Source organism: Streptomyces sp. NBC_01013 (genome assembly GCF_045162765.1).
In the GTDB taxonomy this organism is placed as follows: domain Bacteria; phylum Actinomycetota; class Actinomycetes; order Streptomycetales; family Streptomycetaceae; genus Streptomyces.
On sequence record NZ_CP108687.1, the window covers coordinates 7,154,075 to 7,615,447 of the forward strand.

360 protein-coding genes, 1 tRNA gene, 5 pseudogenes and 2 riboswitches (2 of these 368 only partly in view) are annotated in these 461,373 nt (G+C 70.8%); of the genes and pseudogenes, 189 read left to right on the forward strand and 177 right to left on the reverse strand.

Annotated elements, in window-relative coordinates; genetic code table 11:
• From OG538_RS31210 to OG538_RS31225, 4 genes are all read right to left on the reverse strand, one after another.
• A protein-coding gene (locus OG538_RS31210) for an NAD(P)H-dependent flavin oxidoreductase (protein WP_406100378.1) crosses the window boundary here: on the reverse strand, nt 1-149 show its start. Its footprint begins 856 nt before the window's first position; only the first 149 of its 1,005 coding nucleotides appear in the window; its start codon is at nt 147-149; its stop codon lies beyond the left edge, outside the window.
• 71 nt (nt 150-220) lie between these two features.
• A complete protein-coding gene (locus tag OG538_RS31215) occupies nt 221-1,000 on the reverse strand; it encodes a CoA-transferase subunit beta (RefSeq protein ID WP_406098778.1) in 780 nt (259 codons plus the stop codon).
• Nucleotides 997-1,845, reverse strand: a complete 849-nt coding sequence (locus OG538_RS31220; RefSeq protein WP_406100380.1) for a CoA transferase subunit A — start codon at nt 1,843-1,845, stop codon at nt 997-999. The genes OG538_RS31215 and OG538_RS31220 overlap by 4 nt, the downstream gene beginning before the upstream one ends.
• Nucleotides 1,846-1,859: 14 nt before the next feature.
• Nucleotides 1,860-2,615 carry an enoyl-CoA hydratase family protein gene (locus OG538_RS31225; protein ID WP_406098779.1) on the reverse strand — a complete coding sequence of 252 codons (756 nt, stop codon included), beginning with the start codon at nt 2,613-2,615 and terminating at the stop codon, nt 1,860-1,862.
• Between the two features lie 144 nt (nt 2,616-2,759).
• Between OG538_RS31225 and OG538_RS31230 the strand changes: the two genes are divergently transcribed.
• Entirely contained in the window at nt 2,760-3,680 is a 921-nt protein-coding gene (locus OG538_RS31230) for an SDR family oxidoreductase (protein WP_406098780.1), read from the forward strand.
• A 370-nt stretch (nt 3,681-4,050) separates the two neighbouring features.
• On the opposite strand, the gene OG538_RS31235 is transcribed toward OG538_RS31230, so the two are convergent.
• The gene (locus OG538_RS31235) at nt 4,051-4,851 is read right to left on the reverse strand and encodes an SAM-dependent methyltransferase (protein WP_406098781.1); all 801 of its coding nucleotides are present in this window, start codon (nt 4,849-4,851) and stop codon (nt 4,051-4,053) included.
• A 249-nt stretch (nt 4,852-5,100) separates the two neighbouring features.
• Here OG538_RS31235 and OG538_RS31240 point away from each other — a divergent pair, with 249 nt between their 5' ends.
• From OG538_RS31240 to OG538_RS31270, 7 genes are all read left to right on the forward strand, one after another.
• Nucleotides 5,101-5,952, forward strand: a complete 852-nt coding sequence (locus tag OG538_RS31240) for a HipA family kinase (RefSeq protein WP_406098782.1) — start codon at nt 5,101-5,103, stop codon at nt 5,950-5,952.
• The gene (locus tag OG538_RS31245) at nt 5,949-6,332 is read left to right on the forward strand and encodes a DUF3037 domain-containing protein (protein ID WP_406098783.1); all 384 of its coding nucleotides are present in this window, start codon (nt 5,949-5,951) and stop codon (nt 6,330-6,332) included. Before OG538_RS31240 ends, OG538_RS31245 begins: the two co-directional genes overlap by 4 nt.
• Nucleotides 6,333-6,560: 228 nt before the next feature.
• Nucleotides 6,561-7,322, forward strand: coding sequence for a 3-oxoacyl-ACP reductase FabG (fabG, locus tag OG538_RS31250; protein ID WP_406098784.1), 762 nt, complete (start codon nt 6,561-6,563; stop codon nt 7,320-7,322).
• Nucleotides 7,323-7,342: 20 nt separating this feature from the next.
• A complete protein-coding gene (locus tag OG538_RS31255; protein WP_219567928.1) occupies nt 7,343-8,098 on the forward strand; it encodes an SDR family oxidoreductase in 756 nt (251 codons plus the stop codon).
• A 118-nt stretch (nt 8,099-8,216) separates the two neighbouring features.
• A complete protein-coding gene (locus OG538_RS31260) occupies nt 8,217-9,797 on the forward strand; it encodes an ABC transporter substrate-binding protein (protein ID WP_406098785.1) in 1,581 nt (526 codons plus the stop codon).
• Nucleotides 9,798-9,919: 122 nt separating this feature from the next.
• Nucleotides 9,920-10,603, forward strand: coding sequence for a uracil-DNA glycosylase (locus tag OG538_RS31265; protein ID WP_406098786.1), 684 nt, complete (start codon nt 9,920-9,922; stop codon nt 10,601-10,603).
• A gap of 164 nt (nt 10,604-10,767) precedes the next feature.
• Nucleotides 10,768-11,253, forward strand: a complete 486-nt coding sequence (locus tag OG538_RS31270; RefSeq protein WP_406098787.1) for a hypothetical protein — start codon at nt 10,768-10,770, stop codon at nt 11,251-11,253.
• 103 nt (nt 11,254-11,356) lie between these two features.
• On the opposite strand, the gene OG538_RS31275 is transcribed toward OG538_RS31270, so the two are convergent.
• Complete coding sequence (locus OG538_RS31275; protein ID WP_406098788.1) at nt 11,357-11,797, reverse strand: hypothetical protein; 441 nt, start codon at nt 11,795-11,797, stop codon at nt 11,357-11,359.
• Between the two features lie 129 nt (nt 11,798-11,926).
• Complete coding sequence (locus OG538_RS31280; protein WP_406098789.1) at nt 11,927-12,610, reverse strand: TetR/AcrR family transcriptional regulator; 684 nt, start codon at nt 12,608-12,610, stop codon at nt 11,927-11,929.
• A gap of 94 nt (nt 12,611-12,704) precedes the next feature.
• On the opposite strand from OG538_RS31280, the gene OG538_RS31285 reads away from it, so the two are divergent.
• The 3 genes from OG538_RS31285 to OG538_RS31295 all read left to right on the forward strand — a co-directional run bounded on the left by OG538_RS31285 (nt 12,705) and on the right by OG538_RS31295 (nt 15,320).
• Nucleotides 12,705-13,949 (forward strand): FAD-dependent monooxygenase, encoded by a 1,245-nt coding sequence (locus tag OG538_RS31285; protein WP_406098790.1) that lies wholly within the window; start codon nt 12,705-12,707, stop codon nt 13,947-13,949.
• 19 nt (nt 13,950-13,968) lie between these two features.
• Nucleotides 13,969-14,868 carry a Gfo/Idh/MocA family protein gene (locus OG538_RS31290; RefSeq protein ID WP_406098791.1) on the forward strand — a complete coding sequence of 300 codons (900 nt, stop codon included), beginning with the start codon at nt 13,969-13,971 and terminating at the stop codon, nt 14,866-14,868.
• Between the two features lie 95 nt (nt 14,869-14,963).
• Nucleotides 14,964-15,320, forward strand: a complete 357-nt coding sequence (locus OG538_RS31295; RefSeq protein WP_406098792.1) for a hypothetical protein — start codon at nt 14,964-14,966, stop codon at nt 15,318-15,320.
• 143 nt (nt 15,321-15,463) lie between these two features.
• On the opposite strand, the gene lnt is transcribed toward OG538_RS31295, so the two are convergent.
• The 3 genes from lnt to OG538_RS31310 form a co-directional block, all read right to left on the reverse strand.
• Nucleotides 15,464-17,131: an apolipoprotein N-acyltransferase gene (lnt, locus tag OG538_RS31300; RefSeq protein ID WP_406098793.1), complete on the reverse strand. Its 1,668-nt coding sequence runs from the start codon at nt 17,129-17,131 to the stop codon at nt 15,464-15,466.
• Nucleotides 17,132-17,228: 97 nt separating this feature from the next.
• Entirely contained in the window at nt 17,229-17,732 is a 504-nt protein-coding gene (locus tag OG538_RS31305; protein WP_406098794.1) for a nuclear transport factor 2 family protein, read from the reverse strand.
• Nucleotides 17,733-17,858: 126 nt separating this feature from the next.
• Entirely contained in the window at nt 17,859-18,725 is an 867-nt protein-coding gene (locus OG538_RS31310) for a universal stress protein (protein ID WP_406098795.1), read from the reverse strand.
• Between the two features lie 198 nt (nt 18,726-18,923).
• On the opposite strand from OG538_RS31310, the gene OG538_RS31315 reads away from it, so the two are divergent.
• From OG538_RS31315 to OG538_RS31325, 3 genes are all read left to right on the forward strand, one after another.
• On the forward strand, nt 18,924-19,310 hold the full coding sequence (locus OG538_RS31315) for a hypothetical protein (protein ID WP_406098796.1): 387 nt from the start codon (nt 18,924-18,926) through the stop codon (nt 19,308-19,310).
• Nucleotides 19,311-19,341: 31 nt separating this feature from the next.
• The gene (locus OG538_RS31320; RefSeq protein ID WP_406098797.1) at nt 19,342-19,962 is read left to right on the forward strand and encodes a flavin reductase family protein; all 621 of its coding nucleotides are present in this window, start codon (nt 19,342-19,344) and stop codon (nt 19,960-19,962) included.
• A gap of 210 nt (nt 19,963-20,172) precedes the next feature.
• Nucleotides 20,173-20,331 (forward strand): hypothetical protein, encoded by a 159-nt coding sequence (locus tag OG538_RS31325; protein WP_406098798.1) that lies wholly within the window; start codon nt 20,173-20,175, stop codon nt 20,329-20,331.
• A gap of 178 nt (nt 20,332-20,509) precedes the next feature.
• On the opposite strand, the gene OG538_RS31330 is transcribed toward OG538_RS31325, so the two are convergent.
• Nucleotides 20,510-20,734 carry a hypothetical protein gene (locus tag OG538_RS31330; protein WP_393055181.1) on the reverse strand — a complete coding sequence of 75 codons (225 nt, stop codon included), beginning with the start codon at nt 20,732-20,734 and terminating at the stop codon, nt 20,510-20,512.
• Between the two features lie 454 nt (nt 20,735-21,188).
• Here OG538_RS31330 and OG538_RS31335 point away from each other — a divergent pair.
• Both OG538_RS31335 and OG538_RS31340 read left to right on the forward strand, forming a co-directional pair.
• Nucleotides 21,189-21,259, forward strand: a tRNA-OTHER gene (locus OG538_RS31335).
• Between the two features lie 103 nt (nt 21,260-21,362).
• On the forward strand, nt 21,363-23,027 hold the full coding sequence (locus tag OG538_RS31340) for a TROVE domain-containing protein (RefSeq protein ID WP_406098799.1): 1,665 nt from the start codon (nt 21,363-21,365) through the stop codon (nt 23,025-23,027).
• 211 nt (nt 23,028-23,238) lie between these two features.
• On the opposite strand, the gene OG538_RS31345 is transcribed toward OG538_RS31340, so the two are convergent.
• The 3 genes from OG538_RS31345 to OG538_RS31355 form a co-directional block, all read right to left on the reverse strand.
• On the reverse strand, nt 23,239-23,418 hold the full coding sequence (locus OG538_RS31345; protein ID WP_406098800.1) for a hypothetical protein: 180 nt from the start codon (nt 23,416-23,418) through the stop codon (nt 23,239-23,241).
• 182 nt (nt 23,419-23,600) lie between these two features.
• Nucleotides 23,601-24,473 carry an undecaprenyl-diphosphate phosphatase gene (locus OG538_RS31350; protein ID WP_406098801.1) on the reverse strand — a complete coding sequence of 291 codons (873 nt, stop codon included), beginning with the start codon at nt 24,471-24,473 and terminating at the stop codon, nt 23,601-23,603.
• Nucleotides 24,474-24,647: 174 nt separating this feature from the next.
• A complete protein-coding gene (locus tag OG538_RS31355; protein ID WP_406098802.1) occupies nt 24,648-25,361 on the reverse strand; it encodes a TVP38/TMEM64 family protein in 714 nt (237 codons plus the stop codon).
• A gap of 49 nt (nt 25,362-25,410) precedes the next feature.
• Between OG538_RS31355 and OG538_RS31360 the strand changes: the two genes are divergently transcribed.
• From OG538_RS31360 to OG538_RS31375, 4 genes and pseudogenes are all read left to right on the forward strand, one after another.
• Nucleotides 25,411-26,148 (forward strand): DNA alkylation repair protein, encoded by a 738-nt coding sequence (locus tag OG538_RS31360; RefSeq protein ID WP_406098803.1) that lies wholly within the window; start codon nt 25,411-25,413, stop codon nt 26,146-26,148.
• Between the two features lie 468 nt (nt 26,149-26,616).
• Nucleotides 26,617-27,785 (forward strand): annotated as a pseudogene (tuf, locus tag OG538_RS31365) (elongation factor Tu).
• A 74-nt stretch (nt 27,786-27,859) separates the two neighbouring features.
• Nucleotides 27,860-28,705: a patatin-like phospholipase family protein gene (locus OG538_RS31370; protein WP_406098804.1), complete on the forward strand. Its 846-nt coding sequence runs from the start codon at nt 27,860-27,862 to the stop codon at nt 28,703-28,705.
• 22 nt (nt 28,706-28,727) lie between these two features.
• On the forward strand, nt 28,728-29,573 hold the full coding sequence (locus tag OG538_RS31375; protein WP_406098805.1) for a spermidine synthase: 846 nt from the start codon (nt 28,728-28,730) through the stop codon (nt 29,571-29,573).
• On the opposite strand, the gene OG538_RS31380 is transcribed toward OG538_RS31375, so the two are convergent.
• Together OG538_RS31380 and OG538_RS31385 are read right to left on the reverse strand one after the other, a co-directional pair.
• Nucleotides 29,535-30,842, reverse strand: coding sequence for an MFS transporter (locus tag OG538_RS31380; RefSeq protein ID WP_406098806.1), 1,308 nt, complete (start codon nt 30,840-30,842; stop codon nt 29,535-29,537). The genes OG538_RS31375 and OG538_RS31380 overlap by 39 nt on opposite strands.
• Nucleotides 30,843-30,894: 52 nt before the next feature.
• Entirely contained in the window at nt 30,895-32,007 is a 1,113-nt protein-coding gene (locus tag OG538_RS31385) for a hypothetical protein (RefSeq protein WP_406098807.1), read from the reverse strand.
• 156 nt (nt 32,008-32,163) lie between these two features.
• Here OG538_RS31385 and OG538_RS31390 point away from each other — a divergent pair, with 156 nt between their 5' ends.
• Both OG538_RS31390 and OG538_RS31395 read left to right on the forward strand, forming a co-directional pair.
• Nucleotides 32,164-32,601, forward strand: a complete 438-nt coding sequence (locus OG538_RS31390) for a DUF4442 domain-containing protein (protein ID WP_406100382.1) — start codon at nt 32,164-32,166, stop codon at nt 32,599-32,601.
• Nucleotides 32,602-32,754: 153 nt separating this feature from the next.
• The gene (locus OG538_RS31395; protein ID WP_406098808.1) at nt 32,755-33,411 is read left to right on the forward strand and encodes a DedA family protein; all 657 of its coding nucleotides are present in this window, start codon (nt 32,755-32,757) and stop codon (nt 33,409-33,411) included.
• A gap of 34 nt (nt 33,412-33,445) precedes the next feature.
• On the opposite strand, the gene OG538_RS31400 is transcribed toward OG538_RS31395, so the two are convergent.
• Nucleotides 33,446-33,976, reverse strand: a complete 531-nt coding sequence (locus OG538_RS31400) for a gamma carbonic anhydrase family protein (protein WP_406098809.1) — start codon at nt 33,974-33,976, stop codon at nt 33,446-33,448.
• A 169-nt stretch (nt 33,977-34,145) separates the two neighbouring features.
• Here OG538_RS31400 and OG538_RS31405 point away from each other — a divergent pair, with 169 nt between their 5' ends.
• Nucleotides 34,146-34,883, forward strand: a complete 738-nt coding sequence (locus tag OG538_RS31405) for an acyltransferase (protein WP_406098810.1) — start codon at nt 34,146-34,148, stop codon at nt 34,881-34,883.
• 32 nt (nt 34,884-34,915) lie between these two features.
• Here the strand turns inward: OG538_RS31405 and OG538_RS31410 are convergent, their stop codons facing one another.
• The gene (locus OG538_RS31410; RefSeq protein ID WP_406098811.1) at nt 34,916-35,782 is read right to left on the reverse strand and encodes an EamA family transporter; all 867 of its coding nucleotides are present in this window, start codon (nt 35,780-35,782) and stop codon (nt 34,916-34,918) included.
• Nucleotides 35,783-35,875: 93 nt separating this feature from the next.
• Here OG538_RS31410 and OG538_RS31415 point away from each other — a divergent pair, with 93 nt between their 5' ends.
• Both OG538_RS31415 and OG538_RS31420 read left to right on the forward strand, forming a co-directional pair.
• A complete protein-coding gene (locus tag OG538_RS31415; RefSeq protein ID WP_406098812.1) occupies nt 35,876-36,448 on the forward strand; it encodes a helix-turn-helix domain-containing protein in 573 nt (190 codons plus the stop codon).
• Nucleotides 36,449-36,492: 44 nt separating this feature from the next.
• The gene (locus OG538_RS31420) at nt 36,493-37,053 is read left to right on the forward strand and encodes a YbaK/EbsC family protein (RefSeq protein ID WP_406098813.1); all 561 of its coding nucleotides are present in this window, start codon (nt 36,493-36,495) and stop codon (nt 37,051-37,053) included.
• A 5-nt stretch (nt 37,054-37,058) separates the two neighbouring features.
• Here OG538_RS31420 and OG538_RS31425 read toward each other — a convergent pair whose 3' ends face one another.
• Nucleotides 37,059-37,931 carry an aminoglycoside N(3)-acetyltransferase gene (locus tag OG538_RS31425; protein WP_406098814.1) on the reverse strand — a complete coding sequence of 291 codons (873 nt, stop codon included), beginning with the start codon at nt 37,929-37,931 and terminating at the stop codon, nt 37,059-37,061.
• A gap of 68 nt (nt 37,932-37,999) precedes the next feature.
• Nucleotides 38,000-38,410: a CoA-binding protein gene (locus tag OG538_RS31430; protein WP_406098815.1), complete on the reverse strand. Its 411-nt coding sequence runs from the start codon at nt 38,408-38,410 to the stop codon at nt 38,000-38,002.
• Between the two features lie 59 nt (nt 38,411-38,469).
• Here OG538_RS31430 and OG538_RS31435 point away from each other — a divergent pair, with 59 nt between their 5' ends.
• From OG538_RS31435 to OG538_RS31445, 3 genes are all read left to right on the forward strand, one after another.
• Nucleotides 38,470-39,096, forward strand: a complete 627-nt coding sequence (locus OG538_RS31435) for a YigZ family protein (RefSeq protein WP_406098816.1) — start codon at nt 38,470-38,472, stop codon at nt 39,094-39,096.
• A 211-nt stretch (nt 39,097-39,307) separates the two neighbouring features.
• Nucleotides 39,308-40,474 carry an exonuclease SbcCD subunit D gene (locus tag OG538_RS31440; protein ID WP_406098817.1) on the forward strand — a complete coding sequence of 389 codons (1,167 nt, stop codon included), beginning with the start codon at nt 39,308-39,310 and terminating at the stop codon, nt 40,472-40,474.
• Nucleotides 40,471-43,533, forward strand: coding sequence for an AAA family ATPase (locus OG538_RS31445; RefSeq protein WP_406098818.1), 3,063 nt, complete (start codon nt 40,471-40,473; stop codon nt 43,531-43,533). The genes OG538_RS31440 and OG538_RS31445 overlap by 4 nt, the downstream gene beginning before the upstream one ends.
• Here OG538_RS31445 and OG538_RS31450 read toward each other — a convergent pair.
• On the reverse strand, nt 43,523-43,969 hold the full coding sequence (locus tag OG538_RS31450; RefSeq protein ID WP_406098819.1) for an Lrp/AsnC family transcriptional regulator: 447 nt from the start codon (nt 43,967-43,969) through the stop codon (nt 43,523-43,525). The two genes, OG538_RS31445 and OG538_RS31450, sit on opposite strands and share 11 nt — an antisense overlap.
• Before the next feature lie 92 nt (nt 43,970-44,061).
• On the opposite strand from OG538_RS31450, the gene OG538_RS31455 reads away from it, so the two are divergent.
• On the forward strand, nt 44,062-44,553 hold the full coding sequence (locus OG538_RS31455; protein ID WP_406098820.1) for a rhodanese-like domain-containing protein: 492 nt from the start codon (nt 44,062-44,064) through the stop codon (nt 44,551-44,553).
• Nucleotides 44,554-44,604: 51 nt separating this feature from the next.
• Here OG538_RS31455 and OG538_RS31460 read toward each other — a convergent pair whose 3' ends face one another.
• Nucleotides 44,605-46,290 (reverse strand): DUF885 domain-containing protein, encoded by a 1,686-nt coding sequence (locus OG538_RS31460; RefSeq protein WP_406098821.1) that lies wholly within the window; start codon nt 46,288-46,290, stop codon nt 44,605-44,607.
• Nucleotides 46,291-46,325: 35 nt separating this feature from the next.
• Nucleotides 46,326-46,847: an Lrp/AsnC family transcriptional regulator gene (locus tag OG538_RS31465; protein ID WP_406098822.1), complete on the reverse strand. Its 522-nt coding sequence runs from the start codon at nt 46,845-46,847 to the stop codon at nt 46,326-46,328.
• A gap of 59 nt (nt 46,848-46,906) precedes the next feature.
• Here OG538_RS31465 and OG538_RS31470 point away from each other — a divergent pair, with 59 nt between their 5' ends.
• Nucleotides 46,907-48,148, forward strand: coding sequence for a trans-sulfuration enzyme family protein (locus OG538_RS31470; RefSeq protein WP_406098823.1), 1,242 nt, complete (start codon nt 46,907-46,909; stop codon nt 48,146-48,148).
• On the opposite strand, the gene OG538_RS31475 is transcribed toward OG538_RS31470, so the two are convergent.
• The 3 genes from OG538_RS31475 to OG538_RS31485 all read right to left on the reverse strand — a co-directional run bounded on the left by OG538_RS31475 (nt 48,084) and on the right by OG538_RS31485 (nt 52,213).
• Nucleotides 48,084-49,481 (reverse strand): GNAT family N-acetyltransferase, encoded by a 1,398-nt coding sequence (locus tag OG538_RS31475; RefSeq protein WP_406098824.1) that lies wholly within the window; start codon nt 49,479-49,481, stop codon nt 48,084-48,086. The two genes, OG538_RS31470 and OG538_RS31475, sit on opposite strands and share 65 nt — an antisense overlap.
• Before the next feature lie 132 nt (nt 49,482-49,613).
• Complete coding sequence (locus OG538_RS31480; protein WP_406098825.1) at nt 49,614-51,194, reverse strand: alkaline phosphatase D family protein; 1,581 nt, start codon at nt 51,192-51,194, stop codon at nt 49,614-49,616.
• Between the two features lie 185 nt (nt 51,195-51,379).
• Nucleotides 51,380-52,213: an alpha/beta fold hydrolase gene (locus OG538_RS31485; protein ID WP_406098826.1), complete on the reverse strand. Its 834-nt coding sequence runs from the start codon at nt 52,211-52,213 to the stop codon at nt 51,380-51,382.
• Between the two features lie 153 nt (nt 52,214-52,366).
• Here OG538_RS31485 and OG538_RS31490 point away from each other — a divergent pair, with 153 nt between their 5' ends.
• Nucleotides 52,367-53,251, forward strand: coding sequence for an RNA polymerase sigma-70 factor (locus OG538_RS31490; RefSeq protein ID WP_406100383.1), 885 nt, complete (start codon nt 52,367-52,369; stop codon nt 53,249-53,251).
• A 362-nt stretch (nt 53,252-53,613) separates the two neighbouring features.
• Nucleotides 53,614-54,381: a GntR family transcriptional regulator gene (locus tag OG538_RS31495; protein WP_406098827.1), complete on the forward strand. Its 768-nt coding sequence runs from the start codon at nt 53,614-53,616 to the stop codon at nt 54,379-54,381.
• Between the two features lie 49 nt (nt 54,382-54,430).
• Here the strand turns inward: OG538_RS31495 and OG538_RS31500 are convergent, their stop codons facing one another.
• From OG538_RS31500 to OG538_RS31510, 3 genes are all read right to left on the reverse strand, one after another.
• Nucleotides 54,431-55,588 (reverse strand): ROK family protein, encoded by a 1,158-nt coding sequence (locus OG538_RS31500; RefSeq protein ID WP_406098828.1) that lies wholly within the window; start codon nt 55,586-55,588, stop codon nt 54,431-54,433.
• A gap of 329 nt (nt 55,589-55,917) precedes the next feature.
• A complete protein-coding gene (locus OG538_RS31505; RefSeq protein WP_406098829.1) occupies nt 55,918-56,568 on the reverse strand; it encodes a response regulator in 651 nt (216 codons plus the stop codon).
• 4 nt (nt 56,569-56,572) lie between these two features.
• Complete coding sequence (locus OG538_RS31510; RefSeq protein ID WP_406098830.1) at nt 56,573-57,745, reverse strand: sensor histidine kinase; 1,173 nt, start codon at nt 57,743-57,745, stop codon at nt 56,573-56,575.
• 107 nt (nt 57,746-57,852) lie between these two features.
• Here OG538_RS31510 and OG538_RS31515 point away from each other — a divergent pair, with 107 nt between their 5' ends.
• The 4 genes from OG538_RS31515 (at nt 57,853) to OG538_RS31530 (ending at nt 60,706) form a co-directional block, all read left to right on the forward strand.
• Complete coding sequence (locus OG538_RS31515; RefSeq protein WP_406098831.1) at nt 57,853-58,788, forward strand: ABC transporter ATP-binding protein; 936 nt, start codon at nt 57,853-57,855, stop codon at nt 58,786-58,788.
• On the forward strand, nt 58,785-59,528 hold the full coding sequence (locus OG538_RS31520; protein WP_406100384.1) for an ABC transporter permease: 744 nt from the start codon (nt 58,785-58,787) through the stop codon (nt 59,526-59,528). The genes OG538_RS31515 and OG538_RS31520 overlap by 4 nt, the downstream gene beginning before the upstream one ends.
• Before the next feature lie 83 nt (nt 59,529-59,611).
• Nucleotides 59,612-60,052, forward strand: coding sequence for an SAM-dependent methyltransferase (locus tag OG538_RS31525; protein ID WP_406098832.1), 441 nt, complete (start codon nt 59,612-59,614; stop codon nt 60,050-60,052).
• Between the two features lie 213 nt (nt 60,053-60,265).
• Entirely contained in the window at nt 60,266-60,706 is a 441-nt protein-coding gene (locus tag OG538_RS31530; RefSeq protein ID WP_406098833.1) for a hypothetical protein, read from the forward strand.
• 772 nt (nt 60,707-61,478) lie between these two features.
• On the opposite strand, the gene OG538_RS31535 is transcribed toward OG538_RS31530, so the two are convergent.
• From OG538_RS31535 to OG538_RS31545, 3 genes are all read right to left on the reverse strand, one after another.
• Complete coding sequence (locus OG538_RS31535; RefSeq protein ID WP_406098835.1) at nt 61,479-62,600, reverse strand: CU044_5270 family protein; 1,122 nt, start codon at nt 62,598-62,600, stop codon at nt 61,479-61,481.
• Complete coding sequence (locus tag OG538_RS31540) at nt 62,597-63,265, reverse strand: RNA polymerase sigma factor (protein ID WP_406098836.1); 669 nt, start codon at nt 63,263-63,265, stop codon at nt 62,597-62,599. The genes OG538_RS31535 and OG538_RS31540 overlap by 4 nt, the downstream gene beginning before the upstream one ends.
• 887 nt (nt 63,266-64,152) lie before the next feature.
• Nucleotides 64,153-64,773: a TetR/AcrR family transcriptional regulator gene (locus tag OG538_RS31545; RefSeq protein ID WP_406098837.1), complete on the reverse strand. Its 621-nt coding sequence runs from the start codon at nt 64,771-64,773 to the stop codon at nt 64,153-64,155.
• 138 nt (nt 64,774-64,911) lie between these two features.
• Between OG538_RS31545 and OG538_RS31550 the strand changes: the two genes are divergently transcribed.
• The 3 genes from OG538_RS31550 to OG538_RS31560 all read left to right on the forward strand — a co-directional run bounded on the left by OG538_RS31550 (nt 64,912) and on the right by OG538_RS31560 (nt 66,951).
• Complete coding sequence (locus OG538_RS31550) at nt 64,912-65,646, forward strand: SDR family NAD(P)-dependent oxidoreductase (protein WP_406098838.1); 735 nt, start codon at nt 64,912-64,914, stop codon at nt 65,644-65,646.
• Nucleotides 65,647-65,911: 265 nt separating this feature from the next.
• Nucleotides 65,912-66,313 carry a hypothetical protein gene (locus OG538_RS31555; protein ID WP_406098839.1) on the forward strand — a complete coding sequence of 134 codons (402 nt, stop codon included), beginning with the start codon at nt 65,912-65,914 and terminating at the stop codon, nt 66,311-66,313.
• Nucleotides 66,310-66,951 (forward strand): NADPH-dependent F420 reductase, encoded by a 642-nt coding sequence (locus tag OG538_RS31560; protein ID WP_406098840.1) that lies wholly within the window; start codon nt 66,310-66,312, stop codon nt 66,949-66,951. Before OG538_RS31555 ends, OG538_RS31560 begins: the two co-directional genes overlap by 4 nt.
• A gap of 530 nt (nt 66,952-67,481) precedes the next feature.
• Here OG538_RS31560 and mug read toward each other — a convergent pair.
• The 7 genes from mug to OG538_RS31595 all read right to left on the reverse strand — a co-directional run bounded on the left by mug (nt 67,482) and on the right by OG538_RS31595 (nt 74,981).
• On the reverse strand, nt 67,482-68,033 hold the full coding sequence (gene mug, locus OG538_RS31565) for a G/U mismatch-specific DNA glycosylase (protein ID WP_406098841.1): 552 nt from the start codon (nt 68,031-68,033) through the stop codon (nt 67,482-67,484).
• A gap of 19 nt (nt 68,034-68,052) precedes the next feature.
• Complete coding sequence (gene purB, locus OG538_RS31570) at nt 68,053-69,495, reverse strand: adenylosuccinate lyase (protein WP_406098842.1); 1,443 nt, start codon at nt 69,493-69,495, stop codon at nt 68,053-68,055.
• Between the two features lie 158 nt (nt 69,496-69,653).
• Entirely contained in the window at nt 69,654-70,496 is an 843-nt protein-coding gene (locus OG538_RS31575) for an SGNH/GDSL hydrolase family protein (protein WP_406098843.1), read from the reverse strand.
• A gap of 134 nt (nt 70,497-70,630) precedes the next feature.
• The gene (locus OG538_RS31580; protein ID WP_406098844.1) at nt 70,631-71,650 is read right to left on the reverse strand and encodes a hemolysin family protein; all 1,020 of its coding nucleotides are present in this window, start codon (nt 71,648-71,650) and stop codon (nt 70,631-70,633) included.
• Complete coding sequence (locus tag OG538_RS31585; protein ID WP_406098845.1) at nt 71,647-72,984, reverse strand: hemolysin family protein; 1,338 nt, start codon at nt 72,982-72,984, stop codon at nt 71,647-71,649. Before OG538_RS31585 ends, OG538_RS31580 begins: the two co-directional genes overlap by 4 nt.
• Nucleotides 72,985-73,182: 198 nt before the next feature.
• Entirely contained in the window at nt 73,183-73,602 is a 420-nt protein-coding gene (locus OG538_RS31590) for a GNAT family N-acetyltransferase (RefSeq protein ID WP_406098846.1), read from the reverse strand.
• A gap of 89 nt (nt 73,603-73,691) precedes the next feature.
• Complete coding sequence (locus OG538_RS31595) at nt 73,692-74,981, reverse strand: cytochrome P450 (RefSeq protein WP_406098847.1); 1,290 nt, start codon at nt 74,979-74,981, stop codon at nt 73,692-73,694.
• 333 nt (nt 74,982-75,314) lie between these two features.
• Between OG538_RS31595 and OG538_RS31600 the strand changes: the two genes are divergently transcribed.
• Both OG538_RS31600 and OG538_RS31605 read left to right on the forward strand, forming a co-directional pair.
• Nucleotides 75,315-75,542: a hypothetical protein gene (locus OG538_RS31600; RefSeq protein WP_024493431.1), complete on the forward strand. Its 228-nt coding sequence runs from the start codon at nt 75,315-75,317 to the stop codon at nt 75,540-75,542.
• Entirely contained in the window at nt 75,539-75,910 is a 372-nt protein-coding gene (locus OG538_RS31605; protein ID WP_145767569.1) for a fic family toxin-antitoxin system, toxin component, read from the forward strand. The genes OG538_RS31600 and OG538_RS31605 overlap by 4 nt, the downstream gene beginning before the upstream one ends.
• A 128-nt stretch (nt 75,911-76,038) precedes the next feature.
• Here the strand turns inward: OG538_RS31605 and OG538_RS31610 are convergent, their stop codons facing one another.
• The 4 genes from OG538_RS31610 to bioB all read right to left on the reverse strand — a co-directional run bounded on the left by OG538_RS31610 (nt 76,039) and on the right by bioB (nt 80,031).
• The gene (locus OG538_RS31610) at nt 76,039-76,737 is read right to left on the reverse strand and encodes a class I SAM-dependent methyltransferase (protein WP_406098848.1); all 699 of its coding nucleotides are present in this window, start codon (nt 76,735-76,737) and stop codon (nt 76,039-76,041) included.
• A gap of 133 nt (nt 76,738-76,870) precedes the next feature.
• The gene (bioD, locus tag OG538_RS31615) at nt 76,871-77,560 is read right to left on the reverse strand and encodes a dethiobiotin synthase (RefSeq protein ID WP_406098849.1); all 690 of its coding nucleotides are present in this window, start codon (nt 77,558-77,560) and stop codon (nt 76,871-76,873) included.
• Nucleotide 77,561: 1 nt separating this feature from the next.
• Nucleotides 77,562-78,866 (reverse strand): adenosylmethionine--8-amino-7-oxononanoate transaminase, encoded by a 1,305-nt coding sequence (locus OG538_RS31620; RefSeq protein ID WP_406098850.1) that lies wholly within the window; start codon nt 78,864-78,866, stop codon nt 77,562-77,564.
• The gene (gene bioB / locus OG538_RS31625) at nt 78,859-80,031 is read right to left on the reverse strand and encodes a biotin synthase BioB (protein ID WP_406098851.1); all 1,173 of its coding nucleotides are present in this window, start codon (nt 80,029-80,031) and stop codon (nt 78,859-78,861) included. The genes OG538_RS31620 and bioB overlap by 8 nt, the downstream gene beginning before the upstream one ends.
• Nucleotides 80,032-80,174: 143 nt before the next feature.
• Between bioB and OG538_RS31630 the strand changes: the two genes are divergently transcribed.
• Nucleotides 80,175-81,317, forward strand: coding sequence for an 8-amino-7-oxononanoate synthase (locus tag OG538_RS31630; protein WP_406098852.1), 1,143 nt, complete (start codon nt 80,175-80,177; stop codon nt 81,315-81,317).
• A gap of 42 nt (nt 81,318-81,359) precedes the next feature.
• Here the strand turns inward: OG538_RS31630 and OG538_RS31635 are convergent, their stop codons facing one another.
• Nucleotides 81,360-81,566, reverse strand: a complete 207-nt coding sequence (locus OG538_RS31635) for a DUF397 domain-containing protein (RefSeq protein ID WP_406098854.1) — start codon at nt 81,564-81,566, stop codon at nt 81,360-81,362.
• A gap of 25 nt (nt 81,567-81,591) precedes the next feature.
• Nucleotides 81,592-82,452: a helix-turn-helix domain-containing protein gene (locus OG538_RS31640; protein ID WP_406098855.1), complete on the reverse strand. Its 861-nt coding sequence runs from the start codon at nt 82,450-82,452 to the stop codon at nt 81,592-81,594.
• A 209-nt stretch (nt 82,453-82,661) separates the two neighbouring features.
• On the opposite strand from OG538_RS31640, the gene OG538_RS31645 reads away from it, so the two are divergent.
• From OG538_RS31645 to OG538_RS31655, 3 genes and pseudogenes are all read left to right on the forward strand, one after another.
• The gene (locus tag OG538_RS31645) at nt 82,662-83,093 is read left to right on the forward strand and encodes an ATP-binding protein (protein ID WP_406098856.1); all 432 of its coding nucleotides are present in this window, start codon (nt 82,662-82,664) and stop codon (nt 83,091-83,093) included.
• Nucleotides 83,094-83,299: 206 nt separating this feature from the next.
• Nucleotides 83,300-83,401 (forward strand): annotated as a pseudogene (locus OG538_RS31650) (LysR family transcriptional regulator); the annotation flags it as partial.
• 21 nt (nt 83,402-83,422) lie between these two features.
• Nucleotides 83,423-83,587 (forward strand): annotated as a pseudogene (locus OG538_RS31655) (LysE family transporter); the annotation flags it as partial.
• Between the two features lie 72 nt (nt 83,588-83,659).
• On the opposite strand, the gene OG538_RS31660 reads toward OG538_RS31655, so the two are convergent.
• The 3 genes from OG538_RS31660 to OG538_RS31670 form a co-directional block, all read right to left on the reverse strand.
• The gene (locus tag OG538_RS31660) at nt 83,660-84,133 is read right to left on the reverse strand and encodes a C40 family peptidase (RefSeq protein WP_406098857.1); all 474 of its coding nucleotides are present in this window, start codon (nt 84,131-84,133) and stop codon (nt 83,660-83,662) included.
• A gap of 3 nt (nt 84,134-84,136) precedes the next feature.
• A riboswitch (cyclic di-AMP (ydaO/yuaA leader) is annotated at nt 84,137-84,332 on the reverse strand.
• A gap of 302 nt (nt 84,333-84,634) precedes the next feature.
• Nucleotides 84,635-84,943 (reverse strand): hypothetical protein, encoded by a 309-nt coding sequence (locus OG538_RS31665; protein ID WP_406098858.1) that lies wholly within the window; start codon nt 84,941-84,943, stop codon nt 84,635-84,637.
• A gap of 7 nt (nt 84,944-84,950) precedes the next feature.
• A complete protein-coding gene (locus tag OG538_RS31670; protein WP_406098860.1) occupies nt 84,951-85,586 on the reverse strand; it encodes an ATP-dependent Clp protease proteolytic subunit in 636 nt (211 codons plus the stop codon).
• Between the two features lie 96 nt (nt 85,587-85,682).
• On the opposite strand from OG538_RS31670, the gene OG538_RS31675 reads away from it, so the two are divergent.
• Nucleotides 85,683-85,967: a type II toxin-antitoxin system Phd/YefM family antitoxin gene (locus OG538_RS31675; RefSeq protein WP_406098862.1), complete on the forward strand. Its 285-nt coding sequence runs from the start codon at nt 85,683-85,685 to the stop codon at nt 85,965-85,967.
• A 63-nt stretch (nt 85,968-86,030) separates the two neighbouring features.
• Here the strand turns inward: OG538_RS31675 and OG538_RS31680 are convergent, their stop codons facing one another.
• Entirely contained in the window at nt 86,031-87,032 is a 1,002-nt protein-coding gene (locus OG538_RS31680; RefSeq protein WP_406098864.1) for an ABC transporter permease, read from the reverse strand.
• A gap of 110 nt (nt 87,033-87,142) precedes the next feature.
• On the opposite strand from OG538_RS31680, the gene OG538_RS31685 reads away from it, so the two are divergent.
• The 8 genes from OG538_RS31685 to OG538_RS31720 all read left to right on the forward strand — a co-directional run bounded on the left by OG538_RS31685 (nt 87,143) and on the right by OG538_RS31720 (nt 94,165).
• The gene (locus OG538_RS31685; RefSeq protein WP_406098866.1) at nt 87,143-87,772 is read left to right on the forward strand and encodes a TetR/AcrR family transcriptional regulator; all 630 of its coding nucleotides are present in this window, start codon (nt 87,143-87,145) and stop codon (nt 87,770-87,772) included.
• Between the two features lie 138 nt (nt 87,773-87,910).
• A complete protein-coding gene (locus OG538_RS31690; protein ID WP_406098867.1) occupies nt 87,911-88,213 on the forward strand; it encodes an urease subunit gamma in 303 nt (100 codons plus the stop codon).
• 13 nt (nt 88,214-88,226) lie between these two features.
• Nucleotides 88,227-88,538, forward strand: coding sequence for an urease subunit beta (locus OG538_RS31695; protein WP_406098868.1), 312 nt, complete (start codon nt 88,227-88,229; stop codon nt 88,536-88,538).
• Nucleotides 88,531-90,252: an urease subunit alpha gene (locus OG538_RS31700; RefSeq protein ID WP_406098869.1), complete on the forward strand. Its 1,722-nt coding sequence runs from the start codon at nt 88,531-88,533 to the stop codon at nt 90,250-90,252. The genes OG538_RS31695 and OG538_RS31700 overlap by 8 nt, the downstream gene beginning before the upstream one ends.
• Before the next feature lie 20 nt (nt 90,253-90,272).
• Nucleotides 90,273-90,935, forward strand: coding sequence for an urease accessory protein UreF (locus tag OG538_RS31705; protein ID WP_406098870.1), 663 nt, complete (start codon nt 90,273-90,275; stop codon nt 90,933-90,935).
• 49 nt (nt 90,936-90,984) lie between these two features.
• Nucleotides 90,985-91,662: an urease accessory protein UreG gene (gene ureG / locus OG538_RS31710; RefSeq protein ID WP_406098871.1), complete on the forward strand. Its 678-nt coding sequence runs from the start codon at nt 90,985-90,987 to the stop codon at nt 91,660-91,662.
• The gene (locus OG538_RS31715) at nt 91,659-92,432 is read left to right on the forward strand and encodes an urease accessory protein UreD (RefSeq protein ID WP_406098872.1); all 774 of its coding nucleotides are present in this window, start codon (nt 91,659-91,661) and stop codon (nt 92,430-92,432) included. The genes ureG and OG538_RS31715 overlap by 4 nt, the downstream gene beginning before the upstream one ends.
• A gap of 155 nt (nt 92,433-92,587) precedes the next feature.
• Nucleotides 92,588-94,165, forward strand: a complete 1,578-nt coding sequence (locus OG538_RS31720) for an alpha/beta hydrolase (protein ID WP_406098873.1) — start codon at nt 92,588-92,590, stop codon at nt 94,163-94,165.
• 64 nt (nt 94,166-94,229) lie between these two features.
• Here the strand turns inward: OG538_RS31720 and OG538_RS31725 are convergent, their stop codons facing one another.
• The 13 genes from OG538_RS31725 to OG538_RS31785 all read right to left on the reverse strand — a co-directional run bounded on the left by OG538_RS31725 (nt 94,230) and on the right by OG538_RS31785 (nt 111,136).
• Nucleotides 94,230-95,279 (reverse strand): NAD-dependent epimerase/dehydratase family protein, encoded by a 1,050-nt coding sequence (locus OG538_RS31725; protein WP_406098874.1) that lies wholly within the window; start codon nt 95,277-95,279, stop codon nt 94,230-94,232.
• A 64-nt stretch (nt 95,280-95,343) separates the two neighbouring features.
• Entirely contained in the window at nt 95,344-96,057 is a 714-nt protein-coding gene (locus tag OG538_RS31730; RefSeq protein WP_406098875.1) for a lysophospholipid acyltransferase family protein, read from the reverse strand.
• Between the two features lie 255 nt (nt 96,058-96,312).
• Nucleotides 96,313-98,433 (reverse strand): glycoside hydrolase family 6 protein, encoded by a 2,121-nt coding sequence (locus OG538_RS31735; protein WP_406098877.1) that lies wholly within the window; start codon nt 98,431-98,433, stop codon nt 96,313-96,315.
• 219 nt (nt 98,434-98,652) lie between these two features.
• Nucleotides 98,653-100,197 carry a GH12 family glycosyl hydrolase domain-containing protein gene (locus tag OG538_RS31740; RefSeq protein WP_406098879.1) on the reverse strand — a complete coding sequence of 515 codons (1,545 nt, stop codon included), beginning with the start codon at nt 100,195-100,197 and terminating at the stop codon, nt 98,653-98,655.
• Nucleotides 100,194-102,950, reverse strand: coding sequence for a glycoside hydrolase family 48 protein (locus OG538_RS31745; RefSeq protein ID WP_406100385.1), 2,757 nt, complete (start codon nt 102,948-102,950; stop codon nt 100,194-100,196). Before OG538_RS31745 ends, OG538_RS31740 begins: the two co-directional genes overlap by 4 nt.
• 191 nt (nt 102,951-103,141) lie before the next feature.
• On the reverse strand, nt 103,142-104,674 hold the full coding sequence (locus tag OG538_RS31750) for an endo-1,4-beta-xylanase (protein WP_406098880.1): 1,533 nt from the start codon (nt 104,672-104,674) through the stop codon (nt 103,142-103,144).
• Between the two features lie 745 nt (nt 104,675-105,419).
• Nucleotides 105,420-105,815: a cupredoxin domain-containing protein gene (locus OG538_RS31755; RefSeq protein ID WP_406098882.1), complete on the reverse strand. Its 396-nt coding sequence runs from the start codon at nt 105,813-105,815 to the stop codon at nt 105,420-105,422.
• A gap of 3 nt (nt 105,816-105,818) precedes the next feature.
• Complete coding sequence (locus OG538_RS31760) at nt 105,819-106,349, reverse strand: hypothetical protein (RefSeq protein WP_406098884.1); 531 nt, start codon at nt 106,347-106,349, stop codon at nt 105,819-105,821.
• Nucleotides 106,350-106,499: 150 nt separating this feature from the next.
• On the reverse strand, nt 106,500-106,658 hold the full coding sequence (locus OG538_RS31765; RefSeq protein WP_148015273.1) for a hypothetical protein: 159 nt from the start codon (nt 106,656-106,658) through the stop codon (nt 106,500-106,502).
• A 238-nt stretch (nt 106,659-106,896) separates the two neighbouring features.
• Complete coding sequence (locus tag OG538_RS31770; protein WP_406098885.1) at nt 106,897-107,847, reverse strand: cytochrome c oxidase assembly protein; 951 nt, start codon at nt 107,845-107,847, stop codon at nt 106,897-106,899.
• Between the two features lie 118 nt (nt 107,848-107,965).
• Nucleotides 107,966-108,991 carry a 6-phosphofructokinase gene (locus OG538_RS31775; protein ID WP_365406959.1) on the reverse strand — a complete coding sequence of 342 codons (1,026 nt, stop codon included), beginning with the start codon at nt 108,989-108,991 and terminating at the stop codon, nt 107,966-107,968.
• Nucleotides 108,992-109,134: 143 nt separating this feature from the next.
• Nucleotides 109,135-109,863, reverse strand: coding sequence for a type 1 glutamine amidotransferase (locus OG538_RS31780; RefSeq protein ID WP_406098886.1), 729 nt, complete (start codon nt 109,861-109,863; stop codon nt 109,135-109,137).
• Nucleotides 109,864-109,897: 34 nt separating this feature from the next.
• Complete coding sequence (locus OG538_RS31785; RefSeq protein WP_148015277.1) at nt 109,898-111,136, reverse strand: MurT ligase domain-containing protein; 1,239 nt, start codon at nt 111,134-111,136, stop codon at nt 109,898-109,900.
• Nucleotides 111,137-111,539: 403 nt separating this feature from the next.
• On the opposite strand from OG538_RS31785, the gene def reads away from it, so the two are divergent.
• Nucleotides 111,540-112,085 carry a peptide deformylase gene (gene def / locus OG538_RS31790; protein WP_406098887.1) on the forward strand — a complete coding sequence of 182 codons (546 nt, stop codon included), beginning with the start codon at nt 111,540-111,542 and terminating at the stop codon, nt 112,083-112,085.
• 23 nt (nt 112,086-112,108) lie between these two features.
• Here def and OG538_RS31795 read toward each other — a convergent pair whose 3' ends face one another.
• The gene (locus OG538_RS31795; RefSeq protein WP_406098889.1) at nt 112,109-112,759 is read right to left on the reverse strand and encodes a TetR family transcriptional regulator; all 651 of its coding nucleotides are present in this window, start codon (nt 112,757-112,759) and stop codon (nt 112,109-112,111) included.
• Between the two features lie 172 nt (nt 112,760-112,931).
• Here OG538_RS31795 and OG538_RS31800 point away from each other — a divergent pair, with 172 nt between their 5' ends.
• Nucleotides 112,932-114,161, forward strand: coding sequence for an acyl-CoA dehydrogenase family protein (locus OG538_RS31800; protein WP_406098890.1), 1,230 nt, complete (start codon nt 112,932-112,934; stop codon nt 114,159-114,161).
• 274 nt (nt 114,162-114,435) lie between these two features.
• Here the strand turns inward: OG538_RS31800 and OG538_RS31805 are convergent, their stop codons facing one another.
• The 3 genes from OG538_RS31805 to OG538_RS31815 are packed head-to-tail and all read right to left on the reverse strand — an operon-like array spanning nt 114,436 to nt 116,123.
• Nucleotides 114,436-114,924: a glutathione peroxidase gene (locus OG538_RS31805; RefSeq protein ID WP_406098891.1), complete on the reverse strand. Its 489-nt coding sequence runs from the start codon at nt 114,922-114,924 to the stop codon at nt 114,436-114,438.
• A 49-nt stretch (nt 114,925-114,973) separates the two neighbouring features.
• Entirely contained in the window at nt 114,974-115,528 is a 555-nt protein-coding gene (locus OG538_RS31810; RefSeq protein ID WP_406098892.1) for a GNAT family N-acetyltransferase, read from the reverse strand.
• Nucleotides 115,529-115,541: 13 nt separating this feature from the next.
• Nucleotides 115,542-116,123 carry a helix-turn-helix domain-containing protein gene (locus OG538_RS31815; protein WP_406098893.1) on the reverse strand — a complete coding sequence of 194 codons (582 nt, stop codon included), beginning with the start codon at nt 116,121-116,123 and terminating at the stop codon, nt 115,542-115,544.
• Nucleotides 116,124-116,267: 144 nt separating this feature from the next.
• Between OG538_RS31815 and OG538_RS31820 the strand changes: the two genes are divergently transcribed.
• Nucleotides 116,268-116,705 carry a hypothetical protein gene (locus OG538_RS31820; RefSeq protein WP_406098894.1) on the forward strand — a complete coding sequence of 146 codons (438 nt, stop codon included), beginning with the start codon at nt 116,268-116,270 and terminating at the stop codon, nt 116,703-116,705.
• A gap of 25 nt (nt 116,706-116,730) precedes the next feature.
• Here the strand turns inward: OG538_RS31820 and OG538_RS31825 are convergent, their stop codons facing one another.
• The 3 genes from OG538_RS31825 to OG538_RS31835 form a co-directional block, all read right to left on the reverse strand.
• Nucleotides 116,731-118,071 (reverse strand): chloride channel protein, encoded by a 1,341-nt coding sequence (locus tag OG538_RS31825; protein WP_406098895.1) that lies wholly within the window; start codon nt 118,069-118,071, stop codon nt 116,731-116,733.
• Nucleotides 118,072-118,223: 152 nt separating this feature from the next.
• Nucleotides 118,224-119,993 carry a cation:proton antiporter gene (locus OG538_RS31830; RefSeq protein WP_406098896.1) on the reverse strand — a complete coding sequence of 590 codons (1,770 nt, stop codon included), beginning with the start codon at nt 119,991-119,993 and terminating at the stop codon, nt 118,224-118,226.
• Nucleotides 119,994-120,207: 214 nt separating this feature from the next.
• Nucleotides 120,208-120,897, reverse strand: coding sequence for a hypothetical protein (locus OG538_RS31835; protein ID WP_406098897.1), 690 nt, complete (start codon nt 120,895-120,897; stop codon nt 120,208-120,210).
• Between the two features lie 67 nt (nt 120,898-120,964).
• Here OG538_RS31835 and OG538_RS31840 point away from each other — a divergent pair, with 67 nt between their 5' ends.
• A complete protein-coding gene (locus OG538_RS31840) occupies nt 120,965-121,189 on the forward strand; it encodes a DUF6011 domain-containing protein (protein ID WP_406098898.1) in 225 nt (74 codons plus the stop codon).
• Nucleotides 121,190-121,193: 4 nt separating this feature from the next.
• Here the strand turns inward: OG538_RS31840 and OG538_RS31845 are convergent, their stop codons facing one another.
• Together OG538_RS31845 and OG538_RS31850 are read right to left on the reverse strand one after the other, a co-directional pair.
• Entirely contained in the window at nt 121,194-122,075 is an 882-nt protein-coding gene (locus tag OG538_RS31845; protein ID WP_406098899.1) for an acyl-CoA thioesterase, read from the reverse strand.
• Nucleotides 122,076-122,121: 46 nt separating this feature from the next.
• The gene (locus OG538_RS31850; RefSeq protein ID WP_385276441.1) at nt 122,122-124,635 is read right to left on the reverse strand and encodes a DEAD/DEAH box helicase; all 2,514 of its coding nucleotides are present in this window, start codon (nt 124,633-124,635) and stop codon (nt 122,122-122,124) included.
• A gap of 169 nt (nt 124,636-124,804) precedes the next feature.
• Between OG538_RS31850 and OG538_RS31855 the strand changes: the two genes are divergently transcribed.
• The gene (locus tag OG538_RS31855) at nt 124,805-125,596 is read left to right on the forward strand and encodes a metal-dependent hydrolase (protein ID WP_406098900.1); all 792 of its coding nucleotides are present in this window, start codon (nt 124,805-124,807) and stop codon (nt 125,594-125,596) included.
• Between the two features lie 185 nt (nt 125,597-125,781).
• On the opposite strand, the gene OG538_RS31860 is transcribed toward OG538_RS31855, so the two are convergent.
• Together OG538_RS31860 and OG538_RS31865 are read right to left on the reverse strand one after the other, a co-directional pair.
• Nucleotides 125,782-127,563 carry an ABC transporter ATP-binding protein gene (locus tag OG538_RS31860; protein ID WP_406098901.1) on the reverse strand — a complete coding sequence of 594 codons (1,782 nt, stop codon included), beginning with the start codon at nt 127,561-127,563 and terminating at the stop codon, nt 125,782-125,784.
• Entirely contained in the window at nt 127,560-129,407 is a 1,848-nt protein-coding gene (locus OG538_RS31865; RefSeq protein ID WP_406098902.1) for an ABC transporter transmembrane domain-containing protein, read from the reverse strand. Before OG538_RS31865 ends, OG538_RS31860 begins: the two co-directional genes overlap by 4 nt.
• A 241-nt stretch (nt 129,408-129,648) precedes the next feature.
• Between OG538_RS31865 and OG538_RS31870 the strand changes: the two genes are divergently transcribed.
• On the forward strand, nt 129,649-130,389 hold the full coding sequence (locus OG538_RS31870; protein ID WP_406098903.1) for a L,D-transpeptidase family protein: 741 nt from the start codon (nt 129,649-129,651) through the stop codon (nt 130,387-130,389).
• Here the strand turns inward: OG538_RS31870 and OG538_RS31875 are convergent.
• Together OG538_RS31875 and OG538_RS31880 are read right to left on the reverse strand one after the other, a co-directional pair.
• Nucleotides 130,379-133,339 (reverse strand): FAD-binding and (Fe-S)-binding domain-containing protein, encoded by a 2,961-nt coding sequence (locus OG538_RS31875; RefSeq protein ID WP_406098904.1) that lies wholly within the window; start codon nt 133,337-133,339, stop codon nt 130,379-130,381. The genes OG538_RS31870 and OG538_RS31875 overlap by 11 nt on opposite strands.
• 43 nt (nt 133,340-133,382) lie before the next feature.
• The gene (locus OG538_RS31880; protein ID WP_406098906.1) at nt 133,383-133,826 is read right to left on the reverse strand and encodes a MarR family winged helix-turn-helix transcriptional regulator; all 444 of its coding nucleotides are present in this window, start codon (nt 133,824-133,826) and stop codon (nt 133,383-133,385) included.
• A gap of 236 nt (nt 133,827-134,062) precedes the next feature.
• On the opposite strand from OG538_RS31880, the gene OG538_RS31885 reads away from it, so the two are divergent.
• The 3 genes from OG538_RS31885 to mltG all read left to right on the forward strand — a co-directional run bounded on the left by OG538_RS31885 (nt 134,063) and on the right by mltG (nt 137,768).
• Nucleotides 134,063-135,871: an ABC transporter ATP-binding protein gene (locus OG538_RS31885; RefSeq protein ID WP_406098908.1), complete on the forward strand. Its 1,809-nt coding sequence runs from the start codon at nt 134,063-134,065 to the stop codon at nt 135,869-135,871.
• A 69-nt stretch (nt 135,872-135,940) separates the two neighbouring features.
• On the forward strand, nt 135,941-136,549 hold the full coding sequence (locus OG538_RS31890) for a hypothetical protein (protein WP_406098910.1): 609 nt from the start codon (nt 135,941-135,943) through the stop codon (nt 136,547-136,549).
• Between the two features lie 370 nt (nt 136,550-136,919).
• Entirely contained in the window at nt 136,920-137,768 is an 849-nt protein-coding gene (mltG, locus tag OG538_RS31895) for an endolytic transglycosylase MltG (protein WP_406098912.1), read from the forward strand.
• Nucleotides 137,769-137,790: 22 nt separating this feature from the next.
• Here mltG and OG538_RS31900 read toward each other — a convergent pair whose 3' ends face one another.
• Nucleotides 137,791-138,885: an FAD-dependent oxidoreductase gene (locus tag OG538_RS31900; RefSeq protein ID WP_406100386.1), complete on the reverse strand. Its 1,095-nt coding sequence runs from the start codon at nt 138,883-138,885 to the stop codon at nt 137,791-137,793.
• Between the two features lie 169 nt (nt 138,886-139,054).
• Between OG538_RS31900 and OG538_RS31905 the strand changes: the two genes are divergently transcribed.
• Nucleotides 139,055-139,480: a secondary thiamine-phosphate synthase enzyme YjbQ gene (locus OG538_RS31905; RefSeq protein WP_406098914.1), complete on the forward strand. Its 426-nt coding sequence runs from the start codon at nt 139,055-139,057 to the stop codon at nt 139,478-139,480.
• Between the two features lie 1,170 nt (nt 139,481-140,650).
• Here OG538_RS31905 and OG538_RS31910 read toward each other — a convergent pair.
• Nucleotides 140,651-142,978: a chitobiase/beta-hexosaminidase C-terminal domain-containing protein gene (locus OG538_RS31910; RefSeq protein WP_406098915.1), complete on the reverse strand. Its 2,328-nt coding sequence runs from the start codon at nt 142,976-142,978 to the stop codon at nt 140,651-140,653.
• Nucleotides 142,979-143,379: 401 nt separating this feature from the next.
• Between OG538_RS31910 and OG538_RS31915 the strand changes: the two genes are divergently transcribed.
• Nucleotides 143,380-144,423: a glycoside hydrolase family 3 C-terminal domain-containing protein gene (locus tag OG538_RS31915; RefSeq protein ID WP_406098916.1), complete on the forward strand. Its 1,044-nt coding sequence runs from the start codon at nt 143,380-143,382 to the stop codon at nt 144,421-144,423.
• 330 nt (nt 144,424-144,753) lie between these two features.
• On the opposite strand, the gene OG538_RS31920 is transcribed toward OG538_RS31915, so the two are convergent.
• From OG538_RS31920 to OG538_RS31930, 3 genes are all read right to left on the reverse strand, one after another.
• Entirely contained in the window at nt 144,754-145,458 is a 705-nt protein-coding gene (locus tag OG538_RS31920; protein ID WP_406100388.1) for a GNAT family N-acetyltransferase, read from the reverse strand.
• A 171-nt stretch (nt 145,459-145,629) separates the two neighbouring features.
• Nucleotides 145,630-146,994, reverse strand: coding sequence for a DUF3500 domain-containing protein (locus OG538_RS31925; RefSeq protein ID WP_406098917.1), 1,365 nt, complete (start codon nt 146,992-146,994; stop codon nt 145,630-145,632).
• A gap of 261 nt (nt 146,995-147,255) precedes the next feature.
• The gene (locus OG538_RS31930) at nt 147,256-147,384 is read right to left on the reverse strand and encodes a hypothetical protein (RefSeq protein WP_406098918.1); all 129 of its coding nucleotides are present in this window, start codon (nt 147,382-147,384) and stop codon (nt 147,256-147,258) included.
• Between the two features lie 876 nt (nt 147,385-148,260).
• Between OG538_RS31930 and OG538_RS31935 the strand changes: the two genes are divergently transcribed.
• Entirely contained in the window at nt 148,261-149,397 is a 1,137-nt protein-coding gene (locus tag OG538_RS31935; protein WP_406098919.1) for an FUSC family protein, read from the forward strand.
• Between the two features lie 110 nt (nt 149,398-149,507).
• On the opposite strand, the gene OG538_RS31940 is transcribed toward OG538_RS31935, so the two are convergent.
• The gene (locus OG538_RS31940; protein WP_406098920.1) at nt 149,508-149,819 is read right to left on the reverse strand and encodes a hypothetical protein; all 312 of its coding nucleotides are present in this window, start codon (nt 149,817-149,819) and stop codon (nt 149,508-149,510) included.
• Between the two features lie 686 nt (nt 149,820-150,505).
• On the opposite strand from OG538_RS31940, the gene OG538_RS31945 reads away from it, so the two are divergent.
• Nucleotides 150,506-152,077: an ABC transporter substrate-binding protein gene (locus OG538_RS31945; RefSeq protein WP_406100389.1), complete on the forward strand. Its 1,572-nt coding sequence runs from the start codon at nt 150,506-150,508 to the stop codon at nt 152,075-152,077.
• A 540-nt stretch (nt 152,078-152,617) separates the two neighbouring features.
• Here OG538_RS31945 and OG538_RS31950 read toward each other — a convergent pair.
• Nucleotides 152,618-154,519: a Xaa-Pro dipeptidyl-peptidase gene (locus OG538_RS31950; protein WP_406098922.1), complete on the reverse strand. Its 1,902-nt coding sequence runs from the start codon at nt 154,517-154,519 to the stop codon at nt 152,618-152,620.
• A gap of 429 nt (nt 154,520-154,948) precedes the next feature.
• Between OG538_RS31950 and OG538_RS31955 the strand changes: the two genes are divergently transcribed.
• A complete protein-coding gene (locus OG538_RS31955; protein WP_406098924.1) occupies nt 154,949-155,311 on the forward strand; it encodes a VOC family protein in 363 nt (120 codons plus the stop codon).
• 145 nt (nt 155,312-155,456) lie between these two features.
• On the opposite strand, the gene OG538_RS31960 is transcribed toward OG538_RS31955, so the two are convergent.
• The 3 genes from OG538_RS31960 to OG538_RS31970 form a co-directional block, all read right to left on the reverse strand.
• Nucleotides 155,457-157,256 carry a PA domain-containing protein gene (locus OG538_RS31960; protein ID WP_406098926.1) on the reverse strand — a complete coding sequence of 600 codons (1,800 nt, stop codon included), beginning with the start codon at nt 157,254-157,256 and terminating at the stop codon, nt 155,457-155,459.
• A 46-nt stretch (nt 157,257-157,302) separates the two neighbouring features.
• Nucleotides 157,303-157,710: a nuclear transport factor 2 family protein gene (locus OG538_RS31965; RefSeq protein WP_406098929.1), complete on the reverse strand. Its 408-nt coding sequence runs from the start codon at nt 157,708-157,710 to the stop codon at nt 157,303-157,305.
• 158 nt (nt 157,711-157,868) lie between these two features.
• Nucleotides 157,869-158,594 (reverse strand): LuxR C-terminal-related transcriptional regulator, encoded by a 726-nt coding sequence (locus OG538_RS31970; RefSeq protein ID WP_406098931.1) that lies wholly within the window; start codon nt 158,592-158,594, stop codon nt 157,869-157,871.
• A gap of 306 nt (nt 158,595-158,900) precedes the next feature.
• Here OG538_RS31970 and OG538_RS31975 point away from each other — a divergent pair, with 306 nt between their 5' ends.
• From OG538_RS31975 to OG538_RS31985, 3 genes are read left to right on the forward strand one after another with little or no spacing between them, the layout of a single operon-like run.
• Nucleotides 158,901-160,196: a cation:proton antiporter gene (locus OG538_RS31975; protein WP_406098933.1), complete on the forward strand. Its 1,296-nt coding sequence runs from the start codon at nt 158,901-158,903 to the stop codon at nt 160,194-160,196.
• A complete protein-coding gene (locus tag OG538_RS31980) occupies nt 160,193-160,384 on the forward strand; it encodes an MbtH family protein (protein WP_406098935.1) in 192 nt (63 codons plus the stop codon). The genes OG538_RS31975 and OG538_RS31980 overlap by 4 nt, the downstream gene beginning before the upstream one ends.
• A 25-nt stretch (nt 160,385-160,409) precedes the next feature.
• A complete protein-coding gene (locus OG538_RS31985; protein ID WP_406098937.1) occupies nt 160,410-163,724 on the forward strand; it encodes an amino acid adenylation domain-containing protein in 3,315 nt (1,104 codons plus the stop codon).
• A 170-nt stretch (nt 163,725-163,894) separates the two neighbouring features.
• On the opposite strand, the gene OG538_RS31990 is transcribed toward OG538_RS31985, so the two are convergent.
• Both OG538_RS31990 and OG538_RS31995 read right to left on the reverse strand, forming a co-directional pair.
• The gene (locus tag OG538_RS31990; RefSeq protein ID WP_406098939.1) at nt 163,895-164,839 is read right to left on the reverse strand and encodes a ParB N-terminal domain-containing protein; all 945 of its coding nucleotides are present in this window, start codon (nt 164,837-164,839) and stop codon (nt 163,895-163,897) included.
• A 210-nt stretch (nt 164,840-165,049) separates the two neighbouring features.
• The gene (locus tag OG538_RS31995; protein WP_406098941.1) at nt 165,050-165,811 is read right to left on the reverse strand and encodes a leucyl/phenylalanyl-tRNA--protein transferase; all 762 of its coding nucleotides are present in this window, start codon (nt 165,809-165,811) and stop codon (nt 165,050-165,052) included.
• Nucleotides 165,812-165,894: 83 nt separating this feature from the next.
• On the opposite strand from OG538_RS31995, the gene OG538_RS32000 reads away from it, so the two are divergent.
• From OG538_RS32000 to OG538_RS32010, 3 genes are read left to right on the forward strand one after another with little or no spacing between them, the layout of a single operon-like run.
• A complete protein-coding gene (locus OG538_RS32000; RefSeq protein WP_406098942.1) occupies nt 165,895-166,686 on the forward strand; it encodes a thioesterase II family protein in 792 nt (263 codons plus the stop codon).
• Between the two features lie 15 nt (nt 166,687-166,701).
• The gene (locus OG538_RS32005) at nt 166,702-167,712 is read left to right on the forward strand and encodes a fatty acid desaturase family protein (RefSeq protein WP_406098944.1); all 1,011 of its coding nucleotides are present in this window, start codon (nt 166,702-166,704) and stop codon (nt 167,710-167,712) included.
• Nucleotides 167,709-168,941 (forward strand): acetyl-CoA carboxylase biotin carboxylase subunit family protein, encoded by a 1,233-nt coding sequence (locus OG538_RS32010; RefSeq protein WP_406098946.1) that lies wholly within the window; start codon nt 167,709-167,711, stop codon nt 168,939-168,941. Before OG538_RS32005 ends, OG538_RS32010 begins: the two co-directional genes overlap by 4 nt.
• On the opposite strand, the gene OG538_RS32015 is transcribed toward OG538_RS32010, so the two are convergent.
• The 4 genes from OG538_RS32015 to OG538_RS32030 all read right to left on the reverse strand — a co-directional run bounded on the left by OG538_RS32015 (nt 168,928) and on the right by OG538_RS32030 (nt 174,223).
• Entirely contained in the window at nt 168,928-169,071 is a 144-nt protein-coding gene (locus OG538_RS32015) for a hypothetical protein (protein WP_406098948.1), read from the reverse strand. The two genes, OG538_RS32010 and OG538_RS32015, sit on opposite strands and share 14 nt — an antisense overlap.
• A 33-nt stretch (nt 169,072-169,104) precedes the next feature.
• On the reverse strand, nt 169,105-170,940 hold the full coding sequence (locus tag OG538_RS32020) for a carbamoyltransferase (protein ID WP_406098950.1): 1,836 nt from the start codon (nt 170,938-170,940) through the stop codon (nt 169,105-169,107).
• On the reverse strand, nt 170,933-173,047 hold the full coding sequence (locus tag OG538_RS32025; RefSeq protein ID WP_406098951.1) for an iron-containing redox enzyme family protein: 2,115 nt from the start codon (nt 173,045-173,047) through the stop codon (nt 170,933-170,935). The genes OG538_RS32020 and OG538_RS32025 overlap by 8 nt, the downstream gene beginning before the upstream one ends.
• A gap of 138 nt (nt 173,048-173,185) precedes the next feature.
• On the reverse strand, nt 173,186-174,223 hold the full coding sequence (locus OG538_RS32030; RefSeq protein WP_406098953.1) for an SGNH/GDSL hydrolase family protein: 1,038 nt from the start codon (nt 174,221-174,223) through the stop codon (nt 173,186-173,188).
• Nucleotides 174,224-174,427: 204 nt separating this feature from the next.
• Between OG538_RS32030 and OG538_RS32035 the strand changes: the two genes are divergently transcribed.
• The 20 genes from OG538_RS32035 to OG538_RS32130 all read left to right on the forward strand — a co-directional run bounded on the left by OG538_RS32035 (nt 174,428) and on the right by OG538_RS32130 (nt 197,790).
• A complete protein-coding gene (locus OG538_RS32035; protein ID WP_406098955.1) occupies nt 174,428-174,919 on the forward strand; it encodes a GNAT family N-acetyltransferase in 492 nt (163 codons plus the stop codon).
• 452 nt (nt 174,920-175,371) lie between these two features.
• On the forward strand, nt 175,372-176,337 hold the full coding sequence (locus OG538_RS32040) for a fatty acid desaturase family protein (protein ID WP_406098957.1): 966 nt from the start codon (nt 175,372-175,374) through the stop codon (nt 176,335-176,337).
• Between the two features lie 31 nt (nt 176,338-176,368).
• On the forward strand, nt 176,369-178,132 hold the full coding sequence (locus OG538_RS32045; protein WP_406098958.1) for a SidA/IucD/PvdA family monooxygenase: 1,764 nt from the start codon (nt 176,369-176,371) through the stop codon (nt 178,130-178,132).
• Complete coding sequence (locus OG538_RS32050; protein ID WP_406098959.1) at nt 178,129-178,335, forward strand: MbtH family protein; 207 nt, start codon at nt 178,129-178,131, stop codon at nt 178,333-178,335. The genes OG538_RS32045 and OG538_RS32050 overlap by 4 nt, the downstream gene beginning before the upstream one ends.
• On the forward strand, nt 178,278-180,008 hold the full coding sequence (locus tag OG538_RS32055; RefSeq protein ID WP_406098961.1) for a carbamoyltransferase N-terminal domain-containing protein: 1,731 nt from the start codon (nt 178,278-178,280) through the stop codon (nt 180,006-180,008). Before OG538_RS32050 ends, OG538_RS32055 begins: the two co-directional genes overlap by 58 nt.
• Nucleotides 180,001-181,083 (forward strand): amidinotransferase, encoded by a 1,083-nt coding sequence (locus tag OG538_RS32060; protein ID WP_406098962.1) that lies wholly within the window; start codon nt 180,001-180,003, stop codon nt 181,081-181,083. The genes OG538_RS32055 and OG538_RS32060 overlap by 8 nt, the downstream gene beginning before the upstream one ends.
• Before the next feature lie 88 nt (nt 181,084-181,171).
• Nucleotides 181,172-182,965: an ABC transporter ATP-binding protein gene (locus OG538_RS32065; RefSeq protein WP_406098963.1), complete on the forward strand. Its 1,794-nt coding sequence runs from the start codon at nt 181,172-181,174 to the stop codon at nt 182,963-182,965.
• The gene (locus OG538_RS32070; RefSeq protein WP_406098965.1) at nt 182,962-184,755 is read left to right on the forward strand and encodes an ABC transporter ATP-binding protein; all 1,794 of its coding nucleotides are present in this window, start codon (nt 182,962-182,964) and stop codon (nt 184,753-184,755) included. Before OG538_RS32065 ends, OG538_RS32070 begins: the two co-directional genes overlap by 4 nt.
• A 229-nt stretch (nt 184,756-184,984) precedes the next feature.
• Nucleotides 184,985-185,887, forward strand: coding sequence for a chlorinating enzyme (locus OG538_RS32075; RefSeq protein ID WP_406098967.1), 903 nt, complete (start codon nt 184,985-184,987; stop codon nt 185,885-185,887).
• Complete coding sequence (locus tag OG538_RS32080; RefSeq protein ID WP_406098968.1) at nt 185,887-186,168, forward strand: hypothetical protein; 282 nt, start codon at nt 185,887-185,889, stop codon at nt 186,166-186,168. Before OG538_RS32075 ends, OG538_RS32080 begins: the two co-directional genes overlap by 1 nt.
• Nucleotides 186,169-186,228: 60 nt before the next feature.
• Nucleotides 186,229-187,161, forward strand: coding sequence for a hypothetical protein (locus tag OG538_RS32085; RefSeq protein ID WP_406098969.1), 933 nt, complete (start codon nt 186,229-186,231; stop codon nt 187,159-187,161).
• Nucleotides 187,162-187,166: 5 nt separating this feature from the next.
• Nucleotides 187,167-189,476, forward strand: coding sequence for a non-ribosomal peptide synthetase (locus tag OG538_RS32090; RefSeq protein WP_406100390.1), 2,310 nt, complete (start codon nt 187,167-187,169; stop codon nt 189,474-189,476).
• Between the two features lie 170 nt (nt 189,477-189,646).
• Complete coding sequence (locus OG538_RS32095) at nt 189,647-191,053, forward strand: FAD-binding oxidoreductase (RefSeq protein WP_406098970.1); 1,407 nt, start codon at nt 189,647-189,649, stop codon at nt 191,051-191,053.
• Nucleotides 191,050-191,940, forward strand: a complete 891-nt coding sequence (locus OG538_RS32100) for an LLM class flavin-dependent oxidoreductase (RefSeq protein ID WP_406098971.1) — start codon at nt 191,050-191,052, stop codon at nt 191,938-191,940. Before OG538_RS32095 ends, OG538_RS32100 begins: the two co-directional genes overlap by 4 nt.
• Before the next feature lie 74 nt (nt 191,941-192,014).
• The gene (locus OG538_RS32105; protein WP_406098972.1) at nt 192,015-192,872 is read left to right on the forward strand and encodes an aspartyl/asparaginyl beta-hydroxylase domain-containing protein; all 858 of its coding nucleotides are present in this window, start codon (nt 192,015-192,017) and stop codon (nt 192,870-192,872) included.
• A 196-nt stretch (nt 192,873-193,068) separates the two neighbouring features.
• Nucleotides 193,069-193,542, forward strand: a complete 474-nt coding sequence (locus OG538_RS32110; RefSeq protein WP_406100392.1) for a VOC family protein — start codon at nt 193,069-193,071, stop codon at nt 193,540-193,542.
• Nucleotides 193,539-194,501 (forward strand): hypothetical protein, encoded by a 963-nt coding sequence (locus OG538_RS32115; protein WP_406098974.1) that lies wholly within the window; start codon nt 193,539-193,541, stop codon nt 194,499-194,501. Before OG538_RS32110 ends, OG538_RS32115 begins: the two co-directional genes overlap by 4 nt.
• 4 nt (nt 194,502-194,505) lie before the next feature.
• The gene (locus OG538_RS32120) at nt 194,506-196,314 is read left to right on the forward strand and encodes a gamma-glutamyltransferase family protein (protein ID WP_406098975.1); all 1,809 of its coding nucleotides are present in this window, start codon (nt 194,506-194,508) and stop codon (nt 196,312-196,314) included.
• Between the two features lie 24 nt (nt 196,315-196,338).
• The gene (locus OG538_RS32125) at nt 196,339-197,040 is read left to right on the forward strand and encodes an FMN-binding negative transcriptional regulator (RefSeq protein WP_406098977.1); all 702 of its coding nucleotides are present in this window, start codon (nt 196,339-196,341) and stop codon (nt 197,038-197,040) included.
• 63 nt (nt 197,041-197,103) lie between these two features.
• Nucleotides 197,104-197,790, forward strand: coding sequence for a hypothetical protein (locus tag OG538_RS32130; protein WP_406098979.1), 687 nt, complete (start codon nt 197,104-197,106; stop codon nt 197,788-197,790).
• Here OG538_RS32130 and OG538_RS32135 read toward each other — a convergent pair.
• Together OG538_RS32135 and OG538_RS32140 are read right to left on the reverse strand one after the other, a co-directional pair.
• Nucleotides 197,775-201,593: a non-ribosomal peptide synthetase gene (locus OG538_RS32135; protein WP_406098981.1), complete on the reverse strand. Its 3,819-nt coding sequence runs from the start codon at nt 201,591-201,593 to the stop codon at nt 197,775-197,777. The genes OG538_RS32130 and OG538_RS32135 overlap by 16 nt on opposite strands.
• Nucleotides 201,594-201,597: 4 nt before the next feature.
• Nucleotides 201,598-206,535, reverse strand: coding sequence for an amino acid adenylation domain-containing protein (locus tag OG538_RS32140; RefSeq protein WP_406098983.1), 4,938 nt, complete (start codon nt 206,533-206,535; stop codon nt 201,598-201,600).
• 960 nt (nt 206,536-207,495) lie between these two features.
• Between OG538_RS32140 and OG538_RS32145 the strand changes: the two genes are divergently transcribed.
• Genes OG538_RS32145 through OG538_RS32160 form a run of 4 tightly spaced genes read left to right on the forward strand, consistent with a single transcriptional unit; the run spans nt 207,496 to nt 211,755 of the window.
• A complete protein-coding gene (locus tag OG538_RS32145) occupies nt 207,496-208,251 on the forward strand; it encodes a (5-formylfuran-3-yl)methyl phosphate synthase (RefSeq protein WP_406098985.1) in 756 nt (251 codons plus the stop codon).
• A gap of 8 nt (nt 208,252-208,259) precedes the next feature.
• The gene (locus OG538_RS32150) at nt 208,260-209,669 is read left to right on the forward strand and encodes an aldehyde dehydrogenase family protein (RefSeq protein ID WP_406098986.1); all 1,410 of its coding nucleotides are present in this window, start codon (nt 208,260-208,262) and stop codon (nt 209,667-209,669) included.
• The gene (locus tag OG538_RS32155) at nt 209,666-210,772 is read left to right on the forward strand and encodes an NAD(P)-dependent alcohol dehydrogenase (RefSeq protein ID WP_406098987.1); all 1,107 of its coding nucleotides are present in this window, start codon (nt 209,666-209,668) and stop codon (nt 210,770-210,772) included. Before OG538_RS32150 ends, OG538_RS32155 begins: the two co-directional genes overlap by 4 nt.
• A complete protein-coding gene (locus OG538_RS32160; RefSeq protein WP_406098988.1) occupies nt 210,769-211,755 on the forward strand; it encodes a class I SAM-dependent methyltransferase in 987 nt (328 codons plus the stop codon). The genes OG538_RS32155 and OG538_RS32160 overlap by 4 nt, the downstream gene beginning before the upstream one ends.
• A gap of 359 nt (nt 211,756-212,114) precedes the next feature.
• Here OG538_RS32160 and OG538_RS32165 read toward each other — a convergent pair.
• From OG538_RS32165 to OG538_RS32175, 3 genes and pseudogenes are all read right to left on the reverse strand, one after another.
• A pseudogene (locus tag OG538_RS32165) lies at nt 212,115-212,527 on the reverse strand (FKBP-type peptidyl-prolyl cis-trans isomerase).
• Between the two features lie 278 nt (nt 212,528-212,805).
• Nucleotides 212,806-213,246 (reverse strand): hypothetical protein, encoded by a 441-nt coding sequence (locus OG538_RS32170; protein WP_406098990.1) that lies wholly within the window; start codon nt 213,244-213,246, stop codon nt 212,806-212,808.
• 281 nt (nt 213,247-213,527) lie between these two features.
• On the reverse strand, nt 213,528-214,016 hold the full coding sequence (locus OG538_RS32175; RefSeq protein WP_406098992.1) for an MSMEG_6728 family protein: 489 nt from the start codon (nt 214,014-214,016) through the stop codon (nt 213,528-213,530).
• A 264-nt stretch (nt 214,017-214,280) separates the two neighbouring features.
• Between OG538_RS32175 and OG538_RS32180 the strand changes: the two genes are divergently transcribed.
• Complete coding sequence (locus OG538_RS32180) at nt 214,281-214,886, forward strand: class I SAM-dependent methyltransferase (protein ID WP_406098993.1); 606 nt, start codon at nt 214,281-214,283, stop codon at nt 214,884-214,886.
• A 160-nt stretch (nt 214,887-215,046) separates the two neighbouring features.
• Here OG538_RS32180 and OG538_RS32185 read toward each other — a convergent pair whose 3' ends face one another.
• From OG538_RS32185 to OG538_RS32205, 5 genes are all read right to left on the reverse strand, one after another.
• A complete protein-coding gene (locus tag OG538_RS32185) occupies nt 215,047-216,555 on the reverse strand; it encodes a DUF4246 domain-containing protein (protein ID WP_406098994.1) in 1,509 nt (502 codons plus the stop codon).
• Between the two features lie 254 nt (nt 216,556-216,809).
• On the reverse strand, nt 216,810-219,668 hold the full coding sequence (locus OG538_RS32190) for an NHLP bacteriocin export ABC transporter permease/ATPase subunit (RefSeq protein WP_406098995.1): 2,859 nt from the start codon (nt 219,666-219,668) through the stop codon (nt 216,810-216,812).
• Between the two features lies 1 nt (nt 219,669).
• Nucleotides 219,670-221,940 carry an NHLP family bacteriocin export ABC transporter peptidase/permease/ATPase subunit gene (locus OG538_RS32195; RefSeq protein WP_406098997.1) on the reverse strand — a complete coding sequence of 757 codons (2,271 nt, stop codon included), beginning with the start codon at nt 221,938-221,940 and terminating at the stop codon, nt 219,670-219,672.
• Nucleotides 221,937-222,743 carry an HlyD family efflux transporter periplasmic adaptor subunit gene (locus OG538_RS32200; RefSeq protein WP_406098998.1) on the reverse strand — a complete coding sequence of 269 codons (807 nt, stop codon included), beginning with the start codon at nt 222,741-222,743 and terminating at the stop codon, nt 221,937-221,939. The genes OG538_RS32195 and OG538_RS32200 overlap by 4 nt, the downstream gene beginning before the upstream one ends.
• A gap of 83 nt (nt 222,744-222,826) precedes the next feature.
• Nucleotides 222,827-223,054 carry a type A2 lantipeptide gene (locus OG538_RS32205; protein WP_406098999.1) on the reverse strand — a complete coding sequence of 76 codons (228 nt, stop codon included), beginning with the start codon at nt 223,052-223,054 and terminating at the stop codon, nt 222,827-222,829.
• Nucleotides 223,055-223,884: 830 nt separating this feature from the next.
• Between OG538_RS32205 and OG538_RS32210 the strand changes: the two genes are divergently transcribed.
• Both OG538_RS32210 and OG538_RS32215 read left to right on the forward strand, forming a co-directional pair.
• Complete coding sequence (locus tag OG538_RS32210) at nt 223,885-225,099, forward strand: spore photoproduct lyase family protein (RefSeq protein ID WP_406099000.1); 1,215 nt, start codon at nt 223,885-223,887, stop codon at nt 225,097-225,099.
• Nucleotides 225,100-225,381: 282 nt separating this feature from the next.
• Entirely contained in the window at nt 225,382-226,455 is a 1,074-nt protein-coding gene (locus OG538_RS32215) for an alpha/beta hydrolase (RefSeq protein WP_406099002.1), read from the forward strand.
• Nucleotides 226,456-226,622: 167 nt separating this feature from the next.
• Here OG538_RS32215 and OG538_RS32220 read toward each other — a convergent pair whose 3' ends face one another.
• On the reverse strand, nt 226,623-226,793 hold the full coding sequence (locus tag OG538_RS32220) for a hypothetical protein (protein WP_406099004.1): 171 nt from the start codon (nt 226,791-226,793) through the stop codon (nt 226,623-226,625).
• A 167-nt stretch (nt 226,794-226,960) separates the two neighbouring features.
• Here OG538_RS32220 and OG538_RS32225 point away from each other — a divergent pair, with 167 nt between their 5' ends.
• The 4 genes from OG538_RS32225 (at nt 226,961) to OG538_RS32240 (ending at nt 232,073) form a co-directional block, all read left to right on the forward strand.
• Nucleotides 226,961-227,401: an ATP-binding protein gene (locus OG538_RS32225; RefSeq protein ID WP_406099005.1), complete on the forward strand. Its 441-nt coding sequence runs from the start codon at nt 226,961-226,963 to the stop codon at nt 227,399-227,401.
• A 208-nt stretch (nt 227,402-227,609) separates the two neighbouring features.
• Entirely contained in the window at nt 227,610-228,272 is a 663-nt protein-coding gene (locus OG538_RS32230) for a DUF4230 domain-containing protein (protein WP_406099006.1), read from the forward strand.
• A gap of 472 nt (nt 228,273-228,744) precedes the next feature.
• The gene (locus tag OG538_RS32235; RefSeq protein ID WP_406099007.1) at nt 228,745-229,161 is read left to right on the forward strand and encodes a hypothetical protein; all 417 of its coding nucleotides are present in this window, start codon (nt 228,745-228,747) and stop codon (nt 229,159-229,161) included.
• Complete coding sequence (locus OG538_RS32240) at nt 229,158-232,073, forward strand: NACHT domain-containing protein (RefSeq protein WP_406099009.1); 2,916 nt, start codon at nt 229,158-229,160, stop codon at nt 232,071-232,073. Before OG538_RS32235 ends, OG538_RS32240 begins: the two co-directional genes overlap by 4 nt.
• 212 nt (nt 232,074-232,285) lie before the next feature.
• Here the strand turns inward: OG538_RS32240 and OG538_RS32245 are convergent, their stop codons facing one another.
• The 3 genes from OG538_RS32245 to OG538_RS32255 all read right to left on the reverse strand — a co-directional run bounded on the left by OG538_RS32245 (nt 232,286) and on the right by OG538_RS32255 (nt 235,083).
• Nucleotides 232,286-233,161 (reverse strand): hypothetical protein, encoded by an 876-nt coding sequence (locus OG538_RS32245; protein WP_406099010.1) that lies wholly within the window; start codon nt 233,159-233,161, stop codon nt 232,286-232,288.
• Complete coding sequence (locus OG538_RS32250; protein ID WP_406100394.1) at nt 233,158-234,411, reverse strand: glycosyltransferase family 4 protein; 1,254 nt, start codon at nt 234,409-234,411, stop codon at nt 233,158-233,160. Before OG538_RS32250 ends, OG538_RS32245 begins: the two co-directional genes overlap by 4 nt.
• 300 nt (nt 234,412-234,711) lie before the next feature.
• Nucleotides 234,712-235,083 carry a winged helix-turn-helix transcriptional regulator gene (locus tag OG538_RS32255; RefSeq protein WP_406099011.1) on the reverse strand — a complete coding sequence of 124 codons (372 nt, stop codon included), beginning with the start codon at nt 235,081-235,083 and terminating at the stop codon, nt 234,712-234,714.
• A gap of 92 nt (nt 235,084-235,175) precedes the next feature.
• Here OG538_RS32255 and OG538_RS32260 point away from each other — a divergent pair, with 92 nt between their 5' ends.
• From OG538_RS32260 to OG538_RS32275, 4 genes are all read left to right on the forward strand, one after another.
• The gene (locus OG538_RS32260) at nt 235,176-236,015 is read left to right on the forward strand and encodes an SDR family oxidoreductase (RefSeq protein ID WP_406099012.1); all 840 of its coding nucleotides are present in this window, start codon (nt 235,176-235,178) and stop codon (nt 236,013-236,015) included.
• 706 nt (nt 236,016-236,721) lie between these two features.
• Complete coding sequence (locus OG538_RS32265; RefSeq protein WP_406099013.1) at nt 236,722-237,912, forward strand: cellulose-binding domain-containing protein; 1,191 nt, start codon at nt 236,722-236,724, stop codon at nt 237,910-237,912.
• A 111-nt stretch (nt 237,913-238,023) separates the two neighbouring features.
• On the forward strand, nt 238,024-238,203 hold the full coding sequence (locus tag OG538_RS32270) for a hypothetical protein (RefSeq protein ID WP_406099014.1): 180 nt from the start codon (nt 238,024-238,026) through the stop codon (nt 238,201-238,203).
• 107 nt (nt 238,204-238,310) lie between these two features.
• Nucleotides 238,311-241,310 carry a GH59 galactosidase gene (locus OG538_RS32275; protein ID WP_406099015.1) on the forward strand — a complete coding sequence of 1,000 codons (3,000 nt, stop codon included), beginning with the start codon at nt 238,311-238,313 and terminating at the stop codon, nt 241,308-241,310.
• 49 nt (nt 241,311-241,359) lie between these two features.
• Here OG538_RS32275 and OG538_RS32280 read toward each other — a convergent pair whose 3' ends face one another.
• On the reverse strand, nt 241,360-242,547 hold the full coding sequence (locus OG538_RS32280; protein ID WP_406099016.1) for a substrate-binding domain-containing protein: 1,188 nt from the start codon (nt 242,545-242,547) through the stop codon (nt 241,360-241,362).
• 198 nt (nt 242,548-242,745) lie between these two features.
• Here OG538_RS32280 and OG538_RS32285 point away from each other — a divergent pair, with 198 nt between their 5' ends.
• The 6 genes from OG538_RS32285 to OG538_RS32310 are packed head-to-tail and all read left to right on the forward strand — an operon-like array spanning nt 242,746 to nt 249,421.
• On the forward strand, nt 242,746-243,765 hold the full coding sequence (locus tag OG538_RS32285) for a hydroxyacid dehydrogenase (protein ID WP_406099017.1): 1,020 nt from the start codon (nt 242,746-242,748) through the stop codon (nt 243,763-243,765).
• A gap of 50 nt (nt 243,766-243,815) precedes the next feature.
• Entirely contained in the window at nt 243,816-245,084 is a 1,269-nt protein-coding gene (locus OG538_RS32290) for an ABC transporter substrate-binding protein (RefSeq protein WP_406099018.1), read from the forward strand.
• Complete coding sequence (locus tag OG538_RS32295) at nt 245,081-246,025, forward strand: carbohydrate ABC transporter permease (protein WP_406099019.1); 945 nt, start codon at nt 245,081-245,083, stop codon at nt 246,023-246,025. The genes OG538_RS32290 and OG538_RS32295 overlap by 4 nt, the downstream gene beginning before the upstream one ends.
• Nucleotides 246,022-246,933 carry a carbohydrate ABC transporter permease gene (locus tag OG538_RS32300; RefSeq protein ID WP_406099020.1) on the forward strand — a complete coding sequence of 304 codons (912 nt, stop codon included), beginning with the start codon at nt 246,022-246,024 and terminating at the stop codon, nt 246,931-246,933. The genes OG538_RS32295 and OG538_RS32300 overlap by 4 nt, the downstream gene beginning before the upstream one ends.
• A gap of 3 nt (nt 246,934-246,936) precedes the next feature.
• Nucleotides 246,937-247,713 carry a hypothetical protein gene (locus OG538_RS32305; protein ID WP_406099021.1) on the forward strand — a complete coding sequence of 259 codons (777 nt, stop codon included), beginning with the start codon at nt 246,937-246,939 and terminating at the stop codon, nt 247,711-247,713.
• On the forward strand, nt 247,658-249,421 hold the full coding sequence (locus OG538_RS32310; RefSeq protein WP_406099022.1) for a heparinase II/III family protein: 1,764 nt from the start codon (nt 247,658-247,660) through the stop codon (nt 249,419-249,421). The genes OG538_RS32305 and OG538_RS32310 overlap by 56 nt, the downstream gene beginning before the upstream one ends.
• Nucleotides 249,422-249,471: 50 nt before the next feature.
• Here OG538_RS32310 and OG538_RS32315 read toward each other — a convergent pair whose 3' ends face one another.
• Nucleotides 249,472-250,092 carry a TetR/AcrR family transcriptional regulator gene (locus tag OG538_RS32315; protein WP_406099023.1) on the reverse strand — a complete coding sequence of 207 codons (621 nt, stop codon included), beginning with the start codon at nt 250,090-250,092 and terminating at the stop codon, nt 249,472-249,474.
• 263 nt (nt 250,093-250,355) lie between these two features.
• On the opposite strand from OG538_RS32315, the gene OG538_RS32320 reads away from it, so the two are divergent.
• From OG538_RS32320 to OG538_RS32385, 14 genes are all read left to right on the forward strand, one after another.
• A complete protein-coding gene (locus OG538_RS32320; protein WP_406099024.1) occupies nt 250,356-251,288 on the forward strand; it encodes an alpha/beta fold hydrolase in 933 nt (310 codons plus the stop codon).
• A 309-nt stretch (nt 251,289-251,597) separates the two neighbouring features.
• Nucleotides 251,598-251,918, forward strand: a complete 321-nt coding sequence (locus OG538_RS32325; protein ID WP_406099025.1) for a gas vesicle protein — start codon at nt 251,598-251,600, stop codon at nt 251,916-251,918.
• Nucleotides 251,919-251,952: 34 nt separating this feature from the next.
• Nucleotides 251,953-252,390, forward strand: a complete 438-nt coding sequence (locus OG538_RS32330) for a gas vesicle structural protein GvpA (RefSeq protein WP_406099027.1) — start codon at nt 251,953-251,955, stop codon at nt 252,388-252,390.
• 16 nt (nt 252,391-252,406) lie between these two features.
• Nucleotides 252,407-253,156, forward strand: coding sequence for a GvpL/GvpF family gas vesicle protein (locus tag OG538_RS32335; protein ID WP_406099028.1), 750 nt, complete (start codon nt 252,407-252,409; stop codon nt 253,154-253,156).
• A gap of 1 nt (nt 253,157) precedes the next feature.
• Nucleotides 253,158-253,412, forward strand: coding sequence for a gas vesicle protein GvpG (locus tag OG538_RS32340; RefSeq protein ID WP_406099029.1), 255 nt, complete (start codon nt 253,158-253,160; stop codon nt 253,410-253,412).
• Nucleotides 253,413-253,419: 7 nt separating this feature from the next.
• Entirely contained in the window at nt 253,420-254,271 is an 852-nt protein-coding gene (locus OG538_RS32345; RefSeq protein WP_406099030.1) for a histone protein, read from the forward strand.
• A gap of 6 nt (nt 254,272-254,277) precedes the next feature.
• A complete protein-coding gene (locus OG538_RS32350) occupies nt 254,278-255,408 on the forward strand; it encodes an SRPBCC family protein (protein WP_406099031.1) in 1,131 nt (376 codons plus the stop codon).
• Nucleotides 255,401-255,742 carry a gas vesicle protein gene (locus OG538_RS32355; RefSeq protein WP_406099032.1) on the forward strand — a complete coding sequence of 114 codons (342 nt, stop codon included), beginning with the start codon at nt 255,401-255,403 and terminating at the stop codon, nt 255,740-255,742. Before OG538_RS32350 ends, OG538_RS32355 begins: the two co-directional genes overlap by 8 nt.
• Before the next feature lie 20 nt (nt 255,743-255,762).
• Nucleotides 255,763-256,578: a GvpL/GvpF family gas vesicle protein gene (locus OG538_RS32360; RefSeq protein ID WP_406099034.1), complete on the forward strand. Its 816-nt coding sequence runs from the start codon at nt 255,763-255,765 to the stop codon at nt 256,576-256,578.
• A 3-nt stretch (nt 256,579-256,581) separates the two neighbouring features.
• Nucleotides 256,582-256,809: a gas vesicle protein gene (locus OG538_RS32365; RefSeq protein WP_406099035.1), complete on the forward strand. Its 228-nt coding sequence runs from the start codon at nt 256,582-256,584 to the stop codon at nt 256,807-256,809.
• Nucleotides 256,806-257,084, forward strand: coding sequence for a gas vesicle protein K (locus OG538_RS32370; protein WP_406099037.1), 279 nt, complete (start codon nt 256,806-256,808; stop codon nt 257,082-257,084). The genes OG538_RS32365 and OG538_RS32370 overlap by 4 nt, the downstream gene beginning before the upstream one ends.
• Before the next feature lie 387 nt (nt 257,085-257,471).
• Complete coding sequence (locus tag OG538_RS32375; protein ID WP_406099038.1) at nt 257,472-258,350, forward strand: SDR family oxidoreductase; 879 nt, start codon at nt 257,472-257,474, stop codon at nt 258,348-258,350.
• Nucleotides 258,351-258,436: 86 nt separating this feature from the next.
• Entirely contained in the window at nt 258,437-259,621 is a 1,185-nt protein-coding gene (locus OG538_RS32380; protein ID WP_406099039.1) for a zinc-dependent alcohol dehydrogenase, read from the forward strand.
• A 172-nt stretch (nt 259,622-259,793) separates the two neighbouring features.
• Nucleotides 259,794-261,272 carry an aminotransferase class I/II-fold pyridoxal phosphate-dependent enzyme gene (locus OG538_RS32385; protein WP_406099040.1) on the forward strand — a complete coding sequence of 493 codons (1,479 nt, stop codon included), beginning with the start codon at nt 259,794-259,796 and terminating at the stop codon, nt 261,270-261,272.
• A 181-nt stretch (nt 261,273-261,453) separates the two neighbouring features.
• On the opposite strand, the gene OG538_RS32390 is transcribed toward OG538_RS32385, so the two are convergent.
• The 3 genes from OG538_RS32390 to OG538_RS32400 form a co-directional block, all read right to left on the reverse strand.
• Nucleotides 261,454-263,112 (reverse strand): acyl-CoA dehydrogenase family protein, encoded by a 1,659-nt coding sequence (locus tag OG538_RS32390; protein WP_406099042.1) that lies wholly within the window; start codon nt 263,110-263,112, stop codon nt 261,454-261,456.
• A 26-nt stretch (nt 263,113-263,138) separates the two neighbouring features.
• A complete protein-coding gene (locus OG538_RS32395; RefSeq protein ID WP_406099044.1) occupies nt 263,139-263,759 on the reverse strand; it encodes a TetR/AcrR family transcriptional regulator in 621 nt (206 codons plus the stop codon).
• A 200-nt stretch (nt 263,760-263,959) separates the two neighbouring features.
• Nucleotides 263,960-264,247: a hypothetical protein gene (locus OG538_RS32400; RefSeq protein ID WP_406099045.1), complete on the reverse strand. Its 288-nt coding sequence runs from the start codon at nt 264,245-264,247 to the stop codon at nt 263,960-263,962.
• A 435-nt stretch (nt 264,248-264,682) separates the two neighbouring features.
• Between OG538_RS32400 and OG538_RS32405 the strand changes: the two genes are divergently transcribed.
• From OG538_RS32405 to OG538_RS32415, 3 genes are all read left to right on the forward strand, one after another.
• Nucleotides 264,683-265,249 (forward strand): LemA family protein, encoded by a 567-nt coding sequence (locus tag OG538_RS32405; protein WP_406099046.1) that lies wholly within the window; start codon nt 264,683-264,685, stop codon nt 265,247-265,249.
• Nucleotides 265,246-266,817 carry a DUF2207 family protein gene (locus OG538_RS32410; protein WP_406099048.1) on the forward strand — a complete coding sequence of 524 codons (1,572 nt, stop codon included), beginning with the start codon at nt 265,246-265,248 and terminating at the stop codon, nt 266,815-266,817. The genes OG538_RS32405 and OG538_RS32410 overlap by 4 nt, the downstream gene beginning before the upstream one ends.
• A 265-nt stretch (nt 266,818-267,082) precedes the next feature.
• Complete coding sequence (locus OG538_RS32415; protein WP_406099050.1) at nt 267,083-269,305, forward strand: protein kinase domain-containing protein; 2,223 nt, start codon at nt 267,083-267,085, stop codon at nt 269,303-269,305.
• Nucleotides 269,306-269,331: 26 nt separating this feature from the next.
• Here OG538_RS32415 and OG538_RS32420 read toward each other — a convergent pair whose 3' ends face one another.
• From OG538_RS32420 to OG538_RS32430, 3 genes are all read right to left on the reverse strand, one after another.
• Entirely contained in the window at nt 269,332-271,170 is a 1,839-nt protein-coding gene (locus OG538_RS32420) for a WD40 repeat domain-containing serine/threonine protein kinase (RefSeq protein ID WP_406099051.1), read from the reverse strand.
• A 364-nt stretch (nt 271,171-271,534) separates the two neighbouring features.
• A complete protein-coding gene (locus tag OG538_RS32425) occupies nt 271,535-272,794 on the reverse strand; it encodes a PP2C family protein-serine/threonine phosphatase (protein WP_406099052.1) in 1,260 nt (419 codons plus the stop codon).
• A gap of 268 nt (nt 272,795-273,062) precedes the next feature.
• Nucleotides 273,063-274,280: a cysteine desulfurase-like protein gene (locus OG538_RS32430; protein WP_406099054.1), complete on the reverse strand. Its 1,218-nt coding sequence runs from the start codon at nt 274,278-274,280 to the stop codon at nt 273,063-273,065.
• A gap of 361 nt (nt 274,281-274,641) precedes the next feature.
• On the opposite strand from OG538_RS32430, the gene OG538_RS32435 reads away from it, so the two are divergent.
• The gene (locus OG538_RS32435) at nt 274,642-275,871 is read left to right on the forward strand and encodes a carbohydrate-binding protein (RefSeq protein WP_406099055.1); all 1,230 of its coding nucleotides are present in this window, start codon (nt 274,642-274,644) and stop codon (nt 275,869-275,871) included.
• A gap of 127 nt (nt 275,872-275,998) precedes the next feature.
• On the opposite strand, the gene OG538_RS32440 is transcribed toward OG538_RS32435, so the two are convergent.
• Genes OG538_RS32440 through OG538_RS32450 form a run of 3 tightly spaced genes read right to left on the reverse strand, consistent with a single transcriptional unit; the run spans nt 275,999 to nt 280,116 of the window.
• Nucleotides 275,999-277,561 (reverse strand): mucoidy inhibitor MuiA family protein, encoded by a 1,563-nt coding sequence (locus OG538_RS32440; protein ID WP_406099056.1) that lies wholly within the window; start codon nt 277,559-277,561, stop codon nt 275,999-276,001.
• A gap of 8 nt (nt 277,562-277,569) precedes the next feature.
• Nucleotides 277,570-279,657: a DUF4139 domain-containing protein gene (locus OG538_RS32445; RefSeq protein WP_406099057.1), complete on the reverse strand. Its 2,088-nt coding sequence runs from the start codon at nt 279,655-279,657 to the stop codon at nt 277,570-277,572.
• A gap of 36 nt (nt 279,658-279,693) precedes the next feature.
• A complete protein-coding gene (locus OG538_RS32450; RefSeq protein ID WP_406099058.1) occupies nt 279,694-280,116 on the reverse strand; it encodes a Fur family transcriptional regulator in 423 nt (140 codons plus the stop codon).
• 238 nt (nt 280,117-280,354) lie between these two features.
• Between OG538_RS32450 and katG the strand changes: the two genes are divergently transcribed.
• Both katG and OG538_RS32460 read left to right on the forward strand, forming a co-directional pair.
• Nucleotides 280,355-282,586, forward strand: coding sequence for a catalase/peroxidase HPI (gene katG, locus OG538_RS32455; RefSeq protein WP_406099059.1), 2,232 nt, complete (start codon nt 280,355-280,357; stop codon nt 282,584-282,586).
• Between the two features lie 190 nt (nt 282,587-282,776).
• Nucleotides 282,777-283,316, forward strand: a complete 540-nt coding sequence (locus tag OG538_RS32460) for an FABP family protein (protein WP_406099061.1) — start codon at nt 282,777-282,779, stop codon at nt 283,314-283,316.
• 175 nt (nt 283,317-283,491) lie between these two features.
• On the opposite strand, the gene OG538_RS32465 is transcribed toward OG538_RS32460, so the two are convergent.
• The 4 genes from OG538_RS32465 to OG538_RS32480 form a co-directional block, all read right to left on the reverse strand.
• A complete protein-coding gene (locus OG538_RS32465) occupies nt 283,492-285,699 on the reverse strand; it encodes a HelD family protein (RefSeq protein ID WP_406099062.1) in 2,208 nt (735 codons plus the stop codon).
• Nucleotides 285,700-285,952: 253 nt separating this feature from the next.
• Nucleotides 285,953-286,738: an ABC transporter permease gene (locus OG538_RS32470; RefSeq protein ID WP_406099064.1), complete on the reverse strand. Its 786-nt coding sequence runs from the start codon at nt 286,736-286,738 to the stop codon at nt 285,953-285,955.
• Entirely contained in the window at nt 286,735-287,691 is a 957-nt protein-coding gene (locus OG538_RS32475) for an ABC transporter ATP-binding protein (protein WP_406099065.1), read from the reverse strand. Before OG538_RS32475 ends, OG538_RS32470 begins: the two co-directional genes overlap by 4 nt.
• Nucleotides 287,692-287,709: 18 nt before the next feature.
• On the reverse strand, nt 287,710-288,378 hold the full coding sequence (locus OG538_RS32480) for a DUF4097 family beta strand repeat-containing protein (protein ID WP_406099066.1): 669 nt from the start codon (nt 288,376-288,378) through the stop codon (nt 287,710-287,712).
• Between the two features lie 230 nt (nt 288,379-288,608).
• On the opposite strand from OG538_RS32480, the gene OG538_RS32485 reads away from it, so the two are divergent.
• The 9 genes from OG538_RS32485 (at nt 288,609) to OG538_RS32525 (ending at nt 299,023) form a co-directional block, all read left to right on the forward strand.
• Entirely contained in the window at nt 288,609-289,367 is a 759-nt protein-coding gene (locus OG538_RS32485; protein ID WP_406099067.1) for a helix-turn-helix domain-containing protein, read from the forward strand.
• Between the two features lie 127 nt (nt 289,368-289,494).
• Complete coding sequence (locus OG538_RS32490) at nt 289,495-289,899, forward strand: VOC family protein (RefSeq protein ID WP_406099068.1); 405 nt, start codon at nt 289,495-289,497, stop codon at nt 289,897-289,899.
• A 224-nt stretch (nt 289,900-290,123) separates the two neighbouring features.
• Nucleotides 290,124-290,693, forward strand: a complete 570-nt coding sequence (locus OG538_RS32495) for a PadR family transcriptional regulator (RefSeq protein WP_406099069.1) — start codon at nt 290,124-290,126, stop codon at nt 290,691-290,693.
• Nucleotides 290,680-291,462: an SGNH/GDSL hydrolase family protein gene (locus OG538_RS32500; RefSeq protein WP_406099070.1), complete on the forward strand. Its 783-nt coding sequence runs from the start codon at nt 290,680-290,682 to the stop codon at nt 291,460-291,462. Before OG538_RS32495 ends, OG538_RS32500 begins: the two co-directional genes overlap by 14 nt.
• A 346-nt stretch (nt 291,463-291,808) precedes the next feature.
• Nucleotides 291,809-292,279 (forward strand): hypothetical protein, encoded by a 471-nt coding sequence (locus OG538_RS32505; protein WP_406099071.1) that lies wholly within the window; start codon nt 291,809-291,811, stop codon nt 292,277-292,279.
• Nucleotides 292,279-293,664, forward strand: coding sequence for a hypothetical protein (locus OG538_RS32510; RefSeq protein WP_406099072.1), 1,386 nt, complete (start codon nt 292,279-292,281; stop codon nt 293,662-293,664). The genes OG538_RS32505 and OG538_RS32510 overlap by 1 nt, the downstream gene beginning before the upstream one ends.
• Complete coding sequence (locus OG538_RS32515) at nt 293,661-295,103, forward strand: VWA domain-containing protein (RefSeq protein WP_406099074.1); 1,443 nt, start codon at nt 293,661-293,663, stop codon at nt 295,101-295,103. Before OG538_RS32510 ends, OG538_RS32515 begins: the two co-directional genes overlap by 4 nt.
• Nucleotides 295,104-295,115: 12 nt before the next feature.
• Entirely contained in the window at nt 295,116-296,228 is a 1,113-nt protein-coding gene (locus OG538_RS32520; protein WP_406099075.1) for an AAA family ATPase, read from the forward strand.
• Nucleotides 296,225-299,023, forward strand: a complete 2,799-nt coding sequence (locus OG538_RS32525; protein ID WP_406099076.1) for a DUF5682 family protein — start codon at nt 296,225-296,227, stop codon at nt 299,021-299,023. The genes OG538_RS32520 and OG538_RS32525 overlap by 4 nt, the downstream gene beginning before the upstream one ends.
• Before the next feature lie 114 nt (nt 299,024-299,137).
• On the opposite strand, the gene OG538_RS32530 is transcribed toward OG538_RS32525, so the two are convergent.
• Together OG538_RS32530 and OG538_RS32535 are read right to left on the reverse strand one after the other, a co-directional pair.
• The gene (locus tag OG538_RS32530; protein ID WP_406099077.1) at nt 299,138-300,199 is read right to left on the reverse strand and encodes a YncE family protein; all 1,062 of its coding nucleotides are present in this window, start codon (nt 300,197-300,199) and stop codon (nt 299,138-299,140) included.
• A 136-nt stretch (nt 300,200-300,335) separates the two neighbouring features.
• A complete protein-coding gene (locus OG538_RS32535; protein WP_406099078.1) occupies nt 300,336-302,144 on the reverse strand; it encodes a hypothetical protein in 1,809 nt (602 codons plus the stop codon).
• A 243-nt stretch (nt 302,145-302,387) separates the two neighbouring features.
• Here OG538_RS32535 and fes point away from each other — a divergent pair, with 243 nt between their 5' ends.
• Nucleotides 302,388-303,662 (forward strand): enterochelin esterase, encoded by a 1,275-nt coding sequence (gene fes / locus OG538_RS32540; protein ID WP_406099080.1) that lies wholly within the window; start codon nt 302,388-302,390, stop codon nt 303,660-303,662.
• A 50-nt stretch (nt 303,663-303,712) separates the two neighbouring features.
• On the opposite strand, the gene OG538_RS32545 is transcribed toward fes, so the two are convergent.
• The 7 genes from OG538_RS32545 to OG538_RS32575 all read right to left on the reverse strand — a co-directional run bounded on the left by OG538_RS32545 (nt 303,713) and on the right by OG538_RS32575 (nt 313,283).
• Nucleotides 303,713-307,555 carry an amino acid adenylation domain-containing protein gene (locus tag OG538_RS32545; RefSeq protein ID WP_406100395.1) on the reverse strand — a complete coding sequence of 1,281 codons (3,843 nt, stop codon included), beginning with the start codon at nt 307,553-307,555 and terminating at the stop codon, nt 303,713-303,715.
• Between the two features lie 98 nt (nt 307,556-307,653).
• Nucleotides 307,654-307,881 carry a phosphopantetheine-binding protein gene (locus tag OG538_RS32550; RefSeq protein WP_406099081.1) on the reverse strand — a complete coding sequence of 76 codons (228 nt, stop codon included), beginning with the start codon at nt 307,879-307,881 and terminating at the stop codon, nt 307,654-307,656.
• A 5-nt stretch (nt 307,882-307,886) separates the two neighbouring features.
• Entirely contained in the window at nt 307,887-308,519 is a 633-nt protein-coding gene (locus OG538_RS32555) for an isochorismatase family protein (RefSeq protein ID WP_406099083.1), read from the reverse strand.
• Between the two features lie 33 nt (nt 308,520-308,552).
• A complete protein-coding gene (locus tag OG538_RS32560) occupies nt 308,553-310,220 on the reverse strand; it encodes a (2,3-dihydroxybenzoyl)adenylate synthase (protein ID WP_406099084.1) in 1,668 nt (555 codons plus the stop codon).
• A complete protein-coding gene (locus tag OG538_RS32565; protein ID WP_406099085.1) occupies nt 310,217-311,434 on the reverse strand; it encodes an isochorismate synthase in 1,218 nt (405 codons plus the stop codon). Before OG538_RS32565 ends, OG538_RS32560 begins: the two co-directional genes overlap by 4 nt.
• A 62-nt stretch (nt 311,435-311,496) precedes the next feature.
• On the reverse strand, nt 311,497-312,294 hold the full coding sequence (locus tag OG538_RS32570; protein ID WP_406099086.1) for a 2,3-dihydro-2,3-dihydroxybenzoate dehydrogenase: 798 nt from the start codon (nt 312,292-312,294) through the stop codon (nt 311,497-311,499).
• Nucleotides 312,291-313,283 (reverse strand): ABC transporter substrate-binding protein, encoded by a 993-nt coding sequence (locus tag OG538_RS32575; protein WP_406099088.1) that lies wholly within the window; start codon nt 313,281-313,283, stop codon nt 312,291-312,293. Before OG538_RS32575 ends, OG538_RS32570 begins: the two co-directional genes overlap by 4 nt.
• 161 nt (nt 313,284-313,444) lie before the next feature.
• Here OG538_RS32575 and OG538_RS32580 point away from each other — a divergent pair, with 161 nt between their 5' ends.
• From OG538_RS32580 to OG538_RS32610, 7 genes are all read left to right on the forward strand, one after another.
• Nucleotides 313,445-314,527 carry a FecCD family ABC transporter permease gene (locus OG538_RS32580; protein ID WP_406099090.1) on the forward strand — a complete coding sequence of 361 codons (1,083 nt, stop codon included), beginning with the start codon at nt 313,445-313,447 and terminating at the stop codon, nt 314,525-314,527.
• Nucleotides 314,524-315,573: a FecCD family ABC transporter permease gene (locus OG538_RS32585; protein ID WP_406099091.1), complete on the forward strand. Its 1,050-nt coding sequence runs from the start codon at nt 314,524-314,526 to the stop codon at nt 315,571-315,573. Before OG538_RS32580 ends, OG538_RS32585 begins: the two co-directional genes overlap by 4 nt.
• 30 nt (nt 315,574-315,603) lie before the next feature.
• A complete protein-coding gene (locus tag OG538_RS32590) occupies nt 315,604-316,449 on the forward strand; it encodes an ABC transporter ATP-binding protein (protein WP_406099093.1) in 846 nt (281 codons plus the stop codon).
• Between the two features lie 297 nt (nt 316,450-316,746).
• Nucleotides 316,747-316,931: riboswitch (cyclic di-AMP (ydaO/yuaA leader) on the forward strand.
• A gap of 5 nt (nt 316,932-316,936) precedes the next feature.
• Complete coding sequence (locus tag OG538_RS32595; RefSeq protein WP_406099095.1) at nt 316,937-317,818, forward strand: transglycosylase SLT domain-containing protein; 882 nt, start codon at nt 316,937-316,939, stop codon at nt 317,816-317,818.
• Between the two features lie 227 nt (nt 317,819-318,045).
• Nucleotides 318,046-319,524: an FG-GAP repeat protein gene (locus tag OG538_RS32600; RefSeq protein WP_406099097.1), complete on the forward strand. Its 1,479-nt coding sequence runs from the start codon at nt 318,046-318,048 to the stop codon at nt 319,522-319,524.
• A 110-nt stretch (nt 319,525-319,634) separates the two neighbouring features.
• The gene (locus OG538_RS32605; protein ID WP_406099099.1) at nt 319,635-320,714 is read left to right on the forward strand and encodes a dihydrodipicolinate reductase; all 1,080 of its coding nucleotides are present in this window, start codon (nt 319,635-319,637) and stop codon (nt 320,712-320,714) included.
• Nucleotides 320,711-321,190, forward strand: a complete 480-nt coding sequence (locus OG538_RS32610) for a carboxymuconolactone decarboxylase family protein (RefSeq protein WP_406099100.1) — start codon at nt 320,711-320,713, stop codon at nt 321,188-321,190. The genes OG538_RS32605 and OG538_RS32610 overlap by 4 nt, the downstream gene beginning before the upstream one ends.
• 92 nt (nt 321,191-321,282) lie before the next feature.
• Here the strand turns inward: OG538_RS32610 and OG538_RS32615 are convergent, their stop codons facing one another.
• A complete protein-coding gene (locus OG538_RS32615; protein ID WP_406099101.1) occupies nt 321,283-322,926 on the reverse strand; it encodes a GMC oxidoreductase in 1,644 nt (547 codons plus the stop codon).
• A 196-nt stretch (nt 322,927-323,122) separates the two neighbouring features.
• On the opposite strand from OG538_RS32615, the gene OG538_RS32620 reads away from it, so the two are divergent.
• Nucleotides 323,123-323,311, forward strand: coding sequence for an antitoxin (locus tag OG538_RS32620; protein WP_406099102.1), 189 nt, complete (start codon nt 323,123-323,125; stop codon nt 323,309-323,311).
• Nucleotides 323,312-323,478: 167 nt separating this feature from the next.
• Here the strand turns inward: OG538_RS32620 and OG538_RS32625 are convergent, their stop codons facing one another.
• Nucleotides 323,479-323,649 (reverse strand): hypothetical protein, encoded by a 171-nt coding sequence (locus tag OG538_RS32625; RefSeq protein WP_406099104.1) that lies wholly within the window; start codon nt 323,647-323,649, stop codon nt 323,479-323,481.
• 134 nt (nt 323,650-323,783) lie between these two features.
• Here OG538_RS32625 and OG538_RS32630 point away from each other — a divergent pair, with 134 nt between their 5' ends.
• Together OG538_RS32630 and OG538_RS32635 are read left to right on the forward strand one after the other, a co-directional pair.
• Nucleotides 323,784-326,294 (forward strand): SpoIIE family protein phosphatase, encoded by a 2,511-nt coding sequence (locus OG538_RS32630; RefSeq protein WP_406099105.1) that lies wholly within the window; start codon nt 323,784-323,786, stop codon nt 326,292-326,294.
• Nucleotides 326,295-326,395: 101 nt separating this feature from the next.
• Nucleotides 326,396-327,610, forward strand: a complete 1,215-nt coding sequence (locus tag OG538_RS32635; RefSeq protein ID WP_406099106.1) for a cytochrome P450 — start codon at nt 326,396-326,398, stop codon at nt 327,608-327,610.
• A gap of 66 nt (nt 327,611-327,676) precedes the next feature.
• Here OG538_RS32635 and OG538_RS32640 read toward each other — a convergent pair whose 3' ends face one another.
• The 13 genes from OG538_RS32640 to OG538_RS32700 form a co-directional block, all read right to left on the reverse strand.
• A complete protein-coding gene (locus OG538_RS32640; protein WP_406099108.1) occupies nt 327,677-330,826 on the reverse strand; it encodes a type I polyketide synthase in 3,150 nt (1,049 codons plus the stop codon).
• Entirely contained in the window at nt 330,816-342,392 is an 11,577-nt protein-coding gene (locus tag OG538_RS32645; RefSeq protein ID WP_406100396.1) for an SDR family NAD(P)-dependent oxidoreductase, read from the reverse strand. The genes OG538_RS32640 and OG538_RS32645 overlap by 11 nt, the downstream gene beginning before the upstream one ends.
• A gap of 67 nt (nt 342,393-342,459) precedes the next feature.
• The gene (locus OG538_RS32650) at nt 342,460-361,140 is read right to left on the reverse strand and encodes an SDR family NAD(P)-dependent oxidoreductase (protein WP_406099110.1); all 18,681 of its coding nucleotides are present in this window, start codon (nt 361,138-361,140) and stop codon (nt 342,460-342,462) included.
• A gap of 82 nt (nt 361,141-361,222) precedes the next feature.
• Complete coding sequence (locus OG538_RS32655; RefSeq protein ID WP_406099111.1) at nt 361,223-362,149, reverse strand: alpha/beta hydrolase fold domain-containing protein; 927 nt, start codon at nt 362,147-362,149, stop codon at nt 361,223-361,225.
• A gap of 2 nt (nt 362,150-362,151) precedes the next feature.
• Nucleotides 362,152-362,346 (reverse strand): ferredoxin, encoded by a 195-nt coding sequence (locus OG538_RS32660; protein WP_136326119.1) that lies wholly within the window; start codon nt 362,344-362,346, stop codon nt 362,152-362,154.
• Nucleotides 362,347-362,366: 20 nt separating this feature from the next.
• Nucleotides 362,367-363,590, reverse strand: a complete 1,224-nt coding sequence (locus OG538_RS32665) for a cytochrome P450 (protein WP_406099113.1) — start codon at nt 363,588-363,590, stop codon at nt 362,367-362,369.
• Complete coding sequence (locus tag OG538_RS32670) at nt 363,587-364,813, reverse strand: acyltransferase family protein (protein ID WP_406099114.1); 1,227 nt, start codon at nt 364,811-364,813, stop codon at nt 363,587-363,589. Before OG538_RS32670 ends, OG538_RS32665 begins: the two co-directional genes overlap by 4 nt.
• Before the next feature lie 65 nt (nt 364,814-364,878).
• The gene (locus OG538_RS32675; protein ID WP_406099116.1) at nt 364,879-366,561 is read right to left on the reverse strand and encodes a dipeptide ABC transporter ATP-binding protein; all 1,683 of its coding nucleotides are present in this window, start codon (nt 366,559-366,561) and stop codon (nt 364,879-364,881) included.
• Complete coding sequence (locus OG538_RS32680) at nt 366,558-367,430, reverse strand: ABC transporter permease (protein WP_406099117.1); 873 nt, start codon at nt 367,428-367,430, stop codon at nt 366,558-366,560. Before OG538_RS32680 ends, OG538_RS32675 begins: the two co-directional genes overlap by 4 nt.
• Entirely contained in the window at nt 367,427-368,392 is a 966-nt protein-coding gene (locus OG538_RS32685) for an ABC transporter permease (RefSeq protein ID WP_406099118.1), read from the reverse strand. The genes OG538_RS32680 and OG538_RS32685 overlap by 4 nt, the downstream gene beginning before the upstream one ends.
• Entirely contained in the window at nt 368,392-370,029 is a 1,638-nt protein-coding gene (locus OG538_RS32690) for an ABC transporter substrate-binding protein (protein ID WP_406099119.1), read from the reverse strand. The genes OG538_RS32685 and OG538_RS32690 overlap by 1 nt, the downstream gene beginning before the upstream one ends.
• Before the next feature lie 59 nt (nt 370,030-370,088).
• Nucleotides 370,089-371,132, reverse strand: coding sequence for an LLM class flavin-dependent oxidoreductase (locus OG538_RS32695; RefSeq protein ID WP_406099120.1), 1,044 nt, complete (start codon nt 371,130-371,132; stop codon nt 370,089-370,091).
• Nucleotides 371,133-371,239: 107 nt separating this feature from the next.
• Nucleotides 371,240-372,724 (reverse strand): DHA2 family efflux MFS transporter permease subunit, encoded by a 1,485-nt coding sequence (locus OG538_RS32700; protein ID WP_406099121.1) that lies wholly within the window; start codon nt 372,722-372,724, stop codon nt 371,240-371,242.
• Between the two features lie 79 nt (nt 372,725-372,803).
• Here OG538_RS32700 and OG538_RS32705 point away from each other — a divergent pair, with 79 nt between their 5' ends.
• Nucleotides 372,804-373,475, forward strand: coding sequence for a TetR/AcrR family transcriptional regulator (locus OG538_RS32705; RefSeq protein ID WP_406099122.1), 672 nt, complete (start codon nt 372,804-372,806; stop codon nt 373,473-373,475).
• Here OG538_RS32705 and OG538_RS32710 read toward each other — a convergent pair.
• The 8 genes from OG538_RS32710 to OG538_RS32745 are packed head-to-tail and all read right to left on the reverse strand — an operon-like array spanning nt 373,465 to nt 382,014.
• Nucleotides 373,465-373,965, reverse strand: coding sequence for a flavin reductase family protein (locus tag OG538_RS32710; RefSeq protein WP_406099123.1), 501 nt, complete (start codon nt 373,963-373,965; stop codon nt 373,465-373,467). The two genes, OG538_RS32705 and OG538_RS32710, sit on opposite strands and share 11 nt — an antisense overlap.
• Complete coding sequence (locus OG538_RS32715; protein WP_406099124.1) at nt 373,962-375,047, reverse strand: alpha/beta hydrolase; 1,086 nt, start codon at nt 375,045-375,047, stop codon at nt 373,962-373,964. The genes OG538_RS32710 and OG538_RS32715 overlap by 4 nt, the downstream gene beginning before the upstream one ends.
• On the reverse strand, nt 375,044-375,811 hold the full coding sequence (locus tag OG538_RS32720) for a 2-oxo acid dehydrogenase subunit E2 (protein WP_406099125.1): 768 nt from the start codon (nt 375,809-375,811) through the stop codon (nt 375,044-375,046). The genes OG538_RS32715 and OG538_RS32720 overlap by 4 nt, the downstream gene beginning before the upstream one ends.
• Nucleotides 375,808-376,035, reverse strand: coding sequence for an acyl carrier protein (locus OG538_RS32725; protein WP_406099126.1), 228 nt, complete (start codon nt 376,033-376,035; stop codon nt 375,808-375,810). The genes OG538_RS32720 and OG538_RS32725 overlap by 4 nt, the downstream gene beginning before the upstream one ends.
• Nucleotides 376,019-377,896: an HAD-IIIC family phosphatase gene (locus tag OG538_RS32730; RefSeq protein WP_406099128.1), complete on the reverse strand. Its 1,878-nt coding sequence runs from the start codon at nt 377,894-377,896 to the stop codon at nt 376,019-376,021. Before OG538_RS32730 ends, OG538_RS32725 begins: the two co-directional genes overlap by 17 nt.
• A 3-nt stretch (nt 377,897-377,899) precedes the next feature.
• Complete coding sequence (locus OG538_RS32735; RefSeq protein WP_406099129.1) at nt 377,900-378,931, reverse strand: 3-oxoacyl-ACP synthase III family protein; 1,032 nt, start codon at nt 378,929-378,931, stop codon at nt 377,900-377,902.
• 31 nt (nt 378,932-378,962) lie between these two features.
• Nucleotides 378,963-379,367: an allene oxide cyclase barrel-like domain-containing protein gene (locus tag OG538_RS32740; protein WP_406099130.1), complete on the reverse strand. Its 405-nt coding sequence runs from the start codon at nt 379,365-379,367 to the stop codon at nt 378,963-378,965.
• Nucleotides 379,360-382,014: a DUF6531 domain-containing protein gene (locus OG538_RS32745; protein ID WP_406099132.1), complete on the reverse strand. Its 2,655-nt coding sequence runs from the start codon at nt 382,012-382,014 to the stop codon at nt 379,360-379,362. The genes OG538_RS32740 and OG538_RS32745 overlap by 8 nt, the downstream gene beginning before the upstream one ends.
• A 246-nt stretch (nt 382,015-382,260) precedes the next feature.
• Here OG538_RS32745 and OG538_RS32750 point away from each other — a divergent pair, with 246 nt between their 5' ends.
• A complete protein-coding gene (locus tag OG538_RS32750; RefSeq protein ID WP_406099133.1) occupies nt 382,261-384,996 on the forward strand; it encodes an AAA family ATPase in 2,736 nt (911 codons plus the stop codon).
• Here the strand turns inward: OG538_RS32750 and OG538_RS32755 are convergent.
• Genes OG538_RS32755 through OG538_RS32770 form a run of 4 tightly spaced genes read right to left on the reverse strand, consistent with a single transcriptional unit; the run spans nt 384,933 to nt 388,055 of the window.
• Nucleotides 384,933-385,643, reverse strand: a complete 711-nt coding sequence (locus OG538_RS32755; protein WP_406099134.1) for a 4'-phosphopantetheinyl transferase — start codon at nt 385,641-385,643, stop codon at nt 384,933-384,935. The genes OG538_RS32750 and OG538_RS32755 overlap by 64 nt on opposite strands.
• Entirely contained in the window at nt 385,640-386,515 is an 876-nt protein-coding gene (locus OG538_RS32760) for a metallophosphoesterase family protein (RefSeq protein WP_406099136.1), read from the reverse strand. The genes OG538_RS32755 and OG538_RS32760 overlap by 4 nt, the downstream gene beginning before the upstream one ends.
• The gene (locus tag OG538_RS32765; RefSeq protein ID WP_406099137.1) at nt 386,512-387,279 is read right to left on the reverse strand and encodes a thioesterase II family protein; all 768 of its coding nucleotides are present in this window, start codon (nt 387,277-387,279) and stop codon (nt 386,512-386,514) included. Before OG538_RS32765 ends, OG538_RS32760 begins: the two co-directional genes overlap by 4 nt.
• Before the next feature lie 2 nt (nt 387,280-387,281).
• On the reverse strand, nt 387,282-388,055 hold the full coding sequence (locus OG538_RS32770) for a BTAD domain-containing putative transcriptional regulator (RefSeq protein WP_406099138.1): 774 nt from the start codon (nt 388,053-388,055) through the stop codon (nt 387,282-387,284).
• Nucleotides 388,056-388,227: 172 nt separating this feature from the next.
• Here OG538_RS32770 and OG538_RS32775 point away from each other — a divergent pair, with 172 nt between their 5' ends.
• A complete protein-coding gene (locus OG538_RS32775; RefSeq protein WP_406099139.1) occupies nt 388,228-388,458 on the forward strand; it encodes a DUF6059 family protein in 231 nt (76 codons plus the stop codon).
• A 29-nt stretch (nt 388,459-388,487) separates the two neighbouring features.
• Here the strand turns inward: OG538_RS32775 and OG538_RS32780 are convergent, their stop codons facing one another.
• The gene (locus OG538_RS32780; protein ID WP_406099140.1) at nt 388,488-389,813 is read right to left on the reverse strand and encodes a geranylgeranyl reductase family protein; all 1,326 of its coding nucleotides are present in this window, start codon (nt 389,811-389,813) and stop codon (nt 388,488-388,490) included.
• A 602-nt stretch (nt 389,814-390,415) separates the two neighbouring features.
• Here OG538_RS32780 and OG538_RS32785 point away from each other — a divergent pair.
• A complete protein-coding gene (locus tag OG538_RS32785; RefSeq protein ID WP_406100397.1) occupies nt 390,416-393,007 on the forward strand; it encodes a SpoIIE family protein phosphatase in 2,592 nt (863 codons plus the stop codon).
• 67 nt (nt 393,008-393,074) lie between these two features.
• Here OG538_RS32785 and OG538_RS32790 read toward each other — a convergent pair whose 3' ends face one another.
• On the reverse strand, nt 393,075-395,258 hold the full coding sequence (locus tag OG538_RS32790) for a discoidin domain-containing protein (RefSeq protein ID WP_406099141.1): 2,184 nt from the start codon (nt 395,256-395,258) through the stop codon (nt 393,075-393,077).
• A gap of 488 nt (nt 395,259-395,746) precedes the next feature.
• Here OG538_RS32790 and OG538_RS32795 point away from each other — a divergent pair, with 488 nt between their 5' ends.
• A complete protein-coding gene (locus OG538_RS32795; RefSeq protein ID WP_406099142.1) occupies nt 395,747-397,165 on the forward strand; it encodes a helix-turn-helix domain-containing protein in 1,419 nt (472 codons plus the stop codon).
• Between the two features lie 55 nt (nt 397,166-397,220).
• Here OG538_RS32795 and OG538_RS32800 read toward each other — a convergent pair whose 3' ends face one another.
• Nucleotides 397,221-400,700 carry a M28 family peptidase gene (locus tag OG538_RS32800; protein ID WP_406100398.1) on the reverse strand — a complete coding sequence of 1,160 codons (3,480 nt, stop codon included), beginning with the start codon at nt 400,698-400,700 and terminating at the stop codon, nt 397,221-397,223.
• A gap of 493 nt (nt 400,701-401,193) precedes the next feature.
• Between OG538_RS32800 and OG538_RS32805 the strand changes: the two genes are divergently transcribed.
• Complete coding sequence (locus OG538_RS32805) at nt 401,194-402,186, forward strand: aldo/keto reductase (protein WP_406099144.1); 993 nt, start codon at nt 401,194-401,196, stop codon at nt 402,184-402,186.
• A gap of 21 nt (nt 402,187-402,207) precedes the next feature.
• Here OG538_RS32805 and OG538_RS32810 read toward each other — a convergent pair whose 3' ends face one another.
• The 3 genes from OG538_RS32810 to OG538_RS32820 all read right to left on the reverse strand — a co-directional run bounded on the left by OG538_RS32810 (nt 402,208) and on the right by OG538_RS32820 (nt 405,422).
• On the reverse strand, nt 402,208-403,344 hold the full coding sequence (locus OG538_RS32810) for a serine/threonine-protein kinase (RefSeq protein WP_406100399.1): 1,137 nt from the start codon (nt 403,342-403,344) through the stop codon (nt 402,208-402,210).
• 327 nt (nt 403,345-403,671) lie between these two features.
• Nucleotides 403,672-404,157, reverse strand: coding sequence for an Lrp/AsnC family transcriptional regulator (locus OG538_RS32815; protein ID WP_406099145.1), 486 nt, complete (start codon nt 404,155-404,157; stop codon nt 403,672-403,674).
• A 236-nt stretch (nt 404,158-404,393) separates the two neighbouring features.
• Nucleotides 404,394-405,422 carry a zinc-binding alcohol dehydrogenase family protein gene (locus OG538_RS32820; RefSeq protein WP_406099147.1) on the reverse strand — a complete coding sequence of 343 codons (1,029 nt, stop codon included), beginning with the start codon at nt 405,420-405,422 and terminating at the stop codon, nt 404,394-404,396.
• A gap of 490 nt (nt 405,423-405,912) precedes the next feature.
• Here OG538_RS32820 and OG538_RS32825 point away from each other — a divergent pair, with 490 nt between their 5' ends.
• Nucleotides 405,913-406,788 (forward strand): universal stress protein, encoded by an 876-nt coding sequence (locus OG538_RS32825; protein WP_406099149.1) that lies wholly within the window; start codon nt 405,913-405,915, stop codon nt 406,786-406,788.
• A gap of 213 nt (nt 406,789-407,001) precedes the next feature.
• On the opposite strand, the gene OG538_RS32830 is transcribed toward OG538_RS32825, so the two are convergent.
• Entirely contained in the window at nt 407,002-408,474 is a 1,473-nt protein-coding gene (locus tag OG538_RS32830; RefSeq protein ID WP_406099151.1) for an AAA family ATPase, read from the reverse strand.
• A 103-nt stretch (nt 408,475-408,577) separates the two neighbouring features.
• The gene (locus tag OG538_RS32835; protein WP_406099152.1) at nt 408,578-409,444 is read right to left on the reverse strand and encodes a universal stress protein; all 867 of its coding nucleotides are present in this window, start codon (nt 409,442-409,444) and stop codon (nt 408,578-408,580) included.
• A 102-nt stretch (nt 409,445-409,546) separates the two neighbouring features.
• Here OG538_RS32835 and OG538_RS32840 point away from each other — a divergent pair.
• The 3 genes and pseudogenes from OG538_RS32840 to OG538_RS32850 form a co-directional block, all read left to right on the forward strand.
• Nucleotides 409,547-409,675 (forward strand): annotated as a pseudogene (locus tag OG538_RS32840) (phage baseplate assembly protein V); the annotation flags it as partial.
• Nucleotides 409,676-409,952: 277 nt separating this feature from the next.
• Nucleotides 409,953-411,425 carry an FUSC family protein gene (locus OG538_RS32845; protein ID WP_406100400.1) on the forward strand — a complete coding sequence of 491 codons (1,473 nt, stop codon included), beginning with the start codon at nt 409,953-409,955 and terminating at the stop codon, nt 411,423-411,425.
• A gap of 397 nt (nt 411,426-411,822) precedes the next feature.
• A complete protein-coding gene (locus OG538_RS32850) occupies nt 411,823-412,893 on the forward strand; it encodes a lactonase family protein (protein WP_406099153.1) in 1,071 nt (356 codons plus the stop codon).
• A 123-nt stretch (nt 412,894-413,016) separates the two neighbouring features.
• Here OG538_RS32850 and OG538_RS32855 read toward each other — a convergent pair whose 3' ends face one another.
• Entirely contained in the window at nt 413,017-413,940 is a 924-nt protein-coding gene (locus tag OG538_RS32855) for a sirohydrochlorin chelatase (RefSeq protein ID WP_406099154.1), read from the reverse strand.
• Between the two features lie 80 nt (nt 413,941-414,020).
• Nucleotides 414,021-415,082: an N-acetylglucosamine kinase gene (locus OG538_RS32860; RefSeq protein ID WP_406099155.1), complete on the reverse strand. Its 1,062-nt coding sequence runs from the start codon at nt 415,080-415,082 to the stop codon at nt 414,021-414,023.
• Nucleotides 415,083-415,236: 154 nt separating this feature from the next.
• On the opposite strand from OG538_RS32860, the gene OG538_RS32865 reads away from it, so the two are divergent.
• Nucleotides 415,237-415,914: a uracil-DNA glycosylase gene (locus OG538_RS32865; RefSeq protein ID WP_406099156.1), complete on the forward strand. Its 678-nt coding sequence runs from the start codon at nt 415,237-415,239 to the stop codon at nt 415,912-415,914.
• A 67-nt stretch (nt 415,915-415,981) separates the two neighbouring features.
• On the opposite strand, the gene OG538_RS32870 is transcribed toward OG538_RS32865, so the two are convergent.
• Together OG538_RS32870 and OG538_RS32875 are read right to left on the reverse strand one after the other, a co-directional pair.
• On the reverse strand, nt 415,982-417,070 hold the full coding sequence (locus OG538_RS32870) for a WD40/YVTN/BNR-like repeat-containing protein (protein WP_406099157.1): 1,089 nt from the start codon (nt 417,068-417,070) through the stop codon (nt 415,982-415,984).
• A gap of 150 nt (nt 417,071-417,220) precedes the next feature.
• Nucleotides 417,221-418,279, reverse strand: coding sequence for a LacI family DNA-binding transcriptional regulator (locus OG538_RS32875; RefSeq protein WP_406099159.1), 1,059 nt, complete (start codon nt 418,277-418,279; stop codon nt 417,221-417,223).
• 214 nt (nt 418,280-418,493) lie between these two features.
• Between OG538_RS32875 and OG538_RS32880 the strand changes: the two genes are divergently transcribed.
• From OG538_RS32880 to OG538_RS32945, 14 genes are all read left to right on the forward strand, one after another.
• Complete coding sequence (locus OG538_RS32880) at nt 418,494-419,744, forward strand: extracellular solute-binding protein (RefSeq protein WP_406100401.1); 1,251 nt, start codon at nt 418,494-418,496, stop codon at nt 419,742-419,744.
• Nucleotides 419,745-419,746: 2 nt separating this feature from the next.
• On the forward strand, nt 419,747-420,676 hold the full coding sequence (locus tag OG538_RS32885) for a carbohydrate ABC transporter permease (protein ID WP_406099160.1): 930 nt from the start codon (nt 419,747-419,749) through the stop codon (nt 420,674-420,676).
• A 4-nt stretch (nt 420,677-420,680) separates the two neighbouring features.
• Nucleotides 420,681-421,574: a carbohydrate ABC transporter permease gene (locus OG538_RS32890; RefSeq protein WP_406099161.1), complete on the forward strand. Its 894-nt coding sequence runs from the start codon at nt 420,681-420,683 to the stop codon at nt 421,572-421,574.
• Between the two features lie 51 nt (nt 421,575-421,625).
• Nucleotides 421,626-424,040, forward strand: coding sequence for a glycoside hydrolase family 3 N-terminal domain-containing protein (locus OG538_RS32895; protein ID WP_406099162.1), 2,415 nt, complete (start codon nt 421,626-421,628; stop codon nt 424,038-424,040).
• 172 nt (nt 424,041-424,212) lie between these two features.
• Nucleotides 424,213-425,313 carry an endo-1,4-beta-xylanase gene (locus OG538_RS32900; RefSeq protein ID WP_406099163.1) on the forward strand — a complete coding sequence of 367 codons (1,101 nt, stop codon included), beginning with the start codon at nt 424,213-424,215 and terminating at the stop codon, nt 425,311-425,313.
• Between the two features lie 35 nt (nt 425,314-425,348).
• Nucleotides 425,349-426,617: a glucarate dehydratase family protein gene (locus OG538_RS32905; protein WP_406099165.1), complete on the forward strand. Its 1,269-nt coding sequence runs from the start codon at nt 425,349-425,351 to the stop codon at nt 426,615-426,617.
• 64 nt (nt 426,618-426,681) lie between these two features.
• Nucleotides 426,682-428,214: a sodium:solute symporter family protein gene (locus OG538_RS32910; protein ID WP_406099167.1), complete on the forward strand. Its 1,533-nt coding sequence runs from the start codon at nt 426,682-426,684 to the stop codon at nt 428,212-428,214.
• Nucleotides 428,215-428,297: 83 nt separating this feature from the next.
• On the forward strand, nt 428,298-431,480 hold the full coding sequence (locus OG538_RS32915) for a glycosyl hydrolase 115 family protein (protein WP_406099168.1): 3,183 nt from the start codon (nt 428,298-428,300) through the stop codon (nt 431,478-431,480).
• A gap of 35 nt (nt 431,481-431,515) precedes the next feature.
• Nucleotides 431,516-431,911 carry a hypothetical protein gene (locus tag OG538_RS32920; RefSeq protein ID WP_406099169.1) on the forward strand — a complete coding sequence of 132 codons (396 nt, stop codon included), beginning with the start codon at nt 431,516-431,518 and terminating at the stop codon, nt 431,909-431,911.
• A gap of 94 nt (nt 431,912-432,005) precedes the next feature.
• Complete coding sequence (locus tag OG538_RS32925; protein WP_219572999.1) at nt 432,006-432,278, forward strand: DUF1876 domain-containing protein; 273 nt, start codon at nt 432,006-432,008, stop codon at nt 432,276-432,278.
• A gap of 124 nt (nt 432,279-432,402) precedes the next feature.
• Nucleotides 432,403-433,500, forward strand: a complete 1,098-nt coding sequence (locus tag OG538_RS32930) for an NADH:flavin oxidoreductase/NADH oxidase (RefSeq protein WP_406099170.1) — start codon at nt 432,403-432,405, stop codon at nt 433,498-433,500.
• 254 nt (nt 433,501-433,754) lie between these two features.
• Entirely contained in the window at nt 433,755-436,193 is a 2,439-nt protein-coding gene (locus tag OG538_RS32935) for a GH92 family glycosyl hydrolase (RefSeq protein ID WP_406099171.1), read from the forward strand.
• 218 nt (nt 436,194-436,411) lie between these two features.
• Nucleotides 436,412-439,687: a LamG-like jellyroll fold domain-containing protein gene (locus tag OG538_RS32940; protein WP_406099172.1), complete on the forward strand. Its 3,276-nt coding sequence runs from the start codon at nt 436,412-436,414 to the stop codon at nt 439,685-439,687.
• Nucleotides 439,688-439,826: 139 nt separating this feature from the next.
• Entirely contained in the window at nt 439,827-440,339 is a 513-nt protein-coding gene (locus OG538_RS32945) for a GNAT family N-acetyltransferase (RefSeq protein ID WP_406099173.1), read from the forward strand.
• Between the two features lie 75 nt (nt 440,340-440,414).
• On the opposite strand, the gene OG538_RS32950 is transcribed toward OG538_RS32945, so the two are convergent.
• Nucleotides 440,415-442,760 carry an AbfB domain-containing protein gene (locus OG538_RS32950; protein WP_406099174.1) on the reverse strand — a complete coding sequence of 782 codons (2,346 nt, stop codon included), beginning with the start codon at nt 442,758-442,760 and terminating at the stop codon, nt 440,415-440,417.
• 91 nt (nt 442,761-442,851) lie between these two features.
• Nucleotides 442,852-445,296 carry an RICIN domain-containing protein gene (locus OG538_RS32955; RefSeq protein WP_406099175.1) on the reverse strand — a complete coding sequence of 815 codons (2,445 nt, stop codon included), beginning with the start codon at nt 445,294-445,296 and terminating at the stop codon, nt 442,852-442,854.
• A gap of 514 nt (nt 445,297-445,810) precedes the next feature.
• On the opposite strand from OG538_RS32955, the gene OG538_RS32960 reads away from it, so the two are divergent.
• The 8 genes from OG538_RS32960 to OG538_RS32995 all read left to right on the forward strand — a co-directional run bounded on the left by OG538_RS32960 (nt 445,811) and on the right by OG538_RS32995 (nt 454,240).
• Nucleotides 445,811-446,896: an ABC transporter substrate-binding protein gene (locus tag OG538_RS32960; protein ID WP_406099176.1), complete on the forward strand. Its 1,086-nt coding sequence runs from the start codon at nt 445,811-445,813 to the stop codon at nt 446,894-446,896.
• Nucleotides 446,897-447,081: 185 nt separating this feature from the next.
• Nucleotides 447,082-448,767, forward strand: coding sequence for a sugar ABC transporter ATP-binding protein (locus OG538_RS32965; protein ID WP_406099177.1), 1,686 nt, complete (start codon nt 447,082-447,084; stop codon nt 448,765-448,767).
• Nucleotides 448,764-449,738, forward strand: coding sequence for an ABC transporter permease (locus OG538_RS32970; protein WP_406099178.1), 975 nt, complete (start codon nt 448,764-448,766; stop codon nt 449,736-449,738). The genes OG538_RS32965 and OG538_RS32970 overlap by 4 nt, the downstream gene beginning before the upstream one ends.
• On the forward strand, nt 449,735-450,778 hold the full coding sequence (locus OG538_RS32975) for an ABC transporter permease (protein WP_406099179.1): 1,044 nt from the start codon (nt 449,735-449,737) through the stop codon (nt 450,776-450,778). Before OG538_RS32970 ends, OG538_RS32975 begins: the two co-directional genes overlap by 4 nt.
• Nucleotides 450,779-450,875: 97 nt before the next feature.
• Entirely contained in the window at nt 450,876-451,901 is a 1,026-nt protein-coding gene (locus tag OG538_RS32980; RefSeq protein WP_406099180.1) for a LacI family DNA-binding transcriptional regulator, read from the forward strand.
• Nucleotides 451,902-452,070: 169 nt separating this feature from the next.
• Complete coding sequence (locus tag OG538_RS32985) at nt 452,071-453,150, forward strand: aldose epimerase family protein (RefSeq protein WP_406099181.1); 1,080 nt, start codon at nt 452,071-452,073, stop codon at nt 453,148-453,150.
• Nucleotides 453,151-453,249: 99 nt separating this feature from the next.
• Nucleotides 453,250-453,666 (forward strand): acyl-CoA thioesterase, encoded by a 417-nt coding sequence (locus tag OG538_RS32990; protein ID WP_406099182.1) that lies wholly within the window; start codon nt 453,250-453,252, stop codon nt 453,664-453,666.
• Nucleotides 453,667-453,871: 205 nt separating this feature from the next.
• Nucleotides 453,872-454,240, forward strand: a complete 369-nt coding sequence (locus tag OG538_RS32995; protein WP_406099183.1) for an ArsR/SmtB family transcription factor — start codon at nt 453,872-453,874, stop codon at nt 454,238-454,240.
• 97 nt (nt 454,241-454,337) lie between these two features.
• Here OG538_RS32995 and OG538_RS33000 read toward each other — a convergent pair whose 3' ends face one another.
• Together OG538_RS33000 and OG538_RS33005 are read right to left on the reverse strand one after the other, a co-directional pair.
• Entirely contained in the window at nt 454,338-455,711 is a 1,374-nt protein-coding gene (locus OG538_RS33000) for an FAD-dependent oxidoreductase (protein WP_406099184.1), read from the reverse strand.
• A gap of 112 nt (nt 455,712-455,823) precedes the next feature.
• Nucleotides 455,824-456,510 carry a DUF305 domain-containing protein gene (locus OG538_RS33005; protein WP_406100402.1) on the reverse strand — a complete coding sequence of 229 codons (687 nt, stop codon included), beginning with the start codon at nt 456,508-456,510 and terminating at the stop codon, nt 455,824-455,826.
• 202 nt (nt 456,511-456,712) lie between these two features.
• On the opposite strand from OG538_RS33005, the gene OG538_RS33010 reads away from it, so the two are divergent.
• Nucleotides 456,713-458,203, forward strand: coding sequence for an LVIVD repeat-containing protein (locus tag OG538_RS33010; RefSeq protein WP_406099185.1), 1,491 nt, complete (start codon nt 456,713-456,715; stop codon nt 458,201-458,203).
• Nucleotides 458,204-458,483: 280 nt separating this feature from the next.
• Here the strand turns inward: OG538_RS33010 and OG538_RS33015 are convergent, their stop codons facing one another.
• The 5 genes from OG538_RS33015 to OG538_RS33035 all read right to left on the reverse strand — a co-directional run.
• Entirely contained in the window at nt 458,484-458,708 is a 225-nt protein-coding gene (locus OG538_RS33015; protein WP_024493753.1) for a hypothetical protein, read from the reverse strand.
• Between the two features lie 112 nt (nt 458,709-458,820).
• On the reverse strand, nt 458,821-459,000 hold the full coding sequence (locus OG538_RS33020) for a hypothetical protein (RefSeq protein ID WP_406099186.1): 180 nt from the start codon (nt 458,998-459,000) through the stop codon (nt 458,821-458,823).
• A gap of 70 nt (nt 459,001-459,070) precedes the next feature.
• Nucleotides 459,071-459,772, reverse strand: a complete 702-nt coding sequence (locus OG538_RS33025; RefSeq protein WP_406099187.1) for an HAD family hydrolase — start codon at nt 459,770-459,772, stop codon at nt 459,071-459,073.
• A gap of 46 nt (nt 459,773-459,818) precedes the next feature.
• Nucleotides 459,819-460,508, reverse strand: coding sequence for a phosphatase PAP2 family protein (locus tag OG538_RS33030; RefSeq protein WP_406099189.1), 690 nt, complete (start codon nt 460,506-460,508; stop codon nt 459,819-459,821).
• A 113-nt stretch (nt 460,509-460,621) separates the two neighbouring features.
• Nucleotides 460,622-461,373: the 3' portion of a M56 family metallopeptidase gene (locus tag OG538_RS33035; RefSeq protein WP_406099190.1), read on the reverse strand. The gene runs 184 nt beyond the window's last position; the window shows 752 of its 936 coding nt (coding positions 185-936); its start codon lies beyond the right edge, outside the window; its stop codon occupies nt 460,622-460,624.

The following is a 461,373-nucleotide window of genomic DNA, read 5'->3' on the forward strand; positions in this document are numbered from 1 at the left end:
TTGACGCCGAACGGTGCGTCCGTACGGGACCTGACCTCTCGGACCGCTGCGCGGAGCTGGTCGACGGTCATCGTCGCGGAGGCCAGGATGCCGAGAGCCCCCGCGTTCGCGGAGGCCGACACCAGCCGGGGACCGGCCACCCAGCCCATTCCGGTCTGCACGATCGGGTACCGCACCCCGGTCAGCTCGGTGAGCGCGGTCGGAAACGGTACGGCCCCGGTCACGCCGGGACCTCGCGCTCGCGGAGCCCCTTGGGGTCGATGACCTCGCGGATCAGCCTGAGCTCGGCCTCCGTGGGCTGCCGGGTGAACGGCACCTCGTCGGGGACCGTGAGGGCGAACCCGGTGGCCTCGGTGACGTGTTCGAGGCTGACCCCGGGGTGCAGGGAACGCAGCCGCATCGTGCGGTCGGGAGTCTCGAAGTCGAAGACGCCCAGATTGCTGATGACTTCGGGGACGCGGTGGTAGCGGGTCGCGGAGGGGCCGGCCGCCGCCGCGCGGTCGTAGCCGACCCCGCTGACCATGTCGACGTGCTCGACGAACACCCGTGCCGAGTGCTTCGGGACCCAGTAACTCGTCGGGTTGTTGAGGGTGTTGACGGGGGCGCCGCGCACCCCGAGCAGCTGGCGGGTGGGCCGGGCCCAGTCACCGATGCAGGAGATGTTCTGATTGCCGTGCCGGTCGATCTGACTGGCGCCCATCATCACGTGCCGGCGGCCGGTGGCGGTGAGCGTCAGGTGCTGGCGGAACGGCAGCCAGCCCTCGATGCTCCCGGGCTCCCCTCCCAGCGCCGGCGTGTCCCCCATCAGCATCGCCTCCCCGTCCGTGAGCAGCAGGCCGGGGGAGAAGGTGAGCCTCGCCAGGCGTGCTCCGACGGCAGGGACGGTGCCCATCGGGCTGGCGAGGATCTCGCCCGCGCCCCGCCAGGCCTCGGCGCACGCCAGCACGCAGTACTCGGCGCGGCTCGCCGTCCGGACGCCGTGGGTCCCGGTGCCGCTCATGCTTCCTCCTGGTGGAACGCGGTGACGGCGGTCTGGTAAGCGGCCTCGTCCCCGGTCAGGAACCGTTCGACGAAGGCGGGCCACGCCTCGGGGTCGCGGGCGGCCAGGACGTAGGCCCGCTGGAAGGCCTCGTCCCGGTCGTGGTCGGGCACGCAGGAGGTGAAGTGCGCGCCATTGGGCGTCTCGACGACGCCGTCCACGAACATCCGCTTGATCAGCAGCGTCTGCGGCCCGTACTCCTTGAGCAGGTCCGCCGTTTCCACGATCCGCTCGCAGGAGACGAAGCCCTGGTCGGCGGCCTCGCAGAACAGGTCGTCGAAGTACGGGTCGGGGCCCAGGTACTGGCCGTTGCCCTGCACGTCGCAGCGGTTGAGGTGGATCAGGGCCGCGTCCAGGCGCAGCGCCGGAGCCGCGACCAGCTCCTCCCCGTCCTCGTACGGTGACGTGACCGTACGCAGGGCGGGATTGACCTCCATCAGGTCCGATCCGAGACCGGCACGCACCGGCATGAACGGCAGTCGCTGTGCGCCCGCTGTCAGGCCCCACATCATTATCGCCTCGTCCATCTCGACCATCTCGAAGGCGCCGCGCTGCCGGGCCGCCGTGAAGTGCGGCTCCAGCGGTATCGAGTCGAGCGTTCCGAAGGCCGCGACCAGCTTGCGGATCTTCCCCGCCGCCGCGAGCAGACCCACGTCGGGGCCGCCGTACGACACCACGGTCAGGTCGGTGATCCCGGAGCGCAGCAGCGCCCGCACCAGGGCCATCGGCTTGCGGCGCGAACCCCAGCCGCCGATGCCGATCGTCATACCGCTCTCCAGACGGCCGACGACGTCCTCGGCCGTCATCGTCTTGTCCTGTGTCACGTCTGCTGCTCCTCGTCCGTGCCGAAGGTGGCGCGCACACGGTCGGCGACGCCGCTGAGGTTGGCCTCGAAGGTGAACCCCTGCTCGAAGCGGTAACTGCGGCGTACGTCGACGGGGTCGATGCCGTTGATCGCGGCCTTGGCCAGCCGGATGAGGTAGCCGTCCTTCGCGGCGATCTCTGTGGCCAGCTCCAGGGCCGCCCCGGTCAGCCGCTCCCGCGGCACCACGCTGAACACCGAGCCGTGCCGGTGCAGTTCCTGCGCCGTCACAGTGCGCGAGGTGTAGTACAGGGTCCGCATCAGGTGCTGCGGCACCAGTCGGGCCAGGTGCGTGGCCGCGCCGAGGGCGCCGCGGTCCAGCTCCGGCAGGCCGAAGGACGCGTCGTCGGCCGCCACGATCACGTCCGCGTTGCCCACCAGGCCGATGCCCCCGCCCAGGCAGAAGCCGTGCACGGCGGCGACCACCGGGACCTCGCACTCGTAGACGGCGGCGAACGCCTCGAAACAGCCCCGGTTGGCGCCGATCAGCGCCTCGGGTCCGTCGGCGCGCTGCATCTCCTTGATGTCCACGCCCGCGTTGAAGCCACGCCCCTCCGCGGTGAGGACCACGCAGCGGATGCCCGGACCGGCTCCGGCGGTGCGTACCGCAGCTGCCAGCTCGTACCAGCCCTGTACGGGAAGGGCGTTGACCGGAGGGAAGTCCACGGTGACGACGGCGACGCCCTCGCGTGGGACGGAGGTGGAGACACCCATGAGCAGATCAGCTACCTTTCCACCAAACGTTTGTTAGGTCCAAAACGTAGCAGCGATACGAACGCCGCGGCAGAGGGCCGTACCACTGACCGGTACCGGCGCCCTGGTCCTGCCGGTCCGTCGCCCGTCGAAAGGACACTCGTCATGACCTCACCGACCGCCCTGTGTGCCGGACGCGTCGCCGTCGTCACCGGCGCCGGCCGCGGCCTCGGCCGTGCTCACGCCCTGGCCCTCGCCGCCGAGGGCGCGAAGCTCGTCGTCAACGACCTGGGCGTGGGCCTCGACGGCTCCGGCTCGGGCACCGGACCCGCCCAACAGGTCGTGAAGGAGATCCGGGCGGCCGGGGGCGAGGCGGTCGCCCACAACGGCGACATCGCCACCTCCGAGGGCGCGGCCTCTCTCGTCGCCGCCGCGCTCGACTCCTTCGGCCGGCTCGACACGCTCGTCAACAACGCCGGATTCCTCCGCGACCGGATGCTGGTCAACCTGGAAGAGGACGACTGGGACGCGGTCATGCGCGTCCACCTCAAGGGGCACTTCCTGCCGCTCAGGTACGCGGCGGCGCACTGGCGCGCCGAGGCGAAGGCCGGCCGGACACCCGAGGCCCGGGTCGTCAACACCAGTTCCGGGGCAGGGCTGCTGGGCAGTGTCGGCCAGGGTAACTACGCGGCCGCCAAGGCGGGCATCGTCGGGCTGACCTTGGTGGCCGCCGCCGAGATGGGCCGTTACGGGATCCAGGTCAACGCGATCGCCCCGGCCGCCCGGACCCGGATGACGGAGTCGGCGTTCGCCGAGACGATGGCCGCCCCCGGGGCAGGGGCCTTCGACGCGATGGCCCCGGAGAACGTCTCGCCGCTCGTCGTCTGGCTGGGTTCCGCCGCGTCCGCCGGGGTGAGCGGCCGGGTCTTCGAGACCGAGGCCGGACGGATCACCGTGATGGAGGGCTGGCGGCCCGGCCCCACCGCTGACAAGGGCGCCCGCTGGACCCCGGCCGAGGCCGGCGAGGCGGTGACCGGTCTGCTGGCCTCGGCCGGGACGCCGCAGCCGGTGTACGGCGCCTCCTGACGGGCCGCGGCACGGAGCTGTGACCGCGCGTCACCAGTGCCTCCGGGCGCAGGCGTTGGTACCGCCCCGCTCGCCCCGCGCCCCGGACCACCGGCAGATACCGTGCCCCTGTCCAGGATGCGATGGGTCCGGGGCGCGCCCCCCCGTCCCGACGGCATGCGGCGCAGCCGTCAGTGTCCGGTTCGCCGCCCCCTCGGCCGTGAGGGAACGCTGCTCGCGCGCGGCACGGAGCGGAAGGCCCCGTGGGGGGGCGCCCGGCATACGTGCGGGACGTCCCGCATGTGGGCGCCCCGGCGAGTCGGCGCCCTGTCAGGTACCCCCCGGCCCGGGTTGTCCAGCCGTCCGGCCGATCGGGTCGGAACGGCGGCGGCTACCGCTTGGCGGCCACGAAGCCCCACTGGTCCACCGGATCGCCGGCGACGGGCTCTTCGGGACGCCACAGGCTGATCGAGCCGAAGCCCGGCTCCACCAGTTCGAGGCCGTCGGCGAAGGTCGCCATGATCTCCTTGGGACGCGAGATGTACGGCATGGCACCGCCACTGGCGTACTCGTCGGACCCGGCCTGCGTCTCCGGAGTCTCGATGGTGTCGCACAGCATCAGGTAACTGCCGGCGGGCAGCGCGTCCAGGTAGCTGTGGAGCAGCGCCGCGGCCTCGTCCGAGTCCGCGACGTGTCCCAGTGTCGAGAGCACCATCACAGCGACCGGCCGGTCGAGGTCCAGCGTCCGGGCGGCCTCGCGCAACACGGTCTTGGCGTCCCTCAGGTCCGCGTGCACGTAGTCCGTCGCGCCTTCCGGCCGGCTGGTGAGCAGGGCGCGAGCGTGAGCCAGGACGATCGGGTCATTGTCCACGTACACGATGCGCGCCGTCGGCTCGACTTCCTGGGCGACCTCGTGCGTGGCGTTCGCCGTCGGCAGGCCGGTGCCGAGATCCAGGAACTGCCGTACCCCTGCCTCACCGGCCAGATAGCGGACCGCCCGCGCCTGGAATGCCCGGGAGGCGCGCGCTATCTCGATGATCTGCGGGTACAGCTCCTCCATCGTCGCCCCGAGCCGGCGGTCCACCTCGTAGTTGTCCTTGCCGCCCAGCCAGTAGTTCCACACCCGCGCCGAATGCGGCGTGCCCGTGTCGATCCCGTCCACCGGCGTCCGGATGTCCCGCTTGTCAGTCATCGGCCCTCTTCATGTCTCACATCGGTTGCGCGGACGACCCCCGTACCGCACGGGCCCATGCTTCCTCACCAGCATCGTCCGCACCAGCCCGGCAGGGAGGCAACTCCCTTACGGGGCGCGGAGGCAGAGCGGGGTGCAGTGGCCCGCCGGCCGGATACCGCCGGATTCTCCCCGGGGGACGCCATGGCTCCCCTGGTCCCGGTGCCGGTCCGTGAATCCGCAGGGAGCGACGCCGTATAACGTGGAGAAATGCTCACAGAAGTCACTGCGACCCGCTACGTCACCCCCCTGCGGGAGGGCGGATCGCTGCCGGGGATCGTCGAGGCCGACGACCTCGGCACGTACGTCATGAAATTCACCGGAGCCGGACAGGGCCGCAAGACCCTCGTCGCGGAGGTGATCTGCGGACAGCTCGGGCGGCGGCTCGGGCTGCGTGTCCCCGATCTCGTACAGATTCAGCTGGACCCGGTGATCGGGCTCGCCGAGCCCGACCAGGAGGTGCAGGAGCTGCTCAAGGCCAGCGGTGGTCTCAACCTCGGGATGGACTTCCTGCCGGGCTCCCTCGGGTTCGATTCGCTGGCCTATCAGGTGGACGCGCGCGAGGCCGGGCGCGTCGTCTGGTTCGACGCGCTGATCAACAACGTCGACCGCTCCTGGCGCAATCCCAACATGCTGATCTGGCACGGGGACCTGTGGCTCATCGATCACGGTGCCACCATGATCTGGCACCACAACTGGCCGGGCGCCCAGGCGTCCGCCGCCAAGCCGTACAACGCGTCCGACCACGCGCTGGCACCGTTCGGACCCGACATCGCGGCGGCCGCCGCCGAGCTCGCCCCGCTGGTCACGAGGGAACTGCTCACCGAGGTCGCGGCCGACGTCCCCGACGAGTGGCTGGTGGACGAGCCGGGCTTCGATTCGACGGACGAACTGCGCCGCGCCTATGTGGAGGCGCTGCTGCCGCGCGCCGCCACCATTCACGAGCGGATCACCCTGGACGCGCCGACCGCGTCCAAGCCCTCCCAGGCCCCGGGCTGGCTCTCCGAGCGCCTCGCCCCGCGCCATGACAACGAGAACAGCGACAAGGGCGGCCGGCCGTGAGTAAGCGCGATGTATTCGAGTACGCCCTCCTGCGCGTGGTGCCGCGGGTCCAGCGCGGCGAGTTCTTCAACGCCGGGGTAGTGGTCTACTGCCGCGCCAAGGGGTTCGTCGCCGCCCGCACCGACCTCGACGAAGGCAAGCTCCGGGCTCTGGACCCCGGCGCCGACGTGACCGGGGTGCGGGCCGCGCTGCATGCCGTCGAGGGCGTCTGCCGCGGTGGTACGGACGCGGGCCAGGCGGCCGGCGACGATGCGGGGCGGCGCTTCCGCTGGCTGATCGCGCCGCGCTCGACCGTCATCCAGCCGAGCCCGGTACACAGCGGCCTCACCACCGACCCCGCCGCCGAGGTCGAACGGCTGCTCGACCTGCTGGTGCGCTGATCGCACCGCCTTCGGTGCCGTCCCCGCACTGTGCGGAGGCGGCGCCGTCCGGTGTGACATGCGCCGCTGCGTCCGTGGGCCGTTGACACCGGGTGCCAGGGCTTCTAGCGTCTCGTCTGCTGAAGGTACTAAGCGGTTGCTCAGTTATCGGGAACGTCTCGCGGGATGTCTCGCGGGAATGTGCCTGACGTCCGCTGAGCCGCGATCCAAGGGCGAGGAGAGCCAAGCATGTCCACCACCGAGCAGCGCGTAGCCATCGTGACGGGAGCCGCACGGGGCATCGGTGCCGCCACCGCGGTACGCCTGGCGGCCGAAGGCCGCGCCGTCGCCGTACTCGACCTCGACGAGGCGGCCTGCAAGGACACCGTCGAGAAGATCACCACCGCCGGCGGCCGGGCCCTCGCCGTCGGGTGCGACGTGTCGGACAGCGCCCAGGTCGAGGCCGCCGTCGCGCGGGTCGCCGCCGAGCTCGGTGCCCCGACGATCCTCGTCAACAACGCGGGCGTGCTCCGCGACAACCTGCTCTTCAAGATGAGCGAGTCCGACTGGGACATCGTGATGAACGTGCACCTCAAGGGCGCGTTCCTGATGGCCAAGGCTGTCCAGAAGCACATGGTGGACGCCAAGTTCGGCCGGATCGTCTCGCTGTCCTCCTCCTCGGCGCTCGGCAACCGCGGCCAGGCCAACTACGCCGCGGTCAAGGCGGGCCTGCAGGGCTTCACCAAGACCCTCGCCAAGGAGCTCGGCAAGTTCGGCATCACCGCCAACGCCGTGGCGCCGGGCTTCATCGTCACCGAGATGACCGCGCAGACCGCGGAGCGCGTCGGCATGGGCTTCGAGGAGTTCCAGGCCGCCGCCGCCACCCAGATCCCGGTGCAGCGCGTCGGCTTCCCCGAGGACATCGCCAACGCCATCGCCTTCTTCTCGGGCGACGACGCGGGCTTCGTCTCCGGCCAGGTCATGTACGTCGCCGGCGGACCGCTCAACTGACGCGAAGGGCTACGGACATCATGACTGTGCAGGACAGTGGCAAGGTCGCGCTGATCACCGGTGCGAGCAGGGGCATCGGATACGGCATCGCCGAGGCGCTCGTCGCCCGCGGCGACCGGGTGTGCATCACCGGACGCGGTGAGGACGCCCTGAAGGAGGCCGTCGAGGCGCTCGGTTCCGACCGGGTCATCGCCGTCGCCGGCAAGGCGCACGACGAGGCGCACCAGGCGGCGGCCGTCGAGCGCACGATGGAGGCGTTCGGCCGGGTCGACTTCCTGGTCAACAACGCCGGTACGAATCCGGTCTTCGGGCCGATTGCCGAGCTCGACCTCAACGTGGCCCGCAAGGTCTTCGAGACGAACGTGATCTCGGCGCTCGGCTTCGCCCAGCAGACCTGGAAGGCCTGGCAGAAGGAGAACGGCGGGGCGATCGTCAACATCGCCTCCGTCGCCGGAGTCTCCGCCTCGCCCTTCATCGGCGCGTACGGCATGAGCAAGGCGGCCATGGTCAATCTGACCCTGCAGCTCGCGCACGAGTTCGCGCCGGTCGTCCGGGTCAATTCGATCGCACCCGCGGTCGTGAAGACAAGGTTCGCGCAGGCACTTTACGAGGGCCGTGAGGCGGAGGCGGCCGCAGCCTACCCGCTCGGCCGGCTCGGTGTCCCGGCGGACATCGGCGGGGCCGCGGCCTTCCTCACGTCGAGCCAGTCCGACTGGATCACCGGACAGACCCTCGTCGTCGACGGCGGAATTTTCCTGAATGCCGGCGTGGGCTGAGAACGGCCTGGCACGGTTTGGCCCTGATTGACTCAAGTGCCCCGTCGGGTCACCGGATTGACCCGGCGGGGCGCTGCGGTATGGTCTGCCGACCCATGGCTGATCGAGGAGCGTGCACGTGTTCTACCGGGCCGGTCTGCAGGCTGCTGCAGCCCTTGCTTCCCTGTCTTTGCTGGCCGGCTGCGCTCTGCTGCCCGGCGGTGGTTCGGACGTGGAACAGAAGCTGGCGGTCGGGACCACCAGCTCCCCGTCCACCCTTGATCCTGCCGCGGCATGGGACGGCTCCTGGGAGCTGATGCGCAACGTGTTCCAGACCCTGGTGAGTTTTCCCACCGGCAGTACGAGCCCGGAGCCGGACGCCGCGGACAACTGCCGGTTCACGGACACCACCAGCACCGCCTACCGCTGCGAACTCCGCAAGGGCCTGAAGTTCTCCAACGGGGACAAGCTCGACGCCGAGGCCGTGAAGTACTCCATCGACCGGATCAGGACCATCGCGGTCAAGGGCGGCCCGGTCGGCATGCTCGGCTCGCTCGACCGGGTGGAGACCAAGGGCGACGACGTCGTCATCTTCCATCTGACCAAGCCCGACGCCACCTTCCCGTTCGTGCTGGCCACTCCGGCCATGTCGCTGGTCGCACCCAGCGCGTACTCGGAGCACAAGATCCGCGACGACGGCAAGGTGACGGGCTCCGGTCCCTACCTGCTGGACGCGTACAAGCCGGGAGACCGCTCGGAGCTGGTGAAGAACCCCGACTACAAGGGCTTCGCCGACCGCAAGAACGACGCGGTGACCATCCGGTACTTCAAGGAGTCCGCCGCGCTGGTCCCGGCCCTCAAGCAGGGCGAGATCGACGCCACCTACCGCGGGCTGTCCGCCGAGGAGGTGGTCGCCCTTGAGGACAACAAGGACGAGAACAGCGATCTCCAGCTCGTCGAGACGGTCGGTGCCGACATCCGTTTCCTGGTCTTCAACCCTGAGGACCCGGCGGCCGGCAACCCGGCGGTACGGCGCGCGATAGCCCAGCTCGTGGACCGTGACGCCCTGGTGGCCAAGGTCTACCGGGGAACGGCGGAGCCGCTCTACTCGATGGTCCCCAAGGGCATCGCGGCACACACGACCAGCTTCTTCGACACGTTCGGTGACCCGAGCAAGAAGAAGGCGAAGAAGATCCTCACGGACGCGGGCATCACCAAGCCGGTCGCGATGACGTTCTGGTTCACGACCGACCGCTACGGATCGTCGACGGCCCCCGAGTTCGCCGAGCTCAAGCGTCAGCTGGAGTCGTCCGGGCTGTTCAGGATCACCCTGAAGAGCAAGCCCTGGAAGACCTTCCAGGAGGGCTTCACCAAGGGCGAGTACCCCGTCTTCGGCCGAGGGTGGTTCCCGGACTTCCCTGACCCGGACAACTTCATCGCCCCGTTCGTGGGCAAGGACAGCGTCACCGGCATGCCCTACGTGAAGAACGAGATCACCAAGGAGCTGCTGCCCCAGTCCCGCAAGGAGAGCAACCGCGGCGCGGTCAGCAAGCAGTTCGAGCGGGCCCAGGCGATCCTGGTCGACGACGTCCGGCTGCTGCCGCTGTGGCAGGGCAAGCTCTACGTCGCAGCGGGCGAGGACATCGGCGGTGGCGAGCGCGCGCTGGACCCGCAGACGGTCATGCAGATGTGGGAGCTGTACCGCAAGGCCAGCTGGTAGTGGGTCCCGGGGGCCCGGCGGCGGCGCCGCCCGGCCCTCACGGGGGCTCCCCGGAGCCCGCTGTCAGTGGTCCCCGGTAGGTTCTGAGGTCTGGAACCGATTGCTTACCGGAGGTTGTTGACGTGACCGACACCTACCCGCTGCCCGAGTCCTGGCGCGGTGTCCTCGGCGAGGAGCTTGAGAGCCCCTACTTCAGGGAGCTCACCGAATTCGTCGAGAAGGAGCGCGCCGACGGGCCGGTGTATCCGCCCCGGGAGCAGGTGTTCGCGGCCCTGGAAGCGACTCCGTACGACAAGGTGAAGGTCCTGGTCCTCGGCCAGGACCCGTACCACGGTGAGGGTCAGGGGCACGGCCTGTGCTTCTCCGTGCGGCCGGGTGTGAAGACGCCGCCCTCCCTCCGCAACATCTACAAGGAGATGGAGGAGGAGCTCGGCCTGCCGGTTCCGGACAACGGATATCTGATGCCGTGGGCCGAGCAGGGCGTGCTCCTTCTCAACGCCGTGCTGACGGTGCGCGCGGGTGAGGCCAACTCACACAAGGGCAAGGGCTGGGAGAAGGTCACGGACGCCGTGATCCGGGCCGTGGCCGCACGGCCCGACCCGGCGGTTTTCGTCCTCTGGGGAAACTACGCACAGAAGAAGCTGCCCCTCATCGACGAGGAGCGCCACACAGTGGTGAAGGGCGCGCACCCCTCACCCCTCTCGGCGAAGAAGTTCTTCGGCTCCCGCCCGTTCACGCAGATCAACGAGGCGGTCGCGGCCCAGGGGCACCGACCCATCGACTGGCGCATCCCCGACCTGGGCTGAGGGCAGCCCCGAGCCTGAGTGCGAATGTCCGTCACGACGACTAGCGTCGAACCGGCTGTAACCAGCCGGAACCGGCAGAAATGCCGATGGTTCCGAATGGATCAGTCGGAGTGGGGCGAAGTCAGTCGGCCGGGCGTGGTTGGACAGGTGCGAGGGAGACCGCAGTGATGGAGCAGCAGGAGGCGTCGCCGGACGTCGTCATGACCAGAATCGGCCAGGCGATCATGTTGCTCCACGGCGGTGACCGTGAAGAGGCCCGCAACCGCTTCGGCGCCCTCTGGGCGGAAATCGGCGAGAGGGGTGACGCGCTGCACCGGTGCACCCTCGCGCACTACATGGCCGATACCCAGGACGACCCCGGCGACGAGCTGGTGTGGGACCTGCGGGCGCTCTCCGCCGCCCAGGTGCTGACGGATGAGCGTGCGGCACAGCACCGGGACGCGCTCGCGGTGCGCGCCTTCTATCCCTCTCTGCACCTCAACCTCGCGGCGGACTATGTGAAGCTCCGGCGTCCTGCCGCCGCCCGGATCCACCTGGACCGGGCCTGGCAGGCCTCGGCCGTCCTCGCGGACGACGATGCGGATGACGGGTACGGAGGAGGCGTCCGGGCGGCCATCGGCAGGCTGGAGCGGCGGCTGCTGGAGCTCTGACCCCCGGCCCGCGCCGGCGCGTTCGCGGCGCCGTGCGGGCGAGAGTGCGAACCGGTGGCCCGCCAGGGGCGGGCCACCGGTGTCCTCGTGCCGGTCCGCCGCGTCAGCGGCCGTAGGCGTCGTCACAGATCTGCGACTGCCGGCTGTCTGCGGGCCAGTGCCCGTACCCCCGGCCGAGCGCGCAGACGTCCGCCCCCGTGACCGGTGGCGGCAGAGCCGGGGCGGGGGCGGGCGGGGCTGCGCGTCGCTTTGGGGGGCGGGCCGGCCCGGGGCGGTGCTGCTGCGGGGGCCGTGGGCCGTCGTGCCGTGCGACGGGGGGCGCCGGGGCGGCCCGGCGCACAGCTGAAGGTGAGGGCTTCGGGTCCGGCAGCGCCCCCAGGGTGTCGCGTACCGGGGGCACGATCTGCGGGGCCAGGTCCTGTGCCGGCCGGCTGCTCTCCGGGCGGGCCGGTGGGCTCGGCTGCGGCTGTACGGACACACACCCGGACAGGGCTGTGACAGCCACGCCGACCAGGAGTTTCACGGTGGTTCTGGTTCGATGCACCTGATCAACTCTGGGTGCGGAGCGGCCGTCGGGTGGGCGGGGAAGCCCGGATTGGCCCGCACGAGTGACCCGGTCAGCGTGACGCGCCCGGGTGTCGCCGGTCCGCTCCGGGTCGCCGCGCACCGGGCGTCAGTCGCCGCCCAGCATCCCGCGCAGCAGTTCGCCGAAGCCGGTGCGCAGCTCCGCCTCGGTCGGGACGGAGCGGTGGTAGGCGCCCGCCGCGCACGAGAACATCAGCCCCTCGCACCAGGCCACCAGGGACAGGGTGTGCCGTCCCGGCTCCGGAGATCCGGCCGCCGATATCAACGCCTCGAGCGGCTCACGGAACTGCCGGCCCGTCGCGTCGTAGAACGCGCGCAGTTCGGGGCGGCGAGTCGCCTCCAGGGCGAGTTCGTACCGGCAGACGAGCAGATCGGGGTGGCAGGTCAGATAGCGGTGCAGGGCCGCCGCGAGACCTGCGACCAGAGCCTCGGGTGCGGGTGCGGGGGCGGGGGCGGGGGCCTCGGACGGTCCGGAGGGATCGCCCGGTGTGGCCGTTCCGGCTCCCGCGGCCCGGTCCGGTGCCACGCCGGACGCCAGGAGATCTCCCGGTGTGAGCACCGCGGCCTCCCGTTCGGCCAGCCGTCGAACCGTCGCCTCCAGCAGGGACTGCCGGGTGCGGGCGTGATTGGACGTCGACCCCTGGGGGAGTCCCGCGCGCTCGTCCACCGCGCGGTGGGTCAGGCCCCGCATGCCGCGCTCGGCGAGGAGCGCCAGTGCGGCGTCGGTGATGAGGGTGGCCCGGGGGGAGCCGGTGGCAGTACGTGTGGCCATGCGGTCAATCTACCGCTCCCACTACACCTGTAGTACCGTGACCATGTCACTACAGATGTAGTTCCCGCAGGGTGAAGAGGTGTGAGGGGGAGCCATGGACGCACCGCGCGCAGTTGTCATCGGCTGTGGAATCGGTGGCCTCACGGCAGCGGTTGCACTGCACCGTTCCGGCTGGCGGGTCACGGTCCTGGAGCGGGCCGGCTCCCTGGAACCCGTCGGTGCCGGCATCGGCCTCGCCCCCAACGCCCAGCGCGCGCTCGACGTCGTCGGCATCGGCGACGAGATCCGGTCCCTGGCGGCCTGGCAGGGTGAGGGAGGCATGCGCAGCCCGGACGGCCGCCGGCTCTCCCGGACGGACAGCGCCGCAGCCGCCGCGCGCTTCGGCGGCCCCCTCGTCCTGGTCCACCGGGCCGCCCTGATCGACCGCCTCGCCGCCGCGCTGCCCGCATCCGCCATCCGCACCCACTGCCCCTCGTACCTCGTGGACCCGGGCGTCGCCGGGGGAAGGCGCGCCATGATCCGGACGACGGACCGGACGATCGAGGCGGATCTCGTCATCGGTGCCGACGGCATCCGATCCGCCGTACGCGGCGCGCTCTTCCCGGACCACCCCGGCCCGTCCTACGCCGGATTCACCACCTGGCGGGTCGTCGTCCCAGCGCCCCCCGAGCTCTTCGCCCCGCACGAGACATGGGGCCGCGGCGCCCTCTGGGGCACCCAGCCGCTCAAGGACGGCCGCATCTACGCGTACGCCGCGGCCACCGCCCCGGCCGGGGAGCGCGCCCCCGACGAACAGGCGGAACTGCTGCGCCGCTTCGGCGACTGGCACGCCCCCGTCCCGGAGATCATCGCCGCTGCCCGGCCCGAGGGTGTCCTGCGCAACGACGTCCACCAGATGACCGAACCACTCCCCGCATTCCACCGCGGCCGTACCGTCCTCGTGGGTGACTCCGCCCACGCGATGGCGCCCACCCTGGGCCAGGGCGGCAACCAGGCCATCGAGGACGGGATCGTGCTCGCCCACCACGTGGCACCCGGCGGGGACCTGGGCGCGGGTCTGGCCGGGTACACCGCCGACCGGCTGCCACGGACCACCGCCATCGTCCGCAAGGCCGCCCGGATCTCCGGGCTGATGCGGCTGACCTCGGCCCCGGCCGTCGCCGCACGGAACCTCATGATGTCCACGCTCTCCCGGCTCGGGCCCGGGCTCGTCCTGCGCACCTTCGACGGCATCGCCGACTGGCGCCCGCCCCAGCACACGTATGCTGCCCGCACGAAGCACGCGTCGGCCGGTACGCGGCCGGCCTCCCTGGAGGAGGGTCGCGACGTGCGGCGCTGAACAGCGAGAAGGAGACCCTGTGAAGGTCGGCTGCATCGGGCTCGGCGACATCGCGCAGAAGGCGTACCTGCCGGTACTCACCACCGTGCCGGGGATCGAACTGCATCTGCAGACCCGCACCCCCGCCACCCTGGCCTCCGTCGCCGCCGCCCACCGCATTCCGGCCGGGCAGTGTCACACCGACCTCGACTCGCTGCTCGCCCAGGGACTGGACGCGGCGTTCGTGCACGCCCCCACCGCCGTACACCCGGAGATCGCCGGCCGGCTGCTCGAAGCGGGCGTCCCCACCTACGTCGACAAACCGCTGGCCTACGAACTCGCCGAGTCCGAGCGCCTGGTGGAGCTCGCCGAGGCGCGCGGTGTCACCCTGGCGGTCGGCTTCAACCGACGGGTGGCGCCCGGCTACGCGCAGTGTGTCGAGCACCCGCGCGAGCTGATCCTCATGCAGAAGAACCGGGTCGGCCTGCCGGAGGAGCCGAGGGCCATGGTCCTCGACGACTTCATCCACGTGGTGGACACCCTGCGCTTCCTGGTGCCAGGGCCCGTCGAGCACACCGTCGTCCGGGCCAGGATCCGTGACGGCCTGATGCACCACGTCGTGCTCCAGCTGGCCGGGGACGGCTTCACCGCCATCGGGGCGATGAACCGGCTCAGCGGCTCGACGGAGGAACGGCTGGAGGTCTCGGGACAGGACTCCAAGCGTGAAGTGGTCAACCTCGCCGAGGTGATCGACCACAAGGGTCAGCCGAGCCTGCGGCGACGCGGCGACTGGGTGCCGGTCGCCCGACAGCGGGGGATCGAGCAGAGTGTCCTGTCGTTCCTGGACTCCGTCCGCGCCGGACGGCTGCTGAGCGCCCGGGACGCCCTGGAGACGCACGAGCTGTGCGAGCGCGTCCTGCGGGACCTCGACTGCGCGTAGCGCTCCCGGTCCCTGCCGGGTACGGCTCCGGATGCGTGCGGCGCGGCCCCGATGCAGGCTGGGTGGATGGACCGCCGGCCCGTGGAGGTGACCTGGTGAAGCTCCACCGCGAGCCGGAGGGCTGGGGTGCGCTCCAGCCGCCTCCGGGGTACTACTCGGCGGACGGGCGACCGCCCGACGCCACGCAGCGTGCCCTGATCCTCGACTGGGCGGTCAACCAACGGATCGCGAGCGGCTGGCGGGTGGAGTCGCGCTCCGAGACCCAGATCGTCATGGTCCGGGGCCGACGGCCGAACCACGTCCTGCACGCAGCGATCACGGCCTTCACCTGCTTCTTCTGGGGCCCGGTGTGGCTGGCCATCGGCGTGACGAACAGGGTGGAACGGGTCGCGCTCACCGTCGACGCCATGGGCGACATCGTCACGGTGCGCGGACCGGGCCGCGCGGCCTGAGCGCCGGAAAGTCCACCGCACGGAGCGGGGGAGGCGGGTCCCAGGCGGTGCTTCCGACTCCGTGCGGTGGGGCCGGCTTCAGCCCGGCTTGCGGAGCGGCCCGCTCCGTGCGGTGAAGCCCAGTCTTCCGGGCCCCGGCCTTACTACGGCGCGGACTCCGCCGGCGCCTCGTCCGGAGCTGGGGCCCCCTCGGGAGTACGGGTGGAACCCTTCGACCCCGCACCACCTTCCGCGCCCACCGCGGCGAACGCCCCCGCCGGCTCGGCCCGTGCGCGCCGGCGCAGGGCCCGTACGCCTTCGAAAGCACAGAAGGCGGCCAGTACCCCCGGCGCGCCGTAGAGCGGCCAGTCACCAAGCCGCACATACAGCGTCGTGCCCCGGGCCAGCGGCACGCCGTACACGGCGGCCCCGCTCGTGTCCGTACCGAGCGGAACCCCCACGCGCTCGCCCTCGGGGCCGTACACCGCACTGACGCCCGTCAGCGTGGCGTGCACCATCGGGCGGCCGTTCTCGGCGGCCCGCAGCGCACCCAGCGAGGCGTGCTGGCCGGGCGCCCAGCCGTTCTGGAAGGACGACGTGGACGACTGGGCGATCAACAGCCGGGCGCCGTCCCGGGTCAGCCGACGGCTCATGTCGGGGAACGCGGACTCGAAACAGACCAGCGGACCGATGCGCAGGCCGTGCGCTCCGGGCAGGGCCATGGTCACCGGGCCCGTACCGCGCAGGCGGTCCTCGCCCGCCGCCCTGCCCATCGACGTGGCCCAGCCGAGCGCCGAGCGGGCCGGGACGTACTCGCCGAAGGGCACCAGGCGCATCTTGTCGTAACGGTCCCCGGTCAGCCCCTGCGGACCCACCAGCACGGCGCTCTTGAAGATTCCGGTCCGGCCCGACGCATCGGTCTGCCTGGCATCCACGTTCACCAGTACGTCCGCGCCCACCAGACGCGACAGTGCGGCGAGCCGGGCGGTGACATCGGGCCGCCGGACCGGATCGACGCCCACGCTGCTCTCACCCCACACGACCAGGTCGAGGTCCCGGCCCGCCAGCGAGCGCGTCAGCTCCTCGCTGCGCGCGAAGCGGCGCTGCACGCTGCCCGGCCCCTCGACGACACCGGGCTGGACGACGGCGATGCGGGCCGTCCCGGTCGCCTCCGGCCGCGGCGCCCACACCCACACCGAACCCACGGCCACGGCGGCCGCGACGAGCATGACAGCGGACATGGTCCGGGCAGCGGGGGCGGTGAGCAGCAGGGCGAGCGCCGTGTTCACCGCCACCACCAGCAGGCTCACCAGCCACACCCCTCCCACCGACGCCAGCCGGAGCGCCGGCGGCACCTGCCACTGACTCGCGCCCAGGAGCCCCCAGGGGCCGCCGAGCCCCTCCCAGGACCGAACCGTCTCGATCATCAGCCAGCCGCACGGGATCACGAGCACGGCTGCCACGACTCCGCCGCCGGAGAGGGGCCCGCGCAGGAGCCGGGAGACGAGCAGCCCCCACGGCGCCCAGAGCAGGCCGAGCAGGGCCGCCAGAATCACGATGAACACATGCAGGCTCGGCATCAGCCAGTGATGGACCGCCAGCATGTAGCCCGTCCCGCCGAGCCAGCCGTCGAGCGCCGCCCTTCGCCCCGTACCGGCGGACCGGATCAGCAGCAGCAACGGGACGAGGGCGACGTACGCGAACCACCACAGTCCCGGTGCCGGGAACGCGAGCGCGGGCAGCGCACCGGCGAGGAGCGCGGCGCCTCCGCGCCACAGGGCCGAGCCGAGTATCCGTCCCGCCCGGTCGTGCCCCACGATCCCGCTCGGCATCAGTGCCTCCTCCTCCTGCCGGGTGGCAGGGGTCGTCCGGAATCCGTTCCCCTGTTTGTTCCCCCAGTGTGGAGCAGCGGAAGCCGGCCCGGGCGGATCACATGGCGGTGAGGGAGTCCGACAGGGTCCGCCACTTCTCGTGGACCGTCACGCCCTGGATCCGCCAGCCATCGTCGGTCCTGAGCAGTTCGAATCCGTACCGCCCGCCGGAGACGAAGTTCGGTGCTGTCGAACGGTCCGCGGTGTCCGTGCTCCGGACCGCGTCCGGTCCGCTCACGAGCCGCATCGGATTCATGTAGTCGGCCCGAACCCGGGCGCGGTCGCCCGGATAGCCTCCGAGGTCCTGAAGGTCCAGGCGCCGGTTGACGATCAGGTGCTGCCGCACGGGAAAGAGCGTCATCGTCTCCGAGAGCCACTCCGCCACCTCGGTGGCGGAGCCTTCGATGCCGCCCGCCGTGCGGTAGTCGGCGCGGCCGTCCGCAGTGAACAGCGCCCGGTAGTCCGGCCACGCACCGTCGTCCACCGCCACCGCGTAGCCGGTGATCACTGCATCGATGGAGAGCCGGTCCATCACGGTCGAGAGATCCACGCGCTGCGTCATCGGGTCAGTGTGGGCCCACGGCCGTCAGGGGCCAAGTGCCGTGCACGAGCGGCGGTCGGCGAACGGCGGGAACCGGTCGCGGCCGCCGTCCGCGGGAGCCTGCGGCGGTGGCGGTCGCGAGGAAGATCAGCAGGGCACCACGGCTACCGGGCCGAGTGCGTGCGTGAGCGTCGTCTGTGCCACCGGGGAGAGTCCCAGGCCGAGGGACTCGCCGCCCTTGCGCCGGCCGATCACCGTGAGGGCCGCGGTCGCGGAGGCGGTCACCAGGGTGCGCGAAGCGGAGCCGTTGACCGGTTCCTTCATGACCTCCACCTGCGGATACCTCTCGCGCCACCCGGCTGTGAGCTCGGCGAGCGACCGCTCGGCCGAGTCGGCCGCGGCATCCCGGTCGAAGACCGGGCCGCCTGACAGCATCGACGAGAACATCGTCCAGCCGTGCACGATCCGCAGCCGCGCCCCGGGCCGGGCCGATGCCGTCTCGAAGGCGAACGCCAGCACCGCCTCGCTGCTCTCGTCCGCGGCCACCCCGGCGACGACGTCCGGGAAGACCTCCGTGGCGCTCTCCTCGGGGTCCTGATCCGGGCGCCCGCCGTTGACGACGACCACCGGGCACTTGGCCATCGAGGCGGTCGCCAGGCTGTTGGAACCCAGCATCAGGGAGCGGAACCCGCCCAACCCGCGCGAACCGACCACGACGAGCGACGCGTCACGGCTGAGTGACACCAGCGCGGCCGAGGGGAAGTCGAGCGGAGCGAGCGTGGTGGGGTGCAGTCCGGGAGCGATGCGGTGCACACGGCGTACGGACTCGGCGAGGAGTTCCTCCGCTTCGCGCTGCTGGGCCTCCTGGTCGGCGCGCCGGGTCAGCAGGCGGACGTGCACGATCATCAGGGGGAGTCCCCGTCCGGCCGCCTCACGAGCCGCCCAGTCCAGCGCGTCGCGGCTGTACGTGGACCCGTCGACCGAGGCGATCACGGGAAGCTCGGTACTGGTCATGACTGACTCCTGAGTGCGGTGGTGTGTGCCCCGGGCCGGTACGCCGGGCACGGCCCCCGGCCTGCCTCGTACGCTAAGGCCGGCAGGCGGGGGCTGCAGGGGGAGCACGTCGGGAGCCGCCGTCCGCGGACCCGGCACGGCGGACGGCCGACGCCCGTTGTCCTCGTCGGCCGGTGCGCCTGCACCTATGCTCGCGGGATGGAGCAGAGCGAAGTCGTGAAACGTGTGATCGGCATCCTCACCGAAGCGGGCGAGATGCGCCGCCTCTTGGAGGAGAACCCGGACCGTGACGACCCCAGCAACGATTCGACCGTGGTGACCGCACTCCTCAACGAGACGATGCCGCGGATCGCTATCCCCGAGGACGCCACGATCGAGGATGTGGTGGCCCTGGTCGGCCGGGAGGTCGGCGGAGCGGTGGAGCAACTCGTGGGCGCGTTCACTCTGGCGTTCGCGATGCTTGCGCAGGTGCACGACTCGGGGCAGACGGACGTGTCGTCCGCCGACGTGCTGCAGGACCTCGCCCTGCGGGCCGAGCAGTTCGGTTCCGAGGGGCCGGGCGGCCCGGGGGACACCGAGGTGTAGGACGGACGCGCCGGACGCCATACTCGGCGTCATGCGCATCGACTTCGATCCCGGGGCCACCGACACCGGCACGTTCTACCGGCTGCTCACCGCCGTGGTCGTCCCCCGGCCCATCGCGTGGGTCTCCACCGTCACACCGGACGGCGAGACGGCCAACCTCGCACCTCACTCCTTCTTCACGATCGCCTCCGTCAGCCCGCCCGTCGTGCAGTTCACCTCGGTGGGGCGCAAGGACACCCTGCGCAACATCGAGGCGACGGGCTCCTTCGTGGTGAACTTCGCCCCGGAGCACCTCTTCGAGCAGATCAACGCCACGGCAACCGACTTCCCGCGCGGCATCAGCGAGTTCGAGGCCGTGGGCGTCGAGCAGGAGCCCAGCCTGCGGGTGAAGCCGCCGCGTGTGGCGGGCTCGCCGGTCGCGCTGGAGTGCGAGCTGCACAGCACGGTCCTGCTCGGCGACTCCACCGTCGTGTTCGGCCGCGTGGTGCACGCAGCGGTCGACGAGGACGTCATGACGGACGGGCATCCGGAAGTCACCGCCCTGCGCCCCCTGACCCGGCTCGGCAAGGACGAATGGGGCACGTTCGGTGGGGTACGGGAGATCTCCCGCATCCCGTACACCCGGTGGCAGGAGGACCGCGAGGCCCGCTGACGCGGCTGTGCAGGCGAATGAGGAGCGGACAGGGCGACGGTGCCGACCGCCGGGCCCGGGACAACGGATAGTCTCAGCATGCCTCGTCGGATACCGGTGCCCTGGTGGGTGTGGGGCCGGGACGGTGCCACCCCCCGTTGCCGCCGCGGTCCGAGGACCGGACGGCTCCCCGGGGCCCTCACAAGCAACTGCGAAATCACAGGAGACCCGATGGCTGATACCCCGCCCCGCCAGGTTCAGCGGCGCTCGGACGAGAGCGCGGCGGGCGCGGCGTCCGAGGCCCAGGGCCGTGTCGAGGCCGTACCGACACCGCGTTACCAAGGGCTGTTCGTCGAACCCGATCTTCCGCCCTTCGTCGAGACCGAGTGACACCACCCGCGTCGAGGCCCGTGCTGCCCCCGTACCCGCTCCGGCGGGGACGGGGGCAGCACGGCATCCGGGAACCGCGTCCGTGTGGCGCATCGGGGAAGCCGGTCCTGAAGATCTGCCGGCGGGAACCCGCACGCGGCCTCATCGGACCGCCCCGGCTGTCTGAACGCGCTACGGCTCAGGCCGCCGCGAAGTCGTGGGCGGCGGCGCCCTGCCACTCGACGAGGGACGGGGTGTCGAGCGCGCGTGCCGGGTCCGCCATCCCGGCGTCGGCGAGGAACACGATGACATCGTGATCGCTGTGGGCGAGGCCGAGCTTTTCCTCGCGCCCGGCGATGTGCACGGTGACGAGCCGGGCGCCGGACGGTGTCGGTCGGTGGATCACAATCGGGGGAGTAGCCATACCTCAAGCGTGAGGCCAAGGGCGTGTGCCCGCATCCGGTTCGGATGGGGGCACCGGGACAGAGACCCGAGGGTCGGGCGGCCGACGCCCTCCTCGCCGGCGTCATGCGCGTCCGGAAGCTCGCGTTCGGGGAACGGCCACAGCGCCCTGGGGTCAGCTGCGGTGCCTCGCCAGACGGCGAGGCGCCCGCATACTAGAAGTATTCGGGCGTTTCGGCAACGCGATGAGGTGTTGTAGCCGACGTCGTGCGCCCGCCAGGAAGTGCGGGAGAGTCCTTCGGGCCGATGGTCCCCACGGTCACGCGCTGAGGCCCAATTGCCGTTGCGCCGAGAGTCGTACGGGTGAGAATATGCCCACGACTTCATGCACCTCCCGGTGCGCAGGGTCCGCCTACTTCTCTGAAAAGTCCGGCGGGCCCGTTCCAGATCTCGGGGGGCACAGTACCGGGAGGTGCCCGGTGCGCAGGTGATCCTTACTTCTCCTGCTAAGAGAGAGACGCGGGTTCGAATCCCGTCCACCGGCCCAGCGGGCCGGAGGTAGCTCAGCGGCCCAGAGCGCTTTGTAGGATCACCGCTTTGATCTCGGGCACCCCACTGCTGGACCTCCCCTCCAGGTGAGGGGTTCTTCCATGTCCCGCTTCAATCGGCGAGGCATCAGTCCCGCTGTCGGTTCGCCCGTGAAGTCGACGGGGGAGCGGACCGCCACCCACGGGGGCGGCGCCGGCTACCTCCGCGACACCAAGTCCGAACTGTTCATGCTCGCCGTGTCCAACTTCGTGGGCACCGACACCTTCTACGAGAGCGGTGGCGACCGCGACGACCGGTACACCCACCTCGTCCACACCCTCGCGGTCACCGACCCGGCATGGTGCGTCGACTTCCTCCGATGGCTCCGCGCGGACGCCAACATGCGCACCGCATCCCTGGTCGGAGCAGCCGAATTCGTCAAGGCACGCCTCGACGCGGACCGCGACGCCGCCGGGCTCGGCATGCAGATGGCCGTCGATCAGCAGGACAAGGGATTCAATCGGCAGGCCATCGGTGCAGTCCTGCAGCGCCCCGACGAGCCCGGCGAGATGCTCGGCTACTGGACCTCTCGCCACGGTCGCCGCATTCCGAAGCCCGTCAAGCGCGGAATCGAGGACGCTCTCGGCTCTCTGTACGACGAGCGGTCCCTCCTCAAGTACGACACCCCCGGCAAGGGCTACCGGTTCGGTGACGTCATCGAACTCGTCCACCCCGCGCCGAAGGCCCTGTGGCAGGGTGACTTGTTCGAGCACGCTATCGACCGTCGCCACAATCGCGACAACCCGATCCCCGAGTCGCTCCGGATCCTCCACGCCCGCAACGCGATCTCGAAGTGGGACGCGACCGAGCGGCGCGACCTGCTCAAGCGTCCCGACGCAGCCGACTTCCTCCGGCACGCCGGCATGACCTGGGAAGCGCTGGCCGGCTGGCTCCAGGGGCCGATGGATGCTGCGGCGTGGGAGGCCGTGATCCCGTCGATGGGTTACACGGCGCTGCTGCGGAACCTGCGGAACTTCGACGAAGCCGGGGTGGCCGACGAGGTCGCCGAGGAAATCGCCCGGAAGCTCGCCGATCCGGAGCAGGTCGCGAAGTCCAGGCAGCTGCCGATGCGGTTCTACTCCGCGTTCAACGCCGCGCCGTCCCTGCGCTGGGGGCACGCGCTCGACAAGGCATTGACCGCCTCCCTGGCCAACGTTCCGCGCCTCACAGGCCGGACACTGATCCTGGTGGACACGTCCACCTCGATGAACGCCTCCTTCTCCCGCGACGGATCCCTGATGCGGTGGGACGCCGCAGCCGTGTTCGGCATCGCTCTCGGTGCCCGGTGCGCACAGGGCGACGTCGTCTCGTTCTCGTCCTCCCGCTACTACAGGAAGGACCTGCCCGGAGCGAAGACGAAGACGTTCCCTCTCACCCGCGGCGGCTCACTCCTCGGCGACGTACGAAAGTGGAAGGAAGGCGGCTGGTTCCTCGGCGGCGGCACCGATACTGCGGCAGCGATCCGTAAGGAGTTCAAGGGGCATGACCGGGTCATCGTCGTCACCGACGAACAGGCCGGTCACGACGCCCACGAGGTGACCGAGGCGATCCCGGCGACGACGCCGATGTACACCTGGAACCTCGCCGGGTACCAGGCGGGGCACGCCCCGTCCGGCATCGGCCGGCGCCACACGTTCGGCGGGCTCACCGATCAGGCGTTCCGCATGGTGCCGCTGCTCGAAGCCGGTCGCGACGCGACCTGGCCGTGGAACGAGCAGGCTGTCTGAAAGACTCGATGCCCCCGCCGCCTGAGGAGGCGACGGGGGCATCGGGGTGGGTGAGACCGGCGGCTGCGGCCGTGCCTGGGCCGCCGTCTCCACGGTCAGCCGCTGCGCCTGCTGCTCGGCCCGGGTCGCGCGCTCCGGCTCGATCAGTTGATCCCTCAGATCGCTTGCCGCGGCCGGAGTCTCGACGGCGGCGCCGACAACAAGCCGAAGGTCAGGCCGCCTCGACCGCGTCACCCCGTACGACGGCCGCCCACTCGGCGAGGAGCCGCTCGTACTCCCGGCGCCCCTCGGGTGACAGACGTCCCGATGACCGCCGCCAGAGCGCGCGGATGTCCGCGTTCACCGCGGCCAGCGAGCGCGCCGCAGTACCGGGCGTAGGGGGAGTGGGCATGTACCCAGGCTACGACGTGGGACCGGCAACGGCACAGACGGCATCGAGGGCGCGATCCCACGGGTACGCCCGGGAGTTGCGAGGTTCGGGAGACGAACTGCCCCAGAAGCGCGCAAACGCCTCTGCACTCCTTCGGCCGGCTCTGCTTCGAAGCTGGAGGAAACCGCCCCGGAGAAGGCCTGTCAGCCCGCGGATTCGCCCGCGTGGGGACTCAGGGACCCCGCTCCGACCAGGATGAACAGCACGATGCCCAGAATGATCCGGTAGATCACGAACGGCATGAAGCTCTTGGTCGTGATGAACTTCATGAACCACGCGATCACCGCGTAGCCCACGCCGAACGCGATGAAGGTCGCGAAGATCGTCGGCCCCCACGACACATGGCCCTCGCCCGCGTCCTTCAGCTCGAAGACGCCGGAGGCGAGCACCGCCGGGACGGCCAGCAGGAACGAGTAACGCGCCGCCGCCTCACGGGTGTATCCCATCAGCAGTCCGCCGCTGATCGTCGCGCCCGACCGGGAGACGCCCGGGATCAGGGCCATCGCCTGGCAGAAGCCGAAGATCAGGCCGTCCTTGACGCCGAGCTCCTTGAGCGACTTGCGCTCCTTGATCGCCCGGTGCTTGCCCCCGGTCTCGTCGCGCGCGGCCAGGCGGTCCGCGATGCCGAGGACGATGCCCATCACGATGAGGGTGGTGGCGATCAGGCGCAGATCACGGAACGGGCCCTCGATCTGGTCCTTGAACGTCACACCGAGTACGCCGATGGGAATGGAGCCGACGATGACCAGCCAGCCCATCTGAGCGTCGTGGTCGCTGCGCATCGAACGGTCCGTCAGCGACCTGAACCACGCCGAGACGATGCGGACGATGTCCTTGCGGAAGTAGATGAGGACCGCGGCCTCCGTGCCGATCTGGGTGATCGCGGTGAACGCCGCGCCAGGATCGTGCCAGCCGGCGAACGCCGCGGTGAGCCGCAGGTGCGCGCTGGAGGAGATCGGCAGGAACTCGGTCAGTCCTTGAACGAGGCCGAGGACGAACGATTCGAACCAGCTCATGGGGCTTGGGCCATCCCGGAGTGATCATGCATCGGCCGACGGCGTCGAGCCGTCGGCGGCGTGCGGTCGTGTGATGACAGGGCCGCACCGGGCCCGGAGATCGTCAGTCGGTCGCGGGCAGCGTATCGCCCCCGGATGAACACGGTGACGACTACCCCCGCACAGCCCGCCGCATCACTCCGCGCCCAGCCGGTGGCGTCGGCGCCAGGCGACCAAGGCCCCACCCGCACCCGTCAGCACGATGAAGCCCATCGCGGCAAGGAAGGCGGGTGAGGTCGGCGAGGAGGCCGAGCTACCCGCCACGACGTACGCGGCCGTGTTCGGGACCGACCCGAGGCCGGTCGCGACGAGGAAGGGCGGGTACCCCATGCGCGAGACGGCGGCACAGTAGTTGGCGGCGGCGAACGGAACCCCGGGGAACAGCCGCAGCGCCAGCATCGAGCGGAAGCCGTGCCTGCTCAGCTGCCCGTCCGCCGCCCGCATCCAGCGTCCCCGCAGCAGCGTGCGCAGTGCCTCCTGGCCCAGCACCCGGCCGAGCATGAAGGAGATGCCCGCCCCCAGCACCGTGCCCGCCAGCGCCGCCGCCAGTCCCGCCTGCGAGCCGAACAGTGCGCCGGCGGCGAGATTGAGCAGCGGTCTCGGTGCGAAGGCCACCGTGCAGACGCCGTACGCGAGGCCGAAGAGCACGACTGCGGCGGCCCCGTCGCTCAGCCCGGCCGGCCGGCCGGAGGCCAGCAGTCGCTGGGGCTCCAGGAGCAACATCGTCGTCGCGGCGGCCAGCAGTACTGCCACGAGCAGGGAGAACCGGGACCAGGGCGACAGCAGCACCCGCGTGCAACGCACGGCGAGACCACCGGCGGGCCGGGTGGCGGAGACGGGGTCGAGCATTCGGGGAGAGTATCCGACTCCCTTGTGTGATCGCCGTATTGTGACCGTTATGAGTCATGCGGCCGACCCGGCCGGGGCCGGCGCCGAACCGGTTCCCGGCCTGCCCCGGAGTGCTCTCGCCGACACCGTGCTGGAGCGACTGACGCGGCTGTACCCCTCGGCCGCCGACCCCGTGCGCGCCCGGTCGGCCGCCGCGTACATGAAGCACGTCGCACCGTTCCTCGGCATTCCCACGCCCCGCCGCCGGGCCCTTTCCCGCACCGTCCTCGACGGCACGGCACGCCCTCGGGAGACGGACTGCGCCGCCATCGCGCTGCGCTGCTGGGCGCTGCCCGAGCGCGAGTACCACTACTTCGCCGCCGACTACCTGCGCCGTCACATCGCACGCTGTTCGTCCGGCTTCCTTCCGGTGCTGCGCCATCTGGTCACCACCGAGCCCTGGTGGGACACGGTCGACACCCTGGCCGCCCATGTCGCAGGACCGCTGGTGGCCGCCGACCCGGAGCTTCGGCGGAGCATGGACGAGTGGATCGAGGACGACGACCTGTGGATCGTCCGCACCGCGCTGCTGCATCAACTGCGCTTCAAGGAGGCCACCGACGCGCCCCGGCTCTTCGCCTACTGCCTGCGCCGCGCCGACCATCCCGACTTCTTCATCCGCAAGGCGATCGGCTGGTGCCTGCGGGAGTACTCCAGGACGGACCCGCAGGCGGTACGGGACTTCGTCGACGACGCCCGGGTCCGGCTGGCGCCGCTGTCCGTACGAGAGGCGACCAGGCACCTCTGAGGCTGAGGGCCGGCCCGCAGTTCCTGACGGGCGCACGACGACAGCTACGGCACCTCGCCGCGTTGTCGAAACGCCCGGATACGCCCAGTATGAGGGCGCCTCTCCGCCTTGCGATGCACCGCATCCGACGCCGCGCGCTGATCCACCAGGAATTGCGGGACAGCCCTCAGCCGGGACCAGCGACCGCGCGGGCCGGTGAAATTCGCTCGACGGGCGGACAGGCGTCGGAGATGATCGAGCCATGTTCCGGTACGCCTTCCTCGCAGCGCAGTCCGCAGTCGCGGACACGCCGAAGGCTGCCGTGAGCCCTCTCGCAGCAGTTGTCGCAGCAGCGTTCACCGCTGCCGCAGCGCCCTTCGGCGGCGCCCGAAGCTGACCCTCCCCCGACTGTCCGGCGGACCCCGCAAGGGGAGGGTCGGCCGGGCCCCGGGGTCCTCTCTCCCAGCTTCGCATCCCAAGGAATGAACCATGCCCAAGACGGCATACGTGCGCACCAAGCCGCACCTCAACATCGGCACCATGGGCCACGTCGACCACGGCAAGACCACCCTGACCGCCGCCATCACCAAGGTCCTCAGCGACCGGGGCACCAGCACCTTCGTCCCGTTCGACCGCATCGACCGGGCGCCCGAGGAGGCGCAGCGGGGTATCACCATCAACATCTCGCACGTCGAGTACGAGACCGGTACCCGCCACTACGCGCACGTCGACATGCCGGGGCACGCCGACTACATCAAGAACATGGTCACCGGCGCCGCTCAGCTCGACGGGGCGATCCTCGTCGTCTCCGCGCTCGACGGGATCATGCCGCAGACCGCCGAGCACGTGCTGCTCGCCCGCCAGGTCGGTGTCGACCACATCGTGGTCGCCCTCAACAAGGCGGACGCGGGTGACCCCGAGCTGACCGACCTGGTCGAGCTGGAGGTGCGCGAGCTGCTGTCCGCGCACGGGTACGGGGGCGACACCGTGCCCGTCGTGCGGGTGTCGGGTCTGCGGGCGCTGGAAGGCGACCCACGCTGGACCGCGGCCGTCGAGGCGTTGCTCGACGCCGTCGACACGTACGTACCGATGCCGGTGCGCTACACCGACGCCCCGTTCCTGCTGTCGGTGGAGAACGTCCTGACCATCACGGGCCGGGGCACGGTCGTCACCGGTGCCGTGGAGCGCGGGACGGTGCGCGTCGGCGACCGGGTGGCCGTGCTCGGTGCGGACATCGAGACGGTCGTCACCGGTCTGGAGACCTTCGGCAAGCCGATGGAGTCCGCCGAGGCCGGTGACAACGTCGCGCTGCTCCTGCGCGGGGTCGAGCGCGACCGGGTGCGACGCGGTCACGTCGTGGCGGCGCCCGGAGTGTCACGCCGAGCCGGCGCTTCACCGCGCAGGTGTACGTCCTGTCGGGGCGCGAGGGCGGCCGTACCACTCCGGTCGCCACCGGCTACCGGCCGCAGTTCTACATCCGCACCGCCGACGTCGTCGGCGACGTGGACCTCGGGGCGGCGGCGGTCGCGCGGCCCGGCGAGACGGTCACCATGACCGTCGAGCTGGGCCGCGACGTGCCGCTGGAGTCCGGCCTCGGCTTCGCCATCCGTGAGGGCGGCCGCACCGTCGGCGCGGGCACCGTCACCGGACTGCTCTGAGCCGCACGGCCGTTCCGGGTCCGTCTCCCGCACCCCGGGGAGGCGGACCCGGTGCCGTGCGCAAGACTGACGGCATGGCAGACACAGCATTGGTGCTCGGCGCCGGCGGCGTCACCGGGAGCGCCTGGGAGACCGGAATCCTGCACGGGCTCGCGAAGGCGGGACTGGACCTGTCCACCGTAGACATGATCATCGGCAGTTCGGCCGGTGCGATCGTGGGGGCACAGCTCGCCTCCGGGCTGATCGGACTGCCGCAGCTGTACGAACTCCAGCTCGCCGATGCCGGCGGCGAGCGGGGCGGCAGACTCGGCGCGGCCACCGTCCTGCGCTACGCGCGGGCCGTGCTGACCTCGCGCACACCGCAGGCGTACGCGCAGAAGCTGGCCCGCATCGCCCGTGAGGCCCGCGTCGACCTGTCGCCGGAGGAGCGGCAGGCGGTCATCGCGAGCAAGCTGCCCTCGCCGGCGTGGCCGGACCGTCCGCTCCGCGTCACCGCAGTCGACGCGGTCACCGGTGAGCTGCACACGTTCGACAAGGACGGCGAGGTGTCACTGGCGGACGCCGTCACCGCGAGCTGCGCCGTTCCCGCCGTCTGGCCCGTGGCCTCCTTCGGGGGGCGGTCCTGGATCGACGGGGGAGTGCACTCCCCGGCCAATGCCCATCTGGCCGCCGGATACGAGCGCGTGGTCGTCATCGCGCCGACGGCCGCCGGTAACAAGGCCATCGCCTCGCCCCGCTCCCAGGCGGACGAACTCGCCGCGCGGGGGGCCCGGACCGTGGTCATCACCCCGGACGCCGCGGCGAAGAAGGCCTTCGGCCGAAACCCTCTCGACCCCAGCAGCCGGGCCGCCGCGGCCCGTGCCGGACTGGCCCAGTCGGCAGCGCACACCGAAGCCGTCGCCGCGGTCAGGAACAGCTGATCCCACGCCGCACAATGGAGGAGTGAACGAGTCGATACCCGTTGTGCGCGACGTGGACCACGGCACCGCCAGGCTGCTCCCCGATGTGGACCGGGAGCGGGCCTGGCTGCTCACGGTCGACGGCGCGCCCCAGTCGTACGTCGACCTCGGCGCCCCGGAGTACCTCGAATTCGAGTACGCGCGACGCCTTGCCCACGTCGTGGACTGCGCGGCCGGAGCGGGCGCACCGCTGGATGTCCTGCACCTCGGGGGCGGCGCACTCACCCTGCCCCGCTACGTCGCCGCGACCCGGCCGGGCTCCCGGCAGGAGGTCGCCGAGGCGGACCGAGGACTCCTGGACCTCGTCGCGGAATACCTGCCGCTGCCGGACCGCAGCGGGATCACCGTGCATGCCGCGGACGCGCGCGAACAGCTGGAGGAGACCGCTCCCGGCTCGCTGGACGTGGTGATCGCGGATGTCTTCGGCGGCTCGCGGGTGCCCGCCCACCTCACGTCCGTGCCCTACGCGCAGGCCGCGGCACGGGCGCTGCGCGCGGACGGGATCTACGCGGCCAATCTCGCGGACGGGGCGCCCTTCGCCTTCCTGCGCTCGCAACTGGCCACCTTCGCGACCGTTTTCGGGGAGCTGGCGCTGATCGCCGAGCCCGCCGTGCTGCGCGGACGGCGCTTCGGCAACGTGGTACTCGTCGCCTCGCGGTCACCCTTCGACGTCGCCACCCTGACCCGCCGCTGTGCGGCCGACGCCTTTGCGGCCCGGGTCGAGTACGGCGATGCGGTGACCGCGTTCCTCAAGGGCGCCCGGCCGGTGGGCGACGAGGACGCGGTCGCCTCACCCGAGCCGCCCGACGGCGCCTTCAGTATCGGCTGACGCCGGCGGGATCCTGGCCAGTACCTCGGTGGACGTGGTCCGGCGGGTGAGGTTGCGTACGTCCGGCACGAACAGCACCGCGCCGGTGACCAGCACGACCAGGCCCGCACAGCCCCACAGCGCCTGGCTGCGGCCCACCAGCGTTTCCACCGGGCCCGCGAGGGCGGTGGCGACCGGCACCATGGCGACCGAGCCGAACCAGTCGTACGCCGAGACGCGTGAAAGCTTCTCCTCCGGGATCTCCTGATGCAGGGCCGTCATCCAGGAGACACCGAACACCTCGATGGCCGCCCCACTGACGAACATGACCGCGCAGAGCCCCGTCACCGGCAGGGGGACGGCGAGCCCCGCCGAGGGCAGGGCCAGCGGGAAGACGCAGAGGGTTCCGGCGAGCAACAGCCGCCGCGGCTTCCACCGCAGCATCAGCAGACCGCCGGCCACCGTGCCGACACCGAACGCGGCGAGCGCGAAACCCCACGGCCGGGCGCCGCCGAGCTCGTCCCGGGCCACCAGTGGCCCGTAGACCGCCTCCGCGGCTCCGACGGCGGCGACGACCACGGAGAACTGCGCCACGACGGCCCAGAGCCAGGGGCGCCCGATGAACTCCTGCCAGCCGTCCCGCAGATCGGCGAGCAGACCCCCTCCAGGCTTCCGGGCAGAGATGTGGCTGACGTCGAGGAAGGCGCGCAGCGCACCCGCCAGGGCGAAGGCGGCGGCGTCCACGGCCAGCACCCAGCCCGGGTCCATCGCGGCGATCATGGCGCCGCCGAGCGCCGCGCCACCGATGGCCGCGCCCTGCATCGACATCCTGAAGAGGGCGAAGGCGCGGCTCGCCTGTTCACCACTGACGCTGGACATCAGCATGCCCTCGGCGGCCGGGTTGAAGAAGGCCTGTCCTGTGCCGCACAGAGCGGTCAGGAGCATCATCTGCCACAACTGGGGGTCACCGGCCAGGACCAGCCAGGCGAAGACGCCCTGCGAGGCGAAGTTGAGGGCGTTGGCCGCGACCATGACGCGGTGACGCGGCAGGCGGTCCGCTATCGCCCCGCCGATCAGCAGGAAGAGCACCAGCGGCGCGGTCCTTGCGGCGGCCACCAGACCGACGTCCCCGGCGTCGCCCCCCGTCTGCAGAACCGCGAACGCCGCCGCGATCAGCGCGCCATGGGTGCCAAGGCCCGTGATGATCGCGGCGGCGGTCAGCAGCCGGTAGTTGCGGCCCGCCGGGGTGGGGCGGTCCGAGCGGGGTGCGGGGTCGGCTGCGTCAGTCACTCAGGGACTATCGCGGCACGGGCCCCGTTGTGCCAAATGCATTCCCGCCGGGTCAGGACTCGGTGATCTTCACCAGGCGCACGGTGCTGAGAATCTTCTGGATCGTCGCCTCCGGCAACTCGCCCTCGACGCCGGCCGCGGCGTACAGCACCCAGGAGGAGAACGCACCGCTGCTGTTCTTGAAGGTGAAGGCGATGGTCTTGCCGTCGCTGTCGCACTTCGTCTTCTTGGTGACGTTCGGGGCTGTGGCGGTGACCACGCTGCCCGTCAGTCCCGACTTGGTGGTGTACTGCTTGGCCTTGCTGATCTTGATGGTCTTCTTCGGCATGTGCTGCGCGTAGGCGCCCCACGCCCAGGTACCCGCCTCGTTCCGGGCGTTCAGGGCGGCGTCGGTGGCGCCTTCCGCACCACGGGTGCCGGTGCCCGCCAGGCTGTAGTTCTCCTTGGTGCCGTCCTTGTCCTCGTCGTCGACACACCACTTCTTCTTGTAGTCCGCCGGTGCGGAGAAGCCGATGAGCGGCGGCTTGTCCTCCTTCGACTCGTCCTCGAAGTACGAGAAGATGCCGGGGGCCGCGACCTCCCAGTCGCCGGGCACGTCGAACTGGGTGCCCCACTTGGGGTTGGTCACGACCTTCCAGCCCGCGATGAGGGGCTTCGCGTCCCCGTCGGCGCCGCGCGGGTTCGCCTCGGGCGAGGACGCGGCGTCGGAGGGCTTGGCGGGCGCGGACGACTTCTTGTCGTCGGCGACGTTCTTGCCGTCCTTCTTGTCGTCGTCCTTGTTCAGGACGACGACACCGGTGACCGCCGCGGCCACCACGACCGCGGTGGCCGCGACGATGGCGACGACGGTCGTCTTCTTCTTGTCGTTGCCGGGCTGGGGCCCGCCGGGCGGACCGGGCACCGCGTACTGCGGGACGGTCGGCTGCTGGTACGGATTGGGCTGCGGGTGTCCCGGCTGGCCCTGCTGCGGGTAGCCGTACCCCGGCTGCTGCCCCGGCTGCCCCTGCTGCGGGTAGCCGTACCCGGGCTGCTGCCCGGGACCGGGCTGCTGGTACCCCGGCTGCTGATAGGGGTTCGGCTGCTGGTACCCCGGCTGCTGGTACGGGTTCTGGTTCTGGTCCTGCGGGTTTTGCTCGCCCCCGGGCGGCTGCTGTCCTGGCCACATGGCGAGTAACGATAGAGGGGCGCCGCCCGGGCGGCTACGGCCGCCCCCGTGAGCGGACGGTGAAGGATGCGGCCGGGGGCTCAGCCGGATGGACACGGAGCCGTGGCCAACCACCGCTACCCACGAGTAACATCTGGGCTCATGAGCGCTGAACAGATGACCGCGGGCGAGATGGTCGCCGCGTCGGTTCCGATGGTCCGGACCCTCAACCTCGAATTCCTGGAGTCCACCGCCGAACGCGCGGTGGTCCGCATGCCGGATCAGGCCGGCTTCCACAACCACCTCGGTGGGCCGCACGCCGGTGCGATGTTCACGCTGGCGGAGTCGGCGAGCGGTGCCATCGTGATGGCCGCGTTCGGCGACCAGCTGACGCGGGCCGTCCCGCTCGCGGTGAACGCGGAGATCGCCTACAAGAAGCTGGCGATGGGTGAGGTCACCGCGACCGCCACCCTCGGCCGCCCGGTGGCCGACGTCGTCGCAGAGCTCGACGCGGGCGAGCGCCCCGAGTTCCCGGTGGACATACGGATCCAGCGCGCCGACGGTGGCGTGACCGGTGAGATGACCGTGCTCTGGACGCTGCGACCCCGCGCCTGATCCCCGCCGCCGCCCCTGGGGCCGCCGCGCACCCGGCAGGGAGCGGGCGGCCCTTCGCGCTGTCCGGGCCGACGGGGCGACCGGTAGGCTTCCCGCCGTGCGCCGAGGAGTTGTCCGGCGGGCGATGAGGACATCACTACGGAGGAACCGGCGTTGCACATCCAGGAGTGGCTGGAGACCGTCCCCGCGATCAGTGTGTACGTCCTGGTGGGCGTCGTGATCGGACTGGAGAGCCTGGGCATTCCGCTGCCCGGTGAGATCGTCCTGATCAGCGCGGCTCTGCTGGCCGCCGGGCACGACGGGATCAATCCGTGGATCCTGGGCGCCTGCGCCACGGCCGGAGCGGTGATCGGTGATTCGATCGGCTACGCCATCGGCCGCAAGGGTGGACGGCCCCTGCTCGCCTGGCTCGGCGGGAAGTTCCCCCGGCACTTCGGGGAGACCCAGATCTCCATGGCGGAGCGCTCGTTCCAGAAATGGGGCATGTGGGCGGTCTTCTTCGGCCGCTTCGTCGCACTGCTGCGCATCTTCGCCGGTCCGCTCGCGGGCGTCCTGCACATGCCGTACTGGAAGTTCCTGACAGCCAACGTGCTCGGCGGGATCGCCTGGGCCGGCGGCACCACGGCGGTCATCTACTCCGTGGGCGTCGTCGCCGAGGCCTGGCTCAAGCGGTTCTCGTACCTGGGACTGGCCATCGCGGTCCTCATCGGACTCGCCTCGATGCTGATCCTCAAGAACCGGGCCAAGAAGGCAGCCGCGCAGTCCAGCGCGGCCACGCCCGAACCGGAGACCGTCCCGGTCGCCGACTGACGGCGGCCGGGTGGCCGATCGGGGCGGCGAGGGCTCAGCCCTCGTACGCCTGCCGGTGGGCCTTGGCCAGCTCCACGTAGCCGACCGCATTGAACTTGATGCCTTCGAGCTCCTCCTCGGTCAGCTGCCGCTTGACCTTGGCGGGGACACCCGCGACCAGTGAGCCCGGGGGCACGCGCATCCCCTGCGGGACGAGGGCCTGCGCGGCGATCAGTGAGCCGGCGCCGATGTGGGCGCCGTTGAGCACGGTGGCGCCCATGCCGACCAGGACGTCGTCCTCGACGGTGCAGCCGTGCAGCACGGCGTTGTGTCCGACCGAGACGCGCTCGCCGACCGTCACGGGGAAGCCGGGATCGCCATGGACGCTGCAGTTGTCCTGGATGTTGGAACCGGCCCCGATGACGATGGGGCCGCAGTCCGCCCGCAGCACCGCGTGGTACCAGAGGCTGGAGCCCGCTGCCATCGTGATCTCACCGATGGCGACCGACGTCGGTGCGGTGAAGGCATCCGCGTGGATGACCGGCTCCTTGCCGCCCATGGCCGTGATCAACGCCTGCTCCGCCATCGCGCGTCCTTCCCTGCTCCGGTGCTGTGGGACGTGGTCGTCCGATCACTGCCGGACGGCCCCGTCCGGGAAACGGTATGCGACGGGTGCACCGCTCCGCGGTGCGGTGGGGTGAAGATCACAGGCGGCCCCGGCTCCCGCCCGCGGGCCTGCCGACTACCGTGTGCGAGTGCCGAAGAACAGAAACACGTTCTCCTCCCTGACCGCCTGGCGGCGGCGCGCCCTGTCCGGGGCCGTCCACCGCTGCTGGCGCTGGGTGAAGGAGACGGGCGCGGTCACGGCGGCACACCCCGGCGGACTGCGCTTCCGCCGCATTGGTGAGGGCACCCGGCTGGCCTTTCCCCAGGGCACGGTGTTCGGCGAGCCGTGGATCGAGCTGGGCAACCACTGCATCATCGGTGAGCAGGTCACTCTGACGGCGGGGCTCATGCCCGACCTGGATCTCGGATCCGACACCGTCCTGACGCTGGGCGACGGCGTGGTGCTGGGCCGCGGGAGCCATGTCGTCGCCGACACCACGGTGACGATCGGCCCGGACACGTACTGCGGACCGTACGTCTACATCACCTCGACCAACCACAGTTACGACGATCCGCACGAACCGGTCGGCAAGCAGTGGCCGCGGATGGAGCCGGTGGTGATCGGCCCTGGGTGCTGGATCGGTACCGGAGCGGTGATCCTGCCGGGCGCCAGGCTCGGCCGCAACGTGGTCGTGGCCGCGGGAGCGGTGGTTCGCGGCGAGGTGCCCGACCATGCGGTGGTGGCCGGTGCCCCGGCTCGTGTCGTACGGAGCTGGGACCCCGAGAAGGGGTGGCAGCCGCCCCTGCGGACACCGGCCCCGGTACCGATCCCGGCGGGCATGACCCCGGAACAGCTCCTGGCCGTGGCGGAGCTCGACGAGAACTGAGGCCCGCACCGCGGCATCGGACCCGGCGGTCGTCATCCGGTCGCGAGCAGCACCGTCCCCAGCAGTGCGAGCCCGGCTCCCGCTGCTTGCACCCCGCGCAGTCGTTCCCCAAGGACTCCCCGCGCGGCCAGAGCCGTGACCACCGGGTAGAGCGAGGCGAGCACGGCAGCGACGGTCACCGGCCCGTGCTGTGCGGCGATCGCGTAGGTGCCGTTGGCCGCGACGTCGGCGAGACCCACGAACGTCAGCGCCGGAAGGGCGGCGAGCACCACCGCCACCCCTCCCGCCTCGGGCAGGGCGCGGGCCCCGCGCCGCACGGAGACGTACAGCGCAGCGCCGCCCACCGCCACATTGGTGATCCGCTGGACGAAGAGCGCCAGGAACAGTCCTGTCACCGTGGTGGAGGCCTCGGCGATGAGGGACATCACGGCCCCGAAACCGAACGCCGCCACCAGGGTCAGCAGGACCGCCCGGCGCTGCACGGGCGCGCCGCGCAGCTGCGGACCGCCCGCCATCACGATGCCGGCCACGGCGACGGCCACCCCGGCGCACTGCAGCAGCCCCGGACGCTCGCCGACGGCCAGCCCGACGCTCACCGGCACGGCGACCCCCAGTGAACCGAGCGGCGACACCACGCCCATCGGTCCGAGAGCCAGGGCCTTGTAGAAGCTCAGCATCGCGACCGGTCCCACCGCGCCCGCCGCGACGGCGAACCAGAGCTGTCCGCCGATCTCGCTCCAGGCCCCGGTCGCGATCACGATGACGCCGAGCACGGCCGCGGCGACCACCTGCGACACGACCACCACCGTGAGTGCCGGCGTACGCCGGGTCAGCACCCCGCCGCCGAAGTCTGCCAGCCCCCACAGAAGGCTGGTGGCCAAGGCGAACACTGCGGTCATGAGCGGGCCTCGCAGTACAGTGCGATGAACGGTTGGTGCACCCCACCATAGTGCAGTATTTTCGACCCCGTCATCCAGAATATTGGACTGAATGTGACTGATCTCGACCAGCTGACCCAGTCCCTCGCGCGAAACCTCAAGCGCTGGCGCGGGGAGCGGGGATTCACCCTGGACGCACTCGCCGCCCGAGCCGGGGTCAGCCGCGGAATGATCATCCAGATCGAGCAGGCCCGCACCAATCCCAGTGTCGGCACCACGGTCAAGCTCGCCGACGCGCTCGGGGTCAGCATCACCACGCTGCTCGACTACGAACAGGGCGTACCGGTCCGCCTGGTACCCGAGAGCCAGACCGTCCGCATGTGGTCCACCGAAGCGGGGAGTTCCACCACCCTGCTGGTCGGTGCGGAGGCCCGGGGCCCGCTGGAGCTCTGGTCCTGGCGGCTGATGCCCGGCGACGGCAGCGCGTCCGACCCGCACCCCGAAGGGACGGTGGAGCTCCTGCATGTCACCGCCGGCACGCTCACGCTGGTCGTCGACGACACCGAGTACGCCGTGCCCGCCGGCACGTCCGCGACCTTCGAGGCGCACCACCCGCACGCCTACCGCAACGAAGGTGCCGAGCCCGCCTGCGTCACCATGGCCGTCTCCATCCCACCCGTCAGGTGAGACACCCAACGGGGAGGGAGCGAGGGACTGTTAGCGTGGCACGCATGCGTGCCCCCATCGGCTCCTTCGACGACGCCTGCCCCGCTGCCGACCGCCTTGAACTGCTCACCGCCCCGGTGGCCCGAGCAGTACGCGACGGCTGGGGCGGCGTCCCCGTCGAGCAGGTCCTCCACGTCGACACGGACCCGGAGATCGCCGACACGGCGGCCTTCGTCGAGCACCACGGGGCCGACCTGCTGAACCGATCGGCCAACTGTGTCGTGGTGGCGGGCAAGCGCGGCGGCGAGGTCACCCTGGCCGCCTGCCTCGTGCTGTCCCACTCCCGCGTGGACGTGAACGGCGCGGTCCGCAAACACCTCGGCGCCCGCAAGGCCTCGTTCGCCCCGATGGACACGGCGGTCGGTGAGACCGGCATGGAGTACGGCGGCATCACTCCCGTCGGACTCCCGGACGGCTGGCCCCTGTTGATCGACTCCGCCGTGGTGGACGAGGAGTGGGTCCTCATCGGCAGTGGCACCCGCCGGGGCAAGCTGATCATGCCGGGCAAGGCGCTGGCGGCGCTGCCGGGGGCTGTGGTGGTCGAACGTCTGGGGATCTTCGCCTGACGCTGTCAGGTCACAGCTGTGCGGGTGGCGGGATGCGCGGTTCGATTCTCGACGGCACCGCGGCGATGCGCCGGCAGCCATCGCGTGGCGAACGCGACCGCCGCGGGGAACCGGAACAGGCGGGCCGTTGCGGAGCCCACGGCAGCGGTACGGACGGGCGCGCCCTGTTCCCGTTCGAAGTCCGCCCCCAGCGCCGTGAAGTCGCTGTCGTCCAGGGCCACGTCCTCGTATTCCCACCATCGGCGCTTGCCCCCGTCCCGCACCACGCACCGGTAGGTACGGCGGGGCGGGGACGGGACGCGGTACTCGGCGAGGTGGAACGCGGTGCAGGAGCCGAAACCGGTTCCGAGCAGCAGCACCTGGGCCCGCAGCTCGTGCAGGCGGGCGAGCGGGGAGTCCTCGCCCAGATGGCAGTCCGGTTGATGATCCGCCACCACGTGGCCGGCCAGCGGGCCGAGCGCGGCGAAGGAGGTCTGCGGGTGCGCACTGCGGGCGGATCCGGGGGACCGGCGCACCGCCTCGGAGAGCCGGCCCATCGAAGGGGCCGCGGTCGTGGCCGGATCGAACGCGGGCATCGCCGCCCGGACGGCCTCCCGCTCCTGATCGCCCAGGCCGCGGATCCGGGCGTGGTACTGCGGGGAGGTGTCGGAGTTCTCCGGGGTGAAGGCCGGGACCACCAGCGTGCCCCCGGGGCCCAGTGCATCCCTCAGAGCGGCCACGACCGAGTCCGCGCCGCCGTCGACCGCCCCCAGGGAGCGCAGCGACGCGTGCACCATCAGGACACCGCCTCGCTCGGCGCCGAGCGAGGACAACTGCCGGGACAGGCGGGCCCGGCTGTGCGGGACGGCCGAGACTCTCGCGGCGTGGGGAGCACTCACAGCCGGTCATTCTCCCAGTCCGGAGCGGAGTGTGACACCCCGCACATGCGATCGGGCGCCTGCGGCGCTCAGCCGCCCAGCCCGGGTATCTCGATGGCGGGGCAGCGGTCCATGACCATGTCGAGCCCGGCCGCCCTGGTGCGCTCGTACGCCGACTCGTCGATCACGCCGAGCTGGAACCAGACCGCCGAGGCGCCGATCGCCACCGCCTCGTCCGCCACCGCACCGGCCAGCTCACTGTTGACGAACACGTCCACCACGTCGACCGGGAAGGGGATGTCGGCCAGTGAGGCATATCCCTCCTCGCCGTGAACCCGCTCCGCCTTGGGATGGACGGGCACCACCCGCTTGCCGAAGCGCTGGAGCACTTCGGCCACCCTGTAGGCCGCGCGCGAGCGGTTGCCCGACAGCCCCACCACCGCCCAGGTGTCGCCGGTGTCCTCGAGAATCCTGCGGATCGTCCCCGCGTCTGCGTACATGATCCACCCAACGGACGGCCGCTCCGGACCATTCCCGCGGCTGCGCATAGGCTGGCCGGATGCAGGAGCAGTACCGGACAGTCGCCCGCGCGGGCGTGCACGAGACCGAGATCAACCGATCGCGCTTCATCTGTGCGCTCGCCCCCGCCGCCACCGAGCAGGATGCGCAGGACTTCGTCGCCCGCATCCGCCGGGAGCATCCGACCGCCAGCCACAACTGCTTCGCGTACGTGATCGGAGCCGACGCCTCGGTGCAGAAGGCCAGTGACGACGGCGAGCCGGGGGGCACCGCCGGAGTCCCCATGCTGCAGATGCTCACCCGGCGGGAGATGCGGTACGTCGTCGCCGTCGTCACCCGCCACTACGGCGGGGTGAAACTCGGAGCCGGCGGACTGATCCGGGCCTACGGAGGCGCGGTCGGCGAAGCCCTCGACGTCGTCGGCACGCTCACCCGGCAGCGGTTCCGGATCGCGACGGTCACCGTCGGACATCAGCGCGCCGGCCGGCTGGAGAACGAGCTCAGGGCCACCGGACGCACCGTGCGCGAGGTCCGCTACGCGGAGGCGGTGAGCATCGAGATCGGGCTCCCGGACGCCGACGTCGAGGAGTTCCGGCGCTGGCTGGCCGACGCCACGGCGGGCGAGGCGGAACTGGAACTGGGCGAGGAGGCCTACGGGGACGCCTGAACGGCCGCCCGGGCTTCTGCGGCGGGGGACGGAGCCGTCTTGCCGGCACCGGCCCCGGCGGTGTCCCCGGTGGTGGGACACTGTGCTGCGTGAGGAGACAGGGGAAGGGGCGCGCAGGTGCGGCGGACACCGGGGCCCTGAGCATTTCCCGTGCGCGGCCGGGCCGGACCCGGGGGACGAGGAAGCGAAACATGCAGTTCGGAGCCGGCTCTTGAGGATTTTGCACACATCGGACTGGCACCTGGGCCGGTCGTTCCACCGGGTCTCGCTGCACGAGGCGCAGGCCGCCTACCTCGACCACCTGGTGACCACCGTGCGTGAGTACGAGGTGGACGTCGTGCTCGTGGCGGGTGATGTGTACGACAGGGCGGTGCCGCCCCTCACCGCCGTGGAGCTCTTCGACGACGCACTGCACCGGCTCGCCGCCGCCGGCGTACCCACCGTGATGATCTCGGGGAACCACGACTCCGCCCGCCGGCTCGGCGTCGGCGCAGGACTCATCGGGCGGGCCGGCATCCATCTGCGGACCGACCCCGCCCACTGCGCCACCCCCGTCGTCATCCCGGACGCGCACGGCGACGTGGCGTTCTACGGCCTGCCCTACCTCGAACCCGCCCTCGTCAAGGACGTGTTCAAGGCGGAGCGGGCCGGACACGAGGCCGTGCTGACCGCAGCCATGGACAGGGTCCGCGCCGATCTCGCCCGGCGGCCGGACCCCACCCGGTCCGTGGTCCTCGCCCATGCCTTCGTCGCGGGCGGAGAGCCGAGCGACAGCGAACGCGACATCACCGTCGGCGGAGTGGCGGCCGTCCCCGCCGGGGTCTTCGACGGTGTCGACTACGTGGCGCTGGGCCATCTGCACGGCTGCCAGACCGTCGCCGAGCGCGTCCGGTACTCCGGCTCCCCGCTCGCGTACTCCTTCTCGGAGACCGCCCACCGCAAGACGATGTGGCTGATCGACCTCGACGCCACGGGCGCGATCGACGCAGAGCGGATCGACTGCCCGGTGCCCCGTCCGCTCGCCCGGCTCCGGGGCAGGCTCGACACCCTCCTCGACGACCCCGCCCTCGCCCCCCACGAGCACTCCTGGGTCGAGGCCACCCTCACCGACGCCGTCCGCCCGGCCGAGCCCATGGCCCGGTTGGCCGAGCGCTTCCCGCACACGCTCAGTCTCGTCCTGGAACCGGACCGGGCACCCGACGACCCGCACACCTCCTACGCCCAGCGGCTGCGAGGACGCGACGACCAGAGCATCGCGGAGGACTTCGTGGCCCATGTCCGCGGCGGATACGGCATCGACGACCACGAGCGGACGGTACTGCGCAGCGCCTTCGACCACGTACGGGTCGATGACAGCGTGCGCGAGGTGAACCGATGAGGCTCCACCGGCTCGACATCACCGCCTTCGGCCCGTTCGGCGCCACCCAGGAGATCGACTTCGACGCCCTCTCCGCGGCCGGGCTCTTTCTGCTGCACGGACCGACGGGCGCCGGTAAGACCTCGGTCCTCGATGCCGTCTGCTACGCCCTGTACGGGGCCGTACCCGGTGCCCGGCAGAGCCCCGGCACCTCGCTCCGCAGCGACCACGCCCCCGCCGGCCTGCCGACCGAGGTCCGGCTCGAACTCACCGTCGGCGGGCGCCGCCTGGAGATCACCCGGCGCCCCGCCCAGCCCCGCCCCAAGAAACGGGGCGGCGGCCACACCACGGAGAAGGCGCAGAGCTGGCTGCGCACATACGACGCCGAGCACGGCTGGCGGGCGCTGAGCCGCTCGCATCAGGAGATCGGCGAGGAGATCACCCAGCTCATCGGGATGAGCCGCGACCAGTTCTGTCAGGTGGTCCTCCTGCCCCAGGGCGACTTCGCCCGCTTCCTGAGGGCCGACGCGGAGGCGCGCGGCAAGCTGCTCGGCAGACTTTTCGACACCCGCCGCTTCGCGGCCGTCGAGGAGCGGCTCGCCGATCTCCGCCGGGCCGCCGAGAACAAGGTCAGGTCCGGGGACGAGCAGATCCTCGCCCTCGCCCAGCGGATCGCCCAGGCCGCCGGCGCGGCCGGGAGCGAATGCCCGATGCCGGCCGTTCAGCCGGGCGAACCGGGGCTCGCGGACGCCGTGCTGGCATGGGCCGCGACGGCCCGCAGCAGCGCCCGGGAGCGGCTCGACATCGCCGCCGAGGTGCTGGCCGCGGCCGAGGGCCGCCATGCGGCCGCCAGGTCCGCTCTGGACGCCGAACGGGAACTGGCCGCACTCCAGCAGCGGTACGCCGAGACCAGGCGCCGCGCCGCCGCATCGGAGGCGGGCCGGGCCGGACACGATGACGCCCGGCAACAGCTGAGCCGCGCACGCAAGGCGGACCGTGTCGCCCCGGCACTGGAACTGCGGGACGAAGCCGACCGTGCCTACCGGCGAGCGAGCGCGGCCCGGGGCCGCTCCCGCGACCGGCTGCCGGACGGTCTGGCCGACGCAGGCGCCGAGCAACTCGCTTCCCTGGAACGCAGACTGCGCGAGGAACTCGGTGGACTGGATGCCGCACGCCGTGCCGAGCGGCGCAGCGCGGAGATCGACAGCGAACGCACGGGGCTGGAGCGGCAGGCACGGGTCGATGACGAACTGATCCGCGACGCCGAGGGCTGGCTGGCCGACTGGGAAGCCACCCGAAGGGGGCTGCTCGCCCGTATCGAGGCGGCGCAGGAGGCCGCGACCCGCGCCGAACTGCTGGCCGGCCGGCTGGATCCGGCGCGGCGACGTCTGGAAGCGGCCCGCCGCCGGGACGCGCTGGCGGCCGAGACCGCCTCTGCCGAGGACCTGCTCGCCGAGGCCCGCGAGCGCGCCCTGAGCAGCCGGGAGCACTGGCTCGACCTGCGCGAGCGCCGACTGCGCGACATCGCGGCGGAACTCGCGCGGGAACTCGTCGAGGGTGAGGCCTGCACGGTCTGCGGCTCCGCCGACCACCCGATGCCGGCCCGCGCCGGGGACGGGCATGTCGACCAGGCGGCGGAGGACGCCGCGGAGGCCGCCCACCGGCGTGCCGAGCAGGCGCGCACCGACGCCGAGCACGCGCTCGGCGCCGTACGCGAGCGGTATGCGGCAGCCCGTGCGGAAGCCGTGGAGGGCGTGGAGGCGGCCGGCGCCGACAGCGTGGCCGACGCGGACGCGGCGGACGACCCGACGGTCGAGGCACTTGCCGCGCTCGTGGACTCGCTCACCCGTGAACACGCGCAGGCGTACCGCACCGCCACCGGGATGCACGCCGCGCGCGAGGCTCTCGCAGCGGCCGAACGAGAGCAGGCGCAACGGGCCGAGGACCGGCAGCAGGCCGAACGCCGGGCGGCTGCCCGCACCTCCCGCCGCGAGGGCCTGGACAGGGAACGGGCTGCCCTGGAAGAGGTGCTGGCGCAGGCGCGCGGCGAGTCCGGCAGCGTCACGGAACACGCCGCCCTGCTGCAGAACCGGGTCCCCCTGCTGGTCGAGGCGGCGGCGACGGTGCGGGAGGAGGAAAGCGCGGCAGCGCGGCTCAAGGAGGCCGACGACCGCCTGGCGGACGCCGCCTTCCGGGCCGGCTTCGACACACCGCAGGCCGCGGCCGACACCCTGCTGCCCGACTCCGGACAGCGTGCGCTCCAGCACCGTATCGACGCGTGGCAGGCCGAGGCCGCCGCGGTGGCCGACCGGCTCGCCGAAACCGACGCCCGGGCGGCGGCCGACCGGGCCCCGGCCGCGCCCGACGCCGCGCAGCGCGCGTACGACATGACGGAGCGCCTGCTGCGAGACGCGTCGGCAGACCTTGCGACGGCACGGGAACGCTGCACCGAACTCGGCCGGCTCTCCCGCCGTGTGGCCGACGAGGTGCGGGGCCTGGGCCTGCTGCGCGAGGAGTTCGAACGGGTCGCACGGCTCGCCGGACTCACCGCGGGCACCTCCGCGGACAACGAGCGCAAGATGCGGCTGGAGTCGTACGTGCTCGCGGCCCGTCTCGAACAGGTGGCGGCAGCCGCCACCGCCCGGCTCGGGCGCATGTCCTCCGGCCGCTACCAGCTGGTCCACTCCGATGCCCGGACGGGAGGCCGCCGGGCCGGACTCGGGCTGCACGTCATCGACGCCTGGACGGGACGCGAACGCGACACGGCCACGCTGTCCGGCGGCGAGACGTTCTTCGCCTCGCTCGCCCTGGCGCTCGGCCTCGCCGACGTGGTCACCGACGAGGCCGGCGGCGTACGGCTGGACACCCTGTTCATCGACGAGGGGTTCGGCAGCCTCGACGACCAGACCCTCGACGAGGTGCTCGACGTGCTGGACTCACTGCGTGAACGGGACCGCAGCGTCGGCATCGTCAGTCACGTCGGCGATCTGCGCCGCCGCATCCCCGCTCAGCTCGAAGTGGTGAAGGAACGGCATGGATCGGCCGTGCGGCACCGGTCCGCGGGCGGGGTCAGCGACTGACCGACCGCCTCGGCAGGGGCGAGGAGTAGACGATGCTGGTGGTGACGGATCCGAGTGCGCCGATCTTGCCGGTGACGGCCTCCAGATGACGCATGGTGCGCGCTGTCACCTTCAGCACGAAGCAGTCGTCACCGGTGACGTGGTGGGCCTCCACGATCTCCGGCGTCGTGTCGAGGAGGTCGTGGAACGGCTTGTAGTTGCCGTTCGGATACCGGAGCCGTACGAAGGCGAGAACCGGGAGTCCGAGGCGTTCCGGGTCGACCACCGCGGCGTACCCGCTGATGATCCCGGCCTCCTCCAGCCGGCGTACACGCTCCGTCACGGCGCTCGACGACATCGAGACGGCCCGTGCGAGCTCGGCGAACGTCGCGCGTCCATCGCGCTGCAGGACATCGAGAATGCGCCAGTCGGTTTCGTCCGGGGAATAGTCGGTCATCAGCACAGGAAACAGGGGATCGCCCGGCGGATCAAGGGGTGCGCAGGGGATCGCTTCTTCCGCCGGGCGATCGCCGCTCGTAGATTTTCACCATGACCACACAGCCCACCGCCGGCCGCGCAACGCACGCCGTACTGCGCGTTCCGCCTGCCTCTCCCGCAGCTGCCGCCGCCTATTTCGGTGCCTCGCTCGCCTTCCACGCCGATGTCTCGGACGTCGCCGCGGCCATGGCGGCCGACGGCGACCCCGGTTTCGTGCTTCTCGACTCCCGCTCCACCGCGTCCTGGGAACAGGGGCACATCCCCGGGGCCGTGCATCTGCCGACAGCGCTCATCGCCCAGGAGGCAGCAGCCCTGCTCGACCCCACCGTGCCCGTGGTCACCTACTGCTGGGGACCCGGCTGCAACGGCGCCACCCGTGCCGCTCTCGCCCTCGCCGAACTCGGCTACCAGGTCAAGGAGATGCTCGGCGGATTCGAGTACTGGGCGCGTGAGGGCTTCGAGTTCGAGACCATGCGGGGGCGTGAACGGCGCATCGCCGACCCGCTCACCGCGCCGGACGAAACCGGCGACTGCGGGTGCTGACACCGTCCGGCCGGTCCCGGACACCGTGTCCGGAACCGGCCTGCGGTCCGGTCAGAGCTTCGACAGCTCGTCGACCAGGTCGTCCAGGCCCAGGGGCCCCTGGGACAGGGCGGCCATGTGCCAGGCCTTGAGGTCGAAGGCGTCCCCGTGCGCAGCGCGGGCGTTCTCGCGGCCGAGCAGCCAGGCACGCTCCCCCAGCTTGTAACCGATGGCCTGACCGGGCATCGAGAGATAGCGGGTCAGCTCGCTCTCCACGAAGTCGGCCGGCCGGCCGCTGTGGTTGCCGAAGAACTCCTGGCCCAGCTCCGGCGTCCACCGCTCACCGGGGTGGAACGGCGAGTCGGCCGGGATCTCCAGCTCCGCGTGCATGCCGATGTCCACGATCACCCGGCAGGCCCGCATCATCTGCGCGTCCAGATACCCCAGCCGCCGCTCGGCGTCGGGCAGGAAGCCGAGCTCGTCCATCAGCCGCTCCGCGTACAGCGCCCAGCCCTCGGCGTTGGCGCTGACGATGCCGATGGAGGCCTGGTAGCGCGAGAGGCTCTCGGCCACATGGGCCCACTGGGCCAGCTGAAGGTGATGGCCGGGCACACCCTCGTGGTACCAGGTGGAGACCAGGTCGTACACCGGGAAGCGGGTCTCGCCCATGGTGGGGAGCCAGGTACGCCCGGGACGCGAGAAGTCCTCGGAGGGGCCCGTGTAGTACGGGGCGGCGGCGCCGCCCGGAGGAGCGATGCGGGACTCCACCCGGCGGACCCGCTCGGCGAGCTCGAAGTGCGTACCGTCCAGGGCCTCGATCGCCTCGTCCATCAGGCTCTGCAGCCACGCCTGGACCTCGTCGACACCCTCGATGTGCTTGCCGTGCACATCGAGATGGGCCAGCGCCTCCCAGGGGCCCGCGCCCGGCAGCACCTTCTCGGCCTCGGTCCGCATCTCGGCGAGCAGCCGGTGGTACTCCGCCCAGCCGTACGCGTACGCCTCGTCGAGATCCAGGTCGGTGCCGTTGAAGTAGCGCGACCAGCGTGCGTAGCGCTCGCGGCCGACCGTGTCCGGCTCACCCTCGATGGCGGGGGCGTACACCTCGCGCATCCACTGCCGCAGCTCCTCCAGCGACCGGGTGGCCTGCCCCGCGGCGGCGTCCAGATCGGCGCGCAGCGCGTCCGGGCCGGCGGCGGCGAAATCCTGGAAGAACCCCGTCGTGCCGTCGCCGACCCACTTGTCGAGCTGACCGATGAAGGTGGTGGTGGCGCGCGGACTGCCGTAGAGCTTGCGCTCAAGACCGAGTGCGAGGGACTCGCGGTAGCCGGACAGGGCACCCGGGACCGCCTTGAGGCGCTCGACCACAGCCGCCCAGTCCTCGTCCGTCTCCGTGGGCGTCACCGTGAACACCTCACGGATCGAGTGGGCCGGGGAGTGCAGGTTGGAGACGGCCCGCAGCGCCTCGTCGGCTTCGTGGACGGCGAGTTCGGCTGTCAGGCGCTCGCGGAGGAGACGACCGCAGCGGCGCTCGGCGTCATCGGCAGCGCCGGGGAGCTGCTCCGCGCGGTCGAGTCGAGCGAGCGTGGTGCGGGCCAGGTCGGCAAGTGCCTCCTGGCCGGCGGGGGAGAAGTCGGGAAGGCGGCGCGAGCTCTCCGCGACACCCAGGTAGGTGCCGGAGATCGGGTCGAGTTCGATAAAGGCGTCGACGTAGGTGTCGGCGACCTGGCGGGGCAGCGCGCTGCTGGAAGTGTCTGACATGTGGACATCCTCGTACGGGGAAGGCCTCCGCGTCACTACCGATCGGCACCATGGGCCTGACCCGGTTGCCCCTCGGGGGTCCGGGCCGCCGGCGGCAGCAGCGGACCGCATTCCCACTGCTGGAATATCAGCCGCGTCTCCACGCGGGCCACTTCGCGCCGCGAGGTGAACTCGTCCAGGACCAGACGCTGGAGGTCGGCGGTGTCGGTCACCGCCACGTGGACCAGGTAGTCGTCGGGGCCGGTCAGATGGAAGAGCGCACGGGACTCGGGCAGCGTCCTGATCCGGTCCACGAACGGCCCGATGAGGTCGCGGCGGTGTGGCCGGACCTGCACGGAGAGGAAGGCCTCAAGACCGCGGCCCATCCTGGCCGGGTCCAGGCGCAGTTGGTGGCCGAGAATCACACCGGTGCGGCGCAGCCTCGTGACCCGGTCCAGACAGGTCGAGGGGGCGACCCCGACCTCGGCCGCGAGCTCCCGGTACGTGGTCCGGGCATCGTTCTGCAGCAGGCGCAGAATATGCAGATCCACCGTGTCGAGAGCGACAGAATCGGTCATCCACCGAACGTAGCACGGGGTACTCGCCGCCCGTCCCGGTGACTGTTCAGAGTGTGGGCATGGACATCCCCATCTCGATGGCGCCCTCGACGACACCCGCACGCCGGGCACAGGCCACCGAAGCCGTGCACGCCGGACGTGAAGACCTCGCGGCACTCGGCCTGCACGCTCCGCCGATCGACCTGTCGACCACCTACCCCTCGTACGACTCCAGGGGCGAGGCGGAACGGATCGACTCCTTCGCCGCCACCGGCGCGCGGCTCGACGGGCCGCCCGTCTACGCCCGGCTCGACAACCCGACCACCGCCCGGTTCGAGACGGCCCTGGCACGCCTCGAAGGAACGGCGAGCGCCGTGGCGTTCGCCAGCGGAATGGCCGCGCTCACCGCCGTCCTGCTGGCCCGCGCGAGCATGGGCCTGCGCCATGTGGTGGCGGTCCGCCCGCTCTACGGCTGCAGCGACCACCTCCTGGGTGCCGGGCTTCTCGGCACGGAGGTGACCTGGACGGACCCCGCGGGCATCGCCGAGGCGATCCGCCCCGACACCGGGCTGGTGATCGTCGAGACACCCGCCAACCCGACCCTTGCGGAAGTGGACATCCGCGCGGTCGCCCACTCCTGCGGCTCGGTACCGCTCCTGGTCGACAACACCTTCGCGACTCCGATACTCCAGCGGCCCGTGGAGCACGGGGCACGGATCGTGCTGCACAGCGCGACGAAGTACCTGGGGGGTCATGGGGACGTGATGGGCGGCGTCGTCGCCTGCGACGAGGAATTCGCGGCCCGGCTTCGCCAGGTGCGCTTCGCCACCGGCGGGGTGCTGCACCCGATGGCGGGGTACCTGTTGCTGCGCGGCCTCGCCACCCTGCCGGTGCGCGTCCGGGCGGCGTCCGCGAACGCCGCCGAACTCGCCCGACGCCTCTCCGCCGACCCGCGCATCGCGCGCGTCCACTACCCGGAACTGGGCGGCGCGATGGTCTCCTTCGAGGTGTACGGAGACCCGCACGGGGTGATCTCAGCGGTGCGGCTGATCACACCCGCCGTCAGTCTCGGCAGTGTGGACACCTTGATCCAGCACCCGGCCTCCATCAGCCACCGCATTGTGGATGAGGGAGACCGGCAGTCCTCCGGGGTCGGCGACCGGCTGCTGCGCATGTCCGTCGGTCTGGAGGACGTCGAGGACCTGTGGGCCGATCTGTGCCAGGCGCTGAGCGGCGAGGAGCCCGTACGTCAGGCGGTCAGCGCTCAGCCTGCTCGTACGGCGGCAAGGACCGTACCGGAGTCGCGCCCAGCCGGGCGGTGATCACGAGCGTTCCCTCCTCGATCTGGTAGTCGAGGGGCAGCGAGAGCGCGCGCATCGCGGCGACCATGCCGGTGTTCGACGCCTGGGTCACGGCGTAGACGCTCTCGCAGCCCGCCTCGACGGCGAGCGTGACCAGACGGCCCAGAAGTTCGGAGCCGATCCCGCGGCGCTGCCAGTCGTCCTCGACGAGCAGGGCGACCTCGGTCTCGTCGCCGTCCCAGAGGAGATGGCCGAGGGCCACCGTCCGCCCGGAGGCCGTCTGGACGGCGAGGGTGCGCCCGAAGCGGGGACTCAGCAGGTGGTCGAGATAGCGGTCGGCGTCACGGACCGGCCCGTGGTAGCGCAGCCGCAGGGTCTGCTCGGAGCAACGGTCGTGCATGGCCCTGGCCGCTTCGAGGTCGCCTCGGTCCGCCCGGCGTACGGTGATCGCGTTGCCCTCGGGCAGGGTGAGTACGTGCTCGCTGCGCGGGACACGGGGGCCGAGCCGGGCATCGAGCTCGACCAGGGCGCGCGCCCTGGCGAACTCCGTGGGCGTGAAGGGGAGATAGGGGCGCTCCACGGTGATGACACCGCCCGACGGATCACGCAGCCGCATCACGGTCTCCTCCAGCACCCCTTCGACGGGTGCGGTTTCCCCGGTGGCGCGGCCGGTGATCGACATGGCCGGCAGTGAGTGGATGGTGCACCGGCCGAGCAGTTGGCGCAGAGCCAGGGGGAGTTCGGCGGCGTCCAGGGCGGTACGGGTGGCGAGGCCGAGCACCCGGGTCGGGGCGTCCACCAGATCGTGGGCGTCGGCGCGCTCGATCCAGGTGGAGCGGCCGCCGGCTTCGGAGATCGCCCGGGTCAGCTGCGCGGCCGGCAGCGTGGCGGGAGCTCGGAGCAGGAACTCGTCGACCGTGCCGTCCGCCAGCGGGTGGGTCTGGAGGGTCAGGATGTCGATCCGGTGGCGGGCCAGAACGATGCAGAGTGCGGCCAGGCTGCCGGGAGCATCCCGGACCGTGGTCCGCATCCGCCACAGCACCGTCTCGACGGCCGATGAGTCCGCCGCCGGGACGCCGGACCGGGCGGCAGGGTCGTCCTCGGCTGCCGGACCCTCGGCGGCCGGCGGTGGTGCGTGACTGTGCCGGTGGGCCCACCAGGTGTGGAACGAGGCAGTGGCGGTCAGCGCCACCGCCGAGGCGATGAGCAGATAAGGGCCGTCCGGCTGGTGCCCGATCAGGTTGGCAATCGCGTCGGCGACGGCGACCGCGGTGAACAGCGCGGCGAGTTCAATGAGGTCCCGCCGCCAGTGGTGGGAGCGGCGGGCCCTCTTCGTGGAGGTCACATCAGTCATGGCTCCACTGTGACCGAGCGGTGTTGCCTGATCACGAACGCCTTGTGACCGATGGGTTAAGTGTGGGTCTAGTCGCCTATAGTCTGTTTTTGGCCGGTTGGCACATCGCTTTTGAGCGGGCTTCGAGTCGGCTCACTGACCGACGTGTCCCGGCTGGAGCGCCTTGCTGAACAGGACGGATCCGCCTTGCTCGCGAAGGCGCACGGTCAGCTCCCCGCTGTCGCCGTCGATGTCCACCTCGCCGAAGAGGGCAGGTGTCTCCATCGGTGAGACGTTCGCCCGATCGGGAGCCTGTACGAAAACCTGATCGGGGCCGAACGTGCCGTCGAGCGCGTTGGACGGGAACTGGCCGGCCGCCAGCGGACCCGTGACGAACTCCCAGAACGGTGAGAAGTCTTTGAAGGCCGCCCGCTCGGGGGCGTAATGCTGGGCAGCCGTGTAGTGCACGTCCGCCGTCAGCCAGAGCGTGCCGGTGATCCGCTGGTGCTTGATGAACCGCAACAGTTCGGCGATCTGCAGTTCGCGGCCGAGCGGTGTCCCGGGATCACCCTGCGACACGGCCTCGAAGTTCGTGGCACCGTCGGCGACGACCAGTCCGAGCGGCATGTCCGCGGCGATCACCTTCCACAGTGCCCTGGACTTCGACAGTTCGCGCTTGAGCCAGGCGAGTTGCCCGGCCCCGAGGATTCCGGTGGTGTCCTCGGGCTGCCGGCCGGGGGAGTTGGCGTTGCGGAAGGTCCGCATGTCCAGGACGAACAGGTCGAGCATCGGCCCGTGCCGCACCACCCGGTGGACCCGGTCCCCGCCCGGGGCTCCGTGCAGGGTCGACACCGGGAAGTAGTCGCGGAAGGCCTGCATCGAGCGCGCCGCCAGCACGTCCACGTTCTTCTCGGTGTACCGGACGTCGTCGAGGATCTGCCCGGGGTACCAGTTGTTGCGCACCTCGTGGTCGTCCCACTGGATGACCGCGGGCACCTGTGCGTTGAACCTACGGAAGTTGTCGTCCAGCAGGTTGTAGCGGAAGTTGCCCCGGTACTCGGCGAGCGTCTCGGCGACCTTCGCCTTCTCCTCGGTGGTGACGTTGCGCCAGACACGCCCGTCGGGCAGCGTCACACTCGGCTCGATCACCCCGTCCGCGTAGATGGTGTCTCCGCTGCAGAGGAAGAAATCGGGGTCGAGGCGGCGCATCTCGTCGTACACCCGGTAGCCCCCGATGTCGGGGTTGATGCCCCACCCCTGGCCCGCGATGTCGCCCGACCACAGAAAGCGCACACCGTCCCGCCGGCGTGCGGGCGCGGTCCGGAAGGTGCCGTACACCGGCTTGCCTGTGCGGCGGGGGTCGTCCGGGGCGGCAAGCGTCACCCGGTAGTGCACCTGCTCGCCCGGCGGCAGCCCGTACAGAGGCGTCGTCCCGGTGAAGTCCGTGCCGGGCCCCAGTAGCGGGCCGTGCCAGGTGCGGGTGCGCCGGAACGATTCGGTCGCCGACGTCTCCACCACCATCCGGGCCGGCCGGTCGGAGCGCACCCAGACCAGTGCGGAGGAGGACGTGACGTCGCCCACCTGCACACCCCACGCCGCCTCCGGGCGTCCGGACCGTGCGAAGGCCGGGGCTGCCGCACCGGCCACGGGGAGCGTGAGGGCGGCTGAAGCGGCCAGCGACCCGCGCAGCACGGTGCGACGGTCGGGGGACGGGACGCGCGGGCGGTACGGCATCGAAGGGCCTCCGGGGCGACGGGTCGGGCGCACGGACTGACGAGCGACCGGCCCCACCCTCGCCTCCGCCGGAGGCGGGTACGCGAACGCGAGGTGAATACCCGGCCCGTGCCGGTTCCGCCGGCCGTCCGGAGGGGCCATCGGCTCAGGCGCCCCGGGGCGGCGGGGCCGTGACGGCGGCGGAGTCAGCGGCTGGTGTCGAGAATCACCCGTGCCACCAGTGCGGGGTCGTCGTTCATGGGGACGTGGCCACAGCCGGGAAGCCGGACGAGTCGGGCGCCGGGGACCGTGTGTTTGGCCCGGATGCCCTGGCGCCGCAGCAGCAGCCGGTCGTGGCCGCCCCAGGCGATGGTCACCGGGAGCCCCGGCACATCGCCGGTGAACAGGACGTCCCGTCCGGCGGCCAGCGTCCGGTGGAAGCCGGTCGCCCGTCTCAGGGCGAGGGTCTCGGACACGGCGGCCTCCGGCGAACGCCGCCCGGGCCGGGCATAGATGGTGCTGGTCAGGGCCGTGCGACCGGCCGCGGAGCGGGACAGCCGCTCGATGAGGGGCAGCGGCATCGACTTGGCGGCGAGCCGCATGGCTCGAAGCGTCCCGAACGCGTACCGGCGCTCGCGATCCGTCCAGAACCCCGCGGGCGAGAGCGCGGTCACCGAGCGGGCGAGCCCCTTGCGCCCCATCTCCAGCGCCAGCAGCCCGCCGAGCGAGTTTCCCGCCACATGGGGGCGGCCCGCACCGATCGCCTCGCAGAAGTTCCCGAGCAGTGGCGCCACGATGTTCAGGTCGTACGAAACGTCGTCGGGCAGCCCGGGGGAGACGCCGAAACCCGGTAGGTCCACCGCTATGACATCCCGTTCCACGGCCAGGACCGCTATCACAGGATCCCAGGCCTGACGGTGGTGGCCGATGCCGTGGAGCAGCAGCAGCGGCTCTCCGGAACCGGACCGTTCGTAGGCGACGGACACGGTACGCGGTCGTCCTCGGGGTGACTCGACGGTGAACGAGACCGTAGTGGCCATGGAAGTGCTCCCGGGTGATGTGGCACGTGGGAATCGGTACCTGCAAAGGGCTTAGACGTTCCGTCAATAAGACTTACCGTCAGGTAGCTTGTGGTTCAAGAGGGCGGGGGCGGCGAACTGGACACCGTGCTGCGGGTCGGCTGGTATGGACGGGTGACAGCCGAAACCGTGACCGACGTCTTCGAAGAGCACCGGCCCGTACTCATCGGGGTCGCCTACCGCATGCTCGGCCGGATCGCCGACGCCGAGGACGTGGTCCAGGAGGCATGGCTTCGCTGGTCGGCCGCTTCGCGGGAGGACGTGCGCGAACCGCGCGCCTTCCTCGTCCGGATCGTCACCCGCCTCGCCGTCGACCGGCTGCGTCAGCTCGGCACGCGACGCGAGGCGTACGTGGGACCGTGGCTGCCGGAACCCCTCGTGACCGACTTCGGGCCGACCGTGCCCGATACGGCGGAGCAGGCCGTGCTTGCCGAGTCGGTGTCCGTCGCCGTCCTGATCGTCCTCGAATCGCTGTCCCCGCTGGAGCGTGCCGTATTCGTCCTGCGGGAGGCCTTCGGCTTTCCGTATGCGGAAATCGCCGCGGCGCTCGACAGGACCGAGGCGGCCGTACGGCAGCTCGGCGGGCGCGCCCGACGTCACGTGGAGGAGCGCAAACCGCGCTACGACGTCGATCCCGCCCAGCGCCGTGACCTCACGGAACGCTTTCTCGCCGCGGCCGCCGGCGGAGACATTGCCGAACTGCTTGTACTGCTCGCGCCGGACGTGCGGCTCGTCGGAGACAGCGGCGGAAAGGCGAAGGCTCCGCTGCGGATCCTGCAGAGCGCGGACAAGGTCGGCCGGTTCCTCTTCGCGGTCGCCCATGGCCAGATCCCCGACCTGTCGATTCGCTTCCTGGAGCTGAACGGCGGTCTGGCGGCGCTGGTGCTCTCCGGAGACAAGCCGGACTCCGTGGTCCAGGTGGACGTGCGAAACGGAGTCATCCAGTGCGTATATATCGTTCGCAATCCTGACAAGCTGGTCAATTTCGCCGCCGAGTAGAGGAATCGTCGGGCAGGAGACCCGTCGAGCAGCGGAATCCTCGAGCGGAGGGAGTTGTCGAGTGGGCGGCCGGATTCGACGGCCGCTGTCCCGCATCGGCTCCCGATCGCTCGTACCGGGAAGTCGCCCAACCGATTGCCGAAGCCCCACGGACCGCTCGGACGTGGGGCTTTGTGCTGCGTACGGCCCATCTTCCGCGAACGTCCTGTGAACGCTGTACGGCGGATCGCCGGTTTACGCCCCCCGCCCCCGAGGATTGGTCTTGACCAAGGGGGTGTGTCGTCCTATGGTCTCAACGTTAAGACAGGAACCTTTAATAAATAACGTCGCGGAAAAGCCGCTGGGCGATTGCGGAGGACAGGGTGGGGACCACGCAGCTGGAATCGGTGCAGGAGCCGAAGTACTGGCACCTCAAGACCGTGCTCAGTGAGGCACTCGACTCGGACTTTGCGGTAGGGGAGATCCTCCCCAACGAGCGTGAGCTCGCCGCCCGGTTCGGCGTCGCCCGGGCCACGCTCCGGCAGGCCCTGGAGCAGCTCGAACTCGAAGGCAGGCTGCAGCGCCGCCGCGGAGTGGGCACGACCGTCGCCCCGCCGCGCGTGGGTGTCGCCGTCTCCACTGCTCAGCACGACTGGACAGGAGGCGGTGCGGGCGAGGCGTGGCAGCCGGTCGACTGCCGGACGGCAGCCGCACCGGCCGCCGTGGCCGGCATGCTCGAGGTCGCGGGCGACGAGCCTGTCCACATTGTGCGCAGGATCCGCCTCACCCACGGGCAGGCGGTCGCGGCAGAGCTGCTCTACGTACCGGCGGCCTCCGTTCCGGACCTCTCCGCGATAGAGACCGCGTCCGGTCCCGCCAGGGCCCGCAGTGTCGTACGCGAACTGCACCGGCTCGGCCTCGATGGGCAGGACCGTTCCGTGGAGCTCGGTTCCGCGCGCGCGGACGACGCCAAGGAGCTCGACCGGCTCCCCGGCGCCCCCGTCCTCGTCGTGACGACCCGCTACCTCGCGGCGGGCGGCACGGCGGCCGTCGCCGTCGCCACCTACCGGGCCGACACCTGCCGGCTCACCTTCGGTGACTCGGGCGACCTGGAGATCAGCCACCCGGACCGCACCCGCCAGGCATCCTGACCGAATGACCGTCCGGTTCGCCGGGCGTGCAGCGTACGGCCCGTCGCGCTCAGCGGCGGGCCGTCACTGTTGCCTCCACGGCGAAGAGCTGCTCCTCGACATGGTCGAGTGCCAGCCGCAACGCACCCGTGGCCACCGCTGCCTCGCCGAGCAGCGACAGGGTCACCCGAGGGGGCCGCAGACAGTACCGGGCCAGTTCGCTGCGGAGCGGATCCAGCACCCCGTCCAGTCCCGCGGCCCAGCCGCCGATGACCACCAGCTCCGGATCGAGCGCCAGCACCAGCGCCGCCACGTCATGGACCAGACGCTGGATGAACCGCTCGACCGCGGCCTGCGCCTGCTCGTCGCCGTGCCGAGCCTTGGCGAACACTGCCGCGACCGCATGCTCGTCCAACGGGTCCAGGGGGGTGTCCGTCGTCGACAGCAGTCTTTCCGGCGTGACGCCACGACCCAGGAGATGCAGCGCACCGATCTCACCGGCCGCCCCGCCGAAACCGCGGTGCAGCCGTCCGCTGATCAGGGAACCGGCCCCCGGGCTCAACCCTGCCAGCACGAACACGATGTCGTCGGATTCGGTGGCCGCGCCTTTCCAGTGCTCCGCGACAGCCGCCGCGTTCGCATCGTTCTCCACGAGTACGGGACAGCGGAACGAGCGCCGCAGGCGCTCACCGAGCGCCAGCCCGGTCCAGTCCGGGAGAGCGGTGCCCAGCCTGACGGTGCCGTCGGCCTCCACAATGCCGGGGCTGCCCACGCCAACCGCGCGCAGACTGCTCCGGGCTACGCCTGTCCGCCGGAGGACGTCGGCCACCACGGACCGCACCTTGTCGAGGCGGTCGTCCGCGCAGGCGGTCTCCGATACCTCGCGTGAGCCGGCGCCGATGATCCGGCCGTCCAGCCCCGACAACAAAGCCGAGACCCGGTGCGGTCCGATCTCGATGCCCAACAGGTGCCCCGCCTCCGCCCGGAAACGGAACCTGCGGGCCGGCCGGCCCTGACGCCGTGCCTCGGCACCGTCCGGCGCCGACTCGACAACCAGTCCGGCCTCGAACAGTCCCTCCATGACACCTTCGACCGTGGGCCGGGACAGACCCGTGATCCGGGTCAGGTCCGTGAGGGTCGGGGATTCTGCGCCCCGCAGGGCGTGCAGCACCACCGCGGAATTGATCCGACGCAACAACGACGGGTCCCCACCGGTCAGCCGGCCCACGGTGTGTCCTCCCAGCTCGTGCGCATGTCAGGCGGATCGTACTCGCTGCTCAGGGACTGGGCGACCGGGGGCGGCAAGTCGCCCGGCCCTGGGTCACAGGTTGTTCGGCTGTGGGTGGGCACGGCTGCCCGACCCCGGGTCACAGGTCGCTCGGCTGTGGGAGGTCCGGCGGCCCGACCATGAGTGGCACGGCTGTTCGACGGCCGGTCGCAACTCGTTTCGACCGTGGGTGGCAGGTCGTTCGACCCCGGAAGGTGCGGCGGCTGCCCGACGGTTGGTCGCAACTCGTTCGACCGTGGGTGGCACGGCCGCCCGGGTTCAAGCTCGTATCAGCTCGGAGCGACGAATCCCGACTCGTAGGCCGCGATGACCGCCTGGGTGCGATCCCGGGCCCCCAACTTTGCAAGCACGGCGCTGACATGAGACTTCACCGTTTCGATGCCCACCACGAGGCGGGCGGCGATCTCGGCATTGGACAGCCCCCCGGCCATCAGACGCAGCACAGCCGCTTCACGTTCGGTGAGCGAGGCCCGCTCCAAGGCCTCCCGTGCCGTGCTCGTGCCGTACTCGGCGGCGAGCTGACGGACCGCTGTCGGGAAAAGCAAGGAATCGCCCTCCGCCACCAGGCGCACCGCGTGCACGATCTCGGCCGGCCGGGCTCGCTTGAGAAGGAAGCCGTTCGCGCCTGCTCGCAATGCCTCGTAGACGTACTCGTCGTTCTCGAAGGTCGTCACCACCAGGATCTTCGGGGGATCGGGCACCGTGCGCAGCACTACCCGAGTCGCCTCGATGCCGTCCATCAGCGGCATTCGGACATCCATCGCCACCACATCAGGGCGCAGTTGACGCACCAACGGGATCACGGCGGCGCCGTCACCCGCCTCACCCACCACTTCGATGTCGGGCTGGGCCTCCAGGACCGCGCGCAATCCCGCGCGGACGAGGGGTTCGTCGTCGACCAGAAGAACGGTAACCGGCATCCGGTCAGCGTATGCGGTACAGAGGAAGGCTTGCGTGCACCATCCATTCCCCCTCGCACGGTCCCGTCTCGGCGCTGCCTCCCAGTAGAGCGGCTCTCTCCCTGATACCCCTCAGCCCGCTTCCGTCGCCCGGGGTAGTTGCCGAACCCTTGAGCGGATTTGTCACTTTCAGCTCCAACTGGCCCTCAGCGACCTTGATGCGGACCCGGACCGCAACCGACCCGGAATGACGCAGGACATTGGTGAGGGCCTCCTGGAGGATGCGGTAGCCCTCGCGGGAGACCGACGCCGGTACCTGTTCCAGCGGACCGGACACATCTGCATCCACCTCGGCACCGGAACCGCGGGCGGAATCCAGCAGACGGTCAGCTTCGCTCAGCGATGGGCGCTGCCCCGGCGGCGTACCCGATTCGCGCAGTACGCGCAGCACCCGCTCCAGGTCGTCCAGCGCATCACGACCCGTCTCCTCGATCGCCGCCAGTGCCCGCTCGGTGAACGCCGGGTCGTGCGCCGCCCGTGCCGCACCTGCCTGAACGACCGCGACCGTCAGGGCGTGCCCGATCGAATCATGCAGCTCGCGAGCGATCCGGTTGCGCTCGAGCAGCTGCTCCGTACGCTCCTCCAACGCGGTCATCCGCTGTTTCTGGGTCGGTCCCAGCAGCCACCGGGCTGCGGCGGTGATCAGCTCCCCGCAGCTCACAACGACAGCGAGCAGCATCACCAAGGGGACGGGCGCGAGGAGGGCAGCCCACCAGTGCGTGCCCAGCCCGGTGGCGAACCACTCGGCGCTCGGCTCTGCGCCGACCGCGGAGCGGACGAGATCGACCGTCGTAGCTGACAGCCACACCGTCGCCATGCCGGCCAGGCCGGCACAGAACAGCCGCACCTCCAGCCAGAGCGCGGTCCGCCACCGCTCGGACCACGACGAGGAGGGAGCGACCGAAATGGTCGCCTCGGCATCACCCCGCTCCTGTGGCGTGAGCAGCAGTTGCGCCTGGACCCCCTCGGCCAGACGCATGCCGGGAATCAGCCCCACCAGGGCGGCGAGGACGACCGGCACCCAAGGCGTGTCCGTCGAGATGAACAGCCAGACACTCACTGCGGCGCCGGGCAGGAGCAGATGAAGCCACCGGGTGTAGGTGACCGGCGCGGTCAACGGGTGGAGGAAGCTGAGCATGTTGTCATCGTGCCAGCGCGCCCGGCGCGGCGGCTCCCCCGAGCGAGGGAGATGATCCACACCGGTGGGGGAGGACCGCGCCCCGGCGCCGCGGCCAGGCTGAGCACATGACCAACATCGACGTTGACGAACTCACCAAGGACTACGGCGCCACCCGCGCCGTGGACCGACTCACGTTCAGCGTGCGGCCCGGCCGGGTCACCGGCTTCCTCGGGCCGAACGGGGCGGGCAAGTCCACCACCATGCGACTCGTCCTCGGCTTGGACCGGCCCACCGGCGGGACCGCCAGGATCGGCGGGCGGGCCTACGCGGCTCTCGCGGATCCGCTTCGACGCGTCGGGGTACTGCTCGACGCGCAGGCCGCCCACGGTTCGCGGACGGCGTACAACCACTTGCTCGCGCTGGCCACGAGCAACGGCATGAGCGGCAAGAGAGTCGAGGAAGTGCTGGAGGAGGCCGGGCTCGGCCGCGTCGGGGGCCGGCGGGTCAAAACGTTCTCCCTCGGGATGCGCCAGCGCCTCGGTATAGCGGCAGCACTGCTCGGCGACCCTGAGGTCGTCATGCTCGACGAGCCGTCGAACGGGCTGGATCCAGAAGGCATCATCTGGATCCGGGAGCTGATGAAGCGGCTGGCACGGGAGGGCCGCACCGTCTTGGTATCCAGTCACCTGATGAACGAGACGTCGTCGTTCGCCGACCACCTGATCGTCCTCGGGCGTGGCCGCCTGCTCGCTGATCTTCCGATGCAGGACTTCCTCAACTCCCGCAGCCGGCCGCGGGTGCGCGTACGCACGGCCGAATCCAACCGCTTCGGAGAGGCCCTGAAACGCAAGGGATACCGGGCGGAGAAGGGCGAGGACGGGTGCTGGACCGTCGATGGAGCGAGAGCGGACGAGATCGGGGCGCTCGCTGCCACGGAAGGCCTGCCGGTTCTTCAGCTCATGGACGAGCAGGCCACGCTTGAGCAGGCGTATCTGGATCTCACCGCGGGTGCGGCGGAGTTCGAGTCCGTCGCCTCCACCACAACCACACAGGAGGCCTGACGATGTCGACCACCGCAGTGCTGAGATCCGAGTGGATCAAGATCAGATCGGTGCGGTCCGCCGCAGGATCCCTCGCTGCTGTATTTCTCGTCACCATGGCCATCACGGTGCTCGCCTTCGCAACCGTGGGCCAGGCCGAGGCGGACAACGCGGACGCCGACCTCGTCTTCGGCGCCTTCTACGCGCTGAACTTCGGTCAGATCGCGGCCATCAGTTTCGGAGCCACGGCGATCTCGTCCGAATACGTCACCGGTGCGCTGCGCATGTCGTTGGCTGCCGTTCCGCGCCGCACCCTCTTCTACACGGTCAAAATGTCACTCATCGGGGGTGTGGCCCTTGCGGTAGGGCTGGTCACCAGCTTCAGCTCGTTTCTGGTCGGTCAGCTGTTCATGGGGGAGTACGCCATCGGGCTGGGCGAACCGGGCGCGTGGAGGGCTGCCCTCGGCAGCGGCATATATCTCGCTCTGATGACACTCTTCGCCGCGGGACTGACCGTCCTGCTCCGCAGCGCGGCTGCCGTGCTCAGTCTTCTCATCCCCTTCATTCTGATCGTCTCGTTCGTTGTTGGTGACGTCGCAGGCGGCGTGGCCGAGTATCTTCCCGACCGGTCCGGACAGTTGGTGCTGCACCAGCACCCGGAAGGCACCATGGGCCCCTGGACCGGGATGGCCGTCACCGCGGCGTGGGCCGGGGCGTCGTTGTTGGCCGGATGGTGGGCACTGCGGCAGCGGGATGCCTAAACATGTTCCGGGGGCGGGCGCTCAATTGAGCCAGTCTGTCTGTCCGACGGTCAGGCCGCTGAGCGAAGGTATAGAACCAGGCCATGCCGAGCTTCGAGGTCACGTCGATAGGTACTGTCCTGAACGACCGGACGGACGTTCAGGACACGGACCACTGGGGCGCCGTCCGCAGCACCATCACCATCGATGCACGGTACGGCGAGGCTTGCCTCCAAGGACTGGAAGGCTTCTCCCACGTGGAGGTCCTCTTCATCTTCGACCAGTTCCCGGAAGGCGAGGACTACCGCGCCCGCCCTTACCGCGGCCGCTCCGACCTCCCGCCCGTCGGAGTCTTTGCCGGCCGCGGACCCCGCAGGCCCAACCGCATCGGGGTGACGTGCTGCGCCATCGAGGCCGTCCGCGGCCGCGAACTGACGGTGGTGGGGCTCGACGCAATCTCGGGCACCCCGGTCATTGACCTGAAGCCGACGATGGCGGAATTCCGCGCACTGGACATCAGACAGCCGGTATGGTCAGCGACGTGATGTCCGAGTACTTCCAGCATTGAACGGGCCGGAAGCGCGGGCTCTGTCAGCCACTTGTGGGTGAGGCGGCTCGATGGACCCGCTCGATGAACCCCTCCCGATGGCCGTAGCTGTGGCCCTGGTGAAACCGAAGACTCCTGGATGGGTGGCTGAAACCCACTCAAAGTGCAGGGTGCGAATCCCGTTGTCAGTGCCGGACGGTTTACTGACAGCATGACCACCGCACATCACCTCCGCCTCATCGACGGGATGCGCACCCGAGAATTCCCCGCGGAACGCATCCGGTCGGGATCGGGAGTCAGCGGGCCCGGCTACCACACGGCGTCCTTGCGCGCCGACGCCGAATACTGGGACCTCGATGATGAGGCGGGGCGGCTGGAGCTCAGAGCACAGTGTCTTGCCGAGTACGAGGCCCTGATCACCGTGCTCGGCGCACGCTGGGGTGAGCCGCAGCTGATCAATCTGTGGAGTGCCCAGGAGCGGATGATGTCCGGTGAGGAGATACCCGACCCGTGGGCGGAAACCGTAGCGGGGTGCGAGTATCTCCGGCTCTGGCGCATAGAGACTCGGTGGATCGCGCTGGCGATGTACCTGGAGGAGGAGGGCCCCGGGTGCGAGCTAAGCGTGGTGGTGACCGAGATCGATCCTCCGTGATCTGAAGGAGAGGCGGTGCCGCCGCCCCGGAGCTTAGGCGCGGGAAGTTGTGGCGGATGGACGTCCTCTGCCGTCAGGCCCTGGCTGGGCCGTGTCGTTCGGATTCGCTGATCGGTGGTCCGTACGTGGGGGGCCCGGCAGGCGAACAGCCCGACCACGCCAACAGCCGGCCACGTGGCGGTCCGCCCCCAAGATGGACCTCGCGGCCGATGCCCGCTGCCGACCCCTACTCTTTCGGTCGCACCACCGGACAGGCCGAAGATGCTCCCGCCTTCGGCGACGTGGCCCGGCTGCCCGGCTGCTCGTCTGCCCGTTCTCCGACGACGAGGGAGCCCCGGACCCGGCCGGACGCGCTCGCCGGCAGGGCGGCGTACACCCACGTACGTGTTCCGGGAGTTCCGTGCCAGCGTGGCATCCGGAGCGGTCGTTCCGCCGTACCCGGGGCCCCGCAGTCGTCCCGGCCCCGGTGGACAAGGGCGGATACAGGCTGCGGCGTGTCAGACGGGGCGGCAGGCCAACGGAGGAATGAACGGGTGTCAGTCGCGTCCCTCCCGCGCATGATCCTGGTGCTTGACGTGCTTGACGTGCTTGACGTGCCTGATGGGCGCGTGCGCGCCGTGGCTTGATGTGCCTGGCGCCCCCGGCGGGGGTGGAAAGTGCGGTGCCGTGCACGTACCCACGCCTCGGCAGCTTCCTACCGGGGCGCGTAGCCGCGCGCCCCAACCGCTTCTACCTGGGCGCATAGCCACGCTCCCGCAACGCCCTGACGGGATCAGGTCGTCGTCGATGGCCTCCCGGTCGATGACTTCTCGGCCGACGGCTTCTCGGTCGACGGCTTTTCGCGGAGGGCGTCGACGACCGCGCGCTTCAGGACCGCCGACTTGTTGATCAGGGCGCCCTTCCTGCCCATGGAGGTGTCGCGGATGAGGTAGCTCCGTTCACCCAGGTACTCCAGGGTGGTCGAGTCGAAGATCCAGGCGGTACGCCAACCGGCACGGGCGTTGTCGCGGGCCACGCCGACCCCGTGCCGACCGGCCGCATCCACCGCCTCGGAGTCCACAGTGACGCCAGGGATCTTGGCCGCGGCCTTGTAGAGGGCGGCCGCGGTCTTCGGCGGCATCAGCGTCTCCCGCAACAGCTCGCCGATGGCGTCGAAGGTGTCCTGGGCCTGATCCCGCTCCTGGTCCGGGGTGCCGCGCAGGTCCTGGTCCCGGGTGATCTCGGTGGTGAGCCGCCGGAGCAGGACGTCGGGGTCGGTGGGCAGGGAGGCCAGCCATGTGTACGTCGGCCGGTTGAGACCCGACGGGTAGCCGACAGCGGTCTCGCCGTCCGGGACCCCGACCGTGATCGGGAAGTACGAGCCGTCCTCGTGGATCAGGCCGACGTCGATCACTGGCCCCGCCTTCTGGGACATCCAGACTTCACGCTCGCGGGGCTCGGTCAGTTTCATCCGGCCGCCGAATTCGCCCTCGTTTCCGGCCTGCAGTGTCCTGACGTAGACGAACTGGTTGTCGGTGACCTTCTGTTCGCCCTTCTCCGCGGCCACGGAGGCGACCCGCTCGAGCAGTACGGCCGCGCCACGCGGGGTCGTGGCCTGGGAATGAGTGCCTGCGGCGGACGGTGCCGGAGCACGGTCCTGGCCGGTCCCGGTGAGCGTGGTCAGCAGCACCCCGCCCAGGGCCAGTCCGACGACGGGAAGCAGGACGGCGGGGCGAAACAGGGAGGCCCGGGGGCGTGCGGTGGCGCGGTCGCCGTCCTGGTCGATGAGATGCATCAGGGTTTCCTTGTGGTGGAGATGGCGGCCCGGGGGCAGGTCCCGTTCGGCCGGGGCCGGCAACAGCCGGACCAGTTCCTCGTGTTCGGCCCGCTCGGGGCCCAAGGTGCGGTCGTTCATCGGGCTTCCTCCTGGATGGGCGAGGCCGCGAACGCGGCCCTGCCCTCTACCTCTCCGCGGCGGGGGCGGGGTTCCCTTCCGGATCGGACCGCTTCTCCCGCTCGCGCGGCCCGCGCCGACACGTCCGGTGTCCGGCGGAGCTGCTCGTCGGTGAGCCGTCGCAGCCGTTTGCGGGCGCGGGACAGCCGCGACCGCACGGTGCCCACCGGGATGCCGAGGGCTTCAGCGGCTTCGGCGTAATCCAGCCCGGACCAGACGCAGAGGGTCAGTACCTCGTGCTCCTGACGGCGGAGTCCGCCCAGTGCCTGCCGGATCGCGGCGAGCCGCCGTGTGTCGTCGACACGTCCGGCCGTGGCGTCGGCGATGTCCGCCACCGGTTCCGGGGCGGGGCGGCGGGCCAGGAAGGCCAAGCGCCGCCCCGTACCGCGGGTAGCGTTGCGTGCCTTGTTCGTCGCGATCCCGAGCAGCCACGGCCGCAGCGAGTCGCCCTCCGGCTCGACGACCTGACGGTTGCGCCAGGCGGCCAGGAAGGTCTCGGACAAAACCTCCTCGGCCGTCGACCAATCGCCCGTCAGTCGGTAGGCGTGGTTGTAGACCACCCGCGCGTACTCCTCGTAGAGCGCGGCGAACGCATCGCGGTCGCCCGCCCTGATTCGTGCGCGCATGCGCTCCCGATCTCTTTGTTCATCACATCTCACACCACCTACCTCTCCGGCCCGGACGAGGAGTTCCCATGACCCACGCCACATCTGAGTCCGCTGATTTCGCACGCGAATCCCATGACCAGCGGAGAGACGCGGCTTCCCGCCCGAAACCCCACGCCAGAGGCGGCCGAGGACTGAGAACAGGGACTTGCGGCGCGGCACCTGTTTCGCCCCGGGCCCGGACCGATCACGGGTACTGGAGTCCCGCCGTCCCCGCCGATGGGCACCGCTCTGGAACTTCAGACGATCCCGGCAGCCACTTCACGATGGCCTGTGGCCTGTGGCCTGCGGCCTGCGGCCTGCGGCCTGCGAGCAGGTCCCAGCGGAAGGATCGAGCACTTCTCCATCAACCGCGCGGTCCTGCGGTCTCCGTACGCGTACGACCCGAACCGTCTCCTGATCGAGTTCGTCGTTGACCCCCGACAGCGAACTCGACCAGGAGACGTACCGGATGAAGGCCGAGCGTGCCCACGAGATGTTGCGCAGGTTCTTCGCCGGCGACCGCGCCCCCACCGCGACCGACAAGCTCTGACCCGCCACGGCGGGCAGAGCTGGAGAGCCGTCGATTCTTCCGTGCACCCGCCGACGAGTCGCTCAGTGCGGCACCAGTCCGGTGCCGCACCGAGCGACGTGACGGGAGCGTGCGGCGATCACTGAGCCCGACATTTGTCGCAGGGCGCAGGGCGCAGGGCGCAGGGCGCGGGGCGCGGGGTGCAGGGCGCAGGAGGGTGCAGCGCGGCGAACAGGTTGCTCCTGTCCAGGGCCTGCCGCCGGTTGTCGACCAGCTCTGCCTGCCGGACCGTGGCACCAGGATCCCCGGTAAGGAGGGCGCGAGTGTCCCCCCTGGGCTATCCGACCGTCGCGTTCTCATATCCCCGGGGTGCGGAGGGAACGGCGTTGTCGACGAGCACGGCGGCGATGGCGGCGGCGGCGGGGAAGGCGTCTGCGTTGAGGACCCGGGTGCGGGCCGCGGCACCGTCGAGGAGCAGGGCCAGCTGTTCGCCGAGGTGGTCGGGGTCGGTGGCGCCGGCTTCGCGGGCGGTGTCGGTGAGTCGGGCGGCGATGGCTTTCTTGTAGTCCTGCGCATATTGGCGTGCGGGGTGTTCGGGGTCGCTGATCTCGATGGACGCCGCGATGTAGGGGCACATGGGTGTGAGGTCGTGCGGCCCGGTCTTGGGCACGTCGAACGCCGCCAGGAGTCGTTCGCGCGGTGTGAGGTCCGTGCGGTCGAAGACCCCGGGCATGACGTCAGGATCGAAGTGCCGCAGGTACTCGGTGACGAGTTCGTCCTTGCCGGTGAAGTGCTGGTAAGCCGTGCGCTTCGACACCTGGGCCACCGCGCACAGCTGGTCCATGCCGGTGTGGTTGATGCCTTGATCACAGAACAGCTGCTGTGACGCGTGCAGGATGCGCTCGCGCGCGCCCCTGCCGCGGCGCAGGCCCTGGGGCCCCTTCTCCATCTCTGCCATACCTGCAGCTTAGCCCACGTAGGTAACGACCGGTGTACTTAGCTTGCGCCCGGGTCGGCCGTCGGATACGTTAAGTACACAGTTCGGTGTACATAAGTTTCCGGCTGTTCCGAATACCCGTAGCTCAGTGGAGTGATCATGGGAAAGCTCGATGGCAAGGTAGCGGTGATCACCGGCGCGTCAACCGGCATGGCGCTGGCCGGAGCCCAGCTGTTCGTGGAAGAGGGCGCCCACGTCTTCATCTTGGGCCGACGGCAGGAAACGCTGGACGAAGCCGTCAAGCTGATCGGCCGCAGCGTCACCGCCGTACGCGGCGACGCTGCCGAACTGGACGACCTGGACCGCCTGTACGAGGCCGTCAAGAAGGAAAAGGGCTCGATAGACGTCCTGTGGGCCAGTGCCGGTATGGGGGAGCAGGGCAAGCTCGGCGAGATCACTGAGGAGCAGTTCCACCGCGCCTTCTGGCTCAACGCACGTGGCACCCTGTTCACCGTGCAGAAAGCACTGCCACTGCTCAACGACGGCGCCTCAGTCCTCATGACCGGGTCCAACGCCTCCCTGCGAGGCTTCCCCGGCTGGAGCGTCTACGCCGGCAGCAAGGCCGTACAGCAGGCCTGGGCCCGGGTGTGGCTCAACGAGCTCAAGGACCGCCGGATTCGCTTCAACGTGCTCACCCCGGGCCAGGTCGCCACGGCCAAGCAGGAAGAGGTGTTCGACGAGGCCACGAAGAAGGCCTTCGAGTCCCTGATCCCCCGCGGAGAGATGGGCCGCCCCGAGGAGATCGCATCCGTCGCACTCTTCCTCGCCTCCAACGACTCAACCTACGTCAACGGACTGGAACTGGTCACCGACGGCGGCACCACCGTCATCTGACCGACCTTCCCACAGCGGACCGACCTGCCGACAGCCGACCGGACCCACTGAGGTCCAACGGCGTCCGCGCCGCAGGGCGCGCCTTGCGGGAACGCGATAGCGGGCGGACGTGCCGACCAGGTCTCACACAGAACGACAGATCTCATGTCGACAGGGGGCGGCTACGGCCACGTTCGCCCCGTACCGCGCCCCCATCAAGTCCCTCGTCGACTCCATGCGCTGCGGTGCCGACGGAGACGGTCGCGCCCCTCTACTCGCCACGGACGTGGAACTGATCAGCCCGCTCGGTGATGAGTCACTCGTCGGCCGCTGGGCCGACACGGCCGTCATCCGGACCATCGGCACTGTGCCGGCCGACCTCACCTACGAGGAGGCGCTCAGTGGCGAAACCCCACCACGCCCGCGTTCCTCAGGCTGCCGACCGAAGCGGCCGCTGCCCGACAGCATGGACTGCATCAGGCTCGACGACGACGGCAAGATCGCCGAGGCGGCCATCTCCATCTCCTGGCGCCCGCTGTCGTCGGCCGTCGTGACGAAGAAGCCCCTTGCGCGGCTCCTCGGCATGCAGCCCTGGGAACGGCTCACGAGCGGGGAGCCACCAAGCCCTCGCAACCACGCACACGACGAAGCGAAAGCTCGGCAACAAGGAAGAGAGCACTCCTCATGAGCAGCATCAGCATCATCGGCACCGGAAACATGGCCCGCACCATCGGCACGCTCGCGGTAGCGGGCGGCAACACCGTCGAGGTCATGGGCCGCGACACGTCCAAGGCCGCCGATCTGGCCAAGGCTCTCGGCGGCGGCGCCACGGCGGGACAGTGGGGCGCCGTGCCGACCGGGGACATCGTCATCGTGGCCCTGTTGTTCGACGGCGTCGTTCCGAGCGTCACCCACTACGGAGACGCTCTCGCAGGCAAGATCGTCGTCGACATCAGCAACCCCTTCAACGCCGAGTTCGACGGCCTCGCCCACCACGGCCAGACCTCGATCGCGCAGGAAGTCGCCAAGGTGGCCCCGGCCGGTTCCAGCGTGGTGAAGGCCTTCAACACCATCTTCCGCAACGTCCTGGAGAAGGGCCGGCCCGATGTCTTCGTAGCCGGCGACAGTGCGCAGGCCAAGGCCGACGTGGCGACGTTCGTCAAGAGCCTCGGGCTGCGCCCGCTGGACGTCGGCGAGCTGAAGATGGCGCACTGGCTCGAAGGAGCAGGTCTGCTCACCGTGGGCCTCGCCCGCCATGGAATCGGGCACTGGGACTTCGCCCTCGGTTCCACCGAACTTCTCGGTTCCACCGAACTTCTCGGCTGAGCCGGACCGCCCCGCGCCAAGCCCCCGTAATGACATGCGCACGTCAGATGTCGCCGCCGGCGGACGATGGTCTGCCCGGAAGAGGTCCTCGCAAGGAAGGCAACGCGGCCGATCATCCCGATCGGGTGTCCGCCGGCCGGCACCGGCTGTCCCCGACGTCCCCGGGAGAAGCTCCCCGCGCTCCGCCATGCGCCGGACTCCCGCCCGCACCCCTCGGCTTTCGCCGGCGTCGCGTCCAGGCCCGGCACCACCGTGACCTGCTTGGCTCCACGACGCCCTTGCCCCGTGGATCGATGTTGCTCCAGCACGCCCGGAATCCGCTGACAGCCCGGCGCCGGAACCGTCACCGGCAGCCCTCTCCCTCAGGGGCACCGCCGAGCCCGGCACCGGCTCCACCGCGCACCCCTCGACCGTGAGGCGGACACAAGACGGCGCGATGCCTCGCTCGACCCGAGCGAGCGAACCAATGCCTGACCAGCAGGAATCAAGTGATCACGCGCGGTGGGGAAACGGCTTTCGAACGAAAGGGCTCAGGAGGCCGGGGTGGCAGAGTCGACGGCTGACCGGAGACGTCCGTACTCGTCAGCCATGGAGCCGACGGTCCAGTGGGCGTTCAGGCCGCTGGGGTTCGGCAGGGCCCAGACGCGGGCCCCGCCGATCTTCCGGTCCTGCGGGCCGATGCCGGCCCGGCGCTCGCCGAATGCCGTCCGGTAGGCCGTGATGCCGACGACGGCCAGCCAGTGCGGCCGCAGCTCCTCGACCTTCGAGGTGAGCAGACGGCCCCCGACCCGGAATTCCTCGGCCGACAGTTCGTCGGCTCGGGCGGTGGCTCTGGCCACCACGTTGGTGATGCCCAGTCCGTAGCGGAGCAGCTCGGACTGCTCGCAGGGCTTCAGCTGGCGTGGGGTGAATCCCGACAAGTGGAGCACCGGCCAGAAACGATTGCCGGGGAAGGCGAAGTGATGGCCCGTGGCACCTGTCATCAGGCTCGGGTTGATTCCGCAGAACAGGACGCGCAGGCCGCCCGCGACGACATCGGGAACGATGCGGTCGCGGGCGGCCAGGAGCTCTTCCGGTGTCATCGACCGGTGGTCCTTCGCATCAGAGGATCGAGCCCGGCGTGTAGCCGGCGGCCTCCGGGTACTGCTTGGTGATCTCCTCGATCCGCCCGATGAGGGCCGTGACCTGGTCACCTGCCGCACCTGTGAAGGAGAGTTTGTCGGCCATGAGCTCATCCAGCTGCGCGCGGTCGAGCGGGATGCGCTCGTCCGCTGCCAGCTTGTCCAGGAGCTCGTTGCGCTCCGTGCCCTGCTCACGCATGGCGAGAGCGGACGCGACCGCGTTCTCCTTGATGGCTTCGTGGGCGACCTCACGGCCGACCCCGGCGCGAACCGCGCCCATCAGCACCTTGGTCGTGGCGAGGAAGGGCAGGTAGCGGTCCAGCTCGCGGGCGACGACCGCGGGGAACGCACCGAATTCGTCGAGCACCGTAAGGAACGTCTCCACCAGACCGTCGAACGCGAAGAACGCGTCCGGCAGCGCCACCCGGCGGACCACGGAACAGGACACATCGCCCTCGTTCCACTGGTCGCCCGCCAGCTCACCGGTCATCGACGCGTAACCCCGGAGGATGACCATGAGGCCGTTCACGCGCTCGCAGGAGCGGGTGTTCATCTTGTGCGGCATGGCGGAGGAGCCGACCTGGCCCGGCTTGAAGCCCTCGGTCACCAGCTCGTGACCGGCCATCAGCCGGATGGTCTTCGCGACCGAGGAAGGCGACGCGGCCAGCTGCACCAGGGCGGTCACCACGTCGTAGTCGAGCGAGCGCGGGTAGACCTGGCCGACCGACGTGAAGGCCTGCGCGAAGCCGAGGTGTCCGGCGATGCGCTGCTCCAGATCGGCGAGCTTCGAGGCATCCCCGCCCAGCAGGTCGAGCATGTCCTGGGCCGTGCCGACGGGGCCCTTGATCCCGCGGAGCGGGTAGCGGCCCAGCAGGTCCTCAAGCCGTCCGTGGGCCACCAGCAGCTCGTCCGCCGCCGTGGCGAAGCGCTTGCCGAGCGTCGTGGCCTGCGCCGCGACATTGTGGGACCGGCCGGCGATGACCAGTTCGCGGTACTCACCGGCGAGCTTGCCGAGCCGGGCCAGGACCGCCACGGTGCGGTCACGCATCAGTTCCAGCGACAGGCGGATCTGGAGCTGCTCGACGTTCTCGGTCAGGTCGCGGGAGGTCATTCCCTTGTGGACCTGCTCGTGGCCGGCGAGGGCGTTGAACTCCTCGATGCGGGCCTTGACGTCGTGCCGGGTCACCTTCTCGCGCTCGGCGATCGAGGCCAGGTCGACCTGGTCGATGACGCGCTCGTAATCGGCGAGGGCCGCGTCGGGTACCTCGATCCCGAGGTCCTTCTGGGCGCGCAGCACCGCCAGCCACAGCTGACGTTCCAGCTTCACCTTCTGCTCGGGGGACCAGAGGACAGCCAGCTCCGTAGAGGCGTAGCGGCCGGCCAGGACATTGGGGATGCGAGGCTTCGCAGACACAGCAGTCACGTGTCCAGATTCTACTGGCGGTTTATGCAGGTCGGCGCCGCCCCCGGTTTGTGCGTTGCTACAGGCGCGAGTGAGGGCGCGAGTGAGGACGCGAGTGTGAGCGCACGGGTGCGGACAGGGGCGGCTGGGGCGGTCACGCAGGGTGCCCGAGGCGCCGGCTACTGATCCGTGTCGACCCGTCGCCATGTGGCGACGGGGCCCGGGGCACCGTCCTCCACGGGCGTGACCCAGAAGGCCCGCCCCAGCTCGGCGCTGAAGTGCGCTCCCGAGCGGCCGTCACCCGAGGAGCGTCCGGTCAGACGTCGTCCTATCCAGGGGAACAGATGCCGGCGCGCGAAGAGCACGTCGTCGACCCGTCGCGTGGCCCAGCGCGGTGGGACCGCGGTGGTCAGCAGCGTCTGCCAGTCGTCCTCCGGCGGCAGTCCGAGCGTCTGCCAGACGGCTTCCGCCACCCGGCGATGGCCCTCGGCGGTCAGGTGCAGCCGGTCCACGTCCCACATCCTGGGGTCGCCGAGTACCGGTGCCCCGTACAGGTCGGCGACCTCCGCGCCGTGCCGGGCCGCCAGGTCGTCGACCAGGGAGAACAGTTCTTCCATCCGGGGGCGGAATCGTTCCATCACCGGTCCGTTGCGACCGGGGCTGCGCATCAGGACCAGCTTCTTGCACGAGGGCGCGAGGCGTTCCACGGCCTCCTCCAGCCGACCGCGGACCATGCCCATGTCGCACTTGGGCCGCAAGGTGTCGTTGAGACCGCCCACCAGCGTCACCACGTCGGCCTGCATCGCCGCTGCCACGTCCACCTGCTCGTCCACGATCTGGCCGATGAGCTTCCCGCGCACAGCGAGATTGGCGTACCGGAATCCGGGGGTACGGGTGGCCAGCCGGGTGGCGAGAACGTCCGCCCAGCCCCGGTACGAACCATCGGGCAGCAGGTCCGACATGCCCTCGGTGAACGAATCGCCTACCGCGACGAGACTGGTGTATTCGGCATTTATTTCCATGGCCCTGCGATCGTATCGCGGTGCGGGCCGGTCGATCCCGGAGACGAAGGCAGGCCCCGCTCTGCCCTGTTTGCGGCCGGGCGCCGGGTCCCGCACCCCCGCGGGGGAGCGGGACCCGGCGCCCGTGAACGGGATCAGCGCGGCTGGGGGCGGCCCACCAGCTCGCGGAGCACGTCCTCCATCGTCACCATCCCGGCCAGCCGGTCGTCGTCATCGAGGACCGCTGCCAGGTGCGTGCGACTGCGCCGGAGCGCGGTCAGTACGTCGTCGAGCGGTGTGGCCGCCCGCACCCGGGCGATCGGCCGCATCGCGGAAACCGGGAACGGCATGTCGCGAGGTGCGACGTCGAGGGCATCCTTCACATGGAGGTAGCCCAGGATCCGCTGTTCGCTGTCCATCACCGGGAAGCGCGAGAACCCGGTCTCGGACGAGAGCCGCTCCAGCTCCTCGGGCGTCGTCCCGACCCGCGTGTACATCACCCGGTCCACCGGCAGCACCACATCGCGCACGGGCCTGCGGCCCAGCTCCAGTGCGTGGTGCAGCCGCTCGGCCGCACGGTCGTCGACCAGCCCGGCGTCGCCGGCGTCCTTGACGAGCCGGGCCAGTTCGTCGTCCGAGAACGTCGCCGACACCTCGTCCTTCGTCTCCACCCTCAACAACTTCAGCAGCGCGTTGGCGAAGGCGTTGATCGCGAAGATCACCGGGCGCAGCGCCCGGGCCAGAGTCACCAGCGGCGGCCCGAGCAGCAGCGCGGTCTTCACGGGCTCGGCCAGCGCGATGTTCTTCGGCACCATCTCGCCCAGCAGCATGTGCAGGTACGTCGCCACCGAGAGCGCGATCACGAACGAGATCGGGTGGACCAGTCCGTGCGGCACACCCCCGGTGTCGAAGACCGGTTCCAACAGATGCGCGATGGCGGGTTCGGCGACGATACCCAGGACCAGGGTGCACAGTGTGATGCCCAGCTGCGCCGCCGCGAGCAGCGCCGAGACGTGTTCGAGACCCCAGATGACGCTGCGCGCACGTCGGTTCCCGTCCTCGGCCTGCGGCTCGATCTGACTGCGCCGTACGGAGATGAGAGCGAACTCCGCACCGACGAAGAAGGCGTTCACGACCAGGGTCAGCAGACCGATGAAGAGTTGTACGGCGGTCATCGCTCGTCCTCCGACGGCTCGTCGGAACCGGGCAGCGGGGCGTGCAGCAGCGCCCGGGCGGCGCGCCGCCCGGAGGCGTCCACCACGTCGAGGCGCCAGCCTGCCAGCTCGATCGAGTCACCCACGGCGGGGATGCGGCCCACCTCCGTGGCGATCAGCCCGGCGAGCGTCTCATACGGTCCGTCCGGCACTCTCAGTCCGATCGTCTCCAGTTGGTCGGTCCGGGCAGCGCCGTCCGCCGACCACAGCGTGCGCCCGTCGGCGTCCTCGCCGGCCGGTGCGAGATCGGGCGTCTCGTGCGGGTCGTGCTCGTCCCGCACCTCGCCGACGACTTCCTCGACGATGTCCTCCAGCGTCACGACGCCGGCGGTGCCGCCGTACTCGTCGATGACGACCGCCATGGCGAGCTTGCCGGAGAGCCGGTCCAGCAGCCGGTCCACGGTCAGGGTCTCCGGCACGAGCAGGGGCTCACGCAGCATGTCCGAGACCCGCTTGCGTGGCCGCTGCTCGGCGGGGATCGCCAGGACGTCCTTGATGTGGGCGACGCCGACGACGGTGTCCAGGCTGCCCCGGTACACGGGGAATCGCGACAGCCCGGTGGCCCGGGTCGCGTTGGCGACGTCCTCCGCTGTCGCCTGCACCTCCAGAGCGGTGACCTGTACCCGGGGAGTCATCACGTTCTCCGCGGTCAGCTCCGCCAGATTGAGGGTGCGCACGAAGAGCTCCGCCGTGTCGGCCTCCAGGGCGCCGGCCTTGGCGGAGTGCCGGGCCAGTGCCACCAGCTCCTTCGGGCTGCGGGCGGATGCCAGCTCCTCGGCCGGTTCGAGCCCGAAGCGGCGCACGAGGTGGTTGGCCGAGTTGTTGAGGTGGCTGATGAAGGGCCGGAAGACAGCGGTGAAGGCGCGCTGCGGGGTGGCCACCGTCTTGGCCACGGCGAGCGGCGAGGAGATGGCCCAGTTCTTCGGGACGAGCTCACCGACCACCATGAGGAACACGGTGGACAGGGCGGTGCCGATGACCAGGGCCACGGACGACGCCACGCCGGGCGACAGTCCGATGGCCTCGACCGGGCCGCGGATCAGTTTCGCGATGGACGATTCCGAAAGCATGCCGACGACCAGGTTGGTGACGGTGATGCCCAGCTGGGCCCCGGAGAGCTGGAAGGTGAGGCTGCGAACCGCCTTCAAGGCGCTGGCGGCGCCGCGTTCCTCCCGCTCCACGGCCCGTTCGAGCTGGCCGCGTTCGACCGTGGTCAGGGAGAACTCCGCCGCGACGAAGGCGCCGCAGGCAAGGGAGAGCAGGACCGCCACGAGCAGCAGAAGCACTTCGGTCATCGGTTCACCTCCGTCCCATGATCGGGCAGGGACGGGAGGATCGCGCGGTGTCGGCGATATCGGCTACTGGGAGGCTCGCCCATGGGCGGACGCTCACACCTTTCAAACGGATCGGCAAGGGATGCACTCATAGTAAAGGATCGGCAAAGTGGGGAGGGAGGGTGGCCGGGTCCCGCGACTCCGAGGCCGTCCCCTCCTTCAGAGCGGCTTCACCCACCGCCGCCAGTGGTCCTCACGGTGGTAGCCGGCCGCGGCCCATGCGTGCTGCGCGCGCTCGTTCGCCTCCAGGACCATGGCGTCGGCCCGGCGGCCGCCGAGCGCGGCGAAACGCGCGTCCGCCGCTTCCAGCAGTGCCGTGCCGACCCCTTGCCGCCGGAACCCGGGATGCACGGCGAGCCGGTAGACGTGGCATCGCCATCCGTCGAAGCCGGTGATGACGCTCCCCACCAGCAGGCCCTCCCGCTCCGCGAGCAGCAGGGCCTCCGGGTCCCGGGCGATCAGTCGGGACACGCCGTCGTGGTCGTCGCTGATGCTCGTTCCCTCGGCCGCCTCGGGCCAGAACCGCAGGACGGCGTCGATGTCGGCGAGGGTGGCGCAGCGGATGCGGAGATCACTCATGGGGCGAGCCAAGCAGAGCGCCGTCCGCGTGGGCGAATGAATTCCGGATCCGTGTGCGGGCGACAGGCAGGGGTCCGCAGGAGGTGCGCTCAGGCGCCCCGGTGCAGATGTACCGGGAGCGAGTCGATGCCGTAGACGATCGACAGCTTCCGGAAGCCGAGGTCCTGTGGCGGAACGGCGAGCCGCATGCCGGGGAACCGCCTGGCCAGTGCGGGAAACGCCACGCGCAGTTCCATGCGTGCCAGCTCGGCGCCGATGCAGCGGTGAATCCCGTAGCCGAACGCCAGGTGGCCGGCGGGCGTGATGCGGTGAGGGTCGAAACGCCCGTCGTCCGTGACGTACGAGGGATCGCGGTTGGCGCCGCTGAGGGAACAGAGCACCATGTCACCGCGCGGAATGACCACCCCGGCTATCTCGATGTCCTCACGGGCGAACCTGGGGAAAGCCATCTGGACCGCGGAGAGATACCGCAGCACCTCCTCGACGAAGGGTGCGGTCATCGAGTCGTCCGTACGCAGCCGGTCGAGGACGTCCTCGTTCTGCAGCAGGACGAGCGAGCCGAGCGCGATCGTGCTGGCTGTCGTCTCGAAGCCGCCGGTGAGCACACCGTCGGCGAGCCCCGCCAGTTCCTCGTCGTCGACGCTGTCCCCGTGTTCCCTCACGATCATGCCGAGCAGCCCGTCGCCGGGCTCCCTGCGCTGCGCCCTGACGACCTCCCTGAAGTAGTCCAGCGAGGCGGACATGGCCCCGAAGGGCGCGGTCGTCCCGCCGAAGAGGTCGAAGCGGTCCATGGCCAGTTGCTGGAAGTCGTGCCGGTCCCGGTACGGCACGCCCAGCAGTTCGCAGATGGTGAGGGAGGGGACGGGCAGTGCGAACTCGTGCACCAGATCCACCGGGCCGCGAGCGGCCTCCATCGCGTCCAGGCGTTCTTCGACGATCGCTTCGATCCGGGGTGTCAGGCGCCGCAGGCGGCGCATGGTGAACTCCGGAGTCAGGATGCGGCGAAGGCGCGTGTGCACCGGCGGATCGCTGAATCCGAGTCCGCCGGGGCTCTGCTCTGCCGCGATACCGGCATTGCCCGCGAGGTGGGCGAAGTCCGTGCTGAACCCGTCGGCGGAACCGAGTACGGCCTTCGACTCCTCGTATCCGGTGACCACCCAGGCGTCCATGCCGAACGGCAGCGAAACCCTGGAGACAGGCGCGCTCGCCCGGGTTGCCGCCACCCGGCGCACGGGGTCGAGACCGTCGCGGCGCAGGAGCATGAGCAGTTCCTCCGGCAGCAGCTTGATCGTGGAGGTGCCGATTCCGTGCCGTTGGATCCTGGCCAGGTAGGTGCGCCCGAGCCGGGCGGTGATACGGGAACGGAACGTCGTACTCAATGTGCACTCCATGAGTCGTCGCGAGATCTGGTCGGTTGGCAGGCATTCGCCGCCAGGACGTGGCCGACTGCGCTGACTTCGGCTGCCTGACCAGGAATTATGACCACTTGTTCGGAAGAGGGGACGGCCGGGTGCGGTATCGGTCGGTCATCCTTCGACGGTACGGGCGCCGGCGCGTGTACGCCCGGGACGGCCGACTGCGGTGATATGCCAGGTGACGGGGGTGCGCGGCGCCTGCGGAGGCCAGGGAAACCGCTCGCGGAGGGCGGCTCGGGGCCTGGCTGAATCCCGCTCCCCTTGCCGGTGCTAGCAATCCCGCGCTAGCGTGAGGGAGTGCCCAAGACGCAGCTGAACGTCAGAGTGGACGAGGCCACCGCCGAGGCCGCGCGACAGCGCGCGCTCCAGAGGGGGATGAGCGTGAACCGTTACATAGAGGAACTCGTCAAACAGGACGCGGGTGAGGTCGGCCACACCTTTGTCGAGGCCGCCGCAGACTTCATGAAGCAGTACGAATCGGTGTTCGCCGAGGAGTTCGGCCCGGAGCGCAAAGGCAACCGTTGAACCTCCGGATTCACCTTTCCTGGTTGCTCATGGTCGCCGAGCACAAGACACCCGGCGACCCGCAGGTGACCGACTGGGGCGCACTCGTTGCCGCGGTCGCACGGCACGAGGCGGAGATCTTCGGCAGCCCGGTCTACAGCGACCCGCATTCCAGGGCGGCCGCGCTGCTCCAACTCCTGCTGCACGTCCCCGCACTGGAGCGCTCCAACGCGATGTTCGCCTCGGCCGTGGCCTACGGATATCTCGTCGCGTCGGGGCTCAAGGTCATCACCTCGCCGGAACAGGTGCGCGATCTGGCGTTGCTGGTCAAGGAAGGCAAGGCGGACGTCCGGGCCATCGCCGACGAACTGCGCCAGTGGAGCCTGTGACCGGGGCGGTGTGACCACGCCGGAGCCCGCCGGCGGGAACAGCCATGTGCCGGTACGCCTTCGAGGGCAGGACCAGCCGCTTGCGTGCACTCCTCGGTGGGCGGGACCCGACGTACGCCGGGGCGCTGTCAGCGGAGCGCCTGCCGCCCCCGGTCCACCACGGCCGACCGGCGAGCCACGCCCAGCACACACGACGACGTGGGAAGCCTGATGCCGACCGCCGGCATGTCGACCTTCCGGTACGCCTCCACCACGAAGCCTGCCGCCTCGATGGCGGCGAGTGCGTCGCGCGAGGTGTGACACCCACCGGCCAACCGTGGCCAGACGGTCCGGTCCAGCGCGCGCTGCATGGCGGCCATGACCCGGCCTTCGGACCGCACGTGTTCGAAGAAGCGCAGCTCACCACCCGGCCGCAGGACCCGCCGGATCTCCGCGAGCGACTGCCCCACATCGCGTACGGTGCACAGCACGAGGGAGACGACGGCCCCGTCGAACGCCTCGCTCTTCACCGGCAGCGCCTCCGCCGTACCCGGCACCACGTCCACCGGGATCCCGGCGCGCAGCGCGGACCGGACTGCCAACTGCCGCAGGGTGCGCTCGGGTTCGATGGCCACCACTTCGGAAACGGCCGGCGGGTAGTGGGCGAAGTTCAGGCCGTTCCCCGCCCCGATCTCGATGACCCGCCCGGAAAGTCCCGCCAGCAGTTCGGCCCGCACACCGGCCAGGCCCGCGGCCGACTCGGCGACGACGCTCAGCCGGGCGTAGCAACGGGCGAAGACGGGGTGGTGCACGGCGTCCTTCTGGATCTTCGTGCTCCGCAACCGCATGACGCCTCCTCGACGGGGGCCGGTCCGTGCGGGCAGGGGTGGACGCGCCGCCCCGCGGGCCCGCTCGGCCGGAAAGGTTCGGCTACCTCGATTCTGCCCCTTCGGCGCACCTTCGTCCTGCGCCGCACGCCGTTCATCCGGGCGGCCTGGTCCCGCCCAGCCGCTCCGTCAGCCAACTCCCGGCCCGGGCACGGAACTGCGCGGGGCCGAGAGTTCCCGCGCCCGCCGGAACCACGCCCAGCAACGGGGCACCCGCCGCCACCGGAAGGTCCGCCAGATTGCAGCGCTCCGCCAGGTCCGGCTCGGCGGGCATGCTGCCGATGACCACCCCGAGGCAGTCGAGCCCGCGGGCCCGCAGCGCCTCCGAGGTCAGTGCCGTGGAGTTGAGCGTGCCGAGCCCGGCGGGGGCCACGACCAGGACCGGAGCCGCCAGGAGCCGTGCGGCGTCCGCCAGGGTCGCGCCGTCGTCGTCGAACCGTACGAGCAGACCGCCCGCGCCCTCGACGAGCACCAGATCGTGCTCGGCCGCCAGCTTCTCCGCGGCCTCGGCTACCTCGAACGGACGGACCGGTGCCATCCCGGATCGCCGTGCCGCCGTCGCGGGCGCCAACGGCTCAGGGAAACGGGCCAGTTCGACCGCGGTCACATGGTGGCCCGCCAGCCGCGCCACCTCGGCGGCGTCACCCGGCTCGCCCGGCTCCAGGCCCGTCTGGGCCGGTTTGAGCACCGCCACCCGACGGCCCGCGGAGGCGGCGGCGACGGCCGCGGTCACGATCGTCTTGCCGATCTCGGTGCCGGTCCCGGTCACCACCAGAATGCTCATCTCAGCCCTCCCGCGCCGCAGCGCATACGGCACGGCAGATCCGCGCCACGTCGTCGTCACCGGTGACGTACGGCGGCATGGTGTAGACGAGATCGCGGAACGGCCGCAGCCACACGCCCTCGCGTACCGCCGCCCGCGTCGCGGACTCCATGTCCACCTCGTGATCGAGCTGGACGACGCCGATCGCACCCAGAACCCGCACGTCGCGGACCCCGGGCAGCTCCCCGGCCGGGGCCAGGCCGTCCCGGAGACCGGCCCCGATCCGCTTGACCTCCTGCTCCCAGTCCTGGCCGAGCAGCAGCTCGATCGAGGCACAGGCCACTGCGGAGGCGAGTGGATTGCCCATGAACGTCGGCCCGTGGGCGAGCACCGGAACCTCGCCGCGCGAGATGCCCTCGGCCACCGCGGTGGTGCACAGGGTCGCCGCCATCGTCAGATAGCCGCCGGTCAGTGCCTTGCCCACACACATCACATCGGGCGAGACCCCGGCGTGCTCGGCGGCGAACAGCTTGCCGGTACGTCCGAAGCCCGTCGCGATCTCGTCGAACACCAGGAGTACGCCGTGGGCGTCGCAGGCCTCGCGCAGGACGCGCAGGTACGCGGGCGAGTGGAAGCGCATGCCGCCCGCCCCCTGCACCACGGGCTCCACGATCACCGCGGCCAGTTCGTCGGCATGGCGGGCGATCAGTTCGCGCAGATGCGTGGCGTACGCGGTGTCCGGCTCCGCGTCGAAGCCCGCCGGGGGCTCGTCGGCGAAGACCTGCCGGGGCAGCGCCCCCGACCACAGCTCGTGCATGCCGCCGTCGGGGTCGCAGACCGACATCGGCTGCCAGGTGTCCCCGTGGTACCCGCCGCGCCAGGTCAGCAGACGCTGCTTGGCCGGCCGTCCGGCCGAACGCCAGTACTGGAGGCACATCTTCACGGCCACCTCGACCGACACCGAGCCGGAGTCGGCGAGGAAGACGTGCTGCAACGGCTCCGGGGTGATCTCGACCAGCCGTGCGGCCAGCCGCACGGCGGGCTCGTGCGTGAGCCCGCCGAACATCACATGGCTCATCCGGCCCAGCTGGTCGCGTGCGGCCTCGTTCAGTACCGGGTGGTTGTACCCGTGAACCGCCGACCACCATGACGACATCCCGTCGACCAACTCATGCTGGCCATGGGCTGGTTCGGCCAGCCGGAGCCGTACGCCGGACGCGGACTCCACGACCAGCGGCTCCTGCCGGCCCGGCATGGGGCCGTACGGATGCCAGACGTGGGCCCGGTCCAGGGCCCGGAGCCCGGCGGGGGAGAGCGGCTCAGGCATTGGGTGCGAGGTCCGTACCCGCCCCGCGACGGCGGACCGCTACCAGGTCCGTGCGCGCCGCCGGGCCGTCGGCCGCCTCCGCGGGAGCGGCATCGGCTTCCGGGCCGTCGCCGCAGGGCGCGCATCCGCCGGAGTGCGAGCCGCAGCCGCCGCCCACGTCCGCCCGGTGGCGGGGGAGCGTCGTCGTGCCCGCGCCCTCCACCTCGAAGCCGGCGTCCGCGATCATGTCGAGGTCGGCCTGACCCGCCTGGCCCTCGCTGGTCAGGTAGTCGCCCAGGAAGATCGAGTTGACGAGATGCAGAGCCAGCGGCTGCATCGAACGCAGATGCACCTCGCGCCCGCCCGCCAGTCGTACCTCCACGTCCGGGCAGACGAACCGCACCATGGCCAGGATGCGCAGACAGCGCTGGGGCGTCAGATTCCACTCCTTGGCGAGCGGAGTGCCCTCGAACGGAATGAGGAAGTTGACGGGCACCGAGTCCGGGTCGAGCTCACGCAGCGCGAAGACCACGTCGACCAGGTCCGAGTCGCTCTCCCCCATGCCGGCGATCAGCCCGGAGCAGGCGGAGAGCCCGGCAGCCTGCGCCTGGTGAACCGTCTCCACCCGGTCGGCATAGGTGTGGGTGGTCGTGATGTCCCCGTACGTCCCCTCCGACGTGTTGAGGTTGTGGTTGTAGGCGTCGGCGCCCGCCGACCGCAGCCGGTCGGCCTGGCCGTCGGAGAGCAGCCCCAGGCAGGCGCACACCTCGACGCCCTCGTTCTGTTCCTTGATCGCCTCGATGGTCTGCGACACCCGGTCGACGTCCCGGTCGGTCGGCCCCCGGCCGCTGGCGACCAGACAGACGCGCTTGGCGCCACCGGCCACGCCGGCCGCTGCCGCCTTCGACGCCTCGTCGGGCTTCAGCCAGGTGTACTTCAGGATCTCGGCCTTGGATCCCAGCCGCTGGGAGCAGTACGAGCAGTCCTCGGGGCAGAGCCCGGACTTCAGATTGACCAGATAGTTCAGTTTCACCCGCCGTCCGAACCACTGACGGCGCACCTTTCCGGCCGCGGCCACCACGTCGAGCAGTTCCTCGTCCGGAGTCGCCAGTACGGCGAGCGCTTCTTCACGGGTCGGCAGCTCGCGCCGCAGCCCCTTGTCCACCAGCGTGTTCAGGAGGTCCATGGCGATGATCCTGACGTACGGCACCACTCCGAGCCAAGGAGGAACCGGACAACAGAGCCCGCTGAGGGTGTGTGCATTGCCACACCATGCCCGACTGCGCCCGCGGTTAGGGTCTGTGAGCTGCCTACAAAAGGGACCCGCCCATGTCCTTCGCCCCGTTCGACTGGATCGATCAGGAGGCGCGCCGCCGCGCCGATGCCGGACTCGTCCGGACGCTGCGGCCGCGCGCCGCCGAACCGGAACTGCTGGACCTCGCGAGCAACGACTACCTCGGGCTGACCCGGCATCCTGAGGTCACCGCCGCGGCGGCCGACGCGGCGCGCCGCTGGGGCGGCGGTGCCACCGGTTCCCGGCTGGTCACGGGTTCCACCGCGCTGCATGCCGAGCTCGAACGCGAGCTGGCCGATTTCTGCGGTTTCGAGGCGGCCCTGGTGCTGTCCTCGGGCTACGCCGCCAACCTCGCGGCGCTCACCGCCCTGACCGGCCGGGACTCGCTGATCGTGTCGGACGCGGGCAACCACGCCTCGATCGTCGACGGCTGCCGGCTCTCGCGGGCCGGGACAGCCGTCGTACCGCACGCCGACACCGAGGCGGTGCGCAAGACCCTGCACGCACACCCGGGCAGGTCCCTGGCCGTCACGGACTCGGTCTTCTCGGTCGACGGTGACGCCGCGCCCCTGGCCGAACTGGCGGATGCCTGCCGCGCGGAAGGGGCCGCGCTCCTCGTCGACGACGCACACGGTCTGGGAGTCCTCGGCGACGGAGGCCGCGGCGCGCTCGCCGCGGCCGGCCTGGCCGGCCGCGAGGGCATCGTCGCCACGCTCACCCTCTCCAAGTCCCTCGGCAGCCAGGGCGGGGCGGTGCTCGGCCCGGCGCGGGTGATCGACCACCTGGTCAACACCGCGCGTACGTTCATCTTCGACACCGGACTCGCCCCGGCCGCCGTCGGCGCGGCCCTGGGCAGCCTGCGGCTGCTGCGCCGCGAACCGGCACGCGCGGCCAGGGCCCGTACGGTCGCGACCGCGCTGTACGGGCAGCTGACCGCGGCCGGTCTGACCACGGTGAGGCCCGATGCGGCCGTGGTCTCCGTACGTGCGCCCTCGGCCGAGGCGGCTGTCCGCTGGGCGGCCGACTGCCGGGCCGCCGGGATGGCGGTCGGGTGCTTCCGGCCGCCGTCCGTGCCGGACGGCATCTCCCGGCTGCGGCTGACCGCGCGCGCCGACCTGACCGATGAGCAGATCGCCGACGCGGTGGCGATCGTACGGCGGACCGCGCCGGCCGGCTGATCCCTCGGGATCCTTCCCCGGTGCGCCGCCCCCGCCGGCGGCTCAGCCGACCGAACCGCCGTTCAGAGCGCTGACGAAGGAGGTCCAGGCCCTGGCGGAGAACTGCAGTGGGGGCCTGGACACGTCCTTGGAATCGCGCACGGCCAGTCTCCGGCCGCCGAACGGTGCGGCCTCCACGCAGTTGTTCATTCCCGTGCTGCGGCTGCTGCGCCGCCAACGTAACGCGTGCTGTGCGAGGCAATCCGACATGACGCCCCCCTCGGGCAGTCCGGGGTCACCGACCGCCGCGGTCGATTGCGGCGATCAGGTCCAACGAGTGCTCCGGCGACAGCGCGTGTGCCTGCAAGGTGCGGAAGGCCGAGCTGTACGCCTCAAGGTCTTCTTTCCGCTCCAGGTAGAGGCTACTCGTCAAATGGTCGAGAACGACCACATCCAGATCAGAAGTGTTCGGAAAGGAGAAGATAACGAAAGGCCCCGTGAGGCCTACGTAGCCGCCGACCGCAAACGGCAGCAACTGAATCTGCACATGCGGGAGTTGGGCCACCCGGCTGAGATGACGCAACTGTTCCCTCATCACCCGGCGGCCGCCCACCTCGCGTCGTAGCACCGCCTCGTCCAGCACCGCGCTCAGCCTCAGCGGTGGGTCGCTCCGCAGGACGCCCTGCCTCGCCAGCCGCACCTCCACCAGCGAGTCCAGCTGTCCGGTGGGCAGTCCGTCGAGCGAGGCCCGGGTCACCGCGCGGGCGTAGTCGGCGGTCTGCAACAGGCCCGGTACCACCGACGTCTCCAGGGTGCGGGCGGTGCGTGCCTGTGACTCCAGACTGATGAAGTCGCGATACTGCGGCGGGATCAGACCGCGGTACGCGTGCCACCACCCCGCGCCCCCGCCGCCCGCCGAACCCGCGAGGGCCTCCAGGACCTCGCGCAACTTCGGGTCGTCCGTGCCGTAGGCGTCGAGCAGCCGGGTCACATCCCCGGGTTGCACTCCGCTCACGCCGGTCTCGATCCGGCTGACCTTCGACTGGTGCCAGCCGAGCAGGCGAGCCGCGTCCCGGCTCGTGAGTCCCGACGCGTGGCGCAGACTCCGCAGCTCCTCCCCGAGCTTGCGGCGTCGCACCGCAGGGCCGTGCTGCATGTGGTGCCTCCCTTGCACTCCCAGCCGAGCGGACAGTGTGGCGCCCTTACCGGGCATCAGGGGCAGAGTTCACCGCTTCGAGCGACAGATATATGCATATCTTGGTGGATCGCCGTCACACAGGGCAGCATCAGTGGCAATCTGGCGCGAAGCACAACCCGGACCATCGATCGCGGGGTCGCTTCCGGGTGGGAAAGGGACGGCTCGCCATGGCAGACCACCAAGAAGCAAGTGTCACCCTGCCGAGCGAGCCGGTCTCGGTCTCCGCCGCACGCAGATATGTGGCCCGGGCACTGGCTGAATGGGGACTGCCCGACGGCACGGACACGGGAGACACCGTCCGGCTCATCATCTCGGAACTCGCGACCAACGCCGTCCAGCACACCTTCGGGCAGTCACCCACCTTCACCGTGGACCTCCGGCTCGAACGGGACGAACGGCTGTGCCTCGGCGTGACGGACAGTCACCCCCGTTGGCCTCAGCGGCTCCCGGCGGCCGTGCAGCAGGACAACGGCCGCGGCATGGTGATCATCCGGGCGCTGGCCAAGGAGTACGGGGGCCGGCTGTCCGTCACCCCCACCTCGGACGGCGGCAAGACCGTCTGGATCGAGCTCCCGTGGCACGTACCGGTCCAGCAGTGACCGGCCCGTCCCGCGCCCGCCGTCACTGCGGCGCCGGGATGCGTGGGCGCGCTGATCAGGGGACGGCCCGCGAGCTTCGTCACCGGTAGCTGCCCGCTGCCGTCGGCCGGAGCCTGCCCCACGGCCGTGATCAGCACCAGTTCCTCGACCAGGAGCGGCTCGGACAGAACGCCCGAAGACGGCGTTGTCGCGGCGGCCGCCGGCTCATAGCCCCGGCGCTCTCCCAGCAGCTCGCCGAACTGGAGCGGGAGGCCGGGGTGGCGCTGCTGGTGCGCCACCACCGGGGCGCCCGGCTGATGGCGGCGGGCCCTGACCCACGCCCCGTACAGGTCGTGCTGATGGCACTCATCTGGTTCCCGGCCGTGGCGCTCCTGGTGGCCCGGCTCGGCCGGTGGCTGCGGCGACCGCGTACCGCCCGGGCGATCCAGGGCGGCAGCGGCGCGGCGCTGACCGTCCTGGGGGTGGTCCTGGTGACGGGCCCGCTGCTGCGCTGACGTGGGGGCGTGGCCCGAGGCGGGGGAGGCAGGCTTCGGCGGACCCGCCCGCAGCGGCCCACAGCAGCGGCTTCAGCGGACCCGTCCGTAGTAGACGCTGTTCGTCCAGATCTTCTCCAGGCGGACCACGGCCCCGGTCTTGGGCGAGTGCCAGATCTTGCCGCTGCCCGCGTAGATGCCCACGTGGTAGATGCTGCGGCCGGAGTGGAAGAAGACCAGATCACCGCGTTGCCGCTTGGAGGAGGAGATGTGGCGCGTCTTGTTGTACTGCTGCTGGGCCGTGCGCGGGAGCTTCTTGCCCGCCTTCTTGAACGAGTAGAGCGTCAGGCCGGAACAGTCGAACCGGCTGGGCCCGGCGGCGCCCCACCGGTAGGGCGCCCCCTTCTTCGACGCGGCGATGTTGAGGGCCTTCATCGAATGTGTCGCGGCCTGGGCGTCGGTCGCGGCGCCGGGGACGAACAACGTGCCGCCGACGGCGGCGAGGGTCATCACCGAGGCCGTAGTGGCCCGGGCAAGCAGAGACGGGACATGAACCTGCGCAGTCATGCGCAACCCTTCGTCAGCCGCCTGTGAAGGATGACCTGTCGGGTTCGGGCTGGCGAAGTTGCCCGGCCGCGGATGCGGCTTCACCCCGAGGGACGACCGGAAGTCCGGTCGGCCCGTTGCGCTCGGGTCCTCCACTCCTGCCGATCCACTCCTGTCGACCAGGCATCCGGACGGCGGCAGGACTCGGCGTCCGCCCGGACCGCCCCGCCGCGGTGGCGGGGGCTTGTCGTCCCACGGATCTTGACTCACCGCGTGACCGATTTCCGAGGTGAAACAGCCATATGTGAGGCTCATCACGAATGGCCCGTTCGGGTGGTCAGGTGGCCTTCCGGGAAACGGCCGGCTCGCGTCCGGCGGTGCGAGACCAGCGACGGAACGGAAGATGTCACCCGGCGTCCACCTCGAAAGCGCAAATCGAGTTGTCCCTCGCGGGAAGTAACGTCTACGCCGAACGAGCGAGGAAATTAGGTGGACGCGCCGGGCGTGTCGGGCAGGACCGGATCAACTCGGTGGTTCGGGTGGGACGGTGGCCCGTGCGGAGCGCCGCTCCCCGTCCAGCACGCGCAGCGCCCGGGTCAACGTGGCCGCGTGGATCCGGGCTTCGCCCCGCTCGTGCATCAACGTGAGCGCGTCCCGCAGTGCGACCGAGTACGAGGCCAGGGCCTGAGCGGCGCGCAGTGCGCCGTAGGTGTCTCCGCCGCGGGCCGGATTGATCCGGCCCACCTGGTCGAGGACTTGCAGATAGCGGTCGACGAACTCGCCCTCCGCGCGGGTCAGGGCGGGCAGCGGTGCGAACTCGGGTGACTGCATGATGAATTCACCGCACCGGATGGGGAGGCAGCAGAGGTCCGCGGTTCTGGACGATGTGGTCGACCAGTCCGTAGTCCTTGGCGCCGTCGGCGTCGAGAATGAGGTCGCGCTCCGTGTCGGCGGTGATCTGTGCGGCGGTGCGGCCGGTGTGACGGGCCAGCATGCCGGTCAGCGTCTCGCGCATCCGGGCCAGTTCCCGCGCCTCGATCTCCAGGTCGGACGGCTGCCCCTGTACCGGCTCGGCGAGTTCGGGCTGCTGCACCACCACGCGGGCGCCCGGCAGGGCGTGCCGTCTGCCCGGAGCGCCCGCCGCGAGCAGCACGGCCGCGGCGGCCCCCGCCTGGCCGAGGCAGAAGGTCTCCACCTCGCAGCTGAGGAACGCCATCGTGTCGTAGACGGCGGTCATGGCGCCGAAGGAGCCGCCGGGGGAGTTGATGTAGAGCGAGATGGGCCGGTCGGGAGCGTCGTGCTCCAGGTACATGAACTGGGCGACCAGGTCGGTGGCCGCCGTGTCGTCGACGGGAGTGCCGAGGAACACCACCCGTTCGGCCAGCAGCTTGGAGTAGGGGTCGAGCGTGCGGGTCCCCTGGGACGTGCGCTCCGTGAACGCGGGCAGTACGTAACGGGCGGCGGGGCGGTGCATGGCTGGGCCTCTCCTCCGGGGCGCGCGAGCGCCCGGAAGGCACCCCCGCGCTTCTGTAAAAAATGTACAGGACGTACAGAAGGTTATGATGGGAGCATGGCCTACGAGATTCCGGTGACGCAAGCCCGAGCTGAACTCGCCGAACTGATCAACCGAGTCGTCTACGGCGGCGAGCGCGTGGTCGTGACGCGGCACGGCAAGCCGCTCGTGGCCCTCGTATCGGCCGCTGACCTGGAGCGGCTCGAGGGCGAAGAGGCGGCGGAGCAGGAGCAGGTGATCAGCTCGGTCTCCTCGATCGGCTCCTCGGTGTCCGCTGCGGGCGAACGGCACCGCTTCGGGATCGCCGCGGAATACCGGGGGGAGCAGGGGCCGGGCAACTGACAGGAAGGGCGGAGGCCGCGCATTCCCCGCGTCGGGGGAGTGCACGGCCTCCGCTGTCGGTGGTCAGCCCGCCAGTGCGGGCTGACGCGAGGGTGCGGCCTCGGGTGCCGCGGGTGCCTCGGTCGCCGGGGGCCGACGGCGGCCGCCGATGATCACCGCGGTCAGGCCGAGTGCCGCCCACAGGGCCAGGGTCAGGACCGCGCCGCCCGCCGCGTGCCCGTCGAAGAACGCCACGGAGCGCAGCAGTGAACCACCCGCGCCCGGGGGCAGCCACTGGCCGATCGCCCCGACCGGCCGAGGGAGGAGTTCGGGCGCGCTGGTGACGCCCGAGAACGGATTGCCCACCAGCACCATGAGCAGCGCTCCGAGACCGATGCCGGCCGGTCCGATCAGTGCCGCGAGCCCGGCCACTGTCGCGCCGATGGCGAGCACCGTGAGGCCGAGTGTCCCGGCCTCGCCCCACCAGTCACCGGTGATGACGCCGAGCCAGCTGTCGGTGAGCGCGGTGGCGATGATGCCCACCAGTGCGGCCACGCCGATCAGCGCGGTGGCGGCGCGCCCGCCGCGCAGCCGCAGCAGTGTCACGGCCGAACCGGCTGCCACACCCGCGATCGCCAGGGGCAGGATGCTCGCGCCGAGCACGCTGCCGCGCGGATCCGTGGCAGGTGCCGCCACCACGTCCGTGACCGGCACCACGGTGCCGGCAGGGGCCGATGCGGTGACCGCCTCGCGCAGCAACTGTGCGACCACGGGGCCGGCGGCGGAAGCGGTCAGCAGTTCGGGGCCCTTCGGGGTGACGATGACCGCGCCGTATACGGACCGGTCCTCGATCGCGGTGCGCGCGGCAGCCTCGGAGCCGTAGCGGTGGATCTCGAACGCGCCCTTGTGCTGTTCAAGCTGTTGCTGGAGCCGATCGGCCGCCGGCGCGGAGCCGGAGACCCCGACGGGGAGGTCCCGGGGCGCCATACGGGCAGCGGGCCAGGCGAAGGCCCAGAGGGCGAGCGCCACCACCGTGGGAACCAGCAGGACGACCGCCAGCAAACGGCGGTTCGAGTCAGCGGACATGGCGGAAACCTCGATTTCAAAGAGAAGGATCGTTCGTTTTACGAAGCGCCGCCACTGTCCCGCCGGAGGGAACCCTTGTCAAGAAGGAACGTTCGTTTTAACTTGGCTTCATGGCTCGTGTATCCCAGGAACACCTCGACGCCCGCCGCCGGCAGATCCTCGACGGCGCGGCACGGTGCTTCGCCCGCGACGGTTTCCACGCCACCTCGATGCAGGACGTCCTGAAGGAGGTCGGCCTCTCGGCGGGGGCGGTCTACCGCTACTTCGGCGGCAAGGAGGATCTGATCGCCGCCATCGCGGGTGAGGCCGTCGGCGGGGTCCGGCAGGCGTTCGAGCGTGCCGCCCGGGTCAGCCCGCCGCCCACCCCGGACGTGCTGATCGGCCGCGTGGTGCGCACCCTGTTCGGCGACGAGACGGAGGGGAGGGGTGGGCTGGACCGGCGGGCGTACGCCGGGCTGATCGTGCAGGTGTGGTCCGAGACGCTGCGCAGTGAGCGGCTGGCGGCCACGCTCGGTGAGGCGTACGAGGGGCTGCGTGTCTCCTGGGCGGAACTGGTCGGGGTGTACCGCGCGAGCGGTCTGCTCGCCGCCGACGTGCCGGACGAGCACATCGCCCGCACGCTGATCGCCACCGCTCAGGGATTCATCACCCAGCTCGCCATGTTCGGCGACGCGGGACCCGAGTTCCTGGAGGGTGGCCTGCGGGGGCTGATGTCCATGGATCTGCAAAAGGCCAGTTAACGCGCCGGAAAAACTTCGGCTCTAACGTGCAATACCTCGCCGTGCGACACCGGTTCCGCCTTCAACGAAATGTTGAGGGCGGCTAGTGTCTCGCTGCGCCCAGGGCCGGTACTGGGCGGACAACTGTGAGGTGGACGCGTGCAACTGACCCCGCACGAGCAGGAACGCCTGCTCATACACGTAGCCGCGGACGTGGCCGAGAAACGCCGCGCACGAGGGCTGCGGCTCAACCACCCCGAGGCCGTCGCCCTCATCACCTCCCACCTGCTGGAGGGGGCGCGCGACGGCCGTACGGTCTCCGAACTCATGGTGTCCGGACGCAAGGTGCTCACCCGCGACGACGTCATGGACGGCATAGCCGAGATGATCCACGACGTGCAGGTCGAGGCGACCTTTCCCGACGGCACCAAGCTCGTCACCGTCCACGAACCGATCGTCTGACGGGGCGCCGCCGATGATTCCGGGAGAGATTCTGTACGCGGACGAGCCCGTGCCGCTCAACGCGGGCCGGCCCGTCATCCGCCTCACCGTCCTCAACTCGGCCGACCGGCCGGTCCAGGTCGGGTCGCACTACCACTTCGCCGAGGCCAACCCCGGCCTTGAGTTCGACCGGGCGGCCGCCCGCGGACTGCGACTGAACGTCGCCGCCGGAACCGCCGTCCGCTTCGAGCCCGGCATCCCCGTCGACATCGAACTCGTTCCCCTGGCCGGGCGGCGGATCGTCCCGGGTCTGCGCGGCGAGACCGGAGGCCCCCTCGATGGCTGAGCTCCACCGCGCCGTGTACGCCGACCTGTTCGGCCCCACCACCGGCGACCGGATCCGCCTCGCCGACACCGATCTGCTCGTGGAGATAGAGGAGGACCGCTGCGGCGGACCCGGCCGCGCGGGCGACGAGGCGGTGTTCGGCGGTGGCAAGGTGATCCGTGAGTCCATGGGGCAGGCACGCACCACCCGCGCCGAAGGGGCGCCCGACACGGTGATCACCGGCGCCGTCGTCATCGACCACTGGGGCATCGTCAAGGCGGACATCGGCATCCGCGACGGGCGGATCACCGGGATCGGCAAGGCGGGGAACCCCGACACGATGGACGGCGTCCATCCGGATCTGGTCATCGGCCCGGAGACCGAAATCATCGCGGGAAACGGCAAGTTCCTCACCGCGGGTGCCATCGACGCCCATGTGCACTTCATCTCGCCGACGCTCGTGGACCAGGCGCTGTCCAGCGGGATCACCACCCTGGTCGGCGGCGGCACCGGGCCGGCCGAGGGCACCAAGGCCACCACCGTCACCCCCGGACCCTGGCACCTGGCCCGGATGTTCGAGGCGCTGGAGGCCTACCCCGTCAACATCGGGCTGCTCGGCAAGGGCAACACGATGTCCCGTGACGCCATGCACTCCCAACTACGGGCCGGAGCACTCGGGTTCAAGATCCATGAGGACTGGGGCGCGACGCCTGCCGTCATCGACGCCTGCCTCGGCGTCTGCGAGGAGACCGGGGCCCAGCTCGCCATCCACACCGACACACTCAACGAGGCCGGCTTCGTCGCCGACACCCTGGCCGCCATCGCGGGGCGCACCATCCACGCGTACCACACCGAGGGTGCGGGTGGCGGCCACGCCCCCGACATCATCAGCGTCGTCTCGGAGCCGTACGTGCTGCCCAGCTCCACCAACCCGACCCGGCCGCACACCGTCAACACCATCGAGGAACACCTCGACATGCTGATGGTGTGCCATCACCTGAACCCCGCTGTGCCGGAGGACCTCGCGTTCGCCGAGTCCCGCATCCGGCCCTCGACCATCGCGGCCGAGGACATCCTGCACGACCTCGGCGCCATCTCGATCATCTCCTCCGACTCACAGGCCATGGGACGCATCGGCGAGGTCGTCCTGCGCACCTGGCAGACCGCCCACGTGATGAAGAAGCGGCGCGGCACACTGCCCGGTGACGGGCGGGCCGACAACCGTCGTGTCCGTCGCTATGTCGCCAAATACACCATCAACCCCGCGGTGGCTCAAGGCCTTGATGCGGAGATCGGGTCCGTGGAGACCGGCAAGCTCGCCGACCTGGTCCTGTGGGAACCCGCCTTCTTCGGCGTCAAGCCCCAGACGGTCCTCAAGGGCGGCCAGATCGCCTACGCGCAGATGGGTGATGCCAACGCCTCCATCCCCACTCCGCAACCCGTCCTGCCGCGACCGATGTTCGGCGCGGTCGGCAGGGCCCCGGCTGCCAACTCGTTCAACTTCGTGTCGCGTGCGGCGATCGAGGACGGGCTGCCCGAGCGGCTCGGCCTGGGGAAGCGGTTCGTGCCGATATCCAGTACCCGGGGCGTCACCAAGGCGGACATGAGGGAGAACGACGCACTGCCGCGGGTCGACGTCGACCCCGACAGCTTCGCCGTGGCGATCGACGGCGAACCGGTCGAGTCGGCTCCCGCCGCCGAGCTGCCCATGGCCCAGCGCTATTTCCTCTTCTGAGAACGGAGAACGGAGAACGGATGAGCCGCGCCGCTCTGCTCGTCCTGGCCGACGGCCGGTTCCCCGCCGGGGGCCACGCCCACTCGGGCGGTGCCGAAGCCGCCGTCGTCGCAGGACACATCCGCAACGCCGAGGACCTCGCCGCCTTCTGCCGGGGCCGTCTGCACACGACCGGGCTCACCGCCGCGGCGCTCGCCGCGGCGGCCGCCCACGGGCACGATCCGTCGGCCCTGGACGGCGCCGCCGACGCCCGTACGCCCTCACCCGCCCTGCGGGCCGTCGCCCGCAAGCTCGGCCGGCAGCTGATGAGGGCCGCCCGTGCGACCTGGCCGAGCGAGGAACTCGACGCGTTCGCGCTGGCCCGGCCGCGCGGCGGCCACCAGCCGGTCGTGCTCGGCCTGACCGCACGCGCGGCAGGGCTCGCGCCCGAGGACGCCGCATACTGCGCCGCGTACGAGACCGTCGGCGGCCCGGCCACCGCCGTCGTCCGGCTGCTCTCGCTCAACCCGTTCGAAGCCACCGCCGTCCTGGCCCGGCTCGCCCCCGACATGGACCGCGTTGTCGAGCAGGCCACGGTTTCGGCCCACGGGCCCGTCGATGAACTACCTTGCGGATCGGCTCCGTTGCTCGACATCCTCGCCGAGGCCCACGCCGGCCGACCCGTCAGGCTCTTCGCCTCATGACCTCCGCGCGCGCAACAGCGCGCCATCCGCACAGCTCTGGAGCCGCATCATGCACCTCGACCACTCCCACCCGGGCCCGTCCGCCGTCGGCGCCGATGCCGCACGCCCGGACGGGACCCGGCGCGCCCTTCGCATCGGCCTCGGCGGGCCGGTCGGATCCGGGAAGACCGCGACCGTGGCCGCGCTCTGCCGTGTGCTGCGCGACCAGTTGTCCCTGGCCGTCGTGACGAATGACATCTACACCCGCGAGGATGCGGCCTTCCTTCTGCGCAACGCGGTGCTGCCGCCCGAGCGGATCCAGGCCGTGGAGACCGGAGCCTGTCCGCACACCGCCATCCGCGACGACATATCCGCCAACCTCGAAGCAGTCGAGGACCTTGAGGACACCGTGGGACCGCTCGACCTCATCCTCGTGGAATCCGGCGGTGACAACCTCACGGCCACCTTCTCCAAGGGGCTCGTCGACGCCCAGATCTTCATCATCGATGTCGCGGGCGGCGACGACATCCCCCGCAAGGGCGGCCCCGGCGTCACGACGTCCGACCTGCTGGTGATCAACAAGACCGACCTGGCGCCGTACGTCGGCTCCGACCTCGACCGGATGGCCCGCGACGCCGTGGAACAGCGCGGCGAGCTGCCCGTCGCCTTCACCTCCCTCACCTCGGGCGAAGGCGTCGCTCCGGTAGCCGACTGGGTGCGGGGGCGGCTCGCCTCCTGGACCGCGTGAGCGTCCGCGCCACCGCTCGCATCACCGCGGTCCGGGACGAGCGCGGCGTCACCACGCTCCCCGTGCTGGAGAGCGGCGGGCCGCTCGCCCTGCGCCGGACGAGGACCACCCTTCCCGGGGCAGCACGTGTCACCGTCGTGGGTGCGATGAGCGCCCCGCTCGGCGGCGACCGGCTCGCCATCGCGGCGACGGCCGGCCCGTACGCCCGGCTCACCGTCGATTCGGCTGCGGCCACGGTCGCCCTGCCCGGTACCGGCCCCGGAGTGGCGCCGGCCCGCTACGGCGTCACCCTTCAGGTGGCGGAGGGGGCCGCGCTCAAGTGGCTCCCCGAGCAGCTCGTCTCGGCACACGGCAGCGAACTCCACATGACCACCCAGGTCGAACTCGCCCCTACCGCACAGCTGGTGCTGCGCGAGGAGCAGATCCTGGGCCGGCACGGCGAGACGACCGGAACGCTCCGGAGCAGGCTCACCGTCCGGCGCGACGGACGCCCACTCCTCGATCAGCAGATGGCGTTCGGGCCGGGCGCACCCGGCGGGTGGGATGGTCCGGCCGTGCTCGGCGGCCACCGGGCCCTCGGACAACTGCTGGTCGTAGACCCGGCGTTCGACGAAAAGGCCCCGGACACCCGGAAGCTCGGAGCCACCGCCGTGCTCACCCGGCTTGCGGGCCCCGCCGTCCTGGTGACCGTCCTTGCCGTCGACGCGAGGGAGCTGCGCGCCGTGCTGGACCGTGCGGCAGCCGACTTGGCGGGCCACGCGAGCGGCTGAACACCGCTGGCAGGACGCCGGTGTCCGGTTATCGATTCGGTAAAGAAGTGCGTGTGCGATCTGTTCTCAGACGGCTCACAGACGACAGGATCCGCGGGAGGTTCCTACTGAACTGCGCCGCACCCAAAGGCGCTTCACCATGGGGGAGGTTCCACTTGAGACGCACAGCAGCGTTCGGCTCGGCCGGTGCTCTGATCGCGGGCACGCTCATAGCGGGCGCGCTGGCCGCACCGGCTGCCACTGCCGACGGCCGCCACCACAACGGCTCCGAGGCACGCGGCGTCCAGCTGGCCGCAGCACGCGCCGCCAGGGCAGGCATCGACTGGGCTGACTGCCCGGCCGACTGGGCCATCGCCGCGCCGATCCAGTGCGGATGGGTCACCGTCCCGCTCGACTACGCGAGGCCCGACGGGAAGCAGATCAAGATAGCCGTCGACCGGCACGTCAGCACCGGAACCAGCAGCGAGCGCCAGGGCGCCCTGATCTACAACCCGGGCGGCCCCGGCGGCTCGGGCATGGCGTTCCCCAAGCGGATCGTCACGAAGAACCCGCTCTGGGCCAACGCGGCGAAGGCCTACGACTTCGTCGGCTTCGACCCCCGCGGCGTCGGCCACTCGGCGCCGATCTCCTGCATCGACCCGCAGGAGTTCGTCAAGGCGCCCAAGGCCGACCCGGTCCCCGACTCCGAGGCCGACAAGCGCGCCCAGCGCAAGCTCGCCGCAGAGTACGCGGACGGCTGCGCCGAACGCAGCGGCGACATGCTGCCGCACATGACGACGCCGAACACCGCACGCGACCTGGATGTCATCCGCGCCGCGCTCGGTGAGGAGAAGCTCAACTACCTGGGTGTCTCCTACGGCACCTACCTGGGCGCGGTCTACGGCACCCTCTTCCCGTCCCATGTCCGCCGCATGGTCGTCGACAGCGTCGTCAACCCGGCCAAGGACAACATCTGGTACCAGGCCAACCTCAACCAGGACATCGCCTTCCAGAAGCGCTGGGACGACTGGAAGGCCTGGGTCGCCGTCAACGACGCCACCTTCCATATCGGCGACACGGCCCAGAAGGTCGAACAGGAGTGGCTGAAGCTGCGCGCAGCCGCGAAGAAGAGCCCGATCGGAGGCGTCCTCGGCCCCGCCGAACTCATCGGCTTCTTCCAGAGCGCTCCGTACTACGACTCCGCCTGGGCACCCACCGCCCGGACCTGGAGCGCCTACCGGGCCGGTGACACCCAGGCACTGATCGATGCCGCCGCCCCCGACCTCTCGGACACGGCGGGCAACATCCGCTCCGAGAACAGCAACGCCGTGTACACCGCGGTCGAGTGCGCCGACGCCAAGTGGCCCACCAGCTGGCGGACGTGGGACCGGGACAACACCCGGCTGCACAAGGACTACCCGTTCATGACCTGGGCCAACGCCTGGATGAACCTGCCTTGTGCGACCTGGTCGGCCAAGCAGCAGACCCCGCTGAACGTCGGCACCGGCAAGGGCCTGCCGCCTGTGCTGATCGTGCAGTCCACGCGTGACGCCGCCACTCCGTACGAGGGCGCCGTCGAACTGCACAAGCGCTTCAGTGGCTCGCGCCTCATCACCGAGGAGGGCGCCGGATCGCACGGCGTCACCGGCCTGGTCAACCCCTGCATCAACGAGCGGGTGGACACCTACCTGCTCACCGGGGAGACCGACCGGCGCGACGTGACGTGCACCCCGCACGCCACGCCGAAGCCGTAACACCCGAGTGACGGGACGGGCCGCCGGTGGTCACCGGCGGCCCGCACCCCGCACCACGACAGGCTCACACCTCCCGGTCGTACCGCTCCAGCCAGGCGTCCTCCGCCGCGTAGTCGAAGAGCCGCGTGCCGTAGGCCCGCAGCATCGCCGGATAGGCGTCCGCCCAGTCGCGGTCCGTCAGCTGCCCGACGATCCATTCGACCGTCTCCGGCAGCGACTCCACGTACCCCGTCACCGCCCGGTACCCGAGCTCCCGCTCCGCCGCGCCCATGTCGTAGACGATGGGATGCGCGCTGCTCCAGGGTGTCTCGCCCACGCCCTCCGGCGTGGGGTCTCCCGGCATCAGCACGGTCTGCGTGTGGTGGCCCAGCACCGCGTCGACCGCCTCGCCGATCTCCGCCACCGTCGGGGCCTGCGGATCGGCGGCGTTGAGCACCCGCGAACCGGGCTTCAGGGCGGCGAGGCGGATCAGCTCCGCCACATTGGCCGCGTGGACCGGATGGAAGCGCGAGGTCCCGCCGTGCGCCAGCACCCGCCGCGCGCGGCCGTCCAGGGCCCGCTTCACGAAATAGAGCTCCCGCGGCGAGCGGCAGTACGGTCCGTGGACCGCGCCCGCGCGCAGCAACGTGACCGGAAGTGAGTCACCGGCCGCCAGCAGGTCCTGCTCCAGCCGGATCTTCCGCGTCGCGTACGTCGCCCCGCCCGGTGCGACCGTCGCCTGCGACTCCAAAAGCGGCACCGGGTAGTGAGGCGCTCCGTCCGGCTCGCCCTGCGTATCGAAACTGCGGCCGCGGTCGTCCTCGTACACCGCGCCGCTGGAGACGACCACCGCGGAGCCGACCCGGCCCGCGAGCGCCCTCAGCTGCCGGGCGTGCCCTTCCCCGTAGGCCACCATGTCCACCAGCACGTCGCAACCCTCGCCGAGCGCCGCCGCGAGCGCCCCGTCCTCGTCGCGGTCCAGCGCCGCCGTCCGGACGCCGGCGTCCCAGCTTCCGTCACGGCCACCGCCGCGCGAGGCCGCGGTGACCTGCCATCCGTCCTCGACGAGCGAGCGCACTGCCGCCCGCCCGATCTGGCCCGTCGCTCCCAGCACCCATGCGTGTCCCTTGCTCATGCACCGGACGCTAGGGCCTGCGCACCGCGCCGACCAGCGGGGTTCACCGAACGCGAATCCGCCCTCAGCGTTGCCGTTTCGGGAACTTCCCCGTGCTGTCCGCCTGTTCGGCCGCCTTCACCTTGGCCGCGTACTCGTCGACGTACTCCTGACCGGACAGACCCAGGATCGCGTACATGATCTCGTCGGTGACCGCCCGGATCGCCGCCTTCTCGTTCTCCAGGCCGGCGTAGCGAGAGAAGTCCAGCGGTTCGCCGAAGCGGATGGTGACCTGCTTGATGCGCGGGACGACCTTTCCGGGCGGCTGGATCTCGAACGTGCCGACCATCGCGCACGGCACTACCGGCACCTGCGCCCGGATCGCCATCACCGCCACGCCGACCTTGCCCTTGTAGAGCCGGCCGTCGTGCGAACGGGTGCCCTCGGGATAGATGCCCAGCAGTTCGCCCTTGCTCAGCACCCCGAGCCCCTCGCGGATCGCCGCCTGTCCCGCCTCCTTGCCCGTCCGGTCCACCGGGATCTGGCCGATGCTGTGGAAGAACGCCGCGGTCAGCCGGCCCTTCACACCGGGGCCGGTGAAGTACTCGGCCTTGGCGAGGAAGGTGATCCGCCGCTTGATGATCGCGGGCATCAGGAAGTGGTCGGAGAAGGACAGGTGGTTGCCGGCGATGATCGCCGCGCCGTCCGCCGGGATGTGCTCCATCCCCTTGATGACGGGACGGAAGAACAGCCGCAGCAGCGGCCCCAGGACGACGTACTTGAGCACGTAATAGAACACGGGCGGCTCCAAGCTCTGCCGGATCGGCTCCGGGACTGGCGTTCTCCCAGGTCAGTGAGTGTCTCGATGGAGACAGCCTAGAGCCGTCCGGCGACTCTTGTAACCGGCCGCGACCGGGCGGCCCGCGAGGTCGTACGAGACGGTGACATGACACCGCCCCCTGCCGGCTGTCCGGCAGGGGGCAGGTCCGTGAGGGAACCCGGGGTCCGGGCCCCGTCGCCGTGTCAGGACGGGGACGGGGCCCGGACCGCAGGGTCAGGGCGCGGTGCCCCAGGAGAGCGCGCCGGTGACGTACACGCCGATCTTCGACGCGTCGGCGTAGCTCGTCGAGGTCGAACGGCTGTAGTCGTCCGCCTCGTTGAAGTTGGACCAGTCGCTCTTGTTCAGCCGCAGCTGCATCTCACCCGTGGACGCGCCCGCCGCCAGGGTGCCGCTGCCGAAGCCGACCTCCAGGTAGTGGCTGGCCCCGGCCGCCGAACCGGCGGACTTCACACTGTGCGTCAGGGTCCCGCAGCCGATGACCGCCCAGTCGCACGAGGTGCCGAAGGTGGAGGCCCCGGCCTCGGGGGTGAACCAGTAGCGCACCTTCACCGTGGACAGGTCCACCGCGGTGCTGCCGGTGTTGACCAGCTGCAGACCCATCCGGATCTGGTTGTCGGTCGCGGAGGAGTCCGTGTTCTTGTACTGGACCTTGAGCGCACCCGTTCCGGTGCCGCCGCCCGCGGACGTGGTGACGGACAGCGCGGAGGAGGCCGCCGAGACGTTGCCGGCCGCGTCCTTGGCCTTGACGGTGTAGCTGTAGGCGGTCGAGGCCGTCAGAGCCGTGTCCGTGTACGAGGTGGTGGTGCTGGTGCCCACCTGGACCCCGCCGCGGTAGACGTTGTAGCCGGTCACGCCGGTGTTGTCGGTGGACGCCGTCCAGGACAGCGAGACGCTGCTGCTGGTCTTCGCCGTCGAGGTCAGACCGGTCGGCGCGGTGGGCGCCTGGGTGTCGTCGCCGCCGCCCGGGTTGCCGCCGCCGTCGATCGGCGGGTAGGCGTTGCGCACGAGCTCCTGGAACTGCGCGGAGAACCAGTGACCCGCGAGCGGGGAGTTCGGCAGCGCGCCGGTCATGCTGTTGCCGTTGCGGCCGTTACCGGTGTACGTGGGGTCGCACATCCGGTCGAAGCCCTTGCCCTCGTCGTTGTCGACGGGGGCGCTGCTGCCGTCCGACTCGCCCGGGGGCTTGGCCCACACGTACGCGTCGATGCCGGCCTCGGGGGCCGCGGTGGGACGCTCGCCGACTCCGGCCCCGCTCTGGTTGCACCAGTTGCCGGGGTGGATGCGCCGGTCGATCCGGCCGCCGTTGACGTAGGTGTCCACACTGGTCGTCGGACCGGGGCCCGCGGGCCGCGCGCTGCCGCCCCAGCCGTTACGGGCGGTGTCGATCAGCATGCCGATGTTCGAGGCGAAACCCTGGCTCACCAGCTCGGTGCGCAGCGCCTGGGCGAACGAGAGCTCGTCGACGTAGTAGTTCCAGTCGACCCACTTGGACTGGCGGACGGTGGTGCCGTTCACCGAGTCGGTGACCTTGAAGTTCGTCTCCTTGAGGGCCGAGTAGTTGGCCGTGTTCACGATGAAGCCCGTGACGTCGGCAACCGTGGCGCCCTCGGAGGTGGCGGCCTTCTTGAACTCCTGGGCCGCCGGGACGAAGTTGGAGTCCCAGCCCAGCCAGCCGTGGTGTGCGGCGTCGATGTAGTTGTAGACGTTGGGAATGGCCCCGAGGGTGTGCAGCGCGTAGCCGACACCCTTCTCGTAGTTGCCGTTCGCCTTCATCGTTGCGCAGGCTTCGGTCGAACCGGCCGAACTGCCCGCGTTGGTGACGATGTTGGGCAGCGAGTCCGGCTCGATGATGGTGACGATCCGCAGGCTCGCGTACGCCGGGTCGGCGAGGATGTCGGAGATCGGGTCGATGTACTCGTTCTTGTACCGGTCGAGCTCGGTGGGACCGAGCTCGCCGGCGGAAGCCAGCGCGGCACAGTCGCGTCCCGGCAGGTCGTAGATGACGACCTGGAACAGGTTCGCGCCCTGGTCGAGAGCGGCGTCCAGGTGCTCCCGAAGGCTCATCGCGGAGGCCGAGCCGCTGATGGCCGCGATGCGGTCCATCCAGACGAAGCCCGGCTCGTCGGCGATGGCGGCGCCACCCGGTTCGGCCGCCGCCTTGGCGGACCAGTCGGGGTTCACGTATGCCGTGGCGCCCACATAGGGGTTGTCGACCCGCGCGGCTGCCGAGGCGGGGGTGGGGATCGCCACCGCCAGCGCTGCGCCCATGGCCAGGGCGGAGACTGCTGCCAGCCTCCGGCGTAGCCCGTGCATGATCGTGCCTCTGGTACTCATTGCGGCTCCGTGCTCCTCTCGTACGCCTGCGGAAGCTCCCCGCAGACGGGTCGTGGGGGTGTTGCCGGGGGCCGGGGCCCCCTCGGGCCGCCGTCAGGGGGGACGGTGACCTGTGGTGCGTCGGTGAGGACGGTGGTGGTTCCCCGATGGCGGGCACAGCGGGGTGAGTGGATAGCCCGCCATCGGGAGTGGGTGGGTGGCCGGCCGTTCAGCGACCGGTCACGGGGCGGTGCCCGCGGACAGGGCGCCGTTGACGTACACCCCGACCTTCGAGGCGTCGGCGAAGGCCGTGTTGGCGGCCCTGCTGTAGTCGTCGGTCTCGTCGAAGGAGGACCAGTCGGCCTTGTTGAACCGGAGCTGCATCTCCCCGGTGGAGGCGCCCGGGGCCAGGCTGCCGCCGTTGAAGCCGACCTCCAGGTAGTGGTCCGCGCCCGGCCCTGCGGAACCGGATGACGCCACACGGTGGGTGACCGTGCCGCAGCCGAGGACCGCGTAGTCGCACGAGGTGCCGTACGACGCCGAGCCGGCCTCACCGCTGAACCAGTAGCGCAGGGTGACCTTGCTCAGGTCCACCGCGGTGGTGCCGGTGTTGACCAGCTGGAGGCCGGGCCTGATCTGGTTGTCGCCGGGCGACGCGTCGTTGTTCTTGTACTGCACCTTGAGCGCACCCGTGGTCCCGCCGCCTCCTGCCGCGGTGGTCGCGCTGACCGCCGCGGAGGCCGCGGACGTGTTCCCGGCCGCGTCCCTGGCCCGCACGGTGTAGCTGTGCGAGGACGAAGCGGCGAGAGAGGTGTCGGTGAACGAGGCGGACGCGGTGGAGCCCGCCTTCACCCCGTCGCGGTAGACGTCGTACCCGCTGACGCCGGTGTCGTCCGTCGCAGGGGTCCAGGACAGGGAGACCGAACTGGCGGTCGTGCCGGTCACGGTGAGGCCGGACGGCACGGTGGGCGCCTGGGTGTCCTCACCCCCGCCACCGGACTCCGTGCTCGCCTCGAAGGAGAACCGGTTCATCCCGAGGCCCTGACCGCCCTGCCAGATCTCGAAGCCGGCTTCGGCGTCGATCAGGTAGTGCGCCGGGTCGATCGATCCCCGGCCGACGCCGTCGTCGATCAGATCCAGCACGTCGAAGTCGGCGAGCTCGGTGGCGCCGCCCTGCAGGACGTACGAGATCACCTTCCAGCCCGAGGCGCCGGGACCCGTCCACACGTCCCAGTTCCGGCCGTCGAGCTGCACCGTCGCGGTGCGCGACCCGATCGGCTGGACCCCGCCCCTGTGGTTCATCCAGATCATGACCTCGGTGCCGTCCGGCTGGTCGTCGGTGACCGGCGCAGAGTTGAACCAGATGTCCATCGAGACGTTGTACGCGCCGGAGGCGACCTGGGTCGTCGACCAGTCGGTGCGTACGCTGCCCAGCTGGTCGACGCGCAGCGGCAGCCCGCTGGCCGTCGTGCACGCCCCCCAGTGACAGCCCTTGTAACTGGAGGGGTACGTCGCCGGGGCCCCGTTCGTCGGCAGGGAGAACGAGGACTTGGTGACGCTCCAGGCGCCCGTGTCCGGGTCGACGCTGACGCACTGCTCGGTCTCGGAGTTCCACTCGTTCTGCTGGTAGAGGTACTCCCCGCCCTGCAGTTCGGTGGTTCCCCACGGCGTGCAGTCGGTGACCGGCGCCGCCGACGCGGACGGGGCGCCGGTGAGCATCGAAGCGGCAGCGAGCACGAGCGCCGCAGCCGTCCCGGCCAGGGCCGGGAATCTCGGGCCCGTCACGGCTCGACACCCCAGGCGAGGGTGCCGGCGACGTAGGCGCCGACCTTGGATGAGTCGGCGTAGGCGGTGTTGGTGGCCCGGCTGTAGTCGTTGCTCTCGTTGAAGTTGGACCAGTCGCTCTTGTTGAGCCGCAGCTGGAGCTCACCCGTCGAGGCCCCCGCTGCCAGCGTGCCGGCTCCGCCGGTGAAGCCGACCTCCAGATACCGGTCGGCACCCGTCTTCGGGCTGGAGACGGCCACCACCGAGTGGGTGATGTTGGAGGAGCCGAGCGCGGCGTAGTCGCAGTACGTGCCGAAGGTGCTCGGGCCGCCGTCGGCGGTGAACCAGTAGCGCACCTTCACGGTCGACAGATCGATCGGGGCGCTGCCCGTGTTCAGCACCTGCAGGCCCATCCTGATCTGGTTGTCGCTGCTGTTCGAGTCGCTGTTCCTGTACTGGATCTTCACCGCGCCGGTGCCGGTCGAGCCCCCCGTCTTCGTGGTGGCGGTGACGGCGGCCGACAGTGCCGAGGTGTTGCCTCCCGCGTCCCGTGCCGCGACCGCGTAGCTGTACTCGGTCGCCGCGGCGAGGTCCGGGTCGGTGAAGGTCCGGGTGGTGGCGTTCCCCGCCAGCACGCCGTTGCGGTACACGTCGTAGCCGGTCACGGCGACGTTGTCGGTGGAGGCCGACCAGGAGAGCGAGACGCTGTTGCTGGTCGTCGCCGTCACGGTGAGGCCGGCCGGTACCGTCGGCGGCTCGGTGTCCCCACCCGGCTCGCTGCCCCCTTCCACCAGAAGCTCCGCGTAGATGGCGAAGGCCAGCGCGAGGGCCGCCTGCGCCCAGAAGCGGTGGTACGTGAAGGTGGGGGCCGCGCCGCCGTCGAGGTAGGCCTGCACCTTCGGCCAGTCCGGGTCGTCCTTGTACCAGCTGCGGATGCCGATGAACGTCGAACCCGGCTCGATGGTGTCGCCGTTGGGCATCGTGCCCGACCATCCGTCCGGGATGTACACCTCGTCGTTGAAGCGGTTGTAGTCCTTCCTGGTCTCCGGCACCGAGATGCCCTTGTCGGTGGCGTTCAGCGCCATGGCGTCCAGCAGCGCCTTGGCCAGCGCCGCGGCGTCCTCGTCACCCGACTTGGCGGCGTAGTAGGTGAGCGTCTTGACGTACGCGGCGCCCACACCGACGTCGTTGGCGTAGTCCACGACCGTGACGTGCAGACCCGCGTTGGCCCCGGGGGACGCCGCGTTCCAGGTGTCGGGCTGTCCACTCCAGTTGAGCGTGGAGGGGAAGCGGAAGCTGCCGTCGGCGCCCACCGTCGTCTCGGACGAGGCCCAGGCCACCCACTTGGACAGCACCGCCTCGGCGGTCGCGTTGCCCGTCTCGTGGTAGTACGCGGCGAGCCGCTCCATGCCCCACGCCTGGAAGCCGAACCAGTTGTTGCTGGGCGGATCGTGGTAGACCGGCTGCCAGTCGTAGGCCATGCCGTAGAAGGTGGGTGTGCCGGCCGGCGGCTTGCTGTAGCTGCCCTCCCAGCTGTTGGTGCAACCGCCCGCGAAGGCACCCTCGCTCGACTGCAGCCAGGTCAGGAACTCCAGTTGCCGGGTCAGGCTCTTGGACCAGTCGGACCTGGCCGTCGCCGACTTGGGGGTCAGCGACGGCACGTTGGACAGTGCCCAGGCCGCCAGCGGGTTCTGATAACCCTGGTGGGAGGCCCCGTCGCCGATGCGCCAGGCCCAGCCGCCGCCACTGCCCGCGGCCGCACCGCCCCAGGCGTAGTACCAGGACAGCAGGTAGTGCTGGGAGTCCCGGCCGCTGGCCGCCGGGCAGGACGCCGGGTCGGTGCAGTCGCCCACCCGCTTGAAGTACTTGTCGAACATGGCGTAGCGGAGGTAGTCGCCCATCTTGGCGGCCTTCGCGACCGAGGCCGAGACGTCGCTCGCCTTGCCCTGGGCCGAGGCCCAGCGGTACGCCCAGTAGGCAGCCTGCACCGCGCGGGCGTCGGCGTCCGGCGCGTTGGTGTACTTGTACTGCTTGGCGTAGCTCGCGTCATCGACGAACAGGTCGAGGTACCCGTTGGGGCCCCCGTACTTGAAGAGGTCGGTGGTGGGCTGGGGAACCGTCTCCCACACCGACTCCTGCGCGCCGCGCTGGTAGGTGTTGATGAACGAAGCGCCGGCACCCGGCCCGGACTCGCCGCCGGTGCCCGGCTTGTTGCCATAGCCGTAGACGTTGTCCAGGTCCATCAGCCAGTGCATGCCGTAGACGTCCATCGTCCCGTAGGACGAGGCGAGTTCGGTGGCGAGCGGGTCCGTGCCCACCTTGACCGTGGCATCCAGGGCGGAGGGGTAGCCGCTCGGGAGCGGGTGTTCCGGGGCGTAGGTCGCGGGGGACGACGGGTTGTACGAGTCGGCCGTCGACTGGTCGGCGTGCTGGGGAATGATGGTCTTCTCGGCCACCGCCCAGGCCGCGTTGAAGGGCGCCCAGTCACCGGTGACCCGTCCGTACGCGGCCTCCAGCCACATCCAGAAGCTGACGGCCTCCGACGTGGTCTGGTGGCCGTGGTCGGGCGCCTCGACCATCAGGGTCTCGACCGAGTGGTACGGCAGGCCGTCCGGGCTGAAATAGCCGTTGGAGGCCGCCTTGATCTTGCCGTACTGCGTGAGGAAGGCCTGGGTGTAAGGGTCGTCGGCCGCGGCCGCACGGGCGCCGGTGCCGGCCGCCGGGGACGAGGGCCCGGCGACGGCGGTGCCCTGGGCCAGACCCATGGCCAGCAGGCTGCCGCCCAGGGCGCTGCTGAATGTTCTACGTGATATCGACACAAATCCTCCATTGGCGGGTGTCTGTGGGGAGGGAGGGGGTGAAAAGGGGGACGTGAGATGCGGCGGGGAAGTGCGGTGGAGCGCGGGGAGGTACGGCAGGGGAGCGGGAGGGGGCGGGAAGCGGTGCGGGCCGGCGCGGCCGACGGTCAGGGCTCGATGCCCCAGGCCAGCTCTCCGTCGACGTAGACGGCGATCTTGGTGGCGTCCGCGTACGAGGTGCCGGATCCGTGGCTGTAGTCGTTGGACTCGTCGAAGTTCGACCAGTCAGTCTTGCTGAGGCGCAACTGGATCTCGCCGGTGGTGGCGCCCGGCGCCAGACTGCCGCCGGTGAAACCCACTTCGAGGTAGTGGTCGGCGCCCGTACTCGGGGTACTCGCCGCGGCGACCCGGTGGGTAACGGTGGAGCAGCCGATGGGAGACCAGTCGCACCAAGTGCCGTATGTGGAAGCCCCGTTGTCGGAAGTGAACCAGTAACGGACCGTCACCGACGAGAGGCTGACCGCCGTGCCACCGGTGTTCACGAGTTGGAGACCCGGCTTGATCTGGTTGTCGCCCACGGAGGAGTCGCTGTTGCGGTACTGCGCCTTGAGGGCGCTCGGGCCTCCGGGGCCGCCGCCGTCGTCGTCGCCCAGTGCGGTGCGCACCGCGGAGTAGGCGGACTTCGGCCGCAGGTCCTCGTCGTACAGATTGGCCGCACCCTCACCGGGGAACGTGCCCGGGACCCAGGAGTACTTGTCCGTGTAGTCCCAGACGGTGATGCCGACGCAGCGTTCGACCGCCAGGCAGGCCTCGGTCACCTGCTGGTAGTACGAGGACTGCGTGGCGGTCTTGGCCGCGTCGGCGGGCAACTGCATGCGCACGTCGAGTTCGGTGACGGCGACGTCGAGACCGAGATCGGCGAACCGCTGCATGTTCGCCCGCATCTGGTACGGGAAGCCGTACTGCACGGCCAGATGCGCCTGCATGCCGACGCCGTCGAGCGGCACACCCTCGTCGAGCAGCTTGCTGACCAGGGCGTACATGGCGTCGCTCTTCGCGCCGAGCCCCTCGATGTTGTAGTCGTTGACATAGAGCTTGGCGTCCGGGTCCGCGGCATGCGCGGCGCGCAGGGCGGTGGCGATGTAGTCGCTGCCCATGGCGGTGTAGAAGGGGCTCGTGCGGAAGGTCCCGTCCTCGTTGAACGGTTCGTTCACCACGTCCCAGGCCGAGACGACTCCGCGGTAGTGCGTCGCTTCCTCGGTGACGTGGTTCGTCATGGCGGCCTCGACCTGGGCCGACGGCAGTGCACCGACCCAGCCGGGCAGCTGGTTGTGCCAGACGAGGGTGTGGCCGCGCACAGACTGGCCGTGCTGCTGTGCGAAGTCGGTGACCACATCGCCCTTGGCGAAGTCGAACTGGCCCCGCACCGGCTCGGTGGTGTCCCACTTCATGGAGTTGCCGGGGGTGATCTGCCCGAACTCGGACCCCAGGGTGGCCGCGTAGGCCGCGTCGGGCAGCTCGGGGTTGTCGGTGGCGGAGCCGAAGTATTTGCCCTGGGCCGCGGCGAGTTCGTGCAACGTGCCCTGTTCGGCCGCGGTCGCCGGTCCACCCGTCAGGGTGGTGGCGAGGGCCAGGGCCCCGACCAGGAGGGTCGAGAGCCCTCCGGCGCGGCCGTGTCTACAGCGCTTCACCAAGCTCATGACAAACGCCTTCCTCGGCCGGGTGGGTGGGGCGTTGCGGGGAGCGCGGCTGCGCCCCGTAACGCCCCTTTCGCCACCCGGTGTTGGGGGAGAAGGGAGGGGAGTGGAGTGTGCAAGTCTTGATTGTGGGAGCGCTCCCAAGGTGGCGTGGTGATGGGCACCTGTCAAGACTTAAATCACAACTGCCTTACGAGCGCGTGAACTCGGCCACACGTCGAACGGACGTCGGGGGCAGTGGGGTTGGGCGTCCCGGAAGGTGCCGGCGGGGGCGGTCGGCGGGCGTCTTCCCTCCGGTGTGTGAACGCTCCGCGCGGCCCGGGCGAGACGTCGCGCACGGGGGCGGGCGGGGTGTGTTCGCGAATGCGTGCCCACGCTTCCGGAGGCGGTCGCGAGCGCCCTTCCGGGCGTGCACGGTGGGTGACGGCCAGGGAGGGGCGGTCCCGGCGCGACGGCCTCGGGTGGACCGGCGTCGCCGCCGGGGCGCCGCGTGGGGCCGTGGGCAAACCCGCTGGACAGTCACGCGGAGGACGGTAGGGGTGACGCGACCGGAAGCCTTCGCCGGATCATCGACGGGTCGGCCATCTAGTACAACCGTCTACCAACTCTGGGCGGAGAGTGACGAACGCGCTCTGCCGGTACCGCGATCACCGGCGCTCCGGAAAGGCCCGGCCGGCCTGCGCGATGGTGTACGCGCGCCCCCAGCCGGTCGGGAGAACCGGTTCGCGGGACGTGCCGGAAACCGCTCTCAGCGCACCGTGAGCGAGCCGTTCATGGTCGGATGGATGGTGCAGATGTACGGATACGAGCCCGGCCGTGCCGGAGCGGTGAAGGTGACCGTTTGCCCCGACTTCACCTGGCCGGTGTCGAAGGCTTTGTCTGCGGTCGCCGTCACTGTGTGGGTTGCCGCATCCTTGTTGGTCACGGTGACCTTCGTACCCGGGGCGACGGTCACCGTCGCCGGATGGAACGCGAAGTCCTTGATCGTGATCACTGCGCCGCCCGTCGACGGCGAGGCCGCGCGGCTGGGTGAGGCGGACGACGCGGAGCCGCCACCACCGCCGGAACAGCCGGTCAGGGCGGCGGCACAGGCCAGGGGGACCACCATGGCGGCGCGCGCCCTGACGGGAAGCAGCGCGAGCACGGGTCAGTACCCCCCGTTGTTCGAGGCCGAGGGGGAGGGCGGAGCCTTCGTGATCTTGTTCCCGGCGGGGTCGAGCACGTACCAGGCCGCACCGAAAGCGTTCGCCCCCTGACCGTTGGTGTCGCCGGCGCTCGTGTCGCCTCCGTAGCGGTACAGCGGGTGACCGTTGTAGGTGATCTCCTTGCGGCCGTCGTCACGCGTCGTGGTGGCCAGCAGGGCGGCTTTCACGCCCTTGCCCGCGACCGGCTTCCCGGTGACGGTCACCGGTGGCCAGGATTTCGCGCAGTCGCCCCCGCAGGTCGACCGGGAGGCGGTGTCCGCCTCCCAGAGATAGAGCGTCCGGCCTTCGCCGTCGACCAGGATGGTGCCCAGCGGGCTGGACGCGGCTGCCACGGTCCCGGATGCCGAGGTGCCCTTCGCGGACGGCGTGGCGGATGCGGAGCTGCTGCTTCCGCCGTCGTCCGAACACCCGGCGAGCACGGCGGCCAGCAGGCCCACCGTCACGGCCGCGGCCGCTCCAGCGCGGTTCCCCATCACGAACTCCTCGGGCCCGGCCGCCGTGTCGGCGGCACCGTGTCCCGAACAGTAAGGGCCTGCCCGCCCCGGCCCCGGGCAGGCGCTCGGGGCGACCCGCAGGCCGGCCCCGTCCGGGTGTACGGAACCGGCCGCCCCTGCTCCGTCGGCTCAGGTCTCCCGGGTGGCGACCATGCCCATCGTGATCAGCCCCAGCACCACCCAGCCGAACCAGAGCCAGCCGTTGCTCCCCAGCGCCACCGTGTACGCGGTGACTGCCACCAGGGCACCGACGGTGAGCACTCCCATTGCCTTCGTGGATCCGGACATGCGCGCACCCTCCAAGAGGTCCTGTCCGGGGTACCCCGTCCGAGCCCCGACGCCCGGGCACGCACACCGCTCGCCACGCCGTGCCGCAGGACAGGTGGCTGGGCCACAAGCCCCGCGTCCGCACGCCGATCGACCGCCGTCGCGCCCGCGCTCCGCGCGGACGACGGGGAACCCCGGACAAGACCTCACCGGCCGCGCGGCCGTGGCTGCCATCGTCTCCCCGAAAGCCCCTCCACCGCTACTGTCCGCGCGCCTGCAAGGACGCGAGATAGGCGTTGTACGCCTGGAGCTCCTGGTCACCGTCCCGGTCCGCGGCGCGGTCCGAGCGCTTCGCCGTCCGCTGTTCCGAGCGGTACCACTGGAACACCAGGGCCACCAGGACCAGGACCGACGGGATCTCGCTGAACGCCCACGCGATGCCGCCGGCCGCGTTCTGGTCGGCCAGGGCGTCGATGCCGAGCGATGCCGGGGGATTCTCGTAGACCTTCACCATCGGCTGGCTCGCCATCATCAGCGCGATGCCGAAGAAGGCGTGGAACGGCATCCCGGCGAACAGCTCCAGCATCCGCATCACATAGCCAGGGCGGTGCGGCCCCGGATCCACGCCCATGATCGGCCAGAAGAAGAACAGGCCGACGGCCAGGAAATGCACCATCATCGCGAGGTGCCCGGTCGTCGACCCCATCAGGTAGTCGAAGAGAGGAGTGAAGTACAGGGCGTAGAGGCTGGCGATGAAGAGCGGGATCGTGAACGCGGGATGCGTGACGATCTTCATGTACCGGCTGTGCAGCAGCATCAGGAGCAGCTCCCGGGGCCCCTTCCTGCCGCGCCCCGCGACCGGCAGTGCACGCAACGCGAGGGTCACGGGCGCACCCAGCAGCAGCAGGATCGGCGAGAGCATGCTGATCACCATGTGCTGCACCATGTGCACGCTGAACATGACCATGCCGTAGTCGTTGAGGCGGGTGCACATCACCAGCGCGATGGTGAGCACTCCGACGACGAAGAAGGCGGCCCGGCTGACCGGCCAGCTGTCCCCGCGCCGACGCAGCCGCAGTACCGCGTACCCGTACAGGACCACCGCGAGGACGCAGCCGATCAGGAAGAACGGGTCCGCGGAGAACTGGAGCCCGCGTCCCAGCGTGAACGGCGGCAGATCCATGTTCATGCCGTGCCCGCTGTGATCCATCTGTTCACTCCCGATGGGAACGCCGGGACGTCCCCGTTTCGTGCCGGTTGTCCCGACCAGAGTAGAACCGCCCCCGGCCGCGGTTGCGGCCGGGGGCGGTCTCGGGGAGTGGTGTGTCTCAGAGCACGCACTCGGCCTCGGCGTAGCGCTCGGCCGGGACCGTCTTCAGGGTCTCCACGGCATCCGCGAGGGGCACCATCGTGATGTCCGTGCCGCGCAGCGCCGTCATCATGCCGAACTCGCCGCGGTGCGCCGCCTCCACCGCGTGCCAGCCGAAGCGGGTGGCGAGGACACGGTCGTACGCGGTCGGCGTGCCGCCGCGCTGCACATGGCCGAGAATCACCGGGCGCGCCTCCTTGCCCAGGCGCTGCTCCAGCTCGATGGAGAGCTGCGTCGCCACACCGGCGAAGCGCTCGTGCCCGTAGACGTCCTTGACGCCGGACTCGAACTCCATGGAGCCCTCGCGCGGCTTCGCGCCCTCGGCGACCACGACGATGGCGAACTTCTTGCCGGCCGAGAAGCGCCGGCCGACCAGCTCGGTCAGCTCGTCGATGTCGAAGGGGCGCTCCGGGACGACGATGGCGTGCGCGCCGGCCGCCATGCCGGAGTGCAGGGCGATCCAGCCGGTGTGACGGCCCATGACCTCGACGATCATGACGCGCTGGTGGGACTCGGCGGTGGTCTTCAGCCGGTCGAGGGCCTCGGTGGCCACGCCCACGGCGGTGTCGAAACCGAACGTCACGTCAGTGGAGGCGATGTCGTTGTCGATCGTCTTCGGTACGCCGACGATCGGCAGTCCCGCCTCGGACAGCAGGTTGGCCGCCTTCAGCGTGCCCTCGCCGCCGATCGGGATGATGGCGTCGAGGCCGAGGTCCGCGACATGGCCCCGGGCCTGTTCGACGCCGCCGCGCAGATGCGCGGGCTGGACCCGGGAGGAGCCGAGGATCGTACCGCCGCGGGCGAGGATGCCGCCGACCGCGTCCAGGTCGAGCTTGCGGTAGTCGCACTCGAGGAGGCCCCGCCACCCGTCGTGGAAGCCGATGACCTCGTCGCCGTGGTCGACCACAGCGCGGTGGACGACGGAACGGATGACGGCATTGAGGCCGGGGCAGTCGCCGCCGGAGGTGAGCACACCAATTCGCATTGCCCGGGGAACCTTTGCAACGTGGGCCGACGACCGGACCACGTCGTCCGGTTGGATCCCCGCCACCCTACCGGCGCAGGGTGGCGGGACCGAACCGGGCGTCCGCCTGCTGGACTCCGCTCAGCTGAGCGAATTACGCCTCATCAGGCGGGCTGTGTCGCCGAGGCGATCCGCTCGGCGCGCAGCGCCTCGTACCAGCGGTCGTCCGTGGGCGGCAACGCGTTCACATCGAGGGCCAGCTTCAGCAGCAGATCCGCGATGAGCGGGTTGCGCGCCATCACGGGGCCGTGCATGTACGTGCCGAAGACGGTGTCGTTGTACGCGCCTTCCGTCCCGTCACCCGTGCCGTTGCCCCCGCCGAACCGCACCTGGGCGAACGGCCGTGCCGTCGGCCCGAGATGGGTGATGCCCTGGTGGTTCTCGAAACCGGTCAGCGGCGGCAGCCCGAGGCGCGGGTCGATGTCCCCGAGCACGTCGCCGACGCACCGGGCACCCTCGCCGCGGGTGGAGACCACGTCGAGCAACCCGAGACCCTGCTCGCGTTCACCGAGGTCGTTGACGAACTCGTGGCCGAGGATCTGGTACCCGGCGCAGACCGAGAAGATGATCGCGCCGTTGGACGCGGCCCGGCTGAGGCCGCCGTCGCGGCGCAGCCGCTCCGCCGCGAGCCGCTGCGGCCGGTCCTCACCGCCGCCGATCAGATAGATGTCCCCGGACGTGGGGACGGGCTGGTCGCTGCGCACGTCGACGCGCGACACGTCGAGACCGCGCTGACGTGCCCGGCGCTCCACCACGAGGGCGTTGCCCTGGTCGCCGTAGGTGCTCAACAGGTCCGGGTAGACCCACACCAGCCGCAGGCTGTTGTTGCTCATGCTTCGTCCTCTCCTGAGGGGCCCGGGGCCGGGGTCAGTTGCCGACACGACGGCGCAGATCCTGGAAGGCGGTGTAGTTGGCGATGACCTCGATGCGTCCGGGAGGCGCCTGCTGGACGGCCTCGTCGAGGTTCTCGCAGACCCGGAAGTCGAGACCGGCCACTTCGAGCCGGACCGCAAGGTCCAGCTTGCGGTCGCCGAGCACGAAGATCGGATGGCCCGCGAGCTGGGTGTAGTCCACGTCCCACAGCCACGAGGTGTCCGTGCCGTCCGCGCCGCGTGCGTTGACGGACAGGATCACCGGGGTGGGCGGCGGGTCGATCAGGGAGAAGGTCTCCAGCCAGCCCGCCGGGTTCTTCGCCAGCAGGAGCCGGAGCTCGCGGCCGAGGAAGGTGACCACGTCGTAACGGCCGGCGACGGCCTGCACCTGGTACATCCGCTCCAGGGCGACCTGCGGAGGAACCCCGAAGACGGCGGCAACGGCAGCCGAGCTGGTGGCGTTGGCCTTGTTGGCGCGGCCCGGCAGCTGGAGGTGGATCGGCCACGCCGATCCGTGCGGGTCGAGCACGTAGTCACCGTGCAGGACCCAGCTGGGCGGCGGACGGCGGAAACCGCACTCACCGCAGAACCAGTCGTCGCCGGGGCGCTGCATCACGCCGCCGCAGGACGGGCAGGACCAGGCGTCGTCCTTCCACGCCTGGCCGGCCGCGACCCACACCACGTTGGGGGAGGAGGAGGCGGCCCAGACGATCAGCGGGTCGTCGGCGTTGGCGACGATCACGGCCTTCGAGCCGGACAGGCCCTCCCGCCACTTCTCGGCGAGCATCCGGGTCTCCGCGGCGCGGTCGAGCTGGTCGCGCGAGAGGTTGAGGAGCGCGATCACCTTGGGTGTCGTGTCACGGGCAACCCCCGCGAGGTACTTCTCGTCGACCTCGATCACGCCGTACTGCGCGTCCGAGCCGCCGGCCAGGGCCGAGGTGATGCCCGCGGGCATGTTGGCGCCGAGCGCGTTCGACACGACCGGGCCCGCGGCCCGCAGTGCCTCGGCGATCAGCCGGGTCGTGGTCGTCTTGCCGTTCGTCGCCGACACGAGGATCACGTCCAGGTGCTGCGCCAGCCGCCCGAGCAGGTCGGGGTCGAGCTTGAGCGCCACCCGGCCGCCGATCACCGATCCGCTGCCCCGCCCGGCCGCTCGCGACACCGCCGCAGCGGCCTTGCCCGCCGTCACGGCCAGCTTGGCCCGCGGCGACAACGGCTCCGTGTTGCCTGCCATCGTCCTAGATCCTCCTTGCATCGGTCCGCGCCCAGCCTATCGATGTCCGGCGCGGCGGAGGCACGGCGGCACCGCCAGGCCTGTGGAGTTCACGTGGAACGTGCCGCGGGTGAAATAACACCCGCGCCCTGATCTGGCAAACATACAGGTCAGAGGGGGTTCGCTCGTCCTGGCTCAGGCTCCGCGTTTTTCCCGCGCGAGGCGGCGGCGAGATTCCCTGACTCTGCGTCACCTCTCCTCGCTGCCGCTCACCGCCTGTGTGCGGTCGTTCTCCGCCACGGGCGGGAGGCGTCGCGAATGTTCCGGCGATGAGGCCGCGCGGACGGCTACGGCTCCGTTCGGGACGTTCCGCAGGCGGCCACGGCCCGCTTCGGACGTCGTGGCGGAACGTACGATGACCGTCATGCGAAACCGCCCCATCCCTGGCAGCTCCGGCCTCGTCCGGACCATGAGCCTGCTCGGCGACCCGGTGCTCCACGCCGCGTGCGAGCCGGTCACGGACTTCGGGCCGTCGCTCGCCCGGCTGGTCGAGGACATGTTCGCCACGATGTACGAGGCGCAGGGCGTCGGTCTTGCCGCCAACCAGGTCGGTGTGCCGCTTCGGGTGTTCGTCTTCGACTGCCCCGACGACGAGGACGTCCGTCATCTCGGGCATGTGGTCAACCCCACGCTCGTCGAGGCCGACGGCATCATCGTGCGCGGCCCGGAGGGCTGTCTGTCGCTCCCGGGGATCGAGGCCGGCACGCCGCGCTTCGACCATGCCGTGGTCGAGGGGGTGACGGCCGACGGGGAGCCGGTGCGGATCAGCGGAACGGGCTTCTTCGCCCGCTGCCTCCAGCACGAGTGCGACCATCTCGACGGCGACGTCTACACGGACCGGCTGACCGGACTGCGCCGGGCACGCGCGCTGCGGGCGGCCCGCCGGGCGCCCTGGGGGCGCACCGGCTGAGCGGTCGCCGGGCGGTCGGTGCGTCAGAATCCGGGACCGCCGGGGCGGTCGCCCGCCGCGGCCAGCCTGCCCCAGAGCAGATCGGCCAGGCTGCGCACCAACTGGTCGCGCGAGCAGGGGCGTTCGCCCAGCCACCAGTCGCCCGCCGCGTGCATCATGCCGACGATGCCGTGGCCCCAGATCCGGGCCATCTCCTGGCTGCCCGGGCCGAGGTCCACCCGCTCCGCGATGACCATGGCGAGCTCCTCGCCGAGGCGCCGCAGCAGCGGGGCCGAGTGCCTTCCCACGTCGAAGCCCTGCTCGGAGGAGGGAGCCGCGTCGTCGGAGGGATGCATCAGGAAGCGGTAGACCTGCGGGCGTGCCTCGATCGCCGCGAGGTAGGTGTCGAGCGTCGCCTCGACGCGTTCACGGCGGTCGGCGGGGGCGTCGAGTGCGGCCCGCAGGGCGCTCAGCAGGGCGTCGGTGTGCCGCTTGGCAAGGGCGCGGTAGAGGCCGCCCTTGTCACCGAAGTGCCGGTAGAGAATGGGCTTGGTGATGCCGGCCTCTGCGGCGATGGCGTTCATCGAAGCCCCGGGGCCGTCCCTGAGCACCACGCGGTCGGCGGCCTCGAGCAGCTCGCGGCGGCGGCGTTCGGCCGCGGTCCGCTGTCGCTCGGCCTGTCGTGTGGTCTCCATGTCGTTTCTCCCACCCCTGACCCTGCATGTCCGTCCTGCCTGCGCAACGTAACACCCTGCCCAGGGGTGTGTGGATCGCCGTCCAAGCAGTTGACACAGGCTACTTGTCGGTAACAGACTGTTGTTACCGCAAGTAACGATCAGTTTTTGACGGCAGTACGTGGAGGGGAACATGGCCGAGTTCACGCTCGAGCTCAACGACGACCAGAAGCAGGTCCGTGACTGGCTTCACGGCTTCGCCGCGGACGTGATCCGTCCGGCAGCTTCGGAGTGGGACGAGCGTGAGGAAACGCCCTGGCCCGTCATCCAGGAGGCGGCCAAGGTCGGAATCTACTCCCTCGACTTCTACGCGCAGCAGTTCTTCGACCCGACAGGCCTCGGTATCCCGATGGCGATGGAGGAGCTCTTCTGGGGCGACGCGGGCATTGCCCTGTCGATCGTCGGCACGGGCCTGGCGGCCGTCGGCGTCCTCGCCAACGGCACCGAGGAGCAGATCGGCACCTGGATCCCGCAGATGTACGGCGACGCGAACGACGTGAAGGTCGCCGCCTTCTGCTCCTCCGAGCCCGACGCCGGCTCCGACGTCGCCTCGATGCGTACCCGCGCCGTGTACGACCAGGCCAAGGACGAGTGGGTGCTCAACGGCACCAAGACCTGGGCGACCAACGGCGGCATCGCCAATGTCCACGTCGTGGTCGCGGTCGTCGACGCCGAGCTCGGTTCCAAGGGGCACGCCTCCTTCATCGTGCCGCCGGACACCGCAGGCCTCTCGCAGGGCCAGAAGTTCAAGAAGCACGGTATTCGCGCCTCGCACACCGCCGAGGTCGTCCTGGAGGACGTACGCGTCCCGGGTCACTGCCTGCTCGGGGGCAAGGAGAAGCTCGACCAGCGCCTCGCCCGGGCCCGTGAGCGCGCGGCCGCCGGCGGTGGTGAGCGCGTGAAGAACGCCGCGATGGCCACGTTCGAGGCTTCCCGCCCGGCCGTCGGCGCGATGGCGGTCGGCACCGCCCGCGCGGCGTACGAGGTGGCACTGGACTACGCGAAGACCCGGACCCAGTTCGGCCGCCCGATCATCGACAACCAGGGCGTCGCCTTCCAGCTCGCCGACATGCGTACGCAGATCGACGCGGCGCGGCTGCTCGTCTGGCGTGCGTCGTGGATGGCGAGCGCCGGCAAGCCGTTCGAGTCCGCCGAGGGCTCCATGTCCAAGCTGTACGCGAGCGAGACCGCCAAGAAGGTCACGGCCCAGGCGATCCAGATCCTCGGCGGCAACGGCTTCACCCGTGAGTACCCGGTGGAGCGCATGCACCGGGACGCCGCGATCTACACGATCTTCGAGGGGACGAGCGAGATCCAGCGCCTGGTGATCGCCCGCACGCTGTCCGGGATGCCGATCCGCTGACCCCCCGGCCCGCTTCCGGTGAACCGGCCCCCGGCCCTGTCGCACCGACAGGGCCGGGGGCCGCGCCGTTCGGGCGGGGCACCGCCGGCATCGAGGCGCGGTGCCTCACCGATGAGGGCTGCCCCTGATCCCCGGCGGGCGGCACGACAGACAGTTACGGCCCCGCCGCGCCGGCGGATCGCCCGCACGCACCCCCGGACGACGCCTCAACGCCTTGCGCCGCACCACGTCTCACGCCGTGCGCGCTGACGCACCAGGGACGACCGGACAGCTTTCAGGCGGGCAGCTGCGCCTCGATGGCGCTGACGACCTCCGGTGCCTCCGGCTCCGTGCGGGGGCGGATTCGGGCGACCGGCTCGCCGGCGGGGGAGATGAGGAACTTCTCGAAGTTCCACTGGATGTCACCGGCCTCGCCGTCCGCGTCCGCGAGCTGCGTGAGTTCCGCGTACAGCGGATGCCGGCCCGCGCCGTTGACGTCGGTCTTGGCCAGCAGCGGGAAACTGACTCCGTACGTCGTCGAGCAGAACGTCTGGATCTCCTCGGAGCTCCCGGGCTCCTGACCGCCGAACTGGTTGCACGGCACGCCGAGCACGGTGAAGCCCCGGTCCCCGTACTCCTTCTGCAGCCGTTCGAGGCCGGCGTACTGCGGGGTCAGCCCGCACTTGGAGGCGACGTTCACCAGCAGGACCGCCTGGCCGCTGTAGGCGCCCAGCGTGGTCGGCTCACCCGTGAGGGTGTGGAGCGGGATGTCGTGCAGCGTCATGGGTATCTCCTCGTCGGTGTCTTCCACGGCCATTGTCGCGCCCGCGGCTTCATCGTTGCTGAGCCGGGCCCGCCGCCGGACCGTTCTGGCCCACGGCCTTGTAGTAGAGGGTGGTCGGCTTCAGGACGCCGGCCGGGTCAGCGGCGTAGTCCGGCACGGATCCGCACTCCGTCCAGCCGGCCGAGCGGTACAGCCGCTCGGCCGGACTGCCGCTCTCGGTGTCCAGGATCAGCAGGGTGACCCCGTCCCCGGCCGCCGCGTGCTCGACCGCCTCCAGCAGCGCCCGGCCGAGCCCCCGGCCGCGCGCCGCCGGGCGGACCATCAGCTTGGCGACCTCGGCGCGATGGCGGGCGTTGGGCAGCGGCGGCCGGGCCAGGCCGATGGTTCCCGCGATCCGCTCGCCGTCCCTCGCGATCCAGACCTGGTGATGCCCCGCGTCCACGGACGCGGCACGCTCCCGCCACCAGCGCGCGGCGGCGTCCCGGTCGAGCGGGGCGAGGAACCCCACGGACGAACCGCCGTCGACCGTCTCCACGAGGAGGGCGGCCAGTTCATCGGCGTACGTGACCAGTTCGGGTCCGGACACCGGGACGATCTCGGTCATGCGGCAGGTCCTTTCACGGTGCGACGATCATCAGTGCGTAACGGACCCGCTCCGGGCCCGGACAGTGGAAACGCGAAGAGCCCCGCAGCAGGAACCGCAAGCAGTCACCCCGGCCGACCGTGTGCACGGTGTCGTCGACGGCGACCTCCAGCGTCCCCTCCAGGACCCAGATGTGCTGCTCCAGGCCGGGAACGGGCGGCTTCTCGTACGCGATGGCGGCGCCAGGGCCGAGGATGCCCTCGACGACCTCCGCGCGCAGGCCCGCGTGCGGGGGCGAGACGGACCTGCGGACGAAATCTGTCGTCTCGTCCCGCCACACGGCCTGACGCCCGGCCGGCACGAGCTGCGCCGGCTGCGCCTCCACCTCCAGCAGCAGCCGGGACATGGTGCGCCCGTGAACGCTGCACAGCCGGCCGAGCTGGGCGGCGGTCGGACTCAGCTCGCCGCGTTCGAACCGGGAGAGAGTCGAGCGACTCATCCCGCTGCGCCGGGCCAGCTCGTCCAGCGTCCAGCCGCGCTCCGCCCGCAGCTCACCGAGCCGCACCGCGAGCCCGGCCTCCACGGCCCTGGCCTCGGCTCCCCTCGCCTCTCTCATATCGGAGAGCATATCTCCACAGGGAGACATGGGCGGGCGCCGCTGGTGGTGCCGGTCACCCGCTGTCGTGCCACGCTGGAACGGGGGACGCCTCGCCGGGCGCTTCGGTCCCGCCGGGCGGTTCCGCTACCCGAGGAGGCCGACATGGCCAGTACGAGCAACCAACCCAAGGCGACGCCGAGCGCAGACACGGGCTCCCGCCACCCGTTCCGGACGGGCTGGACCGCCTTCGCCGCCGTTCTGATGATCTTCGCCGGTGCTATGGCGATCTTTCAGGGGATCGCCGCCATAGCCAAGGACGACGTGTTCATCGCCACGCGCAACTACGTGTTCCAGTTCAACCTGACGGGCTGGGGCTGGATCCACCTCATTCTCGGCATCGTCATCGTTCTCGCCGGCTGCGCCCTGTTCACCGGAGCGTTCTGGGCGAGGGCCGCCGGCGTCGTCCTCGCCGGACTCGGCGCACTCGCCAACTTCGCGTGGCTGCCGCACTACCCGCTGTGGTCCATCGTGCTCATCGCGCTGGACATCTTCATCATCTGGGCGCTCTGTGCGGGGCCCGGGGAGCGCGAGCGGGTCTGAGGGCACCCTGCGGCTCGCGACGCGCCTACGACGCGGGCGGCTTCGTGGCGAATGCTGCCGGCGGGGGAGTGATCCTGAGTGTGAGGACGTAGGAAACCACCACCGAGACGATCACGAGCGGCATGACGGTGAGACCCTCGGATCCCAGCAGCAGCGTGGCCAACAGCACCGATGTCATCGGAAGCTTCAGCATGGCTACGCACATCGCCCCGATCCCCATGGCGAATCCCGATGTCGGGTTCAGCCCCGGGAGATGGGACAGCGCGAGGCCGCCCGCGGCGCCGGCGAACATGGCCGGGAAGACGGGGCCGCCCCGGAAAGCGCTCAAGGAGGCGCAGTAGGCCAGCGACTTGCAGACCATGAGCACCACCAGGGTGACAGCCGAGTACCTCGCGCTGTTCGCGAGCAGGGGGTCCAGGGCGTGCTCGCCCGAGTACAGCACCTGTGAGGCGGAGTTCCCGGTGATCTCGGCGTACACGAGCGCGAGCGCGCCGACGGCAAGGCCCATCACCACCGTGGCCACCACCCTCTGCCTCTCGACCCGCGGTTGGAGGAAGAGCGCCAGCCGGTGGATTCCCGCGCCGGCGAGTGCGGCCCCCAGCCCGAGGGCGACGGCCCAGCCGAATTCGGCGACAGTGGGGCTGTCGGCCGGTGGCACTTCGTGCAGTGCCAGTGAGTAGGTCCCCAGACCCGTCCACGAGCCGAGACCTGTGAAGATCAGCGCGCCGATCCCGGCCGCCAGAAGCCCGGGAACGAGGGCGACACCCAGCATCATCCCGGCCAGTCCCGAGGCCTCCATCAGCAGGAACGCGCCGAGGAGCGGCGAGCCCAGCAGGGCGCTCACGGCCGCGAAGCTGCCCGCGGCTCCCACCACCGCCCTCGCCCCCGGCTGGAGGTCCGGCTTGATCAGCTGCACCGCCCACACGGCCGCGCCCCCGCCCAGGGCGATGAGCGGCGCCTCGGGGCCGAGTACCGCGCCGAGACCGAGGGAGGCGATGGCCGCGAGGGCGATGCCGGGCAGCTGTGCGGGGGACGGCGCGCCCGTGCTCACCAGCCCCTCGGCCGGTTTGTGCCCTCCGTCGCCCGGGAGGTATCGGATGGCCAGAGCCGTCAGCAGCCCCGCCACGCCGACCAGCGGCACCGGCCACCACGAGGGCGTCCCGGCGAAGCCCAGGGCCTTGGGCAGATCGTCGTACGTCAACGACTGCAGTTCGGAGACGAGAGCGAGGAAGCCGAAGGCTCCCGCCGAGATCGGGACTCCCAGAATCGCCACCATGGCCAGCAGGACCGCGTAGCCGCGCGTGCGGATCAGGGTGAGGGGATCGGGCGGCTGGCTGGCGGGTGCTGCGACAGGTTCGGCCGTCATGCGCGTTGTCTCCTCGGCTCAGGAACCCTGGGGGACGCCCCTGTCCTGAAGGCATCCCCAAGGCGGAACCACGATGGGGTGATGTGAGGGATATCCGTGCCGGTGAGCGTGACCGGGACCACGTCCCCGGGGTGCTGACCGCGACGCCGCGGTCAGCCGCTGAGTACGGCGGTGGGCGGGCTCAGGAGAACGACGGTGTCGCCCGCCTCCGGGGCGGGGGCCCGGGTGCCCGTGACCGGTGTGAGCCGTCCGTCCGGGCTCACCACGAACAGCAGGACGTGACCGGCGGGGAGAGCGCCGTCGGCCGGTCGCGCCACGACGCGCGCGCCCGCCTCGTATCTGCGGGAGAGCTCGGGGCCGGTGAGCCCGGCGCCGAACAGTGGCTCACCGCCGGTGTACGGTGCGACCGCCCCGTGGTCGGCGGAGGGCGGCGCGATGCGGTGGACCGGGCCGTCGACGCTCTCGCGAAGCGTCATGGAGGCGAGGGCATTGAAGTCGTCCTCGCCCGTCAGCAGCAGAATCCCGGTGATTCCTTCGAGTTCCGCGCCTTCGCCGGTGGCGGAGGCGAGCAGTTCACCGGGGGCCAGCTTCAGTCCGGCCTCCACGATCCGGGCCCGCTCACGCTCGGCGCCGGCCCACATCAGGACGTCCACCCCCGCCGAACTCAGCGCAGATGCCAGGTCGACCGCCCAGGGCGCGCCTCCCACGAGCAACGGCCTCGAACGGGCCGGACGCAGCACCCCGAGCCGCCGGGCGACCGGGAACGCCGTCAGGCCGTACAGCATGACCGTGGCGACGATCACGACGAAGGTGGCGGGCAGGATGCGCTCGGCTCCGGCGATGCCCTTCCTGACCAGATCGGCCGAGAAGGTGGAGGCCGTGGCCGCGGCGACGATGCCACGCGGGGCCATCCAGCCGATGAACCACCGTTCCCCGCGCGGCACATCGGTACGCAGCGTCGCAAGGTGGGCCACCAGGGGCCTGGTCACCAGAACGAGCAGCGCGACCAGTGCGAGGGACGGCAGCACCACGTGGCGCAATGACGAAGGGGTGACCGTGGCGGAGATGGAGATGAACAGCAGACCGATGATCAGCGAGACCAGGGTGTCGAAGAACGGCCGCCTGGCAGGCATGTCCAGGCCGGGGAGATTGGCCATGGCCATTCCCATGACGACTGCCGAGATCAGCCCCGTGTCGTCGCGCAGCATGTCGCAGGCCGCCGCTACGCCGATCACCGCGGCGACCTGCACCGACGTCCCCAGTTCCTCGCTCATCCGCGCCCGGCTCAGCACCAGCCACAACAGCGCCGCCCCGACCGCGCCGCCCGCGAGACCGACGGCCGCGCTGCCGCAGAACTCCCCGAGACGGCTGCCGAAGCCGTGACGGTCCGACGCGATGACGCCGTGGAAGACCAACGCCCCCAGGATGCCGCCCACCGGATCGATCAGCGAGCCCTCCCAGATGAGGATGCGCTGCAGCCGCTCCGCGGGCCGGACGAAGTTGAGCAGCGGCGCGACGACGGTCGGCCCGGAGACGACCAGGATCGCGGCGAGCATCACCGCGGCCCCCATCGACATGTCCAGGACCGGTACGGCGAACAGCGCGGCGGACACCACGGTGAACACCGTCCCGAGCCAGAGCAGCCTGTGCACGACGCGACGCGTGTGGCCCTTGAGCCGTGTGAGGTCCAGACCCAGACCGGCGTCATACAGGATCACCGCCACCGCCAGGGACACCAGCGGGGAGAAGGCGGCGCCCAGCAGCCGTTCGGGGTTGACGGTGTCGGTGAGGGCCCCGGCGGTGAAGCCGGCCGGCAGCAGGATGAGCAGTGCCGGGACGCGCAGCCGGTTCGCCAGCAGTTGCGAGCCGACCGCGAGCACCACGATCAGTCCCAGCCCCATGAGCACCTGATCGGCCGTCATGACCGCACCTCCTCCGACGCCGTCCCTCCGGTGCCGTGGGCTGTGGTCGCGGCCCGCGGAACACCGCGCGCGACCACCTTCCGCGGCCGGGATGCGGCAGGGCGGTCAGGCGCGCGCCAGGGGCCGGCAGGGGCCCGCGGTATCCATCCAATGGCCTAACGGTGCGAGGGCTCGGCGGCCGGCCTGCGACGACACCGGCCCGGGCCGGGCGCGGTCACTTCTTCCTGTCGTCCCACGGTGTGCCGAGCCAGCTGTCGAACGAGCGGACCACCGCCGAGAGCGCGGCCGCCAGCCGGAGGTCGACCCAGGGGGAGTGCACGACGACCTCGTCGTCGGACCGGTACTCCAGTGGGGCTTCCTGACCGGCCCTCCAGACGATGCGCCGTGGCCCGCGCGGCACGTCGCCGCCGCCGTTGAAGAGGCTTCCCACGCCGATGGCCACCCACAGGGGGAAGAGCGGCCACCACATGTACCACCAGAAGATCCGGCCCTTGAGGCCAACGGCCTGCGGGCAGCCGGACTGAGCCACGGTCCAGCGGGTGCGCAGCCCCTTGCCGGACAGGGCCTTCTCCCGGACGAACGTGCCGATCAGCTCACCCTGCCCGCCCCACACCTGATATTCCGACACGCCCCCGCCGGCCGAGGTGGTGACGAGCGTGGCCAGCCGTGCGCGACGCTGCGGGTCGGCCCACAGCACGAAGGAACGGGCGCCGTCCTTCCGCGCCGCGAGATACGCCGGTATGCCACCCGCCGGCAGTTCGCGCTCCAGGTACCCGACCACGTGGAAGGAGCCCTGGGACGTGTCGACGACCACGTGCTCGAACCCCTCAGCCACACCCGGCAGGACCTCGGGGCGGGCCGTTGTGCCCTTGGGCAGGGCCGTCACTTTCAGGGTGCTGGTCACTTACGGGTCCTCCGTGGTGAGTGGTCGTGAAGGCGAAGCGTAGACGGGCACCTGAGAGGATCGGTGCGTGGAGTCTCCAGAACCCGGCCCCGACGCCGAACCGCTGCCCGGAACAGCCGCGGACACCGGCCCGCGCCCGGTGCGCTGCCGCATGTGCGGACGCCCGCTCACCGGCACCGCGTCGCGCCGCACCGGCCTGGGCCCCACCTGCGACGCGAAACTGCACCCGGCGCCGCCCGACATCCGAACCCGCCGTCACGAGGTCGAGCAGGACCCTCTGCCGGGTGTCTGAGCCGTCAGGACGGCCGCTCGCCGAGCCGCCGGAACAGTCCCTCCTGCACCACAGACACCAGCAGGTTGCCCTCGCGGTCGTAGATCCGGCCGCGCGCCAGCCCCCGGCCGCCGGTCGCCACCGGCGACTCCTGGTCGTACAGGAACCACTCGTCGGCCCGGAACGGCCGGTGGAACCACATCGCGTGGTCCAGCGACGCCATGTCGAAGCCGCGCGGTCCCCACAGCGGCTCGACCGGGATGCGCACCGCGTCCAGCAGCGTCATGTCGCTCGCGTACGTCAGCGCGCAGGTGTGCACCAGCGGATCGTCACCGAGCGGGCCCACCGCGCGCATCCATACCGCACTCCGCGGGTCCGCGTCCTTGATCTCCTCCTGCGTCCAGCGCAGCCGGTCGACATAGCGGATGTCGAAGGGCTGGCGCCGGGCCATCCGCTCCAGGGCCTCCGGCAGACCGCCCAGGTGCTCGCGCACCTCGTCGGCGACCGTCGGCAGGCCGTCGGGATCGGGCACGACCCGGGCCGGCGGGAGCTGGTGCTCGAAACCGGCCTCCTCCGGGCGGTGGAAGGACGCCGTCAGATTGAAGATCGTCCTGCCCTGCTGGACGGCCGTCACCCGGCGGGTGGTGAAGGAACGGCCGTCCCTGACCCGTTCGACCTCGTAGACGATCGGCACTCCGGGACGGCCCGGCCGCAGGAAGTAGGCATGCAGCGAATGCACCGGCCGGTCCCCGTCCGTGGTGCGGCCCGCCGCCACCAGGGCCTGCCCCGCCACCTGCCCGCCGAAGACCCGTTGCAGGGACTCCTCGGGGCTCCGGCCACGGAAGATGTTGACCTCGATCCGCTCCAGGTCGAGGAGGTCGACCAAGCGCTCGGCGGGGTTCGTCATGTGGTTGTTCTCCACTCTCGCAGCGGCGCCGCCGGTACGGACGCGCTCACAACTGGCCCACGGAGGTGACCCGGACGACCGCCCGGCCCTCCTCGTCGGACGCGGCCAGGTCGACCTCGGCACTGATGCCCCAGTCATGGTCGCCGTTCGGGTCGGCGAACGTCTGCCGGACGCGCCACAGGCCGTGCTCCGCGTCCTCGTCGATCTTCAGCAGCTTCGGCCCGCGGGCATCGGGACCGGTGCCGAGCTCCTCGTACTCGTCCCAGTACGCGTCCATCGCCTCGCCCCACGCGTCCTCGTCCCAGCCCGCGTCGCCGTCCAGTTCCCCGAGGTCGCGGACCCGGTCCAGCGCGGCCAGCTCGACCCGGCGGAACATCGCGTTGCGCACCAGCACCCTGAAGGCGCGGGCGTTGGCCGTGACCGGCTTGACCTCGTCCGCACGCTCCTGCGCCTGCTCGGCCGTCTCCACCTCGGGATTGGCGAGCTGCTCCCACTCGTCGAGGAGACTGGAGTCGACCTGACGGACCATCTCGCCGAGCCAGGCGATGAGATCCTCCAGATCCTCGGACTTGATGTCGTCCGGGATGGTGTGCTCCAGCGCCTTGTACGCGCTCGCGAGATACCGCAGCACGATGCCCTCGGTGCGTGCCAGCTCGTAGTTCGAGGTGAACTCCGTGAAGGTCATGGCGCGTTCGTACATGTCGCGGATCACCGACTTCGGCGACACGGGGTGGTCGCCCACCCACGGGTGGCTCTGGCGGTAGACGTCGTAGGCGTGCCACAGCAGCTCGCTCAGCGGCTTCGGGTACGTCACCTCCTGGAGGAGCTCCATCCGCTCCTCGTACTCGATGCCGTCGGCCTTCATCTGCCCGACCGCTTCACCGCGCGCCTTGTTCTGCTGCGCGGCGAGGATCTGACGCGGATCGTCCAGCGTCGACTCCACCACCGAGACCATGTCCAGCGCGTACGACGGCGAGTCGGCGTCCAGCAGCTCGAACGCCGCGAGTGCGAACGTGGACAGCGGCTGGTTCAGCGCGAAGTCCTGCTGCAGGTCTACGGTGAGCCGCACGATGCGGCCCTCGGCGTCGGGTTTGTCCAGCTGCTCCACGACGCCGCCGTCCAGCAGCGACCGGTAGATCGCGATCGCGCGGCGGATGTGCCGCAACTGCGCCCTGCGCGGCTCGTGGTTGTCCTCCAGCAGGTGCCGCATCGCCTCGAAGGCGTTGCCGGGGCGTGCGATGACCGACAGCAGCATGGTGTGCGTGACCCGGAAACGGGACGTCAGCGGCTCAGGATCGGACTGGATCAGCTTGTCGAAGGTGGTCTCCGACCAGGCCACGAAACCCTCGGGCGCCTTCTTGCGGACGACCTTGCGCTTCTTCTTCGGGTCGTCGCCGGCCTTCTTGACCGCCTTCTCGTTCTCGACGACGTGCTCGGGGGCCTGCGCCACGACGAAGCCCGCCGTGTCGAAGCCCGCCCGCCCGGCCCGGCCCGCGATCTGGTGGAACTCGCGGGCGCGGAGCGTACGCACCCGGGTGCCGTCGTACTTGGTGAGGGCGGTGAACAGCACGGTGCGGATGGGGACGTTGACGCCGACGCCGAGTGTGTCCGTACCGCAGATGACCTTCAGGAGTCCGGCCTGCGCGAGCTTCTCGACCAGGCGGCGGTACTTCGGGAGCATGCCCGCGTGGTGCACACCGATGCCGTGCCGCACGTAACGCGAGAGGTTCTGGCCGAACTTGGTGGTGAAGCGGAAGTTGCCGATGAGATCGGCGATCTTCTCCTTCTCCTCCTTGGTGCACATGTTGATGCTCATCAGCGACTGGGCCCGCTCGACGGCCGCCGCCTGAGTGAAGTGCACGATGTAGACCGGCGACTGCCGGGTGTCCAGGAGTTCGGTGATCGTCTCGGTGATCGGCGTCAGCCGGTACTCGTAGCTGAGCGGTACCGGTCGGGTGGCCGAGCGGACCACGGAGGTGGGGCGGCCGGTACGACGGGTCAGGTCCTCCTCGAACATCCGGACGTCACCGAGCGTGGCCGACATCAGGACGAACTGGGCCTGCGGCAGCTCCAGGATCGGGATCTGCCACGCCCAGCCGCGGTCCTGCTCGGCGTAGAAGTGGAACTCGTCCATGACGACCTGGCCGATGTCCGCGTACTTCCCGTCACGCAGCGCGATGGATGCCAGCACCTCGGCGGTGCAGCAGATCACCGGGGCGTCGGCGTTGACCGAGGCGTCGCCGGTGAGCATGCCGACGTTCTCCGTACCGAACAGCTTGCACAGGTCGAAGAACTTCTCCGACACCAGGGCCTTGATCGGAGCGGTGTAGAAGGTGACCTTGTCCTGGGCCAGGGCGGTGAAGTGCGCACCTGCCGCGACCAGGCTCTTTCCGGAGCCGGTGGGGGTGGAAAGGATCACGTTGGCCCCGGAGACCACCTCGATCAGCGCCTCCTCCTGAGCGGGATAGAGGGTGATCCCCTGCGTCTCGGTCCATGACGAGAAAGCCTCGAAGAGGGCGTCGGGGTCGTCGGTCGGGGGCAGCTGATCGATAAGGGTCACACCCCCATCTTGCCTGTCTTCCACCCCGATGAGGGAACCGGACGACAGTACGATGATCACGGACGATACGCTGCCCTCTCAACTCGGCCGCACCGCACCGATGGTGGCCGGAACGCGTGCACAGGCGATACCTGTCGCACTCACCACACCTACGGGGGCGGAAACAGTCATGATGGGACCGGCACACTCTCTGTCAGGAGCAGCGGCCTGGCTGGGGGTGGGCGCGGCCGCGGCTGCCACGGGCCACACCATGCCGTGGCCCGTCCTGGTCGTCGGCGCGCTGATCACCGCCGGTGCGGCGCTCGCCCCGGACCTCGACCACAAGTCTGCGACCATCTCGCGCGCCTTCGGACCGGTCTCCCGCGGACTGTGCGAGATCGTCGACAAGCTCTCGCACGCCGTCTACAAGGCCACGAAGCTGCGGGGCGACTCGAATCGCAACGGCGGCCACCGAACGCTGACCCACACCTGGCTGTGGGCGGTCCTGATCGGCGGCGGAGCCTCCGCCGCGGCGATCACCGGCGGCCGGTGGGCGGTGCTGGCGATCCTCTTCGTGCACCTGGTGCTCGCCGTCGAGGGGCTGCTCTGGCGGGCCGCCCGGGTGTCCAGCGACGTCCTGGTGTGGCTGCTCGGCGCGACCAGCGCATGGATCCTCGCCGGCGTCCTGGACAAGCCGGGCAACGGCTCGGACTGGCTGTTCAACGCTCCCGGCCAGGAGTACCTCTGGCTCGGCCTGCCCATCGTCCTGGGCGCACTCGTCCACGACATCGGCGACGCGCTGACGGTCTCCGGCTGCCCGATCCTGTGGCCGATCCCGGTGGGCCGCAAGCGCTGGTACCCGATCGGCCCGCCGAAGGCCATGCGGTTCAGGGCCGGCAGCTGGGTGGAGCTGAAGGTGCTGATGCCGGCGTTCATGGTGCTCGGGGGAGTGGGCGCGGCTGCCGCCATGAACGTCATCTGACAGCTTGCCGGACCGGTGTCCGGTACGACGGCGCCCCGGGCGGGATTCACCTCCGCCCGGGGCGCCGTTCGCGTTCCGACGCGACCCCGCGCCGTACGGCTGGCGCCGGCACACTGCGTAACGCGACGACGGGGCGGGCGGGCTCAGGAACGAGCCCGCCCGCCGCGTCATAAGCCCGCCGGAGGTCAGCCGTGCCAGGACCGCCACAACGCCGCGTACGCGCCGTCCGCCGCCACCAGCTCGTCATGGCTGCCCAGCTCGCTGATCCGGCCCTGCTCGACGACGGCGATCACGTCCGCGTCGTGTGCCGTGTGCAGCCGGTGGGCGATCGCCACGACCGTACGACCGTCCAGCACCCGGGCCAGCGAACGCTCCAGATGACGGGCCGCACGCGGGTCCAGCAGGGATGTCGCCTCGTCCAGCACCAGCGTGTGCGGATCGGCCAGCACCAGCCGGGCCAGCGCGATCTGCTGGGCCTGGGCCGGGGTGAGCACCAGACCGCCCGAACCGACCTCGGAGTCCAGCCCCTCGTCGAGCGCCCTCGCCCAGCCGTCCGCGTCGACCGCGGCCAGCGAGGCCCACAGCTCCGCGTCCCCGGCTCCGGTACGGGCCAGCAGCAGGTTGTCCCGCAGCGACCCGACGAACACATGGTGCTCCTGGTTGACCAGCGCCACATGCGTACGGACCCGCTCGGCCGTCATCTGCGACAACTGCGCACCGCCCAGCGTGACGTCACCGGTCCGCGGAGCATAGATCCCTGCCAGCAGCCGGCCGAGGGTGGACTTGCCCGCACCGGACGGCCCGACCAGCGCCATCCGCGTACCGGGAGCGACGTCCAGCGACACCTTGTGCAGCACATCGAGACCGGTGCGGTAGCCGAAGTTCACCTCGTCGGCACGCACCTCACGTCCGTCCGGGGTCACGCCGTCGTCACCCGCGTCCGGCTCGATCTCTCGGACCCCCACAAGACGGGCCAGCGACACCTGAGCGACCTGCAACTCGTCGTACCAGCGCAGGATCAGGTTGATCGGATCGACCATCATCTGTGCGAGCAGCGCGCCCGTCGTCAACTGGCCGACGGTGAGCCAGCCCTCGATGACGAACCAGCCGCCGAGCATGAGGACCGCACCGAGAATCGTCACGAACGTGGCGTTGATGACGGGGAAGAGCACCGACCGGAGGAACAGCGTGTACCTCTCCCACGCCGTCCACTCCTTGATCCGCCGGTCCGACAGGGCGACCCGCCGTGCTCCCAGCCGGTGCGCCTCCACGGTCCGTCCGGCGTCGACCGTCTCGGCGAGCATCGCTGCGACCGACGCGTAGCCGGCGGCCTCCGAGCGGTACGCCGACGGCGCCCGGCGGAAATACCAGCGGCAGCCGATGATGAGCACCGGCAGCGCGACGAGCACGGACAGTGCCAGCGGGGGAGCGGTGACGGCGAGCGCGGCGAGCAGCAGCCCCGCCCACACCACGCCGATGGCCAGCTGCGGCACGGCCTCACGCATCGCGTTGGCGAGCCGGTCGATGTCGGTGGTGATCCGGGACAGGAGGTCTCCCGTCCCGGCCCGCTCCAGCACACCCGGCGGCAGCCGCACCGACCTCACGAGGAAGTCCTCGCGCAGGTCGGCCAGCATCTCCTCGCCCAGCATCGCGCTGCGCAGCCGCATCATCCTGGTCACCACGGTCTGGATGACGAGCGCCACCGCGAACACCGCGGCGGTGCGCTCCAGATGAAGCTCGGTGACCCCGTCGGACAGGTCCTCGACCAGTCCGCCCAGCAGGTACGGGCCCACGATCGAGGAGATCACCGCGAGGCAGTTGAGCACCGTGACCACGAGGAACGGCCGCCGGTGGCGCCGCATCAGCTCCCGGACGTAGGTGCGTACGGTTGTGGGGGTGCCGACCGGCAGGGTCGTTGCCGACTCCGGGGCGGCCGGGTCGTACGCCGGTGGTGCGACGCCGATCATGCCCTCTCCTCGATTTCCTCGATCGTTTCGATCGTGTCGATGTCTTCGTGCCCGTCCGGTCCGGCCGAGGAGATCTCGTCGTCGGTCTCACGGGTGACGACCGCGCGGTAGCGCGGCTCGTCGCGCAGCAGTTCACGGTGGGTGCCCACGGCCACCACGGACCCGCCGTGCACCAGCGCGACCCGGTCCGCCAGGTCGAGCAGCAGCGGTGACGAGGAGAAGGCCACTGTCGTACGGTCGCTGCGCAGGGCCTTGATGCCCTCGGCGACCCGCGCCTCGGTGTGCGAGTCGACGGCCGACGTCGGCTCGTCGAGCACCAGGGCCTGCGGGTCGGTCACCAGTGACCTCGCCAGGGCGAGGCGCTGACGCTGGCCGCCCGAAAGCGACCGGCCGCGTTCGGTGATCCGGGTGTTCATGGGGTCGCCGTCCTCGTTGACGGACGCCTGGGCGAGCGCGTCCAGGACGTCGCCACACTGCGCGGCCGCCAGCGCGTCCGCTGCGGCGACCCGGCCGGACGACGGCACGTCCAGCAGTGCGCGCAGCGTGCCGGAGAGCAGTACCGGGTCCTTGTCCTGCACCAGGACGAGGGTCCGGGCGGCGTCCAGTTCCAACTCGTCCAGGGGCACGCCCCCGAGCAGAACCGACGGCAGCGCGGGAGCCGGGGCGTCCACGGCCTCCTCCTGCGTCGCTTCCGGCTGGACATGGCCGCCGAGCCGGTCCGCGAGGCGGCCCGCCTCGTCCGGGTCGCCGCAGACCACCGCGGTGAACAGGCCCTCCGGAGCCATCAGCCCGGTGGCCGGGTCGTACAGATCACCGGCCGGGGCGGCATCGACGGTGGACGGCCGTGCGACCCGGTTCAGCGAGAGCACCCGGACGGCGCGCTGCGCGGACGGCCGCGAGAAGGAGTACGCCATGGCGATCTCCTCGAAGTGCCGCAGCGGGAGCAGCATCAGCGTCACCGCGCTGTACACCGTCACGAGCTGACCGACGTCGATCTTCCCGTCCCGGGCCAGGGTGGCCCCGTAGGTCACCAGCGAGATGAGCAGCACACCCGGCAGCAGCACCTGGACCGCCGCGATCAGCGACCACATCCGAGCGCTGTGCACGGCGGCTTCGCGGACCTCCTGAGAGGCGCGCCGGTAGCGACCCAGGAACAGCTCCTCGCCGCCGATTCCGCGCAGCACGCGCAGCCCGGCCACCGTGTCGGAGGCCAGCTCGGTGGCCTTGCCCGCCTTCTCGCGCTGAACGTCGGCGCGGCGGGTGGCCCGGGGAAGGAGCGGGAGCACCGCCAGGGCGAGCACCGGCAGGGAGAGCGCCACGAGCACGCCGAGCGAGGGCAGATAGAGGATGAGCCCGACACAGATGATGACGAGCGCCGCGGCCGCAGCGGCGAAGCGGGAGAGTGCCTCGACGAACCAGCCGATCTTCTCCACGTCGCCGGTGGACACCGCGACGACCTCGCCCGCGGCCACCCGGCGGGTCAGTGCCGAGCCGAGCTCCGCGGTCTTGCGGGCGAGCAGTTGCTGGACCCGGGCGGCGGCGGTGATCCAGTTGGTCACGGCCGTTCGGTGGAGCATGGTGTCGCCCACCGCGATCAGCACACCGAGCACCGCGAGCATGCCGCCGGCCAGCGCCAGCCTTCCGCCGGACCGGTCGACGACCGCCTGGACGGCGAAGCCCACGGCAAGCGGCAGCCCCGCGATGGAGCATTGCTGCAGCAGGCCCCACGACATGGACTTGAGCTGTCCGCGGATCTGGTTGCGGCCGAGCCAGAGCAGGAAGCGAGGGCCCGACCGGACATCGGGATCGCCGGGATCCTGGTACGGAAGATCGCGAATTTGCATGACGTCCCAAAAGATCGGAAGAAGCTGAGACCGGCAAGAGGTCTCCAGAAGCACAGGGGAATGCGTGTGGGGGACCAAACCGTCCAAGCCTGACCCCGTCGCAGGGGCCGAGGCAAACGCTTTTACCCGCCGGGCGCCGGGAGGGGGCCGGAGCGGTCCAGGGAGTAAAAACTGCGCACGCATTCGCCGGACCCCGCTGGCGGGGTCGGCCCCGGACGCCGCGGAGTGCGAGCATGGACGGATGCGTATAGCCGGTGCGGTACGAGTGGTGGCCTCGGCGGCCGCCTGCGGTGTCCTGCTCACGACCCTGACATCGTGCGGTGGGGGACAGGACCTGAAGAAGGGTGACGCGCGGTCGGCCGGAGCCCGGAAGGACAAGGACCAGCCGCAGACCACCGATCTGAAGCGCATTCCGGACGTGGGCGACCGGCTGCAGTCAAAGATCCCGCGCGACTCCCGTCAGGTCGTCGCCGTGTACGGCGCGGGCAGGAACTCCCCGGACTCCACCGTCGTGCTGTACACCCGGACCGGTGCCACCTGGGACAAGACGGCCGACTGGAAGGCCCACAACGGCCGCAAGGGCTGGACCACCGACCATCACGAGGACGACAAGCGCTCCCCGGTCGGCGTCTTCACCCTCACTGACGCGGGCGGCGCACTGCCCGACCCGGGCGCCCTGCTCCCGTACAGCGAATCGGCCGCCATCCGGGCCCCCCGCTACTGGGCCAAGCCCTACTGGCACGACTTCGACTACGTCATCGCCATCGACTACAACCGCGTCAAGGGCACCGCCCCCAACGACCCGACGCGCCCGGAGGGCCAGTCCAAGGGCGGCAGCATCTGGCTGCACATGGATCACGGCAGCGGCACATCGGCCTGCGTGAGCCTGTCGAAGGCAGCCATGGTGAAGCTGCTGCGCACCCTGGACCCGAAGCAGAATCCGGTCGTGGTGATGGGTGACCGGGCCGGCCTCAAGACCTGAGCGAACTCTCCCGTGCCGGTGCGGGCCCCGGGCGCGTCGCCCGCTCCAGCTCGATCAGCGCCGAGTGGTACGAACGCCCTGTTGCCCGGTCCATCCCGATCTCGCACATGCGGTTGGCGCACAGATACGAGTCGTACTCCCGGGTGTTCACCTCGGCGGCCTCCTTTGCCGTCGCCGAATCCGTCAGCTCCTTGTGCAGCATGCCCCGGTCCCCCGCGAAGCCGCAGCACGCGGCGTCGTCAGGCATCACGACCTCATCCGCGCAGGCCTCCGCGACCGTGCGCAGCCGGCCGACACCGTCGAGATGTTCCATCGAGCACGTCGGGTGCAGCACCGCCGAACCGGCCTTCCTCAGCACCGTCAACTCCGGCAGGAGCTCATCGGCTGCCCAGACCAGCGAGTCGACCACCGTCAGCTCCCGGTGCAACTCCCGGTTGTCCTCGCTCAGATACGGCACCACCTCATGGGCGATGCCCAGCGTGCACGAGGAGGCATCGACGACCAGGGGAAGCTTCCCGCCGGCGGTCCAGCCCCAGGCGGCTTCGACGATCCGGTTGGCCATCACGGCGTTCCCGGAGTCGTATCCCTTGGAGTGCCAGATGGTCGCGCAGCAGGTGCCCGCGACATCCTCCGGGATCCAGACGGGCTTACCGGCACGGGCCGAGACGAGGACCACGGCCTGGGGCAGTGACGGGCCCCGGTGTCCCCCGGGGTCCCCGAAGATGCGGTTGACGCAGGCCGGGTAGTAGACCGCGCTCGCCCCCACCCTGGAGGTGCGGGGCAGCTTCCGGGCGGCCGCGCCCGGGATCTGCGGCAGCCATTCAGGTACCAGATCGGGGTGCACGGCCTTGCGGGCGAGACGGGTGGCACCCTGGAGCAGCCGGTCGTCGATCCGGCCGGCCGCGGCGATCGCCAGCCGGGCAGCCGCCTCGACGGCGCGGAAGTTCCTCGCGGTGAGCGCGGCGATCCGCTCCTCGCGCGGGGAGTGCCGCCGGTGGCGGAAGTCCTTCATCATGGCACCCGTGTCGATTCCGACGGGGCAGGCGAGCTTGCAGGTGGAGTCGCCCGCACAGGTGTCGACCGCGTCATAGCCGTAGGCGTCGAGCAGTCCCGCCTCCACCGGTGAACCACTCGGCTGACGCATCATCTCGCGCCGCAGCACGATGCGCTGACGCGGAGTGGTGGTCAGGTCGTGGCTGGGGCAGGTCGGTTCGCAGAAACCGCATTCGATGCAGGGATCGGCCACCGCCTCGACCTTGGGGATGGTCTTCAGCCCGCGCAGATGGGCCTTCGGGTCCCGGTCCAGCACGATCCGGGGCGCCAGCACTCCGTCCGGGTCGATGACCTGCTTCGTACGCCACATCAGCTCGGTCGCCCGCGGTCCCCACTCCAGCTCCAGGAAGGGCGCGATGTTGCGGCCGGTGGCGTGCTCGGCCTTGAGCGATCCGTCGAACCGCTCCACGGTGAGCCGGCAGAAGTCCGTCATGAAGGCCGCGTACCGGTCGACGTCGGCCTGCCGCGCCGCGTCGAACGCCAGCAGGAAGTGCAGATTGCCGTGGGCCGCGTGGCCCGCGACGGCGGCATCGAAACCGTGCTCGGCCTGGAGCTCCAGGAGGGCCTCGCAGGCTTCGGCCAGCCGGGAGGGCGGGACCGCGAAGTCCTCCGTGATGAGCGTCGTACCGGAGGGCCGGGAGCCGCCGACCGCGGTGACGAAGGCCTTGCGGGCCTTCCAGTACCCGGAGATGGCCCGGGTGTCCCGGGTGAACTCATTGGTCACCGAGGTGACGGGCCGGACCAGCTCCAGCTGCCGCACGACGGCGGCCGCCGCCTCCTCGTACGCCTCCTGGCCCGCTTCGTCCGGAGCACGGAACTCGACCAGCAGAGCGGCGGTCTTCTTCGGCAGCCCGGCCCAGTCGGCCGGCACCCCCTTCACACTGACCGAGGCGCGCAGGGTGTTCCCGTCCATCAGCTCCACGGCGATGGCGCCCGCTTCGTTGAACAGCGGGACGGCTGCCGCAGCCGCCGTCAGCGAAGGGAAGAAGAGCAGCGCGGTGGAGATCCGGCGGTCCAGCGGCAATGTGTCGAAAACGACCTCGGAGATGAATCCGAAAGTCCCCTCCGAGCCGACCATGAGACCGCGCAGGATCTCGACCGGCGTCGAACCGTCGAGGAAGGCGTCGAGCCGGTAGCCGTTGGTGTTCTTGATCTCGTACTTGGCCCGGATCCGGGCGGTGAGCCCGGCATCCGCCTCGATCTCCGCCTTCAGGGCCAGCAGCCGCGCGCACAGCTGCGGCTCCGCGTGCGCCAGGTCCTCGTCCGCCGCGGGATCGCCGGTGTCCACCACCGTGCCGCTGGGCAGCACGAAGGTGAGGGAGGAGACGGTGCGGTACGAATTCCGGGTGGTGCCGGCGGTCATCCCGGAGGCGTTGTTGGCGACCACACCCCCGATCGTGCAGGCGATCGCGCTCGCCGGGTCCGGCCCCAGCAGCCGGCCGTGCCGCGCGAGGGTGGCGTTCGCCCGCATGACCGTCGTCCCCGGGCAGATCCGGGCCCGCGCGCCCCCGTCCAGGACCTCGATGCCCGTCCAGTGGTGCCGTACGTCGACGAGGATGTCCTCGCCCTGCGCCTGGCCGTTGAGACTGGTGCCCGCGGCCCGGAAGACGACCTTGCGGCCCCTGCCGTGGGCGTACGACAGGATCGCGGAGATGTCGTCGAGGTCTTCCGGAACCACGACGACCTGGGGAACGAATCGGTACGGACTGGCATCGGAGGCGTACCGCACCAGGTCGGAGATCTTCCAGAGCACCTTCTGCGGGCCCAGGAGCGCGGTCAGCTCACCGCGGAGCGGTTCGGGTGTACCCGCTGCCTGCGCGTCGGGAACCCGGTCGTGGGACGGAGGCCGCGCCACGCCGGGGCGGAGAGCTTCCGGGTTCGGTTCCAGCAGTGGCATGTCCAGATCCCCTCGGCGGCTCGGCGCGGCACCCCGCACCAGGTCAGCAGTTGCGCTCCGGCATCCCGTTGACCAGAGCGGTCAGCAGCCCGCCGAGCACCTCGCGCTGATCAGCGGTCAGTGGAGCCAGGATCTCCTCTGCGGCCGCGCGGCGCGCGTTGCGCAGTGAACGCAGGGTGGCGATGCCCTCGTCCGTGATCTCGATCCGGACCACGCGACGACTGTCCGGATCGGGGGCCCGGCGCACCCGGCCACTGGCTTCCAGCCCGTCGACCAGTGTGGTCACGGCGCGGGGGACGACGTCGAGACGCTGCGCGAGATCCGCCATCCGGGGAGGGCCGTCGTAGTGCGCGACGGTGCGCAGGAGCCGGAACTGCGCGGGGGTGATACCGATCGGTTCCAGCTGACGGCCCTGAATGCGCTGGAGCCTGCGGGTCAGCCTCAGCAGCTGTTCGGCGAGCACGCCGTCGGGGTCGGGGGATTCCATACCGGGAACAATATCAGGACCTTGTTCATTGTGAGTATAGGTAACAATGAGCTAAGCTCTCACCCAGTCCGACCGGCAGTGGCCGTTCCGGCTGACGAAAGCCGTGATCTCCCAGCCCCTGCCCACGCGGCACGGCACGCAGACAGCTGTCAGCCGCCCTGCCCACACTGGACGCGCACGCTTCGCAGGCGCCCGCGCCCGCCCCGCCCGTAGTCGCACGTCTGACGAAGGAGCCCATGAAACCCGACGGACCCACGTGGACACCTCCGCCCCGGGACGCTGCCCAGCCGCCCGCCGAGCTGCGCCGCATCCTCCGCCTCTTCCACCCGTACCGCGGCCGCCTTGCGGTGGTCGGCCTGCTCGTCGGCGCCTCGTCGCTGGTGTCGGTCGCCTCTCCGTTCCTGCTGCGCGAGATCCTGGACACCGCCATCCCCCAGGGGCGGACCGGACTCCTCTCGCTGCTCGCCCTGGGCATGATCCTCACCGCGGTGATGAACAGCGTCTTCGGCGTGCTCCAGACACTCATCTCCACGACGGTCGGCCAGCGGGTCATGCACGACCTGCGCACCGCCGTCTACGCGCAGCTCCAGCGGATGCCCCTCGCCTTCTTCACCAGGACCCGCACGGGCGAGGTCCAGTCCCGGATCGCCAACGACATTGGCGGCATGCAGGCCACCGTCACCTCGACGGCGACCTCCCTGGTCTCCAACCTCACCGCGGTCATCGCCACGGTCGTCGCCATGCTGGCGCTCGACTGGCGGCTCACCGTCGTCTCGCTCCTCCTGCTGCCCGTGTTCGTCTGGATCAGCCGCAGGGTCGGCCGAGAGCGGAAGAAGATCACCACCCAGCGCCAGAAGCAGATGGCCGCCATGGCGGCCACCGTCACCGAATCGCTCTCCGTCAGCGGCATCCTGCTCGGCCGCACCATGGGCCGCTCGGACTCGCTCACCAAGGGCTTCGCCGAGGAGTCCGAGCGCCTGGTCGACCTCGAGGTGCGCTCCAGCATGGCCGGACGCTGGCGGATGTCGACGATCGGCATCGTGATGGCAGCCATGCCCGCTGTCATCTACTGGGCCGCGGGAATCGCCCTGCAGTCCGGTGGCCCGGACGTCTCGATCGGTACGCTCGTGGCCTTCGTCTCGCTCCAGCAGGGCCTCTTCCGGCCGGCCGTGAGCCTGCTCTCCACCGGGGTGCAGATGCAGACGTCCCTCGCCCTCTTCCAGCGGATCTTCGAATACCTCGACCTCACGGTCGACATCACCGAGCCGGAGAAACCGGTACGCCTGGAGAAGATCCGCGGTGAGATCCGCTTCGAGAACGTCGACTTCAGCTACGACGAGAAGAGCGGTCCGACCCTCAGCGGCGTCGATGTGACCGTCCCCGCCGGTGCCGGCCTCGCCGTCGTCGGTCCCACCGGTTCCGGCAAGTCCACCCTCAGCTACTTGGTGCCGAGGCTCTACGACGTCACCGGCGGCCGGGTCACCATCGACGGTGTGGACGTGCGCGAACTCGATTTCGACACCCTCGCCAGGGCGGTCGGCGTGGTCTCCCAGGAGACCTACCTCTTCCATGCCTCGGTCGCCGAGAACCTGCGCTTCGCCAAGCCGGAGGCGACCGACGGGGAGATCGAGGCGGCGGCCCGCGCCGCACAGATCCACGACCACATCGCCTCGCTGCCCGATGGCTACGACACCCTCGTCGGTGAACGGGGCTACCGATTCTCGGGAGGCGAGAAGCAGCGACTGGCCATCGCGCGCACGATCCTGCGGGACCCGCCGGTGCTGATCCTCGACGAGGCGACGAGCGCCCTGGACACCCGTACCGAGTTCGCCGTGCAGGAGGCGATCGACGCGCTTTCCGCCGGGCGCACGACGATCACCATCGCGCACCGCCTCTCCACCGTCCGCGATGCCGACCAGATCGTCGTCCTCGACGGCGGGCGCACCGCGGAGCGCGGGACCCACGAGGAACTGCTGCGAATGGGCGGGCGGTACGCGGCCCTGGTCCGCCGGGACGGCACCCGGCTCGCTCCTGTGGCGGGCTGACCGGCGCAGTCGTACATCGGCCCGCCCGGCCCCGCTTCCGGACCGGGGGATCCGGCATGATCCCAGCCCATGAGAGCTCTCCTCGGGGCAGAACTCCCCGGATACAGGCCCGTCGCCGACGACACATGGGCGAACGACCACAACGACGTGCTGTCGCTGCACTTCTTCGCCCTGCCGTCCGACCTGCCGACTGCTCTCGATGACGGTCCGGCCCTGCGCAATGCGCTCACCCACCACATCGCGCAGGCGGGCGGCGGACTGATCGAGGCGTCCGTGAAGAGGCTGGGGGAGCTGCCGGCGCTGCGTCAGATACTCAAGCTGCCGCTGCCCGACAGGCCGAGCGGTCAGGCGTTCATCGGCAGCTTCACGGTGCCGCGCGCCGGATGCAGCACCGTGGTGAAGATCCAGGCGCTGGAGCAGGGCATGACGGGCATGCGGGAAGCCGTCGTCCTCGCCAAGGCCGGGCCCCAGGACTACTTCCGGTCCCACCCCTACGCCCCGGACGTTCAGGGCGGCCTGCCGTTCCACGCCGCCGACCATGCGCGGTGGGACGCGGAATTCCCCGACCACCCCCTGACCCGTGTCAGGCGCACGCTCGACACCCTCGCCCAGGCCGTTTCGGTGGCCCCGGACTTCGCGGCGCTGCCGCCCTTCACCGGCCCCGCGGCCCACGGCTGACGACGCAGGGCACGCGACGACGCCGCCGCTCCCGTGGGACGGGGAGCGACGGCGTCGGGCGGACCAATGGTCAGATGAGCCAACCCACGAAGTGGACGACGCCGGCCAGCAGGTTGGTGATCAGGTTCATCGGGTGTTTCTCCTCGTGCGTGGTGAATCTCCGGGACAGCACAGTCGCGGTCTGCAGCCCGTCGCTTGCGCCCTGTAATCATCAACCGCCGTCCGGCAGCTGAGCAACGAATGCCGATGCGATCACGCGTTCCAGCGAACACCCGATCCCCTGTTCGTGTGTTCACATCGTGTGGTGTGCCCCGCGTGTCGGTGCGGACGGGGCACCGGCGACACGATCTGTGCGGGATAGCGTGCCCGCATGGTGAACGAGTCCCCGGCCACCCCTCCCCGTCGCAGGATCCGACCGACCCGACGAGGCCGGCTGGTGCTGATCACCGGTGCCGTCCTCGTCCTCGCGGCGGCCGCAGCCGTGCTCGTGCCGCTGCTGACCGGGGAGCCGAAGACCGAGCAGCCCCGCACTCTGGTCGTCCCGGAAGGATGGCGGGCCTCGCAGGTGTACGAGGCCTCCGACAAGGCCCTCGGTGAGCCCGCAGGCACCACGCGGATGGCGGTCGCGACGGCGGACCTGCCGCTGCCGGTCGAGGCGAAGGGCAACCCCGAGGGCTATCTCTTCCCAGCGACGTATCCGATCACGTCCGGCACGACCCCGAAGAGCCTGCTGCGCTATATGGCCGACACGGCGGTGAACCGTTTCGGCGCCGACCACATCACCACCGGCGCCGAGCGCAACAACGTCACCGTCTACCAGACGGTGACCATCGCCAGCATCGTTCAGGCCGAGGCGGACACCGAGTCCGACATGGGCAAGGTGTCCAGGGTCATCCACAACAGGCTCGACCGCGGCATGCCGCTCCAGATGGACTCCACGCTCAACTACGCGATGAACCGCAGCACGCTGGACACCACGACGGGCGACACGAAGATCGACAGCCCGTACAACAGTTACGAACGCAAGGGCCTCCCGCCGACGCCCATCGGCAACCCCGGAGAGCAGGCGATGGTGGCGGCGATCAGTCCCACCCCCGGACCCTGGCTGTACTTCGTCACAGTCGCGCCCGGCGACACCCGGTTCACCGACGACTACGCCGAACAGCAGCGCAATGTCGCCGAGTTCAACCGCAGTCGCCGCGGGACCGGCAACGGCTGAACAGTACGCCGAAGCGGGCCCGTCACACGGGCACGGTCGGGGGCCTCCCCGCGACAGGAGGATCCACACGCTCCAGCAGCCGGCCGATCGCGTGTACGGCGGCGCGTCCGGCCCGGTTGGCGCCGATGGTGCTGGCCGACGGCCCGTACCCGACGAGATGGACGCGCTCGTCACGCACGGCTCGCGTCCCCTCGACCCGTATTCCACCGCCCGGTTCACGAAGCCTGAGCGGGGCGAGATGGTCGACGGCGGCCCGGAAGCCCGTCGCCCAGAGGATGACATCGGCCTCGATGGTGCGACCGTCGTCCCAGGCCACGCCGGTCGGCGTGATCCGGTCGAACATGGGCAGCCGGTCGAGCACCCCCGACTCGCGGGCGCGGCGCACCGCATCGGTGAGCGGGAGCCCGGTGACGCTCACGACGCTCTGCGGCGGCAGGCCGCGCCGCACCCGCTCTTCCACCAGGGCCACGGCCGCCCGGCCCTGGTCGGCACCGAACGGACCCTCACGGAACACCGGCGGCCGCCGCGTCACCCAGAAGGTTTCCGCGGCCACCTCGGCGATCTCCATCAGATGCTGTGTCCCGGAGGCCCCACCGCCCACGACGACCACCCGCTGCCCGGCGAACTCCGTGGGCCCAGGGTAGTTGGCCGTGTGCAGCTGCCGCCCACGAAAGGTCTCCTGGCCCGGGTAGCGCGGCCAGAACGGCCGGTCCCAGGTCCCCGTGGCATTGATCAGGGCGCGCGTTGCGTACGTCCCCTCGGACGTCTCGACGAGCAGCCGCCCGCCCTCACCGCCGCGCACCGCACTGACCTCGACGGGCCGGTGCACCCGCAGGTCGAAGGTGCGTTCGTACGTGTCGAAGTACGCCCCGATCACCTCGGACGAGGGCCGGCTGTCATCGGCGCCGGTCAGCTCCATACCGGGTAGGGCGTGCATGCCGTGCACCTTGCCGTACGTCAGCGAGGGCCAGCGGAACTGCCAGGCGCCGCCGGGATGGGGGGCATGGTCGAGCACCACGAAATCGCGGCCGGGCTCCAGCCCGCTGCGACGCAGATGGTAGGCGGCGGACAGGCCTGCCTGCCCGCCGCCGATCACCACGACATCCACTGAGCGCACCGCGACGTTGTTCACGTTTCTACCAACCCCGCCGATGGCGTGGATCTTCCCGAGGCGCCGTCACCACTCTCCGCAGCCGCAGGTGAGTGAACCGGACAACGGACAACCGGGCCACGCCGTCCCGGCACGTGGACCGCGATCCCGCGGTGCGGGCAGGACAATGGGGCGCATGTCCTCTGCCTTCACCACCAGCGTCCTGCACCTCACCACCGGCACGACGGAGACCGTCACCGACCTGACCTCCGACTGCGAGCAGTTCCTCACCAGGGCAGCAGCGGGCCGCGACGGCCTGCTCAACATCTTCGTCCCGCACGCCACCGCGGGGATCGCCATCCTGGAGACCGGCGCGGGCAGCGACGACGACCTCCTCTCCGCCCTGCACGCGCTGCTTCCCGCGGACGACCGCTGGCAGCACCGCCACGGCAGCCCGGGCCACGGCCGCGACCACGTGCTCCCGGCTTTCGTTCCGCCGCATGCGACGTTGCCCGTGATCGCGGGGCGGCTGGAACTGGGGACGTGGCAGTCGGTGTGCCTGGTGGATACAAATCGCGACAATGCAAACCGGCAGGTCCGCCTGAGCTTCCTCGGTCAGTGAGCTGCTCTGGTGCGACTGTAGAGGGATCCTCCGGCCGTACCAACTGAGTAGCCCCAGTGGGCGCCAGGTGAGCGTGTCACATCTGATAGCAGATTCTTTGTCTGCTGGTGGTACACCCCTGCCATGGCTACTGACCTGCGGCTTCGCAGAGACGACGCGGAAGCGTCGTCCGAAGCGAGGCACGCGGCAAGGGACCCCCCTGCGGATCAGGTCGTACCTCTTTGCTCGCGAAACCCAAGAGCTTTGCGGTGTCCTTCACGCTCCCCATTCCGTCCACATCTCAGAGAGTCGCCGGCCGAGCACGGTGAGGTCTGGCCCTAGCGATCGTAGATCGCTGGTGACAAGCCGCGTCCGCGCGAGCCTCGACGCCTCATCGCGGGCCCTTCCCGACGATCGGCGAGGTCAGGCCTCGGCATGACTGCGACCGTCGACCGTACGGGTGTGTTCCGGCACGCTGTCGAAGACCACCCGGGGGCGACGTTCGTATGGGTGACACGAACTAACCGCACTTCCGACGGGTGCTGGCCACCTGTGGGTACAGGGCCGATACATGGTTGCGGCCTGCCGTGGCAAGGGAACTCCGTGTGTGCGGGCGGACAGCGTTCTCACCGGTCAGGCTGTCGTGCACGGACATCGTTCAGCCGTGTACTGAGTGTGGGCAGGACCTATGCGTAGAGGGTTTCGTGTTCACACCCCTCACCCCCGTTGGCAGCGATCTCCGCGGCGAGTTCCCGCAGCGCCAGGGGGCCCTCAGAGCGAGTTCGGAGGCGAGCTCGCGGTTCTGCTCGAGCTTGCTGGGCTCCTGCTTGTACTTGGGGCCGGCTCGGTACAGCTCGACGTCCATGCCGACGGGAGTGGCGTGGCGTTCGATGCGTTCGGTGAGGTCGTGGATGATGCGGATACCGTGGGCGTCCAGGTCCTGTCAGGCGGCAACGGCACTGGGTTCATGGTGGGGAGGAATTCGACGAGTCCGTCGGTGGCGTATGCGGCGCCCCAGATGCACAGCCAGTGGTCGACGATCTCGGGGATCTTGCAGACCTGTTGGAAGGCGTCCTCGTTCTCGACGAGGACGATGCCGTCGCAGCCCTCGGTGGCGTCGCATACTGCAAACACCGGAGCCCCTCGCAACTGCGAGGAGCCCCGGCCCGTTTTTCACGTCAGGTCATTGCCTCATGGGTAGGCGACCACATTGCTGGGAGTGGTGTTCGAGGCGGTCACCGCCCCCGCGTCGTTGATGACGTGGGTGATGGTGCCCACGCCGCCGAGTGAGACCGTCAGAGCGTTGTGGAACTTCACGCCGGGAGTGTTGGGCACTTCGAAGGCGTGGTAGCTGTTCACCGCGGGGTTGACGTTGAAGTAGCAGTAGCTGCCGAGTCCCCACGCCTCGTGGGTGGTGACGCCCGCGCCCACCTTGTAAGCGGCATAACCGTTGACCCCTGCCGCGCTCATCCACGAGCCCTGATTGGGCACGTCGTACGGCATCTCGTTCTGGAAGAAGATCGTCTTGCCGTTCTGGCCGTTCCAGACAACTTCGTGCTTCTGGTAGTGCTCGACGAAGAGACCGGTCGCCAGAACGCTGCTGCCGTTGACGATCACGCCGGTGTCCGCCGTGTTGGTCGTCCAGCCGAAGGTTCCTGCCGTGCCGTGGTCGGCCCGCCAGGCCCAGATGTGGTCGATGATCACGTTGTTGCTGTTGACGATCAGGCTGGTCGTCGCCTTGCCGGCGATCTGGCCACCGATCCGGAAGAACACGTCCTGGATGGTCGTCGGGTTGCCCGCGTGGCTTGCGGACGATCCGGACGGGCCGACGGTCAGCAGCGCCGCCGAGTTGGTGGTTCCGGCGTCGATCAGCAGGCCCTTGAGACGGACTCCGTCCACGTCGGCGACCTGGATCGCATTGACGCCGTTGTCCGGGACGAAGGTCGGGTAGCCGATGCCGAGGACGACCGTGTCGGGCCGGGTGATGTTCAGCGTCTGGTTCAGGTGGTAGACGCCCGGCGTGACGAACAGGTTGCAGCCCTGAGAAAGGGCGTTGTTGATGGTCGCGGCAGTGTCGCCGGCTTTGACCACGTAGAACTGGCTCATCGGCTGAGAGGTGCCGGGAGTGTTGCCGTTCGCCCAACTCGCCCCCGATGCGTTGGTGCGCAGCGACGGAAGGAACACTCGGTATTTTCCGGCGCCGTCGACGTACAGATACGGCACGTCACGGGAGAGCGGGGTGGTGGCCAAGGTGGTCTCGGGCGGGTTGGGGAAGGTGTTCGCGGGAGCACCGGCGGTGCCGGAGAAGACCATGTTCCACACGCCGCCGGCCCAGCTGCCCACGTTACTGTCCCGGGTGTACCACTGCTGCTGCGAGATGGACGCCGCCTGGCCGCTGACTTTGGTGTCGGCGATGTAGCCGCCGCTCGCCCAGCCGTAACTGGCCGGGTAGAGCTGCAGGTCGCCGCGGACGTCGATCCGACGGAACGGGGCCGCCTGGGCCACGGCCCAACGGTTCCCGCCCACCGGATTGATGGCCAGATTCTCGGCCGAGCGCCAGAAGTTCTGCGTCGCGTTGCCCGCGTCCGAGGCGTTGAAGGCGTCCACGGTGATGTGTCCGTTGATCGTCACATCGCCCGGATTCTGCCCGAGACCCGCCACCGAGGTGTAGTAGCCGACATTGTCGTCGACGGCGTACGTACCCGGCTTGAAGAGCTGTGCCACCCGGTTCTCGCTGAACTGCGCGGAGGCGGTGTCCTTCATCTGGGCGAACTGCGCGTCGAGCTGCGCCTGAATGGTGGCACTGGACATGCTCGGGTCGTAGATGTGCACGTTCGGGCCGAAGTTCGGCGTGTCCGACTGTGTGGGGCAGCTCGCCGATGCGCCGATCGTGTAAGTCGCACTGGCGACGGCGGAGTCGGCGAGTCCGGACTTGATGGCGATGGCCTTGATGGTGGCAGTGGCCGTGACGCTGATTGGCGCGCTGTACAGAGTGGACGCCGCGGTGGGGGTGGAGCCGTCACGCGTGTAGCGGATGCTCGCGCCCGCTGTCGCGTCGGCGAGTGTCACGCTCTGGGCCGATGCGTAGGTGCCCGCTGCGGGAGTGAAGGTGGGTGTGGCAACAGTGCCGGTTCCACCACCGCCCTGGGTGTACGTGAAGTGGGGTGTGTCGTACTGCGGCCCGCTCTTCTCGTAGGTGAACCAGTATTCCAGGACCGTTCCGTTGGCGAGGGAGCCGACGGTCTGAGTCCACGTGCCCGCATTGTTGGTCATACGGACGTTCTGTTGGTTGGCGCTGTTGACCAGGTAGTGCACATCGACGTAGACCGCGGACGTGGTCGGTGTGAACGAGATCTGAGCTTGTGCGGAGCTCAGTTGAGTGACGCTCTGGGTGTAGTCAGGCGCGGCTGCCGAGGCGGGAGCGGCGCTCTGATCGAGGCCGAGCAGTCCGACGAGCGCGAGTAGGAGCGCACTCAGCAGAGCGATGACGCGGTGCTTCGGACCTGGCAGGGGTCTCATGCGGCCGGGCGGGACGGTATTGCGCATGGGTGGGAGTCCTTTCACCTGGTTTCGTGAAGTGAACACCGGATCAACGCGGAGGACAGGGTGCAGACGGTCTCGACACTGTGCAGGAATCGCCTTGCCAACTCTGCAGACCTATGAATGAACCTCTTGAGAACGCTCTCAATCTACGGATGAGCGAGGTGCTGGGTCCGTCAAGGCAGTGTTGAGTGACAACGGTTGACCGTCAAGAAGATGCACAGGCTTCAAGTCTTGAACGCTTGCTACGCGACAAGTCGCATCTAAGTTCGGCCCAAGAGAGGTGTGCTCGCGAGTTGTCACACGTGGCCTCAGGGATCGACTTCCCAGGATTCGGGTCCTGCGCGGAAGGTGCTCTCTCAGGCTGAGGTGATTTAGCCATGTGCGCGAGGTGCCGCGGCGTACGGTACAAGCTCGTCATCAACGGCAAGACGGTCATCTCCGGCACCCGTCACAGCCGCCGGTTCTTCCTCGGGCCGTACGACTATCCGCTCCGGGGCATCATCGACCTCACGGCAGGGAAGGCGGTGAGCATCACCGTCGAGTACAGCAACAGCACCGCCGACACCGATACCAGCGGTCTCACCCTCGGCTGGCAGCCGAAGTCCCTCATACCCGACGCGGTCGCTGCAGCAAGGACCAGCGACGCCGCAGTCGTCATCGTCAACCGGGTCGCGGGCGAGGGCATGGACCACGGCTCCCTCGACCTGCCGGGTGACCAGGACAAACTCGTCGCCGATGTCGCAGCGGCCAACCCCCGCACCATCGTCGTCCTGAACACCGACGGCCCCGTCGCCATGCCATGGATCAACGATGTCGAAGCGGTCGTCCAGCTCTGGTACGCCGGACGCGCCACAGGCACCGCATTGGCAGCCGTCCTCTTCGGCGACGCAGACCCTTCAGGCCGTCTTCCGGTCACCTTCCCCGTCACAGAGTCCCAGGGACCCGGGGCCACGCAGGCCGCCTACCCGGGCAACGGCCCCACGGTCTCCCACAGCGAGGGCCACCTGGTCGGCTATCGCTACCACGACGCGAAGAACCAGAGCCCGCTGTTCCCCTTCGGACACGGCTTGTCCTGCACCACCTTCAACCTCGGCTCCCGGGAAGCGTCCTACAACACGGCGACCAAGACGCTGACTGCCGCAGTCACCCTCACCAACTCCGGATTCCGCGAAGGTACGGAAGTCGTGCAGCTCTACGCGGCCCTGCCTGTCGGTGCCCAGGCCGAGCCGCGGCGACTGATCGGCTTCCGCAAGGTCACGCTCGCCCCCGGTGCAAGCACCCGGATCTCCTTCGGCGTTTTTGCCCGCGACCTGTCCGCGTGGTCTGCCGGCGTCTGGAAACTTACCCCCGGCTCCTACACCGTCCACGCCGGCCGGTCCTCACGCAGCCTGTCTGTGCAGCGCCTTGTCACCGTCAGCTGAGGCGGATAAACCCTGCCGAGAGCGACAGACTCGCCAGAGGCAGAAACCCATTTGGATCTTGATGGCGGTACCTGCGGGCGAGCGTCACGTCGGCCTTCATTCTCTTCGTGACGGCCGACGTTGTGCTGGCGAGGGTCGGGACATTCCCCGCAGGGGGCAACCCCTGTCCGGCCTCGGCGGCGGAGCAGGGCCAGAACCCACGCCGGTCGTGGTGACCGCTGGACAGCGCGCGCAGAGTCACCGCAGTGCGAACCCGTGCCGGAGAAGGCCCGGGTGCCACGCGTCGGGTCAGGCCCGCCACGGGCCCTTCCGGACCGCAGACGCGGACCGTCACGGTGTCCGAAAACCCCGGAAGGTGACCTGCTTGCGGGTCTTGAAGCCGAGCCGTTCGTACAGGGTGATCGCTCCGGTGTTCGCGTCGGCCACATGCAGGAAGGGACGATCACCACGGGCCACAATGAGTTCGGTGAGGGCGCGGACGAGGCGGGCGGCATGGCCCTGGCCGCGCGCCTCGGGAGCGGTGCAGACGGCGCTGATCTCGGTCCAGCCCGGGGGACGCAGGCGTTCGCCGGCCATCGCCACCAGGGTGCCGTCGACCCGGACCCCCAGGTACGTACCGAGCTCATGGGTACGGGGCCAGAACGGTCCCGGCTCGGTCCGCGCGGCGAGCTCCAGCATCTCGGGCGCGCTATCCGCGCCCAGCTCGACCACATGGGTGCCGGACTCGGAGACCGGCCGGCCGGGGCGACCGTCTCCGGACCAGATCATCTGAAGGCCCGCAAGGCTGAAGACCGGCTCCCAGTTCGCCGGCGCAAGGGCCGGGCAGTTGAACATGTCGGCGAAGGCGCCCGGGCCGAGCAGCCCGGCCAGGTCGCTCCAGTCCTCCGCGTGCGGGTCGGCGGACACGGAGGAGAAGGTGGCCACGCCGGTGGGATAGGTGGCGGCCCGGCCGATCCTTCGGGCGAGGTGCGCGTGCCGGCTGCCGAGCGACTGACCCACCGGATCGTCGAGCACCGGATCGTCGTCGTTCCTCATCATGCTGATCCTTTTCGGGTGGGGTCGGTGGTCCCTACCGTTCCGGTACGCCCCGCCGGGCCGTACTGGCCCATTGAGGACCGTCCGCCACGCGTCACAAGCGCTCGTCACCTACGAAGAGTCAGTGAGGGTGCGCGACCTCAAGTATGCAGAGGCGGGTGACGCCGCGTGTCAGTGGTCGGTATCCAGGTGCAGCTTGAGGAGGTCGACGCCGTAGTCACCCCCGTTGGGCGTGCGGATGATGGTGTGGATGTGTTGCTGGGTCGGGGTTCCGCCGCCGATGCCGCCGCCCGGGCCGCCGCTGGGCACACCGGTGGGCATGCCGGACGGTCGGCCGCTGGGGGCACCGCTGCCACCCATCTGGGCGTTTTCGCCGTAGGCCAGGGGGGACTGGGCGTCGTACTCGATGAGTACGACGGGGCTGTGCACCCGGTAGTAGAAAGCGGAGGAGTCCTTGGTCGCGCCGATCCAGTAGAAGTACGTGTCGTCGAGGTGGTCCTCCACCTCCTTCATCTTCACCGCGGCGTGACCGTCGTCCATGCAACCGACATAGACGCCGGCCAGGTCGAGCAGCTTCTGCCGCTGGGGGGCGCTGAACTCCTGGGCGGCGAGGCCCTGGTAGGCCAGCTGCAGGTTGTCCTGGCCGGCCCCGGCCACCATGTCGGTGCCGCCCTTCTCGTCGGCGGAGATCACCTTCTTGCGCTGTGCCGAGGTCAGGGACCGCAGCAGGGCCAGACCGGCCTTGGTCTCCGGCCTGAAGAGGGTGATCTTCTCGCCGTTGTAGGTGGCCGAGGTCGGCTCCGAGCCCATGAAGGTCGGGGACATGACGACCTGGTCGCCGAGGACGAAGTAGTTGACGGCCACGTGGTGGCCCTCGTACTGGAAGCCCCAGGGCCTGGTCGTGGACGGGGTTCCCATGAAGGTGAAGTAGTAGTGCCCCTCGGTCAGCGTCTCCCTGCCGCCGCCGTTGTAGTCGCCGAGGAAGGCGTTGAGCTTCATGATGTTGCGGGTCCGGGTCAGCCCGTCAGCCGACAGGGCCTCGCCGAGCAGGGCGTAACCGAGGTTGCGCTGCTTGTCGGTCAGGTCGCCCATGCGGGCGCCCTCGCGCCGGTAGCCGTCGACATTGCTCCAGGCCAGCCACTCGTCGTCGTCCACGTCGAACACGGACGCCCGGCGCACCTTGGCACTGAGTCCGTCAAGGAACGCCTGCGCGGCCTTCACGACGGCGTCCGTGGAGACACCGGAGGAGTGGATCGAGAAGAGGTCGTCGGCGACCTTCCCGTCAGTGGTGAGGCCTGTGAAGTCGGCGTACTTCACCTCGGTGACCCCGGGACCCATGCCTCCGGCGCCACCGGGCCCGCGGGACGGCGTTCCGCTCGGTGCGCTGCCGGACGCGGAGCCGGTGGTGTCGGACGATCCGGCGGAACAGGCGGTCATGGTCGCCACGGCTGCGGCACCGCCGAGCAGCAGTGAGCGGTTCATGAACCAGCGTCGGGTGCGCTCGGTGGCAGGGGTACGGGCCCGGTGTGCGTTCATGGACGTAACACTCGCCGACAGTCCTTCCTACTTCGTAAGATCTTCCTGTCAAGGCGGCTCCCGCGAGGATCTCCGCGCGCTGCGCGAGCCGTCGGTGACGGCCGACCATCTCGATGTGCAGCAGCTGACTCCGGCGTCCATGGCCGCCTCGCCTCCGAAGCGACAGGGAGGCGAAGCCGGGGAACTCCAGGCCTCGATCACCGGGTCGACGGTTTCGGCCTTGCTGGTGTTGCCGAGGTTGAACGTTTGCTTCGACGGCTGCTACGTCCACCCCCGCTTGTTCGACCAGCGGTCCACGCCCGGGAAGTCGGCCTCCCAGTAGACCTCGTCCTGGATGCGGTAGATCCAGCGGTCCCGCGGCACGGTCCGGGTGATGTTCCATGCCGCCATCGGCTTTGAGCGCCGCCAAAGCGCCGTCCGGTGAGGGTGCTTGGCGTGCCTTGGTCGAAGCCGTTCTCGCAGGCGAAGCGCCAGTTGTCACCGAGCGGTTCGATGCGCCGCCCATCACGAAGGCGTGAGACACCAGTTCCTCGGGAAGCTGCGCGTCGATCGGGGGCGGCTCCTCCCCGGTGACCGGCAGGTGCACCCAGACCATGCCGAGGCGTCCCTCGACGACGTACGTGCGTACGCCCAGCTGGCCCGTGAGGCGGCAGCCGGGACCGTCGGTGATGACCGCGAACAGCTACTGAGTGACGTGGGACAGGTCCGGCCGGGAGTTCGGCGCTGTGGGCGCGGTGCCGAGTGGCGGGCGCGCCCTGGCTGGTTGCACAGTTCCCCGCGCCCCGAGAAAGCGAAGCGGAGCCCTGGCTGCGCGGGAAGGCTGCGCGCAGTGCAGGTCTTCAGAGGAGGGTACGTGAATCCATGTCCTGACTTCTTCAAGATCGGTGAGGAGCAGACCGGCGCGATCGGGAGCGATCCGGATTCCGGCGAGTTTGGGAGCTACCCGCGGCCCTTCAGGGCGGGCACCGCCGCGCCGGTCCCGCGAGCGCGTCCCCCAGGAACCACGAGCCGTCCGGGATGCCCGCCTGCCGAGTCGCGCCCCGGCACCGAAGCGGTTCGGGTGAGCGCCCCCCCGATTTCCGTGGCCGCGCACCGGCCGGCCAGGAGGATCGGGCGCGGTGACCGGAAGGACCGGGCTACGCCGTACGGCTGGACGAGACGGCGTGACCCGGGGGGATCTGCGGGTCGCGACGCGTCGACTGCGGGCGGAGTCGCAGAATGCGGCGAAGCCGCATACCCGGGCGGACGAGGCGAGCGAGGGCAGCCATGGCCAGTGCGAGCGGACGCGTAGGACAGCCGGTGGACAAGGCCACGCCCACGAGCCGGCTGTCGAGGATCTTCCGGCTAGACCCGGCCGGGCTCAACTGGCCGCGGGCCGTGCTGTTCCTGGACATCGCCTTGGTGCCGCTGGTGGTCTTCTGGGCGATCGGGCACGAGCAGTACCTGCTCAGCGCGCTGTTCGGCCTGCTCTTCGCCTGGCTGGACGACCCGGGCGGCAGCTTCGCGAACCGTGCCTGGCACATCGCGGTCTTCGCCCTGATCGGCGCCGGGCTCACCGCGCTGGGATTCGGCATGGGCGGCGACGCCTGGGGCTGGCTGGTCCTCGCCGTCTTCGCGGTCACGCTGGTGGCCGGGCTGGCGGCCGCGTTCGGCGTGCGCAGGTTCGTGACCGCCATGCTGCTGAATCTTTGGTTCGTCATCACCCTCGGGCTCGCGTCCAGTTTCCACCACCACGCCCGCATCACCAGCCACACCTGGGCCCAGGTCCTCGCCTGGGCCGGCGGAGCGGCCCTGTGGATCGCGGCGACGTTCATCGCCTGGCTCATCCGCGGACGCGGCGACCGACCCCAGCCGTTCCCGGAACTCCCCGGCGACACCGCGCGAAAGCCGCTCACCCGGCCCCTGGTCATGTTCGCGCTCCTGCGCGCCCTGGTCATCGCAGGAACCGTGGCGCTCGCGTTCGGCCTGAACCTCTCTCACGGCTACTGGATGCCGATCGCGGCCATGGTCGCGATGAAACCAAGCCTGGAACAGAGCACCCTGACCGCCGCGCAGCGCCTCGCCGGCGCGCTCGTCGGCGCCGTCACGGCCGCCCTGCTGTTGCTGATCCCGACCAGCGAGCAGGGACTGAGGCTGTTCGCGGTCGAGCGCGCACTGGAAGTGGTCGCACTCGTCCTGTTCATGCACGGGGCGGCGATCCGCTTTTGGAACTACGCGTTCTACTGCGCGGCCATCGCCGCGGGCGCGCTGATCCTGATCGACCTGCCCCAGCCCTCCGGCTATGCGGCCGAGGGCTACCGCGTGCTCTGGACCCTGTGCGGTGTCGGGGCCGGGCTGCTCGTCATGCTGCTCGCGGACCTCCTGGCCAAGCACACCGCCGAAGCACCGGCACAACCAGCCTGAACGCGCGCCGCGCATCCCCACCCCGGGCAAGCCGGTGCCGGCCCCGCGGAAAGGACAGCGGCCGCGGCAAGATGAACAGTCTCTGCTCGGTCTCGGCCAGGATGCCCCGGTCAACGAACCGCCTGAGCTTCAGGCGGACGGCGTTGATGTTGTTGGGCGCGATCTCCACGTCCATCGCCTCGCCCACCGCCCCCGCCCGCAACGACGGCGTCGGTCGTGGCGGAGACTGCCATGGTCTCCTGGTGGGCGGGATGCTCCAGCGGCTTCGCGGCGGGCGGCGCGGGCGGTGGCGGATCGGGCAGATCCACGAGTGTTGTGAGGGTGATCCGGATCTCCTCGGGGGCGGTCTTCACTGCCGGCAGTGAGGCGGCCTGCCAGGTGACGGGTTCCATCCTGCCTGCGTTCGCTTCGAAGGCGACCACTACGGGTGGGCATCCTCCGGGAGAGAGCCGGCAGTTCCTCGGAAGCGACTGCGCGGATGACGGGATCTTCGAAGTCCGCGGGGCGGGAGATGAAGGCCGTTTCGGTGAAGGATCGGTCCCAGGTCGTGGTGACCGGTGATGTCGGCCCCGCGCCGAGCCGGAATCGACCGCCGTCGCAGGCGAGGACATTCCAGTCCCACCCGGAACCTTCGGGCAACTCGATTGCGATATCCGATCGTCCGGCGTTCACCTGAGGACCCTCAATCTGTTCGTATACACCGACAGGCCATACAGAGGTACGAAGCGTCCGGCTTGAAGGGATAAAGCGCGGAGGGTATCCGACAGGCCAGGTCGCAGGGCTGAGTCCAGTGGGTGGGTGGGCTGTTGGACGAAGATTCTTTCCGCACGATGTGACAGCGCGCATCGCGGTACGCAAGTAGATTGTCAGCATCACCACGAGATTGATGGCGACCTGCCAACTGCCGTCCACCGGCTGGCATTTGGTGGTCGGTCATCATGCAAAGAATTCCTGACGAACACCGAGTCCGCGCAGTCCGTCGGTCCGCAATCGAGCCTGGTCGGGCCGACAGTGCTGGACGGTCGCGGTGTTCGCTGTCGTTTCCGACCTGACCCGGTTGTCCGGGGACACCCCCCACGCGGCCGGCCGAGAGCATGAGGAACGTTCTGTGAAGGTTTGTACGAGGCGGCCGAGCACCCTGATCGCCGGGGGACTGGCAGCGATGTTATTGACGGCTTGCAGCTCCCACGGCTCCGAGAGCAGGATGGTCGTCGGGATGTCCGACGACATCCTCGCCACGGATCCGGCCTCGGGATACGACCCGGGGTCCTGGCTGCTGTTCAACAACGTATTCCAGTCCCTGTTGAGCTTCCCGCCCGGAGCGTCCACTCCCGTGCCGGAGGCTGCTGAGGCATGCGAGTTCTCCGACGGCAGCAAAACATACACCTGCACCTTGCGTGAGGGGCTGAAGTTCAGCAACGGCAACAGCCTCACTTCGGCGGACGTCAAGTACTCCTTCGACCGGACGATCAGGATCAACGACCCGGCGGGCCCCGCGCCGCTGCTCTCCACGATCTCGTCGATCAGCACCCCGGACGCCAAGACCGTCGTCTTCCGCCTCAAGGTGCCCGACGCGACGTTCCCCAGCAAGATCGCTTCGGGGGGCGGTTCCATAGTGGACCGTCAGGTCTACCCCGAGGACAGTTTGCTCGAGGGTGGCAAGGCGGTCGGTTCGGGTCCCTACAAGCTGAACTCCATCGACAAGGGGAAAGCCGTCTTCTCGGTCTACTCGGGCTATCAAGGAACCGCCGAGGTGAAGAACTCGGGCGTGACCCTGGAGCTCTTCCGAGGTAACCAGCAGGCCCTCCAGTCGGCTCTGGAGAAGGGCGACGTCGACGTCGCCTACCGCGGCCTCAGCGCCAAGGCGATAGCCGCTCTGGACACCTCGTCCACCGCGGAGCAGGGTGGCATCGAGGTAGTCCAGGGCAACAGCGCCGAAGTCCAGCACATGGTCTTCAACGTTGACGACCCCGTCGTCGGCCAGCTCGCCGTCCGGAAGGCCATCGCCTACCTCGTCGACCGCCACTCCCTGGTCAGCGAGGTCTACCAGTCCACGGCGGCACCGCTCTACTCGGTGATCCCGGTCGGCATCACCGGCCACGGCACCTCGTTCTTCGACACCTACGGGGACAGCCCGAAGCCGAAACGGGCGAAGGCGGAGTTGCGGGGCGCCGGTATAGCGGACAAGGTGAAACTCACCCTCTGGTCCACCCCGAGCCGGTACGGGCCCGCTACCGACGACGAATTACATACCATCGCCGAGCAGTTGAACCAGAGCGGGCTCTTCGACGCCCGCATGAAGTCCGTCCCCTTCGACGCGTACGAGAAGGGCATCGCCGAAGGCAAGTACGGCATCTACGTCAAGGGCTGGGTGCCGGACTACCCCGATCCGGACAACTTCACCCAGCCGTTCTTCGGTGAGGGCAACGTCCTGTCGAACAATTACGACAACGAGGAGATCGTCGACCGGATCATTCCGCGGACCTCGTCCATGACGGATCGCGCGAAGACTCGGCAGGAGTACATGAAACTGCAGTCCATCGTGGCGCAACAGGTGCCGATTCTGCCGCTCTGGCAGGGCAAGCAATACGCGGTCGCCCACGAGAACGTCCGAGGCCTGCAGAACTGCCTCGACACCTCGACCGTCTTCCGGTTCTGGGAACTCAGCACCGCCTACTGAGGCGTGTCGCAGAAGTAGATCCAGCTCTGCGGTGCAACGTGTGGGGCGCGAAGGTGCAGCGAACGTCGAATGGCCGGACCGGAGGCGTGGCGCCGGCCCGGAAGAGCGTCGGGACGGGCCTCCACCGGTCGGATCGGACGTCACCGCACATCCAGCCGCCCCAGCCGCCAACCCGCGAAGGGTAGGGCCTTGCTTCGGTGGGACCGCAGAGCGGAAGTCCGGCCGCGCGACTGAGTGGCGCGCACGACTGCCCGGCCGTCCATTGGCCACTGAGCTTCGAGCCGGGGGCCATCGGGCGAGGGCAGGGCCCCGGCACGTTGCGGACGTCCGCGGGGGTGAGCTGGGGGTGTGCGGCGAGCGGGTGCCAGAGGGCGGAGTGTGACGTGGCCTTCGGTGCAGGGGTCTTCGGTATTGAACCCGTCCAGGTCGTCGGCGGCGGCGGGCCGCGGCCCGCCGCCGTATCGGTCGGCCGCCCTCCGGCCCCGGTCCCGGTCTCGCACTCCGGTCCCGGGGCGGGAGTGCGACAACCTCCTCAGGGGATCAAGGAGTTCTGGCGGGGACGGCCCTTGGGGCCGAGGCGGTCGCAGCGGATTTGACCTGCGGCGGCGTTGTCCCCGGCTGCGGCAGCCTGGCACTCCCCACCACAGGCAGGGTCAAGTAACTGCCGCGCAGGTCCAGTCGTACGGTGGCGCCGGTTGTGGCCGGGGTCGTGTACTCGAAGTCGCTCTGCTGCAGGGTCAGTCCCAGCACGTGTCCCGCCCCGACGGTCTGGTCGGTGGCCTGCATCGGCACGGTGATCGTGTACCACCGGCCGGGCAGCAGCGGGACCCGGAAGCGCAGGGAGACCCGGTGCGCGGCGTCCTGCCAGCCCCGGGACAGGATGCCGCTGTCGCTGGTCACCACGTCCTGGACAGTGTCGAGGTAGCACGCGTCGTCGGCACCGGTCGACGCGCCCCAGCATGATTCGGTGCCCAGTGTCCGGATGCCCTCGTTGGGGTAGATGGTGTTGACCCGCGTGGTGGTGCCGTAGTCGACGAGCCGGGCGGTGAGTTCGGTGGTCGGCCGGTTCACTTGGACGCGCAGGGTCACGGACGGCGTTCCGGAGATCCGCAGGTGGCGGGTCAGCGGCGCGGAAAGGAAGGCGACCCGGCCGGCGATCGCATCGTTCGGGTCGGCCGTGGCGGCGTCCTCGAACAGATCAGGGTTGTCCACCCAGGTCTTCTCGCCCTTGCCGGAGCGGCCGCCCAGGGTTCCGGCGGTGCCGTCGCCGCTGCCCAGGCGGACCTGCACCTGGTGCGAGCCCGGGGCGGGCCAGGCGGGCTGATCGGTCCATCTGCCGGGCGAGGTCTCCACGGTCACCGGCGGTTGCCGGTCGATGCCGTTGTGCAGGCCCTGCAGGTAGAAGTCGAACCAGCGGTGCAGCGTGTTCACCCACTCGGCGCGCCGGAAATCGAACGGGTCGAGATGGCCCGCCCGGGAGAGCCAGAGCTTGCGAGGCACCTTCAGCCCCGCCCACCACTGGGCGAAGTGGTTCGTCATCACGTTGCCGTCATTGAGCCCGTGCACCAGGAAGACCGAGGCCCGTACCTTCGACGTGAGCGGCCGGAGGTCCCGCTCCGCCCAGAAGGCGTTGTAGTTGCCGGTGGCGTCGTCGCTGCCGGTGTTGAGCTCCTGCAGTGCCCGGGCGCAGGCTTCGGCCGGGCGGCTCGTGACCATGTTGAACAGGAACTCGTTGGCGCCCGGGCCGACCACCACGCCGTTGCGGCGCGCGTAGTCGTATCCGCTGGAGGTGGCGGCGATCGGTACGACGGTCTTCAGGCCGTCGACGCCGGTGGCCGCTACCTCGTTGGCCAGCGTTCCGTCCGCCGACTTGCCGATCATGCCCACCCGGCCATTGGTCCAGCCGGTCGCGGCGACCAGCGACCCATCGGCGTACGTGGCCTTCGCGCGTCCGTTGAGCCAGTCGATGACGGCCTTCGCGCCCAGCGTGTCCTCGGGACCGTCGGTGTCCGTGCAACCGGTGGACCGGCCGGTGCCGGCCAGGTCCACGGCGACGACGGCGTATCCGCGCGGCACGAAGTAGTTGTCGTAGAAGAGGGGTTGCTTGCTGATCGTGCCGGCCGCGTCATACTCCTTGAACTCCCTCTCGTTGCCGCGGCCGACGCGGCTGTTGTAGGGAGACGCCGTCATGATCACCGGCACCCGGACGTTGCCGGCCCGGGGGCGCACCACATCAACCGCGACCTTGTCGGGCACCCCGTCGTGGTCGTTGTCCAGTGGGGTCTGCACCCAGACGCTCTCCCGGATCGCGTTCGCGTAGGAGTAGACGGGCACCGTGCTGTTTTTGTGGATATGGGGAACGGCCGTCGTGGCGCTCGCCGGCACGACTGCGGTAGCCAGGACCGCGACCAAAGCAAGGCAATACACGAGGAATTGACGCATGATCAGATTGTATGGAGCCGATTCCGGAGACGAAGCTTCGTGGCGTCGCATGTTTCGGGGACCACAACGCCCGCTGCCCGTGGGCTGATCGGCGGCGGGAGGACGACCTGTGCGGCCAGGAACTTCGGGGGCCATCCGGAGGTGGCTGTCGGTGATCAGTTCGGTGAGCTCGGTCCAGTCGGTGTGGTCCCCCGAGGACGGCGACGGCGACGTTGTGGCCCCGGTCGGCACGGAAGAACGGGAACCCGTCGGCGGTCAGGCCGAGCAGGTCGTCGGCGCATGCCGCGCCGCCCGCGGCCGGGCGGGCCCCGCGCGATTAAGGGCTGTCCCGCACCCAAAACATGGGGCACCGCGGAGGCCGCTGTCCGACGGGTGAAGAAGCCAGAATGGTGCTGCTTGTTTCGACTTCGGACGGAGAGGGTGTGGCTTGTGGATTTCAGGCGCCGGACAATCGTTTTCGAGGCGGCAGATCTTGATGCGGAAAGCGCGTTCTGGGCAGGGCTGCTGGACGGCGTGGTCGAGGCGAAGGACACGTGGCACAACGTCTGGGTCGAGGGGGAGTGGCACCTGGCCGTCCAGCTCGCACCCGGTCATGTGCCACCCGTGTGGCCGGACGGGGCGTCGCAGCAGGTTCATCTCGACTTCTACCTCGACGACCTCGAAGCCGCGCACGACAAAGTGATCAAGCTGGGCGGGCGGCTGGTGAAGTCGGCCGACGATCCCGCCGCGCGCACCGGATTTCGGGTGTACACCGATCCGGCCGGTCACCCCTTCTGCCTTGCCTGGCCGTAGGGCGTGTTGAAAGCCCCGCCTGCCCGGCGGGCGGCCGGCGCCGTTCCCGGACACGCCCCGGTGCCGCCAGCCTTCTGAGCAGCACACGACGCTGGTGGCCGGTCTCCGAAGGGAGGCCGGCCACCAGCGTTTGTGTGTGGCGTGATCAGACGTCGAAGAGGTAGACGCCGTAGTTGCGGTCGGTGACCAGGACGTAGTTCTTCTCGCCGATCCTGTGGACCACGACGCCCACGAAGTCGTTACCGGGCTCGCAGTAGGCGCCGACCTCCCGCAGGCCGTCCGGGCCGTAGCTCAGGACGCGGAGCCCGCCGGAGTAGAAGGTGGCGTAGACCAGCCGGCGATCCGGATCGATGGCCACGTGGGACGCCGAGAGGTCGCCGAAGCCTGTCGCGTACTTCGGCTCCTGCGACTCGGGGATGGCGTACGTGTCGATCTGTTCGATGGAGCCGTCACCCTCGTCCGGAACGACTGTTTTGAACAGCCGGAGGTAGCCCCACCCGTTGAACACCGATCTGAGGTCGATCGAGGGAATGTCCGGCACGGCCGGTGTCGCGGTCGAGCCGGCCGTCTCCTCGGTGACATCACTCATCCCGAGCAGCCGCAGTCCGGTGAGGCGGTTGACGAAGATCAGCGGAATCGGTCCCCTGGCCGATGTGGGGTACTGGTGGAGCGCGTCCGGCCCCTGGCGGTTGAAGACGATGCCCGCGGCGTATCCGGCCGCCGCGACGGCATCCAGCTTCTCCTGGAACGAGCACCCCGGGCTCGACCCGGCGGTCAGCAGCGAGGCGTCACGCTCCATGAGCGCGATTCCGCGGCCGGGCGGCACCGTGCCCGGGCATCCGTTGCCGACGAAGGTCGGCGTGCCGGAGATGCCGTTCACGTCATCGATCGGTGCCGTGTCCGGGCTCCAGGCCGCGGTGAACTCCAGGCCGGTGTCCGGCCCCGACGTGATGGTGCCCAGCAGGCGTACCGCTTCGTAGTTCTCGTCGGCGCCCACCAGGTACTGCGCGTCGGGCGAGAGCGCGCAGTGTTCGGCGTTGCCTTCCGGCGTGACCTCCTGTCCGTGTTTGGCGCGCTCCTCGTCCAGTTCGGCGTAGAAGGACTGGGCGATCATCGACACGTTGCCCGGCGTGGGGTCGGTCACGTCGAGCAACACGTACCCGCCGTCCCAGTATGTCGCGCTCATGACGTAGCGGTCGCCGGTCCGCTGCACACTGACGGCGTGTGCGAACACAGAGTTGAGGCCCGGGGGAGACGCCTGTGCGACACCGAACGGCGGCACCCGCAGGTCGAGGGAGGTGACCATCGACGGATTGCGCGGGTCGGTGATGTCCATGATGCAAATGTCGGTGGTGATCTTGACCGTCACCATGGCGACGTAGGTGCGGCCCGTGAAGCTGTTGGTCCACGGGAACACGTAGTACACCTCGACGGCCTGGGTCAGCGGTGAGCCGTCCACGTCCGTGTAGTCGCCGGCGTGGGCGGCCAGGAGCTGGGCGTGCTCCGGGTCGGTGATGTCCCAGATGTTGATGCCGCCCCGCTGGCCCGGTCCCGTCGGGTCCGGCGCATGGGCCTGGGCGTAGACCTCGTTCCCGTGGACGAACAGCACACCGCTGAAGTACTCGTTGTCGATCTCGATAACGCCCGGGCCCTCGCCGACGTAGTTGCCCGTCGTCGTCTCCATGAACGCGCCTTCGACCTCGAACGGCGCCTGCGGATCGCTGATGTCGATGACGTAGGCGCCGGTTCGCTCACACGTCGGTTCCCGGTAAGCCGTGAGGAACGCGTGATTCCCGTACGCGGCCAGGTCGCAGATGTGCCGTTCGAGTCCGGCCCCCGACGGGTTGGTGACCTGTGCCCTCCCCACGCACCGTACTCCGTAGGTGGCGGGCGGCAGGTGCCTTGTCTCTGGCGCCTGCTCGTCACCGTGGGCCGTGCCGGTCATGTGTACCTCCTGGACTGTGCCTGCCTTCGCGACGCGAAGGATGACGTCACTTCTGTTCGGAGAACGGGGTCATCTGAAAGCTGATGAACCGCCAGCCGCCACGGTCGTGGTGGTACAGGATCTGGGTGGCCAAGCCCGCGAGCGTGCGTTCACCGCCGTCCGGCGTACGCAGAAGGTTGGTGAGAGGGCCGGTGACGACCGCGACCTCGCTGACGAGCCGCATGTGCAACTCGCCCCGGGTGATGCCGAGGTAGGGGCGTCGGGCGGCGGTGAATTCGAGCAGTTGTGTCTTGGTATGGGTGAGGCCGTGTGCATGGGTGTACACGAGTGTGTCGTCGAAGATTTCGTCCAAGGCGTCCAGATCGGCGTCGACAAGTGCTCTCTGGCGGCGGTGCTCGATGGCATGCAGTTCGGTGGCGACCTGCTGATCGGGTGGATGAACGGTGACGTGCATGTGCCCTCCACGGTGCTCCGGCGACGGGACGGCCCCGGGCCGGGCGGGCCCTCGTCAGGCGGCAGAACAGTCTTGGGGCAGGCGACTTCGGTCAGGCGGCCGGGACGGCCGGCGACCGGACGGCTTCGGTCAGGCAGCTTCGGGTCAGGCAGTTCCGGTCAGGCGACGGACTTGGCCAGCCGGCTGAGAAGCGCGACCCGGGTGAGTTCGGCCTTGTTGCCGACGCCGAGCTTGGCGCGGATGCGTTTGACGTACGTGTCGACGGTGTGTGGGCTGATTCCCAGCCGGGTCGCGATCTGGCCATGGGTCAGTCCCCGGGAGATCTGGCCGAGTACCTGCTCCTCGCGTCCGGAGAGGTTCAGTGCGAGCGGGTCGTGGCGTTCCGCCTGGCACTTCGTGGCGTGGCCCTCGGGTAAGACCTGGACGCCGGCGGTCACGGTGCGCAGCGCCGCGATCAGGCTCTCGCCCGACTGGTGTTTGTGGATCACGCCGATGGCGCCCGCCTGCACGTACTCCTCGGCCGGCAGTGACCAGCTGTTGAGGAGGACCAGGACCGCCGTGGTGCGGGCCGCCTCGGCTATGTCGTCCAGGCCGTTCCCCGCCCCGAGTGCATCGTCGTCGATCAGGGCCGCATCGGCCAGCCAGGACATCTGTTCGGTTGGAGACTGGCGGGTTGAGACGATGGAAATCCCTTCATCGGAGAGAATCTGTATGAGGCCGACGAGATAGACCGGACTGCTGATCAGAGCATCAACGCGAAGCATAATTCCCCCGTAGATACCTGGATGGCGTTCTCCATCGTCCAACTGGCCGACGGCAGGCGAAGCCTGCATCCGACCGCTGTCGCGCACTCGTTCCGGCGGGAATTCGACAGGTTGGTCCACCGATCTCCGGAACAACTGAACGATATATCGAACTCGTGGCCGTGATCTATAGGCCGCTAGCCATTATCAGACCCTCCGGAGACGCCCGCTCGTCGCGTCAATCGGGGACATGGACCTGCTCCGGCGGCAACCATAAGATCGCTTGCTTCGAACGGTCCCCTCGCCTCTGACATGCGCGGATGTCGCACCCGTCGTGGACGGGCCCGCAGACGGTGTGCGGCCTGTCGCCGGTTCACGTGACTGCGCGGCCGGGGCCGGTCCTGCCTACTGTCGATCACACAGTGGGATCGGCGAAGGGACGGACCGGTGGCTATCGGCGCGCTTGCGGCGCTGCTCCTCGCACTGGTGGTGATCATTGCGGTCGCGCGGATCCTGGGGCTCCTCTGCCGATGGATCGGCCAGCCGGAGGTGATCGGTGAGATCGCCGGCGGCATTCTGCTCGGCCCGACCCTGTTCCACGGTGCGATCACGCGCACGTTGTTCCCGGCCGAAATCCGTCCGGCGCTCACGACGATCGCCACAGTCGGCGTCTGCGTCTTCATGTTCCTCGTGGGGCTGCATCTCGCCGACAGCCGTCTGAGCGGGCAGAGCCGTATGGTTCTGGCGTTGTCGATCGGCTCCGTGGTCGTGCCGTTCGTCCTCGGCAGCCTCTTCGCGATCGGCATCGTGGGCGACCGGTCCGGGAAGACCGCGGTCCTCTTCTGCCTGTACATCGGCACGGCGCTGTCGATCACCGCCTTCCCCGTGCTCGCACGCATCTTGACCGACCGTCAACTGATCGACACGCCCATCGGTGGCCTGGCGCTGGCCGTGGCGGCGGTCGGGGACGTCCTCGCCTGGGCGATGCTTGCCGTACTGGTCGCCTTTTCGGACGGGAACCAGCCGCCCTGGCGGATGCTGCTGGTGGCGCCCTTCGTGGCTCTTCTCGTCGGGGTCGTGCGACCGGCGCTGGCCGGACTGGCGCTGCGCGGCCGGTCCGGGCGGAAGCGCGGGCCCACTGCGCGGATCGCCTTCGGCGCCTGCCTGCTGGTCGCGATCGCCGGCGCACTGTGGCTGTCGTCCGCGGCGACCTCGTGGATGGGACTGCACCAGATCTTCGGGGCGTTCCTGCTCGGCGCGGTGATGCCCCGCTCGGGCGGCGCCGGACTGCGTGAGCGGGTGCTGCCCTGGGTCGAGCGGATCGACCGGACCGTGCTGCTGCCCCCCTTCTTCGTGGTCGCCGGCCTCGCGGTGGACCTGTCCGGGATGGACGCCCGGGAGTTCGGCCTGCTGATGTTGATCCTGCTGATCGCGGTCGGCGGCAAGATGGCAGGCGCCTTCATGGCCGCGCGGCTCGTCCGGGTGTCGCCCCGGCACAGCGCCGCACTCGCCGTGCTCGTCAACTGCCGCGGGCTCACCGAGTTGATCGTCCTGTCCGTCGGTCTCGAGACCGGCCTGCTCGATCCGCGCCTGTACTCGCTCATGGTCCTGATGGCGCTGGTCACCACATCGATGGCGGGTCTGCTGCTGCCCTTCGTCTACCCCCGGCAACAGGCCGAGCCGGATGCCGAGTCCGGCTCGGCCGACGCGTTCGCACCCCTGGTGAGAGAGGAGTCGAGATGAACCCGTTCGACGACCCGGAGGGCCGTTTCCTGGTGCTCGTCAACGACGAGGAACAGCACTCGTTGTGGCCGAGCCGCCGGGCGGTGCCAACCGGTTGGCGGATCGCCCATGGTGAAGACAGCCGCCAGGCGTGCCTTGACTACGTCACGCAGCACTGGACCGACCTGCGCCCGCTCAGCACCCGCTGAGCCGTCCGCCGAGAAGGGGCAGCCCGTGATCGCGATCTCCGACTTCCTGGAAGAACTGCGCGTGGCCGGCGTGCAGTTGTGGATTCAGCAGGGACGGCTGCGCTACCGTCCGGCCGGCTCGCTCGACAGCGAACGGCTGGCGGTGCTCCGCGAGCGGCGCGACGAGGTGATCGCCACGATGCTCGCCGCCCCGGCGCCGGCCCCCCGGCCGGACACGATCCCGCTCTCCGACCATCAGCAGGGCATGTGGTTTCTCGAACAGATGGGAGTGCTGGGTGCGGCGTACAACCAGACGGCGCTGCACCTCATCACCGGCGACCTGGACGTGGCCGCGCTGCGGTCGGCGATCGCGGAGATCATGCGACGCCACGAGATACTGCGTACGGCGTTCCCGGCACGCGACGGCATCGGCGTCCAGGTCGTGGAGCCGCCCGGTGATCCCCGCTTCACCCTTCTCGACGTGTCCGACCTGTCCGCCGACGAGCAGCGAAAGTGGCTCGACGAGCGGAAGCGGATGTACGCCGAGTACCGGTTCGACATCTCCGTGGCGCAGAACTTCCGGACCGAGCTGATCCGGCTCGCACCCGCCGAGCACGTGCTGGTCTTCCGCTCGTACCATCTGGTGCTCGACGGGCCCTCGCACGCCAACCTCTACGAGGAGCTGCGGACGTTCTACCGGGCGTACCGGACCGGCACCCCGGCCGACGTGCCCGAACTGAGCATGCAGTACGGCGACTACGCCCTGTGGCAGAACAGCCGGGGCGACGCCGAGACGCAGCGGCACATGGACTACTGGAGGCAGCGGCTGGCCGGCGCACCGCACACTTTCGACCTCCCTGTCGACCGTCCCCGGGCGGCCACCGCCGAACTCGACGGCGACACGGTCGAGGTGCCGGTGCCCGCAGACGTGGCCGACGGGCTGCGCCGGCTGGCGCGGCAGGAGGGCGCCACCCTGTTCATGGTGATGCTGACGGCGTTTCACACGCTGCTGTACCGATGGAGCGGCCAGAGCGACGTGAGCGTCGGGACGATCGTCGACGGGCGGGCGCGCCCGGACGTCGAGGCCAACATCGGTCACTTCGTCAACCCGGTCGTCGTGCGGGCCGACCTGGCCGGGCGGCCGACCTTCGCCGGGCTGCTCGGCCAGATCCAGCCGCGGCTGCTGGAGGCCTACGAGCACCGGCATGCACCGTTCGACCGCCTGGTGGCCGAGCTCCGGCCGGAGCGGGACCTGGCGGTGCAGCCGCTGTTCCAGGTGCTGTTCACCTACCTGCGGGCCGAGTCGTTCGACATGCTCGACGGGCTGACCGTCACGCCCATCGAGCCGGACGAGCGCAAGGCGATGTTCGACCTCACGCTCTTCGCCCACGAGAACGAGGCGGGGGACCTGACCGTCGGGCTGGAGTACCAGACGGCCCTGTTCGAGCGCGCGACGATGCAGCGCCTGGCCGGCTACCTGGTCACCCTGCTCGCCGGGGTGGTCACCACGCCGGACGTGGCGATCGACGACCTGCCCCTGATGTCGGCCGCGCAGCGGCACGAGGTACTCGAACTCTGGAACGGCCGGGTCACCCGGTACGACGACGACATCTGCCTGCACCAGGTGGTCGAGCGGCAGGTCGCCGCCACACCGACCGCCGTCGCGGCGGTCTTCGGTGACCGGGAACTGACCTACCGCGAACTGGACGAGCAGGCCAACGCCCTGGCCTGGCAGCTGCGGGAGCTGGGCGTCGGCCCCGACGAGCGGGTCGGCATCGCGCTGCCCCGCTCGCTCGACATGGTGGTCGCCAACCTTGCGGTGCTCAAGGCCGGCGGTGCCTGCGTCCCGATCGACCCGACCTATCCGGCCGCACGCCAGCAGCTGATCGCGCAGGACGCGGCGCTGCGCCTCGTCATCCGGCCGGCCGACGGTACCGGCCCGGAGGGGGACGCGCCCGTACTGGCGTACAGCCCGTCGGCAAGAGCCACCGGTCCGGCGAACCCGGCCGACCCGGCCGACATCGCCTGGGTGCTCTACACATCCGGGTCCACCGGCCGGCCCAAGGGCGTGGCCATGCCACACCGCGCCCTGCTCAACCAGGTGCGGTGGCAGTTGCGCCAGGGCCGCGGTGGCCGCGGGCGGACGTTGCAGTGGGCGGCGCTCAGCTTCGACATCTTCTATCAGGAGATGCTGACCACGCTGGCGGCGGGCGAGACGCTGGTCCTCGTCGAGGAGGAGGTCCGGCACGACTTCGAGCGCCTGCTCGACGTCATCGAGGCGCAGCGGATCGAGCGGGTGTTCATGCCGTTCGTGGCCCTGCAGGGCATGGCCGAACTGGCCGTGCGCCTCGGCCGGTTCCCGTCGTCGCTGCGGGCGGTGCTCACGGCCGGCGAGCAGCTGCAGGCCACCCCGGTGATCCGGGAGTTCTTCACCCGGCTGCCCGACTGCACACTGTTCAACCAGTACGGGCCGATCGAGGTGCACCTGGCCACCTCGCACCAACTCGGCGGCGACCCCGCGCAGTGGCCGGCGCTGCCACCGATCGGCCGGCCCTTCGACAACGCCCGGACGTACGTGCTCGACGCCGCGCTGCGGCCGGTGCCGCCCGGGGTGACCGGCGAACTGTTCGTCGGCGGCGCCCCGCTGGCCCGCGGATACCAGGGCCGCCCGGAGCTGACGGCGGAGCGGTTCCTGCCCGACCCGTTCGGCGACGGCGCCCGGATGTACCGCACCGGCGACCAGGTCCGCTGGAACGCCGACGGGCGGCTGGAGTTCATCGGCCGGTTCGACGACCAGGTGAAGATCCGCGGGTTCCGGGTGGAGGTGGCCGAGATCGAGACCGTCCTCGTCGGGCACCCGCAGGTGCTGAAGTGCGCCGTCGCCGCCCACCGGTACGGCGTCGGCGACCGGCGCCTGGTCGCGTACGTTGTACCGGACCCACAGGCCCCGCCGGCCGCCGCCGAGCTGCGTGCCTTCCTCGCCCATCGGCTGCCCGACTACATGGTGCCGGCGGCCTACCTCACGGTGACGGAACTGCCGCGTACGCCGAGCGGGAAGCTCAGCCGCGCGCTGCTCCCACGGCCGGACGGCGAGGCGGAATGGGCCGGGGCGGCCGAGTACGAGCCACCGGGCACTCCCCTGGAGGAGCGCATCGCCGCGATCTGGACGGAGGTGCTGGCCGTGCCCCGGGTGGGCGTGCGGGACAACTTCTTCGAGCTGGGCGGCCACTCGCTGCTGGCGGTCGCGCTCGTCAACAAGGTCGGTGACCTCGTCGGGCGCACGGTCCCTCTGCGTACCCTCTTCGAAGCGCCGACCGTGGCCGGCCTCGCCGCCCGCCTGAGCGAGGAGGACCCGGGCTGAGGGCTGGGCCGGCGACGGACCTGTCCGTCCGGCCCGGCCGGGCGGACAGGTCCGGCCGGGCCGACGATCCGGCCGGCGGCGTCGAACGGCACGCCGGCCCGCTGAATGAGCGCACGAGAACGGGCCGGCGCCCTGGCAAGGCGCCGGCCCGTCGCGTGTCCGCCGCGTGCTCAGCCGGACAGGCCGCCGACAGCGGTGTTGCCGTACTCGTCCTCCAGCCCCATCGCGAGCTGGATCCAGGCCGCCGCGCAGGACCTCGCCAGCGACCCGAGATTGAGCCGCGAGTGCGGCGGGATGTGGCTCAGCGTCAGCGGGATCTCGTCGGGCACCAGCACCCGCGGGCCCAGCCAGCGCAGCAGCACCCGGCCGGACTCGGTGTAACGCAGCGAGGGATCCCGCTGGATGCTGTCCAGCAGCGACCGCAGTTCCTGGGAAGGATCGGCCTCGGGCAGCTTCACCGTCATCTGCCGGTCCACGTCGCGGTCACCGCGGTCCGGCCTGGTCCGCCGGTCCAGCACCGGGTCCTCGCCGGCCTGCAGGCGCGCCCGGACGCTGCGCGCGGTCTCCACCGAGATGCCGGCCTCCTGAGCGATCCGTCGCAGCGTCGCCTCCGGGTGCACGGCGATCAGCTCCGCCGCCGCTTGCCGGCCGGCCGCCCCGTTGATCGGCCGTACCCGGCCGTCACGGCCGATGCGTGCCTCGACCGGCGGGCCGTCGAGCCCGCGCCGCAGCGAACCGACGGTCTTCGCGGCGAGCCCGGAGTTGAAGGCGATCGCCCGGTCCGACAGCTGCGGGTGACTCCGGATGATCCGGACTGCGGCGGCGCGCCGATCGGCGAGCGTCAACGGCATGCCGTGCGAGACGTTCAGCCGGACCGCGACCAGGAACGCCTCATGGTCGTCACCGTCGAACAGCTGCGCGCGGATCTCCTGCTCGCCGCGCAGCCGGGCGGCGGCGAGCCGGTGCATGCCGTCGATGACGCGCATGGTCTCGCGGTGCACCACGATCGGTGGCAGGTCCGCCTCCATCTCGGCCATCGATCTCGCGTACGCCGGGTCCACACCCGCCGACCGCGGTGAGTCGGCATCGCGGATGGCGGAGAGGGGCAGCTGCACGACAGCGTCGTCCCGGTCGGAGGGCGGCTGCGTGCAGGGCTGCACACCCGTGGAGGTCCCGGTTTCAAGTGTGGATCTAGAGGTGTTGACCGGCACTGGAACAGCTCCGTTTCTTGTCGCGGCCCTGATGGTCGAACGAAGACACACGGTCTTCGACAATCCTGACCATGCGGCCGGACGCGCGGGACTCACCTGTTTATGGGGCAGCCCTCAGCGGCTCTCGCCCGGCGTACGGAGGAACCCCAGGCGCCGTACCGGCTCCACACCGCCGGCCAGAACCACCGGATCGCTGCCGCGCGCCAGAGTCGCCAGGAACTCGCGGCGCGGCAGGGACCGGGCGCCGAGCCGCCGGCTCCGATCGCTGTCCCACTCGACGTCCAGCAGCGTCACGCCGGCGCCGGCCAGCCGGTGCTCCATGTCGAGCAGCGCCACCTTCGACGCGTTGCTGCGCCGGTGGAAGCAGGTATCCAGAACGAACACCTCCCCGGCACCGATGCCGATGGCACCGCCCACCAGCTCGTCCTCCTCCCACACCTCGACGCTGTGGGCCCAGCCCAGCTGGTTGAGCACCGTCATGCCCTCGCACAGCTCGGTGGTCAGCCACTCGGGCTCCCGGTCCCGGCGGCACTCGGCGAGGACCCGGGCGAAGTCCTGGTTCGCGGTGGTGGTCCAGGTCAGCCGGTTGCGCAGCAGCTTCATCAGGCTGCGCGCCTTGGCCAGCCCCCCGTACGGGATGACCGGCCGGGGATCCGGGGACCACCAGACCAGCGCGTACGGGTCGGGCAGGGGCGAGTCCAGCACCACCGTCGCCCCGGATGCCACCGCATCCTCGTACAGGGCGTGATTCACCTCGATGTCGGCCGCCGTCGCGGCCGGCATCGGGTAGGTGCCGTGCCGGTAGCCGCCGAGAATGGTGGCCGGATCGAGCCGCCCACCGATCGCGACCGGCGCGTCGGCCGGTGCACTATCCATCGCAAGTCCGTCCCAGACACATCCCTCGCAAAGAATCACATGCGGATTCTGGCTTCAGACCCGCGACTGACGGGAGTCCCTCGATGACCGCACCCTCGACATCGCACACCGCCGGCGCATCGGCGCGCTGGCTGCGCCGGCCCCGGCCACGCCAGAACCCGTCGGCGCGTCTCGTGTGCATGCCGCACGCCGGTGGCACGGCCAGCGCCTACAGCCCGTGGATCGCCCGGCTGCCGGCCGGGATCGAGCTGATCGGCGTGCAGTACCCGGGCCGCCAGGACCGGCTGGCCGAGCCGTTGATGTCGTCGGTCCGGGAGATCGCCGATGCCGTGGCCCCGGCGCTGGCGCCGTACGCCGACCGGCCCCTGTTCCTGTTCGGGCACAGCATGGGCAGCCTCGTCGCCTACGAGGTCGCGATCCGCATGGAAGCCGGTCAAGGGCCGGATCCGGCCGGTCTGTTCGTCTCCGGCCAGTTCGCCCCCCAACGGTCCGCGCCGCCGAGGGACGGGCTCGACGACGCCACGGTCGAGGCCGAGGCCCGGGCGTCCGGATGGACCGATCCGATGGTGTTCGACCACCCGGAACTGCGCGAGCTGGTGCTGCCGCCGTTGCTGGCCGACGTACGGGCGTCCCTCTCGTACCACCGCAACCCACCGGTGCGTCTGAGGTCCCCGATCGCCGCCTACGGGGGCCAGGGCGACTCCGGCGACGTGTCGGGTGACCTGGCCGCCTGGGGCGAGCTGACCTCCGGCAGCTCCGTGGGGCGGGCGTTCGACGGCGATCACTTCTACCTCCGGGCCCGGGAGGCGGACCTGGTTGCCGACATCGTGACCCGGATGTCTGACTGGGGAGAACCGCCAGTTGGACATCACTGAGTGAGGAGAAGGACCGTGGCCGATTCTGATCTAGCGGAGCGGTACCGCTTCGCGCCGGACATCCTGGCCGCGGTCCGGACCGCGTCGCGGCCGGACAACTGGCACGGTCCGCTCGAAGCCGTCACGCACTGGGCCTGGATCGCGTTCTGGTGTGCGGCCTCGGTGCTGTCGTGGCAGCACACACCCTGGTGGCTGGCGCTGCCGGTGTATCTCCTGGCGGTGTTCTTCATCGGCGGCCGGCAGCGTGGGATCGCCGGCATGCTGCACATGGCGACCCACCGCGTGTTCATGGCCAACCACCGGGCCGGCAGCGTGATCGGGGTGGTCCTCGGCGGCTATCCCGTGCTGCAGAGCTACACCGGTTACCGGACCTCGCACCTCGCCGAGCACCACGGCCGGCTGGGCGACCCGGAGCGCGACCCGGACTACCGCCAGTACCGGGACAACGCGCTGTGCGGCGACCACCTGAGCCGCAAGGCGCTGCGTCGGTACCTGCGCACGGTGGTGACGCCGAAGGCGACCGCCTCGTACGTGCTCTACCTGCTGCGGCACCGCATCGTGGCGGCCGGGGAGCAGCGGGCCGAACGGGTGCTGCGGGTGGTCCTGCTGGCAGGGCTGCTCAGCTGGGCCGTCCTGGGCGGCTGGTGGCCGTGGCTCGTGCTGCTCTGGTTCGTGCCGCTGGTCACCACACAGGTGTGGATCGGTGCGGTGGCCGAGTTGATGGAGCACTTCCCGCTGATCGAGACCGCGCCCCGGGTGGACCTCTACATGTCCTGGAACCGGGTCTACGGATGGGGCACCCGGTTCCTGCTGGGGGAGATCGACGGCGAGGGCTTCCACCTGGTCCACCATCTGTTCCCGCGCACGCCGATGTGGCGCCTGCGCGCGGTCGACGCGATCCTGAGCCGCGACCCGGTGTACGCGGCGCTGCCGCGGCTGGGCGGCGTCCTGGGCGGCCTGGGGCAGATCTACCGTTCGCTGCCCGCGCACCGCGAGCACGACGGCGCCTCCCGGGTCGGCGTATGACCGAGACGGTGGTCGTGGTGTACACGGCCGGCGCCGCCACCCCGCTCGAACTGGCCGCCGACGCCGAGGACTACGACCTCCTGTTCGCGGTGCCGGTCGATGAGCTGGCGGACGGACTGGCCGACTTGCTGGCGGCCATCGGTGACGTCGTGGACATGACCGACGAGGTGGCCGGCACCGCGGTGCTGGAGGCCCGCCGCCCGGCCGGCATCGTGGCCTTCTCCGACCGTGACCTGGCGCTCGCGGAGCGGCTGGCGTCCCGCCTCGGGCTGCGCTACCACTCGGCGAGCGCGGTGCTCGCCGCCACGGACAAGCACGTCCAGCGGCAACGGCTGCGTGAGGCCGGGCTTCGAGTGCCGCGGTTCCGGCTGCTGGAGCGGCCCGGCCAGGCGGTGGAGGCGCTTGCCGCAGTGGGCGCGCCGGCGGTGCTCAAGCCGGTCCACGGGGCGTCGAGCCGGCAGACGTATCGCCTGGACACCCCGCAGGACGCGGTGCGGTACGCCGCCGACGCGTTCGCCTCGGGCGACGCCGACCGGTTCGTGGTCGAGGAGATGCTGGTCGGCTGCCCGTCGGTGGCCGGCCCCGGCCTCGGTGACTACGTGTCGGTCGAGATGCTGTTGTGGCGCGGCACGGTCGCGTGCGAGGTGCTCAACTCACGGCTGCCGTTGCGCGAGCCGTTCCGGGAGCAGGGCTTCTTCGTGCCCGGTCTGCTGCCCGCGTCGGTCGAGGCGGAGGTCTACCGGATCGCCGCGGCTGCCTGCCACGCGCTCGGCCTGCTGGACGGCTGGGTGAACGTCGAGCTGAAGCTGACCGCCGACGGGCCCGTGGTGATCGAGGTGAACGCCCGCCTCGGCGGCTACGTGGCCGCCCTGCTGCACCGGTCGTTCGGCGTGGAAGTGGTCCGGCTGGCGTTCGGCGTCGCCGTCGGCCGCCAGCCCGAGGTGTCGCTGGGGGAGCCTGCCGCGGCCGCCTTCTGCTACCAGATCCTGCCGCCGGTCGGTGAGTGGCGGCTGGCCTCATGGGGCAGTGTGGCCGACCTCGCCGAGCGCCCCGACGTCCTTTCGGTCGTCCTGACCGCGGAGCCCGGTGACCGGGTCGACTGGCGGCTGGGGAGCCAGGGCACGCTCGGTGTGGTGGAGGGCCTGGCCGAGCGGCCGGACGCGGTGCTCGCCGCGGTGCGCGACATCGAGCGGACCATCGCCGGCCAGGTGGTCTTCAGCCGCGCGTGACCTCTTCGTGCCAGTAGCTCGGCAGGCGCCGGGACCTCGACCGGCGCATCGGATCACGCAGGACCCGCAGCACCAGGCCCGCCGGGATCACGAGCAGGACGTACGCGACAGTGAGCAGGGCGTTGCGCATCAGGAACCCCTTCGATACGGGACGGGCGGGCGGTCAGTCGAGCGGCACCTCGGCGCGCCAGTCCACCTCCTCTTTCCACTCGGGCTGCTCGGACTTGTGCAGCAGGAACCCGCCGAGCGCGAGCACGTCGATGTCGGTCCGCATGAAACAGGTGTAGGCCTCGTGCGGCGTGTTCACGATCGGCTCGCCGCGGACGTTGAACGAGGTGTTCACCACGACGCTGCTGCCGGTCTCCCGCTTGAGTGCGGTGAGCAGCCGGTGATAGCCGGGGTTGTCCAGCGCTCCGACGGTCTGCACGCGCGCCGAGTAGTCCACGTGCGTGACCGCCGGGATCACCGACCTGGCCACCTTGAGCAGATCGATGCCGGTCAGGCCGGAGTCCGTCTCGACGGCGAGCCGGGCGGCCTCCGCGACCGGCGCCACCACGAGCATGTACGGGCTGTCCTGCGGCAGGTCGAAGAAGTCCTTGGCGTCCTCGGCCAGTACGGACGGCGCGAACGGCCGGAACGACTCCCGGAACTTGATCTTCAGATTCATGACCGACTGGGTCCGAGGATCGCGGGCGTCACCCAGGATCGACCGCGATCCGAGTGCCCGTGGGCCGAACTCCATCCGGCCCTGGAACCAGCCCACGACCATCCCCCCAGCGATCGACTTCGCGACCTCGGCGGCGAGCTCCGACGGTCCCAGGCGGTGGTACGGGATGCCGGCGGCGGTCAGGTACGCCGCGATCCGCTCGTCGTCGTACTCCGGTCCGAGCAGAGCCCCGGACATCGCGTCGCGTCCGGTTCCCACGTGGGCACGCCCGGCGCCCCGGTCCATCGCGACCGCGAGCGCAGCGCCCAGCGCACCGCCGGCGTCGCCGGCCGCCGGCTGGATCCAGACCTCGTCGAACAGCGCGTCGGCGACGATCCTTCCGTTGGCCACGCAGTTCAGGGCCACGCCACCGGCCAGGCAGAGCCGCGACTCGCCGGTCAGCTCGCGCGCCGTCCGCGCGAGCCCCAGGACGGCCTCCTCGGTGACCAGCTGCACCGACGCGGCCAGGTCGAACTCCCGTCGGGTCAGCTCGCCCTCGGGCTCGCGGCGCGGACCGCCGAAGAGCTTCTCGAATCCGCGACCGGTCATCACCTGACCGCGCAGGAACTCGAAGTAGCGCATGTTCAGGCGGAACGACCCGTCCGGCCTGACATCGATCAGCCGCTCGCGGATCAGGTCGGCGTACCGCGGTTCGCCGTAGGGGGCGAGGCCCATCAGCTTGTACTCGCCGGAGTCCACCTTGAATCCGCAGAAGTAGGTGAAGGCCGAGTAGAGCATGCCGAGTGAGTGGGGGAAGCGGATCTCGGCCATCGGCTTCAGCCGGGTGCCCTGCCCGTGCCAGATCGAGGTGGTCGCCCACTCGCCGACACCGTCGATGCACAGCACGGCGGCCGACTCGTACGGGCCGGCGAAGAACGCCGAGGCGGCGTGCGACTCGTGGTGCCGCCGGCACACGATCTCCGGGACGCGTCCGCGGTCCAGTCCTTCGAGCTCGCGACGGACCACGTCGGTCACCCGCCGCTTCGACGACCACCAGTCGGGCAGGGTGTCGCGGAACGAGGCGAGCCCGAACGGGACCGCGCCGAGATAGGTCGCCAGGACGCGGCGGAACTTGAGCGCCGGGTCCTCGTAGTAGGCGATCGCCGACACGTCCGCGAGCGTGGCGCCGACCTCGTCCAGGCAGTAGGAGACTGCGTTGGCCGGGAACGACGGATCGTGCCGGCGACGGGTGAAACGCTCCTCCTGCGCGGCCGCCACCGGCCGGCCGTCGGCCACCAGCGCCGCGGCACTGTCGTGGTAATACGCGGAGATACCGAGAACCAGGTCAGACATGTGCGGAAGCCTCCACTCGGGCGCGACGAGCCGCGTTGCGGGCCCAGAATCCGGAGGGCGGGTTCAGCGAGCGGTACCCGGCCCGGACCCTGTCCCACGCGTCCGCGCGAGCCACCGGCGCCTGCTGCGCCAGATAGCCCTCGACGGCGTCCGCCGCCCACGCGGAGTGCCCGGTCGCGACATTGTCGATGGTGTTGTGGACGTCGACGAACGCGGTGCTGAAGCCGTACTGTTCGAGCGCCTGCCGGGCGCGGCGGTAGCTGCCGCCGACACCGGACAGCTCCATGGCCAGATTCAGGCCGAGTATCTCCGGTTCGAAGGTGACCGGGAACCTGCCGACCGCCAGCCAGTACACCGGCAGTTCGAACGACCGGTCCCGGAAGGCCGGCCAGCCGGCGAACTCCGGCGACCGGGTCGGTGGCAGTTCGATGCCCATCTCCCGCAACACCGCACGGTAGATCAGCGGATGGTTCAGCTTCGGCTCGCCGTTGCCCAGCTCGTCCCAGTAGGTCTCGAACAGGAAGTGGCCGCGCTCTGCGGAGGCGAGCTGATAGTCGGTGTGACCGGCCAGCCAGGCGCCGTCGATCAGGGTGAGCGGAGCCAGTTGCAGCGTCGAGTCGATCAGCTCGGTGCGGTCCGGCAGGGGAGAGTCCGAGCCGGCCCGGAACTCGCCGTTGTGCAGGTCGTGCTGGTCGAGCAGCCACGGCCGCAGGCCGTCCGCCGGCGGCTCGGCCGGCAGGGACCGGTCGGCCGGCTTCATCCCGTGACGGGAGCGGGCCAGCCACTCCTCGACGTAGCGCAGCGCATACCGCCGGGTGGCCGGTGTGATCGCGCGTCGCAACAGCCGGGTGTACGCCTCGCGCAGGCCGGCGGGAGCGCCGTCGGCGTCGCCCGCAGTGTCCGGAGCAGGGTGGAAAGCGATGCTCCGGGGCTGATGCGCGGCCGGCCGCAGCCGCGCGCGCTCGGCCGGATCGGCCGGCAGCGCATCGATCCACCGGCTGATGACGTCCAGGTCGGCGTCCGGGAAGACCCGGAACATCCGGCCGCTCTCCGAGACCAGTTCGCCGGTGAGCCGGCTCGCCCCGGACCTGCCCGGCCGCACGAGGCGGCTGTCGGCGAGCGCCGCCAGGAACGGAGCCGGGTCGGTACGCGCCTCGGTGAGCCACTGCTTCAGCGGTCGCCCGCGCAGGACGAACCGGTCGTGATAGGCCGACGCCTCGCGGGCCCTGGAGCGCATCAGCTCGGCCATCTCGAAGGACGGATCGCGAGCGGCGTCGAGCTCCTGGTACACCTCTTCGCTCCAGCGGCGCAGGGCGGCGAACGCCCAGGCGAAGCCGCGCTCTACCGCCGCCGTTCCGGCCGGGCCGGCCGCCGCGGTGAACGCGGCAGAGACGGCTCGTGCGTCGGCGACCGCCTGCGCGCGGCCCGGCCCGCGCGCGCGGCCCGGGTCCAGCGCGGCCCAGTCCACCGCGTCCCGGAGCCGGGCCCGGACACCGGCGAGCGGGGGCGGCAGCCCGACGGTACGCAGGCAGAGATCAAGACCGATGATCTCGCCCCGGTACGTGTCCGGGCGCCGGCTCATCGTCAGTGCGAGAGCCGGCAGATGGAAGGAGGGGTCGGCGATCCGGCGGTCGTGTGCCAGGCGGGCGGCCGGGCGCGCGTGCACGGCCACCCGGACGTACCGCATGAGGGCGAGGTACGCGTCGCCCCGGGAGGCGCCCGGATGCCCGGCGCCGACATCGGCCGCGAACAGCGCGAGCGCCCGCAGGGTGACCGGATCCTCGGCATTGCCCGGCTCGCTCATCCACTGGAGCCAGGCACCTGTCGTCGATGCCAGCGGCGCGCATGCGAGCACCGCCCGGCGCACGAGCACGTCTGCACAGTCGTGGAGTTCCGCGGTGGCGAACAGTGTGGTGAAGCGCGCCCGTTCGGCGTCCGCCCAGGTGGCGGCTGCCGAGGGACCGTACGGCGGATCGCCTTCCCGGCCGGCCCGCTCCAGTTCGCCGGCGATCGCGGGCCGGAGCGTGTCGGGAACCGGGGTGTCCTCCGGCTCACACGCCCGTGCGAACACCGTCCGGACCGGCAACGTCAGCCCGTCGTCGCTCATCACCTGATCAGAACATCGGGTAGATGGAGGCATCGGCCTTCGCCTTCTTCTTGCGACGGCCGAACAATCTGGCCATCACCGCACGCAGAAACGACATGGAGAGATCACCTCAGTTCACTTCGGGTCGGCATCCGGACCTCACGTCAGGTCGAGGCTCTCGGCCAGTACCTGCGCGACGACGTCATTGCCCTCGTCGGTGTAGTGCCCGCGGTCGACGAAGAGCCAGTCCGAGGGCTTCGCCACCGCGGCGAGCCGGGAGAGCGTGTCGACGAAGGGGACACCCTTGCGCGCGCAGGCCTCGCCGAGGGCCTCGGCATACGCGGCGCCCGTCGCGATGCTGCCGACGTCGCCGTAGCGCTCCTCCCAGGTCCCGTAGTCGGACAGCTTGTCGAACTCGTCGAAGAGCAGCTTCTCCTGCGGCGCCGGTGTCTCCCGCAGCCAGGTCGCGAGCGGCTGGAGCGCGAAGCTCACCCGGGCGCCGGTCGCGGCAGCCATCACGAGCCAGCTGTCGAGATTGCGCAGCGTGACGTCGACTGCCGACCGGATCATGCCGGCCGTCGTCGGGCGCGAAGCTGAAGGCACGACCGACTGCGACGACGGCCTCGGGCCGGTCCGCCACTGCTTGGCCCTGGCCGGCTTGGCGTACCGCGCGCGCAGCTCCTGCATCTTCTCGAAGTACTCGTTGCAGAAGAAGAACGGCTCCTGGGCGCCGGCGTCCACCCCGGTGAGCTGTCCCATGACCAGCGTGTTGAAGCCGCTGATGATGACGATCTCGTCGATCGGCGGCAGCAGGTGACGGTGGAGCATGAACAGCAGTAACTCCTGGGTGGAGTTGAGGTACGGGGCGCCGAAGGTGAGCCACGGCCTGCTGGGCGCGTGCTGCGACCAGAGCCGGGAGGCGATCGTGGCAGCGTCGTCCGTGGCGCCGTAACCCAACGACACCGACCCGCCCACGAGCAGCCGGACCGGCCCGTCGGGCCGGTCGCCGCCGACGGACCCGGGCCCGTCCGGACCGTGTGAGATCCGGAATCCATACCGGTCGGTGTTGATGGCCGCCGACCGGAAGTTCGGCCTGTTGAAGTACATCAGGTAGGGGAGATACCTCATCTCCCCACGGTCCAAAAAGTCGTGGTAGTCCGCCAGTTGAGGCGTCAACAGCTCGGTTTGCCGCACCATGGGACGCCCTCCGTTCGCCAGCAGGTGGCCCTGCGGCCGGAATCTCTTCGAGCAACCTAATGCCGCGCCGACGAGGAGGCGTGTCCCGTAAAAGGGCTGCGGGCGGCCGGCCGGTTTCCGGGCCCCGAAGCCACCGGACCGACGTGCTAGCCTCGGCTCGATTCGTGAGAAGAGATCCATCGTTCCGTCCGACGCGGAGGCTTGATGACTGACAGTGCGGCCGGGGACATCTCGCTGCGGCCTCTGACCGAGGACGACATCCCGGCACTCTTCGAGATCCAGCTCGACGAGTCCGCCCAGCAGTTGGCGGCCTTCACCGATGCCAAGACCGCCCGCGACGCCGATGCCTTCGGGAAGAAGTACCGGAGGATCCTGGCCGACGACGCGATCGTCAACAGGGTCATCGAGGTCCACGGCGAGGTCATCGGCAGCGTGGCCACCTTCCCGATCGAGGGCGACACGGAGCTCACCTACTGGATCCGCAAGGACTGGTGGGGCCGGGGTGTGGCCACCGCGGCCGTCGCGGCACTGCTCGACGAGGTGACGGAGCGGCCGATCCACGCCCGGGTCGTGGAGGACAACTCCGGGTCCGTCCGGGTGCTGGAACGCAACGCGTTCGTCCGCGTCGGCAGCGAGGACTCCTTCGCTCCCGGCCGCCAGGCCACCGTCACCGAGCTGATCTTCAAGCTGGCCTGACGGCCACGCGCCCGGTCTGCGTTCGCGCAAGGCGGGGCATAACCAGGGTGTTTACGCGCCGTACGGTCCAACGACCGTGCGGCGCACCGCTGTTCGCGCACACTTTTCCTCCGCGCCCAAATGCCGAATGTGCACAGTTGGACGCCGGGCCGCGGCCCCGGACCCTTCGGTGCCGGACGCGCCCTGCCTGACCGGCAGCCGGGGCGTGCTCCTGAACATGCTCGCGAGACCTGAGCCGCGCCTCTTGTGCGCGGGCCGGCTCCGGCCGCGTAACCGCTCCGCTTCGAAGAGCGGACATCGTTGACAGTTCCGGCCATGGCTAGCGTCGTCGCCGTATCCCGGTCTCCGTAACCCATGGCCCGAATCGCCGACGCATGCGCATGTGCTCCGGGAATCAGTACGTCGGTGAATCGTCGGGCAGCCCCGCCACGCGTACGAAAGGTGCTGGTGACATGGTCGACGCCAAACCGCGACAGTTCTGGCGCAACGGCCCGGCCGACGCCGCCCTGTTCTCCATCACACTCACCCAGTTCGCCGGCACGATCGCGCTGGCCGCGCTGACGCCGGACGGCCTGTGGCCGCGGCTCGCCTCTGCGGCCCTGGTCACGGCGATGATGACGTACTCGATCATCGTGGTCACGCACCTGTTCGTCCATCAGCCCTGGTTCGCCGACAACCGCCTCAACGCCGTGTTGTCGATCGTGAGTTCCGCGAACATCGCGCAGTCGGTGCAGGGCTACCACCTGACGCACGTCCGCAACCACCACCGGTACAACAACGACCGCAAGCGCGACGGGACCACCGCCGACTTCACCTCCACCTACCGCTACAGCCGTGACGACGGGCACGCCCCGCTGAGCCGGTACCTGCTCCGGGGCCTGGCTTCCTCGGCCCAGGAGTGGGTGCTCACCTGGGCTGCGCTGCGCCGGGGCTGCGCGGTCGGCCCGCGGGAGACCACGCTCCTGGACCTGGCCACCCGCAACCCGAGCCGCCGCGTCGCCGAACTCGTCCAGGTCAGGTACGACCGGCTCGGGCAGCTCGCGTTCACCGTGCTGCTCGCCGTCCTGTCCTGGGAGTGGACCCTGATGTGCTACCTGCCCTCGGTGGCCCTCGCGTTCACCTTGGTCAACATCCAGAACTACTACCGGCACTTCGGCGCGGAGCCGGAGAGCCGGTATGCGAACTCGGTGAGCCACTACGGCCGGCTGTACAACCTGCTGACCTTCAACGACGGCTACCACCAGGAGCACCACCTGCGCCCGGCGACGCACTGGAGCCGGTTGCCCCAGGTCGCCCAGCAGTACCAGGAGCGGTTGGACGAAGCCGGTCGCGTGGTCTCCCCGGTGCCGGCCCTGGTCGGCTTCCTGGACACGGGGCGCGCCGGCCGCCGCCCGCCAGCGACACCGCCCGCCGGATGAGCCGGTAAGTCGTCGAGGAAGGAGCCAGTACGTGAAGGATCTCGGCACGCGGGACGAACCTTACGATGTGATCGGTCTGGGTTTCGGGCCGTCGAACATCGCGCTAGCGATCGCCTCCCAGGAGATCGCCCCCGATCGCAGTTGCCTGTTCTTGGAGCGCTCGCCGGACGTCAGCTGGCACGAGGGCATGCTCATCGACGGTGCCCGCATGCAGATCTCGTTCCTCAAGGACCTGGTGTCCCTGCGCAATCTCGCCAGTCCGTTCACCTTCCTCGCCTATCAGAAGGCCAAGGGGCGGCTGGAGAAATTCATCAACCTCGCCGAGTTCCGGCCGACCCGGCTGGAGTTCCAGGACTATCTGCGGTGGGTCGGCCATCAGTTCGCCGGCATGGTGCGGTACCGCAGCGCGGTCACCGCGGTCTCCCCGGTCCGCGACGACGACGGCACGCTGTCGCTGCTGCGGGTGACGGCCACCGACACCGCCACCGGTGAGGCGGTCGAGTACCACGCCCGTAACGTGGTGCACGCGCTCGGCGGCGTGCCCATGGTGCCCGCCGGGGTGGCGACCGGCCCGGCCGTGGTGCACTCCAGCACGTTTCTGTCCCAGTTCCCGGGCGCCTTCACCGCCCCCGACCGGGAGTGGGAGTTCGCGGTCGCCGGGGACGGGCAGAGCGCGGGGGAGATCGCCCACTATCTGCTGGACCGCTACCGCAACGCCCGCGTCCACCTGGTCCTGCCCGGGTACTCGCTGCGCGCCACGGACAACAACCCGTTCGCCAACGAGCAGTTCTTCGAGGCCAACGCCGACGCGTTCTACTCCCTCAGCGAGGAGAACCGGCGCGACTACGCCGCCCGCCTGCGCACGACCAACTACGGTGTGGTGGAGGCGGGTTTCCTCGACGGCCTGTACCGCCTGGTCTACGCGGACGAGGTGCGAGGCCGCACCCGGCTGGTCGTGCACGACGGCTCCCGGCTGACCTCGGCCGAACCGGACGGCTCCGGGGTCCGGATCGGCGTGCACAGCCGTTTCGGCGCCGGGTCGCACGAGCTGCGCACGGACGGACTGGTGCTGGCCACCGGATACCGGCGAGGACTCGACGCCCGGATGTACCGGGACGTCCTGCCGTACCTCGAAATCGACGACAACGGCCGCCCCATGGTCTCCCAGGACCATCGGGTGCGTTCCGCCGACGAGCTCACCTGCGGGCTGTACGTGCAGGGCCTCGCCGAGACGACGCACGGCCTCGGTGACACGCTGCTGTCGCTCCTGCCCTTCCGGTCCAAGCAGATCATCACGGCCATCGCCAAGGACGGCGGCTCGATGGCGAGGGCCTTCCCGTCCGCGCAGGACGACTCCGAGGCCATGGTCGCGCAGATCCAACGCTGTCGCTCCGCCACCGTGGTCAGCGCCGGGCCTTCGGAGTTCCCGGTCGTGACCCGGCTGCCGCTCGTCCTGGACCGCACCCGCGGCCCGCACGGCGTCCTGTTCGGAGTGCTGGACCGCACGGACCCGATGCCGCTGAGCGACGGCGGCAAGGTGCTGGCGGTGTTCGACCCGGACCCGGCCCGGCCGCCGGCCGGCAGACCGATGTCGGTCAACGCCCGCGGGCGGGTCCGGCTGGTGAGTGACCCGGACCGGATCGCCGCGCACCTGGCCCGGTTCGACCCGGCGGCGTCGGCCGGTCCGCCGGGCGCCACGGTCGGGGTCGAGATCGAGATCGAGACGCTGTCCGGCCGCGTGCACTCCTCCCAGGAGCTGCGGGCCGTCCGGACCGAGAACGAGGGGCAGGCATGACCGATACGCAGGAGACGTACGTAGCCGTGCGCAACGACGAGGAGCAGTACTCGATCTGGCGGTCGGACCGACCGGTGCCGGCCGGGTGGACGCCGGTCGGCGAGCCGGCGTCGCGGGAGGACTGCCTGGCCCGGATCGGCGAGCTGTGGACCGATATGCGGCCGGCGAGCCTGCGGGCGGCGATGAGCAGGTCCCCGCGGTGATCGTCTGCGGCATCAAGGTGTCCCATGACGGCGCGATCGCGGTGCTCGACGGGCAGCGTCTGGTCTTCAGCGCCGAGATGGAGAAGATCGGCAACGGCCGGCGCTACAGCGCGCTCGGCGACCTCGACCGGATCACCGCCGTGCTGGCCGGTCACGGGCTCGACGTGGCCGACGTGGACCGTTTCGTGATCGACGGGTGGTGGTCGGACGACGACGGGCCGACGCTGATCGACACCCTCTCCGGGGGACGGCCGGTGAGCGTCGCCACCGCGCCGTACGCCGCCGACCCGTTCGCGCCCGCCCCGCCGTCCCGGTACACCTTCGACGGCATCGCCGGCAGCCCGTTGGCCGGGGGGTACAGCAGCTACCCGCACGCGAGCCACCATCTGTACGCCAGCTACTGCACCGGCCCGTTCGCCGGACAGGCCGCGCTGGGTCTGGTCTGGGACGGCGGCACGCTGCCCCGGCTGTACCTCGTGCGCCCCGGCCGGCCCGTGACCGGCGAGTACCTGGGTCCGCTGTTCGGCCTGGTCGGCGACGTGTTCACGTACTTCTGCCTGGCACTGGAACCGTTCCACCGGCCGTTGGACGGGCTCACCGAGGTCCAGATCGTCGAACACCACCTCGGCACGGCAGGCAAGGCGATGGCGTACGCCGGCCTGGGCAGCGTGGACGACGACGTGATGGCGGCACTGGACAAGCTCGTCGCCGAGGTGGGCGTCCAGTCGATGGGCCCGGAGGTCGGCACGACGCTGGCCGCCCGCTGCGCCGCGCTCTTCCCGTCGCACTCGAGCGCCGATCTCATCGCGTCCTTCCAGGAGTTCATCGGCCGGATGCTGGTCGGAGCCCTCACCGACGCGGTGGCCCGGCTCGAACTGCCCGCACCGCTGCCGATCTGCCTCGCGGGCGGGTGCGCGCTCAACATCAAGTGGAACAGCGTGATCCGCTCCAGCGGGCTGTTCACCGGTGTCTGGGTGCCGCCGTTCACCAACGACTCGGGTGCCGCCATCGGCACGGCCCTCTGCGAGGTGCTGTACCAGGGCGGCGATCCGGTGCTGGAGTGGAACGTCTACTCCGGTCCGGCCGTCACGCCGAGCCGCCCGGCGCCCGGCTGGACGGCGCGGCCGTGCGACGAGGCGCAGCTGGCCGCGCTGCTGCACACCACCGGTGAGCCGGTCGTGGTGGTCGACGGGCGGGCCGAGCTCGGCCCGCGGGCCCTCGGCAACCGCAGCATCCTCGCCGCCCCGGTGGCGCCCGCCATGAAGGACGAGCTGAACCGGATCAAGCACCGGGAGCCGTACAGGCCGGTCGCGCCGATCTGTCTGGAGTCGGAGGCGTCGGCCGTCTTCGACCCGGGTGGAGCCGACCCGTACATGCTCTTCGACCACCGCCTGCGGCCCGGCTGGGCGGAGCGGGTGCCGGCCGTGCTGCACCTCGACGGGACGGCCCGGCTGCAGACCATCCGGCCGGACACACCGCACACCAGGGTCGGCCGGGTGCTCGAGGAGTACCACCGGATCAGTGGGGTCCCCCTGTTGTGCAACACGAGCGCCAACCTGGCGGGACACGGGTTCTTCCCCGACGTCGCCACCGCCACCGCCTGGGGCGGCACACCGTACGTGTGGTCCGAGGGAACCCTGTACACCGACGAGCGGAGGACGAACCGTGTCTGAGTCAGAGGGGGCGACCGGGTCGCCGGTCAGTGCCTACAACGAGTGGGACCCGTTGGAGGAGGTCATCGTCGGCACCGTCGACGGTGCGCACTTCCCGCCGTACGACACCGTGACGGCCGCGCCGCTCTCGGCGGAACAGCGGGCGGTGTTCCGGGAGAGGGCCGGCAAGCCGTTCCCGCCCGAGCAGGTCGCCGCGGCCAAGGACGAACTCGACCAGCTCGTCGAGATCCTGCAGAACCACGGCGTGCGGGTGCGCCGGCCGGACCCGCGCGATCACGGCCGGTCCTACGGCGCGCCGGGCTGGGCCAGCACCGGCCTCTACGACGCGATGCCGCGCGACCTGCTGCTGGTGATCGGTGAGCGGATCATCGAGGCGCCGATGGCCTGGCGCTCGCGCTACTTCGCCAGTTCCGCCTATCGGCCGCTGCTCAAGGAGTACTTCCGCGCAGGCGCCCGGTGGTCCGCCGCCCCGCGCCCGGAGCTCAGCGACGAGCTGTACGTCGAAGGCTGGACCGACCAGCCGGACGGCGAGCCGTTCCGGTCGGTGATCACCGAGTTCGAGCCGACCTTCGACGCGGCCGACTTCATCAGGTGCGGCCGGGACATCTTCGTACAACGCAGCCACGTCACCAACATGATGGGCATCGAATGGGTGCGCCGGGAGATCGGCGACGAGTACCAGGTGCACGTGGTCGACCTGGTCGACGACCACCCGATGCACATCGACGCGAGCCTGATGCCGCTCGCCCCCGGCAAGCTGCTCATCCACCCCGACCGGGTGGTCGAGGTGCCGAGCCAGTTCAAGAACTGGGAGATCCGCCGGGCGCCCGAACCGGCCATCCCGGACGGCCACCCGCTGTACATGACCAGCAAGTGGATCAACATGAACATCCTGATGCTGGACGAGACCAAGATGCTGGTCGAGGCCGAGGACCGGCCGATGCAGGAACTCGCCGAGAGCTGGGGCATCACGCCGATTCCCTGCCCGTTCCGCAACTTCAACAGTTTCGGTGGCTCCTTCCACTGCGCCACCACGGACGTGCGCCGCCGCGGAGAGCTGCAGTCCTACCTCTGAGTGCGGCACGTCGTCCTGACACCGGTCGGCGCACCGGTGTTTCCCGGATCCGGCCCGAGTGACGCAAGCGAATGGCAGGGAAGGCGCGATGGCAGAACAGACGACGACCGGGCGGTTCAACAAGATTGAGCGATCACGGGCGTTGCTGCTCGATGCCTTCCGCGCCCACCCCGGCCCGATCATCTGGGGCCTTGTCGGCTCGCTGCTGTACGGCACGAGTCTGGTCGCATGGTCGGTGGCGCTCGGCGAGTTGTGCAACCGCGTGGTGATACCCCGGTTCGAGGACGGCCGGATCGCCAACGGCACGATCGTCGCCGTGCTGCTGGCGGTGGCCGCCATCGGCGTGGTGCAGGGCGCCGCGGGACTGATCCGGCGGTGGACTCTCGTGGTGACCAGGGCCCGGTTCGACGCCACCCTGCGGACCGCCGTCGTCCACCGGTTTCACCGGCTGCCGATGACGTACCACCAGGCCCACCCGACCGGCCAGAAGCTGGCGCACGTCACGACCGACGCGGAGGCGGCCGCGGAGCTGCCGGCCCGGCTGCCGGACGTCCTCGGCATGTTCGTGCTGTTCGTGGTCACCGTCGGTTGGGTGGTGATGGTCGACCCGGTGCTGGCTCTGGTCGGCGGCACGATGATCCCGGCGTTGCTGCTGGTCAACTGGGTCTACCAGAAACAGGTCGAGGTGCCCGCCCAGGCGGTCCAGGAACGCCTGGGACGGGTGACCGAGGTCGCACACGAGAGCTTCGACGGCGCGGCCCTGGTGAAGATGCTCGGCCGGGACCGCGTCGAGCGCGACCGCTTCGCCGCCGAGGCAGCCGGACTGCGGGACGCGAAGATCAAACTGGCCATCCGCGACTGGCTGTTGGACTCGCTGATCGAGTCGATCCCGACGGCCACCTCGCTGGGCATCGTGGTCGTCGGCGCGCTGCGGGTGAACAGCGGGGAGATCACCGTCGGCGCCCTGGTCAGCTTCGTCAACGTGTTCGCCATGCTCGTGGTCCCGGTGCGCACCATCGGCAACGTACTCGGCGATGTGCCGCGGATGCTGGCCGGGTACGCCCGGGTCCGGACGGTGCTCGGCGAGCCGCTGCCGCCGGCCGTGCCGGATCCGCAGCCGCTGCCGGACGGCCCGCTCGACGTATCGGTCCAGGACCTCTCCTTCACCTATCCGGGCGGCGCGGCCGTGCTCTGCGGAGTGAGCTTCCACGTGCCGGCCGGCTCCACCGTCGCGATCACCGGCGGCACCGGGTCGGGCAAGACCACGCTTCTCCTGGCGTTGGCCGGCCTGCTGCCGCTGACCGACGGCACGGTGCTGCTGAACGGGGCCGACCTGAGCCGGATCAGCCCGGACGAGCGGGTGACGGCCATTGCGGCCGCCTTCCAGGAGCCGTTCCTCTTCGCCGGATCGCTCGCCGAGAACGTACTGCTCGACTTCGACCGTGCTGCGGAGGCCGGGGCCGATACACGGCTGGACGAGGCGCTTCGTCTGGCCCGGGCGAGAGCACTGGTGGACGGCCAGCCGAACGGGCCGGACACACCGGTCGGCGAGCGAGGGGTCACGCTCTCGGGCGGCGAACGGCAACGCATAGCGCTCGCCCGGGCGCTGGCCCACAGGCCGCGGCTGCTGCTGCTGGACGAGGCGACCTCCGCCGTCGACGCCACCACCCGGCAGGAGATCATGAGCGGCCTCACGACCGGCCTGACGTCCACCACGACGATCGTCGTGACCACCAGCGCCGCGACACTGGCGCTCGCCGACACCGTCGTCTACCTCGACAAGGGGAGGGTGGCCGGCGCCGGGGCCCACGGGGACCTGTTGCGGATCGACGGCTACGACCGGCTGATCCGGGCCTACGAGCGAGAGAGGGTGCAGGCATGACCACGATCGAGCCGGCTGACCCCGAGAGCGTCACCGGGTCGACGACCGCCGTGATCCGACGCGGTCTGGCGGCCATCCCCGCCATCCGTGAGGGCCTGGCGCTGACGGTTGTTCTCGCCCTGCTCGGGGGGGTCGGGCGGCTCGCCGTGCCGGTGCTGATCCAGCAGGTCATCGACCGCGGGCTCAGTACCGGTCACATCAGCAGCGGCCGGCTGCTGGGGCTCAGCGCGGTGGCCGCTCTGGTGGTGGTGATCACCGCGGTGGTCAACTGGGCCAGCCTGGCGCGTCTCGCGATCGCCAGCGAGCGGGCGCTGTGCGACCTGCGGGTCCGCGCCTTCACCCATGTGCACCGGCTGAGCGTGGCGTACCACTCGGCCGAGACGCGGGGGAAGCTGGTGTCCCGGGTGACCTCCGATGTCGAGACCCTCAGCATGTTCCTGCAGTGGGGCGGTATCGCCTGGCTGGTGAACGGTGCCATCATGCTGGCCGCCCTCGCCGGCATGGCCTACTACGACGTCTGGCTGACGCTGGTCACGGTCGTGCTGACCGTGCCGCTGCTGCTACTGGTCCGGGTGGTGGTCGGCCGCCTCGGCCCCGCGCACACCGCGGTCCGGGTCCGCGTCGCCGAGCTGCTGACGGTGATCTCGGAGACGATCCAGGGTGCCCCCGTCATCCGTGCCTACGGCGTCGTGGAGCCGAGTCTGCGGCGGACCACGGGCACCATCCACCGGTGGCGGGACTCGAAGATCCGGGCCGGTTACCTGGGCGGACTGCTGTTCTCCCTCGCCGACCTGTTCGCCGTGGTCATCGTGGTGGGCGTCGTCGCGGTGGGACTGGCGATCGGCCCGTCGACCGGGAACAGCGCCGGCGAACTGGTCGCGTTCATCCTGCTGGTGACCCTGTTCCTGGCGCCCATCACGGAGTTCACCCAGGTCATCGACTTCACCCAGAGCGCGGTCGCGGGGTGGCGCCGCGTGCTGGCCCTGCTCGACATCGACGAGGACATCGCCGAGCCGGCCGATGGCCGGCGGCTGCCGCCCGACCCGCCCGGTGTGGTCGTGGAGAACGTGGTCTTCGGCTACCCGGGCGCCGGCGTGACGCTGGACGACGTGTCGTTCGAGGTGCCCCCGGGCCGCCAGGTGGTGCTGGTCGGCGCCACCGGGTCCGGCAAGACGACGCTGACCAAGCTGATCGCGCGGATGGCCGACCCGGACCGCGGCCGCATTCTGATAGGTGGCGTGGACGTCCGCGAGATCGCGACCGAGTCGCTGCGCTCGCGCCTGGTGGTCGTGCCGCAGGAGCCGTTCCTCTTCGACACCACGGTGGAGGAGAACGTCCGCTACGGCCGCCCCTCCGCCACCCGCGCCGAGATCGAGCACGCCTTCCGCGAACTGGGCGCTGAGGCGTTCCTCGCCGGCCTGCCGCACGGCCTGGACACCCCGGTGGGACAGCGCGGTGAGAGCCTGTCCGCGGGGGAGCGGCAGCTGGTCGCACTGGCTCGCGCGCACGTGGCCGACCCGGCCTGCCTGATCCTCGACGAGGCCACCTCGGCGGTGGACCCCGAGATCGAGCTGACGCTCATCGAGGCGCTGCGCCGGCTGACCGCGGGTCGCACCTCCGTGACCGTCGCGCACCGGCTGGCCGTCGCCGAGCGGGCCGACGAGGTGATGGTGCTGGAGGACGGCCGGCTGGTGGAGCGCGGCAGCCACCAGGACCTGCTCCTCGTGGACGGCGTGTACGCCGGGCTGTACCACAGCTGGCGGCAGGCCACCGTGGAGGCTTCCCCTTGATCGTGGACCTCGACTCCCTTGCTACGGGGACGCGTTGGCGTCTTCGTCGGCATCGGCGGGGGCGGCGGCCCCCCATCGGGCCGGCCGTCCTGGACCCCCGTTCCGGTGACAAGACGGCTGGACCGGGCCCCGCATACGGTGGGTCTGATCGGCCCGCATTCCTCCCTCATTTCAGGTGGCTCAGACAGGCAGGCACTGTCGGCGAAAGGAAGAAAAGGTGGCTGAAAGCATGAGCGGTACGACAGACCAGGGCTTGACGGCAGAGCAGGTGAAGTCCTTCCAGGAGAACGGCTTCCTCGGACCGTTCGACCTCTACTCCGAGGACGAGGCACAGCTCCACTGGAGCCAGGCCATGATCGAGATGGTCACGTCCCGCAACAAGCCGCATGACTCGACCGTCATCAACTACGACCGTCATCTGGACTGCGACACCCTCTCCCGGCACATCGCCCACCCCTCGGTCGTGCACAAGCTGCGCAGCCTGATGGGCGACGACATCATCTGCTGGAAGACGAACATCTTCGAGAAGCAGCCGGGCGAGGCGGGAACCGGATGGCACCAGGTCGAGGCCTTCACCGTCTTCGAGTCGGAGACGGTCGCCTATCCCTCGCTGCGGTACACCGAGGAGAGCACCGCGGCCACGCAGGAACTGACCGTGTGGACGGCGTTCTCCGAGGCGGACGAGGAGCACGGCTGCCTCCGCTTCATCCCGGGCAGTCACAAGAAGTGGTACTACGACGAAACCAAGCCGATGTCGCGGAACGTGGAGAGCAAGTCCCACGACTTCTTCGGATACGACTACTCGGAGCTGAAGCTCGACAAGGACTGGGACCCGGACGCCGGCCAGATCGTCGAAATGCCGATGAAGCCGGGGCAGTTCGTCATCTTCCTGGCCAAGTGCATCCACGGTTCGCTGCCTAACGTCAGCAACGGCAAGAGGCTCGGGCTCGCCACCCGGTACGTCTCACCATCCGTCCGGGTGTACGAGAACATCGACAGCCTCAGCGGATTCGGTGACGCGATCAGCCTCGACTACCACGGCAGCGTTCTGGTGTCCGGCGAGGACCGGTGGGGTCACAACCGCATCCACGCCGAGAACCTGAACGGCTTCCCGTTCCCGAAGGTCGACTGATGACCACCGACGACTACCGGCGCAAGTTCGCCGACTTCCTCGCCAAGCAGCCGCCGACCAGCGCCATCACGTACGAGCAAGTGGCTCGGGCGAAGACGCGTGAGGAACTGGGAATCAGCTCGCTCAACATGGTCCTGGTGCTCGTGAACTACATCGACGAGTACACGGACAACACCGTGACCATGCGCCCGGAATGGGTTTCCCGGCTGGGCGACATCGACGGCATCCTCGCCGTGCTCCGCGAGATCGACGCGAGCGCGGTGGTGCCGGACCGGGCCTGACGCCCGTGGTGAAGAGCCCGGCGCCGGCATCCCCCATCCGCTCGGCCGATCGAAGGAACCATGATCTCGGATCTCGAAAATGTCGGCATCGGCTCGTTCGCGTCCGCCTTCGGAGACCTGGAGAACAAGCCGGAGAACATTCCGGATTTCGATGACCTCTGGCAGACCGCGTCGTTCGGTACGGACTTCGCCGACATGGGCTGCAGCACCTACCGGAAGATGACCGGGCCGGTGCAGGAGTACGTCGTGGACGCCGTGCGCCGGACCCTGGAGGCTTCCGGCGCCGGTGCCGCGGACGTCAGCCATCTCGTCATCGCGACCAGCGACCCGACTCTCGCCCTGTTGCCGTCCGACTTCGCGGAGCGGGTGCTGATCGCCCTGGGACTGGACGACTGTGTCCCGCACCTCGTGTCCTTCCAGCGGTGCTGCAGTTCGCTGACCGCTCTGCGGCACGGCCGGGACCTGTTCGCCGATCCGGACGTGACGCATGTGGTCATGGTCGCTCTGGACTTCGTGCCGGACGACCCCAAACGGATTCAGCCCTACGCCGTGTTCGGCGACGCGGCGGTCAGCTGCATGCTGACCCGGCACGATCCCGGACTGGTGCGGCTGGCCTCGTCCGCCGTCAAGGCGGACCCGGAGGGGCTGCGCGGCCGCGACTCGTTCGCCTCCCGCAAGACCGTCGCCGACCGTACGCTCTCCGCGGTCCTGCGCGCCGGCGGGCGGGAGCTGGGGCAGGTCTCCAAGGTGTTCGCGGCCAACCTGTACAAGCCGCTGACCTTGTTCAACGCGGCCTCGGTCGGCCTGCCGCCGGACCGGCTGCACTTCGCCGGCACGCTCGCCGCCTACGGCCACTGCGGCAACGCCGACTGGATGATCAATCTGGCCGACTATCACGAGCGAGTCGGCATCCGCAGCGGGCAGACCTATCTGGCGCAGTCCTTGGCGCCGGGGTTCTACGGCTGCGTCCTCCTGGAAGGGACCGCGCCGTGAGCGGGATGCTGTCCAAGACGGACTGCATCGGGCCGGTCATCGTCCCGGACGCCGTGACGCGCGCCCTGCGCTCCCTCGCCGCGGCAGCCGGGGTCGACGACTTCGTCGCCCTGTCGGTCTGCATAGGCGTACTAGCCGAACGGTTGCCGCGCCCCGGCACGGGCTGCCGTGTCCGGGTCACCCGGCAGGAGTTCGAGGCCATCCTGCCGCGGCCCGACGCGCCGGACCCGGCGATGAGCTTCCGCGACGCACTGCGGCAGGCCGCCCAGTCGGAGGCCGTCACCCCGGCGGAACCCGACGACGCCCCGGTCGCGGTGACGATGTTGATCACCAGGGCCGGCGGGAACCTGTACGTCGAGTCCATGACCGACGCGTCCGACGTCCCCTCGACACGGGCCTGGGCGCACTCGTTCCTGCAGTTGCTCACCGGCCTGACCAACGAACCGGACGCACCGATGCTCAGCCACCCGCTGGTCGGTGCCGAGGAACGCGAGCTGCTCCGGCACGGCCTCAACCCGCACCATGACCCGGAGATCCGGTTCCGCACGATGGCGGAGCCGTTCGAGGAGCAGGCGGAACGCACCCCGGACGCGGTCGCCCTGCAGGACGAGGACGGCAACACCGTCACCTACCGGGCGCTGAACGAGCGCGCCAACCGCCTGGCCCATCACCTGCGCGGGCTCGGCGCCGGGCCCGGCACCCGGATCGGGATCTGCCTGCAGCGCGGCATCCAGCAGATCGTCGCGATCTACGCCGCGATCAAGACCGGCGCCACCTACGTTCCCCTCGACGCCGACCTGCCGAATCAGCGGATCGCCCTGATCCTGGCGGACTCGGCGCCCGGGCTGGTGCTGACCGACCGGGTCTGCCGCGAGCACCTGCCCGACGGCGCGTGGGAGATCCACGAGGTCGGCGCCGGACAGGCCGGAGAAGGCCTGCCGGCGACCAACCCCGTCGTCGAAGGGGGCCCGGGGCTGGTCCACATCCTCTACACCTCGGGCACCACGGGCCGGCCCAAGGGCGTGGTCTCCCGGACCGCGGGCACCCTGGCCAACATCTTCTGGATGCAGCGGCAGTACCCGTTCCGCCCCGGCGGGACGGCACTGTTCAAGGCCTCGCCGGGATTCGACATCTCGATCTGGGAGCTCTTCTGGCCGCTTTACCACGGTGCCCGGCTGATGATCTGCCGGCCCGGCGGCGAGCGGGATCCCCGGCATCTGGCCCGGCTCACCCGGGACCACGACGTATCGCTGATCTTCCTGGTGCCGACCATGTTGACGGCCTTCCTGGAGGAACTGTCCCAGGCCCCTTCCGATGCCCTGAAGTGGGTGGTGTGCGGGGGCGAGCCGATGAGCCCGCGGATCCCCGAGGTGTTCACCGCCGCTCTGCCCGGCAGCAAGCTGGTCAACGCCTTCGGCCCGACCGAGGCCGGTCCGGTCACCGACAACGTCATCGAACCGGGCTCGGCCGGCGGGACCGTCCCGGTGGGGCGTCCCGCGGACAACTTCCGGATCACCGTGCTGGACGCCAACCTCGACCTCGTACCGATCGGCACACCCGGTGAGGCGTACATCAGCGGGCAGGTCGGCCTGGCCGACGGGTACTGGCGGCAGCCCGCCCAGACCGCCGAACGGTTCGTCGCGGACCCCTGGGGACCGCCGGGATCGCGGATGTACCGCACCGGTGATCTCTGCCGCTACCGTCCGGACGGCGCGCTGGAGCACCTCGGCCGGATCGACCGGCAGGTGAAGATCCGTGGACTGCGGATCGAGCCGGGGGAGGTCGAGTCCGTGCTGGCCGCACACCCCGCGATCGGCGACTGCGTGGTGATCGCCCACGGACAGCCGCTCCGCCTGCTCGCCTTCGTCGTACCGGCCGGCCAGGGCTCCGTCGCCGACCTGGACCCGGCGGCGATCCTGGAACACGCGGCCGGGGTCCTGCCCGCCCAGATGCGGCCGGACCGGGTGGTGCCGGTCGACTACTTCCCGGCGACGGTGAACGGCAAGATCGATCAGGGCGAGCTGATCAAGATCTGGCAGGAGCTCGCCGAGCGGGAACGCAACGTCGAGCCGCCCGCCGACGAACTGGAAGCGGCCCTGATCGACATCTACCGCCGGGTCCTCGGGCGGTCCCCGATCAGCGTGCTGGACACGTTCGTTCAGCTCGGAGGCCACTCGTTGCTCACCTTCCGGCTGCTCGACGAGTGCAAGACGGCCCTGCGGGCCGAACCCGACGTGACCCAGCTGCTGCACGGCACGCTGCGCGAGGTGGCCGCGACGATCCGCAGGACGAGAATCCCGGCACCGCACGACTGAGGGCTGCCCCGGGCGCTCAGGTCCTGTCCGAAGTCCCGCGTCTGCGCCCCGGCGCCCGGCACGCACGCTCGACCACGCACACCGATCGCACGCCCGACCGCCGCTGCGCCCGCGCTCCGCGCGGACGACGCGGAACTCCAGACAGGACCTAGGACCGGAGGACGACGGCTTTGGACACCCTGACGAGCGGCGACGCGGAGAAGCTCGCCGACGCGCTGCGCGGCGATCTCATCACCGCCGCCGATCCGCGATACGACGACGCCCGCAAGGTCTGGAACGGAGACATCGACCGGCATCCCCTGCTGATCGCCCGCTGCGCGGACGTGGGGGACGTGACGGCCGCCGTCACCTTCGCCTCCCAACGCGGACTGCCCATCGCGGTCCGCGGCGGCGGGCACAGCGTGGCCGGCCAAGGGGTCTGCGACGGCGGCCTCGTCGTCGACCTGTCGCGGATGCGTGCGGTCGAGACCGACCCGGAACACCGGCTGGCCCATGTGCAGGGCGGAGCGCTCTGGCAGGACGTCGACCGGAGCAGCCAGGTGCACGGGCTGGCGACGACCGGCGGCATCGTCAGCGAGACCGGCGTCGGCGGCCTCGCCCTGGGTGGCGGCATCGGTCACCTCATGCGCCGCTGCGGGCTCACCGTGGACAACCTGGTGGAAGCCGATCTGGTGACCGCGGAGGGCAGGCGCCTTCGGGTGGACGCCACCACGGACCCGGAGCTGTTGTGGGGCCTGCGCGGTGGGGGCGGCAACTTCGGGACCGTCGTGCGGTTCGGCTTCCGGCTGCACGAGATCGGACCGACCGTCCTGGCCGGGATGATCATTTATCCGCTGGACGTCGCACCGGCGTTCCTGGCCCGCTACCGCGACCTGATCGCGGACGCTCCGGACGAGCTGGGGACGATCCTCAACCTCCGGTTGTGCCCGCCGGTGGCAGCCGTTCCCGAACGGCTGCACGGCTCGCCGATCGTGGCCGTCAACGTGTGCTGGTCCGGCGACCACGAGGAGGGGGTGGAGTTCCTGCGCCCGCTGCGTGAGTTCGGACGCCCGCTGCTCGACACGGTCGGCCCGATGCCGTACGTCGAACTGCAGCAGATGGTCGACCGCACCTCCCCGCCCGGCAAGGAGTACTACTGGCGGTCGGTGGACTTCGGGGAGCTGAGCGACCAGGTCATCGCGACCGTCGTCGAGCACGCGTCACGGATCACCTCGCCGCTGGCAGCCGTGCCGATCTATCACCTCGGCGGAGCGATCGGGCGGGTGCCCGCCGCGGACACCGCCTTCGGCCCCCGGCACGCCGGTCACAACATCAACATGTTCGGCGCGTGGGAGCCGGGCCGGGGCGACCGCGAGCGCCACGTCAGCTGGGTCCGGGACTTCAGCGAGGCGATGGCGCCGCGCTCGGTCGGGCAGTACGTCAACTTCCTCAACGACGAGGGAAGCGACGGCGTACGCGCGGCCTACGGCGAGCGGTGGCGGCGTCTGGTCGCGCTCAAACGGCGGGTCGACCCGCAGAACCTGTTCCGCTACAACTTCAACATCGATCCCGGTCGGCCGGGGGAGGAAGACACATGAGATTCGGCATCATGATCGTCCCGGAGGACCGGTGGCAGACGGCGCGTCTGAAGTGGCGCCAGGCCGAGCAGATGGGATTCGACCACGCCTGGACCTACGACCACCTCAACTGGCGGGCGTTTCGCGCCAAGGAGTGGTTCACCCAGGTGCCCACGCTGACCGCGGCGGCGGTGGAGACCGAGCGGATCGGGCTCGGTGTGCTGGTCGCCTCACCCAACCTGAGGCATCCGGTGTACCTGGCCAAGGACGTCACCGCCATCGATGACATCTCGGCCGGCCGTCTCATCCTCGGTCTCGGCGCCGGAGCGGCGGGCTTCGATTCGACCATGACCCGCCGGAACCCGTGGACCCGGCGCGAGCGGACCGAGCGGTTCGCCGAGTACGTCGATCTCACCGACAAACTGCTGACGCAGCCGGTGACCACGTTCGACGGCCGCTACTACGTGGCGGACGAGGTGCACTCCTATCCTCTGTGCCGGCAGCAGCCCCGCGTCCCGTTCGCGATCGCGGCGTCCGGGCCCCGCGGCATGCGCCTGGTGGCCCGGCACGCGTCGTACTGGGTCACCACGGGCGAGCCCAACCAGTTCGCGAGTGCCCCGTACGAGGAGGCCCTCCCCGTCCTGCGCCGGCAGGTGGAGGCGCTGGAGAAGGCCTGCGTGGAGATCGGCCGCGACCCGGCCACCGTGTCCCGGCTGCTGGTCACCGGACCCACCGTCGGCGGCCTCCTCGAATCGCCGGCGGCGTTCTTCGATGCGGCGGGTAAATTCTCCGAGGCTGGAATAACGGACCTTGTCGTGCAATGGCCGCGACCGGACGAACCCTTCCAGGGGCGGGTGGAAGTCCTGGAAAAGATCGCCGAGGATCTGGATCGTCACCGAATCACGTGACTCCGCCCCGGAGGAAAACCTGCCTACCGTCCCAGGAGAACTTCTGTTTCGACTGAGAAGGGTTGCCTGATCCGATGCGAACCCATTATGTAGGGGACACCGATCTCGACGACGCCCGCCTGGCGAAGGATCTCGCGACGAGCGATTCCATTCCCTGGTCCGAGGCGTACAGCGATTATGTTTTCGGCGGCGCGTGGAAGAGCTGCATGCTGTGGGCCCGGGGCGGGAGCGCCGGCGACGGCGTGGTCACCCATTACGATCACGAGCGTCCCGCCGCCTTCTCCGAGTTCGCCGATCAGCTGCCCTATCTGCGGGAGTTGATCTCGGAGGTCGCCGACCTGGACCGGCTGAACTTCGTACGCCTGGCCAAGGTGCAGAACAGTGTGATCATCCCGCACCGGGACCTGCTGGAGCTCGGCGACCTCGCCGACGAGACCCGTAACGCCCACCGGATGCACATCCCCCTCGCCACCAACGAGGACTGCTTCTTCAACGAGGGCGACACCGTCTTCCGCATGCGCAAAGGCGAGGTGTGGTTCCTCGATGCCTCGGAGATCCACTCGGTCGCGGTGCTCTCCTCGCAGGAGCGGGTGCACCTGATGTTCGACTTCGTGGACGTGCCGTCCGCGAAGCCGCTGATCTCGGTCGAGGGCGCTGGCCCGGACGCCGGCATTCCGGCCGACCGGACGGTGAAGCGACCCCCGCTCACCGAAGCCGACCACGGCCGCCTGATGCGGCTCGCCGATGTGCTGACGCTGGAGACGGTCAACGAAATCTTCAGCATCGTGATCAAAAAGCACTTCCGGTGCGACGGGGGCGAGGGTTTCGTCTGGAACACCATGACCGATCTTGCGCGCAGCGCCGAGGACCCGGCCGTTCTCCCGTACGTCGAGGAACTCCGTCGCCACTACACGCTGGAACGGTCGGCCTGACAATTCGCTTGAGGAATGATGTCCGCTCCCTCGCGTGAGGGGGTGCGGCACCTTCCGTCTTCGGTGTCCCATAAAGCGGGGAATTCTCCGAACCGCAATTGAGGGCCATCATGGCTTGGCGACAGTAGTGTCCGCGTTCGGATGCGCCTTTCCTCCGCTGGAGTGAGACATGAGAGAGACGTCATCGGCCGTCACCATGGCGGCCCCCGTGCGATTTCCCAGGCCGCGGTTTCATCACGTCGGAGTGCAGACGAATGACCTCGAGAACAGCGTCCGTTGGTACGGGGACTTTCTCGGATGCCGACGGGCGTGGTCGCTCGACCAGTTCTCCGAACTGACCCGCAGCCGCCTGCCGGGGATCCACGGGCTGACCGAGATGGTTCTCGGCGACGTCCGGTTCCACCTCTTCGGACGGCCCGGCCGCAAGTCCGAGCCGGCCGAGAGCGCCGTGCAGTTCCAGCACTTCTGCTTCAGTGTGAGCGCCGCCGATGACCTGGTACGGCTCCGGCAGCGCTGGATCGAGCTCTACGAGTCTGGCCACTACACGTTCGCGATCGATGAGCAGCCGACCGACATCGTGATCGACGAAGACGGCGTGCAGAGCTTCTACACGTACGACGTCAACGGGCTCGAGTTCGAGTTCACCTTCGTGCCGGACGGCCTGTCATGAAGCCGGCCGGCAGTGGTGCGCTGTGCGAGCTGCCAGCCGACGGGCGCTGGGACTTCGGCGGGTTCGCGTACGGTCTCGAACCGCTGATCCTGCCGGCGGTGGGAGATGCCGACAGCCCGGCCGGCGAGGTCCCGATCCGGGACTACGCCGGCAGCTGCCGGCGGCTGGCCGCTCTCGGCGAAGGCGGCCTGCTGACGCCCGAGGTCCAGCCGTGCGAATCGCCGGACGAGTTGTTCTGGTTCCGATGGCTCACCGGGCACCAGGTGTGCTTCGTCGTGTGGCGGCTGATCGCTCAGCTCGTGGAGGACCTCAGCCAGGGCCGCCGGCCGGCCGACGAGGTGCTGCCGCAGATCAGCCAGTACGTGGACGGCTACTCCGCGATGCTGCTCTACACCGGCTCGTGCCCGCCCGGTCTCTACAACGAGCTGATACGGCCGAGCATGCGGCTGCGGCACCGCGCGTTCAGCGGAGCCTGGGCACCGGACTACTGGCCGATCCGGGACCTCTTCCGCCGCAGCCGGCTGCCCGGTCTCGCGAGCACCGACGCGGGTGAGCTGCTGGACGCCATGACCCTGCTCCAGCTCGTCCACGAAGGGGTCGCCGCGCGCCTGGTCACCAACGGCCGGTCGCTGCTGCGCGAGGCCACCGTCCGCGGTCCCGGTCACCGGCTCGCAGGACTGATCTACGACTCCTACTTCACGACGCTGCGGGCCCCGGTCCCCCGGCACGAGGTCGTGGCCCAGTTGCTGCGCCGGCTCGTGGCCATCGCCCAGGACGTCACCGCGAACGGGCTGTACGCGCCGGACGACGCCGACGAGCGGCCGGCCGAGCTGCAGAGGCCCGAAGTCGTCAAGTGCGAGAACAGCCTCGTCGACATCCTGCTGGGCGTCGCCCAGTACGCATGCGACCTGCCGTCCCAGCCGTCACCCACCCTGCGTACGAGCCTTGCCGAGGAGTGAGCCCATGACCGTCATGCGACCGGCCCTGACCGGAACCCTCGGAGGCGTGGCCGCCACTCACTGGCTCGCGTCCTCCGTCGGCATGGGCATCCTGGAGCGCGGCGGCAACGCCTTCGACGCGGCGGTGGCCGCCGGTTTCGCCCTGCAGATCGTCGAGCCGCATTCGAACGGGCCGGGCGGTGACGTCGTGATCGCCGCCTACTCGCGCGCGACCGGCACGGTTCGCATCGTCTGCGGCCAGGGCCCGATGCCGCAGGCGGCGAGCCTCGACGCGTTCGCCGCGCTCGGCATCAAGCAGATGCCCGCGGGCGGCCTCCTTCCGGCGACGGTGCCGGGGGCGTTCGGGGCCTGGATGCGTCTGCTCGGCGAGTTCGGCACCATGCCGCTGGAGTCCGTCCTTGAGCCGGCGATCGGATACGCCTCCCGCGGGTACCCGCTGCTGCCCGCCGCCGCGTCGACGATCGGGGCCATGGCCGGCCTGTTCCGGACCGAGTGGACGGAGTCGGGCCGCACCTACCTGCCCGGCGGCGCGGTGCCGGCGGCCGGGTCCCGGATGCGCAACGAGGTACTGGCCGACACCTATCGGCGACTCATCCGCGAGGCGCGGGCGAAGTCCGCGGACCGGGAGGCCCAGATCGAGGCGGCCCACCACGCCTTCTACCAGGGATTCGTCGCCGAGGCGATCGACCGCTTCGCGCGGAACACCGAGGTCTTCGACTCGACCGGCCGCCGGCATCGCGGCCTGCTGACCGGCGACGACCTGGCGAGCTGGCGCCCGGGCGTCGAGGCCCCGTGCGAGCTGCCGTACGGCGAGTTCACCGTCCACAAGCCGGGACCCTGGTCCCAGGGCCCGGTGTTCCTGCAGCAGTTGGCCCTCCTCCAAGGGTGCGACCTGCGCGCCATGGGGCTGGGCAGTGCTGAGTACGTCCACACCGTCGCCGAGGCGGCCAAGCTCGCGTTCGCCGATCGGGAGGCGTGGTACGGCGACCCGGAGCAGACGCCGGTGCCGATGGCCGAGCTCCTGGCGGCCGAATACTCCGCCGAGCGGCGCGCGCTCATAGGCGAGCGGGCGAACCTCGATCCGCAGCCGGGACGGCCGGGCGGCGCCGAGCCCTGGATCCCGGTGGCGGAGCCGGCGGAGCAGCCGGGCGCGGACGAGCCGGAGTGGATGTCGCACCTGCGCAGCGGCCTGCCCACCGTCACCCCGGCAGGTCCGCGGGCCGGCGCCGGGAACACGTGCACGGTGGCCGTCGCCGATGCCTGGGGGAACCTGGTCGTCGCCGTGCCCAGCGGTGGCTGGCTCAAGAGCGCGCCGGTCATCCCGGAACTCGGTTTCGCCCTCGGCACCCGGGGTCAGACGGCGTGGCTCACCGAGGGCCACCCCAACTCGCTCGCGCCCGGACGGCGTCCCCGCACCACACTGAGCCCCAGCATCGTGCTGCGCGACGGGGCGCCGTTCCTGGCCTTCGGCACGCCGGGCGGGGACCAGCAGGACCAGTGGACGCTCCACGCGTTCCTCGCGGTCGCCGAGTTCGGATACGAACCGCAGGCGGCGGCCGAGCTGCCCGCCTGGCACATCGACCACTTCGCGCAGTCGTTCGCACCACGCCTCTCGCGGCCGGGCGTGGTGGTCGTGGAGCGCTCGTTCGACCCTGCCGTGCTTGCCGTGCTGGAGAAGAAGGGCCACCGGCTGGACGTGGTGCCGGAGTCCACGCTAGGGAAGGTCTGCTCCGCCGGCGTCGACCCGGCCACCGGTTTCCTGCGAGCCGCGGCAGGTCCGCGCGGCCGCCAGGCGTACGCGGTGTGCCGCTAACCCCGATCGTGTGAGGCGGTAGCCATGTTCGTGCCCAGCCACTACCAGATCCAGGACGAGAACTGGCACCGCCGGATCGTCGACGGCCACCCGCTGGCGACGCTCACCACCAACGGTGCGACGGTGCCGTGGGCGTCGCGCCTGCCGGCTCTCGTCGCTCCGGGAATGCCCAGCTCCGGCCCGCTCACCGGCACGGAGCTCTTCGGCCATCTCAACCGCGCCAACCCGCACTGGAAGGCGCTGACCGACGGCATGCCCGCCCGGCTGATGTTCGACGGGCCCGGCGGCTTCGTCACCCCGGCCGTCTACCCCGATGCCCCGTCCGCCCCGACGTGGAACTTCGCGAGCGTGCACGTATGCGGGCGGATCCAGCTGATCCGGGACCCCGAGGAGACGCTCGAGGTCGTCCGCTGGACGGCGGAGCGGCTGGAGCAGCGCTTCGGCGCCAACTGGGACCAGACCGCGTCGGTCGGCTACTTCCGCCAGATCCTGCCCGGCGTCGGGGCCTTCCGGCTCCGGATCGACGAGGTGGAGGGGCTGTTCAAGTTCAGCCAGGAGAAGTCGGCGGACGTCCAGGAGTCGGTGATCCGGCGCTACGAGGACGATGACAGCGGCACCGGCCGGCCGATCGCACGGCTGATGCGCGAGGCCGGGATGGGGCAGTCGGCCGGGGCGGAGACGCCCGGTCAGCTGTCCCAGGGCACCGCCCGCGGCTGCCCGTTCTGACCGGTTCGGCATAGCGGAAGGACCGATCGACCACAGCGTGGGGTGCCCCGTAACATCCGATTTATGGCACTCATCGCTCACACCGCGCAGGCGCTTCCCGACGAGACGCTGGACCAACTGCGTTCGGCCGTCGCGATGGCCACCCGACCCGACCGGTTGGACGGCCGCAGCCCCTATCACTACACCTTCTGGTACCCGCTGGGGACACCGCCTCGCAACGTGGTCGAGGCGGCAGTCCGGGACCATCTCGTGCACCACATCCCCGCCGAGGTACGGGCGGCCGCCGTCGGCGTCGAGTGGTGGCTCGGACGGCTGGCCCCGCCGTACTCCTCGAACTTCGAGTTCGGTCTGCACCGTGACATCGGCGAGGATCCCGAGACCGGTGCGCTGGAGTCCCCGACGCTGTCCAGCATCGTGTACCTGACCGACGTCGACGACGGGCCGCTCGTGGTCTTCGGCGGTGAGCCCTCGCCGGGCGCGCAGGACCGGGAGTTCGTCTTCCCGGCCCGGAATCTGTACGTCACGTTCCCGGGCCACCTGTGGCACTCCGTGGGCAGCCGCGCCGACGCGCACCAGGAACCGTCGGCCGTTCCGGAGCACCGGGAACGGCTGACGGTCCTGGTGAACTGGTGGCCGTACAAGCCGGGCACCATCGCCGCTGAGCCGATGAAGCAGGTCGCCGCGGCCTACGACGGGTCGATGTACCCGGAGTTGCGGGCCGCGGTCGACGGCCCTCAGATCTCCTCGTAGCCCATCCGCCGGGAGACGGCGTCCCTGATCGCCGCGGCCAGGTGATCCACATGCTCGGGATCGAACAGGCTCAGATGGCTGCCCTTGACCTCGGTGGTCTCCAGCTCGGCGACGAAGGCGCCCCACCCGCGGTCGTCGTCCATGTAACCCGCGGGGAACTTCGGCGCGTCGGCGGGCAACGGGTCGCTGGCGCGCAGCAGTTCCACCTCGGCCGGGTAGAACTCCGGCCAATAGTCGAGGAACGAGTCGCGGTTGCGCTCGACCATCCCGGTCAGCTCGGTCACCGCCGCGGCGGCGTCGGCCTCGGCGCCCTCCAGCCGCAGTACGTCGAGCGCCAGGCACGCGGCCCGCACTTCGGCGGCCTCCGCCGCCGAGGACATGAACGAGGGCGGCGCCCAGGTGTCGAGCAGGAGCGTCGCCGCGACCCGCTCGCCCCGCAGCAGCCAGTGCCGGGCCATCTCGACCGCCACGCAACCGCCCATCGACCAGCCGGCGAGCACGACGGGGGCCACGCCGCGCACCTCGTCGACGGCGGCCACGTACCGGGCGGCGATCTCCTCGATCGTCGCCGGCCGGTCGTCCGGAAGCGACTGCAGGGCGTACAGCGCGAACTCCCCGCCGAGCCGCTGGGCCACCTCGTAGAACGGCAGCACCGAGCCGCTCGCCGCGTGGACGAACACCATCAGCGGCGCGCCGGGGTTCTCGACGAGGCCTACCAGATTGTCCTCGAGCGCCCGCGCGGTCTGCACCGCACCCAGGGTCGCCGCCAGCTCGCGGACCTTCGGGCCGGTGAAGACGTCCTGGACGGACGGCCGCAGACCGAGCTCGCTCTCGCACTCCTCGATCAGTTTGAACACCAGCAGCGAATGGCCGCCCAGATCGAAGAAGTTGTCGGTGACACTGACGGCGTCCCTGCGCAGGAGCCGGGCGTAGATCGCGGCCAGCCGGGCTTCCAACTCGGTCGCCGGAGCGACGAAGTGCTCGTCCTCGACGAGTATGGCGGTGTCGCGCAGCCCGAGCAGCGTGGCGACATCGATCGCGCCGTCGTCGCCGCGGGCGATCCGGTCCACCACCGTGACGCTGCCCGGCACCAGATAGTCGGGCAACCGCCGGGCGGCGCCTTCGGCGAGTTCCGTGCCCGACAGTTCCCGCTCACCACTGGGCACCACGAAGGCGGCGAGGCCGCCCTCGGGCGCCGCGGTGACCGCGCAGAGGGCCACCCCGCCCTGGCCGGTGAAGGCCGCCTCGACGGTGGCCCGCCCGACGCGCATGCCGTGGACCGTGATCTGCCGGTCGGCCGGGCCGAGGTGCTCCAGCGAACCGTCCTCCCGGCGCCGGCAGAGTTCGCCGGTACGCACCATGCGGGCGCCGGGTACGCCGAAAGGGTCGGCCACGAACCGTTCCGCGGTCGGTGTGGGCAGCCGGTGGTACCCGCGGGCCAGGCCCTCCCCGCCGACGTACAGCTCGCCGGCGACGCCGACCGGAGTCGGCTCCAGCGCCTCGTCCAGCACGTACAGGGACTGGTGGGCCAGGCGTCGGTCCCGCTCGGTGACCCGGCCGGTCTCCGGCCATCCCCGCCACGTGATGACCTCGCCCGGGAACCCGGCGACGGTCACCGGCTCCCCGCCGTGGAAGACCCGGCGCAGCGACCCGCCACCTGCGCCGTCGAGAGGCACCGACGCCGTCGTCCACAGGGTGGTGACGCGGTACGTGTCGATGTGTTCCATCAGGGGCCGGGGGTCCCGGTGCACCACGGGCGGGCAGAGCAGGACCGCGCCCCCGGACGAGAGCGGCCAGAACGCGCCGTCGGGCGTCTCGGGGAGCACCACATCCCCGGCGCCGAGGGGATGGGCGCGCTGCAGTTCCGCGACCTCGGCCAGCTCCGCGACGACAGGACGGGCGACGGCCCCCGGCCGGCCGGGGGAGTGGACCAGACGGAGCAGGTCGTACCCGGCCTCCGCGACCGGCGGGTCGTCCGTGGCCGCCCCGGCCCACTGCCCGGCGTCCGCGAACGAGACCACCCGCCACGGCCCGGCCGGCACGTCCGCCGCCGTCGCCCGATCGGTGATCACCACGTCCGGAGCGGCGCCGGCCAGCTGTTCCGGCGCGATCGCCGTGTACGGGGTGCCGAGCTTGGCCGCGGCGTACCGGGCGACGATCTCGTCGGCGCCGTCGGCGAGGCACAACGCCAGGACATCGCCGGGCCCGACCCCGGCGCCGAGCAGGACCCACGCCAGCCGGTTGGCCCGGGTGTTCAACTCCGCGTAGCTCACCGCACCCTCGCCGGTGTGGACCGCCACCGCGTCCGGAGTGCGGCGGGCCTGCTCCTCGAACGGCTGCGCCATCGTCCGGTACCGGATGTCCGGCCGCCCGGGTCCGGTCAGCTCGTGCAGGACGCGTTCCCGTTCGGCCGGAGCCAGCAGCGGCAGCTCGAACGCCCGCGCGTCGGGCTGACCGGCGACCGCGGCCAGCAGGCCCTCCAGGAGGGAGGCGAAGCGTAACGCGGTCGACTTCTCGAACAGGCCGGCGTCGTACACCAGGACGCCGCTCATCACGTCCTCGTCGACGAACAGACTCGCGGCCAGGTCCCACATCGCGGCGCTCGTGTCCAGCTCGGTGCCCAGGTCGGCAGCACCGCCCACCGCGGTGGACTGCACGTTGACCATGGTCTGGAACACCGCCTGCACCCCGGACAGCCGGGGCAGGCCCAGCTCCGCCACCACCCGGTCGAAGGGCACCGTCTGGTGGTCATGGGCCCCCAGGACGGCCTCCTGCACCTGGCGGACGACCTCGCGGAACGTGGGGTCGCCGCTCAAGTCGGTGCGCAACGGCGCCGACTTCACGAAACAGCCCACGATCGACTCGGCGACCTCATGATCCCGGCCGGCCAGCGGGACGCCCACGATGATGTCCCGCTGCCCGGTCATCCGGGCCAGGAACAGCTTGTACGCGGCCATGACGACGACGAACAGGGTGACCCCCTCGTCCGTCGCCAGCTGCCGGAGGCGGGCGAGCACGGGCCCGGTGACAGAGATCGGTACGGTGCCCCCGGACCGGCTCGACGTGGCCTGCCGGGGACGGTCGCTCGGCAGGTCCAGCACCGGCAGGTCGCCGGCCAGCTTGCCGGTCCAGTACGACAGATCGCTCCGGATCGCCGTGTCGTCGGCGTTCGCCTGCTCCCAGGCCACGTAGTCGAGGAAGCCGACCAGCGGGGCCGGGCCGAGCGGACGGCCGGCCAGCAGGGCGTCGAGCTCCGCGACGACCATCGCCCGGGACAGCCCGTCGATGACGATGTGATGGAAGTTGACCGCCAGCATGGTCCGGTCGCCGGGCAGCGCGAACCCGATGACCTGGAAGAAGCACGGTCCGTCGAGCGGGAACGGGCGCCGGGCGGCCTCGTTGCCGCTCGCGGTGGCCCGCGCCTGGGCCTCACCGGCCGACAGGTGCCGCAGGTCGTGCCAGGTCACGGGCGGCTCGATCGGGCCGTCGTCCTGCTGCATCGGCACGCCGTCGCACTCGAACATCCGGACGCGCAGCACGTCGTGGCGGGCCATCAGCTCGGCGGTGACCGCGCGCAACGTCGGGAGGTCGAGCGGCCGGTCCAGGGTCCGCAGCTCCGGCAGGCTGTACTCGCTGGTGTCCGGATACTGCCGGCAGGAGAACCAGATCCTCGCCTGCGGCGGGTTGAGTGGTACCGGGGTGCCCGGCGGTACCGGCGTGATGCGTGGGCCCCGCGTCGCGGTGCTCCGCTCGCGCAGCAGCTTCATGAGCATCTGCTGCTTGTCCACGTTCAGTGCGGTCATGGGGTCATCCCTCCCGGCCGCCGCGTTGCGCGGCGGCGTCGTCGGACAGCGCGGCCAACTCGGCGACCAGCGCCTTCTCCAGGTACTCAGCCACACCCGCGATCGTCGGCGCGCTGAAGAACTGTCGTACGGTGACCGCCACCCCGAACCGGGTCTTGACCCGGTGCAGCATCTGCAACGCCGACAGCGAGCTGCCGCCGGCCTCGAAGAAGTTCTGCCGCCGGCCGATCTCCTCGACGTTCAGCAGGTCGCGCCACACCTCGGCGAGCTGGGACTCGATCAGCGAGGTGGTCTCGGAGATCCCGGCGCGTGCCCCGCGATCCTGCGCGGTCGGCGCCGGCAGCGCCTGCCGGTCGACCTTGCCGGACGGGGTGAGCGGCAGCGCGGCCAGCTTCACGTACACCGTCGGCAGCAGATACCGGGACAGGTAGCCGGCCGCGTACTCCGCCACGTCGGGGACGACGGCGTCGGGTCCCACCAGATAGGCGACGATCTCCTTGGCGCCGGGCTCGTCCTCCCGGATCCGAGCGGCCGCCTGCTCGACCGCGGGGTGGCCGCGCAGCACCTCCTCGATCTCACCGGGCTCCACCCGTACGCCCCCGACCTTGGCCTGGCCGTCGGACCGTCCGGCGTAGTGCAGCAGGCCGTCGTCCTCCCGGACGGCCAGGTCGCCGGTGCGGTAGAGCCGCTCCCCGGGCACCACGGGCCACGGGTGCGGCAGGAACCGTTCCGCGGTGAGGGCCGGCCGGCCGAGGTAGCCGCGGGCCAGGCCGTCCACGCCCGCGACGTAGAGCTCGCCCACCACGCCGGGGGCCACCGGCCGCAACGCCTCGTCGAGCACGAACAGCCGGTAGCCGTTGACCGCCCGGCCCATCGGGACGCCGCCGCCGTCCGGCCGCTCACGGCCGCTCCACAGCGCGACCTCCGAGGTCTCCGTCTGGCCGTACGCGTTGTCCAGCTCGACGTCGAAGTGGGCGGCGAACCGCCGCAGCAACGCGGCCGGGACCGACTCGCCGGACGTCTGCACGCGGTCGAGGCCCGGGTACTTGGTGGCGGAGACCGTGGTCAGATACATGTCCAGCATCGACGGGACGAAGTGGGCGAGCGTCGTGTCCGGCGTGGCGAGCAGGCCGGCCAGGTAGGGCACGTCGGTCTCTGTGCCGGCCTCGGCCAGCAGGATCGTCGCCCCGGCCCCGAGCGTCGCGAATATCTCCCAGATGGCGACGTCGAAGATCAGCGGGGTCTTGTGCACCACGCGTCGGCCCGGGCCCAGCTCGTAGCGCCGGGCGAGCCATTCCACCCGCGACGCCGCGCAGCCGTGATCGATGACCACACCCTTGGGCCGGCCGGTCGACCCGGACGTGTAGTAGACGAACGCCGTGTTGCGCGGGTGGATCCCGACCGCCGGTCCGCCTTCCGTGGCGGCCGCGGCCGGGTCGATCACCGGCACGCCCTCCAGTCCGGCCGGCGCCGCGGACGCGATGACCGCGGCCATCGCGGAGTCGGCGGCGATCCAGCGCAGCCGCTCGGCCGGATAGCCGGCGTCCAGCGGCACGAACCCGGCACCGGCGCGAAGCACCCCGAGCACCGCGGCGATCGAGGCGACCGAGCGCTCGACGCAGACCCCGACGAGCGCTTCCGGACCGATGCCGGCGGCGGCGAGCGTCGCCGCGATCGCCTCGGCCCGCGCGTCCAGCTCGGCGTAGCTGACGGCGTCCGTCCCCGCCTGCACGGCCACCGCGGACGGGTCACGGGCCAGCACCGTGCGGAAGCCGTCGTGCACCAGCGTGACGGCGGCGCTGCGGTCCCGGTGGTCGGCGTTGATCGCCGTCAGCTGGGCCGTGGCCGCGGCAAGCGGCAGCAGCGGCAACTCGGCCAGCCGTGCCGACGGGTCCGCCAGAGCCGACTCGAGAAGCGTGACCAGGGCGTCCTGCCAGCGATCGGCTGACGGGCGGTCGAAGCGGCGGGTGGCGTACTCCACTTCGCCGGTGACCCCGCCCGCGTCCAGCCGCAGCGTGCACGTCAGTGCCACTTTGGCGGTGCCGGAGTGGATCAGCTGCTCGGTCATCTCAAGGCCGTCGATGGCACCGCCGTCGTCCACCGGGGTGGACTGCAGGACGAACATGCTCTGGAAGACCGGGTTCTCGGCCGCGTCCCCGCCCTGGGCGATGCCGTCGGTCATCTCCGAGAACGGCAGGTCCTGCCGGGACAGCGCCTCTGCCAGCGCCGCATCGGTGCGCTCCACCAGTTCCCGGAAACTCATCCGGGGGGTGAACCGCATCCGCAGCGGCACGGTGTTCACCAGGTATCCGATCAGCTCCTCGGTGCCCGCCCGCCCCCGGCCGGCCATCGGAACACCGACCACGATGTCGTCGGCGCCGCCGGTCATCCGGTGCAGCGTGGCGAAGAAGCCCGCGAGCAGCACGCCGAACGGGGTCGACCCGCAGGCCCGGGCCACGTCCTCGACCTGAGCCGGGCCGGGGCCCCCGAGCCTCAGCGGCAGGGAGAAGCCGGCCTGCCCCGGTGCCCCGGTAGGCCGGCCCGGCTCCACGACCGGCGCGTCGCCGGACAGCAGTTCCTTCCAGTAGCGACGCTGCCCGGCCGCCTCCTCCGAAGCCAGCCAGCGCTCCTGCCAGGCGACGTAGTCGGCGTACCGCAGGGCGGGTTCGGGCAGCGGACGGCCCTCGTACAGCGCGGCGAACTCACGCCGGAACACCCCGAGCGACCAGGCGTCGAAGGCGCTGTGATGCACGTCGAGCAGCCAGAGGTGGTTCTCGTCGTCGACCCGGTAGCAGGAGGAACGCAGCAGCGGACCGGTGGCCAGGTCGAAAGGCCGCGACGCATCCGCCTCGGCCCGGCGTATCGCCGCGGCGCGGTCCGCCACCGCGGTCACCCGGGTACGGACCGGACTCGGCGCCCGCAGGCGCGAGCGGACCCGGCCGTCGCGTTCCGCGAAGGTGCCACGCAGCGCCTCGTGCCGTGCCAGCAGCTCGGTGAGCGCCGCGTCCATCCGGTCGACGTCGAGCGGACCGGAGATCCAGTACCCGAGCGGCACCGCGTACGTCGCCGCGCCGTGGTGCAGCTTGTCCAGATACCAGAGAGCGGCCTGGCCGCGGGACACCGGCCGCCACTCGCCGCGCTCGCCGGTCGGCGTGACGGCTCCCACGCCGGGTTCGTACCGTCGTGCCCGGCCCAGCAGCGCGGTGAGACCGGCCACGGTCGGTGCCGAGCGCAGCTGGTCGAAGGTCAGCGCCGCCCCGGTGACCTGGGCTATGCGGCTGAGCAGCTGCAGTCCCCGCAAGGAGTCGCCGCCCGCTGCGAAGAAGTCCTCGTCGGCCCCCGGCAACCGGCCCAGCACCTCCGCGACGAGCCCCGCGACGGTCTGCTCAACGGTGGAGGACGCGACCGGGTCCGGCCGGTCGGCGACGGCCGGGGGCGGCAGCTGGGACGTGATGACCTTGCCGCTCAGCGGGGACCGCGGGATCCTGTCCATTCGTACGATGGCCTGCGGGACCATCACGGCGGGCAGCCGACCGGCCAGCTCGACCCGGAGCGCGGCCTCCGCGTCGGGCTGCGCGTCCGCCTCGACGTACGCGACCAGGCGCGCGCCGGAGACCGGGTCGTCGGCCGTGACCACGACGGCGTCGCGTACGTTGGCGCAGGCACGCACCGCGTGCTCCACCTGACCGGGCTCGACCCGGAATCCACGGATCTTCACCTGGCGGTCCGAGCGGCCGAGGAACTGCAGGTTCCCGTCGGCGAGCCGCGCGGCCCGGTCCCCGGTCCGGTACATTCGCGTGCCGGGTGGCCCGAACGGGTCCGGGCGGAACCGGTCGGCGGTGGCTGCGGGCGCCCCCAGATAGCCGCGGGCCAGCCCGAAGCCGGCGATCCACACGTTCCCCGGCTCCCCGTCCGTCACCGGCGTCAGATCGTCGTCGTCGAGCAGGTGCACGGTCACCCCGGGCAGCGGCCGGCCGATCGGTACGAGCCCGATGTCGGGCAGGTTCGCCGGGTCGGGCCGGTAGGTGGTGCAGCTGATCGTGGTCTCGGTGGGCCCGTAGTCGGCGACGAAGTCCACCGGCCGTGAGCCGACGACCTCCGTCCAGGCGGCCAGCTTGTCCATGCGGATCTTGTCGCCGCCGATGAAGACCATGCGCAGGGTCTCGGGCAGTGCCACCACCTGGGCCCGCAGGTCGTCCGTCCACTGGTGCCAGTACGCGCTCGGCAGACTCACCGCGGTCACACCGTGCGCGGTGATCAGTTCGGTCAGCTCGACGCTCGTCGGCCGCGGCGCATCCGGTAACACGACCGTCCCGCCGGCTTGCCAGACCGGCAGCACCTCTTCCAGCGAGGCGTCGACGGCCATCGAGGTGAACTGGAGGAAGCGGTCCGTCGACCGCAGGCCCAGCTCGGCCCGGATCGCGGCGGCGTGGCCGGCCAGTCCCGCGTGCGGGATCCCGACAGGCTTCGGCCGGCCGGTGGAGCCGGAAGTGAATATGCAGTAGGCGAGGTTGTCCGGCCGGATCGCCGGCGCCGCGAGGCCGACCGGCTCCGCGCCGTCCAGGTCGGTCAGCTCCACGACCGAGAAGCCGGAACCGGCCGGCACCGGACCGGGTCCGGAGTGCAGCAGCAGCTCAACTCCGGCGTCGGCCAGCATCGATGCGGCCAGCTCCGCGGGAAGCGCGGCGTCCACCGGGACGTAGACGCCGCCGGCCTTCCAGACGGCGAGCAGCGTCACCAGCCAACGCGCCGACTGCTCGACGGCCAGCCCGACCCGGACCTCGGGGCGTACACCACGCGCGGCGAGCAGGCCGGCCAGTCGCCCGGCCTGTTCGTCGAGTTGGGCGTAGCTCAGGACTCCCTCACGGGACACGACCGCGGGCGCGGCCGGTGTCCGCGCCGCCTGCGCCTCGATCAGCTGGTGTACGCAAGGATTCGACATGAATGGCCTGCCTCCGTATCCGAAAGGGCGTGAATCGCGCACGGGGAACGGGGACCTGCCACCGTGTCCAACTGTGTGAAATGCGCGGTCAGACAATGCCTCGAGCAGTACTTCAGCAGGCTAGTCCTGGACTTCGCAGGTGGGGAATCGCTTCGTCCTCCAACCGTGTGGGGGTGGGGTCGACAGGGAGATGCCGTCACTCGACCGATCATGGAACGTGCAGCTCGAACCGGGGAAGCCGGCGAAGTGATCTTCCGGCCGTTCGTGCATGAGGGCATGGCCGCTCGGCTGTTCGCGGATGCGAACCCGACTCAACGGACCCGGGAGGCTGCGCTGTCAACGTGTTCGGCTCTCTCGGACGCATCCGATTCGCCGGGCGAGGAAGGGGCGGAGGTACGGAATCTGTTGTCACTGCGGTGAGTTGGCCGTCGGCGGGCTCGGTCGGTGTGCTCCATCCCTATCAGGAGTCGGCGGATGTCGCGGATGTGCCGGCCTCGCGTAGGTGCCGCACCCCGGGAGCTGCACCTTGCGCCTTAGGGCGGTCGGTCCGTGGGGCACGACACCGTCGGCCAGGTCCAGGGACGGGTGGGGCCCCGGCCTCCGCGCCCACTGCGGAACCACCGTCATACGCGCGGGTGACTCCCCTTCGAGCACGACGTGCTGGGCCGGGTCATCTGGCGCGCAGGACCCGGCTCTGCCGCAACGGACACGACCGCCGGAGCACGCAGGCGCACAGGGGCGCGCCCATGCGGGCGGTCGGTCTCGGCACGGCTCAACAGGTTCTGGTCCGCGCCGGTGCTCACGGAGTCATACACCTGCGTACTCGCGCCGCCCGGGGAACTCCGCACGCCCTACCGGTGCGCGCGGGCAGTGGAAATGATGACCACACCGCACATGAACCAGGTGATCCGCAGTTCCCTGCCCCCCGGGCGGGTGGACTCGCGGCGGAAGGAGTTCACGGTGTTGCTTCTCATCTCCCCGGACGGCATCGAGGAAGCACTTGCTTGCGCGAAGGCGGCGGAGCACCTAGACATCGTTGACGTCAAGAAGCCCGACGAGGGTTCTCTCGGCGCCAACTTCCCCTGGGTCATCCGGGAGATCCGCGACGCGGTACCGGCGGACAAACCGGTGTCCGCCACCGTGGGCGACGTGCCGTACAAGCCCGGCACCGTGGCGCAGGCCGCTCTCGGCGCGGCCGTCTCCGGCGCCACGTACATCAAGGTGGGCCTGTACGGATGCACGACTCCCGAGCAGGGCGTCGAGGTCATGCGGGCGGTTGTGCGGGCGGTGAAGGACCACCGCCCGGACGCGCTCGTCATCGCGTCGGGCTATGCCGACGCCCACCGCGTCGGCTGCGTCAATCCGCTCGCTCTGCCAGACATCGCAGCCCGCGCCGGCGCCGACGGGGCCATGCTGGACACCGCGATCAAGGACGGGACGCGGCTGTTCGACCACGTTCCGCCGGATGTCTGCGCCGAGTTCGTCCGCCGCGCCCACGCGGCCGGTCTGCTCGCCGCCCTCGCGGGCAGCGTCAAGCAGGCCGACCTCGGTGCGCTGACCGGTATCGGCACGGACATCGTGGGAGTGAGGGGAGCGGTCTGCTCGGGCGGCGACCGCAACGCCGGAAGGATCCAGCCACAGCTGATCGCCGCCTTCCGGGCGGAGATGGACCGGCAGGACCGGGAGCACGCCGCCGACGTCCCGGCCCTGCACTGACCGCCCGGATGCCGACACCGGAAGCCGGCCGCGCCCCCGGACACCGTGCCCCATGCCTCGCTGTCATCGACCCGGCCACCGGGGAGACCTTCGACGAGACCCCCGACCAGCAGTCGGACGAGCTGGACGACGCGATCGACCGGGCCCGGCGCGCCTGGACCGGATGGCGCGCCGACCCGGTCGCCCGCGCCACCGGGCTGAACGCCGCCGCCGACGCCGTGGAAGCGGCCGGACACGACCTCGCTCCGTTGCTCACCCGGGAACAGGGCAAACCCCTGGCCGAGTCGTATGCCGAGGTCGCCCGTACGGCGGCCCGGCTGCGCTACTTCGCCGGCCTGGCTCCCCGTACACGCCTGATCGACGACAGCCGCCCCGTGCACAGCGAGATCCGCTGGCGGGCTCTCGGACCCGTGGCCGCGATCGTGCCGTGGAACTTCCCCCTCCAGCTCGCGTCGGCGAAGTTCGCGCCCGCACTGGCGGCCGGCAACACCGTGGTCCTCAAACCGTCCCCGTACACCCCTCTCGCCACCCGACTGCTCGGTGCCGTCCTCGCCACAGCCCTGCCCGAGGACGTCCTGACCGTCATCACCGGCCGGGAGCCCCTCGGTGCCCACCTCGCCTCCCACCCGGGCATCCGCCACGTCACCTTCACCGGCTCGGTGCCGGCCGGGCGGGCCGTCGCCGGTGCTGCTGCGGCCTCCCTCGCCCGTGTCACCCTGGAACTGGGCGGCAACGACGCGGCCGTCCTCCTGGACGACGTCGACGTGGACCGGATCGCGGACCGGCTGTTCTGGGCCGCCTTCCGTAACTGTGGGCAGGTCTGCATGGCCGTCAAACGCGTCTACGCACCGGCCCGGCTCCACGCCGAGGTCGTCGAGGCCCTCGCACACCGCGCGAAGACCGTCGTCGTCGGAGCCGGCCTGGACCCGGACACCCGGATGGGGCCGGTCAACAACGCCCCCCAGCTGGCCCGGGTCGAGCGGGTCACACGACGGGCCCTGGCGGCCGGCGCCCGGGCGGCGACGGGCGGTCACCGGCTCGACGGGCCGGGCTACTTCTTCGCTCCCACGATTCTCACGGACGTCCCTCCCCACGACCCGGTGGTGACCGAGGAACAGTTCGGACCGGTCCTGCCGGTGCTGCCCTACCGGAGCCTCGACGAAGCCGTCGAAGCGGCCAACGGCACCGGCTTCGGGCTGGGCGGTTCCGTGTGGGGCACCGACCTCGACCGGGCGGCGGCGACGGCCGACCGGCTCGAGTGCGGCACGGCCTGGATCAACCACCACGCCGAACTCTCCCTCGCCCAGCCCTTCGCAGGCGTCAAGGACAGCGGGGTCGGTGTCGCGGGTGGACCGTGGGGCTTCTACGGCAATCTCCGTCCATTCGTCGTGCACCGGCCGCGGGAGGAGGAGCGATGAGGTTCCGAGCGGCCGTGCTGCGCACGTACGAGTCCCCGTTCGCGGTCGAGGAGGTCGTCCTGGGCACCGGCCCGGCCGCCGGTGAGATCCTCGTCCAGATCGCGGGATGCGGAATGTGCCGGACCGATCTCGCGGTCCGGCGATCAGCCGGCCGCACACCGCTGCCGGCTGTCCTCGGCCACGAGGGGGCCGGAGTCGTGGTGGCTTCGGGCGATGGCCCGGACAGCGCGATCGGCGTCGGTGACCACGTCGTGCTGAGCTTCGATTCCTGCGGACACTGCCGGAACTGTCGCGGCGCGGCCCCCGCCTACTGCGACTCCTTCGCCTCACTCAACCTCTTCGGGGGACGCGAGGAGGGTGCGTCACGGCTCACCGACGCCGGAGGGGGAGCGCTGGCCGTTCGGTGGTTCGGCCAGTCCTCCTTCGCGGAATACGCCCTCGTCCCGGCGCGCAACGCCGTCCGGGTCGACCCCGCCCTGCCGCTCGAACTGCTCGGTCCGCTCGGCTGCGGCACCCTCACCGGTGCCGGAGCCGTGCTGAACACGTTCCGTGCCGGTCCCGGTGACACCCTCGTCGTGCTCGGCGCGGGAGCGGTGGGCCTGACCGCGGTCATGGCGGCCACCGCCGCCGGCGCACGGACCGTGGCCGTCGACCGGCATCCCGGGCGCCTGGACCTGGCCGAGCGGTTGGGTGCGGTCCCGCTGCCCGCCGGGACGGCCGGACTGGCCGGGCACATCCGTCGGCACACCGACGGCGGCGCGCAGTACGCCCTGGACACCACAGCCTCCGCACCGCTCATCAACGACGCGCTCCGCGCGCTGCGCCCCACCGGCACCCTCGGTCTCGTGGCACGCCTCCACAGCGCACTGCCGCTCGAACCGGGCACGCTCGACGGGGGCCGCAGCATCCGGCACATCTGCGAGGGGGACGCCGTGCCCGAACTGCTGATACCCCGGCTGATCGGTCTGTGGCAGGCCGGCCGATTCCCGTTCGACCAGCTGATCCGCACCTATCCGTTGGCCGACATCAACGAGGCCGAACGCGACTGCGACGCCGGACGCGTGATCAAACCCGTCCTGCTGCCGGAAGGAAGAAGCCGATGAGCGAAACGTCCACCACCGGAGACCCCCGCCACCCCGCCGGCGACCCGTCCGTGTTCCTCGTTCCCGCCGAAGGGGACACGCCCACCGCGGCGACGCGGCGGACGGGCGCGGAAGGCGTGGACGAAGGAGTGGGACTGACCGCCCTCCTGGTCGCCGCCGCACGGGCGATCGAGACCCACCGCCACGACAGCCTGGCCCAAGACGTCTACGCGGAACACTTCGTACGCGCGGCGCCCGCCTGCGCGGACTGGCCGGTGTGCATCCAGCAGGTCCCGGACGGGGACGACAACCCGTTGTGGGGGAGGTTCGCCCGCTACTTCGGCCTGCGGACCAGAGTCCTCGACGACTTCGTCCGCCGGTCGGTCGGTACGGGTGCGCGCCAAGTGGTTCTGCTGGGAGCGGGATTGGACACCCGCGCCTTCCGGCTGGACCTGCCGTCCGACTGCGTCGTCTTCGAGGTCGACAGGTCGGGCGTGCTGGCCTTCAAGGAAAGGGTGCTCACGGACCTGGCGGCCGACCCGAAGTCGAAGCGGGTGCCGGTACCGGTCGACCTGCGCGCCGACTGGGTCACCGCGCTGACCTCTGTCGGATTCGACCCCGCCGCCCCGAGCGTCTGGCTGGCCGAAGGACTGCTCTTCTACCTGCCGGGCCCCGCCGAGACGTACCTCATCGACACGGTGGACCGGCTCACCACCGTGGGCAGCGCCCTGGCCTTCGAGGCCAAGCTGGAGAAGGACCTGCTGGCGTACCGCGACAGCCCGGTCTACACGGCGACGCGGGAGCAGATCGGCATCGATCTGCTCGACCTCTTCGACAGGGGGCCGCGCCCCGACTCCGTGGGTGACCTGGCGGCCAGGGGCTGGTCCACTTCGATGCACACGCCCTTCGACTTCACCCGTCTGCAGGGACGTGGTCCCCTTCCCGAGCCGAACGACGCGCTGGAGGGGAACCGTTGGGTCTTCGCGCACAAGCCCCGCTCCTGACGTCCGCTCACGACGACGGGCGTGTTTCGAAAGTCCCGCCTGCTCGGCCGTCCTCCGGCGGACGGCGCTATGTTCGAAACAGGCCCTCGTGATGTTCGCCTCCGCGCAACCGACCGCAGCCATCGGCGAGACGAGGAGCGGCCGCTCGATCAGGCTGTCCCCGTCAGGGTCACCGTACGGAACCCCTTACGACGGCGGCTGTGCCGTCAGTGTCCATCGTCGGTGAGGGCGTGCCGGACGTCTTGACCGCCGCGGTCATCAGCAGGGCCGGGAAGCCCGGTGCGCCGCGGTAGCTCCCCGCGGAAACCAGCTGCTTCGGTCATGCCCCGACGGTGCGGGGCGGCACGTCGCGGCAGCCCTCAGCCGGTGAGGCCGGGCCTCGCTCCGGTGGGCCCGCCGACCACAGTGAGCATGTCTACGACGAAGATCAGCGTCGAGCCCGGCGGGATCAGGGAAGAGGGTGACTGCTTGCCGTAACCGAGACGCGGGGGAACAATGATCTCGCGCCGACCACCGACCCTCATTCCTCTCACTCCCCGGTCCCAGCCCTTGATGACTTTGCCACCGCCCACGGCGAACTTGAACGGCCGGTCCCGCTCCCAGGAGGAGTCGAACTCCCTTCCGGACGCGAACGTGACCCCTACATAGTGAACCTGTACGACCCTGCCCGGCTGCGCCTCGGGCCCGTCCCCACCACGAGGTCCCGGATCGTCAGCTCGGTGGGCACGTCACCCTCCGGAACCTCGATTCTGGGCTTCTTCAGTTCGCTCATCGCGGTCCCCTCGCTCGCCACCGGAATCCTCCGCTGGGGCCGTCGGTGCACATGGGCATTCCATGCGGCAGACGATCACGCTACCGGCAATGCCCATGCTCCGAAGTGCACTCCGTGCCACGGAACACGGCTTTCGCATCCGAGGCGGGCACCGGAGCGGGAGCCGGCCTCATGCCCGCGGGCGCCGGGGTCGGGCGCCCGGGCCCCGGAGGCGGGTCAAGGACCGATCGGTGCGCGGTCCCGGGGCGACCGCGCGAGTGCGCGCTGGTGGTCCCCGTTCAGCGGCGGCCGGTGGCCAGGGTGACGAGGAACTGTCCGCCCCCCGGCTCGATGTCGGCGGTCACCGGAAGTCCCGGTACCAGTCGGGAGAACCGGTCCACCAGCCAGTCCGCCGCTTCCTGGGCGTCTCGCCCGGTCGGGCAACGGCCCACCATCTCGCGGCCCCCCTTGCGCTCCAGTCTCGCGGCAACGGTGATCAGCGGCGCGGGTTCGACGACGTACAGGCGGTCCGGCCATGCAATGACCACCTTGACCGCGCCCTTGCGGCTGTTGCATCCGCGGTGCGCGAGCCGCTCGGCGACCTTGGCCTTCCGGTCGGCGGTCCGGCTGTCGACGCTGGGGCCCCGCGGATCGTTCACCGACTCGTCGGGGTCGACGGCTTCGTCACACACCCAGCATCGCCAGCCATCGCGTTCGGCCACATCATCAAGGAGACTCATCCGAGCAAAGTAGCCTGCCCGGCCGCGCCCTCCGCGCACCAGGGTCCGGGCGAATGGACCGAGGTGGTCGAAGGCCGCGTCAAACGGCACACGATGCACAGAGCTGTTCAACGACACCGTGCGTCACCGCTCCACACAAGGACCAGAGCCCTCCTCGCTCCGGGTCTCGCTGCCCGTGGGCCACGACGTCGACGCAAGACGACGCCGCGGCGGCCGGTGCGCCCCCTGCCCCCGGAGATGGTTGCGCCTGCCCAGGGACGCCGCGAGCCGACTGCACCCGGCTATGGGTGGCCCGGCCCGGGCTGGGAGGAGCGGTCCGATGCCGGCCATACGTACCGCAGGTCGTCCGGCACCTGGGGGAACCGGTCCCGGTAGTGCTCCGGGTCCTTGCGCAGCAGCGCCGACTGGTGACTCCGATGGAACTCGGACACGCCCAGCCACGGCGGAAGATCTCCCTCCGCGCCGAGCTGAGCCTGGGAGCGGACGGTCGCGGCGGCCAGGTGGGCCCGGAAGTCCCGCATGAGGGTGATGGCGCAGGTGTCGGCGCGCCCCTCAGCCGTCCAGACCGCGCAGATGTCCAGCCCGTACCGGACCAGCGCTTCCTCGTACCCGGCCCACATGCGGACCGCCGGGTGCCTGCGCCACCCGTAACCCGGCACGGTCAGGCCGCGGAACACCTGTAGAGCCTCCACCCGCTGCTTGCCGAGTCGCCTGGAATCCAGGGCGAGGGCCGACTCCGTGAAGTCAGGAAACGGAAGAAATGTCTGCATACAGCATGTGTACCCGTGTCAACGCCTCGGCGCGTGCCGTGGAAGGCGGCGCATTCGCCGCCCTCGACCTCGCCCCCCTCGCCGAGCAGTACGACGGCGCTGCCCAGAAGCGGGATGACCGGGGCGCCGGCCCGGATCGACGCGGGTGTCGGTGTCGCCGTGGGGCTCGGAGGTGTGCAGCTGCGCGGAGTGACCGACGACGAAATATGGCAACCGACCGCCCGGGCAGCAGCCCCGCCACCCGGGCAACCTATAGTTGGGCATATGAGCCGCTGGACAGATTTGCCCGGAAAAGCGTCCGGGGAGGACTACGCCGCACGATTTGCGACCCTGGCCGACAGCGGCAAGGACGTGCATGGTGAGGCGCGGTTCTGTGCGGCTCTCGTGCCTGCCGGAGGGCGGGTGCTGGACGCCGGGTGCGGTACCGGACGCGTCATGATCCGGCTCGCTGAACTCGGGTACGACTGCGTCGGGGTGGATCTTGACGCGTCGATGCTGGCAGTGGCGCGGAAGCAGTCGCCCGGACTGCCCTGGTTCCAGCATGATCTGGCCGAGTTCGAGCCGGCCCTCCTCGGTATCGCAGGTGACTTCGACCTCATCGTTGCCGCGGGCAATATTTTCCCGTTGCTCGCCCCCGGCACCGTGTCCGTGGTGGTGGAGCGCCTGTCCGCCGCGCTGCGTCCGGGCGGCCTGCTGGTCGCCGGCTTCGGCCTGGACGAAGCCCACCTGCCGGTGCCGCCCAACCTTTCGCTGCCGGACTACGACGACTGCTGTGCCGCGGCCGGCCTCACCCTCGTCCAACGGTTCGCCACTTGGGATGCCGACCCCTACGACAGCGGCGGATATGCCGTCAGTGTCCACCGGCGGTAAGGCGTGCCGGTTGCCGTGATTGCGACGTCCGCCAGGCGGGCTGGGGACCCGCAGCGCACCGTGAGCGGCTGCTGCCCTGAACTCATGTCACTCTGCCACTGCCTGGTACGTCATACGCCTGGGGCTCCCTGCTGACGTCGGCCCGGGGGGAAGGCGGGGTTCAGTGCTCGCAGAGGGAGAACTCTCGTTCGTAGAGCTGCTCGTTGTGCTCGGCGACGAAGAACCCGCGTTCCTGCATGAGTTGTTCGCGAAAGCTTCTGGCCTGTTCGAGCGTCATGGTCGAAGTGCCGGACCAGGGCTGTTGGGGTGGCACGTCGGAGGTCGAGACGATCCTTTCCGACGGGTCGACCAGGAAGAACGCAAGAATTTTGCGATGTCCCGGGCGGGTGAGGTCCGTGAGGCGGAATGAACCGACGCGGTGCTGCAGGATGTTCGGGAATGCCAGGCAACGGCCTGCCGGGGTCGATGCGGATCCCAGCTTCTGGTTCAGCGCGTCTTCGTCCTCCAGGCCGTAGACCTCACGCAGACCCTGGTCGTCGTTCTGTTCGTAGCGCGGGTCGTCGAGCGCCGATCGGAAGCTCAGCCGGCTTTCGGTGATGTTCTCGCTGTCCCAGTAGTAGATGCCGGTTGAAACGATCCGCTCGTTCAACATCCCCTCGACATGCCAGGAACCGCCGGCGTACTCGGGCTTGTCCGGGGTGAGATGGATGGTGGCGAGCTTGACGATGACCTGGAGACGGTGGCCGCGCAGATCTACTCGGGCGGATCCATCGGGCAATTCGGGCGGGGTGAAGGCCGGGGCGTCCGGGATGACGGGGCGGCGGTTCTCCCACCAGTCGTCCTCGGCCTCCTCCCATGCACGGACGGCTTCTGTGTAGGCCCCGTCATCACCGTAGGAGGATCTGTCCGGGTACTCCGGCTCCGAGTCGTACCAGGCATATGGATCGGCCTCGATCCGCAGGGGCCGCGGATGGCGCAGATCGGTGAGCACGTTCTCGAAGAGAGGGCGCAATCGGGCGAACAAGTCCGGCAGGAAGGAAGCCAGTTCGTGATGAGTCTCCGGGTGGACGTTGTTGACGTACGAACGGAAGGCGACATCGCCATCGGAACTGACGTCGACGTCCGTGGGCAGCCACTGGAACTTCTCCGAGAATTCGTATGTCGAGTAGCGGTCCGTCGGGTTCTTCCAGGCCCGCTCGGGCGCACCGCTCACCTCTCTCACCAGACAGAACAGTGAGGGATGAACCAGATCCAGTACCTGGCCGTCCGATCCGGGGTGCCAGTCCTGTTCTGCTGCGGGCACCTGCTCCAGAACCCGAACTGCCTTGCGCAGCCGTGACCTGAGTCCGTCGTCGATCAGGGTGTCCGACTGCCACACCCCGTCGACGGCGGAGACCTCGATGCCGGTCCGTCCGTCCCGCAGCGCCGCGTAATGCACGAGTTCGGCGAGCACGTAACGAACCTGAGCTTCGGTGAGCCCTTGGGCAGTCGCTTCTCGCGTCCACTTGGCGACGATGCCGCCGTCGTGCATCTTGTCGAACCACCCCGGCTTGGTTCGGATGTGCGAGCTGCATTGCATCATCTGCAGTTCCCGCAGCGTTCGGGGTGTCGCGAACGATATGGAACGGGATGCGCGAAAAGGCAGCGGGAGAGCAGACGGGGCAGTCAAGACTCTTGGTCCTCCGAGTCGGTGAGTGGTGGCGGGAAGGATACTTCAGCGGACTGACACCACTGCCGTAGCCCCGTCGTCGTCGGACCGGTACCCGCTCATGGGTGATGGTGAAGGTCAGTGCCCCCGACGCATCACCCACGATGCACCGCCGAGTACCCACTCCCTCACGAGTGGCCGAGTCCACACGCCCGGTCAGGCCGACCATGACGGATCGTCAGTATCGTTCCGCGTGCCCCTGAGCGGACTGCCGGTCAGTGCATCTGACGTCGCACCAGTTCGTGGAGCTGCCCGCCCGTGTCCGCGAGAAGTTCGGCGGGCGGCCCCTCCTGGACGACGCGGCCCTCCGCCATGACGATCACGCGGTCGGCGTCCATGACCGTGGACAGCCGGTGCGCGATGACGACCCGGGTGGCCCGCAGGGATCGGGTGCTCTCGATCACCGTGCGCTGGGTCTCGTTGTCGAGCGCGCTCGTGGCCTCGTCGAGGAACAGGATGCGAGGGCGTCGTACCAGGGCCTGGGCGATCATCAGCCGCTGGCGCTGTCCGCCGGAGATCGAGCCGCCGCCGGCGATCATCGTGTGCAGCCCCATCGGCATGCGCTTGATGTCCTCGGCCAGCCCGGCCATGGCGGCGGCCTCCCACGCCTCCTCCTGGGTGAAGACCTCGGCTCCGCAGATGCAGTCCAGGATCGATCCGGACAGCGGCTGGGCGTTCTGCAGGACGACCCCGCACTGGCGGCGCACGGCGGCCTGGTCGAGCGCAGTCAGATCCTGACCGTCGTACAGGACGCTCCCCGAGACCGGCTCGTCGAAGCCGATGAGGAGCCTCAGCAGGGTCGACTTGCCACATCCGCTCGGGCCCACGACCGCGACGAACTCGCCCGGGCGCACAGTCAGCGACACGTTGTCGAGGACGACGGGACCGTCGGGGGAGTAGCGGAACGACACACCCCTGGCCTCGATCTCGCCGGACAGCATGCCCGGCTGGGTGCTGGCGCCGCGTACCTCGGGGGCCTCGTCGAGCACCGGCTTGATCTGCTCGAACATCGGCAGTACGGACGCGGCGGACACGAACGCCCCGGTGAGCTGGGTGACGGCGGTCAGCAGCATCGTCACGGACGTGTTGAAGGTCAGGAACTCGCTCGCCGTCAACGAGCCGCGTGCCGGGCCCGCAAGCAGGACGAAGATCACCAGCGAACACAGCGGCAGATAGACCGCGTTCAGGACCGTCGTCAGATTCTTGATCCGGCCCGCGCGCTTCTGCAGCTCACGGCTACGGGCGAACTCCGCCGCCCACGCCCCGTACGCGAAACTCTCCGCCGCCGCGACCCGCAGTTTGGGCAGTCCCCGCAGCGTCTGGAACGCCTGGTTGTTCAGCTTGTTGCCCAGCACGACCAGCCGGCGCTGCCAGCGGAGCTCCCACATGCCCATGGTGAGGAACACCCCGGCGATGACCACCAGCATCACGATGGCGGTGAGCGCGAGCGGGACGCTGAACCAGAGCAGCAGCCCCAGGTTCATCGCCCCGAGCGTGCCCGCCTGCACCACGACGGGACCGGTCCCGGAGAGCACTCTGCGGATGGAGCTCACCCCCAGCGCCGCGCTCGCCAGCTCTCCCGTGGAGCGCTCGGTGAAGAACTTCGTCGGCAGGCGCAGGAGCCGGTCCCAGACCGCCGGCTGCAGGGTGCTCTCGATCCGCCCTTCCATCCGTAGGATCGTGAGGTTCTGCAGCAGCATGAAGGCCGCCGAGACGACGGCCGAGATGATGACGGCCAGCGACACCTGCACGATGAGGGCGTTCTGAGCCTGGGGTACGTACACGCCGAGCACCTTGCCGGTCGCGATCGGCACCAGCGATCCCAGCGCCACGGTCACCAGGCCCGCCAGCACCAGTCTGCGCAGGTCGACCCGGGTACCGAACAGGGCGAACCGCAACAGCTGCCGCTTGTTCAACGGCTGCTCGGGCAAAGGCCGGTAGAACATCACGGCCCGCTCGTCGAGCTCCTGCGCCGACGAGCTGTCGACACGGCTGCGCCGCCCCGTCAGCGGGTTGACCGCCTCGTAGCGGCCCCGGCGCCGGAGCAGGGCGACCGGCGCTCCGGAGGCGGCCCGACGGCCCACCAGCGGCCCGGAGTTCTCCCGCCACCAGCGCCCGTCCAGCCGCACCGCCCGCGTGCGGACCCGGGAGGCGACCGCGACCCGTTCCACCGGGTCGATGCGGTCGCTCACCGCCCCGCCCGTGGCGGGCTCACCGAGGACGATCCCGGAGTCCCGGGCCACCAGGCGGCAGGCCGCGTACACCGCGTCGTCCGAGGCGCCCGTCGCAGGTGAGGGGCCCCTCCGGGGCCGGCTGATCGAGGTGAGCAGTGCCTGGTCGGCCTCTTTTCGGACGGCCTCACCCGCCTTCATGCCCGCCGCGGTCCGGTCCTCGTGCGCGCGCTCCAGCTGTTCGATCCAGCGGTCCAGCGCCGACAGCAGGCGGTACTGCTGATTGACCATCCCCTGCCACATGGCCGCGTCGACGAGCAGGTCACCCGTGGCATCGGCGCTGAAAGCGGCGCCGTACTGGACACTGCCGGGCGACACCGGCAGCCACAGGATGTCGTCGTCGCCCGCTGTCTCGTCGACCGTGGTCCGCCCGTCCAGCGGCGCTTCGAACAGGACCCGCCTGCCGCGGCCCACACCGAGCGAGAAGGCGTGCTCCAGCAGGCTCAGCGTGGCGTCCCCGGTGTCGTAACTGCTGCTGTACTGCCCCTCGTACGTCCCCTGGTCGGCGTACTCCGGCCGGTACAGCTCGCGCAGCGGGATCCGGCGCAGCACGCACTCCTGGAGCGGCCGCCCCACAAGGGTGTGCTGCGGGCCCTCGACCGGGCCCAGTACGAGGGTTCCCGGTTCGAGCCGTCCCAGGAAGTGCCAGTGCCCCTGCTCCACCGCGTCCACCGCGAACAGGTCGAGGGCGCCGTCCACGACGAGCCACAGCACCTGCGGGCCCTCCAGTGACAGACTCCGCAGCCCGGCGCAGTCGACCGGCGCGCCGAGAGCTCCCAGCGCGCCGATGACCGGGTCCTGCCCCGGGGCCTCCGTGCCCGCGAGTGGATGTACGGATGCCACGTCAGTGCTCCCCGACCAGATCGGCGTACGGGCCCCCGGCGGCCACCAGGTACTCGTGCCGTCCTCGCTCAACGACCGTCCCGTGGTCCAGGACCACGATCTCGTCGCTGTCGCGCACGGTGCTCAGCCGGTGCGCGATCACGACACAGGCGCAGCCGCGCCGTCGAAGGTTGTCGATGATGATCCGCTCCGTCTCGGCGTCCAGCGCGCTGGTCACCTCGTCCAGGACGAGGATGCTGGGACGGCGCACGAGCGCCCGGGCGATCTCCAGGCGCTGACGCTGCCCGCCGGAGAAGTTCCGGCCGTCCTGCTCCACCCGGCTGTGGATACCGCGGGGGCGGCGGGCGACGACCTCGTACAGGGCGGCGTCCCGCAGAGCTTCGGCCACGGCCTCGTCCGGGACGGAGGGGTCCCACAGCGCGACGTTGTCCCGGACCGTCCCCTCGAAGAGGAAGACGTCCTGGTCGACGAAGGACACGGATGCGGCCAGCGCACCCCTGGGTATGTCCTCCAGACGCCGCCCGTCGATGCGGATCGTGCCTTCCCAAGGGCTGTAGAGACCCGAGATGAGTCGCGAGACCGTCGACTTGCCGCTGCCCGAGCCGCCGACGAGCGCCACCTGCTGCCCGGGCCCCACGGACAGCGAGAAGCCGGTGAGCAGCGGCTTGTCGAGCGGGCTGTAGCCGAAGGTGATGTCCTCCAGCGACACGTGGCCCTTGAGGCGGCGGGTGCTCGCGACCGGCTCACGGCGCGAGTACAGCGGATCGACCGGGAAGTTCTCCACATCCTTGAGCCGGGCCACGTCGGCCGCGAAGTCCTGGACCCTGCCCGCCACCCCGTTGAGCCGGGTGACCGGTGCGGTGAAGCGGGTCACCAGAGCCTGGAAGGCGACGAGCAGGCCGATCGAGATGTGCCCCTCGACTGCCCGCAGTCCGCCGATCCACAGGATCAGCGCGCTGTTGAGCGTCGCGAGGGCGGGGGCGAGGATGCCCAGCCAGGCGCTCGGCACCCCGAGCCGCTGCTGCTCCTCCAGCGTCGTCGCGTGCTGCCCGGCCCACCGGCGGAAGTACCCGTTCTCGCCCCCCGTGGCCTTCATCGTCTCGATCAGCTGGAGCCCGGTGTACGAGGTGTTCGTGAGCCGGGCACTGTCGGCCCGCAGCTTCTGCGTGCCCACGGCCCGCATCCGTACGACGATGCGCATGGCGACCACGTTGAGCAACGCGATCCCCACTCCGATCACGGTCAGCTGGGGGTCGTAGGTCCAGAGCAGGAACGCGTAGAGGAGGACGACGATGCCGTCCACGCCCGCCGCGGTCAGATCCCGGGCGAGGGTCTCCGCCACGGCGTCGTTCGACTGGAGGCGTTGGACGAGATCGGCGGGGCTGCGCTGCGAGAAGAAGGTGACGGGCAACCGGAGCAGGTGCCGGTAGAAGCGCGCGCTGCCGAGTGTGGACGCGATGATGCGGCCGCGCAGCAGATTCGCCTGTTGCAGCCATGTCAGTACGACGGTGAGGGCGACCATGGTGCCCATAGCGGTGAACAGCACGCCCAGCAGGGAGGTCTGTTCACCAAGCATGAACATGTCGATGTAGGTGCGGCTCAGAGCCGGGAGCGTCGCCCCGACCGCCACCAGCAGCAGGCTGGCGAGCAGGGCCGCCAGCATCGTGCCCGTCGTGCCGCGCAGCCGGGCCGGAAGGGCGGCCATGACGCCGGGCCTTCGCCCTCCGCGCTCGAAGTCCTCGCCGGGTTCGAGGACGAGGACGACCCCGGTGAAGCTGGTGTCGAAATCCTCGGCGGGCACGAACCGGCGTCCCTTGTCGGGGTCGTTGATGTGTACGCCCCGCCGCCCCAGACGGCGTCCCGCCCCGTCGTACACGACATAGTGGTTGAACTCCCAGAACAGGATCGCGGGCGCCGTGACCTCCGCGAGGGCCGCGGGCTCCATCTGCATGCCCTTGGCGCGGAGGCCGTAACTACGGGCGGCCTTGAGTACGTTGCTGGCGCGCGAACCGTCACGGGAGACGCCGCAGGCGATCCGCAGCTCCTCCAGGGGCACATGGCGGCCGTAGTGGCCGAGCACCATCGCCAGGGAGGCGGCACCGCACTCCAGGGCCTCCATCTGGAGCACGGTGGGAGTGCGTACGGTCTTGGTCCGCGCGCGCCTCGGCGCCTGACGTGACCGCCGCCGGCTGCCGGGGGCCCCCTCCGGGCGGTGCCTGCCGCGGCCCGGCGGCAGCTGCTGGGCGGTGGGGGACGGGTGCGGTGCGGTCACGGGAGCAGCCAATCGATCGGGCGCTGGTCGGCGAGACGGACGGAGCCGGTTGCGAGGGTCATGGAGCCGACCGCGTACGGAGGGCCGTCGGCCGAGGACCACCGGTAGCCGGACTTCGTGGAGTCCGAGTGCTCGATCTTCACCAGGACCGCCAACGGCCTGCCGTGCCGGGAGAACTGCTCGCCGAGCTGGGCATCGCCGAGGAAGCGGGTGATCTGCTGCTGTGTCTGCGTGGTCCTGCCGACCGCGGCCACCTTGCCGCGCAGCACCCCGTACTGCTGGGCGGGCACGGACTGGACGGTGAGGTCGACGGAGGCGCCCACCGGGACCGATGCGGCACGGCTTCCCGATACGTAGAGCAGGACGATCAGCGGGTCGTCGGCGCCCTCGATCCGTTCGACGCTCGCCACGTCCGCGCCGGTGGTGACGACGGCACCGATCGTGGCCGTCACCGAGGTGAGCCGGCCCGCGTCGATCGTGCGGACGACGCGTTCACCGCGCTCCGTACGGACCTTGAGCAGGGGGGAGTTCCGGGGTAGCGTCTCGCCCTCGTCGGCGAGCACCTCGGTGACCTGTCCGGCCACGGGGCTCTGCAGGATGTAACTGCCACGGGAATGCGTGAGGATGCCGGGGGCGTCGAGGGTGCCGGCGACGGAGCCCGTCACGGCCCAGAAGCCGGCGGCGGCCATCACGGCGACGGTGACGCAGAGGACGAACAGGCCCTGCGGGCGGGCGAAGCGCACCGGCAGATCGAGTTGTTCGGGCGACTGCAGCTTGGAAAGGGCCTGTTGGCGGAACTGCACGGAACTCTTCCCTCACCTGTCAGCGGGCGGCGCCGAGCCCCGGAACCGACGGGTTCCGGGGCTCGGCGGGGTGCTGCCGTGTCTCAGAGACCGGCGGTCAGGCCGGCGGCCAGGCCGGTGACCGCGCCCGTGTTCACGCCGGTGGTGCCCTCGACGAGACCGGTGACCGAGCCGACGAGGCCGGCGACCGGGACGATGCCCTCGACCGTGCCCGTGACGTTGCCGACGAGGCCGCCGACGAGGCCGCCCGAGACGTTGTCGAGGTCGCTGTCGGAGATCTCGGCGGTCTCGACCTGGGGGGTGTAGTTCATGATGTGCGCCCTTCATATGGAAATTGCTTAGTACGGAGCCCGTCGTGCGGCCTCCGTATGGCCCAGGATCAAAGCATGCCTGTGCCTCGTACGACCAATCGGACTGCGACGGATTCGTGGTTGTCGATCCGCTGGAATCTCATGACGTGCACAGGCGTTCATTGCGCGTGAGCAGATTCTCCATGAGCTTCACCGGATGAATTCGACGTCCTCGCAACTTCACGCCTGACGTGGGGTAATACCGTCCCAATCGTCCCTTGGGGCAGCCCTCACCTGGTGTCTTGTGACCGCAACGGTGACGCGTGTGCGCATGCCGTGTGCAGGTTTCTCCGGTCCGGCTGTCCCGGCAATTCTGGACGGCCGGTGAAGTGTGCTGCTGAGGGAGTGCGCAAGACTTCCGCGTTGCGGCGGTGTGAAATTGTGTGGGAATCGCTCGCCCCGGTGCGTCGTCTGCGAATGGATGGCGCATTTATGGAGCGTTTTCCGGGCACGCGTGTTCACGCCGTCACTTTGCCTCCGAATATGTGGAGAAAGTGCGCACGGATCAACGGCGCCTGTATCGCCGGGGCGGCGGCGCGGTCATCGGGCGACCGACCGCTTCCGCACCAGGGCGCGGCCGCCGGCGGGAGGGCCCGGCGGGGCGGTCGCGGCGAGGTGGCTCCGCGGGGACCGGCTCCCCGGCGTGTGCGGGGCACGGCCCGTACCGCGGTGCGCTTTGATCTGTGCGGAGGGCGACGGCTTCGAGCGGTGCGCCGACCTGTCAACGGATCGTCGACGGCGTGCGGCATGACTGACGAAGGCCCCGTCGGCTCTGCTCGTGCGACGGGGCCATGCCCGTACTCAAGGACAAGGAGAAGCACGTGGACGAGCCGTCGGCGGGATCCGTCCCGGGCGACGCCCGGGAGCCCGAACAGCAGGCGCTCTTCGGGTGGTCGGACGTCGCACCGGCGCAGGCCGTGGACCAGCCGTTCCGGGACAGTGCGGCGGCGCGCCGGATGCTCGACGTACGGGAGGTGTACGCCGAGCCGGCGGCCCTGGACTCGCCGCGCGGCAGGCAGATCATGGCCCGGCTGCCGGGAGTCCGGGTGATCGAGGTCGCCGGCCACTGGCAGATCCCCTCCCTGCACGGCAACGACGGCAACATCGGCCGGTGGGTCCGCATCAAGACCGAGACGCTCGTACTCGGGGTCAAGCACAAGCTGGTGACCCGCCCCAACGGCAGGTCTGCCGACTGGATCGCCCCCGGCCCGTCCAACGGCTGCGCGATGGCGTGTGTCTACTGCTACGTCCCCCGCCGCAAGGGCTTCGCCAACCCCATCACGCTGTTCACCAACATCGAGGCGATCGTGGCCCACGTCCGGCGACACGTACGCGCCCAGGGTCCCAAGACGGAGCCCAACCAGTGTGATCCCCGGTCCTGGGTCTACGACATCGGCGAGAACGGCGACTGTTCCGTCGACGCCCTGATCTGTGACAACACAGCAGATCTGATCGCCGCGTTCCGGGGCCTGCCCACGGCGAAGGCATCCTTCGCGACCAAGTTCGTCAATCCCGACCTGCTCGCGCTCGACCCGCAGGGTCGTACCCGCGTGCGCTTCTCCCTCATGCCGGCCGGTGACTCGCGGCTGCTGGACGTCCGTACCAGTCCGGTCGCCGAGCGGATCGCCGCGGCTGCCGACTTCCTCGACGCAGGCTACGAGGTCCACTTCAACCTCTCACCGGTCGTCCTGCGCCCGGGATGGCAGCAGGACTGGGCCGAGCTGCTCACCCACCTCGACGACGTCCTGCCCACCCGGGTGAAGGAGCAGGCAGCGGCCGAGATCATCATGCTCACCCACAACCAGGCGCTCCACGAGGTCAACCTCGGCTGGCACCCCCGCGCCGAGGAGGTGCTGTGGCAACCGTCCGCCCAGGAGACCAAGCGCTCGCAGAACGGCGACCTCAACGTTCGCTACGCCCGGGAGATCAAGCGTCAGTCCCTGACGCGCCTGCGGGAGCTGCTGGCGTCGCACGCGCCGTGGCTGGACGTCAGGTACGCCTTCTGAGAGCGGACCTGGCAGGTGGCGGGCCAGGCGCGACGGACGGTGGGCGGCGCGCCCGTCCGTCCGTACGTCCGGCGACCGACGGGCGCCTTCAGCGCGTCGCCCCCCTTTCCGCCCGACCGCCAGGTGTCCGGTCCGTACCGGAGGGTGCGGCTGGAGCCGGCGTCGTTCGTGCAAGCGGAGGCAGTCCGGAATGCTCCCATGGCGCTCCGCTCTGACGATCCCTACCTGTGGCCTCCACCAACGCGTTGTGGCCGCCGCCTGACGGGTGATTCACTGCGCCACATGAACTTCGCCCGAGCGTCGGCGGCACACACGCCGGGCTGTCCCGCCGAGCGGGACAGCCCGGCCCCGACGGTCCGGGCCACACCACCCATCGACCCCGAACTGGGCCTGGCGCTGGCGGCTTTGGGGAGTGAGGCAAGACAACCGCTCACCCCGGAGAACCTTTCGGCCCGGCAACAGCGGGATGCTTCGGCCCGGCCCCGGCCGACGTGCCAGGCCCTGCGGGCCGACGGCCGGTTCGAGGTGGATGAGCTCCGGGTTCCGGGGGCGTCGGGCAGGCCGGACGTCACACTCGTGAGCGCACGGCCCGCCGGGCTGACAGGACCGCTGCCGCTGCTGTACTACATGCACGGCGGTGGAATGATCACGGGCAAAGCGTGGTCGGTGCTTCCGAAGCTGCTCCGCGACTGGTCTCTCGCACTGGAGTTGGCCGTCATCTCCGTCGAGTACCGGCTGGCACCGCAGACCCGGTACCCGGGGCAGGTGGAGGACTGTTACGCCGGACTCGTGTGGGTGGCAGCGCACGCGGACCGGCTGGGTATGGACGCGGACCGCATCATCGTCGGCGGAAAGAGCGCCGGCGGCGGACTCGCGGCGGCACTCGCCCTGCTCACCCGTGACCGGCGGGGGCCTGCGCCGATCGGACAACTGCTCCTGTGTCCGATGCTCGACGACCGTAACAGCACCTTCTCCAGCCACCAGATGGCCGGCGTCGACATCTGGGATCGAACCTCCAGCGCAACGGCGTGGCACGCACTACTGGGTGCACGGTTCGGGGACTCGGAACTGTCGCCCTACGCGGCTCCCGGGCGGTGCGAGGACCTGTCGAGGCTGCCACCGGCCTACATCGATGTCGGGTCGGCCGAGACCCTCAGGGACGAGGATGTGGCCTACGCCAACGCGATCTGGCAGGCCGGTGGCCAAGCCGAACTGCATGTGTGGCCCGGAGCGTTCCACGGCTTCGACACAGTCGCACCGCAGGCAGCTCTCAGCCAGGATGCCCGGGACGCCCGTACTCGTTGGCTTCGACGCATCCTCACCCAGTCCGACGCGAGCAGCGGACCAGCCTGTTGAGCGCACGCCTGTGGCGGCCCCGGGGCGGCAGCGGCCGGCGACCGCCGCCGGCGGGGCGAGGACGAAAATGACAGAACAGCCCTGGCCGTGGGGCCAGTGCTGTTCTGCGTGGGGCGGGGGAGGAAGCGCGATGAGCGCTCGCCCCACGCCGGCATCCGCTGGTGTCCTCAGCGTCTGCGGGCGGGGCGGGATGCTCCGATTCCCGCGACGTGCAGGGCCAGAAGGGTCAGGCCCAGGAGCATGACGTTCACGGAGGAGAAGACATCGTTGGTGGTGATGTCTGCTGCGTTGATCAGGAAGGCGATGCCGAACAGGACGGCTGCTGCAATGCCGAGCACGGGGGTGCTCCTCTCGATAGCGGTGAGGTGCGTGTGCCCGGACATCCCAGGGGCAGACCCCGTTTCCGCCTCGAATTCAGAACCCCGGGTCGGTCTGAGCGCCGAGACCGCAGGGGTGTGCTCCAAGGACGGGGGTAGGGAATGGAGAGCCGAGTGAGGGAGGGTCGATGACCAAGGACACGTCGCTGCGCGCGATGGGATGGGCGCAGTCGTTCCCGGTGTCGCAAGGAGTGCGCGCCGGTCGGCAGTGGACACGGGAGCACCTGGCGTCCCTGGCCTGGACCAGGGACGCCCCCGAGATCGTGGACGCGATCTTGCTCAGTGTCTCCGAGCTGGTCACCAACGCGCACGTGCATGCGCACAGTGACGCCCAATTGGTCCTTACCTGGGACAGCCACTGCCTGCACGTGAGTGTCCACGACTCCGACCCCCTGCCGCCCACCAAGCAGTCCGAGGACCCTACGGCGACGGGGGGCCGCGGACTGGCCATCGTCGACGCGCTGGCCGACGACTGGACCACGCATCCGCAGGCCTCGGGCAAAACCATCACCGCTTGCTTCGTACCGCCCGGTGCTCCGAAGCCCCGGCACGGCCGGGACGTCAGCTGAGCCCGGCGCTGGAGCGGCCCGGAGCTGGAGGAACGGCGGCTTCCTTCGGCTGCCGGCCGGGCCCGCCGGACACGGCATGCGATGGTCGGAGATGCCCGCGCCGCCCGTCCCCCCACCCGAATGCGCCTGTCCGTCGTACGTATCTCAACTCACCCGTCTCGTCAGGGTTTCTGGGGGCATCCGGAGTACAGGAAAGGAGGGCCATCGGATGACGACTCCCCTCAGGAAGCTGCCCAGACGCATGCCCGCTTGGGCGAAGGTGGTGACTGCCTTCGTGCTGGTGCTCGCCGTCCTGTTCGCCGGAATCAGGCTGGCCGTACTGCCGAGCATCAAAGGTCTGTTCGGAACCGAGACGACCGACCGCTCGGGCCCCGCTCTCCTCAAGTCCATCAAGGACATGAGCCGCTTCGACGCCGCCTCGGGGAACTTCCAGGTGGTCGTCGACCTCGAGAAGGACGCCAAGTTCCTGCCGGACGCGGTCCGCGGATCGCGCACGCTCTACGTGGGCGCGGGCACCGTGGAGGCGTACGTCGACCTCGCCAGGGTCGGCGGGAACGACGTGACGGTGAACGACGACCGAACCTCGGCCACCCTGCGGCTCCCGCACGCGCAGCTGGGCAAGCCCGCCCTGGATGTCGACCACTCCTACGCCGTCTCCAAACAGCGTGGCCTGCTCGACCGCCTCGGAGACGTGTTCTCGGACAATCCCAACAGCGAGCACGCGGTGCAGAAGTTCGCGGTCTCGCACATCGGCGAGGCCGCCAAGGGCAGCGGACTGACCACGAGGGCCGAGGCCAACACCACCAGCATGCTGGAGGGCCTCCTGCACTCCCTCGGCTTCAAGGACGTGCACGTCTCGTACGGGACCTGACAGCAGGCACCTCGGTGCGTCGCCGCGCCGACCCCGGACTCCTCATCTCCCGGCCGAACCCGCTGAGGCGCGGCGCAAGGCGCGTCGCGCTCTCGCGGGAGAGCCTTGAGGCCCCATGAGCGGCACGCGCTCGTTCGCCCCCACCCGCGCGTGCGGAGGTCCCGGGCGGCACCTGTGGGGGAGGTCGGCGACTGTCCTGGAGGCTGATCTTTGGTGGAAGGGGCGCGAGAGCGTTCCCTCAGGCGGCTGTCCATCGCGGCGATGATCCGTCGCGAGCCCTGACACCGGCCCCGGCTGATCCACCGGCCGGGCCGGACCGAGGCCGCCGCAGCGGGCGCAGGAGCCTTCTCCTTGTACGGCCGGCGGGAACTGGTCCGGTGGGAACTGCTGCGGAAGGGCGCGATAGCGACACCCCAAGTGCCTCTGAAAACACCTACATTGGTCCTCGGACCACTATCCGTGGGGGTGGGGAATGGACCCGGTCGTACTGGCGGCGGGAACCGCCTTGGTGAGCGCCATGGCGACGGATGCCTGGCTGCAGTCGAAGGCCGCGACGGTGGCGATGTGGCGCCGCGTGCGTCCGGACCACGGAGACGACGTGGGCGCCGAGCTGGACGCCCTGCGTGGGCAGGTGCTCGCGGCGCGTGATGCGGACGACGAGGAGACCGAGCAGGCGCTGGCCGGGGTCTGGCGGATGCGCTTCCAGCAGGCTCTCGCCGAGACCCCCGGCCTCGCCGCCGAACTGCGGCTGTTGCTGGACGATCACCTCGGCCCCGCTCTGTCCCGGTCGGAGCAGACCCGAGAGGCGCCGGTCGTCATGAAGGCGGAAGCCCGCGACAACTCCCGCGTCTTCCTGGCGGGCAGGGACCAGCACATCACCGGAGCGTGAACGTCCCGGCGGAGGAGCCCGCGCCCCGTCAGGAAGCGCACGCCCACGACAACTCCCAGATCCACATGGTGGGCAGGGATCAGTACATCTACTACTCCTCGGACGTGACCGACCATGACGGGGTGCCTGTCCCGGGGAGGGGCCGGGCCCTCGTGCGGATGCTCGCACCGTTCCTGGTGCTCGTCGCAGGCGTCACCCTGGTGTGGGTGGCGTACGACGCCGACGGCTGGATCCGGGGACCGCTCCTCCTGGCGGGGCTCGTGTGTGTCGTGCTCACAAGCCCGCGGCTGCGGCCCGCTGTTCGGCGCTGGCGGCTGAACCGGGCCTGGCGAAACCCGGGGCTCGTACGCCTACAGGACCGACAACTCGAAGGGGCTTGCGAACAACTCGCCGGCGAACTTGAGGTGTTGTGGAATCGCGAGATGAAACTCCGCAGGCTCCAGCACCCGGCTCCGCTACCGGTGCGTTGGGTCAATGCGGAGGAGTTCGGGGATCACTGGACGAACATTCGCACGGACGACAGGCGTGACGCGCCGCTCGATCTCTCGGGCAGTGGCGCTCTCCACGATGTCTATTCCAGAATCCCTTCCGGTCGGCTGCTCATTCTCGGCCAGGCCGGGGCGGGCAAATCCGTGCTCGCGTTGCGCTTCGCTCTCGACCGCCTGCGGGCGAGGGGGCCCGGCGGCCGTGTCCCCGTACTCCTTCCCATGGCCTCGTGGGACCCTGCGACGCAGGACCTGGAGTCCTGGGCGGCCGAGCGTCTGGCGGCCGACCACCCGGCGCTCGCGGGGCGGGCCGTGGCGGGCGGGACAGTCGCCGCCGAACTCCTCAGGTCGAGCCGGCTCTTGCCCGTGCTGGACGGCTTCGACGAGATGAGCACGCAGACGCGGCATCACGCTCTGCGAAGACTCCGCGCCTCGCTCGGCGAGACGGATCCCTTTCTGCTCACCAGCAGGGCCGACGAGTACGAGGCCGCCGTCGGACAGGCCGACACCGTGCTGCCGGCCACGGCGGCGGTACGGGTGGAGCCACTGAGTGTGCAGGAGGCAGTGGACTATCTGCGCCGCACGACCCGGAAGCTGGTGGTGGGCCGCACGGTGGCCACCAAATGGGACCCCGTGTTCACCCTGCTGCGCGAGCACCCGCGTGACCTGCAGGCCCTGAAGCTGCGGGACGTGCTGACGACCCCGCTGATGACGGGTCTGGCCCGTATCACCTACAGCGACACTTCGCGTGATCCCGCGGAGCTTCTGGACCCCCTCCGCTTTCCCGGCCGAGCCGCGATCGAGGACCACCTGCTGGGGCAACTCGTTCCGGCGGTCACGGATCAATCGGAGCGGACCGCGCGACGGCTGATGTTCCTGGCGCAGCACCTCAACTCTCTGGGGACCCAGGACCTGGAGTGGTGGCGGCTGAGCGCGGCGGGTCCGAGAGCGGCCCGGGCCGCGGGGGCGCTGCTGGCGTTGGGTTCGGCAACGGCTGTGCTCGGCTGGCGGGTCGACCGGCAGACGTCCTGGTTCGGCATCGGCATGCCGGTCTGGGCCCCGTTCTGTGTGCTCAGCCTGATTTCGCTCGCCGATGTGGTGTTCGGCTCGCGGGGATCTCCGCCGCGGTACGTCCCCCGCGTCGAGCCGGGGCGGATGGTTCGGCCCGCGCTCGCTGTCGTGGCGGTGCTCGGCGTGGGGCTGCTCTACTACTGGCTCCTGCAGTACCTGCTGGTCAAAGTGATCGTCGCGGCTGCCTCCGTGATCTTCTCGGCCGGCCGTCTGATTCTGCGCCGGAAGAGACCTCGGCCCCGGGCCCCTGGTGGGCCGACGGTGGAGGAACCTCGTGCGGATGTCCGTCACCACCCGAGCGATACGGCCACGCGCGGCCCGGAGCGGACGCTGAGGGAGGACCGACAGGCGACGCTGGTAACGATGGGGCTGATCAACGTGCTGATGGCAGGTTCGGCGGCCTGGCGGGCGGCCGGGCTTCTGATCTTCGCAGCGGTCGCACCGGAGTTGTTCCTCACCGACGCCCGACCGGGCACCGCGGCCATCACCACGGTCGTCACAGTCGTCGCCCTCGCGGTGCTCGGCGCATCGTCGTCCGCCTGGTGCGGGTTCGGTGCGTCCAGACTGTGGCTATGGGGTGCGGGAAAGCTTCCGTGGAACGTGCTCGGTCTCCTCCAGGAGGCCCACCGTCTCGGCGTGCTCCGCCAGTCCGGCGCCGTGTACCAGTTCCGGCACTCCCGGCTCCAGGAGCGACTGGCCGCGCAGGCCGGAGAGCCCGCCTCGGCTCGCGTGCCGCCGAGCAGCTCACGGACCGAGGAACTCCGACCGGTGGTGGGCCTCCTTTCCAGCCTCGTTCTCGCCGTCGGGTCGCTCGCGATGGGCGTGGACATGTTTCTGCTGAAAGCCGAGGCCGGGCCGTACGAATCGGTTTCCCCCGTCTGCCAGGTGGTGGGTCGCGAAGTCCTGCGGAAGTTCGTCCCGGCCCCCCGGGGAACGCCGTCCGAGGCGCACGACTACGAAGCCGTCAAAAGGTACTGCTCCTGGAAGGCCGGCACGGCGACTGAGGGAGACCCCGTCGTGGTGATCATTGTGGACGTGTGCACACCCACGATCTCGTCAACTGCTGTCGAAAGGGCGGACGGGATCTTCGGCCACGGACTCCCCGTCGGGCCGGTCGTCTCCCAGTACGCCGTAGACCCTGGCGGCGTGGGCGAGGAGGCCGTCACCGCCGTGGGGTACAGCGAGGATCGTCCGACGGTCGCGACGAGCGTCCGGTTGGACAACGTGCTGGTGACTGTCACGTATGAGGTGAGCGGCATCGAATGGGGTGATACGGCTGGGTACGGGCGCAGCGCCGGGATCACGCAGGACCTGGCCCGCACCGTCGTGCGGAATATCTCCGACGCGCACTCGTGAGCAGACGCGCCCCCGTGACCGGGCGCCGCACCGTCGGGGGACTCGCCGTCGTGGCGGACGGGCGGCCCGGCCCGTCCGCGGTTGAACGCCGCCGGGCGAGACACGGTACGGGTGGCCGGGGCCCCGCCCCGGCCACCCGCTGCTCCCGTCCGTGCCGCGCGCGGTGCGGAGCCGCGTGTCGGGGCATCGACCCCGCTGCTCCGCACCGACGTTCACAGCGCGGGCCGAGCGGCGACCTCCACGGACAGGTCGTTGTCGACCGTGTAGTACGGACGCACGGATACCCCGCCGAGCGTGGCGGCCGGGTAGACGAACACCGCCTTGCGGTCCGCGATGTCGTCCAGGAGCCGGGCCACCCGGATCCGCGGCGCGTCGGCGGTCGGGCGGATGTACGCGTCCCAGATCACCTGTGTTTCGCCGGCTCCCAGCCCTCCGCCTTCTGCCACGAGTTCCTCGTAACCGACGGTGAACGAGAAGTCCTGGCCTCCCTCGGGCCGGAGAGCGATCTGCCGTACGGCGGAGGCCTGTCCTCGTCGGCTCAGCGTCGCTGCCGCACCCTTCCCCAGCCGGGCGCCGAACAGCCGGGCCGTGACGGTCATCGAGTCAGCAGAGAGGTCGATCCGGCCGGCCTCCGCGTGCCCGACCCGCCACCACGCCCGTACGGCGAGCCGTCCGTCCTTGGTGGCGTACGGGATCCGGACCGCCACCGGCACGGCCCGGTCGCCGCCCCCGCCGGACACCAGTGCGCGCAGATCACGCAGGCCGGCCAGCAGCGGCGTGCGCTCCTCCCCGGGCAAGCCCACGACGAAGGCGTCCCAGCGGCCTTCCTCGAGTACCGGGTCCGTCTCCAGTACGCCCTGCCACTGGTCCTGACCCGCCGGCTCCAGAGCGACGCAGTGCCCGGCTTCCTCCGGCCTTCCCTTCTTCGGGCGCACTTGAAACAGCAGCCGGGGGCGTGCCGAGGCGGGCAGCGGCAACCGCACGCGGACGACCAACCGTCCTTCCCCCTCCACGGTCACCTCCCCGCGGGGCCTCTCCACCGGTCCATTCATGTCACCGTCACCGTCACCGCTGTGGCTGTCCGTCATCGCCGCGCCTTCCTTACGGCCCGCACGACACTGCCTGCCGCGACGAGCATCGTGTCCCGGGCTTCGTAGCCGCCGCTCACCAGGGCATGGCCCGTCCCGCGCGCCGGTCGGCCTTCGCGCCTGGCCGCCAGCAGTTCCTCGAACAGCCGCTCGGCCTGGGCCACGACGGGGGCGGGGGCGTATCGCCGGGAGTTCTCCAGCGCGGCACGCCCCATGCGCCGGCGTAACTCGTCGTTGCCCACGAGGTCCAGGAGGGCACCGGCCAGCGCGGCCCGGTCTCCGACGGGAACCAGCAGGCCGTCCTGCCCGGGGGTGATGATCTCGCCCGGACCGTACGCACAGTCGGTGCTGACGACGGGCAGCCCGCAGCGCATCGCCTCGACGATGGTCATGCCGAAGGGCTCGAAATCGGATGTCGCCGCCCCGATCGATCCCTTGACCCATTCGGCTTCCATCGGGGCCACCGCGCCCATCAGGAAAACGTTGTTGTACAGCCCGAGCCGGTCGATGAGCTCATGCAGCCGCTTCTGCTCCTCGCCCCTGCCGTAGATGCGCAACTTCCAGTCGGGATACTCGGCGGCGACCGTGGCGAAGGCCTCGATCAGCAGGTCGAACCGCTTCACCGGCACCAGCCGGCCGGCGGCGATCACGACCCGCTCGCGGCCGTCCGCCGGCGGGAGGCCTGGGGTCGGGACACTGTTGGGCAGCGCCTGCACCCGTACGCCCGGCAGCCGCATCCTGCGCCGGTAGACGGCGGCATCGGCCTCAGTGACGGGGGTGATCGCGTCCAGACGCGGATAGACGCGCCGCAGCGCGTTGCGCAGCCGCGGCGGGTGGTTGTTGAGCGTGAGGTGTTCCTGTCCGACCCGTACGGACCGCGCGGGGGCCTGGAGGGCCAGATGGACGTTGAGGCCTGGGCGGGTACCGACGACGACATCGGCGTCCAGCGACTCCAGCGCCTCGCTGAGACGTACATCGGTGAGCGCACTGTATTCGCGGTAGCGGTACTCGGACGAGGGAAAGATCTTCGACGGTGTGAGATGCCGCGGGTCGTTCCTCTCGTGCCGCAGATCCACCAGGGGCCGCAGTCGTACGCGCGGGTCGGGAGTGAGGTTCGGCCGTTCCCGGGTCCGGAGAGCCGAGATGATCTCCACGTCGTGCCGATCGGCGAGCGCTCGGGCCAAGTTGAACGTGGTGGTGATCGTTCCTCCAATCCCGTATGCGTTGTGTATAAGAAAGGAGATTTTCATGCCGTACATGACGGCCGACACCGGCGGAAGGTTGCCCCTGCCACCCCGGACGGATCGCCGCATGTGGTGTCGACCAACGGCCGGCGGGCATGGCTACGTGCACCGGCTCAGCCATGGTCACTACGGGATCCAGCCCGTCAGGATCCTGGCCGCACAAGGTATCCGGCGGCCGAGGCGGCCAGCCTTGGGGAACACTCCGCCAGTTGAGGGACCGCCCTTGGCCTCCGGCGGCGAGCCGGCGCGCAGGGCGAGGATTCGGGGCGTCCGTCGTTTCGCGGAGGTGCGCCGGCCACCACCACGCTATCCCGCGGTGGGCGGCGACAGCCGCTGTGTGATCCGGTCGAACAGCTCCGTCAGCGGCTCGCCGACGTCCCGTCCGAACTCGGTGAGCCCGTAGGTGACCTGAGGCGGCGTCGTCGGCTCGACCTCCCGCCAGACCAGGCCGTCCTGGACCAGCGCCCGCAGGGTCTGGGCGAGCATCTTCTCGCTGATGCCCTGGATGCTCTCGCGCAGCTCGTAGAACCGGAGGCTGTTGTTGCGCAACGAGATCAGCACCCAGACGCCCCACCTGCTGGTCACGTGGTCGACCACATCGCGCGCGGGGCAGTCGGTGTGAAACACGTCATACCGCGTCCCGGCCTCGGCCTGTGTGTGCTGCGCGCTTCCCGTCATTTCAGGAGCTTACCTCTAGGTATGTCCTTACCAAAAGTTAGCTCTTGCTCTTAGCGTGACGGCCACACAGGACATACGACAGGGAGCTGATCATGATCGTGGTGACCGGGGCTACCGGCAACATCGGCCGGCCGTTGACGCGGACGCTCGCCGAGGCGGGTCAGCAGGTGACGGCAATCTCACGACACCCGGCGGCGGAGCCGGACGGCGTCCGCCACTTGGTGGCCGATCTGGCCGAGCCGGCCGGCCTCAGGCCCGCCCTGGCCGGGGCGAAGGCGCTGTTCCTGCTGCTGTCCGGCGACCTGCATGCCCCTGGAGCCGGCCCTGCCGACATCATCGGCGAAGCGGCGTCCGGCGGGGTCCGCCGAATCGTTCTGCTTTCTACGCTGGGCGTGGTGACCAGGCCCTTCGGCCCCACACGGATCGCGATGCGCGCCCTGGAGGACACGCTGCGGGAGTCCGGCGTGGAGTGGATCATCCTGCGGCCGGGCGGCTTCGCCTCCAACGCCCTGTGGTGGGCGGAGTCCGTCCGCATGCGACAGGTCGTCGCCGCGCCCTTCGGTGATGTCGGGGTGCCGGTCATCGACCCGGCGGACATTGCCGCGGTCGCGGCGGCCTGCCTGCTGGAGGACCGTCACATCGGCGGTGTCTACGAGCTGACCGGCCCGGAGGTGATCACTCCGCGCCGCCAGGCGCAGGCCATCGCTGACGCTCTGGGCTCGCCGGTGAAGTTCCAGGAGCTCACCCGCGACGAGGCCAAGGCCGCCATGAGCCGGAGCATGCCGGCGGAACTGGCCGACGACACCCTGGAAATCCTCGGTTCCCCGAGCCCGGCCGAGCTGCGCGTCAGCCCGGACGTCCAGCGGGTCCTCGGCCGCGCCCCCCGCCCCTTCGCCGACTGGGCCGCCCGCAATGTCGCCGCGTTCCGGTGAGGCCGGGGCAGCGTCGCCGGGGCGGATCTTCGTGCTCGGCGATCCACTGCCGGCAGAGGACGAGGAGGCTGACGCGTAGGCGACGCTGACGTGGCCCCTGTCACGCCGGAACCGACGCGCGGCCGCAGTGAATCGCCGTACCACCAACTCCGTCGGCCCTACTGGCCCAGGAGTTCCCGATCGGCCCGTTCTGTCGGCAGGCGATCCTTCGCCGCCAGGCGGCGCACGTGCCCGAGGGACCAGGACATTCCTGGGCCACGCGACGGCGTGGAGCCCGTCAGAACCGATGCTCCCCGATGACGGGGATCGATGGCGGGCAGGGCCTGATGAGTCCACTGCAACCGGGAACGGCCCGGTCGATCCGGTCGACATGCGGGTGTCGACCGGATCGGCCGTCGACCTGCCCTCGGAGCCTCGCCCCCACCGGGCCGGGGACCGAGCCCGTACGCCTTCGACGAGGGCCGGCGCCTCCGGCCCTTCCCGCGCCCGTACTTCGGCGAAGCTGCCGGCGTAGGGGCGGCCGGGCGACCCGTGCACATGCCCGGAGGTTCGACGCGTCGGTGGCGTGAGGGGGTGGTGGGGCCGGCTGCGGCCCGGCAACTCCGCAGGGGCACCATCTTGACAGTACGCCGTCATGTCGGTGTGATGAATGGGAGCGCTCCCATTCTCGGGACCGCCCTACGGTGCCCCACCCGAGGAGGCGCACATGCCGATTCTCCGCCCGCGATTACTGCGCAGATCCTGGACAGCGGCCGGTGCCGCCCTCGCGCTGGCCTTGTCCCTCTTCGTCGTGGTGCCGGCCAGCGGCTCCGCCATGGCGTCCGGATGCAGGGTCGACTACACCGTCAACGAGTGGACCGGCGGCTACACCGCCCAGGTGCGCATCACGCATACCGGTTCCGCGCTCAGCGGCTGGCGGCTGACGTGGACGTACGCCGGCGACCGGCACGTCACCTCCGCCTGGAATGCGGCCGTCACGCAGACCGGCCACTCCGTGACCGCCGTCAACACGGCCTGGAACGGCGAACTTGCCAGCGGCGGAACCGTCGACTTCGGTCTCCAGGGGACCGGGCAGTCGACCGACCCGGTGCCCGCCGACTTCGCCCTCAACGACGTGTCCTGCGGCGGTGACGGCACCTCGCCGCCGACCACGCCGCCCCCCACGACACCGCCCCCCACCACGCCGCCCCCCACCACACCCCCCTCTGCGGAGTGCGGTGACGCGGCCGTGTGCGAGGACTTCGAGGACCAGGCCGGACCGGCCCCCGCCGGGAACTGGCGGTTCACCGCGCCCGACTGCCAGGGCACGGGCACGGCCGCCGTCGACACCGAGGTCGCGCACAGTGGTTCGCGGTCGCTGCGGTTGGACGGTCATGCCGGCTACTGCAACCATGCCTTCGTGGCCGCCACCGCCGATCTTTCGGCGGTCGGCCCGGTGCTGCACATCCGCATGTGGGTGCGGCACACCACCGCGCTCCCGGCCGCGCACGTCACTTTCGTCTCGATGCCGGACAGTTCCCAGGGTGGCAAGGCCCTGCGGATCGGCGGACAGAACGGCGCCCTGCAGTGGAACCGGGAAAGCGACGATGCCACGCTCCCGGCACAGAGTCCGGTCGGGGTGGGACTGAGCAGGCCCCTGCCGACGGGCAGTTGGCAGTGCCTGCGGTTCGCCGTGGACACCTCGGCACCCGCACTCGACACCTGGCTCGACGACGAGCAGGTGCCGGGGCTGCACGCCGACGGTGTGCCGACGCAGGATGTCGACGCGCAGTGGCTTTCGCGGACCACTCCGCCGAGGCCCACCGCCCTGCGGCTGGGCTGGGAGAGTTACGGGACCGGCGACGACACCCTGTGGTTCGACGACGTGGTCGTCGGCTCCTCGCCGGTCGGCTGCTGAGGACCGACTGCCCTGCGGGCGGGGGAGTACCGGCGACGGCGGGCTGACGATGTCTCCGCGAGGGCGGAGACCGTCAGCCGGTCGCCGGCTTCCCTGCCACGACGCCCGGCTGTGCCCTTGATCGAACTCGTCGTGTGCGGCCGGGGAGCGGTCCTGGGCTCCCCGGCCGCCGACGTCCTGCTCCGCCTCGATGCCCCACCACCACGGCCCCGCCGACTGCGGATCGGTATCCCGGGGACGAGTGCGCCCGGCCCCGGCCCGCCCTACGACTCGATGTTCGAGTGCGGATGAGTGTGGTCGTGTGCGGATGATCCGTAGAAGGCTTGAACGCCGTCGTTGTGTCATGTTCCCGCGCCCGAGCCAGGACGAGGCAGACGAGGCAAAGGAAACGAAGCTGGATGCGTACAGACAAGACGCGCACGCGCACGAAGGCGCGCACACACCTGAAGACACGCGCGCAGAGAAGGCTGAGGTGGGCGTCGCTCGCCGCGGCCGCCGCCGTGACGCTGGGGACGGGGTTGGTCGCGGCGCCTCCCACACACGCGGCGGACGATCCGGTCGAAGTCGTGGTCGACGGAGACGACGTGCGTGCCGACAACGTGAACGGGCTGACGTACAAGGGCCTCGGCGTGCTCAGCTGCAACAGCACAAGCAATCTGCTGATGGACTACAAGGCCGAGCACCCCGGGCGGTACTGGCAGCTCATCCGCGTGCTGTTCGGCGGTGACCGCCCCCTCGTCAATCACGTCAAGGTCGAGATGGGGTCGGACACGAACACCTCGACCGGGGCCGACCCCGCGACCATGCGCACCCGGGACGAGCTCGCGGACGCCTCTCGTTCCCCGGGGTTCCAACTGGCCGCCGACGCCAAGACGGTCAACCCCGAGCTGAAGGTCTCGATCCTGCGCTGGGAAATGCCCCAATGGGTCCAGCTGGAGTGGAACAAGGGCACCGGCACCGACGAGATGTACCGCTGGTACAAGGAGACCGTGCTCGACGTCTACGAGAAGTACGGGTACATGATCGATTATGTCAACCCGGACAAGAACGAGACCCGCTCGCCCGACGTCTCCTTCGTCAAGTGGTACAAGAACGCGGTAGTGAACGACACGGACTTCGCGAGCGCGCGCTACGGAATTCCGCCCGGCAAGCGGGAAGCGGTAGCCAAGGCCTATCACCGCATCAGAATCGTCGCCTCCGACGAGAACAACACCCTCAACATGGGCCCGGCGATGCTCAGTGACGCCGATCTCTTCGGGATCGTCGACGCGGCGGGTTACCACTACACCACGGAGGACCGGCGCGAGGGCACTGCGGACAGCTCCACGTACCTGCCGTACACGAAGCTGGCGACCGGCGACAACCCTTACGGCCAGGACAAGGAGGTCTGGTACAGCGAGGGGACCGCTTCGTTCGGCTACACCGATTACAGGGTCAACAACACGGAAGGCCCGAACGGTGCCAGTACCGGGATCGGCGGTGTGCAGAGTGCTCTCGACGTCGCCAACCGCCTCGTCAAGAGTTACGCGAACTCCAAACGCACCCACTACATCTTCCAGCCGGCGATCGGTTCCTTCTACGAGGGCGCCCAGTACAGCCACAAGGAGCTGGTGAGCGCACGCGACCCGTGGTCGGGATACCTCCACTACGACGCGGCCCTGTACGTGATGCAGCAGTTCACCGGATTCGCGAAGACGGGCTGGGAGAACGACACGAACACGGCGGGCATATGGCGCACGGTTCCCGAAGCCAGTTACAGCGGGGTGAGCGGCACCGAGAATCTCGACGGCTCCAACGGCGCCCCCAGCTACATGACGCTCGCCGATCCTGGGAAGAAGGACTTCTCGACCGTCGTCGTCAACGACAGCGACCAGCCGAAGACCTACCGGATCAAGGCCGAGGACCTGCGTCTCGGCAGCGACCCCACGATGGAGGTGTGGGAGACCCGTGCGGCCGACGCCGGGCAGCGCTACGACGCCAACTTCAAACACCTGGTCGAACAGATCCGGCCGGACGTCGATGGGGTGTACGCGTACACCGTGAAGCCGCGGTCGATCACCACCCTGACCACGCTCGACAAAAGTGCCGACGCGTCCACGAAGCAGCGCCTGCCCGAGTCCGGGGAGCGCACGGTCCTCGACAGCGACAGGAACGGCAAGCGCGGTGACACCCACGACACGTATCTCTACGCGGACGACTTCGCGTACGACGAAGAGGGAAGGGTCAAGGTCGGCAGGACGCTCCAGCCGTACCTCGCCTCGCGCGGGAACCAGCCCCGATACATGGTCGACCAGACCGGTGCGTGGGAGGTGGGCGGCGACGGAGTGCTCTACCAGTACATGGACCAGTCCATGAAGGACACCGGCGCCTGGAACAAGAACACCCCCAACACCACGGTGGGGGACTTCCGCTGGGAGAACTACAAGGCGTCCGTCGCCGTCTCCTTCCCCGACCCGGACGGCGGTCTCGCGGCCCTGGGCGTGCGCCAGCAGAAGGGCATGGCGATCAGCGACGCCGCCTACAACCTGCGCATCGGTGCCGACGGCGCCTGGACGTTCTACGAGTACGGCCGGGCCCTCGCGCAGGGCAAGGCCGGGGCGGCAGCGGGCTACCACCTCGCCGTCGAGGCGAAGGGGGCCGTGGTCACCGCCTTCGTCGACGGAAAGGCGATCGCGACCTACGACGACCCCACCCCGGAGACCGAGGGCCGCGTCAAGCTCGGGAGCGGCTTTCAGAGGACGGGGTTCGACGACCTGAAGGTCGAGAGGGTCGACGGCTACACGCCCTACGCCGGCGCGCAGCTGGACAACATGGACCGTGCGGTCAGCTACGAGGGCACGTGGAGCCGGAAGGCCTCGTTCGGCGACGCGATGGACTGGTACCGGTCGACGTCGACGAGCACGACGGCCGGCGCGTCCTTCACCGTGCCGTTCCGCGGTACGGGGGTCGACATCATCGGTGGCAACGACGGGAGCGCGGTCCTCGACGTCTATGTCGACGGCGGACTCGTCGCCAGTAACGCGAAGACCGTCGCCACCGACAAGCGGCTGGCGGCGTACGCCCTGCGCGGCCTGCCGGACGGCAGGCACCGGGCTCGGTTCGTGCTGAAGTCGGGGACGCTTGTCCTCGACGCCCTGAACACCTTCTCCGCCTTCCGCGAGAAGGGCGGCGAGGTCGTGGACACGGGTCCGATCCGCCGCGCCCTCGCGGAGCTCGCGATGCCGGAGCAGGAGGCTTACACGGCCGCGTCGTGGGGCGTGTACGCGCACGCCGTCGCTGCCGCGAAGTCCGCCGTGGCAGGGCCGGACAGTCTCGACACCATCGGCGTCGAGCAGCTCGCGAGCAGGCTGCGGACGGCGTACGGCCGGCTGGCGCGCAAGGAGGACGCCGCGCAGTAGACGGTCCGTGCGGAGCGAGCGGTCCCGGCGGAGGCATCGCCGGGGCCGCTCAGGCCGGTTCGCGCCGCCGCGCCGGGGGCACGGGCACGGAGTGCGGCGCGGCCGGCAGCGACGAGGCGCGGATCATCAACTCCGGCAGGATGAGCGACCGCTGGGCCGGGCGACGGCTGCCTTCGAGCAGCCGCGCCAGCATCATCTCGACGGCCGTGCGGCCCACGAGTGCCTTGGGCGGCCGCACGGCCGTGATCGCCGGATCGGCGAGATGGGCCACCTCGTCGTCGTAGCTGACGATCGCCAGGTCGTCGGGGACGCGGATGCCCTGCTCGGTCAGGTACTGGACCACCGAGAGTGCGTCGGGGTCGCTGTGCACGATGAGCGCCGTGATGCCCGAGCGGCGGCAGCCTTCCAGGATGTCACCGATGATCCGGCGGTGTCCGGGCACGTCGAGGGCAACGCTCTCACGTATCAGGAAGTCAGCGGACAGACCGAGCTCGGCGCAGGCGCGATGCCAACCCACGGCAAGGTGCGCGGAGGTGGGGCTGCCCTTGGACAGCACGAGCCCGATATTGCGGTGGCCGAGTGTGTGCAGATGGCGGACCGCCATTTCCAGCCCGGTCGCGTGATCGCTGCGCACCCATTCGAGCTGGTGCGGCGTCGGGGTCCAGTCCGGTGTGTTGCGCTCCACGAAGATGACGGGGACCGGCAGCTTGCCGATCCAGTCGATCATCTCGTGCATGCCGGGGCCCTCCAGGTTCGGCGCGAGGAGCAATCCCTGCACCTGTCCGGATTCGGTCAGCCGGACGATCTGCCGACGGTCCTCCGCCTGGTCGTAACTGGATCCCCGCAGCTGCACGTTGACGCCGTGCGCCGCAGCGGCGTTGCGGACGCCACTGACGATGTGCGGCCAGTAGAAGTCCAGCGAGGGGACCACCATCCCGATCGTGAACGCGGGCATGGCGAGCCGTCTCCGCCGCACCGGCTCCTGCTCCAGGGCGGAAGGCAGCGTGGCCCCGCCGTGCACCCGGGTCAGCAGGCCACGCTCGGCCAGTGCCGCGATGTCGCGCCGGATCGTCAGCTCGCTGACCGAGAGGTCCTGCGCGAGATCGCGTACGCGAACAGCGCCGTGCAGCCGCAGCTGGTCCATCAGCCGTTCGCGGCGTTGCAGTGCGAACATCTGGTCCGCCCTCGCGGAGGATCCCGCGGGTCCCTCCGGCTCGGTGGGGCGTGTCGACGCCATGGCGCTTCCCTCCCGTCCGGTGCTGCGACCGGGCGATGTTCGAATGTGTTCGGCTCGTTTCGTCTGTGGTCGAGCTCTGGTGGGTCTGTGTGGGTGACCACTATCTCTGACTCAGCGTCTTCTGGCTGGAACTCGCCGGAAACACGGATGGCACCTGCTGTTTGAGCGGGTGCCCACAGACAGAGGAGCCCGCACCGCATGCAGACCAAGGCCCGCGCTCTGGTCGTGATGAGCAGGCCCAGCTTCGAGGCACACTTCGATCAGGACCGGCTGCGCCGCCTCGCCGACCTCGTGACCCTGGACGAGCCCTGCTGGACGGACGACCTCGACAGCCCACGGTCGCGCGAACGTCTGGCCCGCGCCGAAGTGCTGCTCACGTCGTGGGGCGCGCCCGCTCTCACACCGCAGCGGCTCGCCGCGGCACCCCGCCTGCGGGCCGTACTGCACGGCGCGGGCAGCGTGCGCGACATGGTCGGGCAGGAGGTGTGGCGCCGCGGGATCCGGGTGACCAGTGCCGCCGACGCCAACGCCGTGCCGGTGGCGGAGTACACCCTCGCCGCGATCATCTTCGCGGGGAAGAAGGTCCCGTTCCTCGCCGCCGACGAGCAGCACGCGTACGGGGGCTGGGGCTCGGTCAGCGGCTACGGCGACCTGTCCAACTTCCGGCGGACCGTCGGCATCGTCGGCTTCTCGCGGATCGGCCGCCAGGTCATCGAGCTGCTGCGGGTGCTGCGCGGCACCACCTGCCTGGTCGCCGACCCGTACGCCGATCCGGAGGAGGTGGCGCGGGCCGGTGCGAGGCTCGTACCACTGGAGGAGATGCTGCCGCGGGTCCACGTTCTGTCCGTGCACGCCCCCGAGCTGCCCGAGACCCACCACCTCATCGGCGCCGAACAGCTGCGGATGCTCCCCGACTTCGCGACGGTCATCAACACCGCTCGCGGCTCGCTCGTCGACCCCGACGCGCTGGCGGCCGAATGCGCTGCGCGCCGGCTCTTCGCGATCCTCGACGTCACCGACCCTGAACCGCTGCCCGCCGAATCGCCGTTGCGTCGCCTCGCCCGCGTGATGATCACGCCGCACATCGCCGGTTCCCTGGGCACCGAGATCGGCCGGCTGACCGACCACGTCCTCGACGAACTCGCCCGCTGGACCGCCGGCAAGCCGCTGCACGCCGAGGTCACCGCGGAGAGCTGGGCCCTGGGCCTGAGCGCCTGACCCCGACCCGCTGCCTCATCGTTCCCACCGCTCAAAGGAGAGCCGCCGCAATGAAGTTGACGAAGAACCTCGCCCGTATCGCGCCGCTGGTCGTCGCCGCGACCCTCACCGCAACCGCCTGCGACGCCAGCGGCACGGACAGTGCCTCGTCGTCCAACGGCAGGACCGTCGTGAAGATCGCCTTGTGGAACTACAAGACCACGCCCGAGTTCAAGGCCCTGATCGACGGATTCGAGGCCAAGAACCCGGACATCGACGTCCAGCCGGTCGACATCCTGGCCGACAACTACCCGGAGAAGGTCACCACCATGCTCGCGGGCGGTGACACCACCGACATCCTCACCATGAAGAACGTCACCGACTACGCCCGCTACGCCACCCGAAACCAGCTCGTTCCGCTGACCGGCGAGGCGGCCGGGCTGGACAAGGCGTCGTACTCCGGTCTCGACGACTACAACCTCAAGGGCAAGTACTACGCGCTGCCCTACCGCTCGGACTTCTGGGTCCTCTTCTACAACAAGGACATGGTCGGCAAGGAGGACCTGTCCAAGCTGACCTGGGACGACTACGCGGAGCTCGCCAAGAAGTTCACCAAGGGCTCCGGCTCCGACAAGGTCTACGGAACCTACCTGCACACCTGGCGCTCCGTCGTCCAGGCGGTCTCCTCCGCGCAGACCGGTGGCGACCAGCTCGGTGGTGACTACGCGTTCTTCAAGGACCAGTACGAGATGGCCCTCGGCCTGCAGAAGGCGAAGGCGACCCTGCCGTTCTCGACGGCCTCCAGCAACCAGATCACCTACGACTCGCAGCTGACCACCGGCAAGGCCGCCATGGTCCCGATGGGCTCGTGGTGGGCAGCCGCGCTGCTCGCCGAGAAGGCGCAGGGCAAGAACGACGTCAACTGGGGCATGGCGCCGATGCCGCAGGTCAAGAACGACGGCAAGTCCGTCACCTTCGGTTCGCCGACCGCCTTCGCCGTCAACAAGAAGGCTCGCAACGCGGACGCCGCCAAGAAGTTCGTCACCTGGGCCTCCGGTCCGGAGGGTGCCGCCGCCGTCGCGAAGATCGGCGTCACGCCCGCGTACACCAGCGACAAGATCCTCGACACCTTCTTCTCCGTCGACGGCATGCCGACCGACGCGCTGTCCCGCAGGACGATGCAGCCCACCACAGTGCAGCTGGAGATGCCGGTCGGCGACAAGACGTCCGACATCGACCAGATCCTCAAGGAGGAGCATGAGATGATCATGAGCGGCGAGAAGTCCGTCGACGACGGCATCAAGGAGATGGACAAGCGTGTGAAGGACGAAGTCCAGTGAGCGTCGTCGCACCCCCCGTCACCCAGCACGCGCCCGACGGCGCTTCCGCGGCCCACCAGGCCGCCGCGAAGCGCCGGCGGCGCCGCAACCTCCTGGTCGGCTGGTCTTTCATCCTGCCGAACTTCCTCGGGTTCGCCGCGCTCACCCTCGTCCCGGTGATCGGCGCGCTCGCGATCTCCTTCACCGACTGGGACTCCTACTCCACCCCGAAGTGGGCGGGCCTGGACAACTTCCAGCGGCTGTGGAACGACTCCAACTTCTGGGCCGCACTGCAGAACACCCTGTACTACGCGGCCGGACACATCCCGCTCACCCTCGTGGTCTCGCTAGGGCTCGCCGTGCTGCTCAACCAGAAGCTGCGCGGCGTGCACGTCCTGCGGACCGCCTTCTTCTTCCCGTACATCACCTCGCTCGTCGCCGTTGCCGTGGTGTGGAACATGCTGCTGAGCCCCGAGTCGGGCCCGGTCAACCAGTTCCTGTCGTTCCTGGGCGTCGACCACCCGCCGGGCTGGACCAGCTCCCGGGACTGGGCGATGCCTGCGCTGATCATCACGAGCGTGTGGCGGGACATGGGCTACTACATGGTGCTGTTCCTGGCCGGACTGCAGACCGTCCCGGCCGAGCTGTACGAGGCGGCCCGCATGGACGGCGCGGGGTTTTGGCAGCGGTTCTGGCACGTCACCCTGCCGGGGCTACGGCCCACGACCTTCTTCGTCACCGTCATGATCACGGTCTCCAGCTTCAAGGTGTTCGACCTGGTGCAGGTCATGACGGAGGGCGGGCCGGGCCGCTCCACCCTCGTCCTGTCCCAGCTGATCTTCCGCGAGGGCATCACGCAGGGCCGCTTCGGCTACGCCTCGGCGGTCTCCCTCGCGCTCTTCCTGATCTGTCTGGTGATCACGGTGATTCAGTTCAAGATGCAGCGAAGGAGCGAACGATGAGTACCACCGTGCTGCGCAAGGGCGGGGCCGCGCCGGCGGCCCCGGCCCCCGCAAGCCCTTCGGCGGGGCCCCGCGCTCGTGGCGGCGCGGTGGCCGTCACCGGGCAGATCGCCCTGTACGTGCTCCTCGCCGTAGTGGCCCTCGCGGTTCTCCTGCCGTTCATCTGGATGCTGATCTCGTCGGTCAAGGATGACCGCGATGTCTTCACGGTGCCGATCCAGTGGATCCCCGAAGAGTTCAAGTGGGACAACTTCACCACCATCTGGACGCGGGTCCCGTTCGCGGCCTACCTCGGCAACTCGTTCTTCCTGAGTATCGTGATCACGTTTCTGCAGGTGCTCACCGGCAGCTTCGCGGCGTACGGCTTCGCCAAGATGCGCTTTCCGGGCCGGGATCTGCTGTTCACCGGCTACATCGCGACGATCGCTGTGCCGTGGCAGGCGTACATGGTGCCCCAGTACGTGATCATGCAGAAGCTCGGCCTGGTGAACTCGTACACCTCACTCATCCTGCTGCAGGCGTTCGGCGCGTTCGGCGTCTTCCTGATGCGGCAGTTCTATCTGACGATCCCGGACGAGATCAGCGAGGCGGCACGCCTCGACGGTCTGACCGAATACGGCATCTGGGCGCGGATCGTGCTGCCGCTGTCCAAGCCGGCCCTCGCGAGCCTCGCGCTGCTGACGTTCGTGAACACCTGGAACGACTACATGGGGCCGTTCATCTACCTCACCGACAACCGCCTGTGGACGGTGCAGCTGGGGTTGCGCGCCTTCATCGGGCAGTACGACGCGGAGTCCGCGATGATCATGACGGGTTCGGTGCTCTCCGTGATTCCGGTCCTGGCGGTGTTCCTGCTCGGGCAGCGCTACTTCGTGCGAGGCATCGCGACGACCGGTGTGAAGGGCTGACGGGTGGAGAAGACGGAGACGGGCCGGCGCCCGCGGCTCAATGTCGCCCACGGCTCATGGGAGTTGATCTGGGCGCACGTCCACCGTGTCCTGGTCGTCAACCTCGGGATCGCCGTGACGAACCTGCCCCTGCTGGCCGCGTTGCAGCTGACCCATCAGCCGTGGCGGCACCCGGTCTTCTTCGGGCTGTTGGTGCTGACGCTGCCGGGCCCCTCCCTCGCCGCCGCGTTCGCGTATCTCGGGGCGGCAACCGGGGACGAGCAGGCCCCGGTGCGGCTCTTCGCCCGGGCGTACCGGCAGTTGTTCCGGCGAGCGGTACTGGTTTCCTGCCCCTTCGCGCTGCTCGTGATCGCTGCCGTCGCGGATGTGGTGACCCTGCGAACCTTCGCGCTGGGTGCGGCGGTCGTGCCGATGGCGGTGGTGGTCGCGATGGTGGCTGTCGTGGCGTGGCCGGTCGCGCTCGCGCACGTGGCCGGTGGCGGGGGTGCCGGTCGGCGCCTCTTCCTGCTGGCGCCGTACGCGGCGATCCGGCACGGGCTGTTGTCCCTGATGAACCTCGTGCTGGGGATCGTGGCCCTGGTGCTCGTCAACCAGGCGCCACTGCTGGGGCTCGCGGTGCTGCCCGGGTGCGTGCTGTTCGTGGTGTGGCGCAACTGCCGGGTCATGGCGATCATGGGCGATGCGGATGCGGCGAGCGATCCTGTCCTGCGAGAGGGGGGACGTGATGTCATCGACGGCTTCCGGTCGGCCGGGACACCGGCAACGTCCGCTGGACACTGACCGGCCGGGCGGCCTGCACGCCCGCATCCGGTCGGCGGCGGACTCCGCGCGGAGCACACCCCTGCCTGACCTTCCGTTCTCCGCGTACCGCCGCTTCGACGACGACGGCGACCGTCTGGCGTACGAGAAGCTGTACTTCCGGCGCCGAGCGCTGGTGACGGCCCTCGTTGCCGAGGCCATGATCGACCCGGCAGTCCGGCTCGACCCCCTGGCCGATGCCTTGTGGTCCGTCTGCGACGAGTACACCTGGGCGCTGCCCGCCCACGAGATGCATGCGACCCGCGTGGGCCGGGGCATGGACCAGTGCCTCGACCTGTTCGCCGCGCTCACCGCACAGCTGCTCGCCGAGGCGGTCCAGATCTGCGGCGACCGGCTCGACCCCCGGGTCGCCGCCCGCGTGCGCGACCAGGTGGACCACCGGGTTCTGTCCCTGCTCGCCGACGACGAACGCCCGCTGCTGTGGGAGGGGTGGTCGCACAACTGGGCTGCTGTGTGCGGTGGTTGCGTGGGGCTTGCGGCATTGGCCCTGTGGGATCCCGGGCCGCGCCTGACCCGGGTCCTGGACCGGTGCCGAAGCGCCCAACTCACTTACCTCAGTGGCTTCGGTGACGACGGGGGCTGCGCGGAAGGCGTGGGGTACTGGGTGTTCGGCTTCGCGCACTTCGTCTACTTCGCCGAGGGACTGCGGGAGTTCACGGGGGAGGACCTGCTCGCGCACCCCAAGGCGGCTGCCATCGCCCGTTTTCCGGGTGCGGTGCATCTGGGCGGTGGGCTGTTCCCCGCCTTCTCGGACGGGGAGGAGCGGCCTCGGGTGCCCGCCGGTCTCGCCCGACAGCTCGCGCGGAGGCTCGGTGTCCGGATCCCCGCCGAAGCCGTGGAGACCACGGACGGTGGCGCGGACCTCTCACGGGACTGGGCCGACCTGTCCCGGACCCTGCGCTGGGGCGCCCCGGACCCCGCCCGCGCGCCGGAACCCGAGCCGTCAGCGGTGTACCTCCCCGACCTCGCCTGGCTGGTCGACCGCGGACAGGGAACGGCCTTCGCGGCCAAGGGCGGCCACAACGCCGAGCCGCACAACCACAACGACCTCGGCCAGTTCGTCCTGGCGGCCCGGGGTGAGGTCCTGCTCGCCGACCTGGGCGCAGGTGAGTACCGCAAGGGGTACTTCGACGAGTCCACCCGCTACGCGTTCCTTCACGCCTCCTCGCGCGCGCACTCCGTTCCCCGCGTCGACACGCGCGAGCAGTCCCCGGGCGGCGCCCGCTCGGCCCGGCTCCTCAAGCTCCACCTCCACGCGTGCGGTGCGGAGCTGACCTTCGACCTCGCCGGCGCCTACGAGGTGGACGGCCTGACAGCACTGCGCCGCGCCTTCTCCTGGAACCGTGACACCGGGGAACTGCTGCTCGTCGACGAGGTGGAGACAGAACGCCCCCTACCGCTGGAAGAGGTGTTCGTCAGCCGGCTTCGCCCCGAACTCCGCGAGGGCGGGGCCGTGTGGACCGGAACCGCGGCACGGGCCCACCTGGGCCTGCCGGAAGGCTGTGTCCCGCACGTCGAAACGCTGCACACCACCGACCACGAGGGTGCTCCCGACACGGTCCACCTCCTGCGGCTCGGCTTCGACCTCGTCGAGCCACGGGTCAGGTTGCCGTTCCGGTTCACCGTCGGCTCTGCCCACGGTGGGGGCGGTCCCGGGGAAGTACGGTGAGTTCCCGGGGGCGCCGCACCACGTGATCGTGTTGTCGGGCCGCGAGGAGTTCACGCAGGCGGTTCTTCCAGCCCGGCGGCCGAGCCCCTCGCGCCGAGAGCATGTGCAAGCGCGCCCAGGGTCACGCCGACGATGGCGCGCAGTTGCTCTGCGCTCGCGCCGCTCCTGCTCATGACCGCAAGGGACAGGTTCACGGCTGCGACGTGGACGGCGAAATCGTCGGCCGTCGCCTCGTGCAGTCCGCCGGCCCTCAGGGCGGCGCCCAGTCGGACGCGCTGGAGGCCGACCGCCTCGTTCGTGCGCGCGGCGACGCTGGAGCTGAGTACCGGTATCGCCATGGCGGACTGCGCCACCAGGCACCCGTCGGGCAGATCGGGGTCCGCGATGCGTTCCAAGGTGACCTCGAAGAACGCCCGTACCGCTGCGAGCGGCCGATCGGCGGCGCAGGACAGTGCGGCGTCGTACTTCTCCCCGTAGCGCGTGGCGTAGCGCTCCAGGCAGCGGACGAAGAGCGCGTCCTTGTCCCCGAGGGAGGAGTAGATGGAGCTGCGGTTGAGCCCGGTTGCCCGGGACAGGTCGTCCACCGACGTGTCGGCGTAGCCGGCCCGCCAGAACTGGGTCATCGCGGCATCGAGCACCGCGTCCATGTCGAACTGCTTCCTGCCTGCCATGCCGCACTTCCTTGCTGCTCCGACCTCTGTGCTGCCGGCCATCCTATCTTGAACCAAACAGTTCAAGATGGTTGGGCTCCGCGCATGGTCATGTTCCGGCGCCACGTACCTCGCGGCGGTGAGGCGACACGACGTGTGCGTCCGGTTCGCAGACCGGCCGCAACGGGAAACGGGCACCGCGCTCGCCGCACCCCGTCATGTGGCCGAGGTCGAGGACCGGCCGGCATCCAGGACCAGCACACCCGACACCGATGGAGGAATCCATGGCTGACCCCACGACCACCGCCCGCGTCTTCGACAACCCACTCCCCGACCTGCCGCTGCGCGGCCTGGCCGGTTTCACCCACCGTTGGGTCCACGCGGGCGGGGTCCGACTCCACGCGGTTGAAGGCGGACAGCCCCGTGGACCGGTCGTCGTGCTGCTCGCTGGATTTCCGCAGACCTGGTGGGCGTGGCGAAAGGTGATGCCCGTCCTGGCCGACCGTTGCCACGTCATCGCGATCGACCTGCCAGGTCAGGGCCATTCCGAACGCCCGGACGCCGGCTACGACACACACACGGTTGCCGCGCACGTTCAGGCCGCGGTGAACGCGCTCGGAGTCTCGACCTACTGGCTGGTCGCCCACGACATCGGCGCGTGGGTCGCCTTCTCTCTCGCCCTGAAGTACGAGAGCCGGCTGCGTGGTCTCGCGCTGCTCGACGCCGGGATCCCGGGCATCACACTCCCCGACACCATCCCGACCGATCCCGAGAGGGCCTGGAAGACCTGGCACTTCGCATTCCACCTCGTGCCCGGCCTGCCCGAGACGCTGCTCGCAGGCCGCGAACGCGATTACGTCGGCTGGTTCCTGAGAGTCAAGGCCCTCTCCTCCGAGACGTTCGGCGACGCCGAAATCGAGGAGTACGCCGCGGCCCTCGCAGCTGACGGTGGGCTCCACGCCTCCCTGGCGTACTACCGGGACGCTGCGGAATCGGCACGGAAGAACCACGAGATCCTGGAACGACGGCGTCTGGCAGTGCCGGTTCTCGGGATTTCCAGCAGCCACGGCTCCATCCCCGACATGGCGGCTTCCATCAGGCCGTGGGCCGACTCCGCCACCGGGGTCGTCGTACCGGACGCAGGACACTTCATCCCGGACGAACAGCCCGCCGCCGTAGCTGCCGCCCTCGCCGATTTCATCAACGAAAGCGACTGACGCCGGTCGGACTGCTCGCCGGAGCGACCTGCTCGCGTCGCACGGCGATTCGCCGAATGGAGTACGCGCCGCACCGGGGTCTGTCCGCGAGGGGACGGTTCCGAGCGCGCGAGCCGGGCGTGAGCGGCCCCGACGCCGCGAGGCGCGTCCGACCCGCGGCTTCTTGGCCCACCGCGGAGCTCCGGAGTCGGCCGGCAAGGTCTGCGACCGCGCAGGTCCGCGTCCCGAATAAGCCCGGCCGGCAATGCCCCGGGGCTCCGATGGTGCCGCTCAAGATGCGTGGCCGGAGGGAGTGGCCAGACTGGCTGTATGGCAGAACAACGTCGAACTGAAGCCGGGAGCACCAAGACGGCAACTGGTCACCGCGCAAAATCCGCGCGGGGGCCGGAGCACGCGGCCCGCGCTGCCTGCCAGAGCCTGGAGGGGCTGATCTGTCACCCCGCAGAGGGGGTGTCCGCTGTACGGCGTTCCGACGACGGATGGTGTGTCGTCGTGGACGTTCTGGAAGTACCGCGGATTCCCGACACGACAAGCCTCCTCGCCTCCTACGAGGTGCAGCTCGATCGGGCCGGTGAACTCCTGGAATACCGCAGGGTCCGGCGCTACCGACGTGGTGCGGCCGACGAGTGATTCCGATTTCGCTCCCCTGCTGGAAGGACATTTCATGAGCGCGACCACGTACTCCGACGAAGTAGTGGCCTGCCCGCCGCGCGCCGGCACGTTGTACGACGTACTGGAACTGATCCTTGACCGTGGCATGGTCATCGACGTGTTCATCCGGGTCTCACTGGTCGGCATCGAGATCCTCAAGATAGACGCGCGCATCGTCGTGGCGAGTGTGGACACCTATCTGCGGTTCGCGGAGGCGTGCAACCGGCTCGACCTGGAACGCGATTCCGGCAGCACGACCATCCCCGAACTGCTCGGTGGTGGTGTGGCCAAGTCCATCGGCAAGCGCAAGGTGCGAAGCGCGGCCGAGAGCGTGGGCGACACCGTGCGAAAAGCGGTGGGCGGCGGCGAAAAGGAAGAGGACGACCACGAGCCGCAGGAACGGCCGAGGAAGCGGCGCGCTCCTGCCCGCAGCAGCGCGAGCCGACGATGACGCGTGGAGGCATGAGGTGACAGCAGACGGTGTGTACGTCTACGCGATCCTGCGGTCGGGGACTCCGCTCCCGAAGGGCATCGGCGGCGTGGGATCCCCTCCCGCGCTCCTCCGTACCATCAGGCAAGGCCGGCTCGAAGCGGTCGTCAGCGATGCGCCGTCCCAGCTCCGAGCGCGCCGTCGTGACCTGCTGGCGCACCAGGACCTTCTGCTGCGCCTGACGGACGAAGGTCCGGTGCTGCCCATGCGGTTCGGCATGGTCGCGCCCGACGAGGAGACGGTCCTCGGGCAGCTGGCTGCCGGAGAATCCGGACACGTCGCCACGCTGAACCACCTTGCCGGCCGCATCGAGATCAACGTCAAGGCGCTTCCGGCACCGAACGCGCTGGCAGCCCTCGTTGCCGAGGAGAAGAACGTACGGCAGCTCCGCGAGGCCGCGCGGCGGCACCCGGGCTACGAGGCCAGTCTCCGTCTGGGCGAGGCCATCGCGGCCGCTCTCACCCGTAGGGCGGCAGCGGCGGGAAAGCGGCTTCTGGGTGAACTCGCCCCCAGGGCCCGCGCGGTGGCCGCCGGTCCCGAGGTCTCGGGATGCGCACTCAACGTGTCCTTCCTCGTCGACCACAGCGACTCCGACACCTTTCTCACCCGGGCCCGCGATTTCGCGGATGCCCACCGTGACCATGTGGACCTCAGGCTTGCCGGCCCGTTGCCCTGCTACAGCTTCGTCTCGGCGGAGGCCCGCCCCGTACCTGTGGGCGGGGAGTGAGATGGGACTGATCACCGGCCTGCTCACGTTCCCGATCGCGCCGGTCCGGGGCGTGGTCTGGGTGGCGGAGAAGCTCCACGACGCCGCAGAGCGCGAGCTGCACGACCCCGCCGTGCTGCGCACGCAGTTGGCCATGCTCAACCAGGAACTCGAGTCCGGAGACATCAGCCTGGAGGAGTTCGAACGGGAAGAGGAACGGTTGCTGGACCGGCTGCACGCCGCACGGGTCGGTCCGGCACACATCGATCGAAGGTGATGTGCTCATGGAAGACCAGACCAAGGTGACCCTCGCGGCCGCACTGGTGGGCGGCTATGTGCTGGGCCGGACCAAGAAGGGGCGGCTGGCACTCACCGTCGCTACCTATCTGGCCGGCCGACGATTCGGCCTGGAGCCTCGTCAGCTTGCCGCGGAAGGCATGCGACGTCTCGGCGAAGTTCCCCAGTTCGCGGAGCTCCAGGACCAGCTCCGGGGTGAGGTCCTCGACGCGGGCCGCAAGGCAGTGACTGCCGCTGCCAACCGCAGCATGGGCTCGCTGGCCGAGGCGATCAGCGACCGTACGGCCCGTCTCCTCGAACCTCCGCGTGACGACGAAGCAGAGGACGAGGACGAGTACGAGGACGAGTACGAGGACGACGAGACTCCGGACGAAGAAGACGCGGAGTACGAGGACGAATACGACGACTACGAGGGCGACGAGGAGCCCGAGGAAGAGGAAGAGCCCGAGGAAGAGGAAGAGCCCGAGGAAGAGCCCGAGGAGGAGCCCGAGGAAGAGCCGGAGAAGCGGCAGCCGAGAAGGCGGGCGTCCCGGACGACTGACTCAGGCCCGGCGAAGAAGACGGCGGCGAAGAAGTCTGCCCCGGCGAAGAAGACGGCGGCGAAGAAGTCCGCTCCGGCGAAGAAGACGGCGGCGAAGAAGTCTGCCCCGGCGAAGAAGACGGCGGCGAAGAAGTCTGCCCCGGCGAAGAAGACGGCGGCGAAGAAGTCTGCCCCGGCGAAGAAGACGGCGGCGAAGAAGTCCGCTCCGGCCAAGAAGACCGCAGCGAAGAAGTCGGCGCCGGGCAAGTCGTCGACTTCGAAACGGTCTGCATCCAAGCGCTCCAGTGGTCGGAGGTAGCGAGTCATGGCCAGGACGGAAAACGCAGAGCCTGAGGAAGAAGAGTCCGGGTTGGACAAGCTCCGTGGCGAGTTGTCCAAATTCGTCAGTACGCATGTGGAGAAGCTCGCGGAGAAGGCGGGGGACAAGCTGACGGATGTGACCGGCCAGCTGACCGATGTCGCGGAGAACGGCGGATCACTGCCGGCCATCGGTTCCCGTGTCCTCCAGGGCGAATCGCCGGTGAAGGCATTCGTCTCGGAGAAGGCCAAGGGCGTCAAGGACAACGTTGTGGAGAAGGCCAAGGAAGCCTTCGGTGGCGGTGGAAAGGGCAAGCGCAAAGCGAGCGGCGGCAAGGTGATGAACATCATCGAGGTGCTCGATGTGGGAGTGCCCCTGCGTACCGCGTACGACCACTGGAGTCAGTACGACCAGTTCAGCAGTTTCGCCAAGGGCGTGCGAGACGTCTCCATGGGGGACGAGACGGACAGTGACTGGAAGGTCAAGGTCGGCCCGTCGTCACGCAGCTTCAAGGCCACCGTTCAGGAGCAGGTGCCCGACGAGCGGATCGTGTGGACCTCCGAGGGTGCCAAGGGCACCACGCGCGGCGCCGTGAGCTTCCATGAGCTGGCCCCGTCCCTCACGCGCATCGTCCTGGTCATGGAGTACTACCCGTCCGGGTTCTTCGAGAAGACGGGCAACCTCTGGCGCGCGCAAGGACGGCGTGTGCGACTCGACTTCAAGCACTTCCAGCGGTACGTCAGCCTCACTGAGGAGGAGCCGGAAGCGTGGCGCGGCGAAATCCGAGACGGAGAAGTCGTGAAGTCCCACGAAGAGGCCATGGAAGAGGAAGAGGCCGAGAACGAGGAAGGCCAGGAAGGGGAGGACGCCGAGGACGAGTCGGAAGCGGAGGACTACGAGGACGAGGACGGCTCGGACGCGGAGGACGGCGACGAGGACGAGTGGGATGAAGAGGACGATCAGCTGACGGACGAGGACGAGGACGAGGGAGACGAGGAGGACGAAGGCGAGGAGGACGAAGGCGAGGAAGACGAAGGCGAGGAAGACGAAGAGGAGGACGAGGAAGACGAGGAAGAAGCGCCGCGCAGAAGGCGGCCGGCGGGCGCCAAGCGATCGCGGAGGGCTCGCAGTGACTGACCTCGACTTCAGACAAGGTGCATCTCAGCCCGTCCCCGGGCCGCAGACCACCAACCTCGCCGACATTCTCGAACGCGTCCTCGACAAGGGCATCGTGATCGCCGGTGACATCAAGATCGACCTTCTGGACATCGAGCTGCTCACCATCCGCCTTCGCCTCTTCGTGGCATCCGTGGACACCGCGAAGAAGGCCGGTATCGACTGGTGGGAGACCGATCCAGCACTCAGCTCCCACGCGGCACGGAACGCTCTCCAGGACGAGAACCGGGAACTGCGTGAGCGGCTGGAAGCACTCGAATCCCGGTCCGAGGAGAGGTCTTCGGCCGAGCAATGATCGAGGGAGAACGGAAGCACATGACGGAGCGGAGCCCCGAGGATTCGGGGGCGAACGCCATCTACGTGTACGCGATCTGTCGCACCGAGGAGCCTTTGGCCCTCGACATGGTCGCCGGGATCACTGATGGCGAGCCTGTCCGATCGCTCGCCGTGGGGTCTCTCACCGCGGTCGTACAGACCGTGCGGGCGGCCGAGTTCACGGACGAGGCCTGGCAGGAGCGGCTGTCGGACGAGATCGAACTCGAACGGTGTGCCCGAGCCCACCACGCGGTCGTATCGGCGGTTGCCGGCCACGCGCCGACGGTGCCTCTGCCGCTGGCGACGCTGTACCACGGAGAAAACAGGGCCAGGAGCGCGCTGAACGACGAGGCGGCGCGGTTTCACACGGCACTGGAACGGATCGCGCATCACGCCGAGTGGGGTGTGAAGGTGTACGCGCCGAGCCCGCCCGGCGGTGGGCGCGATGCTCCGGTACGGCGGCCGAGCGCGCCGGTCGACCGGGGGCGCCCGGCCCCCGGAGCGGGACGGGCCTATCTGGAACGCAAGCGGAGCCAGCAGGCGCAGCGCGAACAGCGGCAAGGCGATTCCCTGCGCATTGCCGAGGTCGTGGATGAGGACGTCAGCCGCATCGCCACGGCATCCCGCCGACTTCGGCCGCACAGCCACGGAGCCGTAGGCGGCCACCGGGTGCAGGTCCTCAACGCCACCTATCTGGTCGCCGAGCACCGGTCCGCGGCATTGCAGGTGCTGGCCGCCCGTCTGCGGGAACGCACCGGCGCGGAGATCGAGATCTCGGGCCCCTGGGTCCCCTACTCCTTCGTGGGCGAGGTGTGATCCGTGACGCGTGATGTGGTTCCGTGGGACAGCCCTGGCGCCCTGAACGGTCCCATCGGGGTGCCGCTGGTGGATCTCCTGGACCGGGTGCTGGCTACCGGCGTCGTCATCAGTGGTGACCTGGTCATCGCCATCGCCGATGTCCCGCTCGTACGACTGTCGTTGCACGCTCTACTGTCCTCCGTCAACGAACGCGTACCTGCCCCGTGGGCGGACAGCGGGCCGCTGTGACCAGTTCAAGGGTTGACCTGGACTCCGAGCAGATGGGGCGTGACCTCGTCACGTTGGTCCTCACCGTGGTCGAGCTGCTCCGTCAGCTGATGGAACGGCAGGCCATGCGCCGCATCGACCAGGGCGACCTCACCGACGAGCAGACCGATGAGATCGGCACGACGCTCATGCTGCTCGACCAGCGCATGACGGAGCTCTGCGAGCAGCACGGGGTGCGCCCGGAGGACCTCAATCTCGACCTGGGGCCGCTCGGCAGTCTCCTGCCCCGGGACTGACGGCGGGAGCGGGTGTCCGCGGGAGGGATGCGGGGGCGCCGCCCGTCGAGGGCGGTCCGCCACGCACCGTGCGCCGGCCATCGGATGGCGGAGCCCGGGTTCCCGGAGCATGGTGGAACGTGGGGCTCCGGGGCACACGCCGGCAGGACCGGCCCGTTCGGGTGCGCGGGCCGCCGCCGGGGCCTGCTGCCGTGGACCCTTGGCCGGGACGGGGCCGAGGCGGATTGCCGGAGAGTCCGAATGGACCAGGGAATCGCGGGCACCCCGTCCTACACATCCACACCATGCCCCTCATGGAGTGGAGCGCCCGCAGGCGCCCGGCGTGAGAACGCTCCGGATGGGGCCCGCGCATCAGCGCAGTCCGTGCAGCAGAGGAAGGACGTTCCGTTGGCCGACACATCCCGCTCCCAGCCCCGGAAGCCCGAGCCCGACTTTCCCCAGCAGGATCAGCGGCACCCCGGGTGGACGGGCCCCATGGACCCGCCTCCGGATCACGGTGAGGACTCCTACCGGGGCAGCGGACGGCTGCAGGACCGCAAAGCGGTCCTGACCGGCGGCGACTCCGGCATCGGGCGGGCCGTCGCGCTGGCCTTCGCCCGGGAGGGCGCCGACGTGATGTTCACCCACCTGCCCGAAGAGGGCGAGGAGGCGGCGGAGACCACCCGGCTCATTCAGGAGGCCGGCCGCGCGGCCGTCGCCGTCGTCTGTGACATCCGTGAGGAGGAGCAGTGCCGGCTGCTCGTCGAACGCGCGGTGGACGAATGGGGCCGCATCGACGTCCTCGTCAACAACGCCGCCTATCAGATGTCGCAGCCGGAGGGCATCGCCGCGATCACGACCGAGCAGTTCGACCGTGTGGTGCGTACCAACCTGTACGGCATGTTCTGGCTGTCGAAGATGGCGCTGCCGCACATTCCGCGGGGCGGTTCCATCATCAACACCACCTCGATCCAGGCCTACAAGCCCAGTCCGCACCTGCTGGACTACGCCATGACCAAGGGAGCCATCGCGACCTTCACACAGGGTCTGGCCCAGATGGTCGCCGCCGATGGGGTCCGCGTCAACGCGGTGGCACCGGGGCCGGTCTGGACACCCCTGATCCCCGCGACGCTCCCGGACACCGCGGAGTTCGGCAAGCAGTCGCCGCTGGGCCGCCCGGCCCAGCCGGCGGAGATGGCCCCCGCCTTCGTCTTCCTCGCCTCCCCGGAAGCGAGTTACATCACCGCGGAGATCGTCAACGCCACCGGTGGCTCCCCGATCCCGTAGCACGCCGGACGCCCGAGGGCCTGACAGCGCTTCGTGTACACGGCCGTGAACGTCACGGACCGAAGAGAACATGAGAGGCGGACAGCATGCGTGCTCTGACCTGGCAGGGTCGACGGGATGTCCGGGTGGAGACGGTCCCCGACCCGGTGATCGAACAGCCCGACGACGTGATCGTGCGGATCACGTCCACCGGGATCTGCGGTTCCGACCTGCACTTGTACGAAGTCCTCGGGCCGTTCCTTGACCCCGGTGACATCCTGGGGCACGAGTCCATGGGTGTCGTGGAGGAGGTCGGACCCGAAGTGACCGCCCTCGTCCCCGGGGACCGGGTCGTCATCCCGTTCAACGTCTCGTGCGGCACCTGCCACATGTGCTCCCGGGGTCTGCATTCGCAGTGCGAGACGACGCAGGTGCGTGCGTACGGCTCGGGCGCCTCGCTGTTCGGCTACACCAAGCTCTACGGGCAGGTGCCGGGCGGGCAGGCCGAGTACCTGCGGGTGCCGTTCGGCAACAACCTGCCCGTCAAGGTGCCCGACGGGCCTGCCGACGACCGGTTCGTCTATCTCTCCGACGTGCTGCCGACCGCCTGGCAGGCCGTGGAGTACGCGGCGGTGCCACCCGGTGGCTCGCTCACCGTGCTGGGGCTCGGCCCGATCGGCGACATGGCGACGCGTATCGCCCAGCACCGGGGTGCGGGTCTGGTCATCGGCGTGGACCTCGTGAACGAGCGCCTGGACCGTGCTGCCGCGCACGGGGTCACCTGCCTGGACCTGCGCCGTCACGAGAAGGACCTCGGCGACGCGGTGCGCGACCTGACGGGCGGGCGGGGCACCGACGCGGTGATCGACGCGGTCGGCATGGAGGCGCACGGCAACCCGGTGACCAAGGCCGCCCAGTGGGCGACTGGGCTCCTGCCCGACGCCCTGGCCCAGCCGTTCATGCAGAAGGCCGGCCTGGACCGCCTCGGCGCGCTGTACGCGGCGATCGATCTCGTACGGCGTGGCGGAACCGTGTCGCTCTCCGGGGTGTACGGCGGAGCCGTGGACCCCATGCCGCTCCTGCGCATGTTCGACAAGCAGCTTCAGTTCCGCATGGGCCAGGCGAACGTGCTGCACTGGGTGCCGGACATCCTGCCGCTGCTCACGGACGACGACGTCCTCGGCGTGGACGGCTTCGCCACTCACCACCTGCCGCTGGAGGACGCGCCACGGGCGTACGCGGACTTCCAGGCGAAGCGGGACGGCATGATCAAGACTCTGCTGCGCCCCTGACCGTGCGGGGCGGTGCCTCAGGGCCGTCCCGCCGAGGGCCGGGGCCGACCGGGCCCCGCGGTGCGGGTCGCTCAGGGACGGCGTCCGCCGGGGCACAGGGCCCCTGGTGACGGTCTCGGCAACTGGCTCATCCAAGACTTTTGACTCCTCGTGCACCGGGAAGCCGTACCCCATGGATCATTCGACCGCTCCCGTACTCGACGCCGTGAAGGCGTACCAGGCGCAGAAGCAACTGCCCTTCACGCCTCCTGGTCACAAGCAGGGCCGGGGAGCCGATCCGAGAGTGCGTGAGGTCCTCGGCGACGCACTGTTCGACGCGGACATGCTCGCCGTGTCGGGTCTGGACGACCGGACCACGTCCCACGGGGTCCTGAAGCGGGCTGAGGAGCTGATGGCCGACGCGGTGGGCGCCGACCACACGTTCTTCTCCACGTGCGGCAGCTCGCTGTCGGTGAAGGCGGCCATGCTGTCCGTCGCCGGACCGCACCAGAAGCTGGTGGTCGGGCGCGACGCGCACAAGTCGGTCATCTCGGGCCTGATCCTTGCGGGTATCCGCCCCGTGTGGGCCGATCCCCAGTGGGACCCCGATCGCCATGTTGCCCACCCGCCGGCTCCCGAGGCCTTCCGGGCGGCTTTCGAGGAACACCCGGACGCGCGGGGCGCACTGGTCACCAGTCCGACGCCGTACGGCACGTGCGCCGACATCGGAGCGATCGCGACGCTGTGTCATGAACGGGGGGTGCCGCTGATCGTGGACGAGGCATGGGGCGCCCACTTGCCCTTCCACCCCGACCTGCCTTCCTGGGCCATGGATGCCGGCGCCGACATCTGTGTGACATCGGTCCACAAGATGGGTTCCGGACTCGAACAGGGGTCGGTCTTCCACCTGAGGGGCGACCTGGTCACCCCGGGGACCCTCGCCTCGCGCGCCGATCTGCTGGACACCACCAGCCCCTCGGTGCTCATCTACGCCGCTCTCGACGGATGGCGGCGCCAGATGGTGGAGCACGGCCGTGAGCTCATGGGCCAGGCACTCTCCACCGCTCGCCGGGTACGGGCGGCCATCGAGGAGATCGAAGGCCTGCACGTCAATGACCGTGACGACTTCTGCGGGCCCGGGCGCGCCTTCGACCTGGACCCTCTTCAGGTCTTCATCGACCTCAAGGGGGTCGCGTTCAGCGGATACGATGCCGCCGACTGGATGCGCCGTCACCACCGGATCAACCTGCACACCTCCGACCACCGGCGCATCAACGCCCAGCTCACCCACGCCGACGACGAGACGACGACCGCGCGACTGCTGGACGGCCTGCGCGACCTGGTGGACCACGCCGACGAGCTTCCCGCGGCCCCCGACATCCGCGTCCCGGCTCCCGGTGTCCTCCGCCTCCGGCAGGAGACCCTTCCGCGTGACGCCTTCTTCGGCGCCATCGAGCAGATTCCCGCAGAGCGGGCGGTCGGCAGGGTCTGCGCCGAGATGCTCACGCCCTACCCTCCGGGGGTCCCGGCAGCTGTCCCCGGCGAACTCCTCAACCAGGCCGTGGTGGACTACCTGCGGACCGGAGCCGAAGCGGGGATGTTCATTCCGGACGCGGCCGACAGCAGCGCCCGCACCATCCGCGTGTCCGTACACGACGTCGACGCCGACTGACCGGTCCGGGGAGACCCCGCGCCCGGGCGTGCACTGTGGGGGTGCGGGGCGTTTCGACGCGGTGACGAGCCACCTGCCGTACGCGCCCACGCCCGCGAGGTGCCACCGCGGCCGCGATCGCCCCTCGGGACACGGCGGACCCAGGCCCCGCTCCCACCCTGGCGGAGCGCGCCGGCCGGCGTCAGACGGGGGTGCGCGCGAGCAGCGCCGTGAAGTCGGTCCCGGCCGGCAGGGTCCCGAAGGCCAGGCCCCGGTCCCCGGCCAGCCGGGACGCGCAGAAGGCGTCGGCGACCGCGGCCGGAGCGTGGCGTACGAGCAGGGAGCCCTGGAGGACGAGGGCCGCGCGCTCGATGACGCGCCGGGCGCGCAGGGGAGCGTCCTCGGTCGAGGCGAGTTCGCCCTGCAGTTCCCGCCAGGCCGAGTCCAGACGTCGGTCGGCACCGGAAGCGGCCTCGATCTCCGTGCGCAGAGCCTGGAGTGACTCGGGCTCACGTGACAGGGCGCGCAGCATGTCCAGCGCGTTGACGTTGCCCGAGCCCTCCCAGATGCCGTTGAGCGGGGCATCGCGGTAGAGGCGGGGCAGGCCGGAATCCTCGATGTACCCGTTGCCGCCCAGGCATTCGAGGGCCTCGGCGACGGCGGCGGGCTGGCGCTTGCACACCCAGTACTTGCCCACCGCCGTGGCGAGCCGCAGGAAGGCGCGCTCCTGGGTGTCGCCCTGCTGGGCGCGGTCCGCCGCTCCGGCCAGGCGCAGCGCCAGCGTGGTCGCGGCCTCGGACTCCAGCGCCAGGTCGCCGATCACGTTGCGCATCAGCGGCTGGTCGATGAGCTTGGCGCCGAACACGGCCCGGTGGCGCACGTGGTGGGCTGCCTGTGCGAGTGCCGCGCGGGTGCCGGCGGCGGAACCGAGTACGCAGTCCAGGCGGGTCATGGTGACCATGTCGATGATGGTGCGCACGCCCCGTCCCTCGTCCCCGACGAGCCAGGCCACGGTGTCGTCGAACTCGGGCTCGCTGCTGGCGTTGGAGCGGTTGCCGAGCTTGTCCTTGAGGCGCTGGATGCGGAAGGTGTTGCGGCTGCCGTCGGGCAGGACCCGGGGGACCAGGAAGCAGGACAGACCGGCCGGGGCCTGCGCGAGCACGAGGAAGAGGTCGTTCATCGGGGCGCTGGTGAACCACTTGTGTCCCCGCAACCGCCATGTGCCGTCGGGCTGTTGCGCGGCTGCGGTCGTGTTGGCACGCACGTCGGTGCCGCCCTGCTTCTCCGTCATGCCCATCCCCGCGAGCAGGCCGCGCTTCTCGGCCGGGGCGCGCAGGCCGGACTCGTACACACGGCTGGTGAGCAGGGGTTCGTACGTCTTCGCGAGGTCGGGGGCGTGCCGCAGCGCCGGAACCGCCGCGTACGTCATCGAGACGGGGCAGCCGTGGCCCGCTTCCGTGCTGCTCCACACCATGAAGCCCGCGGCGCGGGCCACATGGGCACCGCTCCGCTCGTCCGCCCAGGGGGCGCCGCCGAGACCCTCGCTGATCGCCACGTCCATGAGGGCGTGGTACGAGGGGTGGAACTCGACCTCGTCGACGCGGTTGCCGTAGCGGTCATGGGTGCACAGTCTCGGTTCGTGACGGTTGGCGTCGTCCGCCCAGCGCTGCACCTCCTCGCTGCCCGCCCGGCGGCCCAGCCGGTGCAGGTCGTCCAGACACCACTCGGCGCCCTCGCGGCGCACCCCCTCGACCAGCACCGGGTCATCCGCCACGTCGTGGCCGGTCAGCGGCGGGGGCTGGTTGGTCACGTCATGGGTGGTCGCGGTGGGGTGACTGCCGGGTGTGGAGGTCGCGGGCATGATGAGCCTTTCCGGGCGAAGACGGGTCAGGGGCGAGGTGACGCGGGGGGCGCACCCGCGCAGCGCAGCGCCATGGCGATGAGCTCGGCGAGAAGCCCGTCGGTGTCGTTCTCCTCCGGAGCGCCGAGGGGCGCCACGAGGACCTCGCCGATCGCGCCGGTGAGGGCGGCGGCGGTGACCTCACCGTTCTGGGTCGGCAGGGCCCCCTGCGCGATGCCCTCGCGGATCACCTCGGCGAACAGCGTGCGGTAGCGCCGACGGAAGTCGAGACGTTCCGTGCCGACGGCCGTGTCGGCCGGCGCGGCGAGGAGCGCATAGGCCAGGCCACGGTTCTCCAGAGCGCGGCGGGCGAAGACCTCGATGCCCTGGGCGATCCGCTCGACCGGCGTTCCGGGGCGGCTCAGCACGGAGTCGAGGACGTCGACCTCGCGCCCGGCGGCTCGTCGGAAGACCTCGACCGCCAGGGCCGACTTCGAGGCGAAGTGCTGGTACACCGACCCTGCCGCCATGTCGGCGGCATCGGCGACGGTGGTCACCGACGCCCCTGACCAGCCCACTTCGGCGACCACATCGGTAGCTCGGGCGACGAGGTGCTCCCGGGCCGATGCGAGACGCCGGAGTTCGGCTGGGGTCTTGCGGTAGGCCATGAAAGAAGTGAAGCACCATTCATACTTTCCCGGCAAGAGCGGGGGTCGCCGGCGCTCCGTCCCGGGGGAAGGCGTGCACGCCGGCGCCGTGCCGGACGGCGTCGCTCACTCGGCCGCGTGGGGCGCGTCGGTTTGCGCGACCGCCGAGACCGGTCCCGCCGCGAACGCCGTGCCGGATGCGGCGGCGACACGAACGGAGCTCAGCCGAGACCGCGATGCGAGGCCCACAGTTCCCCGGCACGGCCGGCAGCGCCCGCTACCAGGGCCGCCAGCGCCGGGTCGTCGGGGACCGGGAAGGACACGTACGCGCCCCGACCGCCACCGACCGGCCGGCCGTACGCCTTCGCCGCGAGAGTGCCGTCAGGGAGGAGCCGGACGTTGAGCGTGGTCAGCGTGAACGCTTCACCGCGTCGGGTGTCCGTCCATCGGAGCTCCTGCGGGATCGTGACGTTGACCGCCAGAGCGCTCACTTCCAGGTCGATGCTCATGGACGGATGATTTCACGTGAAGGGCCCCAGGCAGTCGGGGAACCCACAACCGAAGGACGGGGCGATGGCCTGACCTGCACAGGCACACGGCCCGCTGCGGCATCATCCGCCTCGAGCCGTCTCTGAACGAACGCGAAGACGTCGTTCCGTGCCCGGTGCGGGCGGCGCTGCGGAGCCGACCGGCGCGGTGGGTCGGAACGGTCCGCCAATGATCTCGAATGGGACAGGACGCACGGCACCGCGATCCAGCACGGACACCTGCGGATGCCGGGTTTCCTCGCAGTCCACGGGCGGTTCGCGCCACATCGCCGACCCGTGCTCGCGAAATCCCCTCAGGGCGAGTGCCCCCGGCCCTGGAAGCCTTGACGGCGGGAATATGATCACGTCGATCGGCCAGGGGGGTCGGATCTTTCAGGGCCTCTGGGGGGCGACGCCATGGGTGTCATCGTGGGTGCGATCGTTGCGGTATTGATCGTCGTGGGCGTGTGGTGGGTCGTCCGGACCTACAACCGACTCGTTCGGCTGCGGAACCAGACACAGGCTTCGTGGGCGCAGATCGACGTGCAGTTGAAGCGGCGGCATGAACTGATACCGAATCTGGTGGAGGGTGCGCGCGGCTACGCCGCTCACGAGCGCGGCACCTTCGAGGCGGTCACCGCCGCGCGCGGCGCGGCAGTGAGCGACGGGCTCGGTGTAACGGAGCGGGCGGCAGCGGAGGACGCGCTCACCACGACGCTGGGCAAGCTGTTCGCACTCGGGGAGAGCTATCCCGATCTCAAGGCGGATCAGCACTTCAGCACGGTGCAGACCGAGTTGAGGTCGGCGGAGGACAAGATCGCGTACGCGCGGCAGTTCTACAACAGCGCCGTGCAGAGCTACCACACGGCCCTCGAGAGTTTCCCGGGGAACGTCGTGGCCGGGCTCGGCGGGGCGCACGAACGGCGGGAGTACTTCGAGGCCGCCGGTGTCGCGCAGGATGCCGTCCAGGTGAGATTCGCGTGACGCTCATCGAACAGCTCTACTGGGGCGGCGCCGCCCTGATCGTGCTCTGGCTGGTCACCTTCGGGTTTGTACTGGTCGCCACCCGAAACGGCGTGGTCACGCCCGGGCCCGCGACCCAGGAGTTCGGGGACGACCCCGAACCGCCGGCCGTGGTCAGCCTGCTGGGCAATCACTGGCGCGGCGTGGAGCACGCCGCAGCGGCCACCCTGCTGGATCTCGCGGCCCGCGGTCTTGTCGAGCTGCGACAGCCGGGCGACGACCCGGCCCGCAGCAGCGTTCATGTCACCGAGGCCGGCCGGACGGCGTCGGGGCTGATGCCGTACGAGCAGCGGGTGCTGAACCGCGTCACCGCCCGCGCGGCGAACGGCGCCGCGCCCATCGGGGCGATCGCCTTCCGTGACGTCAAGCGTGCCGCCGCCTGGAACGCGGAGCTGCGCCAGGAGATCATCGCCGAGGCGCGACTGCGTGGTCTGTCCCGGTTCCGGTATCCACGGCTGCTCGGCAGTGCGCTGCTGATCGGTGCGTTCGCGCCCGGTGCGCTGTTCACCGTGGCGGCGATCATGGGCGGACACAATGTGCGTGCCGCGCTCGCCGTGGGTGTGGCACCGGGGGCCGTGCTCGGCTTCCTGCTTGCCAAGTCGCTGGGCGAGCGGGCGACCCCGAAGGGCCTCGCACGCGCCGGGCATTGGGCCGGACTGCGAGCCTGGCTGACGGCGCACGAGGACTTCGCGCAGCTACCGCCCGCATCCGTGACGGTCTGGGACCGCTATCTCGCGTACGGGACCGCGCTCGGCGTCACCAGCCTGACCAGCCGCCTCCTCGGCTTCGACTCCGGAGACCGGCGACGCGTCTGGTCCTCGTACGGAGGCACCTGGCGACCGGTGCGGATCCGATACCCGCGGCTGCGCCCCGGATTCGGCGGCTCGACGAGCCGGCTGCTGCAGTTGGCGTCCGCGGCGGGCGTGGTAGCGGTGGGCCTCTGCGCCTTCGCGGTGCTGCGGCAGCCGGACTGGGTGGTCGCGGTCGACGCGCACAGCGACGGCTCGCTGCGCCGGCCGGGGCTGGTGCTGAGCGCCGGCTGGGTGGGCAGTGTGCTGCTCGGGCTTGTGGTGGCGGGCAAGTTCAGCCGCTGGACGCTGCTCGTGGCGTTCCTGGCGATGATGCCCGGCAACTTCGTGAGTGGAAGCCACGGCTGGTTCAGCGATGCGGCGGCCCACGAGGGGCCCCTGCTCGGCGAGTTGGCGGCTGTCGGGGTCTTCGGCGCGCTCGCCGTCTACTTCCTCGTGCTCGCCTGCCTGGAGCGGCGGGAGCCCGACACCATCACCGGTGAGGTGCTTCGGATGGAGTCGCGCAAGGGCAAGGGGGTGGCCCGCTTCCTGGTCCTGGACGAGGGGAACACGGACCTGACCACCGCATGGGCTCTGCCTGCTGCCTCCCAGGGCATCGCGACCGGCGCTCAGGTGCGGCTGAGGATCTCGCGGGCCACCCGCACCATCCGCTCCGCGGAGCTGGTGAGGGCCGCGATGCCGGAGGGCGACCGAGTGGCCGCCAAGCAGGCCGCCTCCTAGGGCGTGTTCCGGAGCGCATCCCCGGCGATGCGCTCCGGACGCCCGCCCCGCGCATACCGCGGCCAGGTCTTCCGGCGCCCCGGGCCCGTCCCGGGGCGCCCCCGTGCTCCTCCGAGCGGGCCCCCGGTTGCGTACGCGAGCGGTCCGGGCTCCTGGTTCGTCACCCGCTTTGCTCTCCCGCACCGTCCTGCGGATAGTTTGTCTGCAGAACAGGTACGCAGACCCGTGGTGGCAGAAGCGCACGGGGGACGAGAGGTCGGGAAGAGTGTCGCTGCGCGGGGGCGATCCAGCCGAGATCGGCGGCTATCCGCTTGAGGCGCGGCTCGGTTCGGGTGGCATGGGCACGGTCTTTCTGGCCCGCACGAGCTCGGGGCGGCCGATCGCGATCAAGCTGATCCATCAGCAGTTCGCGGGGGACGACGAATTCCGCATCCGCTTCCGGCAGGAGGTGGCGGCGGCGAGGCGGGTGAGCGGGGCGTTCACCGCCGCGGTGGTCGACGCCGCCACGGAGGCCGATCAGCCGTGGATGGCCACCACCTACATCGAGGGGCCCACGCTCGCCCAGCGCATCGCGGCGAACGGCCCGCTGAACGGAGCAGAGCTGAGGATGCTCGCCATCGGGCTGGCGGAGGCGCTGCGCGACATCCACCGGGTGGGTGTCGTCCACCGTGACCTGAAGCCCTCGAACGTCGTGCTCTCGCCCGAGGGCCCGCGCGTCATCGACTTCGGCATCTCGCGCGCCGCGGACCAGCAGACGCTGACGATGACGGGGCGGGTCATCGGTACGCCGCCCTTCATGTCGCCCGAGCAGTTGCAGGCCCCGCGGGGTGTGGGGCCGCGGTCCGATGTCTTCTCGCTGGGGACGCTGCTGGTGTACGCAGCGACGGGCCGCGGGCCCTTCGACGCGGACAGCCCGTACATGACGGCCTACCAGGTGGTCCACGAGGAGCCGTCGCTGGATGCCGTCCCGGGGGCGTTGCGTACGGTCGTCGAGTCGTGCCTGGGCAAGGAGCCCGAGGGGCGCCCCTCGGCGGACGAACTCCTCGTGCTGCTGCGCGACCTGCCGGCCGACCTCGGCGGGGCCGACGCGACGGCGGCCGGTGCGGGCCGTACCCGCGACATCATCACCCAGCACCACCTCGCCACCCGGGCGACCCCGTCGCCGAGCGCCCCGGCCGGCCCCGGCACGAGCGGTACGCCCCTCGCCCGCCGCCTGCGCAGCCGATGGCGGTCCGTGCTCGCGGCCGCTGTCGCGGTTGCCGCGATCGGCGGGGGAGTCGCCGCACTGCAAGCGGGCGGTTTCGGGGCACGGAACGACAGCAAGGGCAACAGCGTCGCGGCGCCGGGTGCCACGCTTCTGGACGGCTTCAAGCCGTGGCGCACGACGGTGCAGGGCGGTCGCGAGGACATCCCCGACGAGCTGCGTTGCGTCGCGCGCGGTGACGCACTGTTCTGCGGGGGCGGCGGAGTGGTCGCTGCCCGTATCAGGGCAGTGGACGGCTCGCGGGTGTGGACCGCGAAGAGTCCCGGCGTCCCCGTCCAGGGCATGCACCTGGTGGGCGCCACCGACGACACGGTGCTCGGGTACCGCTTCGCCGCCCAGGACGCCCCACAGGACCCTGCCAGTGAGGTGGTGGCCATCGACGCGCGGAGCGGCCGGGAGCTGTGGTCCGTGCCGTCCGGCTCCCAGTCGACAGCGGTCACGGGCCGGACCCAGGACGCCGTGGTGACCGGCTCCACCGTGGTGACCGTCGACGCTTCCAACTCCCGTTTCGAGGCCCGGGACGCCCACAGCGGTGAGGTTGCCTGGACCGCGTCCTTCCCCGTGGGTACGCAGTGCGCTCCCGTCCAGGCGGGCGTGAAGCTCGTCGCGATGTGCGCCGCGTATGAGGAGTTGGAGGCGTCAGAGGTGCGCCACCCCACCCTGTACACGGTCGACCGCGCCTCGGGTACATGGGGCCGGCCCATCGCCGTCGACGGCCCCGCCGTGCCGATGGGTGTCGCCGACGGCAAGCTCGTACTCCTCCGGGAGCGCCTGGAGGGAGCGGCGTCCGCCGGCTACGACGGAGTGGTGCGGGTCGCCCCCGCGTCGCGGAAGGTCACGTACTCCCGGCTGCCCAAGACGTACGCGGGGACGCCCGGCATGGTCGACGGCACCCTCTACGTGAGCGGGCAGACCGGCCTCGTCACGGCGCTCGACCCCGCCGACGGCCGCAGGAAGTGGTCCCGGCAGATGGGCGTGGAGGGCGCGTCGGGCCCTGTGGCGGGAGCCGGCGCGCTGTATTTCAGCTCTGCCACCGGCCGGGTCGTCGCCCTGTCGCCGCACGACGGCACCTCCCTGTGGGCCACGGATCCGCAGGCCGATGGTCTGACGGGCGAGCAGGGCGCAAGCCCGCGCGTGACCCTCGCGGGGCGCGCAGTGATCGTGACCGCGGCCAGGAACACCCTCTTCGCGTTCGACGCGCAGAACCCGCCGAAGGCGGGATGACCGCGGCGGAGACCGGCAAAAGCGGTTCAGGCACGGATCGCCCAGAGGCGGATGCTCCCGTCGAAGCAGCCCACGGCGAGCGTTCCGCCGTCGGGGCTGAAGGCCAGCGCGCGAACCCTCTCGGACCGCTGGGGCAGGATGAGGAGCTGCGCACCGGAGTGGGCGTCCCGGACGATGACCGTGCCTCCGTGGTCACCGGACACGAGCAGTCTGCCGTCCGGGCTGTAGGCCAGTGCGGCCACCTCGTCGGTGTGGCCGGTGAGCCGGCGGTGCCCCCGCCCGGTGCGCGTGAGCAGCATGTTGACCAGGCCCTTGTCCTGGGCCTTGAGCGGTGAGCAGACGGCGGAGATGCTGAGGCCGTCCGGGCTGAACGCCAGGAGACGGACATGTCCGTTCGGCCGGACGGACCGGGGGCGGTGGGACCTTCCGGAACGCGGGCTCCAGCGGCGCACGTGGCCTTCGGTACCGCCCGACACGAGGAGGCGGCCGTCGGGGCTGAACGCCGCCGGGCCCGTGGCACCGGGCAGGTCGGTCACGTGCTTCGCGGTGTCCGCGTTCCAGAGGCGCAGCCCGCCGTAGCTGCCGACGGCGAGGGTATGACCGTCCGGAGCGAACACCACCGCCGTGACGGTCCCGGAGTGCCCGGTGAGCTGAGCCCTCAGCATGTCCGTGCGGCCGTCCCACAGGCGCACCACCGGGCCTTCGCCCCCTGTGGCGAGTGTGCGGCCGTCGGGCGTGAACGCCAGGGAGTGGACGCGCTCCCCGGGCCCGGTGAGGCGATGGAGCACCTTGCCCGTGTACGGATCCACCAGACGGACGCCGGAGCGGCTGTGGCTGGTGGCGAGGGCCCGGCCGTCGGGGCTGAACGCCAACGTGTCGACGCAGCCGCCGGCCGCGCTCCTCAGCGTGCGGAGCTCGTCGAACACGAGGCTCGCGCCGTCGCCCTGTGCGGGATTCGCCGCGAGAGTAGGCGTCCGGGGCCGCCGCCCGCGGTCGCGGCGGGAGTCCCGCGCCGAGTCGCCCGCCGCGGTCGGCAGGGCGTCCCGGGAGGCCAGCTCCGACAGTCCCGCGGCCACTTCCCGGGTGTCCGGCCGCCGTGCGGGATCCTTGGCCAGGAGCCCGAGGACCAGCTTCTCCAGCTCGCGCGGTATGCCTGGGCGGAAGGCGCTGGGGCGTGGCGGGGCGACCTCCACGTGCTGGCGCATCAACGCGTAGAGGGGCTGGTCGACGGGGAACGGGAGGACGCCCGTGAGCATCTCGAACATCACGACGCCCAGGGAGTAGAGGTCGGTGCGGGCGTCCGCCGTCCGCCCCTGGTGCTGTTCCGGTGACATGTATGCCGGAGTACCGAGCACCGGAGAGGCCGAGGTCAGTGTCTCGGACGCGTCGGCGACGCGGGCGATGCCGAAGTCGCAGACCTTCACCTGGTCGCCCGCCTGCACGAAGAGGTTGGCCGGCTTCAGGTCGCGGTGGACCACTCCGCGCTGGTGGGCCGCCGCGACGGCGTCGACGGTCTGGCTCGTCAGGTCCACCACCCGGCGGAACGACAGATGCCCGGGGTGCTCGGCCAGCAGCCGGGCCAGGTCGTGGCCGATCAGCAGCTCCATGACGATGAAACGGTACGTGTCGTGGAGGCCGGCGTCATGGACCACCGTGATTCCCGGATGGCGCAGCCCGGCAAGGATTTCGGCCTCACGCTCGAAGCGCCGTTCCGACACGGTGTCCCGTGCGACGGGCATCACCTTGACCGCGACCTCGCGCCCCAGCACCGAGTCCCGGCCCAGCCAGACCTCTCCCATGCCACCGCGGCCCAGTAACCGCCGGAGCGTGTACCGGTCGGCGAGGGTCACCCCTGCCGTCGCCATCCCAGACTCCACCATCGGCTCCGTTTCGCAGGCTGCGTGCAACTCGGACATCGTGCGGGACCGGCCTTTCGACCGGTGACCATCCAAGCGTGTGACGTCCGGCAGGTCGAGGGGATCAGGCCGGGAGCGCGGATCGCACGGCCCGCACCGGGTTCCGCGGCCGAGCCACGGCGGCCCGCGACCGGAACCCCGGCGAACGGGCTCCGGCACCCGGCGCCACGAGAGGCCACAGCCGCCCGCCGGCTCCGCGACGGACGCGGACCGATGCTCTCGGCAGCTTGGGTGCGGGGAACCGCCGGCCGATGGCCGGCGCCCCCGGTGGCGTGGTCGGGACCTCACCGGGTCGTCATTCCGTGAGCCTGCTTCAGATGATGTCGGCGGACTCGGGCAGACCGACCAGCGCCTTCAGCTGTTCGGGCCGGAACGGGGTCGGGCCGTGCCACTCCACCAGCATGACGGTGGCGTCGTCGTTGAGGCCGCCGTTGTGATAGCCCAGGTGGTGCCTGATCAGCCGTCGCAGGGTCTCCGGCACGGGGAGGCCGTCGGAGTGGTGGCGGACGAGGAAGTCGATCAGCCGGTCGAGGCCGAACTCCAGCCCCTCCCGGTTGCGCGCCTCGGTGATGCCGTCCGTGTAGAGGAGCAGGCGGTCCCCGGGCTCCAACTGGTCGCGGCGCAGGGTGCCGGGCAGCCCCAGCCCTGTTCCCATGGGTGGGGCCGGCGGGCAGGAGAGGTGCACCACGGTCCGGTTGCCACGGATGACGACCGGGGGATGGTGACCGTAGTTCGTCCAGGTCAGCATGCCCGTGGGCAGGTGCAGTTCGGCCAGGAGGCTCGTGGCGTACCGGCGGCCGGCGAACTGCTCGGTCAAGGTCTCTCCGACGCCTTCCGCGGTCTGCAGGAGATCGGCGCCCTGACGGCGCCGGTTGCGGGCGGCGGCCAGCGCGAGGTTCGCGGTCAGTCCGGCGGCCGTGTCGTGCCCCATGGCGTCGAAGATCGAAAGATGCAGGGTCTCGTGGGCCAGGGCGTAGTCGAAGGCGTCCCCGCTGACCTGGTAAGCCGGTTCCATGATCGCGCTGACCAGGAAGCGGTCGGTGGCGAAGGTTCGCGGCGGCATCAGCTGCCACTCCATCTCGGCGGCCACCTTCATCTTCCGCCGACGGACCAACTGGGAGTATGAGTCGCTCGATTCACGCTTGCTCACCAGGAGGAGAGCGATCAGGCCGGCGAGAACGTTCAGATCCTCGTCCACCTCGACCTGTGCCCCGGGAGCACCGACCCGGATCACCCCCAGACGTTCGGCGCCGTCCAGCAGGGGGACCCACCACTCGCCCTGCGTGGCGGTCGAGGCCGGAAGGATCCGTCCCAGCTGGAACGCTCTCCCCGCCATGGTCCCTTCCACGGAGTACGAAGGCTGCGCGTCGGGATCATCGGGATCACTGCCGGCCCGGGCTGTCAGCAGATACAACTGTTCCTGTTGGAGATCGGCCAGATAGATCATCACATGGGGCCAGCCCACCCGGGAGGCACGGGACGCCACCGCCTCCGGCACCTGCTCCAGGGTCATCAGATGGCTCGCGGAAATCAGCTCCGCCAACGCCCCCGCGCGTGTCATTCCGCTGTTCATCCACGAGCACCTTTCTGGACGGCCGACCTTCTCGACGGCCGGGCTGGCGGCATCACCACACCGGCCGGGGCACCGAGACCCCGGTCCCTAGGAGAATGACCGATTTCGTCCCGGAAAGCCGGGACCACCCCGTCGTGGCCGGTGAGCCGCCTCAACCCGGCGGCTCCGTGAAGGACGCCATTGCGCTCAACGGCGGGGGCGGGCGGTCTCTCGGGTGCATGGCCCCGCCCGTCTCCCGTGGCTGCGGAAGGCGGGCGGGGCGCCGGGGTCAGCCGCGCGGGGTGCGGGCGAGGAAGGCGGCCAGACCCTCCAGCAGTCGGTCGGCGTCCTCCTCGCTGCTGTACGGGGCCAGGCCGATCCGCAGTCCTCCCGCATCGCCCAGGCCCAGGTGGCGCGAGGCCTCCAGGGCGTAGAACGAACCCGCGGGCGCGTCGACCCCGCGCTCCGCCAGGAATCGCGAGGCATCCCCCTCCGACCGGCCGGGGAAGGTGAGCAGCAGCGTCGGGGTGCGCAGGGCCGCGCGTGAGTGCACGACGACGCCGTCGAGAGCGGACAGGCCCTTCTCGATACGGATCCGCAAGGCGTCCTCGTGGGCCTCGATCTCCTCGAAGGCCGCTGCCAGCCGCTCCCGGCGCGTGCCCTCGCCACCTGGAGCGAGTGAGGCGAGGAAGTCCACCGCGGCCCGGGCCGCGGCCAGGAACTCGTACGGCAGGGTACCCAGCTCCAGCCGCTCAGGGATCGCGTCGGTCGACGGCAGCAGCTTGTCGGGCCGCAGGGTCTCCAGCAGCTCGGGGCGGCTCGCCAGCACCCCCATGTGAGGGCCCAGGAACTTGTAGGGCGAGCAGACGAGGAAGTCGGCGCCGAGTGCTTCCAGCCGGACGGACGCATGGGCCGCCAGGTGCACCGCGTCCACGTGCAGCAGGGCACCCGCCCGGTGGACGAGCTCCGCGATGGCGGGCAGGTCGGGACGGGTGCCGATGAGGTTGGACGCGCCGGTCACCGCCACCAGACGGGTCCGCGCGGACAACATCTCGGCGACCCGGGCGGGGGACAGCTCTCCACTGTGCGGCTCGAAGTCGACCCACCTGACCGTCGCGCCGACGGCCTCGGCGGCCTGCACCCAGGGGCGGATGTTGGCGTCGTGGTCGAGGCGGCTGACCACTACCTCGTCGCCCGGCCCCCAGTCCTTGGCCAGGGTCCGCGCCAGGTCGTAGGTCAGCTGGGTGGAACTGCGTCCGAACACGATGCCGCGCGGCTGCGCGCCCAGCAGGTCCGCGAGCGCCGACCGCGCCCCGGTCACGATGGCCTCCGCGTTCCGCTCGCCCTCGTTCTGCGTTCCCCGTACGGCGAGCGGCCGGGACAGGGCCTCCACGACCGCGTCGATCACCGGTTGCGGGGTCTGGGTACCGCCGGGCGCATCGAAACGGGCCGAGCCGGCGGTCAGGGCCGGAATCTGAGCGCGGAGCGCGGGGACGTCGAGGGGCATGCGTTCTCCTGGACATGAGCGGGGTGGGCCCGGACGGCCCGGGGGCGGCGCGTCGCGGCGGCTCCCGGGAGACGATCCTGCCCTGTGGGTGCACGGGGCACGCGCCGGGGTGGACGGCCGTGGCGGTCCGGTCCCGCATCGGCTCAGGAGTGGGGGACGCGGCGAAGCGCGGTGGGTTCGTCTTTCGCCGGCGGGTGCGCGTGAACTCGAACAGCGCGGCACGGCCGGGGGTCGTTTCTGCTGCACACCCGCCCTTTCGGGTGTGTCAATCTTCAAGATAGTGCAATGGTCTAGGCCAACTCATTGACGTGAATGCGTCACCCCCTGATTCTGGCGGCACCTTCTCCCGACTGGAGTCTCCATGAAGCGTCTTCGCGCTCTGCTCTGTGGCGCCGCCACCGCCGCGCTGGCCACCGCAGGACTCGCCGCCTTTGCCGCGCAGCAGGCTTCGGGCGCGTCAGCCGACGCCACCGCGCTCAGCAACCGGTGGTACGCCGCCGCGCCCTATCTGATGCCGCATGACAACAACCCGCCGGACGCCGGCGCCATCATGGACGCCACCGGCCTCAAGGCGTTTCAGCTCGCGTTCGTCCTCGCTCCCAACGGGGGCGGTTGCAGCCCGACCTGGGACGGCACGTCGCCGGTCTCGTCGGACACCGCAGTGGGGTCCGTCATCAGCGCGATCCGTGCCAAGGGCGGTGACGTGTCGGTCTCCATCGGCGGGTACGGGGGCACCAAGCTGGGCCAGGCCTGCTCCGATGCGGCGTCCACCGCGGCCGCCTACCAGCAGGTCATCAGCAAGTACCAGCTCAAGGCCATCGACTTCGACCTGGAGGAGCCGGAGTACGAGAACGCTGCCGCCATCGCCCACGAGATCGGCGCGGCCAAGATCCTCCAGCAGAACAACCCGGGCCTGTACGTGTCGGTCACCACCGCGGGAACCGCCGACGGCACCGGCTGGTTCGGCAAGCAGATGCTCAACGAGGCCAAGTCGCAGAGCTTCACGCCGAACAACTTCTCCATCATGCCCTTCGACGGTGGGTTCAACGGGGCGGCCGCGCAGACCAGCGCCCTGACGAACTTCAACGCCGTTCTGCAGTCCACCTTCGGCTGGGACGCGGCAACCGCGTACGCGCACGAAGGCTTTTCCGGCATGAACGGTCGCAGCGACACCGGTGAGTACTTCAGCCAGGCCGACTTCCAGACGGTGCTGGACTATGCCACCGGTCACCACATGGACCGCTTCACCTTCTGGTCCCTCAACCGTGACCGCCAGTGCACGCCGCCCGACAACAACGGCAAGACGTCCGGCACGTGCAGCAGCGTGGCCCAGTCGGACTGGGACTTCGCCAAGTACTCGGTGAAGTTCGCGGGCGTCACCCCGCCGACGACCCCGCCGACGACCCCGCCTCCGACCACGCCCCCCGGCGGCGACTGCACCGCGACCGCGTGGAGCAGCGGCGCCGTCTACACGGCCGGCAACACCGTCTCGTACGGAGGCCACACGTGGAAGGCCAAGTGGTGGACGCAGAACGAGACGCCCGGCACCACGGGAGAGTGGGGGGTCTGGCAGGACCTCGGCACCTGCTGAGGTGAGGTGTGTCAGGCCTGGGCCGCACGCACGGCGGCCGGCCCGGGCCTGACGCGTAAGGTCCGGTGCCGGGTCCCGGCCGGGGGTGTCGAGGATCGGGAACTCCCTCACTCCCGGCGCCGCTGACTCAGAGCCCGGTGACCTTGGCGCTCGCCGACAGTTCGTAGACCAGGGTGACCGTGCGCCGCCCGCCCGGCGCGAGGGGGACGTTCCAGCGGGCGATGCCCTCGGCGTCGATCACGTCGGGCGGTGGGGAGCAGGATTCCCTGTGTACGCGTACGTTCACCGCAGCGACTTCGGAGACGGGGATGCGCTCCCGCAGGGCGACCGTCCGGTCGCCCTGCTCGCCGGGGGCGGAGAACCGGGACAGGTGCAGGTGCACCCTGCGGGTGATCACGCTCCGCTGGGTGAGGGCGGCGGAGTCGCGGGCCTCCTCGGCCTGGCGCACCACCCGGTAGTCGTCGCAGCTGCCGAAGGCCAGCTCGGCAGGGGCGCCGGGAGCGGTGAAGTCCAGCGTGCCGCGGCCGCTGAATCCGCTGCCGCGGATCAGGTCCACGGGCCCGGCGAGCAGTGCGTGGCCGGACAGGTTGTCGAACCGCACCACTTGGGTGACCAGGGGGGACAGTTCCGGTGAGCAGGCGTACTCGCTGGGCGCGGCCGCCGTGAACGTGGAGAGACGCACGCGGTGGGCGCGGCCGTCACTGGGCACCGAGACCGGCGTGGGGGACCTCAGGACCCGCGCCTCGCCACCGTCGTCCACCCCTGGCAGGCCGAGCACGGGGGCCGGCCCGAGGACCCCGATCTCCTCCTCCCGCAACTCCACGTCCACCGTGCGGCGTTCCGCCGCGGAGCGGTCCTTGAGGGTCAGCCGGTCCTCGTTCAGGCGTGGCGGCTCGGTGGCCAGCGCCGAGCGGGCCGTCGACAGGGTGAGCCGTACGCCGGACCAGTCCTCACCGGTGCGCTGCCAGACCATCGCGTCGGTCTCCAGCGTCAGGGAGTCCCCGTCGAGCACGGCCCGGTAGGCGGGCCGCCACAGCGCGCACGGGGTGAGGTGGCTCAGCCGCAGCCCGACGGGCCCGGCAGCCGCGGTCTCCACGGTCAGCTCGATATGGCCGACCAGCTCGGCCGGTTCCTCCTCCGACAGGTGCAACGCCCGCTGGAGGTCGGCGATCTCGGCGCCGAGCACTGTCAGCCGGGCCTGGACGGTGCGCAGTTCCTCCGCGTGAGTGTCGCGCTCGGTGTCGACCCGGTCCAGCTCGCGACTCCAGCGGGCCGGCTCGGTCTCCCCGGAGCCGGCGCCCTCGCCGATGTCCCGCAGCAGGTCGGTGGCGAGACGGCCGAGCAGGTCGAGGCGGGTGTGCAGCCGGTCGCGCCGTTGCGCCAGGGCCCGCTGCTCCTCTTCGAGGGTGTGCACGCGGTGACGTACGGCGGAGTCGTCGGCGGTGGAGGGAAGCCGTTCGCGCGGTGTCCAACTGCGGACGATCCGCGCGTCGAGCACGGTCGCCGGATGATCGGAGGCCAACTCGGCGTGGAGCGTGCGGTCGACGGCCTGCGCACTCACCGGGCCGAGGCGCAGCCGCTGGACCCCGGCCTCCAGGTCGAGCACGACGGCGCGCTCGACGTGGGCGCGATCCTCGAGGCAGGTGACGGCGGTGACGGGAAGAGCGATCGGCTTCGGGTCCGTGGACATGGGGTGTGTCAGCTCCTGCGGTTGCCGCCGACCAGGGCCTTGCCGGTCGGGATGCGGATCTCGTAGCCGCCGTCGAGAGCGGCAGTGGCGCCTGCCGGCAGGTCCAGTCGCCAGACCCGGGTGCCCGGGGCGTGCCGATCGGGTCCCGCGCCGTGGCCGGGTGCCGTCCAGTCGGCTCGTTCCTCGATCCTGACGTCGGGTTCGGAGGTGACCGGCACCCGCTCCTGGACCTCCACGGTGACGGTCCTGGCGAGACGGTTGGCCAGCTCCACATGGACGCGGTGGTCGAGCACGGTGGTGTTGTTGCGCAGGCCCGAGGTGGACTCGTGCACATGTGTACGGTGCGTCACCCGGACGCCCTCGGCGGGGCCGAGTCCCACCCGGCGGACACCACCGGGCGCCAGCGTGGGCAGCGCGGTGGTCAGCAGGAAGTCGTCGTCGACGGTGACCTCCACGGGCCCGGCCAGCAGCGCCTGGTCAGTGGCGTTGGAGAGCACCAGCGTGCCGTACACGACCTGCTCCACGGACGGCACACAGAGGTACTCGGTGCGCAGCCCGACCGGGATCTCGCCGACGGTGACGGTATGCCAGGTGCCGTCCGACGGGATGTCGGCGCGGGCCGTGGCGTCGAACCGGTGATCGAAGGACCCCGCCGACTCGCGGGGCCGCACCGCCAGTCCGGGCAACGGCAGTAGGGCCACCGCCTCGGCGCGGCGCCGGTACTCGGCCCCCACCGGGTCGAAGGGGGAGCCGGGGAACAGCCGCCCTCGGCGACCGCCCTGCTCGTCCGGGCCGCACAGTTCGAGAGCGGCGTAGTCCAGCTCGGCGCCGCTCGGCTGCGGCGGGCCGGCCACCGGAACAGGAGGGGGTGACGGTGCGGCCATGCCGGGAGCTGGGGGTGCCATGGCGGCTGGCGCATCCATGAAGGGATCGCCGCCGGAACGTGTCCTGGCGTGCGGTCTCGACGCGGCCGGCTGCCCGGGGGCGGGCACGGCGCCCCCGAAGGCGGGGGGAGGAGCGCTGCCCGGGGGCGGAGGGCCGCCGTAACCCTGCGGCGCCGGCGGTGGGGGTGGTGACGGAACGGGAGGGGGCGCGGACCCGGCCGCGGCATCAACGGGCCCACCGCCGACGGCCCGGGCCGACACCGGGCCGGAGGCCCAGTCCGGGCCGGGCCCCGCGCTGTCGTATCCGGAGAACAGATCGACGAGCCCGGCCGGGGGTTCACGCCAGCCGGAAGGTGCGGGGGCGGGCTGACTGCGTCCGATCCGCACCGAGCGGAGCTTCGGCACATCGGTACGGCGTCGAAGATCGGCGGTGGCCAGGGCGATGCGTACGCCGCTCCAGTCCTCACCCGTCCGCTGAGCGACCGAGGCGCGCAGCACCAGGTGCCCGCTGCCGTCGCCCTGACGATGGGTGAGGCGGTACCCCGGTACCCAGACCGCGCCCGGCACCCCGTATTCCACCTCCACCTCCACCTCGTCGCCCGTGTGTACGGTGCCGGCGAGGGTCAGGACGGCGCAGACCGTGGTCTCCACGTGTGCGGACGGCCCGTCGGTGGATTCGCGCTCGAGCCTGTCCGTGGCGACCATGAGGTCGTGATCGGCGGCGCTCAGCGCCTCCTCCAGTTCGACGAGGCGGCTGTGCAGCCCCGCCAGCCGTTCGTCGACGAAATCGGCGAGGGCCAGCCACGCGTCGGCCGGGGTGCGGCGATGCGGGTCCTCCCGCTTGCGGGCAGGCGGGACCGGACGGAGAGCCCTGACTTCCTCGATCACGCTGATCTGCCGGTCCCGGCGCTCCCGCGCCTCGGCGTACGCATCGCTCAGCCGCTCGTACGCGCTCCGCAACGTGTCCGGCGTGTCCGTGCCCGGCAACTCGGCCTCGACTTCCACCCGGGCCTCGGTGACACGCATCCCGGGGGCGCCCGCGACCCGGACCCGCAACGAGCCCGGGTCCAGTGAGCGCGGCAGCCCCGTCACCCGTACCCGGCCGCCGGACGGCACGACGCCCCGAGCCAGGCGGCAGCAGAGTGCGCCCTGCGCGTACACCACGACGGAATCGAGGGTCGACTCCCACCTCTGTGCTGATTCAGCCGTCATGCGCTCCGCCCCCGCCGCGTCCATGGTGCGTGAAGCTTACGCCCGAACGGGTCCGCAGTCCGGGCACAGCCCCCGGTACGTCACCTCCGCCTCGGAGACGGTGAAGCCGAACCGTTCGGACTCCGGCAGTTCCGCCAGGAGATCACCGACGGGGTGAACGTCCCGGATGGCGCCGCAACCGGAGCACACCAGGTGTTGGTGGGGGTGGTGGGCGTTCGGATCGTAGCGTTTGGCGCGGCCGTCGGTGGCCACCTCGATCACCTCGCCCAGCGCGACGAGTTCGCCGAGGGTGTTGTAGACGGTGGCGCGGGATATCTCCGGCAGCCGGGCGGTCGCGCGTGCGAGTACCTCGTCCGCGGTGAGGTGGACGTGTTCACCGGCGAGCACTTCGGCAACCACCCTGCGCTGAGAGGTCATCCGCCAGCCACGTGCGCGAAGGCGTTGCAGCAGCTCACTCATGCCCACCTGCCTAACTGTGCGTCGTCCGACGAATGGATCCGTACACGCCTGTCGTTCGTATTGACTTGGACTATGTCCATCGTAGGATCGGTTCCGGTCAACAGCCAAGGGACAGGACGGCAGTACGGAAGAGAACGTGATGTCAGGAGAAGGGGCCGCCCGCCCCGCATCCCGGCCCGGCCTTTCCACCGTCCGAAGTTCCTCAGCACCGCGATCCGCCCCGTCCGGAAGGATTTCCATGACTGAGAACCACGACGCGATCGTCACCGACCCGAAGACAGAGGAGGCCGGTGGCTGCCCCGTCGCGCACGGTCGCGCGCCGCACCCGACCCAGGGCGGTGGGAACCGCCAGTGGTGGCCGGAGCGGCTCAACCTGAGGATCCTCGCCAAGAACCCTGCCGTGGCCAATCCGCTCGGTGAGGAGTTCGACTACGCCGAGGCGTTCAAGAGCCTCGACCTCCCGGCAGTGAAGCGGGACATCGCCGAGGTACTGACGACATCGCAGGACTGGTGGCCTGCCGACTTCGGCAACTACGGCCCGTTCATGGTCCGCATGGCCTGGCACAGCGCCGGCACCTACCGCATCAGCGACGGGCGCGGCGGCGCCGGAGCCGGTCAGCAGCGCTTCGCCCCGCTCAACAGCTGGCCCGACAACGCGAGCCTCGACAAGGCCCGACGGCTGCTCTGGCCGGTCAAGAAGAAGTACGGAAAGAACCTTTCGTGGGCCGACCTCATCGTCCTCACCGGCAACGTCGCCCTGGAGACGATGGGCCTCAAGACCTTCGGCTTCGGCGGCGGCCGCGCGGACGTGTGGGAGCCCGACGAGGACGTCTACTGGGGTCCCGAGACCACCTGGCTGGGCGACGAGCGTTACACCGGCGACCGGGAGCTCGAGAACCCGCTCGGGGCGGTACAGATGGGTCTCATCTACGTCAACCCCGAGGGCCCCAACGGCACTCCGGACCCGCTCGCCGCTGCCCGCGACATCCGTGAGACGTTCCGCCGCATGGCGATGAACGACGAGGAGACGGTCGCCCTGATCGCGGGCGGTCACACCTTCGGCAAGACCCATGGTGCGGGCCCGGCGGACAACGTGGGCCCCGACCCCGAGGCCGCCCCGATGGAGCAGCTGGGCCTCGGCTGGCGCAGCACGCACGGCACCGGCAAGGGTGCCGACACGATCACCAGCGGCCTCGAGGGCATCTGGACGGACACCCCGACCACGTGGGACAACAGCTTCTTCGACATCCTCTTCGGCTACGAGTGGGAACTGTTCAAGAGCCCGGCCGGCGCCCACCAGTGGCGCCCCAAGGACGGCGCCGGTGCGGGTACGGTCCCCGACGCGCACGACCCGTCGAAGACCCACGCGCCGACGATGCTGACGACCGACCTCTCGCTCCGGATCGACCCGGCGTACGAGGAGATCTCGCGGCGCTTCCACCAGAACCCCGACCAGTTCGCCGACGCCTTCGCACGCGCGTGGTTCAAGCTGACCCACCGCGACATGGGCCCGGTCGTGCGCTACCTCGGCCCGGAGGTTCCCGACCAGACCCTCGTGTGGCAGGACCCGCTGCCCGCCCGGACGCACGAGCTCGTCGACGCGGGGGACATCGCCTCCCTCAAGGAGCGGATCCTCGCCTCGGACCTGTCCGTGTCCGAACTCGTCTCCACCGCGTGGGCATCCGCGTCCTCCTTCCGCGGCAGCGACAAGCGCGGCGGCGCCAACGGCGCGCGCATCCGCCTCGAACCGCAGAACGGCTGGGAGGTCAACGACCCGGACCGGCTCGCGACGGTGCTGCGCGTTCTTTCGGGGATTCAGGACGCCTTCAACTCCGCCCAGTCGGGCGGAAAGCAGGTCTCGCTCGCCGACCTCGTCGTCCTCGCCGGCGCCGCAGCCGTCGAGAAGGCCGCCGGGGACGCCGGCTTCGCCGTCGAGGTCCCCTTCACCCCGGGCCGCGTCGACGCGTCGCAGGAGCAGACCGACGTCGAGTCGTTCGTCGAGCTGGAGCCCACCTCCGACGGGTTCCGCAACTACCTCGGCAAGGGCAGCCGGCTGCCCGCCGAGTACCTGCTGCTCGACCGGGCGAACCTGCTGACCCTCAGCGCCCCCGAAATGACGGTCCTCGTCGGGGGCCTGCGTGTCCTGGGCGCCAACTACCAGCAGTCCTCGCTCGGCGTCCTCACGGAGACGCCCGGGTCCCTGACCAACGACTTCTTCGTCAACCTGCTCGACCTGGGCACGACGTGGAAGGCCACGTCCGACGACGCGAGCACCTTCGAGGGCCGCGACGCCGCTACGGGAGCGGTCAGGTGGACCGGAAGCCGCGCCGACCTCGTCTTCGGTTCGAACTCCGAACTGCGCGCGGTCGCGGAGGTCTACGCGAGTGACGACGCGAAGGAGAAGTTCGTCAAGGACTTCGTCGCCGCGTGGGACAAGGTCATGAACCTGGACCGGTTCGACCTCGTCTGACCGTGACGTCCCGGGCCGGCCCCCCTGCGGGTCCGGCCCGGGGCACTCGGCGGGCCCGCGAAACGACGGCCGCTTTGCCGGTTCGCGGGGCACTCCCCGGGCGACGCGGGCCGCAAGCTCCCCGGTATCTGAAGGCCGGACAGACCTTAGGCTGCCCCTCGGCACCGGATCCGACCCAGGAGCGCACCTCATGTCCGACCCCCTCCGCAAGCACCCGTATCCCGATGCCCTCCGGCCGGACGAATCCCCCGAGCCGCACCCGCTGCTGGAGCCGCTGCTCGGATTCCTGGGCCGGTGGGCCGGCCACGGCCGCGGCGGCTACCCGACACTCTCCGAGGAGTTCCGGTACGCGCAGGAGGTCACCTTCAGTCATGACGGGAGGCCCTTCCTCCACTACGAGGCGCGCGCCTGGCTGCTGGACGCGGACGGCGAACCGCTGCGGCCTTCGGCCCGGGAGAGCGGCTGGTGGCGAATGCAGCCGGACGGGCGGGTGGAGGCACTGGTCACCCAGCCCACCGGTGTGGCGGAGATCCTGACCGGCCACGCCGCCGACGGCGTGGCCGACCTCGCCACCGACCAGGTCGCCCTCGCTCCCACGGCCAAGAAGGTCGACGCCACCCGCCGCCGCTACACCCTGACGGACGACGGCACACTCGACTTCGTGCACGACCTCGCGGCGGTCGGCCGGCCGCTCCAGCACCACCTCTCGGCGCGACTGAACCGCGCTTGAGAGCGCGCACGGAGATTGCGGGCCCCTGCGCTCGGGGCACGGCGCCGCACTCTCCTTCACCGGTCGAGGGTGAGGGCGCCGACCGCGCCCGCCGATCCGGCACGGCACGTTCACGCGGCTCTTCCGACGGAGGGCCGGACCGGTCCGAGGCACTCCGCCGGTTGCCCGGGCGGGCTCAGCGCAGCGCGTCGGGCAACTCCTCCCGGTGAACGACGCCCAGACGCTGCGTGGCCCGGGTGAGGGCCACGTACAGATCACTGGTCCCGAACAGCGACGGTTCCACGACCAGCACATGGTCGAACTCGAGGCCCTTCGCCTGCCGCGGGTCGAGCAGCACCACCGGGTGGGTGAGGTCGGGCTCGGCGCCGGCCGTGACTCCCGCCAGCGGAGCACTGATCTCCTCGTGGAGCGATCGCGGTGCGATCACCGCGAGGCGCCCTTCCTCAGGCGTCAGTTCCAGGACCGCCCGGGCCACCGCACCCGCCAGGTCGTCCCCGGCGTCGCGCAGCCACGGCTTCTCGCCGGTGGACCGCACGGAGGCCGGCGGTTCGAAGGAGGGGTCCTCGGCGCGCAGCACCCTGGCCGCCAGCTCCATGATCTCGGCAGGCGTACGGTAGTTGACCTTCAGCCGGACGTGCTCGAACCGGTCACCGACGTACGGAGTCAGGATCTGCTCCCACGAGCCGACCCCGGCCTCCTCGGAGGTCTGCGCAGGGTCGCCGACCAGGGTCATCGAACGGGTCGGTGAGCGTCGCATCAGCAGCCTCCACGCCATCGGTGACAGCTCCTGCGCCTCGTCGACGATGATGTGCCCGAACGCCCAGGTGCGGTCGGCGGCGGCGCGCTCGGCCGCACTGCGGTGGTCGGCCTCCTCCTGCCGGTCGGCCATCCGTTCCGCGTCGATGATGTCGTGGGCCGCGAGGACCTCGGACTCCTGGTCCTCGAACTCGAACGACTCCGAGCCCCTCGACAGCTCCAGCACGCCCTGCGCGTACGCGATCCGTTCCTGACGCTCGGCCTCCGCGGCCGCCCGCTCGCCGCTGTCGTCGACCCCGAGAAGCTCTGCCACCTCGTCGAGCAGGGGCACGTCGGCAGGGGTCCACCGCGCGCCGGGCGTGCGTCGGATCGCGTCGGCGTCCTCGTCCGGCACGTAGACGGGGTCGGCCAGATAGTCCGCGAGGAACCCCTCCGGAGTGAGGGGAGGCCACAGCTCGTCGATGGCGCTGTGCACCGACCCGCTGACGGCGACCGCCTTGCCGAGCTGGGCGATGTCATCGGGGCCGAGGAAGTTGGGCCCGCCGTACGGATCGGCCCCGATGCGCTCCGTGAGCTGGGCCGTGAGGGCGTCGATGATCCGGAACGCGAAGTGCGGTCGGGCGAGGTTGTGGGGCAGCAGGGTCTCGCGGGCGGCCTGCCGGGCCTCGTAGGCGATCTCCCAGTCGAGGACCAGGTCCCCGTCGTCGTGCGCGATGACCAACGGCGCCCCGGGCTCGGGCAGCAGCTGTCGGTCGCGCACGGCCATGGCGAGCGCCTCCGCCATCGGCTCACCGCCCTTGACCGTTGCGGCGAGGGGCGTGTCCGTGCCGACGGCATGGACCCCGGGGAACAGCTCGGCCTGCGTGGCGAGCAGTACGCCGGTCTCGCCGAGGGCGGGCAGCACCTCACCGATGTAGCTCAGGAAGGCCGGGTTGGGGCCCACGATCAGGACGGCGCGCTTGGCGAGCAGCTCACGGTGCTCGTACAGGAGGAAAGCCGCCCGGTGCAGGGCGACCGCCGTCTTGCCGGTGCCGGGACCGCCCTCGACCACCAGCACACCGCGGTGCGGGGCACGGATGATGCGGTCCTGTTCCGCCTGGATGGTCCGCACGATGTCACCCATACGTCCGGTGCGCGCGGAGTTCACGGCGGCCAGTAGTACGGTGTCGCCGCTCGGGTCCTCGAATCCGGTGCGCTGCCGGTCCCCGACGTCGAGGATCTCGTCATGCAGCTCGGTGACCTCACGGCCCTCGCTGGTGATGTGCCTGCGCCGCCGCAGCCCCATCGGTGTGTGACCGGTGGCGAGATAGAAGGGGCGGGCGACCGGAGCACGCCAGTCGATCAGCAGGGGAGTGTGCGCCTGGTCGTCCTCCCGGATTCCGATGCGGCCGATATGGTGCGCGGCGCCGTCGGAGAGATCGATGCGGCCGAAGCACAGAGAGCCGTCCACGGAGTTCAGCGCGGCCAGCAGACCCGAGCGTTCAGCGAGGAGCACATCGCGTTCGAGGCGGGCCTGCAGCCCGGTCCCGACCGGCGTCAGCGCGTCCTCGACGTGCTGGACGGCAACTCCGCGCAGCGCGTCGACACGGTCGTAGAGCCGGTCGATGAATTCCTGCTCCGTCTGCAATTCGGCGCTTTCCCGAGTTGACAACATTGCTCCCTGGCAGATATGGTGTTGCTTAGTGGCCCCCATGTGGGGCCTTTTTCTGTGGGCGCACAGAAACACTCAATATACTCGGGAAAATCCCCGGTCCGCAATTGCGGACCGGGGATTTCTTGTGCCGCAGGCCACCTGCGAACCGGTGCTGGTTGCGGGCCGGGCTCTCCGTGTGCCGGGGTCACGCCTTGGCGGGTACGCCGCCCCAGGGCGGTCTGCATGGTCACTTCGGGTCGTTGTTGAACTTCGCTGTTGCCCAGAGGTATCCGAGGACGGTGAGGCCGAGGCACCAGGTGAGTGTGAGCCATCCGTTGTGGCCGATCCGGGTGCCGAGGAGGAGTCCGCGGAGGGTTTCGATGGCGGGGGTGAAGGGCTGGTATTCGGCGATGGGCTGGAACCAGCCGGGCATGGTGTCGACGGGGATGAAGGCGCTGGAGAGCAGGGGGAGCAGGATCATGGGCAGGGCGTTGTTGCTGGCGGCTTCGGCGTTGGGGCTGATGAGGCCCATGCCGACGGCGATCCAGGTGAATGCGGTGGCGAAGAGGACGAGGAGTCCGAAGGCGGCGAGCCATTCGAGGGTGGTGGCGTTGGTGGAGCGGAAGCCGATGGCGACGGCGACGGCGCCGACGAGGACGACGCTGGTGATGCATTGCAGGACGCTGCCGATGACGTGTCCGACGAGGACGGAGCCGCGGTGGATGGCCATGGTGCGGAAGCGGGCGATGATGCCTTCGGTCATGTCGTTGGAGACGGAGACGGCGGTGCCGATGGTGGTGCTGCCGATGGTCATCAGTAGGAGGCCGGGGACGATGTAGGCGATGTAGTCGGAGCGGTTGGTGCCGCCGATGCCGGCGCTCATGACGTCGCCGAAGATGTAGACGAAGAGGAGCAGGAGCATGATCGGGGTGAGGAGGAGGTTGAGGGTGAGGGAGGGGTAGCGGCGGGCGTGCAGGAGGTTGCGGCGGAGCATGGTGTGGGAGTCGCGGGCGGCGAGGGTGAGGGTGTTCATCGGGTTGTGTCCTTGGTCTGGTGGGGGAGTTGGGTGGGGCTGGTGAGGGCGAAGAACACGTCGTCGAGGTCGGGGGTGTGGACGGTGAGTTCGGTGGCTTGGATGTGGGCGGTGTCGAGGCGGTCGAGGAGGGTGCGTAGGGCGTGTTGGCTGCCGTCGCTGGGGATCTGGAGGGTGAGTGCCTGGTCGTCGTGGGTGGTGTCGGTGAGTGCGGTGGTGGCGGCGCGGTAGGTGGTGGGGTCGGTGAAGCGGAGGCGGATGTGTCCGCCGGGGATGAGGCGTTTGAGTTCGTCGGCGGTGCCGTGGGCGGCGATTTTGCCGTGGTTGAGTACGGCGATGTGGTCGGCGAGTTCGTCGGCTTCGTCGAGGTACTGGGTGGTGAGGAAGACGGTGACGCCGGTGGTGACGAGGGTGCGGATGATGCCCCACATGGTGTGGCGGGAGCGGGGGTCGAGTCCGGTGGTGGGTTCGTCGAGGAAGATGATCCGGGGGTTGCCGACGAGGGTCATGGCGATGTCGAGGCGTCGTTTCATGCCGCCGGAGTAGGTGGAGGCGGGTTTCTTCGCGGCGTCGGTGAGGTCGAAGCGTTCGAGGAGTTCGGTGGTCACTCGTCGGCCTTCCTGTTTGGGCAGGTGGTGGAGGTCGGCCATGAGGTGCATGTTCTCCTCGCCGGTGATCAGGCCGTCGACGGCGGAGAACTGTCCGGTGACGCCGATCGCGGCGCGTACGGCCTGGGGGTCGGTGGTGAGGTCGTGGCCGTTCACGTGGAGTTCGCCGGCGTCCGCGGTGACGAGGGTGGAGAGGATCTTCACGGCGGTGGTCTTGCCGGCGCCGTTCGGGCCGAGCAGGGCGAAGACCGTGCCCGCGGGGATGTGCAGGTCGATCCCGTCGAGGACGACCTTGTCGCCGTAGGACTTACGCAGACCGTTCGCTGAGATGGCCAAGTCGGTCATGAGGGAAGCTCCTTGTGTCTACAGGCTGCGGGCGGCGATGTCGCCGTGAGCGGTGGTCGCGTGGATGGTCAGGACGGCGGCGCCGTCGGCGTTCTTGAGCGCGTTGTGGATCCGGCCGAAGGCGGTGCCGGCGTCCAGGGAGGCGGAGACGCCGCGGGCGGCGCCGACGGCGATCTCGCCGTACTCGGTGCGCAGCTCGACCGCGCCGCGGAGGGCCTCCGCGATACGGATGTCGCCCTTCTGGACACCGATGGTGGCGGGGCCGCCCAGGCGGACGACGGAGACATCGCCGGCCAGCAGCGTGATGCGGACGCCCGCTGCCTCATCGAGCTTGACCGAGCCCTGCGCACCCTCGAAGGCGACATCGCCGAGCCGTCCGACGCCACGGAACTCGGCGGCGGCCGCCTTCGCCTCGATGTGGGAGCCGGCGGGCAGTTGGACGGTGACCTCGACGGATCCGGAGTTGCCGAGAGCCCGGTTCTTCGCCGGCGCGGACGTGATGTGCAGGACACCGTCGGCGTAGGCGACCGTGGTCTGCCGCGCCGCCTTGATGTCGCGGCCCTTCGAGGCGTCCGCCGGCAGGATCTCGACGGTGGTGTCGGCCCTGTCGGCGGCGATGAACCGGACGCGTCCTGCGGGGATGTCCAGGATGGCGGAGACCGGGGCGGGAGTGTCGTACTTCTGCATGGTGCGCTCCTTGGCTTCGTTGTTTCCGATGAGAGAAACGCTACGTTGCGTTCATGGATCGCACAATGAAGTTGTTGCATCCCAATCTTGTTAATGCAGGTCAGAGGCGCTAATTCGTTGCAATGGTCTCACCCCTAACGCAACGACCTATGCGCGTACGTTGCAATGGAATGGCCGTGAACGCTACGCTCGGGGCGTCAGCGTCACGTAGGACCACGAAGGGAGCCGCAATGCCGGGAGGCAGACTCACCCAGCAGGAACGCCAGCAGATCGCGCTCGGGCTCGCCGACGGCCTCCCCTATGCGGAGATCGCCAGGCGCCTAGACCGGCCGACTTCGACCATCACGCGTGAGGTGATGCGCAACGGCGGCCCCGCTGCCTATCGCGCCGACCTGGCTCACCATGCCACCGAGCGCCGTACTCACCAGCGCAGGCAGGTGTCTCCCGGAGGGGGCCAGGCGCCCCCGCAGCCCTATGGGCGCGACGCCGAGGCCGTGCGCGAGTACGAGGAGGTGTTCAGCGCCGTCCTCATGCAATCGGGTCTGTCGAACAAGATGATGTCCCGGGTGCTCGTCTGCCTCTACACCACCGACTCGGGCAGCCTCACCGCGACGGAACTCGTCCAGCGCCTCCAGGTCAGTCCGGCGTCCATCTCGAAGGCGATCACGTTCCTCGAGAGTCAGGGCCTGGTTCGCCGGGAGCGCGACGAGCGCCGTCGCGAGCGCTACATCGTCGACGACGACGTCTGGTACCAGTCGATGATGGCCAGCGCCCGGTCCACCGCTCAACTCGTCGAGACCGCGCGGCAGGGCGTCGGTGTCCTGGGTCCCGACACCCCGGCCGCCGTCCGCCTCGAGAACATCGCCCGCTTCCTCGACTTCGTCAACGAGGGCATAACTCGCGCTGCGGAGCAGGCCCGTGAGGTCCTCTACACGAAACCCGAATCCTGCGCGGGCGACGCGGCCGACCAGGATTCGGATCGCACCTGAGGGCTGTCCGATATCGCTCGACAGGTGGGTGGTGCAGCTCCTATGATCGCAGGCGGACATCGCGTGTCGGTCACCGGCTGGGTGAGGCATGGAGGTGTCCGGGAGATGCCTTCGGAGGCATTCCACTTTGTCTGTCGAGTTGAATCACACGATCGTCCACGCCCGGTCCAACCGGGAATCCGCCGATTTCCTGGCCCACATTCTGGATCTCGAAGTAGGTGCGGAGTGGGGCCCGTTCATTCCGGTCCTGCTGAGTAATGGCGTGACTCTGGACTTCGCCGCAATTCCGGCCGAATCGATCACCCCGCAGCACTACGCGTTCCTCATCGGTGACGCGGAGTTCGACGAGGCGTTGCAGCGCATTCAAGCGGCTGGAATCACGTACTACGCCGATCCGCACCTCAAGCAGCCGGGTGAGATCAACCTCCATCACGGGGGGCGCGGGCTGTATTTCATGGATCCCGCGGGCCACGGCATGGAAATCATCACGCGCCCCTACGGAAGTGACGGGGCGACGCCCTCCGCGCCGTAGGCGACGTATCCTCCGGCCGCGCTGTCGCGGCCCTGCCCTGTGCTGCAGGCCGCTGCGGCTCCACCGGAGTCGCAGCGGCCGCATCGCGCTGCTCCCCGTAGGCGACCGAGGCCGGGCTCGCGGAAGCATGTACTCAAAGAGTTGAGTAGTCATATTCTTGAGTACGATGCATCCCGGCCGGTGCCACCGGGCTGACCGGTCAGGAGAGGGGAGGGGCTGCTGCGATGGCCTTGCGACATGCCGTGCTGGCGGCGCTGCTGGACGGCGAGTTCAGCGGATACCAATTGGCGAAGGCGTTCGACATCGGCGTCGCGAACTTCTGGCACGCCCTGCCCCAGCAGCTGTACACCGAGCTGGCCAGGCTGGAGAAGGAAGGGCTCGTCGAGGGCCGGCAGGTGGTTCAGGAGACCCGGCCCAACAAACGTCTCTTCCGGGTCACCGACGCCGGCCGCGAGGAGCTGGAGAAGTTCGCAGCCGCCACGTCCAAACCGTCGTTCATCCGCGACGACCTGCTCGTCAAGGTCCAGTCCGCCGACCGCATCGGCACCGCGCAGGTCATCGAACAGCTCGAAGAGCGCGTGTCCGCAGCGGAAGCGAAGATCGAGCTGCTCGACACGTTGTTGCGGCAGATGCGCGGGGACGCCGAGGAAGAGGAGTTCCTCCGTCACGGCGAACGGATCGGGCCGTACCTGACGTGTTTGCGCGGCGTGGCTTTCGAACGGGGCCATCGGGACTGGTGCCTGCGGATCGCGGCTGTGCTGAGGGAGAGGACGACGACTCGTGTCGAGCGGTGAATACCTGCGCTACGTCGCGCTGGGCGACAGCCAGACGGAAGGGGTCGGCGACGGGGACGACACCGTCGGCCTACGGGGCTGGGCCGACCGGCTCGCCGAGCAGCTCACGGCGGTCAACCCTGGTCTCCAGTACGCCAATCTGGCCGTCCGTGGACGTGTTGCCGGTCAGATCCACACGGAACAGCTGGGGCCGGCGCTGGCCCTGCGCCCCGACCTGGCGACGGTTGTCGCCGGGGTCAACGACTTGCTGCGGCCCCGGTTCGACGTCGCGGCGGTGGCCGGGCAGCTGGAGGAGATGTTTGCCGCGCTGACGGCCGCCGGGGCGCAGGTGGCGACCCTGACGGTCCCCGACCTGGGGAAGATAGCGCCTCTCTCCCGGCCCCTCAGGTCCCGGGTGACTGACCTCAACACGCACATCCGCGCCGCTGCTGCCCGCCACGGGGTCGTGGTCGCCGAAATCGCCCGTCATGCCGTGGCCACGGACGCACGCCTGTGGAGCGTGGACCGGCTCCATGCCAGCTCCCTCGGCCACGCACGGATCGCCGCCGCCGTCGCCCACGCCATCGACCTGCCCGGAAGCGACGACTCCTGGACCCACCCCCTTCCGCCGCACGTGCTTCCCAGGGGCCTGGCGTCCGCAGGTGCCGAACTCCGTTGGGCGGCCGCCTTCCTCGGCCCGTGGCTGGGGCGCCGGCTGCGTGGCCGGTCCTCCGGCGACGGGCGTACGGCCAAACGCCCGGAGCTCCTGCCCCTGAGCGTCGGTTCCTGATGGCCCGGGGCACACAGCCGCGGTGAGCGATGCGGCACGAGCGAGCCGGACAGCGGTTCGGCATCCCACAGGCTCATGCCCTGCGAGGCGCCGGGCCCGGCAGCCCGCAATCCGGCCGTACCGCGGGGAGACCCTGCTCGGTGCGCGGCAGCGAGGCACCACCCAGGGCGAGGGGGACCGGGAGCCACCGCGGCGGCCCCCGCGTCCAGCCCCGCGTACGTGAACGACCGGCGTTGTCAGTGGTCGCACGTAGGTTCAGTGGTGTTCCGCCGTCGTGGCGCGGACGCCCCCTCGGTGCATAGGAGATGGTGTGTTGTCGGACTGGGAGACGTCGAGCACAGCACGGGTGACAGCACCCGCGCGGCCCCGCAAACTGGCCAAGGTCCCGTTCGTCGAGCTGGCCGGTGGTCGACTCCAGGGCGTGGTGTCGAGCGGTTCGGACATCGGACGGGTGTACGTCTCGTCGGTCGCGGCCGGCACGTACGCGTTCGCCTGCAGCACCAACAACAACCGGCCCTGCGGCGGTGCGCGGGGTTCGTTCTGCAATCACATCCGGGCCCTCATCAACGAGGCAGTGCTGCAGTACGGCGCCGAGCGCGTGGCGCGCTACCTGAAGGTGGAGACCTCGGGTGCGGAGCCGGGCGCGCCGGCCATCGAGACCGGCATGAGCCGTACCCGCCCCTCGCCGGCGGATGCCAAGGACGCCGCCCCCGTCTTCAGCCGGTTCCTGCGCCACCTCGCCTATCTGGAACTCGCGCCGAGCGCGGCACCGTTGCCGGAGATGCATTGGTTCCCGCCGACCAGGTCGGTGGCGTGATGCGCACCGATCTCCTCCTCGAAACGATCCCGGGACTCGACGAGGCCCTGGCGGCCGTCGACTCCTTCGACCGGGCCCTCGTCGACGGGCTGCTCCGTCCCCGGCCCGACCGGGCCGCGGATCTGGCCGAGTTCGCGCACGCCGTCGCGGGTACGCCACTGGCGGCGAGGGTCAGCGAGGCGGCCGGCAGGACCGCCGAGGGATCCGCAGGCGAGGACGACTTCGTCGCCCTCGCCGCCGCCCGCACCGCGCTGCTCGGCTCGGTCCACGACGCGCTGATGAGCCGTGTCGAGGAGGCGGTCGGCAGGCCGCGCGACACGGCCGAAGCACCGGCACCCGAGAGCCGGCCCGCGATGAATCTGCTGACGGCCGCCCGCTCCTGGCTCGCCGACCTGGCGCGCGCCGGATGGCGGGGAATGGACCACGACGTCGTCTCGGGGGCGGCACCCGTCGTCTCCGCGATGCTCCCGGACCCTGCCCTGCGCCGTCTCGCGACCCTGCTCGACGGTTTCGCGGCCGAACTCGCCGCGTCCTGCCCGGGCACGGCCCTGGAACGCTTTCCGGCGCGCCGCTGGGCCGACCTCTGGTCCCGGGCGCTGCTGTTGACGCTGCCCGGCGCCGCCGAGGCGCCCGTGACCGGCACGGCCACCGGCCGGCTCCTGCCCCTCGGTGTGGACCTGCACGAGCACGCCACCGCCGTACAGGCCCAGGTGCACGCCGTCTTCGAGCCCACCGACGGCACGGCACCCCGCCTCGTCCGGGCCGGCACAGCGGTGCCGAAGCCCGACACGGTGGTCGGAGCCGGCATCTGGCAGCTGCTCCGTCCCCACATGTCCCTTCTGGCAGCCCTCGGCGAAGGCCGCTCGATGGACGTGACCGCCATGCCGGTCACGGGTGAGGGCGACCTGATCTGGAGCGACGCGCACGCGCGTCCGGGTGGGAGCGCCGACCCGTTCGTCACGGCCCGGGTCGCCCTGCCCACGGCCGCCGACGCGGTCACCGCACCTCTGGACCGCCATCCGGCACGCATCGCCGTGCCGGTCTTCCTGGAGGGGTACGCCGCACGACAGGACGACGACGGACTGGCCTTCACCGTGGCCGGCCATCCGCTGGAGGTCGACACCGAGCGCATCCCCGCGGGGCCGCTCACGCCCGAAGCCGTCGCCGCGTCCGGCGCATGCATCGCCCTGCTCCGCTGGGACGCCGGCAGCTACCGCCTCCAGCCCCTGGCCGTCGAGACGACGGTACGGAAGAAGGCTGTCGCGCTGCACGCCGGCGGCTGGGCAGGCGGCACGACCGACAAGGCCGGCCTCAAGGCCGAGAAGGCCGCCACCGATGCCGTGGCCGTACTGAGGGAGCGCGCGGGAAGGCTGCTGCGGAAATGACGGAGCACACGACGGAGCACATGACGGGTCCGCCGGAGTCCTCCGCCCCGGACCCGGCCACGTCTCCGCGCACCCCCGAGGCCGACCCGCACGAGAACCGCCGCCAGGTGCTGTACTGGCGCCTGCTCGCCCGGCTCTTCGATCCCGAGGAGCAGCCCGCCCTGGAGTCGGCGAGCCTCGCCGTCGTCGAGGACCTCGGGCTGCCGTCCGCACTGCTGGACCCACAGGCCTCCGTCGACTCGGTCGTGCAGCGCCACCCGGAGCTGGCCGACGAGTTCGACGGCCTGATGACCCCCGGGCAGGATGACGAAGACGTACGGGACCGGGCCGCCGAGGTGCGGCGGGCGGCGCTGGTGTCGAAGGTGCTTCTCAACGTCTTCGCCTCCGGCTCCGGCACGGTCACGGCCGGGCAGCTGTCGCGATGGCAGTCCGACGCGGGATGGCTGGAGCGCGCGCTCGGTTGCACGCCGGGCGAACTGCGCGGCGGCCGAAGCGGGGGAGGGGCTTCGGGGCGCGGCGCACATCCCGACCTCGCCCGGCTGATTCCGGCGATCGGGCCGGAGCTCGGCGCCCTCGAAGCCGACCTCGTCCGGCGGATGCAACTGCGCGAGGTGCTGGCGGACCCCGCCCTCGCGGCACAGCTCACCCCCAGCATGTCGCTCATCGAGCAACTGCTGCGGGACAAGAACAACCTCTCGGGCATCGCGCTGGCCAACGCCAAGACCCTGATCCGGCGCTTCGTCGACGAGGTGGCCGAAGTGCTGCGCACCCAGGTGGCGAAGTCCACGGTGGGCGCCGTGGACCGCTCCGTCCCGCCCAAGCGGGTGTTCCGCAATCTCGACCTCGACCGCACGATCTGGAAGAACCTCACCAACTGGAGTCCGGAGGAGGAGCGGTTGTACGTCGACCGCCTCTACTACCGGCACACCGCGCGAAAGACGACACCACAGCGGCTGATCGTCGTCGTGGACCAGTCGGGTTCGATGGTCGACTCGATGGTGAACTGCACCATCCTGGCGTCGGTCTTCGCCGGACTGCCGAAGGTGGACGTCCACCTGATCGCGTACGACACACAGGCGCTCGACCTCACCCCCTGGGTGCACGATCCCTTCGAGACCCTGCTCCGCACCAAACTCGGCGGGGGCAACGACGGTCCCGTCGCGATGGCGATGGCCCGACCGAAGATCACCGACCCCCAGGACACCGTGATGGTGTGGATCTCGGACTTCTACGAGTTCAGCCGCTCCCAGCCACTCTTCGAGGGCATCGAGGCCGTCCACCGCTCCGGAGTGAAGTTCATCCCTGTCGGGTCGGTCACCAGCTCCGGCCGTCAGGAAGTCAACCCCTGGTTCCGCGAACGCTTCAAGGCCCTCGGCACGCCGGTGCTCTCCGGCCACATCAGCAAGCTCGTCCACGAGCTCAAGACGTTCCTCGCCTAGAAAGGGCCTCTCATGTCCGACCTGTTGCGCGCCCCCGCCGAGATCAAGTACGCCGAGGAACTGGCGTGGCTCGAGTCCGTCGACGACAACCCCAAGCCCTTCTCCTGGCGCCTCTCCCCGAAGATGGTCCGTCTGTTCATCCTGGGCTCCGAGCGTTCCGACGGCCTCGACCGCGAGATCACACAGAAGTGGTACGGCGACCGCAGTTTCGTCGAGCGCTCCATCGTCACCCTGGCCTCCGACCGCGGCCTGCTGCTCATCGGTGACCCGGGTACCGGAAAGAGCTGGCTGGCCGAGCTGCTGTCCGCCGCGATCTGCCGCGACTCCACGCTGGTCGTGCAGGGCACGGCCGGCACCACCGAGGACCACATCAAGTACTCCTGGAACGTCTCCATGGTCATCGCCAAGGGACAGTCACGGGAGTCCATGATCCCCTCACCCATCATGACGGCGATGGAGGCCGGCGCGATCGGCCGCTTCGAGGAGCTGACCCGCTCCACCAGCGACGTCCAGGACGCGCTGATCTCGATCCTGTCCGAGAAGTACATCTCCGTGCCCGAGCTGGACAGCGACAACATCGTCTTCGCCAAGCCCGGTTTCTCCATCATCGCCACGGCCAACAGCCGTGACCGGGGCGTCAACGACCTGTCCTCCGCGCTCAAGCGCCGGTTCAACTTCGTGCGCATCCCGGTGGTGACGAACAAGAAGAGCGAGGCGGAGATCGTCCGCTTCCGCACCGAGGAACTGCTGCGCCGGCACAGCATCGAGCTGGATGTGCCTCCGACACTCCTCGACGTGCTGCTGCAGAGCTTCGCCGACCTGCGCGCCTCCGCGGCCGCGGCCGGCAGCGACGACGAGAAGCTGGAGTCCGCCCTGTCCACCGCCGAACAGATCGGCGTGCTGGAGGACGCGATCCTGCACGGCAACTTCTTCGGCGAACGCGATCTGACCGCCCGGACCCTGGCGTCCTCGCTCGTCGGTTCGCTGGCCCGGCGTGACCCCGAGGACCTGGCCATCCTCAACAAGTACCTGCACGGTGTCGTCGAACCCCGCAGCAAGCAAGAGGGCGGATCCTGGCCCGAGTTCCTGGAGGGCGGCCGCGAGACGATCGCCACCCTGTCATGACCGGCTCGCACGAGCGGAGCTTCGGGGAGCTGCGCACGCAGTTGCAGGAAGCCGCCGCGGCGTTCGCAGACGGACCCGACGCCCTGGAGTCGATCCTCCTCGGCATCGTCGACGACGTGGACCGCGCCGTGCGTGAGCCCCTGGAGATCTTTCCCGTCTGCCATCACTCGCCCGCCTCGGCGATCGCGATGGCGCGCCGGCTGCGGGAGAAGCAGCCGAAGGTGGTCTACCTGGAGCTGTGCGAGGACATGGCGCCGCTGCTGCCCGAGCTGCGCAACTGCAAGCTGCCCGTGGCGGTCCAGGCGTTCGCGACCGAGACCGACGCCTTTCCGGCCGACTGGGCCCCGCTGTCGGTGGTCGCCCCGATCACCGAGGCCTCGGCCGAGTACCAGGCGATCGCCTACGCACTCGACACTCCGGGCGTCGAACTGGTCCTCGTCGACCGGTCGTCGGACCACGTCTACCAGTGGGACGCACGAACCGCAGATCCCGCCGACGACCTGGCACCAGCCGGTTCCGACGCACCGCCGGCCGAGGAGGAGGCCGCCCTGCACGGGGACGCGGTCGGCGTGGGGATCGGCGACCTGCGGCCCCGCTTCGCCGAACTGGAGGAGCACCTGCTGCGGCACGGCAAGGTGCGGCACTGGTCGGAGTGGTGGCACCAGTACGTGGAACTGCCGCTCGGGGAGGGCGACCACGACACCTACCGCCAGGTCATGCTCCTGATCGGCAGCCTCTTCCGGCACCTCGCGCCGGGAGACCCGCACCGGGTACGCGTGGACGAGGACCGCGAACGTCACATGTGGAAGCGGATGCGCGAGCACATGAGCGCGACCGGGACCGACCCCGGCGACGGTCTGTACGTCTGCGGCGCGTTCCACGCGGCCAGCCGTGTAGCGGAGTTCGGTGTCGGCGGCAGCGACACCTTCGAGATCACCCCGCGCACCGCCACGAAGTGGCAGCACGGGCTGATCCCGTCCAGCCACGCGGCGATCGAGGCGCAGTTCGGTCTCGCGGCAGGCTCGGTGTCGATCGCCGCGACTCTCTGGGCGAAGAACATCCGGCGCACCCGCGTGGAGCCGTTCCGGCTGGCCGGCCAGGCGGGCGGGAAGAAGCCGAAGGCAAGAAAGGCCGTGATCGCGCCGGTTCCCGCACCAGCGGCGGAACCCTCCGACAAGCTGTCCGGGTTTCTCGGGCAGCCACCCGTCCTGGACCGCCTCGACGAGGCCGAACTGCTCGGCTGGTGCGTGGATATCGTGCGTGCCGCGCGGCGTAACGGGTATCTCGCCTCCACTGCCGACGCCATCGCCGTGTTCGAGACATCGATCCTGCTGGCCGGCATGCGCGACCGGGCCAGGCCCACGCCGTACGACTTCCAGGACGCGGCTGTCACCTGCATCGAGAAGGACATGGTGCCCGGCCGGCGCGACGTGCGCCGACTGGTCGAGATCATGATGGGCGGTGACCGGGTCGGACAGGTCGGCTACGACGCCCTGCCGCCGCTGGCCCGTGACGTGCACGACCGGCTCGCGGACCTGCGTCTGACACTCGAACAGCGCGGAGTGCAGCGGGCGCTCCTGGACATCGCCTCCCGGCCGGAGCTGGAGCGGTGCTCCGACGTCCTGTGGATGCTGCGCCGGCTGATGCCGCCGGGCGCCGCTCGGCCGATCATGGGAGAGCGGAGCCTGGGGGAGCGGTCGATTCAGGAGTCGTGGGACCTGGCTCTCGGTACCCACCAGCGGGCGCTCATCGAACTCGGTTACGAAGGCGTCAGCATCGAGCAGGTCCTGGAGCAGCGGCTGCGCCGCGCGGCGTACGCCCCCCAGGCCACCGCGGCAGGCGTTCTGGACGCGGTCGAGGACGCGACACTGTACCTGCGCAGCAACCGCCTGGCCGACGAGCTCGGCACCCGGGCGCTTGAGGTGCTGGCGGCCGAACGCAGCGTCGACGGGGCGCCGGAGGTGCTGCGCCGGGTACGGAGGCTCCTGGCGTACTACCGCACCAACGAGCCGGTCCTGCCGCCGTGGATCGAGTCCTTCGTCAAGACCGGGTACGCGCACTACTGCACCCTGCTGCCCATGTCGTTCACCGACGACGACGCCACCGTCCGCCAGGTGGCGGCGATGCTCGGTTTCCTGTTCAGCATGGAGGGCCTGGCCCTGTCGCTGGGCTGCGACCGCGCCCAGCTCCAGCTGGCCGTGGCCCAGTCGCATCCGAAGGACCCGTCGCGGACGGCGCTGCTGTGGGCGGCGCAGGTCCAGCTCGGCCACCTGTCCCGTGGGGAGCTGCGGTCGCGGTGCGATGAACTGCTGGGAAATCCCTTGGTGGTGCCCGCCTACCCGCGCTACCTCAGCGGTCTGGTCCATGCCCTGGAACCCGTCCCGGGACTCACGGACCTCGTCGTGGAGGCGGTGTCGCAGGCGTTCGGCCGACTGCCCGACCCGGTGCTCCTGCCCTGGCTGCCGACCTTGGTCACCACCCTGCGGGCGGGTGGCGCGGACCTGGCCCCGCTGCTCATCCGTGAGGCGGGACGCACCTTCCCCGGCCGCCTCACGGCGCTCGACACGTGGATACCGCCGTGGCGGGTGCGGCAGGAGGTGCCGGGGGCCGTGCTCCGGCCGGCCGGCCGCGGCTGCGCGCTGCCGGCTGCCTATCCCGGGACCTGCGACGCGGTGGCGGCTCTGCTGGGCTGCGACGGAACGTGGGAAAGCGACGAGTCGGGCGGGGCGGGCGTGGCCCTTGCCGGGAGGTACCCGGACAGCGCACTGGCCCTGGAGGCGCTGCTGGCCGGCTGAGGGCCGGGGCGCGGCTCCGACCGGCCCGAAGAGGTCCGGCCCGGACCGCACCGAAGGGGTCCGGCCCACCCTGTTCACACGGTGGGCCGGACCCCTTCGGAGGGAGTCGAGGTGTCAGCGGGCAAGGCGGATGCGGTGCAGCTGATCCTTGCCCTCGGTGCCCGCACCGGACTTGTCGACGACGTACGCGATGCCGCCGGCGACCTCGATGTGGTTGGGGTTGGCGCCGGTGGCCACCGTCTCCACGACAGCGCTCCTGCGCGGGCTGACGACGGAAACGGTGGCGTCCGTGCGGTTGACCACCAGGACGTTGCCCGAGCGGTCGTCCGTGGCGACGGACAGCGGACCCTGGCCGGTGGCAACGGACTTGGTGACGATGCCCTTGCGGAGGTCCACGACCGAGACGTCGCCGCCGGTCTGGTTGGCGGTGTAGGCGGTGCGGCCGTCCTTGGACAGGGCGACCGAGATGGGGCCGTCGCCCGTGGGGATGAGCCGCGGGCCGGCGGAGCGCGTGGCGACCTGGATGATCTGGTCGTTGGTGAGGTCGGCGGCGTACACGGTGCCGGAGCGCTCGTCGACGGCCAGGCCGGTGGGACCCGAACCCGTGATCGTGACCCGCTTCTTCTCCTTGAGCGTGTGGCTGTCGAAGGCGACGAGCGTGCCGTCACCGAACGCGCTCGCCCATACCGTGTCGTGGCGCTCGTCAACGACGATCTCGCGGGCGTGGTTCACGTTCGGGAGGGTGGCGAGGTGCTTGCCGGTGCGCTGGCTGTAGACGGCGACCGAGTTGTTGCGGGTGTTGGTGGTCCAGACGGTGTTGTGCTCGTCGTCGACCGCCACCCCGTAGACCGCCTCGACCGCACCGGTGGCCGCATCGGTGACCGGCGGTGCGTAGGTCGCCTCCACCTTGAGCGTCCACGGGTCCACCTTCGTCAGGGCGGAGTTCGTCACCGGGGGCCGGCCCACCGCGGAGGTGGTCCACAGGACGTGGTTCCGCTCCGAGTAGGAGGACTGGTAGAGGCCGTTGGTGACCGGCGCGGTGGTGACGGCAGAAGCCGTCGGCCGGGCCTGCGCCGAGGCGGTGCCCGTCAGTGCCGCGGCGCTGCCTGCGGCGAGCGCGACGGCGAGGGCCGCACAGGTGCCGGTGCGACGCGGGCTGCGGGTGGGTGAGGTCATGCTGAGGTCAACTCCCTGAAGGTGGTTCATGGGGATCTGCATTTCTGAACTTAGCTTAGGCTTACCTAAGTAGTAAATTTCCAGGTGTGTGATCTGGCTAACAACTCGACTGGCTGTGAGGGGCGTTCGGGCAGCATCAGCCCTGGTCGGCGGCCGGCCTCCGCCGGCGGACCACGATCAGGGTGGTGCCTGCGGCACCGGCCGCCCCGCCCCCCGCGGCCGCCGCGGCCGACCAGGCGATGGTCGCGTAGGAGACGGAACTCTCCGCGGACGTGGTCGTGGTGGCGAGGGAGGCGGTGGTGGGTGCGGGTGCGGGTGCGGGTGCGGGTGCGACGGTGTCGGGTGCGGCAGCGGCTGAGGCCGGGTCGCTGCCCGCTGCGGTCACCTGGAAGTCGACCTTGAGCGTCGTGGCGGGATCCGGTGCGAGGAAGCGCAGCCAGTGGGCTCCTGCCGGGGTGCCGGAGGGGACGGTCACCTCACCTTCGTACGAGCCTTTGGTGTCCGCCTTCCACTGGCCCAGGATCGCGTCGTCGTCGAGCTTGATGGTGACCGTCCGGCCGGCCGGGAACTTGGTCACCACGAAGTGCAGCTGGCCGCCCGCCTGTACCTGACTGGCGGTGATCACGGCCTTGGCGCCCCGGGAGTCGGACGCGGCAGCCGGTGCGCCGGAGGCCGTCGGCGCCGGGGCGGGCGCGTCGTCGGACGCTCCCGCCGCCTTGGCGTCATCGGAGGCCCCCGTGGTGACGGTGAAGTCCGCCCTGAGGCTCGTCGACGGATTCGGCGCGAGGAAACGGAGCCAGTGCGCGCCCTTCGTCGCGGACGCCGGGAGCGTCACGGTGCCGGAGAGGGTCCCGTCGGCGCCGATACCGGCCGGCCACTGTCCGATGATCTCGGAGTCGTCGAGCTTGACGGTGAGCTGCTGGCCCGCCGGGAAGCCGGTCACCCGGAAGGAGACCTTGCCGCCCGCGGCGACCCGGGAGCCCGCGGTGATCGAGGCGGACGTGCCGGTGGTGGTGCCGGAGCCGCCGGCCGTGCCGGACCCCCCGCCGGAGCCCCCGGGTGTCCCGGCCCCGCCCCCGCCGTGTCCGCCGCCGGAGCCACCTGTGCCGTCTGTGTCACCTGTGCCGTCGGCCGTCACCGAGACATCGGCGCGCAGGCTGGTGGACGGGTTCGGGGCGAGGAAGCGCAGCCAATGCGCCCCGGCAGCAGTCGACTTGGGCAGGGTGACGGTGCCGGAGAAGGTGCCGGCGGCGTTCACGGCAGCCGTCCACTGCCCGATGATCTCGCTGTCGTCGAGCTTGACCGTGACGTTCTGGCCCTGGGTGAACCCTGAAAGGGTGAACGAAACCCTGCCTCCGGCCGTGGCCCTGGAACTGCTCAGCCGGACCGCGGGTCGTGCGGCCGGAGTGGTCGCCGTCGGGGTGGGTTTCGTCGTGGGGGTCGAGGTCGGCGTGGGCGTCGGTGACGGTGTGGAGGTCGGTGACGGCGTGGGCGTCGGTGAGGGTGCGCGGCCCGTCACGGTCAGGTTCTCGCTTCTGACGCTCGTCTGCGGTGCCAGGAACCGCAGCCAGTGCTCGCCCCCCACTGTCGCGTCGGCCGGTACGGTCACGGTGCCCGTGACGCTGCCGTCGTCGCCGACGGGAAACTGCCTCAGCAACGTCGTGTCGTCGAACTTGACGCTGAGCGTGGATCCCACCGGGAAGCCGGAGGCCGAGAACGGCACTTCGCCGCCGGCCTGCACGGTGGCCGTGTTCAGGGCGACCGTGGGTGAGGCCGCGTCGGCAACGACGGCGAGCGGACTCCCGTTGTGCGCTCCGCCGCTGCTCGCAGTGGCCAGTGGTGCGGCCAGGGTGCCGAGGCCGAGCGTCGCGCCGGCGGCCAGCGCGGCCATGCGGCTGATTCTGACGCGGGAGACGGAGGTGCGGGAGAGTCTGTCGGGGTTCATGTGTGGGTTGCTCCTGGCAGGCCGAGATCGGTGGTGCGAAGGGATTGATGGGGGGGCTTGCGGGTCGACGGCGGCTGGGGGCCCGCATGGAGAGAAGAATTTAGGTGAGCCTAACCTAAGTAAATGGGGGAGCTTGAGGGGCCCGGGTGAAGGTGTGCCGCCGCGCACCCGTGGCGGGGTGTGCGGGGTTCGATGGGTAAGGTGACCCTAAGTTGACCGCCTCGCCCGTCGGAGCCACCTTTCATGATCACGTCCGTGCCGCCCCAGGACGCCCCGCAGCGACCGCCCAGGACAGCACGGCCGGACCCGCTGACCCGGCTCGCAAAACCCGTCTGTTCCCTGCCGGGCCCGGACGACGCCGACGCCGAGAGGTTCTGGGCAGGGGTGGCCCAGGCCGGGACGCCGCTCGTCGGGCCGGATCCGCTGGGCAGCAGCGATCACGTAGCCGTGACGTTCCTCTGGCGTGGAGCCACGGGCACCCGCGCCGTCCAGGTGTTGCCCAACAAGCTCGGTGATCCTCGGGCCCCCGAGGGCAACCTGATGGAGCACGTCCCCGGTACCGATGTCTGGCACTGGACGCTCAGGCTGCGGCACGACTGGCGGGGCACATACGACTTCTACGTGGACGAGGGTGACGGCCCCGGTCCTGAGGCGGCCGACTACTGGCGCCTCCTGCGCACCCGACGCCGCCACGATCCGCTGAACCACCGCTCACTGCCCCGTCGCTGGGGCGGCGACCCGGTTTCCTACGCCGAACTTCCGGCTGCCCCGAGCGCCCGGGACTGGCTGCCACGACCGGGCCTCGTCCGGGGCGAGGTGTCCGTCCGTGAGGTTCCTTCCGAACGCCTCGGCGGGCACCGGCGTGTGTGGACGTACCGGCCCGCCGGTGCGCACGGCGCGACGGACCTGCCGGTGCTCGTCCTCCTGGACGGGGAGCACTGGCAGCCGCACCTCGGGCTCGCGCATCTCCTGGACAACCTCATCGCCGACGGGCGCATCCCCCCGCTGGCGGCCCTGCTGCCGGAGTCCGTCGACGTGGCCACCCGCTGGTCGGACCTGGCCTGCAGCCCGGACTTCGTCGCGTTCCTCCACGAGGAACTGCTGCCCTGGACCGCCGCGCGTCTGCCGGTCACGGAGGACCCCGCGCGCACCGTCGTCGCGGGACAGAGCCTGGGCGGTCTCACCGCCGCCTATGCCGCCCTCGCGGCGCCAGGCCGCTTCGGCAACGTCCTTGCGCAGTCCGGCTCGTTCTGGTGGCCGGACGGCCCGGACGCCGAGTGGCTCACCGCGCGGATCGCCGAGGCCCCGCGTCTGCCGGTCCGGTTCTGGCTCTCCTTCGGCGAGCAGGAGTGGGTGGCCCTGCCCGCCGCACGCCGGTTGCGCGACACGCTCGCGTCCGCCGGTTACGAGGACACCTCTTACCGGGAGTTCAACGGCGGTCACGACTACCTCTGCTGGCGCACGGAGCTCGCGGACGGCCTGGTGGAACTGCTGTCCCCGGGCGCTCCCACCCGCTGACCGGTAGTGGGGGAGGCGGCAGCGAGAGCTGCCGCCTCCCCCACTACCGGTCAGGCGTCCAGTTCCTTCAGGCGGGTCCCGAGCACATCCCCGATGGTGTCGAGGAACCGATCCTGCATCAACTGCGGGTGCGTGCAGTCCAGATCATGGTTCACGACGGTGCCCGACACATGCGCGCCCCACGCCTCTCGGGTGAGCCAGTCCTCCGCCCGCGGAGCTGCCGCGGTGAAGAACAACAAGTCGCCGTCGTAACCGCGGTGTACGTGCTCACGCATCAGGCGGGCGTGATTGGGCACGATGTCGACGATCTTCGAGAGCGTCCGGTCCCCGAGCCCGGCGAGCGGGCTGCCCGCCCGGCGCAGCGTGGCGAGCACGTCCTCGCGGGTACGTTCACCGTCGCGCTCGAATCCCGCCATGCGCAGCACCGCGGTAAGGGCGTCGCCTTCCTCCGGCGCCGGGCGCTCCCGCCACTGCTCGGCGGGGAACGCGTCGAGCAGCGCCAGGAGTTCGACCTCCTCGCCGCTCTCCTGGAGCATCACTGCCACCGTGTGCGCGAGGACCCCGCCCACCGACCAGCCCAGCAGCCGGTACGGGCCGTGCCGCTGGACCTCCCGGATGCGCTGCACGTAGTCCGCCGCCTCGTCCTCTAGGGTCCGGGGCAGCGGTTCGTCGCGAACCAGGCCGCGTGCCTGGATGCCGTACACCGGCTGATCCGGTCCCAGCCGGGCGGCCAGCCCGGCGTAGCACCAGGCGATGCCGCCCGCCGGGTGGATGGCGAACAGCGGCGTCCGCGCGTTGCCCCCGCGCAGTCGAAGGACGACGTCCAGGGCATCCTCGGCCGCAGGCCCCGCACCGTCGATCCGGGCGGCGAGCGCTGCCGGGGTGGGCGCCTCGAACAGCGAACCGATCGTCAGCTCGGCGCCGGACTCCTCCCGGACCCGCGCCACGAGCCGGACCGCGAGCAGCGAGGTCCCGCCCAGATCGAAGAACGCGTCGTCCGGGCCCACCTCGGCAGCGCCGAGCACCTCCGCGAACAGCAGAGCCAGCGCCTCCTCGCGGGCGCTCATCGCCCGCTGACCGTCTCCGGCGCCGGTGAAGAGGGGGGCGGGCAGCGCGCGGCGGTCCAGCTTTCCGTTGGGGCTCAGGGGGAAGGCGTCGAGCGCGACCACCGCCGACGGCACCATGTGCTCCGGGAGAGCGAGGGTCAGTGCCGCGCGTACGGCCGCGGGATCAGCGGATCCCGTCACGTATCCGACGAGCCGCTGTTCGCCTGGCCGGTCCTCGCGCACCAGGGCACAGGCCCCGTCCACCCGCGGCCGGGCGGCCAGAGCGGCCTCGATCTCGCCGAGCTCGATCCGCTGCCCGCGCAGCTTGACCTGGTGGTCCGTGCGCCCCAGGTACTCGACCTCGCCCTGCTCCGTCCAGCGCGCCAGGTCCCCCGTGCGGTACATCCGTTCCGCCGGACCTCCGAACGGATCGGCGACGAACCGGGCGGCGGTCAGGTCCGGACGGTTCAGATAGCCGTCGGCGAGCTGCCGGCCCGCGAGGTACAGCTCGCCGGGCACCCCTGGCGGGCACGGCCGCAGCGCGGCGTCGAGTACGTACAGCCGGGTGTTCCACACGGGCTGCCCGATGGGCACGGGCCCGGCGTCGTGCGCCGCGCACGCGTGGAAGCTGACGTCGACGGCTGCCTCCGTCGGCCCGTACAGATTGTGCAGCTCGGCGTGCGGCAGACCGTGGCCGAAGGTGCGCGCGGTCTCCCGGGGCAGCGCTTCCCCGCTGCAGAACACCCGGCGCAGTCCGTCACACGCACTCGGGTCCGTCTCCGCGAGGAAGATCTGGAGCATCGACGGTACGAAGTGGCAGGTGGTGACGGCCTCTTCGCGGATCAGCCGGGCCAGATAGGTGGGGTCCTTGTGGCCGCCCGGCTCCGCGACGACCAGCGCCGCACCCTGGCGCAACGGCCAGAAGAACTCCCACACGGACACGTCGAACGACGAGGGTGTCTTCTGCAGCACCCGGTCGTCCGCCGTCAGCCCGTAGGTGTCCTGCATCCAGCGCAGCCGGTTGTCGATCGCACCGTGCGACACGACGACACCCTTCGGACGGCCGGTGGATCCCGAGGTGTAGATGACGTACGCCGGATGGGCGGGCGTCAGCGGGCGCGACGGATCGCACCACGGGTACCCGGAGACGTCGAGGCCGTCGAGGACGACCCGCCCCGTCGCGGCGTCACCGGCGAGGCGGTCCGCCCGGTCGGTGATCACGCAGACGGGTGACGCGTCACGCAGCATGTACGTGATCCGCTCCGCCGGGTACTCCGGGTCGAGCGGCAGATAGGCGGCCCCCGACTTCAGGACGGCGAGCAGCGAGACGATCAGTTCCACCGAGCGTGGCACCGCCACGGCCACCACGGCCCCCGGCCGGGCGCCCAGGGTGCGCAGGTGGCGGGCGAGCCGGTTGGCGCGGGTGTTCAGCTCCGCGTACGTGAGGGAGACGTCCCCGTACACCAGCGCGGTCGCGGCCGGGGTGCGGGCGGCCTGCGCTTCGATCGGGCCGATCAGTGTCGTCGGCGGCAGTTCACGGGCCGTGCGGTTGAACTGCTCGACGACCAGGGGGTGTTCGGCAGGTGTTGCGATGCCGTGTTCGGCGAGGGCCGTGTGCGGGTCCGTCCCGGTCAGCCGTTCCACGAGGTGCAGGAACCGCTCCTGATGGGCGGCGAGGGCGTCCTTGTCGTACAGGGCCGGATTGCCGTCATGGTCGACGCGCAGGCCGCGGCCGTCCGCGCGGTCGTAGATGTTGAGGGTCAGGTCGTCGACCGGGCCCGCGGAGAGATTGCGGGCCCGGGCCGGCGCCCCCGCGAAGTCCACGTCGTAGTCGAAGGGCATCGCATTGACGAGCGGACCCACCAGGCCGCGGTTCTCGCCGAGCAGCCGCAGATCGCGGCGGATGTCCTCGTAGCGGTAGCGCTGATGGCGGCGGACCGCGCGGATGCCGCGCACGACCTGACGCACCAGCTCGGCGAAGCTCGCGCCCGGGGTGACCGTCACCCGCAGCGGCAGGACGTTCATCACCATGCCGGGCACGCGCAGGCCGGCGGACCCCAACCGCCCCATCATGGGCAGCCCGAGCACCACCTCGGCGCGGGCGGTCGCGCGCGAGGTGTAGAGGGCCTGGGCGGCGATGAGCACCTCCGGCCAGGTCGCGCGCAACCGCGTCGCGAGTTCGCGTACCCGTTCCGTGGAGTGCGGACCGAGGTGGGCGGTGCGGCGCAGGAACGTACGGGACGGCAGTGCGCCGCGCCCCGACAGCCGGGGCGCCTCCGGCCGGTCGGCGAAGGTGTCGGACCAGTGGGCGCGGTCTGCCGTGAACGCCTCCGACGACCGGTAGTCGGCGTCCTGCGCGACGAGGTCGGTCAGTGTCCCGAAGGTCCGGGGCCCGGGCTCCCGCCCCCTGGCGAGCGCCGAGTACACCTCGGCCGTACGCCGGACGAGCAGCGAGTAGCCGAAACCGTCCATGACGAGGTGATGGATCCGCTGGTACCAGAGCCAGCGCTCCTCTCCGACCTGGAAGAGCGCGTGCCGGAACAGCGGTCCCGCCGCGAGATCGCACGGCTCGGCGAGGTCGGCGCGCATCCACGCCTCCGCCCGCTGGTCCGCATCGGGCACATCCCGCAGATCGTGCACGGTGAGCGGCAGACCGACCGAGCCCGCCACGATCTGTCGCGGCCCCTGCGGCCCGTCCTCGATCCGGACGCGCAGCGCGTCCGCTTCGTCGACGACCCGGCGCAGCGCCGCGGCGAACACCTCCGGGTCGAGCGGCCCGTCGATCTCCAGGCACTCCGCGGTGTTCTGCGCCGGACTGAGAGGGTCGAGGGACTGCGCGTACCACATGCCCGACTGGGCGGCTGTCAGGGGCAGTTCGGTGTCGGGACCGTCCACCCTCGTGCCGTCGCCGTCGCCGTCGCCGTCGCCATCGGTGAGCAGGACCGTCACGAGACCCCCAGCAGCGGGGCCCAGGCCTCGATGGAGGGCTGTTCGGCGAGATCGGCGAAGTCGGCCCGCACGTCGTGCTCGCGGCGCCACCCGCCGAGCAACGCCATGATGCGGACCGAGTCCAGTCCGTAGTCGATGAGGTTCTCGTCGAGGGGGATGTCCGCGGGGTCCTCGCCCAGGGACGCGGCGACGTCGTTGCGGATCCCTACCAGGGTGAGGGCCACGGCGCTCAGATCTCCTTCAGAAGGGCGTCGGTGGTGGTCACGAACGCGCAGCGGCCCGCCGCCCAGCGCAGGGCCATGTCGTGGTCCGCGCGCGAGAAGTCGGCGACGGCATCGGCCACGACGAACGCCTGGATGTCCCGCATCCACGCGTCGGCGGCGCTCATCAGCACGCCGATGTGTGCGTACACACCGGTGATCACCAGCTGGTCGCGGCCCGGCTCCCGGATCAGGGACTCAAGTTCGGTGCGGACGAACGCGCTGTACTTCCACTTGGTGAGCACCGTGTCACCGGCTGCCGGTGCGACGGACTCCGGCATGGCCAGGGCCTCGGCGTCGTCGGCCGCGCCGGGACCCCAGAAGTCCAACTGGAGCCCGCGTTCCTCGGCGGTCTGGCCGCCGCGCTGTGCCGAGTAGACCACCGGGACGCCGGCTGCGCGGCACCCCTCGATGATCCGGGCGGTGTTGCCGAGCATGCCGGTCAGCGGCTGTTCGCCGGAGCGGTACGCACCGAGGAAATGGTTCTGGAGGTCGTGGACGAGCAGCACGGCGCGCGTCGGGTCGACGGTCCAGGCGACCCGGTTCGCGGGGAGGTCGTCCGCGCCGGGCAGGGGATAGGGGGCGATGGCGGGGAGTGCCATGAGAGGGGCCTTTCGGTGCCGCGCGGTGCGGCTTCAGTGCTGTTCGGCGGGGACGAGGGCCGTGCCGGGGCGGGGGTGGGGCGCGGCCCCGGAGCGCAGCCCTTTCTTGCTGACCTTGCCGATGCCGGTCCGCGGGAAGACGCCGACGAACTCCACGAGGTCGGGGACCTTGTAGGCGGCGACTCCACGCTCGCGCACATGCCGCTTCACGGCGACCGAGCCGATCGGTTCGCAGCCCTCGCGCAGGATTACGTACGCGAGCGTGCGTTCGCCCAGGAACGCGTCGGCGACGCCGACCACCGACACGTCGTGCACGGACGGGTGGGCGAGGATGATGTTCTCGATCTCCTCCGGCGCGACCTTCTCGCCGCCCCGGTTGATCTGGTCCTTCGCCCGTCCCTCCACCACGAGACTGCCGTTCGCGGTGCGGCGCACGATGTCGCCCGTGCGGTAGAAGCCGTCCTCGGTGAAGGCCGTCCTGTTGTGCTCGGGGGCACGCCAGTAGCCGCGGATCGTGTACGGGCCACGGGTCAGCAGATGCCCGAAGTCCCCCTCGGCGACTTCCTGTCCGCAGTCGTCCACGATCCTGATCTCGTCATCCTCGGAGATCGGCCGGCCCTGCGTGGTGACCACGGTCTCCCGGTCGTCGTCCAGCCGGGTGTAGTTGACGAGACCCTCCGCCATCCCGAAGACCTGCATGAGCCGGCAGCCCAGGGCGGGTTCCAGGCGCCGGGCCGCCGCCTCGCTGTACTTGGCGCCTCCGACGAGGACCAGCTCCAGGCTCGACAGGTCCTGCTCCGCGTCCGGCGCGGCCTCGGTCCACACCAGGGCGAGTGGCGGCACCACCCCCGTCATGGTGATCCGCTCCTGTTCGACGAGCACGAAGGCCGTCGCCGGGTCGGGCCGCGGGCACAGGACGACCGTGCCGCCCGCGTACAGCGCGCCCAGCCACCCCGGGGAGCTCATCGGGAAGTTGTGCGCGGCCGGCAGCGCCACGAGGAACCGGGTGGCCGCGTCGACACCGCAGATCCCGTTGGAGCCGCGCAACGAGTAGATGTAGTCGTCGTGCGTACGCGGGATGAGTTTGGGCACTCCCGTCGTGCCGCCGGACAGCTGGAGGAAGGCCAGGTCGTGCGGCCGGGGCCCGTCGAGCGGACCGGACTCCTCGCACGGCACGTCGGAGAGAGCGGTGTGCTCGCCGGGGTCGCCCACGACGAACACGTGCTTCAGGCCCGGAGTCCGCGCCTTGACCGCGGTCGCCAGCACACGGTGTTCGAAGCCGGCGTGCCGGTCCGGGATCACATAGGCGACGGCCTCGGTGAACGAGCAGAAATAGCCGATCTCCGTCTCCCGGTGCGCGGGCAGGGCGAAGACGGGCAGCGCGCCGATCCGGAAGAGGGCGAAGACGACCTCGATGAACTCCGCGACGTTCGGCAGCTGGACGACGACCCGGTCACCCTTGGCGATGCCGCGCGCCGCGAACCCCGCCGCCAGACGGGCCGCACGCTCGTCCAGCTCAGCGTACGTCCAGGCGCGCCGCCCGTCCGCGGGGTCGACGACCGCCTCCCGGCCGCCGTGGGCAGCGGCGCGCGCCCGGAGCACGTCGGTGAACGTCTCACCGCGCCAGTGCCCGGCCGCACGGTAGCGCTCGGCGAAGCCGGCCGGCCAGGTGGGCGCGTCGTCCTGCGGGGCGGCGCTCACAGCGCGGCCCCCACGGCGCTGAGGAAGGTGCGGAACTTGGCGCCCGTCTCCGCGGTCTCCGCCTCGGGCGAGGAAGCGGCCACGACACCGGCACCGGCGAACAGCCGCAGTGAGCGGCCCTCGGCCTCGGCGCAGCGGATCGTGACGACCCACTCACCGTCCCCGTCCGCGTCCTGCCAGCCGACCATGCCGGTATAGGCGCCCCGGTCGAAGGGCTCCGACTCCGCGATGACGGAGCGGGCCGTGCCGGTCGGGGTGCCGCACACCGCGGGTGTGGGATGCAGCGCCGAGGCGAGGTCGAGAGAGGAGATGCCGGGATCCGTGAGCCTGCCGGTGACGGTCGTCGACAGGTGCCATATGGCGGCGGTCCGTACGAGCGTGGGCCGTTCGGGGACGTCGAGGCTCTCGCAGAACGGGGCGAGGGCTTCCCGCACGGCGTCGACGACCACGGCGTGTTCGTGCAGGTCCTTGGGGGACTCCAGGAGCACTGCCGCGCGTCGCACGTCCTCGGCCAGATCATCGCTGCGCGGCGCGGAGCCGGCCAGCGGATTGGCTGTGAGTACGTTTCCTGCGCGGGCGACCAGGAGTTCGGGACTGGCGCCGATGAGGGTGCGGTCCGGTCCGTTGGGGACGGCGAAGGTGTACCCCTCCGGGTCGTGCTGCGCGAGCCGGCGCAGCATGGCCGGCAGGTCGAGGTCGTGCGACGAGGTCAGCTCCAGGGTGCGGGCGAGGACGACCTTGCCGAACTCCCCGGCACGCATCCGCCGCACCGCCGCCGCCACCGCGGCGGCGTAGTCGGCGGCGGGCGGGACCTCGCGGGTCTGCCAGGTGCCGGGCCCCGCCGACGGGCCGGGGAGCGCGATGAGTGGGTCCTCGCACAGGGCCGAAGCCCGGCGCACGGACCGCGGGACCGCCAGCGAAGGCGGGGCGTCCGGAGTGAACGGCAGCGCGCCCACCACGATCGGCGCCGGGTCACCGGCGCGCCGCCGGGCGTCGAGCACTTCGCGTACCCGGGTACTCAACGGCCGTGAGTCGTGCGGGACGTCGGCAGCGGTACCGGATGCGAGGAGTGTCCGGCGGGACGAGGCGAGGAAGCGGTCGGTGCCGGGCCGGTAGGCGTCGAGCAGTGCGGTCGCCGCGCCGGGGGAGGGAGGAGGGGAGGTCCGGGGGGCGGCCCGGTGCGGGGCGTCGGGTGTGCGCAGTGAGGCGGACATGTCTTCTGGTCTCCAGTGGGGGAGGGCTGGGATCCGCTGTCGGAGGTCGCGGGCGGGGCGGGTCAGGCCCGCAGCGTGGCGCCGCCGTCGACGTAGAGGTCGTGCAGGGTGATGTGGCGGGCGCGGTCGGACACGAGGAAGGCGACGGCGTCGGCGATGTCGGACGGGTCGGCGATCCGGCCGAGCGGAATGCCGGTGCGGTAGCTCGCTCCGTCCCCGTCGATGACCCGCTGGGCGGCGGCCCGTTCGTCCTGTGCGTCTCCGGCCGGCCACATGCCGCGCTGCATGTCGGTGAGGGTCGAGCCCGGTGACACCGTGTTGCAGCGGATGCCCAGGGGAGCCAGTTCGAGGCCGAGGCACTTGGTGAACATGACGGCCGCGGCCTTCGACGCCGCGTAAGCGGCCATGTTCGTACGGGGGATGCCCGCGGCGTTGGACGCTACGGTGACGATGCTGCCCGTGCCGCGTCCGGCCATCCGGCGCGAAACCGACCGCGAGACGTGGAACACCCCGTCGGTGTTGACGGCGAAGGTGGCCGCCCAGTCCTCGTCCGTCAGCTCGGCGACCGCCGAACACCGCAGCACTCCCGCGACGTTGACCGCGATGTCCAGGGGACCGAGCGTGTCCGCGGCCTCCGTGACGAGCGCTTCGACGGCCGCGGAGTCCGTGACGTCGAGCGTGCGGGCGGCGACCCGCTCGCCGTACTTCCCGGCGAGCGCGTCGAGGCCGTGGGGGGCGAGGTCGGTGGCGAGGACATGGGCGCCGCGTTCGACGAGGGCGTGCACCACCGCCTCGCCGATCCCCCGGCCCGCCCCCGTCACGAGGGCGAGCCGGCCGGTGAGTTCCCGGTCGGCGTTCACTTGACCATGGCCTTGCGGATGTCGTCGAGCACCGAGACGGCGGCCTGCGCCCCGCCCAGGCTCGTCCACTTCGTGCCGTCGATCACGGTCGACCGACCGCTGCTCACTGCCCTGAGCTGCTTGTACGCCGGCCTGTCGGACAGCTCGTCCACGAGGGCCTGGTCCGATCCGGTGGAGGTGAGGGTGCCGATGAAGAGCCAGTCCCCGTCGATCTCCTTGAGGTTCTCGTCGCTGATCGGCGTGGAGTGTCCCTCGCCCTTCCGGTTCTGGATGCCGGGGCGGGTGAAGCCCAGGTCCCCCAGGACGTCGCTGATGAACACGCCCTGCTGCATGACGGCCGAGCCCTTGGCCGAGTAGCGGGCGACGGACACGCTCTTGCCCGCCTCCGGGCCCAGGTCCTTCTTCAGGGCGGCGACCCGGGTGTCGTAGTCGGCGAGGAACGCCGCGGCCTTGTTCTCGCGGCCGAGGGCCTTCCCGGTGAGCGAGAGCGCCTTCTTCCAGTCCTTGGTGCCGTCGATCGTGACGACCGTGGGTGCGACCTTGCGCAGCTGCTGGAGGACCTGCTCGTCGGCGAGCTGACCGGCCAGGATCACATCAGGCTTCGCCCGGACGACCTTCTCGATGTCGGGCCCGGTGACCGCACCCACCACGGGGACGCCCTTCGCCTGGTCGGCGAGGTAGCCGGGCGCGCCCTGCTGGCCCCGGCCGGCGGTCAGCCCAACGGGCCTCACTCCCAGCGCGAGGGCCGCGTCCAGGTCCATCTCGCTGAGGACCACCACGCGCTCGGGCGTCGAGGGGACCTTCACCGACGTCCCGGTCGCGTCCGTCACCTGGTTGTCCTTCGGGGACGTGGAGGCGCCCGGGTCGGAACCGTCGGACGCCTCGGAGGATCCACAGGCGGCGAGGGCCAGGGCACAGATGCCGATGAGCGAGGCCGCCACCGACGGGCGGGCGAGGCCACGGGAAAGAAGGGTCGAATTCGGCGCCATGGCCTGAAATCTCCGTTTGTGTTCGAGTGATGAGGACGGTTCGGGCGGGTTCTCCGCCGATCGGAGAGGGGCGGGGCGCGGCGGTTGACGCCGTTTCAGGGCAGGGAGGAGCCCTGGGCCCCACCGCCGGCCGCCCGGCCTACTTAGGTTAGGCTAACCATATGTTGATCGTGCAAGGGGGACGGCCCGTCACCGGATCCCGCCCCACCCGAACCCCGCCACGGGAAGGGCGCGCGGCCGTGCGGGCGGCCATCGGTCTCGTGCTCCTGTTGCCGGCCCTCGTCCTGCTGTCCCTGCTCATCGGCACCGGGTCCAGCTCGGCGGGCGGCGCCTGGCACTACCTCGTCGGCGACCCGGCCGCCCGAGCGGACGCACAACTGCGCCTGGCCGTCGTGGACGTACGCCTGCCGCGCACGCTGGCGGCGGTCCTGGTCGGGGCGTGTCTGGGGACGGCCGGATGCCTCCTGCAGGCCGCCACCCGCAACCCCCTCGCCGAGACGGGACTGCTCGGCGTCAACTCCGGAGCCGCCTTCGCGGTGGTGCTGGGGCTCACCTTCTTCGGTGCGGACTCCCCCGCCTCGCTCCTGGTGTGGGCCCTGGCCGGAGGCATGGTCGCGAGCGCGGCCGTCCTCCTGTTCGCCGCGTCCGGACGAGGCGGCGGATCCCCGCTGCGGCTCGTCCTGGCCGGATCGGCGCTCGGCGCCACCTTTCACGGCCTCACCTCGTACGTCCTGCTGGGCACTCAGTCGACCTTCGACACCTACCGCTACTGGACGATCGGCTCGCTCGCCGGCATCGAGACCTCCGACCTGCTGCCCCTTCTGCCCCTGATCGCCGTCGGCCTGGTCACCGCACTCGGCTGCGCCCGGCCACTCGCGGCGCTCGGACTCGGGGACGACGGAGCCCGCTCCCTGGGCCACCATCCCGGCCGGATCCGGCTGGTCGTCGCCGGGGCGGTCTCGCTGCTCGCCGGCTGCGCCGTCGCCGTGGCCGGGCCCATCGCCTTCCTGGGACTGTTCGCGCCCTACGCCGCCCGAGCACTGGCCGGAGCGCGGATGACCGCCCAACTCGTCCTGTCCACACTGATCGCGGCCGACATCATGATCATCGCGGACGTTCTCGCCCGGATCGTCATCCGGCCCTGGGAAACCCCGGTCAGTGTGCTGCTCGCCTTCGTCGGCGGCCCCCTGCTCGTGTGGATCGCCCGCTCCTCCCGGCTGTCCACTGCGGGGGCCTCCGCATGACGGACGTGACCCCGCCCGACAGCGTCGTGCTCCGCAGCGGAACACTGTCCTGGCTCCTGCCGCGGCGCAGCGCGCTCGCTGCCGCACTGCTCCTTCCGCTGCTGGCCCTCCTCATCACCCTGGCGGTCATGGCGAGTTCGACCGGAATGGGCCTGCCGGAGACTCTCTCGGGACTGCTCGGAACTGGCGACGCCGGCACCGTGATGATCGTGCGGGACTTCCGGCTGCCCCGCATCTTCACCGGCCTGCTGGTCGGCGCCGCCCTCGGCATCGCGGGCTGCCTCACCCAGACCCTGGCAGGCAACCGGCTCGCCACACCGGACCTGGTCGGGGTCAACGAGGGGGCCACCGCTGCCGTGGTCGCCGCTGCCGCGGGGTCCGCCACCGGAATGGTCGGCAACTGGTGGCTCGGGCCGATCGGTGCCGTGGCCGCCGCGATCGTGGTCGTCCTGTGCGCCGGAGGAGCGGGCAGCGCCGGATACCGGCTGCTGGTGGCCGGGATCGGCGTCTCCACCTTCGTCGGTGCGGTGAGTGACCTGATCATGTCGCGCGAGAACGACAACACGGCGGGCGGCGTGTTCCTCTGGGCCGTCGGCAGCCTCAACGGACGCGACTGGGACGCCGGTGTGCCGCTGGGCGTCGTCCTGCTGTTCCTCGTTCCGCTCTCCCTGGCGGCCGGGTACCGCCTGCAACTGCTGCGCTTCGGCGACGAGGTGGCGAGCTCTCTCGGAGTGGACCTGCGACGAGTCCGTACGTTCGCGCTGGTCCTGGCCGTGCTGCTGGCCGGCACCGCGGTCGGGGTCGGCGGCCCCATCGCCTTCGTGGCCCTGGCGGCACCGGTCCTCGCGCAGCGGCTGAGCGGTCCCACCCGCGTCCCGGTCACCGGCTCGGCTCTGACCGGAGCCGCGCTGATCGCAGCGGCCGACGCGATCGGTCGCGTCGCCGCTCCGGTCGAACTGCCCGTCGGGGTCGTCACCAGCGTCCTCGGCGGACCCTTCCTCCTGTGGGTACTGCTGCGGCCCGACCGGGCCGCCGGAAAGGCGTGAGCAGAACATGACCGAGAACGTGAGCCGTACATGACCGAGAATCCGACCGGTACGAAGGCGGGCGTCGAGGCGGGCCTGGAAGTCCGTGGCCTGCGTGCCGGATACCCCGGCCGTCCCGTCGTCGAAAACGTCGACCTCACCGTTCCCGCCGGACAGGTCGTCGCGATCGTCGGCCCCAACGGCTGCGGGAAGTCGACCCTGCTGCGGACCGTCGCGCGGCTCCACCGGCCCGAGAGCGGCACGGTCCGGATAGGCGGCACGGACATCTGGGAGACCGGGCGGCGCAAGGCCGCCCACCACGTCGCGCTGCTGCCCCAGTCACCGCGCGCCCCCGAGGCCGTCACCGTGGCAGGGCTGGTGCGCTACGGACGCAGCCCGCACCAGGGGCTGCTGCGCCAGTGGTCGCGCGAGGACGAGCGGGCGGTACGCGACGCACTCGACGCCACCGGCACCGCGGCACTGGCGGGGGAGCGCATCGACCGGCTGTCCGGCGGTCAGCGCCAGCGCTGCTGGCTCGCGATGGTGCTGGCCCAGCAGACCCCTGTCGTCCTGCTCGACGAACCGACCAGCGCTCTGGACCTGGGGCACGCCGTCGAGGTCCTGGAACTCGTCCGCGAGGTCGCGGCCACCGGCCGCACCGTCGTCATGGTCCAGCACGACCTCGCCGCCGCCGCCCGGTACGCCGACCTCCTCGTCGCCATGAAGGGCGGCCGCGTCATCGCCCGGGGTGCCCCCCGCGAGACGGTCGACGAGGCGCTGGTGAAGGAGCTCTATGCGGTCGACGCCGACATCCTCCCCGCCCCGGGAGACGGCTCACCGGTCGTCGTGCCGCGCAGCCGTGCCGACATGATCGCGGCGCCGACATCTGCTCCATAATGTCCGAATTGAGCAATTATTTCGGATTAGTCAAAAACATCCCACAGGGTCACGCCTCAACGGGGCATGGATTACGAATACCTAGCAAATCACCCTTTTCGGGCACAGTGGCCAGCGTCACGTTTGCCGCCGTCGATGCGGAACCGGAGGCTTCGGTTCCCTGCTGTGCCAAGAAATTCTGGTTCCACGCATGTGACCGGCGTCGCACATTTCCTTTTATTGATCTTGCTGATCAATTGTGATCGGGAATTCTGGGCTTGTTTCGTCCGGTCTTTCTCGCTTACGGTCACCGTCAATCCGGATGGAACGCCGAATCCTGCCGCCGTCCGGTAACCCGACCACTCACGTACGGCAGGAGCGGGGGACCCAGGTTTGCTGCCGTTCCGGGGAATCCGGAGCGGCTTGGGGTGAAGTCGCCATGTGCGGCCGGACATCTCCAGTCCGAACCCGACAGCTCACCTCGCAGGCGGCGGAGAGGAAAAGCGCCATGCCCTTCAAGGGTCAGCACCGTCGTTCCAAGTCCACCCCCCTGACCCGCGGTTTCATCGCCGTGAGTGCGGGCGGAGCCGTTCTCGCGCTCCCCCTGATCGCTGCCGGATCGGCTTCCGCCGCACCGGCACACTCGGTCGTCGCAGCAAAGGCCTCGGCCCCGACTTCCGTGGCGGGCAAGGAAATTGCCGCACAGAAGACCGAGTCCACCACCTATTCCGTGGTCTCCGGTGATTCGCTTTCCAAGATCGCCCGCGGGCATTCCCTCAGCGGTGGCTGGGAGCGGCTGTACAAGGACAACCGGAGCGCGGTCGGCGGCAACCCCGACCTCATTCACCCGGGTCTGAAGCTGACCATCGGCGCCAAGTCCGTGGCCGCTGCCCCCAAGGCCGCGACCAAGAGCGAATTCAAGGCGGAGAACACGTCCGGCAGCGCCTCGCAGCCGTCCGCCGACCGGACCGAGAGCGCAGACCGTGCCGACCGTTCCCAGCGGACGACGGTCACGCCCGTCGCCGAGGAGACCGCCGCGACCACGCCCGCGCAGACCGCGACGTCGTACACCGACGACCTCGACGGCTGGATCAAGGAGTCGCTCGCCGTCATGGCCGACCACGGCATCCCCGGCAGCTACGACGGCATCTACCGCAACGTCATCCGCGAGTCCTCGGGCAACCCGCAGGTCGTCAACAACTGGGACTCGAACGCCGCTGCCGGCACCCCGTCCAAGGGCCTCCTCCAGGTCATCCAGCCCACGTTCGACGCGTTCCACGTGCCCGGCACCTCGCTGGACATCCTGGACCCGGTCGCCAACATCACCGCCGCGTGCAACTACGCCGCGGCCACGTACGGCTCGATCGACAACGTCTTCGGGGCCTACTGATCCCTTGCGGTTCCGCCCCCGGGCGGAGGCGTGAACAGGGGCGGAAGGGAGCTGAACTGCTCCTTTCCGCCCCTTTCGCCATGCCGTACAACCCTTGTGGCGCAGCACGGGTCCAACAGGGCGCCAGGAAGGTAACGGGCCCTTCCCGGCGCTCCGGCCCAGCGGCCTGCCCGGCCCGGTCGGCCGGACAGGCCTCGCCCGGTCATCCTTGAACCGAGGAGCCGTTCGTGCGCACCTACCGTCCGGCCGCCGTTGTCGCGGCCTCTCTCCTCCTGATCGCGGGAGCCGCCATCGCCGCGCCCTCCGCCTACGCCGGCGCCCCCGGCGGAACGCACGCGGACGACCGCAACACCGACTTCAACGGCGACGGCTACGAGGACGTGCTCATCGGCGCGCCCGGCGGGACCATCGCCGGCAGGAAGGGCGCGGGCTACGTGACCGTGCAGTACGGCGGGCCGGGTGGCATCGGCACTGCCCGGGGAGACGTCTTCAGCCAGGACACCACCGGGGTGCCCGGCGCCGCCGAGGCCGGGGACGGTTTCGGCCGGGCCCTGGCCACCGGCGACCTGGACGGGGACGGGTACGACGACGCGATCGTGGGACTCCCGGGCGAGAACATCGAGCCGGTGACCGACGCGGGCGGCGCCGTCGTCCTGTGGGGCTCCGCGGACGGGCTCTCCGGCACGGGCAGCGACTGGCTTCAGGCCGAGGGGCCCGTCGCCGGCGCAGGGTTCGGCGGCGCTCTCGTCGCCGCGCACTTCAGCCCCGACATCCCCGGCGACCAGCTGGCCGTGACCGGCCGCACCGACCTCGCCGTGTACCAGTACGACCCCGGGACCCGGCGGGATGCCATCTCACGCACCAGCCATGTCCCCGGCACACCGGGGCGCGAGATCGTGCCGCGGGCCATGACGACCGGCGACTACGACGGCAACGGCCTCGCCGACCTGGTCATCTCCGGGGTCACCATCGGCGAGGAGCCGGGCCACGGCTGGTCCACCCTCCTCTTCGGCGAGGTCCAGGGCCTCCGGTACGAACACGACCTGCGCGGCGGTCCCGCCGTTGCCTCCGGCGACATCGACGACGACGGCTACGACGACCTCGTCACCGGGGAGCCGCACAGCCCCGACGACGGCGGCGAGTCCATGACCGGTGGAGTGGTCGGCGTGTACTACGGCAGCGCGGGTGACGGGCCGGTCGGAGCCGAGGGCCCGGGCACCCCGCCCGTGTGGTGGACGCAGGACACCTCCGGTGTCCCCGGTGGCTCGGAGGCCGGCGACGGCTGGGGCGCCGACCTCTCCGTGGCGGACACCGACGGCGACGGGTACGCGGACGTGGCCATCGGCGCCCCGGGCGAGGACATCGGCACGCTCGCCGACGCCGGGGCCGTGTGGGTGCTGCGCGGCGCGGCCGGCGGGCTCACCGCCACCGGCGCCGCTTCGTGGGACCAGGACTCGCTGAACGTTCCGGGCACCCCCGAGAAGGGTGACCACTGGGGTGGCCAGGCGCGACTGACCGACCCCGACAAGGACGGGCGGGCCGGTCTGCTGACCGCGGCGCCCGGGGAGAACGCCGGCGACGGCGTCGTCTGGGCGTTCTCCGCCGGCGCCGGCGGAGTGACTGCCGCCGGCTCGTGGACGTTCGACGCGGGAGCGTTCGGCGGTCCGAGGACGGGCGCCGGATACGGGGCCGCGATCGACGAGTAGGAGCCCGGGGGAGCGGGCCGGGGCGAGTTCCCCGGCCTGCGCCGGTCCGTTCCCAACCCGGTGTGCGATGCCACTATGAACCTTTCATCCCGCGCGCTACCCTCCGCCGCATGATTTCCACGGTGGTCTGGGGTACCGGCAATGTCGGCCGCGCTGCCATCCGCGCGGTCGAGGCCCATCCGGCTCTGAAGCTCGCGCACGTACTCGTCCACGCCCCCGGCAAGGTGGGCCGCGACGCGGGCGCCCTGGCCGGGCTGGACCGCGATCTGGGCCTCGCCGCGACCGACGACGTCGACGCGGTGCTCGCCACCGCCCCTCGCGCCGTCGTGTACGCGGCTTCCGGCGACATCCGGCCCGACGAGGCCCTGGCCGACATCACCAGGGCGGTGGCCGCAGGCGCGGTCGTCGTCACCCCCGCCCTGTACGCGCTCTACGACCAGCGGGGCGCGCCGCCCGAGCTGCGCGAGCCCGTGCTCGAAGCCGTGGCCCGCGGTGGCGGCTCGCTCTTCGTCTCCGGCGTCGACCCCGGCTGGGGCAACGACGTACTTCCTCTGCTGATCAGCGGACTCGGCACCACGGTGGACGTGATCCGCTGTCAGGAGATCTTCGACTACTCCACGTACGACCAGCCCGACTCGGTCCGCCACCTCATCGGCATGGGACACCCCATGGAGTACGAGCCCCTCATGCTCGCGGCCTCCGTCCCGACCATGGTGTGGGGCGGCCAGATACGCCTGATGGCCCGGGCCCTGGGCGTGGAGCTCGACGACATCCGCGAGACCATGGCCCGGCGGCCGCTCGAGAGGACCGTCAGCACCCGGACGATGGGCGCGTTCGAGGCGGGCACCCAGGGCGCGGTCCGTTTCGAGGTGCAGGGCATCGTCGAGGGCGAACCCCGCATCGTCATCGAACACATCACCCGTATCCATCCGTCCTGTGCTCCGGACTGGCCGTCGCCGCCGGACGGCTCCGGTGCGCACCGGGTGATCATCGAGGGGCGCCCGCGCATCGAGGTCACCGTCGAGGCCACCGACGAGGGCGAGAACCGCTCGGCGGGCGGCAACGCCACCGCCGTCGGCCGGCTGGTGAACGCCATCGACTGGCTGGTGGAGGCGGAACCCGGACTCTACGACGCGCTCGACGTGCCCCTGCGTCCCGCAGCCGGCCGACTCGGAAGGAAGCAGTCATGATCATCGACATCCCCGAGGGCCAGGAGCCGATCGGCTACGTGTGGGGGGACATGGTTCCCGGCATCGGCATGGCCGCAGCGAACTTCTCGCTGTCGGTGTACGAGCACACGACGCTCGGGCTCCGGGAGTTCGAGGCCGCCAGACTGCGCATCGCGCAGATCAACGGCTGTCTGTTCTGCCTGGACTGGCGCACCGAACGCGACGGAGACAAGGTCGAGGAGGACTTCGCCGGCGCGGTGACCGACTGGCGCACCACAGAGGTCTTCGACGACCGGACCCGGCTGGCCGCCGAATACGCCGAGCGCTATGCCCTGGACCACCACGGCCTGGACGATGCCTTCTGGGCCCGGATGACGGCGCACTACAGCCAGCACGAGATCGTCGAACTGAGCATGAGCATCGGCTCCTGGCTCGCGTTCGGCAGGCTCAACCATGTGCTCGGTCTCGACGCCGTGTGCGTGCTGCCTGGTCACTGAATCCACCGCCGGCCGGACCCGGTTGCGGCGCGTGTCCAGTAGGAGGCCTGCCCGTGCCTCCTACTGGAAGGTCCGCCCCTTCGGCCGCGCCGTCACAGGTCGGTGGCGATGATCTTCTCGATGTTCCGTTCGGCGAGGGCCGTGATGGTGACGAACGGATTGACGCTGGTGTTGCCGGGGATCAGCGAGCCGTCGATGACGTAGAGGCCCGTATAGCCGTGCAGTCGGCCGTAGTTGTCGGTGGCTCTGCCGAGGACGGCGCCGCCGAGCGGGTGGTAGGTGAGGTGGTCGCCCCAGATCTTGTAGACGCCGAAGAGGTCGGTCCGGTAGATGGTCCCCTCCTTGGCGTTGATCTTGTCGAAGATCGTTTTCGCCATGTCGATGGAGGGCTGCTTCCAGGCGGTCTGCCAGTTCAGGTCGACCTTGCCCGTGGCGGCGTTCCAGGAGAACTGGGCACGGTGCGGGTTCTTCGTGATCGACAGGTAGAACGAGGCGTAGGTCTCGATCCCGGTCGGCAGCGGAGCGACCTCGGCGAACGCGCCGCCGGCGGCCCAGTTGTCGATGCCGCCGCAGGGGATGCTCGACTGGACCGCGCCCGTTGCGTCCCACATGTGGTTGGCGCGGCCGCACATGACGTTGCCGTTGTCGCCCCAGCCCTTGCCGACCTCGTCGCTCAGCCCGGACAGCGCGCCCGTGGCCTTCAGCCGGGTGAGCAGCTTGCTGGTGCCCACGCTGCCCGCGGCGAAGAACACCTTGTCCGCGGTGACCGTCTTGGTGGTCGCGACACTCCCGTCGGTGCGGAGTTCGTCGATGACGACCGTGTAGCCGCCGCCCTGTGCGGGGGCGACCGAAGTCACCTGGTGGAGGGGGGAGACGGTGACGTTGCCCGTCGCCGCGGCCTGGGCGAGGTAGGTCTTCTGCAGCGACTTCTTGCCGTAGTTGTTGCCGTAGAGGATCTCACCGTCCAGCGCCGACTTGGGTACGGTGCCGACGGCTTCCTTCTCCATGTAGTCCCAGTCGTACACGTCGGGTACGAAGACGAACGGGAAGCCGGAGCGCTGGGCGTGTTTGCGGCCCACGCGGGCGTACTGGTAGCAGTCCACGCTGTCGAACCACGCCGGGTCGATGGTGCCGACCCCGAGCCCGGCGTTGGCGCGCGGGTAGTAGGTGGAGTACATCTCCTCGGCGTCCACCGACGGGAGGATCGCGCCGAAGTTCTCGCGTCTGGGCGTCACCGCCATGCCGCCGTTGACCAGCGACCCGCCGCCGACGCCGCGCCCCTGGTACACCGTGATCCCGCTGAAGTCCTCGGCGTCGAGGATGCCGGTGTACCGGGGGATCGCCCTGTCGATGGGGAAGCCGAGGAAGTTGCTGAGGGGCTGCTTGCTCTTCGTGCGCAGCCAGTACGAACGCCCGTCGGGTTTCGTCGTGTTGGCGAAGATCTTGCCGTCGGCCCCGGGGGTGTCCCATGCCATCCCCATCTCGACCAGGTGCACGCGTACCCCTGCGCGGGCGAGACGCAGGGCGGCTACGGAACCTCCGTACCCGGTGCCGATCACCAGAACTGGAACGTGGTCCCCACTGCCGATCACAGAGGCAGGGCCGAAGGCGCGGGCCTGGGCGCCGGTGGCGTGACCGGAGAGCGCCGCCGCTCCCAGGATGAAACCTGTTCTAGCTACGAATCCGCGACGTGAGATACCGCTCGATCCCTTGTCGGGTAAGCTCAAGTCCGCCATGTGGCGTTCCTCACTCTCCGCTCGAATGGGAACGAGTTCTACTGGCGCTCGCGCGATAAGTCACTACATACCTATGGGTAATTTCCCCCGGATCCTCGGTCGTCTGCCGCGGGTGGCGGCCGCGGCGCCCCCGGGGTGCGGCGCGGGGGTATCGCATGGATGCTGGGAGGGTCAGCGTTCCATGAGGAGGAAAGTCATGAGCATGCTCGACAAGATCAAGGGCCTGATCAAGGGGCATCCCGACCAGGCCCGCAAGGGAGTCGAGAAGGGCGGCGACTTCATCGACAAGAAAACGGGCAACAAGTACAACGGCCAGGTCGATTCCGCCCAGCAGAAGCTCAATGACCAGTTCGGTGACCGTCGTCCGCCGACCGGCGAACAGTAGGGCAGCCGCACCCTCCGCAGGGCCTCCGCCCCGAACGGGCGCAGGCCCTGTGCTGTGCGTCGAAGGTCGGGAGACCGCGCAGTGAAGGAGCGGCAGCCGCCGTATGTGGGTGGCTGCCGCTCCTTCACCGCGCGCGGTCGTGCGGTGGCGCAGGCGTGAGGAAGAGGTCAGTTGTGGCCGAACTTCCGCTCGCGCTTGTGGGAGACCTGCTCGGAGATCGCCTTCACCGCATCGGGTGCGGGCGCCGTGCTCGTCTGCTCCTTGGCTTCCGTGGCCGTGGAGTGCTCGTGGCCTCCGGAGCGGGCGCCGCGGTTATGCCGACTCTGCTTCTTGCCCATGATCGTGCCTCCTTGCGGATGTCGGACGATGGGCCGCCTTCAGAGTTGCATACAACTACGAAGAGTGCATTTCGGTCGCAGATGCCGAACGCTCCGAAGTGCGCGGCACAGCGGCCGGGGAGCATGCTGGCAGGGTGACCTGGTACGGCGCGGTCCGGCGTAAGCCGCTCAGTCAGGGCAGCAGTGCGCCCGGAAGACTAAGGAACGGCAGGGTTCCGGACGAACTGCCACTGGTGCTTTCCCAGGCAGCCGTGAAGGCGATCGAGTCCGTCGGCGGTCAGGCCGGGGGCGTCTACCTGCGCTCCCTCACCCCGGGACTCCTGCGGCTCGCGGTCCTGGCAGGACTGCCGGGACCGCTGTTCCGCCCCTGGTGGCGGATGCATGTGAACCGGCCGTTCCCGGTCGCCGAGGCCTTCCGGTCGGGCCGGGCCGTGCATCTCGCCGACGCGGAAGAGGCGATGCGCCGTTTCCCGCAGCTGATGGCGGGACTGCCGTTCCCCTTCGGTTCCCTCTACATGCCGGTCACCATCGGCGGCAAGCCGGTCGGCGTCCTGGTCGTGCTGCGCCCGGCGACCCCCGGGCAGCCGGTGGAGGACGCCGACCGGCGCAGGCTGCGGAGCATCGGCGAAGCGCTCGGCGAGGCGCTGGCCGCCCTGGAGTCCGCGGGGACGGCAGTGGACTGGGACGACGAGCCGCTCCCCGTCCAGCTGCCGGCCGGCAGTTCGCCCCCCGTACGGATCGGCCGCTTCGACTGGGACCTGGAGAGCGGAGCCGTCGGTGCGGATGACGAGCTGGGTGCCATCCTCGGCGGCGGACAGGAAGCGTTCCCCGGCACCATTGACGCACTGGCGGCGCGGCTGGCCCCGGAGGACGTGTACGGGCTGTGGGCCCTGGCCCGCCAGGCGGCGGACTCGGGCGGGCCCGTCGTCCGCAGGATGCGGCTGCGTGGCCCCGACGGGCGCTCGCACCTGCTGGAGGTGTCCGGCCGCCGGCACAACGATGCGGACCCCGGCGCCGCGACCCATCTGACCGGTTTCCTCGTGGACCTCGGCATCGGGCCGGTCGTCGCCGAGGCGGCCGACCGGCTGCCGCGCGGCATCTTCTCCCTCGACCGCTTCGCCCGGATCACCTACATCAACCGCCTGGCCGAGGAAATCCTGGGTCATCCCCGGTCGGAGCTGGTCGGACGGGTGCTCTGGGAGGCCCTGCCCTGGTTCGCGAACCCGGCCTACGAGGACCATTACCGCGCCGCGATGCTCTCCGACGCCCCGGTCCACTTCCTCGCCCGGCGAACCCCGCCGCCCTGGCTCTCCGTCTCCCTGTACCCCGGTCACGACGGCCTCACGGCCGTGCTCACCCCGACCGAACAGCCGGTGTACGCGCCGGGGTCCGTCGTCTCGCCCGGGCTCGGCCTCGGCTCCCCGGCCGACCGCTCCGCCGCGCTCTACCGGCCGGTCGCCCTGGCCATCGCCCTCACCGAGGCGGTCACCGCCCGGCAGGTGTCCGCCGTGGTCACCGAGGAACTGCTCCCCGCCTTCGGCGGCCGTCAGCTCGCGATCTACCTGTTGAAGGAGCGCCATCTCTACCTGGAATGGGAGACCGGCTTCCCCCACGGCTTCCTGAACCGGTTCGACGGCGTCGCCCTGGACGCCCGCATCCCCGGCGTCGAGACACTGACCACCGGGCGCCCCATCTTCTTCGAGTCCATGCAGCGGCTGGCCGCCGCGTACCCCGGAATCCCCATGGAGACCGACGTCGGCGCGCGCGCCTTCCTGCCCCTGATCGCCTCCGGACGGCACGTCGGCTCCTGCATCCTCGGCTTCGACCAGCCGCGCGGCTTCAGCCCGGAGGAGCGGACGGTACTGACGGCCCTCGCCGGCCTCATCGCGCAGGCACTGGAACGAGCCCAGCGGTACGACACCGAGGCGGCCCTGGCACGCGGACTCCAGGACGTCCTGCTGCCCCACGGGCTGCCCGTCGTCGTGGAAGGCGTCGACACCGTCGGCCGCTACCTCGCCGGTACGCAGGGCATGGACGTCGGCGGCGACTGGTACGACGTCGTCGAGACCGGCGGGAAGCTCGCCCTGGTCATCGGGGACGTCCAGGGCCACGGTGTCGCGGCCGCCGCGACCATGGGCCAGCTGCGCAGCGCCGTGCGGGCCTTCGCGCTCAGCGGACACGACCCCCAGGAGGTGATGAGCGGAACCAACCGGCTGCTCATCGACCTGGACCCCGGCCAGTTCGCCAGCTGCTGCTACATCGTCATGGACCCGGCCACCGGCATCACACAGGCCGTACGGGCCGGCCATCCGCAGCCCGTGCTGCGCCGGCCCGACGGCACCGCCGAGGTCATGGACCTGGCCGGTGGCATCGTGCTCGGCATCGACGCCGAGGCGTCGTACCCCGTCACAGAGCTGCACCTGGCCCCGGGCGCGATGCTCGCCCTGTACACCGACGGCATGGTCGAGGAGTCGGGCACGGACATCGACGTGGGCGTCGAGCGCCTGCGCGGCATCATCGCCGGATGCGGCCCCGGCCCCCTGACCGAAACGGCGGACCAGGTGATCGGCCACGCCAGGCAGGCAGCCGACCGTCCCGACGACATCGCCCTGCTCCTCGCCGCCCGGTGGCCGGACAGCCCTTAGGCGTATCGACCCGCAGGCGGCTTTAGAACTCCTTAACCGGTCCTCCCGACAATGCCGGTTCACACCGGAGAGCCGGTGTGAACCGAGTGCCTGGGGGCCGCATGAGCAGCGACACCGCAACGACCGAGACCGTAGGGCTGCCGGAGTTCCCGATGACGCGCGGCTGCCCCTACCACCCGCCGGCCGGGTACGAGGAGCTGCGGAAGGAGGGACCGCTCGCGCGCGTCCGGCTGTACGACGGCCGGGTGGCCTGGGTGGTCACCGGCTACGCCGAGACCCGTCAGCTGCTCGTGGACCCGCGGCTCTCCTCCGACCGGACCCGCCCCGACTTCCCGGTGCTCGTCCCCCGCATGGCCGCCGCCAAGCTGACCGCCCTGGTGGGGATGGATCCGCCGGAGCACGACATCCAGCGGCGCATGCTGATCCCCAGCTTCACGGTGAAGCGGGTCAACTCGCTGCGCCCCTCGATCCGGCGGATCGTCGGGGAGAAGATCGATGCGCTGCTCGCCGACGGGAGAACCACCGCCGACCTCGTTCCCGAGTTCGCCCTGCCGGTGCCCTCCACCGTCATCTGCGAGCTGCTCGGCGTCCCCTACTCCGACCACGAGTTCTTCGAGCAGCAGACGAGCCGGATGGTGCAGGCGACCAGCACGGCGCAGGAGGCGTCCGACGCCGCCGCCGCGCTGGTCGGCTACTTCGCCGAACTCATCGCCGTCAAGGAGGCGGAACCGGGACAGGGGCTGCTCGACGAACTGATCGCAGACCGGCTGGCCTCCGGCGAGCTGGAGCGCGACGAGCTGGCTTCCATCGCGATGTTCCTGCTGGTCGCCGGTCACGAGACAACCGCGAACATGATCGGGCTCAGCATTCTCACCCTGCTCGAACACCCGGAACAGCTCGCCCAGTTGCGTGCCGACCCGAAAGTCGCGTCCGGGGCGGTGGAGGAACTGCTGAGATTCCTCTCGGTCGCCGACGAACTGCAGCGGGTGGCGGCCGCCGACATCGAGATCGGCGGCGTCGTGGTGAAGGAGGGCGACGGGGTATACCTGCCGAACGCGGCGGCCAACCGCTCACCGCAGGTCTTCAGCGACCCCGACATCCTCGACGTCCGGCGCGGCACGCGGCACCACCTCGCCTTCGGCTACGGCGTACACCAGTGCATCGGCCAGAATCTGGCGCGGGCCGAACTGGAGATCACTCTCCATGAACTCGCCACCCGGATACCGACGTTGCGGCTGACCGAGCCGCTCGACGCCCTCGGCGTCAAGCCGGGCGGCTCCGTCCAGGGGGTGTTCCGGCTGCCGGTCACCTGGTGACATCCGCCGTTCGACGGGAGCCGGGCCCCTGTCCGCAGGGGCCCGGCTCCCGTCGTCGTGCCCTGCCTACGCGGCGGCCAGCTCGTCCCGGATGAAGCCGGCTACGGCCGACGGCGTGGGGTGGTCGAAGAGCAGCACGGGCGGCAGCAGCAGACCGGTCGCCTCGCAGAGCCGGTTGCGGACCTCCAGTGCGGTGAACGACGAGAAGCCGATGTCGAGGAAGTTGTCCTCAGCCGCGATCGACTCCGGTGACTCGTGACCGAGCACATGCGCCGCGTGCCGCCGTACGAGATCCAGCAGCGAGCCACCCTCCTCCGGCGCCGGCGCTTCCGGCGCCCCCACCGGTTCCGGCGCTCGCCGCACCTTCGGTGCTTCGGCCGCCGGAGACGGCCACCAGTGATGGGTGTGCTCGAACGGATAGGTCGGCAACTCGGCCGGGAGCGCCGCCTGCTCCACGAACCAGCTGTCCCAGCGCACCTCGCCGCCCGACGCGTGGAGCTTGGAGAGGGCCACCGCGAACGTCTCCTCACCCCGGCGATCGCGCACCTGCGAGGGGACGGCCAGTGGTGCGGTCCCGGGCAGGCAGGCCGCCACCAGGGGGGTGAGCACCGCATCGGGGCCCACCTCCACGAACGCGGTCGCCCCGGCCTCGGCCAGCGTCACCACCGCGTCGCCGAAGCGCACCGGTGCGCGCAGCTGTCGCGCCCAGTAGTCCGGCTGCCGCAGTTCGCCGAGTCCGGCGCGGCGGCCGGTCAGGTCGGAGACGACGGGAATCCGCGGCTCCTGGAAGCGCAACCGCGCCACCACCGCACGCAGTTCGTCCAGCGCCCCGTCCATGTGGTGGGAGTGGAAGGCGTGACTCACCCGGAGCCGGCGGGTCCTGCGGCCCTGCTCCCGGAACGCGTCGGCGACCTCCGACACCGCGTCCGCGTCACCCGAGACGACCGTTGAAAGCGGGCCGTTGACCGCGGCCACGCCCACCCGTCCCCCGTACCCGGCCAGAGCCTCACGCACCTCCTCCTCCGATGCCTCGCACGCCACCATCGCGCCACCGGCCGGCATGGCCTCCATCAGCCTGCCCCGCGCCGCGACCAGGGTGCAGGCGTCCTCCAGCGAGAGTGCGCCCGCCGCGTGCACGGCGACGAGCCCTCCGATCGAGTGCCCGGCGACCTGGCCCGGCGCCGGAAGAGAGTGCTCCAGGAGGCGGAACAAGGCTGTCTCGATGGCGAACAGCGCGGGCTGCGCGTACTCCGTGCGCTCCAGCAGTGTCGCCTCGGGACTGCCCTCCGCTGCGAACAGCAGGCTTTTCAGCGGTCGCGCCAGCATCGGTTCGAACGCCTCGCACACTTCGTCGAGCGCCTTGGCGAAGACAGGACGAAGCTCATACAACTCAGCGCCCATGCGCGGCTGTTGACTACCCTGGCCGGTGAACAGGTATGCCGTGGACGGTGGTGCGGCGGCACTGCCGCGCACCACCCGGACAGGCTTTCCCCCAGAGGCCAGCGAGGCCAGTGCCGCCAGCTGCTCGGAACGGTCGCCCGGCAGGACGACCGCGCGGTGGCGGAACGCCGTACGCCCCAGGGCCAGAGTCCGGCCCACATCGTGGGCCCGCAGACGGGGCGTCGCGAGCAGGTGTGCGTGCAGCCGGCCGGCCTGGGCCCGCAGCGCCGACTCCGTACGGGCCGACAGCGGCCATGGCGCCGGGGGCTCCGGCAGGAGCGCGGTGCGCGGTCCGTCCGCCGGGTCCGCGTCCTCCCTCGGGGGCCCCTCGTGTTCCGGGACATCCACGGCGTCGGCCTGTTCCAGGATGACGTGCGCGTTGGTACCGCTGATTCCGAAGGACGACACCCCGGCCCGGCGGGGCCGGCCCCGATCGGGCCACTCGACGGCCTCGGTGAGCAGTTCCACCGCCCCCGAGGACCAGTCGACGTGCGGGGTCGGCTCCGTCACGTGCAGGGTGCGCGGCAGCACCCCGTGGCGCATCGCCTGCACCATCTTGATGACCCCGGCCACTCCGGCAGCGGCCTGGGTGTGACCGATGTTCGACTTGAGCGAACCCAGCAGCAGCGGCTCGCCCTCCGGGCGCCCCTGACCGTAGGCGGCGAGCAGGGCCTGCGCCTCGATCGGGTCGCCGAGCCGGGTCCCGGTGCCGTGCGCCTCCACCGCGTCCACCTGCTGCGGGGCGAGCCGGGCGGAGGCCAGCGCCTGCTGGATGACCCGGACCTGCGTCGGGCCGTTGGGGGCGGTGAGGCCGTTGCTCGCACCGTCCTGGTTGACCGCCGAACCGCGCAGCACCGCGAGGATCCGGTGGCCGTTGCGTCGCGCGTCGGACAGCCGCTCCAGCAGGACGAGGCCGGCGCCCTCCGAGAAACCCGTGCCGTCGGCCGCCGCGTCGAAGGCCTTGCACCGCGCGTCGGGGGCCAGCCCGCGCTGCCGGCTGAACTCGACCAGAAGCAGCGGGGTGGCCATCACGGTGACGCCTCCCGCCAGCGCCAGATCGCTCTCACCGCGCCGCAGCGACTGCGCCGCCAGATGCATCGCCACGAGCGAGGACGAGCAGGCGGTGTCGAGCGTGACGGCCGGGCCCTCCAGCCCCAGGTGGTAGGCGATCCGGCCGGAGGCGACACTCGTCGCGTTGCCCGTCATCAGATGCCCCTCGAACCCCTCGGGCACCTGTTCCGGCGGCGGCACGTACGCCTGCGACACCACCCCGGCGAAGACGCCCGTACGGCTGCCGCGCAGGGAACCCGGGGCGATGCCGGCGCGCTCCAGGGTCTCCCAGGCCACCTCGAGCAGTTGCCGATGCTGCGGGTCGGTCGCGACGGCCTCCCTCGGCCCCATCCCGAAGAAGGGCGCGTCGAACTCTCCCGCACCCTCCAGGAACCCGCCCTCGCGGGTGTACATGGTGCCGCCGCGGTCCGGATCGGGGTCGTAGAGCCTGTCCGCATCCCAGCCGCGGTCCTCGGGCAGCCCCGACACGGCGTCCGTCTCCTCGGCCACCAGCCGCCACAGTGCCTCCGGCGAATCGGCTCCGCCCGGGAACCGGCAGCCCATCCCCACGATCGCGATCGGCTCGTGCTCCTTGTCCTCCAGCTCCTTGATCCTGCGCCGGGCCAGCCTGAGGTCGGCCGTGGTCCGTTTCAGGTAGTCCCGGAGCTTGTCCTCGTTACTCATCGCCCTCGCCTTTCGTGCGCTGAAATGACTGTCACGACGCACCCAGTTCCTCGTCGAGCGTGCGGAACAGTTCCTCGTCCGTCGCCGTGTCCAGCTCACCGTCCGCCGGCTCCCCGGCCCCGGCAGCGGGATCCGCTGCCTGCTCGTCCCACCTCCACAGCGCGGCCCGCAGCCGCTCCCTGAGCGCGTGGAACCCGTCGCTGTCCACCACGACGGACTCCAGCAGCCGTTCCAGTTCGTCTGCGTCCGTCCGCTCGTCCGGCGCCAGGAGCACGGACAGCCGATCGGCCAGCGCGGTGGGTGTCGGGAAGTCGAACACCGTGGTGGTGGGCAGCCGCAGGCCGGTGGCCGCCGAGATCCTGTTGCGCAGCTCGACCGCCGTCAGCGAGTCGAAACCGATCTCCTTGAACGCCCGGTCGGCGGTGATGTCATCGACCGTCAGATGGCCGAGCACGGCCGCCACCTGCTCGCGCACCAGCACGAGCAGCGCCTGCGTACGCTCGGGGCCGCGCAGGGCCGCGAGCCGGTCCGTCGTCGGCGAATCGGGCTGACGCACGCCGTTCGCCGCCCGTCGTACGGCGGGCGCGCGCACCAGCGACCGCAGCACGGCGGGCACCCCGCCCGTCCCCGGAGCGGCATCGGCGAGTGCCCGCAGCCCCGCGCCGTCCAGGGGCGCCGGTACGAGCAGCGGGCGGCCGTCGGCCAGGGCGCCGTCGAACAGCGCCATGCCCTCGGGCACCGACATCGGGACGAGTCCGCCCCGGGCGATCCGCGCCCGGTCGGCGCCGGCCAGATGTCCTGTCATGCCGCTGGCCGCCTCCCACATGCCCCACGCCAGCGACACCGCGGGCAGCCCGCGCGCCCGCCGGTGGCCGGCCAGCGCGTCCAGAAACACGTTGGCCGCCGCGTAGTTGCCCTGCCCCGCCCCGCCGAGCAGCCCCGAGGCGGAGGAGAACAGGACGAAGAGCGAAAGGTCCAGGTCCCGCGTCAGCTCGTGCAGGTTCCAGGCCGCGTCCACCTTGGGCCGCAGCACGGCGCGGACCTTGTCGGGGGTCAGAGAGGCGAGCACCCCGTCGTCCAGGACACCGGCGGCGTGCACCACACCTGTCAGGGGGAGCCCGGACGGCACGGAGGCCAGCAGCCCGGCGAGTTCCTCCCGGTCGGCCGCGTCGCAGGCGACGATCCGTACCGTGGCGCCCAGCTCCGTCAGTTCGGCGCTCAGACCGGTCGCACCCGGGGCGTCCGGACCTCGGCGACCGGTGAGCAGCAGATGGCGCACGCCGTGCGTGGTCACCAGGTGCCGGGCCAGCGCGGCCCCGAGGGTGCCGGTGCCACCCGTGATCAGGACCGTCCCCTCCGGGGCGGTGCGCGCAGGCAGCGTCAGCACCACCTTGCCCACCTGCCGGGCCTGCCCGAAGTGCCGGAAGGCGTCGGGCGCCCGGCTCACGTCCCAGGTGGTGACCGACAGCGGAGACAGCTCACCCTGCTCGAACAGGGCGAGGACCCGCGTCAGCACCTCCCCGACCCGGTCCGGATCCATGTCCAGCAGTTCGAACGGCCGGTACGCGACGCCGGGCCGGACCGCCGCGATCTCCTCCGGGTCCCGCAGGTCCGCGATCCCCATCTCGACGAACCTCCCGCCGCGGGACAGCAGCCGCAGCGAGGCATCGATGAACTCCCCGGTCAGCGAGTTCAGGACCACATCGGCCCCCGGTACGGGCGCGGTGCCCGCACGACCGGTCACGTCCAGGATCTGCCGCTCGAACTCGGTCGTACGGGACGACGCGATGTGCTCCGCGTCGATACCGAGCGACCGCAGCGCACCCCACTTCGCCGGGCTCGCCGTGGCGAACACCTCGGCCCCGAGGTGGCGGGCCACCTGGATGGCCGCCATCCCGACGCCGCCGGCCCCGGAGTGGATCAGTACCCGCTCTCCACGGCGCAGCCCGGCCAGCTCGACCAGTCCGTAGTAGGCGGTGGTGAACACGGCGGGCACACCCGCCGCCTCCGCGTACGACCAGCCGTGCGGGATACGGGCTATCAGCCGCCGGTCCGCGACCGCCAGGGGCCCCACCGAGCCCGGCACCAGGCCGAACACCCGGTCGCCGACATCGAGGTCGTCAACCCCCGGCCCGGTCTCGACGACCGTACCCGCGGCCTCGGTCCCGAGCGGAGAGCCGGCCGGCACCATGCCGAGGGCGGTCAGCACATCGCGGAAGTTGAGCCCGGCGGCCCGCACCTCGATCCGTACCTGCCCCTCGGACAGCGGTGCCTCGGCGGCGGGATGAGCGGCGGCACGCAGATCGTCGGGCGAACCGCCCGGTGTCTCCAGTCGCCAGCCGATCACGCCCTCGGGCGGAACGACGGGGGCGGGCCCGGCCTCCGTCCGGCGCAGCCTGGGCACCAGTATCCGGCCGTCGCGCAACGCGAACTGCGGCTCCCCGGTGGCGACGGCCGCGGCAAGCACGTCCTGGGAGGACTGCTCGCCGTCGAGGTCCACCAGGGTGATGCGGCCGGGGTTCTCCGTGGCGGCCGACCGCACCAGACCCCACAGGGGGGCGGCCGCCAGTTCGACCGGATCGCCGGCCCGGGCCGCCACGGCCCGGGCCGTGAGCACGACGAGACGGGTCTCCGGCCGTTCCTCGTCGGTCAGATGCTCCCGCAGCCGGCCGAGGAGCCACTCCACTGCCGCACCGGCCGCGACCGGCGTCGCGCCCTCGAACGGGCCGGTGGCGTCCAGCACCTCGAACGCGGCCGTGCCGTCCTCGGCCGGCTCGCCGAGCTCCGCCCACTCAAGGGCATGGAGCGAGCCGAGGGCGGAGGGCCCCGTCGCGGCCGGGAGCTGACCGGGGTCGACCGGCCGAAGGGTGAGCGTTTCCACGCTCACCACAGGCGCCCCCGTGGGGTCGGCGACCGCGACCCGGACGGTGTCCCGGCCCCCGTCACCGGGGGACACGGTCACCCGCAGAGCCGTGGCCCCGGTGGCCCGCAGCGCCGCTCCCGACCAGGAGAACGGAAGCCGGATTCCCTCGCCGAGGAAGTCACCCAGCCCCAGCGTGTGGAGGGCCGAGTCCAGGAGCGCCGGATGCAGCACGAACCGGGCCGCCTCCGCGTGCAGTTCGGGCGGGAGTGACACCTCGCCGTAGACGGTGTCGCCCGACCGCCACCCGGCGGTGAGATTCTGGAAAGCGGGTCCGTAGGCGTACCCCAGCGCGGCGAGTTCCCCGTACAGCCCGTCGGTGTCCAGCGCGGTGGCGCCTTCCGGCGGCCAGGCATCCCTGTCGCCCCCCCGGGCCCGGGAGGCGATCGAGTCCGCCGGGGCGAGAACGCCCGTGGCATGACGGATCCACCCCGGTGCCTCGCCCAGCACATCGTCCGCCGGCCCGTCGGGCCGCGCGTGAACGGCCAGTTGCCGCCGCCCCTCCTCGTCCGGCGCCTCGACCGAGACCTGGATCCGCACGCCACCGTGCTCCGGAACGAACAGAGGCGCCTCCAGGGTCAGTTCGTCCACCGCGCCGACGCCGGCGTGCCGGCCCGCCTGGAGCGCCAGCTCCAGCTGGGCGGTAGCCGGGAGAAGCGGAACACCGCTCACGGCGTGGTCGGCGAGCCAGGGGTGGGTGCGAAGGGAGATCCGGCCCGTGAGCAGCAGGGTCCCGCTCCGGGCGAGCGTGGTCGACGCGGTCAGGAACGGGTGGTCGGAGGCATCGACCCCGAGGCTTCCCGCGTCGCTGTGGGCGGCGGGTCCCTCCAGCCAGTAGCGCCGGTGCTGGAACGGATACGTCGGCAGATCGGTGGCGCGCCCCGGCACGGGGGGCAGGGCAGGTGTCCAGTCGACGGGGATGCCGTGGGTGTGGAGGTGGGCGAGGGAGAGGTGGAAGCGGGTGAGGGTGCCTTCGTTGCGGCGGAGGGTGCCGGTGATGAGGGTGGGGGTGTCGGTGGTGTCGGCGGTGTCCTGGAGTGCGGTGGTGAGGATGGGGTGGGGGCTTATCTCGATGAAGGTGGTGTGGCCGGTTTGGAGGAGGGTGCGGATGGTTGGTTCGAACAGGACGGGGTTGCTGAGGTTGTCGTACCAGTAGTCGCCGGTGAGTTCGGTGGTGTTGATGGGGCGGGCGTGGAGGGTGGAGTAGAAGGTGGTGGTGGTGGGTTGGGGGGTGATGTCGTGGAGGAGGGTGTGGAGGGTGTTTTGGAGGGGTTGGACGTGGGGGGTGTGTGAGGCGTAGTCGACGGGGATGGTGCGGGCTCGGATGTTTTGGTTGTTGAGGGTGGTGATGAGGGTGTTGAGGGTGTGGGGGTTGCCTGCGATGACGGTGGTGGTGGGTCCGTTGTGGGCGGCGATGTGGAGGTCGGGGTGGGGGGTGAGGAGGGTGGTGGTTTGTTGGTGGGTGAGGGGGAGGGAGGCCATGGCGCCGGTGCCGGCGAGTTGGAGGAGGGTGTGGGAGCGCAGGGCGACGATTTTGGCTGCGTCGTTGAGGGTGAGGGCTCCGGCGATGTGGGCGGCGGCGATTTCGCCTTGGGAGTGTCCGATGACGGCGTCGGGGTGGATGCCGTGGTGTTGCCAGAGTCTGGCGAGGGCGGTCATGACGGCGAAGAGTGCGGGTTGGATGACGTCGACGCGGTCGATGGGGGGTGTGTCGGGTTTTCCGTGGAGGATGTCGAGGAGGTTCCAGCCGGTGTGGGGTTGGAGTGCTTCGGCGGCGGCGGTGAGGTGTTCGGTGAACACGGGTGAGGTGGCGAGGAGTTCGCGGGCCATGCCTTCCCACTGCGAGCCCTGGCCCGGAAAGACGAACACGGTCCTACCGGTCTCCGTGACCGTCCCGCTCACCGCGTCCGCACCTGCCGTGCCCCGCTCCAGTCCCGCGAGGGTCTCCAGCAACCGTTCCCGGTCCCGCGAAACGACGACCGCGCGATGGGCCAGCCCGGCCCGGCCCGTCGCCAGCGCCTTCGCGACCGGGGCCGGGTCCACCTCCGGATGCTCCTGGAGGTGGTGGCGCAACAGCCTGGCGTTCGTGGCGAGCGCCTCGGCGTTGTGGCCGTACAGCAGCCACGGCGGCGGAGCCGCACCGCTCACCACCGGCTCCTTCACCGACGTGTCGTCCGGTGCCTCCTCCAGCACGACGTGGGCGTTGGTGCCGCTCATGCCGAACCCGGAGACACCGGCCCGGCGCGGACGGCCGTTCGGGAGCCACTCCCTGGCCTCGGTGAGCAGGCGTACGGCTCCGGCGTCCCAGTCGATGTGCGGTGAGGGCTCGTCCACGTGCAGCGTCCTCGGCAGCAGCCCGTGCCGCATGGCCTGCACCATCTTGATGATCCCGCCGACCCCGGCCGCGGCCTGGGTGTGCCCGATGTTCGACTTCAACGACCCGAGCCACAGGGGCTGTTCTGTCGACCGGTCCTGCCCGTACGTGGCAAGCAGCGCCTGCGCCTCGATCGGGTCACCCAGCTTCGTCCCCGTTCCGTGGGCCTCCATGGCGTCGACATCGGAGGTCGTGAGTCCCGCGTCGTCGAGGGCCTGGCGGATCACCCGCTGCTGCGAGGGCCCGTTGGGGGCCGTGAGGCCGTTGCTCGCCCCGTCCTGGTTGGTGGCCGTGCCCCGCACGACGGCGAGCACCTCGTGTCCGTTACGGCGGGCGTCCGAGAGCCGCTCGACCAGGAGCAGCCCGACCCCCTCGCCGAAGGCCGTACCGTCGGCGCCGGCCGCGAAGACCTTGCACCGGGCGTCCGGGGCCAGGCCGCGCTGCCTGCTGAAGCCGATGAAGATGTCCGGGTTGGCGAGGACGGTCGCGCCGCCGGCCAGCGCGAGATCGCACTCGCCGCGCCGCAGCGACTGCACGGCCAGGTGCAGGGCGACCAGCGACGACGAGCACGCCGTGTCCACCGTCACCGCAGGGCCTTCGAGGCCGAGGGTGTAGGCGATCCGCCCCGAGGCGATGCTGCCCGCACTCCCGATGCCCAGGTATCCCTCCATGTCGGCGGGAAGCTTCACCCGGGACCCGTAGTCCGTGTACACGACGCCCGCGAACACCCCGGTCCGCGACCCGCGCAACGATGTCGGGTCGATTCCGGCCCGCTCGAACGCTTCCCAGGCGCTCTCCAGCAGCAGCCGCTGCTGCGGGTCCATGCTCGTCGCCTCACGCGGGCTGATCCCGAAGAACGCGGGGTCGAACTCGTCCGCGTCGTGCAGGAACCCACCTTCGCGGGCGTACGACGTCCCCGGGTGCGCCGGATCGGGATCGAACAGCCGGTCCAGGTCCCAGCCCCGGTTGGTGGGGAACGGCGAGATGGCATCACTCTCCGACGCGACCACCTGCCACAGGTCCTCCGGCGTGCGCACCCCGCCGGGGTAGCGGCAGGCCATCGACACGATCGCGATGGGTTCGCCGTCCCGCACCGCGGATCGCCCGGCAGGCGGCGTCGCGTCGGTGCCGGCGACACCACCCAGCAGCTGATCCCGCAGATGCGCCGCGAGAGCGGCAGGGGAAGGGTGGTCGAAGACCAGGGTCGCGGGCAGCCGCAGGCCCGTCGCCGTGTTGAGCCGGTTGCGCAGTTCCACGGCGGTCAGGGAGTCGAAGCCGAGGTCCTTGAAGGCGCGGTACGCGTCGATGGTGTCCCCGGCCGAGTGCCTGAGTACCCCCGCCACCTGCTCTCCCACCAACTCGCCCAGCAACCGCAGCTGTTCCGGCCCCGGCAGTCCCACCAGCGCCGAGACGAGGGTGCCCGCCGTCGCGGCGTCCGCACCGGCGGCGGTACGGACCGTGCGGACCAGGCCGCGCAGCACCGGAGGCAGCAGACCGGCGGCGGCCTGTGCGCCGAGAGCCGCCCGGTCCAGGCGGGCGGCGACCAGGGCGGGCCGGCCCGCCGAGCGAAGAGCGAGCTCCAGGCCGGCGGTCACCTGGCCCTCGTCGAAGCGGACGAGCCCGTGGAAGGCGGAGTCCGGCACGGCATCGCGAGGCCCCCAGGAGAGGGAGACGCCCGGCAGCCCGAGGGAGACCCGGTGCTGAGCGAGAGCGTCGAGGTACGTGCCGAGGGCGGCCGCGCTCGCGCGGCCGGTGCCGCCGAGCGCCGATGACGCGTCGGGGGCGAGCAGCACGAACGCGCCCAGATCGAGACCGAGGGTGAGCTCGTGGAGGTTCCAGGCCGCCGCACCGGCGGTACGCAGCCGCACGCCGAACTCCTCGGGTGCGGTGGAGAGCAGGACCGTACGGTCGGGCGCCGCCGGTGCGTGGAAGACGGCGCCGACCGGATGCCCGGCCGGCAGCGCGGCCAGAGCCCCTGCCAGGAAGTCCCGGTCGGACACGTCACCCTCGGCCACCACCACCTCCGCACCCAGCCCGGTCAGCCGGTCCGCCTGCCCCGGACCGGGGGACAGCAGGAGCAGGCGGCGCGCGCCGAGGGCGGTGACCGCGTGGACGGCCGCGGCTGCGGCCAGGTCGCCGCCCCCGGAGACGACGACCGTCGATTCCTCGGGCAGGACGGGCGGCTCACCGGCCTCCTGCGGTACGGACGCGACGAGCCTCGGGACCCGGATGTCGCCGTTGCGCAGGGCCAGTTGCGGTTCCCCGGCCGCGAGAGCCGCCGGCAGGACGCTCAGTGAGGCAGGTTCGGTGTCGAGATCCACAAGGGTGATCCGCCCGGGGTTCTCCGACTGAGCTGCCCGGATCAGACCCCAGACGGGAGAGGGGACCAGATCCTGCACATCGTCGGGGCCGGTGGTGACGGCGTGACGGGTGAGGACCGCCACCTGGGTGGCGCCGTTCGTCCCTTCGGCGATCCAGGTCTGGAGTGCGGGCAGCAGTTCGCTCGCGGACGACGCGTGCAGCAGGACGAGGCCGGGGGCGGTGTCCTCGGCGGGCGCCGGCTCGTACGGGACATGGGCGGTGTCCCCGAAGGCGTCCCGCAGCTCGGCCGCGGGTTCGGCGGACGAGGTCCAGCTCGTGTACGGCGGCGGGGCGCCGTCCACCGGCGCGGGCACCGGCGTCCAGTCGGTGCCGAGCAGCCAGTCGTGGCGGACCCGGTCCGCCCGGTCCAGGACCCCGGCGGGCAGCGGCCGCAGGGCGACCGAGTCGACGGAGGCGAGCGGGGCACCGCTCGGATCGGCGAGCAGGACGGCGAACCCGTCCCCGCGCCGCGAGACGCGCACCCGCAGTCCGCCCGCGCCCACCGCGTACAGGCTCACACCGTGCCACACGACGGGTTCGAGCAGCTCGTCGCCCTGCGGGAGCAGGGTCTGCAGCGCCGCCGTGAGGAGGGCCGGATGCAACCCGTACCGCCCTGCGTCGGCCGCGACGCCCTCCGGCGCGGACACCTCGGCGTACAGCTCGTCGCCCTGGCGCCACAGCCGCGTGAGCCCCTGAAGGGCGGGGCCGAGCTCGTACCCCAGCGCGGCCAGCCGCTCGTACACCTCGCCGACGTCGACGGCACTCGCCCCGGCCGGCGGCCAGGACGTCAGCGACTCCCGGGCTGCCTCGGCGTCCGGTTCCAAGGGGCCGAGCAGGCCCGTGACATGGCTGGTCCAGGCGCGGTGCAGCGCGCTGTCGTCGTCCGTTTCGTCGTACGCACGTGTGTGCAGGGTCAGATCGCGCCGACCGTCACCGCGCGGGGCCCCGGCCGTCACCTGTACGTCCACGCCACCGGTGGCCGGGAAGACCACCGGAGTGTCGAGCGTCAGCTCGAACACCGGCAGATCGCCGAGCAACCTGCCTGCCTCCAGAGCCAGTTCGAGGGCAGCCGCAGCCGGAAGCACCGCCGTTGTCTCGATGGCGTGGTCGGCGAGCCAGGGGTGGGTGCGCAGCGAGATCCGGCCGGTGAGCAGCAGCGCGTCGCCCTGGGCGAGCGTGGTCGCGGCCGTGAGCAGGGGGTGCTGTGTCGTGTGCAGCCCGAGGCTCTCCGGGTCCCCGTCGGTCGCCGCGTCCTCCAGCCAGTAACTCCGGTGCTGGAAGGGGTAGGTCGGTAGGTCGGTGGCGGGCCCCGGTGCGGTGGGGAGGGTGGGTGTCCAGTCGATGGGGATGCCGTGGGTGTGGAGGTGGGCGAGGGAGAGGTGGAAGCGGGTGAGGGTGCCTTCGTTGCGGCGGAGGGTGCCGGTGATGAGGGTGGGGGTGTCGGTGGTGTCGGCGGTGTCCTGGAGCGCGGTGGTGAGGACGGGGTGGGGGCTGACTTCCACGAAGACGGTGTGGCCGTCCTCCAGCAGCTTTTCGACGGTGGGGTGCAGTTGGACGGGGTTGCTGAGGTTGTCGTACCAGTAGTCGCCGTTGAGTTCGGTGGTGTTGATGGGGCGGGCGTGGAGGGTGGAGTAGAAGGTGGTGGTGGTGGGTTGGGGGGTGATGTCGTGGAGGAGGGTGTGGAGGGTGTTTTGGAGGGGTTGGACGTGGGGGGTGTGTGAGGCGTAGTCGACGGGGATGGTGCGGGCTCGGATGTTTTGGTTGTTGAGGGTGGTGATGAGGGTGTTGAGGGTGTGGGGGTTGCCTGCGATGACGGTGGTGGTGGGTCCGTTGTGGGCGGCGATGTGGAGGTCGGGGTGGGGGGTGAGGAGGGTGGTGGTTTGTTGGTGGGTGAGGGGGAGGGAGGCCATGGCGCCGGTGCCGGCGAGTTGGAGGAGGGTGTGGGAGCGCAGGGCGACGATTTTGGCTGCGTCGTTGAGGGTGAGGGCTCCGGCGATGTGGGCGGCGGCGATTTCGCCTTGGGAGTGTCCGATGACGGCGTCGGGGTGGATGCCGTGGTGTTGCCAGAGTCTGGCGAGGGCGGTCATGACGGCGAAGAGTGCGGGTTGGATGACGTCGACGCGGTCGATGGGGGGTGTGTCGGGTTTTCCGTGGAGGATGTCGAGGAGGTTCCAGCCGGTGTGGGGTTGGAGTGCTTCGGCGGCGGCGGTGAGGTGTTCGGTGAACACGGGTGAGGTGGCGAGGAGTTCGCGGGCCATGCCTTCCCACTGCGAACCCTGACCCGGAAACACGAACACCGTCTTCCCGTGGTCGGCCGCCACACCCTCCACCACATCGGCCGACGGCACACCCCGGGCCAGCGAGTCGAGCGCGGGCACCAGCTCCTCGTGGCTCCCGGGGACGACGACCGCCCGATGACCGAGGGCCGCCCGGCCCCGGGCCAGCACCCCGCCGACCGACGCCCGGTCCAGCTCGGGACGGTCCTCCACATACGAACGAAGCAGCGCTGCCTGCTCCTTGAGGGCGTCGGGACCATGCGCGGACAGCAGCCACGGCACCGCGGTGGAAGGCGTGGCCGGTCCCGTGCCCTCACCTTCGGCGGCCTCCGTCACGGGCGCCTCCAGGATGACGTGTGCGTTCGTCCCGCTGATCCCGAACGACGAGACGGCGGCCCGCCGCGGCCTGTCGTGCTCGGGCCAGGCCTCGTCCTCGGTGAGCAGGCGTACGGCTCCGGAGTCCCAGTCGACGTGGGGGGACGGCTCATCCACGTGCAGCGTCTTCGGTAGCAGCCCGTAGCGCATGGCCTGCACCATCTTGATGATCCCGCCGACCCCGGCGGCGGCCTGGGTGTGTCCGATGTTCGACTTCAACGAACCCAGCCACAAAGGCTGTTCGGCCGGACGGTCCTGCCCGTACGTGGCAAGGAGCGCCTGCGCCTCGATCGGGTCGCCGAGCTTCGTCCCCGTACCGTGGGCCTCGACCGCGTCCACGTCCGCGGTGGTGAGCCCGGCGTCGTCGAGGGCCTGGCGGATCACCCGCTGCTGGGAGGGGCCGTTGGGCGCGGACAGCTGCCCGCTCGTGCCGTCCTGGTTGACGGCGGAGCCCCGTACGACCGCGAGCACCCGGTGTCCGTTGCGGCGGGCGTCCGACAGCCGCTCCACCAGGAGCAGCCCCACCCCCTCGCCCCAGCCCGTGCCGTCCGCCGACGCGGCGAACGCCTTGCACCGGCCGTCCGGGGACAGCCCGCGCTGCCGGCTGAACTCGACGAACAGGCCGGGCGTCGCGATGATCGTCGCCCCGCCCGCGAGCGCCAGATCGCACTCGCCCCGGCGCAGCGACTGCACGGCCAGGTGCAGGGCGACCAGCGACGACGAGCACGCCGTGTCCACCGTCACCGCAGGGCCTTCCAGCCCGAAGGTGTAGGAGAGCCGGCCGGACGCGACGGACCCTGCGCTGCCCGTGCCGATGTACCCCTCCAGGCCGTCCGGGGCCCGGCGGATCCGCCCGCCGTAGTCCCCGTACATCACCCCGGCGAACACTCCGGTGCGGGAGCCGCGCAGGGTGTCCGGGTCGATGCCCGCCCGCTCGAACACCTCCCAGGCGCTCTCCAGCAGCAGCCGCTGCTGCGGGTCGATGGCCGTCGCCTCACGCGGGCTGATGCCGAAGAACGCCGGGTCGAAGCGGTCCGCCTCGTGCAGGAACCCGCCCTCCCGCGCATAGCTGCGGCCGGTCCGGTCCGGATCGGGGTCGTAGAGCGCGGCGGTGTCCCAGCCCCGGTTCTCCGGGAACGGGGAGATCGCGTCGGTGCCCGAAGCGACGACCTCCCACAGCTCCTCCGGGGAGCGCACCCCGCCCGGATAGCGGCACGACATGCCGACGATCGCGATCGGTTCGTGCCGCTCGGCCTCGACCTCGGTCAGCCGCTGCCGGGTCTGGAGCAGGTCATTGGTCACGCGCTTGAGGTAGTCGCGGAGCCTGGCCTCGTTCGTCATGCGACGTCAACTCTCCTCGTCGTACGGATCATTCGGAGCCGAGCTGACCGTCGATGAGCTGGAAGAGCTCGTCGTCGGACGCCTGGTCCAGATGGGGGGTGGCAGTGGTGTCTGTGTCCGTGGCAACCGCGGGGGTGTCCCGGGCCGCCGTGAGCCTGGCCTGCAGGGAGGCCAGCCGGGTGGTGATCCGGTCGCGGGCCTCCGCGCCGAGAGCGGCCCCGTCGAACGCGGCCTCCAGCTCGTCGATACGGGCCAGTGCGGAGGCCGCCCCGCCGGGCAGCCGGTCGGTCAGCTCCCCGTGGAGATGGGTGGCGAGCGCGGTCGCGGTCGGCCGGTCGAAGAGCAGGGTGGTGGGCAGCCTCAGTCCGGTCTCGGCACCGAGGCGGTTGCGCAGTTCCACGGCGGTCAGGGAGTCGAAACCGAGGTCGAGCAGACCCCGGTCGGCGGGAACCGGCCGGTTCGGCGGATGCCCGAGGATCTCGGCCACCACCGCCCGCACCAGATCCAGCACGATGCGCGGCCGCTCCGTCTCGGCGGCCTCGGCCAGCTTGCGGACCCACGGGGCGTCGCCGTCCGCGGCGACGACGGACCCGCCGCCCGTCCCGGACGTGACCGCGGGCCGCCCGGCCGGCAGGCCGACCAGGGACCGCAGCAGCGGCGGTACGCGGTCCGGATCACCGAGCCGGCGCAGCGCCGAGGTGTCCAGCCGCGCGGGCACGGCGGTGGCCAGTCCCGAGGCCAGCGCGGCATCGAACAGCGCGAGCCCCTCCTCAGCGGTCAGTGGTGCGATGCCGGTACGCGCGATCCTCGCCAGATCGGCGCCGCTCAGGGCCCCGCCCATGCCGCCGGGCTGCTCCCACAGCCCCCAGGCGAGCGAGAGCGCGGGCAGGCCGAGCGCTTGGCGGTGCTGGGCCAGCGCGTCCACGTATGTGTTCGCCGCCGCGTAGTTGGCCTGGCCCGCGTTGCCGATGATCCCCGCGACGGAGGAGAACAGGACGAAGGCGTCCAGCTCGGTCCCCCGCTCCCGGGTCAGCTCGTGCAGCAGCAGGGCGGCGTCGGCCTTCGGCCGGATGACCGTCGTGAAGTCCTCATCGGTGAGCGCCGCCAGTGTCGCGTCCGCCGTGACCCCCGCCGCATGGACGACGGCGGTCAGCGGATGCCCGGCCGGTATGGAGTCGAGGAGCGCGGTGAGCGCCTCCCGGTCCGCGAGGTCGCAGGCGGTGAGGGTGATCTGCGCGCCGAGACCTGTGAGGTCGGCGACAAGCCGGCGGGCACCGGGTGCGTCCGGCCCCCGACGGCTCGTCAGATGAAGCCGCCGCACCCCGTGGTGGGTGATGAGCCGCTCGGCGACCAGCCTGCCGAGCGCACCCGTGGCACCCGTCAGGAGCACCGTGCCGCGCCCGGCGTCCGGCAGGGCCACGCGGCTCTTCCCGGCGACGGGCACTGCGGCCAGGCGAGGGTGGAGCGCTTCGCCGTCCCGTAGCGCGAGTTGGGGTTCTCCGGTGCCGAGGGCGCGGTCCCGTACGAGGGTTGAGGCGTCCGTACCGTCCGTGTCGACCAGGACGAAGCGCCCCGGATGCTCGGTCTGGGCCGTACGCACCAGTCCCCACCACGCCGACCGGTCGAGCCCCGGCACCGGGTCACCGTCGCGGGCGGCGATCGCCCCGGTCGTCGTGACGACCAGCCGGGCTCGCTCGAACCGGGCGTCCGCCACCCAGTCGCGCAGCACCTGCGCGAGGCCGGGCAGCGAACGCTCCACCTCGTCCAGTACGGCGTCGCCCAGGAACTCGCCCTCCGCGTCCGCGATCCGGAACGCCTCGTCGAGACCGACCGCACCCGTTTCCGGGCCAGGGGCGGGGGCGGACAGCGCCGTCCACTCCACCCGGTACAGGCCGTCCGCGTTTCGGCGGACCGATGCGATCCGCGCCGGATCCGCCTCCCGTACCACCAGGGACGCCACGGAGAGCACCGAAGTCCCGGACTCGTCGGTCAGCAGCAGTCCGGTGGTGCCGTGCCCGGCCGGGGACAGCCGCACGCGCACCGACCCTGCCCGCGTCGGACGCACCCGCACCCCGTTCCAGGAGAACGGGACCGGCAGGCCGCCCGAAGGACCGGGGCCCGCGAGCGCGAGCGGGTGCAGTGCCGAGTCGAGGAGCGACGGTGACAGGAGGTGCCCCTCGCCGCTCTCGGCCAGTGCCACCTCGGCGAACCAGGTGCCGTCACCGGGATCGCGCCAGGCGGCCCGCAGCCCCTGGAACGCGGGGCCGTAGGTGTAGCCCAGCGCGGCCAGCTCGGCGTAGGCGCCACCGACCTCGACGGGTTCCGCCCCGGCCGGCGGCCAGGCCCCCGTCTCCCGCTCCGGTGGTGCGGCGGTGTCCGGTGCGAGCACCCCGGAGGCGTGCGCGGTCCACGGCTCGCCGTCCGCCCCGCCCTGGTGCGCGGCGTCCGTCCGGGAATGGACCGTGACCGTCCTGCGGCCGTCCTGCCCAGCCGCCCCGACACTCACCTGCACCTGCACGGACCCCGTCTCCGGGATCAGCAGTGGGTCGCTGAGGGTCAGTTCGTCGACCGCGTCGGCGCCCGCCTGCCGGCCGGCGTACAGAGCGAGTTCGAGCAGCGCCGCTCCCGGCAGCACGACGGTGCCGAGCACCGCGTGGTCGGCCAGCCATGGATGGCTGTCCAGGGAGAGGAGCCCGGTGTGGACCGTGCCCGTGCCGCCGGCGAGTTCCACGGCGGCCCCGAGCAGCGGATGGTCCGTGGCTCCGAGCCCCGCCTGCTCCACTCGGGCGGTCCCGGCCGGAGCGGCCGGGCGGTCCAGCCAGTAGCGCTCGCGCTGGAAGGGGTACGTGGGCAGCTCGACCCGGCCGCGGCCCTCCCGCACCCCGTACACCGCCCGGCCGACGGTGCCACCGGCGGCGTGCAGGGCGCCGAGGGCCTCCGGCAGCGAGCGGAGTTCGGAGCGGTCACGGCGCAGCAGCGGCAGCAGCACCGCCTCGGGGTGCGAGTCGGCGGCCATGGTCGCGAGCACCGCGTCCGGGCCGAGCTCCAGGAACGTGCCGATGCCCAGCTCCTTGAGCGTGCTGACACCGTCGGCGAAGCGGACGGCCTCGCGGGCGTGGCGTACCCAGTAGTCCGCCGAGGCGAAGTCGTCGGGGTCGACGGCCTGCCCCGTGAGGTCGGAGATCACCGTGAGGGCCGGCGCCCGGAACTCCAGCCCCGCCACCACCTCCCGGAACTCCGCGAGGACCGGATCCATCAGCGGCGAGTGGAAGGCGTGGCTGACGGTGAGCCTGCGGGTCCGGGCGCCCGACTCCGCCGCCAGAGCGGCGATCTCGTCGATCGCGCCGGCCTCGCCCGACACCACGGTGGCCCGGGGCCCGTTGAGTGCGGCGATGCCCGCACGGTCGTCGAGACCGGTCAGCAGCCGCGCCACCGCCTCCTCGTCGAGCGCGACGGCCAGCATGGCGCCGCCGGCGGGCAGCCCCTGCATCAGCCGGCCACGGGCCGCCACCAGCGTCGCCGCGTCACTCAGCGACAGCACACCGGCCGCGTGCGCTGCGGCCACCGATCCGATGGAGTGCCCGAGCAACGCGTCGGGACGTACGCCGAAGTGCTCCATCAGCCGGAACAGTGCCGTCTCCAGGGCGAACAGGGCGGGCTGGGTGTACCGCGTCTCGTCCAGCAGGGCCGCCTGCGGCGTGCCCTCGTCGGCGAACACGATCTCGCGCAGCGAGCGGCCGATGAGCGGGTCGAGCGCCGCGCAGACCTCGTCGAGGGCCGCGGCGAACACGTCGTACGCCGCGTACAGCTCCCTGCCCGCACCCGCACGCTGGCTGCCCTGACCGGTGAAGAGGAACGCGGTCCGGACCCGCTCGGGCGCCAGGACCTCCCGCGTCCCGCCCGACGCCACCGAGGCCAAGGCGCGCAGCGTCTCCTCCCGGTCGGCCGCGACGAACGAAACGCGGTACTCGAAGGCGCCGGGACCGGCGGCCAGGGCCGCCGAGACGTCCGCCGGGTGTGGCCGGGGTTCCCCTTCGAGGACCTCGGCGAGCTGCGCCGCCCGGGCCCGCAGCGCGCCGGGCGTGTGCCCGGACACCAGCCACGGGACGAGCGGGCCGCCGGCGCCGGCGTCCGGGACCTCCGTGGCGGCCAGGGTGTCCGCCGGTGCCTCCAGGATGACGTGGGCGTTGGTCCCGCTGATCCCGAAGGACGACACGGCTGCCCGGCGGGGCCGGTCGTGCTCCGGCCACGGCGTCGCCTCGGTGAGCAGCTCGACCCCACCCTCCGACCAGTCGACGTGCGGGGTGGGCCGGTCGATGTGCAGACTCCTGGGCAGCGTTCCGTGCCGCATGGAGAGCACGGTCTTGATCACGCCCGCGACGCCCGCCGCGGCCTGCGTGTGTCCGATGTTGGACTTCACCGAGCCCAGCAGCAGCGGCTGTCCGGCCGGCCTGTCCTGCCCGTACACGGCCAGCAGCGCCTGGGCCTCGATCGGGTCCCCGAGCCGGGTACCGGTCCCGTGGGCCTCGACGGCGTCGACGTCCCGGGCGGTGAGTCCCGCCCGGTCCAGCGCCTGGCGGATGACCCGCTGCTGGGAGGGGCCGTTGGGTGCGGTGAGGCCGTTGCTCGCACCGTCCTGATTGACGGCGGAGCCACGGAGCAGGGCCAGTACCTCATGGCCGTGGCGCTGGGCGTCCGAGAGCCGCTCGACGAGCAGCAGCCCGACGCCCTCGCCCCAGCCCGTGCCGTCGGCGGCCTCCGCGAACGGCTTGCACCGCCCGTCGGCGGAGAGCCCCCGCTGCCGGCTGAACTCGACGAAGGTCGCGGGCCCGGCCATCACCGTCACACCACCGGCGAGCGCCAGGTCGCATTCGCCCTGCCGCAGTGACTGTGCGGCGAGGTGCAGCGCCACCAGGGACGAGGAGCATGCCGTGTCCACGGTCACCGCCGGGCCCTCGAGGCCGAAGGTGTACGAGACCCGGCCGGAGGCCACACTGCCCGCGCTCCCGCTGACCAGGTACCCCTCGACCTCACCGGGGGCGTTCGGCGACTGGTGCAGCCGGGCCCCGTAGTCGTTGTACATCACACCCGCGAAGACCCCGGTGCGGGAGCCGCGCAGCCCGGCCGGGTCGATCCCGGCCCGCTCGAAGGCCTCCCACGCGGTCTCCAGCAGCAGCCGTTGCTGCGGGTCCGTGGTGAGGGCCTCGCGCGGGCTCATCCCGAAGAACTCGGGGTCGAAGTCGGCGGCCGTGTGCAGGAACCCGCCCTCCTTGGCGTACGACGTGCCGGGGCGGGAGGCGTCCGGATCGTAGAGGCCGGCCAGGTCCCAGCCCCGGTCGGCGGGGAAGCCGGAGACCGCGTCGGTCTCGTCACTGACGAGGCGCCACAGCTCCTCGGGGGTGGTCACGCCGCCGGGGAAACGGCAGGCCATGGACACGATGGCGATCGGATCGTCCACGGTGGCGCCCGTCGGCGCGGTCGCTGGGACGCCGGCCGGGACCAGGTCCGCTCCGGCACCGACGAGTTCGGTACGCAGCAGGGTGGCGAGCGCCAGCGGGGTCGGGTGGTCGAAGACCAGGGTGGTGGGCAGGCGCAGACCGGTGGCCGTCCCGAGCCGGTTGCGCAGATCGACGGCTGCCAGGGAGTCGAAGCCGAGATCGGTGAAGGCGCGACCGTCGGGCACCGAGGCCGCGTCCGCGTGGCCCAGCACCGTGGCCGTGGTGGCGCGCACCAGCTCCAGCAGCTTCCGTTCCACCTCCTCGCCCGAGAGGCCGGCCAACTGGTCGGCCCACGCCGGACCGGACTGTGCGGCGACGGAGTTGGCCGCCCGGCGCGGACGCTTCGGTGTCAGCGACCGCAGCGGTGCGGGAACCGGCACGCCCCCCTCGCCCAGGGTGGCGGTGGCGAACCGGGAGGCCACGAGCAGCGGGTGCCGGGAGCCGAGCGCGTCGTCGAAGAGCCGCAGGGCGCTCGCTTCGGGGAGCGGGGCGATCCCGGACCGGGCGAGCCGGGCGAGATCGGAAGCGCCCAGCCGGGATCCCATGCCGTCGGGCTGGTCCCAGAGACCCCATGCGAGTGAGGTGGCGGGCAGGCCGAGGGCGTGCCGGTGCTGGGCGAGGGCGTCCAAGTAGGTGTTGGCAGCCGCGTAGTTGGCCTGCCCGGCCGTGCCGGTCACCCCGGTGACTGAGGAGAAGAGGACGAAGGCGGTAAGTTCCAGGCCGAGTTCACGGGTGAGCTCGTGCAGCAGCAGGGCCGCGTCCGCCTTCGGCCGCAGGACGGCGTCCAGGCGGTCCGGGGTGAGGTCCTCAAGCACACCGTCGTCGAGCACCCCGGCCGCGTGCACGACCGCGCTCAGGGGGTGTGCGTCCGGGATGCCGGTGAGCAGGCGGGCGACGGCGGCACGGTCGGTGGTGTCGCAGGCCACGAGGGCGACGTCGGCCCCGAGTTCCGTCAGGCGCGCGAGCAGCTCCGCCGCGCCCGGAGCCGTGGGGCCGCGCCGCCCGGCGAGAAGCAGATGCCGGACACCGTGGTGAGTGATGAGCCGCTCGGCGATCGTGGCGCCCAGTGCCCCGGTGGCTCCCGTCAGCAGGACGGTGCCCGCGGCATCGGGACCGGTGACCGGGTCGGCCGGGGGCGCGGTGTCCGGGCTGTCCGGCGCGATCCTGGCCAGCCGGGGCACCAGCACCCGCCCTTCACGCAAGGCGAGTTGGGGCTCATCGCCGGTCAGTGCACCGGCCAGTGCGGCTTCGCTCGCCGCGCTCTCGTCCGTGTCGACGACGACGAAGCTGCCGGGATGCTCGGACTGGGCCGTACGCAGCAGACCCCACACCGACGCGGCCGCCAGACCGGCGACGGCCTCGCCCGGCTCGGCCGCGACGGCGCCCGAGGTGACGACCGCGAGCCTGGCGTCGGCAGGTCGCTCGGAAGCCAGCCACTCCTGGACGAGCGAGAGGGCGCGATGAGCCGGCCCGGCCCCGGAGAGGCCGGAGTCGATCCGCACGATCTCGGCCTCGCCCAGGGCCGCACCGGTCCGGCCGGTGTGCGCGACCGGCTCCGTCCACTCCACCGCGTACAGCGGGTCGACGCCCTCGGCGGCCGGCGATGCCGCGGTCACGGCGGGGGCGGCCAGCAGATACACCGAGTCCACGGAGGCGACCGGGCCCCCGGCCGGGTCGGCCAGCGACAGGGACATCGAGTCCCCGAGCGCCGGCTCCAGCCGGATCCGGACCGAATCGGCCCCGGTGGCGTGCAGGCGGATGCCGGACCAGGAGAACGGGAGCTTCAGCTCCGCACCGCCGTCGCGCAGCGGCAGGAGGTGCAGCGCGGCGTCGAGCAGTGCGGGATGAACAATGAACTCCCCTGCGGTTTCGCTCAGTTCCTCCGGCAGCGTGGCCTCGGCGAACAGGGTGTCCCCGACCGTCCAGGCGTCCCGCAGGTTGCGGAAGGCCGGGCCGTAGCCGTAACCCAGCCGCTCCAGCCGCTCGTAGACCTCGGCCACATCCGTACGGACCGCGTCGGCCGGTGGCCACAGGGCTTCCGGTGCGGGGGCCTCATGGTCCAGCGGTGCCAGCCGCCCGGAGGCGTGCCGCACCCAGGGCGCACCGGCGGCGGGCCGGGCGTGCACGCTGAACGGCCGCCGGTCCGTGCCGTCGGGGGCGCCCACCGCGAGCTGGAGCGACACCGCCGAGCCGTCGACGGGCAGGGGGAGCGGAGCCTCGAGTGTCAGCTCGTCCACCACCGGAACGTTTGCCCTCTCGCCCGCGCGCAGGGCCAGTTCGACGAACAGCGCTGCGGGCACGAGTGGTGTGCCGCCCATCGTGTGGTCGGCGAGCCAGGGGAGCAGCGCCGTGCCCACCTCTCCGGTGAAGAGCAGACCGTCGTCCCCGGCGAGCTCGACGGCGGGAGCGAGCAGCGCGTCGGTCGCGGAGGCCGCCGTCGCGTCCAGCCAGTAGTGGGTGGGTTGGAAGGGGTAGGTGGGGAGGTTGGTGTGGGGGTGGTGGTGGGTGGGTGGGGTGGTGGGGGTGCCTTGGGTGTGGGTGGTGGCGAGGGCGGTTTGGTAGGTGTGGTTTTCGTTGTGGTTTTTGCGGAGGAGGGGGGTGGTGTGGGGTGTGTGGGTGGTGAGGGAGGCGTCGGGTCCGAGTTCGAGGTAGGTGGTGATGTTTTTGGTGGTGAGGGTGGTGATGTTGTCGTGGTGGCGGACGGTGTGGCGTATTTGGTGGGTCCAGTGGTCGGGGGTGGTGGGGTTGCCGTGGGTGATGAGGGGGGTGTGGGGTTGGTGGTAGGTGATGGTTTGGGCTGTTTGATGGAATTGGTTGAGGATGGGGTCCATGTGGTGGGAGTGGAAGGCGTGGCTGACGGTGAGGGGGTGGGTGCGGTGGCCGTGTTGTTTGAGGGTGTGTGTGGCTTCCTGGATGGCGTCGTGGTCGCCTGAGATGACGAGGGAGGTGGGGCTGTTGACGGCGGCGAGGGCGATGTGGTCGTTGAGGTAGGGCTGGATTTGTTCTTCGGTGGCTTGGATGGCGGTCATGGCTCCGCCGGGTGGTGCGGTTTGCATGAGGTGGGCGCGGGTGGTGATGAGGAGGGCTGCGTCTTGGAGGGTGAGGATGCCGGCGAGGTGGGCGGCGGTGAGTTCGCCGATGGAGTGGCCGGTGAGGTAGTCGGGGGTGATGCCGTGGTGTTTGAGGAGGTGGTGGAGTGCTGTTTCGAGGGCGAAGAGGGCGGGTTGGGTGTAGCGGGTTTCGTTGAGGAGTGCGGCGTTGGGGGTGTCTGCGGCGGCGAACATGATGTCGCGCAGGGGGTGTTCGAGGTGTGGGTCGAGGGCGTCGATGGTGTCGTCGAGTGCGCTGGCGAAGGCGGGGTGGGTGCTGTAGAGGGTGTGGCCCATCCGGGGGCGTTGGCTGCCCTGTCCGGTGAGGAGGTAGGCGATGCGTGGTGTGGGGGTTGCGGTGCCTCGTACGAGTGCGGGGTGTTCCTGGTCGGTGGCGAGGGCGTTCAGGGCGTCGAGTGCCTGGTCCCGGTCACCTGCCAACACCACCCCACGATGTTCCAGGGCGGCGCGTCCCCCCGTCAGCGTGTGGCTGATCGCCTCGGCCGAGGCCGGCCGTTCCCGTACGAAGGTGGCGAGCCGTGCGGCCTGGGCGCGCAGGGCGGCCGGGCTGTGTGCGGACAGCGGCCACAGGACGGGCGTGCTGTCGTCGGGGCTCGATACGGCCGGTTCCTGCGCCTCGGGGGCCTGCTCCAGGATGACGTGGGCGTTGGTCCCGCTGATCCCGAACGACGACACCGCCGCACGCCGGGGCCGGTCGTGCTCCGGCCAGGCGGTCTCCCGCGTCAGGAGCCTGACCGCACCCGCCTCCCAGTCGATCTGCGGGGACGGGGCGTCCACGTGCAGGGTGCGGGGCAGCACGCCGTGGCGCATCGCCTCGACCATCTTGATGATGCCGCCCACCCCGGCCGCCGCCTGGGCGTGCCCGATGTTCGACTTCAGCGAGCCGAGGTGCAACGGCTCGTCGCCCTGCCTCTCCTGCCCGTACGTGGCAAGGAGCGCCTGCGCCTCGATCGGGTCGCCCAGCCGGGTACCCGTCCCGTGTGCCTCGACCGCGTCGACCTCGGAGGCCCGCAGCCCCGCGCCGGCCAGGGCCTGGCGGATGACCCGCTCCTGTGAGGGGCCGTTGGGTGCGGTGAGGCCGTTGCTCGCCCCGTCCTGGTTGACTGCGGAGCCCCGGACGACCGCGAGCACCTGATGGCCGTTGCGCCGGGCGTCCGACAGCCGCTCCACGAGCAGCAGCCCCACACCCTCCGACCAGCCCGTTCCGTCGGCCGATGCCGAGAAGGACTTGCACCGGCCGTCGGGGGAGAGCCCCCGCTGCCGGCTGAACTCGACGAACGTGTCCGGGCGGGCCATCACGGTCACACCGCCGGCGAGTGCCAGATCGCATTCGCCCTGCCGCAGTGACTGGGCGGCGAGGTGCAGCGCCACCAGAGAGGACGAGCATGCCGTGTCCACCGTCACCGCCGGGCCCTCAAGCCCGAAGGTGTACGCGACACGCCCCGAGATCACGCTCGATGTGTTGCCTGTGAGGAGGTAGCCCTCCAGATCATTCGGAGCCTTGAGGAACCTCGACCCGTAGTCGTTGTACATGACACCGGCGAAGACCCCTGTCCGGCTGCCGCGCACGGTGCCGGGGTCGATCCCGGCCCGCTCGAACGTCTCCCACGCCGTTTCCAGGAGCAGCCGCTGCTGCGGGTCGGCCGCGATGGCTTCGCGCGGGCTGATCCCGAAGAACTCGGCGTCGAACTGCGCGGCGCCGTAAAGGAACCCGCCTTCGCGGGCGTACGAGGTACCGAGGTGTTCCGGGTCCGGGTCGTAGAGGCTCGCCAGGTCCCAGCCCCGGTCGGTGGGGAAGCCGCCGATGGCGTCCCGCGCGGACGCGACGAGGTCCCACAGATCGTCGGGCGACGCCACGCCGCCCGGGTAGCGGCATGCCATGCCGACGATCACGATCGGGTCGTCCTGGTCGGTGGGCCGCGCCCCGGAGGCCACGGGTCCGGAGGACAGGGTGGTGCCCCCGGGCAGCAGGGTCAGGAGATGGGCGGCCAGCGCCCGGGGGGTCGGGTGGTCGAAGACGGCCGTGGCGGAGATCCTCAGACCGGTGGCCGTGCCGAGCCGGTTGCGCAGATCGACACCGGCGAGGGAGTCGAATCCCAGATCGCGGAAGGCGCGTGACTCGTCCAGCGTCGCCGGTGTGGTGTGGCCGAGCACCGTGGCCACGGTGGTCCGCACCAACTCGGTGACCGTACGCAGCCTTTCCTCCTCGGGTAGACCGCCCGTGCGCACCGCCCACGAGGCGGCGCCGGAGGTATCGGCCGCCGAGGCGCGGGGGCGTGGTGTCCGGACCAGGCCGCGCAGGACCGGAGGCAGAGAACCCTGCTCCGCCCTCGTCCGCAGAGCGGCCGCGTCGATCCGTACGAGGACCGGCGCCGGGTCCCCGCCGGTCAGGGCCGCGTCGAGCAGCGTCAGGCCGTCGGTCACGGACAACGGGGCGAGCCCCGACCGCGACCAGCGGGCCAGCTCGGTCGCCCCCAGGCCGCCGCTCATCCCGTCGGGCTGGTCCCAGAGACCCCAGGCGAGTGAGGCGGCGGGCAGCCCGAGGGCGTGGCGGTGCTGGGCAAGGGCGTCCAAGTAGGCGTTGGCGGCCGCGTAGTTGGCCTGTCCGGCGTTGCCGGTGACGCCGACGATCGACGAGAACAGCACGAAGTCGTCCAGCTCGGCACCGGCCGTGAGCTCGTGCAGATGCGAGGCCGCGTCGGCCTTCGTGCGGAGCACGGTCTCCAGCCGGTCAGGGGTGAGGCTCCCGATCGTCACGTCGTCGAGGACGCCGGCCAGATGGAAGACGGCCCCCAGGGGGTGTGCGGACGGGATCGAGGCCAGAGCCCCTGCCAGGTCCTCGCGTGAGGCCGCGTCCCCGGTCGCGAACCGCACCTCGGCCCCGGCGTCGGCGAGCTCCCGCGCCAACTCTGCCGCTCCTTGTGCCTGTTCGCCGCTCCGGCTCAGCAGCAGCAGATGCCGGGCCCCGTGCCGGGCCACGAGATGCCGGGCGACGAGCCGGCCGAGCCCACCGGTCCCGCCGGTGATCAGGACCGTGCGACGGCCGTAGTCGCGTCCTTCGGGCGCGGGCTCGGTGGCGTCATCACCCCGGACGACCCGGGGTGCAAACAAAGAAGCCTTACGCAAGGAGAGTTGGGGCTCGTCGAGCGAAGCATCCGACAGGACGGCGAGGTCCGGCGCCGCCCCGTCGACATCCGCCAGGGCGAACCGGCCGGGGTGCTCCGACTGCGCCGAACGCACCAGCCCCCAGGCGGCGGCCGACCAGGGATCGGGCACGGAGTCGCCCTCCACGACGGCCAGCGCACCTCGGGTGAGGAACAGCAGCCGCGCCTCGGCGAAGCGTTCCTGACCCAGCCACTCCCGTACCAGCGCCAGGGTCCGCTCGGCTGCCCCGCGCCCCTGCGGAACGCTCACCGCGACGACACCGGGCACCGGTGAGTCCGGCGCGAGGTCCCCGAGCGTGTCGACGTGCACCGGCCGCGACTGGGCGGAGGCGGCACGTGCGACGGGCGTCCATTCGAGGCGGTGCGGTGCGGGCGTGTGGCCGCTCGGCGTGCCGAGTGCCGCCGCCTCGACCGGAAGCAGGGTGAGCGATTCGGCGGACAGGACGGCGTTGCCGGCCGGGTCGGTGACCGTGAGCCGGCCCGACGACCAACGGGCGCGCACAGTGGTGGCGCCGGTGGCGAAGAGCTCGATGCCCGACCAGGCGAAGGGCACGGGCAGCCCGGCCTCCTCCCGCGCCCCCTGTCCGACCAGCGGATGCAGGGCCGCGTCGAGCAGGGCCGGATGGATCGCGAACTCCGCAGCCTGATCGTGCAGTTCGCCGGGGAGCGCGAGTTCGGCGAACAGGTCGTCGCCGTCGCTCCACGCGGAACGTACGGCACGGAAGGCGGGCCCGTAGGCGTACCCCAGCCGGTCGAGACGTACGTACAGCGCCTCGATGTCGAGGGCCTGGCCGCCGCGCGGCGGCCAGGTGCCACCCACGGCCGCGGGCCGGGTGGGCGCCGGGGGTGCCAGCGTGCCCGTGGCGTGCCGGGTCCAGTCGCTCGCCGTGTCCGGCCGCGTGTGGATGCTGAGAGAGCGGTGACCGTCCGCGTCGGCCGGGCCGACGGCCAGCTGGAGCAGCAGGGAACCGGCGGCGGGAAGCGGCAGGGGTGCCTCCAGCGTCAGTTCCGCCACCCTCGGCGCGTCCACGGACTCGCCGACGGCCAGTGCGAGATCCACGAAGGCGGTCCCGGGCAGAAGCGTGTGGCCGAGGATCTCGTGGTCCGCGAGCCAGGGATGGGCGTCCTGCGACAGCTGCCCGGTGAACACCGACCCGCCCTGCTCGGCGAGTTCACCCGACGCGCCCAGGAAGGGGTGATCCGTGGCCGCGAGTCCGAGCGATTCAGGACCGGCCGTGGCCCGGCTCTGCACCCGCCAGTAGTGGGTGGGTTGGAAGGGGTAGGTGGGGAGGTTGGTGTGGGGGTGGTGGTGGGTGGGTGGGGTGGTGGGGGTGCCTTGGGTGTGGGTGGTGGCGAGGGCGGTTTGGTAGGTGTGGTTTTCGTTGTGGTTTTTGCGGAGGAGGGGGGTGGTGTGGGGTGTGTGGGTGGTGAGGGAGGCGTCGGGTCCGAGTTCGAGGTAGGTGGTGATGTTTTTGGTGGTGAGGGTGGTGATGTTGTCGTGGTGGCGGACGGTGTGGCGTATTTGGTGGGTCCAGTGGTCGGGGGTGGTGGGGTTGCCGTGGGTGATGAGGGGGGTGTGGGGTTGGTGGTAGGTGATGGTTTGGGCTGTTTGATGGAATTGGTTGAGGATGGGGTCCATGTGGTGGGAGTGGAAGGCGTGGCTGACGGTGAGGGGGTGGGTGCGGTGGCCGTGTTGTTTGAGGGTGTGTGTGGCTTCCTGGATGGCGTCGTGGTCGCCTGAGATGACGAGGGAGGTGGGGCTGTTGACGGCGGCGAGGGCGATGTGGTCGTTGAGGTAGGGCTGGATTTGTTCTTCGGTGGCTTGGATGGCGGTCATGGCTCCGCCGGGTGGTGCGGTTTGCATGAGGTGGGCGCGGGTGGTGATGAGGAGGGCTGCGTCTTGGAGGGTGAGGATGCCGGCGAGGTGGGCGGCGGTGAGTTCGCCGATGGAGTGGCCGGTGAGGTAGTCGGGGGTGATGCCGTGGTGTTTGAGGAGGTGGTGGAGTGCTGTTTCGAGGGCGAAGAGGGCGGGTTGGGTGTAGCGGGTTTCGTTGAGGAGTGCGGCGTTGGGGGTGTCTGCGGCGGCGAACATGATGTCGCGCAGGGGGTGTTCGAGGTGTGGGTCGAGGGCGTCGATGGTGTCGTCGAGTGCGGTGGCGAAGGCGGGGTGGGTGCTGTAGAGGGTGTGGCCCATCCGGGGGCGTTGGCTGCCCTGTCCGGTGAGGAGGTAGGCGATGCGTGGTGTGGGGGTTGCGGTGCCTCGTACGAGTGCGGGGTGTTCCTGGTCGGTGGCGAGGGCGTTCAGGGCGTCGAGTGCCTGGTCCCGGTCACCTGCCAACACCACCCCACGATGCTCAAGACCTGCCCGCCCCCGGTACAACGCCGAAGCGACCTGGCCGGGCTCGATGTCCGGGTGTTCCACGACGTACGCACGGAGCTGCCTGGCCTGCTCGCGCAGTGAGCCGGTGTTCTGTGCGGAGAGTGGCCACAACACCGGTTCGGAGCCGCCGGGATCAGGCGTGGACGGGACCGAATCCAACGCTTCCGGGGACCGTTCCAGGATGACGTGGGCGTTGGTCCCGCTGATCCCGAACGACGACACCGCCGCACGCCGGGGCCGGTCGTGCTCCGGCCAGGGCGCGTCCTCCGTCAGCAGGCGCACCGCACCCGCCTCCCAGTCCACATGAGGCGACGGGGCGTCCACGTGCAGGGTGCGGGGGAGTACGCCGTGGCGCATCGCCTCGACCATCTTGATGATGCCGCCCACCCCGGCCGCCGCCTGGGCGTGCCCGATGTTCGACTTCAACGAGCCCAGTAGCAGCGGCTGTTCGGCCGGGCGATTCTGGCCGTACGTGGCCAGCAGCGCCTCGGCCTCGATCGGGTCGCCGAGACGTGTGCCCGTCCCGTGCGCTTCCATCGCGTCCACATCGCAGGTGCCGAGGCCGGCATTGGCCAGGGCCTGGCGGATGACCCGCTCCTGCGAGGGACCGTTGGGCGCGGTGAGGCCGTTGCTCGCCCCGTCCTGGTTGACTGCGGAGCCCCGGACGACCGCGAGCACCTGATGACCGTTGCGCCGGGCGTCCGACAGCCGCTCCACGAGCAGCAGCCCCACACCCTCGGACCACGCGGTGCCGTCGGCGCCCGCCGCGAAGGCCTTGCAACGCGCGTCGGACGCCAGGCCGCGCTGCCGGCTGAACTCCAGGAACATCCCCGGTGTCGGCATCACGGTCACACCGCCGGCGAGCGCCAGATCGCATTCGCCCTGCCGCAGTGCCTGGGCCGCGAGATGCAGTGCCACCAGGGACGAGGAGCAGGCGGTGTCCACCGTCACCGCCGGGCCCTCAAGCCCGAAGGTGTACGCGACACGCCCCGAGGCGACACTCGCCGTACTGCCGGTGAGCAGATAGCCGTCCAGCCCCTCGGCCGGTTCGTGCAGGCGGGGCCCGTAGTCCTGGGCGGTGGCGCCGATGAACACACCGGACGCGCTGCCGCGCAGGCTGTCGGGCGCGATCCCGGCCCGCTCGAAGGCCTCCCACGCCGTGGTGAGCAGCAGCCTCTGCTGCGGGTCCATGGCCGCCGCCTCGCGGGGGCTGATCCCGAACAGTGCGGCGTCGAACTCGCCGGCCCCGTAAAGGAATCCACCCTCCCGCACATAGGAGGTGCCGGGCCGGTCGGGGTCGGGGTCGTACAGCGCGGCCAGGTCCCAGCCCCGGTCCGCGGGGAACGGGCCGATGGCATCCGTGCCCCCGGCGACCAGATTCCACAGGTCCTCCGGGGAGGCCACCCCGCCCGGGTAGCGGCACGCCATGCCCACGATGGCGATCGGCTCGTTCACCTGGGCCGCCGCACCCGTGCGGGCGACCGGCAGACCGGCCGTCGTCCGCCCCGAGGCCCCGTCGAGCCGCTCGCGCAGCAGCCGGACCACGGCCTCGGGCGTCGGGTGGTTGTAGACCAGGGCCGACGGCAGGGAGAGGCCTGTGGCGATCTGGAGCCGGTCGCGCAGCTCTACCCCGGCCAGCGAGTCGAAGCCGAGGTCCTTGAACGTATGGCCCGGATCGACCGCGTCGCCCGTGACATGGCCCAGCACGATCGCGACCTGCGTCCGGATCAGATCGAGCAGGTCCGTGTCCGAGGCCGCCGCGTGCGTGTCCCCGGGCGTCTCCGCAGGCGCGGGGCCGCCCACCGGCGCCGTTACTCCGGGCGCCACGGCCGGGCCGTCCAGCCAGTGGCGGTCGCGCTGGAAGGCGTACGTCGGCAGCGGTACGGCCCGACCGCCCCACCCCGCCAACGCGTCCGCCCAGTCCACCCGGGCGCCCCGCACCTGCGCCTGCGCCAGTGCGGCTGTCAGGGTCTCCGGTTCGGGGCGGCCGCGCCGCAGGACCGACAGCAGCGCGGACTCACCGTCGGCGAGCGTGTCGCGGGCCAGGGCGGTGAGGACGGCGTCCGGGCCCAGCTCGACGAAGACGCCCACACCGTCGGCCCGCAGCGTGCGCAGCCCGTCGTGGAAGCGGACGGCGTCGCGGATGTGCCGTGTCCAGTAGTCGGGTGAGGCGAGTTCCCCGGCGGTCGCGAAGTCGCCCGTGACGTTGGAGACGACCGGAATCCTCGGCGCGTGGAACTCGAGCTCCCCGGCGACCCGCCGGAACGCTTCGAGGACCGGGTCCATCAGCGGCGAGTGGAATGCGTGACTGACCGTCAACTGCCGGGTCCGGCGACCCTGGGAGGCGAACGCGTCCTTGATCCGGAGGACATCTGCCTCGTTGCCCGAGACGACGGTGGCACGCGGTCCGTTGACGGCGGCGATGGAGACCCGGTCGGTGAGGAGAGGGGTCACCTCCTGTTCGGTCGCCTCCACCGCGGCCATCGCACCGCCCGCCGGAAGCTCCTGCATCAGCCGGCCCCGGGCGGCGACAAGGCGCGCGGCGTCGTCGAGCGAGAGCACACCGGACACGTGGGCCGCGGTCAGTTCACCGATCGAATGCCCGGCCAGTCGGTCCGGCCGCAGGCCCAGGTGCTCCACCAGACGGAACAGCGCAGTCTCGACGGCGAAGAGCGCGGGCTGTGTATAGCGCGTCTCGTCCAGCAGCGCGGCCTGCGGCGATCCCTCCGTCGCGAGGACGAGGCTTTCGAGCGGCCGGTCCAGATGAGGGGAGAAGGCCACGCAGACGCGGTCGAACGCCTCGGCGAACTCCTCGTACACGGCGTAGAGTTCGCGCCCCATTCCGGCGCGCTGACTGCCCTGCCCGGTGAAGAGGAACGCAGTGAGGGGGTGCGCGCCCGCCTTGCCACGTACGAGTGCGGGGTCGTCCTGGCCCTCGGCCAGGGCCTCGACCGCGCGCAGCAGCCCTTCCCTGCCGGCGGCCACCGCGACGGCTCGCTCGTCGAAGAGAGTGCGGGTGGTGGCGAGGGAGTAGGCGGTGTCGAGCGGTGTGGACGCGGGATCGGCGGCACTCAGGTGGTCGCGGAGCCGTGCGGCCTGTCCGCGCAGGGCCCGGCCGTCGCGGGCGCTGAGCACCCACGGGACCGGCCGCGGCGCACCGGAGCCTGGGGCGCCCGCGGCCTCCCCGGAGTTCCCGGAGCCCCCGGCAGCATCGGAGGCCGGTGTCACCACGGCCACACGGACACGGGTCTCCACCGCATCGCTCTCTGCCGCATGGTCCTCCACGGCATCGACCGCCACCGCATCGCCCACCACCACATGGCAGTTGGTGCCGCCCATGCCGAAGGAGCTGACCCCCGCGATCAGCGGGAGTTCCTCGCTGGGCCAGGGGCCCTCCTCGGTCCGGACCCGCAGGCCCAGGTCGGCCAGGGGGATCGCCGGGTTGGGCTCGTCGAAGTTCAGGCTGGCCGGGATCCGGCGCCGGTCGATGGACAAAGCGGTCTTCAGCAGCCCCACCAGACCGGCCGCGCCCTCCAGATGCCCGACGTTCGTCTTCGCCGAGCCCACCTGGAGCGGGGCGCCGGCCGCCCGGCCCGTGCCGAGGGCGGCACCGAGCGCGGCGGCCTCCACCGGGTCGCCCACGGGCGTGCCGGTGCCGTGCAGCTCGACGTACTGGACCTGGCCGGCCGGGACACCCGCGCGGGCGTACGCCTCGCGCAGCACCGCTTCCTGCGCCCCCCGGTCCGGGACTGTGAGCCCGTCCGACGCGCCGTCGTTGTTGACCGCGCTGCCCAGGATCACGCAGTGCACCCGGTCGCCGTCCGCCCGGGCCCGGTCCAGCGGCTTGAGCACGACGGCGACACCGCCCTCGCCCCGTACGTAGCCATTGGCCCGGGCGTCGAAGGTGAAGCAGCGGCCGTCCGGCGACAGCGCCCCGAACTTCGCACTGTCCGCGCTGCTGCCGGGGGAGAGGATCAGGTTCGCTCCGCCGACGACGGCGAGATCGGACTCACCGCTGCGCAGGCTCTCGCAGGCGAGGTGGACCGCGACCAGCGACGAGGACTGGGCCGCGTCCACGGTCAGACTCGGACCGGTGAGGCCGAGCACGTACGAGAGCCGGTTGGCGAGGATGCCCCGGTGCAGTCCCGTCACGGAATACCGGTCCGCGTCCGTCTCGCCCCTGCGGTGGTGGAGCGCCGCGTAGTCGTCCCAGATGGCGCTCGCGAAGACGGCGGTCCGGCTTCCGGCGAGCACCCCGGGGACGATCCCGGCCTCCTCCAGCGCCTCCCAGCCCAGCTCCAGCAGCAGCCGCTGCTGGGGGTCCATCGCCGCCGCCTCACGGGGCGGGATCCCGAAGAAGCCGGCGTCGAACCGGTCCACCTCGTCGAGGAAGGCGCCATGGGCGGGGGCGCCGGCGGACCGGCGGCCCGCGGGCGCCTCCCCGACGGCGTCCTCACCGCGGCTGAGCAACTCCCAGAAAGCGGCGGGATCGGGTGCCCCGGGGAGGCGGCAGGCGAGACCGATGACGGCGATAGGTGCGGAGTGGGCGCTACGCATGATCTGTGACGTACTCCCTCGTCGAGAACGACCCGGCGAGACCCACCCTCCCCAGCCGCGCTAACGGCGGCCTTTGCGCGGTCTAAATCGTCCCTGAGCCGTCGGGGCCCACCCCCGCCGCGCGCAGCCCGCGCCGCAACGCCGTCAGGTGCTCCAGCGCGATGCGGTGCTGCTCCTCCGGGTCCGGCGCACCCGCCGACCCGCCGAACGCGTGGTACGCCCCCGGGAAGTTGTGCAGCTCCACCGGCACCCCGGCCTGCGCCAGGCGGAGCCCGTACAGCAGCCCCTCGTCGCGCAGCGGATCGAGACCCGCGGTCGAGATGTACGCCGGGGGCAGCCCGCCCAGGTCCCCGGCGCGGGCCGGGGACGCGTGCACGGGAGCCTCGCCCCCGCCCGTACCGAGGTAGAGCTCCCAGCTCTCCCGCGCCAGCCGGCGGTTCCAGATGGGCGTGTCCAGGAACGCGGTCATCGAGCCCGTCTCCAGCCGGTCGTCCAGCACCGGAGTGCTCAGGTGCTGGAAGACCAGCCCGGGCCCGCCCCGGTCCCGGGCGAGCAGGGTGAGCCCGGCGGCGAGACAGCCCCCGGAACTGGCCCCCGCCACCGCGAGCCGAGCCGGATCCGCCCCGATCTCCTTGGCGTTCCCGGCGGTCCACTCCAGTGCGGCCCAGCAGTCGTCGAGCCCGGCCGGAAACCGATCCTCCGGCGCCAGCCGGTAGGCCACTGCGACGACCACCGCCGAGGCGAACGACGCCGCCTGGGCCGCCGAGTGGTGCACCGAGTCCACATTGCCGAGGACGAAGCCCCCGCCGTGGATCCACAGCACCGCGGGCAGCGCGGACCCCGCCCCGGCCGGGCGGTACACCCGCACCCGGACCTCCGGGGACCCGGGCGGCCCCGGAATCCACCGCTCCGTCACCTCGACCCCCGGCACCGCCGGAAGTTCACGCAGCGGCCGCGGGCCCGCCCGATGGTCCGCGACCGCGTCGGCCAGCCGTCCCGTCACCGGCATGCTCAGGCCTCCAGAGCGATGGCCTGCGAGGGGCAGAGCGCCACGGTGTCCCGCAGCCTCGCCTCCTCGGCCGCGCCGTCCACCCGGTCCTCCAGGACGAGGACCGTGCCCTCGTCCGACTGGTCGAAGCGGTCGGGGGCGGACAGGACGCACTGACCCGCGCCCAGACACCGCTGTGTATCGGCCTTGATGTGCATGGCTTCCGGTTCCCTTCTGATCACCATGTGACGGGCAGGCGCCAGATGCCCTGGACACCGCCCGGTTCCTTGACCGGCAGCTGCCCTGAGGGTTCGGCGAGGCGCAGCCCCGGCAGCCGGCGGAAGAGTGTGGACAGCGCGATCTCCATCTCGGCCCTGGCCAGGTTCTGGCCGATGCACTGGTGGACACCGTGTCCGAAGGAGATGTGGTGGCGTGCGCCGCGCCCTACGTCGAAAGCGTCGGCGGAGGGGAACGCCTCGTCGTCCCGGTTGGCGGACGAGATGACGACGATCACCCCGTCACCCGCCCGGACCCGGTGCCCACCGAGCTCCGTGTCGACCGTCGCGAACCGGGCGACGCCGTCCGCGATCGCCATGTACCGCAGCAGCTCCTCCACCGCGCCCGGCAGCAGCGACTCGTCGGCGCGCAGGGCCGCGAGCTGCTCCGGGTTCTCCAGCAGGGTGAGGACGCCGAGGGCGATCGCGCTCGCCGTGGTCTCGTGCCCGGCCACCAGCAGCAGCAGGGCGATGTCGACCAGGTCGCGGCGGGTGAGCGCGCCGGTGGACAGCTGCTCGGCGATCAGGGTGTCGAGCAGCCCGTCGCCCGGCTCCTCCTCCTTGCGCCGGATCAGCCCGTCGAGGTACGAGGCGAGCTGGGCGAACGCGTCCGCGCTGTCCTCCAGGCTCGTCGTCCCGGTGACCACCCGGCGGGACTGCTGCTCGAAGAACCCGTGGTCGGCGTACGGGACACCGAGGAGTTCGCAGATGACGACGGACGGCACGGGCAGGGCGAAGTCCGGAACCAGATCGGCGACCGGGCCCTTGGCCTCGATCGCGTCGATCAGCTCGTCCACCAGCCGCTGGATGCCGGGCCGCAGCGCCTGTACCTTGCGGACGGTGAAGTTGGTGAGCAGCATGCGCCGCTGCACGGTGTGCTCCGGCGGGTCCATGCCGATGAAATTGCGGACCTTGCGCGCCGACTCGAAGCGCGGCGCGGTGGCCGGATAGTGCGGATGGACCCGGTCGGAGGAGTACGTGGCCGCGTCGAGCAGGACCTGTCGGGCCTCCGCGTGCCCGCTCACCGCCCACACCCGGCGCCCGTTGTACAGCTCGACCAGGGACACCGGCCCCTGCTCGCGGTAGGCGTCGTAGCCGGCGGGCGGCTGGAAGGGGCAGCCGCGGGCCTGCGGATACGCGGGCAGCTCCGGCCCGTTCGTCGGTGCGGCGATGCTGGTCTCGGTCATTCCCCGGCCTCCAGGGCAGTGAGCGGGACGGCGGCGGGTGCGGGTGCGGCCGGGGGAGCCGCTTCGGGCGCTGCCGGATTCTTTGTGCGCGGCGCGCTGAACCGCCGTACGGCGGGGGCCTCGACCCAGGTGAACAGGGCGTGGGCCAGGACCAGGGCGGTCAGCAGGGCGGCGAGCAGCAGGGCGGCCGCCGCACCCCCGGACAGGTCCTGGCCGGCGACGAGCCACTTGTGGCCGTACGTCACCACCAGGCCGTGCACCATGTAGAACGCGAACGAGAGCTCGCCGAGCCGCACCAGTACCCGCCCCCGGAACGGCGAGGCGGTCTGCCGGACATCGGCCTGCGCGGCGGCGACGACCAGCGGGATGAGCCACAGGGCGCCGGTGCCCGCGACACCGTACAGATACGGCACCGACGAGTTGAGGACGTACCCGCCGACCGCGACCGCGGCGGCGGGCAGCAGCCCGATGCGCGGGAGTGCGCCGGTCAGCACCAGCCGGGCGGCGATCATGCCGAGCACGAACTCGACGGCCCGGACCGGCGGGAAGAAGTAGACGGACCAGATCTGCTCGAAGGACAGCGAGCCGTCGGCGATGAAGGGCAGCGGGGTGCCGGCCACCGCCCAGCTGCTGACGGCCGGCACCAGGACGGTGAGCGCGGCGAGCACCCCGGCGGCCGTCCACAGTCGGCGGGCCGTCAGCCGCTCCAGGACCGGCAGCAGGAACGGGAAGGCGAGATAGAAGAACAGCTCGCACGACAGCGACCAGCTGACGGCGTTCATCGTGTTCGGCACCTGGATCTCGGGTATCCACGCCTGCACGAGGAACAGGTTGGCCAGCACACCCTTGGTGGTGAACACCTCGGACGCGGCGACCATCAGCACCGCGGCGGCCACGAAGGTGACCAGGTGGTTGGGGAAGATCTTCACCAGTCTGCGCCGCCAGACGCGCGTGGCCCCGTCGGCGGGCCGCGCCGACCAGGTCAGGACGAAACCGCTGAGGACGAAGAAGAAAGTCACCCCGTAGAAACCGGCGTTGGCGAAGGTGTCGCCCAGCGTGTCGCCCACCGAGCCCTCGAAGAACCGGGTCTGGAAGGTGGTGTGGAACGCGAAGACCAGCAGGGCCGCCAGGAAGCGCATCCCGGTGAGGGACGGCAGTCTGGCGGCCCGCGGCAGGTCCGCGGCGGATGGTGACGCGGGGGACGGTGCTGGTGACCCTGGCATGGCTGATGACCTCCGACTTGTCCGAAACTGGCCCGTCGAGGCTCGCAGTCGCGTGTTGGCCGGTTCTAAAGCCGCTCTTGTGCGCTGCGCGCACGCCGTGGAACCGCCTCCAGCAGGGATCGGGTGTACGGATGCGCGGGCCTGGCGAACACCTCCTCCACGGGCCCGGACTCCACGATCCGGCCGTCCTTCATCACCAGCACCCGCGCGCAGATCTCCCGGACGACCGCGAGGTCGTGCGAGATGAAGAGCGTCGCCAGGCCCAGGTCCGCCTGCAACTGCCCCAGCAGATCCAGCACTTGAGCCTGAACGGACACATCGAGCGCCGAGACCGGCTCGTCGCACACCAGCAGCCGGGGCGAGGGGGCCAGGGCGCGCGCGATGGCGACCCGCTGGCGTTGGCCACCGGACAGCGCCGACGGCCGGCGCTGCAGGTGCTGCGCGGACAGGCCGACCTGCTCAAGCAGCTGTACGGTGCGGGCCTCCCGCTCGCCGCGCCCGACCCCGGCCGTCGCCAGGGCCTCTCCCACGATCCGGGCGACGCTCCAGCGCGGGTCGAAGGCGCTGAGCGGGTCCTGCGGCACGAGTTGCAGGGTGTGCCGCGACTGCCTGCGTTCGCGCTCCCGCAGGGTGCTCCACGGGGTTCCGGCCAGCCGCACCGCGCCGCTGTCCGGGGCCACCAGGCCGAGGACCATGCGGGCCAGGGTGGACTTTCCGGAGCCGGACTCGCCGACCAGGCCGAGCGTCTCGCCCGGCCGCAGCTCGAAGGACACGTCGTCCACCGCCGTCCGCCGGCTGCCGCGCACCCCCTTGAACGCCTTGGTGGCACCGGCGACCTCAAGGAGGGGCTCGGTACCGGCCGGGTCCACCGCCGCCGCACGGGCCACCCGGGGACTGCTGCCGGGGATGGCCGCCAACAGGGCCTTGGTGTAAGGGTGTTCCGGTGTCTCAAGCACGCCGGCGACCGGTCCCGACTCGACGATCCGGCCGTCCTTCATCACGGCGACCTCGTCGGCCAGCGCCTCCACGACGGCCAGATCGTGGCTGATCAGCAGGAGTCCGGTGCCGCCCTCCTTGAGCTCGCCGAGGAGCGCGAGGATCCGCGACTGCACCGATGCGTCCAGCGCGGTCGTCGGCTCGTCCGCGATCAGGACGCCGGGCTCGGCCGCGATCGCGGAGGCGATCAGGGCCCGCTGCCGCAGCCCGCCCGACAGCTGATGGACATGGGCCCGGGCCCGTTCGGCCGGTTCGGGCACACCGACCCGCTCCAACAGGGCGAGGACGCGCGCCCCGGCCTCCCTGCGGGGCACGATCCCGTGCGTCAGCAGCGGTTCGGCGATCTCCCTGCCTACGGGCCGCAAGGGGTCCAGGGCGACGAGCGCGTCCTGAGCGACCAGACCGACACGCCGGCCCCGGACCGCCCGCCACTGGCGGGGGCCGAACTCCCGGGCCTCCCGGCCCGCGATCCGCAGCCGGTCCGCCGCCACCTCGGCGGTCGGCCCGGCGAGCCCGAGCAGACTGCGGGCCAGCGCGCTCTTGCCCGAGCCCGACTCCCCGACGATCGCGAGGCACCGCCCCCCGGCGAGGGAGAACGAGGCGTCCCGCACAGCGTGCACCTGACCGGGACCGGTGCCGAACCGTATGTTCAGCCCGGCGACATCGAGAAGTGGGGCTGCCGGCCGGGCGGGTACCTCACCCGGCGCTTCCGAGAGGCCCGGGGCCGTACCCCGGGACGATGCGGTGGTCATGAGGCGGCCCGTCCTTCGGCTCGTGCCTGTGCGTGGCGGCCCACGACGGTGACCGCGAGAACCGTGCCGACCAGCAGCAGGCCCGGGAAGAGCGCGATCCACCAGGCCTGGTCGAGGAACCCCTGGCCCTCCGTGAGCATCGCGCCCCACTCGGGGGTCGGCGGCTGGGCGCCGAGCCCCAGATAACTCAGCGCCGCCCCGGTCGAGATGGACGCGCCGAGCGTGACGGTCGCCAGGACCAGGAGCGGCCCCAGCGTGTTGGGCAGCACATGGCGCAGCACGATCAGCGGACGCGGCACGCCCAGCGCCACCGCGGACTCGACATAGCCGGACCGTCTGACCACCAGCGCCTGGGCCCGTACCACCCGGGCGAACCCGGGTGCGGTCCCGACCGCGACGGCGATCGTGGTGCCCAGCACCCCCTTGCCCGCGATGAGGACCACCATCAGGGCCAGCAGCAGCCCCGGCAGCGCCAGCAGCGCGTCGGCCGCGCGCATCAGCACCGCGTCGCCGAACCGGCCGGACAGTGCGGCGGCCAGCCCCCACACCACCGCGAGCCCGACTCCGGCGCCCGTCGCCGCCGCCCCGATGGCCAGCGAATAACGGGTGCCGTGCACCACCCGGGCGAAGACGTCACGGCCCAGCTGATCCGTACCGAACCAGTGCGCCCCGCCCGGCGGTTGCAGCGCGTGCACCGGGTCGGTGTCCGTCGGACTGCCGCCCGCCAGCAGCGAGGGCGCCAGCGCGGCCAGCAGGATGAGCCCCAGCAGCACGGCGGCGGCCAGCACTCCCGGCCGCACCCGGCCCCTGCGGACCCTGCCGAGCGCCGCGACCGGTGCCCCGGCCCGTACGGCCTGTTCCACGCTCATGCGGCGGCCACCCCCGTTCCCTTGCGCAGCCGGGGATCCACGACCGCGTACAGCACTTCCACCACCGCGCCGACCAGCACGAACACCACGGCAGACAGCGCCACCACGCCCTGCACCACGGGCAGATCGCGATCGCTCACGGCCTGCAGGGTGATCCGTCCGATGCCCGAGCGCGCGAACACGTTCTCCACCACCACGGCCCCGCCGAGCAGGGTTCCGGTGAACCAGCCGGTGAGGGTGAGCGCCGGCAGCGCCGCATGGCGCAGCGCGTGGCGCGAGCGCACGGTGTGCTCGGCGAGCCCCCGCGACCGTGCGGTGAGACTGAACGGCTGCTCCAGCGCGCCCAGCAGCCCCTCCCGCATCACCTGCGTGAGCACCGCCGCGATCGGCAGCGCCAGCGTGATCACCGGAAGGACCAGCGAGCGGGCGTCGCCGCTGTCGGAGACCGGCAGCCACCCCAGCCGGAACGAGAAGACCGTCAGCAGCATGATGCCGAGCCAGAACGACGGCGTGGACACCACGATCAGCTCCACCGCCGTAGACACCCGGCGCGGCCACCGGGAGCGTCCGGAGGTCAGCACGGTCACCGCGGTGGCCAGCACCACGGCCACGAGCGAGGACCACAGGGCGAGTTGGGCGGTCGCCCCGATCTGGTCGGCGAGCAATGAGGAGACCGACTGCTGCAACTGGTAGGAGTCACCCAGCTCGCCCGAGACCAGTTTCCTCAGATACGAGCCGTACTGGACGGCCAGAGGCCGGTCCAGCCCGTAGTGGTGACGTATCTCCTCGCGCTGCTCCGCGCCGACCAGCGCGTTCGACCCGACGATCGCGCTGACCGGATCGCCGGGGATGAGCTGCAGCGCCAGGAAGGCGCAGGTGGCGGCCCCCCAGACAACGAGGACGGCCGCCCCGACCCGGGCCGTGACGGCCCGGATCGCGGCGGGTATGTGCGGGACCGTCATCAGCCGGCCTCGACCCAGGCGCCGTAGAACTCGGGCCACGCCGACAGGGAGAGCCGCAGCCCGTGCACCTTCTTGTTCACACCGACCGACGCCTTCTGGACGTAGGCGGGGACCACCGCGGCCCGCTCGATCGTCCACTTCTGCACCTGCGCGTAGTACTCGGCGCGCCGGTCCGGGGCCGAGGCGCCCTGGGCCTTCTTAAGCCAGCTGTCGACCTGCGGGTCGGCGACCTTCGCGAAGTTGTGCCCGCCGCCCTCGGACGACTCGGTGGAGAGGAAGAAGCTGCTGAGGATGTCGCCGTCGCCGCGTGCCCAGGAGGTCTCGACCACGTCGTAGCGGCCCTCGTCCAGCTGGGCGGAGACCGCGGTGGCGTCGGTGGAGGCGGCGAGGTCCAGATGGATCCCGGCCTTCTTGAGATCACCCTGCACGGCCTGGGAGAACACTGAGGCCGTGCCGTAGACCGGGGCGACCACGGTGAGCCGCTTGCCGTTCTTCGTCCGGTAGCCCTCGGAGTCACGGCCCGTCCAACCCGCCTGGTCCAGCAGCCGGCCGGCGAGCGCCCGGTCGTAGGGCCAGCTCTTCTCCAGCGCGGAGTCGTAGCTGTGCGGGGTGGCGGGGGACAGGGTGCTCCAGGCCCGGGTGCCGGTGCCCTGGAACACCGACTTCACCAGGGCGTCCAGATCGATGGACCGCTGGAACGCCTTGCGCACCCGGGCGTCCGAGAACAGCGGGCTCCTGGTGTTGAGGTAGAACGTGTCGACCGCCCCCGGGACGTCCTTGCCGGCGACGCTCAGCCGCGGGTTCCTGCGTACCGCCGCGATCTGGTTGGCGGGGACCGCGGCCGCCGCGTCGACCTGCCCCGAGGTCAGCGCCCCCACCCGGGTGGCGTCCTCGGTGATGAAGCGGACGGTGAAGGAGTCCAGGCGGGCGGGGCCGCTGTGACCGGCGCCCTTCGGCGCCCATGCGTACGCGGCGTTCTTCGTGTAGCCGCGCTTCTGGCCCCGGGTGTAGGCGGCGGCCTTGAACGGGCCGGAGCCGACGGAGTCCGTACCCGAGCAGAGCTTGTCGGCCCCCGCTTTCAGCGAGGCGGGCGACGCTATCCCCAGATAGGTGGTGCTCGCCGCCTGGAGGAAGGGTGCGTACGGGCGGCTGAAGTGGACCTCGACCCTGTACTTCCCCTTCACGGCGGTGCCGGAGTAGGGACCGAGCAGACCGGCCGCGTACTGCGACTGGGTCGCCTTGGCGGTGATGTGGTCGAAGTTGGCTTTCACCGCCGCAGCGTCCAGGTGCTTGCCGTCGTGGAAGGTGACGTCCTCGCGCAGGTCGAAGGTGTACGTCCGGCCCCCCTGCGAGGTCTTCCACGACTTCGCGAGCCACGGCTCCAGCTCACCGTCCGGGGTCTGGTAGACGAGCGAGTCGAAGACCGGCCGCTGGACGAAGGCGGTCACGTCCTGCGCACTGGTGTGCGGGTCCCAGCAGTCCGGCTCCTGCTGCGCCGCGTAGGTGAGGCTGCCGCCGGACCGGGGTTTCGCCTGCGCGGTGGGGGCGGAGCCGTCGTCGGAGCTGCACGCGGTGGAGGCGGCTAGCAGCAGGACGGACAGCAGAACGGCTCTGCGAGGTGTACGGCGCGGGTGCATATGGGGACTCCGGGACATGGAAACGAGGTGAGGGGCCTGACGTACTGTCGCGAGTACGTCTAAAGCCGGGCTGAAACGTCCTCGGGGGAGCCGGGACGCACCTCCCGGGCCGCCTGCGCCAGCAGTTCGAACGAGCGCAGCCGCTCCGCCTGGTCCGGGACGACGGTCAGGGCCATCAGCTCGTCGGCCCCGGTGCGCGCCACCAGGTCGGCCAGCTTGTCGCGCACGGTGGCCGGGGCGCCGATCAGCTGGCGCTCCGCCAGTTCCTCCAGGAACTGCAGCTCGGCCTCGGAGTACGCGTAGCGGGCCGCGGTCCGCGCGGACGGGAACGCGTCGAATCGCCGTACGGTACGCATCTCTATCTTGCCGAGAAGGTAGGGCGCGGCGACCTCGCGGGCGGCCCGGTCCGTGTCGGCGACGGTGGTCAGCGCGGAGATCAGGGTGCGCGGCCGGTCCAGATGGGGCGAGGGACGGAAGGCCTCGCGGTAGCGGTCCAGCGCGTAGGCCGTGGCGTGCGGGTTGATCTGGTGGGCGAAGGCGTAAGGCAGCCCCAGCGCTCCGGCGAGCTCGGCGCTGGCAGGGCTGGAGCCGAGCATCCACAGGTCGGGCCTGCCGTCGGCGGCGGGCACGGCGGTGATGGGGGAGGAGGGGTCGCCGGGCGCGAAGTAGCCGCTCAGCTCCGTGACCTGGTGCAGGAAGTCGTCCCCGCCTCGCTCCGGCGCCCGGCGCAGGGCTCGGGCGGTGTGCGGGTCGGTACCGGGGGCGCGGCCCAGACCCAGGTCGACGCGGCCGGGGTGGAGTGCCTCCAGGGTGCCGAACTGCTCGGCGACCACCAGGGGGGCGTGGTTGGGCAGGAGCACGCCGCCGGAGCCGACCCGCAGGGTGGTCGTGGCAGCGGCCAGGCGTCCGGCGAGGATGGCGGGCGCCGAGGTGGCGAGGCTGGGGGTGCTGTGGTGCTCGGCCACCCAGTAGCGCAGATAGCCGAGTTCCTCGACGCGCGGAGCCAGGGCGACGGTGTCGCGCAGGGCCTGGGTCGCGGAGCCGCCCTCGAAGACGGGCACCACGTCGAGAACGGACAGGGGAATGCCGAGGGGTCGGCTCATGGAGACCTCCGGGAGGAGCGCGCCGCCGGACGGGGGTCCGGCGGCGCGGGCTGGACGGACATGCGCGTACGGGAGGTGCGGTGGCTGCCCCGTGCCGGGACGGAGGCTCAGGAGTGGCCGGCGGCCGGCTCCGCAGCCGCGGACGCCCCCGCCGGCGTCGCGTCCGCTGCCTCGTCCGTGGCCGGTTGCGGCTCGGGCCTGCCCGGCAGGAGAAGACCCGCGGCGAAGACCACGACGGCCGCGGCGACCGGCCACCAGAAGGCATTGCCGAAGGAGTCTGCGGTGGGTGCCGCGTGGGACCCGCCCCCCTGGAGGATCAGCGCCACCACCGCGATGCCGAGCGAGGCACCGATCTGGTTGAGGATGAAGACCGCACCGGTGGCGCCCGCGACCGCCTCGCCCGGCACCGTCTTGTAGACCGAGCCCATCGTGGGCGCGCCCACGAGACCCATGCCGAAGCCGGCGGCGAACTGGGCGGCGGTGAGAGCGACCTGCGAGGTGCCGGAATCGGAGCCGGTGAAGACCAGGGCGCCGAGCCCGATGAGCAGGGCGCCGGTGGGCACCAGCCGGCGGGCGCCGACCTTGTCCGCGAGGTTGCCCGCGATCGGCATGCCGATCAGGGTGCCGAGGCCCAGCGGGGCGAGCAGCAGCCCGGATTCCAGGACGCTGTGGCCGTGGACCTGCTGGTAGTACAGCGGCAGCAGGAACAGGAGCGAGAAGAGCCCGCCGCCGAGCAGGAACATGGTGGTCACGCTGGCGCTGAAGCCCTTGCTGCTGAACAGCCGCAGATCGAGCAGCGGAGTGGCGGTCGTGCGCAGCGCGTGCACGGCGTACGCCACGAACAGGGCGACACCGACGGCAAGACCGATGATCACCTCGGTGCTGCCGAAGCCGTCGCCGCCGGCCTGGGACAGGGCGTAGACGAGCGCGGCGAAGCCGGGGGAGAGCAGCGCGACACCCAGGCCGTCGAACGGCACGGGGTCGCCGCTCGGCGGCGGGTCGGCCGGCAGGACCCGGATCGCCAGGACGATGGCGGCGAGCGCGAAGGGGATGTTGACCAGGAACATCCACTGCCAGGAGAAGTTGTCCAGCAGCAGCCCGCCGATGATGGGGCCGACCACCGGACCGAGCGTGATGGGCACGGAGACCAGGCCCATGACCCGGCCGATCCTCGCGGGCCCCGCGGCGCCCGCGACGACGGTCATCATGATCGGGTCGACCATGCCGCCGCCGAACCCCTGGACGATGCGGAAGGCGATCAGACTCTCCGCGTTCCAGGCGAAGGCGCAGAGCGTCGAGCCGATCAGGAAGACCGAGAGGCCCAGCAGCCACATGCGCTTGGCGCCGAACCGGACCACGGCCCAGCCGGCCAGCGGAATCGCCAGGGCGACCGCGAGCAGATAACCGGTGGTGACCCACTCGATGGTGGCCAGCGTGGCGTGGAACTCGCCGCCCAGCGTGCTGATTCCGACGTTGACGATCGTCGCGTCCAGGTAGGACATCATCCCGCCGAGCACCATGACGCCGACGAGCGTGAGCAGAGCGGCATCGAGCCGGGCAGGCCCGCTCCCCGCCGCCTTTGTTTCAGACACGGCAACTCCTTTTAACCACTGCACCCAGAAAATTTTACTGGGTAGTTAAATTCTGTGGCTGGCACGGTAGCATGGCTCTATGAGCGTTGGCGAGAACGAACAGACGGCCGGTGGCCCGGTGGACCGAGGGCGGCTGGACAAGCGCCGGGCGATCGTCGAGGCCGCCCTGCGGGTCTTCGCGCAGGTCGGATACGCACAGGCGAGCCTGGATGTGATCGCCGCCGAGGCCGGGGTGTCCAAGCCGACGATCTACAACCACCTGGGGTCGAAGGAGAAGCTGTTCCGGCATGTGATGACGGAGACCGCCGCCCGGTCCAACGCCAAGACCCTCGACGTCCTCACCGCCTTCCCGACCGATCCGGCGGAGCTGCGTCCGGGCCTGGAGGACCTCGCCACGAAGCTCGTCGACTGCTACTGCGACGAGCAGTCCGAGTCCGTGCGTCGGCTGCTGTACGCGGAGGCCGTACGCTTCCCGGACCTCTTCGACGCGGTGCGGGCCAGCGGGCCCAACCAGTTCACCGAGGCGCTCGCGGGCCGGCTCGCGCGCCTCGCGAACGCCGGGCATCTGCGCGTCGAGGACCCGGTCAGGGCGGCGAACCAGTTCATCGCGCTGGTCTACGAGGAACTGCCGGGGATGAGCGCACTGGGCACCCGGCCCCTCGACCCGGCGGACGTCGCGAAGGTCGTCACCGCCGGCGTCGACACCTTCCTGCGCGCCTTCGGCACGGAACCGGGCGGCGTCAGCGGCTGAGCCGCCCGTACGAGCCCCGGAAGAACAGGAGCGGATCTCCGTCCTCCACCGCGTCGAGCCGGTGCACCCGGGCGACGACGATCACATGGTCGCCCGCCGGGTGCTCGGCCTCGACCGAGCACTCCAGCCAGGCCAGCGCCCCCTCCAGGACCGGCGCCCCGTCCGGCGAGGAGCCCCACGGCATGCCGTGGAACTTGTCGCCGCCGGTCACCGCCAGCCGGGACGCGGCCTCCCGCTGCCCGACCCCCAGGATGCTGATCCCCAACAGCCCGCCGGCGCGGATGCGCGGCCAACTGGTGCTGGTGTCCGCGACACAGAACGAGACCAGCGGTGGATCGAGGGAGACCGAGCAGAAGGAGTTCGCCGCGAGTCCCGACCGGCTCCCGGTCACCGGATCCTCCGAAGCGACGGCGACCACTCCCGTCGCGAACCGTCCGAGCACATTGCGCAGACATCGGGTCCCGCCATCGAGGGCTCTCGCCCCGGTCATGCCCCCTTCCTCCCGCCGTACCGCAGACGTGCGAACTCCCTGGTGAGCACCGCCCGTTGGTCGCCGTACCCGCCGCGCATCCGGAGCACCGAGAGCAGCGTCCACAGCCGGGTCTGGGCGAAGTGCAGCGGCGACCCGTGCACATCGTCGTGCGCCAGCAGCCGCACCCCGCGCACCCGCTCCCGCAGCAGCCGGGCGTCACCCGGCGGAATGATCTCGTCCCGCAGGCTCGTCACATGCGCCACCGGTATCCGAAGGGCCGCCAGTTCCGCGGGTGACAGCGCCCAGTCCCGGATCAGTCCGTAGACCTCGTCGGGCTTCGTCCGGGTGAGATGGGCCAGCGTGTCCGTGGTGACCCTGGGCACCGTGCGCTGCCACTCCGCGTCGGTGAAGAAGTCGTGCAGCGGCGCCCCCGCGCCGACGACGCCGCTGATCCGCGAGTCGTGCAGCGCGGCGCGCAGCGCCAGGTGCCCGCTGAAGCTCAACGCCAGCGCGTACGTACGGGAGGTGTCGGCCCGGTCGCCGACCGCGTCCAGGACGGCGGAGAACATCTGCCAGCTGTCGGCCCCGTACAGCAGGGAGTTCTCGCCCACGCCCGGCATCTCGGTGACCACCCCGGCGAAGCCCAGCGCTCCGAGCTGGAGCAGCACCGGCGCCCACTGCTCCTTGACGGAGACGATGCCCCCGGTCATCACCAGCAGCGGCTTGGGGTCGGACGCGTCCAGCCCCGCCGTCCAGCAGCGGATGCGGCCGCCGGCCAGAGCGACATCCAGCCGCTGCACGGCCGGGAAACCCGACCTCCAGATGTCGAAGGAATCGGTGCAGCGCTCCAGCGCCTCCTGGCGCGCCGAGCCGTCCACGAAGGGGAACCGCGCCATGTTGTAGTGCACACAGGCGTCCAGCGGCTTGCCCTCGGCCTCCAGCCGTGCACCCTCGGCGCTCCACTCGTGCACCCAGGACCCCGGGGTGCCGTTCTCGTCGTCACCGATCCGCGCGAGCAGCGGATCATAGTGCTCGGGCGGCAGCCCCTGCGAACGGGTGTGGGCCACGACGAAGTTCTTCAGTTCCGCGATGTCGTTCATACGCTCTCCAGCGCCTCCTTGACCTCGGTCAGTACGTCCGCCGCCTCGGCCCCGTCGATGACCCGGTGGTCGAAGGCGAGACTGAGCCGCAGCACCGGAGCCACCACGATTCGCCCCTCCCGTACGACGGGCCGCTCCAGCACCCTGCCCACTCCGAACGTGGTCGTGGTGCCGCCCACTGAGTGGAAGGAGTCGACCGCGCGGTGGCCCAGCGAGGTGACCGCGAAGGTGCCGTTGAGATGGGGCCGCAGGGCGAGCGAGTCCGCGGCGCCGCGGAAGATCTTGCGGCCTTCGGCCCAGGGGGCCCGGTGCAGCTTCCGCACCCCTTCGAACTCGGGCAGCGTCTGCGGGTCGCCGTCCCTGACGTGGGCCAGGTGCTCCTGAATGGCGGGCAGTTCGGCCTCATGGACATCGGGCACGATCGTGCCGAGCACCACCCGGCGCCCGTCCAGGGTGCGGTCCAGGGCGACCTTGCCGTTGACGAACGGATAGTGCGCGATCCTCAGCCGGCGGGGCCCGCCCCGCACCGCCGCGTTGGCGTCCGGGTGCTTGGCCAGCACCCGGCCCGCGGCCCGCAGCACATAGGTGGTCGTCGCATAGCGCACCCCCTCGCTCTCCATGGCAGACGCGCGGTGGGCGAGCACCCCGCTCATGTCGACCTCGGTGTCGAGGAACACGGGGGAGAAGTCCCGGATCACCTCCAGGAAGAACAGGGTGTGCCGCCGCTGGCGGGGCAGCGGCTCACCGGCTTCGGCGGCGGTCACGGAGCCACCGCCAGCAGATACACGTCCTTCAGACTGGCCGCCTCCAGGACGTCGGCCAGCGGGAGCGAACGCCCGGTCTCGCGCTCCAGGACCGTGCACAGCGCCAGCAGGTGCACCGAGTCCCAGGACTCCACGGTGTCCAGCCCGCGTCCGAGGTCGTCGACGGTGACGGGCAGGGCGAGTTCGTCGCGCAGCAGCGTGACGAAGTCATCGACGGTCTTCACGGGAGGTCCCTTCGAAACGCGCGGTCAGACGGATGTGATCGACGGCGGCGGCGGGCGGCCGGGTCGTGAGCCGGAAATCGGCCGAGGCATCGTCGGCGCGCACCGTCTCGAACCCCGCCCGCGGATAGAAGTCCGCCACCTTTCCGTTGCGGGCGGTCCGCGCATACGCGGCCCGCACCTCGGTGGCACCGCTGTCGAAGGCGTGCTCCAGTAGGGCGTTGAGCACGGCCTGCTCGATGCCGCGCGAGAAGACCCGGCAGCTCAGCAGGAAGTTCTCGATGTGCAGCTCCCCGGCGTCGCGCCGCAGCAACACCGCGCCGACCAGTCCGTTGTCCCCGAACCGGTCGGCGGAGTGGATCGCGAGCACCTGTGCCGACGGATCGTCGTCCAGCGCCCGCACCTCGGCGGGGTGGAGCCTCCGCGCGGTGAGGTTGAACTGATTGGTCCGCAGCGTGAGCTGGGAGACCCGGTCGAGACCGGCCGCGTCCACGGGCGCGAGCGTCACGGAGATGTCCAGCTCCCGCAGATAGCCGTCGAGCGAATCGAAGGTGTGCAGGAAGTCCTTCCGCGCCCGTTCCTCGCGATAGAGGGCGGGGCGGGCCCGGTCCTCCGCGGTGAGGGCGCGCACATCGAACCAGCCGTCCCGCAGCAGACGTTCGACATGGAGTGCGGGCTCCCGGCCCACTTGGAGCACCGAGACGCCGGGCAGCTCGCGGCGGACGAGGCCGCACTCGAAGGCGCTGTCGTCGACGAAGACGAAGCTGTCCGTGCCCAGGTTGAGGTCGGCCGCCAGCTCGGCGAGGTTGTCGTGCTTCGGACGCCAGTTGGCCCGCACCTGTACGAAGTCCTGCTCGCGCAAGGTCAGTTCGGGGTGCTCGCGCAAGGTCTTCACGACCGGCTCCAGTTCGTTCTTGCTGACCGCCGCCAGCAGCACCCCCTGGGAGCCCAGTTGCTTTGCCACCGACTGGAAGCGCCGGAACGCCTCCCCGCGATAGCTGCCCGCCACCTCGATCCCCTCGGGCCCCGCCTCCCCGAGCACACCACCCCACACGGTGTCGTCCAGATCCAGGGCGAGCACCTTCTTCGCACCGCCCGCCGACCGGCGCGCCAGATGCCCGACCTCGCGGGCGTAGCCGGCCAGCAGCGCGTCGGACAGGTGCGCCTTGGCGTACACGCTCTGCCGCACGTCGTGGGCGGCGATCCCCTCCGCGAGCAGCGGGTCGAGATCCACGGTCACCACCTCGGGCCGGGTCTCCACCAGGTGCAGCAGACGGGCGTTGGCCTCCCGCCACACGGCCCCTAGCCGGGCCCGCGAGCCGAGGTCGACGAGCTGTGCGGTCAGTGAGCGCGGCAGAGGAAGCGTGTTGAGGACGAGCGTGGCGCCCCGGGCCGTCGCCGCGAAGACCTCGGCGGCCCGCTCGACCAGCGCGGTCTTCTCGTTCAGGACCCGTTCCACGTCCTCCACCCGCCAGGGCAACGGCAGTTCGTCGGCCACCAGGGCCGGGTCGAGGACGCAGAGCACGATCGAGGGGCCGGCCGCGTAGAGCTCGCTCCCCGGGTCCGCGAGGTCGAAGACCCAGCTGTCGAAGTCGGAGAGCCGCACCCGCGCCAGGAGCCCGTGCCGTGCCAGTTCGCCGGTGAGAGCGGGTACCAGGACGGAAAGGGTGCCGTGCCCGGTCACGGCGATCAGCGGCGCGGGGGTGCCGGGGTGTGCGGCGAGCACCTTGCCGGGATCCAGCCGGGCCAGGGTCCGGCCCGCCCGGACGAGCGCGTCCCCGGACAAGTCGGCCACCAGCTCGCGTACGGCGGGGTAGTCCTCGGCCGTGATCTCCCGCAGCAGGTCCGCGGTCGTGTCGGTCACGGGTCAGTTCCCTTCCAGGGCGAAGCCCGCCTTGAGCCACTTGCTGGACTCGATGGAGATGCCCACCGCCCGTCGCCCGCCGGCCAGCCGGCCGAGTGCCCGCTCCAGCTGGAGGAAGACGATGGCGTTGCCGCAGTTGCCCGCGTCGTCGACGCAGGAGACGGCCTCGGCGTCCGGCAGGCCGAGCCCTTTGGTGATCAGCCGGGTCATCCGGCCGGAGAGCTGCGGAGGGAGCAGCAGATCCACGTCCTCGCGGGCCCAGCCCAGGCCGTCCAGCAGTTCGTCCAGCACCTCCCCGGCCATGACCGGCACGTGCTTCTCGATGGCCTTGTAGTCCTCGGTGGCCGCCGGCCGGTCGCTGTCCCGGTCGGCGGGGCCGAACCATTCGAGGACCGCGCCGGGCTCCCTGCCGAGGCCCACCAGACGGGTGAACAGCGCACGTACGGACACGGCGCCGGGCCCCGGCTCGGTGGAGAGGACCGCGGCGCCGGCCGCGTCCCCGAACAGGACGTAGTTGACCAGCTCGGCGGGGGCCGTGGTGCGCAGGTCGGTGTCCAGGTCGTAGAACCGGGCGATCACGTCGCCCCCGAGGACGAGCACTGTACGGGCGCTCCCGGCGCGCAGCAGCTGCTGGGCCACGTCGAGCGCCTGGACCGCTCCGGAACACCCCGACTGGAGCTGGAAGCTCCGTACGCCGTCGATGCCCAGCCGGTCCGCGACCACATTGACCGTCGCCGGCATCAGCCGGTCCGGTGTCGCGGTGCCCAGCACCACCGCGTCCACCTGCCCCGGGGCCAGGCCGGCCCGGTCCAGTGCGGTGCGGCCCGCCTCCTCCACCAGATCCGCCAGCGAAGCGGTGAGCTTCCCCGAGTCCAGATCCAGGGCCAGGTGGCGCGATGCCGTCCCGATGAAGACATCCACCCACTGCTGCCACAGCGCGTCCATGCCGAACCGCTCCGCCAGCGTGGCGTTGTCCAGCGGCGGGCCGGGAAGCGCGGAGGCCGCCGACCTTATGTACACGTCCCGACCCGTCATGAGGGCCCTTCCTCGCTCGTTCGGACCGGACTCAGTCGGACAGCAGGATCCGTGCCTCGGCGGAGGCCCGGACCCCGGTCATGCGCCAGGTGCGGAAGCCGCGCAGACCCTCGTAGCGGCCACTCGTCCCGGTCGCGGGGTAGTGCACCCACTCGCTGGTGCGCACGTCGTTGAAGTCAGCCCACCCCTCGGCGTGGATGGTGCCGTCGTCGAGGGTGATGTCCTCGGTGTAGTAGGTCAGCAGCCCGCCGTCGCCCGGCCGGACGTACTCGATCCGGAAGGAGCCGTGTGACGTGCCGATCAGCTTCCCGTCCTCGTCGTACAGCTCGTCGTCGAACGTGCCGGTCTGGCCGGTGCTCGGATCGGCGACCTCGACGTCGTCGACCACCTTGACCACGACTTCCCTCGGGACGCGCAGCACGATCTGGTCAGGCATCTGACTGTTCCTCTCGGTAAGGGGTTCGGACATCCCGGGGCGGTGGCGCCCAGGCGATCAGGGGTGGGGTGGCGAGGAGCGCACCCGGGCCGGTGAGGGCCTCGGCCGCGGCGTCGGCCGCCGAGGCCGGAGCACCGGCCGCGGGGAAGAACACGTCCGCGGCGGGCAGGTGCGGGTGGGCGAGCACGGTCCAGAAGCCGTGTCGGGTCCATGTCCCGCTGTTCACCGGGTCGTTGTCGGAGAAGGAGTAGGGGGCGTACTGCGCGCCGGTGGGATCGGGCTGGGTGAAGCGCCCCCAGTACCCGTTGTAGAGGTGGTGATCGAGGAGGTGTGCGCTGCGCAGCAACTGGTACGCCCCCCGGTACCGGAACGGGTTCACCGCCGCCGCCTCGCCCGATGCCGTGACCGCGCCGTGGGCGGTGTAGCGGTAGCGGGCGGCGACGGCGCCTTCCTCGTCGATCAGGGCGAGCACGGAGCCCTGCTGGTCGGTCGCCACCCAGTAGTGGCGGCCCGTGTCCGTGAGCACGGCGATGAGGGTGCCGTCGGGGGTGCGCACGAAGTCGGCCGGCACACCGTCGTCCGTCACGCGCACGACGCCCAGCGGGGAGTGGGTCAGCTCGTGGACGACGGTGCGTCCGTCCACGGTGGTCTCGGTGATGCGCCGAGGAGTCTCCTGGCCCAGCCCGTCGTAGCGCACGTCCACCACCTGGACGCCGCCGAACACGCCCGTCAGGGTCTGGTTGGTGGCGCTGTAGCGGAACGAGCCGGTCGGGTCGGTCTCCTCGGTGAAGTTGCCCGCGCCGTCGTAGGCGAACGCGGTCTCGCCGAACCGCACCACCTGACCGGCGTCGTTCAGGGTGAACTCCGTCGCCCCGAGCCGGCGCAGATGATGGGCATCGTCGTAGGCGAACTCGGCGTCACCGGCACGCACGAGGCGCTTGAGCCCGTCGTAGGCGAAACCGGTGAACTCACCGTCCAGTATTGAGGAGCGCAGCACATCGCTGTCGGCGCCGCTGCCCGAGCTGTAGCCGTACTCCGCCGACAGGAGGGTCTCGCCGCCCGGCCCGCGCACCGTCAGCGCGGTCCTGCGGCCTGACGCGTCGTACCGGATCTCCTGTACGGCCGCGCCCAGTTCGATCCGCACCGGACGCCCGTCCGCGTCACGGACGAACCGGGCCGTGCGGCCGGCCGGAGTGGTGACGGACTCGGTGCGGCCCGCGTCGTCCAGGGTGTAGCGGGTGGTGCCGCCGGGGGTGGTGAACGAGGTCAGCGCCCCCTCGGCGTCGTACTCCGAAACGATCCGCTCCGGCGCGGCGCCCCCCTCCCCGGTCCGCACCGAGGCCGCCGGGCGGTCGCCGCTCGCCGTCCTGACCCAGTCGAACGTGTACGACCAGCCGGACCCGGCCTTGCGGACCACCCGGCCCAGGGCGTCACGGGTGAGCACGAGGAGTGTGCTGCCCGCGTTCTCGTCCGTGACCTCCGTCAGCCGCCCGGCCGGATCGTGCCGGTAACCGATGCGGTCACCGGCGCCGCTGGTCACCGACGTGATCCGGGACAGTCCGTCGTACCCGAAGACCGTGCGGCCGAGCGGGGCGGGCGGGGTCACGGTCGTCAGGTCACCGGCCTCGTCGTAGCCGAACCGGGTCACCGCGCCGTTTCCGTCGACGATCTCGGCGACCCCGCCATGGGCCGGGTCGTAGCTCCGCGTGTCCACGGCCGTGCCCCGGCCCGGGGTACGGCTGCGGACCAGCCGCCCCGACGCGTCGTACTCCAGCAGGAGTTCATTGCCCAGCGGATCACGCAGCGAGGTGAGCGTGCCCCCGCCGTCCCGCGAGGTGTACGAGACCCGGGAGCGGGCGCCGGTCGGCAGCCGCAGCGAGGTCGGGCGTCCCTGCGCGTCGAAGGTGCGGGTGAGCGTCGCACCCGCCGCGTCGGTGACCGAGACCGGACGCCCGTCCGCGTCCCGGGTGAGGCTGCGGACGTGGCCCGACGGGTCCTCGACCGCCATCGGCCGCCCCTGCGCGTCGAAGGCATATCCGGTACGCAGACCGGTCGGCCCGGTGACGAGCGTGCGGTCGGGGCCGTATTCGAAGGCGATACGGGCCCGGCCGCCCGGCCCGCTCCAGGAGAGCTCCGAGACCGCGAACATCCCGTCGTAGGCGATCCCCACGCTCTCGCCGAGCGGATCCGTGATGCCGACCAGCCTCCCGTCCGCGTCCCACAGGAAGGCCGTGGTGTCCCCGCCCGCGCCGGTGTGCCGCTCCAGCCGCCCCGAACGGTCGTAGGCGAACGCCCCCACCTCGGCCCCCAGCGGATCGACGACCTTCGACACCAGGCCTTCGGAGTCACGGTGGAGGGTCACGACCCGGCCCCGGGCGTCGGTGAACGTCACCGGTTCACTTCCGGTGTCCGGTGGGAAGCCGGGGCCCGCGCCGTACGTCCAGCCGGGACCGAATCCCAGCTCCACCAGGGAATGACTGCGGTACTCGCGGACCAGCCGCAGATGCCGGCCGGTCCCGGCGACGACCAGGTCCAGGTGACGCACGATCAGTTCGCCCTCGTGCAGATCCACCAGCAGCTCGCCGAGGTCGCCGAGGGGCAGGCGTCGGACAGCGCGATGGGCGGGCAGGCCACGGGACGTGGGCACGAGCGGCTCCTCAGCTGGACCGACTGGACTGCGGATCTGCGGGGTTCGGACGGTCGCCAGGCTGCCCGGGGCGTCTAAAGCTCTGCTAAGGCCACCGGCCGCGCCTTCCGTGCGCGGTCCATGAAGGTTCTGTTACAGAACGATTCATCCCGCCTCCCGCGCCTACCCTGGCGAGGGCCACAGCTGTTGGGTGTCTCTCAGCGTCGAGAGCGCGGGAGCGCAGACCGGGGGAAGGGGACCTGCGACATGGGCATCACCACCATCACCGGGCCGAACACCGAAACGACTGTCCGCACCGCGGAGTTGGCGCTGCTGACGGAACTCGTCCAGGCCGCCCGCGACGGCCGGCCGGCCATCGCGGAAGTGACGGGCGACCCTGGAGCCGGCAAGACCCGACTGCTCACCGCGCTGGCCAAGGAGGCCCGGGGGCACGGGCTCGCCGTACTCCACGGCCGCTGCTCCGAGGCGGAGGCACAGGTGCCCTTCCACCCCCTGGTGCAAGCGCTGACCATCTGGCAGGGCGCAGCCACGGAGAAGGGGGCCGTCGCCGCGGCGACGGCGGCGCTCGTCGACGCGCTCACGGACGTCCCGCCCGGGGCCGAACAGTCCGTCTGGCGCTCTCCGTTCTTCGCAGGGGTGCGCCGCCTCCTCACGGCCGGACCCGCCGCGTCCCCCGGCGGCGTGCTGCTCGTCCTCGACGACTTCCACTGGGCCGACCCCGGCTCGGCCCGGCTGGTGGAAACCTTGATCCGCTGGCCCGTCGACCGCGGACTGATGGTCGTCGTCGCGCACCGGCCGAGGCAGGCCCCCGTCGCACTGCGCGCCGTCCTCCAGCAGGGCGGCGAGCTGGGTGCCGTCGAGACCATCGCCCTCGGGGCACTGCCCGCGCACCGGTGCGCCGAGGTGCTGGGCCTGAGCGCGGATGCCCCGGAACTTCCCCGGCTGTACGCGCACAGCGCGGGCAACCCGCTCTACCTCACCGCCCTGGCCGAGGCCGGATCCCTGACCGGGGACGCGCTCGACCTCTGGACATCCAGCTCGCTCGGCGCCCGGCTGCTCGCCGAGACGGCGCTGCTCGCGGACGTGCCCCGCAGGGTGGCGCACGCTTCGGCAGTGCTCGGCAGCGTCTTCGACATCGACGCCGTGGCCGAGGTGGCCGAGACGTCCCGGGACGAGGCATGCCGGGCGCTCTCCGAGCTGCGGCGCCGCGACCTGGTCCGCTCGACGGCCCAGCCCGGCGTCCTGGTGTTCCGTCACCCGCTGCTCAGGGGATGCCTCTATGCCGACGCCGACGCCTGCTGGCGATCGGGAGCGCATCGCAGGGCCCGGGACCGATTCGCCCGGCTGGGTCTCCCGGCCCTCGACATCGTCCCGCACATCGAGCGCGCCGGGTCCGGGATCCGGCCGGAAGACGCCGAGGTACTGGCCGCCGCCGCGCGCGCCTGTGTGCAGGCGGGCAGAGCGGCGGAGGCGGCCCACTGGCTGACGTCCGCGCTGCGCCTGTCCCGCAGGACCGGTGACGGCCGCAGCGCCTGCCCTGCCGGCACCGGACTGTGGAAACAGGTGGTCCGGGCCCTGGCCGCCGAGGGCGACACCGAACGGATCGTCGCACTGCGGGCCGACGTGCTGGCGGGACCCGACGGCCGGACACCCGAGCTGCGCGCCCGGACCGTCGCCTTCCTCGCCGCCGTGCTCGCGGCTCTCGGCCACGACGAGGAAGCCCAGGCGCTGCTGGCTGCCGAACTCCCCGCAGCACAGGCCGCTTCGGCCGGCGCCGGACTGCTCCTGCGAGTCCATCAGCAGCTCGGCAAGGTGCTCGCCGGCCACGTCCCGGCCCGCACCGACGTCGAGGTACTCGTGCACGGTACGGACGGCGCGGACCCGGTCACCATGGGAGGGGCCCTCGGCCTCGCCGGGCTGTGCGCCGTACTCGACGGCGACATGTGCGCGGCCGAGATGTCCCTGGACGCTGCCGCTCAGGCCCTGGACGAGGTGGACTCGGGACGGCAGGCGGGGGACCAGGAGGCCGGCCATCTGCTGGTCCTGAGCTGGGCAGAGGCGCTCATGGGCTGGTACGGACCGGCGTACGGGCACGCGGAGCGGGCGCTGACCGCAGTCCGGGCTCGCGGCGACGCGCACTTCCTGCCGCCTCTGCTCGACACGCTCGGCTATGTGCACTACCAGAGCGGCCGGCTGGCCGACGCCCTGGGCGCCGTCCAGGAAGGCAGCGCCGCCGCGCGCGCCATGGGGCGCGGCGACCACGTCGCCCTGTCGGAGGCGATCACTGCCGCCGCCTGGGCCCAGCTGGGCCGGACCTCCCCGCGTCCCGCCACGACAAGGCCCCTCGGCCGTGCCCCGGAGCCCCGGACACCGCTCAACGCCCTGCTCCTCGCCGAGGCCGCGCTCGCCGCGGGTGAGGCCGGCACCGCACTGGAGCTCCTCCTCCCGGAGCGGGAGGCCTGGCGGGTGTCCGAGCCCGTGGCCGTGTTCGCAGCCCGCAACTACGAACTCCTCGCCGCGGCGGTCGTGCAGACAGAGGCCGACGCGGACACCCTGGACGCCTGGGCCGAGCGGGCGGCGGAGGCCGCGTCCGCCGTGGGGCTGGTCGAGCAGAGCGGGCACGCGCTGCTGGCCCGCGGTCATGCCCTGATGGGCCGGGAGCTGACGGCGGAGGCCGCCCGGTGCTACGAGGAGGCGCAGAGACTGTTCGGCGACTCCAGCCCCGCGGGCGCCCGGGCCCGCGAACTGGCAAGGTCAGCTGTCCGGTTGACCACGCGTCGGGACAGCAGTGGGCTCGATGAACTGACCCTGCGGGAGCGCGAGGTCGCCGATCTCGCCGGCGAGGGGCTGAAGACGAAGGACATCGCCGGGCGGCTGCGGGTGAGCCCGCGCACCGTGGACGTCCATCTGACGCACATCTACAGCAAGTTGGGCGTGAACTCCCGCGCCGCACTCGTCCGGCTGATGGCCCTGGCCGGCTGAGGCACGCCGATCGCGGTGGCCAGCAACCCGCCACCGGCCGCCCACCGGCCGTGGAAGACCGTGACCGCACGGCCTCCGACCACGGGGCCGGGCACCAGGAGTACCGCCCGGAACGTACCCCCGGGATCGATCAGGATCTCCGCCTGCGGGAAGTCGAGCAGCAGTCCGGTCAGCGGGAACCACGTCTTGTACACGGCCTCCTTGGCACTGAACAGCAGCCGGTCCCAGGCCACACCGGGCCGGTGCGCGGCCAGTTCGTCCACGCGTTGTCGCTCCGTCGGCAGGGAGACCGAGGCGAGCATGCCCGGCAGCAGCGGAAGGTCGGGCTCGGCGTCGATCCCGAGCGACGCCAGGACCCCGACCCGGGCGACCGCGGCCGCCCGGAAACCGGCACAATGCGTCATGCTGCCCACCACACCGGCCGGCCAGCCGGGTGCGCCCCGGTGTCCCGGTACCAACGGCTCGTAATCGTGGCCCAGTTCGCGAAGGGCCGTGCGGGCGCAGTGGCGCACCGTTGTGAACTCCCTGCGACGCGACTCCACGGCCCGGGCGATGGCGGCCTCCTCCGCCGGGTGGAGCCGGGCCTCCTGCGGATCGTCGTACACCTCGGCCCCCACCGCCCCCGAAGGCAGCAGTGCGCCGATCACCGCAGGCCCGCCGGCCCGCCGGCCCGGCCGGCCGAGTCCGGACCGGGCAGAACGAGCCGCGTGCCGCCCGGTCCGTTCCCGCGCCTGCGCCACTCGCGGGGGTAGCCCACCGACACCTCCTCGAAGCGGACGCCGTCGTGGAAGGTGGTGCGGGGGATGTGCAGATGCCCGTACACCACGGCCCGGGCGTTGAACCGGGTGTGCCAGTCGGCCGTGGCCCCGGTGCCGCACCAGAGGGCGAACTCCGGATGGCGCAGCACGCGGGTGGGTTCGCGCACCAGCGGGAAGTGGTTCACCAGCACCGTTTCGGTGCCGGGGGCGAGCGCTGCGAGCCGGCGCTCCGTCACGGCGAGGCGCGCCCGGCACCAGGCGTCGATCGAGGGGTACGGGTCGGGGTGCAGCAGCGCCTCGTCGGAGCCCACGATCCCGTGCGCCCGGGCCCGTTCCAGCGCCTCGGCGCGGGTCCTGGTGCCGGGCGGCCGGAAGGTGTAGTCGTACAGGACGAACAGCGGTGCCACCGTGACCGGGCCCGTCGGGCTCTGCCACACGGGATAGGGGTCCTCCGGCGTGAGTACGCCCAGGTCCCGGCAGATCCGCACGAGATGTTCGTACCGGCTGCGCCCCCGCAGGGTCACCGGGTCCTGCCGGTGGGTCCACAGCTCGTGGTTCCCCGGTACCCACACCACCTGCGCGAAGCGCCGGCTCAGCAGGTCCAGGGCGCGGCCGACGTCGCCGGCGATCTCGCCCACGTCACCCGCCACCAGCAGCCAGTCGTCCGGATGGTCCGGGCGCAGTCCTTCCAGCACTGCCCGGTTGTCGTCGAACGCCACATGCAGATCGCTGATGGCCAGTAGGCTCCCCGCTCCGCTCACGACGGCCCCACCGCCGGGGCCGCAGCCGACAGAGCGGTCGCGAGGTCCGCGACGGCCGGCAGGTGGTCGCCCAGGAAGAAGTGCCCGCCGGGGAAGACGCGCAGCTCGAAAGGGCCGGTGGTGTGGTCGCGCCACGCTCGTACGTCCGCGACCGGCGCCTCCGGGTCGCTGTCCCCGGTGATGGCCACGACCGGGCACGCCAAGGGCACGCCCGCGCTCGGTACGTAGGCCGAGAGCGCCGCATAGTCGCCGCGCAGCGCCGGCATGATCAGGCCGAGCAGCTCGGGGTCGTCCAGCACGGCGGGCAGGGTGCCGCCCAGCGAGCGGACCTTGGCGATCAGTGCCGCGTCGGTTTCCAGCCGTTCCGTGCCGGCCACCGAGCGGGACGGCGCCCGGCGGCCGGACACGAGGAGCGCCGCAGGACCGCGGTCCGGCGTCCCGGCCAGCCGCAGGGCGACTTCGTGGGCGAGGGAGGCACCCATGCTGTGGCCCAGGAAGACCCGTGGCCCGGCCGGCGGCGGACCGTCGCTCAGGGCCTCGGCAATCAGGTCGGCGAGCCGGTGCAGATCACGGACGGCCGGTTCGCGGTACCGGTCCTGCCTGCACGGGTACTGGACGGCGCGGACGTCCATGGCCGGGAGGGCGGCGGACAGGGGGTGCCAGTAGCCGGCGGAGCCGCCCGCATGCGGAAAACAGATGAGCTCGGCCCGGGCATCCGTGTCGTGGTAGCGGCGCAGCCAGGTGTCCTGTCGCTCCGGGGCCACCGTCAGCTCGCCACGGGGAGATCGAGGAGGCGGTCCGAGGTAAGGATCGCCTGATGCAGCCGGCGCAGCGACCGGCAGGGCTCCAGGCCCAGTTCGGATCTGAGGACGCGCTGTGCGCAGCGGTAGACCTGAAGGGCCTCCGCCTGTCGCTCGGAGCGGTACAGCACCAGCATCAGCTGGCGGTAGAAGGATTCCCGCAGGGGGTACTGGGCAGTGAGGGTGTTCAGCAGGCTGATGACCTCGCGGTGCCGGCCGAGCGCCGTACTGGCTTCGACGGACAGTTCGAGGCAGGCGAGCCGCTCCTCCTCCACCCAGGTGGCGAAGCGCGTGAGTACCGGGCCCTCGGGAATGCCGTCGAGTACGGTCCCGCGTACGAGGGACAGCGCCCGGCCGAAGGCGTCGAGGGCGGCCTCGAAACGGCCGGCCTGCTGAAGGAAGCGGCCTTCGTGCATGGCGGCACGGAAGTCGTCGACGTCGTAGCCGGATCCGTCCAGCCGCATCAGATAGCCGGACGGTTTGGTGGTGATGGCGCGGCCCTGGTCGCCCCCGGCGGTGGTGAGGAACTTCCGCAGCTGCGAGAGGTAGACATGGACGGCGGCCGACGCGCGCCGGGGCGGTCCCGACCCCCAGAGCTCCTCGATGATCTGTTCCTTCGTGGTGACGCGTCCGGCACCGACGAGCAGGGTGGCCAGTGTCATCTCCATCTTGGGAGCACTCAGGGAGTGTCCACGACCGTCGTGGGAGACGCGAAGGGGGCCGAGCAGTTCGTAGCGCATCGATACCTCGGGCGGTAGGGGAACGTACTTTCGTGTGTGCGGCTCCCGTCACTTTCGAGGCACCACGCCTGTCCGCACATCGGGGAAACTGCGTACGTATGCCGATTGGCTGAAATGCGCTGAGGGCGGTCGGCTTTGGTGCGCCTTTGGCGGTGCTGGGCAGGCTGGGTGCATGCGCATCCTCCTCGCCCGATTCCTGCGATCCTGCGCCGACGCGCTGGTCGCCTTCGGCCAGATCTGGGTCCACATCCCGCCCGTTCCCGTCCCGGAGGACGGGCCCCCCGGTGGGCCGCCCCCGGGCCACCCCGAACGGCTTTGCCCCGAAGTCCCGCTCAGTGAGGCGGAGATGACATGGGGGCGGCAGTTGCTCGGGGTTGCCGGTCCGGATCCGTACGAGGGCTGACGGTCCAAGACCGGCCTACGGTGGGCCGGTCAGCGCCGGCGCGCGCCCGGAGCCGGCACGAGACGCACCGCAGTGTTCAGGACATGGTCGATCACATCGCGCGAGGGCTTGTCCGTGAGATTGGTGAGCAGCCGGGCCAGGGTGTTGAGGAGGAACGGGGAGCCCATCACGTAGCGGTTGAGGACGGGCTGGAACCCCGACCGGCTGAAGACCAGGTCGGCGGCCGTGTTGCCCAGCCGGTAGTAGCTGCCCCAGCGACGGTTCATCTCGACCGGGTAGTGGTGGAGCGCCCTCTCCCGCCTCGGGCCCGCCGGCAGGGCCAGCGCGAGCGCGGCCGCCTCGGCCGCGACTTCTCCGGCCTCCAGCGCCTGGCCGATGCCCTCACCGTTCCAGGGGCTGATCATGCCTCCCGAGTCGCCGACCAGGAGAAGTCCTCTGGTGTACAGCGGATGGCGGTTGAAGCCCAGCGGCAGCGCGGCGCTGCGTACGGGCCCTTCGGCGTTCTCCTCGCGCAGCCCCCAGGCCTCGGGCGTCCGGGCCAGCCACTGGTCCAGGGTGGCCCGCAGGTCGGCCTTGCCGTGGCGGCGGTGGGGGATGGCGCCGAGGCCCACGTTGACGCGGCCGTCACCCATCGGGAAGATCCAGCCGTATCCCGGCAGATAGCGGTCGCTCCCGGGAAAGCGGAGGTCGGCCCAGAGTTCCAGGAACTCCTCCCGGGAACGCTCGGGGCTGCGGTAGTAGCGGCGGGCCGCCGTGGCGATCTGCCGTTTCGTGTCCCGCTGCAACCCCAACGCGAGTGCGAGCCGTGCGGAGGCGCCGTCCGCGGCGATGACGACCGGAGCGCGGTGTGTCACCGGATCTCCCGCACCGGACACCGCCCGGACGCCGGTGACACGGCCGGCTCGGTCGGTCACGGGCTCCGTCACCTTCACGCCTGTGCGCAGCCGGGCCCCCGCGGTCACCGCGTGCCGGGCCAGGATGTCGTCGAAGTCGTGCCGGCTGCGGGTGAGCCCGAAGTCCGGGTATCCGCCCAGCGCGGGCCAGTCGATCTGCACCTGACGCTCACCGGTCACCCATCGCATCCCGCGTGACCGAGTCCAGCCGGGGGCCTTGATGTCGACCCCCATCCGGATCAGCTGATGCACCGCGCGCGGGGTGAGGCCGTCTCCGCACACCTTCTCCCGGGGGAACGCGGACTTCTCCAGCAGCAGCACGTCGACACCCGCCCGGGCGAGGTGGAAGGCGGCGGACGAGCCGGCCGGCCCCGCGCCCACCACGATCACCTGGGCCTCCTCGGACGGGCCGGGGGCGGAGCGTTCGTCCGGGGTGGACTGGTCTGCGTGCGCTTCCCGCATGGGAACCCTTTCCTGGGACGGGCGGCACCGCCCGCGGACGGCGACCCTGTACACCGACATCCTGCCGGTTCGGCCTGCTCCGCCGCAGGTGATCAACACCGCGGGGCCCGAGGGCCGTCGGGCCCGCCCCCGGAACGCGCTTCGGGGCCGCACGGAGTGCGGCCCCGAAGGCGACGGGCGAGTGGGGGAGCGGTCAGTAAGGAAGCGGGCGCCCGGACGGGGTGCGCAGATCGAGCGGCGGCGGCCGGGACGGCAGCTGGGGACGTCTGACGATCCTGATGCGGCCCACTGGCGCCACCTCCTGTCGGTAATCCGTCATATGCCCTCGCCGTGCTCCGTTCACACGTCTCGCGGTCATGAACGCGCCAGGACCCGGACGGGCGGTCACGACGAATCGTGTTAAACCTGAAGATGTGGGTGGTACAGGTCGGTTCCGGACGCGGTTTCGCCACTCCGCCCGGCAGCCGCATCGACACGATGACGGACACCCGGGCGGTGACGAGCCTGCGCCCTCCGGCCGAAACCCCGGGAGGTCCTCACCGGGCCACCGGCTGCGGGCACTTTTCAGCGTCCGCACCGTGGCCGGCCAGGTCTTCTTCCTCATGCTGGGAATCGTGGCGCTGCTCGTCGTGACGGCGGTCGTCGCTCTGGTGGTGCAGGGGCGACGTGACAGCATGAATGTGGCCAGAGCCCGGTCACTGAGCGTCGCCGAGACCTTCGCGCACGCGCCCGGCATCGCCGCGGCCCTCGACAGCAAGGACCCGACGGAACTGCTGCAGCCCCGAGCCGAGGAGATCCGGCGCAGTACGGGTGTGGAATACGTCGTCGTCGCCGGGACCAACGGCATCCGCTACACCCACCCGGACATCGCATTGATCGGGAAGCACGTCATCGGCCCGTACAAGGAGGCTCTGGAAGGCGAGGCCATCACCCGTACCGTCACCGCCAGCCGAGGCCTCGCCGTCAACTCGGTGGTGCCTGTGGACCGGCCCGACGGCACGGTCGCCGGAGTGGTCTCCGTCGGCATCAGGGTCGAGACCGTGAACAAGCTCGCCTACCCGAGCATCCCGCTGGCCCTGGGTGCCGCCGTGGTCGCGCTCGCCCTCACGGCCGGCGGCGCGGCCCTGGTGAGCCGCCGCCTGAGCCGCCAGACACGCGGCCTCGGCCCGGCCGAGATGACCCGAATGTACGAACACCACGACGCAGTGCTGCACGCCGTCCGCGAAGGCGTCCTCATCATCGACGCCGACGGCCGGCTGGTCCTGGCCAACGACGAGGCCCGCCGGCTCCTGGGGCTCTCCGCCGACGCGGAGGGCAGTGCCGTGACGGAGCTGGGGCTGGACCCACGCACTGCGAAGCTACTGGCCTCCGGGCGGGTCGCCACGGACGAGGTGCGCCCTGCCGGCAACCGGCTCCTTGCCGTCAACCTCCGCCCCACGGGCGAGCGGGGCGGTCCGCCCGGCACGGTCGCCACGCTGAGGGACACCACGGAACTCCAGGCGGTCACCGGCCGGGCGGAGACCGTGCATGAGCGATTGCTGCTGCTGTACCGGGCGGGGGCCCGCATCGGGACGACCCTCGACGTCACCACGACGGCGCAGGAGCTGGCAGAGGTCGCCGCGCCCGGATTCGCCGACTGCGTGACGGTCGACCTCGCCGACTCCGTACTGCGCGGCGAAGAACCGGAGCCGCCCTCCGGGGACGCGATGGACATGCGCCGCACGGCTGTGAGCGGCGTCGGACCGGACCATCCGCTCTACCCGCTGGGCCGTGTGATCGGGTTCGTGCCCACCAGCGCCGAAGGCATCGGCAGCAGCAGCGGCCATACCTGGTGGGTGGCCGACCTGGCCTCGTCCCAGCAGTGGCGCCGGCCCGATCCCGACCAGGCGGTACGGATCCTGGAGTACGGATTCCATTCGCTGCTTTCCGTGCCCCTGCATGCGCGTGGGGTCATTCTCGGTATGGCCAACTTCTGGCGCGCACAGAACGAGGCCCCCTTCGAGGCCGAAGACCTGTCCTTCGCCGAGGAGCTGGTGGCCCGGGCGGCGGTCAGCGTCGACAACGCCCGGCGCTACACCCGCGAGCACGAGATGGCCGTGACCCTGCAGCGCAGCCTGCTCCCGAGCGGCCTCCCCGAGCAGAACGCCCTGGATGTCGCCTACCGCTATCTGCCGGCGAAGGCGGGGGTGGGCGGGGACTGGTTCGACGTGATCCCGCTCTCCGGCGCCCGGGTCGCCCTCGTCGTGGGAGACGTGGTCGGGCACGGTCTGCACGCCGCGGCCACCATGGGCCGGCTGCGCACCACGGTGCACAACTTCTCCAAGCTGGACCTGCCGCCGGACGAACTCCTCGGCCATCTCGACGAACTCGTCGTCAGGATGGACCAGGACGAGGAGACCGGCGATGGGACCATCACCGGCGCCACCTGTCTGTACGCGATCTACGACGCGGTCTCCGGGCGCTGCTCGGTGGCGCGTGCAGGGCACCCCGGACCCGTCCTCGTCCGGCCCGACGGCACCGTGGACTTCCCCGAGATCCCGGCCGGTCTGCCGCTCGGCATCGGCGGCATGCCCTTCGAGGCGATCGAGCTGGAGGTGCCCGAGGGGAGCCGTCTGGTGATGTACACGGACGGTCTCATCGAGCGTCGCGACCGGGACATCGACGACGGCCTGGAGCAGCTGCGGAACGCCCTGGCAGGCCGCGACCGCACACCCGAGGAGACCTGCGACGACGTGCTGGAGGCCCTGCTGCCCGTCCGCCCGGGCGACGACGTCGCCCTGCTCGTCGCCCGCACCCGCACGCTGGATGCGTCCCGTCGCGTCCAGTGGCAGGTGGACCCGGACCCCGCGGCTGTCGCCGGCGTCCGCAAGCAGGCGATCCGCTGGCTCACCGACCGGGGCCTGGACGAGGAGGGGTTCGTCACCGAACTCATCCTGAGCGAGCTCGTCACCAACGCGATCCGGTACGGCTCCGAGCCGATCAGCGTGCGGCTGCTGTACGACCGGGCGCTGATCTGCGAGGTGTCGGACTGCAGCAGTACCTCCCCGCACCTGCGCTACGCGGCGACGACGGACGAGGGTGGACGGGGACTGTTCCTCGTCGCCCAGTTCGCCCAGCGCTGGGGCACCCGCTACACCGAACGCGGCAAGGTCATCTGGTCCGAGCAGACGCTGGGCGGGCCACCGGCCGGGTAGGCATACGCCCACGGGGCCCGGCAGCGACTGCCGGGCCCCGCGGTGTCGGTTCAGGTCATGCGCGGCGTCAGGGGAAGGACACCACGTTCGAGGGGACGGTGGACGTGCCGGACGTGGGTGATCCGGTGTTGTTGATGACGTGTTCGTACTGGCCCTGGCCGCCGAGGGAGACGACGAGCAGGTCGTGGAATTTGACGCCGGGTTTGACCGGTGCCTGGAAGCCGTGGTCCTGGCGGATGGTGGGGTCGACGTTGAAGTAGCAGTAGCTGCCCAGGCCCCAGCCCTCGTGGGTGGTGACGGTGTCGTCGACCTTGTAGGCGGCGTATCCCTTGGTGCTGCCGTTCTGGATGGCGGCCTGGTTGGGGGCGTCGTACGCCTTCTCGTTCTGGAAGAAGATCGTTTTGCCGTTCTCCCCGGACCAGTGGACGTCGTACTTGTTGAAGTGTTCGACGAACAGGCCGGTTGCCAGGACGTCGTCGCCGTTGACCTGGAGGCCGTAGTCGGCCCGGTTGGTTTCCCAGCCGACTCCGTCGCCGTGGTCGGCGCGCCACAGCCAGGTGTGGTCGATGATCGTGTCGTTGTTGTTGATGACCATGCCGGTGGTGGCCTTGCCGGCTCCCGCGCCGCCGACCCGGATGAACACGTCCTGGACGGTCGTCGGGTTCGCGGTGTGGTCGGCCGAGGCGCCGTCGGGGCCGATCTGGACCAGTACCTGTGAGTTCTGCGGGCCGGCGTCGACGAGGAGTCCGGCGAGTTTGACGCCGTCCACGTCGCCGACCTTGAGGGCGGTGACGCCGTTGTCGGGGATGATCGTGGCGAGTCCCAGGCCGAGTGCGACCGTGTTGGCGCGGTCGATGTTGATGGTCTGGTCGACGTGGTAGACGCCGGGGGTGAACAGCAGGTGCAGGCCTTGCTGGACGGCGGCGTTGATGGTTGCGGCGGTGGCGCCGGGCTTCACCACGTAGAACTGGCTCAGCGGGATGGACTCGCCCTGCGGGGTGCCGTTCCATGAGACGCCGCGGGCGTTGGTGCGCTTGGCGGGGACGAAGACCTTGTAGTCGTTGCCGTCGAGGTAGAGGAAGGGCTTTTCGCGGGAGACGGGGGTGGTGTCCAGGGTGGTGTACGGGGGGTTGGGGAAGCTCTGGGCGGGTGCGTTCTCGACGCCGGAGAACGTCATGTTCCAGACGCCGTTGCCCCAGCTGCCGATGGAGCTGTCGCGGGTGTACCACTGTTGTTGTGAGTAGGGGCCGACCTGGCCGTCGATCTTGCTGTCGGCGATGTACCCGCCGCTTGCCCAGCCGTAGCCGTTCGGTGCGAGGTTGAGGCCGCCCTTGACGTGCATCCGGCGGAAGGGGGCTGCCTGTGAGACGGCCCAGCGGTCGGTGCCGTTCACCGGGTTGAGGGCGAGGTTCTCGGCGGAGCGCCAGAAGTTCTGGGTGGCGTTCCCGTTGAACCAGCCCGCGTCGACGGTCACGTCGCCGTTGAACGTGGTGTCGTCCGGCTTGAGCCCGAGACCGGCTATCTGGGTGTAGAAGCCGATCTGCGCGTTGATGTTGTTGTACGTGCCCGGCTTGAACATCAGCGCGTAGCGGCCGGTCCCGAACTGGGCCGACTCCTGCTGCTTGAAGACCTCGTCGACCTTCGCCTGGATGTTGGGTGTCGACGGGTCGAAGACGAGGACGTTCGGCCCGAGGTCGCCGCCGCCGGGGATCTGCGGGCCGCCTCCGCCGCCGACGGTGCCGAACACCTGGAACTCCCAGAGCGAGTACCCGTACTGGGTGGCACGGGCGGTGCCGGTCAGCCGGACATATCGGGCGGTGCCGGAGACGTTCAGCGTCTCGGTGCCCCCGGGGCCCGTGGTGGTTGAGTAGGCGGTGCTCCAGGTGCTGTTGTCCGTGGAGAACTCGATCCGGTAGCTCTTCGCGTAGGCGGCCTCCCACTTGAGAGCGATCTGGCTGACCGAGGCGGCGGAGCCCAGGTCGACCTTGATCCATTGAGGATCGGAGAACGCGCTCGACCAGCGGGTGCCGTTGTCGCCGTCGACGGCGGAGGCGGCGGGCGTGCCGTCGCTCTCCTGGCTGGAGGTGGTCACCGTCCTGCCCTGTGAGAGCAGCGACGGGGCCGCGCTCGCGGGGGTGGACGGCACGAAGGCCAGCAGCGAGACGACGAGGCCGGCGACGGCGGCCAGCACACCGGCGCGTCTTCTTCCGGTCGAGGGCGCGAGTCTGCGGAACAAGGGGGGTGGGTACATGGGGGCTTGTCTCCTGAGTCGCGGTACGGGTGCACGACACGAAGCCGGAGAGCGCTCTCTCCGGCCGATGGGGATACTTCTCCCTTGCCGCCCCACACGTCAATAGGTGTGCAACACCCGCTTGGTCGGGCGCTGTTGGGAACAAAAAATGACGACGGATACCTCACGAATGACCTCATTGCCTACGGCTTGAGGTCATCCGCATCGAGAACCCGAAGGGCCGTAGATTCAGATGATGATGTGGTGACCGCGCCGAACTCCGGCGAAGCGCAATGACGTTGACACCCCGAGCCGGCGACGCCCGGACGCGCCCGGAATGATGAAGAGGTAGGACCCGCGCCCGGAACGCAGCGCCTGTTACCGGACATCTTGCCGACACGTGGGGGACAGTCGGCACGGCTGCTCGCTATCCTCCGGGGCATGAGCCGTGAGCGTGGCACGCGGGGCGCCCCTGACCGGGCGCGACGGGGTTCCGGGTGAGCGAGGGCATGGGTCCTGCTCCGGCGGACGCCCGGACCGCTGAAGTGTGGCGCTCGTTCGGGGACCGATTACGGCAGTGGCGCAGACGGGCCGGGCTCACCCAGGCCCAGGTGGGTGCCCGGGTGGGGTACGACCACACGGCCATCAGCAAGCTGGAGAGCGGCAGTCGGAGAACGCCATTGCCACTGGCCCGAAGACTGGACGAACTGCTCTCGACCCAAGGGGAGTTGGTGGCCGCCTGCGAAGCGGCCGAGGGACAGGAGCGCACGGGCGGGGCCCCGGGCGCGGCCGACCCCGTACGAAATGGCCCCTTGCCCGGAGAACCCGCCGGCGGAGCGCTGCCGGCCATGCTTCCGCCGGGGGCCGTCCTGCCTGCGAGCCTGCCCGCCTACGGACTCGTCTGCCCGGTGCACGGCCGTGACGGCTGCTCGGTCCCCGTACTCACGGACGTCATCGCCCTGCACGCGGCCTTCTGCGCGCTGGGACCGGACACGCAGCCACGACCGGTCCTGGACAACGACACCGTGCACGCGCTGACCGCCCTGCTCGCGGTCTGCCTGCGCGCCGACGAGGAACGGGCCTGGCCGGGGGCGACCGCCGTCGTCGAGCGCACGCTGCACGCCATGCTCCGGTGGATGGCACTCCCGACGGCGTCATTCCAGACCCAACTGGCGCCACTGGCCGCCGAGTACGCACAATCGGCCGGCTGCCTCCGGCTGCTGTGGGGCCGTAACGGGACCGCCATGGCGTGGCTCGACCGCTCGCTGCTGTGGTCCGCCATGGCCGGTCACGTCGGAACGCAGGTGGCAGCCCTCAGCGACATGAGCACCCTGGCCCGGCTGGAGGGCGACGGGCCGTCGGCACTCGCCTACGGCGGGGCGATAGGCCAGGCCGCCACGGGCCGGCACTGGGCGGGCGCCCTGAGCGACATGTACCAGGCGCGCGGACACGCGGTCCGCGGCGACGCCGCCCGGACCCTGAGGCACATCGACCGGGCCTGGTCACAGATGGACCGGGCAGGCGAACACGACGAGACCGAGGCACCGTGGCTCTCCGTGGCCTCGGTGCGCCTGAGGGTGGAGTCCGGCGCCGCCGGCGCGCTGCGCGATCTCGCCGCGGCCACCGGTGACCGCCGGTTCGCGCTCCGCGCGGTCGGGGCGACCCGCACCGCGCTCGGCCTGTTGCCGCCCGGCATGCACTCGGCGCGGATGCTGTTCCTGGCCCGGATGGCCGACGCGCACGCGTGCGCCGGCGATCCGGCGGCCGCGCACGCTGTGGCAGGCCCGGTCCTGGACACCACCGAGGTGAATCCGTCGACGCTGCTCGGCCAGGAACTGCGCGGACTCCACGCCCGGCTCTCGGCCCACTCGGGCAGCAGCCCCGAGAACGACGGCTTCGTCAGCAGGCTGGCGGCGGTGGTGCGTTGACACCCGGAGGGCGGGACGTATGGATCACGCCCCGCCCCCGCGCCCCAACGGTGGATCAGCTCACGTTCAGCGCCACGTCGTCCACGACGAAGCTCGTCTGCAGGTAGGCGTCCTCCTTGCTGGTGAACCCCAGGGTCACCGTCTGCCCCGCGGCGGAGCCGACGTCGAAGGACTGCTGGACATAGCCACTGCTCGCGTCGAGATTCGAGTAGGTCGCCAGCGTCCGGGAACCCAGTTTCACGGTGAACGTGTCGTAGGCGGTCGCGTCACCCGCCGACTCGTCCGTGTCGGTCATCAGGTAGAAGGACAGCCGGTACGTCGAACAGCCCGCCGGAACCGCCACTGACTGGGTGGCCGTGTCGCTGTGGGTGCTGCCCCAGCCGCCGAACCAGGCCTGATACGCGCCGCTGTGCGCGGGCTTCTCGGAGGTCCGGTTGTTGATGACCCCGTCCGACTGGGTCCACGGAGTCGTGCCGTTCTCGAAACCGCCATTGGCGACGACCTGCCGTGCCTGGCAGCCTCCGCCACCCCCTACGACCAGCGAGTAGGTGGTCGTGTGGGTGACCGTGCCCGTCCCGGTCACGGTGAGGGTGTACGTACCCGCGGTGGTCTGGGCCCCGGCGGAGACGGTCATCGTCGAAGAGGAGCCCGACTGCACGGAGGACGGAGCGAAGGACACCGAGACACCGCTCGGCGCACCGGAGGCCGAGAACCGCACGCTCTGGGCCGTACCGCCGGTCGTGGCCGTGGACACGGTGGCGGTGACGGAGGCTCCCGGCTGGACACTGCCGGACACCGGACTCACCGAGACGGAGAAGTCGTCGGCGGGCGCGGTGGTGCCGACCGCCGTCTTCCACACGGTGTAGGCGACCCCGTCCGCGCTGCGGTCGAGTGCGGTCGCGTTGATGTTGGCCGTGGTGTCGCACGACTGGTGGTAGCACGGGTCGTACGAACGACCCGCCGTGCCGCCCCACTTGGTGGCCTGGGCGGAGGACTTGGTGTCACTGGCACCGGTCGCGTACCCCGACGTGGCGATCCCGCCCTGCTGGAACGAGTAGTCGTCGGAGCGCCCCTGACCCTCGACGTTCTCCTCCGGGGCGAGGCCGAGGGACGTCCAGTACTCCTTCATCGGAGCCGACGCGGCCGAGTTGAGGTTGTTGATGAAGTAGCCGCCGTTGGTGGAGGCGACCATGTCGAAGTTGTAGTACGCGGAGATGGCCGTCCGTTGGGCGGCGGAGAGCTGGCCGACGTAGTACTCGGAGCCCTCCAGACCCTGCTCCTCGCCGTTCCACCAGGCGAAGCGCACATGCTTGGTCATCGTCGGGTTCTGCTGGGCGAGGGCGAGCGCGTTCTCCAGAAGCGTGGCGGAACCGGAGCCGTTGTCGTTGATTCCCGGCCCGGCGGCCACACCGTCGAGGTGGGCGCCGAACATCACGGTGCGGTCGGCCGGGCCGCCCGGCCAGTCCGCGATCAGGTTGTTGCCCCGGTAGGTGCAGGTGGTGCAGGTCTGCTCGCTGACGGTGTAGCCGGCTGCCTGCAGCTTGCCCTTCACATAGGCGAGGGAGGCGGTGTAGCCGCTGCTGCCGGCCCGCCGGTTGCCGCCGTTCTGCGAGGCGATGGTGTTCAGCTGCGACAGATGCGTCTGCACGTTGGCGACGCTGATGTCGGGGGCGGTGCCACCCGGGTTCCCGCCGTCACCGATGGTCAGCGTGTACTGCGCGGTGTGGTCCTGGGTGCCGGCGCCCTTCACCGTGAGGGTGTACGTACCGGGAGCCGCGGCCGAAGTCGTCGATACGGTCATGGCCGAGGTCGCGCCGGACTGCACCGAGGCCGGGCTGAAGGAGACGGTCACACCGCTCGGCTGCCCGGCCGCCGACAGGTTCACCGTCTGCGCGCTGCCCGACGACACGGTGGTCCTGACCGCGGCCGTCACCGAACTACCCGGCTTCACCGAGCCTGCGGCCGGGTCGAGCGACATGGAGAAGTCGTTGTTTCCGCTCGGGGTGCAGGCCGGGTCGCCGCTCTGGGCGGGGACGCTCACCGCGTCCCAGGCCGCCTTCGCCCGGTTGAACAGCACACAGGTGGCGTCGAGGTTCTTGGCCGAGGTCAGCGTGGCGCTGCGGTAGCGCTTGTACGTCATACCGCTGGTCTTCAGCAGCATCCCGCCGTAGAAGACCTTGCCGGCGCTCTGGATACCCACACCGGTCACCGAGGAACTGTTGCAGGTGGGGCTGGACGGCTTGCCGCCTCCGGGGTTCGAGCCCTCGGCCAGCAGGTAGAACCAGTGGTTGAGGGGGCCGGCCGCCGCGTGCTCCTCAGTGCTGGGTATGGAGGAGCTGTAGCAGTTCGGGTCACCGATCTGTCCCGGGTTGTACATGATCCGGATCGGTCCGTCGCCCACCAGGTCGATCTTCTCGCCGACGGTGTAGTCCGGGTCGTCGTAGGGGGCGGGCTCGTTGGTGTACGCCTCGGTCAGCGCGCCCATGATGTCGCCGGTGGCCTCGCCGAGACCCGACTCGTTGTTGGCGCCGCCGGGCGTGTACTGGTCGATGCCGTGGCCGAACTCATGGCCCACGACGTCCATGGCGCCGATCCACTGATTGGCGTTGTTGTGGCCGATGGAGACGCTGGACCCGTCCCAGTAGGCGTTGACGTCGTTCAGACCGACCTTGACCGGCCAGCTGCGGCCGTTGCCGTCGTGCCCGTTGCGCCCCAGCCAGTCACGCAGCATGTCCCACTCGTGCTGGGCCGCCCACATGACGTCGACGCAGCCGGTCTCCTTGCTGGAGGCGCTGCCGGTTCCCCAGGAGTCGCTCGACTTGGTGTAGACACTTCCGGTGCTGTAGTCGGCGCAGCTCAGCCCGGGGCGGGCCGGGTCGCGCAGCGAGTAACTGCCACCCGATGAGGTGGTGTTGATGGACAGCGGGGACGGACCGTTCCACTGGCTGTTGCCGGTGCCCGCCTTGACGTCGTCGTAGCTGTCGAGCACCGCACCGGTGCCGGCGTCGACGAAGACGTGCAGCCGGCCCGGCGCCTTCGCGGTCCGGCCGGTGAGGACGGTCTCCCAGGCAAGCCGGGACTTCGTTCCGGTGGCCCGGACGACCAGCCGGTGGCTGTCGACCCGCTCCACCGTGCGGAGCCTCTTGCGCGAGGTGGCTTCGGCGGCCTTGGCGGAGACGGTCGCGGTGACCGGCACGTTGATACGCCGGGAAACCGCCGACCGGGATCCGCGGATGCGCCCCTTGGAGTCGGCCACCACGACGGCGTCACCGCCGACGACCGGCAGTCCGCGGTAGGTACGTTCGTACGCGATGGAGTAGAGGCCGTTGACCCAGGGGGTCACCATCTGTCGCTCGTACCGCTCCTCCGGCCCCTTGGCCGGGGCGTCGAGACCACTGGCCGCCGCCCGGTCGGCGGCCGTCACGGCGGTCGACAGGGCGGTGGGGGCTGGCGGAGACGGTTCTGCGGAAGCTGACTGGCCACTCGTGGCGACCAGCATTCCGGCGAGGACGGCCAGGGTTGTCCCGGCCGTCATCGGTCTGCGTTTCATCGAGGCTCCTCGGTTCGTGGGGACCTCGGTCACGGGCAGCGGCGTGGCGGACCCGCCCGTGCCGTCGGCGCAGGTCGTCCGCCCAGGTGGTGTCCGTGATCGGGCGACCGAACACTCACACGTAGGCATGAACTCGTCAACGAACTGCGGTCAGGTGAAAGGGACTTGGCAAGTCTGGTCAAGTCGCCATGGTGCGATCGCACAGCCGGCGCACAGGAAGGGGGACGGGGGCGCGAGGGTCCGGTGAGGCGCGAGGGCAAGGAGGGTGACAGGGGCGACGAGGGCCGGGCAACGGCGACGACAGGCCGAGGAGAACACCCGCCGGCCTGGCCGCGCCCCCTTCGACGGGGCGAGTCTGTGGACGGAGGGGCCCGCGCCGGTCAGCGAGCAGCCGGGCGCCCTGGCCGGAACGGGAAGGAGGAGGATCTCCCGCCCGGCCTGCGGCGGCGCCCCGGACCAGCCACCCGGCGGACGTAGCATGATCCCCATGGAGCAGCGAGAACTGGGCAGGACCGGACGAGGCGTCTCGGTCGTCGGGCAGGGCACGTGGCAGCTCGGCGGGGACTGGGGCGAGGTGCGCGAGGCGGATGCCTTCGGGGTCCTCGACGCCGCCGTCGGGGCGGGTGTCACCTTCTTCGACACCGCGGACGTGTACGGGGACGGACGCAGCGAACAGCTCATCGGCCGATACCTGAAGGAGCGCCCCGACGCGGGCGTCCTCGTGGCCACGAAGATGGGCCGGCGCGTCGATCAGGTGCCGGAGAACTACGTCCTGGACAACTTCCGTACGTGGAACGACCGATCGCGGGCCAACCTCGGGGTCGACACCCTCGATCTCGTGCAGCTGCACTGTCCGCCCACTGCCGTGTACTCCTCGGACGAGGTCTACGACGCCCTCGACACGCTGGTGGCCGAGCAGCGGATCGCCGCCTACGGGGTGAGTGTCGAAACGTGTGCCGAGGCGCTGACGGCCATCGCCCGCCCCGGCGTCGCGAGCGTGCAGATCATCCTCAACCCGTTCCGCCTCAAGCCTCTGGACGAGGTCCTGCCGGCCGCTCGCGCGGCCGGAGTCGGCATCGTCGCACGGGTACCGCTCGCCTCCGGGCTGCTCTCCGGTAAGTACACCGCGGACACCGTCTTCGCGCCCGAGGACCACCGCACGTACAACCGGCACGGGGAGGCGTTCGACCAGGGCGAGACCTTTTCCGGGATCGAGTATGCGACCGGGGTGGCCGCGGCGGCAGAGTTCGCCGGGCTGGCTCCGGAAGGGGCGACCCCCGCGCAGACGGCGCTGCGCTGGATCATTCAGCAGGACGGCGTCACGAGCGTGATCCCCGGTGCCCGATCGGTGGAACAGGCCCGGGCCAACGCGTCCGCGGCAGCGCTGGCCCCGCTGCCGCAAGCGACGCTCGACGCGGTGCGGGACCTCTATGACCGCCGGATCCGCGCGTCGGTCCACGACCGCTGGTAGCGGGCCCCGCGCGGCCCCCGGCTACCGGCCGGATGCGGGGGACTGCGGCCCGGTCGTCGAGGTGCCGCCGTCCGGAGTGGTGGCCGAGCTGGATTCGGGTGAGAACAGGCTCATCCCCAGGTAGACGGCAGCGAGGAAGGCGACCGTACCCGCGATGGCGCTCGCCACTCTGGGCCGGCGTCTGATCGCCTCGCGGGTGCTGCGCCGCCGGGTGTTCCGGGGCCGGCTCGCCGCACGCCGCCCCCCGCCGTGTGTCTGGGGTAGCCGGTACGTCGTCGGGGCACCGGAGTCCGTGCCGGAGTGCGGCGTGGCACGCGAGGGCGGCGCCGGCGTCGGCGCGTAGACCGCGGCCGGCGCGCGCGGGGGAGCGGGCCGGTGCTGCGGCAGCGGCTCCGCCTGCCCCCGCCAGGCCTCGCTGTGGAACCAGTCGGCGACCTGCTGGGCGGTGGGCCGGTCCTCCGGCTGCTTCGCGAGCAGACCCAGGAGGTACGAGTCGAAGGCCGGCGACATGTCGACGCCACGCTGACGCAGCGGTACGGGAGGCGTGTCCACGTGCTGGTACAGCGTCGCGGTCGGGGTGTCCGACCGGAACGGCGGCTGACCGAGCAGCAGTTGGTAGATGACGCAGCCGAGGGAGTACATGTCCGAGGCGGCATCGGCGGTGCGGCCGAGGGCTCGCTCCGGAGCCAGGTAGAGACTCGTGCCGACGATGTGGCCCGTGGTGGTGAGGGCGGCCGAGGGGTCGTCGACGAACTGGGCGATGCCGAAGTCGCCGATCTTCACGGAGCCTTCGGCATCCAGCATGAGGTTTCCCGGCTTGATGTCCCGGTGGACGATGCCCTGCCGGTGGGCCGCCGCCAGTCCGGCGGCCGCCTGGCCGGCGATCCGCGCCACCTGCTCCGGCCCCAGCCGCTCCTGCGACAGAAGCAGGTCGGAGAGGCTCCTGCCCTCGACCAGCTCCATCACCAGGAAGAGCCGGTCCTCCCAGGCCCCGAAGTCGAACACGGCCACCAGATGCGGGTGGCTCAGCCGGGCGGCGGTCTGGGCCTCCAGCCGGAACCGTGCGGTCGCCGACTCGTCGGCGTGCTCACCCAGCAGCAGCTTCACGGCGACGGCCCTTCCGAGGACCTCGTCCGTGGCCTGCCAGACCTCGCCCATCCCGCCACGGCCGATGGCGGATATCAATCGGTACCGACCAGCAACCAGCACCTGTGCACACCTATCTCGAATAGCTCGCGTAACTCGGAAAGCCCGGGGCCGAGGACCGCTCCGGCCGCCGCGGCGGCGACCTCGCCTGGAACGAGGGGCGGGGCGGGGCACGCGGCAAGATCAGGATATCCGGCGCGCGGACCGGGGGCGACCGGCCGTCACCCCACCCCGGCCTCCTGCGCGGTGACGGGCCGACAGATTCCCTCGGGCCCAGGCCGGCCGGGGTCCCGTTGGTGCGGGCGTGCTGTCCCCGGTGAAGGCGGGCACACCGTAGCGTCATCCCAGGCCGGGGGAGGCCGCCCCGCCCAGCGACTCCACCAGCGGCAGCAGCCGGTGCGGCACCCGTTCTCGCAGTGCCACCTCGGTCCGGGTCCTGACGACGCCAGGAAGCTGGATCAGCTGCTGGATCACGTCCTCCAGATGTCCGTTGTCCCGCGCCACGACCCGGGCCAGCAGATCGCCGCCGCCCGTCGTGGAGAAGACCTCGATGATCTCCGGCAACGCGGCGAGTGCCTCGCCCACGTCGTCGAGATGGCCCTGGGTCACCTCCAGGTGCACGAAGGCGAGCACCGGGTGTCCGAGGGCGGCGGGGGAGAGGAACGGCCCGCTTCCCGTGATCACACCGTCCCGTTCGAGGCGGTCGATCCGGGCCTGGAGGGTGCCCCGGGCGATGGAGAGGATCCGCGCGTACTCGCGCACGCTCGTCTGCGGCTGCTCGATGAGCAACCGCAGGATCCGGGTGTCGAGCGCGTCCACCGCCATGGTTCGCCGGCCTCTCCGTGGTACGTCGGTCGGGGCAGAGACTGTACCAATGGCGCAGTGGCGACCGCGCAGGGTGTACGCGGATGCGCAACGGGCTCAGCGGTCTCCTGCACGCCTTCAGAAGGAAGGCGTGGCCAAGGTTTTCTCGGGGTGGACGGCCGGCCGCCGAGGGGTGCTGCGGACGAGGGCGGTGCCGAGACCTCTCGGGAGGCGTCCGAGGCGTACGTGGCGGCGGGTCATCCGGGCACGAGCACGGCGGCGCCGCTGACCTGGTCCGCCGCCAGGTCCCTCAGCGCCCGGTCGGCATGGCTCAGCGGATACGGGCTGACGGTGACCCTGATGCCGATCTGCGCCGCCGTGGCCAGGAAGTCGCGGCCGTCCTGCCGGGTGTTGGAGGTGACACTGCGCAGATTCCGCTCTTCGAAGAGGTGGCGCCGGTACGTGAGCACGGGTATGTCGGTGAGATGGATGCCCGCGACGGCGAGCGTTCCCGACCGGTCCAGAGCCTCCAGTGCCACGGGCACCAGATCGCCCACCGGTGCGAACAGGATCGCCGAATCCAGCGGTTCGGGCGGGCGGTCGTAGGCGCCGCCGACGGAGGAGGCGCCCAGCTCGACGGCGAGTTCACGTGCACGTGCCGAACGGGTGAGCACGTGCACGGTCGCCCCTTCGGCCAGGGCGACCTGCGCCGCCAGATGGGCAGAGGCCCCGAAGCCGTAGATCCCGAGCCGGCCCTTCGGCGGCAAGGCGCTCCGCCGTAGGGCCCGGTAGCCGATGATTCCCGCACACAGCAGCGGCGCCAGCGACGCGGCGTCCTGGTCGTCCGGGAGCGCGTACGCGTAGTCGGCCGGAACGAGGGCGACGTCGGCGAAACCTCCGTCCGCGTCCCACCCGGTGTAGAGGGAGGCCGGGCACAGGTTCTCCTGGCCGGCCCGGCAGTAACGGCAGTGACCGCAGGTGCTGCGCAGCCACGCCCCGCCGGCTCGGTCACCGACCCGGAACGCCGTGACGGACTCGCCGACGGCGGTAACCCGGCCGACGATCTCGTGGCCGGGAACCGTGGACGCCCGGTGCGGCGCCAGATCACCCTCGGCAAGGTGCAGATCCGTGCGGCAGACGCCGCACGCCTCCACCCGCAGCAACAGATCCCCGGGCCCCGGCGAGGGCACCGCACGGCGCACCGGCCTCAGCGGGCCGTCCATGATCGGACCAGGAGACTCGACGGCCCACCCGGTCAGCATGTGCGAAGCCGGCTCACTCGCCATGCCCCCAGCTTGGCGCGGGCCGCAAGGCCGGGCAAACGCTGGCGCATGGTCCTTGACCGACGGATCTCCGAGGTGCCGCATGGGCCGGTCGGTCCCCGCCGGGGCCTGCCGGGCCCCTCCCGCCCCGGCTGCGGGGATGGGATGGTCATCACGCTGCCACCTGACGGAAAAGGGATCGGCGATGCCGGCGCACCAGCATCCTTGGCCGCGCCCGGAAAGGAACCCGGGCTGCTGCGCTTCCGCCGGCGGCGCCGGACCGCGGCCACCATTTCCGGCCGACACGGCTGGTCAAGGGACCGCGATGACCGTACGGCCGCTCGCCCGTACCCGTCGGGGCAACCGGGGATGGCCTCCGCCCGGTCCGTGGAGCGGTGGGAGGCCCCTGTGTGCGCGACGGAGCCCTCGACCGCGCACTGACGGTCCGCACCCGGACCCCGGACCGTGCGCTCCTGAGCGGGCAGCCGTTCGGGCAGGAAAGGTGGCGGGAACCATGGAGCTCCCGATAGTCGTCGGTGTGGACGGATCAGAGGGCAGCCTCCGAGCCCTGGACTGGGCCACCGCGGAAGCGGCACGCGCACAGCTTCCCCTGCGCGTCGTCCATGCGTCGCTGTGGGAGCACTACGAAGGCATGCGCCCCACTTTCGACACCAGGCGTCCGGCCGAGCAGATCCTCGCCGAGCATCTGGTCGCGTCCGCGCAGGAGCGTGCGCGACGCCTCCGGACGGAGGTGCGGGTGGTCGCCGACGTACAGCCCGCAGACCCCGTGAGCGCACTCGTCCGGGAGAGCTACGAGGCCACGCTGGTCGTACTCGGCTCTCGTGGTCGGGGCCGGATCGCAGGGACGCTCCTGGGATCCGTCAGCCTGGCCGTCGCGGGCCGGTCCCACTGCCCGGTTGTCGTGATTCCGGCGACCGTCCCGGACGCTCAGCCGAAACTGGGCCGCGTCGTCGTCGGAATCGGCGACGCCGCGGGACCGTCGGCAGCCGCTCGTTTCGCGTTCGCCCGAGCGACCTCGCGCCACGGTGAGCTGGTTGCCGTCCGTGCCTGGCGCTGCCCGGCCCACGAAACCGCGGATCATCCGCTCCTCGCGGTCTCCGCGGCGGCCGTGCATCGCCGACGGGCCGAGGAACACCTCGATGATGTCCTGGCCGTCCTGGACCGGACCGGGTCCGGTGCCATGGTCCGCCGGACCGTGCTGCAGGGGCCCGTCCACCAGGTACTGATCGAAGAGGCCGGGGGAGCAGAGCTCCTGGTCGTCGGTGCGCGCCGTTCCGGGACACACCACGGCACGCACCTGGGGCGGGTCAGCCATGCGTTGTTGCACTACGCGTCCTGTCCCGTCGCCGTCGTCCCGGAAACCCCCTGAGCGCGAACCCGCGGTCCGCGGGGCTCTCGGTCACGGAGGCGCCTCGGGCCACGGCGGACCGTGGCTGCGGCCCGAGGGCCGCGCGGCCTCCCCGGCCGGGCACCACGACCGAGCGCCCCGCCACAAGCGCGCCTATCGTTCGAAGCGGGGGCCACACCACCGGCACCGCATCTGACGCCGCGCGCTGATCCACCAGGAATTGCGGGACAGCCCTTAATCGGGCTCCATGTAGGGCCGGCGAAAGACCGGTGCCCGGCCGGAGGCGGACCGGTGCACGGCCCCGAGCGCCTGGGCCACGGAGGCTTCCAAGGGACCGCTGCTGTCGACCGTGATGGCCCCGGTCCACGGTGGCTCATCCTGTGCCATGGCGGTGGCGACGTCGAGACCGGCGTCGGACGCCCCGCGGCCGCGGGTGGCCAGACGGGAAGCCGACACGGCACCCGGTACCTGACAGTGCAGGGCCACGAGGTCGGCGCTGGTGCGTTCGGCGGTGCGCCGGGCGGCTTCGCGCTGTTCCTCGTGCGACCAGGTCGCGTCGAGGACGACGGACTCGCCGCGGGAGAGCAGGGCGCAGGCGCGCTCCAGCAAGGTGCTGTACGTCTTCGCGGTCCACTCGGCGGTGTACAGACCTTCGCCGTACGGGGCGGCGGCCGGCTGGTCCACCGGGATGCCCGCCAGCTCTTTGCGGAGACGGTCGCTGCTGAGCAGCGTGACGCCGAGACGATCGGCAAGGGCGCCGGAGAGTGTGGACTTCCCGCTTCCGGGGAGCCCGCCGACGAGGGTGAGGCCGACAGCGGCGGTGCGCAGATGGCGCAAGGTCGTCGTGATCAGCTGCCGGGCGGCGACGTCAGCGCCCGGAGCACCCTGGTGGGCCTGGATCAGGGAGACCTTGGCACGGACGAATGCGCGATACGCGACGTAGTGATGCCGGAGGGACGGCGGCGCGGAGTCGCCGGAGTACTCGCTGTACCGGGCGAGGAAGAACGCTGCGGTTTCCGTGGCGTCGAGCTGTTCCAGGTCCATGGCGAGGAAGGCGACGTCGTCGAGGCCGTCCACGTAGCGGAGGTGGTCGTCGAACTCCAGGCAGTCCAGGACACGTGGGCCGTCGTCGAGGCAGAAGATGTCGTCGGCGAGCAGGTCCCCATGGCCGTCAACGATCCGTCCCTGGTCGATGCGAAGGGCGAACAACTGCTCGCGGCCGGCGAGATAGCGGCGTACCAGCCACTCGATCTCCTCCACCCCTTCGGGCACAGGCCCCTTGTCGGTCAGAGCACGAACCTGGGCGAAGCTCGCTTCCCAGCGGGCCGACAGCGCGTCCCGCGTGCCCTGGGCGTCCACGTCCTGGCTGCGCGGCGCGTCCGCGTGGCAGGTGGCGAGCAGCCGGGCCACGTCCCGCACGGCGTCGTCGACGGCCGCTCCTTCCCGGACGAGCTGTGACAGGCGGCGCTCCGCCGGCATCCGGCGCATCACCACGAGGGGCTCGGGAGTCGCGTGCGGAACCCGGATTTCGCCGGCACCCAGGTAGACGTCCGGGGCGAAACGACGGTTGAGCGCGACCTCCCGCTCGCACGCGGTCCGCCGTGCTTCCACGGTGGTGTAGTCGAGGAACTTGAGATCGACCGGCTTCTTGAGCTTGTAGACGCGGTCACCGACGAAGAACAGGGTGGAGGTGTGGGTTTCCCGCACCTCAGCCCGCGGGACCGGTGGCGTTCCAGGTGCGGCACCCGTTCGTGGCACGGATGCGCCGAACCGTTGCGGCGACGAGGTTCGCTCGCCGGCGCGCGCGGGCTCACTCATGGGAGACGACGGCGACAGGGCACCGAGCGTGGTGCAGGGCGGCGTGCGCTACTGAGCCCAGGCGCGGGGCCGGGGTGGGACGGCCCCTGCGTCGGCCGACGACCAACAGTTCGGCCCCCGTGGCGGCCCGCACGACCGCCTCGGCCGGGCTTTCGAGACGGGCGACTTCCACCACCTCTACGTCAGGAAACCTTTCGTGCCACCGGGAGAGCACCTTGCTCAGGCGCTTCCGTGCGTCCTGAGCGATCTCTTCGGTGACGCTGTGGTCGACTCCCCAGGGAACGTGCGCATGGAGCGGCAGGCTCCGGCCGTGAACGGCCCGGAGGCTCACGCCGCGTGCAGCGGCGGTGTGGAAGGCGAAATCGAGCACGTCGTCGCAGGGGCCGTTGAGTTTCAGCGCCACCACTACCCCACCGGGAGCAGGCGGTACTCCTTCGTGGCCGTCGCCGGCCCGTACCAGAACCACGGGACGATCGGCCCGTGCCACGACGGGCATGCTGATGTCGCCCAGAAAGTAGCTTGCGACAGGCGCCAGGCCCCGCGAACCGAGTACCAGCATTTCGGATGCCGATGCCGCCTCCAGCAGCGCGTTCTGGGCGTCGTCGGCGACGAGGCTGCCGACGACGGAGAGGCCGGGGTGCCGTGTCTGGAGCTGCGCCTTCGCGTTGTGCACGAGCCGCTTCGCCCAGTAGTTCTGATCGATCTCGGAGGGAATGTGGGTCGGCTCCGGCACCAGCATGGGCCACGCGTGGAGCAGGCGCACCGTCAATGCGCGGCGTACGGCCTCGTCGGCGCCCCAATGAGCTGCCGCGAGGCTCTCGGGTGAACCGTCGAGGCCCACGGTGATGACTGGCTCCACGGGGCCTGCCTCCCTTCCTGCGAATTTGGTGAGGCGGGGTGCGTCCGCGCGCCGGGGCGCGGCTTCCTCTCTTGAGGAGTACCGCAAACCGTCCTGCGGCGCATGTGGTCGCGCACCGGTCTCGGGGCCGTCACCTCAGCGCGCCGGCCAGTGTCCCCCCACGCCGGGCCGGCAGTCGGACTGCTCGCGACGCCGCCGGTCGGGGCGAATGTGTGGGTCGAGTTCGGGGGCGGCGATCCGGAGCCCCGCGGTGGCCGCGGTTCACGCGAGGTTGGTCCGTTGGCTCCGTCGCGGCAGGGCACGGGAAGCGATACTGGACCATTGGCACAGGAGATTGCACCTCGGTTGAACCATCAGCCCCCAAGGTGCTCAGATAAGTCTTTCAATGGCGCTGCGGGTCCCCCGGGGATCTCTGCGGCGCCCTTCTCATGTCCGGGCTGTTCTACGTGCGAAATGAAGCGGGGGCAACGTGCTCAAGAGGGCGTTCGTCGCGCACGATCCGGGGCGTATGCGGCTGCGGTTCGCGTCCCGGGCCGTGCTCGGCATCGGAGTCGCCGTCGCACTGTGCGGGGCTTTTGGGCACTCGCTCGTGGCGGCCATCACCGGCGGTCTGGCCGCGCTGCTCGCGCTGTTCACGGTGACCGACCCGACGGTGCGTGGGCAGGCGATCACGACTGCGCTCCTGCCCGTCGTCGGTCTCCCGGTGCTCACGCTCGCCGCCGTGCTGCACGATGCGCCCTTCGCGCGTGACCTGGCGTTCCTCGCCGTCGTGGGGGCGGGGGTCTATGCGCGGCGCTGGGGACCTCGCGGGCACTCACTGGGCGTGTTCGGTTTCATGGCCTACTTCTCCGCCCAGTTTCTGCACACCGTGCCCGGCCGGCTGCCCGAGCTGTACGCGGCCGTGCTGCTGTCGCTCACCGCGTCGTCGGTCGTGAGGTTCGGGGTGTGGTGCTACGAGCGGCGTCTCGCGGCGCCCGTGGCAGTCGCCCTCACTACCGGCGGGACGGGGCTGGGGCGGATCACGACACGGCAGGCCGTGCAGGCCACCCTGGGGGCGGGTTTCGCGCTCGCGGTGGGGCAGGTGCTCTCCGACCAGCGTTGGTACTGGGCGGTCGGCGCCACGTGGTGGGTGTTCGTGGCCACGACCTCGCGAGGCGAGACCGTGGTGCGCGGGTTCAGACGATTCCTGGGGACGGTGCTCGGGATCGGGCTGGGCTTCGCCGTGGCTGTGCCACTGCACCACGAGCCGGCCGTGGCCGCCGTGGTCGTGGCGATGAGCGTGTTCGGGATCTTCTACACCGCCGCTGTCTCCTACACCTGGATGATGCTGGCGGTGACCGTGATGGCGAGCATGCTGTACGGACTGCTCGGCGTACTCGACGCGGGTCTGCTGGTGCTACGGGTGACTGAGACGGCGGCCGGCGCGCTCGGTGCCGTCCTGGCGGTGCTGTTCGTGCTGCCGGTGACCACGCACTCGGTGACCGAGGCATGGGTGGAGCGGGCCCTGCGGTGCGTGCACACGTGCACGGCCGAGGCCGCCGCCCGGCTCGCCGGGAGCGAGGACGCCGACCCACCGCGGCGCGTTGCCGAACTGGAGGCGATCCTCGGACGGGTGCGCTTGTCGCTCGCGCCGCTGGTGCATCCGCTCTACCCGGTGGCGGCGCGCAAGCGACGGGCGCGGCGGGTGCTCGCGCTGCTCGATGACTGCGCACGCGAGGTGCGCGGCCTGGCCTCCGTCGCTTCCGACCCCGAGGCGTCGCACGACATCCGGCTCGCCGCCGCCTGCTGGCGGGTGGAGACCGCCGTCGAGGCGCTCACTGATGCGCCCGCCGACGGGCGGCTCCTCCGACTCGACAGCGCGACCGCCCCGGAGCTGACGGGCGCCGAGCCGGGGCTCGCCCACCTCCATGCGCTGGAGCGGGCCCTGCTCGAACTCGCCGTGCCCCTGCGGAGGTCCCGGCAGATTCCGGCCGGTGCCTGACCGGCGGCACCCCGGCGAGGCCGGTGGCTCGCTGACCGGCATGCGGGAAGCATGCACATCGCGTCCGTCGCGCGGCGCCCGATAGCCCTCACGACCCCCCGTTCGCAGCGGCCTGCCGACGCGTCGCAAGAGCCGTGGACACGCTCACCGTGCCTGAGCGCGCTGCTCGCACCGAGGAGGCCGACGGGCCTACCGGCGCACCCGCCGACGACGGAACCCGCTCTCGCCGCCCTGCGCGGCCTGGAGCGGGCGTCGCCGCCCTGACCGCACCCCGGGCGCCCCGCTCCCCCCTGCCCGGCACCCCTGGTCCAGACCACAGACAAGCACTGCTACGGTCGCCGCGGAAGATCACGGCGGCTGCCGCCGTCGCGATCAGTCGGCGGAGAGAGGCAGTGCGGTGGGCAGCAGCAACGGTGCCGGGCGGGCATTCATCGGATCGTTCACCTCGGCGGGCGGACGCGGTATCACCGTCGCCGCCGTGGACGAGGAGACCGGGGCACTCACCGTCCTCGGCGCGACGGACATCGTGCCCGACCCCTCCTACCTCGCGCTCGCCCGGGGCGCAGGCCCCGGCGGCGCGGTCCTGTACGCGGTGAGCGAGACCGAGAAGGGCGCGGTCGCGGCCTTCGACGTCAGCCACGACGTGCCCGAGCCCTTGGGGGAGACCCGGCCGGTCGAGGGCGATGGCCCCACCCACCTCGCACTCGCGCGAGGCCATGTGGTCACCGCCAACTACGGCTCCGGCAGCGTCACCGTCCTGCCCGTGCTCGCGGACGGCTCGCTCGGCGCAGCCGGCTGCGTACTCGCGCACGAGGGCAGCGGCCCGGTCGCCGGACGCCAGGAGGGGCCGCACGCCCACCAGGTCCTCCCCGACCCGTCGGGGAACTGGGTGCTCGGCGTCGACCTCGGTACCGATTCGGTGCGGATCTACGCGCTCGACCCGGACACCGGGGAGCTGCGTCCTCACGGCGGGACGGCGCTGCGGCCCGGCACCGGGCCGCGCCATCTCGCGTTCCACCCCGCGGGCGGCCACGCCTATGTGCTGAACGAGCTGGAGCCCACGGTCACGGTGTGCCGGTGGGATGCCGTCGCCGGGATCCTGGAAGCGGTCGGCGAGACGCCTGTGCTGCCCACCGGGGTGACCGGTGGTACCGGCCCGGCCGGCTATCCGTCCGAGGTCGTCGTCGCTCACGACGGACGGTTCCTCTGGGTGGCCAACCGAGGGGACGACAGCATCTCCGTGCTCGCCCTCGACGGCACGGGGGAGCAGGTGTCCCTCGTCACGACCGTGAGCTGCGGCGGCCACTGGCCGCGTGACCTCGCCCTCGACCCCGCCGGCCGGCGGCTGTACGCCGCCAACGAGCGGTCGGGGAACGTCAGCTGGTTCGCCGTGGACCCGGAGACCGGTGTCCCGGCTCCGGAAGGCTCCCTGGAGGCCCCGGCGGCCTCCTGCGTGATCTTCGCCTGAGCAAACAGCAGACGCCCCGGAGCCCGTGAACGGGCTCCGGGGCGTACGTGCGTCACGGGCGGGGCGGTGTGCGCCGTCCGCCCCGCTCCCGCGGCGGACGGCGCACCCGGCACCCAGCGCGGATCAGTGGACCGGAGCCCCCTGGGTCAGCACCGGAGCGATCCCCAGCGTGGTCATGTACATCGAAAGCACCAGCTTGCCGATCGCCGGGTACGCGCCGAGCGGCTCGGCGCTCGCGCAGCCGGCCTCCTTCACCGCCGCGTCCAGCAGGCCGTCGGCCACCTCCGGACCCACCAGGTAGGGCGCCACAGCCAGCTGCAGTGAGCCGGAGCCCTTCAGCTGTTCGGCGATGGCGGCGACCGAGCCCTCGACGTCGAGCGCGGCGGCCATCACGGGCACCGCGAGCCGCGCGGCCAGCAGCATGCCGGTGATCCCCGCGGCCTGCACCGCCTCCTCGCCGCCCACGGTGGCCAGCACGATGCCGTCGGCGGCCGTGGCCACGGTGAACAGCCTCGCGCGGTCCGCGCGGGCGAGACCGGCCTCGGAAAGGCGCACGTGCAGCGCCTCGGCGAGCAGCGGGTGAGGGCCGAGTACATCGGTCAGCTCGGCCGGAGCCTGGCTGTCCTCGATCGCGCGGCGTATCCGCTGCACCAGCGTGCTGTCCGGCCCCGCGAGCAGCGGCACCACGACGGCGGCCGGGCCCTCGGGCTCGGCGACCTCACGGCCGGCGGCCGTGGCCTGCTCGAAGCGCGCGACGCGCTCGGCGGCGGCGTGCGCGAGGACGGAGGCGACGGTGGGGTACTCGGCGTCGTCGCCGTCGAGGTAGCCGATCAGGGCGTTCAGGCCGGGCAGCTCGGAGCGGGCAATGCTGATCACCTCTTCGGCCAGGCTACGGCTGGCCGAAGAGGGGGTACCGGGAACGGCAAGAACGAGCGCGGCAGCGCCCTCGGGTGCGACCACGGGCTCCGGGCGGCGGTGCCGTCCGGACTGGCGAGGTCGCGGCATTCGTACAGGCAGGCCGGAAGCGGGCCCAGTGGGGGTGCTCATGGCGCCGCATGCTACTGGTTTTGGGTACCCCGCTGCTCGGGGAGGGGCCGGTCGTGCGTCGTCTGTCCGCATTTACCCGATCAGTGGCTTACCGGTCGACTGCCCTGCTCTGTAGCCCCCTGGGAGGTACCTGGTTCCTGTGCCGACACGGTGACCCGGAGCAGTGTGGGATGCGGGGGCAGTCGCAGACCTCCCGTGGCCAGCGCCCGCGCGATGCGCAGCGAACCCGTCAGCGGATCACCCGAACCGGGGACTGCCCGGGCGTGCGGCAGTTGCCGCGCCAGCTCCTCGCGCAGCGGCACGAGCAGAGGGTCGCCCATCCCGAACAAGCCGCCGGTCAACGCCACTTCGCAACCCGCGTCACCCACCCCCGCCGCCGGGCACACCGCGGCGGCCGCCTCGGCGATGTGTACGGCGGCGTCGTGGAGGATGCCTTCGGCGACGGGATCATCGCTCGCGCACGCCGCCACCTCGGGGGCGAACGAGGCCAGGACCGCGGGCCGGTCGGTACGCGGATAGAGCAGGCCGGGGAGGTCAGGAGCGGGGCCGAACACCGTCTCCAGTCTGGCCAGCAGAGCCGGGGAGCCGCCGCGCCGTCCGTCATGGGCACGCATCGCCGCGTCGAGTCCGGCCCGCCCGATCCAGGCGCCGCCTCCGCTGTCGCCCAGGAGGTGACCCCAGCCGTCGGCCCTGCGCCACTGGGTGAGATCCGTACCCAGCGCGATCAGACCGGTGCCGGCCGCCACGACCGCGCCGGGCCGCTGGCCGACCGCCCCCGCGTACGCGGTCACCGCGTCGGCGGCGAGTGCCAGCTGCCGCAGCCCGAAGGCGTCCGCCAGAGCCGCGGGCAGTTCGGCGCGCAGCTGTTCGCCGAGCGTGGCCATGCCCGCCGCTCCGATCGCAGCGCTGGCGATCAGGTCGCCACCCCCGTGCCGGGCGAGCAGGTGCCGGACGGTGGGCAGCAGCTGATCGAGTAGGTGGGCGGCGTCGATACCGCCGGGCCCGGTCCGTACCGGTTCGGCGCACACCGCCGTTCCCAGGGGCACGTCCCCGCCCACGGTTCCCAGCGCCACCCTCAGCCCGGAACCGCCCGAGTCGACCCCGAGGACGTACTCCCCGGGCGCATACCCGTGTGACTCCATGGAGCGGCTCCCATAAGCAGAGGAATGGCGGCGGCAGCCTATCCCAGGTGCTCCGAGACGGTTCGGACGCGTGGTGACGGGGCCTGCCGGCCTGCGCGTTCGGAGGGGAAGGGGGCCGGAGAGTGCCTGTCGTTGCGCCGGTAGGGTGAGCCCCGTGACAGCGCGACCGTTGAACGAAGTGGTGGAGCCCGGATGGGCTCAGGCGTTGGCCCCCGTGGCGGGCCGTATCGCCGAGATGGGGGACTTCCTGCGTGCGGAGGTCACGGCCGGCCGCACGTACCTGCCGGCGGGGGCGAACGTGCTGCGCGCCTTCCAGCAGCCCTTCGACGAGGTGCGTGTGCTGATCGTCGGTCAGGACCCCTACCCCACACCGGGGATGGCCATCGGGCTGAGCTTCGCGGTCGCACCCGAGGTGCGCCCGCTGCCGGGCAGCCTGGAGAACATCTACCGCGAGCTGCACACGGACCTGGGGCTGCCCCGGCCGTCGAACGGCGACCTGACCCCGTGGACGCGGCAGGGTGTGCTGCTGCTGAACAGGGCGCTGACGACCGCGCCCCGCAAGCCCGCCGCCCACCGCGGCAAGGGCTGGGAGGAGGTCACCGAGCAGGCCATTCGCGCGCTGGTCGCGCGGGGCACCCCGCTCGTCTCCATCCTGTGGGGCCGCGACGCACGCAACCTCCGGCCGTCGCTGGGTGACTTCCCTGCGATCGAGTCCGCCCACCCGTCCCCGATGTCGGCGGACCGCGGCTTCTTCGGATCGCGCCCCTTCAGCAAGGCCAACGATCTCCTGGTGCGTCAGGGGGCGCAGCCGGTGGACTGGCGCCTCCCGTAGCCGAGGGCCGGGCGCCACCCCGCAGCGGGCGCGAGGCCCGGCCCCCGCCGGAGGTGCGAGACCCCCGTCACCCGCCGATCGTGGCCGCCCGGACGCACAGGATGTCCGGCAGGTGAGACGCGAGCTGCTGCCAGCTGTCCCCGTCGTCCGCGCTCGCGTACACCTCCCCGTTGCGGTTGCCGAAGTACACGCCCGCCGGGTCCGCGTCGTCCGTACAGAGGGCGTCGCGCAGCACCGTGCCGTAGTGCGCACCGTCGGGCAGCCCCGCAGTCAGGGGTTCCCAGCCGGCGCCCGCATCGGTGGTGCGAAAGACGCGGCAGCGGTGTTCGGCCGGTACCCGGTCTGCGTCGGCGTTGATCGGGAAGAGGTAGGCGGTGTCCGCCCGGTGCGGGTGCGCCGCCACGGCGAAGCCGAAGTCGGAGGGCAGGCCCGCGCCGATGTCCGTCCAGTGGTCCCCGGCGTCGTCGCTGCGGAACACCCCCCAGTGGTTCTGGAGGTAGAGCCGGTCGGGGTCGACGGCGTCCCGGCTGACCTTGTGGACGCACTGACCGAACTCCGGGTCCGGATCGGGGAGGAACACCGCTGACACGCCCCTGTTGGCCGGGGCCCAGCTCTCGCCGCCGTCAGCCGTCCTGAACACCCCGGCGGTGGAGACGGCGACCGTGACCGACTGCGGGTCCCGCTCGTCCGTCAGGACCGTGTGCAGTCCCTCGCCACCCCCGCCCGGCACCCACTTCGAGCGTGTCGGATGCTCCCAGAGCGGGCGCACCAGCTCGAACGACTCGCCCCGGTCCCGCGAACGGAACAGGGCGGCCGGCTCCGTGCCCGCGTACACGACATCGGGCGCCTCGGGGCCCGCCGGGTGCAGCTGCCAGACCCGCTCCAGTGATGTCCCGGTGAACTCGGGGAACTTCACGGCCGGTTGTCTCGGCTCGACCCAGGTCCTGCCCAGGTCGTCGGAGTGGAAGACGGAGGGACCCCAGTGCGCGCTGTCGCCGCCCACCAGCAGCCGGGGTGAGTCCCCCCGCTTGTCGATGCCGATCGAGTAGATCGCCTGCGCATTGAAGTGCGGGCCGTCGAACTCCCATGCCCCGCCGCTCCTGCGGCCGATGAAGAGCCCCTTGCGGGTGCCGACGGTGAGCAGAACATCGGTCATGACCGAACCTCCCGAAACGCCGTTGTACCGGACAGGCGCCAGTCTGCACCCGACCACTGACAGCGGCGCGCAGGACGGCTCCGGACACTGCCGCTTCCGCGGCGGGCGGCGGATTCGGGTGCCCGGAGATCCTTGTCGCGGCGGTCCCGGTCAGCGGCCCGGAGCGGCTGTGCTGCTGCGCACCACCAGGTTGGTGGCCAGGTCGACCCTCGTGGTCGCGGGCTGCCGGCCCCGGCCGAGGTCGAGGACCAGCCGGGCGGCGGTCTCGGCCATCTCTATGAGCGGCTGGCGCACCGTGGTCAGCGGCGGTCCTATCCACCGGGTCAGCGGGAGGTCGTCGAACCCGATCACGCTGAGGTCCTCGGGGATGCGCAGTCCCAGCTCGCGCGCGGCCTCGTACACCCCGAGGGCCTGCAGGTCGTTCCCGGCGAAGATGGCGGTCGGCCGGTCCGCCATGCGCAGCAGTTCCATGCCGGTGGCGTAGCCCGCCTCGTGCTGGAACTCGCCTTCGCGGAGCAGAGCGGGGTCGATCGGCAGGCCCGCCGTCTCCAGCGCGGCGCGGTAGCCGTCCACCCGGGCGCGGCTGCACATCATGCGGGACGGACCGCTGATGACTCCGATCCTGCGGTGCCCGAGCGCGGTGAGGTGGCGGGTGGCGGCGAGGCCGCCCTGCCAGTTCGTCGTTCCGACCGACGGGACGTCGTCGCCGGGGTCGCCGGCCGGGTCGACCACCGCGTACGGGATGTTGCGGCTGGTCAGCTGGGCCCGCTGGGCGGCGGTGAGGTCGGACAGGACCAGGATCACTCCGACCGGCCTGCGGGCCAGAACGCCGTCCACCCAGGTCTGCCCCGGGGTGAGGCGGCCGGCGCTCTCCGAGAGGACCAGGCTCAGGCCCTCCTCGCGCGCGACGTTCTCCACGCCGCGCACGACCTCCATGGCCCAGGCGCTGTCCAGCTCGTGGAAGACCAGGTCGATCAGTTGCGACTGGGTCGTGGAACCGCGCCTGCGGCGGTAGCCGTGGAGCAGCAACAGCTCCTCGACCTTGGTTCGCGTGCCGGGGGCGACGTCGGCCCGCCCGTTCAGCACTTTCGAAACTGTCGGAGCCGAGACTCCGGCCGCTCGGGCGATTTCCGCCAGGGTGGCGGTGCCGTCCGACGGCTCGCCGGCAGGCGCATTCTCCTGATGTGACTGGACGTTTGCGGGGCTCATGCAGGGAATCGTAACTGCCGCCCGCAAGGAGGGAGGGGCGGGCCCCCGAGGAAAATTCCCTCGCCCGGACCTCTTGACGGGCCCGAAACGCGACCGTACGGTTCCGGCAACATTCGTAAGCAGGGCCGAAACATTCGACAGAGGTGCGGTCATGGGGTCGGGATTCTTCACTCAGAGTACGCGTGCGGCGAGATGGACCGCTGCGGGTGCGGCCATGGTCATGGCGGGCGTGCTGGCGGGCTGCGGCTCAGGTGGCGACAGCGGCGGTGACGGCGGCGGCACCCTCACCGCGTACGTCTACGGCGACGACGCGGTCAAGGTCCAGGAGGCCGCGGTCAAGGAGTTCAACAAGACCTCGAAGGTCAAGGTCAAGCTGATTCCGGTACCGGGCACCGAGTACGTCAACAAGCTGCGCAGCGCCATGGGATCGCCCAGCGCCCCGGACATCTTCTACAACTGGGGCGGCGGCTCCATCAAGCCGTACCTCGACGCGGGCCAGCTGGTCGACCTGACCTCGACCGTCAAGAACGACGCCACCCTCAAGGACGGCTTCCTCCCGTCCATCGTCGAGGCGGGCAGTCTCGACGGAAAGATCTACGGGGTGCCGATGCGCGGCATGCAGCCCGTGATGCTCTTCTACAACAAGAAGCTCTTCGCCGAGAACAAGCTGGAGGCCCCCAAGACCTGGGAGGAGCTCCAGCACGTCATCACCACGTTCAAGGACAAGGGCATCACCCCCTTCGCACTCGGCGGCCAGGAGAAGTGGCCCGAGCTGATGTGGATGGAGTACCTGCTCGACCGGATCGGCGGCCCCGAGGTCTTCAAGAAGATCCAGAACGGGGACTCCTCCGCATGGGGCGACCCCGCGGTCCTCAAGTCCGCCCAGACCGTCAAGGAACTGGTCGACGGCGGAGCCTTCGGCAAGAACTTCAACTCCGTCGACTACGGCAGCGGCGCCGCCCCCACCCTGCTCAGCAAGGGCAAGGCGGCCATGCACCTGATGGGCTCGTGGGAGTACTCGACCCAGCTCGGCAAGGCACCGGAGTTCGCCAAGAACGACCTCGGCTGGGCCAACTTCCCGACCGTGGCCGGCGGTGTCGGAGACCCGGCCGACGTGGTGGGCAACCCCACCAACTACTGGTCGATCAACTCCCGCACCAAGCACAAGGATGCGGCGATAGCCTTCCTCAAGACCATGGCGTCCAAGTCCTACGCCCAGGCCCTGGTCGACAACGGTGACGTTCCGACCACGTCCAACGCCGCCACCATGCTGAGCGGATCGCCCAACCCGAAGTACGCGACCGACCAGTACAACATGGTCCAGAAGGCCCCGAGCTTCACGCTCTCGTGGGACCAGGCGCTGGAGTCGCGATACGCCACCCCGCTGCTCACCGAGATCAGCAAGCTGTTCGCCGGCAAGTCCACGCCCGAACAGTTCGTCGCCGCGATGAAGGCCGTCAAGTAACAATGTCCCACGTCTCTACGTACAAAAAGGTGCGCGGAGGAAGGAAGGTGGCCGCCGGCAACGTCGGCCGCCCCTCGGTCGCCTGGGCCGTGCCCGGCATCGTCTTCTTCGCGCTCTTCGCGATCGTCCCGCTGGCGATCGCCGTCTATCTCTCGTTCTGCAAGTGGAACGGGCTGGACTCCCCGACACCCGTCGGCGTGGACAACTGGACCCGGCTGTTCAAGGATCCGGAGTTCCGCCAGGCCGCCTGGCTGAGCCTGCTGCTCACCTCGATCAGCTGGGCGTTCCAGACTCCCGTGGCCCTGCTGCTCGGCGTCTGGGCGGCGGGCAAGCAGCGCAGCCGTGCCGTGCTCTCGGCCGTCTTCTTCATCCCGCTGCTGCTCTCCACCACGGCCATCGCGATGCTGTTCCACGCGCTGCTCGACCCCAACTTCGGCGTGATCAGGACGATCGGGCCGTGGTTCGGCATCGACCCCAACGTCATGGGCTCGTCCACCGGGGCCCTGCTCACCGTGGCCTTCGTCGGCGGCTGGCAGTTCATGCCCTTCCACACCCTGATCTACCAGGGCGGCACCCGGCAGATCCCCCAGGTCCTTTACCAGGCGGCGGAGATCGACGGAGCCGGCATGCTCCGCCAGTTCTTCCACATCACCCTGCCGCAGCTGCGCCACACCATCACGACCTCCTCGGTCCTGATGATCGTCGGCTCGCTGACCTACTTCGACACCGTACTGATCATGACCAGGGGCGGCCCCGGCACGGACACCACCGTGCTGCCGTACCTCATGTACCGGACCGGTTTCCAGACCTACGACCTCGGCTACGCCGCGGCGATCGCAACGGCCCTGGTCGTGGTGGCCACCGCCCTGTCGCTGATCCTGGTCCGCTTCAGCGGCTTCGGGAACATGCGGTCCACCCGGGAAGGTATGTGACGAGATGTCAATCGACACCCGCCCCGTGGCACGCCCCACGTCGCCCGTGACCCGGAGCCGGCTCGCCGCAGCCCGGCGCCGCAGGAAGTGGGGCAACCCACTGGCCGGCCTGGGTTCGCTGGTCTGGCTGCTGCTCGTGGTCGTCCCGCTCTACACGCTGATCTCCTCGTCGCTCATGCGTCAGGACGAGGCGCTCAACGGCGACCCGCTGGCAGTCCCGACCAACCCCACGCTCGAGAACTACCGCACCGTGCTCGACAGCGGCTTCTCCACCATGCTCACCAACACGGCGATCGTCGCCGTGGCCACCGTGGCCATCGTCCTGCTGCTCTCGGTGCCCGTCGCCTACGTCGCGGTACGTACCCGCAGCCGGCTCTCCTCGCTCGCCTTCCGGACCTTCCTGCTCGGCGTCGCGATCCCCGCGCAGGCGGTGATCGTGCCGCTGTACCTGCTGATCAGCAAGATGGGTCTGTACGACAGCCTGCCGGCGATCATCCTGCCGACCGCCGCGTTCGCGATGCCGGTGGCGGTGCTGATCCTCAGCGGCACCATGCGAGACGTCTCCGAGGAGATGTACGAGGCGATGGCGCTCGACGGAGCGACACCCCTGCGGATGCTCTGGCAGCTGGCGATCCCGATGTCCAAGGGCGGGATCAGCACGGTGGCGATCTACACGGCCCTCCAGGCGTGGAACGGCTTCCTGTTCCCGCTGATCCTGACCCAGTCGGAGGAGAACCGTGTGCTGACCCTCGGTCTCTTCAACTTCATGTCCCAGTTCGGGATGAACATCCCTGCCGTGCTGGCCGCGATCGTGCTCTCCGTCGTGCCGATCTTCGCCGTGTACCTCGTGGCACGGAAGGCACTGGTCAACGGACTGATGGGGGTGGGCGGCAAGTAGCTCCCCACGCCGCCCCGCATCACCGCACTCATGAGAGGAACTCCTGCCCCCATGGCAATCCCCGCTGTCCCGCATGCCCGCAGCACCGGAGAGTCCCCGACCGTCGACGGCCCCTGGCGCGACCCCTCCCTCACCCCCGAGGAGCGGGTGGCCGACCTGATTCCCAGGATGACCCTGGAGGAGAAGGCCGCCCAGCTGTACGGAATCTGGGTGGGCGCCGACGCCGAAGGTGACGGGGTCGCCCCGCACCAGAACGACATGGTCGACCCGGTGGACTGGGACGACCTGACCACCCGCGGTCTCGGCCAGCTCACCCGGCCGTTCGGCACCGCTCCGGTCGACGCCGGCGTCGGGGCCCTTGCCCTGGCCCGCGCACAGGGCCGCATCGCCGAGGCCGGCCGCTTCGGCATCCCGGCTCTGGCCCACGAGGAGTGCCTGGCCGGCTTCACCGCCTGGGGCGCCACCGCCTACCCCGTCCCCCTGTCGTGGGGCGCGGCCTGGAACCCGGAGCTGGTCGCCGAGATGGCGCACCGGATCGGCGCGGACATGCGCGCCGTCGGTGTCCATCAGGGTCTGGCGCCCGTTCTGGACGTGGTGCGGGACCTGCGCTGGGGCCGGGTCGAGGAGACCATCGGCGAGGACCCCTATCTGGTGGCCACCATCGGCACCGCCTACGTCCGCGGACTGGAGTCCGCCGGGATCATCTCGACGCTCAAGCACTTCGCCGGATACGCGGCCTCCGCCGGGGCCCGCAACCTCGCGCCGGTGCGGGCCGGGGTCCGTGAGATGGCGGACGTCATCCTGCCGCCCTTCGAGATGGCGCTCCTGGAGGGCGGGGCGCGTTCGGTGATGCACTCGTACGCCGAGATCGACGGCGTGCCCGCGGCCGCCGACCCGGCCCTGCTCACCGAGCTCCTCCGGGACACCTGGGGATTCACCGGGACGGTCGTCGCCGACTACTTCGGCATCGGCTTCCTGGAGACCCTGCACAAGGTGGCCGCCGACCGCGCGGACGCCGCCCGGCTCGCCCTGGGCGCAGGCGTCGACGTCGAACTGCCCACCGTCCGCAGTTACGGTGACGTCCTCGTCGCAGCCGTGCGGGACGGGGCGGTGGACGAGGCGCTCGTCGACCGGGCCCTCAGCCGCGTCCTGCTGCAGAAGTGCGAACTCGGGCTGCTCGACCCGGACTGGTCGCCGCTGCCGGCCGCGCTGAAGGGCGCGGACCCCGAGCAGGCGCGCGACACCGTCGACCTCGACCCGCCGGAGAACCGGGCCCTGGCCCGGGAGCTGGCCGAACAGGCCTGTGTGCTGCTCGCCAACCCCGGCGGCACCCTCCCCCTGCGCGACGCCGGGCGGATTGCCGTGGTCGGCCCCCGTGCCGACGACGCGCTGGCCATGCTCGGCTGCTACTCATTCCCCAGCCACGTCGGCGTCTCGCACCCCGAGTTCGCGATGGGGATCGACGTGCCGACGGTGCTGGAGTCGCTGCGCGGGGAGTTCCCCGGCGCCGGTGTCGACTTCGCCGCCGGCTGCGACGTGGACGGCGCGGACATCTCCCGGATCGCGGAGGCGGTCCGGCTGGCAGGGGACGCCGACGTCTGTGTCGCCGTGCTCGGTGACCGGGCCGGTCTCTTCGGCCGCGGCACGTCCGGCGAGGGCTGCGACGCCACCGATCTCGCGCTGCCCGGTGTGCAGGGCGAGCTCCTCGAAGCCCTGCTGGCCACCGGTACCCCCGTGGTCCTGGTGCTGCTGACGGGGCGCCCGTACGCGCTGGGCCGCTGGGCGGACCGGACGGCAGCCGTTGTGCAGGCGTTCTTCCCGGGCGAGGAGGGCGGACCGGCGCTGGCCGGGGTGCTCTCCGGCCGGGTCAATCCCTCCGGCAGGCTGCCGGTGAGCGTCCCGCAGGGTCCGGGCGGTCAGCCGTGGACGTATCTGCAGCCGCCGCTGGGCCTGGTGAGCGGGGTCAGCAACCTGGACCCGACACCGCTGTACGCCTTCGGGCACGGCCTGTCGTACACGACCTTCGACTGGGAGCAGGGTGATCCGGACCCGGCCGAGATCCCGACGGACGGCTCGGCCGACATCGAGGTCACGGTCCGCAACACCGGGGCGCACGACGGCGCCGAAGTGGTGCAGCTCTACCTCCACGACCCGGTGGCCCAGACGACCCGGCCGCAGGCGCGGCTGATCGGCTATGCCAGGGTCCCGCTCGCCGCCGGCGAGGCGGCCAGGGTCCGGTTCCGCTTCCACGCGGATCTGGCGTCCTTCACCGGCATCGGCGGCCGTCGCGTCGTCGAGCCCGGCGAGCTCGAACTGCGGCTCGCCGCCTCCAGCGACGAGGCCGACGTGCGCCGGACCTTGCGGCTCCGGCTCACCGGCCCCGAGCGCATCGTCGACCACACGCGTCGGCTCGTCTGCGGCACCTCGGTCGAGCCCGCCCCCGTACCGGAGCCGGCCGCTCACTGACCGGCACCGTCCATAAAGCCGCACCATCCCTCCCGTGAACCTCCCCGCCCCCGAACGGCCTGCCCGCCGGCTGCGGGGAGGTTCACGAAACTTTCGAAGCATCTTCATCGAACGCGCGTCGATTCCGGCATTCAGGTTCCGGTCCGGACGCGCCCACCGAAAGGGATATGTCATGCGCAAGACAACCAAGGCGGCCATGATCGGCACCGCCGCCGCGGCCATGCTCGTCTCCTCCTTCACCCTCAGCGCCGCTGCGGCCCCGCAGGAGGCCGGCTCCCACGGGAAGCCCAAGCCCCCCGTCGCCGACACCCTGGGCAGCCTCGGCAAGCGGGCCAACCTGCGCATCGGCACGGCGGTCGACATGGCGGCACTGGCCGCGGACGCGCCCTACCGGGCCAAGGCGGCGAGCGAGTTCACCTCCGTCACGCCCGAGAACAACATGAAGTGGGAGGTCGTCGAGCCGCAGCGCGGCACGTACGACTGGTCCGGCGCGGATGAGCTGGTGGACTTCGCCAAGAAGAACGGCCAGCTCGTCCGGGGCCACACTCTGGTCTGGCACAGCCAGCTGCCGGCCTGGCTGAACAACGGCGACTTCACGGCCGACGAGCTGCGGGAGATCCTGCACAAGCACGTCACCGACGAGGTGACCCACTTCAAGGGCAAGATCTGGCAGTGGGACGTCGTCAACGAGGCATTCAACGACGACGGCACCATGCGCGACAGCATCTGGCTGCGGAAGCTCGGCCCCGGCTACATCGCGGACGCCTTCCGCTGGGCGCACCAGGCCGACCCCAAGGCCACGCTCTTCATCAACGACTACAACGTCGAGGGTGTCAACGCCAAGAGCACTGCCCTCTACAACCTCGTCGCACAGCTCCGCCGCGAGCACGTGCCGGTTCACGGCGTCGGCATCCAGGGGCACCTGGACGTCCAGTACAACGCTCCGCACGACATTGCCGCCAACATGAAGCGCTTCGACGACCTCGGTCTGGAGACCGCGATCACCGAGGCCGACGTCCGCATCCCGATGCCCGCCGACAACACCGAGCTGGAGGCGCAGGCGGAGGCCTACGACGTACTGCTGCGGGGCTGCCTGCTGACCGAGCACTGCACCGATTTCACGGTGTGGGGCTTCACCGACAAGTACTCCTGGGTTCCGGGGGTCTTCACGGGCGAGGGTGCGGCGAACGTCCTCGACGAGAACTTCGAGGCCAAGGCCGCGTACAACGCCATGAGCCAGGACCTGAAGCTCGCCGCCGGCCGGGACCGATGAGGATGCGATGACCACGGCCACACAGGGGCGCCGCGATGAGTGACAGCCTCCGGATCACCGGGGTGAGAATCACCCCGGTGGCCTTCCGTGACCCGGCGTTGCTGAACGCCGTGGGCGTGCACGAACCGTACGCACTGCGGGCGATCGTCGAGGTCGACACCGGTGAAGGGCTTGTCGGGCTCGGCGAGACCTACGCCGACGAGGGTCATCTGCGCCGTCTGAGGGCGGTCGCGGACGCCCTCACCGGGATGGACGTGTACGCACTCGGCGCCATGCACCGAAAGGTGGCCGAGGTCCTCACCGGGGACGACGGCACGGGCGGTTCGGGACTGACCGGGATGATCACGACCAGCAGCGCCGTCGACCGGGTGTTCTCCCCGTTCGAGGTCGCCTGCCTGGACCTCCAGGGGAAGGCCGCCGGCCGCCCGGTCAGTGATCTGCTGGGCGGGGCCGTGCGGGACTCCGTCCCGTTCAGCGCCTACCTCTTCTACAAGTGGGCCGGTCACCCGGGCGCAGACCCCGACGACTGGGGCGCGGCGCTGGATCCGGACGCCGTCGTCGCCCAGGCCCGGCGCATGATCACCGAGTACGGGTTCACCGCGGTCAAGCTCAAGGGCGGCGTCCGGCCGCCGGAGGAGGAGATCGAGGCAGTCCTCGCCCTGCGCGACGCCTTCCCCGGAGTGCCGCTCAGGCTGGACCCGAACGCGGCCTGGAGCGTGCCCACCTCGGTGGCGGTGGCACGCCGGCTGGAGGGGGTCCTCGAATATCTCGAGGACCCCACGCCCGGACTCACGGGGATGGCGGAGGTGGCGCGGCAGACCCCGATCCCGCTCGCCACGAACATGTGCGTCGTCGCCTTCGAGCACCTGGCGCCCGCCGTCGAGCAGCGTGCCGTACAGGTGGTGCTCTCCGACCACCACTACTGGGGCGGTCTGCACCGCTCCAGGCTGCTCTCCGGGATCTGCGACACCTTCGGCATGGGGCTGTCCATGCACTCCAACTCCCATCTCGGCATCAGTCTCGCCGCGATGACCCACCTGGCAGCCGCCACACCCCACCTCACCTACGCCTGTGACACCCACTGGCCGTGGAAGACGGAGGAGGTCGTCGAGCCCGGGGTGCTCGAGTTCGCCGACGGAGCGGTCCGGGTCCCCAAGGGGCCCGGGCTGGGTGTGGAGCTCGACCGGGACGCGTTGGCCCGGCTGCACGAGCAGTACCTCGGCTGCGGTCTGCGCAACCGGGACGACACCGGCTACATGCAGCGGATCGACCCGGGCTACGAGAAGAAGTCACCGCGCTGGTGACCCGCCGCGGAGCCCGCCACCGGCTCCGCGGCCCCACCCCTTCACAGGACATCGAGGATCTCTCATGGCCCCTCTCGACTGGGCCGCCCTGGGCGGCTACTTCCTGGTGATGCTGCTCATCGGTCTCTGGTCGCACAAGCGCGTCGGTGACGTCAGCGACTACTTCACCGGTGGCGGCCGGATGCCCTGGTGGCTGTCCGGCATCTCCCACCACATGTCCGGGTACAGCGCCGCCGTGTTCGTCGCGTACGCCGCCATCGCCTACAGCTACGGAATCACCGTCTACGTCTGGGCGTTCCTGCCGCTCGCCCTCGGTACCGGCGTCGGTGCCTGGCTGTTCGCCCCGCGCTGGAACAGGCTGCGGCAGCGGTACGCCGTCGCCTCGCCGCTGGAGTACCTCGCCAAGCGGTACAACGTCCCCACCCAGCAGGCGCTCGCGTGGAGCGGCGCCCTGCTCAAGGTCTTCGACGTCGCCGCGAAGTGGGCGTCCGTGGCGATTCTGCTCAACGTGTTCACCGGTATGTCCATGACGGCCGGCATCCTGATCACCGGCGTGGTCACCCTGCTGTACTGCACCGTCGGAGGGCTGTGGGCCGACGCGCTCACCGACTTCGGCCAGTTCATCATCCAGGGCTTCGCAGCCCTGGCCATGGTCTGGGTCGTCCTCGACAGGCTCGGCGACGGGGTGTCCGGCCTCGGCACGATCTGGCACCGGCTTCCGGAGGGGCACGGCCATCCGCTGGTCGGGCCGTACACCGCCACCTTCCTCGGCGCGTACGTCGTCGTGAAGCTCTTCGAGTACAACGGCGGCATGTGGAACCTGGCCCAGCGCTACATGGCCACCGACACCCCGAAGGCCGCCCGCCGGTCGGCCGGACTGTCCGCCGTGCTGTACGTGGTGTGGCCCGCGGTCCTGCTGTTCCCGCCGCTTGCCGCGGCCGTGCTGCTGCCGGACATCACCGAACCGCAGAAGGTCTACGCGCTGATGGCGGAGTCCTATCTGCCGGCGGGTCTGGTGGGGCTGACCCTCGCGGGGATGTTCTCGCACACGATGGCCATGGCATCCTCCGACGCCAACGCGGTCTCCGCCGTCGTGACCCGCGACATCATTCCGGCCCTCGTCCGCGGCGCCAGGAACCTGCCCCCGGCGACCGGACTGCTCATCGCCCGGGTCTGCACGGTCGTGTTCATCGGCACCAGCATGGTCGTCGCCATCGAGGCCGATCACTTCGGGGGAGTGCTGGGCATCATCGTCGGCCTGGTCGCCGCGGTGATGGGCCCGATCTCCATCCCGATGCTTCTCGGGCTGCTTCCCCTCTTCCGCCGGTGCGGTCCGAGGGCGGCGCTGTCCTCCTGGGGGCTCGGGCTGATCGGCTACGTCCTGGTGAAGTTCGTGCTCGACAGCACCGACCAGACCCTGATCATCGTCACCCCGCTGGTGACCTCGCTGGTGGTGTACGTCGTCGTCGGTCTCCTCGCCCCCGAACCCGACGCGACGGCCGACGCGATCGTCGCGGCGGTCTCTGGCCCGGACGGCGACGACGAACCCGCCGCGGCAGTGCAGCCGCAGCCCGTGGTGCCCGGCTCCGCCGGCTGACCCGGCACGGCCCACGCCCGGAGAACGGCTCCGGGCGGCCATCCACCCGATTTGTCATGAGTATGAACAAACAGGAGAGCAGCATGGACGACAACGTCCCGCAGCACACCGGCCGCAGGGCGGTGCTGGGGCTAGGACTGGGCCTCACCGCACTCACCGCGACTCCCCTCGGCTCCCTCCTCGGTCTGACGGCCCAGGCGTCCGCGAGCGGCCCGGGTCCCGAGGTCCGGCCGACCGACCCCGGCGCGTACATCTCGTTCACGTCCCGGCGTGGGAGCTTCCCCCTGGTCAGGAACGGGCGCGCGGCCCCGATCCTGGTCAGCGACCGTGACTGGGCCGGCGTCGTCCGGGTGGCCGGTGATCTGCAGAGCGACATCGAGCGCGTCACCGGCGTCCGCCCCACCCTCTCGCACGGCGCCGTGCCCAAGGGCCGCGAGATCACGATCATCGGCACCGTGGGCCGCAGCCCGCTGATCGACGGGTTGATCGCCCGCGGCAAGCTCGACGTCTCCACGATCCGCGGCAAGTGGGAAACCAGCCTCCAGACCGTCGTCGACAAGCCCCTGCCCGGCGTCGACCGGGCGTTCGTGGTCGCGGGCAGCGACCAGCGCGGCACGATCTACGGCACGTACGACGTCTCGCGCGGCATCGGTGTCTCGCCCTGGTACTGGTGGGACGACGTCACCCCCGTACAGCGCGACGAGATCCACGTGCTGCCCGGCAGGCACACCCAGGGCACCCCGGCCGTCAAGTACCGCGGCTTCTTCATCAACGACGAGAACCCGGCGCTCGGTACCTGGGCCCCGGCCTTCTTCGGCCCGGGCAAGGCCCCCGGCTTCGAGGGCGGCTTCAACGCCGACTTCTACGCCAGGATCTTCGAGGTCATGCTCCGGCTCAAGGCCAACTACCTCTGGCCGGCGGTCTGGGGCCGCGCCTTCGCCGAGGACGACCCGCTCAACCACGCCACCGCGAAGGCGTACGGAGTCGTCATGGGAACCTCGCACGAGGCCCCCATGATGCGCGGCATCGAGGAGTGGAACCGCCACGCGGTCGCCGCGGTACGCGACAGCGCCGGCACCATCACCACCCCCGGACACGACCCCTACGGCGGCACCGGTGAGTGGTCGTTCCGCCGTAACGCCGAGGCGCTCAAGGCCTACTGGGCCGACGGCATCCGCCGGATGAAGGACGAGGACTTCGAGGGCGTCGTCACCCTGGGTATGCGTGGCAACGGCGACGTCAGTCTCCCCGACGGCGACGGCGTCGAACTGATGACCGAGATCATCGCCACCCAGCGGCAGATCCTGGCCGAGGTCTCCGGCCGGGACGTCACCACGATTCCGCAGGTCTGGACGCTCTACAAGGAGGTCCAGCGCTACTGGGACCGCGGCCTTCGCGTCCCCGACGACGTCACGGTGGTCCTCACCGACGACAACTGGTCCAACATCCGCAAGCTGCCCGACCTCAAGAACGACGCCCGGGAGGGCGGGTACGGCCTCTACTACCACTTCGACTACGTCGGGGTCGGCCGCAACTACAAGTGGGTGGACACCGCCTCCCTGCCGAACATGTGGGACCAGCTCCACCAGTCCGTCGCGTACGGCAACCACGGCCTGTGGGTCACCAACGTCGGCGACCTCAAGGGGAACGAACTGCCCACGCAGTTCTTCCTCGAGTACGCATGGAACCCCGACCGGTGGACCCTGGACCGGCTGCCGGAGTGGGAGGAGCAGTACGCCCGGCAGAACTTCGGCGAGAAGCAGGCGGACGCGATCGCCTCCGTCCTGCGCGCTTACGCCCGCCTCCAGTCGCGGCGCAAGCCCGAGCTGCTCAACCGGAAGATCACCCTCGATCCGGCCAAGGACCCCGTCAAGGACGGCTCGGCGATCGTGTACGACGACGAGGCCACCCCGTTCAGCATCGTCGACTACCGCGAACTGGAGCGCGTCACCGAGGAATGGCGACGCCTGGGCGCCGAGGCCGAGCAGGTGGGGCGCAGGCTGCCGGCCTCCGCTCAGGACGCCTGGTACGAACTGGTCGGCTACGAGGTCGCGGCCACCGCCAATCTGTACGCGCTGCGCGAGGCGGAGTTCACCAACCTGCACTACGCCGCTCAGGGCAGGGCCCTCAGCAACGACCTCGCGACCGCCGCCGAGGCCCGGCTCGCCGACGACCTGGCACTTGCCGACCGTTTCAACACGCAGGTCGCGGGCGGCAAGTGGCAGGGCTTCCAGACCCAGCCGCACATCGACTACGGCGATGTGGCCCGGTACGGCCCGAACGCCCCCTGGCAGCAGCCCGAGATCAACAACGTCGCGATCAAGGACGTGCTCTTCCCGGCGGTCAAGCGCATCGACCTGCCGGCCGGCGCCGAGATGGGTGTGGCCGTCGACGGTTCGGCCGCATGGTGGCCGCACGAGCAGACCCCGGCCGTGCTGCCGGTCTTCAGCCCCTACCAGAGCCAGCCCGCCCAGTACATCGAGGTGTTCAACCGGGGGCGTGCCCCGTTCGACTACCGCGTGCGCACCGGTGTCTCCTGGCTGACCGCGGACCGCGTCCGGGGCCGGGTCGAACAGCAGGACCGGATCACCCTGCGCGTCGACTGGGCCAGGGCCCCGAAGGGGGTCACGGAGGTGCCCGTCACCGTCAGTGGGCCCGACGGGCTGGAGGTGGTCGTCAAGGCGGTCGTCGACCGTCCGGCGCTCTCCCGCTCACGCCTGGACGGCTTCGTCGAGGCCAACGGGTACGTCTCCATCGAGGCCGACCACTACAGCCGGGCGGTCGACGGCGGCGGCATCCACTGGCAGCGCATCCCGGACATCGGTCGCACCGGTGCGGGAATGGAGCCCTTCCCCGTCACCGCCCCCCGGCAGACGGCGGGCGGCGGCAGTCCGCGGCTGGAGTACCGCGTCAGCCTGTTCACCACTGGTCCGGTCACGGTCCACGCGTACCTGTCGCCGCGCAACAACCCGCTGCCGACCGACGGGCTGACGTACGCGGTCTCCTTCGACGACGCCGCGCCGCAGTCGGTGAACGTCACGAAGGGAACGGGGGCCGATGACGGCACCATGAACGCGCAGTGGGCCCGCCACACCTCCGACAACGTCAACGTCACCAGTACGGTGCACCACATCGGCGCCGCCGGAGTGCATGTGCTGAAATTCTGGATGGTCGACCCGACGGTGGTGCTGCAGAACCTGGTGGTCGACACCGGCGGCCTCAAGCCCAGCTACCTGGGCCCGCCGGAGAGCCTCCGGCTGCGCTGAGCGCCAGGGGCCGGGCCAAGGGGAGAGCAGGGCGGATGAAGAGCGGCAACGACGACACCGGTGAGCCGTCGGAGTACCTGGAGGTGACCCCCGTGGGGGAGGGGGTCGAAATCAGGGTCGGCACACGGTCGGGCGAGCTCTCGCTGAACTGCACCCCTGCCCGGGCCCGGGAACTGGCCACCGCTCTCGGCCTCGCGGCGGACGAGGCCGAGAGCGTGCGGTCGGCGGACCCGGTCACCGTCAGGGCGGACGAACTGCGCCGCGGTGACGTACGCGACGGCGATCGCGCGATGACGGTGGACTCCGTCCGGATCGACGGGTCCACCGCCCACATCACCTGGAAGTCGGGTGCCGGACGCAGCTGGAACCAGCTCTACGACGCCGACGCCCGCATCACGCTGCGGCGCCGCGGCCGGCGGCCGGGCGGCTGAGACCGGGCAAGCCGTCGTTTTCCGTGCCTGCCCCGTCGTGCGCGGCCGCAGGACGGGGCGCACCCTGGAGGGGAGCCCCCCGGAGGTGAGCGCCATGACACAGACGGCTGTCGGATGGCACATCGAGCTGGAATTCGAGGAGGACACCCACCGCACCCGCGCGGCCGCCCTGGTGCGGCTCTCCGACGGGAGCGAGGTCCGGGCCCACGGCTACGCCAGCCGCCATCCCTCCGATTCCGAACAGCCCCGCGTGGGCGAGGAGATCGCAGGTGCCCGCGCACTCAACGAACTGGCGATGAAGCTGCTGACCAAGGCCCACGACGAGATCGACGAGGCGTCCGGCCGCACGTCGTACCCACTGACCTGAAGCGCGGGGTCCGGGTTTCTCCGTTCGCCACTCTTGTACGAGAGGCGTCGTAATTTGACGGACGTCGTAGTACGGGATGTATCGTACTAGCGATCCTTCCGTACCCGGCGAAACGGAGTCCGTCGTGAGTGCCCTTTTCGAGTCCTTCACCCTGAGGTCGCTTGTCGTGCCCAACCGGGTATGGATGGCACCCATGTGCCAGTACAGCGCCGCGGAGGAGGGGCCCGAGGCGGGGGTGCCCACCGACTGGCACTTCGCGCATCTCGCCGCCCGCGCCACCGGCGGCACGGGCCTGATCCTCACCGAGGCGACGGCGGTCAGCCCCGAGGCGCGGATCAGCCCGGCCGACCTCGGCATCTGGAACGATACCCAGGTCGCGGCGTTCCGCCGGATCACGGACTTCGTCAAGGCGCAGGGCGCCGCCGTGGGAATCCAGCTGGCGCACGCCGGTCGCAAGGCCTCCACCGCGGCCCCCTGGACCGGCGGTGGCTCCGTCGGCGCCGACGCGCACGGCTGGACGCCCGTCGCGCCCAGCCCGCTGCCCTTCGACACCGGCTACCCGGTGCCGCACGAGCTGACCGTCGACGAGATCCAGGCAGTCGTCGCCGATTTCCGCGAGGCCGCGCGCCGCGCCCTCGAAGCGGGCTTCCAGGTCGCCGAGGTGCACGGCGCGCACGGCTACCTCATCGGGCAGTTCCTTTCGCCGCACAGCAACCACCGCACCGACGCGTACGGCGGCAGCTACGAGAACCGCGTCCGCTTCGCCCTCCAGGTCGTCGACGCGGTGCGGGAGGTGTGGCCCGAGGATCTCCCCGTCTTCTTCCGGATCTCCGCCACGGACTGGCTCACCGAGAACGCCGAGGATGAGCGCGAGGGCTGGACCGCGGACGAGACCGTCCGGCTGGCCGGGGAACTCCGGGCCCACGGCGTCGACCTGCTCGACGTCTCCACCGGCGGAAACGCACCCCGCGCGCGCATCACGACCGGTCCCGGCTACCAGGTTCCGTTCGCCGGGAGGGTGAAGCGGGAGACCTCGCTCCCCGTCGCTGCCGTCGGCCTCATCACCGACCCGCAGCACGCCGAGAAGATCCTCGCCGAGGGCAGCGCGGACGCCGTGCTCCTCGGGCGTGAGCTGCTGCGCAACCCGTCCTGGGCGCGGACCGCGGCGCGTGAGCTGAGCGGACAGGTGCACGCCCCCGAGCAGTACGGCTACGCGATCTGACCGCACTCCTGACGCCCTCCCCGCGGAGCCCTGCCCGCCGTCCCCCGACGGCGGGCAGGGCTCCGCGGGGAGGGCGGTTGTGCATGCGCTGTCCGGATCGCGGCATCCGTTCACCCCCCATTCACCCGGGATGACGGCCGAGGCATTCCCTCCCGTGTCACGGGGGCCTACGCTCGGCCGCGAATCGATCAACGTGCGCACGGCCGTTCCCCGGCTGCTGACAACGTTGTCCGGACTCCGGAAGGTACCGCGACATGCCCCCCAGACAGCTGACCGCGACTCGGCGCCTCGCCGCGCGAACAGCCGCCGTGGTCGTCACCGGCGCACTCGCCGCCGCGGCCCTGCCCATCGCCGCCGAGGCCGCCGCGCCCGTCACCCGCCCCACCGCCTATGTTGACCCTCTGATCGGCAGCGCCAACGGTGGCAACACCTTTCCCGGCGCCACCCTCCCGTACGGCATGATCGCCTGGTCGCCGACGAGCACCCGGGGTGACCAGACGAGCACCGGCGCCGCGAACGGTTACGAGTACGGCGCCACCCGGCTGCGCGGACTGAGCCTCACCCATGTCAACGGCGCCGGATGCAACCCCGGCGCGGCCGGGGACATCCCGATCATGCCGTTCGTCGGGGACATCACCTCGTCGCCGTCCGCCGACACCAAGGACGCCGTCTACGCAGCGGACTTCTCGCACGACGACGAGCGTGCCGTCCCGGGCCGTTACACCCTCGGCCTCGACTCCGGGGCCACAGCCGACCTCGCGGTGAGCCGTCGCGCCGGGGTTGCCGACTTCGCGTTCCCGGCCGGCAAGCCCGCCAACCTCCTCTTCCGGGTCTCCAACTCGCTCAACGGCAGCGAGGATGCCGAGGTGAAGATCGACACCGTGCACCGCAAGGTCACGGGCTCGGTGCTCACCGGTGCGTTCTGCGGCAGGCGCGCCAACGGCGGCACCAACAACCGCAAGAGCTACTACCGCCTCTACTTCAGCGCCTCCTTCGACCGCGCCTTCTCCTCCACCGGCACCTGGAAGGACGGCACGCTCGCGCCCGGCTCGACCACGGGCAGCGGAGGCGAGGGCTACGCCACGGGCGTGGACCGGGCAGGCCGCGGATCCGGCGGCTGGGTCGGCTTCGACACCACGTCCGACAACGATGTGCACATGCGGATCGGCATCTCCTACGTCAGCCAGGCCGGCGCCGAGACCAGCCTGAGGAAGGAGATCGCCCCCCGAGCGGGCGTGGACGACGTCGCGGCCGCCGCGAGCCGGGCCTGGGACCGCGAGCTCGGTTCCGTACGCACGCGCGGCGGAACCGAGGAGCAGCGCACCACCTTCTACACCGCGCTCTACCACTCCCTGATGCAGCCCAACCTGATCAGCGACACGGACGGCCGCTACCCGGGCATGGACGGCAAGCCGCACCGGATTGAACGCGGACAGGGAGCGCAGTACAGCAACTTCTCCGGCTGGGACCAGTACCGGGCCCAGATACAGCTGCTCGCCCTCCTCAAACCGGAGATCGCCGGGGACTTCGCCCAGTCGCTGTACAACTTCGCCCGGCAGAACGGCGGCGTGTGGGACCGCTGGGTGCACATCAACGGCGCCACCCACGTCATGACCGGCGACCCCACCGCGGCCACCCTTGCCACGTTCTACGCCATGGGGGTACGGAACTTCGACTACCGGGGTGCGTACGAATCGCTGGCGCGTCAGGCGACGGTTCCCGTCGACGACGGGCTCTCGGACGCGGGCTGCCCGGGTCAGTGCACCGGGCAACGGCCCAACCTGGCCCAGTACCTGGAGTCCCACTACGCGCCGCAGGATGTCTGCCACTGCTGGGGCGGCGCTGCGGAGACGCTGGAGGACGCGGTCGCCGATGCCGCGCTCGGCCGCTGGGCCGAACTGCTCGGCCGTGACGAGGAAGCCGAGGCGTTCAAGGAGCGCGGGGGCTGGTGGCGCAACGTCTACAACCCCGGAGCCACGGACGGGGCCGGTACCAACGGTTACATCCAGGCCCGTAACCTCGACGGCTCGTGGGTCACGCCGTTCAGCCCGGGCAGTGACCGGGGCTTCGCCCAGGGCACCAGTGCCACGTACACCTGGATGGTCCCGCAGGACGTACAGGGGCTCGCCGCGGTGATGGGCGGCCGGGACGTCGCGGCCCAGCGGCTGGACGGCTTCTTCCACACGGCGGACGGCGCCTGGTCGGTGAAGGGTGGCGACGCGGTGCGCTACGACCCGACGAACGAACCCGGAATCCACGCCCCTTGGCTGTACAACGCCCTCGGGCAGCCCTGGAAGACCCAGGAGACCGTCCGCGAGATCCTGAACACGGTCTACGGCACGGGTCCGCGTGGTCTGCCCGGCAATGACGACCTGGGCACCATGTCCGCCTGGTACGTCTTCTCCGCGCTGGGGCTGTACCCGCAGACCCCGGGCGGAGGCGAACTACTGCTGGGCGCCCCGCTGTTCCCGAAGGCGGTGATCGACCGGCCGCACGGCAGGGACATCACGATCTCCGCGCCGGCCGCCGATGCCACCCACGCCTATGTGGACGCGGTGTCGGTCGACGGACTCGTCCACGACCGGTCGTGGACGGACGCGAGCCTGCTCACCCGGGGCGGTTCGCTGGTGTACCGGCTGGCCTCGACGGCCAACACCTCGTGGGCCACCGCACCTTCGGGGCTGCCGCAGTAGACGCACGGAGTCCCTGCGCCGGATCGCCGCGTCCCGACGGCGGCGATCCGGCGCAGGCGGTGCGCAGGTCCGGGGCACAGATTTATATCGTTGAAAATTCTCTGTGCACGACTGTTGTTTTGCGTTTGGTGCTGTGGCTCAATGTTCGATTATGTGCTGTGCCTCACAGGTTCGAGGCACGTGAGCTCTCTCGACAGGACGACGCCTTGAGACGACAAATGCCCCGGTCCCGCGCTGTGCTCAGAACGGTGGCGTGCGCTGCCGCCCTTCTGATACCCGTCGGCGCCACTCTGGTCCCGGCCGCCGCAGCCACCCCGGCCGCGGCCGCCGGTGCCGCCTCCGCGACCACGTTCACGGCCGGCGATCCGGCCACCGCCGTCCACGGGCTGAAGGGCGAGTACTTCAGCATGTCCGCGCCCGGTGCGCGGGACTTCGCCAAGCTCGGCGGGGTCGCCCTCGACCCGCAGATCAACTTCCCCGGCCTCACCGGCACGTTCCAGTCCACCACCGGGCGGACCGAGAACACCACCGCCCGGTGGACCGGCAGCATCACGGCTCCCGAGGACGGTGACTACACCTTCTCCGCCAGCGGTGACAACGGCTTCCGGCTCTTCATCGACGGCCAGGCGGTCATCGACCACTGGGAGCCGGACTGGGACAACGAGCAGACCGGTAAGCCGGTCACGCTCAAGGCCGGCGAGCCGCACGAGTTCAAGCTGGAGATGTTCCAGGACACCGGCGGCGCCAACATGTTCCTGCGCTGGTCGAGCGCGAAGCTCGCCAAGCAGATCGTGCCCGAGTCCGCCTTCACCCCGCCTGCCGGCTTCGAGGTCTACCCCGTCGGGCTGAGCGTCTCGGACGATGGGCTCAAGCTCCAGGCGACGTTCGACGACAAGGTCAGCGACTACGCGGCGCTGAAGGACCACCTCACGATCGAGGCCGACACCTCACCGATCCCGGTGAAGTCCGTCGCCCCCGTGCCCGGGAACCCCCATGCGCTCATCGCCACCCTGACCGGGCCCGTCCTGAAGGGCCAGCAGGTCAGGGTCGCGTACGACGGCGAGGCCGGCCTCCAGGTGGGCGGCGAGGCCGTTCCGCAGATCAGCCGCAGTGCCCGCAACCTGTCCACGCACCGGCTGACCACGACCTGGGGCGACAAGGTCGACCGCAACCACCCGCTGCCCGAGTACCCCCGGCCGCAGCAGGTGCGAGACGACTGGAAGAACCTCAACGGCCCGTGGGAGTTCGCCGGCGCCGCGGCGGGCGAGCAGCCCGTCTTCGGCAGGACCCTCGGTGAGCGCATCACCGTGCCGTACCCCGTCGAGTCCCAGCTCTCCGGACTCGAGCGCCACGAAGACCACATGTTCTACCGGAAGCTCGTCACCGTTCCGAAGAACTGGTCGGTCAAGGGCGGCAAGGACAAGGGCAACCGGCTGAAGCTCAACTTCGGCGCCGTCGACTACCAGGCCCGTGTCTGGGTCAACGGCAAGCAGGTCGCCGAGCACACCGGCGGCTACACCGCCTTCAGCGCGGACATCACCGACGCGGTCAAGGGCAGCGGGCCGCAGGAAATCGTTGTCGCGGTCACCGACACCACCGGCCCCGACCAGCCCACGGGCAAGCAGTCGGCCAACCCCGGCGGAATCTTCTACACCGCCTCCTCCGGCATCTGGCAGACGGTCTGGATGGAGCCCGTCGCCCCGGCCGCGGTCGACTCCCTGACGACCACGCCGGACATCGACAAGGGCCGGCTCGCCCTGACGGTCAACTCCGAGGACGCCTCGGCCTCGGCCCGGATCACCGCCGTCGCCCGCGACAAGAAGGGCAAGGTCGTCGGCAGGATCAGCGGCCCGGCCAACCGTGAGCTGAGCCTGCCGGTGGCGAAGCAGCACCTGTGGACGCCTGACGACCCCTACCTGTACGACCTGGAGGTCACCCTCAAGGACGGCCGTTCCAAGGACACCGTGGACAGCTACTTCGGTATGCGCTCCTTCGGCGTCGCCGAGGTCGGCGGTTACCAGAAGCTGGTCCTCAACGGAAAGCCGTTCTTCTCCCTCGCCCAGCTCGACCAGGGCTTCTACCCCGACGGCCTGAACACGGCGCCCAGCGACTCCGCCCTGCTCTTCGACCTGAAGGCGCAGAAGGACCTGGGCTTCAACTCAGTCCGCAAGCACATCAAGGTCGAGCCCGCGCGCTGGTACTACCACGCCGACCAGCTGGGTCTTCTGGTGTGGCAGGACTTCGTCTCCGGCAACCTCACCAACGAGAAGGGTCACAAGGCCTTCCTCGACCAGGGGGCCGAGATGATGCGGCAGTTGCACAACTACCCGTCGATCGGTGCCTGGATCGTCTTCAACGAGGGCTGGGGCGAGTGGGACCGCACCGAGACCGGCAAGATCACCGAACAGGTCCAGGCCGCCGACCCCTCGCGCGTGGTCAACGCCCACAGCGGTGTCAACTGCTGCAACTCCAAGGGTGACTCGGGCAAGGGCGACATCATCGACCACCACGACTACAACAACACCGACCCGGCCTTCCCGGACGACAACCGTGCGGCGATGGACGGAGAGCACGGCGGCTTCACCCTGCGGAGCCCCGGACACATGTGGCCGGGCGCGCCCACCGCGATCTACAGCGGTGTCGCGGACAAGGCCGCACTGACCGCCAAGTACGTCGAGAACACGCGCACGCACTACCTTGAGGCGGCCGGCGCCGAACTCTCCGGCTCCATCTACACCCAGGTGACCGACCTGGAGAACGAGCTCAACGGGCTCTGGACGTACGACCGCCGCGAGATCAAGGTCGACGCCGCGCAGGTGCGGAAGATCAACCTGGAGGTCATCGCCGCCGGTGCGGCCGCGGGCGAGCGGGACGAGATCAAGGGCGGTAGCGCCTGGGCCCTCGACGAGAACAAGGGCACCGTAGCCGCCGACAGCGGCCCGAACCACAAGGACCTCACCCTCTCCGAGGGGGCGTCCTGGGCAGCCGGAGTGCGGGGCTCGGCACTGAAGTTCAACGGCCAGGGCCAGTACGCGCAGACCGACGGCCCGGTCGTCGACACCACCGGTGACTACACCGTGTCGGCCTGGGCGTCGCTGGACGCGCTTCCCGGCAACTACGCCACCGTCGTCAGCCAGGACGGCCGGCGCCAGGAGAACCCGTTCTATCTCCAGTACGGCCAGGGTGCGTTCGCCTTCTCCACCCCGGGCGCCCACAGGGCCCGGCTGGAGGTGAAGCCGGAGCTCGGCCGGTGGTACCACCTCGTCGGCGTTCGCAGCGGTGACGAGATCAAGCTGTACGTCGACGGCAAGCTCGCCGCGACCGCGGCAGCCGGGACCGCCGATGTCAGCACCGGCGCCCTGGCCGTGGGCCGCGCCAAGTGGTCGGGCGGGAACACCGACTTCTGGAACGGTTCAGTCGACCAGGTCGCGGTGTACGACAAGGCGCTGACTGCCGACGAGGTGAGCGCGCTGCACGACACCGAGCAGCCGTAGCCGAGGGCTTCCCGGTGAACCACTGAACCACTGAACCACTGAACCACTGCGCTGCTGCCTGCTGCCGCCCTGCGGCAGCAGGCAGCAGCATGCGCGCCCCGGCACGCCCGCAGGCCGGGGCCTGTGTGAGGATCGACGAATGGGAGAGCCGCAGATCCGTTGCCGCCGGGACGACGACGTGAAGGCATGCGTCGAGGCGCTGGCGACCGTGCACGAAGTGGACCGGTACCCGGCCGAGTGGCCGGCCGACCCGGGAGCCTGGCTGACGCCCGACGGCATGTTCGACGCCTGGGTGGCGGTGGAGGGCCAGGACATCCTGGGCCATGTGGCGCTGACCCGAACCGATGACGTCCTGGCGGCGGACGCGGGGCTCGCGCCTGCGGGCCTGGCGTCGGTGGCCAGGCTGTTCGCTACGGCATCGGCCCGTAGGCGCGGCGTGGCGGGGGCGCTGCTGGCCGCCGCGACGACGGCTGCGGCCGCCGAGGGCCTGCGGCTGGTCCTGGAGGTGGAGGACGGCGGGGCCGCCGCCATCGCCCTCTACGAACGCAGCGGATGGCGTCATGCCGGCACCCGCACCGGCAACTGGACGACGGCTGACGGACGGACGGCGCTGCTCCACACCTATGTCGCTCCGGCGGGACGGGACGCGTGAGACGGCCGACGGCCCGGACACGACGCAGTCGCGTCGCACCGGGCCGTGGCCGTGACGGGGAGCCGTACGGTCGGTTCAGGGTGCCCAGGGCGCCTCCACGGCCCAGGTGGTGTCCTCGGTGAACGTGGCCGGGTTGTCCCAGGCGTGCGTTCCGCCCGGCGTGGCCAGCCATACCTCCGAGTCGATGTGGCGCAGATAGCTGCCCGGAAGATTGGCGCTGGACAGCCGTACCCCTCCCGTACCGGCGACGGCGCACCAGGTGGCGTCCGCTCTGAACAGCGCCGATCCGTCATCGACGTCCCGCCGGACCCGGAAGTTCTGGTGCCGGAGGTACTCGCCGGGATAGTTGCGGGACTCCAGCGAATAGCAGTTGCCGTTGGCGAGGCCGGTGACGATCTTCCACGTGGCGTCGCTCTTGAGCAGCGCGCTGCTCGCGCCGTTGACGACCGCGGTGAAGGCCAGCGCGTCCTGGTGGCGCAGGTACTTGTCGGTGTACCCGGGAGTGGTGACCCGCAGGGATTTGTACTGGCCCGTGGGCAGGGTCACCGGGGGAGCGGGGTTCTTCGACGCGTTGATCAGGGCCTGGTTGGCCGCCTTCACCCGGGCCGCGTCCACTTTCACGACCTGGCGGTCGTAGGTGAGCAGGCCGTTCGTCTCGTTCTCCACGTCGGTGATCTCCGTGTAGACGGAGGCGGAAAGGCCCGCGGGCAGCTGGCCGGTACGGATGCTGTCGATCAGACCGACGAACCGGTTGTTCAGCGCGGAAACGCTCGCCTGGTCCTCGTAACTGAAGCCACCGCCGGGAAACCACTCGTGCCCCGGGACCTTGTAGCCGAGCCCGCCGAACTCTCCGAGCACGGCCGCCCGGGTCGATGTCGGCGCGGTGTTGCCGGGGCCCACGTAGATGTGGTTGTCGATCACGTCCCCGTTGCCTCCGTCCACCGACCCGCAGCAGTTGACGCCGCTCATGTTGTTCACCAGCCGAGACGGGTCGTACGCCTTCACTTCGTTGGCGATCCGCGCTTGGTCGTACTGCCCCCAGCCCTCGTTCTGGTCCACCCACATCACCAGCGAGGGCGAGCTGCGGTGCTGGTCGATGACGGCGTGGTACTCGGCCTCCCACTGGGTGCGGGCCGCCGCGGACGGGCTCTTGCCGGTGTCCATGGCCGGCATGTCCTGCCAGACCAGGAGCCCCAGCTTGTCCGCCCAGTAGAACCAGCGCTGCGGTTCGACCTTGATGTGCTTGCGGACCATGTTGAAGCCGAGGTCCCTGTGCGCCTGGAGGTCAGACTTGAGGGCCGCGTCGGTCGGCGCGGTGTAGATGCCGTCGGGCCAGTAGCCCTGGTCCAGCGTGCCGGTCTGGAAGACGAACTTCCCGTTCAGTACCGGGCGCAGGATGTTGTCCACCTTCGCCACGGCGATCGAGCGCATGCCGGCGTAACTGCCCACCGCGTCGGCGACGGCCGCCCCGTCGAGCAGCTCCGCCCTGACGTCGTACAGGAACGGGTCGTCCGGACTCCACAGCCGGGCGTTCGGAACCGGTACGGAGATCTCGGCCCCCGCGGCCCCGGTGGCGCTGCCGACCACGTTCCCACCGCTGGAGACGGTGATCCGGACGCTGCGCCCGGCTGCGGAAGCGGTCTGTGCCTTGACCCGCAGCGTGGAGTCGTTGAGGTTCGGAGTCATGTCCAGGCGGGTGATGTGGGCCGCCGCGACCGGCTCCAGCCAGACCGTCTGCCAGAGGCCGGAGGCGGCCGTGTAGAAGATGCCGCCTCCGCTGTGGGGCTGTACGTCATTGATGCGCTGCTTGCCGACGGCCTGGCCGCCGGTCTGCGTCGGATCGTAGACGGAGACGACGACCGTGTTCGTCCCGCCGTTGAGCTGCGGTGTGATGTCGTAGGCGAACGAGTCGTAGCCGCCCTTGTGTGCCCCGACCTGGGTGCCGTTGACCCAGACCGTGGTCTGCCAGTCGGACGCGCCGAAGTTGAGCTCGACCCGGCGGCCGTTCCAGCCGGCCGGCACGGTGAAGGTGCGCTTGTACCAGAGCTTGTCGTTCTCGGTGATCTTCCGCTGGATGCCCGAGAGAGCGGATTCCGCGACGAACGGCACCCGGATCTGATCGGGGAACGACGCCGGCTGCGCGGCGTCCCGGCCGGTCACCGCGAAGTCCCAGAGGCCGTTGAGATTGGCCCAGTCGGGCCGCGTCAGCTGGGGACGTGGGTACTCGGGCAGCGGCTTGTCGACCGGGACCTGGTCGGTCCACGGTGTCGTCATGGGAGAGGGCTTGGCCGCCCAGGCCGCGGCGCCGGCCGGCACCGCGCCGACTCCGGTCAGCGCGGTGGTCACCAGCGCCAGCAGTCCGGTCGTGGCGATCGCCCGTCTCCACCACGGCCCTCGGCCGGGCACACGTAAACGGTTCATCGGGTTGTCTCCTTCGATCTGGTCGGCCCCGGTACGGGGAAACTCCCCGCGCCGGGTGGCGCGGGGAGCGGTGCCAATTGACGTAGAACGGTCAGAGGAGCTGCCAGAGGTGGTCGTCGGTTCCGTTGTCGTCGAACTGGACGACGTGGGCGCTGTCGGCGGTGGACATGGTGTCGACGCCCAGGACCTTGCCGGAGTGCCGGTTGCGGATCCGGTACCAGCCGTCGCCCTCGGGGACGAGCTGCCAGAGGTGGTCGTCGGTTCCGTTGTCGTCGAACTGGACGACGTGGGCGCTGTCGGCGGTGGACATGGTGTCGACGCCCAGGACCTTGCCGGAGTGCCGGTTGCGGATCCGGTACCAGCCGTCGCCCTCGGGGACGAGCTGCCAGAGGTGGTCGTCGGTTCCGTTGTCGTCGAACTGGACGACGTGGGCGCTGTCGGCGGTGGACATGGTGTCGACGCCCAGGACCTTGCCGGAGTGCCGGTTGCGGATCCGGTACCAGCGGGCGGAGAGCCAGGGCTCCGCGTCCGGGTCGGCTGTGGGGAACGCGGTGATGCGCAGCCGCGCCGCCCCCATGGGTACGAGCGTGATCTCCTCCACCGGCTCGGTGCTGCCGGCCGGGCCGTCCTGGAGCGGAGCGACGACGTTCTCGCCGTCCGCGGTCCACTCCGGGATCCGGCGGGCCTTCGCCGTCATGGTCAGCGGGGTGCCGTCGAGCGTGAACGGGCTGGCGTCCTTCACCTGGCGGACCGCATGGTGGCGCAGCGAGGCGGCCGGCGTGCGGTCGTCGAGCACGAGCCCGTAGTTCCACGGGCCCGTGGCGTGCACCGCGTACTCCGGGAACTGGTCCGTGCCGCCGATGCGCTCGTACTCCTCACCGATCCGCAGGGAGTACGTGAGCGGGCCACGGTCCACGCTCACGGACCTGTGGTTGCGCTCCCACGTGCGGACGGTGGTCTTCTGCGGGAAGCGGAGGGTCACCCTGTCGCCGTCGGCCCAGGTGCGGTCGACGCGGGTGAAGGCGGGGCCGGCGGGGGCGTCGACCCGGCGCCCGTTGACCTGGATCTCCGGTCTGTCGCACCAGGCGGGAACCCGCAGGACCAGGGGGAAGCGCAGATTCTTCGGCGCCTTCAGGGTCAGGACGACCGTATCCGTGAACGGGTAGCCGGTCTCCTCCGTGAACGTGACCTCACTGCCGTCCGCGACCTTCGCGGTGACCTCGCAGCTCGCGTACATCGCTGCGGCGAGACCGCCGTCCGGAGTGGCGAGCCACAACTCCTCGACGAAGTAGGGCCAGCCCATGCCGTAGTTGTGCGGACAGCAGCGGTACTGGTCGACGCCCGGCAGGAACGCCTGCATGGCGAAGCCGTTCTGGAACTGCCGGCCGCTCTTGGGGACGTTGTCCAGATCGACGCTGTTGGCACTGGTGATGTAGTGGACCGCCCTGCCCGAGGGGTCGAGCGAGGCGGGCAGTGAGTTGAAGGCCAGCTCCTCGCAGCGGTCGGCCCACAGCGGGTCGCCGGTGATCCGGGTGAGCAGCTGGTGGCTGGCCATGAACTCGACGATTCCGCACGTTTCGAAGCCCTGCCGGGGATCGCCGTGCCCGGGGCGCGCGTTCTCGTCACCGGCGAAGCCTCCACCGGGGAACTGTCCGTACTGGTCCATCGCCTTGGCGTACGTCCCGTACGTGTTCCGGGTGTCGACGGCCGAACCGCTGCGCAGCGCGTACTGGGCCGGCTCGCGGAAGCCCTGCGCGATGTTCACGTTGTGCAGGTTGACCAGGTTGTCGCCCCAGTCGGCGCCGTTCGTGTGGATCTTGTCGGCGAGGTCCAGGAGGAAGGTGTCGCCGGTGCGGTTGAACAGCCAGAACACGCTGTCCAGGCCGTCGCCCCAGCGCAGGGCGATCCAGCTGGTGTTGAAGGCGCCGGGCCCCTGCGCGTTCATGTACCGGAAGAACCGGCTGAGGAAGGGGATGACACGGGTGTCGCCGGAGTACTCCTGCCAGGAGCGAAGGGCCTGCACCAGGGGCAGGAAGGGCCAGAAGTCCGGGCCGCCGTTGAGGGACGTCCGCAGCGATTTCGGGCCGAAGAATCCGTCGGACTGCTGCGTGGCGAGGATCGCGTCGAACCAGCGGCGCACCGCGGCCAGGGCCTTGGCGTCGCCGGTGACGATCGCGAGGTCGGTGTATCCGCGCAGCCAGTAGGGGACCTCCTCCCAGCCGCCGAGTTCGGGGCGTACCCAGCCGGTGGCGGTGAAGTCGAGGAAGTGCGAGAACTCCTCGTAGCGGCCGCACAACCCGTCCAGCTGGAGCTTCAGCTGCCCGGCCAGCCAGCCGCGTGCGGTGACCCGGCCGGGTGGGAGCTTGAGGAACGCGGTCGGGTGCAGTGGCGCGGCGCTGGGGGAGTAGTGGCCGCCGTGGGCAGGTTTCGCCCGGTGCTCGGCGGCGGTCGCCGTGGTGGCCCAGCGGCCGGACGCCGCCGTGGCGGCGGCGGTGGCCAGTGCGCCGGCCATGAGTTGTCTGCGGTTCAGGGGCATGAAGGAGCTCCTGCTCTCGGCCGGCCGTACGGGGCTCCGGCGCGGGGACGGCACATGACACGTGCGGGGACCGCCATGACACCCGCCGGCCCGGGGTGGAATCCGGACGCGCGCACGGCGCGGCACGCCGTCGCGACCGGAGGGGTGGCACGGCAACGTGCTTGCAACGTTGGAAAAATAGGTGTCGGCGGTATGACAGCACGGCGTCCGGCGCGTGTCCAGGGGTACGGCGGCAATGGGCGTGACGAGGGCCGCTCGCTGCCGCCGGGCAACTCCGACACATTTTGGAAACGCATCGACCCTGCTCTTGCCGCCTGCGCCGCGGCGCCTATATAACGTTGTAAACCGAGCCGCCGAGAGGCCGCGCAAGCTCTCACGACCGCAGTTCGTCCAGCTAGCGGGGTCGTGAGGAATGCAGTGACATCAGCCGCCGAGCGGCAGCCGATGCATCGTCCAGCCATGCCCGACCGCACGCCCATCGGCGTGCCGTCATCCCGCCAAGGAGCTCCCGCGCATGATCATCCAGCGCCGAACCCGTACCCTCGCCGTGGCCTGCCTCCTCGCCGCCACCGCCACGCTGGCCGCCTCCGGCTGCTCCAAGTCGGAGAGCTCGGACACCGCGACCACCGACAGCAGCCAGGGCGCGCAGGCGGCCAAAACCCCGGAGTCCTCCTCCGGTTCGGGCTGCTCGCTGCAGACCTACGGTGCGCCGAAGCTGGACCTGAAGAACGCCGTGGTCGGCTTCTCCCAGTCGGAGAAGGAGGCCAACCCGTTCCGGATCGCCGAGACCCAGTCCATCAAGGACGAGGCCAAGAAGGTCGGCGTCAAGAAGCTGCTCACCACCAACGCCCAGTCGCAGCTGTCCAAGCAGATCAGCGACATCCAGGACATGCTGTCCCAGGGCGCCCAGTTCCTCATCGTCGCCCCGCTGAACTCCGACGGCCTGGAGCCGGCGCTGAAGGCGGCGGCCGCCAAGAAGGTCCCCGTCCTCACCATCGACCGCAAGGTCAACTCCACGGCCTGCAAGGACTACGTGGCGTTCCTCGGCTCCGACTTCGTGGAGCAGGGCAAGCGCGCCGCCGACGCGATGATCAAGACGACCGGTGGCAAGGGCAAGGTCGCCATCCTCCTCGGCGCCTCGGGCAACAACGTCACCACGGACCGCACCAAGGGCTTCGTCGACCAGCTCAAGGCCGAGGCCCCCGGCCTGGAGATAGTCGCCCAGCAGACCGGTGAGTTCGCCCGCGACAAGGGCCAGCAGGTCATGGAGCAGCTCATCCAGTCCAAGCCCGACATCACCGCCGTCTACGCGGAGAACGACGAGATGGGCCTCGGCGCCGTCACGGCACTGAAGGCCGCAGGCAAGAAGCCCGGCAAGGACGTCAAGATAGTCTCCGTCGACGGCACCCGCAATGCCGTTCAGGCCCTGGTCAACGGCGAGTACAACGCCGTCATCGAGTCGAACCCGCGCTTCGGTCCGCTGGCCTTCGCGACCGCCCAGAAGTTCTACGGCGGCGAGGAGATCCCGGAGAACGTCATCATCACCGACCGCGCCTACGACGAGTCCAACGCCAAGGCCTCGCTCGGCGGCGCGTTCTGACCGAGTCCGGCCCCGCCTGCCCGGATCGCCGGCAGGCGGCCCGCCGGCCGGCACCGGCCCCGTACTGATCCGTACGCGGCCCGGGACCGTACCGAACTGCCGGACCCCCGCCGCCGTGACGCCGCCACCCGTCACGGCGGCCCCCGGGCCCCCACCCTTGGAAGAGCGGAAGGCCAAGAACAGCCATGGCACCACCCGAAGCACTACCGCAGCCGCCGCAGCCGGCCGCCGACGCGAAGGAGGCATCCGCGCCGGGAGCCGACGCGTCACCGGGCCCCGCGCGCGCCGCGGCCGAGTCGCCGGACTCCGCGACGGCCGAGGCCGTCCTCGAAGCCCGGTCGGTGAGCAAGCGTTTCCCGGGCGTCGTCGCGCTCGACGACGTCTCCTTCTCCCTGCGCGCCGGGGAGACCCACGCGCTCGTGGGAGAGAACGGGGCCGGGAAGTCCACCCTGATCAAGGTGCTGACCGGCGTCTACCGGCCCGACGAGGGCGAACTGCGGCTCGCCGGTGAACGAATCGCCTTCGCCCGGCCGTTCGAGGCCCAGCAGGCCGGCATCTCCACGATCTACCAGGAGGTGAACCTCGTCCCGCTGATGAGCGTGGCGCGCAACATCTTCCTCGGCCGGGAGCCCAAGAACAGGCTCGGCCTGATCGACTTCTCCCGCATGCACCGCGAGACGACCGAACTGCTCGAAGGCTTCGGCGTACGCGTCGACCCGAAGAGGCCCCTGCACACCCTCGGGATCGGCACCCAGCAGATGGTCGCCCTGGCACGCGCCGTCTCGGTCAACGCCCAGGTCGTCATCATGGACGAGCCCACCTCCTCGCTGGAGCCCCGCGAGGTCGAGACCCTCTTCCGGGTCATCGAGGACCTGCGCGCACGCGGCATCGCCGTGCTCTACGTCAGCCATCGCATGGACGAGCTCTACCGGATCTGCGACCGGGTCACCGTGCTCCGCGACGGTCGGCACATCCACACCGGTGACCTCGCCGACCTCGACCGCATGCAACTCGTCTCGATGATGCTGGGCCGCGACATGGCCGAGGTGCGCCGCTCGGGCCTCACCAACTTCGCCTCCGAAGGCCACGACGCCTCCCGCACCCCCGTACTCACCGCGACCGGCCTCTCCCGTGATCATCAACTCCACGACATCTCCCTGTCGTTGTACGCGGGCGAGGTGCTCGGCCTCGGCGGACTCCTCGGCTCCGGCCGCAGTGAGACCGCGAAGGCCCTGGCCGGCGCCCTCGCGCTGGACTCCGGCGAACTGAGCATCGGCGGACGCACCCTGCGCCGCCTCACCTCCGCCGGCGCCATCAGGGCGGGCATCAGCCTGCTGCCCGAGGACCGCAAGGCCGAAGGCATCGTGCCCGGCCTCTCGGTCCGCGAGAACATCGTGCTGGCCGCGATGCCCCGCCTCTCCCGTGCCGGCATCGTCTCCCGTGCCAAGCAGGACCGCATCGTCGACATCTTCATGAAGAGGCTGCGGATCAAGGCCGCGAGCCCCGAGCAGAAGGTCGGCGAACTCTCCGGCGGCAACCAGCAGAAGGTCCTGCTGGCCCGCTGGCTCTGCCTGGAGCCCAAGGTCCTGCTGCTCGACGAGCCCACCCGGGGCATCGACGTCGGCGCCAAGGCCGAGGTCCAGAGCCTCATCGACGACCTCGCCCGCGAAGGCCTCGCCGTCCTGCTCATCTCCTCCGACATCGAGGAACTCATCGAGGGCGCCGACCGCATCGTCGTCCTGCGCGGTGGCGCGGTGGCGGGTGAACTGTCCGGCGACGAGGTGGCCGAGAGTCATCTGCTCGAAGTGCTCGCCGACCACTCACCGGCGCCCGCGGGCAACGCCCCGGCCGCCAAGGAGGACCCCCGATGACCCAGGCCGCCCTCACCACCCCCGCAGCCAGGCCGTTCGCCCGGCTGCGCGACCCCGCCTGGTACCAGGAATACGGCGTCTATCTCGCCGTCGCGGTCGTCCTCCTCTTCAACGCCCTGTTCACCGAGCACTTCATGACCGCGGACAACCTCCGCACCCAGCTCGTGCAGGTCGCCCCCATCGTCATCGTCGCCCTCGGCATGGCGCTCGTGATCGGCACCGAGGGCGTCGACCTCTCCGTCGGCTCGACCATGGCGCTGGCCACCGCGCTGCTGCCGCTCTACCTCGGCTACGGACTGGTGCCCGCCCTCGTCATGGCGCTGCTGGCCGGCGCAGTCCTCGGAGCGGTCAACGGCTCACTGGTCTCGCTCGTCGGGCTGCAGCCGATCGTCGCCACCCTCGCCCTGTTCGTCGGCGGGCGCGGCCTGGCCCTGGTCATGGCGGACGGCCAGCTCAAGCAGATCGTCAACCCCGACCTGCTGTCGCTCGGTACCGGCTCGTTCCTCGGCATCCCGCTGGTCGTGCTCATCGCCGCAGTCCTCGCCGTCGCGGTCGCCTTCCTCGTCCAGCGCACCACCTTCGGCCGCCAGGTCGTCGCCATCGGCGGCAACCGGTCCGCGGCAGCCCTCGCCGGACTTCCCGTTCGGCGCGTGCTCATCGGTGTGTACGTGCTCTGCGGCGTCCTGGCCGCCCTCGCGGGCATTCTCGCGACGGCCCGGCTCACCGCCAGCGACCCCTCCTCGCTGGGCACCCTCATGGAACTCTCCGCCATCACGGCGGTCGTCGTCGGGGGCACCCCGCTCAACGGCGGTTCCATCCGGGTCCTGGGCACGGTCGCCGGTGCCCTGCTGATGCAGCTGCTGCGCGCCACCCTCGTCAAGCACGACCTGCCCGACTCCACCGCACAGATCGCCCAGGCGGCCATCATCATCGCCGCCGTCTACGTCGCCCGGGAGCGTCGGTCCCGATGAACGAAACCTCACCCGCCCCCGTGGCCCAGGCCCCGGTACCGCTCAAGACACCCGCAGCGGCCGGCGGCAGCGCCTCCCGCCCCGCGGCCGGGCAGCGCATCGCCGAACTCCTCCAGCGTCAAGGCGTACTCGCGGTCCTGCTCACGGTCGTGATCGTCGCGTCCTTCATCTACCCGACGTTCGCCACGCTCGACAACGCCCGCGGCGTGACCATCCAGGCGTCGTTCCTCGCCGTGGTCGCCCTCGGCATGACCATGGTCATCATCACGGGCGGCATCGACCTGTCCGTGGGGTCCGTCTTCGCGCTGGGCGGCGTGCTCGCCGCCTGGGCCTCCCAATGGGGCTTCCTCACGGCCTTGTTCGTGCCGCTTGTGGTGTGCGGTGCGATCGGACTGCTCAACGGCCTCCTCGTGGCCCGCGCCGGAATGGCACCCTTCATCGTCACGCTCGCCACCCTGCTGGGGGCGCGCGGCCTGCTCCTCGCCTTCACCGACGAGGGCGCCACGACCTATCTCGTCCCCAAGGGCTCGGCCTTCGCCGACCTCGGCCAGGGCAGTGTCTGGGGCTTCGGCTACCCGATCCTGATCGCCCTGGTGCTGTTCGGCATCGGCGGACTGCTCCTCCAGCGCACCTCGTTCGGGCAGACGCTCTTCGCGGTCGGCGGCAGCAGCGACGCGGCCACGCTGATGGGGCTGCCCGTGGCTCGTACCAAGATCCTCGTCTACTCGCTCAGCGGACTCCTGGCCGGACTCGCCGGTGCGCTCAACGCCGCCAGGCTCTCGTCCGGCGTCACCATCGTCGGCGTGGGCATGGAGCTCGACGCGATCTCCGCCGTCGTCATCGGGGGCACGCTCCTGATCGGCGGCGCCGGATCGATCAGCGGCACGCTCTGGGGCGTACTGCTTCTGGCCGTCATCCAGAATCTGATCAACCAGATCGGCTCGCTGAACTCCTCGTACCAGTCGGTCGTCAGCGGTGGGTTCCTTATCGTTGTCGTCGTGGCCCAGCGCTATCTGGCGCGCAGCCGCAGAACCACCTGAACCGGTGCCGGGGCCAGCGGTCCCGGCACCGTGCGAGCCGAGCCGGCGGAGCCGGGCCACCACGCGCCAAGCGTGACAAGTCGATTCAGGGAGTGCCGTGGGCGTCAGCCTCAAGGACGTTGCGCAACGGGCGGGCGTGTCCATCAAGACCGTGTCGAACGTGGTGAACAACTATCAGCACGTCACACCGAAGATGCGGGCCAAGGTGCAACAGGCCATCGACGAGCTCGGCTACCGGCCGAACCTCACCGCACGCCATCTGCGCAAGGGCCGCACCGGCATCATCGCCCTCGCCGTCCCCGAGTTCGGCAACCCGTACTTCGCGGAGCTGGCCGGAGAGGTCGTCGACGCGGCCGCCCGGCACGACTACACCGTGCTGGTCGACCACACCGGCGGCCTGCGGGAGAAGGAGCTCCTGGTCAGCCAGGGCTTCCGGTCCCACGTCATCGACGGCCTCATCCTCAGCCCGATCCATCTGGAGACCGAGGATCTGATGGCGCGCACCGAGACCGCGCCCCTGGTGCTGCTCGGCGAGCGGGAGTACGAGGCCCCGTACGACCACATCGCGATCGACAACGTGGCGGCGTCCCGTGAGGCCGTGCGCCACCTCATCGACCGCGGCCACCGCCGGATCGCCTTCCTCGGCTCGCGCACCGGCCGCGAACGCCAGCCGGCCCATCTGCGGCTGCGCGGCTGGCGCGAGGAGCTCGCAGCCGCGGGCATCGAGGCCGACGAGTCGCTCGTCGTCGTCACCGACGGCTACGGCCGTGAGGACGGGGCCACCGGCATGGCCGCCCTCCTGGACCGGGGGGAGAGGCCCGACGCCGTGTTCGCGTACAACGACCTCATCGCCATCGGGGCGATGCGCACCCTGTCCGAACGGGGTCTGCGCATCCCCGAGGACGTGGCCGTCGTCGGGTTCGACAACATCGAGGAGAGCCTCTACGGGGCCACCACGCTCACCACGGTGGCCCCCGACAAGGAGGCGATCGCCCGGCTCGCCGTCGACAGCCTCGTCGAACGCCTCTCGGGAAATCCGGTGCCCGAACCCCGACGGCCCCGGCCCGGTTACCGGCTCGTCGTCCGTGAATCCACCGTTCCCCGGCCGCCCGCCGGACCCTAGGGCCTGTTTCGAAAGTAGCGCCGTCCGCCCGGGCCGCCGAGCAGGCGGGACTTTCGAAACACGCCCCAGACCCGGCGCCGGGCCCCCGCATCGGCGGGGGAGTCCGGCGATTGTGTCCGGGCCCGCCGTCCTCGCCCGCCGGGCCATCCGCTCGTCCCAAGGATCTCTGATGCCTCGCCCCACCGTGAACCGCAAACCGTTCGGCGCCCACGGGCACACGGACGTCGATGTCTGGACGCTCGAATCCGGTAACGGAGTCCGGGCCGAGATCCTCACCTACGGCGGCATCCTGCACCGTCTCACCGTGCCGGACACGGCCGGAGCGTCCGCCTCGGTCGTGCGTTCGCTGGGCTCCCTCGACGACTACACGGGCAAGAACCCCTTCTTCGGCGCCCTCATCGGCCGCTTCGCCAACCGCATCGCGCACGGCCGCTTCACCCTCGACGGGGTGTCGTACCGGATCCCGGCCACCGACCGGGGCCACGCCCTGCACGGCGGCCCCGCCGGCTTCCACACCCGCGTCTGGCAGGCCGCCGGCGAGGCCACCGACGCGGCCGCGACGCTTCGGCTCACCCTGCACAGCCCCGACGGCGACATGGGCTTCCCCGGCGCGCTGGATGTGGCCGTGACGTACACCCTCGACCCGGCGGGCACCCTCTCCCTCGACTACAGCGCCACCACCGACCGCCCCACCGTCGTCAACCTCACCAACCACGCCTACTTCGACCTCACCGGACAGGGCGACATCCTGGGCCACACGCTCCAGGTGGACGGCGCCCACTACCTCCCCGTCGACGACGAGGGCATCCCGGAAGGTCCGGCCGCGGCGGTGCACGACACGCCGTTCGACCTCACCGCCCCGCACCGCATCGCAGAGCGCATCGGGCTCCCTGACGAGCAACTGCGCCGCGCCGGCGGCTACGACCACTGCTGGGTCCTCGACCCTGGCGGCACGCCGGGCGGTCTGCGCCGGGCCGCCCGGCTCACCGCCCCCGACGCCGCGCGGGTCATGGAGGTGTGGACCACCGAACCGGGCATCCAGGTCTACACCGCCAACCAGCTGGACGGGACCCTGGCCGCACCGGGGGGCGAGCGCCACGAGCGCCACAGCGCCGTCTGCCTGGAGACCCAGCACCTGCCCGACTCACCCAACCGCCCCGACCACCCCGGGACCGTCCTGCGCCCCGGCGACGTCTTCGCCAGCCGCACCGAGTTCCGGTTCCCGCACCTCACCGCCGTGAACGGCTGAACCGGCGCGCCGGCCTGAGGGCCGCCGCGGGGAACGCGGCGTGCCCCACGGGTAGCCCCTGCGGGGAATGCGGGAAGGGGCAGCGCTGTTGCGACGTCCATGACCTTCTTCGTTGACGTGACCGTACGGGGCTACGAGCTCGACACGCAGGGGCATCTGAACCAGGCCGTCTACCTCCAGTACGCCGAGCACGCGCGCTGGGAGTTGCTGCGGGCCGCCGGTCTGCCCCAGGAGAAGCTGCTGGCCGACGGAGTGGGGCCCGTCGCGCTGGAGGTCACGGTCAAGTTCCTCAACGAGCTGCGGGGCGGGGAGCGGGTGCGGGTGTCGTGCCGGTTCGACTACGGGCAGGGCAAGACGTTCACCGTCGCCCAGCAGATCCTCAAGGCGGACGGCACGGTGGCGGCAGACATCACGGGCGTGGCCGGCATCCTCGACCTGACCACGCGCAGACTGGTCGCCGACCCCGCCGGACGGCTCGCCTCGCTCGCCAAGGACCCCGAACTGCTCAGCGGCTGACCGGACGTCAGCGGAGCTTCCCGCCACTCGGAGGCCAGCCACCGATCAGCCGAGTCAACAACCCTGCGGGTCAATACACCTAGGGGCGGCCGGGCCCCGTACCCGGCCGCAACGCCATGCCAGGTCGCCTGGTGTCCGGATGAGTCGAACTACGATGGGTCTCGTATCATGGGGAGCCCGGACGAAGCGACGATGCGGAGCGACCGTGACCCCTGCCAGCGCCACAGACCCGGCGGCCGGCGCCCGTACGCTGGCCCATCCCGCGCGGGGCGAGATCAGGCTCGAGTCCGTCCTGCACGCGCTCGCGGACCCGGTGCGGCTGTGCGTGGTCCGCGAACTGGCCGCCGCGGACGCCGAGCTCACCTGCTCCCGCTTCGACCTTCCAGTGACCAAGTCCACCAGTACGCACCACTTCCGGGTGCTCCGTGAGAGCGGCATCGTCCAGCAGATCTACCGCGGCACGGCCAAGATGAACGGCCTGCGGCGCGAGGACCTGGAGGCGCTGTTCCCCGGCCTGCTGGACCGTGTGCTCGAAGCGGCGAACCTCCAGTCGGAGCGCCTGGGCGAGGGCTGACCCTCGGAAGGCCGACCCGGGTCGCCGCCGGGCCGTCCGAAGCCACGGAGCCGCCAGGTCGTACGACGTCGCCCGACCCGGCACTCGTACCCCTCTGTCACGGCGGGCCTTCGCCGCCTGCCGCCTCCATCAGCCCCGGCCAGTCCGGAATCTTCACCGGCCCCCGGCCGAGCGACCGCCCCAGCGTCGCCTCGGCCCGCTCGATCGACAGCCAGCCGTCCCACTCCACCGGCCGCAGCCCCCAGGACCGGAGCACGGCCAGCGGGTCCCGGACCGAGGACCGCCTGCTCAGCAGGGGCGCGTCCTCGATCAGCGATGCGACGGTCTCCTTCGCGCACGAACGGTTCGAGCCGATGACGCCGGTCGGACCGCGCTTGATCCACCCCGCGACGTACTCCCCGGGTGACGGGGCCCCGCCGCGCAGTACGCGTCCGGCCCGGTGGGGGACCGTCCCGTGCACCGCGTCGAAGGGCAGTCCGGGCAGCGGCATGCCCCGGTATCCTACCGCCCGCAGGACGAGCTCGGCGCCGATCTCCTCGTACGTACCCGTGTCGCGCACCCCGCCGTTCCCGTCCGGTGCTGTACGGGCGAACCGGACGCCGGCCACCCGGCCGCCCTGCTCCAGCAGCTCGACCGGGCGCAGGAAGAACCGCAGCCCGATGGTCCTGGGCCGGCCGTCGCCCGCCCGGGGGGTCTCGCCGGCCCATCCGCGCAGCACGTCAAGGTTCCGCCGCACCATCGCCGGCAGCGGCGGTGAGCCCGGCGGGGCATCGCCGTACGCCGGGTCCAGGGCGAGCTCCGCCGGGTCCACGACCATCCGGGCCCCGGGGAGCGAGCCGAGCTCGCGAAGTTCCTTGGTGGTGAACCGCGCCTGGGAAGGGCCCCGCCTGCCCGTCATGTGCACCTCGCGCACCAGGCTGCCCGCCAGCACGCCGAGCGCGGGCTGCGGCACATCGGTGGGCCTCAGCTCATCGGCGCCCCGCGCGAGGATCCGCGCCACGTCGACCGCCACGTTGCCGACACCGATCACCACGACCGAGGGGGCCCGCAGAGCGAAGAGACCGGCAGTCGCATCCGGGTGGGCGCTGTACCAGGAGACGAACTCGGTCGCCGAGTGGCTGCCGGGCAGTTCCTCGCCCGGGATGCCGAGCGGGCGGTCCGTCGCCGCTCCGACGCAGTAGACGACCGCGTCGTAGAGCTCGCCCAGGCGTTCTGGCGTCACTCCGTCCCCGCCCACCGGGACGTTGCCGACGAAGGTGACGCGCTCGTGCTCCAGGACGGCCCGCAGGCTCTGCTGCAGTGACTTGATCTTCTCGTGGTCCGGTGCGACGCCGTACCGGACCAGTCCGTACGGACAGGGCAGCCGGTCCAGGACGTGCACCCTCACATCGGGCACCGGACTCTGGGCCACCAGGGCCTGGGCGGTGTAGACCCCACTGGGGCCCGAGCCGACGACAGCGACACGGAGCACGGCGCACCTCTTCCCTGAGGGTGTCTCCAGCATCGCACCGGTGGACCCGGTGGGGGAGAGGCGCGCCCCAGGCGCTCGGGATCCCATACTTCTGCCGAGGGACGGCCGGTGCTCAGGAGGACAGGGCGCGCATCCGGTCGATCTCGGTGGTCTGCTGGGCGACGACATCGCCTGCCATCTCCTCGACCTGCACGTTGTTCCCCTCCGAGAGGACCTCGGTCGCCATGGTGATCGCGCCCTGATGGTGCGTGATCATCAGCTTGAGGAACAACTGGTCGAAGGCCTTCCCCTTCGCGGCCCTCAGATCCTCCAGCTGGCCGGCCGTGGCCATGCCCGGCATCGCGCCGTGTTCGTGCTTGCCGGACTGCCCGGACTGCCCGGACTGCCCGGACTGCCCGGACTGCCCGGACTGCCCGGACCGGCCGTGACGGGTGAGCCAGCCCTCCATGGTGCCGATCTCGGGCTGCTGCGCAGCGGTGATGCGTTCGGCGAGCTTCTTGACGGTGGCCGAACGGGAGCGGGTGGGGGCGAGCCCGGTCAACTCAAGGGCTTGCGCGTGGTGCTGGATCATCAGCTGCACATACCGGACGTCCGCCGAGTTGGGTGTGTCCACCCCGGCCTCCTTGACCGCTTCGGAGGGGGAGAGCGTCCGTGCGGGTTCGCCCGGCTTCCCGGGTGCGACGACCGAACCAGCCCTGTGTGCCCCGGACTTCGTGTCGCTGCCACCGCTCCCCGCATCGCAGCCCGCCGAGGTGAGCATGGCTGCCGCGAGGGCCGCACCGAGGAAGAGTCCGCGCATGCGCAGGCCCTGACGACGATTCAACAAAGCAACCTCCATTGAAGCAAGGGTGGTTGCGCTCTGTCCTAGCACGTCAACGCACAGCTTCGATCAGAAACTTTCATTACGTCTCTGTTGCCATCTGTTGAGATGCCCATGGCGAGGACGATACTGCCGGAGTCCGTGAACCGGTCAACTACATACGGATCCATGGGAGGACGCAGTGACCTCGTTGCACACCACCCCGGTGCGGCGCAGACGTCTGGGCGTGGCGGCAGCTGCCGCCGGGCTCTTCGCGACTCTGCTGATGGCCGGGCCCGCAGGCGCGACACCCGACCCCGGTGACGCGCCCGCGAGCCGAACCGATCTCTCCGCCGGCCAGGAGGCGGAGGCGGCTGCCGCGATCACGAGCGGTGAGATACCCGGCGTGGACGAGATCGTCCACAGCCGCAACATCACCCATCTCGCCAATGTCCCCAAGGACGCGCTCCAGGGGCTGAACACGGACCTGGCCTTCCAGGGGAAGTACGCCTTCGCCGGAAACTACGACGGCTTCCGGATCTTCGACATCAGCAATCCGAAGGTCCCTCGCACGATCGCCCAGGTCCTCTGTCCAGGATCGCAGAACGACATCTCCGTCTCCGGGAACCTGCTGTTCCTGTCCACGGACTCCTCGCGCAGTGACAACTCGTGCAGCAGCACCACCCAGCCCGCCACGGAGAAGTCCTCCTGGGAGGGCATGAAGGTCTTCGACATCAGCGACAAGAGCAACCCGAAGTACGTCGCCGCCGTCGAGACCGCGTGCGGATCACACACCCACACGCTGGTTCCGGAGCGCAACAACGTCTACGTGTACGTCTCCTCGTACTCGCCGAACACGACGTTCCCCGACTGCCAGCCGCCGCACGACGGGATCTCCGTCATCAAGGTGCCGCGCAAGGCACCCGAAGAGGCCCGCATCGTGAACTTCCCGGTCCTCTTCCCGGACGGCGGGAACCCGGGCGGTCCCACCAACCCGGGCGTCTCCAAGACCACGGGCTGCCACGACATCACCGTGCTGCCGTCCAAGGACCTGGCGGCCGGAGCCTGCATGGGTGACGGTCTGCTCTTCTCCATCAAGGACCCGGAGAACCCGAAGATCATCGACCGGGTGCAGGACAACGTGAACTTCGCGTTCTGGCACTCCGCGACGTTCAACCAGCGGGCGGACAAGGTCGTCTTCACCGACGAGCTCGGCGGCGGCGGAGCCGCCACGTGCAACGAGGAGATCGGCCCGAAGCGCGGCGCGGACGGCATCTACGACATCGTCGGCCGGGGCGACCACCGCAAGCTCGTCTTCCGCAGCTACTTCAAGATCGACCGCCCGCAGGCCGACACCGAGGTCTGCGTCGCCCACAACGGTTCGATCATCCCGGTCAAGGGCCGCGACCTGATGGTCCAGGCCTGGTACCAGGGCGGCGTCTCGGTGTGGGACTTCACCGACTCCTCGCACCCGAAGGAGATCGGCTTCTTCGAACGTGGTCCCGTCAGCACCGACGCGGTCACCACGGCAGGTCCGTGGTCGGCGTACTACTACAACGGCTACATCTACTCCAACGACATCGCCAAGGGCTTCGACGTCCTGAGGATCGACGACCGGCGGACCGACCCGGCGAAGCGGGTGCGGACCGACGAGCTGAATGTCCAGACGCAGCCGGACTACTTCGACCGCTGAGCGCGCCGCCTGCTGAGCGCGCCGGCAGGCCGCTGAACCCGGCGGCCGGCTGACGATCCGGACCCTGCGGCCGGTCCCGCCGGGTCACCTCCCGGCGGGACCGGCTCCCCAGCGGTGTGCGTCCATGTTCATTGACCGATCCGTCTGCGCCGGGACATGCTGTATCCCCGCGCGGGCCGAGTCGCTCGGCCGCAGTCCGTCACGCGGTCCCAGGCCCGTACTTCCGGCCGGGGCGACCGGCTGGTTCCGGCGACGCAGGGGATCGCCGGAACCAGACGTCTCAGGCGGCCTCGTACCGGTGCGCCCGACCGCCCCTCCACTCGACCCACTCGGGGCTGTCCAGGATCCGTTCGGGGTCGTCGAGCCCCGCACCCTCCAGGAACACGATCACGTCGTGATCCGAGTGCGCGAGGCCGAGTATCTGGACCCGCCCCTCGCGCTGCACGGTGACGCGCCGCCCGCCGGAGGGGGACGGCCGGAAGATCACGATCGGGGGAGGAGTCATGCCTCCAGGGTGCGACGCGCCGAGGGCCGCCGCACAGCGAACCGGAAACCCGCCCCGGCAACGGATCGGACCGCAGCACGCGGGGCGGTCCGGCCGTCGAGCCGCAGGAGGATCAGGCGGCGGACCTCGTGCCCGCGCCGGTGACCGCGGCCCATTCGACCAGCAGTCGCTGGTACTCCTCCTCGTCCTCCGGGGACAGGTATCCGCCCGAGCGCTCCCACAGGTCGCGAATGTCTTCATTCACCACTGCGGCGGAACGCATGGAGTCGGACGGGCACGGAGTCGGGGGCATACGTACCAGGCTAAGGCCACGGTGTGACAATCCGACCCATGGCGCGTCAGGGACATCTCTCACATGTCTCTCAGGCAACCCCGGCGGCCAGACCGAGCTCACGCAGGCCGGCCGGCCGTTCGTGCACCGGCAAATGCCGCACGAACCGCACGTCACAGCCCAGTGCGGCCGCCCCCGCATCCGCGTGCCGGTCGTCACCGACCATCACCACATCGGTCGGATGGTGTCCGAGAAGTGTGCAGGCGGTGTGGAAGAGGCGTGCGTCCGGCTTCTGTACGCCGTGCTCGAAGGACAGCACATACGCCTTCACGTAGGCATCCAGGCCGTGCGCCCGGAAGACCGGCCGCAGGTCCCAGCCGATGTTGCTGACCACGCCGATCGCGACCCCTCGGTCGCGTAGCGAGGCGAGCACCTCCGCGGCGTCCGGATAGGGGTGCCAGGCGGCCGGGGTCCGGTGCCGGTCGTACAGGGCGTCGTAGAGCGCTGGATCCGGCAGCTCCACCTGGCGCGCCAGGCCCGTGTACGCCTCGTGGTGCCGGTGGGCGCTCTCGTCCCGGGAGGCCCAGGCGGACGCCAGCCGGCCGGGCACCCGTCGCGGAGGCGGGCCACCCGGCAGAGCGCCGGAGGCCTCCAGCTCCCCTGCGTACCGCTCGAAGTCGGCATCGCCCACGCTCACCTCCCGCTCCGCGAGGGCCGCGGCGAGCCAGGAACGGACGGATTCGATCCGGAACAGCGTCCCGGAGAAGTCGAAGAGCGCACCTCTGATCGGCATGGACCGATCCTCGCCGAGGCGGTGCGGGCAGGGCAAGGACGCCCGTTCAGCCCTCTTCCGTACGGTGATGGGAGGCGTACCGGTCGTACCCTGCCGTCGCGAAGGCGGTGAGGGCAGCCCCCAGCAGCCACCCGCCCAGCACGTCGGACGGCCAGTGCACGCCCAGGTACAGCCGGGTGAGACCGACGCCGAGCACCGAGACCCCCGCGACGACCAGAGCCGTCCGCCGGATCCAGGGGCGGGCGCCGCACCGGTGCAGCAGCCACAGCAGCAGTCCGCAGCTCACCGTCGCCGTCATCGCGTGCCCGGAGGGGAACGCCGCGTAGTGGGCGGAGTCCACCGGGTCTGGCCATCGGGGGCGCTCCCGGTCCACGGTAGCCTTGATGCCCTGCTGGAGAAGGCTGGAGACCAGGGTCGTCACCGCCACCCAGGCTGCGAGCAGCCGGTCCCGGCGCCGCCACAGGACGACCACGGCGACGGCGATCAGCGCGCGCATGGCCCAGGGGTCCCACACCCAGTCCGTCAGGACCCGGTTCACGTGGACGAGGCCCGGCTCCGTCACCGCCCGCCGGTGCAGGGCTTCGGCGAGGTCGCGGTCCAGACGCATCAGCGGGGACCACCGCGCGGCGACCAGGGCCAGCAGGACCAGGGCGAGGGCTCCGCACACCGCTCCCGCCCGGGCTGCCGGCGAGGGGGTGCGGGTGGGGTGCGAGGGGGCGAGGGGCGGGGATTGCATGAGGGGATCCTCGCCGACGGGCGGGGCGCAGGGCCATCCCGGCGCGGCGGGGACCCTTCAACGAGTGGGGTGGGCCGGACCCGGTCGGGCGGGACACCGCGAAAGCCGGCCGCCTACCCCAGTGCGCTCAGTGCCGGAACGAACGCCACCAGAAGCGGAATCGCCGGCAGGAGTGTCGCCGCCGCGGTCAGCCGGAGCCGACGGCCCGCCGAGAGCCGGCCCGCGGGCGCCAGGAGGCGGTTCACCCGCAGCGGCATCTGCGCGTCCGGCGTCGGGCAGGGACCGAACACCCCACGGTCCTCGTTGAGTTCGACCAGTGCCAGTGCGATCGTCAACCGGCCGAAGCGCCGGGACGCCGTGTCGTCGGCGGCCAGTTCGACGAGCCGGTGCATCTCGCCGCGGAACGCCGCGAATACCGGGACCTGCGGGAACCCGGACGCCAGCGCCGCCGAACAGTTGAGCAGCCAGTCGTGCCGGGCGTTCGCGTGGCCCTGCTCATGAGCGAGCACCGCATCCAGCTGACGACCCTTCAGCCGGCCGAGCGCGGCCGTGGTGATGACGAGCCGGGGCGCCGTGCCGGGCAGCCACCAGGCATCGGGGCGCTCTCCTTCCAGGACCACCAATCGTCCGCTCCCCGGCTGTTCGCCGGGCAGCAGCGGCGAACGCACCAGGAGTTCGGCCCGACGCTGTCTGCGCTCCAGGCGCACGCGGCGGATCTGGCGCGTCAGCATCGCGGCCGTCCACACACCACCGAGGGCCAGCAGCACGGCCATCACGGCCGACCACGGTCCGTATGCCGCGAGCGCGTAGGCCTCGACGACGGCGTGAGGGGCGGGCGCGAAGACGTGGCCGCGCACCGCCTGCC

Coding starts and splice junctions, on each gene's coding strand:
- bioB (WP_406098851.1), bottom strand. CDS start 80,031: ATGGACCTCCTGAACACGCTGGTGGACAAGGGGCTGCGGCGCGAGCTG.
- OG538_RS32180 (WP_406098993.1), top strand. CDS start 214,281: ATGAGCCGCTGGACAGATTTGCCCGGAAAAGCGTCCGGGGAGGACTAC.
- OG538_RS32985 (WP_406099181.1), top strand. CDS start 452,071: ATGCCTCGCCCCACCGTGAACCGCAAACCGTTCGGCGCCCACGGGCAC.
- OG538_RS32120 (WP_406098975.1), top strand. CDS start 194,506: ATGACCGTCATGCGACCGGCCCTGACCGGAACCCTCGGAGGCGTGGCC.
- OG538_RS32895 (WP_406099162.1), top strand. CDS start 421,626: ATGGCAATCCCCGCTGTCCCGCATGCCCGCAGCACCGGAGAGTCCCCG.
- OG538_RS31470 (WP_406098823.1), top strand. CDS start 46,907: ATGGACATCCCCATCTCGATGGCGCCCTCGACGACACCCGCACGCCGG.
- OG538_RS32480 (WP_406099066.1), bottom strand. CDS start 288,378: ATGCAGAAGTACGACACTCCCGCCCCGGTCTCCGCCATCCTGGACATC.
- OG538_RS32940 (WP_406099172.1), top strand. CDS start 436,412: ATGCCCCGGTCCCGCGCTGTGCTCAGAACGGTGGCGTGCGCTGCCGCC.
- OG538_RS32510 (WP_406099072.1), top strand. CDS start 292,279: ATGCGCACCGATCTCCTCCTCGAAACGATCCCGGGACTCGACGAGGCC.
- OG538_RS32825 (WP_406099149.1), top strand. CDS start 405,913: ATGGAGCTCCCGATAGTCGTCGGTGTGGACGGATCAGAGGGCAGCCTC.
- OG538_RS31400 (WP_406098809.1), bottom strand. CDS start 33,976: ATGGCGGAGCAGGCGTTGATCACGGCCATGGGCGGCAAGGAGCCGGTC.
- OG538_RS32385 (WP_406099040.1), top strand. CDS start 259,794: ATGGATCATTCGACCGCTCCCGTACTCGACGCCGTGAAGGCGTACCAG.
- OG538_RS31230 (WP_406098780.1), top strand. CDS start 2,760: ATGACCTCACCGACCGCCCTGTGTGCCGGACGCGTCGCCGTCGTCACC.
- OG538_RS31800 (WP_406098890.1), top strand. CDS start 112,932: ATGGCCGAGTTCACGCTCGAGCTCAACGACGACCAGAAGCAGGTCCGT.
- OG538_RS31995 (WP_406098941.1), bottom strand. CDS start 165,811: ATGGATAGTGCACCGGCCGACGCGCCGGTCGCGATCGGTGGGCGGCTC.
- OG538_RS32795 (WP_406099142.1), top strand. CDS start 395,747: ATGGGTCCTGCTCCGGCGGACGCCCGGACCGCTGAAGTGTGGCGCTCG.
- OG538_RS32245 (WP_406099010.1), bottom strand. CDS start 233,161: ATGACGGACAGCCACAGCGGTGACGGTGACGGTGACATGAATGGACCG.
- OG538_RS31700 (WP_406098869.1), top strand. CDS start 88,531: ATGGCTGAGCTCCACCGCGCCGTGTACGCCGACCTGTTCGGCCCCACC.
- OG538_RS32280 (WP_406099016.1), bottom strand. CDS start 242,547: ATGGCGTCGACACGCCCCACCGAGCCGGAGGGACCCGCGGGATCCTCC.
- OG538_RS32900 (WP_406099163.1), top strand. CDS start 424,213: ATGCGCAAGACAACCAAGGCGGCCATGATCGGCACCGCCGCCGCGGCC.
- OG538_RS31980 (WP_406098935.1), top strand. CDS start 160,193: ATGAACCCGTTCGACGACCCGGAGGGCCGTTTCCTGGTGCTCGTCAAC.
- OG538_RS33025 (WP_406099187.1), bottom strand. CDS start 459,772: ATGCCGATCAGAGGTGCGCTCTTCGACTTCTCCGGGACGCTGTTCCGG.
- OG538_RS32000 (WP_406098942.1), top strand. CDS start 165,895: ATGACCGCACCCTCGACATCGCACACCGCCGGCGCATCGGCGCGCTGG.
- OG538_RS32110 (WP_406100392.1), top strand. CDS start 193,069: ATGGCGGCCCCCGTGCGATTTCCCAGGCCGCGGTTTCATCACGTCGGA.
- OG538_RS31810 (WP_406098892.1), bottom strand. CDS start 115,528: ATGACCGAGATCGTCCCGGTGTCCGGACCCGAACTGGTCACGTACGCC.
- OG538_RS32885 (WP_406099160.1), top strand. CDS start 419,747: ATGTCCCACGTCTCTACGTACAAAAAGGTGCGCGGAGGAAGGAAGGTG.
- OG538_RS32590 (WP_406099093.1), top strand. CDS start 315,604: ATGACCGAGAATCCGACCGGTACGAAGGCGGGCGTCGAGGCGGGCCTG.
- OG538_RS31530 (WP_406098833.1), top strand. CDS start 60,266: ATGACCACCGCACATCACCTCCGCCTCATCGACGGGATGCGCACCCGA.
- OG538_RS31855 (WP_406098900.1), top strand. CDS start 124,805: ATGATGGGACCGGCACACTCTCTGTCAGGAGCAGCGGCCTGGCTGGGG.
- OG538_RS31640 (WP_406098855.1), bottom strand. CDS start 82,452: ATGCAGCACGGCCCTGCGGTGCGACGCCGCAAGCTCGGGGAGGAGCTG.
- OG538_RS32310 (WP_406099022.1), top strand. CDS start 247,658: ATGTCATCGACGGCTTCCGGTCGGCCGGGACACCGGCAACGTCCGCTG.
- OG538_RS32650 (WP_406099110.1), bottom strand. CDS start 361,140: ATGCGTAGCGCCCACTCCGCACCTATCGCCGTCATCGGTCTCGCCTGC.
- OG538_RS31935 (WP_406098919.1), top strand. CDS start 148,261: ATGGCCAGTGCGAGCGGACGCGTAGGACAGCCGGTGGACAAGGCCACG.
- OG538_RS32965 (WP_406099177.1), top strand. CDS start 447,082: ATGGCACCACCCGAAGCACTACCGCAGCCGCCGCAGCCGGCCGCCGAC.
- OG538_RS31920 (WP_406100388.1), bottom strand. CDS start 145,458: ATGAGGAACGACGACGATCCGGTGCTCGACGATCCGGTGGGTCAGTCG.
- OG538_RS31550 (WP_406098838.1), top strand. CDS start 64,912: ATGGGAAAGCTCGATGGCAAGGTAGCGGTGATCACCGGCGCGTCAACC.
- OG538_RS32090 (WP_406100390.1), top strand. CDS start 187,167: ATGCTGTCCAAGACGGACTGCATCGGGCCGGTCATCGTCCCGGACGCC.
- OG538_RS32800 (WP_406100398.1), bottom strand. CDS start 400,700: ATGACGGCCGGGACAACCCTGGCCGTCCTCGCCGGAATGCTGGTCGCC.
- OG538_RS32010 (WP_406098946.1), top strand. CDS start 167,709: ATGACCGAGACGGTGGTCGTGGTGTACACGGCCGGCGCCGCCACCCCG.
- OG538_RS31725 (WP_406098874.1), bottom strand. CDS start 95,279: ATGAGCAAGGGACACGCATGGGTGCTGGGAGCGACGGGCCAGATCGGG.
- OG538_RS31465 (WP_406098822.1), bottom strand. CDS start 46,847: ATGACCGATTCTGTCGCTCTCGACACGGTGGATCTGCATATTCTGCGC.
- OG538_RS32990 (WP_406099182.1), top strand. CDS start 453,250: ATGACCTTCTTCGTTGACGTGACCGTACGGGGCTACGAGCTCGACACG.
- OG538_RS31505 (WP_406098829.1), bottom strand. CDS start 56,568: ATGCCGGTTACCGTTCTTCTGGTCGACGACGAACCCCTCGTCCGCGCG.
- OG538_RS31240 (WP_406098782.1), top strand. CDS start 5,101: ATGCTCACAGAAGTCACTGCGACCCGCTACGTCACCCCCCTGCGGGAG.
- OG538_RS32610 (WP_406099100.1), top strand. CDS start 320,711: ATGATCATCGACATCCCCGAGGGCCAGGAGCCGATCGGCTACGTGTGG.
- OG538_RS31220 (WP_406100380.1), bottom strand. CDS start 1,845: ATGACGGCCGAGGACGTCGTCGGCCGTCTGGAGAGCGGTATGACGATC.
- OG538_RS31870 (WP_406098903.1), top strand. CDS start 129,649: ATGCGTATAGCCGGTGCGGTACGAGTGGTGGCCTCGGCGGCCGCCTGC.
- OG538_RS32235 (WP_406099007.1), top strand. CDS start 228,745: ATGGACCCGGTCGTACTGGCGGCGGGAACCGCCTTGGTGAGCGCCATG.
- OG538_RS31825 (WP_406098895.1), bottom strand. CDS start 118,071: ATGACGGCCGAACCTGTCGCAGCACCCGCCAGCCAGCCGCCCGATCCC.
- OG538_RS32275 (WP_406099015.1), top strand. CDS start 238,311: ATGCGTACAGACAAGACGCGCACGCGCACGAAGGCGCGCACACACCTG.
- OG538_RS31545 (WP_406098837.1), bottom strand. CDS start 64,773: ATGGCAGAGATGGAGAAGGGGCCCCAGGGCCTGCGCCGCGGCAGGGGC.
- OG538_RS32430 (WP_406099054.1), bottom strand. CDS start 274,280: ATGCCCCTCGACGTCCCCGCGCTCCGCGCTCAGATTCCGGCCCTGACC.
- OG538_RS32530 (WP_406099077.1), bottom strand. CDS start 300,199: ATGACCTCACCCACCCGCAGCCCGCGTCGCACCGGCACCTGTGCGGCC.
- OG538_RS32420 (WP_406099051.1), bottom strand. CDS start 271,170: ATGGCGACGGCAGGGGTGACCCTCGCCGACCGGTACACGCTCCGGCGG.
- OG538_RS31215 (WP_406098778.1), bottom strand. CDS start 1,000: ATGAGCGGCACCGGGACCCACGGCGTCCGGACGGCGAGCCGCGCCGAG.
- OG538_RS31575 (WP_406098843.1), bottom strand. CDS start 70,496: ATGGAAATAAATGCCGAATACACCAGTCTCGTCGCGGTAGGCGATTCG.
- OG538_RS32680 (WP_406099117.1), bottom strand. CDS start 367,430: ATGAGCGTGGAACAGGCCGTACGGGCCGGGGCACCGGTCGCGGCGCTC.
- OG538_RS31620 (WP_406098850.1), bottom strand. CDS start 78,866: ATGCCTGAGCCGCTCTCCCCCGCCGGGCTCCGGGCCCTGGACCGGGCC.
- OG538_RS32585 (WP_406099091.1), top strand. CDS start 314,524: ATGACGGACGTGACCCCGCCCGACAGCGTCGTGCTCCGCAGCGGAACA.
- OG538_RS31310 (WP_406098795.1), bottom strand. CDS start 18,725: ATGACCAGTACCGAGCTTCCCGTGATCGCCTCGGTCGACGGGTCCACG.
- OG538_RS32520 (WP_406099075.1), top strand. CDS start 295,116: ATGTCCGACCTGTTGCGCGCCCCCGCCGAGATCAAGTACGCCGAGGAA.
- def (WP_406098887.1), top strand. CDS start 111,540: ATGCGAAACCGCCCCATCCCTGGCAGCTCCGGCCTCGTCCGGACCATG.
- OG538_RS32545 (WP_406100395.1), bottom strand. CDS start 307,555: ATGTGGTACGCGCAGTCCCTCGACCCTCTCAGTCCGGCGCAGAACACC.
- OG538_RS32075 (WP_406098967.1), top strand. CDS start 184,985: ATGAGCGGTACGACAGACCAGGGCTTGACGGCAGAGCAGGTGAAGTCC.
- OG538_RS32460 (WP_406099061.1), top strand. CDS start 282,777: ATGTCCGACCCCCTCCGCAAGCACCCGTATCCCGATGCCCTCCGGCCG.
- OG538_RS32495 (WP_406099069.1), top strand. CDS start 290,124: ATGGCCTTGCGACATGCCGTGCTGGCGGCGCTGCTGGACGGCGAGTTC.
- OG538_RS32175 (WP_406098992.1), bottom strand. CDS start 214,016: ATGCAGACATTTCTTCCGTTTCCTGACTTCACGGAGTCGGCCCTCGCC.
- OG538_RS32325 (WP_406099025.1), top strand. CDS start 251,598: ATGGCAGAACAACGTCGAACTGAAGCCGGGAGCACCAAGACGGCAACT.
- OG538_RS32820 (WP_406099147.1), bottom strand. CDS start 405,422: ATGGCGAGTGAGCCGGCTTCGCACATGCTGACCGGGTGGGCCGTCGAG.
- OG538_RS31885 (WP_406098908.1), top strand. CDS start 134,063: ATGAAACCCGACGGACCCACGTGGACACCTCCGCCCCGGGACGCTGCC.
- OG538_RS32405 (WP_406099046.1), top strand. CDS start 264,683: ATGGGTGTCATCGTGGGTGCGATCGTTGCGGTATTGATCGTCGTGGGC.
- OG538_RS31360 (WP_406098803.1), top strand. CDS start 25,411: ATGAGTCATGCGGCCGACCCGGCCGGGGCCGGCGCCGAACCGGTTCCC.
- OG538_RS32660 (WP_136326119.1), bottom strand. CDS start 362,346: ATGCACATCAAGGCCGATACACAGCGGTGTCTGGGCGCGGGTCAGTGC.
- OG538_RS31735 (WP_406098877.1), bottom strand. CDS start 98,433: ATGAGTACCAGAGGCACGATCATGCACGGGCTACGCCGGAGGCTGGCA.
- OG538_RS31390 (WP_406100382.1), top strand. CDS start 32,164: ATGACCGCGGGCGAGATGGTCGCCGCGTCGGTTCCGATGGTCCGGACC.
- OG538_RS32210 (WP_406099000.1), top strand. CDS start 223,885: ATGCCCGTACTCAAGGACAAGGAGAAGCACGTGGACGAGCCGTCGGCG.
- OG538_RS31445 (WP_406098818.1), top strand. CDS start 40,471: ATGAGGCTCCACCGGCTCGACATCACCGCCTTCGGCCCGTTCGGCGCC.
- OG538_RS31540 (WP_406098836.1), bottom strand. CDS start 63,265: ATGCGCGCACGAATCAGGGCGGGCGACCGCGATGCGTTCGCCGCGCTC.
- OG538_RS32130 (WP_406098979.1), top strand. CDS start 197,104: ATGGCACTCATCGCTCACACCGCGCAGGCGCTTCCCGACGAGACGCTG.
- OG538_RS31420 (WP_406098813.1), top strand. CDS start 36,493: ATGCGTGCCCCCATCGGCTCCTTCGACGACGCCTGCCCCGCTGCCGAC.
- katG (WP_406099059.1), top strand. CDS start 280,355: ATGACTGAGAACCACGACGCGATCGTCACCGACCCGAAGACAGAGGAG.
- OG538_RS31225 (WP_406098779.1), bottom strand. CDS start 2,615: ATGGGTGTCTCCACCTCCGTCCCACGCGAGGGCGTCGCCGTCGTCACC.
- OG538_RS31450 (WP_406098819.1), bottom strand. CDS start 43,969: ATGACCGACTATTCCCCGGACGAAACCGACTGGCGCATTCTCGATGTC.
- OG538_RS32250 (WP_406100394.1), bottom strand. CDS start 234,411: ATGAAAATCTCCTTTCTTATACACAACGCATACGGGATTGGAGGAACG.
- OG538_RS32625 (WP_406099104.1), bottom strand. CDS start 323,649: ATGGGCAAGAAGCAGAGTCGGCATAACCGCGGCGCCCGCTCCGGAGGC.
- OG538_RS32425 (WP_406099052.1), bottom strand. CDS start 272,794: ATGAACAGCGGAATGACACGCGCGGGGGCGTTGGCGGAGCTGATTTCC.
- OG538_RS31910 (WP_406098915.1), bottom strand. CDS start 142,978: ATGAGACCCCTGCCAGGTCCGAAGCACCGCGTCATCGCTCTGCTGAGT.
- OG538_RS32975 (WP_406099179.1), top strand. CDS start 449,735: ATGAACGAAACCTCACCCGCCCCCGTGGCCCAGGCCCCGGTACCGCTC.
- OG538_RS32170 (WP_406098990.1), bottom strand. CDS start 213,246: ATGAGTCTCCTTGATGATGTGGCCGAACGCGATGGCTGGCGATGCTGG.
- OG538_RS31705 (WP_406098870.1), top strand. CDS start 90,273: ATGAGCCGCGCCGCTCTGCTCGTCCTGGCCGACGGCCGGTTCCCCGCC.
- OG538_RS32140 (WP_406098983.1), bottom strand. CDS start 206,535: ATGTCGAATCCTTGCGTACACCAGCTGATCGAGGCGCAGGCGGCGCGG.
- OG538_RS32970 (WP_406099178.1), top strand. CDS start 448,764: ATGACCCAGGCCGCCCTCACCACCCCCGCAGCCAGGCCGTTCGCCCGG.
- OG538_RS32395 (WP_406099044.1), bottom strand. CDS start 263,759: ATGGCCTACCGCAAGACCCCAGCCGAACTCCGGCGTCTCGCATCGGCC.
- OG538_RS31665 (WP_406098858.1), bottom strand. CDS start 84,943: ATGCAGTCACCCGAGTTCGCACCGCTGCCCGCCCTGACCCGCGCGGAG.
- bioD (WP_406098849.1), bottom strand. CDS start 77,560: ATGAGCATTCTGGTGGTGACCGGGACCGGCACCGAGATCGGCAAGACG.
- OG538_RS32615 (WP_406099101.1), bottom strand. CDS start 322,926: ATGGCGGACTTGAGCTTACCCGACAAGGGATCGAGCGGTATCTCACGT.
- OG538_RS31255 (WP_219567928.1), top strand. CDS start 7,343: ATGACTGTGCAGGACAGTGGCAAGGTCGCGCTGATCACCGGTGCGAGC.
- OG538_RS32595 (WP_406099095.1), top strand. CDS start 316,937: ATGCCCTTCAAGGGTCAGCACCGTCGTTCCAAGTCCACCCCCCTGACC.
- OG538_RS32015 (WP_406098948.1), bottom strand. CDS start 169,071: ATGCGCAACGCCCTGCTCACTGTCGCGTACGTCCTGCTCGTGATCCCG.
- OG538_RS32475 (WP_406099065.1), bottom strand. CDS start 287,691: ATGACCGACTTGGCCATCTCAGCGAACGGTCTGCGTAAGTCCTACGGC.
- OG538_RS32860 (WP_406099155.1), bottom strand. CDS start 415,082: ATGGAGTCACACGGGTATGCGCCCGGGGAGTACGTCCTCGGGGTCGAC.
- fes (WP_406099080.1), top strand. CDS start 302,388: ATGATCACGTCCGTGCCGCCCCAGGACGCCCCGCAGCGACCGCCCAGG.
- OG538_RS32470 (WP_406099064.1), bottom strand. CDS start 286,738: ATGAACACCCTCACCCTCGCCGCCCGCGACTCCCACACCATGCTCCGC.
- OG538_RS32035 (WP_406098955.1), top strand. CDS start 174,428: ATGACTGACAGTGCGGCCGGGGACATCTCGCTGCGGCCTCTGACCGAG.
- OG538_RS31560 (WP_406098840.1), top strand. CDS start 66,310: ATGAGCAGCATCAGCATCATCGGCACCGGAAACATGGCCCGCACCATC.
- OG538_RS32205 (WP_406098999.1), bottom strand. CDS start 223,054: ATGAACTACACCCCCCAGGTCGAGACCGCCGAGATCTCCGACAGCGAC.
- OG538_RS32555 (WP_406099083.1), bottom strand. CDS start 308,519: ATGGCACTCCCCGCCATCGCCCCCTATCCCCTGCCCGGCGCGGACGAC.
- OG538_RS31965 (WP_406098929.1), bottom strand. CDS start 157,710: ATGCACGTCACCGTTCATCCACCCGATCAGCAGGTCGCCACCGAACTG.
- OG538_RS32300 (WP_406099020.1), top strand. CDS start 246,022: ATGAGTACCACCGTGCTGCGCAAGGGCGGGGCCGCGCCGGCGGCCCCG.
- OG538_RS31510 (WP_406098830.1), bottom strand. CDS start 57,745: ATGCTCAGCTTCCTCCACCCGTTGACCGCGCCGGTCACCTACACCCGG.
- OG538_RS32445 (WP_406099057.1), bottom strand. CDS start 279,657: ATGACGGCTGAATCAGCACAGAGGTGGGAGTCGACCCTCGATTCCGTC.
- OG538_RS31370 (WP_406098804.1), top strand. CDS start 27,860: ATGGCAGACACAGCATTGGTGCTCGGCGCCGGCGGCGTCACCGGGAGC.
- OG538_RS32040 (WP_406098957.1), top strand. CDS start 175,372: ATGGTCGACGCCAAACCGCGACAGTTCTGGCGCAACGGCCCGGCCGAC.
- OG538_RS32515 (WP_406099074.1), top strand. CDS start 293,661: ATGACGGAGCACACGACGGAGCACATGACGGGTCCGCCGGAGTCCTCC.
- OG538_RS32905 (WP_406099165.1), top strand. CDS start 425,349: ATGAGTGACAGCCTCCGGATCACCGGGGTGAGAATCACCCCGGTGGCC.
- OG538_RS32290 (WP_406099018.1), top strand. CDS start 243,816: ATGAAGTTGACGAAGAACCTCGCCCGTATCGCGCCGCTGGTCGTCGCC.
- OG538_RS31355 (WP_406098802.1), bottom strand. CDS start 25,361: ATGCTCGACCCCGTCTCCGCCACCCGGCCCGCCGGTGGTCTCGCCGTG.
- OG538_RS32230 (WP_406099006.1), top strand. CDS start 227,610: ATGACGACTCCCCTCAGGAAGCTGCCCAGACGCATGCCCGCTTGGGCG.
- OG538_RS32890 (WP_406099161.1), top strand. CDS start 420,681: ATGTCAATCGACACCCGCCCCGTGGCACGCCCCACGTCGCCCGTGACC.
- OG538_RS32785 (WP_406100397.1), top strand. CDS start 390,416: ATGCTGGGAATCGTGGCGCTGCTCGTCGTGACGGCGGTCGTCGCTCTG.
- OG538_RS32665 (WP_406099113.1), bottom strand. CDS start 363,590: ATGACCGAGACCAGCATCGCCGCACCGACGAACGGGCCGGAGCTGCCC.
- OG538_RS32565 (WP_406099085.1), bottom strand. CDS start 311,434: ATGTCCGCCTCACTGCGCACACCCGACGCCCCGCACCGGGCCGCCCCC.
- OG538_RS32360 (WP_406099034.1), top strand. CDS start 255,763: ATGACGGAGCGGAGCCCCGAGGATTCGGGGGCGAACGCCATCTACGTG.
- OG538_RS32935 (WP_406099171.1), top strand. CDS start 433,755: ATGCCCCCCAGACAGCTGACCGCGACTCGGCGCCTCGCCGCGCGAACA.
- OG538_RS32815 (WP_406099145.1), bottom strand. CDS start 404,157: ATGGCGGTGGACGCGCTCGACACCCGGATCCTGCGGTTGCTCATCGAG.
- OG538_RS32955 (WP_406099175.1), bottom strand. CDS start 445,296: ATGCCCCTGAACCGCAGACAACTCATGGCCGGCGCACTGGCCACCGCC.
- OG538_RS31645 (WP_406098856.1), top strand. CDS start 82,662: ATGGCAGACCACCAAGAAGCAAGTGTCACCCTGCCGAGCGAGCCGGTC.
- OG538_RS32105 (WP_406098972.1), top strand. CDS start 192,015: ATGCGAACCCATTATGTAGGGGACACCGATCTCGACGACGCCCGCCTG.
- OG538_RS32350 (WP_406099031.1), top strand. CDS start 254,278: ATGGCCAGGACGGAAAACGCAGAGCCTGAGGAAGAAGAGTCCGGGTTG.
- OG538_RS31340 (WP_406098799.1), top strand. CDS start 21,363: ATGTCCCGCTTCAATCGGCGAGGCATCAGTCCCGCTGTCGGTTCGCCC.
- OG538_RS31585 (WP_406098845.1), bottom strand. CDS start 72,984: ATGACCGAAGTGCTTCTGCTGCTCGTGGCGGTCCTGCTCTCCCTTGCC.
- OG538_RS32260 (WP_406099012.1), top strand. CDS start 235,176: ATGATCGTGGTGACCGGGGCTACCGGCAACATCGGCCGGCCGTTGACG.
- OG538_RS32155 (WP_406098987.1), top strand. CDS start 209,666: ATGAGGTTCCGAGCGGCCGTGCTGCGCACGTACGAGTCCCCGTTCGCG.
- OG538_RS31280 (WP_406098789.1), bottom strand. CDS start 12,610: ATGGCCACACGTACTGCCACCGGCTCCCCCCGGGCCACCCTCATCACC.
- OG538_RS31805 (WP_406098891.1), bottom strand. CDS start 114,924: ATGACGCTGCACGACATCCCGCTCCACACCCTCACGGGTGAGCCGACC.
- OG538_RS31350 (WP_406098801.1), bottom strand. CDS start 24,473: ATGAGCTGGTTCGAATCGTTCGTCCTCGGCCTCGTTCAAGGACTGACC.
- OG538_RS31845 (WP_406098899.1), bottom strand. CDS start 122,075: ATGACGAACCCCGCCGAGCGCTTGGTCGACCTCCTCGACCTGGAGCGG.
- mltG (WP_406098912.1), top strand. CDS start 136,920: ATGGTGAACGAGTCCCCGGCCACCCCTCCCCGTCGCAGGATCCGACCG.
- OG538_RS32925 (WP_219572999.1), top strand. CDS start 432,006: ATGACACAGACGGCTGTCGGATGGCACATCGAGCTGGAATTCGAGGAG.
- OG538_RS32135 (WP_406098981.1), bottom strand. CDS start 201,593: ATGACCGCACTGAACGTGGACAAGCAGCAGATGCTCATGAAGCTGCTG.
- OG538_RS32685 (WP_406099118.1), bottom strand. CDS start 368,392: ATGACGGTCCCGCACATACCCGCCGCGATCCGGGCCGTCACGGCCCGG.
- OG538_RS31345 (WP_406098800.1), bottom strand. CDS start 23,418: ATGCCCACTCCCCCTACGCCCGGTACTGCGGCGCGCTCGCTGGCCGCG.
- OG538_RS31525 (WP_406098832.1), top strand. CDS start 59,612: ATGCCGAGCTTCGAGGTCACGTCGATAGGTACTGTCCTGAACGACCGG.
- OG538_RS31670 (WP_406098860.1), bottom strand. CDS start 85,586: ATGCACCGCCCCGCCGCCCGTTACGTACTGCCCGCGTTCACGGAGCGC.
- OG538_RS32750 (WP_406099133.1), top strand. CDS start 382,261: ATGGGCATCACCACCATCACCGGGCCGAACACCGAAACGACTGTCCGC.
- OG538_RS31815 (WP_406098893.1), bottom strand. CDS start 116,123: ATGAGAGAGGCGAGGGGAGCCGAGGCCAGGGCCGTGGAGGCCGGGCTC.
- OG538_RS32575 (WP_406099088.1), bottom strand. CDS start 313,283: ATGGCGCCGAATTCGACCCTTCTTTCCCGTGGCCTCGCCCGCCCGTCG.
- OG538_RS32115 (WP_406098974.1), top strand. CDS start 193,539: ATGAAGCCGGCCGGCAGTGGTGCGCTGTGCGAGCTGCCAGCCGACGGG.
- OG538_RS31580 (WP_406098844.1), bottom strand. CDS start 71,650: ATGACCGCCGTACAACTCTTCATCGGTCTGCTGACCCTGGTCGTGAAC.
- OG538_RS31485 (WP_406098826.1), bottom strand. CDS start 52,213: ATGGCCACTACGGTCTCGTTCACCGTCGAGTCACCCCGAGGACGACCG.
- OG538_RS32710 (WP_406099123.1), bottom strand. CDS start 373,965: ATGACCGGGGCGAGAGCCCTCGATGGCGGGACCCGATGTCTGCGCAAT.
- OG538_RS31320 (WP_406098797.1), top strand. CDS start 19,342: ATGCGCATCGACTTCGATCCCGGGGCCACCGACACCGGCACGTTCTAC.
- OG538_RS33030 (WP_406099189.1), bottom strand. CDS start 460,508: ATGCAATCCCCGCCCCTCGCCCCCTCGCACCCCACCCGCACCCCCTCG.
- OG538_RS32675 (WP_406099116.1), bottom strand. CDS start 366,561: ATGACCACCGCATCGTCCCGGGGTACGGCCCCGGGCCTCTCGGAAGCG.
- OG538_RS32390 (WP_406099042.1), bottom strand. CDS start 263,112: ATGCCCGCGACCTCCACACCCGGCAGTCACCCCACCGCGACCACCCAT.
- OG538_RS31285 (WP_406098790.1), top strand. CDS start 12,705: ATGGACGCACCGCGCGCAGTTGTCATCGGCTGTGGAATCGGTGGCCTC.
- OG538_RS31770 (WP_406098885.1), bottom strand. CDS start 107,847: ATGGATCACAGCGGGCACGGCATGAACATGGATCTGCCGCCGTTCACG.
- OG538_RS32670 (WP_406099114.1), bottom strand. CDS start 364,813: ATGCCAGGGTCACCAGCACCGTCCCCCGCGTCACCATCCGCCGCGGAC.
- OG538_RS32780 (WP_406099140.1), bottom strand. CDS start 389,813: ATGCGGGAAGCGCACGCAGACCAGTCCACCCCGGACGAACGCTCCGCC.
- OG538_RS32450 (WP_406099058.1), bottom strand. CDS start 280,116: ATGAGTGAGCTGCTGCAACGCCTTCGCGCACGTGGCTGGCGGATGACC.
- OG538_RS31590 (WP_406098846.1), bottom strand. CDS start 73,602: ATGAGTGATCTCCGCATCCGCTGCGCCACCCTCGCCGACATCGACGCC.
- OG538_RS32160 (WP_406098988.1), top strand. CDS start 210,769: ATGAGCGAAACGTCCACCACCGGAGACCCCCGCCACCCCGCCGGCGAC.
- OG538_RS32080 (WP_406098968.1), top strand. CDS start 185,887: ATGACCACCGACGACTACCGGCGCAAGTTCGCCGACTTCCTCGCCAAG.
- OG538_RS33020 (WP_406099186.1), bottom strand. CDS start 459,000: ATGCCCCCGACTCCGTGCCCGTCCGACTCCATGCGTTCCGCCGCAGTG.
- OG538_RS32215 (WP_406099002.1), top strand. CDS start 225,382: ATGAACTTCGCCCGAGCGTCGGCGGCACACACGCCGGGCTGTCCCGCC.
- OG538_RS32845 (WP_406100400.1), top strand. CDS start 409,953: ATGCGGCTGCGGTTCGCGTCCCGGGCCGTGCTCGGCATCGGAGTCGCC.
- OG538_RS31315 (WP_406098796.1), top strand. CDS start 18,924: ATGGAGCAGAGCGAAGTCGTGAAACGTGTGATCGGCATCCTCACCGAA.
- OG538_RS32605 (WP_406099099.1), top strand. CDS start 319,635: ATGATTTCCACGGTGGTCTGGGGTACCGGCAATGTCGGCCGCGCTGCC.
- OG538_RS32880 (WP_406100401.1), top strand. CDS start 418,494: ATGGTCATGGCGGGCGTGCTGGCGGGCTGCGGCTCAGGTGGCGACAGC.
- OG538_RS32380 (WP_406099039.1), top strand. CDS start 258,437: ATGCGTGCTCTGACCTGGCAGGGTCGACGGGATGTCCGGGTGGAGACG.
- OG538_RS32050 (WP_406098959.1), top strand. CDS start 178,129: ATGACCGATACGCAGGAGACGTACGTAGCCGTGCGCAACGACGAGGAG.
- OG538_RS32695 (WP_406099120.1), bottom strand. CDS start 371,132: ATGAGCCGACCCCTCGGCATTCCCCTGTCCGTTCTCGACGTGGTGCCC.
- fabG (WP_406098784.1), top strand. CDS start 6,561: ATGTCCACCACCGAGCAGCGCGTAGCCATCGTGACGGGAGCCGCACGG.
- OG538_RS32945 (WP_406099173.1), top strand. CDS start 439,827: ATGGGAGAGCCGCAGATCCGTTGCCGCCGGGACGACGACGTGAAGGCA.
- OG538_RS31860 (WP_406098901.1), bottom strand. CDS start 127,563: ATGATCGGCGTCGCACCACCGGCGTACGACCCGGCCGCCCCGGAGTCG.
- OG538_RS32870 (WP_406099157.1), bottom strand. CDS start 417,070: ATGACCGATGTTCTGCTCACCGTCGGCACCCGCAAGGGGCTCTTCATC.
- OG538_RS31475 (WP_406098824.1), bottom strand. CDS start 49,481: ATGACTGATGTGACCTCCACGAAGAGGGCCCGCCGCTCCCACCACTGG.
- OG538_RS32790 (WP_406099141.1), bottom strand. CDS start 395,258: ATGTACCCACCCCCCTTGTTCCGCAGACTCGCGCCCTCGACCGGAAGA.
- OG538_RS32775 (WP_406099139.1), top strand. CDS start 388,228: ATGCGCATCCTCCTCGCCCGATTCCTGCGATCCTGCGCCGACGCGCTG.
- OG538_RS31875 (WP_406098904.1), bottom strand. CDS start 133,339: ATGCCACTGCTGGAACCGAACCCGGAAGCTCTCCGCCCCGGCGTGGCG.
- OG538_RS31925 (WP_406098917.1), bottom strand. CDS start 146,994: ATGAACGCACACCGGGCCCGTACCCCTGCCACCGAGCGCACCCGACGC.
- OG538_RS32635 (WP_406099106.1), top strand. CDS start 326,396: ATGAGCAGCGACACCGCAACGACCGAGACCGTAGGGCTGCCGGAGTTC.
- OG538_RS31330 (WP_393055181.1), bottom strand. CDS start 20,734: ATGGCTACTCCCCCGATTGTGATCCACCGACCGACACCGTCCGGCGCC.
- OG538_RS32285 (WP_406099017.1), top strand. CDS start 242,746: ATGCAGACCAAGGCCCGCGCTCTGGTCGTGATGAGCAGGCCCAGCTTC.
- OG538_RS31455 (WP_406098820.1), top strand. CDS start 44,062: ATGACCACACAGCCCACCGCCGGCCGCGCAACGCACGCCGTACTGCGC.
- OG538_RS31765 (WP_148015273.1), bottom strand. CDS start 106,658: ATGTCCGGATCCACGAAGGCAATGGGAGTGCTCACCGTCGGTGCCCTG.
- OG538_RS32265 (WP_406099013.1), top strand. CDS start 236,722: ATGCCGATTCTCCGCCCGCGATTACTGCGCAGATCCTGGACAGCGGCC.
- OG538_RS32810 (WP_406100399.1), bottom strand. CDS start 403,344: ATGGGCGAGGTCTGGCAGGCCACGGACGAGGTCCTCGGAAGGGCCGTC.
- OG538_RS31630 (WP_406098852.1), top strand. CDS start 80,175: ATGTCCTTCGCCCCGTTCGACTGGATCGATCAGGAGGCGCGCCGCCGC.
- OG538_RS32315 (WP_406099023.1), bottom strand. CDS start 250,092: ATGGCAGGCAGGAAGCAGTTCGACATGGACGCGGTGCTCGATGCCGCG.
- OG538_RS31820 (WP_406098894.1), top strand. CDS start 116,268: ATGGCCAGTACGAGCAACCAACCCAAGGCGACGCCGAGCGCAGACACG.
- OG538_RS32100 (WP_406098971.1), top strand. CDS start 191,050: ATGAGATTCGGCATCATGATCGTCCCGGAGGACCGGTGGCAGACGGCG.
- OG538_RS31410 (WP_406098811.1), bottom strand. CDS start 35,782: ATGACCGCAGTGTTCGCCTTGGCCACCAGCCTTCTGTGGGGGCTGGCA.
- OG538_RS32070 (WP_406098965.1), top strand. CDS start 182,962: ATGACCACGATCGAGCCGGCTGACCCCGAGAGCGTCACCGGGTCGACG.
- OG538_RS32400 (WP_406099045.1), bottom strand. CDS start 264,247: ATGAGCATCGACCTGGAAGTGAGCGCTCTGGCGGTCAACGTCACGATC.
- OG538_RS32440 (WP_406099056.1), bottom strand. CDS start 277,561: ATGTCCACGGACCCGAAGCCGATCGCTCTTCCCGTCACCGCCGTCACC.
- OG538_RS32620 (WP_406099102.1), top strand. CDS start 323,123: ATGAGCATGCTCGACAAGATCAAGGGCCTGATCAAGGGGCATCCCGAC.
- ureG (WP_406098871.1), top strand. CDS start 90,985: ATGCACCTCGACCACTCCCACCCGGGCCCGTCCGCCGTCGGCGCCGAT.
- OG538_RS31880 (WP_406098906.1), bottom strand. CDS start 133,826: ATGGAATCCCCCGACCCCGACGGCGTGCTCGCCGAACAGCTGCTGAGG.
- OG538_RS31535 (WP_406098835.1), bottom strand. CDS start 62,600: ATGAACGACCGCACCTTGGGCCCCGAGCGGGCCGAACACGAGGAACTG.
- OG538_RS31385 (WP_406098807.1), bottom strand. CDS start 32,007: ATGTGGCCAGGACAGCAGCCGCCCGGGGGCGAGCAAAACCCGCAGGAC.
- OG538_RS32435 (WP_406099055.1), top strand. CDS start 274,642: ATGAAGCGTCTTCGCGCTCTGCTCTGTGGCGCCGCCACCGCCGCGCTG.
- OG538_RS32920 (WP_406099169.1), top strand. CDS start 431,516: ATGAAGAGCGGCAACGACGACACCGGTGAGCCGTCGGAGTACCTGGAG.
- OG538_RS32345 (WP_406099030.1), top strand. CDS start 253,420: ATGGAAGACCAGACCAAGGTGACCCTCGCGGCCGCACTGGTGGGCGGC.
- OG538_RS32740 (WP_406099130.1), bottom strand. CDS start 379,367: ATGCCTGACCAGATCGTGCTGCGCGTCCCGAGGGAAGTCGTGGTCAAG.
- OG538_RS32875 (WP_406099159.1), bottom strand. CDS start 418,279: ATGAGCCCCGCAAACGTCCAGTCACATCAGGAGAATGCGCCTGCCGGC.
- OG538_RS32960 (WP_406099176.1), top strand. CDS start 445,811: ATGATCATCCAGCGCCGAACCCGTACCCTCGCCGTGGCCTGCCTCCTC.
- OG538_RS31635 (WP_406098854.1), bottom strand. CDS start 81,566: ATGTCGGATTGCCTCGCACAGCACGCGTTACGTTGGCGGCGCAGCAGC.
- OG538_RS31830 (WP_406098896.1), bottom strand. CDS start 119,993: ATGACGGCCGATCAGGTGCTCATGGGGCTGGGACTGATCGTGGTGCTC.
- OG538_RS32085 (WP_406098969.1), top strand. CDS start 186,229: ATGATCTCGGATCTCGAAAATGTCGGCATCGGCTCGTTCGCGTCCGCC.
- OG538_RS32855 (WP_406099154.1), bottom strand. CDS start 413,940: ATGAGCACCCCCACTGGGCCCGCTTCCGGCCTGCCTGTACGAATGCCG.
- OG538_RS32910 (WP_406099167.1), top strand. CDS start 426,682: ATGGCCCCTCTCGACTGGGCCGCCCTGGGCGGCTACTTCCTGGTGATG.
- OG538_RS31960 (WP_406098926.1), bottom strand. CDS start 157,256: ATGACCGGCACGGCCCACGGTGACGAGCAGGCGCCAGAGACAAGGCAC.
- OG538_RS31435 (WP_406098816.1), top strand. CDS start 38,470: ATGCAGGAGCAGTACCGGACAGTCGCCCGCGCGGGCGTGCACGAGACC.
- OG538_RS31750 (WP_406098880.1), bottom strand. CDS start 104,674: ATGAGCTTGGTGAAGCGCTGTAGACACGGCCGCGCCGGAGGGCTCTCG.
- OG538_RS31695 (WP_406098868.1), top strand. CDS start 88,227: ATGATTCCGGGAGAGATTCTGTACGCGGACGAGCCCGTGCCGCTCAAC.
- OG538_RS32805 (WP_406099144.1), top strand. CDS start 401,194: ATGATCCCCATGGAGCAGCGAGAACTGGGCAGGACCGGACGAGGCGTC.
- OG538_RS32320 (WP_406099024.1), top strand. CDS start 250,356: ATGGCTGACCCCACGACCACCGCCCGCGTCTTCGACAACCCACTCCCC.
- OG538_RS32030 (WP_406098953.1), bottom strand. CDS start 174,223: ATGGTGCGGCAAACCGAGCTGTTGACGCCTCAACTGGCGGACTACCAC.
- OG538_RS31795 (WP_406098889.1), bottom strand. CDS start 112,759: ATGGAGACCACACGACAGGCCGAGCGACAGCGGACCGCGGCCGAACGC.
- OG538_RS32535 (WP_406099078.1), bottom strand. CDS start 302,144: ATGAACCCCGACAGACTCTCCCGCACCTCCGTCTCCCGCGTCAGAATC.
- OG538_RS31685 (WP_406098866.1), top strand. CDS start 87,143: ATGGCTCGTGTATCCCAGGAACACCTCGACGCCCGCCGCCGGCAGATC.
- OG538_RS31515 (WP_406098831.1), top strand. CDS start 57,853: ATGACCAACATCGACGTTGACGAACTCACCAAGGACTACGGCGCCACC.
- lnt (WP_406098793.1), bottom strand. CDS start 17,131: ATGCCGAGCGGGATCGTGGGGCACGACCGGGCGGGACGGATACTCGGC.
- OG538_RS31760 (WP_406098884.1), bottom strand. CDS start 106,349: ATGGGGAACCGCGCTGGAGCGGCCGCGGCCGTGACGGTGGGCCTGCTG.
- OG538_RS31890 (WP_406098910.1), top strand. CDS start 135,941: ATGAGAGCTCTCCTCGGGGCAGAACTCCCCGGATACAGGCCCGTCGCC.
- OG538_RS32690 (WP_406099119.1), bottom strand. CDS start 370,029: ATGCACCCGCGCCGTACACCTCGCAGAGCCGTTCTGCTGTCCGTCCTG.
- OG538_RS31905 (WP_406098914.1), top strand. CDS start 139,055: ATGTCCTCTGCCTTCACCACCAGCGTCCTGCACCTCACCACCGGCACG.
- OG538_RS32770 (WP_406099138.1), bottom strand. CDS start 388,055: ATGCGCTACGAACTGCTCGGCCCCCTTCGCGTCTCCCACGACGGTCGT.
- OG538_RS31775 (WP_365406959.1), bottom strand. CDS start 108,991: ATGCGAATTGGTGTGCTCACCTCCGGCGGCGACTGCCCCGGCCTCAAT.
- OG538_RS32225 (WP_406099005.1), top strand. CDS start 226,961: ATGACCAAGGACACGTCGCTGCGCGCGATGGGATGGGCGCAGTCGTTC.
- OG538_RS31460 (WP_406098821.1), bottom strand. CDS start 46,290: ATGTCAGACACTTCCAGCAGCGCGCTGCCCCGCCAGGTCGCCGACACC.
- OG538_RS31780 (WP_406098886.1), bottom strand. CDS start 109,863: ATGAGCAACAACAGCCTGCGGCTGGTGTGGGTCTACCCGGACCTGTTG.
- OG538_RS31915 (WP_406098916.1), top strand. CDS start 143,380: ATGTGCGCGAGGTGCCGCGGCGTACGGTACAAGCTCGTCATCAACGGC.
- OG538_RS31865 (WP_406098902.1), bottom strand. CDS start 129,407: ATGCAAATTCGCGATCTTCCGTACCAGGATCCCGGCGATCCCGATGTC.
- OG538_RS32715 (WP_406099124.1), bottom strand. CDS start 375,047: ATGAACGACATCGCGGAACTGAAGAACTTCGTCGTGGCCCACACCCGT.
- OG538_RS32255 (WP_406099011.1), bottom strand. CDS start 235,083: ATGACGGGAAGCGCGCAGCACACACAGGCCGAGGCCGGGACGCGGTAT.
- OG538_RS32735 (WP_406099129.1), bottom strand. CDS start 378,931: ATGACGGGTCGGGACGTGTACATAAGGTCGGCGGCCTCCGCGCTTCCC.
- OG538_RS31680 (WP_406098864.1), bottom strand. CDS start 87,032: ATGTCCGCTGACTCGAACCGCCGTTTGCTGGCGGTCGTCCTGCTGGTT.
- OG538_RS32705 (WP_406099122.1), top strand. CDS start 372,804: ATGAGCGTTGGCGAGAACGAACAGACGGCCGGTGGCCCGGTGGACCGA.
- OG538_RS31610 (WP_406098848.1), bottom strand. CDS start 76,737: ATGCGGTTGCGGAGCACGAAGATCCAGAAGGACGCCGTGCACCACCCC.
- OG538_RS31930 (WP_406098918.1), bottom strand. CDS start 147,384: ATGGCGGCATGGAACATCACCCGGACCGTGCCGCGGGACCGCTGGATC.
- OG538_RS32525 (WP_406099076.1), top strand. CDS start 296,225: ATGACCGGCTCGCACGAGCGGAGCTTCGGGGAGCTGCGCACGCAGTTG.
- OG538_RS32340 (WP_406099029.1), top strand. CDS start 253,158: ATGGGACTGATCACCGGCCTGCTCACGTTCCCGATCGCGCCGGTCCGG.
- OG538_RS31235 (WP_406098781.1), bottom strand. CDS start 4,851: ATGACTGACAAGCGGGACATCCGGACGCCGGTGGACGGGATCGACACG.
- OG538_RS32580 (WP_406099090.1), top strand. CDS start 313,445: ATGTTGATCGTGCAAGGGGGACGGCCCGTCACCGGATCCCGCCCCACC.
- OG538_RS33005 (WP_406100402.1), bottom strand. CDS start 456,510: ATGCGCGGACTCTTCCTCGGTGCGGCCCTCGCGGCAGCCATGCTCACC.
- OG538_RS31660 (WP_406098857.1), bottom strand. CDS start 84,133: ATGACTGCGCAGGTTCATGTCCCGTCTCTGCTTGCCCGGGCCACTACG.
- OG538_RS31305 (WP_406098794.1), bottom strand. CDS start 17,732: ATGACGCAGCGCGTGGATCTCTCGACCGTGATGGACCGGCTCTCCATC.
- OG538_RS32655 (WP_406099111.1), bottom strand. CDS start 362,149: ATGCCGGTGACGGGACGGCTGGCCGACGCGGTCGCGGACCATCGGGCG.
- OG538_RS31675 (WP_406098862.1), top strand. CDS start 85,683: ATGGCCTACGAGATTCCGGTGACGCAAGCCCGAGCTGAACTCGCCGAA.
- OG538_RS32020 (WP_406098950.1), bottom strand. CDS start 170,940: ATGTCTGACCTGGTTCTCGGTATCTCCGCGTATTACCACGACAGTGCC.
- OG538_RS32025 (WP_406098951.1), bottom strand. CDS start 173,047: ATGAGCGACGACGGGCTGACGTTGCCGGTCCGGACGGTGTTCGCACGG.
- OG538_RS32150 (WP_406098986.1), top strand. CDS start 208,260: ATGCCGACACCGGAAGCCGGCCGCGCCCCCGGACACCGTGCCCCATGC.
- OG538_RS32485 (WP_406099067.1), top strand. CDS start 288,609: ATGCCGGGAGGCAGACTCACCCAGCAGGAACGCCAGCAGATCGCGCTC.
- OG538_RS33015 (WP_024493753.1), bottom strand. CDS start 458,708: ATGACTCCTCCCCCGATCGTGATCTTCCGGCCGTCCCCCTCCGGCGGG.
- OG538_RS31430 (WP_406098815.1), bottom strand. CDS start 38,410: ATGTACGCAGACGCGGGGACGATCCGCAGGATTCTCGAGGACACCGGC.
- OG538_RS32065 (WP_406098963.1), top strand. CDS start 181,172: ATGGCAGAACAGACGACGACCGGGCGGTTCAACAAGATTGAGCGATCA.
- OG538_RS31950 (WP_406098922.1), bottom strand. CDS start 154,519: ATGCGTCAATTCCTCGTGTATTGCCTTGCTTTGGTCGCGGTCCTGGCT.
- OG538_RS32950 (WP_406099174.1), bottom strand. CDS start 442,760: ATGAACCGTTTACGTGTGCCCGGCCGAGGGCCGTGGTGGAGACGGGCG.
- OG538_RS32915 (WP_406099168.1), top strand. CDS start 428,298: ATGGACGACAACGTCCCGCAGCACACCGGCCGCAGGGCGGTGCTGGGG.
- OG538_RS31325 (WP_406098798.1), top strand. CDS start 20,173: ATGGCTGATACCCCGCCCCGCCAGGTTCAGCGGCGCTCGGACGAGAGC.
- OG538_RS32125 (WP_406098977.1), top strand. CDS start 196,339: ATGTTCGTGCCCAGCCACTACCAGATCCAGGACGAGAACTGGCACCGC.
- OG538_RS31480 (WP_406098825.1), bottom strand. CDS start 51,194: ATGCCGTACCGCCCGCGCGTCCCGTCCCCCGACCGTCGCACCGTGCTG.
- OG538_RS32330 (WP_406099027.1), top strand. CDS start 251,953: ATGAGCGCGACCACGTACTCCGACGAAGTAGTGGCCTGCCCGCCGCGC.
- OG538_RS31785 (WP_148015277.1), bottom strand. CDS start 111,136: ATGGCAGGCAACACGGAGCCGTTGTCGCCGCGGGCCAAGCTGGCCGTG.
- mug (WP_406098841.1), bottom strand. CDS start 68,033: ATGACACCGGAAGAGCTCCTGGCCGCCCGCGACCGCATCGTTCCCGAT.